We start from the raw sequence: 461373 nt of genomic DNA on the forward strand, positions 1-461373 counted from the left end.
GTGTCTTCAGTCGATGCGCCGGGGGGCCGGAGCGGAGCTCCAGGCACAACGCGACGCCCCGAGGTCTGACGGACTGGATTCCGCCGCAATCAGCGGAATCTCAATCAGCGGGTCTCAGGCCAATGGCTCCGGGAGCATAGGCCACCGGGCCCATCGGCGCTGATCTCCTGTCAGGTATTACACACACCCAGTCGGCTTGGGCAGTCCGGCGTAGCGGCAAGCCTGCTTGGCCGGACCGTAAGGGAACAGGCCGTAGAGGTACTTACTGTTGCCCTTGTCCTTGCCCATTTTCTTGCCGACGGCCTTAGTGAGAACACGCACTGCCGGAGCAATCTGATATTCCTCGTAATACTCGCGCAGGAAGTTAATGATGTCCCAGTGCTCGTCGGTCAGTTCCAGGTCGTCTTCTTTCGACATGACATCGGCAACGCCTGGCTCCCAGTCGTTGATGTTGGCCAAGTAGCCTTCTTCGTCAGTCTCGAAGCTCTTTCCGTTGACATCGATCGGCATAGTCGTCTCCTGAGGTTTATCGGTTTTGGTATGAGTGAGAACTACAACCAGGCCTGAACCGCATCAGCTTCCGCGGCAAGATCCACGAAGCCGGCATAGTCCACAACACTGATTCCGCTAATGAGGCGATCCTCACCAAAGCCCCGGGCTTTGAGATCCTCGCCGAGTACAAAAACTTTCACCGCGCCCATGGCCCGCTCGACCTTATCGGCCACCTCGGTGCCACGCAGGGCGGCATAGATACCGTCCTCGAACAGCAGCACGCTTGCGCCATCGGTGGCATGCTCCAGACAGGAGCTCAGCGCGTTTTTCTCGAAGGGCGATTTGTTGACTGTGTGTAAATTGCTCATGCCGGACTCCTTCAAAAGCTGAAGACGACGTCGGATTCGTCCATCAGGGCCGCCATTTCCTGGCGTGACAGGACGCGAATGGAGTCTTTCTCCGCGTAGTCGTCATCTTCGTCTTCCCAGGTCAGGTGCTGCAGGTCATCGAGCGTGAGACCGCGCGCCTCGAGGGATTCCTTCTCGATGAAAATCTTCTTGACGTCATAGTCACCAAGCGCACTGTAGGTGGGAGAGAAATTCTTCATCCCGATCCCGGCGGTCTCCTGCCCCTTGGTGAGCTGATACACGCCATCGTCGACAAAGGCAAGACTCACGTCCTGATCGAACGCGGCACCGATCAGCACGACCTCAAGTGACTCCCAGGCGTAAATGGTGCCGTAGGGCGCTTTGCGGTTGAGGTACAGAAACTTTTTTATGGAGGACATCTACCTAAACTCCTGTTCAGTCGCCGAAAACCATCAGCCGGTCAGCCTGAATGGCCGCCTCGACCAACTGCCCGAGACCCGAGATGCGAAAGCGCGGATGGATGTTGGTCGCATCCTTGCCGTTGCGCTTGGCCTCGCCCTCGTCGACCATGCCACGACGCTGCGCGGCGGCGACACACACAACCATATCGAGGTCGTGCTTCTCGGCCAACTCGGCCCAGCGCTCGACAACGTTGCGATCATCCTGCGGAGGGGTTGTCAGGCGGCTCGCGTTATCGACACCGTCGTGATAGAAGAACACGCGAAAAATCTCATGTCCTTTGTCGAGCGCTGCCTTGGTAAAAAAGTAGGCGGAGTCAGATGCCTGATGCTGATACGGTCCTTCGTTAATCTGAATTGCGAACTTCATTGATGACCTCGCTGAAAACGCACTAAGTCCTGCAGATTTAGCTGCTTAGGGCATGCGCGGTCCGCAGGACCGCGCACACCGAGCCAGAACGGGCCGCGTCAGAAGCGGATATAAGACGATGAGTTGAAGCTGGCCCGCGCACCGCGCCAGGTATCGATGTGATACTTGGTGAAGGGCAGCTCGACTTCCTCGAAAAAGCGTGGCCAACCGATGCGCTCGATCCATTCGTTCACGCGTTCCCAATCGCGCGCGCCTTCCTTATAGGCCTTCAGGATGCGCTTGACGATGGCGGTGGCCTCAGGCCAGCGCGGCGGATTGTTAGGGATGCCGGCGGCGACCAGCTTCTGGAAGGTCGGCTTGCCGCGCGCGTTGGAGTGATTACCACCCACCCAGATCGCCAGCTTGGAGTGCTCGGCATCGTTGATCTGCATCGGCGGACAGGGCGGATAGCAGGCGCCGCAGCAAATACACTTGCGCTCGTCGACCTCAAGCGAGGGCTTGCCGTTGACCATGGCTGGGCGAATGGCCGCAACCGGGCAACGGGCAACAACGGACGGGCGCTCGCAGACGTTCGCGACCAGATCGTGGTTGATCTTCGGTGGCTTGGTGTGCTGGATATTGATCGCGATATCGCCCTGACCGCCGCAGTTAATCTGGCAGCAGGAAGTGGTGATATGCACCCGATTAGGCATGTTGGCATTCTTGAACTCGTCGATGAGCTCATCCATCATCGACTTGACCACGCCCGATGCGTCGGTGCCGGGGATGTCGCAGTGCAGCCAGCCCTGGGTGTGGGAGATCATGGCCACGGTGTTCTGGGTGCCGCCTACGACGAAACCGGCCTCTTCCAGCGCATTGATCAGCGGCTGGACCCTGGTCTCGTCGGTGACCATATATTCGATATTAGAACGCAGCGTGAAGTGCACGAAGCCATCGGCGAACTCATCGCCAATATCGCACAGCTTGCGCAGCGAGAAGACATCCAAAATACGCTGGGTACCGGCCTTGACGGTCCAAATTTCGTCGCCACTGTAGGCCACGTGGCGCAAGACGCCAGGACGCGGATGCTCATGGTACTTCCACTGGCCGAAGTTCTTACGCATCGCAGGATGCATGTACTGCCAGGGATCGGGACAGCCGGACTCGATCGGCTCGCGCATGTCTTTAGCAGCCATCGACTTTCCTCCAGTTCGTTGGCTCCGCCTCCCGTCGGTGAGAGGCTGGGATTCTTTTGTGCCGGGCTCCCATCACCGGGAGCGCCGACGCCATCAATTCACGTAGCTCAAGTCGGGTATTTGGCTCGGCCGGGGAAGAGACCCCGACCTGAACCCAATACCGATCAACCGGCCGCGGCTTGCTGCTCGGCCTGACGCTCGAACCACTGCTCAGCCGCGTCGTCCCACCCATCCAGGCGGACGTAGGAGCTCTGGCGCGGATGCGACAGCATGTTCGGGTCGGCTTCGACGCCAATGCCATCAAGGAAGTTGGCGAGACCAATACGCTCGATCATCTCACCGCACCGCTCATGCTCCAAGCCGTTCTCGGCCCAGAAGTCGATGATGGTCTCGGCCAACTCGACCATGCTTTCGTAGTCTTCCTCGGTCTCCAGCTTCTTGAAGGGCACCAGCACGGTGCCCATCAGGTCACCGATCTTGAGCGTGCGCTTACCGCCGATCAGGATGGTCACACCCTTGTCATCGCCGGGATGCAGGGCCTTGGGCATGACATTCAGGCAGTGCATGCAGCGCACGCAGTCGCGATTGTTGACTTCGATCGAGTCGTCGTCGTTCAGCGACAAGGCATTGGTCGGACAACGCGTGATGACGTTATCGATAATGTACTGACGGCCCTTGGTCTTGACGTACTTCTTGATCTCGTCCTGGTCGACTTTCATGTCGTCACGCCAGGTGCCGAGAACCGCAAAGTCCGAGCGCTCAATGGCGTTCTGGCAGTCGTTCGGGCAGCCCGAAACCTTGAACTTGAACTTATAGGGCAGCGCCGGGCGATGGACGTCGTCGGTGAAGTTGTTCACCAGCGCGCGGTGAGATTTTAGCTCGTTGGTGCAGGACATCTCACAGCGTGCCGCGCCGACGCAGGACATGGCGGTACGCACGCAGGGACCAGCGCCGCCAAGATCCCAGCCGTATTCGTTGATCTCATCAAAGAAGTGCTGGGTGGCCGGCGTGTCGGCACCGATAAACATGATATTGCCGGTCTGGCCATGGAAGGTCACCAGGCCCGAGCCATGCTTTTCCCAGCTGTCCGCCAACTGGCGCAGCATCTTGGTGCTGTAATGATTACCCGCCGGCGGTTGCACCCGCAGGGTATGGAATTCCTTGGATTTAGGGAAGGCAGTGCCGACCTCAGAGAAGCGCGGAATAATGCCGCCGCCGTAGCCGAAGACCGAAACGGTACCGCCCTTCCAGTAACCCTTGCGGGTCTCGTAAGAGTGCTCCAACTGCCCGAGCAGGTCGTTGGTCATTGAGTTGATGCGCTCTTCCGGGTGCTGGTCGCGCAGCCGCTTGATGCCAGAAATGAAGCTTGGCCAGGGCCCGGTCTCGAGCTGGTCGAGCATCGGGGTATGGTGCTTTTCGATTGCCATAGCGCTAATTCTCCCGAAACTGAAAAAATCTGAAGGGTCGCGGTCGATCGCTCCCATCGGCAAACACTTTAGTCCGAGCAAAACGCTAGGGCAATTCCACCATTAGGAGGGGGCCATCCCCCACCGTCTATCCCTTTCGAGATAGTTGACAGATCAGCCATCTATTTCAGCGATCTCGGTGCTCTAAAACAAGCGCCAGAAAGCCCGGGCGAAAGATGGTAGACGCGCGCTTGAGCAATGTCAAAAAACTCTAATATTAGCGCTTTCTGATATACCAAACGCCCATCTCTTGAGCCGCGGCGGAGGCGGCTGCACGAACCGCGGCCTTGTGTTCCGCCCGGGGCGCACTGAACTAAGACCTCAGGCATACGCCAGCACCATCGTGGTTTGGAGCCATTGTTTGGAGCTAAGCAGAGTCAAAGGACGAGCATGGTTTTGGGATTGAGTTTGGCATGAATCTGGAGTCACAACCCTTGGCGCCACCGCCCCTGCACGACAGCCGCGGCTACCGTGCCTGGCGATCGGCCAAGCTGCGGCAATTCGAGCAAGCCCGCGGGCTGCCGCGTCTGGAGTTGAGCAGTCTGGCTCCAAGCGATCGCGAGCTGCGAGCACTGTGGGACGCGCTTGAGAGCACCAACATGGTTCTGGTGCGTTTGTACGACCCGGCCGCGGTCACTGCAGAGGCCATGCTAGCGCTTGGCCAGCGACTCGGGCTCAAGACACTCGATCACAACCCTTGCGCCGATCAGCAGGCAGTCTCCCGGCTTGAGAACCGCTCGGCACCGCTCGAACAGCAGGGAGACCAGCAAGGAGGGCAACTGGGCGGACAAAGGGGCGGCGAGTACATCCCCTATACCGATCGCGCCCTCGGCTGGCATACCGACGGTTACTACAACCCACCCGAGGCCGCGGTGCGCGCCTGGATGCTGTTTTGCGTCCGTCCCGCCGCCAGCGGCGGCGAGAACGCACTGCTCGACCCCGAACTGGCCTACCTGTGGCTGCGCGATCGCGATCCGGCGCTGATTGATGCGCTCATGCATCCGCAGGCCTTTTGTATTCCCGCCAACCGCCACGATGGTAAGGAGCAGCGCCCGCGCACCTGCGGGCCGGTCTTTGCGCTGCGCGACAGACGCTTGCTCATGCGCTTCAGCGCGCGCGGGCGCAACATCGACTGGCATCCGGGCGCCGAGAGCGCGCGCGCCGCGCTTGGCGAGTTGTTTTCATCCGACAGCGACTTCATCTTGCGCCACAAGCTGAGCGCGGGTGAGGGCTACATCACCAGAAACGTGCTTCACACCCGAGCCGCCTTCGCCGACGGCCCAGGTGCCGGACGGCTACTCCTGCGGGTGCGTTACCGCGACGCCTTAGTCAGGGCGGGCGAAGGCGTGCAGCTCAAGCAGCGAACCACATCGGCATGACCGCCTTTCAGGTATGACAGCCTTTTCGGCCTGACCAGTGGCGGTCAAGTCTCATCAGCACAAACGGGAGCCTCTGCCCCATGTTGAAACTCAGCGAAATCCTCGTCGCCAATCAAGAGCTTGAAAGCTTCGACGATCTGGTGCCCATTATCCAAGCCATCGCCCGTGGCGGCGAGCGCTTCTTCCGCATGGACGTTAAGCCGCCCTTCCCGGATACCCCGGAGAACTGGGAAGACCGGCTCGAAGCCGCCTTCAGCGGTCTGCTGCGTTAGCGCCCTGCCCTTTGCGCCAGCCAAATGCCCGCCAAGTTTCCAACAGATACCCGCTGTATGCCCGCTGGCCATGTTGGCCGTCGCCAATCAGCAGCGCACCCGCGACACGATGAACAACCACCAGCGCCCCCATTGACCGCCGCCACAGACAGCCATGCATGAGATTGCCATGACGAATTTCTTCGACATCACCCGGTCGCACCTGCCAGACACGGCCGCCGACTCCGTGCATCCCCGCTCCGCCGAGGAGGCCGCGCTCGAAAGCCACCTGAGCACCTTGCAGGAGCAGCATCGCGATCTTGAGCGCCGCGGTGCCGATGCTGGCGCACGCGCCGAGCTGCAGCTTCAGATCGCGCGCACCCTGGTCAGCCTTGAGCGCGGCGCCGAGGCCTGGCCTTTGGCGCGCGAGGCGCTCGACAGCCTGATCGAGGCGCGCGATTTCGAGTCCGCCGCCGACTGCTGCGACGTGCTCTTTCGCGCCGAGCAACCGCAGTCGCTCGCGGCCCTCGGCCAAGGCATCTGGCTCGCGGTGACCTACCCGATCGACCCCGAGCTGTCGGTCGAACTGCTCAGTCACGTCATCGACGAAACCCCGGATGACGCCGACGGCGCGGCAGTGGCTGCCACCACAGCGCTGTTTCTGGCCGACGTGCGCGCCCAAGGCATCCAGCGCGACAACCTGATGTTCTTCGCCTCGCAGCAGCTCGGGGAAGTCGCCCGCCGCCATAGCAAGGTCGAGAATCAAGCAGCCTTCGATGCCTGGCGCGACCGCATGGAACTGCACGAACCGGACAAATTCCTGGTGCGCCTGCGTAACATCGTCGATGTTCTGGTTCAAGACGAGTGGTGGTTCGACCGCGAGGCCCTGCAGTCCCAGCTGCCGCTGAACTGAGCAGCGTCGATACAAATCCGGCCAGCGATGGCCTCATTCACACATCAAGCGCAAGCAACAGCACAATCGCGATGACTGAAACCTACTGGCAGGAAGAATCTCCAGAACAGCCCCCAAGCGTCACCGACGACGTGGTTGACGTGCTCTTCTCGCTCAAATGCCGCTCGCTGCCGGTCGATCATGCCGAATCCTTGGCACAAGCGCTGCTTAGCGCCGCGCCCTGGATCAGCGAGGAGCCCTGCTGCGGCATTCACAGCATTCATGTCGCCGGCTCCCAGAACGGCTGGCAGCGGCCCGATGCCGATGCCGGACAGCCGCTCATCCTGTCGCGCCGCACCAAGCTCGGCATTCGTGTCCCCAAGGGGCGCGTGCCAGAGCTGCGCGCCGCGCTCGAGCATCGGGATTTCGACATCGCCGGCAACAATCTGCACCTTGAAACCGGCAAGGAGCGCGCGCTCAGCCGCGAAACCACCATTTTCTCTCGCTACGTCTGCTGCAAGGACAGCGATAGCGAAAACGACTTCCTCGCCTGGACCGTCGCCGCCCTGGCTGAGCTGGACATTAAGATTCGCAAGGCCCTGTGCGGCAAAGCCGTCAAGCTGAACACCTCGACCGGGCAACTGCCAACCCGCAGCCTGATGCTCGCCGACCTCAGCCTGGAAGAATCCGTGCGCCTGCAGCAACAGGGCCTCGGCCCCCACCGCGAGCTCGGCTGCGGCCTGTTCATCCCGCACAAAGGCATCGAGGCCGCCGGCCCGACCAAAGGCTGACGCGGCAGGCGAGGAAACCGCCACGGCCCCCAAAAAAACGGCATTATCAAAAACCGTGCTGAGAGTGACGCAACTGGCGGCATTAGAATATGATAAAAAGCTGACCGGCCGGCGACCGGCCGGCGCTTTCGCCTCCGGCAATAACGACAAGAGGATCATCGACATGGCGATCGAGGTCAATGGCACCAGCATCGAGACAACCGACAACGGCTTTCTGGTCACTTACACCGACTGGAACGAAGATGTCGCCCGCAAGCTCGCGGAGATCGAGGGCATCGAGCTCACCGAGCAGCACTGGGACGTCATCAACTACTTGCGCGACGAGTACATCAACAACAACCAGAACCAGCCGATGGAGCGCGTCCTGCTGAAAGACATGGGCAAGAAATGGGGCTCCAAACCCAGCAGCAAGGACGTCTACAAACTCTTCCCCCTCGCCCCCACCAAACAGGGCACCAAGATCGCGGGCCTGCCTGCGGTCATGCGCAAAGGCGGCTACTGAGCCCCAAACACCCGCCCGGCATCCCATCCCCGGGATTGCCGGTTGCGGGCTTGGCCTGGCCGGTTTCCGCGCCTGCTGGGAACCGCCAACCTAAGCATGAACAGTGAGCACGGATCCGTAGCCGTCATGGAATCTCACGGCTAAGGCACCGTTTTGTCTATCCAGCGCGACCACCGTCCCTGTCATCATGCCCATCCGCCTGATCAGCGCCAGCCGGCGCACTGATATTCCGGCTTTTTATGGCGACTGGTTCATGAACCGGGTGCGGGCCGGGTGGTGCGCCGTGCCCAATCCGTTCAATGCCAGGCAGGTCTCGCGAGTGGAGTTTGTGCCTGGCGAGACGGTGATCGTGTTCTGGACGCGCTGGCCGGCGCCTTTTCTGCGCCATCTCGATGAGCTGACCGAGCGCGGCTTTGCGTTTTACTTCCTCTATACCCTGGTCGATTATCCGCGCCCGCTCGAGCCTCAGGCACCACTGTGTGACAAAAGCCTGGCGGTGTTTCGGCGCCTGGCCGAGCGTATTGGCCCGGAGCGGGTGATCTGGCGCTATGACCCCATTGTGCTGAGCGCGGCCATGGATGCCGACTTCCATCGTGAGCGCTTCGCGCGTATCGCCCAGCGCTTGCAGGGGTCAACCACGCGGGTGGTGATTAGCATCGCCAATCATTATGCCAAGCTGCGCGGGCGCCTGCGTGAACTGGCGGCAGCCCATCCCGAGCTGGCTCCGCGCCCTTTCGATGCCGGCGGGGATGGCGGGAACGGTCTTGGTGGCAAGACTGCAAGCCAGGCCAGCTCGGGCGTGGGGAGCGAGACTGCAAGCAGCGCGGGCAACGCGACTCAGAGCCAGATCGGCCGCGATGGCGCGCTGATCCAGGACCTGGCCCATCTGGCTGGTGAGCATGGTCTGGAAATTCGCGGCTGCGCGGAGGAATTCGACCTGCGTCGCTGGGGTGTGCAGCCGGGCAAGTGCATCGACGACGAGCTAATCCGCCGATTGTTCCAGCTGCCGGCGCCGACGCGCAAGGACAAAAGCCAGCGCGCGGTCTGCGGTTGTGTCGAGAGCCGCGATATCGGCATGTACGACAGCTGCCTGTTTGGCTGCGTCTATTGCTATGCCACCCGCAGTTTTGCCACTGCCCGGCACAATCATGCGCATCATGATCCGCACGCGGAATCGCTGATCGGTGACTATCGCGCTCCACCGCCTGTCACGCGCTCCTCCGCGCCGCTCCCTTCGCCAGCGCTGTAACACAATAATCTTACAGTTATGTTAAAACTGCAGCCGTCACCCAAACCGCGCTGTAGCGCTGCTGTTTTACCAATCGACAAAGCCTCTGCACCTGACCCAATGCCTCGCGAACTTCTCATCATGCGTCACGCCAAATCGGACTGGGACGGCGCGGCGCGGCGCGATTTTGACCGGCCACTGGCCAAGCGCGGCAAGCGCGATGCGCCGCGAGTCGGCGCTTGGCTGTATCGCGAGGGGCTGGTGCCGGATTTGATTCTAAGCTCTCCGGCCGAGCGCGCGCGCGCAACAGTCATCAAGGTGTGCAAGCGCCTGGACATCAACCGCCAGGACATCCAGTGGCAAGAACAGATCTACGAGGCCGAAACCACCACCCTGCTCGAGCTACTCGGCCAATGCCCGCCGGAGTCCAGCACGGTACTGCTGGTGGGTCACAACCCTGGGCTCGAGTCGCTGCTGCGCTACCTGACAGATAATGATTTCGACCCGCCCGCTGATGGCAAGTTGCTGCCCACCGCGGCCCTCGCGCGGCTTGAGATGCCAGCAGATTGGTCGCAACTCGCGCGCGGCTGCGCCAACTTGATCTCCCTGACCCGCCCTAAGCACCTGCCCGACTCGGACTGAGCAGCTCGCGTACCGCCGCCGCCAGTCGGCTGAACTCGGCCTGCACGGCGCCCGCTAGCGCAGCATCCGCAACCCCCTCAATGCCTTGCTGCTCGATCTTGCTCAAGACAGCGGCCAGGCGCTCGGCCCCCACATTGGCTGCTGCGCCATACATGGCATGGGCAAGTCGCGCCGTCTCCTGCGGCTCGGCGCACTCGAGGGCATCGCTAAGCGCTGCGAGCTTGGGCGGTTGATCTTCAACGAAAAGCTCAAGCACCATCCGCGCGTCATCGATCTCGTCGCCGAGTCGCCCCAGCAGCCCATCCCAGTCGAGCACCGGCTCGACGCCATACTCAGGCTGTCCGCCCGAGCTGCTCGCGTGCTCTGATGTCCCTGCCGCCTGGCGCCTTTGCTGCCCATGCTCTAATTGTTCCAGTGGTGTGCTCGCGCCATCTGGAGCTTCTGCCGCCAGGGCGCTGCCTCGCTTGCCGTCGGCATGCCCGTTCAGCCCGCCGGCCGGTTCCAACCCGATGCCAAGCCAGCGACCAAGCACCTCAGCCAGATCCGCCGGTTGCAGAGGCTTGACCAAATAGTCGTTCATACCTGCGGCCAGGCAGCGCTCGCGATAGCCGTGCATGGCGTGTGCTGTCATGGCGATGATGGGCACCGCCGGCGTTCTTACGCCGTCGCGCGCGGCGCGGATGCGAGCGGTCGCCTCGAAGCCATCCATGCGCGGCATCTGCACGTCCATCAGCACCAGATCGAAACACTGCTCGCGCAACGCCGCCAGCGCCTCGACGCCGTCACCGACCGTGCGCACCTCAAACCCCAGCCGCGCGAGCTGCGCCTCGGCAATCTGCTGATTGACCCGATTGTCCTCGGCGAGCAGCACGCGCGCCGGTTGCTGGTCTCTGCCCGACGCGAGCGCAACTGGGGCAAGCGCCACCGACTCGAGCCGAGGCTCCAAGGGCGCGGCCGCCACTTCCAGCTCGGCGGTGAACCAGAAGGTGGAGCCCTCGTCGGGGCGACTGCTGACGCCGACCTCGCCGCCCATCAGCTCCGCGAGCTGTTTGACGATGGCAAGACCCAGCCCGGTGCCGCCAAAGCGACGCGTGGTGGAGGTGTCGACCTGACTGAACTTGGCAAAGAGCGTGCCGAGCTTGTCCTCGGGGATGCCGATTCCGGTGTCGCTCACCGCCACCCGCAGTCGGACCGGCTGCCCCGGCTCCTCCGGACGCTCTGTCTGCCCTGTCTGCTCTGGCTGCTCTGGCTGCCCCGGTTGCGCAGAGCCTGGCGCTTCCGCCGCCAGCTCGATGATCACGCGCACCTCACCCTGTTCGGTGAATTTGATTGCGTTGCCGAGCAGATTGATCAGCACCTGGCGCAGCCGGCCCGGATCGCCGCGCAGATGCGAGGGCACGCGGGTGTCGATTTCCTGATGCAGCTCGAGCCCCTGGGCACGCGCGCGCGGTTCGAGAATCGCTAGCGCGCTGTGCAGCAGCTCATCGAGCGCGAAGGGCAGTGTTTCCAGGCGCAGGGCGCCGGCCTCGACCTTGGCGAAGTCGAGAAAATCGTTCACCAGCGCCAGCAGCGCGGTGCCGCAATCGCGAATGGTCTCAACCCGTTGGCACTGCTCCCGCTCCAAGGCGGACTCCAGCAGCAGGTCAGTCATGCCGATGACGCCATTGAGCGGCGTGCGGATCTCGTGGGTAACATTAGCGAGAAACTCGCTTTTCGCCCGATTGGCGCTCTCGGCCTGCTCGGCGAGTTGCGTCACCTGCGCGATGGTGCGTTGCAGTTCGGCATAGGTGCGGGCGTTGGCGATGGCCAGTCCGCACAGACTGGCGATGGCCAGCCCGAGGCTGAAATAGCGCGCCCGATACTGCGGAAAGGTAATGCCCCGCACCACGACCATGGCCAGTATCTGCCGAGCGTGGTCGATGCGCAGCGCGAAGCCGTCCTGCTCGGGCAGTTCCAGACCGCGGGCATCGAGCCGCTCGAGCAGCGCCTGGAACTCGTCGGTGTCGGCTGCAGACGACGGCTGGGCATGCACTTGCGCGATACGCCCGTCATGCACCTCGATGAAACTGAGCGAACGACAGCCAAAGAGCATCTGGAACAGCTCATGGATGCGACTGATAGTGGTCGGCTCATCGGAAATGTCGGTCAGGCGCATCAGCAGGTCCAGCGCCATGGCGTGGTCTGCCACCTTGCGGTTGGCCCCGGCGAGTTCCTCGCGCAACCGCGCCTGGGTCTGGCCATGGCGCCAGTCACCAAGCTGTTTGTCGAGAAACAGGCGCAGATAGTCGCGGCCAACAAAGCAGCGCCGCCAGGGCAGCGCCACATAGTCGGCCATCTCCGCGAGCTGCCCGGCAATGCGCTCATCGGGCGCGGTTTCAAGCCAAACCAGCACGCGCGCGGATTCCTTAAAGAAGGCCCGTGCCGTGGTCTGATCGAAGCCCCAAGCGCTCAGGTGCTCGCGCCAGTGCAGCAACCAGCCACCGCTTAACAACCAGCCACCGTCCTTAATCTCGCGCGCGAGCAGATCGGCGCCGGCAAGCATCTCAGTGCAGTGGCGCAAAGGCGCCAGTCCAGGGTTCGCCGCTTGCAGCTCAGGCATGGACGCTGTTGCTTTTGGGCCCGCGCTGGCACCAGCGCTGGCACTGGTGCTGGTCGCGCAGTCGCAAGCGCCCAGCACCAACCTGTCGGTGCAGCCATCACCATCGGCCTCGAATGCCCGCTGCGCGATCCGACAGCGCCCGGAGGGCTCCAGGCAGGATGCCGGCTCGGGGATCAGGCGCGCATCCCCGACATCCAACTCGGCCAATGCAGCATTGACGTCCGCCAAATAGTGGGCGCAGACGTGGATGCAAAGAATGGCGGGAGATGAGGTCACATCAGCACTCCTGCCGCCTGTGGTAAAGGCGTTGTTCCTTCAAGCGTCTAACTCAGCGCGCTAACCAGAGCCCGAGGTTTTCGATGTGACCCAGTCGAGCGGATAACGTCCCCAGCGCTCGACGGCATCGGCGATGGCGAGCAAGGTCTCCTCAGGCACCTGAAAGGGAATCTCGCCATGGTTATCGGACAGGATAAAGCCCCCGCCCGGCCCGGCGGCGGCGATGGCCTGCTTGACCGCCTGCTCGGCGGCGCTCGCGTCCCAGCGGCGCATGGCGATGCCGTTCAGGTTACCGAACAGCGTCAGGCGCCCGGCCGCGGCCTGCTTGAGTTTGCCCAAATCCTCATCAGCGCTGACGCCGATCAACGCCGCTCCGGTCGCGGGCAGGTCGTCAATGATACGCAGACAGCGACCGGAGGCGAAGTGGGTCGCCACCGGCCCTTGAATCTTGGCGATGGTGCGCACCGCCACCGGCTTGCCCAGACGGCGGAAATCCTCCGGCCGCGAGATGGTCTGGGAGGAGACCGGATCGAAATAGCAAATGGCCGTGGCTCCGGCCTTGATCTGCGCATTGGCCCAATCGACACAAAACGCCTCGTTGAGTGCCATCAAATGCTCAAACAGCTCAGGGTGCTCCAGCATCAGCATCAGATAACGCTCGAAGCCGAGCTGCATCACCGGCAGCGAGAAGGGCGACATCACCACACCGATAATGGGCATCTCGCCATCGCGCGCGCGCAGCCCCGCGATGGCATCGAGCACCCGCTTCAGGTCGGGTGAGTCGGCCACGCGCGGCAGCTGCAGGCGGCGAATGTCCTCGAGATTGCGCACCAAGGGACCACCACAACTGGGCGGCCCGTCCTCAATGTAAATCACCTCCGCGCCCCAGGCCTTGGTCTCGATCGCCGCATAGAAAAAGGCGTAATAGCAGTCGTTGCGGTACTTTGCCCGCATGCGCAGCTGGCCTTCAACCACGTTGCGCGGATCAGCAAAATAGTCGTGAATCGACAGGCCCAGCTCGCGCGCCCCATGCATGGTCAGCAGCAAAAACAGCGGCACCCGATCCGGCTCGGACTGGCCGATGGTCGTCAGCACCCGTTGCAGGGAGCTCATGGTTCCGGTTCCAGTTCCGGCCTCGGTTCCTGTCATGGTCTGGCTCGTGATCTGGCTCATCTGGATGCCTCCTCCGCTGCGCGCACCAGGGCCAGCGCATCGGCGGCGGTGGCACCGAAGGCATCGGCACCCACCTCATGATAGAGGTTGGGATCAAACCGAAAGGGTGCGCCACCGACCAGAATGCGGGTGCGCTGCCCGGCAGCATCGAGCGCCGCGCGCAGATTCTTCACCCGCAGGGCCGACGGCAGCATGAGCACCGACAGCAAAAGCACCTGCACATCATCACGCACCACATGCTCGGCCAGGGTCGCAGCATCGGCGGTGCCATAATCGCGCACCCGATAACCGCTTGCGCGCAGTACGGCACACACCATGCGCTTACCGAGCAAATGATAATCATCCAGGGTGGAAATGCCGATCCGCAGCGGCGGCTTCTCGCTCCCACCATCCGCGCCCCACTCGCTCACTTCTCCGGCCTCAACCGACTTAAACTGCGGCAGCCCGGTGATCAACTCCTCGCACAAACGCCCACTCATATACACCTGCGACAGCGAAACATCACCCCGCTCCCACTGCTCGCCAATCGACTCCAGCGCCGGCACCACCAACTCGTCGATGGGCGCGAGCGAATTGGCAGGGTCCGCACCAGAGACCATTTTCTCGAGCGCCAAACGATCAATCGCGAGCAGCGCATCCACAAAGGCTTTGACAGGGTCGGTCATTGCGTTGGTCTCCTGCGTGGCTTCGCGGACAAAATCATCCGCCCCCGATTCGCGGTTGATGGAAGCTGGCGTGTGGCGTCTCAAGCCTTAAAGAATCAGCTGCGAGAATCGCAGCAGCATCTCGCCATCCGCCTTCTCGCACCCTTGTTCACCCTGGACATAGTATCGCAGCTGGGATTCGAGAATCTCCCCGAAGCACCCAACCGGCGTCAGTCGATCCGTTCGACATCGAAGCCCACCAGCTGCCGCTGCTGTTCGCTGAAGGCGATGCCGATCAGAAAAATCGGCTGACCAAGCGCACGGTATTTGTCGGCATAGCCCTTGTCTTTGATCTGTTGCAAGGCGCTGCCTGCAGGCGAGCGCTCGGCAACCTTGAACTCGAACAGCCAGATTTGGTGGTTGAACTTGAGCGTCAGGTCGATGCGCCCGTGATGGGTGATATCTTCGGCGATCAGCTCCAGGCCAAGCGCTGCCAGATGGCTGTAGAAGACGCTGGCCCAGTAGCCTTCGTAATGGGCAATGGGCGTGTTGTCATGCCAATGATGCGGGATGGCGGCGAACAGGCTGTGCAGATGCTCGCGCAGCGGTTCGGGGTCGCCGGCCTGGAGAATGTCGTAGAGCTGCCCGGACAGTCGGCTGGCCTGGCTGGCGTTGCCGATCAGCGCCTTGGCCAGCACGTTGTTGAGGGCGCTTTGGACTTCCAAGTTTGGGTAGGTCAGGCGGTAGCGTGCGCGGGCGCCGATGCGTTGCATCTCAGCGAAGGTGAGATAACCGGTCTGCCACAGCAGGGCTTCGGTGGCGATATGATCGACATCGAAGCTCGACAGCAGTTCGTCATCGGCGATGGTCTGGGATAGATCGGGGGTGAAAATTCCGCGCTGCATCAGCAGGTCAATCAGCCCGGTGGGTGAGCCGGTCTCGAACCAGAACGAACGCAGCTCGCGTTCCTGAAACAACAGTAGCAGGTCGAAGGGGTTGTAAACGGCATCGCCCAGCCAGTTGTAACCGTTGTACCAGCATCGCACTTCATCGCGGTCAAGGTCTTGCCATTCGGGCGCGAAGACCTGTTGCACGTCTTCTTCGGTATAGCCGCACAGCGCCGAGTAGCCTGCCGAGACGGTGATGTCGCGCAGGTTATTCAGCCCCGAGAACAAACTTACCCGGCTGAACTTGCTTACTCCGGTGATGAAAACAAAGCGCACATCTGCTTCGCGGTCTTTGATCACGGAGTAGAGATTGCGCAGCCCGTCGCGCAACTCGCGCGCCAGCTCAGGGCAGGTCAGGTTATCAAGGATGGGCTTGTCGTATTCATCCACCAGCACCACGGCGCGCTGGCCGCTCTTTTGGCGCGCAAGGCCAATCAGTTCGGCGAGACAGGCTTCCGGCTCTGGCTCGGTGCATTCGACATCCAGCCGGGCCATGTTCAGACGCAACTGCTCGCCAATCTTGGTATCAAGCCGCGCGCGAGAGCGCACCACCCCGCCGCCGAAGCTTAAGCGGATAACCGGGTAGCGCACCGACCAGTCCCAGTCGGCATGAATGGCCAGCCCGCGAAACAGCGGCTCGTTGCCGGCGAACAGCTCACCGATGGTATCGATCAGCAGAGATTTGCCGAATCGGCGCGGACGGGATAGAAAGTAAAAGCTGCCCTCGTCAATCAACCGGGCGATAAAGCCGGTTTTATCGACGTAGTAATAATCCTCCTCGCGCATCTTGGCGAAGGTCTGTATGCCAATAGGCAGTTTGCGGCGAGACATGATCACGACCCTGGGGACGCTGTTGATAGAATGCGATCATCAAACAACAGTGCGAGAAAGTCGAATCTGTTCCCAAATAGAAGGGAAAGGAGGCAAAGGTCAGGACATGGGCTCCAGGTGCAAATGCCGCGCTGATCCCTCCGCATCCCCGTGATTGTGAGCCTGCTCGGAGGTCCTGACCGGTAGCAGGAAGAGTCTGGCATGGCGCACGCCGGTTTCGGCGCTGACCGCATCCGCGAAGGCCCGCACCCGCTGCGCCGAGCCGCGCAGCACCACGGTCTCCATGCAGTTGTCATGGTCGAGGTGCACATGCAGGGTGGAGACGGCCAGGTCGTGATGATCGTGCGAGAGCCGGGTCATACGCGCTGCCAGCTCGCGCTGGTGATGGTTGTAGACGTAGGTGAGGGTGGCGAGACAGTCGCTGGCCTCCGGCCGGGCGAGTTCCTCAGCACCCAGGCGGTCGCGGATCAAATCCCGCAGTGCCTCGGAGCGATTGTCATAGCCGCGACTCTTGCGATAGGTCTCGAACTGCTCAGCCAGGTCGTCGTTAACGGTGATGGTGATTCGCTGCATCTTTGGTTTCCGCTCCGCCCGAGTGCATAACTGCCGACAGTGGCCCCGGTATTATGATCGATCTCGCCGTCCGGGTTGAACCCGAGACTTGCGCGCTCCTTGCGTGCGGAAGCATCATCGGCGCCATGGGCAAAACATCTGGGGAAAACACCCCGTCCCCCTGGCTGACCGTGGTCGGCATTGGCGAGGACGGCCTGGCCGGACTTGGCGAGGCCGCGCACCTGGCTGTATCGCAAGCCTGGGTGCTGTTCGGCGGCGCGCGTCATCTCGCGATGGTGCCAAGGCGGGCGGATCGAGCCCGACGCGATGCGATCTCAATGGAAGAGAACCTGCTCGATCAGACCAGACTCGATCAGGCCACGCTCGACCAAGACAGAATCGACCGCAAAGGACTCGACGAGAACCGACTCGACCAGAGCAGACCGGACCAAAGCAAGTCGGACCAGATCCGCATCGAATGGCCAAGCCCCTTCTCGGCCGCGCGCGAGAAGCTGCTCGGCTATCGCGGTCAGCCGGTGGTGGTGCTCGCCAGTGGCGATCCGATGTTTCATGGCGTCGGCGCGACCCTGGCGCGCTGGTTCGATGTGGGAGAAATGCGGGTGCTGCCCGCGGCCTCGGCGGCATCTCTTGCCGCGGCGCGGCTGGGCTGGGCGCTGCATCGCGTGCGTGTGATCCCGGCCCACCGCGAGCCGCTCGAGCGCGTGGCTTTGTACCTAGCACCGGCGGCCCGACTGTTGGTCCTGAGTCGCGACGCCGACACCCCGGCAGAACTGGCTGAACTACTTGTCGCCCGCGGCTATGGCGACAGCCACCTGGTGCGACTTGAGCATCTCGGTGGACCCGAAGAGCGCATACTTGAAGGCCGCGCGCGCGACTGGTCGCATCCGCCCGGCGCGGCGCTCAATCTGATGGCGGTTGAGTGCCGGGCAGATGCGTCCATTGCCCGCCTGTCGCGCCGCGCCGGACTGCCTGATGATGCCTTTGCGCACGACGGACAACTCACCAAGCGCGACATGCGCGCCATCGTGCTCGCGCGCCTGGCGCCCGGGCATGGCGAGCAGTTATGGGATGTCGGCGCCGGCTGCGGCTCCATCGGCATCGAGTGGCTGCGCGCGGGAAGCCATTGCAAGGCCGTCGCGGTGGAGTCCCATCCAGAACGCTGCGCGCTGATCCGCGCCAACCGCGCGCGCCTGGGCGTGCCAGAGCTCGACCTGATCGAAGGTCGCGCCCCCGACACCCTGACCGGGCTGGCGGCGCCAGATGCCATCTTCATCGGCGGCGGTCTAACCCGCCCCGGCGTGGTCGATCGCTGCTGGGAGGCGCTCAAGCCCGGCGGGCGTCTGGTCGCGACGGCAGTGACCTTGGAGAGCGAGCTGGTGCTGGCACGACTCCGTCAAGACCACGGCGGCGAGCTGATCCGGGTGGCGCTGGCCCAGGCGGCCCCGCTTGGCGGCTTTCAGTCCTGGGAGCCCGCGCGACCGCTGACGCTGCTTTGCGTTAGCAAGGTTGTCGAGGCGCATTGATTCGCCTAGCTTGGATCTACCTAACGCTCATGCGTCCTGGCCACCCCGGATGATGAATCCATGTGATTCACGCTAATCCGTGATTGCGCAAGCATCGTCTAAGCCAATTGCAAGAACAGACTCGCCGCCGCCTCCGGTGCGGACGGAAAGTACAGATGCAGGTAGCTCGCGCGCACCGGTCCTTGCCAATAGAAGGGTTCCCCCGGCCCGCTACCGGTGCGCCGCAGGCCATGGGTGAGGGGTTCCACCACGGTGCTCATGCTCGAGTGATGAAAACAATGCCCGCGCAATTCGCCCGCAGGCAATTTCAGCGACTGCATGCCTAGGCCAACCAGTCGCGGCTGCATCCGTGCGCGTCCCGGCAGCAGACCGACAAGATCGGCACCCGCCCCAGCATGATCGGCCAGATGCTCGAGCAGGTAGAGCATGCCACCGCATTCGGCATAAATCGGACGGCCGGCGCCGACATGGGCACGCAAACTCTCTTGCATGGCATGGTTTGCCGCCAAGGCTTCAAGATGCAATTCCGGATAACCGCCCGGCAAATAGAGCGCATCGGCCTGGACTCCAGCGTCGGTCAAGGGCGAGAAGAAGTGCAACTCGGCACCGAGCGCGCGCAGCGTGCGCAGGTTAGCCTCGTAGAGGAAGCCGAAGGCCGCATCCCTGGCAACGGCAATGCGCCGTCCCGCCAACAGGGGTTTGCACGACGGCGCTGTTGGCCCTGGCTGAAAGGCGACCGCGGGTAGCCATTGATCAAGCTCGGCACCAAGCTCGGTGTCTTCCACGGTATCTGCCATCGCGGCCAGACGGGTGTCGAGGTCGGCGATTTCCTCTGCCTGCACCAGCCCCAGATGCCGGCGCGGCAGGGTGGCGCTCTCGGGCAGGCGCGGAAGACTCGCCAGCAGGGGGATGTCCGCTTGCAATCCGGCACGAATCATTTCCCCGTGCCGCACGCTGCCAACCCGGTTGCCGATGACTCCGGCGAAAGGCAGCCCCGGGCGATACTGACGCAACCCCAATGCCAGCGCGCCGAAGGTCTGGCCCAGCCCGCGCGCGTCGATCAGCGCGGCGACCGGCACGGCGAAGGTCTCAGCCAGATCCGCCGCCGAGGGCTCGCCATCGAAGAGTCCCATGGCACCCTCGATCAAGATCAGATCAGCCTCGGCTGCAGCGGCAAACAGCAACCGCCGACACTCTTCCTCTCCCACCATCCACAGATCCAGCGGCTCGACACCGGTCGTATCGGAGGCTCCGCTGGCATGCGCCAGAATCATCGGGTCGAGAAAATCTGGTCCAGTCTTGAACACCCGCACCCGCCGCCCGGCGCGGTGGTGGAAGCTCGCCAGCGCCGCGGTCAGGCTGGTCTTGCCCTGCCCCGAGGCGGTTGCGGCAAGCAGCAGCGCGGGGCAATGGTTTGCCGGGACTGGTTCCGTGGTCATGGTTTCATGGATCAGCTGTCAGCGGTTAGCGATCAGATTTCTGGTACTAGGCGCCAGGTTTCGGGTTCTAGGGTCATCGTCCTGCAGCACAGCACAACGAAAAGACAAAAGCCTGCAGTCACTGGGCATCGCCTTCTTCGATGGATGACATCAGTTGCTTCTCACTCCTCCCCCCTCACTTCTCGCCAGATGAGTTGCGCCATCAATCGGCGCGGGCGATGATCGGCGCGCTATGAAAACACTCTCCTTAATTGGCATAGGCCCCGGCGGCCCGGATCTGGTCACTCAGCAGGCCATCGCGGCCATGCGCGCGGTGGATGTCTTTTTTCTGCTCGACAAGGCCGGGCCTGATGGCAATCACGGCAAAGTGAGCCTGATCGCCGCGCGCGAGGCGATCATGGTACGTTACCTCCAACCGGGTCAGTATCGGGTCGTGCATGCCCAAAGCCCAGCGCGCGAACGCGCTACCGATGGCTATCTGGAGGTGGTGCGCGACTGGCACGCACGCAAGCGGGCGCTCTTTGCCGAGTTGATTGAGCGTGAGCTCGAAGACGGCCAAACCGGCGCGCTACTGATCTGGGGCGATCCGTCGCTCTATGACCAAAGCGTCAGCCTCTTTGCCGAACTGGCCGCCGAAATGGCTACCGCTAAGGCCCCAGCAACCCCAGAACCCCTGCGCCTTGAAGTGATTCCCGGCCTGACCGCGGTGCAGGTACTAACCGCCCGTCATGCCATCCCGCTCAACCGCGTCGGCGAGCCCATTGTCATCACCACCGGCCGCCAGCTCGAACAATGCGATCCAGGCACTGTCGATAACACCGTGGTTATGCTCGATGGCCGCGGCGCCTTCCGCCATTGTCTCGGCCAGGGGCTTTTAGTCTACTGGGGCGGCAATCTCGGTACCAACGACGAGGTCTTGATCGCCGGCCCGCTCGATGCCGTCGCCGACGATATTCTCACCACCCTGGAGCACCTGCGTAAAGAACGCGGCTGGGTGATGGACACCTACCTGTTGCGCCGGCCACTGCCCTAACGCTCGTCAGCGAGCCTGCCGCGCTCGCCGGGTCCGGCTGAGGTCCCATACGCCGACCAGCTGGAAGCCGGCCGCCAACGCGCATGGTATTCTGTCAAAGCATTGGACTATCTCCTTTTGAGCCTCGGGGCCACTACCCCAACCGAACAGTCCCTCACGGAGCAATCGATCATGTCGGTGACCGCGGAACAATTCGCACAGCTGATGCCGGCACCCGGACAACTCTTAAGCGACGAGCCGGAAATGGAAAGCAGTCTGCATTATCAGCAGCTCGCCTTGCTGGTGAGCTGTCTCGAGTGGTATTGGCGCGAACAACAAGATTTTTTCGTCGGCGCCAATCTGACCGTCTATTACAGCCAACAGCAGCTGAAGCATCGCGATTTTCGCGGACCGGACTTTTTTCTGGTCCGCGACACCGAGCCGACCCAGCGCAAGTCCTGGGTGGTGTGGGAAGAAGGTGGCCGCTATCCGGATTTGATCATCGAGCTGCTATCGGATTCAACCGCCACGGTGGATCGCGGCGAGAAAAAAGATCTTTATCAAAATGTTTTCCGCACCCCTGAGTATTTCTGGTTCTCGCCCGACACCTTGGAATTTGACGGCTTCCGGCTGTTGAACAAGCGCTATCTGCCGATCGCCCCGAATAAGCGCGGCCAACTCTGGAGCAGCGTGCTGGGACTCTTCTTGGGAATCGCGGATGGGCAGCTGCGCTACTTCGAGCGTTCCGGCGCCCTAGTACCCAGCCTGCCCGAGTCCGTTTTGCGTGAGCGCGCGCTGCTGGAAGAGGCACGCGCCCGCGTTGCCGAGGAACGGGAACATTTCAAGCGGGAGCACGAGCGCGCCGAGCGGCTCGCCGAGCGCCTGCGCGCCTTGGGCGTCGACCTACCACCAGACGCTTGATGACTGGCCCCAGCCAGCCCAACTGGCAACTAACGGCCAATCACTAACGGCTAAGCACCAGCGGCCGAGCACTAATGACCGATCACTGAATGCACTACCAACGCAACCCCGACGCCATTTACCGCGAATCCTTCGCCATCATCCGTGCCGAAGCGGATCTGTCGCGCATCCCGCCCGATCTCGAGCCCCTGGCGGTGCGCGTGGCCCATGCCTGCGGTATGCCGAACATCGTCGATGACCTGGAATTCTCCCCCGATGCAGGCACCGCCGGACGCGCGGCGCTGGAGGCCGGCGCGCCCATCCTGTGCGACAGCCGCATGGTCGCCTATGGCATCACCCGCGCGCGCTTGCCGACGGACAATGCCATCCTCTGTACCTTGGATGATCCGCGCGTGCCGGAACTGGCCCGTGAGATGAACAACACCCGCTCCGCCGCCGCACTCGAGCTGTGGCAGGAGCATCTGCAGGGCGCCTTGGTCGCCATTGGCAATGCACCGACCGCGCTCTTCCGGCTGCTGGAAATGCTTGATGCCGGCTGCCCGCGCCCGGCGTTGATTCTCGGTTTTCCGGTCGGCTTCGTCGGCGCGGCCGAGTCCAAGGCCGAGTTGGCGGCCAACAGTCGCGGCATTCCCTTTGTCGCCGTGCGCGGGCGCCGAGGCGGCAGCGCCATGGCTACCGCCGCCATCAATGCCCTCGGCCGCGACATCCAATATCGCGTTGGGTCCCCAGCCTGACCGAGCATAATCTTCGATCGCGAAGACACAACAGCCGCCGATGCCGGAACGCCCGCATCGGCGACAGAAAGACCAACAACCAGAACCACCGGAGCAACAGCTGGAACAACAAACACCACAATCGCAGGCGCATGCGCTCGGTCGCCTGACCGGCCTCGGCGTCGGCCCGGGCGACCCCGAGCTGATGACGCTGAAAGCCCTGCGCCTGCTGCGCGCGGCACCGGTGGTGGCCTACTATGCCGCTGAGAACAAGCGCGGCAACGCCCTGACCACTGTATCCGAGTACCTGCGCCCGGAGCAGCGGCTGATCCCGCTGATTTATCCGATCACCGGCAAAATCCCGCCCCCGCCCTACGACTACGAAGGCGTCATGCGCGCCTTCTACGACCAAAGCGCCGAGTCGCTGGCCGAGCACCTGGCCGCCGGCACCGACGTGGCCGTGCTGTGCGAGGGCGACCCTTTCTTCTACGGCTCATTCATGTACCTGCACGATCGCCTGGTCGGGCGCTTCCCGACCGAAGTCGTCGCCGGCGTCTGCTCGGTGGTGGCCAGCGCCTCGGCGCTGCGCACCGCTGGTGTATCGCGACCAGAGTATGCTGGTGCTCTCCGGCACCTTACCCGAAGCCGAGCTGCGCCAGCGCCTCGCCGGCTGCGAAGCGGCCGCGGTGATGAAGCTCGGCACTAACTTCGCCAAGGTGCGCCGGGTCATCGAGCAACTCGGCCTGCTCGAGCGCGCGCGCTATGTCGAGCGCGCCACCATGAGCGAAGAACGCATCCGCGCGCTGCCGGAGATCGAGCCCAAAAGCGTGCCTTATTTCGCCATGATCCTGATTCCTGGCGAGACCTGGCCCGCGATTAAATCTGGCGCCGCGCTGGTGCCGGTGACCAGCCCCGAGGAACAGCTCGAAGTGATGGCGGACGCGGCTTACCCCGATGCCATCAAACCAGATGAGCTAAATCCAAAAGCACCGGAAACCGCTGAGCTGAACCCCATCGAACCACATTCGCACGCACCAGTAGTGCAGGACGAGGGGAGCGACTATCAGACGCTGCAGGCATCCACCACCACGCAAGCCGCGCCTTCGCTGCAGCGGTCGGCCAGCCCCAAAGGTCGACTTGCGGTGGTGGGCTTGGGCCCCGGCGCCCCGGAATGGCTCACACCCGAGGCACACGCCGCTATCGAACAGGCCGAGGACATTCTCGGCTATGAAACCTATCTCCGCCTGGCCGAAACGCTGAAGGGTCCCTTTCGACCCGATCAGCGAGTGATGCCATCGGACAATCGCCAGGAGCTCGAGCGCGCCCGTACCGCGCTGGAACTGGCCGCCAGCGGGCGGCGAGTGGTGCTGCTGTCCTCTGGAGACCCCGGCATTTTTGCCATGGCCAGCGCGGTGCTCGAGGCCCTCGACAGCCGCCCGTTACCCGAGCGCAACCCGGCGGCCCAAGACCAAGGTCAAGACCAAAAACAGACCCAAGAGCAGAGCCAAGAACAACTGCGCAACCCAGCTTCGAACCCGATGGCGAATCCAACGTGGAATCCCGCTTGGCAAGAGGTCCCACTCGAGATTCTGCCCGGCATCTCCGCCGCCCAAGCATTGGCCGCGCGCGTCGGCGCCCCCCTCGGCCATGACTTTTGCGTGCTGTCACTATCCGACAACCTCAAACCCTGGGATGTGATCGAGCGACGCCTGCGCCTGGCGGCGGAGGCCGACCTGGTCATCGCGCTCTACAACCCACGCTCGCGCGCTCGCCCCGATGCCCTCGGTCAAGCACTCGACATCCTGCGCGCCCTGAAAGCCCCCACCACTCCGGTCGCGCTCGGCCATGACATCGGCCGCGCCGACGAGCGCACCCGGGTGCTGACGCTCGCCGCGCTGGACCCGCAGGACGTCGACATGCGCACCGTGCTGATCATCGGTTCATCTGGCACCCGCACCTTTCCCGGCACGGCCGGCGACGACTGGGTCTATACGCCGCGTTGGTCTCTTTAGCGGCGCCGCGATTCGCTGTTTCACATCTCGCCGAGCCAATCCAGCGCCTCGGCGACCGTGGCAACGGTGGGCAGTGGCGGACGCGGTGGGCGCTCGCGCATGATGACCTGAACACCGAGCTCGCGCGCTGCCGTTAGCTTCGCGGCAGCGCCATCGCCGCCGCTGTTCCGGCAGACGATGGTGTCGATCTGGTGGTCGCGCAGGAGTTTGAGTTCCTGGTCCAACCCAAAAGGGCCACGGGCAACCAAGAGCTCGGCTGCGACAAAGGGCGGCATGGGATCAGGGCGGGTCACGGTGCGCGCCAGAAACCAGGTATAGGTCAGCGTGCTGAAGGGGGCCAGCTCGCGCGCACCCAGCGCCAGCAAGACCCGGCGCGCGCCCTGCGCTTTCAGCACGGCGATTGCCTGATCCCAATCGGCTACCGGATACCATTGATCGCCCGGTTGCGGCATCCAGGCCGGGCGCTCCAGACGCAGCAACGGGGTTTTTTTGTTTCCCGGCGCCCCCTCGCAGGCCAGCGCGGCATGCTGGCCCATGGTGTCGGCGAAGGGATGGGTCGCATCCACAACGGCATCGATGTCACGCTCTCGCAAGAATGCGCGCAGGCCATCGACGCCACCGAAACCGCCGATACGGGTCTCACCGACCGGGGTGCGCGGATGCTCGGTGCGCCCGGCCAGCGAACTGATGGGATGAAACCGCGTCTGATCAACCAGGGCTTCAGCCAAGAGATACCCCTCGGTCACGCCACCAAGGATCAACACTCTTCGCGGCAGCTTGTTCGCCTTCATACTGGACAACTCTCAAAGACGCACTCGCAGCGGGTTTTTGTCACCAACCAGACCTTGGTCAACACCTGAACCAGCATACCTTCTTCTCCCGCTTATGGGCGCTCGCGTGGCGAGCTCTATACCGAAACAACTTTAGGATTCAGCTCGTTCGCAAGCGCGTTATCCGCGACGGCTGGTGTCCGCATCGATGTTCCTTTGCTCCAGCCGCAACCGCAGCACGGCCAGCAGCCGATAACCGGCATGGACGAATTTGCTGGCCGGCAGCAGCAGAAAAAACCCGTAGACGAAACCCAGATGCGCGAGCAGCAACAGGCCCATGGCCGAGGTTCCGCGCCAGACCAACAGCGCCAGTCCGCTCAGCACCACGGCCAGCAGCCACAGGGTTGCCGAAATCTCGCCACCCTTTCGCTCCGGCGCCAACGCCAGCGGATTGGTTCGCCGCCGCAGCCACCAGAGACCGAGCGCACTCGCCAGCATCAATAGACCGCCAACCAAGCCAAGCACCACAGGCAGACTGCCTATCGGATAGGGCGCCACGCGTTCCAGGACGTGATGCCAGAAAGCGGCCACCACAGTGGCGGCGAAGCAGCACAAGAACCCGAGTACCAGCAACTGGTGCAACCACCGCCGTGCCGGCGCGAGCGGGGAGTGGGAGTCGGTGCAGCCCGCACCGCCGCCATCGAGATGTCGCAGGCTCGCGAGATCCCACAGCACAGCGCTCAGCCCAGACCAAGTCAGTCGCACTGCGGGTCGCCCGCCGCCAATCGCTCGCCAAAAGCGCACCAAACTGACTCCGATTGACAGCAATGCCCAGCCGAGCGTCGCCACACCCAGACACACCATCAGCGGAAAGGGCACGATGCGGTAAAAGCCGCCTGGCCCCAGCGCAGGCTGGGTCAATTGCGACCAGGGCAGCCACCAAAACCCCATCAGCAAGGGCACAATCATTGCCAAGAAAAGTTTCAAGAACAGCGCGAAATCTGCCTTTGACCCTAAAACCATACCTGCTCTCATCAGCCTGGCCAATGGTTTCGGCCAGACGTAATCGGCATAGTCCAGCCAGCGCAGCCGCTCCAGGGTGCGCGGCACATTCACGCCGAAAGCATGTGGTGGCGCGTACTGGCAGGATTCCAGGCAATTGCGACAGGCGTGGCAGAGGTGCGCCAGATAGCTCAGGTCGCCCCTGTGCGGTGCCGGGCGCTCACGCGCGGCGTCGAATACCGGGCAAAAACCGTTGCAATAGCCGCAGATGTTGCAGATCGCGAGTATCCGTTGCGCTTCTGTTGCTGCTGCGGATGCATCCACCGCGGCGCCCTCGACAACAGGCTCAGCCGCGGACATGGCGCGCGGCCTCCTCCCCCGCGAGAACGCCAAACACCTGGCCGATAGTCAGCATCAGGCCCGATAGATAGCCTTGCGGACAGAGATTGGGCGCCATCAGGGTGCCGGCTGCGAACAGGTTGGCGATCGGCTCACCGCTGCTCAACTGCACCCGCGCACGCGCATCGACGGCCAATCCATGGTAGGTAAAGGTCAGCCCCGGGCGCATCGGGTAAGCGGCGAAGGGCGGCGTGTCCAGCGCTCGGGCCGGGCCGGTGCGAGGTGGGTCCAGGGGCGCATGGGTGCTCCCATCTGGGTGCAAATCCCGGTGCGAATCAGTTGGAAACACCGAGTGCGGGGGCAACTCCAGGTGCGAGTGCAGGTCCGGGCGCAAGGAGTCATCACCGAAGGAACTGCGCATCGCGGCATTGTAGGTCAGCCAGGTGCGTTCGAGCTCAGCTGCATCCATCCCAATCTGCCGCGCAAGCCCCTGCAGATCGGGTGCGACCAGCGGCGGGTAGAGCGCCGCCGGCACCTCCCGAAGTGCCGCGGCATCCAACAGCAAATAACCGATCTGCCCTGGGTAGTCGGCCAACCGCTGGCCCCAACGCGCATAGCGCGTCGAGCCCCGGTCCGCGCCCTCGTCGTGCCGACGCAACCCATCGCGGTCCACCACCATGCCCTGCGGCATGCCGCGGATACGGGTGACAATGCCGCCGTCAGCCGGCGGCGACCGCGCATCCACCGCGACGAGATACAGGCGACTGGGATCACCTACCGCCTGGGCACCGGCCGCCAGTAGTTCGATCAGTAGCTTGCCGTGCGCCTCCGGCGTACCCCGGTTGATGAACCCCTCCACCCGCTCGCCGCAATGTTGGCGCAGCCAATCAGGATTGCCTTGGGCACCGCCGCAGGCCAATACCACGGCATCCGGGGTCAAGGTTTCGCTGGTCAACTTCGGGGCCTGTTCCGGAGGATGTTCCGGGGCCGGCTCCAGGACCAGTTCTTGGGGCAACTCCAGCGACGACCTTCCTGGGACACCACCCGACTCAGCCGCTTGGCCCGTCAGTCCCGACGCACTGGACTGGCCCGACTGACCCGAAGTACCTGACTGGCTCGAAGATCGCAGCTCGATACTTGCCAGCCGGTTGCCGCGCAGGCAGGGTCGATTCGCCACGCACCCGTAGCGAACATCCACCCCCAGGCGCTCGGCCTGCGCATAGAGCGCATTGACCATTGCCTGACCGCCACCAAGTAAAAAGGCCGTTTTGCGCGAGAATGGCAGTGTTCCCCGGTTGCGCTCTTGCAGTGCCACGCCGGAATCTAGCAGCCAGCGCGGAGCCGCGCGCGAACGCTCGATCAGCAAGCGCGTCAGGGCCGCATCTCCCGTGCCGGCAGTCGCACGCGCAAGATCCTCGGTGAACTCATCGGCCTGATAGCGCTCAGGCACCAGGGCACTTGGCTGATCATGACAGAAGCGAAAATTGCGCCCATGCCGGCTGTTGCCACCACGGCGCCAGCGCGGTGCGCTCTCGACCAGCAGGACTCGCGCACCCGCACGCCGCGCGCTGATAGCCGCGCAGAGTCCGGCAATACCGCCACCGACAACCAGGACCTGAGGACCCTTCATGCTGTTCGAATCCGCACGCTGATACCATTGCGCCACCACGGCCATCTTGATGCCGACCGCAACAACTCGATCCCAGGGCTACTGCCTGCTTCGATTAAGATGACAACTACAAGCTCCAGAGCCGTCGGCACCCTTCGCTCTTTCAATGACACGAGATAAAGGCACATTCATGGGCAAACTCTGGTTTATCGGTGCAGGCCCCGGCGCGGCCGACTTGCTGACAGTGCGCGCGACCCGTCTGCTGGGAGAAGCCGGCGCGGTGCTCTACACCGGCTCCCTGGTCGCCGGGGCCGCGTTGCAATGGGCCGGGCCGGACTGCGAGATCGCGGATTCCAAAGGCATGGACCTGAGCGAAGTGCGCGCCTGGTTGCTCGAGCGCCTTGGCCAGCATCAGACCGTCGTGCGTCTGCAGACCGGTGACCCGACCCTCTACGGCGTCATCCCCGAGCTCGCGCGACCGCTTGATGCCGCCGGCATCGAGATCGGCATCGTGCCGGGCGTTTCCTCGGCCATGGCCGCCGCAGCAGCAGCCGGCGAGAGCCTGACGCTGCCGGAAGTCACCCAAAGCGTGATCTTCACCCGCCTGGCCAGCCGCACACCCATGCCAGCGTCTGAATCCTTTGCCGATCTGGCTCGGCATGGCTGCACCCTGTGCATTTTCCTGTCCATCGACCGCATCGAAGAAGTGGTTGCCGAGCTGCGCCGCGCCGGCTGGGCGGAAGACGCGCCCGTGGTGGTCGCGCACAAGGTCAGCTGGCCGGATGAAGAACGCATCCTGCGCGGCACCCTGGCCGACATCGCCGCCGAATGCCGCGCCGCCGGTATTGATCGTCAGGCCCTGATCCTGGTCAGCCCGGCGCTGGGCGCGCGCGACCGGGCTGGGGATGACCGGGTTTCCAAGCTCTATGATGCCGCCTTTCCGCGGCGTTTCCGCCAAAACAGGCTCTCGCGCTAAAGCATCTCTGAAATACCGAACTTTTTCTCCCCGCCCTGGGCCGTATCCAGTTTGGGCTGGTTCTTTTTAAACAACAGCGGGAAGACCACCACCAGGGTGGCGAGCAGCAGGATGATTTCCAGGTAATAGACCACACCATAGCTGAACGCGGGGCCGGACATGTCCGAACCGATCCAGCCCTCCTCGACCATGAAACTCGCGATATCGCGAATGGTGCCGCCGAGGAAAATAGCCCCGCCTTGAGCTGTGGCCTGGACCGCGCCCCAGGCGCCAAGCGCAAGGCCGCTGTGGCCGCCGTGCGCCAGACCCATGGCCGCGGTCAGGGTGCCGACGGCGAACAGACCGCCGCCGAAGCCGATCAACCAGGCGCCGGTGCGGAATAGCCAAGGCATGTCGAGCGTGCCAGCAACAATCACGGCCACGAAGGCGAAGACACCCAGCGCCGCGCCAACCATGGCGAACCGGTTAGGATCGCCGCCACGGGTCAGCAACCAGCCGGCCAGCGAGAAGGCGATCAGGGTGCCGCCAGCCCAGATGGCGGTCAGCAGGGTGGTCTGGGAGACCGTCAGGCCCAGCACCTCGCCGCCGTAGGGCTCGAGCAGGATATCCTGCATGCTGAACGCGGCAGTGCCCAAGCCGACGGCGATAAGCAGCCGCGCGGCGTAGCGGTCTTCGACAAAGGCCTTCCAGCTCGAGGAGAACTTGGGCGCACGAATGCGGCTGGCAGCGCGTTTTGAATCAATGGCTTCCTGACGCCAGAGAGCGGTCAGATTCAGGAAAATTGTCAGGCCTGCGGTGCCTTGAATGACCTGAATCAGCTTTACTTGGGTGAAATCGCGCAGCAGCAGACCGTAAATGACCGCACTGAGCAGCATGCCGACCAGCAGGGTGACATAGAGCAGGGCCACCACCCGCGGGCGCGTATCCTTGGGCGCCAGATCGGTGGCCAGGGCCAGGCCTGCGGTCTGGGTGGTATGCAGCCCGGCGCCAACCAGCAGGAAGGCTGCGGCGGCGGCGATATAGCCCAGGATCGCCATATTGTTGCCCTCGGCAGACATCAGCAGCAGGGCGAAGGGCATGAAGGCAAAACCGCCAAATTGCAGCAACGTTCCCCACCAGATGTAGGGCACCCGCCGCAGGCCGAAGGCGGAGTGGTGATAATCCGATCGATGGCCGATCAGGGCTCGCAGGGGCGCAAACACCAGTGGCAAGGCGACCATCAGGCTCACCAGCCACACCGGCATGCCCAACTCCACCACCATGACCCGGTTGAGGGTGCCGTTCAGCAACACGATCGCAGCGCCGACCGAAATCTGAAACAGCGACAAGCGCAGCAGCCGTGGCAGCGGCAGATCATCAGTGGCCGCGTCTGCAAAGGGCAGAAAGCGGATCAGAAGCTGCATGCCGATCTGTTTGAGGTCGTCAATCGGGGATCTATTCGTAGCCATTTCTGTCGCTAGTGGGTCAGTGGTTGGTGATGATGCCAGTGGTTGATGGCGCCAGTGGCTGGTAACGCGCGCTGCGCAGGATAACCAGTGAGTCGTCGTCGCTTCTAACCAATGCTGAATGACGCCGCCCTGATGCAGAGGCGGGCAAACAGGCTCAGCGCCCGAAGTGGGCTTTCGCTTCGTAAAGGGTATCGATGCTTATTTCGGTCAGCCCGCGCTCGCGGGCGAAATTCTCGGTGTTACGCCTTGCCTTGCCGCGCACGAAAAACGGGATCTTGCGCAGTTCTTTCTCGGCATCCGGTTCCCAGCGCAACGCGGTGGGATCACTCGGGGTGGGATCACTCGGGGCGGGATCGCTCGGGGCGGGATCGCCCGGAGCCGAATCATTCGGGCCAGGCGCTTTAGCCGCAGCGGCGGCGCCCGGAGCAGCAGCATCGGGCTCGCCAACTTCAGCCGACTGCACCGCGCGCGCGGGTGCGGCAACTTCGCCGTCGTTGAATTCGACATCCTCGCGGAACATGGTAATCAGATGTTCTTCCAGGCCCATCATCAGCGGATGCACCCAGGTGTCGAAGATCACATTGGCCCCTTCGAAGCCCATCTGCGGTGCATAGCGAGCAGGGAAGTCCTGCACATGCACGGGTGATGAGATCACGGCGCAAGGAATGCCAAGCCGCTTGGCGATATGCCGCTCCATCTGGGTGCCCAGCACCAGCTCGGGATGCAGCTCGGCCACCCGCGCCTCGACCGCCAGGTAGTCGTCGGTGATCAAGGCCTCGACGCCGATGTCCTCGGCCAGCGCGCGCAGCTCGCGCGCGAACTCGCGGCTATAGGTGCCAAGCCCGACCACATCGAAGCCGAGCTCTTCGCGGGCCATGCGCGCCGCGGCCATGACATGGGTGGCATCGCCGAAAATGAACACCCGCTTGCCGGTGAGATAAGTGGAGTCCACCGAGCGCGAGAACCACGGCAGCCTAGTGCGGGCTTGCGCCAGGGCTGGTGCGGGATCGAGACCAGCCAAACGCGCCACTTCGAAGACAAAATCCCGCGTCGCGCCGACACCAATGGGGACAGTGCGCACCCTGGGTTGCTTGAACATGCGCTCAAGCCAGACGCAGGTGCTGTGCGCTATCTCCGGATACAGGCAGATATTGAAGTCGGCCTCGGGGATGCGCGCCAGATCGGCGGGCGTGGCGCCGGCCGGAGCGACCAGATGCACATCCACACCAAGCGTATCGAGCAACTTGGTCACCTCGATCACATCGTCGCGGCAGCGGAAGCCGAGCGCGGTCGGCCCAAGCAGATTGGCGCGCGGGCGCCGGCCCTCTGCCTTGGCGCGCGCGGAAGGATCACCGGCGCCCTGCGGCACCGGGCGGCCATTCAGCAGGCTGCGCACCAGCTGATGGAAGGTCTCGCTCGCGCCCCAGGCCTCCTTGCGCGTGAAGGCGGGCAGCTCGAGCGAAATCACTGGAATATCAAACCCCATGCCCTCTGCCAGGGCACCCGGCTGATCCTGCAGCAGCTCCGCCGTGCAGGCCTCGCCGACCAGCAACGCCTGGGGCTTGAAGCGCTCGACCGTCTCGGCCAGGCGCGTCTTGACCAGCTGCGCGGTATCGCCGCCCAGATCGCGGGCCTGAAAGCCGGTGTAACTGACCGGCGGACGTCCCGCCGAGCGGGCGATCATAGTAAATAGCAGATCGGCATAGCTGTCGCCCAGAGGCGCGTGCAGCACCAGATGCACAGCCTCCATTGAGGCGGCAATGCGCATGGCGCCGATGTGCGGGGGGCCTTCGTAGGTCCAGACGGTAAGTTCCATGGTGCCTGCTCCCTAAAACGCCAGCCGCTGACGCCGATTGAGCGGCCGCGCGAACAGCTCGGCCAGATCGGCGGCCTGATCAAAACCTTGAATGGGCGTGAAAACCAGCTCGATAGACCACTTGGTGGTCAAGCCTTCGGCCTCGAGCGGATTGGCCAGGCCCAGGCCGCAGACGGTGATGTCCGGGCGATCGGCGCGCAGGCGATCGAGCTGGCGTTCCAGGTCCTGGCCCTCGGTGAGCTGGGTATCGGCCGGCAGCAGGGCAAGCTCGGGCTCCATGATGCGGCGGTCGAGATAAGGCACGCCAAGCTCGCCGATCTGCATGCCGCATTCGCGCGCAAGAAAGCGCCCGAGCGGAATCTCGAGCTGCGAGTCGGGCAGAAAGCTGATGCGCTTGCCACCAAGCTGCTCGCGATAGCGCGCCAGGGCTTTCTCGGCCCGGGCCGCGGGCGCCGCGATGGCCTCCTCGACCAGCTCCGGCGCCACGCCCCAGGCGCCAGCCGCAGCCATGAGCCAGGCGCGGGTGCCCTCGACGCCGAGCGGAAAAGGCGACTCGATCAGATGGGCGCCGCGCGCGCGCAGAGCGTCGATGGTCTCACCGACGAACGGTTGAGCCGCGAGCAGGAAGGTGCCAGGCCCCACTGGCGGCAAATCCGCCACCCGTCGCGGCGGCAGGAAATGCACGGGCCCGATGCCGAGCCGATCGAACAACCGGGTGAACTGGTCTTCCACCACGTCCGCCAGCGAGCCGACGATCAACAGGGAGCGCTGCAGCGTCGGCAGCTCAGGCAACAGCGGCACCAGTGCTTGCAGACAGGTATCCTCGCCCTGAGTGAAGCAGGTATCCAGCCCGCTGCCGCTATAGGCCAGGATGCGCACGCGCTCGCCATGCGCTTGCTGCAGGCGGGCTGCAGCGGTGTCGAGATCGAGCTTGATGACCTCCGACGGACAGGTCGCCACCAAAAACAGCGAGCCGATGTCCGGGCGGCGCGCGAGCAACTCGCGCACCACACGGTCGAGCTCGTCATTGGCATCGGCAAGGCCGGCAAGATCGCGATCCTGCAGCACGGCGGTGCCGAAACGCGGCTCGGCGAAGATCATCACCCCGGCGGCGGACTGCATCAGATGCGCGCAGGTGCGCGAACCCACCACCAAAAAGAAACTGTCCTGCATCTTGCGGTGCAGCCAGACGATGCCGGCCAGACCGCAGAAGGTCTGACGCTCGCCGCGCTCGTGGTGAATCTCCGGCGTGGCGGCGCAGTCGCCGCTGGCTGCGGCCGTCATTCGCCACCTCCGGCCGCACTCGCCCCGGCCTGAGTGGATGCCTGGCTGGAGAGGCGCGCCGCGCGCAGCTTGAGAATGAACTGGGTGGCATTGACCACGTAGGTGGCATAGGCGGCGAGCGCGACCCACATTTGCCCGCGGGTGTCGAGCCAGCCGGTCAGCAGCACCACCAGATAGGCCGTGTGCAGCGCCAGCACCAGCATACTGAACACATCCTCCCAGAAAAAGGGACCGGCAAACAGGTATTTGCCAAAGACGACCTTCTCCCAGATCGAGCCCGTGATCATGATGGTGTAGAGAATCAGCGTCTTGATCACAATCGACCAGGTCGCCGCCAGCTCGCCATGGCCGGTTGCCAGATAGCGCAACACCAGCCCCAGGCTGACCAGAAAGACCAGAAATTGCACCGGTGCCAAGATGCCCTGCACCAGGGTCCAGGGCGTTTCATCCCGGCGGCGGCGTTCTTCTGGTGTATAGAGAGGTTGAGTTGGCCGTGTCATAACGCTATGGCTCGGTGGTCAGCACAAATCAGCCCGTTACTTTACCAGACATGGGGCCTGTGGGGTGACGCCCGTGACAGGAGATTTCGCGCCATCACGCGGAATCATTCTTCGCGAAGGCCCGGGTCGATGAACAATTTCGGAAAAATTATGCCCCGACCCGGCCTATGTCAACTATACTTAACGTAAACAGGACTTGACAGATAGTGAGCCCGGGTTTTACTAATTCACGCGGAATCTTTGCCGAGGCGGCGCACACCGCCTTGGCAGAGCCGTTGCCGCAGCCGGTGTTTGACTGCGGCTTAACGCGTTACAAACCCGCTACGAACCATCACGCCATTGCTCGCCATGACTGGCTCTCAGCCTTGGCGCGAGAACTCTCAAGCGGCCGTGCGCACAATCGCAACAAACCTTAGACCACTTAAGATCCTCAGGACGGCCCCATGTCGCAGCGACGGCGCATCTCCTTGCTGTCACAAGGTAAACCGCGCAACCCGCCACGCGCCCATTTTGCCGGCGCCCGTTTTGCCGGCGCCCGTTTTGCTCGCGCCCATTCTGCGCAACGACCGCGCCGGGCGGGCTCGCTGGCGCCTGACCTTACGGCGGACTGGTGAAATTGTTTGACGCTCCGGAATCAGCCCTGGGGGATCTGGGCACAGAAGCCGCGGCAGAGCTGATCGCCGCGGCATCCGACATCGCGCTCATTCTCGACAACGAGGGGCGCGTGCTCGACCTCGCCTTCGGCAACGACGAACTCTCGGCCCAGATCGGCGACTGGATCGGCATGGACTGGGCCGATACCGTCACCAGCGACAGTCGCGACAAAGTCGAGCTACTTCTCAGCAGCGCCCGCGCCGACGAGCAGCCCCCGCACTGGGACCAGGTCGAGCACGTCGCGCTGAGCGGCGACGAGCTTCCCGTTCGCTATTGCGCCGCCAGTCTGGGCAATCGCCATCGCATCGTCGCGGTCGGTCGCAGCCAGCAGGGAATGGCTGCACTGCAACAGCGCCTGGTCGACGCCCAGCAGTCGCTAGAGCGTGACTACTGGCGCCTGCGCCAGCTCGAGACCCGCTACCGGCTGCTGTTCCGTTCCATGTCGGAGGCGATTCTGATCGTCGACCCCGGCAACGGCAAGATCGTCGAGGCCAACCCCGCCGCCAGCCTGCTGCTCGCGGCAGACTCCCGCAAGCTGGTCGGGCGCGCGTTCCCCGAGGGTTTCGACGCCACCGGCACCGAGGCCATCAAGTCCCTGCTCGCCGGCGTGCGCTCGGCCGGGCGCAGCGCCGACGTGCGCGCGCGCCTGACCGAGCGCGATATCGAATTCCTCATATCCGCTGCCCCGGTGCGCCAGGAGAACGCCACCCTGCTGCTGGTGCGCCTGTCACCGGTGGAGACCGAGAGCAACACCAGCATGGCCGGCGAGCCGCGCTCGCGGCTGTTCAAGATGCTGGAAAACGCCCCTGACGGCGTGGTTATTACCCGCCAGGACGGGCGTATCCTGAGCGCCAACAACGCGTTTCTGGAGCTCGCCCAACTCTCGACCGAAGAGCAGGTGCGCGGTGAATCGCTCGATCGCTGGCTCGGGCGCCCGGGCGTGGACCTGAATGTTCTGATTGCGAACCTGCGCCAACACGGTGCCGTGCGTCTGTTCGCAACCAGCATACGCAGCGACTATGGCAGTTCGAGCGAGGTCGAGATTTCCGCCGTAGCGGTGCAAAATGCCGACCAGCCCAGCTTTGGCTTTATCATCCGTAATGTCGACCGGCGGGTCTCCGCCGGCGGCTCGCCCGGACGCGCCCTGCCCCGCTCGGTCGAGCAGCTCACCGAACTGGTCGGGAGAGTCCCGCTGAAGGAAGTGGTGCGCGAATCGACCGACATGATCGAGCGCCTGTGCATCGAGGCCGCACTGGAGCTGACCGGTGACAACCGCGCCTCCGCCGCCGAACTGCTGGGCTTGAGTCGCCAGAGTCTGTACGTCAAACTCCGCCGTTACGGCCTCAGTGAATCCGGTAGCGAATCCGGAGCCGAGCACGCAACCGAGCACTAACAAGACCCACGCCCCCATGTCCGAAGCCAGCAGTCCACCCTCACAAGTACCAACACAAACCAAACCAAACCGCATCAAACTAGCCGATGTGCTGGAGTTCATGCACCCGATCACCTGGTTCCCGCCGATGTGGGCCTTTACCTGCGGGGTGGTGTCCTCTGGCCAGCCGATCCTGACCAATATCCTGGTGCTGATCGCCGGCGTCATCCTGGCCGGGCCGCTTCTGTGCGCCACCAGCCAGGCGGTGAATGACTGGTTCGACCGTCATGTCGATGCCATCAATGAGCCCGACCGGCCGATTCCCTCCGGGCGCATTCCGGGGCGCTGGGGGCTTTATATCGCCATCATCTGGTCGGTAATGTCGCTGCTTTGGTCGCTGTGGCTTGGCCCCTGGGTCATAGTCGCGACCTTGCTTGGCATCGCGCTCGCCTGGGCCTACAGCGCCCCGCCGGCACGGCTGAAGCAAAACGGCTGGTGGGGCAACGCCGCCGTCGGTTTTTCATACGAGGGCCTGGCCTGGGTCACGGGCACCGCCGTGATGCTTGGCGGTATGATGCCGGACTGGCGCAGCCTGACATTGGCCTTTCTCTACAGCGTCGGCGCCCATGGCATTATGACGCTGAACGACTTCAAAGCGATCGAAGGGGACAAACAACTCGGCGTGCGCTCCCTGCCGGTGCAGCTCGGCCCTGATCGCGCCGCACAGCTGGCCAGCATCGTGATGTTGGTTCCGCAAATCATCGTGGTTGCGCTGCTGTTCAGCTGGAGCCAGCCTTGGCATGCCCTGGCAGTCAGCGTGCTGGTTGCCATTCAAGGCGCTATGATGCTGCGCTTCGTGAAAGCCCCGATCGAGCGCGCCACCTGGCTCAGCGCCTTCGGCGTGACGGTTTATGTCAGCGGCATGATGATCAGCGCCTTCGCCTCGCGCGCGCTGGTTTAGCAGGCCGGAATCGATCAAAACACTCCAACTAACAACCACTGAACACCGAAAAACAATGCCCGAGCTCCAAACCTACGACGTCGTCGTGATCGGCGGCGGCCCTGCTGGCGCCACGGCGGCGACCGATCTCGCCCGTCGCGGGCGTTCTGTGCTGCTGCTGGACCGTCCCGGGCGCATCAAGCCTTGCGGTGGGGCGATTCCGCCCATTGCCATCTCTGAATTCGAGATTCCCGACGAGCAGCTGGTCGCAAAGATCAACTCCGCGCGCATGGTGGCGCCGAGCGAGCGCCACGTCGATATGCCCATCAACGGCGGCTATGTCGGCATGGTTGACCGCGCCCCCTTCGACGAATGGCTGCGCGAGCGTGCCGCTGCTGCCGGTGCCACCCGGCGCAATGGCAGCTATCAGCGCATTGATCGCGACAGCGACGGCACGGCCATCGTCCACTTCCAGCCCGAGGAAGCAGGCAGCAAGACCGAGGCCAAACCGGCGCCCGAGCAGGTGCGCGCGCGCGCCATTATCGGTGCCGATGGAGCCATGTCGCGCGTGGCAAAGGACTGCGTACCCGGCGCCAAGGAGTTGCCGCATGTCGCGGCCTATCATGAGATCGTTCGCTCGCCGGACGCGGGCCATGCGGACTTCGACCCCAGCCGCTGCGATGTCTACTACCAGGGCAAAATCTCACCGGACTTCTACGGCTGGGTCTTTCCCCATGGCGAGACCACCAGCGTTGGCGTCGGCACCGAGCTAAAGGGCTTTTCGCTCAAACAGGCCACCGCCGATCTGCGCAAGGCCGCCGGGCTTGAGGACTGCGAGACCCTGCGCTGCGAGGGCGCCCCCATTCCGCTGCATCCGCTGAAGAAATGGGACAATGATCGCGATCTGGTGCTGGCTGGCGACGCAGCCGGCGTGGTCGCCCCCGCCTCGGGCGAAGGCATCTACTATGCTCTGACCGGAGGGCGCCTCGCGGCCGACGCGGTCGAGCAGTTTCTGATCACCGGCGATGCCAAGGCTTTGGCCAGCGCCCGCAAGCGTTTTATGAAGGCCCACGGGCGGGTGTTCTGGATTCTCGGCATCATGCAGCGCTTCTGGTACAAGAGCGACAAGCGCCGCGAGCGCTTCGTCAGCCTGTGCGACGACCCGGACATCCAGCATCTGACCTGGGAAGCCTATATGCACAAGCGCTTGGTGCGCGCCAAACCCGCGGCGCACCTGCGTATTTTTCTTAAAGACACAGCCCATCTGCTCGGCCTGACCAAGGCATGGAAGGGCGGCGAGGACAAGGCCCCGAAGACTTGACAGGACCCGCCTGCCTAAGGCTCATAGTGAGCCCCTGCCGGGGAGGGTGAAGCTGCTGCTGTTTCACGGTCACGCTCATGGTGAGGCACCTCCCGGAGGGTAAAGCTGCTCTTTCACGTTTAGGCTGATGGTCCCGGCCACCCCGGAGGGTGTAAGCTACTGTTCCACAGCAACCCCAGTCAGTCGCAGCACAGTCAGTCACATCAAATGGAAAGCCTTTTCGCCAGCGGCCGCATCATCGACCCCATCTTGATCATGGTGTTGGTGGAAGCTGTTGTGCTGTGGCTTTTGCACCGCGCCACCGGGCGCGGGCCGGGACTCAAACCCCTGTTGCCGCTGCTCGCATCGGGTTTCCTGCTGCTGCTCGCCGTGCGCGCCGCGCTGGTGCAGGCGCCCTGGCCGCTGATCGCGCTGCCGCTCGCGGCAGCTTTGCTTACTCACATCCTTGATCTGCTCCTGCGCTGGCCGCGCAAACACCCATCCCGGCAATAATGGCTTCTCCCCCGTCTCAGTCGCCGACGGCTTCGCATCGAGCCAACGAGCAGCGCTTCCGCACCCTGGTGGAAGTCAATCAAGTGGCCATCATGGAACTCGACACCCAGGGTCGCTTCCGCTACGCCAATCCGGCCGCCTGCCGGATGCTGGGCTATACCCACGAACGCCTCGTCCAAATGGAGGTCGCGGATCTGCTGCCGGCCGAGGAGGCCGAGCAGTTGCACCGGGATATGGCCTACTTTGTCGCCGAGCAGCCCGAACCCTTCACCTATACCAACCACAACCGCACCGGGGACGGGCGTTGGATCGAGGTGCAGGTCGACTGGAACTACCTGCGCGATGACAGCGGCGCGGTGATTGGTTTCGTCAGCATTTCCTCTGACATCACCGCCTTTCGACTGTCGCAGCGGTTGCTCGACGGGCGCAATGCCGTCCTAGAGCAACTCGCCCGTGGCGCGCCGCTGGAAGAAATGCTGCGCGCCATTGTCGATTACAGCCAGGACATCATGCGCGATGCCTGGATCTCCATCCATCTGCTCGACGCCGAATGCGGCCAGTTGCATTCTGCCATCAGCAGTCGGTTGCCAAGCAGCTACCTGCAAGCTGTCGAAGGCGTGCGCATCGGCCCCAATGTTGGTTCCTGCGGTCACGCCGCTTTCACCGGCGAACGCACCATCGCGAGCGACCTGCGCAGCGACCCGAAGTGGGACGGCTATCGCGACCTGGTCCTGCCGCTGGGATTGCTCGCCTGCTGGTCGGAACCCATCCTCGGACGCGATGGACAAGTGCTTGGCACCTTTGCCATTTACCTGCCGGACGCGCGCGCGCCCGAGCCCGCTGACCTGCAACTCATCGCATCCGCGGCTGAACTAGCGAGTATCGTGATTGAGCACCAGGAGGACGCCAACGCCCGCAAAGTTGCCGAGGAGCGCGCCCAACTGCTGCTGAATTCCACGGTCGAGGGTATCTTTGGTATCGACCTCGATGAACGCATCAGCTTTGCTAATCCGTCAACGGCGCGCCTGCTTGGTGGATCCGCCGAGGCGCTCACCACCGCTGACCTCATTGGTCGCGATCCGCATGCCCTGTTTCACTATGCCAACGCCGCTGGCGAGCCGCTGCCGCGCTCGGAATGCCGCATGCTGCGCGCGGCGCGCGAAGCTTGCCAGCAACATGTGAGTGACGAGGTGTTCTGGCGGCTGGACGGCAGCGCCTTTCCGGTCGAGTACTGGGCCATGCCCGTGTATCATGACGGGCGGGTCACCGGCGCGGTTGTCACCTTCCATGACATCAGCGAACGGCGTCGCGCCGAGCGTGAGATCGAGCATCTGGCCTTCCATGATCCCCTGACCGGCCTGCCTAACCGGGCGCTGTTTCGCGAAACCCTTAGCCACGCCCATGCCAATTTTCTGCGCCAGGGCCGTCCTTTTGCGCTGCACATGCTCGATCTTGATCACTTCAAGGATGTCAACGACACCCTTGGGCATCCAGTTGGCGATCAACTCCTGTGCGCGGTGGGTGCTCGTATTACAGATCTGCTACGCGCCAGCGATACCCTGGCCCGTCTCGGCGGCGATGAATTCGCCCTGCTGCAGGAAAACATCCAAACCTCTGACGATGCCGCGCGACTGGCGAGCAAGATTATCGAAGCGCTGAACCAGGAATTCCATATCGATCAGCACCCGCTGCGCATCAATACCAGCATCGGCATTCTGATTGCCAGCCGCGATGACTCTAATGTTGATGAAATGATTGGTCGCGCCGATGCCGCCCTGTACCGAGCTAAGGCCGCCGGTCGCGGCACTCTGGCCTTTTTTGAGAGCGAGTTGGCTCGCCATCTGCAACAGGAGATGGAGATTGTCAACGCACTGTCTGAAGCCTTGCAGCAAGAGCGCATCCAGGTTTATTACCAGCCCCAATTCAACCTGGCCGACGCCAGCTTGGTCGGGATAGAGGCGCTGATGCGCTGGGACCATCCGACACGCGGCATGCTGAAGCCGGCAGAGTTTTTTGCCGTGGCGGACAAACGCGGCCTGCTGCGCGATCTCGCCAATGCCGCCATGATGCAGGCATGCAAACAGGCCGGTGCCTGGCGGGATGCTGGCCTGGACTACAATCAGATTGCGGTCAATCTGTGCGCGCGGCAACTCAACCACCCGCATTTCGTCACCGACACCAAACGCATCTTAGAGACCACCGGTGTTGCCCCCGAGAGCCTGACGCTGGAGCTGACCGAAAGCCTGCTCAGCCAGGCCGACGATCATGCGCAACAGAAGCTGCGTGAACTCGCGGAGCTTGGCGTTCAATTCGCCGTCGATGATTTTGGCTCTGGCTTCTCCTCGCTGCGCCATTTGTCCGACTTGCCGGTCGCCAAGCTCAAGCTCGACCGCAGCCTGGTTACCAGCCTGCCTGAACAGCGCGACGCGGCAGAAATCGTCAAAGCCAGCATCGCGCTCGGTAAGGCGCTGAACTTCACCATCCTTGCCGAGGGTGTCGAAACCCCGAGCCAGGCTGAATTTCTGCACGCCCACGGCTGCGATCAGGCGCAAGGCTTTTTCTACGCCGTTCCAGCCGCCGCCAGCACCATAGAAAAAGACTGGCTGCGCCGCCCGGCCCCTTAATGACCCCTCAATGAAATAGCCCCGCGATGTTCAAGAACCAAAGTCTTTCCATCAAGCGCCTGTTTCTGCTGTTGGCCATCGCTGGTACCCTGCTCGCGGTGCTGCTGCTGGCAGCCATTTGGAAAGCCAACCAGGCGCAAACCGAACTGGCGCAGGTCTATGAGCAGCGCTATCACTCTTATCTGCTCGCCGATCAGCTGCGCCAAAGCTCGGACGACCTCACCCGCATGGCCCGTACCTACGTGGTTACCGGTGATCCGGAGTTCGAGCGTCAGTACTGGGAGGTCTTGGCCATTCGCAATGGCGAGCACCCCAGGCCCCAGCACTACGAGCGCATTTACTGGGATTTTGTCGCAGCGGGCGACCAGCAGCCGCGCCCGGATGGCGACACCATCGCCCTGCGCGAGCTGATGCGCCGCGCCGGTTTTACCGAGGATGAGTTTGCCAAACTGGCCGAGGCACAGGCCAATTCCGATGCCCTTGTGGACACGGAAATGGTCGCCATGAATGCGATGAAAGGCCGCTATCGTGACAACAGCGGCAATTTCGCTCAGCAGGGTGAGCCTGATCCCGAGCTGGCCCGGCGCTTGATGCACGACAAGGACTATCACGCCTTTAAGGCGCGCATCATGAAGCCGGTCGATGAGTTCTTCGTGCTGCTTGATGCGCGCACCAGCCAGGCCGTGGCCGAGGCCCAGCAACGCAGCCAAGCGGCCTATCAGCAGGTTATCGCGCTGGTCAGCCTGACTCTGTTGCTGGGCACTCTGGTGCTCTTTTTGCTCTATCGCTGGCTGCGCGGGCAACTCGGCGGAGAGCCGGCCTATGTGCGCGGCATTGTCGAGACCATTGCCGATGGCGATCTACAGGCGCCCATCAAGCGCCGTGCGCGCGACCACGACAGCCTGCTTGCGGCCATGGCAAGCATGCGCGCCAGCCTGGCCAAGATGCTCGGCGACATCGACAGCCATGCCGGACAGTTGACCGACTCGGCCGAGCGCCTGGCCGACACCGCCGGCATCATCGCCCGCTCTGGCGAAATGCGCATCGGGGCCAATCAGTCCATCGCCGCAGCCGTGGAGGAGATGTCCTCATCGGTGGCCGAAATTACCTCCACCATGGAAGAACTCTCGGCCTCTTCCACCCAGATTGCCGACCATTCCCAGGCGGTGGTGGATGTCGCCAGCCGCACTCTGGCCAGCAGCCGCGCCGGCACCCAGGCCATGCACCAACTGCTCGCGCGCATGGCGGAGATTCGCACCGACAACCAGAAGAGCCTGGATGAAATCCTGGCACTCGGCCAGCGCTCGAAAGAAATCGGCAAATTTATGGACCTGATCGACGCGGTGGCGGATCAGACCAAACTCATCGCTTTCAACGCCGCGCTTGAGGCATCCAGCGCCGGGGATGCTGGCAAGCGCTTCTCGGTGGTGGCGAGTGAAATCCGCCGCCTGGCCGACAGTGTGTCCGAGTCGACGCGCGAGATTGAAGGCAAAATGCTGGACATTCAAGACACCATCGCCCGCCTGGTGGTGACCTCGGAAAAAAGCTCCACCACCATCGCCGCCGGTCTGGCGAGCAGCGAATCCACCGCCGCCATTCTCGATGAGCTGGAACAGGCCGCAGATCAGACCACAGGAGCGGCACAAAAGATCTCTCTTTCCACCCAGCAGCAAAAAACCGCCAGCGCCCAGGTGGTGCAGGCGCTGCATGAGATCGCCGAGGCCAGCACGCATACATCGAGCGCGGTGACCGGGATTTCGGAGATCAGCGCCACGCTTTTATCCATGGCCCAAACGCTGCGCGCGCTCTTTAAGCGCTTTAAGTTTGCGCGCGCCGAGATCCGCAGCGACGTCCTTATGGACACCGGCATGGACGCCGGCATGGACACGGGCAGCGACACTGGTATTGACACTGGCGGCAACAGCGGCAGCACCACCTGAACGGCTCCAGCCCATGAGCATCCGGGTGCTGATCGTCGATGACAGCCCGCTTGCGCGGGGTCTGTTGCGCGCCATCCTCGAGCGCGAGCCGGATATCGAGGTAGTCGGCGAGGCCACCGACGGTTACCGTGCGGTTGATCTGGCACGTGAGCTGCGCCCGAGCCTGGTGACCATGGATATGGAAATGCCGGGCTTGCATGGCCTGGATGCCATTGCCAAGATCATGCGCACCAAGGCGCTGCCGATTCTGGTGGTGAGCAACGTCGAGGATGCCGCCACCGCCTGCGAGGCGCTCAATCGCGGCGCGCTCGATGTGATTGCCAAACCTGACGACAGCGAGGCCAGGGTCGCGGCCTTCATCGCCAAGGTGCGCCTGCTGGCCGGCATGGTAGTTGCCACCCGTTGGCGAGCCCCGCAAGCCCAGCGCCAAATAGCACAAGAACCCAAGGCTTCACCCACCCGGCGTCCCTCACCAGCGCCCCCTCAGGCCTCTGCCCGGTCAAGACTGGTGGCCATCGCCGCCTCAACCGGCGGCCCCCAGGCGCTGGCCACCATTCTCTCGGCGCTGCCGGCCGACTGCCCGGCGACGGTGCTCATCGCCCAGCACATCGCTGAGGGCTTCAGTGCCGGTCTGGCGCAATGGCTGTCGCTGAGTTCGCGCCTGCCGGTGCAACTGGCCAGGGACGGTGAAACGCCCCGCAGTGGTCAGGTCTATCTATCCCCGTCGGAGCACAATCTGGCCCTCAGCGCTGGCGGGCGCTTGGAGTTGCGTCCGCGCACTGCCAGCGACATCTACCACCCAAACTGCGATTTGCTGCTGTGCTCGGTGGCCGAGGTAGCCGGCCCGCGAGCAATCGGCTTGATTCTCACCGGCATGAGCAGCGACGGCGCCCTGGGCATGGCGCATATCCGCGCCCATGGCGGCCTGACTCTGGCCCAGGACGAGGCCAGCTCGGTGGTCTATGGCATGAACCGGGTGGCGATTGAGGCTGGCGCCATCGATCGGGTTCTGCCGCTGGCCCAGCTTGGCGCCAGCATTGATCGCGCAGTGCGGGCCGCGTGATGAAAGCGCTTGAACTCGACGCCTTCAAAACCCTGGTGCGCGAGCACTTCGGTCTCGTCTTCGAGCAGCAGACCCAGAGCAAGCTCGCCGGCGCTCTTGCCAAACGCATGGCCGCCTGCGAGCTACATCTGCCACGCGCCTATGCCGCGCGCCTGCGCGCTGATGCAGCTGAGCGCCAGGCGCTGGTCAATCTGCTCACGGTGAACGAGACCTATTTTTTTCGCGAGCCCGAGCAACTGCGGCTGCTGATCCAACGTCTGATACCGCGCCGACTGACTGTGCGTGCAGACGGCGCCAAGGTGCGCCTGTTGAGCGCCGGCTGCTCCTCGGGCGAGGAAGTCTATTCGCTGATCATGCTGCTGACCGAGGTCTACGGCGAGCGCACGCCCGAGTTGTTTGAGGTGATGGGTGGCGACATCGACAGTGCCACTCTGGAGAAAGCCCGCGCCGGGCGCTATGGGCGCTTTTCCTTTCGCGGTGTCAGCGCCGAGCGCCAGACGCGGTTTTTCCTGCCCAGCGGCTCTGGCTACCAGGTGCGGGACGGTATTCTCGCTCAGGCACGCTTCGTACCGCTGAATCTGAGCGCGCCGCCGGCCAGCCTGGGCCGGTTCGATTGTATTTTGTATCGCAATGTCTCCATCTACTTTGACGAGCCCACGCGCGAGCGGGTGCTGCGCAATCTGATCCGGCTGCTGAAGCCCGAGGGCTACTTGATCATCGGCAGCTCCGAGACTCTGGGCAACGACATTGGTCTGCTGGAACTGGTCCAGGAAGACGGCCTGTTTTATTTCATCAACCGCAGCTGCGGCGAGAGCGACAGGCCGGTATCCAAGAGCGCGGCTGGGGCTCTGGTCACTGACGATTTCCGACCGCCGCGCCCGCCAGACCCACCAACCCCACCAACCCCGCAACCCGCGGCACAAAGGGCCAGGCCGCTTGCCGCAGCGCCCGCGAGCCCGGCTGCTCCGGTCCAGCCCACGCCACCGACACCCGCCAAGCCAGCGCCTATGACGGTCGGTTCCCAGCCGCCTGCCGCGCCATGGCCACTCGACCCGGTGCAGCAGTTGATTGCCGAGCAGCGCTTCGACGAAGCGCTGGCTACGGTTGGCGAGCGGCTCGTGCAGGCCCCGGCGGATGCCGATGCCCTGCTGCTCAGCGCCTATCTGCTGCTTGAGCGCCGCCAGTTCGACGCGGCCGAGGAGCAAGTCCGCCAGGTGCTCGAACAGCAGCCCTGGCTCACCGATGCCTGGCTACTGCAGGGGCTCATCAACAAATGGCGCGAGCAAGCGGACCCGGCAGTGGCGGCTTTTAAGCGCGCGATTTACATCCAGCCAGACTGCTGGCCCGCGCATTTTCATCTCGGCGATCTTTACCGCGCCCGAGGTGATGGCGCGCAGGCCGGGCGCGCCTGGTCCGCCGTTGCGCGGCTGCTGGCAGCTGAACCACCGCCGGCCAGCGGTCTGCGCCTTCGCGTTCTGGAACCGCCCGCCAAGATGGCCCGCTATCTGTGCGAGCGGCATCTGGCGCCCGAGCGGGAACCGAGGCCGAGCTAGCCATGGCCATCGACCGGAGCAAATTTATCGGCCGCTTTGTCGAGGAAGCACGCGACCATCTGGTGCGCCTCGACCGCGGCCTGGCGGAAATGGCCCAGGGCAGCGCGGGCGAGGGGATCACTGCCAGCGAGATCGATGCCCTGTTTCGCTCCGCGCACACCATCAAGGGCTCGGCGCGCATGCTGAGACTCTTGCCCATCTGCGACACCGCCCATGCCATCGAAGACCTGCTCGGCGCCTTCCGCAGCCGACAGGTGCAAGCGGATGCCGGGTTGAGCGCACTGCTGCAGCGCGGCGTCGATGCCATTGCCAGCGCGGTCGATCAGCTCGACCGCCAGCCCGATCCGGACGCCTTGGCGCCGGCGGATGCCGGGCTGTGCGCAGCCCTGAGTGCCGCCGCGACCCCGGGGGATGCTCCCCGACCGGCCGCTCCGGCAGCCAACCAGACGTCCGAGCGGGCCGCAACCCAAGAGGCAAAAGCAGCTTCGGCTCCGGCGTCAGCACCGACTCCGGCTCCAGCGGCCCCACCCACTTCCGGCCTGTCGGACAGCGACACCCTGCGCGTGCGCCTCGACCATCTCGACGGGTTGATCCGCCTGATGGGCGAGATCATCGCCCAGCACGACCGATTGCGACTGCGCCCGGATGAAGCCCGGCGCATCGCCCGGGGTGCCGAGGCCGAGATCGCGCCGGCCTGCGAGGCCTTCGCCCACAGCCTGCGCGAGGATGTGCAGGACCAGGAGGTGCTGATCCGCGAGCTGCATGACCGCGCGCTGGCGCTGCGCATGCTGCCCTTGTCGATTCTGTTCGAGCCCGCAGCGCGCAATCTGCGCCAACTTGCCCGCTCGCTCGGCAAAGAGGTGCGCTGCACCATCACGGGCGACGCCATTTCCCTCGACCGCCAGTTGATTGATGAGCTGGCCGATCCCCTGCTGCACCTGCTGCGCAATGCCGTGGACCACGGGCTCGAACCGCCGGATGAACGTCAGGCTGCCGGCAAGCCCGCCAGCGGTTCTGTGCGACTCGAAGCACGCCGGGATGGGCGCTGGGTGGAGATCACCATTCGCGACGACGGCCGCGGCATTAATGTCGCCGCGGCCCGCGACAAGGCCATTCGCAAGGGCTTGCTGAGCGCCGAGCAGGCGGGCACGGCTAGCGACAGCGAGATTGTCGATCTGATCTTCACCCCCGGCTTCTCCACCAGCGCGCTGATTACTGATATCTCCGGGCGCGGCGTGGGCATGGACGTGGTCAAGTCCATTGTGCTCGACCGCCTGCAGGGCAGTATTCAGGTCGACAACCGCCCCGGTCTGGGCGCGACCTTTCGCCTGCGCCTACCCCTGTCTCTGGCCATCATGCGGGTGCTCTTGATCGAGGCCGGGGGCGAGACACTGGGGTTTCTTGCCCAGCATGTGGCGGAAATCCTGCGCCTTTCGCGCGACAGCCTGCTCGAGGTGGCCGAGCGGCGCGCGGTTATCGTGCGCAATGAATTCGTCCCTGTCATGCCGCTTGCCGAGTTGCTCAATCCCGCGTTTAAGGTCGCGCCCGCAACTGCAACCGCAGCGGAGGCGAGCCCCCAAGTCTTGCTGGTCATCCTGCGCATCGGCCAGGAGAAACTCGCACTTGAGGTCGATGTGCTCCGCGACGAGCGCGATCTGGTGGTCAAGCCGGTGCCTGAACATCTGCGTCACCTGCATCTGGTCTCAGGCTTTGTCAGCAGTGGCGCGCTGGCGGTGGTCAGCGTGTTGCACGCGCCCGCAGTGCTCGATCTGGCCGCGCGCGCCCGTGGTCAGTCGGTCAGCGACGGTGCCCGGACAATGGCTACAGCAGGCGAGCGTGTCAATCGCCTGCTGGTGGTGGACGATTCCCTGAACACCCGGGAAATCGAAAAGGACGTACTCCAAGCCCATGGTTACAGCGTCACCCTGGCCGAGGACGGCATTGACGGCCTGCACAAGGCCATGCGGGAGCAATTCGATGCCGTGTTGACCGATGTGGAAATGCCGCGCATGGATGGCTTTACCCTGACCGAGCGCCTGCGCGCGCTTGACGCCTACCAGGCGACGCCCATTGTGATCGTCACCTCGCGCGAGAAGGAAGAAGACCGCCAGCGCGGTCTGCGCGTCGGCGCCGATGCCTATATCGTGAAAGGGGACTTCGACCAGAGCAATCTGATCGGCACCCTGCGCGCGCTGCTTGGCTGACAGTGACGCGCATGATCGCAACCCGCCGGCGCGCCCTGACAACTGGTCCTACAACACCAAAGCCGGCATGGTATCTTGCACTGATCAGCCGCACTGCCGCCTGCGTGCGCAGGAGTCCCCCCAAATGCACATTCTGATTGTCGATGATGACCCGCTGGCCGCTGAACTCTCGGCCGCCATCCTCCAGGCTGCGGGCTACCAGACCCTGGTCGCCGAGCAGGCGCTGGATGCACTCGAACAGCTCGAGGCCAATCCGGACCTGGATGTGGTCGTCAGCGACATGCACATGCCGCTGATGAACGGCATTGAATTCTTCGCCGAAGTGCGCGAGCGCGGCTATCCCTGTCGCTTTATTCTGCTCACCGGCGACGCGCCTGAGGAACTGCAAACACAGCAACCGGGGCTCGATGCCTGCCTGCTGAAAGACTTCAGCCTCGAACACAGCTTGCCGCGACTCGTTGCCGAACTGACCGCCAGCCGCCACGAAGCCTGAGCTTGCCCATGTCTGGTCCCAGCCTCGATGACATTCTGGCCGAGCGGCACAGCAGCCTTGCCTCCGGCGCCAGTCAGGCGGGCGAGGTTGTGGATGTGGATGAGCCCGTCGTCAAGCTGGTGATCTTCACCCTGGCTGACCAGACATTCGCCTTGCCTGGTCAACAGATTCGCGAAATACTCGCCGCCCCCTGGGTCTATCAGGTGCCGGGCGCGCCTGCGGCGCTTGAGGGGGTGATCAGCGTGCGCGGTGAGATCGAATCCGTTCTCTGCCTGCGTAATCTGCTGCAACTGCCAGCAACCAACCCTGAGAAAATGGCAGTGCTCTTGACGCGCGGCGCCCGCCTGCAAACCGGCTTGCGCGTCGATGAAGTCATTGACCTATGCGACCAGCCCGAGAGCGCCCTGCAGCCGGCGCCAGACACACTGCCAGATAATCTGCGTCCGTACGTGCGCCACCTGACCCGCCTTGGCGAGCGCGGCGTGAGCCTGCTTGATCTCGACAGCCTGCTGGCGGCCTACAGCAAGAATGTTGCCCACAAAGCCGCTTGAGCAAGGCGCCGCTGCCAATCCATGAGCGCCCTTGACTTGGTGCTGTGCCGGGCCGCCGGTCACTGCTTCGGCTTTGAAGCTGCCCTGGTGCGCCAGGCCCAGAACTGTGGCTCGGCTGCGGTTACAAGTCTCGAGACCTGCCTGGGCCTGCCTGAAGATGGAACACAAGACCGCCATCTGCTAAGCCTGCGCGGTTGCAATGGCGACTGGACTGTCGATGTTGCCGGACCACTAGAATTAACCAGTCTGCCGTTCAGCCACATTCATCCACTGCCACCGCTGCTCGCCCTGCAACCGCCGCTCCCCGGCCTGCGAGCGCTCGCCCTTGTGCCGCCAGAAGAGCCAAAAGCTCCAAGAGCTCCGCAAGCGCCTGACGCGCGGCTGATTCTGCTGCTCGACCCCCGCACTCTGGCACTGCGGGCCAGCAACAATTCGCTAACCGCAGTAGGCTACAATGATGCTCTATCTTCCGACTCTCCTGAACCGTGCCAGCGCTCTTGATCCCAGTCCCCCGAAGAGCCAATCCGTTCGATTCATAGAAAACGCCCCCAGGCTAGCCAAAAACAACCAGAATGACGGCTCAAGATCAGTCCCCCAGTGATCAGTCCCCCAGTGATCACTCCTCCGATGGTCAGTCTCTAGAAGCCATCAAGGCCCGCCTGCGCCAGAGCTTTGTCGAAGGGCTGCCAGCGCGCATCGCGCAATGTCGCGTCGATATTGCTGCCATCAATGCGCACGGCACTGCTGAACAGGATCGTCTGGCGGCGCTGAAGCGTCTGCATCTCAGCTTTCACACACTCAAGGGCTCGGGCGCCTCCCTCGGCCTCAGCACACTCGCGCAACTTGCGGAACCGGCCGAAAAGGCGGTGCAAGGGGTGCTGAAACAAACGCCAGTTAAAGAGCGGGAATCCTTGCGCAAACTGGAGCGCACCCTCACACCCCAGCTCGACGCCATCGAGCGGGCGATTCTCAGTCAGATGGCCAGGCCACCGAGTGCGCCGGATGCCGCGGACGCGAAAGCCGCATCCGTCGCCGCCCGCGCCGACCCACACCAGCGCGATCACCGCATGGTCTATCTGTGCGACGATGATCCGCATCAACTGCAGCAACTGGCCAATCAACTCGCCTGCTTTGGCTATCCGCTGAAAGCCTTCAGTCGGCTCGACGCGCTCAAGGCGGCCGTTCTCGAGCAAACGCCCGCCGCTGTGGTGATCGACATCGTCTTCCCCGAGGGCGAAAACGCCGGCCCGGAAATGCTCGCCGAGCTGCGCCCGCAGCTCAATACCCAGATACCGGCTATTTTCATCTCCAGCCGCGATGATTTCAGCGCCCGACTGCGCAGCGTGCGGGCCGGCTCAAGCGCCTTCTGCCCCAAGCCGGTGAACATCCCGGAGATGGTCGAGTTTCTCGATCACCTGACCAACCCCGCGGCGCCCGAGCAGTTTAATGTGCTGATCGTCGATGACGAACCCGAACTGGCCCGGCTGCATGCCGCGACGCTTGAGAGCGCGGGCATGATCTGCCAGGTCGTTACGGCGCCCGAGGATGTCCTCAGCGTGCTCGAACGCTTCCGTGCCGATCTGGTGCTGATGGATCTGCACATGCCGGACTGCTCCGGCCAGGAACTCGCCAGCATGCTGCGCCAGATTCCTGGCTACGTCAGCCTGCCGATCATTTTTTTGTCATCCGAAACCAATCAGGAACGCCAGTTCCAGGCCCTGCAAGCCGGCGCCGATGGCTTTCTGGTCAAACCCATCGAACCACGCCGTCTGGTCGACGAGGTGCGGCTGCGGGCCGAGCGCATGCGCACGCTACGCTCCCTGATGGTGCGCGACAGCCTGACCGGCCTGTTCAACCACAACACCATCCTGCAATTTCTTGAACTGGCCGTCGCCAACGCCCGCCGCAACACCAGTCCGCTGTGCTTTGCCATGATCGACGTCGACCACTTCAAGCTGGTCAATGATACCCACGGTCACCCTGCCGGCGATCACGTTCTCATGGCTTTAAGTCGCACCCTGCGTCTACGCCTGCGCGACTCCGACTCCATCGGCCGCTACGGCGGCGAAGAATTCGCCGTCGTACTCAACGACACTGGACTAAAGGACGCGACCGAACTCCTCGACGCCCTGCGCACCGACTTCTCGCGCATCCAATTCCAGGCAAACGGCCAGAAGTTCAGCTGCACCTTCAGCGCCGGCATCGCCACCTTCCCCAATTGCCCCGACCCCCGCCGACTGACCGAAACCGCCGATCACGCGCTCTACAATGCGAAACACGCCGGGCGCAACCAGGTCACCACATTAGTGTGCGATGGCCTCGAGCGCTGAATACGGCGTACTGATGCGATGGTATCTGGTCGATTTGCTGTCTTGTCTTAGCTGCCTCTGCGCGCCGAACTCTCAGAGCATTGCGGCAGCCAGTCCTCAAGGCTCAGCTCAGGTACGCGCTTGAACTCGCGGGTATTGTTGGTTACCAGCACCGCGTCTTCCGCCACCGCATGGGCAGCGATCAACAGGTGCATATTGCCGATCGGAGTTCCCGAGCGTTGCAGATGCACGCGAAGACCGACCCCGGATCACAAAGCTGCAAGTGTTGGTGTCAAGCATCCATATCATGGAAACAATCCCGATCCTGTGGTGGCTCTTGACCCCGATCCGCCAGGAAGTCTTCGGGAGTTTTGCTTCGCTTGGCGAAAAAGTCATCCCAGCCTTTGGGCTTTTCGCGCAATACCAAAGCATCGCCGATGCGTTCGATGAAGACTTCGTTACCCTTCATGCGGAACTCAGCTGGCAGGCGAACAGCCTGGCTGCGACCATTCATAAAGAGCTTGGCAGTAGCGGCCATCGAAATATTCTCCCAGGATGCAGTGGGTCAATGGTATATATCAAAAGTATAGACCAGCATCAACGGGTGCGCGGTGCTGCCAGAGACAAGTGACGCGTGCCGGCTTTTCTCGTCAGGACGGTTTGGAGTTACCGGGGAAATATTCCGAGAGCTAATATCCTCCCATACACGAATTTTCCAGTTCGTTTCAGATACTATCGACGCGGGACTCATGAAGAGGATAAGTCGCCGCTATGAACCGAGCAGAGCGTATCTACCGCGTCCACGCCTTACTGCGGGACAAGCCGCGTTCCTTTGAGCAAATGCGTCGGGACCTGGAAGTATCCCGAGCCACCTTAGTGCGTGACCTCGGTTACATGAAGGACTTTATGAGGGCGCCGATCGAGTACCACCGCGCCAGCAATTGTTATCGTTACCAAGCATCGTCCAGTTTCGAGCTGCCCGGGCTCTGGCTCAATGAGAGCGAGTTGTACGCACTGCTCGCCAGCGAGCGGCTACTGGACTTGGTGCAGCCAGGTCTGCTGGCACCCTATCTCGGCCCGCTGCGCGCCCGCCTGCGCAGCCTTCTGTCCCAGAGCGGGCACACTGCCGATACCGTCAGTGAGCGCATTTTGTTGCAGCCCATCGCCGCGCGCCGGACCGAGGCGTACCGCTTTGGCGTCGTTGCCGGTGCGCTGCTTGAAGCTAAGCGGCTCGACATCCGTTATCACGCGCGCACCCAAGATCACGAAAGTCGCCGCATCGTCCATCCACAGCGGCTGGTGCGTTATCGGGACAACTGGTACTTGGTCGCCGAGTGCGAGCAAGCACAGGCACTGCGCATCTTCTCGCTCGACCGAATCACACAGGCCGAACAGTTGTCAGGCGGGGCATATCAGCTGGACGCGCAAACACTCGAGCGCTTCCTCGGCGCCAGCTTCGGCATCTTCTCCGGAACGGCGACCGCCTGGGCGGTGCTGCGCTTCAGCCCACTGGCATCCCGCTGGGTGGCTGACGAGATCTGGCACCCCGAGCAGATCGGCCAATGGCGCTCCGGACACTACGAGCTGCAGGTGCCGTACTCCGATCCACGCGAACTCCTCATGGACATCCTCAAGTACGGGCCGGACGTGGAAGTCATCGCGCCACCCGCGTTGCGGGATGCGGTTGCCGATCGGTTGCGCCGCGCGGCAGCCACCTACGCTCCGGATGACTGACCGCCCTGTCTCATGAATCGCAAAAATTTTCTCACTGGCTCAGTCTCTGAGCCACTTAGTATGTTAGAACACTCTCCCAAGACGGCTCCGCGCCGGCCATCGACCCGCCAAGGAGGTATTCTCGATGTCGCAAGGCGACACAACAACAGGCAATCAGACCATTGAGACGAGTTTTCGCGTCAATGGCGACACGCTTCCAGCCGACCACGGCTACGCACTTTATGCCGCCCTTGCGCATTTGCCCACGGTTGGACCCTTGCTGCATGCCAGTGAGCAGGTCGCCATCCAACTGATCCGCGGTCAATACGCCGGTGACGGACAGCTCAAACTCACGAGCCAAAGCCGTCTGCGGGTGCGCATCCCAGCCGCTTCTCTCCCCAATATCCTGCCGCTGGCTGGACAGTCAATCCTGATCGTTGGCCAGACGCTGCGCATCGGCGTTCCGCAAACCAGCTTGCTCAGACCAGCTGTCGCCCTCTACGCCCATTTGGTCACAACCCGCAATGGCCAGGACGAAGCGCGCTTCGACGCGGAAATCAGCAACCAGCTTGAGCACCTGGGCATTCAGGGTAAGCCGACGCGGGGCAAGAGGCGGATTTTCCGCGTCAAGGATAAACGTGTCGTCGCTCACTCGCTGCTGGTTTCCGAGTTGACCGCATCGGAGTCCATCCACTTGCAAGAGGCGGGGCTCGGCGGGCGGCGGAAGATGGGGTGTGGGGTGTTCATCCCCTGGAAGGGATAGACGCCGATGCTTCTTGCAAAAAAGGCACCCCAAGACGGTCTCGGCGCGAAATCTCTACTCGATCATTCGTGCGAAGTTCTGCAAGCCGCCGAATCGCTGTTCAGCGATGGCGAACAGCCTTCAGCGCTCGGTTTCGCCTGGCTCAGGTTCTTTCGGCTAGATGCTGATCGATGGTCACAATTCCGCGACAACCTAACGGCCAGCGCGCTTCTTCATGACATTGGTAAGGCCAATGACGGTTTCCAGGGCGCGATGACCGGCCGTGGCGAGCAAATCGTCCGTCATGAGCATCTGAGCGCCATCATGCTCGGCTTGCCGGCCATGAGCGCGTGGTTAGCCGGCAATTCTCTGCTGCAGCACGACGCCATCCTCAGCGCGGTCGCCTGCCATCACCTGAAGGCGAGTCCTCGTCCGCCAAAGTACGCCGGATACCCGTCTTTTGGCGAACGCTATGTTCAGCAGAATCTTCTGGCAATCAATGAACCAGAAGAAGTCCATGAACTACTGAGCGTTGTCGCCAAGCGCCTTGGGCTATCACCGCCACCCGTGCTGCCGTCGCCGTGGAGCTTCGATGGCTCCGGTGGTGAGGACTTTGACCAGCGGGCGAGAGAAACCGCCGGCATCTTGAACCGCATTCGCGTTCGGGGCGACTTGTTCGTACCAGCCTTGAAAGCGGCGTTGATCGCCGCCGACGCGGCTGGCTCAGGCTTGCCGCGCGAGGGCCATGACATCAGTTCCTGGATCGCGAGCGTCTTTAGAACATCGCCACTCAAGGCGCAAGACATTGACAACGCGGTCTTGCAGCCGCGCAAGGCGGAGATTGAGGTGCGTCGCCGGACGAAAGATCCGCACTTCAGCTTCCGGTATCAGGACTTTCAAGAGCGCGCCACGGAACTCCCCGATCGCGCATTGCTGCTTGCCTCCTGCGGTGCCGGAAAGACCGTCGCCGCTTGGCGCTGGATTGGTGCTCGGCTCGATCATCGACCGGCCAGCCGCGCCATTTTTCTCTACCCGACTCGCGCAACCGCGACCGAAGGCTTCAAGGATTATGTGTCGCATGCCCCCGAGGCCGCGACCTTGCTTAGCGGCACGGCTGGTTTCGAGTTGCAAGGCATGTTCGATAACCCCGATGACCCTCGCAGCGAGCGGAGTTACGAGACCGACGCGCGCCTGTTCGCGATTGGCGTCTGGGAGAAGCGGTTGTTCAGCGCCACCGTCGATCAGTTCCTGAGCTTTATGCAACAGACCTACGCTAGCGCCTGCTTGCTCCCGGTGCTGGTGGACAGTGTCGTCGTCATCGACGAAATCCACAGTTTCGATGCTGGTCTCTTCTCGACGCTGATTCGATTTCTGCAGGCATTTGATTTGCCAGTGCTCTGCATGACAGCGAGTCTCCCCGCGCGGCGTCGCCAGGAACTGGAGCAACTTGGGTTCACAGTTTATCCACAGGATCTCGCCGAATTCCGTGATCTCCAGAATCGAGCGCAAACGCCCCGCTATCAGGTGCATCGTCTTGACAGCAAAGCGTCCGCCATAGGCATCGTCGAGGATGCGCTGCAACAAGGAAAACGCGTGCTTTGGGTTGTCAACAGTGTCGACCGCTGTCAAGGGCTCGCGCAATCCCTCTCGCGCCACCAGCCCATCTGTTACCACAGCCGCTTTCGGCTCGAAGACCGCAACGCTCGCCATCGCGAGTTGATTCGTCGCTTCGCCGATGAGGACAGCGGTGCCTTGCTGGCCATCACCACCCAAGTTTGCGAAATGAGTCTGGACCTTGATGCCGATGTTCTGATCAGCGAGATCGCGCCCATCACCGCACTGATCCAGCGCATGGGCCGGTGCAATCGCCATCTGAAGACTGATCGCGCTCTTGGCGCCGTCTACCTCTATGCCCCCGAGAACGAGCGCCCTTATACCAAGGAAGAAATCAGCGCCGCGCAGCGTTTCCTCGACGACATCATCAGCGAGAGCGCGATCGACCAAGCCGGCCTCGAAGCCCTGCTCGAAGAGCACACCCGCCTTGATGCCCGGGAACGCCGACAGCTTGCGACTTTTCTTGACGACGGCGGCTGGGCCAGGGGCGGCGCGGAAGCCCTGCGCGGCGGAGAGGACTTCACCGCGCCGGCGGTATTGGATGTCGATCTGGAGTCCGGTCGCTGGCGGCCGGGCGCTGTCGGGATCATCGTCCCAGTTCCGCGCTGGCCGGCGAAACTCGCGCAACACGACAAACGCTTGCCGCGTTATCTGCGGCGCGCGCCCGCTACCCACTACTCGGAAAGCCTCGGCTTCTGCAAAGCCCCCATGGATGACTCTCAAGGAGCGCTTCGATGAGTGCCGCACCCAAAGCCCAAGAAACCAGCCTGAGACTCGATTACGACTTGCTCGATCTGCCGACCGCGCAGCACAAGGCGGGTCTCGCCGGTCTGCTGCTTCATCTGCGCAGTTTGGAGGAGCGCGATATCGAGGGCCGACCCGAGATTGATGAGATCGAGCCGCTGTCGGCGTCCATCCGTGTCAGTCAGAAGAGTCTGCAAGTGCTCTTCGATGATTTGTTCGCAGCAGCTTATGAGCGCAAGGAAGTCAAGGAAAAGTACAAAGACCAAACTCCCTTGGATGAGATTGTCGTTACGGTAGAACGAGGCGGAAAAGAGTTTAAAGAAAAACGATTCGTCTATGAAGAGCTTCGACCCACGGGGCATGTGCTCGCGCATTGGCTCAAGGACGGTAAAGAAAGCTCCTGGCATGCGCTTTGGCGAAATATGCTTTGGAGCGTCTTGCGCGCGCAAGACAGAACCCGAATTGAATATATAGCCCGCGTTGATGCTCAGCCAGTCAGTTTCGTTGGCAAGCTCTGGGCTAGCTTGGTCAAGGTCGAGAAACAGAGGGCAAAAGGAGGCTTCGTAACGAGTTCCATCGCCGGCTCTGTCTTAATCGGTGCGCAGGCAAAGAACGCGGAACAGATTGCGTTCGTTGGGCGCGTCGAGCAAAACCTGCTTCTGTATTTCTGGCAATGGGCAGCTCCTTTATTTGTGCCCAGAGCTATAGAACTGCGCACTAAAGAATGGAAGGACTCCGGCTACCTCATCGTCATCCCGGAAGTTGCCGATCTCGTCGACTTTCTCGAAGACATGGAGCACTTCTGGCGTGACCGCGATCCCGCGCGGACAGGCTATCGCCCCACGGAATCGCTGATCGACCTCCCTGAAGAAGGTGGTCTGGAATTCCTGCACCAACTGACCAAGCGACGGATCGAACAGGCAGGATTTCTCCGCTCCATACACGCGCTAGAGCTGTATCACCAGGAAAAGAAAGGCAATAACGTTCGGCAACACGCCGCCGAGCGCCTGCTACCCGATCAGCGCATGTTGCGGAGCTACGAAGAGATACGGGGTGATCGGCGCCAGCATCCGCTTTTCAAGCGCTTGCTAATCAGCAATCTCGTGCGCGGTGACCCCTGGTTTCATGGCGCGGAGATACTCTTCGAACGCTATCCGCTCGAATACTTCATCCATCGACCCGAAACGCCGCGCGGGCGTTTTTTCGGCACAGACGCGCGCGCCCGGTTCAAGATGACGATTACAGACTTGGAAAAGAGGGAAAACCACATGCAGCCCATACCGACGGACGAGGCACTGCAACGGCTGATCTTCCGGCTGATTCGTAACTATGTCGACAAGCGCACGCGCGACCGTGGCGGGATCAGCGACAAAAAGTTCGAGGAACTTGCCGAGACCGAGAAGAAGAAATACCGCGACACCAAGCCCAAGGTCGCGTCCACGGCGTTCTTGGCACTCCGTGGGCGGCGCGAGCAGGACATCGCCGAGTACGTGACCGGCACGCTCGCCTCCGTGGGCTTTTACCAGAGCGAGGACGACTTCCTCTTGCTGAGCGAGCAGCTGATCCATGACCCCGACAAGGTGAAGAATCTCGCCATGCTCGCGCTATCCGCCCACTCCTGGGTCGGACGCGAGCAAAACGAGGGTGCCGAGCCCCAACCCACCGCCAATGCCTGACACACAAGGAGCCAATGTGATGAACCTCTTCGCCACTATTCTGACCTATACCGCGCCAAGCGCCAACTATCGCGGGGAGTCCGCGGAGAACCGCGCGGTCATTCAGAAGATCACCAAGGACCGCTTCGAGCACGCCATCATCAGCCCAGAAGCCATGCGCAATGCCGTCCGTGAATGTCTGCGGCGGTTCGGCTTGCCGAGCAACCGCGAACGCCTCGATGACGAAGAGCAATTGGCTGTCCGTTTTACGGACTACCCCGACCCTGATCGTTTTGCCGATGACTTCTTCATGGGTTGGCTGGTCGCTGCCAGCGGCAAGGACCGCAAGAGCATTCTGGAGAACCTCAAAAAGGCCGGCAGAGACCCGGATAGCTTCCACTTCAAGCGCGATTCGATCCTGCGCATGAACATGGCCGTCGCCCTGGAACCTTCTATGAGGCGTGCTCTGTCAAGCCCTTTTGAAAGCCTTGTCCGATTCAGTACCGTCTAGCAAATCAGAACGTTACAGTCGTTCCCGCATTGCATGAGCGCGCAAATCGGCCGATCCGCCGCGCTTCTCTCTCCCCGAAGGGGCGGGCGTGGTTCATCGAAACGCTCGCGCATGGCAAGGCCGTCGGGCGCTGTTCAGAGGCTTGCAAATCGCGTGATCACTCACCTTGAATCGTCACAGATGCATTGGATCTCCTTGGCGATGGCGGCCGTTTAGTCAGCGCGTTTTGCTCGGTGTCATGGGCATGGCGAGCGTTGTGACAGCCATGGGTTGTCTCGGTTTGAAAGCCGACGGATTCTGTGCGAATCCGCTCCACCTTCTATCCGTGCCGGGAAGCCCGGTCACCTGAAATTGCATGCGATGTTCGCCGCTGAAACCGATTAAAAAGGAAAGCGCCCCTTCTTTTAAAACGGCATGACCAGGGGTCAGCCCAGGTTCCAGTCGGGCGCTTTCGACAACCTTGACCGTGATCCGTCGCGTTGCTCTCTCCTCGGGCGTTGGCGCTGTGCTTGGCCGTTGGGGGTAACTGGATGTCTTCCGCGGGCGGCGGGCCTTAGCCGGCTTTGAGCACCGCGCCGTCTGGGATCTCGCCCTGTTCGAGATAGCGCCACAAGGCGATGAGCAGCTTGCGCGCCAGGGCGACGATGCCGATGCGACGCATGCGTTTGCCGCCGGTGGCAAAGCGCTCGCGGTACCAGCGGCTCAGGGCGCTGTCAGGCTGATAGCGCAACCACAGCCAGGACAGTTCAACCATGAGCGCGCGGATGCGCCGGTTGCCGGCCTTGCTGATGCCTTGGTCGCGCTGATCATCACCGCTCGCATAGGGCGTGGGGGTGAGCCCGGCACAGGCGGCCAGCTGCTGGCGATTGCGAAAGCCGCGCCAGCTGAAGAATTCCATGACCAAGATCCAGCTCGAAACCCAGCCGATGCCTTTGAGCTCGAGCATGCGTGCGACTTGCTGGTGGGAGACGTCGGTGGCTTGCTCGACGCGGCGCTTTTGTTCTTGCTCGATGGCGCGGATTTGCTCATCAGCCAAGCAATAGCGCTGGTATTCGCGGCGGATCTCTTCTTTGAGGTCGGCGCCAAGGGGCTCGCCGGTGGCGGTGCACAAGTGATCGAGAGTATCGATGACGGTGTCGTTGAGACGCTCGATGACGAGACCCTGGGCGATGAAGAGCGATTTGATTCGGGAGCTGTGGGCGCCACGTTCGCGGATCAGTCGCTCGCGCTCGCGGTTCAGCCGCATCCGATCCTCGGCCCCGGCACTGGGGACGTTCACCACCGCGAGGGCTTTTTTCTCTCCGCCAAGATACCGCATGAGCTGCACCAGCAGCGCTTCGACGTCGACCCGGTCGGTCTTCACGCGCCGCTTCTTGCGGTTGACCTGAATGCTGGCCGAGTCGACCACGCGGCTGTGAATCCCCCAGGATTCCAATGTACGATGAATCCAGAATCCATCCCGGCCGGCTTCGTAAACGCTTTCAATGACACAATCCGCGCTGAGTCCAAGCTTCCCCTTGGCGATCTCGATCTGCTCGTGCAAGGCGGGAAGATCGCGCGCTTCGATGGTCTTGATGCGGATCTTCTCGCCGTTGCTGAAGCCCAGCTTCCAGGTTTTGTTGCTCAGCTCAAGGGCCAGATAGAGGGTGGTCTTCGGCGTTTGGACAGCGGCAGTGGTCATGTTCGGTCTCCTCGTGGCTCGGGGTTAATGTCGAGGCTTAGACTTGGATGGCCTACATAGTTTCTTACCGCCACGATTCCGTCTTCACGCAATCCCCAGCGCAAATTGACAGCCCATGGAAGAACGCGGACAGCAGCCAACTGCTCCACCGCGAAACCGCCTACACGGCTTTTCAGTACCCCTTCGCGCTTAATCTCGAGGACTGCCGCTCCAAGCCTGACTGGACACGCGCGCTTTTGAGAGCCATCGGAGAGCTCAATGATGTCGCCGGCAACCATGCCCGCAGCTACTTTGAGATGGCTCCCGCTTCCATCGTAATCCGATTGACCGAGCAACTCGTCGCTGGCCACGAGACTTATGGGTTCCGTATTCAGAATGGTCAGCATCAACTGCCAGAAATCGTCGACGGGATTCTCGCCGGAGACTATCCCGGCGCTGAGTTCCTGCTGGGCGGCCAACTAGTTAAGGAAATGACCGAGGATCAGGCGCAAGCCTTGGCGGACAAGGGCGTCACACTCGACCGGAATCCGCGGCGCTTGTTGTTGACAGCGGCTGATCGCGCGGGCTTCCCGGCGCCATCGGCAAACGCCAACCAGGCGTGAGGCAACCATGCTCTGGCTTTACATCCAAGCGCCTTTCGCGGTCTTTCGCACCTTCACGGCCGGAAGCTTTCGGCCAAGCGCGCCTTTCATGCCCCCCTCGGCCGCCTACGGATTGCTGCTGAATCTGGCCAGCATCGAAATGCGCCACGACGACGGCAAGTCACCCATGACGCTCATCGCCGAAGATATCCCCGAGGCCGAGATTGCACTCGGCGCGGTCTCGCAGCCCGGGCGCCATAGCCTTTATCAGCAGCTTCACAATTACCCGGTCGGCAATAGCGGAGCGAAACATGCGCCCGCGTGCAAGGGCAACAAGTACAACATCACGCCGGCGCGGCGCGCCTTTCTCTCTGGCCTCCGCGCCAGCGTTGGTCTGCGCGGCAACGATACCCTGGCTGATCGGATTCAGACGGGATTGAGCGGCCAGGGATCGCGCGAATACGGTCTGCCCTTTCTGGGCGACAACAATTTCCTCCCTGATCGAATTGATGTCTTGCCCGAGCCCCGAGCGGCTCGATGGCTGGTGCCAATGCAGCCCGAGGATCAACTCGAGCCGGGTGAAGAACCCATGCGACTGACGCTCTCGATTGATCGGGCTGACATGTCCAAGACGTCTAGCCAGCTCTACCGCATGGAGGCCGAGTGCTCCAAAACAGTGCCTGAACGTGCCTGGTCGCGGGTTGGCCCCAGCTGACCCGGAACTCCCCTTCTGTCCGCATGAATTTCTGACACGGACTGGCAAAGGGTTCTGACCATCCTTTTGCGCGCAAACCGACAAGGTGCTCCGGGATGTCCACAACAACCGATTCGCCGCCCCCCATCCGCGTCATGGCCTTGCACGCGCTGGCCTACTGCGAGCGGCTGTTCTATCTCGAAGAGGTCGAGGAAATTCGGCTTGCGGATCATCGCGTTTATGCCGGGCGCACCTTGCATGACGATCTCGATGCCGAAGGCGAATGGACCAGCGTCACGCTGGAAAGCGAACGCCTGGGTATCAAGGGCAAGATGGACTATGTCCGCTACCGTGACGGTGCCATCTGCCCCTATGAGCACAAGCGCGGACGCTCGCGCGGCAGCGAGGCATGGGCCTCGGACCGGCTTCAACTCACAGCGTATGCCGCCTTGCTCGCGGAACATCTTGGCCGCGAGGTGCCAGAGGGGCGCATCCGTTATCATGCCAACAACACCACGGTGCGAGTGCGGATTGATGCGGACGCCCTCGCCGAGCTGAAGCGGGCGATTGAGCGCGCAAGGGAATTGTCCGCCGCGATCGACCGCCCGCCCATCTGCACCAATGAGAATCTCTGCGCACGCTGCTCGCTCGCGCCCGTTTGCCTGCCGGAAGAAGAACGTCTGCTCGCAACGGATGTAGGCGATGCCGAGGCGACCAAGCCACAAAGGCTATTTCCGGCCGATGACGAGCGCATTGTCCTGCATGTCACGGAGGCCGGGACCCGGCTTGGCAAGCGTGGCGAGCAAATCCTGGTGACGCCGCGCGACGGAGACGAATCCACCTACCCAGCCAAACATCTCGCCGCGCTCGTTCTGCACGGCGCGGTGCAAATCAGCGCCCAACTCATTCAGTTCGCGGCCGCCAACAAGATTGCCGTGCATTGGCTCAGTGGTGGTGGCACCTATATCGGCGGACTGCAACCATCTGGGGGCGTGCAACGACGGCTGCGCCAATATCGGGGGCTGGAAGACAGCAGCCAGCGCGACACCCTCACCCAACAGCTGATTCGCGCCAAGGTCCAAAACCAACTGGGCTTTCTGATCCGTGGCGCGCGCAACCGCGGCAAGCTCGAGACCCTTGCGCCACAACTGGACGCCTTGCGCGCCAGCCTGCGTGGGCTCGAGCGCGACCGGGGCGCCGATGCCTGGCGCGGACATGAAGGCATGGCTGGCCGGCACTATTTCAGCGCCTTGCGGCAGTTGATCGACCCGGAGCAAAGCTTGATGGCCTTTGTCGACCGCAATCGACGGCCGCCGCGCGATCCCTTCAACGCCGCGCTCAGCTTCGGTTACAGCCTGCTTTACCGCGACATGCTTGCCGCCATCCTAGCCGTCGGCTTGGACCCAGCACTCGGATTTTTTCATGCACCGCGCAGCAGCGCCTACCCGCTTGCACTCGACCTGATGGAACTCTTCCGCGTCACGCTCTGGGACATGCCCTTGATCGGCTCCATCAACCGCCGCCAATGGACTGAAGAGCACTTTTCCATCACCCCCAAGCAGGTCTGGCTATCCGCCGCTGGTCGCAAACTCGCCATCGGTCTCTACGAAGAGCGCAAGCAAGAGACGTGGCGACATCCGGTGCTCCAATATTCCCTCAGCTATGCGCGCGCCATCGAGTTGGAGGTTCGGCTGCTGGAGAAGGAATGGAGCGGCGCACCCGGGCTCTTCGCCCGCATGAGGCTGCGCTGATGACACACGATCTGGAGCATGCCGAAAAGCGCTGGTACCTCGTCAGTTACGATATTCGCGACCCCAAGCGCTGGCGCCGAGCCTACAAGACCTTGCAAGGCCACGGCGAGCGCATTCAATATTCACTCTTCCGCTGCCGCCTCTCGCGGACCGAGAAAGAAGCATTGCGCTGGGAACTGCAACAGATCCTCAGCCAGGAAGACGATCTGATGTTTGTCCACCTGTGCCCGGGCTGTGCGGCTGGCGTCCAGGAAAAGGGCAAGGATACGGGCTGGAGCAAAGCACCGACTCGCTATGAAGTACTGTGATTGCATGGACCTGGCGGTGGACCTGCCCCAATTTGCCCCATAGATCCTTAACAGCTGATTTATCATAGAAAACTGGCCGACGCTTCGGTCTAAGATACTTGCTGCATGCAATCAATTGAATCTACTCATGGATTTTCCCGCTTTGACAACCTGCTTGCGAATGCAACTGCATGCGTGCCAGGATCATGCAAACAAGCAGCAAAAATCTCACAAAAACAGTATCATGTAAAGTGGCGGTCCATTCATCCGTGATGCCGAAAGGCGTTGAGCACGCTGGCGACGATGTAGAAATCAATCGGGTTCGCTTGTCCATTCATCCGTGATGCCGAAAGGCGTTGAGCACAGCCGGTTTGTGCCGTCGATGTCGCGGGCTTCGTGTCCATTCATCCGTGATGCCGAAAGGCGTTGAGCACGCATTAGGCACTTGCGTCGACCTCATCGCCTCCAAAGGTCCATTCATCCGTGATGCCGAAAGGCGTTGAGCACAGGGGGAGATTCCGATTATCCCCGATCTGGGAGAACGTCCATTCATCCGTGATGCCGAAAGGCGTTGAGCACCAAATAGCGGCGACTGTGCGCGCTCTGGTGGAGTCGTCCATTCATCCGTGATGCCGAAAGGCGTTGAGCACCTACGGTCGAGGTGCCGACATGGAAAATCGTTGGGGGTCCATTCATCCGTGATGCCGAAAGGCGTTGAGCACCGATATCGAAGGTGAGAAAGTAACAGCGTTTACCGGTCCATTCATCCGTGATGCCGAAAGGCGTTGAGCACAATATGCAGTTCTTACTATTCAAGAACCGACACGGGTCCATTCATCCGTGATGCCGAAAGGCGTTGAGCACCGGTCGCGGAAGACCCGGACGCAGTGATTGCCACCCGTCCATTCATCCGTGATGCCGAAAGGCGTTGAGCACACTATGGACCATCTTTTATCGCGGATGTCGTTGAGTCCATTCATCCGTGATGCCGAAAGGCGTTGAGCACGTCAACACCAGCGCGCGCGATGGGATGGCGTCGGGAGTCCATTCATCCGTGATGCCGAAAGGCGTTGAGCACATCCTAACCCATCGCGAGCGTTCGATCGGCGTCCATGTCCATTCATCCGTGATGCCGAAAGGCGTTGAGCACCGGGCTACCTAACCGATCTGGTTGCAGGCTATAGCGGTCCATTCATCCGTGATGCCGAAAGGCGTTGAGCACTGGAAAGCTCAGGGGCCGCCCCCCTGCGGTTTCGAGTCCATTCATCCGTGATGCCGAAAGGCGTTGAGCACGCCGCATCGCACGCTTACAAGGCGCTGGATTGGACGTCCATTCATCCGTGATGCCGAAAGGCGTTGAGCACATTCAAAAGGAAAATCCAGAATGTCGAGATGTCGAGGTCCATTCATCCGTGATGCCGAAAGGCGTTGAGCACAATAAGCGCATGTCCAAAGCACTTTGGATTCTGAGCAGTCCATTCATCCGTGATGCCGAAAGGCGTTGAGCACGCGGGTATGGCGTATGGCAGCGCTATGGCAGAGGGTCCATTCATCCGTGATGCCGAAAGGCGTTGAGCACTCGGTCGGTGCGTCCGGTGCGGTCTGCATAACGGCGTCCATTCATCCGTGATGCCGAAAGGCGTTGAGCACTGCCCGGTCAGGCTGGCGAGTTGTTCGGCGATGTGTCCATTCATCCGTGATGCCGAAAGGCGTTGAGCACATCGTCTGTTTTGTCTGGGTTTTTTGAATTCTTGGGTCCATTCATCCGTGATGCCGAAAGGCGTTGAGCACTAATGCGCGTGGCCCTGGATAGCTATTGCAAACGGTCCATTCATCCGTGATGCCGAAAGGCGTTGAGCACGGCTTGGCGGTGCCGGCGGGTTTATAGCCGGTGAGTCCATTCATCCGTGATGCCGAAAGGCGTTGAGCACTCCAGGGCGCCACTGAGGATGGCGGTGTCGATAAAGGTCCATTCATCCGTGATGCCGAAAGGCGTTGAGCACCCATGGCCGTCGCAGTCGGTGGCCGTGACGGTATAGTCCATTCATCCGTGATGCCGAAAGGCGTTGAGCACAGCGAAGACGCGATCCTGTTCGTTCCTGCCGGGCGTCCATTCATCCGTGATGCCGAAAGGCGTTGAGCACGTGTTAGGGCCAGGGCCTGCCAGTCATGAGGATCTGTCCATTCATCCGTGATGCCGAAAGGCGTTGAGCACTGGGCGGCAGCGGCCAGGATGAGGGCGCTGGCTTGGTCCATTCATCCGTGATGCCGAAAGGCGTTGAGCACTGCGCAGCCATGCTCGCTGCGACCTTGGCGGCGACGTCCATTCATCCGTGATGCCGAAAGGCGTTGAGCACCACACCGCGTGCTGCCCCAGGAGACCAGCAAGGAGGCTGTCCATTCATCCGTGATGCCGAAAGGCGTTGAGCACACCGCCAGGCCGGTCGACCGATCACGCTCGAGGGCGTCCATTCATCCGTGATGCCGAAAGGCGTTGAGCACACTCGACGCAAGGAGAGGAAAGGAAAGGAAAGGAAAAGTCCATTCATCCGTGATGCCGAAAGGCGTTGAGCACCCCATCTATCAGCGTCCCGGCTCTCCCACCTGGTGGAGTCCATTCATCCGTGATGCCGAAAGGCGTTGAGCACCCATGAACCGAGCGGGCCTGAACCAATCTGAACTTGGCGTCCATTCATCCGTGATGCCGAAAGGCGTTGAGCACTTCCAGCAGAAGTTCTCTATCGCTGGTGTACAGGTCCATTCATCCGTGATGCCGAAAGGCGTTGAGCACGGTGCGGATCACAGGGAGGCGGCATTGGGTCGCGGCGTCCATTCATCCGTGATGCCGAAAGGCGTTGAGCACGCGTAGCACCCCATCGGGCATCCCCGTGGAGATGAGTCCATTCATCCGTGATGCCGAAAGGCGTTGAGCACCCAACCGCCAGTCTGAACTGGATGCCGCACAAGCAGGTCCATTCATCCGTGATGCCGAAAGGCGTTGAGCACCGGGAACCGATGGATCGGCTCACAAGTCGGCAGCAGTCCATTCATCCGTGTTGCCGAAAGGCGTTGAGCACCGGTGATCACATCTCCACTCGCCAGCCAGTCGGCCCAGTCCATTCATCCGTGATGCCAAAAGGCGTTGAGCACTCCTGGTGCGCAACGTCGTCGCCACCGGCATCCTCCCGTCCATTCATCCGTGATGCCGTCACCGCTCAGTCATCGAGCGTTTGACCGCCCCCGACCTGCTGCTGCATCGCGTCGAGATAGTCGTCCATCTCCTGAATGCTGGCGAAGATGCTCAAAGACGGCAAGGCATTGATGATATCGAACACCTTGCGAACCGGCGGCTGCAAATGCATGAAACTGACCTTACCGTCGATGGCCTTCATGTCCTTCTTGGCCTTTAACAGCACGCGGATTCCTGCGCTGCTGATGTAGTTCAGTTTCTCCAGATCAAGAACCATCAGATGCGGCTGCTGTGCGATTACTTCATCGATCTGCCGCTCAAAACCCGGCGCCGTATCCGAATTGAGCGAACCTTCCGGGTAGACGATGTAGGCATTGTCTCCCCTGGATTTCACGCTGACGCTAAAGCTCATATTATTATCCTCGCCGACAAGGCCGGCGGTTGATGAAGCCACAACCACAAGGTGCCGAGATCCAAAGGTACAGGCAGGGATCCCAGGCATCCGGCACGAACTCAATCGTCCGCACGAATCAGTCACCACCCGCATCGAGCAGCGTGCGCGGTTGCGCTTGACCGGCGCGCTCCTGTTCGATGGCGTGGGCCAGCGCCCGGGCATTGGCGGGCGTCGAGAGCAGATGCAGGGTTTCCATCTGGCTGTTGTAGTGTGCCGGTGACATGACCACCGCATCGCCTTCAGCGTCGCGGCGGCTGATAATGGTGACATCGACATCGCGCACCACGGTATCCAGCACGGTTTTCAAGGCATTGCGCGCATTGGAATAGGTGATGACGTTCATAACCACTCCGATCTGTACAAATGATTGATCAAGTGTAGCATCACTCCATCACGATCCGTACCTTGGCCGGGTCCTTGCCCTTGGTGAGCTGACCATCGGCATCAAGCAGGTCATTCGCCTGGACTGGATGCAGCGCACGGCCAACTTACTGCTGGCTGTCTTGGATGCCAAAGCGATTCGTATGAAATTGCACGAGGCACTCAACAGAAAGGCGTGCAGCTCGTTCTGCCCGAATATCTCCCGATTCGGTCGTTAGGGCGGTAAACTCTCAACCTCCCAGGCAGCAACGACTGAGGGAGCCCTCTGCACGGGCGAGCTGCGCGAAAAAGGGCTTGGGCATTGACCAATGGAGGAAACCAACCATGTCAACCATTTCGCTTCAGGAGGCTCGGGCGACGCTGCCGGATCTCCTCCACCATTTGATGCCCGGCGAGGAGGTTAGGATCATCGAGAATGGTCGGATCCTTGGCCGCTTGTTACCGGGTGAGGCGCCGTCTGTCAAGCAGCCTCGATCACTGGACTCAACGAAAGCATCCGCCGCTGATATTGCGCCAGACTCCGGCGCCACAAACCGTCTGCGTCTGCCTCCTGGCCTTGGGAAGGGGTACATCACCATTGTCGCGGACGACGATGAACATCTCACCGATTTCGCGGACTATATGCCGTGAGGCTATTGCTGGATACTCGCGCGATGTATTGGTCCTTTAGGCCGTTTCTGTAGTCAACCCGTCGCGGTACGAATCCACTCCACCCGCTTGCGCATCGCGCCGTAGTAGACCACCGGGATAACGACCAAGGTCAGCAGGGTGGAGACGAACAGGCCGAAGAGCAGCGATACCGCAAGCCCGGCGAAGATGGGATCGCTGAGCAGAAACATGGCGCCGGCCATGGCCGAGATGGCGGTGAGTACGATAGGTTTGGCGCGCACCACGGCTGAGTTCACTACAGCTTCCTCGAAGGCCATGCCATCGCGCACCGAGAGGTTGATGAAGTCAACCAGCAGGATGGAGTTGCGCACGATGATGCCGGCCAGGGCGATCATGCCGATCATGCTGGTAGCGGTGAACTGGGTGCCAAGCAGCGCATGTCCGGGCAGGATGCCGATGATGGTGAGCGGAATGGGTGCCATGATGATCAGTGGGACCAGGTAGCTGCGGAACTGGCCCACCACCAGGAGATAAATCAGCACCAGTCCGACGCCATAGGCGAGTCCCATGTCACGGAAGGTCTCGTAGGTGATCTGCCATTCGCCATCCCACTTGAGACTGAACTCATAAGGATTTTCCGGCGCATCGGTGTACCACTGCGTCAGCCCGAGAGAGTCGGTCAGAGCGCTGGCGATGGCGAACATGCCGTAGAGTGGGCTGTCGGCGCGACCGGCCATGTCGCCGGTCACATAGACCACCGGCAGCAGGTCCTTGTGATACACGCTTGCGCTGCGCTCGGTGTCGAGCACTGTGACAATTTCCGACAGTGGCACCAGGTGGTTGTCCTGAGAGCGCACCCGCAGCGCCAGCACCTGGTCGAGATCGGCCTTGTCGACCTCGGAATACTCGACGCGAATGGGCACCGCGTATTTCACATTGGCCCCGTGCAGGTAGCTCATGTCCTCGCCGTCGAGCACCGTGGCCAGTGCCTCGGTGATGCTGCTCTGCGCCACTCCGAGCCGTGCGGCCTTGGCGCGATCAACCACCAGCACCAGCTTGTCGGCCGGGTATTCGACCGAGTCATCGACATCGACGATGTCTGTCGTGCCCTCAAATTGCGCGCGCACCTGACGTGCGATCTCGATCTGTCCCGGGTATTCGATCCCATAGACCTCTGCCACCAGGGGCGCGAGCACCGGCGGACCAGGCGGGATCTCGACAATCTTGGCGTTGCCATCGAAGCCCCGCGCGATCTCTTGCAGGGGTTCGCGCACGGCGAGCGCGATCTCATGACTGGCGCGCTCGCGATCCTCTTTCGCGGTCAGATTGACCTGAATATCGCCTAGGTGCGCGCCCTCGCGCAGATAGTACTGGCGCACCAGACCGTTGAAGTTAATGGGCGCGGCCGTGCCGGTGTAGACCTGATAATCGGTGACCTCGGGGACGCTTTCCAGATACTCGCCCATGGCGCCAAGCACCCGCGCGGTCTGCTCCAAGCTAGTGCCCTCGGGCATATCGAGGACCACCTGAAATTCGCTCTTGTTATCAAAGGGGAGCATTTTCAGGATCACCGCCTGGCTGACCACCAGGGACAGCGACAAGCCAATGAGCACCAGAATGCCGCCGAGCAGCAGCCAGCGGTTACGCTTGCCCTTGCCGCCGAGCAGGAAGGGGCTGATCAGGCGGTTGAACAGCCGTTGTAACCGATTGTCTGGCTTTGTCTCGCTCTCATGTTCTTGATCGCTGGTGGTCAGCACGCCGGAGGTGCTAGCGAACTTGGGCGCGAGGATCTTGTAGGTCAGCCAGGGCGTGAACACAAAGGCCACCACCTGGGAAATTAACATGCCGATGGATGCATTGATGGGGATGGGGGTCATGTAGGGCCCCATCAGGCCGCTGACGAAGGCCATGGGTAGCAGGGCGGCAATCACCGTGAAGGTGGCCAGAATGGTGGGGTTGCCGACCTCATCGACCGCGCGCGGGATGGCTTCGAGCAGCTTTTTGCCACCCATGGCCAGATGGCGGTGGATGTTTTCCACCACCACGATGGCATCATCGACCAAAATGCCGATGGAAAAAATCAGCGCAAACAGCGACACCCGGTTGAGCGTGAAGCCCCAGGCCCAGGAGGCGAAGAGCGTCAGCGACAGGGTGACAATGACCGCAGCTCCGACAATCAGGCCCTCACGCCAGCCCAGCGCGAGCATCACCAGAGCGACCACTGAAAGTGTCGCAAAGATCAATTCATGGATCAGCCGACTGGCCTTGGCATCGGCGGTGTCGCCATAGTCGCGGGTGATCAGCACCTCGACGCCTTCGGGGATGAAGGTGCCCTGCAGTTGCTCGAAGCGCTCGGTGACCGCCTCGGCGATCTGCACGGCATTGGTACCCGCCTGCTTGGCCAGGGCGATGGTCACCGCCGGGGTGGTGCCGGCCAGTTCCAGATCGCGGCTCGCGGCGTCCGGCCCGGCACCGAGCCACACATAGACGTCCGGGAAGGCCGGCCCGCGCTCCACCTTGGCGACATCGCGCAGGTAGACCGGGCGTCCCTCATGCAGGCCCACCACCAGATCGGCAATCTGCTCGGGGGAGGTCAGAAAGGTGCCGGCCTGGACTTCGATCTCGCGATTGTCGGCGGTCACGGTGATGTCGTCGCGAATCAGATTATTGGCTTGAAGCGCGCGGCGCAGGTCGCTTAAGTCAATCCCAAAGCCGGTCAACGCCTGGGGATCGAGCAGCACATGCACGATCTGATCCGGCGCGCCGAGCGTGTAGATATCACGGGTTCCGGGCACGCGCTTGAGTTCCTGCTCGATGGCATGGGCGACCTGGCCGAGTTCAAAGGCGCCAATATCAGGGTTCTGTGACCACAGGGTCGCGGTCACAATGGGCACATCGTCGATTCCCTTGGGCTTGACGATGGGCGGGCCGACGCCCAGATTGGGCGGCAGCCAGTCCTCATTAGCAAACACCTTGCTGAACAGGCGCACAATGGCCTGGGTGCGGTCCTCGCCCACCTCGAACTGCACCGTGATCACCGCCATACCGGGGCGCGAGACCGAATAGACGTGCTTGATGCCTTTAATCTCCGAGAGCACCTGTTCGGCCGGCCCGGCCACCAAGTGCTCCACCTCGCTGACCGAGGCACCAGGGAAGGGGATAAACACATCGGCGAAGGTCACATTGATCTGCGGTTCTTCCTCGCGCGGAGTGACCAGGATGGCGAAGAGTCCCAGCAGCAGACCAACCAGCGCCAACAGCGGGGTGATTTCGGTATTCTGAAAGCGGGCGGCGATGCGCCCGGACAGGCCGAGTTGCTCGGTGTCAGCCATGGTCCTGGCTCCTGCCTGCAGCCCGCGCCGCTGACTGCTCCTTGAGCGCCACCCCGGCGGCGATGGGATCGAGCGCCACTTGCTCGCCCTCGGTCAGGCCCGAGAGCACCCGCAGCGACCCATTGAGCCGGCGCCCCACACGAATCAGCCGGAAGCCGATGCGCCCCTTGTCATCCACCACATAGGTACCGGTGACCTCGGAGCGATAGACCACAGCCTCGACGGGGATGGTCAGCTCGGTGTCTTCGCCAGTCACAAAGACGGTCTTCACGAACATGCCGGGAAACAGCCCCGGATGGTCTCCGGCTAGCGCCACTCGCACCTCAAAGCTGTTGGAGCCGGCCTCCGCGAAGGGGAAGACCGTGAGGGCGCCGGTCTCGACCGGCTTGCCATCGGGCGCGAAGACCCGCACCGTGCCCTGCTCGCGCACCGCCGGAATGACGCTTTGCGGCACATCGACACTGACCCGCAGCTTCTCCAGCGAGACGCCGGTCATGACCGGTTTGCCGGGGCTGACCATTTCGCCGACCTCGACAAAGCGCTCGTTGACGATCCCGGAGTAAGGCGCCTTGATCAGAGTGTAGGCAAGCTGCTCTTGGGCCTGCTCCAGCGCCGCCTGGGTGGCCTCAAGCCCGGCCTCGGCGCTTTTTAGCTCGGCAGCGGCCTTGTCCATCTCCGAGTCGGAGGCGGTTTTCTTTTGATACAACCCCTTCACACGCCTGTGCTCTTCGCGCGCCTGCTCCAGCTGGGCCACTGCGGCTTTCATCTCCGCCGCCGCCTGAGCGACCCGAGCGCGGTGCTCGGTATCGCGCAGCTGGGCGATGACGGAGCCGCGCTCGACGAAGTCATCCACGTCGTAGAATATCTCCTCGACCAGCCCCTGGGTCTGGGCGGAGACCGTGGTGCGGTTGACCGCCTCTACCACGCCGTCGAGCCGGTATTCGCGCTCAACCTCGTGGTAGCTCACAGGGGCGGTTTCCAGCTCGGCGGCCTGGGCATCCACGCTGGTTGTATCCGCGCCGGTTGTTTTTGCGCCGCTTTCATCATCGCCGGCGATCGCGACGCCGGCCAGAACGGTCAGCGTCAGCACGCCGACCCCGTGGAAAATCGTCTTGACAATTCGCATGATGGCTTGCCTGCTTAGAAAATTAGATTTTTCTAATATACGGTGATAGCCGCTCTCGTTCAAGGCGTTATCTGTTGTCACCCAAATGCGCGTCCGGCAAGGTAATCTGCTGCTCCGGTCACGTTTTCTGTAGCGAAAAGTCAGCGGCCTGGCTGGTCGATAGACTATCCTTTGATAGCTACTAGCGCGCAAAAAAGATCATCGCAAATCAACCTTCCCCTATTCCCCAGCTACAACTCCATTATCTAATGCCCCCAGCCATTGCCACATCCGGCTCAAAGCCCACCGATTCCGATCCGGGTATCTCGCGCGAGGCGCTAGTCGAGCAGCTGCACACCTGGGAGTCTATCGTCAGCCGCTCGCCCGACGCGGTCTGTATGACCGATCATCTTGGCGTGGTTGAGTATATCAATGCTGCCTTCGAGCAGGTCTTCGGCTATTCATCCCGTGAAATCCTCGGCCAATGTCTCGATGTGCTTGACCTACCCGAGCCTGATAATGCGGATTCAACGCTACTGAGCGGGCATTTCTTGCTGCCCGGGTTCGATCTTCAAGCCAGCATGCACCACACCCGCAGCGCGGGCAACTGGCAGAGCGAGGCGGTCGTGCGCCACCGTGACGGCCAAGCTGTTGCTGTGCGTGTTAGCACCCTGCTGCGCAGCTCGGAGTCCGGTCGTGCGCTCGGTCAGGTCTTTGACTTTGTCGATATCACGGAGACCAAACGCCGCGAGCGCCAGCTCGAGACACTGCGCGCCGTGGCCGAGGATCTCTCGACCCAACTGGAACTGAACGACATGGTCGAGCAGGCGCTGGATGCCGCCACCAACCTGACCGAGACGGATTTTGCCGCCATCGCCTTTCCTTCCAAAGACGGCAGCCTGCTGCGCTATCGCTGGACTACGCCGCTAAGCAACGCCGAGACGCGCGCAACGGTCAGCGCGTCCTTCGATGCCGCGACCAGCATTGCCGGCGCCGCCCTACTCAAGGGCCATGAGACCAGCCTGGCGGACTGCCCGGCGCCGAACGCGGTGAGTGATCCGCTGTGCGCGCTCGGTGCGCGCGCTGCCCTCGCCTACCCGGTGACGATTCAAGGGCGCGCCCAGGCGGCGCTTTGCGTTGCCAGCCTCGAGCACCCCCGCGAATTCACACCTGACTTGGTGCAACTGCTCGCGACCATCGCGCGCCAGATCGGAGTGGCCATCGACCGCGAACGTCTGATCGACGACGCACGCGCGTCTAACCGCCAGATCGATGAGATCATCCACCGCAATCCGGACGCCATCCTGATCACCGATGACAACGGCCGGGTGCGCTTCGCCAACCCCGCCGCGCAGACACTGCTTGCACGCAACGCAGAAGAACTCGAAGATTTCCCACTCGGCCTGACCTCACAAGGCAACAAAGGCGAGCTCGATGTGCACCGCGCCACCGGTGAGCTGGTTCCGGTCGAGTTGCACGCGATGGAAACCACCTGGGAAGGGCACCGCGCGCATGTCCTGACCCTGCGTGACCTGAGCGACCGCATCCAGGCCGAGAAAGAGAAACTCGCTAGCGCGGATCGCATTCACACGGCACTGGTTCAGACCATCGAGGCCATCTCCCGCACGGTCGAAACGCGCGACCCCTACACCGCCGGCCATCAGCGCCGGGTTGCCGTGCTAGGACGCGAGATGGCACAGGCCATGGGGCTCGAACCAGACGTGGTCGACGGCGTCTACATGGGCGGCACCATTCACGACATCGGCAAGCTTTATATCCCGTCAGAAATTCTCAACCGCCCCGGCAAGCTCAATGATGTCGAGTTCATGCTGATCAAAACCCATTGCGCGGTCGGACGTGACATCATTGGCGGGATCGACTTTCCCTGGCCGCTTGCCGAGATGGTGCATCAGCATCATGAGCGCATCGATGGCACCGGCTACCCACGCGGTCTGCGTGGCGATGAGATTTTGCTGCAGTCACGCATTCTGGCCATTGCCGACGTGGTCGATGCGATGAGCTCCAGACGCCCTTATCGCGAGGCATTGGGCCTGGATGCGGCACTCGAAGAAATCGAACGCGGCTCTGGCACTCACTACGATCCCGAAGCCGTCGCTGTCTGCATCCGCCTGTTCACGCACCAGGGCCTGCGCCTGGAGGATCTTGAAGCGGCCAACTGAGACAGAGACAGAGACAGAGACAGAGACAGACACAGGCACAGGCACAAACAAGAACCGAATCCAAGCGCGCGAGGGCCAGACCGATTTATCACCTCACCCTGATTCACTCCGGCGATTGTGACGCCACCGCTCGCGCCAGGCAGAATGTGCAAGCATTTTGCCAGCGTGTGCTGGGCGACGACTACAAACTTGAACTGGTGAACATCTTGCTGGACCCAACCAACGCGCGACAGTTGGGCATTCTGGTCACACCAACCCTGATCAAGAGCAGCCCTGCGCCAGAAACGCGCATGATTGGCGATTTTTCTGACGAAAACCGCCTCCGCCAGTGTCTCGGACTCACCAACTGATCCGTCTCGCTCACCACGCCGCGCGAAGCGCCGGACTCACCGCCGCTCAGCGCGAAGCTCGGTCCGACCCCTGCCAGCGCCATGCGCCACCTATTCATGCACCAGCCTAAGGCGCCACCACTGCCAGACGCTTCCACCGAGCCACCTGCAACCCGCGTCAATCCGCTGCGCCTGATCGCGGTCGCCAGTCTGATTCTGCTCACCCTGAGCGGCGCCACCGCCGGCTCCCGCTGGCTCATGCAGCAGGCTCGCCTAGACGCTGAGAACCGTCTTGAGCACATCAACGACAGCCTGGTCCAAGAGCTCGACACCTGGCGCCGGGCGCAGCTAGCCGGCGTTCTGGTGCTCGGCAAGCAACCACGCCAAGCGCTGTTTCCGCTGCTTGATGACTGGTCGCGGCAGGAAATCGACGGCACCAGCTGGCTGATTGACATCGGCGGCGAGTCACCGCACCTGCTGGCCAAGTCCGGGCACGCCGAGGACTTCGGCCGCGAAACAGTGCCTTTCGACGCCGATCTCGGTGATCGCCCCGAGCTCAAGGCCACCATGTTCATGCTGGAGCTGACCGACCTCGACGGCCGCCACGCGTTCGGCGTCTCGACCAGAGTCCCAGGCAGCAACTGGCTTGTTGTCACCACGGCACCGGTGGCGCAGCTGCTGGGTCCAACGCACCGTATCCTGATCATGATGGGGCTGATGATCGCCTCTGTCATAGTCACCCTCATCGCCGCAATGCGCCTACTGACATTGCACAAACGCGGCCAGCATTATCTGCGCCGCTATCACAGAGAGCGCGAAAAGCGCGAGCTGCTTGAGGCGCTCAGGGAAAGCGACAGCCAGCTTCAGGTCTTTTTCAACGACGCCTTTACCGGCATGGCGGTGGCCACCAGCGAGCTGCGCTGGCAACGCGTCAATCCCGCGCTTGCCGAGCTGATGGGCACGGACACAGAAACACTGGCCGGACAGCCGTGCGTCGAGCTGTTTTGCGCCGAGGACCGCGACACCGTTGCACAACTGCTCGAGCAACTGCGCCGCGGCGAGCGCAAGGGCGCGCAGCGTCAGGTCCGACTGGTGCATGGCGAAGGGCATCTGCTGCCGGTGCGCCTGGCACTGCACGCCATCCGCGACGGTGCGCAAGCCTTCCAGTATCTGCTGGTCCAGCTTGAGGACATGCGCGATCGCCAGGAAGCGGATCAGCTCTACGACGCGCTGCTGCACACCAGTCTCGACGGTTTCTGGATCATCAACCAAGCCGGCGAGCTACTTGAAGTCAACACCGGCTATTGCCGCATGACCGGCTACCAGCGCGAAGAACTCATCGGCCAGCCAATCACCGCGATTGAGGCCAAAGAGGACGAGCGCTTGGTCCAGGCCCGCATGGCGCGCATGATTGACGGCAACCAGGAGCACTTCGAAACAGCGCACCGACACAAGGACGGCCGACTGGTGCCGATTGAGGTCAGCACCAGCTACAGCCACCTGCTTGGCGGACGCTTCTACGCCTTCTTGCGCGACATCAGCGAGCGCAAGCGCATCCAAACCGTCCTGGACGCCGAGCGCGCGCAACTGCGCAGCCTGTTTGATGGCATCGAGTCGATCATCTACGTCGCCGATCCCGAGACCTATGAGCTGCTCTACGCCAATGCCGCCTTCACCGGATCGCTGCCGGATACGCCTATCGGCAAGCCCTGCTACCAAGTCATGCACGGGCGCACCCTCCCCTGCCCCTTCTGCACCAACCATGTGATCCGCCAGCGCAAAGGCACCCACAGCCACGTCTGGCAATTTCACCAGCAAGCGACCGGGCGCTGGTATCGCTGCGCAGACAAGCTCGTGCATTGGTCGGACGGACGCCAAGTGCGCTTTGAGATCGCCTCCGACATCACTGCGCAAAAAAACAGCGACCAGCACTCGCTGCAACTGGAAAAGCTCAGCTCGCTCGGACAGCTGACCGCCGGCCTGGCCCACGAGCTAAACAATCCGCTGATGGGTGTGATCAATGCCATCCAGTTCTGCCTGGCTGAAGATGCGAGCGATGCTGAACGCCAGGACGTGCTAAAGGATGCCGAGGAGCAAACCCGCCGCTGCATCAACATCGTGCATGAGCTGCTGGCATTTTCGCGCCAGCATAACGGTCCGGTGCATGCGTTTCGTGAGGTTGACCCCCAACCCATCATCAAGCGGGTGGTGCGTTTATTCGACTATCGTTTGAACCGGGATCAGATCCAATTCGAACTTGAGCTCGACCCGCAACTCGAGCGCCTGCGCCTGCAGCCGGAGCGCTTCGAGCAAATGGTGGTGAATCTGCTCAGCAACGCGATCGACGCGGTGGCGGAGCGTCCGCAGCGGCGCATCCAACTGCACTTTGCGCGGCGTGGCGAAGTGGCCGCGCTCGACCTCATCGACACCGGCGTCGGTTTGACCGAGACGCTGCAGCGGCGCGTCTTCGAGCCATTTTTCACCACCAAGCCGCCCGGCAAGGGCACGGGGCTCGGTCTCTCCACAAGTTGGTCGATCATTGCCGATCATGGTGGTACGCTAGAGTTCGTGAGTGCGGAAGGTCAAGGCACCCGCGTCACGGCGCGCCTACCATGCCCGCCCTAAACACACAAAAGCCCGCAACCCGGCTGACTGCCGCCTGATGCGGACCCCCTTGATGTGGACCCCCTTGATGTTAACCACTGATTAAGAACCATTGATAAGAACCACCGGCGCAAACCAGACTCATCCTGAACCGACGCAGACGACCTATGGCCAAAAAAATCCTGATCATTGACGATGACCCGGCCGTGCGTCAGGCGTTTGAGCTCGCCCTGCGGCGCACCCCTTACGTGGTGGCGACCGCCGACTGCGGGGAAGCTGGCGCCGAGCAGGCGCTGCAGGAGGACTTCGATCTCATCTACCTGGACCTGCGCATGCCCGGCATCGACGGAGTGGAAACACTCCGACGCATCCGCGCGAAAAAACCTGATCAGCTGGTCTACATCGCAACCGCTTTTCACCGCGAGTTCTTTGATGATCTCGCCGCCGCCCGCCGCGACGGCATTGTTTTTGAACTCTTGCGCAAGCCCCTGGAGCGTCAGCAGATCATCGACATCACCCGCGCGATCCTGGGCGACGATATTGACGACAGCTCGCCCAAGGCCGAGCCCAGCGCCGGCGATGCGACCGGGGCGCCATGATCAAGCTCAAGCTTTATGTCACCGGCATGACGCCCGGCAGCCGCGCGCTGATCGCGCAGCTCGAGGAACTCATCGGCACCCTTGATGACAACTTCGACCTCGAAGTGCTCGACATCTTCGAACACCCGAACGAAGCCTATGACGACCTGGTACAAATCACCCCCACCCTGGTTCGCAGCCTGCCTCCCCCTGTCACCCAGATCATCGGCGACCTCAGCAACCGCGAGCGCATCCTTGCCGGACTGGCACTGAACAGCACGGCAGCATGAGCATCCTCTCGCAAACACCACGCGCTCGGGAAGGCATCGAACACATGACAACGCCGCACACGAAAAAACCAAAAAACATTTGGAAAACCAACCTACCCGAGCAATTGCATCCGCGGGCCAACAGTCATTCATCCGCCGTCTTTGACGCGCTTGCTTGACACTGCCCGCGCCCGCACCTAGCATCCTTTCGCGTATTTACTACGACCCCACTGCTTCAATGGATCTCTCCAGTATTCGGGCTCCTGTCCGGGACGACCTCACAGCCGTCGATGGCTTAATTCTCCGACGCCTGCAATCCGATGTAGTGCTGATCAACCAGATCGGCCACTACATTGTCGGCAGCGGCGGCAAACGCCTGCGCCCCCTGCTCGTGCTGCTCGCCGCGCGCGCCTGCGGCTACACCGGCGAGCACCACATCGACATGGCCGCCATCGTCGAGTTCATTCACACCGCCACCCTGCTGCACGACGACGTCGTCGACGGCTCCGAACTGCGCCGCAATCGCGAAACCGCCAACGCCGTCTGGGGCAATGAAGCCAGCGTGTTGGTCGGAGATTTCCTCTACTCGCGCGCCTTCGAGATGATGGTCGATGTCGGTCAGATGCGTGTCATGGACGTGCTCGCTCACGCCACCAACCGCATCTCCGAGGGCGAAGTGTTGCAACTGCTCAACACCCACGACCCAGACACGACAGAAGCCCGCTACATGGAAGTCATCGAGCGCAAGACCGCCACCCTGTTTGAGGCCGGCGCCCGCCTCGGCGCCGTGCTCGCAGAAACCCCGCGCGAGACCGAAGACGCGCTGGCCGCCTACGGTCTGCATCTCGGCATCGCCTTCCAACTCGTTGACGACGCCCTCGACTACGGCTCCGACCAAGAAACCATCGGCAAAAACATCGGCGACGACCTCGCCGAGGGCAAACCCACCCTGCCCGTCATCCGCGCGATGGAAGTCGGCACCGAAGACCAACGCAACATCCTGCGCCAAGCCATCGAGACCGGCGGCCGCGACCAAATGGACCAAGTCGGCGCCACCATTGTCGCCACCGAAGCACTGGAGTATACTGTCTCGCTCGCACGGTCCCACGCGCAGTCTGCCCGAGACGCGTTAGCGATCCTGCCCGAGTCCGACAGCCGCAACTCGCTGCTCACGACGGCCGACTTCGCCGTCAGCCGCACCTACTAAGCAGCAACCGTTCGGCCCTGGCACCATGGCGACTCTGATTAGCAACAGCCCAAAACCGCATGGCCCAGGACAGAAAGACCCAAGACCGCGAGACGACCAATACCGGCACCGCCCAAACCGCAATTGCCGTGACCCAAAGACGATCATCGGGGTGTAGCTCAGCCTGGTAGAGCACTGCCTTCGGGAGGCAGGGGCCGGAGGTTCGAATCCTCTCACCCCGACCATTAAAACCAATCACTTAGCCAATCTCCTTTGTTGCGGTTTCTTGGGCGCCGTGACTAGAACGTGGCGCGAGGTCGAGCTGGGCGACTGCGGAGCGAACGCGATCAGGGGCCAGGTGAGCATATCTTTCCGTCATCGTCACAGAGCTGTGACCCAGCAGGTCGCGGATCACTGTCAGCGGGAATCCGGATGTCACCAGCCAGGCGGCGCAGGTGTGCCGGAGATCGTGGATACGGAAGTCGGAGATCCCTGCACGCCGGCAGGCGGTCGCAAGCGAGCGCTTAATGCCGCGAATTGGCGAGCCATCGGTATTGTCCGGCGATTGAGGTCAACCCTCTCCCATTCCAGGCCCAATAACTCCCCCCGCCTGCATCCGATATTCAGCGCTAGCTGAATGAAGTCGCCAAGGTGCGCAGCATTGGGCCCGCCTCGGGCTGCTGCAAGCAGCTGGTCGGCCTCGGCGTAGGACAGCCAGCGCACGCGACCCTCGGGCTCGCGCAACTTGCGCCCAAGTACCGGGCTCGGGATGTCCCACTCAAGCGCGCGCCGCGCCCAGTTCAGCGAGCTGGACAGCAACGAGAGCTCGCGGTTGACCGTGGCGGGGCTTGCCCCAGTGCCGCGCCTGTCGGCAATGTATCCAGTAACATCAGACGGGCACAGGGTATGCAGCTCCCGCCCGGTGAATTTCGCGGCGCTCGGCTCCCGACATCGCCAGCGCGGAGCTCCTCATCAATGAGAGCCCGAGCAAGGCGCCCCCTTGGCGCGGTTTTCTCCGCGCCGACCTGGCGAACGGCTGGTCGGTCTATACGGTGCACTGGAAGTCGTCGCGCGGGGAGAACTGCACGACCAAGGATTTGGACAATGCACGGCAGCGCGAGATTCAAGCGGTCGGACTGGCGGAGGATTCCGCCGCGGCAATCGCCGATGGTCGCACGGTGATCGTTGCCGGGGACTTCAACATCCAGGCGCCCGGGCGGTCGCTGCGCGTCGGTACTGATCCTGGCGAGGATTGCGCCCCGAGTGATGGGCGCTGTGAGGGGATTTGTGGAACTGGCGGGCTTGATGGCTATGACGACAGCATCGCCCTGCTGCTAGGCATGGACCCGAGCGCGCGGCTGCTGTCAGCGGAGCTGGATTCAACCTATGTGCTGCGCCATTTCCCCGGCGGGGCGATTGATCATGTGCTGGTGGCGGGGCCGGGCGAGTTTTCGGCGGCGATGGTGCCGCCGGTATCAGGTGAGCGGTGGATGGGGTCGGATCATCGGGCGGTGGTTGTGGGGCAGTAGGTTGGGGCTAGGAAACAGTTCGAGCCAGGCAATTTTTTTCACTTTTCAATCAAGGCATTGCGCGTTGCCCACGTCAAGCCGGCACGAAAAACCCCGCCCCGAGGAGTCGGGAGCGGGGTTGTCTTGGGCTGTGGGCGTCCGTGCCCGAGGGGTCAGCCGCGCCGGGTTGCGCTTAGGCTGCGCCCCGCTGGGGTGGCTTGGCAATTAAATCCAATCTGGCCCCATTTAGCTCTTAACCCTTTTAGCTCCCAATTAACTTAACGGCACGAGCCAGGAAGATATTTGACTGGAACTCCATTGGTAGCCCCTGGACCGCAAGCAAATCCACTAAGCTGAGCAGGGAAATCAGCGATTGTTGCAGGCGTTCCAACTGATGATTCAGGAACTAGATCAATAGTCATTGTATCAACTGCTGCGTCAATTCCCTGTACTGTAACAGTAACCACGCCATTCGCATCTGTTGCGATAGAGCTGACGTATTGCGTTGTCGTAGTACCTTCACCGCATCCCCAACCATTCGCACCGGGTGTATCACCAGCATTGGCCGTTTGATAAACTTCAGCTATTGTCGTTCGGCATTGACTGGTAGCAAGAATTGGTTCGGCCATTTTGGCCTTAATGATATAATCCTGATAAGCCGGCAAAGCAATCGCCGCCAAAATACCAATGATCGCCACAACGATCATCAGTTCGATCAAAGTAAAACCTTGTTGATACTTTTTCATGATCTGCTCCAGTGCAGTGAATAGAAAGACATTGACATCGCCCATCAGAGGGAGATCGGAGCGGGATGGGTTCCGCTCTCGACGACCGGAGTATCAGGATTCAGGCCAACTTTGGTGGAAAGCGGCTAATCGATTGAAAAGAAAAGGCAACTGCGCCAAAAACCCAAGCCGTCACTCGCTTGGACGGACGCGGGCGGGCAGGCTGTCACAGGGGTGAAGGTGTGACAGTCACACCCCCTGTCACACCCCTGCCACAGGGGGGTAAGGGTCATACCATTACCCATAACTATCCCTGACGCTGCGGTAAGCCTCCAGCGCCATGACAAAATCGGGGATGCGCTGCAACCCAATCCAGAGCGTCTTCGGTCCCGGGAACCCATCGGATTTGCGGTTGAGAAAGCCGCCCAGGGAGGCGACCATGCGCACCATGGTATCGAGCGAGGGCGGCTGCTCGGGTGGCGCTTGTTTCTGGGTGACCAGATAGACCGCCTTCCATTCCTCCTCGGCAAAGACCGCATCGCAAGGCAACTCCGGGCACTCGCGCCCGAGCATGGTCAGGTACAGCACCCGCCACGCGATGATCATGTACAAAGCGAGCGCCGGCTCCAGGCGCTCGCGCGTCTCGAGCTGCAGCTCCTCGATGCGGCAGCCACTTTTTAAGATCCGGAAAAAAATTTCCACTTGCCACCTGCAAAGATACCAGGAGAGCGTCTCGATGGCCTCTTGGGCGCTCTGCACCGCCAGATTGGTCAGCAACAGCCAGTTGAGTGGCTCCTCGCCGGCGGGCGGATTGACCTCGGTGGCCAGCAAAGCCGTGACCGTGACATCGGGCAAGGTGCGATCCGGGCGCCAGGGTGCCTTCAGGGTCACGCGCACCACCTTGATCTCCTGCGTGACCTGGCGTGCTTTGGCCCCCTTGGTGGCGGGACGCTCGAAGGTGATCTCGGTGAGCACCGGGGCGGCGTCCAGGGCCTCATTGAGCTTTCTGCCATCGGCCAAGCAGCGGTCGCGATGCTGCACCCGTACCAGCCAATCGGCGCTGTTCTCGGGGATGGGCGCTTCAACAAACAGGTCGTAGATGTCGCCCTCGCGATCGGCAACATAGGTCAAGCGCGTGTCGCTCAGTTCCTCGGCCAGCGCATTGACGCGCGCGTAGCCATCGACCCAGCGCACGCTTTCTTTCTCCTCCAGTGGGCGGCGCGAGTCTTTGTCCTGGCCCAGGCTACCGGGCTCGCGCACAAAAGTGTGCAAATCCAGCAGCCCCAGCGCGAGGCGCTCGGGCGTGACCGCCAAGGTGGGATGGATGTACATCCCATAGCGGCTCTCAAAGTTCAGTGGCCCAAGACCGACAATGCCTTTTTTGGTTGTATAGTCCCATACCATTACCCATAACTATCCCTGACGCTGCGGTAAGCCTCCAGCGCCATGACAAAATCGGGGATGCGCTGCAACCCAATCCAGAGCGTCTTCGGTCCCGGGAACCCATCGGATTTGCGGTTGAGAAAGCCGCCCAGGGAGGCGACCATGCGCACCATGGTATCGAGCGAGGGCGGCTGCTCGGGTGGCGCTTGTTTCTGGGTGACCAGATAGACCGCCTTCCATTCCTCCTCGGCAAAGACCGCATCGCAAGGCAACTCCGGGCACTCGCGCCCGAGCATGGTCAGGTACAGCACCCGCCACGCGATGATCATGTACAAAGCGAGCGCCGGCTCCAGGCGCTCGCGCGTCTCGAGCTGCAGCTCCTCGATGCGGCAGCCACTTTTTAAGATCCGGAAAAAAATCTCCACTTGCCACCTGCAAAGATACCAGGAGAGCGTCTCGATGGCCTCCTCGGCGCTCTGCACCGCCAGATTGGTCAGCAACAGCCAGTTGAGTGGCTCCTCGCCGGCGGGTGGATTGACCTCGGTGGCGAGCAAGGCCGTGACCGTGACATCGGGCAAGGTGCGATCCGGGCGCCAGGGTGCCTTCAGGGTCACGCGCACCACCTTGATCTCCTGCTTGACCTGGCGTGCTTTGGCCCCCTTGGTGGCGGGACGCTCGAAGGTGATCTCGGTGAGCACCGCAGCGGCGTCCAGGGCCTCATTGAGCTTTCTGCCATCGGCCAAGCAGCGGTCGCGATGCTGCACCCGTACCAGCCAATCGGCGCTGTTCTCGGGGATGGGCGCTTCAACAAACAGGTCGTAGATGTCGCCCTCGCGATCGGCAACATAGGTCAAGCGCGTGTCGCTCAGTTCCTCGGCCAGCGCATTGACGCGCGCGTAGCCATCGACCCAGCGCACGCTTTCTTTCTCCTCCAGTGGGCGGCGCGAGTCTTTGTCCTGGCCCAGGCTACCGGGCTCGCGCACAAAAGTGTGCAAATCCAGCAGCCCCAGCGCGAGGCGCTCGGGCGTGACCGCCAAGGTGGGATGGATGTACATCCCATAGCGGCTCTCAAAGTTCAGTGGCCCAAGACCGACAATGCCTTTTTTGGTTGTATAGTCCAGCTCGCTGGTATCTTGGATACACAGCACCCGCGGATGCTCGCGCAGACGTTCTTCGGTACAAGCAAAATGGGGTGCGAGGATCTGCTCGGCGGTGACCGTGGGATGATCGAAAAAGCGATAGGCGGCCCGGGTCTCATACCAACCGTTGCAAGCCCCGGGAATACTTTGTGTCGGCTTGGCGCCGAGGGTTTCAAGCACCTGTTGGGCGCGATGATTCAGGCGCTTGTCGCCCAGAGAGATGTCCTGCAGTTCAGAGGCCAGCGCGATCATGCCACCACCCCCAGGGCGGCGCGGAAGTCCGCCGCCAGCGGGTAGACATAGATCGCCTTGCGCGGCAGCGCGGCCCGATGGGTGCGGTCGCACTTGCCGCGCCCGGTGGTTTCGCCCAAGTCGTGCCAGTTGGCGGCACGGTAACAGGTCCCGGCAAAGCGTGGGGTCTCGACAAAGGTCTCCAGCAGCACCAGACGCTCGCCATAGCGGGCGGGAAAGTCGACACTGACTTGCCGCGCGGCCAAGGACAGCACCTTGGAGGCGAGGTGTTTGACCTGCACCCAGGGCAGGATGAGGAAGCGGGCGTTGTTGAGCACCCGTCCCAGGTGTGCTTGGCGCTGCGCGGGCGTCCAGCCAATCCAGCGGTCGCGGGCAGCGACTTTCCAGGCCGCCGCGCCAAAGCCGATGGCGCCGAGCAGACCGCCATCCCACTGGATCAGGTAGCGCAGCTGCGCACCAGGCAGGGGACTGTAGCCGAGGTAGTGGTAGCGCTCGATCAGGCCGTTCCATAATTGCGAGGCCCTTCGATCATCAACGCGCGCCAGGCGCAAGCCGCTGAGCGCGCGCAGCGGGACGGACACTGGGATCGGTTCGGGCCGGGACTCGGGGCGCGGGACGAAGCGCCGCCCATTGCCATTGCCGCAGGTCGGTGGCGGCAGCACAATGAGCCCGGCACGATGCAACCGCAGCAGTCCCACCCGGGCACTCATGAGCTTGGGGCGGCCTTGGATATCGGTCCACTCCAGCGCGCGGCACACCCGCCGAGCGATCTCCGCGCGCAGCGGCGGCTGCGCCAGCGCGATCTCCTGGCGAATGCGCGCTAAGTCGGTCTCGTTGAAAGGGCGCCCACATAAACGGCTTGGAATCGCTTGGTCCATGGTCTCCCGTCCCCTTGCTGAAGATGAAAGGGCATCTCAGCAGAACTCGGGAGCTGTGTCCAGCCCCGGACGACGCTGGGGCGGGGAGATATGGGTAATGGTATGGTATAGTCCAGCTCGCTGGTATCTTGGATACACAGCACCCGCGGATGCTCGCGCGGACGTTCTTCGGTACAAGCAAAATGGGGTGCGAGGATCTGCTCGGCGGTGACCGTGGGATGATCGAAAAAGCGATAGGCGGCCCGGGTCTCATACCAACCGTTGCAAGCCCCGGGAATACTTTGTGTCGGCTTGGCGCCGAGGGTTTCAAGCACCTGTTGGGCGCGATGATTCAGGCGCTTGTCGCCCAGAGAGATGTCCTGCAGTTCAGAGGCCAGCGCGATCATGCCACCACCCCCAGGGCGGCGCGGAAGTCCGCCGCCAGCGGGTAGACATAGATCGCCTTGCGCGGCAGCGCGGCCCGATGGGTGCGGTCGCACTTGCCGCGCCCGGTGGTTTCGCCCAAGTCGTGCCAGTTGGCGGCACGGTAACAGGTCCCGGCAAAGCGTGGGGTCTCGACAAAGGTCTCCAGCAGCACCAGACGCTCGCCATAGCGGGCGGGAAAGTCGACACTGACTTGCCGCGCGGCCAAGGACAGCACCTTGGAGGCGAGGTGTTTGACCTGCACCCAGGGCAGGATGAGGAAGCGGGCGTTGTTGAGCACCCGTCCCAGGTGTGCTTGGCGCTGCGCGGGCGTCCAGCCAATCCAGCGGTCGCGGGCAGCGACTTTCCAGGCCGCCGCGCCAAAGCCGATGGCGCCGAGCAGACCGCCATCCCACTGGATCAGGTAGCGCAGCTGCGCACCAGGCAGGGGACTGTAGCCGAGGTAGTGGTAGCGCTCGATCAGGCCGTTCCATAATTGCGAGGCCCTTCGATCATCAACGCGCGCCAGGCGCAAGCCGCTGAGCGCGCGCAGCGGGACGGACACTGGGATCGGTTCGGGCCGGGACTCGGGGCGCGGGACGAAGCGCCGCCCATTGCCATTGCCGCAGGTCGGTGGCGGCAGCACAATGAGCCCGGCACGATGCAACCGCAGCAGTCCCACCCGGGCACTCATGAGCTTGGGGCGGCCTTGGATATCGGTCCACTCCAGCGCGCGGCACACCCGCCGAGCGATCTCCGCGCGCAGCGGCGGCTGCGCCAGCGCGATCTCCTGGCGAATGCGCGCTAAGTCGGTCTCGTTGAAAGGGCGCCCACATAAACGGCTTGGAATCGCTTGGTCCATGGTCTCCCGTCCCCTTGCTGAAGATGAAAGGGCATCTCAGCAGAACTCGGGAGCTGTGTCCAGCCCCGGACGACGCTGGGGCGGGGAGATATGGGTAATGGTATGGGTAAGGGTGTGACATGGGGGGATCGCTGGCCCCCAAGGGCCTTGACGGTCTTGTTCTGGAACCCTGCTTTGGTTATTCTGGTATAACCATGAAGATCGTTATCGACACATCCGTCCTCGTAGCTGCCTTGCGCTCCCGTGTCGGCGCCAGCCATGCTTTGTTGCGAAGCCTGCCCGATCCACGCTTTCGCATCGCACTCTCGGTCACACTTTATACGGAATGGCAAGCGGTGCTAACGCGGCCCGAGCATATGCCGACTGACGTTACGCCGGCACAGGTGCTGGCGTTTCTGCGTTATCTGGCATCGATTGCACATCGCCAAGACATCTACTATCTGTGGCGTCCAGTGCTGCGCGACCCCAATGACGACATGGTGCTTGAATGCGCCATGGCCTCGGGTAGCCGTTTCATCGTCACGCACAATCTGAGCGACTTTCGGCGGGCCGAGTCATTCAGCATCCAGGCCGTCACACCGGCGCAGTTTCTCGACTTTCTTGAGGCGCCGATCACTTGAGGATCTATTTCCATGAGCGCACTGACCGTCCGTTTGCCCAATTCCGTCCATCAAACCATCAAAGAACTGGCGGCTCGGGATGAGATCTCCGTCAACCAGTTCATCGCCAGCGCCGCCGCCGAGAAAATGGCCGCCGTGCTGACCCTCGATTATTTGCGCACCGAGGCCGCCAAGGGCCGGCGCGAGGATTTCCTGCACCTGCTCGATCAGGTTCCAGACGCCCCGCCGCTTGCGGGGGATGAGTGGCCGGCGAGTTCATAGCCTGCTGTTGCAAGGGAATGTTTGACCATACCAAACTCGCGTGAGGAGCGAATCAATGCCTGCTATCTGTCTGAAAACAGCGGCTGCCGTGACAGGATTGACCAAGAGAACCCTGTGGCGCTAAATCGAAAACGGCAAATTAAACACAGAAATGCAAGAGAGCGAGGTGAAAACCCTGGTGGATTTCGACGGCGTGCTGCGGATCGCGCAGCTGGAACTTCCTGCGGATGACTATGCAATGATCCTGGACGCGGATGCGGGCGCGCCGGAGGCAGAATGCGAGTTTGGCCTGTGGCTGCTGGAAAATGGGCGCGAGACGCTGGCCGTGGAGTGGTTGCAACGAGCGGCGCACGCGGGCGTGGCCGATGCCATGCAATGGCTCGGCAAGCTCTATGCGCGCGGCGAGGGGGTGGAGCAAGACGAAGCCCAGGCCACTGAGTGGATCAAACAGGCCGCCGCGCATGGCCATCCGATCGCGCAGCGGCAGGTGGCGGAGCTTGGGCTTTAGCCCCAGCGCCGGGAGTTTTGGATGCAGACCATCCACTTCGATACAGCCAAGGCCATCACCGGCCTGAGTCGCTCAAGCCTGTGGCGTCGCATTCGCGAACACCCGGGCTCCACTGAAACCCTCGGCCAGACCAAGGGCCAGATGCGCACGCGCATCGACATTGACTGCGCCTTGGAATGGAACCGCTTTGCGCTCACGGACCAGGATCGCGCGCTCATCCTTGGTGCCGATGCCGGGCACGCCGGCGCTCAATATGGTTTGGGCTTGCGACTGCTCGAACTCGGCCATCCGCAGCAAGCGAGGCGGCAGCCGAAAACCGGAAACGCGCAAGCACCTCAACGACAAATGCTGCTAAAGTAAAGCCCACAGATTCAAGCTCCGGGGCAATACCCGCGCATTCTGCCCCGCTCCAAGACATTATCGGGTGCAAAGAATGGCAAGAGAGCCGAGAGACAAGTGGGGCAGTTTCGTTGTCGGGCCTATCATCGTGTTCGTTGCCCTCGGGGCGATTTGGAAGAACGAGAACCGCTTCGACTATCACCAGGCAGCCAAGAAAACCCAGGCTGTCGAGTCGGTGCAAGAACTGACCCCGGAGCAGCGCTTCTCCTATACCGGCAGCATGGATCAATCACTGGTCCTGCCAGGGGAGTATGTCGAAGCCTTCACCGGGTACCTGATGGTACGCCGCGACGCCGAGATCTACGCCTGGGACAAGGAGACGGACTCCGACGACCGCGTGACCTGGTCGCGGCGCTGGATGAGCAGCGTGGAGAGCAACTCCCGCAACAACGGCATCAGCCAGCAGCTTTCCTCGCGCACACTGACCCCCACCGAGTATCAAGTCGGCGATTTGACGATCGATGGCGCACGCATCGAATTCGTCGACAGTTCTGTCGAGATATCGCCGTTTGATTTGCGCATCACGAATCCCGTGCTCGAAGACCGGGGCGAGTACCTCTACCTGTCAAAGGGTGAAGTCGACAACATGGGCGATGAGCGAATTCGTTACACCGGCATTCGAGTGCCCACGACCGCGACCTATTTCGGCAAGGCCGAAGCGGGCCGGGGCGTGGCGGATACCTCGCAGGCCCGCACTGGGATGATCAATGCGATCATTCAGGACAGCGGTATTCTCCATCACATCGTCGCCGGCGAAAGGGAAACCGCCCTGGCCACCATGGCGGCGCACATCAGCCGACTAAAGTGGATTGTGCGAGGGGCAGCATCAGCGGTGGTGATTATCGGATTCAATATCTTCTTCAGCGCAATGCTCGGGTTCTTGTATTCCATCCCCTTGATTGGCGGCCTTGCGCGATCGGGTTCCTTCGTCCTCTCTCTGGCGCTGGGGCTCCCGCTGATAGTGGTGACCATGCTGGGTGGCTATCTGATCGCTAATCCGGCCGTCTTGCTGGCAATCGCAGCTCTGATCGGCGGTGGCACATTGGCTCTGCGCAAACGCAAGAAGAAAACCCAAAACGCGGTCTTCCAGCAACTGGAAACCCAGTACGGCCCTGAACTGCAAACCCTGGACATCAAAGAGCTGGAATTCATCGAACTGGCAAAGCTGGTTTTCTCCGACGGCAAGCTGGACCCCAAGGAGGAGGAATTCCTCCGGCGCTGGTCACGTAAGCAGGGCTGGGATGATGGCCGTTTCCTGGACATGCTGAACAAAGCAAAAACCATGAGCGACAGCGGCCCACCCAGCCGCACGGCAAGCGAAGAGCAGCTGAAAAACCTCATCCGCCTGGCACTGGCAGACGGCCACCTTTCACGCTCGGAGTTGAATAGCATTCAACACGCAGCGAAACGCCTGGGCTTTGATCGCGGACGCATTGCCCGGATAACCCAGCAGGTCCAACAGATGGCGGCCAGAGGCGCGGCCCAGCCTGCCTGACACCGCTGCAGGATAAACCCGCCGGGGAGGGCGAGGGAAAGCTCAGGGCATCGCCGTCTCGGCCGACTGGTTGTCGTTACTGGCTGATGGGGCCTCATCGCCGGGTGATTGTCTTGTCTCATTCAGCGCCTGCTCCAGCAGGCGGGTCGACACATCCCTGGACTCGCCCTTGACCAGCGCCCGCTGCAAATCCGCCAGGGCTTCGGCAGCCTGCACTTCGCCGGCGAGTCGCGCGGCTGTTTTCAGACGCTGCGCCAGGGCGATGGCATCGGCCTGTTGCTCGCGCGCGAGATAATCGGTCATGGCTGGCATGGCCCGACTCAGCTGACTGTGGAAGTCAGCCTCGGTGCCGGCCCAGGCAGGCGCCTGGTCATTCCTGCGATCACCCGGCCCCTTGGCATCGCGACCGCGCAAATATGGCAGCAAGGTTTTCAACAACTCGGTTTCGTCGAGCGGTTTGTTCAAAAAGGCCGTCATTCCCGCCGCGCGACACAGGTGCTCGCCTTCGATCATCCCATGGGCGGTCAGTGCGATGACCGGCAGATCCGCCAGGCGCGGGTCGGCGCGCAGGCGTTCTGTCACCTGAAAACCATCGAGGCCGGGCATGCGGATGTCGAGCAGCACAGCGTCGAACCTCTCCCGCCCAAGACAGGCGAGCGCTTCGAATCCATCGGCGGCGGCGGTCACCTCGAATCCCAATCCTTTCAGGACATCGACCGCGATTTCGCGGTTGACGGCGTGATCGTCAGCTACCAGAACCCGGGTACCGGGCGGAATCTGCCCGCTGAGCGCATGCAGCCTGGATGCAGCATTCTCTTGTGGCGGCGATTGGCCCAATGCGCTCAGCAGCGCCCCTCGCAATGCAGCGTGCGACATCGCCTGCGTAACCAGGCCGTCAAAGACTCCATCGCCAGCCTGAGCCTCGGCACCCTGCACCGCGCCGAGCGTTCCAATCAGCACAAGCGCCGGTTTGGGGGAGATCGCCGGGTGCTGGCGCAATTGCCGTACGACAGTGGCTACTTGAGCATCGGCTTGGGCATCTGCCAGGCGAGCATCCAAGAGCACAAGCGAAAAAGCACATCCCTTGCGGCAAGCGTCGCCAAGCATGGACAGGGCGTCAGTGCCCGAGGCCGCCAATGCCACCGCCAAACCCAGGTGATTGAGTGCTTGCCCCAAGAGTGCTTGGGAGAATTCGCGCTCGCTGACGACTAGGGCACGCGTGCCAGGCTCCGGCCAGTTCAGCTCGCTCGGTTGTTCAGCGTCCCGCGACAGACCAAGCTCGGCGGTGAACTGGAAGATACTGCCCCGCTGGGGATAGCTATAGACCTCGATGTCCCCGCCCATGAGTCGCACCAGATGGCGCGAGATCGCGAGCCCCAGACCGGTCCCGCCTTGAGCGCTGCTGGCGTCGGAATTGTCTAGCTGCGAAAAGGGCTGAAACAGGCGCTGCAGGTCCTTCGAGGCAATGCCAACGCCAGTATCTTCAAGCGCAAATTTCAGTCTGACGCGGTCCCTGGCGTGATCCTCGCCGGAATTTCCTGGGCCGCTCCCCCCGGCGCCTCTCCGGATAAGGCCCCGGATATGCTCTGGCTCTGGCTCTGGCACGACCTGCTCGACACACAGCAACACCGAACCGCTCGGGGTGAACTTGATCGCATTGCTGGTCAGGTTCAGGAGCACTTGCCCCAGTCGCACAGGGTCGCCGCGCAGATGCCGCGGCACACCAGGACCGATGGCAAAAGCGATGTCCAGCATTGGCTCCCGGTTTCTGATCGCGGCGAAGCTGGCAATCTGCTCGAGTACCTCATCGAGCGTGAAATTGCGTTCTTCGAGCCTGACCCGCCCGGCTTCCATTTTGGAGACAGCCAGAATGTCATCGAGAATCCTGAGCAGAGACTGCGCTGCCGCGCGAATCTTGCTGGCCCGATCGCGCTGCGCCGGAGGAATATCGGCCTGCAGCAGGAGCTTGGCCAGACCAATAATGCTCGACATCGGCGTGCGCAGCTCGTGGCTTACATTGGCGAGCAGCGCCGTCTTGGCACGACTAGCGCTTTCGGCGCGCTCTTTGGCTTCGAGCAGACTGGCTTCGAGCTCTTTCTGGGTGCTGACATCGCGCGCGACACCTTCGATGACCCTGGTCCCATCAGGAGCATCGACAGCAAGGGTTTCGGTGCATTCAAGCTGCCGCAGTTGTCCCCTGGCATTGCGCACCCGCACCACGCTGCTGGCTGATAGCTGCACGTCACCCACGCCTAAGGGAAACACCGCAGACGCGCTGCTGACATCGACGAGAAACCGCTCGAGCTCACGGCAGAATACCTGCGGCTCGCAGCCCATCACCTCCCGCACGGAGTCACTGGCAAAGAGCAGCCGGCCATCCGCTGATCGGGCGTAGACGAAATAGCCCTGCAGGCGGTTGAGCAACCGCTCGTAGCGTGCCTGGGTCCAGGCCGTTGTTTGCTCGGCGCGCTGGCGACGATCGCGCTGGCGGTGCATGAGCAACGTCAGCAGCAACGCGCCAACCCAGACAACAATCAGCAAGGCACCGCCAAGCGCTGATTGAATCAGCAGGTGGCGTCGGAAAACCTTCAGGTGCTCGCGCAGGAACTGATCCGTGGTCAAGAAGCGGGCGAGACCGATCAAATGGTAATCGCGCGGGTCGAGCAGGGGCACCTCGGCCACCAGGCAGTTCGCACATGCCGGGTCGCCCTGCTGCAACAGCTGCGGATCAAGTTCATCCCATTCAGGCGCCAGTTCGATCGCAAGCGCGGAGAAAAAGGGCTGGCCGGTGTCTTTCTCCTTGAAGCTGAGCACCTCGTTCAGCACATCCTTAAGCGGTTGCGAGCGCGCCTCGGTCATGGCGAGAACCAAGGCCCCAGCCAGACGATCGGCCTGGGCCTGCCCCAATAGATTCGCCTGATGCTGGGCTTCGTTCTGAAGACCTGGCTTGAGTGCGCCCCGCCAATACCCTTCAATCAGCGCGCCAAGCCCCAGTGCAAGAAGCACAAACGCGAGGGTGATCCAACGGGCAAGAGCATTCATGGCACAGGCGCTCAATCAATCGTTTTAGCGATACCGAGGAAAAAACCCTGCAACTTAACGCCGCTCTCTCGCAGCGCGCTCAGGCTCACATAAGGCTGGACCCGGGCTCCAATAAACACGCCAGCTGCAACACCCCGTTCCACATCAGCCTCAAACGGGGAAAACAGCAGACGGGAGTGACGGGCAGAGAAGGCCTGCAGCGAGCGCAAATCCGCCAGTGGCAGGCGCGACTCAGTGATGAAAACAGCCGCTGGGGGAGTTTCGGAACGCTCTTGCAAGGCAGGATCATCACTCAGCACGACACGCAGCCGATACGCCAGTAGCCCACCCGGTTGCTCGAGCTGTTGCCGGTAGCGCTCCGCCGAGGCTCGGTCATGGGCGAAGAACAGAACAATCGCCAGGCGCTCTTGTTGATCGAGCTTGCGCTGCAGATTCTGATCAGCGGCCAGCGTGGCGCGAAAGATCTTCAGGCCAATTTCAACCCGACGCCTTTCACTCGCGCCCGTAGCCAGCGCATCTTGAAGACTTGCGCCCAGCACGCACGCTAGCAGCAGCATTAACAAGACAACGCGAATGCAGTTAACGAGCTGACATTTCGCCGTCCAAGACGCACCTTCAGATTGCCTGACTGACGCCCCGGCCTGCCTCGAAATCATCCTTAACAGCGAGATCCCATGAATAAACATCAGAAACCGGGATTGCCAAGCGTCGCAACGAACGCGAGACGATAATTAATTAAGCGTGTAAGCAAACTGAATCCAAAGAGCACGTCCCTCCAGCAACGGGTAATCGTACTCGTAAGTATCCATTGGCGCAGGGGAGCGAATGGATTCATTCAATAGATTGGTCGCGCCAGCGCGCACCGTTAACCCGTTGACTCCAACGTCGAACCAGCTCAGCGTTAGGGACAGGTCGTTGTATGCACCCAAAGGGTCGGTGCGCGAATCCAGCGGATCTCGCGCCCGATCGCCGACGTAGCGCCAGCGCCCAGCGAGCAGAACATCTTTGCGGGGATTGTAGAAAACGCCAAGATTACCGAGCCATTTTGCCGCGCCGGGGACGGGGCCACCAGTCTCCTCGTTTAAGGTGTCCGCATAGCTCAGATTGGCATTCAGCTTGAAGTCGCGCCAGAACCGCTGCTCCCACTCGAGTTCGACCCCCTTCAGACGCTCTTTGCCGCGATTGAAGATGCCTTCAGGAGTCGTGACGATGATGTCAAATAACTTGGAGTAGTAAAGGGTCAGGCGGGCGACAGTGTTCGGCTTGCGGAAAATGTAGCCGATCTCCGCCGTGTGAACGCGCTGCGGTTGATCCGGCGTTTCCTGCTCTGTCGGCGGCAACGGGACATAATACCGCTGAAGCAGCGTGGGCGGAAAAAACGCACCGGCAAACTGAGCTTTAACCACGTGCCTGTCGTTGATGCGCCAGACACCGGCAAAGCGAGGGGAAAAACTGCCGCTAACATCGCTGTAATGGTCATAGCGTGCGCCGAGCGTCAGATCGAGATTCTCAAGGACGGACCACTGATCCTGAATCGCCAGGCTGCTGATGGTGCGAGCCGCGTCTGGCGAGAAAGTCGCAAGTTCTCCCGAATAGCGACGCATTCCGGGCAACGGCTCGAAGGTAAAGATATCGGCGTTAAAGGCGCGCCATGCATCGAGTCCTTCATCCCTCGCAACGCTGAACTCCACGCGCAACTTGTGGTAGTCCCAGCCCGTCCATTCGAGAAAGCTCTCGGCTTTGGTCGACATGACCGAAAACCATCTCTCAGTGTACAACCCATCTGGCAGTACCGGACTGCCTGGCACCGCAGGCGCACCGGGAGGCCGCAGGAGTTTGTCTAAGAAAGAGTCTATCTGTTGCCAGCGGAGGATCAAAGCACCGTTTAGATTCGCCATTGGCGCAAAGTCAACGCGGCCCTGAAGCAACCATTGACTTCCATCCAAACGATCGTTTTGGCGGGACGGATCAGGCAGGACGCCGGTGCTACCGAAGAACGCGTTTTTGCGACTGAACTGATATTGCGCGAACAGCGAGGCATTGCCCACATCAAGGTTAAGCTGTCCGAATCGATATTGCTCACCACTATCGACCGGCCCCGGAGCATTGGAGACTGAAGCCAGCCCGATGGTATGGAGCAGGTCTCTCTCAACCCACAGATCAGCCCCGCGACTATCCCAGCCTGCCAGGTTCACTCGCAGCGAAAGGTCTCGCTCGGGGTCGTCAAAGCGGTAGATAGCACCGACTTCCGTGGTGCCATTGTCACCGTAGCGCAGGTGTGCGTAGGGTTGCGAGTATGTAACGATGTTGATCAGGCCAGCGAAAGCCGATTCCCCGTAGAGCGCGGAGCCAGGGCCGCGAATCACCTCGATACGCTCGACTTGCGCAATCGGTAACTCGAAGTACGTCGAGTTTCCCGCGAGGCTGTTATTCAGCGGCACGGAGTCAATCAGAACCTTGACTTCATTATTTCCATTATCAATGCCACGAAAAGACGCAGTGAAAAGACCTTCTTGCCGACGGTCGATGACCACGCCAGGCACCAGAGTCAAAGCTTCCGCCACAGTCCGCACACCCAGAGCCATCATCTCATCGCGCCTTAGAATGGTCACGATGCCGGGCACATAGTCAGCATTCATGCGGTTCTTGGTGGCAATCTCCGTCGCGTCAGCGATCACGTCAAGAACCTTGGATTCGAGCGACCGGCTCTCCAACCCCTGCTCTGATGGATCGAACTCCCCCGCAGCCTCGCGGCCAATGCCGCATTCCGGCATTGACAGCCCCGCGCATAGCAGGACAAGCATGCCAGTGCCGAATCGAGGTGTCCGTGTGGATAAAGCCATATCTCCGACGCGAAAAATGCCCTGGCCAGATTGCTTCTTGTCGCACTTGATTTAAGTGTATTTTGGCGTCTGCCGAGCGCGACCAGAGTAGTCATTATGCGGCATTCGCGCAGAGACCGCTTAGCCGATCACCCGGTTACGCCCCTGCTGCTTAGCCAGGTAGAGATTGCGGTCGGCGGCTTCGAGCAGGCTGTCGACGTCGGTTCCACAATGCTCGGCAATGCCTCCGCTGATGGTCAATTTCAGATTGGGCCGGATCGGGGGCAGGCTTTCGATGCCAACGCGGATGCGCTCGGCGAGCTCGGCAGCGGTATTGCGGGTCGCGAAGGGCAGAATGACGAGGAATTCTTCACCGCCATAACGCCCGCAGGTATCAGCGGCGCGAATGCACTCGCGCATGGCCTCGGCGGTCTGAATCAACACCGCATCGCCAACGGCATGGCCATAGGTATCATTAACGGCCTTGAACTCGTCCAGGTCGAACAAGATCACCGAGAGCGAATGGCGGTCATTCTCGGTACGGGCGATCTCTTCCTCCAGCCGCTCGAACAGGAAACGCCGGTTGTAGCTTTTGGTCAGTCCATCGGTGTTAGCGGCCAGGTGCAGTCGCTGCTGCACGGCCTTTAGCTCGGAGACATCCACCAGCGACACCACCGGGTGAGGCGCGTTCGAGACATTCACCTCGGTTGCGGACAGAATGGCCCAGCGCGGTTCGCCGTCCTCTGCGCTGAGTTGAATCTCGCGCCGATCGGGTCCGGACAGGTCCATCCCCAGTGCCCTGATCTTTCGCCAGGCCAGGCTATCGAGCCGCCCGGTCGCACTGGGAACGAGCTCCAGATAACGCTGCGCCGCCTTGTTGGCCAAGGCGATACGCCGCTGGTCCTGCTCCAGCAGCAGGATCGGGAAGGGGGCGACGTCGAGCAAATTGCGCACATTCGATTCGCTTTCGCGCAGACGCAGCAGCAACCGCACAGTTCCGAGCCAGGCCACAACAATCAGGGCCAGAATGCTGCCACCGGCCCAGATCAGTCTGATCCGTACATCGCCGATCAGGCGGTTCAACGAAGCTGTATTGCAGTAAAAGGTGGCGATACCGATGAGTTGTTGATTGCGCGGATGATAGAGGGGCGCATCGACCTTCAGGCAGTCGGTACACTGCGCCTGTCCGCGCGCAAGGCGCTGGCGCTCAGGCGGGACTGCAACGCTATCGGGGTCCAGTTCCAGCTCGATGCGCAGCGTCAGCTTGGAGTCATCCTGAGGCTCCTTGAGCAACAGCATCCCATTGATGCGGGTGTCGAGTTCGTCGAGCAATCGCGACTGCGCCAGGTCGAGCCCGAACAGCACCTCCAGACTGCGCGCCTGCGCCTGGGCCAGGGCGCGCACGCGGCTTTCGGCATCGGCGCGCAGATTGGGCTCCAGCACCAGCAGCCAGTAGCCGGTCATCAAGGCCATCAGCAGCACGCCAAGGCTGGCGAACAAAATCGCTAGATTGCGCTCGAATGCCAGCGAGCGATGCAGGGAACCCATAAAGCCGCGCTTACTCCTCATGATGGGCCACCCGCAGGAAAAACGCCTTGAACCGCAGACCGGCGCGTTCGGCCTGCGCGAGATTGACCGCTGGCAGAATCCGGTCGGTGACATAGACCCCAGCCACCGCGCCTCGAGCCACATCGCCGGTAAAAGGGGAAAAGACCAGAACGCCGCGCCCTTCAGACAGACGCTGCAACTGTGCCGAGGCCATCCCGACGCTCGCCACGAACACCGCGGCCAGCGATGCGTCCGCCTCCTCAAGCAAGTCAGCAATGGGTACGGGTCTGACCTTAAGCCGCAGCCCCTGCACCTCCCCAACCTCCTCAATGGAGCTCACCACCTCACGCACGCTGGCATCTAGCGTCTGGTAGCCAACCGCAATATGCAACTGGCCATCGCGGCTGTGGTCCCGCTTCAGGTCCTCTACAGCGCCGAGCACGGCGGGAAAGAGCTTGAGCCCGACCCGCAGGCGCTGCTCTTCCTCCGGCCACAGGCCGCCCGCCAACGCCGCTGCCTGGGCTAGCGCGACACCCACCAGCACCAGACACAAAAAGGCAACAGGCAGACGCCGCCGCGCGGAGATGCGCGGACTGCCAGGACTGGAGCCTGACTCGGGCGGGATCACGCGATCAGAACGCGTACCCAAGCTCGAGCCACCAGCGCCGGTCGGGACGGGGGTAATCGTCAGCGTAGATCCAGTCGACACCGCCAGCGCTCGCCTCCTGATCGGGGTAGCGCACATTGGCATTGGCGAGATTCTTGACCCCGAGACGTGCGAAGGGACCCGAGCCGGGTTTGGCATAACTGAGCGTCAGGTCCAGCGTGGTATAGGCCTCGAGCGGGTCGCGGTCATCGTCCTCGCGGCGCTCAGTTTCACCAACATAGGCCAGCTGCGCGGCCAGAGTCCAGGCCGGCGCCGGGCGCCAGATCAGCGCCAGATTCGCCAGCAGGTTGGTGCCGCCGGGCAGCGAGCGGCCGCTGCTTTCATCTCGGGTTTGGACATAGGACAGGTTGCCATCGAGCTTAAGATCGCGGCGCAGGCGCTGCTGATACTCAAACTCCACACCTTGCAGTCGGGCATCAGCGACATTGGCATAGGCACTCTCAGGGTTGTAGAAGACGATCGGATCAGTCAACTCGGAGTGAAACACAATCACCCGCCCTTCCCAGGTCGGCTTTTTCAGGATGTAGCCGAGCTCGTAGGTCGCAATCTCGCCAAAGCCGATGTCATCGTTGGCGGAGTATTCCTGCTCGTAGAAGGTTGGCGGACGAAAGGCGCGCGCATACTGCGCCTTGATGATGTTCTCGGCATCGATGCGCCAAACTGCCGCCAGCCGCGGGCTGAGATGCGAGCCGACATCGCTGTAGTCATCAAAGCGCAGCGCGCCGGTCAGGGTCAGCCGCTCGTTGAGGCGGAATTCATCCTGCACGATCGCGCTCAGGATGCGCCGGTTGCGCTGGTCATCCAGCCAGGGGAAGTCGATTTCAAACGCCGCTGGCCAGTCCCAGGTGGCCTCGTCCACCGCGACATGACTGGCTTCCAGACCAAAGAGGACCTGATGGCGATCATTCGGGTTCCAGTGCGTATCGGCGGCGATTAAATAGCGGGTTTCCTGATAATCCTGGCTCATGACTACCGACTCGTCGTCGAAGAAATAGCCGGTGGGAAACACAAACAGGTCATCGCGATCGCGCTCGTAGCGAAGTACCTCGAACCGCAGCCGGCTGCGCCAGCGCGCATTGAAGGTCAGATCGGTGCCAAGCTGCAAGGATTGGTAACGCTGTCGCGAGGCCAGCCGGTCATCATCCGGCGGCAAAAAGTGATTGATGCCGAAATAGTCGCCGTAGTCATCATCGAGCAGCTTGATTGAGCCAAAGAAAGCGCCCCAGCGGATGTCGGCAAAGAGTCCGCGATAGCGATGCGACTCATTCGAGAGGCCCGGGGCATTGGAGATCTCGGGCATGCCGAGGTTGAAGGCCGCATCGGTGGCGACATCAACCCCGCCGTCGCCATCCAACCCGTAAGCATTGACCGACAACGCCAGATCGCGTTCGGGGTCGGCCCAGTGCCACATCAGGCCGCCACCGTAATCGCCGTCCTCCATCGCCGAGGCCGAGACTTCGCGGTCGCCCGTGCGCGTGATGACATCGATCACGCCAGCAAAGGCATACTCCCCATGCACCGAGGCGCCAGGGCCGCGAATCACCTCGATGCGCTCGACCTGCTCGATGGGAATGTTGAGCACCGGGTTGGCGGTGGCATAGAGGGTGGCGTTCATCGACACGCCATCGAGCAGGATCTTGAGATTGCCCGAGGCGTAGCCGTAGCCGATGCCGCGGCTCAGAATCTGGCGCTCGCCGGTCATCTCGATGGCCTGGCTGATGCCAGGCACCAGCGCCAGCGCCTCACTGACCGAGCGCACGCCACGCGCGCGCAGATCATCGCCGGTTAAAATCGTCGCCATGCCTGGCACATAATCGGCATTCATGCCGCTTTTGGTGGCAAGCTGCGTCTGCTGGTCGATGATGGAGAGCAGGTCATTGAGCGATTCGGTGTCCGCGACTTCCCCAGCCCGCTCGCTGGCGAAACCCGCCGCGCTGAGCAGAGATGTCAGCAAGACAGTTGCCGTCACGGACTGGCGCGTCCAGGCGCCAAGAGACGAAAATTGCGCGCTACTGATCATGACGCATCCAAAATAAGGTTGAGCTGCAGACATCGCCGCTGGTCTGGGCTTAAGCCGCAACCGCTAACCGCTGGCGCACAGCCTCATAGAGACAAATCCCGGCGCTGACCGAGACATTCAGGCTCTCGACCTGACCGCGCATCGGCAGGGCCGCAAGTTGGTCGCAGTGCTCGCGCGTCAGGCGTCGCATGCCTTTGCCCTCGCTGCCGAGCACCAGTGCGAGCGGGCCCTTTAACTCGAGCTCGAACAGGCTGTGCGATGCCTGGCCAGCCAGCCCAAGAACCCAGACCCCGCGCTCCTGGAGCTGGGTCAAGGTGCGGGACAGATTGGTCACCTGCACGAAAGGCACACTGGCCGCGGCACCGCTGGCCACCTTGACCGCCGTGGCATTCAGCCCCACGGCGCGATCGCGCGGGGCAATGACCGCGAGTGCGCCAGCACCGTCGGCACAGCGCAGGCAGGCGCCCAGATTATGCGGGTCGGTGACGCCGTCGAGCACCAGCAGCAGCGGGTCGCGCGGGCCGGCCGCGAGTAACTGGTCCAGATCGGCCTCGGTGCGAGCGACCGGCGCATCGGTCCAAGCCAGCGCACCCTGATGATTACCGCCACTGGCGGCATCATCGAGCGCATCCCGGGCCTGCCGGCGCACGGGCACACCATCGGCGCGCGCCTGCTCGACCAGTTCATTCAGACGACGATCGCGCCGGGCGCGGTCAAGCCACAGCTCGCGCACCCCGCCCTGGTTCAGGGCCGCGCGCACGGCATTGATGCCAATCACGACCGCGGCACCTGCGCTTTTCACCAGTCCATCCGCGTTGCTGACGCAGGCTTTACCCGCGCCATCCGCTTTGCCCCTGCCACCCGCCTTGGCGTTCCCATTCCCCTTGGCCATGGTGATTCGCTCTGCTCTCCCTTGCTCTGCGCTAGTCCGCTGCGACCACGGTTCAGCTAGCGGCGCGTTTACGGCTGCCGCGACGGCGGGAGCGCTTCGCGCCCTCGGACTTCTTGTCCGCGGGTGCCAGCACGAAGTCGATCTTGCGGTCATCGAGATTGACTGCCGCCACCTGCACCCGTAACCGGTCGCCGAGCCGATAGACTTGGCCCGTGCGGGCGCCATTGAGTCGGTGGCCGATGGGGTCGAAGTGGTAGAAGTCGTTATCCAGCGCAGTAATGTGCACCAGCCCGTCGACATAGACATCGTCGAGTTCGACGAACAGGCCAAAGCCCTGCACGCTGACGATGGTGCCGTCGAACTGCTCGCCGAGCTTGTCGCGCATGTACTCGCATTTCAGCCAGTCGGCGGCATCGCGGGTGGCCTCGTCGGCGCGCCTCTCGGTGCCTGAGCAATGCTCGGCAATCTGCTGTAGTTCGGGCTTGGAGTAATCCAGCTCCGCCACACTTCCACCGGCCAGAATGTGCTTGAGGATGCGGTGGACGATTAGGTCCGGATAGCGGCGGATCGGTGAGGTGAAATGGGTATAGCCCTCGTAGGCCAGACCAAAGTGGCCGACATTGTCCGAGCTATACATCGCCTGCTGCATGGAGCGCAGCAGCACGGTCTGGATGAGATGAAAATCCGCCCGCCCGCGCACTGAATCCAGCAGGGTGCCATAGTCCTTGGCAGTGGGCTTGTCGCCGCCAGGCAGGTTCAGCCCGAGCTCGGCAAGAAACTCACGCAGGTCGGAGAGCTTCTCGGCCTTGGGCTGCTCGTGGATGCGAAACAGCGCCGGCATCTTCCTGCGCTCGAACTGCCGTGCGGCGGCCACATTGGCCGCGAGCATGCATTCTTCGATCAGGCGATGGGCATCGTTGCGGGTGCGCGGCTCGATTGATGCCAGGCGGCCCTGCTCGTTGAAGATGAACTGGGTCTCGACCGTATCGAAGTCGATGGCCCCGCGCTCGCTGCGTGCCTCAAGCAGCGCATGAAACAGCTGATGCAGTTCATGCAGGTGCGGCAGCAACTCGGCATGCTGCTCAGACAGTTCGGGCTCGCCATCGATCCGCCCATCGCTCAACAGGCTCGCGACCTGATCATAGGTGAGACGGGCAGCCGAGCGCATCACGCCCTCGAAGAAGCGCGAGCGGGTCACCCGGCCTTCGCGGTTGACATAAAGCTCGCACCCCGTGCACAGGCGATCGACCTGCGGATTGAGCGAGCAGAGCCCGTTGGACAGCACCTCCGGCAGCATCGGGATGACCCGATCAGGGAAATACACCGAATTGCCGCGCGCGCGGGCTTCCTCGTCCAGCGCCGTGCCTGGCATCACATAGGCCGAGACATCGGCAATGCACACCAACAGCCGCCAACCCTTGGGCTTGCGCTCGGCATAGACGGCGTCGTCGAAGTCACGCGCATCGGCGCCGTCGATGGTAACCAGCGGCAAGCCGCGCAAGTCCTCGCGCCCGGCCTTGGCCGCTTCCGGCACCTCCTCGGTCAGATCGGCAATCTGCGCCAGCACCGCCTCGGGCCAGGCAACGGGCAGATCGTGCGCGCGGATGGCGATGTCGGTCTCCATACCAGAGGCCATGTGATCGCCCAGGACTTCCTGAACCCGCCCAAGCGGCTGCGTGCGCTTGGTGGGCTGATCGGTGATCTCCGCCACCACGATCTGGCCCTTGGTCGCCTGACCAACGCGATCACTCGGGACGATGATGTCGTGATTGATCCGCTTGTTGTCCGGCACCACGAAACCAACACCGCTCTCGGAATAAAAACGCCCCACCACCGACTGGGTGTTGCGCTCGAGAACCTCCACCACCGCCCCTTCGAGCCGCCCACGCCGGTCGCGCCCGGTCACCCGCGCGACAATGCGATCGCCATGGAAGAGCGCGCGCATCTCTTTCGGGTAGAGATAAAGATCATCCCCGCCGTCATCTGGCTTGAGGAAGCCAAAGCCATCCGGATGCCCGATTACCCGCCCGGCGATCAGATCCTTCTTGTTGACCAGGCAGTAAGCGGCGCGGCGATTGCGCACCAGCTGCCCGTCGCGCACCATGGCGCCAAGGCGGCGCTCCAGCGCCTGCTGCTGCTCGGGGTCAGTCAGGCCGAGCGCTTGGGCAACGGCCTCAAAGTCCATCGGCACCCCGCCGTCGGTCAGGGTCTCGAGAATGAACTCGCGGCTGGGGATGGGGTTGTCGTACTTCCTCGCCTCACGCTCGCGGTGCGGATCGAGGGCCTTTGTCGATTGAGTCTTCTTGCGTCTGGCCACGGTCACCTGGCATATCGCTCGGTAAAAACCGCTAGTCTAGCGCACACTGGCTTGCGACACCCAAGGCGAACACCTGATATCGCCAACCCCCGCTGACCTGAAACAACGAAATCCGCGCGCAACAACGCAAAAAGGCGCGCACGCGCAAGTTGACAGCCTCCCCCCGGCTCACTAAGATTCGCGCTTCCGCTGCAGCCGTTCTGGCTCGCACCGCTCCCCTTTGCCGAGGTGGCGGAATTGGTAGACGCGCATGGTTCAGGTCCATGTGGGCGAAAGCTCGTGGAGGTTCAAGTCCTCTCCTCGGCACCATCAACCTTCCTTGCCCTATTTCGCAATCGCCACTGACAATCTGTGGCAAAATCTGGCCGATGAGGCACCCGCAACGGGGATAGACTCACGGACAGGTCGCGAGGAATGACTGCGGAACCCGCCAACCAGAACGCCGAGCAACTCGCCAGAGACGCCATCGACCGGCAGCTCGCCGCTGCGGGCTGGGTCGTGCAGAAACAGAAAACGCTCGATTTCAACGCCGGCCCCGGTATCGCCGTGCGCGAGTACCAGACCGACGTCGGTCCAGCCGATTATGTGCTCTTTGTCGACCGCCAGCCGCTTGGCGTGATCGAGGCTAAGCCTGAGGATTGGGGCCACAAAATCACCACGGTAGAGCTTCAGGCCGAGACCTACGCCGCCGCGCGGCTGAAATGGCTCCATCACACCAAACCCCTGCCCTTCGTCTACGAATGCACCGGCGTCATCACCCGCTTCACCGACGCCCGAGACCCCAAACCGCGCTCGCGCGAAGTCTTCAGCGTTCATCGTCCCGAGACCCTGGCTGAATGGGCCAAGCAGCCCGCCTCCCTGCGCGCACGGCTTGGCCAGCTGCCAACACTGATCACCGGCGGACTGCGCGACTGCCAGGTGCGCGCCATCATCAATCTGGAAGATTCTCTCAAGGCCGCCAGGGCGCGTGCCCTGGTCCAGATGGCGACCGGCGCGGGCAAGACCTTCACCGCCATCAGTGCAGTGTATCGGCTGCTTAAATTTGGCGATGCCAAGCGCGTGCTCTTCCTGGTCGACACCCGCAACCTGGGCGAGCAGGCCGAACAGGAATTCATGGCCTTCGTGCCCAATGATGACAATCGCAAATTCACCGAGCTGTATAACGTTCAGCGCCTGAGCTCCGGCCACATCGCCCGGGACAGCCAGGTCTGCATCAGCACCATCCAGCGCATGTACGCGCTCCTCAAAGACCAATCGCTGGACGAGGCGGCCGAGGAAACCAACCCGGCCGAGCAACTGGTCAAGGGCAAACAGCCGCTGCCGGTCGTCTACAACCCCTGGATTCCGCCTGAGTTCTTTGACGTCGTCATCATCGACGAATGCCACCGCTCCATCTACAACCTCTGGCGCCAGGTGCTCGAATACTTCGACGCTTTCTTGGTTGGCCTGACCGCCACGCCCGACAGCCGCACCTATGGCTTCTTTCACAAGAACGTCGTCAGCGAGTATCCGCACGAGCAAGCCGTCGCCGATGGCGTCAATGTCGGCAACGAGGTATTTGAGATCGAGACCGGGCGCACCAGGGAAGGCGCCGTCATCAAAGCCAAGCAGCAGGTCGAGCGCCGCGAGCGCCTCACCCGCCGCCGGCGCTGGGAAATGCAGGACGCCGATGAGACCTACACCGCCAAGGACCTAGACCGGTCGGTGGTTAATCCCGACCAGATTCGCACCGTCATCAGCGCCTATCGCGACAGCCTTGCGCGCATCTTTCCCGGACGCCGGGAGGTTCCCAAAACCCTGATCTTCGCCAAGACCGACAGCCACGCCGACGACATTATCCAGATCGTGCGCGAAGTCTTTGACGAAGGCAACGCCTTCTGCAAGAAGGTCACCTACCGCGCCGCGCGCGACCGCCAGGACAAGGACGGCGGGCTGCTCGAAAAAGGCGAGGACCCCAAGTCCATTCTGGCCCAGTTTCGCAACGCCTATCACCCGCGCATCGCCGTCACAGTGGACATGATCGCCACCGGTACCGACGTCAAACCGCTCGAGTGCCTGATTTTCATGCGCGACGTGCGCAGCCGCAATTACTTCGAGCAGATGAAAGGCCGTGGCACCCGCACCCTGGACGCCGACGGACTGAAGAAGGTCACGCCATCGGCCTGCACCGCCAAGACCCACTATGTCATCGTCGATGCAGTTGGCGTCACCCGCTCACTCAAGACCGCGAGCCGGCCACTGATCACCAAACCCTCGGTCCCGCTCAAGGATCTCGCCACTGGTGTGATGATGGGCGTGCGCGACGAGGACAGCGTCAGCTCCCTGGCCGGACGCCTTGCCCGCCTCGACAAGCAACTCGACGACCCGGAGCGGGCACGCATTCAGACCGCCGCCGGCGGCACCCGGCTCACCACCATCGTTCGCTCCCTGGTTGACGCCATCGATCCCGACCGCATCGAAGAACGCGCGCGCATTATCACCGGCAGCGACCACGGCTTCGGCGAGCCCGGCGACAGCCAGCGCGACCAGGCGCGGGATGAATTGGTCGGCGAAGCCGCCCGGATCTTCACCGGCCCGCTGATCGAACTACTCGACAGCATCCGCCGCGACAAGGAACAAATCATCGACCACGACAATCTCGACAACCTGGTCACCGCCGACTGGGCCGGCGAGACGGCCGAAAACGCCGCCGCACTGCGGAAAGAATTCGCGCAATATCTCAGCGAGCACCGCGACCAGATCGAGGCACTGTCCATCTTCTTCACCCAGCCCGCCCGCCGCGCCGCGGTCACTTATGGCATGATCCAAAGCCTGCTCGACCAGCTGCGCCAGGACCGCCCCAAGCTCGCCCCGCTGCGCGTGTGGCAAGCCTATTCTCAACTCGACCAGCTACCGGCAGGAACCGCCAGCCCGATCAGCGAGCTGACTACCCTGGTCGCCCTGATCCGGCGCGTCTGCGGCATCGACCAACGCATCGCACCCTACGACGACACCGTGCGCCGCAACTTCCAGAACTGGATCATGCGCCGCCACAGCGGCGCCGGCGAGAAGTTCAACGAAGAGCAAATGGCCTGGCTGCGCATGATTCGCGATCATGTGGCTGGGTCGTTCCGGTTCGAGCGAGATGATTTGGAATTGGCGCCTTTCGATGGCCAGGGTGGGATTGGTCGGATGTATCAGTTGTTTGGCGAGGGGATGGATGAGGTTATTGAGAAGTTGAATGAGGTATTGGCTGCGTGACTTTAGTTCCCAAGATTGATACTGGTCTTCATTACCCGATCAACATCCACGCAATCCCTTCGAGTTGGGCTGTCGATTATATAGGCCATTTCACCGATGAAATACAGCCCGGGTTTTCCTGTGGCACACACAACTCGAACGCAGAAGGCGTGCCACATTTGCGCCCAATGAATATTTCTCGTAAAGGCAAAGTGGATTTGGACGAGGTCAAGCATGTTGCCAGAGAGCATGACAACCGCCGTCTATCGCAAGGAGATGTTTTATTTAACAACACAAATAGCCCAGAGCTGATTGGAAAAACCGCTCTCGTATCTAAGCTTGCGATCGGGGTCGCATTTTCGAACCACATGACAAGACTCAGGTTCAATACTGCAATAGATCCCCGATTTGCTGCACTACAGATTCACTACCTATGGATGATGAAGTACTTTCTTCATCGCTGCGTCAAGCATGTCAATCAAGCAAGCGTTTCATCGCGAAATCTTGCTCGTTCAGTGCCTTTGGTTGCCCCACCTATCAATGAACAACGACGCATCGTAGCCAAAATTGAAGAACTGTTTTCTGAGTTGGACAAGGGTATCGAAAGCCTGAAAACCGCCCGAGGGCAACTCAAGGTCTATCGCCTGGCCGTGCTTAAGCACGCTTTTGATTGCAAGCTTACAGCTCTGTGGCGCAGGAATAAGAATCGAGCTCCTTGGGAACAGATTCTATTTGGCTCCCTTCTATCACATGTCACCTCCGGCTCAAGAGGCTGGGCGAAATACTACTCAAGCAATGGCGATATTTTCATTCGCGCCCAGAATCTGAAGCATGACCGACTCGATCTTAGTGATGTGGCTTATGTGCAGCTTCCAGAGCAGTCCGAAGGGATGCGGACGCGCGTTCGAGTCGGCGATTTGCTGATCACGATAACGGGCGCCAATGTTACCAAAACTGGATATATTCACTCCGATATTGGAACTGCCTATGTCAGCCAGCATGTTGCACTTTGCCGCCCGAAGCAAAATGCAGATCCCGAATATCTTTATTGGTACCTGACTGCTGAGTCAGCAGGCCGGAAACAGCTAAAGGGGATGGCATATGGAGCAGGAAAGCCCGGATTGAATCTCGACAATATTCGATCGGTCGAAATTCGCTTTCCAGAGCTTGACGAGCAGAAATTCATCGTTCAAAAAATCCATGAATTGCTTACAGTCGAAGAAAACCTGACATCAGTGATCGATTCCGAGCTACGACGGACCGAATCCCTCCGCCAAGCCATCCTCAAAAAAGCCTTCTCCGGCCAACTCGTCCCCCAGGACCCCTACGACGAACCCGCATCGGTGCTGCTCGAACGTATTCGCGCGGACAAAGCTGCTCAAACTGAAACAAACCAGCCCAAAGGCAGACGCCAACCCCGCCAAAAGCGGACCGTGCCGGTCTGAAAGCTATGTTGATCGATACGCTACAGGCACAGCGCGAGACTATTATCGCCTTGGGCAAGGAGTATGGTGCGCGGCACATCCGGGTGTTTGGCTCCGTTGCCCGACGTGAGGAAGGGCCAGACAGTGATGTCGACCTCTTGGTCGAGCTTCCGCGCGGTTATGATCTTTTTGCGCAGCGGCTGCCACTGACCGATCGCCTGAGCGATCTGCTTGGCCGCCGCGTCGAGCTAATACCCGAACATGAGCTCAGCCGCCACATCCGTGATCAGGTCCTGACCGAGGCGATCGCCTTATGAGCAAAACCTGGCAAGCCCACGCACGTCACATCCTGGACGCCATCGGGCGCATTCGGCTGATCGATTCCCGAGGCGACCTGACGCAGGACGTCGTCCTCTACGATGCCGCACTGCGTAACTTGCAGACACTCTCCGAGTCGACACAGCAACGACCAAAAGCCATGAAAGAGGCCCATCCAGAAATCCCCTGGCGCCAGATCAGCGGATTTCGCAACATCCTCGTGCACAACTATCTTGGCGACATTGATCCGCTGACCATCGCCTCCGTCATTGAACGCAACCTCCAACCGCTGGAGGACTGCGTTCAAACAATGCTTGACAGTGACCTGCCGAACAACCGTGAACAGTGATCCGATCGTCGAAGAGATCCGTCGAGGCCGTCGCGCGCATGCAGCGAGGTTCGGGAATGATATGAAAGCCATCTGTACGGATTATCGCAGACGCGAAAACGAGCTCGCTAAGCGCCTGATCGCACCACCACCAAGGAGCAGGAGAACGAAGGACTGAAATGAATCGAGGCTACCCAACCGAATGAACACCGCCTCCATCATCTCCAAGGTCTGGAGCTTCTGCCACACGCTGCGCGACGATGGCGTGGGCTATGGCGACTATCTCGAGCAGCTCACCTACCTGATCTTTCTCAAAATGGCGGCAGAGTATGCCAAGCCGCCCTACAGCCGTGAGATGGGCATCCCGGCGCGCTACGACTGGGAGAGCTTAAAGCGCCGTCGCGGCGCGGAACTGGAAGCGCATTACATCGATCTGCTGCGCGAGCTGGGCACTCGGTCCGGCATGCTCGGCAAGATTTTCACCAAGGCGCAGAACAAGATTCAGGACCCAGCCAAGCTCTATCGGCTGATCAACATGGTCGACGAGGAGCAGTGGGTCATGATGGGCGCCGATGTGAAGGGCGACATCTACGAGGGGCTGCTGGAGAAGAACGCCGAGGACACCAAGTCTGGCGCCGGGCAGTATTTCACGCCGCGCGCGCTGATCCGCGTGATGGTGGAGTGCGTTCGCCCTGAGCCCGGCAAGACCATCGCCGACCCTGCCTGTGGCACCGGGGGATTTTTCCTCGCCGCCTATGACTTCCTCAACAACCCCGACAATCACCAGCTCGACAAGGCGCAAAAGGCGTTTCTCAAGCACCAGACCTTTCACGGCCATGAGATCGTCGCCAATACCCGGCGTCTGTGCCTGATGAACATGTTCCTGCACAACATCGGCGAAATCGACAGCGAGGGCATGATCTCGCCGCAGGACGCGCTCATCGCTCCGAGCCCAACGACCTACGACTATGTTCTGGCCAATCCGCCCTTCGGCAAAAAAAGCTCCATGAGCTTCACCAATGACGAGGGCGAGGAGGACACCGAGGAGCTGACCTACAACCGGCAGGATTTCTGGGCGACCACCTCAAACAAACAGCTCAATTTCGTGCAGCACATCCGCACCATGCTCAAGACCACCGGGCGCGCCGCAGTGGTGGTGCCAGATAACGTGCTGTTCGAGGGCGGAGCCGGCGAGACCATCCGCGCCAAGCTATTGGAAACCACCGATCTGCATACCATTCTGCGGCTGCCAACGGGAGTCTTCTATGCCCAAGGGGTCAAGGCGAACGTCCTGTTCTTCGACAACCGCCCGGCGAGCCCAGATCCACAGACCCGGGAGGTCTGGTACTACGACTATCGCACCAACGTTCACCATACCCTGAAGAAGAAGCCGATGCGCTTCGAAGATTTGGCGGATTTCATCGCCTGCTACCAGCCGCGCAACCGCCATGAACGCCGACCAACCTGGAACCCTGACACCAACGCCGAGGGGCGTTGGCGCACCTACAGCCGCGCGGAGCTGATCGCACGCGACAAAACCAGCCTGGATGTCTTCTGGCTGAAGGACAAGAGCCTGACCGATCTCGACAATCTGCCGGAACCCGAGGATCTGGCCGCCGAGATCATCGAGAATTTGGAGGCGGGACTGCGCAGTTTCCGCTCGGTACTGGCGGGACTAACCTCGGAGAATAACGACCACCCACTATGAATACCACGCCACTGTTTTTGAAGAAAGACCAGGAGCGCCGCCTGCTGGCCGGGCATTGCTGGGTCTACAGCAATGAAGTCGATACGGCGCGCTCGCCGCTGAAGGGACTGGAGCCGGGGGCGCCGGTGGAGCTGATCGCGCAAGGTGGGCGTTGGCTTGGCCATGGTTATGTCAACCCCAACTCCCTGCTGTGCGCGCGGCTGGTCAGTCGCGAGCGCAGGCTGCCGCTCAGCCCGGCGCTGCTGCTGGGTCGGCTGCACCAGGCGCTCAGCCTGCGTGAGCGGCTGTATACCGCGCCTTTCTATCGGCTGGTGCATGGCGAGAGTGACGGACTGCCGGGGCTAATCGTTGACCGCTATGGCGAACTGCTGGTGGTGCAGATCACCACCGCGGGCATGGAGCGCGAGCGCGGCGAGGTGCTCTCGGCGCTGGCGCAGGTTCTGCGACCGAAGCACATCCTGCTGCGCAACGATATCTCGGTGCGCGCACTCGAGGGCCTACCGCAGCAAGTCGAGTGGGCGCTGGGCGGCTTCGAGGGAGAGATCAGTCTGCGCGAAGGCGACATTGAGTACCACATCGACCCGGTGCAGGGGCAAAAAACCGGCTGGTTCTATGATCAGGCCGAGAATCGGCGAATGCTCGCGCGCTTCGGCGTCGGCCGCTCGGGCATCGGCGAGCGGGTGTTGGATGTCTGCTGCTATTTGGGCGCATGGGGCTTTGCCGCTGCCAGCGCCGGTGCGCGCGAGCTAAGTTTTGTCGACAGTTCAGCGGGAGCTCTGGAAAAAGTCGGCGCCACCGCCGAGCGCCATGGCCTGGATGAGCGCGTCTCCGATCTACTCCAAGGCGATGCCTTCGACGTGCTGCGATGTTTGCGGGATGCAGGACGCACATTCGACCTGATCATTCTCGACCCGCCAGCATTCATCAAAAAGCGCAAGGATCACAAGGAAGGCTTGCAGGCCTACCGTCGGCTGAACCGACTGGGGCTGGAGCTAATGGCCCCCGATGGACTGCTGGTCAGCTCGTCCTGCTCGCATCATCTCAGCCGCCAGGAATTCCACCACAGCATTCAGCAGGCCGCCCGCAGCGCTGGGCGCGAGTTGCAATTGCTGTTCGACGGCGGTCAGGGGCCGGATCATCCGGTGCACCCAGCCATTGTCGAAACCGCTTATCTCAAAACTGCATTCTTGCGTGTGCTAGCACCGGCTAACTGACGCGCATTTAACCCAACCTTCACCTCCTCTCAACAGCATCGCAACAAAGCTCGGTAACCATAGCGCCAAATTGATCAAGGCGTTGAGTTTGCCAGCACGCATGCAGCTGCGGGGAGGATGAGAATGAGTCAGGTCGAGGCCTTGCGGCCGCTGAGATATCGCACCATTTGGATCTCGGATATCCATCTTGGCTTTCATGGCTGTCAGGCCGATTTTCTGCGCGATTTTCTGCGCGCGACAGCCTGCCGCCAGCTGTATCTGGTGGGCGACATCATCGATCTTTGGGCCTTGCGCAAGGGCCTGTACTGGCCTAGTGCGCACCAACAGGTGGTCCAGGCTGTGCTGGAGAAAGCGCGCAACGGAACCCAAGTGACCTATGTTCCGGGCAATCACGACGAACTGCTGCGCGGGCATCTCGGCGAGGATTTTGCCGGCGTCGCCATCCGCGACGAGGTGGTCCATACCACGGTCGATGGTCGCCGTCTGCTGGTGCTGCATGGCGACAAATTCGACCACGTGGTGCAGAAAGGCCCATGGCTCGCGCACATTGGCGCCACGCTTTACGATCTGATCCTGGGCATCAGCCAGCCCGTGAACCGCATCCGCCGTCGCCTCGGGCTGCGCTATTGGTCCTTGGCGGCTTTTCTGAAGCGCCGGGTCAAAAACGCGGTGAATTACATTGGCAACTTCGAGCAGATCGTCGCAACCGAAGCGCGCAAGCATCGCGTCGACGGCATGGTGTGCGGTCATATCCATCATGCCGAGATGCGCGAAATCGACGGCGTTGATTACTGCAACTGCGGCGATTGGGTCGAGAGTTGCACCGCCTTAGTGGAGCATCACGATGGCCGCATGGAGTTGCTGCGCTGGACCGAGATTCGCGAAGTCCTTGGCAGCGATGCGGCCAAAGCTCCCGAGCCTCTGGCCGAAGCGGCCTGATTAGAGCTCCCGATTAGGCATCAGGGCGCTCACCCGTGATGGCATCGGCATCGATTGTGGCCTCGGCCTGTCCAATGGGGGAGGCCTTGGCGGATTTTTTCAGTCGGGCGATGATCTGGGATACGTCCTCGAGCGTGAAGGCGGCAGCGGTCGCGGGAATCCAGAGCATCGCGGCGCTGCAGCTCAGCAGCGGGAACCTCACCAGGTCTCCGTGCCGATTGGTGGCCTCGATATAGCCGCGCTCGCGGGTGGCCGCGTCGTATAAGCTCTGCGCTTCGTGCTGGAATTGGTCGAGCAGGTCGGAAACGCGCTGGTGGACATCCTCGTGTACCAGCGCGCGGAATCCGGCGAAAAAATCATCGCCGCCGACATGACCGATGAAGCAGGACTGTCGCGGGAGCAGCTTGCGCAGCAGGTCGGCAAAGAGCGCGATGGCGCGGTCGCCAATGCGAAAGCCATAGGTGTCGTTGAAGGGCTTGAAGTTGTCGAAGTCGAAATACACCAGGCAATAGTCCTGGCAATGGTCTTCAAGCACTTGCTGCACGTAGTCGATGATGGTGTTGTTGCCGGGTAGGCGCGTGAGCGGGTTCTGGTCCCGGGCCGCGGCCAGGTTCTTGCTGTCGACAATCTGCAACAGCGCCGCCTGGGAGATGAAACCGGCGTAGGTGAAGTTCTCGGTCATGATCATGCCCGGCGGGCTGTCGGCGGCGGCGTAGGCCTCGAGCAGGCGCTCGGCGGGACAGTGGATGTCGATGCTGGGGCAGGGGGTGAGAAAATCAATCAGGCGTTTGCGGTACGCGCTATTGGAGAGCAACTCGCGGCCGTAGCTTGAGTAGATGTAGCGCTTGAGGTCTTTCTCACACACCAGGCCCCGGGGCTTGTCGGCGCGGTCGAGCACAGGAAAGAAGCTGCATTCGCTGTGGTGCTTGAACAGGTCGAAAACCTTGCGCATGTCGTCGTCTTCGCGCAAGGTCGGCAGTTGCTGGATGCGGCTGAGAATCAGCGTCGAGTCGCTATCGGACTGACGCCGGGATGGGCCCACCGTCCGCGGCACAATGCTGTAACTGGAGGCGAGGCGCGCAATCTTTGTTGTCGGGCGGGCGATAAAGAAACCCTGGGCGAGATCGCAGCCGATATCGCGACAGGCGGTCAGCTCGTCGGCAGTTTCCACTCCCTCGGCAACCACCTGGACGCCCAGCGTGTGGGCGAGGTGCACGGCATTCTCGACGAACAGGCGCCGCTTGTGATCCCGCGCGATGGATGAGATGAAAAAGCGGTCGATTTTGATCAGATCCGGTGGAAACTCGTACAAGAGCTTCAGGCCCGAGTAGCCGGTGCCGAAGTCGTCGATCGCGAACAGAAAACCCTTTTGGCGCAGGCGTTCCACGGCGAGCCGCGCTTGCGGCTGCGCGGTCAGGTCTTGCAGTTAGGTCAGCTCGAAGCAGATGGTGGGGGTGGGAAGTCCGTGGCGGCTTAGGCAGTCATGCGTCATTTGGCCCCTGCGCGGTTCCTTGATCAGGCTGCGCGAGTCGAGATTGAACAGCAAACGTGCCTGGCCGATGTTGGCGCCGATGTTGGTGATGGCCGCGAAGCTGTCAATGGCCTTGTCGCGCAGGGCGCTTTCCAGTTCGAGTAGGCTGCCCGCCTCATCGGCACCGTCGAAGAGTCGCGCGACGCTGGGAAAATCGATCCGCTCGAGTCCGCGCAGCAGTGCCTCGAAGCCAAAGACGGCGCCGGTGTGAATGTTGACGATGGGCTGGAAGGCATAATCCAGCTTCTCGCACAGGGCGCACACCGCGAATCCATTAATGGGAGGCGAGAAATCAGGCGGATAGGGCATGTGAATGTCCGAGGGGCGCGCAATGTGAATGCTCATGCGGCTTGTCTTCCTGAATGACGGGGAATGAACGAGCAAACGCGCCCCGGGCTGACCCTCTTAGCTTGGATCAATCGCTGTCGTGCAGTGCATCGAGTGCGGCCTCGGTGATATCGGGCGCCAGTGGCAGATAGCCTAGGGAGCCGGCGGTAATCTTGATGCGCTGGGCGACGCCCTCGTTGCCGCGAGCAGTCATGGTGCCGCCGGGCCAGTCGATGACCTTGGCCGCGCCGAATTGCTGGCTCCAGCCGTCGTGAATGGCGCTGAGATGATTGGTGAAGGCAAAGGTGGTTCCGCTCGCGTCCTGCCGCGCCACCAGTTGAATCAACTTGGCGGGCAGATCGAGATCAGGATTGGCGGCGGCAATGCGCGGATCATCCCAACGGGCCACCTTGCCGAGAAAAATCTCCGGATACAGCTCGCGCGGGAGCCGCAGCGGTCCGTCCACCCCCGGCAGGTTGTAAACCAGCGCGATCATGCCTGCGGTAATGGGGATTTGGGCAAAATCCCAGTCCACCGCGTCTGCTTGCCCTTGCGTGACCGGTGCATCCGTGGTGCCAATGTCGGTCTCCCCAGCCAAGAAGCGCTTGACGCCCTCGCCACTGCCGATGGAATCGTAATGGATGGCGATCTCGGGGTGCTTGGCGACATAGTCCGCGCGCCATTGCTCGAACAAGGGGGGCGGCGAAGGACGAGCCCGCGATCAGAATGGTGTTGGTTGGACTTGCCTCGCTCGCCTGGCTGTCATGCGCGCTTGCCGGTTGGGCGTCTGGACTTGGCTGGCAACCAGCGAGGGCGACGGCAAGACAGCCAAGAATGGTGGCGAAAAGCGGACGGATGTTGCGGAACACTTGACCTTACCCCTGAAGAATCCTGAAGCGGCGAAGGACTCCGGGCGGCTAGAAAAGGGGATGGCCAGAAGCCGCCCGGATACCCACTGCGATCGAACTATAACGCCGCGAGATCAAGGATAGGTGACGGTTCGATGACGGCCAGATTGCGTCGCATGACAGACCCGGTTGGCGCGGGACGCTTTGTGCCGAGCGATGCGACGAGGCGGGGTCATGAGCTCAGTCCGCGGCGGGCTTGGCCTCCATGCTGGCCGCTTCGCGGAAGTAGCCTTCCAACTCCAGGCCGTAGTCGATGGCGCGGCCGAGCTCGGCGGTGAACTTCTCGACCGCGCCGGCGGAATTCGCCAAGGCCAGGTCGTGCGCGGTGGAGTCCACGGCGCCGGCGGCGCGCTCGGTGTAGGTTTTGGTCTGACCGGTGGCATCGAGCTGGAAGGGACCGGTCAGCTCGCGCGGGTCGACACGGTTGAGGATGGCCAGATTGCGGTTGAGGTCGGCGATGGATTCGATCAGCTGTTGCTTCACGCGCAGATAGCGTGACAGATACTCGGTAAAGGTGGCATAGGCGTTGAGGTTGCCGATGTTGGCCGGGTCGGTCAGATACTCGGGTGTCCATTGCACGTCGAGCACGTTGAAATAGTTCTGGAAATCGAACAGATCCACTTCCGCGTCCGCGCGCGCGAGCATCTGGTAGGCACCGCTCAGGGCTTCCTCGACCCAGCGCTCGCGGTCTTTCCAATCCTTTCGGTTGCCCTGCATCTCGGCGGTGTCGAAATCATTGCCGCCAAAATCAAAAGCGCCGAATTTCTTGAAGAAATCGCCCAGGCTGCCGGCTTGGGCGGTCGCGATCTGGCCGAGACCGAGCGCGAGGAGCAGCGACAGAGTCGCGGCAAGACGGGAGCAAATGTTGGTCTGTTTCATAAGGGGTCTCCGTCTGGTCAAAATGTTTTCTGATTCCGCCAAGTCAGGCGGTTTTGCATTGTCCGATTTGGATTGGATCGGGAGCTGGTCGGCGGGGCGTCCTGGCGATTGGGCCTTGGCTTTCGTCGCGACGCGTCTAATGACGCAATGCGCATGAAGGGCAATAAAGCCGCGGGGCGACTACAACCGCAACCCGCTGGGATCGCCGAGTTCATCATAGGTTTGGATCAGCGCTTGAATCACATCCCCATTTTGCCGCGGAATCAAGACTTGTGAGGCTTTGATCAAGTCCGGAATCAGCCCGTTGGCCTCGACGAAGTCACCGAAGACCTGGTTCATCTCCGCGTTGGTGATCTCGGTGCTGACCGGGCGGAAGCCTTCTTTTTGCAAGGCCAGCAGCTGCATGTCGCGGGTGAGCAGATAATCCTTGAAGCGCTTGGCGGCCTCGACTTGCTCGCGCGAATTGCCATGGCGCAGGGTGTAATAGGGGTGATCCGATACCAGATTGTACTTGGGATAGCGGATCATGGGCTTGGCGCCGTCCGGGTCGTTGGCGTCGCGGATGAAGGCAAGCTTGACCGCCAGCTTCTCGTAAATATAGACGGTCGTCAGCGGTTGGCCGCCGTAGCCGGCTTGCATCAGGGGCTCGGCCAGCTTGCCGGTGCTGGTCTTGCTTTGATCCGACATGAACTTAATAAAGGCCAGATATGCCTGGAAGTCGGGGTTTTCCAAATCCTCCAAGCGCAGGGTGTAGCGGCCGCGTTCCTTGGCGAAGAACTCGAACGCCATGGTCACCAGGGCCACCGCGCCCGAGTTTGAGCTGGACGGGCGGGTAAAGCCGAACTGATACAGCCGGCCATTGGGGTCGACGGGGTCACCCTTGAGCTCGCGGTGGAAAATCTCAGTGATGGTATCGAAGCTCATCGATTTCTGGAGCTTGTCATCGATGGCCTGCTGCACCGGCGCTCAGGTGACGAAGACCATGGGGCTGCGGGCGACGGATTCGTCGGTTTCAAACAGCTTGCCACCAGTGAAGGCGTCCTCCACCACACCGCGAAAGATGCTCGAGGCCGGCGCCCAGACCTGATATTCGTTGCGGCCTTGGTGCATGGATTTGCCGTCGCGAATCAGGCTGCCGGATTTGATCGAACCGATTTTGTCGATGGTGATGCGAATCGGCTTGCCGTCGATGCTTTTCAGGTCAGGATCGGCCATGAACCGCTGCGCGGCCTCCTCGAACCAGCCGCGCTTTTCCGAGCCGGCGGCGATCTTCACCTCGATGACGTCTCTATCCTCGGGCACCGGGTATTGGACGTGTTGCTTGCCGCCGGTGCTTGGCGTGACCTTGACCGGCGCGACCTTGAGCTGTTCCTCGGCGACGATGGTGTCGATGGCGGTTTCGTTGTCCTTCGGCAGCACCTTGGGCGCCGGACTCTCGGGCGTGCTCTCGAGTTGCTGATCGGGCGCCTGCTTGGTTGGTGTCGGGGCTGGTGTCGGGGCTGGCGCCGAGGCTTGCGCGGGTGTCGAGCCCGATGCCGAACCGGGCGCCGATTGGGGCTTGGCCTGCACCTTGGACAGGTCGACGTTCAGCTCGCCGAAGTCGAAGAGCTTCTCCGCCGCCGTGGCGGTGGATGGAAGACTGGCGAAGGCGAGCGCGAGCGTCAGGATGGTCGCTAACGCCGAAAAATGCATCTGCGTGGATTTCGCATTCATCTGGATCACCGGGTTTCTTTCATCTCAGTCTGTGCCGAAACATCTGCCGTGCCAGACTCCGCCCATGTTTGAATCAGCGCCAATTTGAGGATCAGTCGATTGAGACCTCGGCATAGCTCCCAGGAATCGCCGACCCCAGAGCAGCAACAATGGTCGCGGACGCTGCGCGGATGCGCGGCCAACTCGTCGTTTCGAGCACCAGTATGGCCATGGATCGGCCACTCAGATCCTGTTGATGCTTCAGGTTTTTGTCTGTTGTCAGAAAGACCTCGAAGCCATCGGCCTCAGCTGCCGCAAGGAGTTTTCCGTTCTCTAGTCGCGACCAGCCGCGCTCGTACACTGTTACGACATCCTGACCAGGAAGCAGGCGCCGCAAGGGCACTGGTACACCTTGGTCGAATAAAATTCGCATTCAGGCCGCGGCTAAAGCGCTTGCCGCGACATAGTCCAAAACGGCACGGACCTGATCAGCGCTGACGCCAGGAAACAGCTCAGCAAATTGCACAACGGTCATGCCATCCTCGAGGTTCTCGAACAAGGCGGCCACCGGTACCCGGGTGCCGCGAAAGACCCAGGCACCACTGACACGCTTGCTACTGCGTTCCAGTACTGAGCAATCGGACCAGTCAATCATGGTAAACAAAGCTCCTAGGCTGTCAGGTAACCACGCGATTCCGAGTGAGATTCAGGGTGTGATTCGGGCCGTGGGAACGAGACAAAGTCAAAGCAACTGCGGGCCAAATCACAATAAATCGCTGAAGCGCTGGAAGATGGCGCGAATCTCGCCGGAGTCGCCGCGACGGGTCTCGCCGCCGGCGGACTCGGTGATGGCGGTCAACTCGCGGTCGTCGGCCTTCTCGCCGAAGGCGACGCCAAACACCGGAATGCGGCATTGTGGATCGCCAAAATAGCCCCCCTGGCCGTCCGCCTGGCTGTAGCCGATTTTTTCGATCAGTTCATCGGTGGTGATCTTGTAGGCATTGTCCTTGCCGTCGGTCAGCACCACGATGACGCGGATCGCGGACTGGTCGGCATGGGCTTTCTGGTCGGCGCAGATGTCCTCCCAAGCCTCGGCGATGGCGCCGCGCATGGCGGTGCCGCCCTTGGGACGCGCGCGCCCGAGTGTCTCCGCGAGCTTCTGCTTGCCGGCGGCGTCCATGGCAATGGGCTGACCCTTGGGGGTCAGGTCCGAATAGGCCACGGCATAGTCATAGAACAAGAGCGCGAGCCGATCCTGATCCTGCATGCGGTTGGCCAGTAGCTCGGCACTCTCCACCGCCATCTCCATGCGGCTGCGCATCGTGCCGCGTTCGGCATCGCGAATTTTCGCGTCCATGCTGCCGGAGCGGTCGATAATCAGGTAGGCAATGGCCTCGTTCTTGATGCCGCGGAAGGCATCGCGCACGGCTTGCACCACCGCCCCGCTGGGCGCGGCCAGAAAGCGATGCACGGTATCGAAAGGCTGCACGCCGTTCTCGGCGTTCCAGACCTTGTCATAAATCCCCTGGTCGATATCCAGCGCCACCCCGGGGCGAAAGCCGTATTGCAACGCCTGCGCCTGCACTGGCGGCGACATCAGATACTCGAAATAGCGCTTGGCCCCTTCCTGCTCGTCGGCGTCGACCCAGTCGCGCTTGACGATGGCGAAGGGATGATTGCTGACAAAGGTGCCTTCGCGCGGGTAGACCGCGACCAGCCGCGGATAGCCGAGCTGGTCCTGGCGGATGCTGTTGTTGGCCTGGATGACATCACTCTCGTAGAGCACCGCAGCATCGGCGTATTGGGGGCCGCCCTGGGTCATCTTCTTGGCATAGAAACCGGTCGAGGCGCCATAGTGAATGACATGCTCATGCACCTTCTCGACGAACTCCCGCACCTTGGGGTCATCGACCGCGCTCATCGACAGGCGCGCGACGGGATTGCCGCTCGCCACTTCCGCACCCGCGAAGAACTGCGCCACCAGCGCCGAGAGCCCGCTGTTGGAGCGCTCGGGGTTGGTCTGGCCGTAGCGGATCGCGTCGGCGCCGGCCTGCTCGAACAGGCTCTTCCAGCCGACGGCATCGGCCCCGCCGAGACGCTCGACCACCGGCTCCCAGGCGGCGATGACCACCGGGGAGGAGACCAAGAAGCCGTCGATGCCGAGCAGCTCGCCGGCGCCTGCCTCGGTGCTTTCGTGGTTGATGAGATTGACATAGAGATCGGACGCCGGGCTGGTGGCATGGACCTCCTCGGGACCGGAGCCACCGTTCATGATTTCGTTGACGCTATCGCCCGAACCCTTGGGGATGGCGTTGACGCAGATGGGCTTGCCGGAGGCGGTCTTCACGCCCTCGGCGTTGAATGCCTCGGTCGCTTCATGGATCCAGGCGGCTTTCTCCGAGCCGTAGGTGAAGCGCACCACCACTTGATCATCGGCGGGAGTACAAGTATTCGCCTGCTTGGCGGTCACGAGCGATGGCAGACAAAGCGCAAGCAAGAGTGCCGCGAAGGACAAGGGTGTTGAATAACGCATGGCAGTAGCCTTTGTCTCACAAGAGGGCGATTGCATCGGTTTGATGCAAGGGATTGGCCGGAACAAGTTTCGACAGTCGGATAATGCCAGAAGCTCGAGCCGACAACCAACCCAAAAGGCATTAGCAAACAGCTGAAAAGGCGGTCTTTTTGCCGCGCATCAACAAAGATCGGGAAAGCTCGGAAGCGGTCATCGAATCGTCATCAATGCAGCGTAGTCTTTTGCGCTTTTTTTTCCGCTCAGAGAGCGCACCGAGCTACTCGATGCCTTCGGCCATCACCAGGATACCCTGCCACCGACATGCTCGCTGGAGACAAGAACCAGCGCTTCAGTGCTTGGTTGCGCGAGCATTACGTGGTCGACGCTACCGTAGCAAAAGGTTAGTGTGTCTCAGTGTGGGGCGATCGGGCGCAGCTCAACAGCGTTTTGATGGATGGATGCCGACATATTCCGTCCTGCAGTGCGTTTTTTGTTGTGGATCTAGCAGGCCGTCAGATCAGCGACACGGTAAGCGCACTCGGAGCTGAACCGAGGGACTTCGGGCGCGATCGTTCGACGCGTCCCTATATGCGTGAGGCGGTTCCCGCGTGGGGCTTCCTGCTCTCGGATGCCTATGTCGGGCTGGTATCGCATCGCCCATCGCTGACCGCCTTGCACGTCGTGCGCCGCGACTTCGAGCTGCTGGGTTACGTCGGCGCAACCTTCAATCTCAAGGACCTACCGGTGACGGCGAAGCTCTACGAAGACCTGCCCCACTGGCTGCAGATCAAAGGCGACCCGTCGATTCGTAACACGGTCTTGCTGCAGACTCGGGTTGAGAGCCCCATGGATCAGAACCTGGATCAAGTCCTCTCGGTGATTGAGGAGTTGCTGGTCGAGCGGGGAATGTTTCAGGGTGTCGTTCACTTCGCGAGCAGTCGAGCAACGATTTGGACCCTGGATGACCCATTGCGCTACCGCATCCTCGATCATGAGGCGCTCTCGGACCCGGACATTTGCCTCGCCTATCCCTGTCGGGTCTATTCAGCTGAGACTGTGATCCCGCAGGAGAGTATCTCGCCGATTCTCAAGGCGCTGAAGGATCTGCGCTTGATGGACGATACCGGCGAGTGTGCATTGATTGGTAATCGGGTCGTCACGCCAATCCGGTACTTTCTGGAATCTGTATTCGCGAGAGCAATGGAGCAAAGACCATGAGTAGCGCCGTCGCCGATGCTTCGGACGTGGATCACGTGCCGCACAGAAGCGTCCAAAGCTACATCGACGAGACCCCCTTATGGTCCGATGGCACCGGCACGGCCGCTGTGCCCATGACGCGGATGCAATGGCGCATCTGGATGCTGGCCACCGCGGGCAAGTTTTTCGAGGGGCTGGTGGTCTTCATGACCGGCGTGGCCCTGCCCCTGATGGTGGTCGAGTTCGGGCTCACAGCAGCTGAAAAAGGCGTCGTTGGGGCGGCGACCCTGGCCGGCATCCTGATCGGCGCCTCGGCATTGGGCGGTCTGGCCGATACCTTCGGGCGCAAGCGGATGTTCATCGTCGAGCTGATCATCTTCGTCGTCTTCCTGGTCGCGCTGAGTCTGAGCCCGAGCTTTCCCTGGCTGGTGGTCTTCTTGTTCGGCGTTGGGCTGGCGCTCGGCTGTGATTATCCCACCGCGCATCTAGTGATCTCCGAGAGTATCCCAAGCAAGGATCGCGGCAAGCTGGTGCTGAGCGCTTTCGGCTTTCAGGCCGTCGGCGCGCTGGTCGGCACCGCGGTGGGCTACCTGATCCTGGCCAATCTGCAAGACGAGAGCGCTTGGCGCTGGATGTATGCCACGGCGATTATTCCCGCGATCCTGGTCATCATTGGTCGCCTCTCCATCTCCCGCAGCGCGCATTGGCTCCTTGAGCAGGGACGAGTCGCGGAGGCACAGCAGGAATTGATGCGCCGACTCGATCGTGAGCCGAAGTATCCCAAGCAGGTGCGTCTCGATCGTCCTGCTGAGGAGGCAGTGCACGACCAGAGGCAAGGGCGCAAGCGCGGCTATGGACAGCTCTTCAGGGGCAAGACACGGCGCGCGACGATCCTCGCCTCGGTCCCCTGGTTTTTGCAAGACCTGGGCACCTATGGCATCGGTATCTTCACACCCACCATCCTCGCCGCCGCCTTGGGACACCAAACCTCGCATCCGCATAACCTGACCGCGATCATCCACAATGACATCCTGGCCGCGAAAGGGGCGGCGCTGCTTGATGTGCTGCTGATCGTCGGCATCCTTGCCGCGGTGCTGCTGGCCGACAAGGTTGGACGCATCCGCCTGCAAATCATCGGCTTTGTCGGTTGCGCGGTGGGGCTCGCCTTGGCCGCCGTGTCGCAAACGCTCAGCGGTCCCTTGCAGATGACATTGCTCGTGCTCGGCTTCATGGTCTTCAACTTCATGACCAACATGGGACCGAACGCGCAGACTTATCTGATTGCTGGCGAGATCTTCCCAACCCGCATCCGCGGCAAGGGCGCGGGCTTTGCCGCTTCGTTTGCCAAGATCGGCGCCGTGACCACCGCCTTCCTCTTTCCAGTGCTGCTGGCGCAGATCGGTACCGAGACGCTGCTCGCGATTCTGGTCGGCACCTCGCTGGCCGGCGCCTTGATCACCTGGCTGTTCCGTATCGAGACCGCGGGCAAGAATCTGGAAGAGTTCGAGGATTAGAAGGGCTTGCGCAGCCTCGGGCGACAGGGCTTGCCAAAGCCACGCATCCTCAGTGCCGTAAGACAGATAGTTATCCAACAATGCACAATCTCGACGGAATGGACTGGATCCAGGCGGAACTGCAGGATTCATTCGATGAGGATTTCGAGCTAGAGCTGTCCGAACCGGCGCTTTCACTCGAACTGCGCAAGCTCTATAAGCGCCGGCATCCGGAGACCCTCGATCGCAACACCTATTTTCGCGCCCTACTGACGCTGCAGGCCGAGTTGATCAAATTGCAGGATTGGGTCGAGCACACCGGTGAGAAAGTCGCCGTCATCTTCGAGGGCCGCGACGCCGCCGGCAAGGGTGGCGTCATCAAGCGCATTACCCAGCGGCTCAATCCACGGGTGTGCCGGGTCTAAGCCCCATGGACCTGCAATCGCGCGTGCGCTGGGAGCGCCTACACCAAAGCCAAGGAAGAGACCTTCGCGCGCTCCAACATCCACGAGGCGCCCTGGTTCGTGGTCGAGGCCAACGACAAGAAGCGCGCGCGCCTTAACTGCATTCACCACCTGCTGGAACAAATCCCTTACACGGAAGTTGAGCACGAATCCATCAGCCTGCCGGACCGGGTGTTCGATCCTGACTATGAGCGTTCCACCCTGCCGCGCGAGCTGATGGTGCCGGAGCGGTATTGACGCCTTGCCCGCGCTGCCTGCTCGGCCGTGACTGATCTTATCAAAGCCAGTGGTGCTGTTAAGCTCGAAAAAATGCAGCGACCATTAGCCGCGTCGGGCATTCAATCAGCGACAGTCACAATTCCCATTTCCACCAGCACGGTCATTGCGATGGACGCGATAATCATAAAGGCGATCGCGCCGATCGAGATAAAAATGACCATGCGAGCACCGCCACGCTCGTCCTCGCAGGCTGTGACCGGGTTGCGGCCGTCCCAGAGGCAGGAAAGCGGCTGACCTTCCTGATAATCACCCATGTCATTGAAGGTGACGCCAAAGTCGCCGATGCGCTGGCGCAACTGGGCATCATCCGGACGCACAACGGCCTGCCAGCGTCCATTGACCGTGTGTACCTTAACGACTTCGCCCGTGAAAGGTTGGTAGTGGCGGTATTTACGCAGCTTCCCCCGCGCGGCAACAGCCAAGACCGCAAAGGCAAGGCACCAAAGTGCGGCGAACAGGAAGCCCATCAGCTTACCCCGTCATCTGTGTTGAAAAGGAAATCAGGCTGCGTCGGCGCAACCGCGGTTCTCAACCCAACCGGCCGAGAAAGCGATAATAAGGAACCGAGAATCCCGGCAGATAGGGCACGGACGCACGTTCTTCGCTGAATTGATGCGCGGGGAACCGCGCGCGCAGTGCAGCGAGATGTTCAGGGTTTGGGTGCACGCCGTCGTGCGCGAACCAGCGCGGCCAGAACCAGCGTGTCAGCGCGCCGTGGCGAATCTGCCCGTCTGGCGGCTTCGCAGCCGAGACATAAAAATCCACCACGGCGAAGATCCCGCCCGGCTTAAGCATGGCCAGCGCGTTATCGATGGCCGCGCGCCAGTCCGGTATCATGCTTAGGGAATAGGCGCAGTAGACAGCATCCGCCGGTTGTTCTGGCTGCCAGCGGGTCGCATCCGCCTCGATGATTCGCACCTGGGGGCGGTCGGAAAATTTCCGCCGTGCTTGTTCGAGCAGTGCCGGGCAAAGATCCACCAAGGTGACCTGGCCGAAGGCATCCAGCCGCGCGCCAAAAAACTCCAGATTACGACCGGTACCGCCGCCGAGCTCGATGACATGTGCATCGCCCAGTGCATCCGGGCGCTCATGCAAGAGCGTGGCGTGCAGGTCATCGATCAAGCGTTCGCGTCCATGCAGCAGCCGATCACGGAAGAGGTCGTAGTGACCGGCCTGGGGTCCATAAAAGGCTTGCAGCCGCGTGCGTTGGTCACCGCTTTTGGGCTGGCCGCGCAGCAGATGCAGCAGGATGCGCAGGTCGCCCCCAAAACGGCTTACCGGACTGCTAGCCACTTTTGGCTGCGCTGACCGCACGGACGCCGGCTCGGGTTTCACTGCCTGCGCGCGCTCAGACGCGGACATCGGCAATATGAAAGCCGGCGTATGTATGCACCCGGTCCTGCGCCTGGAGTTCGCCGGCCAACTCGGGGTGGAAGCGCAAGCGATCGCTCAGGCGGCTGCGCTCCGGCCCCAGCTCCAGGGCTTGCAGATAGCGCGGCGCGGCATGGGCACTGCGGAAAATGATGCGGGCATCGCCGCGTGCGCGAGCCAGAATCCACTCCCACTCATCGGCCAATGCCTGGGGCTGATAACTGCTCATCCAGTCCATGTGATCGAGCAGCACGTATTTGGAGATCGGCTTCTCGTGGTGTCTGAGAAAATCCGTTACCGTGCAGGTATGGAGCCCGATGCAATCGGCCGCGCCGGCCTTGAGGCGCGCGAAGTTGTCAGGTTTCAAGTACTCCGGGCAGCAGTTCTCTGTGTAGCGCCCGCGGATGTAGACCATCCAGAAGTAGTTGGTCCATACCGGCAATTGGCGAAAGACATAGCCAATGGCGTCGCGCACGAAACCGGCCACACCACTGTCGTGTTGCTCTTGGACCTCCTTGCGCTGCGGATGCGGAACCCCGAGCATGCTCATGGTGAGTTGGCGCGACAGGGTCCAGTTCATTCCCTTGGTCCAGATCAAGGGGTCGACTCGGGTGTCGTAGATGTGACGCTGTTCTTCCAGCGTGCGTGTATCGAAGAGTTCCCGAATGCTGGCGGCAAGGCGCGGGCGCACTTTGAGATAGGTTTGAAAAGCGCGTGCCACGGTGCCAGAGAGACCGTGAAAATAGAAACTCCCGCGTGGCTGGCCGAACCAACCGATGCGTTTGTCCCAAAAGGCACGGGCATCATCGCCGAGCACCGGGCGCAACTCATGGCGATAGAGGGCTTGCATGCGCGGATGATGCCCTTCACCAAAGGCAGCAAAAAAGTCCTCAAACTCGAGACGGCGAATAGCCGCCAGCTTGAGTTCCAGCAGCGCATTCTGGCGCGGATTGGCGTCGACGGCATGGATTTGCTCGGGGCCAACCAAGGCATAATCCAGCACATTACAGCCAGCGCTGGTAATGACCAGGAGGTGATCCGTGGCATCAATGTTGAGCGCCTGGCGATCAATCGCCGGGTCTTCCCAACAGGTGTTATAGACCAGGGCGCGGGAGTAGATCGCGTCGAAGACCTTCTGATCGACACGGTCGGCCAAGGTTGAGGTGCGCATTAGGGTGGGTTCTTTGGTTGTTCTCGATGGCATTTTGACCAGCCGCCCGGGGCGGCAAGTTTGACGATAAACTCCGCTAAGCTACAGTTTTTTGATGACAGTTTTATGGCAGCTGCGCGGATTTGCGGGTCCAAACCCGACACAGCAGGTCAGCAAGACGCCGCGCCGGTTCAAGGCAAGGGTTCATCCACGCCGGTTGGCGTTCCGTCCGCAACCCACGGATGAACCTGGGCACCCACCGGCGTCACTGTGGCATCCCGCCCAAGGTTAAAGCTCTGGCGTTCGACGATCCGCTTGTAGGCTTTGTTGAGCGCCAAGGCGCGGGGTTTGGAGGCGAACAGCAGAAAGCCAATGTCACGATTCAGGACATCGAGCATTTCGGGGATGGGCTTCCCTTGGTCGTCGAAGAAGAGCGCGAGAATCTCGCGGTTGGCGCGAAATTCATCGCCGGCGCGATTGGCCTTGAGGTAGAAGGCGTATTCGGGCTCACCGTTGTCAAGCACGGGCTCGAGCAGCCCAGCGAGGCTCTTCTGGCTCCAGTGATACCAGCCCCTTTGGAAGCTCTTGGCATCGAGCTTGCGCGGGAAGGCAAGACTGGCGTCGGTATTGGCCCCCATGCCGCCGTGACAACCGACGCAGTGGGCAAGCTCCTCGTAGGTCTGGGGCCGCAGTTGTCCGTCCGCGTCCTCGATCAGCCCGGCGTAAACCCAACCCTCGCCATTGCTGACGCCCGACTCCATGTTGCCGCGAACCGTCTCGACGCGATCGGGGAAGTCGTGCTTTTCCTTGGTTTCCTCGGCGGCTTGCAGATCGAGCGCGGCATAGGTCATCCAATAAGCCTTGCGTGCGTAGCGCAGTTCCTTCATGCGCGCAGAGAGGTGATTCACCGCGCGTTCGTCAAAGTCAATGTAGCGCAGAGTCTGCAGAAACTCGGTGCCTTCCGGGTACAGGCGCGCAGCGAGATGAACCTCGCCAGAACGCTGCGCTTGCAAGGCCTGGCCAACGTACCACATCAAACGCCCGTCGCGCGGTGACCAGTCGTATTTCACCAGGCTGGCGGTATCGAGCAGGCCGTTTTTGTTTAGATCAACGCCGCCGAGCGCGCGCTCTTCGACCGGCTTGATCGGAATATCGGCTTCACGAATCATAGCCTCGACGATGGCCAGGTTGGTCTTATAGACGCTGAGATTGAAGTCGCCATTGAGGTCGCGCTGAAAGATGTCCGGCAGGCGAATGAGCGCATCGGCCGTGGACCCATTGGTCGGCCAATGGGTACTCGGAAAAGGCGTGTAGGCAAAGGCCCGCCAGCCACTGTAGCCTCTATCTGGAGTGCGGTCGAAGCCTTGGTCGTCGAAATCGAACCAGGCATCGGGAACAAAGCCATCCCAGCGTCCGTCCCCGTTGTAGTCCCAGCCCTCCGGCAATTCGACCAGGGATTTGGCCGGAATGATGCCGCCCGAGGAATCGACATAGTTGCTTTCGCGAATGTAGGCCAGGATCTCGGCATCGCTGATGCGCGAGATCGAGGCGCGGCGGTCGATGTAGAGATTCTTCCAGGGATTCTCCTCCGCCGGTGCCGGGAAGTCGTAGACCAGCTGCAGGTCGGAGTCGTTGACAAAGTTCGGCCGCACCGAACGGGTGTGGCAGGTGTAGCAGGGGTTGACGACGCGGCCCTGGGCATCCTGCGTTTTGGTGTAGCACTGGGAGGGGATCTGCGGGGTTTCGTTCGTCAGCACACGGCTGGTCAGGTCAGACGCTCCGGCTGAGCTGACCACCAAGAGGCTTGCCAGTGTGAGGCTGGCTGGGGCGAGGCTTGCTGGCGCGCGACTGGCTAGGGCGCGGCTGGTTGAGGTCAGCTTGGCTGGATTGATCGTGGTGATTGGGCAGTGGGTTTGCATCGTCATGTCGCTTGTTTTGTCCGCAAAGAAAGAAAGGGAATCCCGAGGGATTCCCTTATCGTGACAGTTGTCGTCTCTATGTTGCAGGCGGCACCGGCGCGCTTGACCGATGCCGCACGCCTTTCGACGGCTATTTGGTCATCGCGGGGAAGACCATGTGGCCGGTGTAGGCGGATGCCTCGGAAGGCTGCTCGAGTTTGTCTTCGTCAGACTCTCCATAGGGGTGCTGGACCACCGACATCAGATAGGCGAAGCCGTTGATGTTCGGGTAGAAGTACGGCGAAGTCGTCTCAGAGCCATAAGGCGTGGTCTGGATACGAGTCAGGCTGCCGGACTGGATGTTGTAGGCCCAGATCATGTCGTTCTGATGGCCAGAGCCGGTGTCTTCACCAATGATCAGGGTGTTGTAACCCGGCATGTAGGTGATGTTGTCCGGGTTGGCGAGGCCGTTGATGTCGCACTTATTCACACCGTCGTAGTTCGGCGAGTCCGCATCGGCGCCGTAGTCGGTGGTCATCGGGGTGCCGGAAACCAGCGGCCACATTTGGGCGGCCGTGTAGTTACCATCGAGCGATAGCGCATAGACGGTTCCACAGGCGTTGCCCTTGGCGATGGTCATGTGGTTGGGACCGCCAATGTCGTATTTGTCATAGGGCGGGGTCTTGCCGGCGCGGTTGAAGTCGAGCATGCCGCGATCCGTCTCGGACATAGCGATATACAGCACGTCCGCATCCGAGTTGTAAGTGATGCCTTCCATCTTGCGGAACTCAGTGGTGCCGCCTGACATTGCCGCCCAGCGGCGTGTCTCGAGGCGCGAGGCAATGTTCCAGTCGGACGCCCAGATAAAGCCGTCACCGTCGATGTCGCGCAGCCTCAGGCACTGGTGGTCACCGTCCTCATGGCCTGCGTTGATCGATGTGTAACCGGCTGGGCAGGCTCCGGTATCCTCGTCGTTCTCCATGATCGGATCGGCTTCGTCGAAGATGTCAGCAAACTTGTAACTGTCCTTCCACTGGCTGACCTGGTCGCTGGTGGCATGGCCGAGGTAAACCCAATCCAGATTCGCCGCGCCAGCGCTGCCGCCGGTTTTTTGCGACCAGCGCGCTACCCAAAGGGAGCCTGAGTCCAAATTCCCAGCGGTGTCAGCCACGAAGCGGAACAGACCGACATTGGTGCCGTCATCGGACATGTAGACGGTCTTGTTGTCCGGCATCACATAGCCGAGCTCCAGCGCCATGCGGCCCATAGCATAGTGCTTGGCGACAGTGGCATCGTTGTAATTGTTGACTTTAACTTCGACCGGATAGCCGTAGTCGTAGGGGTTCATCACGCTGCTGGCCTGCTCCGGAGTGGCGCCGAAATATGTCGCCATGGCAGCGTTGTAGTCGCTGATGTTGTTATCGCGCCACTGTTTGGCATCGGGCTCGTACTCTTCCGAGCCCAGATGCGTACCCCAGGGGGTGACGCTGCCGGCGCAGTGGACCCAGCCGCCACGCACTGCGGAGAAGTCAAGCGCACGGGTGCGAAGAGCGCTGAGCACGCCGGTCTGAGGGTTCTGGCTCAACTCGGTGAGATACATGGCACCTGGGCGCGACTCGAAGTGCGAGACCATGTAGAGCTTTCCGTCCTCGCCGTTCAGGATGGAGGCGAAGTCGTTGTCGTTGGAAATGTAGGGCGAGCCGTCTTCAGCGACCAGCGCATTGCCGTCGATGTCGTGGAGCAAACCAAATGTGCCACCCCCGGCCGTGTCGCCGGAGCGGAGGATGGTGTTGTAGCCGACCTGGACCTGTACACCGTCGACCGTCGCGGAGTCAGAGGTCAGGATGCTGCGTTTCTCAACATCCGTCAGCGGAAAAGGTGCGGGGCTGAATTCAATCGTGCCGGCCAGCGCCAGAGGGGCGGTGGTTAAAGTGAGCGCTGCCGCGACAGCGCGATGAAGCTGGTTACTCGCCATGGTGTGTTCCCCCAGTTAGAGAGTTGGCAGTTGGAGATATTGAAACCACGGCAGCATAGTCAGCGTTTGTGAAAAAACGGTTTCGTGCAAATGACAGTTCGATGATGATTTCGTGACAACACACGGAATACTGGCACCCGCGGAGAATACAATTCGCCCCCCCTTCTTCGTCACAAAAGATTCACAGACAAAGCCAGCCAGATTTGGACAATGCGTATCAGGTTTTCACTCTGATCGTTGTTTGCCCAACTCTGGAGGTTATCTCATGGCTCTTGCCAGCTTTACCCGCCGCACCCTCGCGGCCTGCACGCTGTCCGCTCTGGCGTTCGCGCCACTCGCCCATGCGGAAGAGACCCAGCTGACCGGCTCGGGCGCGAGTTTCCCTTTCCCGCTTTACGCCAAGTGGGCCAAGGATTTCAGCAAGAAGAACAAAGACATCCAGGTTCAGTACCAGGCAGTTGGCTCGGGTGCTGGCATCCGTGCATTCATCGCTGAAACCGTGGATTTCGCTGCATCCGATGCGGCCATGAACGATGAGGAAATCGCCAAGGTTCCCGCTGAGAAGGGTGTGGTGCTGCTGCCGATGACCGCTGGCGAGGTGGTGCTGTCTTACAACCTGCCGGGCAACCCGGAACTCAAGCTACCGCGCGATGTGATGAACGACATTTTCCTCGGCAAGCTGACCACCTGGCAGGACGAGCGCCTGCAGAAGGCGAACCCGGACGTGAAGTTCCCCGATGATGACATCACTGTGGTGCGCCGTTCCGATTCATCCGGCACCACCTATGTTTTCACCGGTCATCTGGCCTGTGCGAGCGACGAGTTCAAGAAAGACGTGGGTCATGGCAAGAGCGTGGACTGGCCGAAGAGCTTTGTCGGTGCCCCCAAGAACGACGGTGTCGCGGCCATGATCAAGCAGACTCCGGGCGCGATCGGCTACATCGAGTACGGCTATGCTGAGGCGACCGGTCAGCCGATGGCCACCTTGCAGAACAAGGCCGGCGAGTTCGTCAAGCCGGGTGAGGCATCCGGTCAGGCCGCGCTGGCCTCGGCGGAGTTCCCGAGCGGCGATCTCCCGGGTTACGAGGGCACGCCTGATCTGCGCGTCTGGGTGTGTGATCCTGAGGGCAAAGAGGCTTATCCCATCGCCACCTTTACCTGGATGCTGATGTACCAGCATCAGGATGAGGAAAAAGCCAAGGTGCTGCGGGACTTCGTCGAGTACGGCTTGAATGAGGGCCAGAAATCTGCCCCCAAGATGGGCTACATCCCGCTTCCGGCCAACGTCAAGGCCAAGGTTGAGGAAGCTCTGAAGCTGGTTGGCGGCGCCGAGTAAAGCTCCCCTAAGTACAGCTCATCAAGTAACGCTCCTTAAGCAAAGCCTCTCAATAATGGAACACGCGGCGGGTCACCGAAAGCGATCCACCGCGTGTTTGCCGTTGGATGAGAGCCGCTTTTGAAGCAATCACCCCCTTTCTGGCCGCCAATCAAGTCATTCGCATCGCGTTATGGTTTCCAATCCCTTTGCTCATGTTGTCACCAAATTCTCCGAGCCGCCCTCGGCGAGCGACTACGCCGTCGACAAAGCGCTGCGGATGATTGTGCAGGGCGCCGCCGCCGTCATTTTGCTGCTGGTGGCCTACATCATTTTCGAGCTTGGCCGTCAGGCACTGCCCGCCATACTGAGCTTTGGTCCGGGTTTTCTGATCGGAACCGATTGGAATGTGCAGGAAAAGGTCTTCGGCATCCTGCCCGAGATCTGGGGCACGCTCTACAGTTCGTTGCTGGCCCTCTTTATTGGCGGCATCTTTGGCGTGGCCATTGCCATCTTCTTGACCCAGGATTTCCTTGATCATCGCCTGTCGAACGTATTTCGCACCATTGTCGAGATGCTGGCAGCTATTCCCTCGGTGGTCTATGGCCTCTGGGGTATCTATGTGCTGATTCCGCTGATTCGACCGGGTGCCGAATGGTTGCACGAGACTTTCGGCTGGTTCCCATTGTTCGGAACCGATCTGGCCGGCCCCGGCATGGCCCCGGCAGCCTTGGTGCTGGCGGTGATGATTCTGCCGACGGTGGCGGCCATCTCAGTCGACGCCTTCCGCCGCGTGCCCTACAAGGTGAAAGAAGCCGCCTATGGCATGGGCACCACGCGCTGGGAGGCGATCATGAAAGTGATGCTGCCAACTGCCTCCAGCGGCATTCTCGCAGCACTGGTGCTGGGCTTTGGCCGTGCACTGGGCGAGACCATGGCGCTGGCGATGCTCATCGGCAACTCCAACCAGATCAGCCTGTCGCTATTCGCGCCGGCCAATACGCTGGCATCACTGCTGGCGTCGAGCTTCCCGGAAGCCGGCCCGGTCGAGGTGCAAGCGCTGATGTATGCGGCCTTGGCGCTGCTCGCAATCACACTCATCGTTAACGTGCTTGGCCTCTGGATCATGAAGGCGGCCACACGCAAATTCGAGGGTAAGGCATGACCAGAGTCGCTAGCGAGGCCCTGCTTGAGCAGGATTTGGCCTCGATGAAACAACTGCGAGGCTCGCTGCTTGAAGGGCGCGGTCTTCAGAGCCGAATTTTCACCGGCATCACCTGGGGCCTGGCCATTCTCGCCTCGTTGCCGCTGTTCTCAGTGATCTACATGCTGATCGCCAAGGGCGGCGCGCGCATCAACTGGGAGACCCTGACCGCACTGCCGCCCGCAGCCTTTGAGTTCGGCGGCGGCATTGGCCCGGCCATTGTGGGCACGGGCATCATGGTCGGCATCGGCTCGCTCATCAGCATCCCCATCGGCATTCTCGCCGCCATTTATCTGGCCGAGGTCGATCCTTACAGCAAGCTGGCCGAGACGGCACGCTTTCTGGCCAAGGTGCTGACCGGCTTTCCGTCCATCCTCGCCGGTGTCTTCGTTTATGCCGTGCTGGTCGTCACCATGAAGTCCTACTCCGCCTGGGCCGGTGGTATTGCGCTCGCGGTGCTGATGCTGCCGACCATCATTCTGACGGCGGAGGAAGTGAGCGTAATCACGATAATTGCGGGACCCATTTCCAAGCCATTTGAAGGACATGGAATGCGTGTGGGATCACGGGGGCCGTTACTGGCCGACAGCGGGAAGCCGGAATCGTGAACCACGCTCCCCCCCTGAGGGGGGAGAGACGCAGCGGGTTCAGTTGCCTCTAGCGCTCTGGCGAATGGCGCGAGCGAGGGTGTAGCGGGCATAGCGCTCGGCATCGGCTCCGCGACGCGGGGACGCGCGCTCGAGCAAGCGTTGGTAGACCGTGGTCGGTGCAAGGCCGGCCTCAAGAGCGCCGCAGACCCAGCCCCATTCGCGGGCAGATTCGGACGGATCACCGGTGGATAAGCGCGCCCGTGGAGCGCAGTTGACGACCGGCGGCGGAGCCGGAGCCATCGTTGGCAAGGCCGGAGTTGGATCCCAGACGCGCTCCTGCGGGCTTGGTCGCCGAAGGACATTGACCCACTCCCCGCCACGCTTGGCATTCTTCATCCCGGCGAGCCGACCGAGGTGCTCACCGGAGACCGAGCCCGGATCGGCGCCAACGCGCGGGATCAGCCAACGCTGCACATCACAGCGCTGCGCCTCATCGAGCGCGCGGGTCAGCCGTAGCCACAGGTGGCAGCCCCCGAGCGTCGAAGTCTGCACCACCAGGGCCGCATAGTGCCGAGCGATGCGCTGCGCCATCGGCCGTGCGACATCATCGAGAAACACCATTGGCCAGGGATAGCCGCGGGCTGGACGGATATAAATATCGGCCTGTTGGACATTGCGCGCTCTGGCCAGCCCCAACGGAAGCTGATCCAAAGAGCGATCATGGAACCACAGCATCGTCGCCTTGGCGGTGCGCACCGCCAAATCGGCACGCACGATGCCAGCGTCGTGCCATGCCTCAAGCATCACGGCGGTGTGTCTTGCCGCTGTCATGGCCTGGTGCGGGCGCTCAGCGCTCAAGCGGCTCATCAGGCGCCCGCCCTGGCACTCGGGCGTTGGCGGGCGTTGCCCGCCGCTGAACCAAACACCTCAAGGTAGAGTTGTTCATCGAGCTGCGCGCGTTCGAGCCGAGCAGCCTGCGCCAGCAATTCTGCCGCCATGGTCGTGAGCACGCGATAATTGCCCAACGCATGCTCAGCGAGCGTCTTCATCAGCCCTGCGCTCATCAGACTCGCATTGCCGGCACTGTGTTGTAAATGCTCCAGGCAGGCGACCAGCGCCTCGCGACTGGCATACTCCATACTCAGGCGCGTACGGATACGACTGCCCAGCGGCAGCAACTCCTCACGGCGCAGCTTGGTCGCCAGGCGGCCATCGCCGGCCAGGATCACGCTCAACAACGTGCGCGAATCGAACTGCATGGAGGTCAGCAGACGCAGCTCATTGAGCACCGTCGGATGCATCTCCTGCGCCTCGTCGATGAGCAACACCGGGCGCAACAGCGTCGTCTCCAGATGCGCCAGCCAGCGCTCGCGCAGGATCTTGAAGCCACCCCAGCGGTTATGGGGCTTGAGGTCAACGGCGAACAGATCGCCCATCTCGCGGTAGAAGTCCGCCACCTTCGAGCTGGGATGCGTGAGCGCCCCAACGCTGATATCGGGCAGCTGGCGCAGACGCTCATCGAGCAGGCGCAGTACCGCACTCTTGCCGGTACCCGGATCACCTTGAATGAGCGCAAAACCGCCTTCGCGGATCAGGCTCTGCTCGATGCGCCAGCAAAACTGCTCCACCGGCGCGCTGCGATGCAGTGCCGCCGTCGGCAGCTCCGGGGAGAACGGATTGAACTTCAGTCCATAGAGGGCCAGCAGGGTCTTGTTCATCGACTGGATTCCAGGTCATCGTGTTTTGGCAGATAGGCCGGCGGCAGACCGGTGGCGGCATACTCGGCGAGCAAGTCGCGCAGCAACGGTGGCAGCGTCGTGGCGCGTTGTGATGGCGGTGGCGGTGCGCCGGCGGGCTCAAGGCGCCGACGCTGCCCGGAGGCATTGGCGGCTTTATCGAGGGGATAGAGGCGGCAGAGGATGGCGCCCGAGTGGGGATCAACCACGTCCACAGCACTCAGATCCCAGCGGGCATAAGCGATATGCAGTTGCTCAAGGTGACGCAAGCGCGCCGGCACCTCGAAGCGCTTGCCCGCCAGGCTGAGCGTCCCATCGCTGCGGCGCTGACGGCGTTGGACGCGACAACGAAAAGCGGCGCGGACCTGCTCGCTGTCCGGACAGGGGCGCCCCACGTTGGGCGCATCGAGAAGACGCGCAAGCGGCGTGGCGGCGGTCTCACTGTGGACCTTGCGGTGGTACTCCTGCTCCACCCACGCCTGAGTGAGGGTGTTGAGCCGCTGCAGGCTCAGCTCCTCCAGCCCCTTAAGCATCGCCATCAGGCGGCCTTCCAGCGTGGCCCAGAAGCGCTCCTGCTTGGCGTTCTGATACGGGCTGTACGGCAGGGTCGGCTCGTGGAGGATGCCCAGCGCATGCAATCCGGCGGTGAATTCCTCGGCCTGCATTGCCGCGCCGTTATCGCTCATCAGGGCGCGCGGCAGCCCGCGCTTGTGCAACGCCTGTCCCAGACCATGCACCAAGGTCTCGGTGGTCTCATCGAGGTACCACTGCAGATGGCAGATCAGGCGCGAGTGATCGTCGATGACCGCCAGCAGCAGGGGCTTGACCCAGACGCCACCCCGGGTGAGGACGTTGCGCGAGCCATGATGAAAGTCCAGATGCCACAAGGCATGGACATACTGGGCTTCATAGCTGCGCACCTCGCAGGCCTCCAGGCGCCGCGCGGCCTGCTCGGCCCCGGGTGTCTTGCGCGCCGGGACACGCCGGCGGTGCAGGCCCGCGCGCTTCATGAAGCGGCGCACGGTGGCATAGGAGGGCAGCGGCCCCAGGGTTTCATCGCCCGCGCACAAGGCGGCGAGGTTGTCGTAATGCAGCTGCACCGTCCAACCGGGGTAGTCGCGGTATTGCGCCTGTACGGCCTCCATCAGGCGCGGGCTCAGCGCGCGCTGCTCCCCGGCATCGCTGCGCCGGCGCGGGCGCAGTGCGGTCACCGGGTCTTGGGCATCGCGTGCGAGGTAATACCAGCGCTCCAAGGTCCCAAAGCTAAAACTGACCGCCCGCCCAGTCACCGGATGACGCCATGACTTGGCCGCCAGCGCCTTCAGCCGCGCGCCCAGCGCGTTCGCCGGCGCAGGATCAGCCAATAAAGGACCAATAATGGCAAAGCGCAACCGCGCCCAACCATCGGGATCACCGAGGCCGTTGTCATCGGACATTCGTCTTCACCTCCCAGTTGTTTCACACATCACCGGGAGTCTAGAAGGCGCCGCCCAGCGGCGCGATGAGGTCTTCTGCGGGTTGGCGTTGCCCTACAGCAAGCCTGTCGCTGTCGTGCTCGGGGCGATCAATATCAGCAGTTGCACGACGCGCTCGGACAACGCTTTTGCGCTCAATTTTTCCAGCAGGGATCCTGGCAGGTGCTCGGTGGCGATCGGCGGCATCAACAGACCAGCCAAGGATCGAAAGCAGCGGGTTTGCACAAACTGCTCACGCCACCAGTGCTGCCACCGCCGCAGGGTTTGGACGGTGACACCGAGCGTCTTGATCAAGCGCCGGCGACGCGATGCGCTCAGTCCGTCATGCAGGGCCGAAATCAGCACGACGATGACCCCGAGATAGACCTTGCGGCCCAGAAACCGAACGGAAGGCGGGGTGCTGCGCCGCCGGCACCCGTCCGCGGCGCAGCAGAAACTCAGACGGCTCTGGTAGCTCTCATCCAAGACGCCACGCACACCTCGGGGCTTACGCGGATAACGGGCGCTGTGCAACGCACCACCGCAGTCACAGCCGCCCGCGCGGACTTCCTCGGCAATCGACTCGTCGATCCGGGTGAGCAGTTGGTAAAAGTTCGTGTCGGCAAGAAAGGCGTGACACACTGGGACTGTCTCCTGGTTTTTGGCGAAATTCGGAGACAGCCCTCTCGGACAACTTGCGTCAAGTTGTTTGAGGGGGTTTTTTGTTTTCCCTCACTGAATTTGCTCAGAATCGCGGCCGATTCCCGCAAATAGTCTGCTCAGGCTCAAGGAAGCACTCAAACAGGTACCGCAAAAGATGAAAGACGCCGCCTACGGCATGGGCTGCACCCGCGCGCAGGTGATTGCCGCCGTGACACTGCCCACCGGCATGCCGGGCGTGATCACCGGTGTGCTGCTGGCGGTGGCGGGCGCGGCTGGCGAATCGGCACCGCTGCTGTTCACCGCCCTGTTCAGCACCTACTACGTCAATGGTCTGGAGGGGCTGGGACAGCCGACCGCCTCGCTGTCGATCCTGATCTACAACTTCTCCGGCATGCCTTATGACAATCAGCTCGAGCTGGCCTGGGCGGCGTCCCTGGTGCTGGTGCTCATCATTCTGGTGTTTAACATCCTTGCCCGCGTCCTGGGTCGGCAAAAATTCTAAAAGACAATTTTTGAGGTATTGAAGACATGAATGCGACCGCAGATGCGAGCATGATTGAGAGCAGGTTATTGGAAACAGACACTGGCAGCAGCAGTAAAAGCGACACTGCGACGGGGTCTATCACAGAGGCTGCCGCTTGGCACGTCGATCCAAAGCAGACGGTCATGGACTGCCGGTTGGATAAAATCTTTTACGGCGACTTTCTCGCCGTGCGCAATAGCATTGTGCCCATCGAGAAGAATAAAATCACCGGCTTCATCGGCCCCTCGGGCTGCGGCAAATCGACCGTGCTGCGCAGCTTAAACCGCATGAACGACCTCATTCCGGTGTTCCGCTTTGAAGGTTCGGTCACCTATCATGGCCAGGACATCTACGACAAAACCATTGATCCTGTCCTGGTGCGGCGTTACATCGGCATGGTGTTCCAGCAGCCCAATCCCTTTTCCATGAGCATCTACGACAACGTCGCCTTTGGCCTGCGGCTCAATCGCTTCAAAGGGGACATGAACGAGCGGGTGGAAAAGGCCCTGCGCAGCGCCGCACTCTGGAATGAGGTCAAGGACAAGCTCAAGAACAGCGGTTTGTCGCTCTCTGGCGGTCAGCAGCAGCGTCTGTGCATTGCCCGCGCGGTGGCGACTGAACCCGATGTGCTGCTGATGGATGAGCCCTGCTCGGCGCTCGACCCCATCGCCACCCGTCAGGTCGAGGAGTTAATGCTGGAGCTGAAGGAAAACTACACGGTCGCACTGGTGACACACAACATGCAGCAGGCCACGCGCGTGGCCGATACCACGGCATTTTTCTCGGTCGATATCTCCGAGGGCGGGCGCACCGGCTATCTGGTCGAAATGGGCGACACCCAGCAGATATTCGCAGACCCGCGCGAGAAACTGACCCGCGAGTACATCGCTGGCGAGTTTAGTTGATGTGTCGAGAGTTTCCCTGGGCGCGCGTCTGAATCTTCCCACCATCGAGGCCTCGCTGCGCGCGGTTCAAGATGGGTTCGAGCGCATCAACCAGACGCTGACCACGCCGCGGGACCCGCTGAGCGACCAGGTGCTTGATCAGCTGCTGGCCGGCTATCGCCAGGTGGATGCCTGGCTGGAGCATGGGCAGGACCCCTTCGCGCTCGGCCAGTCCGCCCAGCTGCTTGGGCTAAATGCCCTGGTGCTCTGGGGCGAGGCCGAGCCTGCCTGCAGTGAGGCGCGCCACCAGCTCGAAGCAACCGAGGAGCAGTTCTATGCCACCGGCGACGGCGGCATCGGCGAACTCATCAACTGTTATCAACTGCTCGAGAAGCAGAGCATCTGGCGGCGCTCCGCGCGGGTTTATATCCAGATCCTAAGCCAGCCGCAGCTCTTCCTGGAGGGCAACCATCGCACCGGCTCGCTGGTCATGAGCTACCTGCTCGCACGCGCTGGCAAACCACCATTCGTACTATCAGTCGACAACGCCAAGGCCTATTTCGACCCATCCACCCTGGTTAAGAACTCCCGCAAGCACAGCCTGAGCATGCTGCTTGAGCGCCCTAAACTGGTCAAACGCTTCGCTCGCCTGCTGCAAGAATCAGCGGACGCCAAACATATGGCGCCCAGTTCCCCGCTACATCGCCCTAGCCTGTATCGGCTGGGAGGCCGAGCACCAGCGCGAAGTGGCCTGAGAAAACCGGCTTAGCCAAGCATTCAGTCAACCGGTTGCCTTTGACGCAGCTTGATGCGGCTTGAGGTGCGCTGAATGAACGCCGCTAGCGCCGAGCCGCTGCGCAAACAGCCCCCTGGCCCACGCACAACTAGCCGCCGCGCGCGGCGCGCTTGCGCTCGTGCTCCTTCAGGAAGCGCTTGCGAATGCGAATGCCCGATGGCGTGATTTCCACGAGTTCGTCGTCCTCAATGAACTCCAGCGCCTGCTCAAGGGAAAAGCGCACCGGCGGCGTGAGCAGGATGTTCTCATCCGAGCCAGCGGCGCGGATGTTGGTGAGCTGCTTGGCCTTGAGCGGGTTGACGACCAGATCGTTGTCGCGCGAGTGGATGCCGACCACCTGGCCTTCGTAAACCTCCTCACCGGGCGCGACCAGTAGGCGCCCGCGATCCTGCAAGTTAAAGAGCGCATAGCCGAGCACCTTGCCCTGACTGTTGGAGATCATGGCACCGTTGCGGCGCGGCGCGATACCGCCTTGATTGGCCGGGCCATAGTGGTCGAAGACATGGTGCTTGAGTCCAGTGCCGGAGGTCAGCGACATGAACTCGGTTTGGAAGCCGATCAGCCCGCGTGAGGGGATTTCATAATCCAGGCGCACTCGGCCCTTGCCGTCCGGGACCATGTCTTTCAGCTCGCCCTTGCGCTCACCCAGTGCTTGCATGATGGCGCCTTGATTGGCCTCGTCCAGGTCGACCGTGAGCTGCTCATAGGGCTCACAGATCACACCATCGACCTCGCGGAAGATAACCTCCGGGCGCGAGACAGCCAGCTCATAGCCCTCGCGGCGCATGTTCTCAAGCAGAATGGACAGATGCAGCTCGCCACGCCCGGAGACGCGGAACTTTTCCGGGTCCGTGCCCTCCTCGACGCGCAGGGCAACATTATGGATTAGCTCGCGTTCGAGTCGGTCCTTCAGCTGGCGACTGGTCAGGTACTTGCCATCCTTGCCGGCGAAGGGCGAGGTATTCACCTGGAACGTCATAGTCACCGTCGGCTCATCGACCGTCAACGCCGGCAAGGCCTCGACCGCTTCCGGATCGCACAGGGTGTCGGACACATTGGGCGCATCAATGCCGGTCAGCGCCACGATGTCGCCAGCCTGCGCCTGTTTCTCCTCGAAGCGTTCGAGCCCCATGTAGCCATACACCAGCCCTATCTTGGCGCGCTGGCGGTTGCCGTCGCGCTTGACCACAATGATTTGCTGATTCGGCTTGACCGCGCCGCGCTGAATGCGACCGACCGCAATCGCGCCGACAAAGGAGCTGTAGTCCAGGGTCGATATCTGCATCTGGAAGCGCCCGTCCGGGTCCACCTCTGGCGGCGGGCAATGCTCAATGATGGCCTCGAACAGCGGGTTCATATCGCCCTCGCGCACATTCTCGTCCAGGCCCGCATAGCCATTGATGGCCGAGGCATAGACGATGGGGAAATCGAGCTGCTCGTCAGTGGCGCCGAGACGGTCGAACAAATCAAACACCTGGTCGATCACCCAATCCGGTCGCGCACCGGGCTTGTCGATCTTGTTCACCACCACGATCGGCCGCAAGCCATGCTGAAAGGCCTTGGTGGTCACAAAGCGCGTCTGCGGCATTGGGCCTTCTTGCGCGTCGACCAGCAGCAGCACCGAGTCCACCATGGACAGCACCCGCTCCACCTCGCCGCCAAAGTCCGCATGCCCGGGCGTGTCAACGATATTGATGCGGTAGTCCTCGCCCTTAAGCGAGAGGCGCAGCGCGGTGTTTTTCGACAGGATGGTAATGCCGCGTTCTTTCTCGAGGTCGTTCGAGTCCATGACCCGCTCGACCGGGCCGAAGCGCTCGCCGAGCGTACCGGACTGTTGCAGAAGCTTATCAACCAGTGTTGTCTTGCCATGGTCGACATGGGCGATGATGGCAATATTGCGCAGACGTTCGATCACTGAACCTTTACTCCCCGGGGGCGAAAAACGGCAAATCAAAAAAAGCGCGGCCAACAACTGGCCGCGCTGGCGCGAGTATAGCCGAGTCGCCCATCCCCCGCGCGACCAAGCGCGCCTCGGCAGCGCGCACCGCGCGGCATCAGGGTCTCAAACGTCCCCCAAAAGCCTCTGGACGCGAACGCAGGCGCCTTGCCAGAGTCATCAATCACCGAGCTTCCGGGCGATATAGAACCCGTAGCTGTAGTAGTCCCGGTAGCGCTCATAAAGCGCGCTTTCCTGCTCTTCGGCGGCGACGATGGCCTGCGCGGCCTCGCTGTGCTGGTGCCGCTCGAGGAACTCCGGGAAGCGCGCCTGCATTGGCCGGTAATACTGATCGATCCAGCACTGTTGCGGCAGAATGAAATAGCCAATGGGAGCGTAGCCTTGCTGCTCGAGGATCTGCAGCTTGGCCGCGGCGGTGTCAATCTGCGGATACTCCCGCTGCCAATGCGCTTGCACCTCGGCGGGACGCGTGGCGCTGGTCCAGGTGATCTCCGAGACCGCCAGAACACCGCCAGCTTTCAGATAGCGGCGCCAGTCGCCCACGCCTTTTTCGAAGCCAATGTTGTAGATGGCGCCCTCGGACCAGATCAGGTCGAAGGTATTCGGCTCGAAGGGCAAGTCTTCCATGCCATGGCACAGCGCTTGGATCTTCTCGCCCACCCCGGCTTCTCGCGCGCGCTCGTCAAGCACATCGAGAAAGTCCCGCAGAAAATCCACCGCCGTGATCTCGGCATCGAGCAGCCGTGCTAGCACCAGGGTCGAGGCACCAGTGCCGCAGCCGATGTCAGCGATTTGCAGCCGTCTGTTCTGATGAAGAAGGGCCATGTTGTGCATGGCCAGGCGCAGCGCCTGCTCTGACTCGGCATCTCCACCCGGACCCTGGCGGTCGGCATCCTTGTGCAGGTCGATCAAAAGTTGCATGTCATCCATTGTGGAAGTTTCCTCATTGGTGAAGCGCTTACTTCGATAGGCACGAACCACGGTGCTGGAAGGTGAAGCCTGACACTCAGGCCGCATCAGTCAGGGGGGGGTTGGGCGTCGCGTCCGGGTGGCTCAGAAATATATTCTGAACCTAACGGGAACATTAGTGTATGACGGCATCGGGACTGTCGGCACTTAGCAACCGTTCGGACCAAGCGAGCAGCGTCTCGGCATCGGCTTTCAGAATCCGTTCGCGCACCTCCGGACTCGGCGGACCGAATTTCTGGCGCATCAGACGCAGCAGCAACTTCGCCTCGCCATTGCGCTCGCCTTTCTCCAACCCTTGCTCCCGTCCCTGTTCCCGTCCCTGTTCCAGCCCCTGTTCCAGTCCTTTCTGGCGGCCTTGTTCGATGTAGCGATCAATCCAGGTCTGCATGAGTGGATCTCCATCGGCAGTCTGTTTCAACAGGCGGCGGGCGTCGTCTTCTTCCACCCGCCCGGTGCCTTGGACGTAGTAGCGTAGCAAAGATTCGAGAATCTCCAAGGCCGTGTCGCGGTTGTCGATCTGCTCGATCAGCGCCATAAGCTCGGCCAAGCGTTCCACGGGTGCGTCCGAGAAAATCCAGCGTAGCGCCAGTTGCACCAACCGGGTAAGCACCGTGCCTTTGACCTCGGCGTCGGCGCGGGCAGAGAGATCATGCAGCGCATAGCCAAACTGCGGCACGAAGGGCGCGAGCGCCGCCGGCAATGGGTCGACCAAATCATGAAAGCGGCTCGGCACGCGCCAGGGGCGGGTGCCGTGGTAGATCACCAGCGGATAGACCGGCGGCAGGGTGCGTGCCTCGGGATGTTGTTTGCGGTGCTCGTCACCCTCGGCAACGAGATAGCGCAGCAATTGAAGCAGTACCCAATGCTCGGGCTGACTCTTGTGCTCGAACAGAATGTAAACGAAGCAAACCGCCTCGCCGTCACGGCTGTGCAGGCGATAGACCAGATCGGAGAAGGCGCTGCGCAGATCGGCCGCCACATAGCTGTCCTTGGCGATTTCCAGGCTGTCGAGATCGAAGGCATCTTGCAGCACGCTCGGCAGGTGCAGGCGCAGAAAGTCGAGCGCGATCTCGCGCCGGCCGAAGCTCTCGCGAAAAAAGGCATCGTGCGGGTTGGCAATCTGATCCATGTAGCTCCGGGTATGTGAGCATCAGCGCCCAATCATACTCAAGCCCGGCCGACACTCGCTCTTTCTTCGAGTGCGCGCGTCATAACAAACCTGCCACCAGAAAAGAATTCGACCATGGCCCCTTTGATTTTCCTTCGATTTTAGCCGAGTCGCCCGCCAGCCGTGCGACCAGCGGACCGCCCGCAGGTCACGGCCGCCCAAGATAGCCGCACACTCTCGAACACCGCCTTGCGAGAACGTCCTAACCCACGCGCACCCATGGGGAAAACCCCGATACCCACAATCACTGTGGATAACTCTGTGCAAAAACCGTGATGTCAGCCACTGAACCCGCCCCACCACTCGCCTTGGGTTAAATTGGCCGAAATCTGATCAATACTATAACGTCTTGATTAATTGATATTATTTGATTTACACCTTAAGAATCGCGATGCCTGCCAAAGAGCGCAAGCAAACGCGGTCAGCCGTTGTGAATAAGGTTTCTATCTTTCTGTCAAGTGCCTGAGCCCTCCGAGTCTTAGCCGTCCGCACGGCGGAAGCGAGCGCCCGCAATCGCTACCCAAATGACGGTGATTCTCCTTCGATCCTCTTGCGAAATGCAGACTCTGCGATGCAGCCACCGCATGAAGGACATTAAACAATTAGCAATTTCTAATGGTTGTATTTTAGACGTTGCTAGATTTCAAATATTCTAATGTTTTGTCTTAACAGCCTTTTTTAATCATTTCTTGATACAGATCAAGCGATCGCGTCCGATTGACCGAGAATTATCAATCCCCCCACATATAATAGGCCTACTTGTCATCGCATTGTAACCGTGCGCTCAATCTGTCAGTAAGCCTATGTCAAGCCCTATACCCACCTCCGATACCTTCTACGACCACTTCCGCCGCCATGGCATCAGCCGGCGGACCTTTCTTAACTTCTGCGGTGTGTCGGCGGCCACCCTTGGCCTGGCCCCGAGCATGGCCGGGCGCATCGCCCATGCGATGGAGACCAAGCCACGCACGCCGGTGATCTGGCTGCATGGGCTGGAATGCACCTGCTGTTCGGAGTCCTTCATCCGCTCGGCGCATCCGCTGGCCACCGATGTGATTCTGTCGATGATCTCGCTGGACTATGACGATCTGATCATGGCCTCGGCGGGACATCAGGCGGAGGCGATCCTGGATGACATCCGCACCCGTTATCGCGGTCAGTACATTCTGGCGGTGGAGGGCAACGCGCCCTTCGGGCAGGACGGTATGAGCTGTTTCATCGCCGGGCGGCCTTTCCATGAGCAACTCAAGGAGATGGCGGCGGACTGCGCGGCGGTGGTGGCCTGGGGGTCTTGTGCCTCCTGGGGCTGCGTGCAGGCGGCGCGGCCCAATCCGACCCAGGCGACGCCGGTCGATGAAATTATCCGCGACAAGCCGGTGATCAAGGTGCCGGGTTGCCCGCCCATTGCCGAGGTGATGACCGGCATCCTGACTTACATGCTCACCTTTGAGCGGATACCGGAACTTGACCGCCAGGGCCGCCCGAAGATGTTCTACGGCCAGCGCATTCACGATAAGTGTTATCGCCGTCCGCATTTCGATGCCGGCCAGTTTGTCGAGTCCTTCGACGACGAGGGCGCGCGCAAGGGCTACTGCCTGTACAAAATGGGCTGCAAGGGGCCGACCACCTACAACGCCTGCTCGACGGTGCGCTGGAATAACGGCGTTTCTTTCCCGATCCAGTCCGGGCACGGGTGCATCGGCTGTTCGGAGAAGGACTTCTGGGACAAGGAAGGCTTCTATCAGCATGTGACCGACACCCATGTGTTCGGCGTCGAGGCCAATGCCGACAAGGTCGGGCTGGCGGCGGTCGGCGGCGTGGGCGCGGCCATTGGCGCGCATGCGGCCTACAGTGCCTACCGGCGCGGCAAGCAAAGCGTCGATGAATCGGCGGGTGCGCCGGGCACCGCCAAGGCCACTGAAACCGAGTCACAGGACTGAGCAACAGGGAGGTAAACCAAAATGACTGTCACCACACCCAATGGTTTTTCACTCGACAACAGCGGCCAGCGCGTCGTTGTCGATCCCGTCACCCGCATCGAGGGCCATCTGCGCGTCGAAGTCAATCTCGATGAGAGCAACGTCATCCGCAATGCGGTCTCCACCGGCACCATGTGGCGCGGGCTGGAGGTCATTCTGCGCGGGCGCGATCCGCGCGATGCCTGGGCCTTTACCGAGCGCATCTGCGGTGTCTGCACCGGCACCCATGCGCTGACCTCGGTGCGCGCGGTGGAGGATGCGCTGGGTATCCCGATTCCGGAGAACGCCAATTCCATCCGCAACCTGATGCAACTGACGTTGCAGGCGCAGGATCATCTGGTGCATTTCTACCATCTGCATGCACTGGACTGGGTGGATGTGGTCTCGGCGCTTAAGGCTGATCCCAAGGCGACCTCCACGCTGGCGCAGTCGATCAGCCCCTGGCCGCTGTCCTCGCCCGGCTATTTCCGCGACATCAAGGCCCGGCTGACCCGCTTTGTCGAATCCGGCCAGCTCGGCCCCTTCATGAATGGCTATTGGGGCAGTCCGGCCTACAAGCTGCCGCCCGAGGCCAATCTGATGGCGGTGGCGCATTATCTGGAGGCGCTCGACTTCCAAAAAGAGATCGTCAAGATCCACACCGTCTATGGCGGCAAGAACCCGCACCCGAACTGGCTGGTTGGCGGCATGCCCTGCGCCATCAATGTCGATGGCACCGGTGCCGTGGGTGCGGTGAACATGGAGCGGCTGAATCTGGTCTCCTCCATCATTGATCGCACCATCGAGTTTATCGACCAGGTCTATCTGCCCGATCTCCAGGCCATCGCGTCCTTCTATAAGGACTGGACCTACGGCGGGGGCTTAAGCAGCCAGTCGGTGCTGTCCTATGGCGACATCCCGGATCACGCCAATGACGACTCCGATGCCAATCTGCTGCTGCCGCGCGGGGCCATCATCGGCGGCGATCTCAACACCGTCCATCCAGTTGATCTGCGCGACCCGGAGGAGATTCAGGAGTTCGTCGATCACTCCTGGTTCCGCTACGCCGACGAGTCCAAAGGCCTACATCCCTGGGATGGCGTGACCGAGCCCAATTTCCAGCTTGGCCCCAATGCCAAGGGCACCAAGACCAACATCCAGGCGGTCGATGAGAACGCCAAGTATTCCTGGATCAAGGCCCCGCGCTGGCGCGGACACGCTATGGAAGTCGGCCCGCTGTCGCGTTGGGTCATCGGCTATGTCCAGGGCCGCCCGGACTTCAAGGAGCCAGTCGACAAGCTGCTCACCGATCTTGGCCTGCCGCTGACGGCGCTCTTCTCCACCCTCGGGCGCACCGCCGCGCGTGGGTTGGAGGCCTCCTGGGCCGCGCACAAGATGCGCTATTTTCAGGACAAGCTGGTCGCCAACATCAAAGCCGGCGACACCGCCACCGCCAACACCGACAAATGGGAGCCGCGCTCCTGGCCCAAGCAGGCCAAAGGCGTGGGCACCACCGAGGCCCCGCGCGGCGCGCTCGGCCACTGGGTGACCATCGAGAAAGGCAAGATCGACAACTACCAGGCCGTAGTACCGACCACATGGAACGGCTCGCCGCGCGACCCCCAAGGCAACATCGGCGCCTATGAAGCGGCGCTTCTCAACACGCCGCTGGCCAAGGCCGAGGAGCCACTGGAGATTCTGCGCACCCTGCACAGTTTCGATCCCTGCCTGGCCTGCTCGACCCATGTGATGAGTCCCGACGGCTCACCGCTGACCGAAATCCGCGTGCGCTGACCATGAGGGAGGAACCTGTCATGCATCCATCCCTGCCCACCACGCGCCAGACGGCCGTGTATGTCTACCAAGCGCCACTGCGCGCCTGGCACTGGATCAACGCGGCCTCCATCACCGTGCTGGCCATCACCGGCTGGTTCATCGCCAATCCGCCGCCAAGCTTAAGCGGCGAGGCCAGCGCCCACTTCCAGATGGGCTATATTCGCTTCTTCCATTTCGCGGCGGCCTATGTCTTTGCGGTTGGCTTCCTGTTCCGCCTCTACTGGGCCTTTGTCGGCAACAGCTATGCCCGCCAGCTCTTTACCCTGCCGTTCTGGCGCCCCGCATTTTGGGCCGAGCTGGTGCACGAGGTGCGCTGGTACGCCTTCCAGGAGTCAGAACCGCGCAAATACGTCGGCCACAATCCGCTCGCGCATCTGTTCATGGTCGTCATCATCACCGTCGGCGGCCTGGTGATGATTTTCACCGGCTTCGCGCTCTACTCCGAACAAACCGGCCTCGGCAGTTGGCAGGATCAACTTTTCGGCTGGGTGATTCCGCTGGTTGGTCAAAGCCAGGACGTGCGCATGTGGCACCACTGGGGCATGTGGGTGCTGGTCGTCTTCGTCATGCTGCACGTCTACACCGCCGTGCGCGAGGATGTGATGTCGCGCCAAAGCCTGATCAGCACCATGATCAGCGGCTGGCGCATGTTCAAGGATGATCGGCCATGACGGCGGTGCTTGGGTCGCAACCAAGGGTTCTGGTCCTCGGCATCGGCAACCTGCTGTGGGCCGATGAGGGCTTTGGCGTGCGCTGCGTCGAAATCCTGAGCGCACGCCATGCCTTCGATGATCAGGTGCACCTGCTCGACGGTGGCACCCAGGGTATCTACCTGGTCAACCTGCTCGAAGGCATCGAGCATCTGATCATCTTCGACGCTATCGACTATGGCCTGCCGCCGGGGACACTCAAAGTCGTTCGGGATGACGAGGTCCCCCGTTTTCTCGGCGCCAAGAAGATGAGCCTGCACCAGGTTGGCTTTCAGGACGTGCTGGCCATGGCCGAGTTGCTCGGCCAGCTGCCACCGAACATGCTTCTGATCGGCGTGCAACCCGAGCGATTGGAAGACTATGGCGGAAGCCTGAGTGACAGCGTCAAGGCGATGATCGAGCCGGCTTTGGCCGAGGCACTGGCCCATCTGGACGCGCAGGGCATTCGGCCAGTCGCCGCGGCGGCCGACGGCGAGCCGCTGGCCGATGGCGCCCAGCCGCACCCGGCGCTGGCGTTGACCGACTACGAAAGCGGGCGCCCATCAACGAAGCAAGCATGGCGCCATGGCGATCAGCGCGTTCTGCAAACCACCTCCTGAATCCACCTCATCAATGCAGCCCCCAGGTGAAACCATGAACGGAAACTCGCAGGTTCGCCCCGCGCTGGACATCACCGACTGCCCAGCGGCGATCGAGGTTCTTGAGCAGCTGCGCACGGGCGTCGCGCACAGCATCGCCGGGCGCCGGGCGGAGCCCATCTCCATCGCCACCCTCGATGCCCCAACCCATGCGCTGGTGATCGAAGCCTTGGGCGAAGGGGAAATCCGCGCCGAGTTCGACGCCTGCGACCAACACCCCAAGGCCATCCTATCCGAGACCGGAATCACCGGCGTGTGGCGTTGGCAGCTCATTGATCCCGCAGGCGAGTCCATTGCGGACGCCTTAGAGCCGGGCGACTGTCCTCTGCTGATGCGCGAACGTCCTTTCCAGACTGCGAGGGGTCGCATTAACTGGCCGCGTGATTATTCCGAAGACACCATGGACGCGGTGGCGGTGCTCGCCGAGCTTGAAACCCACCTTGATCTGCACCCGGAAATCGATGCCGCTGCTCGCGCCAAGGCGTCTGGCCTGGACATCGACAGCACAGTCAACGGCGCAGCGCACCGCATTAATCTCAGCATGCTCCCGCAAAACCCGGCGGCCATGGACCTAATCAACCGCTGCCTCGGCAGCGGACCGGCGCGCATGGTCAACAGCGGCTACGGGCGCTGCCAAATCGAGGCCACCGCCGTGCGCCCGATTTGGCGTCTGCGACATTTCAACAATACCGGGAAGCTGCTGCTCGACAGCGTCGAAATCTGCCCGGTCCCGACCGCCGTCCTGGCCACCAAGGAAGATCTGAGCGACAGCCATGATCGGCTCGATAAGCTGCTGACCACCATCGGCGACGGTGGCTGAACAAGCCGTCCATGTAGCTGTTACAGGGAGTAAAAATCAACGCCCGCAACCTCGACCGAGAGCAAGTCGCCGAGGCCAGACCACCGGCCCTCAGTCATTGATGAAGACCATTCGCGATTACACGAAACCATAATCCGCGGCTTACGCAGCCAGGCTCGGGGTCGGCGCAGCCAGTGCGCTAATAGCCGGTCAAGGCCTTTTTCGGAGGTAATTGATGCAGACTCCAGTCGCACCTCCTCTCCGCGCTGAGTCCAGCGGAGGCTCGAAAACCCGGGGACCCCAGGCGAATGTCTGCCGCGCCCCCAGTTCGCCCTGCCCCCTGCTCGCGACCGGCTTCGTGATTCTGTTTTTGCTCCTCTTCGTCGAGGTGGCGCTTAGCCTGTCGCAAATGCATAAGATGCAGGAGCGATTGGCGCAGGTGGTTGAAGAGTACAGCGCCCGCGGTGCGCTGGCGCAGGAAATGCACCAGAGCTCCCGCGAGCGGGCGATCCTTCTCCACGCCATGATTTCCACCGATGATCCGTTCGAGCGCGATGATCTGCTTGTCGATTTACGCGCCCTCGGCTCCCGGTTCCTCAAGGCGCGCGAGCAGATTGCAGCCATGACACTGAGCAAAGATGAACGCGACTTGCTGCAGCAACAGCGTGAGCTTTCGCGCGCCGCCGGCGCCCTGCAATATCAGGTGATCGACCTCCTTGCCCAGGACCAGCTTGCGGAAGCGAAACGCGTCTTGCTGCACCAGGCGATTCCTGCTCAAGAGCGCGCGCTAGCCGTGGTGCAGAATTTCGCCGCCTTGCAGCAATCCCAGAATCGCGCGGCCCTGGCGGCGACATCCGAGGAGTTTCACCAGGCCGACCATTTGTTGCTGATCATTGGCGGCGTGACTCTGCTGCTGAGCGCTTTGGTGGCCGGCTTCGTGCTGCATCGAACCAACGCCATGATGGCCGCGTTAACGCACTCGAACGCCGAATTGCTCGATGCCCGCGAACGTCTGGAAGAGCGGGTGGCGGAGCGCACCGCGGATCTGCGCCGAGTCAACGAAAAGCTGCTAGACGAGGTCAACGAGCGCAAACGTGCCGAGCGCCAATTGGCCTTCATGGCAACCCACGATGATCTCACCGAACTCCCCAACCGCGCGCTCTTCAACGACCACCTGGCAAAGAGCATCGCCCGCGCGCGGCGAGCGGGAACGCGTCTGGCGCTCTTGTTCGTCGACCTTGACGGATTCAAGCAGATCAACGACAGCCATGGCCACGCGGACGGCGATCACGTGCTACGCGAAGTTGCCTGCCGGCTTAAGTCCCGTGGCCGGGAGCAAGATCTGGTCGCGCGTCTCGGCGGTGACGAGTTCGCGTTGATTCTCGAGCACATCTACCAACCGGCCGACGCGGGCGCAGTGGCGCGCAAGGTTATCGAAGCCGTCTCGGAGCCCATCACAGTGGCCGAAACCAAGCATCAGGTCGGCGCCAGTATCGGCATCGCTCTCTTCCCCGACGACGCCAAGAACCTCAATGAGCTGGTCCGACTCGCGGACAATGCCATGTACTGCGTCAAGCGCTCAGGCAAAGGCAACTACAGATACCATCAGGCACCGCGATTGGCATCGGCTGCCGAGGCGCTGCCTTTTCAGTGGTGAGCCGAGGAGCCCTCTAACATGCAAACTACCGAGACTCAGCCGAATCTCCTAACCACGCGCGCGCCATTCCAGCGTGCCTCCCAGATAAAGTGGGCGTCCGGGATACGCGTCGCGTTCGGATTGATCAGCGACAGCAAAATGTAGTCGGCATCGAACCAGGCATCCGACGTAAGGCTTTGCAATGGGTCCCCGTAAGCGAGGTGGGCTCCGGTATTGAGATCGCCGACGTCCGTAAAAATATCGGCCTGCACGCCTCCCAATAGCGAGGCCATGCGATAGGGCGCGGTCATGTGCCACCAAGATGCGCGCGCCTCTGCTACCCTCTCCCCACAACACATGGAAAACGGAATCGGGCCTGATGACGCCAACTGACTTGCCGGGCAAACGCACGGGAACCGGTGCCCACCAACCACCGGCACTTGTGGATCGTTTTGGCCGCCGCATCACCTATCTGCGACTCTCTATCAGCGACCGCTGCGACTTCCGCTGCATCTATTGCATGCCCGCAAAGCCAGGCTTCACGGATCGCGAGGAGCTGCTGTCGCTGGATGAGTTAGCCGCAGTTGCTGCCGCCTTCGTAGAGCTTGGCGCACACAAGATTCGGCTCACCGGCGGCGAGCCGCTGGTGCGCCCTGGGGCGCTCGGGTTGATTCGCCAGATTGCGTCGCTGCCCCGCCTGAGCGAGCTCGTGCTCACAACCAACGGCTCCCAGCTCGAACGTCTGGCCCATCCGCTGCGCAAAGCTGGGGTACGGCGCATCAACATCAGTCTTGACAGCCTGAGACCAGAGCGTTTTCGCGCGTTGACCCGCACTGGGGATCTCGAAAAGGTGTTGCGCGGCATTGATGCCGCCATCGCCGCCGGCTTTGAACGGATCAAGCTGAATACCGTGATCCTTAAAGGCCACAACCACGACGAGATTCTCGCCTTGACACGTTTTGCAATGGCCAAAGGAATCAATCTCAGCTTTATTGAAGAAATGCCGTTTGGCACAATTGGCGAACATGACCGGGCCGAGACCTTCTACCCGGCCGACCGTATTCGCGAGGAACTCGCTACGGAACTCGCACTGGTTCCCACAACCGAAACCACAGGCGGCCCGGCTCGCTATTACCGCATCCCAGGATCAGAGACCCGCGTCGGCTTTATCGCCCCGCGAAGCCACAACTTTTGTAATGCGTGCAACCGTGTGCGCGTCACGGCGGATGGCCGGCTGCTGCCCTGCCTGGGCGATCCGCAATCCGTCGATCTACGCGCGGTGCTGCGCTCCCATCCAGGTAACGCCGAGCAACTGAAAGGAGCAATCGCTGAGGCCATGGGGATAAAGCCAGAGGGCTGCGACCTCAGCCCGGGCAGCAAGCCGATTGAATTCCGACACCTGATGGAGACAGGAGGCTAAGGGCGCCCCAAGCGCAAGCCGCGCCCATCAGCCCCCCACCCAAGAATCAGCCCTCAGCCGTGTTCGCGCACATGTCCGAGAGCATCTGAAAGATCTGCTCGAAAAAAACTCCGCTCCGACGCTGCTCAGCACACCCGGACGCGCGTCGCCAGTCGTTAGACGAGCCTTCATCGGGCCATGAGGCCCCATAAACATCGCCACACAGTGCAGTTGGCCATGCCATCCAAGGCATCACCGCGCAGAGCATCCGAGCCCATTCGGACGGATCACCTTCCCTAAGGTTGCTTGTCTGACAAGATTGGTCTACCGTCGGTTTAGTACATTTTTCCGTACACCTTAACCCGGAGGTTCCCGATGGATGCCATCAGCTACACCGCCGCGCGGGCGAATCTCGCAAAAACCATGGAGCAGGTCTGTCGCGACCATGCGCCGGTGGTTATTACTCGCAAGCGTGAGTCGCCTGTCGTCATGCTGTCACTCGAGGATTATCAGGCGATGGAGGAAACAGCCTACCTGTTGCGTGCGCCAGCTAACGCAAGGCGCCTGTTGGAATCCATTGCCGAGCTGGAGGCTGGGCATGGTCTGGAACGGGATATGGTTGAGTGCAACTGATTTTCTCCAGTCGCGCCTGGGAGGATTATGTGTACTGGCAAAAGACCGACAAGGCCGTCCTGAAACGCATCAACGCACTGATCGCGGAAGTCAAACGAACGCCTTTCGAGGGCACGGGAAAACCGGAACGCTTGCGACACGGCTTGTGCGGCTACTGGTCCCGGCGTATCACCGGTGAGCATCGAATAGTTTACAAGGCGCTGGATGACGCTATTTTGATTGCACAACTTCGTTATCACTACGAACCCTGATTGTCGGCGGTGAGTTCGCCTGAGAAAGCCGAGAGCATCTGCAAGATCTGCTCGAAAAGCTCCGCTCCGACGCTGCTCAGCACACCCGAACGCGCGTTGCCTCCTTTGCCTCAGGATCGAAGAGATGCACCGCGCAAGCGAGACAGGGGTCGAAGCTATGCACGGTGCGCAGGATCTCTAGCGGCTGATGAGCATCGTGCACGGCCTGCCCCTGCAGGGCAGCTTCATAGGGGCCGGGCTGGTCGGCAGTATCGCGCGGTCCGGCATTCCAGGTGCTGGGCACCACGGCCTGGTAATTGGCGGTCTTGCCGTTCTCGATCACAATCCAGTGGCCCAGCGCGCCGCGCGGGGCTTCCATGTGCCCGACGCCCTGGGCTTTGGCTGGCCAGGTGGATGGATCCCAGGGAGGACCAGGACACGTCAGAGGCCCTATCCACCCAAACAGCAACGAAGTGGTCAATTCACTCGCGATAACGCAGCAGGAAGTAGCCGAAAAGCTGTTCCTTGCCCGCTGGTGTCAGGTGGACCTCCTGGCGTTCGTGCTCCAGATCGAAGGCCGGGCCGAGGGTGTTTTTGATCCGCACCGCATCGTATTGCACGATGTCGAGACCGCTGCATTGAGTCGGCCCGCCGGGGGCGAAGGCGGCGATGATGACGTGCCCGTCAGGAACCAGGCCCGCCATCAGCCGTTGCACATAGGCTTCACGATCGGCGGCATCGGTGAGGAAGTGAAAGACCGCTCGATCATGCCAGATGCGGTATTGCTTGGGCGGCAGAAAGTCAGTCACATCGGCCTCGATCCAACGCACCCGCGCGCTCTGCTTATCCAGGCGCCGCTTCGCGTGCGCCAGCGCATTCCCGGCCAGATCCAGCACCGCGATGTCCGACCAGCCGCGCGCAAGCAGCCGGTCGACCAGCACCGAGGCCCCGCCGCCGACATCAATGAGCCCGCCATCGGGCCCCGGCGGGCTATCCAGCGCCAAGTCGATCATATCCAGCGACGTCTGAGGTTCTAGCTGATACCAACTGACTTCAAGCGGCGACTTATCGCGATAGACCCCCTCCCAGTGCGTTTTCCGACCCGATCTCGAGGAAGCCCGGCTTGGAGCACTCTCTCCCGAAGACAAGCCCGCCGAACCAGGATAATGGGAAACCGCCGCATCTTGCGATTGACCTCTTATCGGCATTCGTCTTCCTCTTTAGCTGATTAGCCCAGCTTATTAGCCCAGCGTATTGGCTCGATGGTAACGGTCGCTTGGGGCGACTGATGGTTCCCCTCAATATTGTACGCGAAGCAATTGCTTGTACGCCCGAGCTTTTACCTGAGCGACTAACTGGAGTCGCGGCGCGACCTGTATTACGAGCGCCTGTTGGCTGTTTCGCGAGATAGGGACTGGACTGGTTGGTGCGTGTATTTTTCTGGAGGGACTGATCGCGCCGGCGGCCCAGATCGGCCCCGATGACCCGACCACCGAGTACGAGGCCTTCGCCGATTTTCTGCTGGGGTGCCTGCAGCCCGCCATGCCGCGCGCGACATAACTGATGTGAGCCGATGACCTCTAGCGCCCAGAATCGACAGCGGCCTGAAGTGGCTGGTCCTGCGCCCGTGGGTCGCATTCCGCACCTTTCGTATGTGACCGGATTCACAGAACGCTGTGCTCGGCTTTGCTAAAATTCACACTTATCCATCCACTGTCGATATATATACTGAAATACTTCAAGAGCATCATGAATTTGCCAGCTAAAAATGCTGCGCATATTAGATATGAAGCCAATCATTAGCCAGATCGGACAAAACCCAATGACGTCCGCCTTAAACCAAATTCAACTTGAAACGCTTCGCGATTTTTACCACATCTTCCCAGAATCCCAAAGCACGCTTATTGGTGCCGTCGCATTAGGGTTTTATTTGGAGGTGTCTTGGCGCAAAACAGCCGATATAGACCTTGTTGTTGCGCTGGACCAAAATGAAGTTTTGACTGCGCTCTCGCAGTACTCTGATTGGACAAGGCATCCAAGGCATGCGTATCGATTTCAGTCGCCACAAGGCCCTTTCTTGAATATTATTCCCGCCGGGCAGGAGTTCTCGGAAAAAGGAATGGTTGAGCTGGAAAACGGTCAGACCATGAACTTCGCTGGGATTGATTTGGCATTGACCCACTCCGTGGCGCATAAGGCTCTGAATTCTCTTGAAGTCAAGGTTTCGCCTCCTTCCTGTATTGCAGTTCTAAAGATGGAGTCTTTTTTAATTCGCCCCTATGAAAGACTTCGCGATCTACAAGATATTGCCCAACTGCTTGATGTTTATATCGATGATACATCCAATCGCTTTTGGGATGTGGGCGTGGAACATATCGGGAATTTCGATTTGGTTCCAGCTTATCTTCTGGGGCAAGATATCGGTAAAATAGTAACCGAGAGACACGTCCAGACACTTCAAGATTTTTTTCAAACGCTGATCGATCCTGAATCTGTGCATCATGCATGGATGGAGAGGCATGGGCCCTCCCATTGGAGTGCCGAAAAAGAGCCGCTTCTCGAAAGGTTAAAGGTGTTGGGTAAAGGTATTGAATATAGTCTTGGCACAAACATACTTGATGGGGAAACTTAAATACGGGAGAGGCAGCCCGTTCAACTCGAGATGATTACAAAACGGAGGCAAAATGGGAATTCCAAAAGATATTTTAAACTCCCTCAACGGCGATGTTGAGGGGTTGCAGACGGCCGCGCTCTTTAGTTCGGACGGTCTCCCACTATTGATCAACAACCCGGCCAATGCCGATGTGGAGTCGTTTTCGGCCAAGTTTGCCATGGTATCCAAACTGGTTAGCAAGACCGTGACGTCACTCAATGGTGGTCGCACGGACGAGATCCTGGTGGAGCAGGACAAGGGCTGGATTCTCTTGCGGGCCGTTGGCAAGGCGGATTTGAATCTCATTATCAGTGTCACGCCCGATGCCACATTGGGGAATCTCAGAATGGTGGCCAAGAGACTGGTGGCGGACATAGCCGCGGCCGTTTGAGACGACATAATCTAAGACTATTTGAGTTGGAGGTGACCCATGGCAAGTGAAGAGGAAAAGAAAAGACAATTGGTGCGCGTGCTTTCGTTGATGATCGAGGGTCTGGCGAAAGGAATCTATGACCTGTTCGACGATTCCGCCTTTGCCCTGATGAGGATAGTGGGCACCGACCTGCTGGAGATCATGCAGAAGGAGATGGGGCTCGAGATCGAAGGTGAAAACCCAACGGATGTGCTGAACGAATTACTCCGTATCTGGGTCGATGAGATCGGATTCTTTGATGATGCCACCGTAAAAGAGATTGAGAACGGATGGATGATCGAGGGAAATCGGTGCAAGGGCTGGAATCTGACGCAGAAGATTTTGGCCACAGGGGTCAAGCAGCCGTTCACCTGCCCGGTGATGAACACCATGAACGCTGCTCTTGCCAAGATGGACGTGAAGACGCACATGAACATCGAACCGATTCCCGAAACCCGAGGGACACGGTTTACGCTCACCCGTGTCTAGCCCGCTTTGCCGCGGTTCTCGTACCTGGTGGACTCGAGGAGAGCGCCGTGGCAATCGGGCCGGTCACGTGAGTGGCCGCGTGCGCGGCGGGTTATGAGGAGATGAGTTGCCGATACGACACGTTTGAGCATTCCGCGGATACTCGAAAATATAACGGTGAGGAATGTCAGAGGAAATCTTTTTCTTCAGAAGAGAGGATACGCTCTCGCACGAGCAGGACCGATACTATCAGGATCTTTTCTATCGCGTATTGAAGATCGGTCCAGAACTGGAATGCGGACTGCCTGGCGGCATGCAGTCCAATGTATTCCGGGCTCATCTCGAAAAGCGACTCCGACCGTCACGGGACCTTGAGAATCTGGGAGAACTGGGCATTTTTGATGTGGTTAAGGAACACTGCGGGGTGGAAATGCAGGTCATCGGCCGGCATCCTCAATGGAACTCCCTCATGGAGCAGTACAGGCAGATCATCGATATCCTCTTGGAAGAGAAGATGCGCATGCGCCAGACCTGCGGCCTCCATTTCCATCTCATTGCCGTTGGGCTATCCGAGCGAATCCCGCAGATCATTCTGGCCAACCTCTGGAACCTGGTGCGTAAACATGCGCCCGGATTAAAGTACCTGTTTAGCGGTGGAGATGTGTCCAGTGGCATGTGCCGCCGCCGACAGCACAATGCGCATCAGGAGTTCATGGAGCACGCTCCTGTACAAAAGGATATGCCGCAGATTCAAGCGCTCCTGAAACAAAGCCAGAAGGTACCCGAACATCAAAACTTCTTCAATCTTGAGCATATGGAATTCGATGAGGATGGTCGCATCAAGACTTTTCACCTCGAGATGCGGTTCCCCGACGGGGATCTCGTGCCGACGTCTATTGTGGCCAAGACCTTTCTCTTTCTGGCGTTGGTGTTGAAATCGGTGGAGCTATCCAAATACGGACTGATCCACACGGGCCGTAAGGGTTCCTGGGAACGGAAAAAGGAACTCCTGAACCGATTGAGCAATAATGACGGGGAATTGGCGCGAAGTGATACCTCCGGCATAGGTGACGAGGAGATCCGCGAACTAAGACAAGACGCCACAGACTTGTTGCTGTTTCTCAAGTCCATCTTCAACAAATTTACCAACCCGGCATATCCAGTACTAAAGCATCTGGCCGAACGACCGATCTCCGCTTATCGGATCGAGGGCTACGGGTGGAGAGATATTGAGCGGGACCTTCAAGGCCATGTTAACTATCCCATGTTCGTGGATGACGTGGATAAGGTGATCATCAAGCATATCGAGTTGGGACTGGCACGGGGACAGTCCTCACCGGATGATTGGCTTGGTTGCGTTTCCGCCAAATCGGGAGTGACCAAAACAGAGGTGAAGCAACGCATCGATCAGTATCTGGAAAGGTACCCGTCGTGGGATGGCGAGGAGGGGTCCTATGTGTTTGGAAGGTAGGATGTCAGATTTGATGGGCATGTGGTGGCTTGGTTACCACTTTGGCCTGAAGAAGTAGCGCTGGCTCAGGCTCGAGCGAGATTGATTGAAGTGGATAGGGGTGGGGCGAAATCGTGTGTGGATTGATGGGGATCCAGTTGGGTCGACGATTGACATGCGCCGAGCACCAACGGGTCAAGGAACTCTTCACAGGGGTGTTGCTGGCGAACGAGGAACGGGGCCGTGAGGCCACGGGCGTGGCTGCATTCTGGCCGGACGGAAGCCACAACATTTTGAAACTGCCGGTATGTGCGAGTGAGTTCGTCGCTTCCCAGGAATTCGCGGATTTCATGAATTCATGGGACCTCTCAACCTGCACGTTACTGGGACACACACGGAAACCCACCAAGGGCTCCGTCTGGAATCCCGACAACAATCAACCGATTCGGGTTGGGCAGACGGTGGGAATCCATAACGGCACCATACACAATGACAACTTCTTATTTGATACCCAGAACCTTGAGCGCAAGGCTGAGGTGGATAGTGAAATCATCTTCTCCATGCTAAACACCATTGAGGATATCTCTCGCATGGACTCGGAGACGATCAGCGCCATTCAACGCGTTTCCAGAGAGCTTACCGGATATTTCACCACTCTTTCCGTGCAACTGGAAAAGCCCCATCAGGTGTTGGTAATGAAATATAACAACCCTGTTTCATTTCATTATAGCCGTTCATTGCAGGCCTATTTTTTTTCCTCGAGATATGTGTTCCTGCGAAAGGCGTTTGGTCGGCAGGTGGTAACGGAGGCACTGGAAAGCAAGACTGGTTATCTGTTCGACGCCATGCGTCAGGAAGAGCCCGTGGGGAGACCCCACGTCCACTTTCCCTTGCAATCAACATCAGATTGCTGTTGTTGCATGGAAACCACCGGTTTTTGAGAAATGTGTCTTCAACCACCCTGACGCTTCGCTTTTGGGTAGTTCTTGAATCTTCATCCCGTAACGGAGAAATGCCTTGGCACGCCCAAGGTGCGGCTCGCTGCCGATATATTCCGGTTTGCGGATACTAGAGCGATCCGGATGCTTGTCGTTCATGGAGGTTTTTAGAATCCATCGATTAAGAAGGGGATAGATATGAGCGAAAATGAGAATAATAAAGATCGGCGTATAGATCGGTCTGCAATTCCCCTGATCGCCGTTAGAAAACAGCTGGAACGAATAGTGAAAGATGGGAATCTGAAGGCAGCTGTACTGGCCAGCAGCGACGGTTTAACTCTTGTTGCTCCAGTTAACGATGATCAGTCCGAGGCGATTTCGGCGCTTGCGGGGTATTTAAACAAAGCAAAATCATTGATTGAGAAGAATCTGCTTAATACCGCAGCAACGGATATCACTTTCACGGGACAAGATGGTACAACTTTTCATTGCCGATATCTTGAACTTTTTGATGAATTAGTAACTCTAGCCGTTATTACCAAAGGGGCTGCACCATCGGGGGAAATCCTGAGCCGTGCCATGAGTGGGATCATGCGTATCATGCGGAAGCACGATCAGCTTTCTACTAGGCACGGATGACGATACAGGCGGTGCCTGATTGGGGTGAGGCTACCACGGCCAAGCCAGCGGCGAACCCTCGCTTCCCGGCGCACGATCTCTGGGTCATACTGACGTCTAGCCGCTCGCGCGACCATACTCGCTCAGAGACCCATATACCGAATGCGCGCGGATCATTCCGTTTCCCGCGGTATGGGGTCTTGAAGCCAGAATACAGGGAACATGGCCGTCACAAAAATAGAATTGGGTGCAATCCTAGAGGAACACGCTCTTTGGCTCGGCAGAAAGGGCGGGAGTAGGGCTAGCCTTAACGGCGCCGACCTTCGCGATGCCGACCTTCGCAAAGCCGACCTTCGCAACGCTGACCTTCGTGGAGCAAACCTTGATGGCACCACCGTTCAAGGTGCAAAGCTTGACGGTGCCGATCTGTACGGCGCCGACCTTCGCGGCGCCGACCTTGGTGGAGCAAAGCTGCACGGTGCCGACCTTTACGGTGCCGACCTTCAGGGTGCCGATCTTCACGGCGTTGACCTTCGCAGCGCGGATCTTCAGGCCGCTGACCTTCGCAGCGCCGGTCTTTGCGAAGCGAACCTTCGCGGAGCCAACCTTCGCAGCGCCGACCTTCGCGGAGCCGACCTTGAGGGCGCCAACCTTCACGACGCCGACCTTTACGGTGCCGATCTTTACGGCGCCGACCTTCGCGGGGCCGATCTTTACGGCGCGGACCTCTACGGCGCCGACCTTCGGGAAGCCAAGCTTCGCGGCGCCGACCTCTACGGCGCCTACCTTGCCGGTGCCGACCTTCACGACGCAGATCTTCACGGCACCAACTTACCAGACTTTGCAATCTGCCCGGAAGAAGGGGGGTTTATTGGTTGGAAGTACGCGGATGGCGCGATCCTTGAGTTATACATCCCGGAGGATGCGGTTCGCGCGTGCTCGTTAGTAGGACGGAAATGCAGGGCAACGCACGTTGTGACGCGCGCGGTCAGTAGTGGACCAAAAAAACCGGCCTACAGGACGCGAAAAGGTACGCGATACATCGTCGGAAAGGAAACTTGGGCGGATGCTTGGAATGATGATCCGCGTATTGAATGCACGAGCGGCATTCATTTCTTTATGACTCGGAAAGAAGCCGAGGAGTATGGCACGCGCTAGCCCTTTTCCATTTATCCTTCCGCGATGTCCATGCCGCCGGTGAGCTCCTTCATGGCCTTGGCGGCAGCGTCGGCTGCCTGGGCCTGGGCGGCAGAGATGGCGGCTTTGATGAGGGTTTCGAGCAGGTCATAATCCGTGGTGGGATCGTTGCGAATCTGCTCGGCGATTTTGAGATTGACAATGGCGAGTTTGCCATTAACGGTAGCGGAGACGGCCCCGCCGCCAGCTTCGGCTGTGAAGTCCGTGGCGGCAAGTTTCTCTTTCAAGGCCGGCATCTCGGTTTGCATTCGGCCGGCGATTGTCAGAATTTTATCGAGATCTTCAATCATAGTACACCCCACTGAGTTTATGCGTTCTCCAGGCCGCAGGGCACGGCGGCGGATTAGTCAATGTCGTCGGCGTCCTTGTTCTCAGCGACGTCCACGGGCAGGTCGTCAAAAGCCGAGATTGATTGTATCGTTTTGCCCGTGTCGATGTGTTTGAGATCGCTCTCGAAGAGCCTCCTGACCGACTGCACAGCCCGGTCGTGGTGAGCACCTTGTTGCTCAGCCGCATCACCGGCACGGGTGGCGCGGCGGCGGGCGTCGAGTTCGCTCTATGGCTCGCGGACTCGCCATCTCCTCCAAATGGGGAGAGGCTTTGCGCCGTCGGTGCGGGTCCCCACCCTCCAGCAGGCAATAGACGGAATCATGACTAACCATCCAGCCGCCGCAGATAGCGCTCGCCGCCGAGTTGGCGCATTTGCCGGCGTATCCAACGCGCGCGCTGGAATCCATCGCCAGCAACCGCGCAATGCTATCGTCATAACCATCCAGCCCACCAGAACCACAGAGCCCCTCACAGCGCCCATCGTTCGGCGCACAATCCACCTCAGGATCAGAGCCAACCCGCAGCACCCGACTCGGCGCCTGGATATTGAAATCACCGGCCGCTCGATTGATTGGCGCTAAGACTAAAAGTGTCGCTTGTCTCGGCCAGGTGATGCCCTGAGCAGAATCTAGCACAGCCGGAAAACTGGACAGTCGCACTCCACTTGCCATCCGCCGAGATTCGCGAGCGCGTGGCACGCTCGATCAAAAACCCTGGCACGCCCAGTCAAGTCCGCGCGCCCGATTGGGAGCAGGATACCCCTGACCCGCTGGCCAATTTCCAGCTAATCAGCTCTTCTGTCATCCGCCTAGCTGTTCAATCCGCCCGTTCTGAAGCCGGTAGCCGTGCCCACCGCTGGGGCAGGTGGCCTGCCCATCGCCGCTTAGCGGCAGCTCCAAGCGCTCGCCATGCGCGCTCATCCAGCCGATCTGCCGCGCCGGGACGCCGACCATGAGGGCATAGGGCTTGACGTCTCGGGTGATAACCGAGCCGGCGCCGATGAAGGCGTATTCGCCGATGGTGACTCCGCAGACGAGAGTGCAGTTGGCGCCGAGGGTGGCGCCCTTTTTGACCAGGGTCGGACGGTATTCGTCCTTACGCGACACTGCCGAGCGGGGATTGTAGACGTTGGTGAAAACCATGCTGGGGCCGCAGAAGACCTCGTCTTCCAGGGTGACGCCATCGTAGACTGAGACGTTGTTCTGAATCTTGACGTTGTTTCCGATAACGACCCGGTTGCCGACAAAGACGTTCTGACCGAGCGAGCAGTCGCGACCGATGCGGGCGCCGCCGCAGATGTGAACCCAGTGCCAGATGCGGGTGTCGGGGCCGATCTCGGCACCCTCGTCGATGATGGCGGTGGGATGCGCGCGGTAGGCGTGGCTCATGGCTAAGTTTATTCCCGCACTTGGGCGCAGAAGGGATGATAGTCGCCGCGCAGACCCTGCGGGCTGGCGTTACGGATTTGATAAACGGTTTCGACAGCGGTGCGCGCTTCATCCAGACCGAAGCCTTGTCCGCTGAGAATGTGGCGATAGCTTTCGGTGTGAAGATCGGTGAAGCCACCGGAGAATTCGATCTCCTCTGCATCGACGGTGATGGAGCGATAGGTGCGCTGGTTTTGCTCGCGCGCGCTCGCGGGCAGATGATCGGCATTGATGGAGAGGAACCAGCGTACCCGTGCTTGTGCGAGCTCCAGATAGCCAGCGGCACAGTCCGGGCGACTGAGATGGACCTGGCTATCGCGGACAGGGCCGAAGACCCAGCTCAGCATGTCGAAAAAATGCACGCCGATGTTGGTGGCAATGCCGCCGGATTTCTCTAGGTTGCCTTTCCAACTGCGCTGATACCAGTTGCCGCGTGAGGTGATGTAGGTGATATCGACGTCTCGGATGCTTGTGTCGTCCCTGTGGATGCGTTCGCGCAGCGCGATGATGCTGGGGTGTAGGCGCAGTTGCAGAATGTTGTAGATGCGTGCGCCAGTTTCGGTCTCAATTTCATGCAGGCCGTCGATATTCCAGGGGTTGAGTACCAGCGGCTTTTCGCAAATGGCATGAGCGCGATTGCGCAGGGCGAAGCGAATATGGGCGTCGTGCAGGTAGTTGGGCGAGCAGATGCTGACGTAATCGACGGGTCGGCCCTTGCGGCGCAGTTTGTCGACGTGGCGGTCGAAGCGCTCGAATTCGGTGAAGAAATCCGCCTGCGGGAAGTAGCTGTCGATGATGCCGACGCTGTCATTGGGGTCGAGCGCCGCGAGCAGGGTCTGCCCGGTGTCCTGGATGGCGCGCATGTGGCGCGGCGCGACGAAGCCGGCGGCGCCGATCAGGGCGAAGGTGGCGGGTGGGTTTGGCATAGCGCGTTGTTTGGATCCGGTTTTGGTGTTCCAGTGAGAGTGGTCGACTAAGCGGGCAAAACGTTAATGGTCTCTAAAAATTCCATCGAGCCAGGCATAATCCTTATTTTACGCAGATGTCCAGTCCCGACCAGAGTTGGAGCGGAGCGCGAGCATCCCTGCCCCAGGGACCGTGAGCCGTGGCCGATGATCGCGGTTATCGGCATGACTTAACCGCGCGCGGCCTTTGCGCTAGACTCCGACAACCTTTAGCCATGCCAATGGGGCATTTTCATGTCGCATGTTCGCTTACCGTTTTTTGTTCCAGGCAGCGCGCCAGTGCTTGGCGGCGCGCTGTCGCTAGTCTTGGGCCTCGCCCTGAGCTTGGGCATCCCGGCAACGGCCGAGGCGCAGCAGCAGGTTTATCGCAGTGTCGATGCGCAGGGTAATGTCAGCTTTTCCTCCTCACCGCCAGCCGGGAGCAATCTTCGCAGTGTAGAGAGCATCGAGCTCCAGCCGGGGCCGAGCGAGGCCGACCGCCAGGAGGCTGAGGCGCGCGCCCGCGAGATGCAGCAAGCCGCCGATGCCTATGATCAGCGTCGCCAGGCCGCGCGCGAAGAGGCCACTAAGCAGCAGCAGGAGGCCCAACCCAAGCCAACCGCGTCAGCCGGTGAATCGGGCGATGCCGAGCAGTGGAACGAGCTTCTGGTGAACGGCCGGACCCTCACGCCCGAGCAGCAGATGCAGGTTGACAAGGCCAAGCGCGAACTGCTCGAGGCCGAGCCCAAAGGACGCGAGTCTTCCGGCGACGATCTGTATCAAAGCCGCGGCAATTTTCGCCCCGGCACCGGACCGCGCAGTGAGCGTGAATAACATGTCATTGAAAAAGTCGTTTCCATTATCCGGACATTTCACCAGATCGCGCCCAGTGTTGGCTTTGCGCTGGCGGACGGCGTCCTGCAACATCTCGGCATTTACGCGCCTTGCGCCTCTGGTTCTGGTGTTGGCGCTGGTGCTGCCGGTGGGCACGGCGAGCGCCGCCGAGGCCCTGCCCGATCCGCTGAGTCTTGAGCAGGCACTGGAGCTTGCAAAGGCCCATCCCCGCGTCGCCGCGGATGCGGACAACCTGCGTTTTCCGCGCCCGCTGGCGCTCTTCATCGGCTGTCACGATCTGGCCTTCACCGGGGCGCGCGATGGCGACGTGCGCCGCAATCAGGCCTGGGCTTCATCCTTGATCGACGCCAATGCCGCGCAGCGCCTGGAGGTAATGCAGCGGTTTTTCGATGTGCTGCTCGCGGATCTGAGCTTCGCGCGCGATAACGAGGCCATGGCCGTCGCCTTCGTGCAGCTCGATCGCGCCCGGGCACGTGCCGAGCTGGGACAGTTCTCCCCGCTGCGCGTTGCCGAGCTGGATGCCGAGTATCAGATGATTCGCCGCCAGCGCGCCGCGAGCGAGGCCGCACAGCGCCTGACCCGCTCCCTGCTCGCCCAGGCGCTGGGTCGCCCGGACACCCTGCCGAGCAAACTGACGCTGCCGAAACTGCCTGGGGACGACCTCAAACCACCCAAGCTTGAGGATGTCATCAGCGCCGCGCGCGCCGATAATGCCCACATCCGTCAGCTCGCCGAAGAGCTGAAAACCAAGGAGGCCCGCGCCCTGCTCGACATGGATATTGAACAAAACGCGCTCGAGCTCATCACCCGCCTGGGCCTGCTGGGGCTGATCGCAGAGCAGACGGAGACCGAGGCCTACTGGCGTGATCTCAAACTGGACGAGAGCCGCACCCTCTATGAGCTTGAAGCCCAGGCCGACCTTGGCTTCTCGATGAGTCAGCAGACCCGCGCCCGGCGTGACCAGGAGCAAGTCGCGCTGTGCCAGGCTCTGACTCTGGCTGAGCTTGATGCGTTGCAAGGCAAGCCGGTACGCTGAGTCCGGTACCCTGCGCGCACTGCTGATCGCGTCTGGCGGTCACCGCCTCCTGTTCCAACCCTATCCCGGTCCCGTCCGCGTCTGCGTCCGGTCCCATCCGGGTGTTGACCTGAGGATGTCATCATGGCGTCACCACTGCTAACCAGGCTCGGCCCGCTTGCCCTTGGCCTGATCGTCTCTCTGATCAGCCTGCCGGCGCTAGCCCTGCAAATGAACGGCCGGCTTGAATGGGTGAATCGCGTCGAGATGCGCGCGCTGGAGAACGGCATTGTGGCCGAGGTGTTGATCAAGCCGGGGCAGCATGTCAAGAAAGACGATGTGCTGCTGCGCATGGATCAGCGCGAAGCCCAGGCGCGACTGCTCGAGGCGAGTGCGCGCCTGGCCCGCACCCAGGTCGCGCTGGAGAACGCCCAGCGCGAGCTCGACCGCACCCAGGAGCTGTTCGACCGCGGCCTGATTGCCATCGAGGAGCTCAAGGACGCTGAGCTCGAGCACTCCGCCGCCAGCGCCGAAGCCGAGTCGGCGCGCGCCGGCGAGGCTGCTGCCGCCGTGGCCCTGGAGCACACCGAGCTGCGCGCCCCCTTCGACGCCATCGTGGTGGAGCGCAATGCCGAGCAAGGGGCGGTGATTTTCCGCTCGTTGCAGCCCAAGCCGTTGCTCACTGTAGCGCCCAACGACAAAATGCTCGCCCGCATTCTGGTGACCTCTGAAGTGCTGCGCCGTTACCGCCCGGGCCAGGACGCCAAGGTCCGGGTCCGTGGCGAACTGCGCGATGGAGAAGTCTACAGCCTGGGCGTCGAGGCGGTGCGCATCGACCCGGACGGCGCGGTCTATGAACTCGACGTCATCTTTGCCAGCGAGCCCGACGAAATTCTGCGTCCGTCGGAATTTGTGCAGGTGATTCTGCCCTGAGTCGATGCCGGACCAGAAGGTTGCCCAGATAGCGCGATCACAAAGGAGCCGAAACCCCATGTGGTTGAGGTAGCGCGCGCGGCCGAGACGGAACTTCGGCCCCGCGCCCGCCTCTAATTTGTCATGTCCCTCTTGATGACAGGCGGGGCATGGTCGCCAGGGAACTCCCCCTCCCGAAACGACCGGGGAACCGGGACTTTGCTAGATCCCCCTGCTTGATCTCCCGGTGACCATTGTCCCGGTGACCCGGTCACCGGGACTTTCTTGATCCGATCTGGCTTGATCCGATCTGGCTGCTCTGGCTGAATGTTCGGCTGGTTCGGAATTCCTCCCACGCCACCCACAGCTAACCCGGCCACCCGCATTCCAGGTGCCCGCGCTTGCCAGCCCATGCGCTCAGCGTTTTTTTCGGCTCACGAATCGCTTCAGCCGCTCACGCTGGCGCTGCTGGCTCGGCGTCAGCGTATTGCGCTTGCCGGCAAAGGGGTTGGTGCCGCTCTTGAGCTCCAGTCGCAAGGGCGTGCCACCCAATTTAAGCTCACTGCGAAAACGATTGATCAGGAAACGCCGGTAAGGATCGGGGACCGCCTCGGCTTGATTGCCGTGAATCACGATCACCGGCGGATTGCGCCCGCCCTGATGGGCGTAGCGCAGTTTAATGCGCCGCCCGTGCACCAGCGGCGGCTGATGCTCGCTGACCAGATCCTCCAGCAGACGCGTCAGCAAGGGTGTTGGCAGATCGCGGAACGCACTGGCGTAGGCACGCTCGACCGCTTCGAGCAGATGCCCCACGTTGGACCCGTGTAGCGCCGAGATCTGGAAACGCTCGGCAAAATCGAGAAAACCGAGCTTGCGTTGGTAGGTGTCCCGGATCGCGTTGCGCTCCTCGCCACTGAGCCCGTCCCACTTATTGACGGCAACCACCAGCGCACGACCACTGTCGATGATGTGCGCGGCCAGGGTCGCGTCCTGCTCACCGATGCCGGCGCGTGCATCAATCACCAAAATAGCGACATTACAGGCATCGATCGCCTGCATCGCCTTGATGACGCTATATTTCTCGATCAGCTCCGTAACCTTGGCACGACGCCGCATGCCGGCGGTATCAATCAGCGTATAGTCGCGCCCATCGACCTGGAAGGGGATGAACAGGCTGTCGCGCGTGGTGCCAGGCATGTCGCTGGCCACCACCCGCTCCTCGCCGAGCAGGCGATTGATCAGGGTGGATTTGCCCGCATTCGGCCGCCCGACCACAGCGATCTGGATGCCCTGCCCCGCTGCCGCCGCCTCCGGGTCCTCCACGGCTTCTGGCAGCGCATCATAGACGCGCTCAAGCAGCGTGCTCAGGCCGCGTCCATGACTGGCCGCGATCGCCACCGGCTCACCGAGACCCAGGCGATGAAATTCCGCCAGCGCCTGATCAGCATCGAGTCGGTCGACCTTGTTGACCGCCAGGGTCAGAGGCTTGCCGGTGCGGCGCAGTTCGGCGGCGATGTCGAGATCGCCCGCCACACAGCCGTCGCGTGCATCGACCATGAATAGCAGATGATCGGCTTCCTCAATGGCCAGGCGGACCTGACGCTCGGTGAGGACCTCAAGTGCGTCGCGACCGCCGGACAGGCCGCCGGTGTCCACCAGCAGATAGGGCCGCGCGCCAAGTTGGCCGAGACCGTATTGACGATCGCGTGTCAGGCCTGGGAAATCAGCAACCAGCGCATTGCGGCTGCGGGTGAGGCGATTAAACAGCGTCGACTTGCCGACATTGGGACGGCCGACCAGAGTGATGACCGGCAGCATGGCAATGCGCTCAGAGATCGCCAGCAGCGGCGCTGGGCGCCGGGCCGGGATTGATTAAGGGTTGCGAACCAGAACGAGGGGCAGATTGGGCCCCGGTAGCGGACGTCCGTCTGGCCGAGCCGCCCGCGGTCAGAGCCGCAACAGTGCCATCGTTGGCATAGACGAACACCCGCCCGTCAGCCACTACCGGGCGATGCACAATGCGGTCCTTGGCCACGCGCTCGCGCGCCAACAGGCGCCCGTTGTTGCGGTCAATCCAGTGCAGCCAGCCGTCCATGTCGGCGACAACCAGGTGGTTGTTCACCAACGCCGGTGCGGTCAGGCGTCGGTACTTGAGTCCGTCCTGCTTCCATAATCCGCTGCCGTCAGCCGTCGTGGCGCCCCAAACGACATCTTCGGAGTCCGTCACGAAAAGCGCGTCCCTGTCCGCCACCAGACCGGCGTAGGCCGAAAGTTCGCGCCGCCACAGCACGGAACCGGTCACGATGTCCACTGCCGCCAGATCGCCGTTGTAGGTCGCGACATAGGCAATGTCCCCCACCACCACCGGGTCGACATCGAGATCGGCAATGCGCTCGAGCTCGCTGCGCCCGCTCGGTGGCGTGACGGTGAGCTCCCAGTTCGGGGCTCCGCGCTCAAGCTCCAGGCTCACCAGGCGGCCGCCCGCGATGCCCACGATGGCGTTGTCGTTAACGATGATCGGCGAGCTGCTGCCATGCAGGGTCAACACCGGCGCCGGATAACTGTAGCGCCACAGCTGTTTGCCGTCGTTGGTCGAGAGCGCGTAGACGCTATCATCGATCGTGTGCACGATGACGCGATCACCGGCAATGCGCGGAGTCGATAGAATTTCGCTGCCCAACTGCGTGCGCCAGCGCTGACTGCCATCGCGCGAGGAAAGCGCGATCAGCTCGGCATCGCTGGTGCCGAGCACCATCAGGTCACCGACCACTTCGGGCCCGCTGCTCAGGCGCAAATCGGTATCCCGCTCCCAGATCGCCCGACCATCACTTTGCGACAGGGCCGCAACCTGCCCGCGGGCATCGGCGACATAGAGTCGGCCATCGCGTGGCAGCGGTGCGAGATTCAAGGCACGGCCACTGGTGCCCTTGCCGATGCGTGTTTTCCACAGGATGTTCGGCGCGAGCTGCTGCGAAAATTTCTTCTCCAGCGGTGTCGGCGGGCGCGGGTCCTTCTCGCCACCGAGCCAGGGCACCATGGCGCAACCGTTCAACCCGACAACCAGCACCAGCAGCGCGGCACCGCCAAGCACCAGGCGACTTGCAGAAACTCTGTTTGGAAACAATTCTCTATCGCTCGTTGCTGTCATCTCTGCCTCCTGCGCGTTCAGGAATCGCTCGGAGCGGGCAAATCCTGTAACTTCAAGCGCACCAGTCCGGCCGTCGCAGCATCCCCGTCCAGCGCTTGCTCATAGGCCGCGCGCGCATCCTCGACCCGATTCTCGGTCAGGGCGATATCACCGCGCAGCGCCGCGAAGTCAGCGGCGAAGCTGCTATCAAGGGTGTCGTACTGATCAATCACGGCGCTTGCCCCCGCGTAATCTCCCGCCGCGAAAAGCACCCGCGCCAGGCGCAAGCCGGCCAGGCTCTCAAGCAGCGGTGTCGGCGCCTTGCCAATAGCAGCGCGCAGCGCCTGCGCCGCAGGTTCGAGTCGGCCTTGATCGTTCTCCGCCTTAGCCAGCGCGAGCTGGCCGAAATAGGCATAGACGGTGGAACCGAATTCTTCGTTCAGGCGCGACTGCTGCTCCATGGCGACCGTGAGCAGGGGATTCGGCGCATCGCCGGTATTGGCATCGGAGGCGGGGCCAGCCTGGTCGGACTGCGGCTGGGCTGGGGGCTGGGCCGTGGGCGGGGCCGGGGGCTGGGCCGGCGGCGGCATGCTGGCCACCTGATCGGTGGTCATCAGCAGTTCCTCAAACGCAAGCGATGCCTGCTGGCCGCGCTGCTCTTGATAACCGGTCCAGCCGCGCCAGCCGAAGATGGCGGCCAGGCCGATGGCTACGCCGGTGACCACAGCGACGCCGTTTTCTTTCCACCACTTTTTGATGGCTTCGGCTTTTTCTTCGTCGGTTTGAAGATCGACCATGGATATTCCGTATTCTTTTTAACGATGAATGATAAAGCGGATAGCTGGCGTCCAGGGCCAGAGCCGTTATTGGAGGCTACTGCGACTGGCAGCCCGCTTCAGCCAGATAGTCGGCGAGATGATCGAGCGCGATGCGCTGCTGTTGCGCATCACCGCGCAGCGCCTTGACACCAATCTGCCCCTCAGCCAGCTCGTCGTCGCCAAGCACCAGCGCAAAGCGCGCACCGCTGCGATCTGCCTTCTTGAACTGGCTTTTGAAGCTGCCACCGCCGCAATGGCACAGCAGGCGCCAGCCGGGCAACCGCTCACGCACCTGCTCGGCCACCAATACCGCCTCGGCCTCGGCTTGCTCGCCAACGGCGACCAGGTAAAGGTCGGGTGCGTCATCAAGGTCCTCAGCGGTTGGCGCGCTGAGCTCCAGCAGCCGTTCCAGGCCCATCGCAAAACCGATGGCTGGCGTCGCACGACCACCGAGTTGCTCGACCAGGCCGTCGTAGCGACCGCCGGCACAAACGGTTCCCTGAGCGCCGAGCGCGTCGGTGATCCACTCGAAGACGGTGCGATTATAATAATCCAACCCACGCACCAGGCGCGGGTTGATCCGCACCTCAAGCCCGGCGCGCTCAAGCCCGCGGCAGAGCGCATTAAAATGCGCGCGCGACTCGCTGCCGAGATAATCGAGCAAACTGGGCGCGCCCTCAATCAGCGCTTGCAGCTTTGGGTTCTTGCTATCGAGCACCCGCAGCGGGTTGGTGCCGAGGCGGCGCTGGCTGTCTTCATCAAGTGCGTCGCGATGGCTCTGAAGATAGGCCACCAAATCCTCGCGGTAGCGCACGCGATCAGCCGGGTCGCCGAGGCTGTTCAGTTCCAGATGCAAATCATTAAGACCGAGCGCGTCCCACAGACGCCGCGTCAGCAGGATCTGCTCGAGATCGATATCAGGGCCGGCGAGCCCGAACACCTCGACACCGATCTGGTGAAATTGCCGATAGCGGCCGCGCTGCGGGCGTTCGCGCCGGAACATCGGGCCGGCATACCACAGCCGCTGCGGCTGACTGAGCAGCCCGTGCTCAATGGCTGCACGGACGCAACTCGCGGTGCCCTCCGGGCGCAGACTGAGGTAATCACCGCCGCGGTCCTCGAAGCTGTACATTTCCTTTTCGACGATGTCGGTGACCTCGCCGATGGAACGTCGAAAAAGCCCGCTCGGCTCGACCAGCGGCATGCGGATCTCGCGATAGCCGTAGCCGGCGAGCAGCGCACGCGCGCGCCCTTCCAGCCACTGCCAGCGGGCGCTGTCGGCGGGAAGGATGTCGTGCATGCCGCGCACGGCGCGAATCTGCTGGGAGTTCTGATCAGCCATGTCTGGATTGTGGTAATCGGGCGGGGAGAAACCGGCGTAGAGGAATCGCCCTTGGGCGCTCAGAGCGCGGCCGGGTCGAGGTCGAAGCGCGCGACATTGCCGCGTGCGACAGTCTGCACGTCGAAAGGCTTCCCGTCGATGGTGACAGCTACCGCCGTGGCGTTTCCGAGGATGATTGAATAGGGCGCGCGCCCGCCAAGCACTTCGCGATCGCCCTTATTCATTTCGCCGAACAGCTTGAACTCGCCGGTGGCATCGCGCACGTCAACCCAACAAGGCCCGTTGAAGGTCATGACGACTTCCGCCGTGCCAGATGGCGCGGCCTCGCCGGGGCGGTTGGTCGCGTCGGCGCTATCATTCTCCGCAGGGTTATCCTCTTCTCCGGCACCGGCGATGGTGCTGGCGTTCTCGCTGCCTTGATCGCCGGGTGCCGTCCCGGCATCCTGATCGGAGGGCGCAGCGGATTGCGGATTACCATCAGCCGGAGCACTGTTCTGCCCCGCTCCGGATTCTGCTCCACTGGCCGCCGCATCCCCTTCTGCCTCGGATACTTCGGCAGCATCTTGGGCCGCCGCAGGATCGCCATCGGCCGCTTCATTCGTGCCCGCGGTGGTCCCTGCCTCATCGCTATCCGCCGGCGGGCGCGGCAGCACGGGCTGGGGCACTCTCCCGCCCAGGGGCATCGCCTGAGTCTCCTCGCTTTCCGACTGGACGAAAAGATTGCCGAAGAACGCACTGCCGCCAAGTTGCGTCCACGCAAACCATATACCGCCTCCAAGCACCAGCACCAGAAGGACAATGATCAGCGGCAGCACGAAGGACCGGCTCTCGGCTTCCCGTTTTCGTTCAAGCGGCAGGACTGGACGGCTGCCGGCCGGCTGCAGGCGTCGGTACTGATCGAGCAGCGGCGCCGGGTCGAGCCCCAGCAGGCGCGCATAAGCACGCAGATAGCCGACCACGAAGACCTCGCTCGGCAAGCCGTCATAGTGGTCATCCTCGAGCGCCTCGATGGTCGCAGTCGACAGGTGCAGCTCGTGCGCCACATCCTTGAGGCTGACCTGGGCGGTCTCTCTGGCAACCCTGAGCTGGCGCCCGGGGCTGTCGTGCAGCGGGTCGGTTGTGTCGGTGTGAAGCGCGGGCGTCGGTTCTTCGATGCCCTGTATCAATTCAGACCGCAAGCGGTTTCGCGATGGCATAGTTTAGGGTCAGAGCTCCATGATCTCAGGTGCGTCAGGGAAGCGCTGGCGCAAAGAGGTTTCAAGCTGTTTGGCCGTGGCAGTATTACCCAATTCTCTCTCAATGCGCACCGCGAGAAGCAGCGCCTGCGGTCGGACCGTATTCCCGGCAACGGCAGAATAACGCGCCATGTAAATTCTTGCCTGCTCCGCGTTTCCGGCAGCGAAGGCATGACCAGCCATGCTGAGCAGGGCGGGGCCAAAAGTCGAATTCTTCTCGAGTGCCTGGCGCCAGTAGCGCTCTGCAGCGGTGGCGTCGCCGGCCCGCTTTGCGCAATCGGCGGCATTGGTCAAGGCGACTTCCGGATTCGAGTACAGTGGTGTGTCAAGCGCCTGCTGGAATTGCTTGTCCGCTTCTTTGTAGCGCTGCTGCTCACACAGCACAACACCCCAGGCATTGCGGTAGTCGGGGTTTTTCGAGTCGATCTGCACCGCCTTTTGAAACTGCGTTTCGGCCTCTTCGCGTTCGCCGATACGCTGGTAGACGATGGCCAGCATGTAATGGGCGCGCGCACTGCCGCGATCCTCGCGCACCGCCTGCTTCGCGCGCGTCAGCGCGGCGTCGATCTGCCCTCTTTGCAGATAGGCCGAGGCCATGTTGACGTAGAGATCGGCCGGACTTTCCGCCACAGTACCAAGCTCGACCTGCAGATCGCTGTCGTCAATGCCGTCGTTGTCGCCGACCGGCAGCAAGGTGGTGCAACCCGCGCCGAGCCCCGCGCCGAGCAAGGCTCCCGCGAGCATCGTGCCGCGCAGGACAGCGTTTGCTGCCGCTGCAGGATAAACCGGCGTGTGATGACTCATGCAGCAGGTCTCGCCACATCCACAGCGTCCCAGCGCACCGCGCGGCGGCGGTTTTCCACCCGCCCCACAAGCTGACCGCAGGCGGCGGCGATGCCCTCACCCCGCGTCTTGCGGGTGGTGGTCACCAGCCCGGCACCGATCAGGCGCATGCGAAAGGCATCAATGCGTTCGGGCGGGCTCGTCTCAAAGCCACTGCCAGCAAAGGGATTAAACGGAATCAGGTTCACCTTGGATGGTACCCCTTCAAGCAGGCGAATCAGCGCCTTGGCGTGAGCCAGGCTATCGTTGACACCATCGAGCATGACATATTCCCAGGTGATGCGTCGGCGCTTATCGTTGCCAGCGTAGGCCTTGCAGGCGGGAATGAGCTCCTCGAGCGGATATTTTTTGTTGATCGGCACGAGTTGGTCGCGCAGCGCGTTGTCCGGGGCATGCAGGGAGACCGCCAGCGAAACATCGGCGACCTCTTTTAATCGGTGAATATTCGGCACCAGGCCGGAGGTTGAAAGCGTCACCCGAGTCTTGGCGAGCATATAGGCCAGATCGTGGCACATGACTTCCATCGCATGCACCACGGCATCGAAATTGGCCAGCGGCTCCCCCATGCCCATCAGCACGACATTGCTCGGCGCGACACCAATGCGTCGGGTTGCGGTCCAGACCTGTCCGATGATCTCCCCAGGGGTGAGATTGCGGTTGAACCCCTGACGCGCGGTGGCGCAGAAGCGGCAGTCGAGCGCGCAGCCAACTTGCGACGACACGCACAGGGTGCGGCGCTTGCCCTCAGGAATAAACACCGTCTCCACCCGCTGCCCGTCGGCAAGCTCGAGCATCCATTTCACCGTGCCATCCGGCGCGGGTTGCTCGAGTGCGATACGCGGCAGCTCGCAGCGGCACTGCTGCGCAAGAGATTGGCGCATGGCGGCCGGTAGGTCGGTCATCGCCGCGAAGTCCAGCACGCCATGCTTGTGCAACCACTTGAACAGATTGCGACCATGAAACGCCTTGCCGCCATGGGCGACGGCAAGGCGCTCGCAGCCTTGCAGATCAAGCTCCAGTGGATTGACCGATTGCAGCATACTTGCTTTAGGAACTGGCTTTAGGAACTGGCTTTAGGAACTGGGGTTTAGCAAATGGGGTTTAGCGTCTGGGCTTAGCGCGTGCGCGCACAAGTCCCTTCGGGGAAGAAAAAGCTGATCTCGGTCGCGGCGGTATCGGGCGCGTCCGAGCCATGCACGGCATTTTCCGTAAAGGAATCAGCAAAGTCCGCGCGAATGGTACCGGGCGCGGCTTGCGCCGGGTTGGTGGCCCCCATGATTTCGCGGTTACGCGCAATGGCGTCATCACCCTCGAGCGCCATGGCCAGCACCGGACCGGACGTCATGAAGCCGACGAGCTCGTCGAAAAATGGTTTGCCCTGATGCACGGCGTAAAAGGCCGTCGCTTGCTCGCGCGTCATGTGCAGCATGCGCGCCGCAACAATGCGCAGGCCAGCTTTCTCGAACCGATCGCAAATGGCACCGATGGCGTTTTTGGCCACCGCGTTGGGTTTAATGATGGACAGGGTTTGCTCGACGCTCATGCGGACTCCTGGTGGGCTCACGCCCTGGTTAACGACTAGATTGAGCTGATAAATCACAGAAACAGGGTTGATCGGCGGACATGCGCAGGGTGCGCGAGCAGGCGCGTTTGCCGCTTGCGTTGGCCGCACGATCGATAATCGGCCCACAAGTCTAATCGGGAAAGGGTCCGGAAATCCATCCGTCGTGCGCAAAATCCCAAGCCATTACCCTTGCGCTCGCGTCGATTACCGTGACAGTCGCGCCCATGTTCGCGACAATTCGCGCAATTTCTATCTCGGCTGCGCTACCGCAGCCACCGGAGAAGCCCACTATGAGCGATTATGACCTGTTCAACGGCGATGCGGACGGCCTCTGCGCGCTACAGCAGTTACGCCTGGCAGAGCCGCGCGAAAGCACCTTGGTCACCGGCGTGAAGCGAGACATCGCGCTCCTTGAGAAGGTCGCACCGACAGCAGGCGACCGCCTGACGGTGCTCGACATCTCACTCGACAAAAACCGCGCAGCGCTGACGCGAGCGCTCGAGGCCGGCGCGAGCGTGCGCTGGTTCGACCACCATTACGCAGGCGAAATTCCCGCCCATGAGTGCTTCGAGGCCCACATCGACCCGCGCCCCGATCAAGGCACCAGCCTGCTGGTGAACCAGGCGCTCGATGGCGCCTTTCTGCCCTGGGCGCTGGTCGGCACCTTCGGCGACAATTTCGACGCCAATGCGCGGCGCCTGGCTGACGAGGCGGGCCTGTCTAGCGCGGACACCGAAGCCTTGCGCGAGCTTGGCATATTGCTCAACTACAACGGCTATGGCAGCCAGGTTGCTGACCTGCATTTTCCGCCCGATCAGCTTTTTCAGCGTCTGCATCCCTATCGCAACCCGCTTGAGTTCATCGCCGCCGACGCTGCCTTTGCCCAACTGCGCGCCGGCCATGCTGAGGACATGGAGCGCGCGCGGGCACTTAAACCAACGCTGGAAACCGCGACCCACTGCGTGCTGCAACTGCCGGCGCAAGCTTGGACGCGACGGGTCAGCGGCGTGCTCGGCAATGCACTTGCACAACAGGCGCCCGGCCGCGCCCATGCGCTGCTGACCGCGCTCGATCAAGGCGGTTACCTGGTTAGCGTCCGCGCGCCCTTGGAGCACCCCGATGGCGCCGATGCACTCTGCCGTCAGTTCCCCACCGGCGGCGGGCGCAAAGCCGCGGCCGGCATCAACGTGCTGGCTGACTCCGATCATGACCGCTTCGTCGCGGCCTTTCTCGCCACATTCAGCTGATCGCGGCAAACCTAAACCATAGGGGACTTCGGCTCGTATTGGGCCGGCCCAAAACCGGAAACTTACTCGTGATGGCTATGACTTAATGGCAAGTACCCCCATGAAAACGCGGCAGCAGACTTGGCTCTGGCCGCTGGCATTGATCGCGCTGATCGCCCTGTGGCGTCTGGCGATTGCCGCGACCATGCCGATCACCCAGGATGAAGCCTACTATCTCAACTGGACGCATGCGCTGGCTTGGGGCTATTTCGACCACCCACCGGGCGTCGCGCTGCTTGGGCTGGGCACTCTGTGGGCGCCGGGCTCGGCGCTGGCGGCGCGTCTTGGGGGCTGGCTCGCCGCCACCTTGACCCTGCTGGTGCTGTGGCGCTTTTTCTGGCGCTGCGGCTTGCGCGACGGGCCTTCCAGTCCCGGCCCGCTGACCATGGCCCTATTGCTGACAGCCGCCACCCTGCCCGGGTTTGCTGTGGGTGTGCTAAGCACCCCGGACAGCGCACTGGCGCTGGCTTGGGCGCTGGCACTACATGAGGGGCTGGCGGCGCTCTCCGGCCAGCGCTGGCGGTGGCTGACAGCTGGCGCAGCGGTCGGCCTTGGTCTGCTCGGCAAGTACGGCATGCTGGTGATCGGCCCGGTCTTTCTCATTGCAATACTCGCCAGCGACGCGCGCGCGCTGCGAACCCGCTGGCCCTATCTGGGGGGCTTGATCGCACTGCTGGTCTTCTCCCCAAATCTGCTGTGGAACGCCCACAACGACTGGCTCAGCCTGCGCTTTCAGTTCGGGCACGGATTTTCAACCGACACCGGCCCTTTGCAGCTGGCAAGCAATGCGGTCTTGGGAAAGGCGCTGATCGGAGGTTCGTTGGGAGATTCACAGATAGACCCGCTTGGGCGATCCGGCGGGACCGCCGGGACGTCGGCAACGCCGGCCAGCACGGCGGCGCATGTACCGGTCGACCCGGCGGCCGGCGCACTGGGAGTCGCGAGCTACTTGGGCACCCAACTTGCGTTCTTCGGGTTTCTGCTGCTACCGCTGGCCGCCGCGGCGGCGCGTCGGGTCCGCACGCCGTCAGCATCCGATCACGACCCGCCGCAGTCATTATCCCGGCAAGCGCGCGGCTTGCTGATCCCGGCGGCGCTCTTTCCGCTGTTGTTGTTCGCTGTCATCGCGAGCTTCAGTGACGTGGAGCCAAACTGGCCGGTCATGTATCTGCCGGCAACTGCCGCGCTGCTCGCAATCTGGCTACGCCCCAGGCCCGGCCCGATGCTGACCGCGGCGGCAGGGAACCTGCTGCTGCTCAGCCTCTATGCCCTGCATGCGGCGACCGCCGCCCTGCCGCTCGGCGATGCGCAGAACCGCATTTTGCGCGAGACCCATGGCTATGCGGAGTTGGCGGCGCGTGTCGCCGATCTGCCAGGCCCGGTGTTCGCCGACCGCTATCAGCTCGCGGCCATGCTGAACTTCTACCAGGAGCGGCATCGGGTCTCGCAGTGGCCAGGCCTCAACCGCCCCTCGGAATACTCGCGCGGGCGCATCTCGCCCCTGCCGGACCCGGCTGTCGTGAAACGTGATGGCTTCTGGCTGGTCAGCCGCAAGAACCATCCCGTTACCATCCAGGGTTTCTCGGGCGAGGGCATCGCCACCTTGAGCGACTGCGCCGGTCAGCCCCTGCACGTCACCCAAAACCCGGATCAGCGCGCGGTTGCTGGCCAGATGCAAACAGCAGCGCCCGAGCAGCAGCCTTGCGTCCACCCCTTGCATCTTTGGCGCATCGCGCGCTACCACGCGAGTCGCGACTGAGATCAGCGCTGGATCTTGATGCTGCGAGCAACTTCGCAGATCCAGCTTGCAAAAGCGCTCCACTGTATTAGAATATACTTATAGACTAACTTAACGGCTAAAGCTTTTTTGGAGCGCGATCATGATTGATTGCAACAGTATGCGGGCAGCCGTCCTCCTGTCAGGTGCGCTGATGCTTGCCGGACTTCTGTTCGGCGGCATTGCGATGACCACGCCGGTGGTCATGCCAGCAAGCTATGCGGCGTTGATTCTGGTACTGACCGCCAGCGTGGTGCTTGCGGCGATTTTCATCGTTGCCCTGATTCCGGGCGTTTCACGGCGACTGGAAGAGTGCCAGCACTGAGACCAGTGCTGGAGCAATTCCCGGGGTCATTCCCGGAGCCATTCTGGAGCCCTTCCAGGGACGATCCCCGGAGCATTTTCAGGCTCCGGCAACTGCCTAAAAACCAGTACGCGAATCAGCAAGCGCGGCCCCTAGGCCGCGCGCCATCACTCCCCGGCCATTATGGCCGCGGCCGCACCGGGCTCAAGCCCGAATTCCTCCTCGACCATCGCATTCCAGGCATCACGCTTGAAGGTCTGACGCTCCGGCACCTGCCGATGCACCAGATTGATGTGACAGTCGACGCAGGTCTTGCCCTGCGCATCTTCCGTGTGAATGGCCGCCGTGTTGGCGCGAGTGCCCATGATGGCCTCCTGGGCATGGCAGCGCTTGCAAGTCGCTGAGTCGCGTTTGCGAAACCAGTCGCGCGCGGCGAAAGCAGCCTCGGGCAGATGCAGGGTATTCACCACCGGATCGTCGTAATCTGGCCCGAACAGCTGCTTGATCAGATCCTTGGTGCCCACGGCATGGTCGTAGGTGGCCATGATGATGCCTTCCGAGACATGACAATCACCACAGCTCGCGCGCACGCCCGAGGGCGAGTTGTAATGCGGTGAGCGCTGGTAAAAATCGTCGGCGTAGGTCATGGAATGACACGACAGGCAGAACTCGTTCGAGCTGGTGAAGTGGTCGAATTCGAGCAGAAAGAACATGAACACCACGCCACCCAAACCGCCGGCGACCAGCGCAAAGAGCACATGGCGGGTGATGAAAAGCGGGGCGCGCAGCTTAATCATCGGCGCCTCCGTCGCTGTTCGCTGCGTCCGCCTTTGATTCCTCCTGAGCTGAATCGGCCGCGTCGGCCGCGTCGGCGTTTGAAGTTTCAGCTTCTTCAGCCCCGGCGGCAGCCTCATTTGCTCCAGACCCGGCATCAGACGCACCATCGGACTCAACCGGCGGCGACCAGCCAAGAATCGGGTTCGCCGCATCCGGGCTTGCCAGCCATTCGTGCTGATTCGTCTGCGCCAGCACCGGGTCGATCAGCTCGCTCGCGGCATCCCCCGCCACCGCGCGCGCCCGGGGCAGGAAGCGGCTGTAGAAGTTACGCCCAACCAGATACATGCCTTCCCACCAGGCATGGTTGGGACTGGCCATGGCCGCGCCGTGGCGGGCACGCGCACCTTCGTCGTGCCAAAGTTCCCAATAGGTGAATTCCAACGGTTCGTCGAAGGGCAAGGGGGTCAGCAGCCCGTTCTGGTAGAGCACCTGCATGATGGCCGAAGCAGGCTCACCGAACTTGCCGTTGTAGAGCTCCACCACAGCGTCGAACTGATCCATGAAGCTCGTGGTGAAGTTCTTGGCGTGGCACTCCAGGCAAACCATGCTCATGATCTGGCGGCGCCGGTCGGGGCCGGCGACGACCTTGACGATGCCGATGCTGCCGTCGGCCTTGGTGAGTTCGCTACCGCGCTTGGGCGGGTCCTGATCGGCCGGCAGCTCAAGCTTATCGCCGTCCTCAAACACCACCAGATATTGCTGCACGGAAACCGGCGTGTTCAGGCTCCAGGCGTTGCGCATGCCGACGTCGTGGGTGGAGGGAATCTTGCCCGCGGCGCCCATGTGGCAGGTGACGCAGGTGGGGGCGGCGGTGTAGTGCTGTCCCGCTATCCAGGTGTCGGCGCCCAGGTTCATCGCCTCGCGCTGAGCCTTGTAGATCATGCCATGCTTGGATGCCTCAAAGACCTCTTTGTCTGGGGAATCCGGGCCTGAGTGGCAGCGCACGCAGGCATCGGGCTCGCGCGCCTGCGCCTTTGAGAAGGCATGACGGCCATGGCAGGACGAACAAGAGCCCTTGGAACCATCCGGATTGATGCGGCCGATGCCGGAATTGGGCCAGGTGGCCGGGTCGAGACTGCCGTCGCCGCGCACCTCGACACGCGAGCCGTGGCATTGATCGCAGCCAGCCGCTTGCATGGCCGGACCGGTCAGGTTGTGCGCCAGGGCTGGCACCCGCTCGCTGATGATGAGATGCGCCTCGGCATGCACCGAGCCCGTCTGCTCCTCAAGTTCGGTCTGGTGGCAGCGCCCGCAGTCCTTGGGCGAGACGATGGTCGCGATCACCTGCCCCTCGTGGGTGATGGCATCGACATCGGCTGGATCGGCCTGATGGCAATCCATGCAGTTGACGCCAGCCTGCTGGTGGGCGCTGTGGCGCCACTGTTCGGTCAGGCCGGGCGAGGCCTTGGCGTGACAACTGACGCAATTCTCGCCCTCCGGGTGTCCCCACTCGCTGGGGTCCAGCGTGACTTTCGCGGCCTGCGCCAAAGTCGCCGCCGCCAATAAGACCAGAAACAGCATTGGATGCTTCATGCGCACACCTTCAGGATCTCGAGAGAAAAAACTACCGGGTTAAAAATTAGAATATTCTAATGTTAGAATTCTTGGTATCTCTTATTCATTCACGGGCATCATTGCAACCCGGCTGATTACACCAAGAAGGGCCGCAGCTGGCAATCGAGTTTGTTGACCTGAGCCATGTTTCCATGCACCATTTCCATGTCATCATGACTTTGCTCAACGGACTCGCACCGCAGAGCCTTTACAAATCTAAAGTGGCTAAAGATACCACCGGGAGGATGTCCCATGATTCCAGATCGACTTCATCGCTTCGGAGCTCGCGCTGCTCCGTTCGCGGCTGCCCTAGGCTTTGTGGCAGGCTTGGCCAGCATTGGCTTGACCGGCACAGCCTTGGCCGCAGATGCCGCCGCGGACGAAACCAACATTCACCATGTGTCTGCCGAGGTATGCGCCAACTGCCATCAGGAAATCTTCAAGCAATGGAAAGGTTCAATGCATGCCAATAGCACCGCATTGAGCGATCCTATTCATGCCACCTTCTATAAAAAAGTCGCTGGTGATCCAACCGAGGAAGGCGTTGTTCTTAAAGCCTCGGGCAAATTCCCAGTCTGCCTGCAATGCCATGCACCCAATGCCGCCATCGATAAGACCACCAAACTCGATGCCAACATCGCGTATGAGGAAGGAGTGAATTGCGTCGCCTGTCATACGCTGGCCAAATTCAATGGCGTTGATGGGCCGGATGGCAAATTAATGCTGGGCTTGAAGTCTTATGAAGTGTCCGACACCCTCCAGGGTCCATCGGGCATGAACAACAAGCTCTCGGAGCTTGCCAGCGCCGGGGATGATCTCTTCGGCGGCGCGGGTGTTGGCGGTGCCGACTCGCAAAAGCCCAACCCGCATCTTGGTGAGCCGGTTGAGTACGAAGGTGAAAAAATCCCCGCCTTGCCAATGGAAGCCAATCCCAAGCTGATGAAAAGCTCGGATGCCTGCATGGGCTGCCATGATCAGCGCAACAACCCCCATGGCGTGCCTCTGTGCCAGACTGGCAACGAATACGAGCAGAGTGAGTCACAAGTCAACTGTATCGCCTGCCACATGCCGATTGCCGACGGCATGGCGAATCATACGATGGGCGGCGGTCATGATCCCGCCATGCTTGAGCGCGCGGTCATTTTCGACATCGACACCGAGGCCGATGGCGACAATCTCAAGACCACCGTCTACATGAAGAATCAATTGCCGCACTCCATGCCAACTGGCGCGCCTTTCCGCAATGTCTATCTCAAGCTCACTGCTTATGACGAAAGCGGCACCGTGGTGTGGGAAAACGCCGAAGGGCACCCCGCCAAGGATGATCCGCAAGCCTACTTGTCCTACTCCATGACCGATGACGAAGGCAAGCCGGCGATGCCGCCGACGGCAACCAAGCCAGGCGAGGACACCCGCCTCGCGCCCCATGAGGAGCGCACGCTGGTCTATGAGATCCCGGCAAAGACCGTCGCCCTGGTGCGCGGCGAGCTTTACTACAACCTGCTCTGGCCGAAGCTGGTTGAGAACTTCAGCCACCTGCCGAAGGATCTGACCGATCCAGTCCTGATCGCCGTCGCGGAGAACCCCGTCGGCAAAGACTAATCCGGTTCAGTCCGCATCCAACCCAACGCCCGGCCCCGCCGGGCGTTTTTTTGCCTGCAGCCCCCATTGGGTTTGCCCGCGTTTTGCGCGAAAATGGCGGATTGCCTTGGCGAGAGCGCTGCCACTAAACCAGCCGTGGCCCGATCACCGCCATTCAGCCAATGGAGACCCAGCTTTCTGAACAATCACACGCCCCCCACCATCGAATGGCTCGGCATCGAAGCCGCTCAGCCGAGCATCAAGTACCGCGAGAACGCCGAAGCACGTCAGGCTCAGCTCACCAAACCAAGAGGCTCGCTGGGACGACTGGAAACTCTGGCCTGCCAGCTCGCGGCGCTGCAGGCGCGCGAGCGCCCCCAAATCGACCGCATTCACATCACCGTTTTTGCCGGTGACCACGGCATCGCCAGCCCCCAGGCGAGCACCGGAATCTCCGCCTTTCCGCAGGAAGTCACGGCCGCCATGGTGCGCAACTTCGCCGCCGGCGGAGCTGCCATCAGCGTGTTGGCGCGTCAGCTTGGCGCCGAATTCGAAGTCGTCAACCTTGGCACCGTTGTCGACCCTGGCCCCCTCGCCGGCGTCAAGGACTACCGTCTCGGGCCTGGCACGGCGAGTTTCCTCGACGGCCCGGCTATGACCGAGCATCAGGTGGCCTGCGCATTGGGTGCCGGGCGCCATGCGCTCGAGCGTTCCCGTCTGCAGGAATGCGATCTGTTCATCGGTGGCGAAATGGGCATCGGCAACACCACATCGGCCACCGCCATTGCCTGTGCGCTGCTTGAGCAGCCGCCCGAGGTGCTGACCGGCCCGGGCACCGGCCTGGACCTGACCGGCGTTGCCCGCAAGACCGCGGTCATCGCCGCCGCACTGAAGACGCACAAGGAGGCCTCGGCCTCGCCACTCGAGGTCCTGCGCTGTCTGGGTGGTTTCGAGATCGCGGCCCTGGCCGGAGCCTATGTTGCCTGCGCCCAAATCGGACTGCCGGCGCTGATCGATGGTTTTATCAGCAGCGCCGCGGCGCTCACCGCCGCGCGTCTGTGCCCGGGTGCCGAACAATGGTTCCTGTTCTCCCATGCCTCGGCCGAGCCCGGGCATCGCTTGATGCTGAACGGGTTGCGCGCACAGCCGCTCTTGGACCTGGGCATGCGCCTTGGGGAGGGCAGCGGCGCAGCCGTGGCGGTGCCGCTGCTGCGACTGGCCTGTGCTCTGCACAATGAGATGGCCACCTTTGCCGAGGCGGAAGTCGCCAGTGGTGTGTAGTGAGCGGTGAGACATTCCTCGTGAGTGATTGGGGGCGGCTCGGCTTGGGTGATAACGGTAGCCAAGGGTGATGACAGTATCGAGCAAGCTCAGACATGGGAAAGCAAGCGCGGCGCAGGCAGCTTTCAAGGGCTTCAGCCACAGTGACTGTGAGTATTTTCCCTGTCACGCCGGCGTGCGGCGCCCGTTCAACTGCCTGTTCTGCTATTGCCCGCTGATTGAGCACGAGTGCCCCGGGCCTTACCGGGTATTCACCGACGCACAAGGCGAACCGCGCAAGGATTGCTCGGCCTGCCGGCTGCCGCATGATGGCATCGCGTCATCCTGGCATTTCATTCAACGCTGGCTGAACGCGCCGCGCTGGCATGGAATACCTCAATCTCGCGGGCGCATCCGCACGCAAGCGCTGGCACTCAGGCAGCAGAGCGATCAAACGCCAAAGTAGTCCCGGTACCAATCCACGAAGCGCCCCACGCCCTGCTCGACCGAAGTCTGCGGCCGATAGCCAGTGTCTTCGATCAGCTCAGTGACATCGGCATAGGTGTCTGGCACATCACCCGGCTGCAACGGCAGCAGGTTCTTGTGTGCCTCGCGCCCGAGCGCCTGCTCCAGTACCTCGATGTAGCGCATCAGCTCGACCGGCTGGCTGTTGCCGATATTGTAGAGCCGATAGGGCGCCAGGCTGGTGGCGGAATCCGGGCGCGCGCCGTCCCAGTCGGGGTTCGGCTCAGGCAGGCGGTCGAGCACCCGGATCACACCCTCGACGATGTCATCGATATAGGTGAAATCGCGCCGGTGGTGCCCGTGGTTGAACACATCGATGGCCTCTCCGGCGAGAATGGCTCGGGTGAATTTGAACAGTGCCATGTCCGGTCGGCCCCAGGGACCATAGACGGTGAAAAAGCGCAGACCGGTAGTTGGCAGCCGGTAGAGATGGCTGTAGGTGTGGGCCATCAGCTCGTTGGCTTTTTTGCTCGCGGCATAGAGGCTCAGCGGATGATCGACATTGTCGTGCACCGAGAAGGGCATGCTGGTGTTGGCGCCATAGACCGAGCTGCTCGAGGCATAGACCAGGTGCTCCACCCCGTTGTGCCGGCAACCTTCGAGCACATTGGCAAAGCCCAGCAGGTTGCTGTCGACATAGGCCAGCGGATTTTCGATCGAATAGCGCACCCCGGCCTGGGCGGCCAGATTTACCACCCGCTGCGGGCGGTGCTTGGCGAAGGCCTCGGCCATGCCAGGGCGGTCTTCGAGGTCCAGGCGAAGATCGGTGAAACCCGCATGATCGGTTAGCCGGGCCAAGCGGGCGCGCTTGAGTTCCGGATCATAGTAGTCGTTCAGGTTGTCGACGCCGACGACCTCGTCGCCGCGCTCAAGGAGCCGCAGCCCCAGAGCGGAGCCGATGAATCCGGCCGCGCCGGTGATCAGGACTTTCATGGCTGGATTTCCTCTTGGTTTCGCATCTCGTCTAGAGCCGCCCGTCGACCGCGTCCTTCGGAAACAGGTGCTTCACATCATAGAGCACGCCGCCCGGCTTGAGCACCGCGCGCACCGCCTCGCTGCCCATGGCGGCATAGTCGCGATGCGCGACCGCGAGAATCACGGCATCGTAGGTGGGAGCGGTCGGCCAGTCGACCAGCTTGAGCCCATACTCAGACTCGGCCTCCGCAGCACTGGCCCAGGGATCATGCACATCGCAGCCGATGCCATGGTCGCGCAACTCGGCGAGAACATCGACCACCCGGGTATTGCGCAGATCCGGGCAGTTTTCCTTGAAGGTCAGCCCCATCACCAGCACGCGAGTGTCCGGACCGATGCGCGCGCGCCGGCACAGAGCCTTAATCACCTCGCCCGCCACGAAGGCGCCCATGCTGTCGTTCAGCCGCCGGCCAGCCAGGATAATCTCCGGCTGATAGCCGATGGCCTGCGCCTTGTGGGTCAGGTAATAGGGATCAACCCCGATGCAGTGCCCGCCCACCAGTCCGGGCCGAAAGGGGAGAAAGTTCCATTTGCTGCCGGCGGCGGCCAGCACCTCATCAGTGTCGATGCCGAGCCGGTTGAAAATCAGGGCTAGCTCGTTGATCAGCGCAATATTCACATCGCGCTGGGTATTTTCGATCACCTTCGCCGCCTCGGCTACGCGGATGCTGCTGGTCGGATGGGTGCCAGCGGTGATGATGCGTCGATAGAGCGCATCAACATAAGCCGCCACCTCCGGCGTCGACCCCGAGGTAACCTTCTTGATGTTGGGCAGCCGCCGCTCAGCGTCGCCCGGATTGATGCGCTCCGGGCTGTAGCCAACGAAAAAGTCCTGATTGAAAGTCAGCCCCGAACCCTGCTCGATCAGCGGCACGCAGACTTCCTCGGTCGCACCGGGGTAGACGGTCGACTCGTAAATCACGATCGCGCCATGCCCGATAATGCCGCCCAACAGCCGACTAGCGGACTCGAGCGGGCGAAAATCCGGCTGTCGATACTCATTGATGGGCGTCGGCACCGTGACGATGAACAGATTGCAGTCGCGAAGCTGTTCCGGGTCGCGGGCGAAACGCAAGGGCTCGGGCAGCGCCGCGATCTCCGCAAGCTCAGCAGGCGAGACCTCGCGGGAGCTGTCCTCCCCGCGCTCAAGCTCAGCGATGCGCTCGCGCTTGATATCGAAGCCAGTGGTCAGGAAATGCTTCGCCAGCTCTACCGCCAGCGGCAGGCCGACATAACCAAGCCCGATCACACCGATGCGCGGCGGGCGGGACTCCAAGGTCAATGACATCGCAGATGCCTCATCTGTATTTTTCAAAATAGGCGAGGTCTACATCGAAAACGACCCGCCTCTTCAAACCGAGCTCAGCCCGTTCAAACATTTCCACCAATTTCACGCCATCCACCAGTTCAACCTTGGGCGCTCCTTCGCGGTTGGCTTCCTGATTTGCCGCGTTGGTAAAACCCGACGTTGTGATAATGATGCCTTTCTCAGCGCGGCCGATCATGGCATTGCGAAAATCCCCGACCTGAGCCCTGGACACCAGATTGTCTTTCGCATAGCGCTTGCACTGAAACAGCACTTTGAAACTCACGAAGGGGTTAATCTCCAGCGTGCCGAATCCATCGATTCCACCATCCGCTGATCCACCCGTAATCTCAACATTCTCGAAACCCGATTCCCGCAACAACTCGCGACAGACTTTCTCGAAACCAAGCGGTGACAGTGCTCGCAAGGTTGTTATCAGGTCCGGTGCTGCCACCGGGATCGCCTGATCAGACTCGAGTGTTTCCTCCTCATCTTCACCTGACGCAACAGCTTCCGATTGCTGCTTTTGCTTGCGATTTTCCGCGTGAATGGCCACCCATTTCAGAAAAATCGCGCGTGACTCTTCGTCCGTCAGATGCGCGGTCCGGCCTTTTTCGGTCAAGGTCCAAGTGCCATGCTTGGAAGAGTCCAAAAGACCTTCCCATACCAGATACTGCCGCGCCCAAGCGACCTGGTTGTGGAACCGGCTGCCACCTGATTTCAGGGTCTCATCGAGAATGTCATCAGGCAGGTGCAGATTCTTCGCGATTTGTGCGGACACTTCCTGCGGGCGCCCGGAATCGCCGAGATCCCGCAAGGCATCCAGCACCGGACCAAACCATTTAACAAACTCTGCTTTTGAGCCAGCTTTCATGTCCGCCTCAGTCGCGATGGTGCTTGTGATTTTCCAATGACTCCAGCGCCAACCGCGCGACACCATAGGCGGCTTGCTGCTGCTCCGCAGGCTCCACCGGGACGCCCAGCAACCGCTCGCGCAGACAGGTCCAGGCGGGATTGCGCGCGCCGCCGCCCATGGTCAGCACCCGTCGCGGTGCCGGTGCCCCCAGTTGCTGCAAACGTTCGTATCCAGCTTGCTCGATGCGGGCGATGCCTTCGAGCAGGCCATGCAGAAATTGCACATCCGATGCCGGGCGTGGCTCCATGCGCGGTGCCAGATTCGGATCATTTGTCGGAAAGCGCTCACCGACGCCGGGCAGGGGATAATATCCAAGACCGCTGTCGCGCGTTGGGTCGATCCTGGCGCTAAGGGATTTTAGTGCCTGCGGCGAGAAAAACTGCGCCAGCACCCCACCGCCGCTGTTGGAGGCGCCGCCCAGCAACCAGCCAGAGCCGAGGCGATGACTGTAGATGCCGTATTCAGGCGCGGTGACCGCTTGCTCAGCGATCATTTTCACCACCAGGGTGCTGCCCAGACTGGTGACCGCGTCACCGGGCTCAAGCGCGCCCGTGGACAGCACGGCGGCGGTGCTGTCGGTGGTGCCGGCGAGGATGCGCAAATCCGCAGGCAGGCCAGTCGCAGCGGCAGCTTCCGCTGTGATGGGGCCAAGATCAGTGCCGGGCGCAACCACCTCGGGCAAGCGCAGCGGGGCCAGCCCAAATTGCACAATCCAGCCTGGCCAGCGCTCGGCTTGCGGATCAAAGCCCATTTTCAGGCTATTGTTCCAGTCGCTGAGGCCGAAGCGCCCGGTCAGGCAGCCGCTCAGCCAGTCGGCCTGATGCAGCGCCAGCACATCCCCGGCAGGCCGGTGGTGCGTCCGCAACCACAAGACTTTGGCGAGGCTGGAACTGGCACCGCGCGCGGGCGAGTCCGGTGGTGCGATGCGCTCGATCTCCGCCGCCTGTTCGCGCGCGCGGCTGTCGTCGTACATCAACGCCGGGCCGAGCGACTGCCCTTGGGCGTCGCACGGCAGCACCGTGGCCGAGGTGGCGTCCAGGCAGAGCGCCCGCAGCTTCAGCCCGCCGCATTGGCTTGCCAGGGTCGAGAGCACCTGCCGCACCCCGAGCCACCAGTCCTGCGGCTGCTGCTCGACCCAGCCCGGGTTGGCGCGCACCGAGGCCGGCAGCTCGGCCTGCGCCTCGGCGATCTGCGTGCCATCACAGGCCACAGCCACGGCCCGACAGCCGGAGGTCCCGACATCGAGTCCGATGACGCCAACATCCCGCCGGCCCGCGCGCGCGATCACGACGCGATCACGACAGGCGAACCGGTTCCAACAGCATCCTGCCGACTGGCACACGCGCTCACGACAAACGCACCGGCTCCGCAGGCGTCCACCCCGGCGCGCGATGCTCGGCCACAACCGTGGTATAGATGCCGCCGCGAACATTGAACTCTGCGGTCAGCCGAATGAAGCGCGGGGAGAGTGCCGCAACCACGTCATCGAGAATGCGATTGGTCACGTCCTCATGGAAATGACCCTCGTCTCGGAAGGACCAGACGTAGAGCTTGAGTGACTTCAGCTCCACGCAAAGCGCATCGGGCACATATTCGATCATCAGCTCAGCAAAGTCCGGCTGCCCGGTCTTGGGACACAGGCAGGTAAACTCCGGCACCTGGATGCGAATGCTGTAATCGCGCTGCGGCTGCGGGTTGGGAAAGGTCTCGAGCGTCTTGCTCGGTTCGCTAGGCATCTTATCATCCTCAAAAGAAACAGGGTCTGTCGACGCTAGGCCGACGCACTGGGCAGCATTGTATCGCCATCGAGACTGAATTTTGATCTTGGGCTGCGCAACTCCCCGGCAACAGTCGGCTTCATCGTCAATTCGTGATCCTGTGCTCCCGCGACCTGGGTATCAGCAGGCGTTTTCAAGTATCCTCTTGCGCTGCCATTGATTAGCACCCAACCCCATGCGGCTCGAAAAGATAAAAATCGCCGGTTTTAAGTCCTTCGTCGACCCGACCACGGTGCCTTTTCCGAGTAATTTGGTCGGTGTTGTTGGGCCCAACGGTTGCGGCAAGTCGAATGTGATCGACGCGGTGCGCTGGGTGATGGGCGAGAGCTCGGCGAAGATGCTGCGTGGGGAGTCCATGGCGGATGTCATCTTTAATGGCTCCACGGGGCGCAAACCGGTCGGTCAGGCGACCATTGAGCTGATCTTTGACAACAGCGATGGCGGTGCCGGCGGCGCCTTCGCGGCCTTCGGTCAGATTTCAGTCAAGCGTCAAGTCTCGCGCGATGGCCAGTCCAATTACTATCTGAACGGCTCGCGCTGCCGCCGCCGCGATATTCAGGATCTGTTTCTCGGCACCGGGCTCGGGCCGCGCAGCTATTCCATCATCGAGCAAGGCATGATTTCGCGCTTCGTCGAGGCGCGTCCGGAAGACCTGCGGCTGTTCATCGAGGAAGCCGCCGGCATTTCCAAATACAAGGAACGCCGGCGCGAGACCGAAACCCGCATGCGCCATACCCGCGAGAACCTCGAGCGGCTCGAGGATGTGCGCGAGGAAGTGACCAAGCAGCTCGCGCATCTGGAACGCCAGGCGGCGACGGCGGAAAAATACCGCCAGCTGCGGGGGCAGGAAGAAGACCTGAAAGCCCAGCTCGCCGCCCTGCACTGGCGCGACCTGGACACTGACATCACCGCCCGCGAGCGCGCCCTGGCGGCGGCCGAGAATGCGCTCGAGGCCAATCGTGCCGAGCAGCGCGCTTGCGAGGCGGAGATCGAGCGCCTGCGCGCCGCCCATGCCGATGCCTCCGAGCAGTTCAATCAGGTGCAGGGCCAATACTATGCCGTCGGCTCGGAGATCGCCCGGCTGGAACAGGCCATCAGCTTCGCGCGCGAGAGCCGCAGTCGGCAGCAGAGCGAGCTCTCGCGGGTCGAGCAGGAGCTGGCGGATGCCACGCAGCTTGGCGAGCGCGACCGCAGCCGTCTGACCGAAATAGATGACGAGCTCGCGCGCGATCAGCCCCAGCTCGAGGACGCACGCGAGCATCTTGAGGGCCTCGCCGAGCAGCTCGAGCAGTCGCAGGAGGCGCTCGATGCCGTGCAACAGCAGTGGGACGAGCTGCAAGGCCGCGTCAGTGAGCCGGCTCAGCAGGCGCAGCTCGAACGCGGGCGCATCAATCAGCTCGAGCAGCGCCTGGCCCAGGATCAGCAGCGCGTCGAGCGCCTGCAGCAAGAGCTGGAGCGCCTGAACACCGCTGAACTCGAGGCACGGCTCGAACACCTGGCCGAGCGCAGCGAAGGGCTCGATGAGCGCATCAGTCTGGCCGCCGACGCCCAAACCCGCGCCAGCGAGCAACTGCGCCAAGCCGAGGAAGAACGCCGCACCCTGGCCGGCCGGCTCGATGCCGCGCGCACTGAGCTGCAAAGCGCGCGCGGGCGGCAGTCATCGCTCGAAGCCCTGCAGGAGAGCGCGCTGGCCAGTGACGACGAAGCGCGCGCCAACTGGCTTGACGAACAGGGCCTGCACGACGCCCCGCGCCTGATCGATCTGATGGAAGTGACCCAGGGGTGGGAAACCGCCGTCGAGGTCGCACTCGCTCAGGCGCTGGCGGCCGTCGGCAGCGCCGACTTCGCGCGCCATGCCGAACAGGCCGCGGGCACCGGGTTGATGCTGTTCGACCGCAGCGCGCAAGCCACCGTCGGGGCGAGCGACAGCGACCGCCTGCTAGCGCGGATTAAAAGCGACTGGCCACTCGACGGATTGCTCGAACAATACCTGTGCGAAGAAGACCTACCCGCCGCGCTCGCCCGACGCAGCCAGCTGGCTCCAGGTGAGCGCATCGTCACCCGCGACGGCACCCTGGTCGCGCGCGACTGGGTGCAGGGCAGCGCGGCGGACGGTCAGGGCATGACCGGCAGCCTGGCGCGTGCCGAGGAGCTGAAACGGCTCCAGACCCAGACCGAAGAGCTCGAAGACGTCATCGCCGATCTCGCCGAACAGCAAAGCACCCTGGGCGACAACCGCCAGCAGCTTGAGCGCGAGCGCGAAGCAGCCATGAACAGCGTCACCCAATTGAGTCGCGAGCGCGCCTCGCTTGATGCCGAGGTCGGCGCCGGGCGCGCGCGCCTTGAGCACCTGCGCGAGCGCGGCGAGGCGCTCGCCGGCGAACTCGAAGAACTAGCCGAGCGCCGCGAGGGCACCATCGAGGAGCTTGAAGACGCCCGCGAACGCCTGAACGCCGCGCTTGAGGCCAGCGAGCAGGTCGCCGCCGAGCGCGACCAATGCGGCAGCGAGCGCGATCGCCTGCGCACCGCACTGGCCAGCGCGCGCGCTGAGGACCAGCAAGCGCGTAGCCGGGTGGCCGAGCTGACCCTGAACATCGAGACGCGCCGCGCCTCGCGCGAGGCCATTGCCGCCAACATCGAACGCGCCGCGCAGCAACTCGCCCAGCTCAGCGCGCGCCGCGAGGACCTGCGCGCCGAGCTTGAAGCCGCCAGCGAGCCCGAGCAGGACGCCCGCGACAAGCTCGAGACCCAGCTCGAACGCCGGCTGGAAGTGGAAGGCGAACTCAGCGCCGCACGCACCCAAATGGAGCAACTCAACGGCGAGGTCGGCGAGCAGGAGCAGGAACGCCATCGCCTCGAGCAGGCCAACGCCAACGCCCAGGCAGACCTGGCCGAACGCCGCGTGCAGCTTCAGGAGCGCCTGGTGCGCCGGCGCACCTTCGAAGAACAGCTTGGCGCCGAGGGCAAGGACGCGCAAAGGGTGCTCGAAGGGATCGACAGCAGCGCCAATGCTGAGCAATGGCAGCAGCGCCTGAACGACATGGGCAGCAAAATCTCGCGCTTAGGCAACATCAACCTGGCCGCCATCGACGAATTCCAGGAGCAATCTGAGCGCCTGCGCTACCTTGAAGACCAGCACCAGGACATTCAGTCCTCGCTCGACACACTGGAAAGCGCCATTCGCAAGATCGACCGTGAAACCCGCACCCGTTTTAAGGAAACTTTCGACCAGATCAACTCAGGCCTGCAGGCGCTGTTTCCGCGCCTGTTCGGCGGGGGTAACGCCTATCTGGAGCTCACCGACGAGGACCTGCTCGAGACCGGCGTGGCCATCATGGCGCGACCGCCCGGCAAGAGAAATGCCAGCATTCATCTGCTCTCCGGCGGCGAGAAAGCACTGACCGCAGTGGCCCTGGTGTTCGCAATCTTCGAGCTCAACCCGGCACCCTTCTGCCTGCTCGACGAGGTCGACGCCCCGCTCGATGACGCCAACGTCACACGTTTCTGCCAGCTGGTGCGCGAGATGTCCAACCGGACGCAGTTCATTTTCATCAGCCACAACAAAGTCACCATGGAAATCGCCGATCAGCTGATTGGCGTGACCATGCATGAGCCCGGCGTCTCAAGGTTGGTCTCGGTCGATATCGATGATGCCGCGCGTTTGGCGGGGGCATCCTGAGGGCGCGCGCCCTGCTTCCGAGAAACGACGGTGCCCGTTAGGGGGTCGGTTGTGGGCCAGCCAAGCCCGGATCGCAAAGGCGCGCAACTTTCGGTATATACTCAGGGGCAAGGTCTGCAAACACGGGAATCCCGACGCTGATGGACGCTGCAACGCTGCGCATCATCCTGCTCGTCATAGGTATCGCCTTTCTGATCGCGCTTTTTTTGTGGGAGAACCGCCGCAAACCGCGTGAAGATTCCGAGGGCGCTGCTGTCTCGCGCGCGAGTCTGGCCGGCAAGCGCGAGCCAAACCTTGGCTTAGAGGAAGATGAAGAAGAGGCCCTCCCATACCGGAGCGCTGAAGATGACGCTGATGTTTACGAAGAACCCCTGAGCAGCGACATCGACCCGAATGACCTTGTCGGCATCCTGACCGACACCGACGAGGCTCCCATCGTGCAAGTCTTCGTGGTGGCGCGCGAAGGCGAACTGTCTGGAAGAGACATACTCGCCGCCGCCAGCCGCCACCTGTTGATTCCCGGCGGAAAGGATATCTTCCACCGGTTCGACGGCGACCCCACTCACCCGCGCACATTGTTCAGCATGGCCAATCTGGTGCAGCCTGGCAGCTTTCCGCTACAGCCCGATCCGAACACCGGCATGGAAGAATTCTCAACGCTTGGCATTGCCATGTTCACGGCACTGCACGGCCGCCGCCAAGACATCGAGGCGGTCGATACCATGCTGACCACGGCCAAGTCGCTCGCGCGGGAGCTTGAAGCCGAGGTCGAGGACGCGGACCACCGCCCAATCAGCGTCAAGCGCATCGAAAGCCTGCGCAGCCTCGTTATTACCCATGCCGCCGCGGGCCGCGACAGGATCGCACGCGAATCGCCATGAGCCAGCCGGAGACCAACTCCGCCGAGGTTCGCGCTGCCGAGTTGCGCGAGCTGCTCGAGTATCACAATCATCGCTATTACGTTCTCGATGATCCGGAAATTCCGGACGCTGAGTTCGATGCACTGCTGCTTGATTTGCAGCAAATCGAGCACCACCACCCTGAGCTTCGCACCGCTGATTCTCCCACGCAGCGGGTCGGGGCACCGCCTGCCGAGCGCTTCAGTCCGGCGCGGCATGTGGTCCCCATGCTGTCGCTTGGCAACGGGCGCAACGAGGATGATCTGCGCGAGTTCGACCAGCGCATCCGCCGCGAACTGGGCCTGGAAGAAATCCATTATGTCGCAGAGCCCAAGCTCGACGGCCTGGCGATCAGCCTAAGTTACCAGGACGGCGTACTGACGCGTGCAGCAACCCGCGGTGACGGACACACCGGCGAGGAGGTCACCGCCCAGGTGCGCACCATTGGCGCCGTGCCGCTGCGCCTGCAGGGTACCGGTTGGCCGCGGCTGCTTGAGGTCCGGGGGGAGGTGTATCTGCCGCTGGCCGGATTCGAGGCGCTTAAGGAACGCATGCTGGCTAACGGGCAAACGCCGTTCAAGAATCCCCGCAACGCCGCCGCCGGCAGCCTGCGTCAGCTCGATCCCAAAATCACCGCCAGCCGCCCACTCACCATGTTCTGCTATGGCTTTGGCGCTGTCGAGGGCGGCGACTTGGGGCCGACCCAGAGCGGCGCGCTGGCCAAACTGCGCGACTGGGGGCTGCGGGTCTCGCCCGAGTCGACCCGCGTCACCGGGGCTGAAGGCTGCATCCAGTATCAGCGCGCCATTGGCGAGCGGCGCGACACACTCGACTACGAGATCGACGGGGTGGTATTCAAGGTCGATGACCTCTCGGCGCAGCAGCGTCTCGGTTTCCGCGCGCGCGATCCGATCTGGGCGATCGCCTACAAATACGCTGCCCGCGAGGAACAAACCCGCGTGCGCGCGGTGGAGTTTCAGGTCGGGCGCACTGGTGCGGTGACCCCGGTCGCGCGTCTCGAGCCAGTCGATGTCGCCGGCGTGACTGTTTCCAACGCCACCCTGCACAATATCGACGAAGTCCAACGCAAGGATGTCCGCGCCGGAGATAGCGTGATTGTGCGCCGGGCCGGGGATGTTATCCCTGAGGTGGTGGGGGTGGTCGAGTCCCTGCGCCCGCCCGGCACCGAGCCGGTCACCCTGCCCGCGCATTGCCCGGTGTGCGGCTCGGATGTCATCCGCGCCGAGGGCGAGGCGGTCGCGCGTTGCAGCGGCGGGCTCTATTGCGCCGCCCAGCGCAAGGAAGCCCTCAAGCACTTCGCCGCGCGCAGGGCGCTCGACATCGACGGTCTCGGAGACAAACTGATCGAGCAGCTCATTGAGCGAGACATGGTCAAAACCCCGGCCGATCTTTTCACCTTGACGCTGGAGCAGTTGGCAGATCTGCCGCGCATGGGCGAGAAATCCGCCCGCAACCTGCTCGAGGCCTTGGAACGCGCCCGCGAAACGACCCTCGCACGCTTCATCTACGCCCTCGGCATTCGTGAAGTCGGCGAAACCATGGCAGCCACCCTGGCGAGCCATTTCGGTGATTTCGATCAGCTGATGCAGGCTGACCAGGACAGCCTGGTTGCCATCGACGGCATCGGCCAGACTGTCGCCAGTCACATCCGCGGCTTTTTTGAGCAGGCGCACAATCGCGAGGCGATCGCCGCGCTTGTCTCATCGGACGGCGCTGGTATCCACTGGCCCGCCCCGCCGAGCCTGGCTGATGCCGGAGAACAAACTCTGCGCGGCAAGACCTTCGTCCTTACCGGCACTCTCAATCGCCCACGCGAGCAGGTTAAAGCCGAGCTGGTCGCCCTCGGCGCCAAGGTCACCAGCGCGGTTTCAGCCAGCACCGACTATGTGATCCTGGGCGCGAACCCGGGCAGCAAGCAGGCCAAGGCCGCAAAGCTCGGCATCCCGCTGCTCGACGAAACCCAGCTACGCCTGCTGCTTAAAGACCCGGGGCCACCTGGGTAGCCGGCGTCGTAAGGCAACCTATGACGGGCCCCAGGTCATCGCCCCCGCCCGATATCAATCGCGCGCACTTTCGCCTCTCAGACTGGCAGCGCGCACCCATTGCCCCAACCTCCGATGATACTGGGCCGTAACGCGTCTATTCAATTTCTCAATTTCTCCCTTAGCCTCTGCACTCAGGAGACCCACATGCCTGAACTCAGTCAGGAACAGCAAATACTGATCGCCATGCGCAAAACACTGGCGTCGGTCATCAAAGACGTCACCCCACCCCCGGGCATGAAACACCCGCTCTCCGAAAGCACCATCGAGGACGTGCGCCAATGCTTCGCGCTAATTTCCGCGCGGGAAAAGGAACTGGCCGATCTTGATGGCCGCGGCGGCGAACGCCCTTATTACCCCGATCAGGAACAATCAGCCCAGGTCATTCCGGTGACGTCGCTCGGCAAGAAACCGCGCGACATTCATTGAGCACTGGGCGCGGCATCAACTTTTTCAGGGCCAAAAAAAAACAGCGGTAACCGCTGCTTTTTAGGTGACCGAGCCGCGAATCAGCAGCGAAACACTTCGCTCGCTGTCGCGGCTTGATTGGATGATCTTTTTTCGAGCAGTGTCCCGCGCCTGGCGTCAAAGAGGCGGAATGCCGTCGCTCAGCCAGTTCAAATCGGTGCCGAGCAGAATCAGATGGATCAGCAACCCGAGCATCAGCTGAAAAGCCACGACGGCGATCAGCGTTCTGCGAGGATCAAGGATCTGCCACATTTTATGCATATCCAACTCCCAGTTAAGAAGTCTGGGTTATTCGCAAAAAGAAAGACGGGACGCGTCCTCCTTCCGGTCAATTACAGCCAGGGACGATACATCCAAGCCAGTAAGTGCGCGAAAACGACCAAACCAAAATAGGCGCTCATGCTCGCCATGAAGATACCGTGGAATTCTTTCGCTTCGGCGTCGGTCAGCCCTGTCATGCTCTTTTCAGCCATTGTCATAGCCTCTCAGGTTGCGGCGGCCTTGCGGCCGTAATTGGATTCCGCGCTTTGTTTGCTATCAGGAAGTGCTATCAGGTACGCCCGTTAAGATAACGCATCGGGCGGGACACTGACACCGCGGCAGCGAGAACTGAGTCCATCGGCTGCCGCGGCTTACCTGAACCAATGCGGGATCAGTTGATGGTACGAGTCTCAGGCATCGCCGACATCTGACCAACGGAAGCCGTAGCAGCGCCCATGTAGGAGGTCGGGATACCGTCATCCAGCCAGTTCAGATCCGAGCCCAACAGGATGAAATGGATCAGCAGTCCCAGCACCAGCTGGAAGCCCGCGATGGCAACCAGGGTACGACGCGGATCAAAGAAGGTCCAGATTTTGTACATTCCGGCCATGTTGTTAGTGCTCATAATGTTTTCTCCACATTCGAGTGCGGCAAATCCGGTAGTGACTGGATTTTAACAGCCGCGAATTATCACGTTAACGTCAAACGATCAGACTATCCGCAGCATTACAGCCAAGGACGATACATCCAAGCCAAGGCATGCGCGAAAACCACAAGCCCGAAGTAGGCGGTCATGCTGGACATGAAGATACCGTGAAATTCTTTGGCCTCGTTGTCGGACAGACCAGTCATGCTCTTTTCAGCCATGGTAGTTACCTCGTTGTTTCAGGAATCGGCCCGAGGGCCCTAATTAACCATCAATGAATGTCGGCGGTCCTTCGCCTCGATCGATCTGCCTTTAGCGCTCCGCGGGTGCCGGTGGCATGGGCGCGGGTTGATAACGCATGGGCGCCGGGACGTACTGCATCGGCGGCGCGGCTGGTGCTGCTGGCTCCGCAGCAGCTTGGTCTGCAGGCTTAGCCTCTGCAACCGGGCTTGGGGCAGCCGGGCTTGGGGCTTCTGCCGCAGTCTCGGCCGGAGCAGCCTCTGCAGCCGCGGCCTCATAAAGGGCTGGATAGTCCTTTGCCATAGGCGCACCGAACAGCGGCTTGTAAACCCCCTGGTGGCAGGTCTTGCAGTTCACTTTGAACGCATCGCCAAGAGGACCTTTCCGCGAAGCCGGCAGGACTTCGCCCAAAGGCGCAACATAGTCGTTGTTCATCTCACGCACGTGGCGAATGGCATACCAAGCCGTCGTCCGTTTCGGGGTACTCTGATCCCAAGCGTAGAAGGACCGCGAATTGTGGCAGTAGGTGCAGTTCACCCCAAGGCCGTCCATGAAATGCCCCATCAGGCTGTAAGTCCATTCCGCCTGCTTGATCGACTTGCGGTTGCCCGTTGGCAACGCGGTTTGGCCGATAATCCGAATATCCTGGTCACCCAAAAGGAAAGGCGTGAAAGGATCATAGGGCATTGAGGTGTAACCCGTGGCATAGCCGATGGTATTCTGCCCGGTCGGTGTGAAGCCGGATGGATGATCCGGTCCTGGATCAGAGGTCCACACATATTCCGGTACTGGATTGCCCCGATGGCAGGTGTAGCAGGTCACACCCGTCTGAGCCAGATGGTCGGTCCAGTTGGAGTTGGACGCCCGGGTCATCTCCAGCATACGCCGCGAAGCGATCTTGGTATAGACGCCGTCGGACTCCCACTGAACGCCTTCGTGGCAGTAGGTGCAGCCTTCTTTCGGAGCCACCCAGGTTGTCAGCGCCACCATGGTGCGGTTGAACTCATTGACCGTCAGGTCGCCGAGCACCTGGACGTTCTTGTAGACGTCCTTCGCCAAGCCGCCACCCGGAGTCGCTGCAGGAATCGCATCCGGCGCCTGATTGGCGTCGACCAGTTCCTTCAACAGGTCCGGGTTGTAGTTCTGCTGCATGGCCAAGCCACGATAGCCGTTTTGGACAATCTCGGGTGGCGGTGCCTCGCAGCCGACGATGAACGCGGTCGCCCCCAGGCTCAGGAGCGCCAGCGCATTGCGGTTACGCATCTTCATTGCGACACCCCCTGCGTCAGATAGGGATTCTCGATGGACAGCTCCGACGGGTAGGTCGGCGCGAATCCGTGCTTGACGGCCCAAAGGTACCAGTTCTCGACCACGGTGCCGGTCAGCAGGATACCCAGACCAGCGGTTATGACCGTAAAGACCGCGAACCACCAGGCCCAGCGATGGATAGACTCCATGCTGGCGTTGAAGCCCATGCACCAGCGCCACAGCAGCATTGCACGCTCGGCCGCGGTACCGCGATCAGTGATCTGATCGATCTCGCGGTCGCCGCCGTAACGCGACACGGCCAGAATGGTCCCACCGTGCATCGCAAAGAGCACCGCTGAGCCGTACAGGAAGGCGATCGACAGCGCATGGAACGGGTTGTAGTAGAAGTTCCCGTAGCGAATCGAAATAGCCGCTGTCCAGTCAAGATGCGGGAAGATGCCAAACGGAGGAGCCTCACCCCAGCTACCCATCAGGATTGGGCGAATGAAGCCCAGCGTCAGGTAGAAGAAGATCGCCGCAGCAAAGGCCCATGCCAGATGGGTACCCATGCCAAGATCAACCGCACGCTTGTAGACCCGCACCCACCACAAGAGGATGGAGAGAGTCAGGAAGAACCCGGCGATCAGCCACCAGCCACCTTCAGCAAGGGGTGGGAAGCTCAGGCCGTAAGCGGGCGGTGGTGGCTCCAGGGCTAACCAGAAGAATTCTTTAAGGAAAAGAATTGGACTCCAGTCGACCGACGCCAGCATATTGAGACCCATGATCTCAATGGCGATAAAGCCCGCGATCAGCGAAGCGATGCCCCAGCCCCCGAGATAGAGCGGACCAATCTGCGCGTCGCCAATCTTGCCGATCCAGTAATTGAAGATCGGCTTGCCAAGGCGAGGCAGACTGCCTCTCGGGAGCTCGACACCAGGGTAGCCAGGTTCGCGAACCTGCACCCTCGTGAAAATGTTTTGATATTCAGGCATTTTGGTGTCCTCAGATTACCAAATTGGGAGGTTAGGCCACCACATCCACCATTCCGGCCATCCGCGCGTCCAGAAGGGACCGGTCAGCACGATGCAGACCGCGCTCCAGAAAGCAGCGTTGATCGCAAGGAACAGACCGAGGCGATGGATGCCCAACGCACCGATGGAATAACCAACGATGTCCCGGAAGACGGTGTTTTCATGCTCGCCTGTCTTCACCGGCTCGCCGTCGCGCGGGTTGACCACGGAAAGGATCAAAGATCCGTGCATCGCCAGCGCCAGGCAGTTGGTGAAGAAGAAGCTGATCGCCAGCATATGCGCCGGGTTGTAATGGAAGTGCAGCGTTTGGTAGCCGATATTGGAAACCCAATCGAGGTGACTGAAGATTCCGTAAGGGAAACCATGTCCCCAAGCACCAAGCAACACTGGACGAATCACAACCAGGGTGACATAGGCCAGGATGGCAAACGAAAAGGCGAAGGGTACATGGAGCCCAATGCCCAGCTTCCGGCAAATCTCAACTTGTCTGAGCGCCCAGGACACAAAGGCCCCGATTGCACAGATGGTAATAAACTGCCAGAGACCACCTTCTCTCAGTGGTGCAACACCTAACCCAACATCCAGGTTCGGCGGAGCAATACTGATTGCCCAGAGATTCCAGGTCGGCCCAAGAGCCGCACCGTAAATGATAAGCAGGGTACCGAGGGTCGCGAAGAAAACCGTCGACACACCGAAGAAGCCGACATAAAACGGCCCCACCCAGAAGTCGAACAGATCTCCCCCGACCAGCGTCCCACCGCGTACGCGGTATTTTTTTTCAAAACTCAGCATGGCCATCGTTAATTCCTCTGCTGGGGAGACACCATGACCTGCTGCCTCCACATAGCAACTCGGATGCTGACCGGCACGTGGGCCCGGGGGGCGAGCCCGCGCGGGTCAGCACCATCCGAAAAGGCCTTCTTATTTGTTCTGGGGCGCTGCCGATGCAGCCTGTGCCTGATAAGTCACAGGCACGCCGTCGTCCAGCCAGTTGAGGTCGGTGCTGAGCAGGATCATGTGGATCCCAAGACCCAAAACGATCTGAAAAACGCCAAGAGCGACCAGGACCTGAGCAGGATTGATCAGCAGCCAAACTTTGTGCAGGTTTTGCAGGCTTTCGTTCATCTTGATATCTCCAAATTTGGTGTAAGGCGCTGCCTAGAAGCAGCATCAGAAAAAAGGTCCGGCGGGCTCGCGATGAGCTCCCGTTATGCTGAAGGAGCGGATTACAGCCAGGGGCGATACATCCAAGCCAGCAGATGGGCGAAAACCACCAAGCCGAAGTAGGCGCTCATGCTAGCCATGAAGATGCCATGGAATTCTTTTGCTTCAGCGTCGGTCAGACCGGTCATTGATTTTTCAGCCATGAGTAAATCCTCCGAAGAGATTTAAGTGTTAAGCCTTGCGGCTGTCAGCGCGCCCGCGGCGCACCATAACGGGCGTCGAGGCAAGCAGATGCCCCAACAGACCAGAGGTCCGGTTGCCCGGACGACTATGTGCTTCCTGGGTGCACAAAAACGCGACTAGCACCTCTGAAGCGCGAAATGCGTCGGCACCCCGGACATACGAAGTCCCGAAAACCGAACACAAAGCTTTTAGCTGGCTCGCGGCTTTTTTCATGCCACGGCCTCCTGATTCATCGCCGAGCCCGCTTGTGCGACATGCTCGGCTGTTACTCGATCTTCACCCGCGCTGCGCGCTGCGCGCTCGGCCGCGTCGCGCAGCCGCTTGGCAGCGGAGATGCGCACCAGAACGGGCGCTGATTCCAGCATCTCGTCGAGCTTGCGCTTGGCATCGCTCTCCCACGGCAGCTCGCGGTGGCGCTCGCTGCCGGCGCGGGCAAGAGTCCCTTCGACCCGGTCAAGGTCCGTACCCAGGGGCAAAATATTAAAGAGCGCATCAAAGAGCGCGTTGCAGACTTCCTGCACTAGATAGGTCGCGCCCGAGAAGCCCATGAAGGGCGTGCCGGTGTGGCGGCGCACCAGGGTGCCGGGCAGCGAGGCCGGGATGAAAGCCGCGCGTCCGCCGGCCTCGGCCAGATACATGCGCTCGTTGTAGCCGCCGAAGACCACCAGCGGAGTCTTGCCACGCACCGCCTCGCGCGTGGCAGCGTTATCGGTCTTGACCCCGGGGCGACGCGCGATGGCGAAATGACAGGGCATGCCGAGCTCGTCTTCGAGGTAATGGCGCACGCCACGGCTGTAGGTCTCGGTCGCGGCGATGCCGAAGCTCGCGGTGCCGAAGAAATCTTGCGTTACTGAGCGCCACAGGTCCCAGATGGGCTTGATGGTGGTGTGCTTCTCGCGCTCAATGAAAGGCTCGGGGTCGAGACCCAGAAGTTCACCAAGCTTGCGCAAAAAGGCGACAGTGCTGTGCAGGCCGATGGGCGCTTGCAGGAAGGGCTTCTCGAGCGCCTCGCACAGCTTGCGACCATACTCACGGTACATGCAGATGTTTACATCCGCATCGGCCAGGCGCGGAATCTCATCGAGGTGCGCACCCAGCGGGAAAATCATGTTGATCTCGGCGCCCATGCCCTCGACCAAGCGACGCACCTCGGCCAGATCGGAAGCGGTGTTAAAGCAGCCATAGGCCGGGCCGATGATATTGACGCTTGGCTTGGCCGCCGTCTCGTTGGCGATCTTGCCCTTGCCCTTTTGGTTGGCGGCCTTGCCTTTGGCACGCTTGCCTTTGGCGCCGAACTGCGTCCACAACCAGAAGATGGCACGATCCGCGCTCTGCCACTGATCTTCATCAATGGTACGCGGCAAGAAACGCTGAATATTGGTACCAGCCGGGGTCACGCCGCCGCCGATCATCTCGGCGATGGAGCCGGTCACGACAACAGCGGGCTGCTTTGGATCGAGCGTGGCGAAGGCGCGCTTCATGGCCTGCTCGGTGCCTTCCTGGCCGAGCTCTTCCTCGCCCAAGCCAGTGACAACCACCGGCAGTTCATGCGGCGGCAGCGCATCGGTGTAGTGCAGCACCGCCGTCACTGGCAGATTCTCACAGCCGACGGGGCCGTCGATGATGACTTGCAGGCCCTTGACCGCAGTGAAAACATACACTGCGCCCCAGTAGCCGCCCGCGCGATCGAGGTCGAGCACCAACATCAGTGTGCCCCCCCAACTGCTGTCATGGGAGCCGAAGAAGCGCCAAGCGGCATCTGCGGCCAAACTCCAGCGCTCGCGCCCGTGCCCACGCCTTTGAAGAAGTCGGTCATGCGATCGAAACGCGGCTTACTCGCCAGCGCGGCATTGACCACTTGGGCCAGCGAGCCGGCACCAGCCGCTCCGATCAGCGGACGTGCCGAGATCAGGTTGGTGAAATAGAGCGCCGGGATGGATTGCTCTTTGGCATGCTGCACCACAGGCGTGGTGCCGATGGCCAGATCGGGCTTAATGGCATCAACGGCGGACTTATCCTGCTCCAGCGAGGCGCGGAAGCGAACCTTAACGCCCTTGGACTCAAGCCATTCCCGATCGGCATCGGCCCAACGGGTGCGACCGGTCGCGGTGCCAACGTAGGGCACGTTCGCGCCGCTTTCGACCAGCAGGCGGGCGACCAGCAACTCCGAGCCCTCGTAGCCCGAGACGGTGATGGTTCCATTGATCGGCGCCCCGGACAGCGCGCCTTTGATGGCGGGCAGCACGGCATTCTTGGCGGCGGCGACCAAATCGGCCTTGATGTTGCAGGCCTCGCCTACTGCGTTCAGCCAGGCTTCGGTGCCGTCGTGACCAACAGGCGCGGAGCCGATGATGGGGCGACCAGCCTGCTCAAACTCGCGGATGGAGGCAACATAGTAGGGGTGGATCGCAGCCACGGCGGCGCAGTCGAGCGCCCCATAGAGCTCGCGCCATTCGCGCGTCGGCAACACGGGACCGGCGGCCAGACCCAGCGGCTCGAGCAGCATGCCGATGCCGACCGGATCAGCCGGGAACATCTCACCAAGCAGCGTAATGGTGGGCTTCTCGCTGCGACCACCGCGCGGAGCCTGCACCGGGCCGGTTTCGGCCTCGCTACGAGCGCGGTTGAGCATGGCGCCGCAGAGCACGTCTTTTGCCTCAGCATGCGTGGGGACGCCAAAGCCGGGCACATCGATGCCGATCACGCGCACGCCATTGATGGACTGAGGCAACAGGCGCAGCGGGACGCCAGAGGCGGTCGGCACGCACAGGTTCATCACCACGATGGCGTCGTATTGCTCAGGATCGGCCAGTTGCTCGACCGCATCGCGCAGATCCTCGAACACCTTGCCGGTGACCAGGGTTTCCGAGTCAAAAGGTACATAGCCGACGCTGCGCTTCGCCCCATAGAAATGGGAGGTGAAGCTCAGGCCATAGACACAGCATGCCGAGCCGCAGAGAACGGAGGCGGTGCGACGCATGCGCAGACCGATCCGCAGCGAACCAAAGGCCGGACACATGGTCTGCGGCCGATCATGAGGTCCAGCAGGATAGTCGGCAGCAAAGCGCTCTAGCAGCTCGCTCTGACCCGAAGCCTCCGCGGCACGGCGTAAATGGTGCTCGCTCGCATTAGGGCCCGCATGACAGCCGCCAGCGGACGCGGCCGAGATCTGGTCTGGAACCAGCTCGGGGGCGCGCAGCGCTTGGTTGTCGATTGGGCGAAGCATAATAGTTCGTTGCGAGTGTTTAGTGGTTAGTGACTAGGCGTCGTCGTAGATGACTTCTAGCGAGGGCTTGACGATCTTCTTAACGCTGCACATGTCTTCAGGTTTGGCCGGCTCGAGCACCACGTTGCGACCGACGGCGTCGCTGGCAAAGAGGCTCAGGAGATCCTCGTGCGCCAGGGGCTTGGTACGGAGCGGCGGCGCGGCGGCGACTTGCTCGGCCAGACCTTTGAACAAGCCAGCCCAGGGGCTGTCGAGCTTGCCGATGATCTGATAGGCGGCGCTCTTGCGGCGGATATCGTCGTCCTGCGGGATATCGGCCAAGACCGGAATGCCGACATTCTTGGCAAATTGCTGAGCCTCGCCAGTGCCATCGTCTTTGTTGATGACCATGCCGGCGACGCCGACATTGCCACCGAGCCCACGGAAGTACTCGACCGCGGAGCAGACGTTGTTGGCCACATAGAGGGATTGCAGATCGTTGGAAGCGACCAGCATCACCTTCTGGCACATATCGCGTGCGATCGGCAGGCCGAAGCCCCCGCAGACCACGTCGCCGAGAAAATCGAGCAGGACGTAGTCGAAATCCCAATCGTGAAAGCCCAGACTCTCGAGCAGCTCGAAACCATGAATGATGCCGCGCCCACCGCAACCACGACCGACCTCGGGACCGCCTAGTTCCATCGCGAACACACCGTCGCGCTTGAAGCAGACATCGCCGATCTCGACCGGCTCGCCGGCGAGCTTCTTTTTGCTTGAGGTCTCGATGATGGTCGGGCAGGAGCGACCGCCGAACAGCAGGGTGGCGGTATCGCTTTTCGGGTCGCAGCCGAGCAGCAAAACTTTCTTGCCAAGCTGGGCGAACATGTAGGACAGGTTAGCGAGCGTGAAGCTCTTGCCGATCCCGCCCTTGCCATAGATAGCTATGATCTCGGGGCGCTTGGATGCGCTGCCGCCGCCGGATTCGGGCATACCAGAAGGCTGCTCGGGCATTAAATGACTGCCGGCATTAAACATCGACATGCCTCCAGTCGAGAATCATTTTCAGGCAGCTCGGGTCGGAGAACGCGGTGACATAAGCCTCGTCCGCCTGCTCCGCTGGCATCCTGTGTGTAATCAGCTCGTCGAAGGACAGGCGCCCAGACTCGATCAGCTGCTTCACGGCGATCAGGTCCGGCTCTTTGAACTCGGCGGCGACCCGCAAGCGCAGTTCACGCATGAAAGCCGGCGGGAAATCGAACGACAAAGGCGCTTCATAAAAGCCGGCGAGCACGATCTCGCCGCCGGGAGCTAGACGACCGATCAGGGTATCAAGCAGCTTGCTGTCGCCGCTAACATCGCAGATGCAGCGATAATCGCGGCGCTCGTCTTGTTCGGGGTCGATGACCTGATAGCCCTCGGCACCGCTGGTGCGAGCGGGATTGCGCTCCCACACCACGGGTGCGGCACCATGAGCAACCGCGAGGCGCGCCAGCAGCCGACCGAGCACACCGTGGCCGATGATCAAGTCTGGCTGCTGGCCTTGCGGCCCGGTGACGTGATAGGCCGTTGCTGCCAGGGCCATCAATACGCCCTGCTCGCCAAGACCGGCTGGCAGGGTAATCAAACGGCTACCGGGTGCAACAATGCGCGCTGCCGCGCCACCAAAGAGGCCAGCCACATCACCGTAACAGCGCGCGCCGGGGACAAACACCAGCTCGCCCTCGACACGGCCGCTCTCCTCACCCGCGGCCACGACTTGGCCGACGGACTCATAGCCTGGCACCAAGGGATAGGCCAGACCGGGAAAAGGCGGCATCCGACCGGACCAGAGCAGACGCTCGGTGCCGGTGCTGATGCCGCTCCAGTGAATGTCCACGACACAGTCAGCCGGGCTCGGCGGGGTCAGGTCCAAACGCCTGACCGCGAGCTGTTCCGGCTGCTCTAGAACGACCGCTAAGGTGTTCATGTCAATGGGCATAGTCACTAGAAACCGACATTTAGCCGCGAGAACCAAGGGTAAAAACCGATTGACCCCGCGATGGAGTTGACCTGCGAACCTCGCCGTGCGCCTGTCCTGCCGAAGGCAGAGATCACATCAGGCACTGATAAAAGAGAGGGGCAGCCAACATTGGGAAACTAGGTGTCAGTTTAGCCTGACTAGTGAGCATGTCAAGCCTGATTTACACTTCGACTGTCAATTTGCCTTGGCAGTCATCACCCGTGTTTGCATCGGCCGTCGCGTCCGATGCAGCCGCACCGCGGAAAAGCCCGCGGCCTTGAGCATGGCCTTGAGCTCGCGCGGGGGGCGTGGCCGGCCGCTGCCCATGGCAAAAAGATAGAGACCGAAGTAGGCATCGCCGATCGGCTCGGCCCCGGGCGTCTCGGACATGGGCTCGGTTAGCAGCAAGGTGCCGCCGTCAGGCAGGGCTGCGCGCGCGGCGCGCAGCATGGTCATGGCCGCGTCATCGTCGTGGTCGTGAATCACGCGAACAAAAGAAATGATATCGGCGCCCCGCGGCAACGGGTCGCGCAGCAGATCGCCGCCGAAGGTCTCACTGCGCTCACCTAGGCCGAAGTCCCGCAACCGGGCGGCGGCGCGCTCGGCCACCGCCGGCAAGTCGAACAGCTGCAGCTTCAGATGCGGCCAGCGCTCCCCGGTGGCGATGAGGAAATTACCCTCCCCTCCGCCGACGTCGAGCAGGCAGCGGTGACCCTTGAGAGAATAGGCATCGAGCGTATCGCCGGCCACAAAGGCATGCGAGGAAGTCATCAGCTCACTGTATGAGGCAACCTCGGCATCGCCTGCCGCATCGGGTGTCTCCGCACCCGCATAGGCCCAGAAACGCTGAAGCTCTTTCTCTTTGAGCTCCCCGCGCAGCAGGGCCAGCGGATCGGTCAGATCCCGATACAGCATGCGATGATGCCGCACCATGGCCGCGATACCCGGATTGCCGAGCATGGCCGCACCATGAGGACCCAGGCCGAAACGCCCACCCATGCGCCGCTGCAATAGCCGCAGCGCCACAGCCGCGCGCAGCAGACGCTCGGCCGCCGCCGGGGGCAGATCGACCTGCGCGGCCAGTTCCTCTGACGTCATCGGCTGCTCGGCCAGGCGCTCGAACAACTCCAGGCGCACGCAGGCATCAAGAATCTGGGAATAAATAAAGCCGGCGCACAGATCAAAGAGCGCACTCGCGCGGTGCTGAGCAATCGGGCGCGTCAACGGAAAATCCGCCGCCCAGCGCTGGAACTTGGGGCTTGAGATGAGACGGTCGCGGCGCCGATAGAAGGCATCCTGCAAACGCGCAAGCAGAGTTTCCATCATTGCGGAGAACCGAACGGAAAGCGCATGACCAGGCCAGCTGGAACGCCGGTTGGCACGAGTCTATTCAGGCGCAACATCTCAGCCGGCATCCAGGCGGTCCGCCAGCTCGGCCGGCAGTAGCCGGCGCATTTCCTGGCGCACCAGCGCGGCGAGCTGCTCTTGGCCCGGGCAGGGCGGAATCCCGTCCACCGCCGCCGCGACCAGCTCACGCAGACGCCCGATTGCGCCATCCAAACCCAGCTCCGCTACAGCACTCGGGCGCCCGTGCGCCTGATCCTGCCCCTTGGGCTTACCCATGTCAGCTTCACTGACCGCGACGTCGCGCAGATCATCAGCAACCTGATAGGCCAACCCGAGCTTCTCGCCGAAGCCATACCAGGGCGCGGAATCATGCCCAGCGGCGGCAGCGCCGGCTTCGGTCGCGGCAAAAAAGAGCGCGGCAGTTTTCTGGCGATGGTATTCGGTCAGCTCCACCTCGGGCTCGCATTCCCAGGCCTGGCCGGCGACGATACCCGAGGCGATACCCACTGCGCGACCGATGATGGAGGCCAGGCGGGCAGCCCGCTCGGGATGAGAGCCCGCATTCCACGCGAGCAGCTCAAAGGCGCGCACGATCAGCCCATCCCCCACCAGCACAGCCAGCCGCTCGCCATAGGCCGCATGCACCGACGGACGCCCGCGACGGGTGGCAGCATCATCGAAACAGGGCAGATCGTCATGCACCAGGGAGGCACAATGCAGCAATTCCAGGGCGGCGGCGGCGGCGTCACTGAGCACCGGAGCATCGTCGCCGCAGGCCAACGCCACGGCAAGACACAGGCGCGGGCGGATGCGCCCACCGCCGGGGAAGACCGCATGCCGCGTCGCGGCTTCCAGCAAGGGCGGCGCGGCTTCCCCGCTGCCTTGGGCAATCGCGCGCTCGAGCGCTTGTTCGATTCGCGGCATCACATCCATCGGTAGCTGAGTCCCCTTGGTGGTGGCATTGGCGGTGGCAGCGGCTGCCGCGGGCAAGTCCCGCGTGCATCATAAAGGTGTTGCCGCATCCATGTGTCCTGTAAGATAGACAGGGTACTCAGAGGCGTCAATTGCGCGGGCCCAGCAAGGCCCGCCACAGCACTCTGCAATCCAGCCACCGCTAACTCGGATTTTCGTAGTTCCGTGTCCCCAAGCCGCCCACCAAAACGCGACCCAAATCCCCTCTCCAGCCTCCTCTTGCAGGCTCGCGCAACAGCGGCTTATGGCTGGCGCCGAACAGCAAGCCAGCTGGCACACCAACTGGCAGACCAGCCGGCAGGTCATTCACCGAACCTGGCTGAAAGATCAGCCCGTGAGCTTCAGGGCTTCAGCCCCAGGTTACGCACGTGAGCCTCGGCAGACAGTCCGAACGGGTCATTATCGTCGGCGCCGGCGTCGGCGGGCTTGCGAGTGCCATCACACTTGCAGCCCAAGGGCTTGAGGTCGAGGTGTTCGAACGCGCACCAACCCCCGGTGGCAAATTGCGCGAGGTCGCGGTCGGCGATGCCCGCATCGATGCCGGGCCCACTGTCTTTACCATGCGCTGGGTCTTTGAGGAGTTGTTCGCCGCCGCTGGCACGTCGTTGGAAGCAGAACTCCCCTTGCAGCCGGCCGAAGTCCTTGCCCGCCATGCCTGGAGTGAGCAAGAGCGGCTCGACCTGTTCGCCGATCAGCAGCGCTCGGCCGATGCGATCGGTCAGTTCGCCGGCGCGCGGGAGGCGGAAGGCTTTCTGCGTTTCACCGCTGATGCACGCGGCATCTTCAACACGCTCAAAGACGCCTTCATCACCAACACCCGCACCACGCCCGCGGGGCTAATGCAGCGGGTTGGCATCGGCGGCATCGGCGCGCTGATGAATATCCGGCCTTACTCAAAGCTGTGGCCAGTCCTCGGGGAATATTTCAAAGATCCGCGCCTGCAACAGCTGTTCGGCCGCTATGCGACCTATTGCGGCAGCTCACCCTTCCTGGCGCCAGCCACCCTGATGCTGGTCGCCCACGTCGAGCAGGAAGGAGTCTGGCTGATCGAAGGCGGCATGCACCGGCTCGCGCGCACCATGGCCGGGATCGCTGAGCGCCTCGGCGTGCGGATCAACTACTCGGCCCCGGTTGCGGAAATCCTGATCGAGCAGGGTCGCGCCCGCGGTGTGCGGTTGGACTCGGGCGAGACCCACAAAGCTGCTGCCGTGGTGCTGAATGCCGACACCGCCGCGCTCGGCGCTGGTCTGTTCGGCCATGCCGCCACGCGCGCCCTGGGCCCGACGCCGGCGGACAAGCGCTCGCTGTCGGCGCTGACCTGGAGTCTGACTGCCGAGACATCAGGCTTCCCGCTGGTGCGCCACTCGGTGTTCTTCTCGCGCGACTACCCGAAAGAGTTTCAGGATTTGCTCCAGCGACGGCGTTTGCCCCAGGAGCCAACCGTCTATATCTGCGCCCAGGACCGCAGCGACAGCGGCCAGACCACGGCAGCAGGCTACCCAGTGACCGGGCCTGAGCGCTTATTGTGCCTGGTCAATGCCCCAGCGATCGGGGACCGTCATGAATTCACATCCGCGGAGATCAACGCATGCGCCGAGCGCACTGTTGCGCTGCTCAGCCACTGTGGTCTGCAGTTGCAGATTCACCCGGAGCTGATCGAGCCCACCTCACCGACGCACTTCAACCAGCTGTTCCCGGCGAGCGGTGGCGCGCTCTATGGCCGCGCCTCCCACGGCTGGCTGGCGTCTTTCAGTCGGCCGGGGGCACACAGCAAGGTACCGGGTCTGTATCTGGCGGGCGGCAGCACCCACCCGGGGCCGGGACTGCCAATGGCGACCCTGTCCGGACGCCTGGCGGCGCAGACCCTGCTCGCGGACCTGCCTTCAATCAGCCCATCCCGAAGGATGGCTACCTCTGGTGGTACATCGACGCGCTGAGCGACGACGGCCAGCACGGGCTCACCATCATCGCGCTGCTCGGCAGCGTCTTCTCACCCTACTACGCCTGGTCACGGCGCCGTGGCCCGGCCGAGCCCGAGCGCTTCTGCGCGCTCAACGCCGTGCTCTATGGCGCGAGTGGCAAGCGCTGGGCCATGACCGAACGCGGCCACAATCGCCTGCAGCGCAGCCCTACCGAACTCAGCATCGGCCCCAGCGCCCTGCACTGGGATGGGGATGATCTGGTGATCGACATCCAGGAGACCGCGGCCCCGATTCCGCTGCCCCTGCGCGGGCAGGTGCGCGTTCACCCTCAAGCACCGACCCGCCATCTGCAGCAACTCGACCGCCAAGGCCGCCATCACTGGTGGCCGATCGCGCCCGACTCGCGTGTCAGCGTCAACCTGAGCCACCCACGCCTGTCCTGGAGCGGCGATGGCTACCTCGACAGCAACTGGGGCTCGGAACCTCTAGAGCAGGGCTTCACGGACTGGGACTGGTCGCGCGCCAAACGCCGGCAGGGCGGCGCGGCAGTGCTCTACGAGGCCAATCGCCGCGACGGCAGCAGTCTGTCACTCGCGCTGCAGGTCAACAAGGACGGCTCGGTCGAGCACTTCGAGCCGCCGGCCCGGGCACCCCTGCCAACCACACGCGTCTGGCGCATTCCGCGCGCCACCCGCAGCGAACAACCCGAGAGCGGGGAACCTCCGGTCAGAGTGATTGAAACACTCGAAGACACGCCCTTTTATGCCCGCTCCACCATCACCACCCGGCTCGTGGGCGAGCCGGTCACTGCCGTGCATGAGAGCCTCTCGCTTGATCGCTTTGCCAAGCGCTGGGTACAGATGCTGCTGCCCTTCCGCATGCCGCGCTGGACCTGAACCAGCAGAACTTTGTCGGCTTCAACGACCTCCGATCAGCCGCAGTCCGAGTGATAACTGCTGAATGAATTGGCGAAAGCTTACCTCATCCGAGGCTTCGATCGGGCGCTCCGAGCTGGCGCGGTCGCCGTAGAGGAAGCCGATGCATTTGTCGGTGAAGAGCACCGGATGAATCAGAAAATCGGCCTTGCCGACAAACTGCGCGAAAGGCCCGCGCACCAGTTTGCGATCATCGGGCGGGGAGTCGGCATGAATCCAGAACGCCCGGCGCTGACCAATAACCGCTGCCAGTAACGGGTTCATCTCTGGACGCAGACTGAAGCGGAAGCTCGCCTGCAAGCGTTCCTCGAATTCCGTCAGCACGAATTTGGCCGCCACGGCGTCCTTCTTGGTGGTCAGCAGCGCGAAAACTGTGCGATCCATCCCGATGCCACGGTGAACACCCTCAACAACTGTATTGAGCAACAGGTTGAGATCCGGCTTGCCACCGAGTTGCTCTGCCATTCGACCCAGCATCTCGAGTTGCACCACGGGGTTGGGACGCAGCAGCCCTGACATCTCATCGTCGCCGCCCGAGTCCGCCCCGCTGCCAGCATCATCCCCGGCACCCTGCTTGCCATGGGACTCGGCACCATCGATGCCATCTCCATTGATGTCATCTAGGGCCTTTTTCTCGGCCTTTTCGCGCCGCGCCCTGGCCTTGGATGTTTCCGGGATCAGCGGCGCCACCTTGGTGGCACCGAACTGCACCGCCATCTCGCGCGCCACCTCAGAGCTTTCGTGGACCTTCTCGCGCATGTCGGGAAGATTCAGCCCCATGGTGCGCGCCACCCGAGCCAGAAGCTGATGGGTTTGATTCGACTCCCAACCGCAGCGCATCGATACCTCGGCGACACGGCGGGCGGTTGCAATGCGATCGGCCAACGGACTCGACTCTGGCGCCAGTGCCTTTTGCAACGAATGCCCCAGTGACCAATGCTGCGCCAGGCGACGAGAGAGCTGGGTCATGTCGCAGCCGAAAGTGCGCTTCTCGAGACGGGTGACCTGGCTCGACTCGCCAACGGCAATTTCCGCCTTCTCGACCAGGAAGTCGTTCACCCGGGGATCGGAGCCCGAGAGCACCGCTAGTGATCCAATACGGTATAACAAACCAGCAACGAAGATTTCCGCTACCCCGTCATCCTGTGCCATCCGCGCCAAGGTTTGCGACTGGGTCGCGGTATGAAACGCCAGCGCCATCTCCTCGAGCAAGGCATCACGACTCTGGCCGCGCAGGACTTGTTCGATCACGCTGAGCGAAATGGCCAGATCGCGCACCGCGTCGAAGCCAAGCAGCACCACGCCGCGATCAACCGTCTGGATATTACCGTGACTGCTCGGAAACAGTGGACTATTGGCCAGCTTGACCAGACGCGCGGCCATGGCCGCATCCTTGGAGATGGCGCTGGAGAGCTTCCAGGCGCTGGCTTCCGGATCATCGGCGATCCGATTCACCTCGCTCACGGTGCGCGCAAAGGCAGGCAGCTCGGTATCAGTGAGGAAATTGGTCCAGGCATTGAGCGTCGTGGGTAAGGCACGACCTGAACCTGCGCCGCGATCTAAAGGTGCCATCGTCATCTCCCGACCCGTCGGCGCCCGCGCACCCGGAATTCGCGGCTGAACCAAACAAAGGTACTTCTTGTTGCCACCGTCTTAACCTACCCCGCAAGCAGTGGCCCACAACTCCAGGTTCGCATCCGGAGCCGACTTTCCGTTTCCTGCGGAAATTGGCCAGAGAGAGACTGCGGAAAAACGCCGCACCTCACTCCTGACACTAGGCATAAAGCGGCGATTTGTCCAGCAAAAATGCTGCTGATGCCCTCAGCTAAGAGTGGCTGCGGCGGCGAATGACTAAGCGCCTCTCACGCAAGATTAGCGCCGCTCGCGCCTGGCCGTTTTCCGCACCGCCAAAACGCAGCGGCAGATACAACCGCAGCCATACACCAAGCGCCTCGGCCAGATCCGGCCGCGCCGCCGCCACCCGCGCAAGATAATCGCGCGGCCCCTCGCCTGGCGTGCGCGGCAGCCCTACCCTCTCCAGACGCCGGCTCAGACGTGCGAAACTTCGCTCGATCGGATCGGCCGGCCAGCGTCGGCGCGCGAGCAACGCATGCAGCGCCAGCATCAGCACTGCTCCGCCACTGGCCAGCCCCAGCACCAGGCCATAGGCGCCGAGGTGCTCCAGCCCCAGTGCTTCAAGCAAACGCTGTTGGCGAGTGCTAGAGAAATTCACCACCCAGTTGTTCCAGTTGGCATTGGCCGCATCCGCCAACAGTCGCAGACTGTGCGCCATCTGCCCGAGCGCGCTGTCGCGGGTGACGCGAAAGCGCAGCGGCGCGGAGTCGCCCAGATCGGCCAGCTCGGCATCGTTGTCGATGCGCTCGGGCGCGACCGCCGCCGTTGGATCGACCCGCGTCCAGCCGCTATCCGCGAGCCACACCTCAGCCCAGGCGTGGGCGTCGGACTGACGGATCAGATAATGCCCGCCAAGCGGATTGCGCTCGGCGCCCAGATAGCCCACCACCAAACGGGACGGAATGCCGGCTAAGCGCATCAAAAGCGCGAAACTGCTCGCATAATGTTCGCAATAGCCGGCACGGGTTTCGAACAGGAAATCATCGACGGGATTCGCCCCCAGCGGCGGCGGGCGCAGGGTATAGTGGAAAGGCTCGCGATTGAAATGGGTCAGCGCCCGCGCCACCACGGCACCAGGCCCACCACCCTGCTCCTGCCACTCCCCGACCAGCAGCTGCATGCGCGGCGTGATCACGCGCTGCGGCACTTCGAGTGCCAGTTCGCGTTCCGCGTCGCTCAGCGCGAGCGATCGGTAGCTGAGCGCCGAGCGCAGCTCGAAGCGCTTGAGCTCCTGCAGGGGCTCTTTGGACACCAGCCGCGCATCGCGCGTCAGGCGCGCGTCAGCCGGCGCCGCAAGCGGCAGGTCCAGAGCGAAGATCCAGCGCTGCTCGGTCGGCTCCATCACAATGGCATAATCGAGCCGGTCTCCCAGAGGCTCGATATCCGCCGCAAGCCCCGTCATCAGCTCTTGCGGCCCCGGCTCCCAGCCGCGCCCATCAGTCTGCCACAGCACGGGCCCGCGCCAATAAAGCTGGGAGGGCTCCACCGGCAGGGGTTGATCGAAATAGGCGTGAAAGGCCACCTCACCCGAGCGCACCAGCTCGCTGAAATTGCCAAGCTCAAGCGAATCGCTCACCCCCGTCTTGGCCCGATCGCGCTCCAGCCCCAGGCTCCACAACGGCGCGTCCAGTCGCGGGAAGAGCAAGAATAACAAGGCCGCCAGCGGCACCGCCTGGGCGCTCAGCACCAGTGCCCGACGCCCGGCGACGCGCAGGCGCTCACGCCAAAGGCGGCGAAGCCAGACTTGGCCCCCAGATTTGCGCCCCTCTCGGCCTCCAGCTTGGCCAGCGGCGGGGCCGGTGGCTTGATGGCGGGAGTCCGAGGCCGGATTCGCACGCACCGCGCTCAGGTCGGCCAGCAACGCGAAACTGCCAAGCAGCAACGCAGCCAGATAGGCCGCGAACAGCGGTGACTGGTTGAACAGAAAGGCCACCACCAGCAGAAAGCCAAACAGCAGCAAGGAGACGCGCAAATCCCGCATACCGCGCACTTCAAGCGTCTTCAGCACCATCATGGTGAGTAAGAGCGCGGTGCCGGCGTCCTGCCCCGCCAGCTCGCGGTAAGCCCCCAACACCACACCGACCCCGAGCAACGCCAGCGCCACCAGCGGCCAGCGCCCCGGCGCCAGCGCCGGGCGCAACAGCACCGCCACGCGCAGCAGCAGCAAGAGTCCGATGAAGACCGCGACCGGGGCACGCATGTAAAACAGCAACGGCAGCGCGGCCAGTGCGAGCAGTGCGCTCAGCAAACCGATCTGTAGCCGATCCGGCGCTGTTTCCTTGAACGAAGTGGCTACCTTTGGCACTTCGGCTGTCTGAACTGCTGCAGCCGCCCGCGCTCCAGTCGCCCTGGGTGTTCCAGTTGCCTTGATTCCTCTGGCTGCCCGGGACCCTGACGTAGGCCTAATCTTCACAGCGATACCCCGCCAGCACCGTCAGACAGCGGTGCTTATGCGCATCGCCCTGCCCGCGCTCAACGCTCAGGCCCGGCAGACGCAGCCCGTAGACCAGGTTTTGCTCGGCGGCATCGAGTACCTGACGGGCGAGCAGCGCAATGCGCGTTTCGTCATCCACCGGCGGCAGCGCAGCCCAGTCGAGCCATACCCGCGCGGCGCGATCGCCACCGAACTGCTTGACCAGCAGCCCGCGCTCGCGCGCCAGTGCCTTCCAATCGATGCGGCGCAGCGAATCGCCCGGCGCATAATCGCGCGCGCCGACGAAGTCGTCCGCTCCGGTACCCTGATCGCCGCTGGCATTGTGATCGACCGAGGTCAGCTGCGGCGGCGCGCCAGCCCGTGCTGCCGGACGCGGGTAGACGGTCGCGACTGCATCCACCGCCACCAGCGACCAGGCGCGAAACAGCCCCAGCGGATAACGGGTCTCAAGCACCACCTCGCCGAGCGGCAACAGACCGCGACGCTCAGTCGGCACCGGCAAGGTCAGCCGCGCGGAGCCGCCGGCAGGCAAGTCGGTGCACTCAGGCCACTGGCCACCCGGCACACCGCGCAAACAAAGCGCGCCGCGTTCGCGCTCGCGCAGGTCCTCGAGGGTGACGGTGAACTGCACCTCCTGACCGGCAAACACCGGTGCACCCGGCTGCGCTCGCAGCCGCAAGCGCAGCAGATTGAACCAGGCGTGGTGCATGCTGACCAGGCTGACGCCGGCCATCACGAAGGTAAACAACAACCCGAGATTGTTCTGGTAGTTGAGCGCCCCGAGCAGGGTGACGAACAGCAGCACGCCATAGCCAATGCCGGCGCGCGTGGGCAGAATGTAGATCTGCCGCGCGCCAATGGTTGCCTGGCCCTGATCATCGACCGGCACCCGTCGCAGCAGCTTGCTAAACCAATGCGTAAACAGGGGCTTTTGCCCAGACATCCGCGGCTGCTCCCGGCGGCGCCAGAACGGGAACCACCCGGTGGCCGTGTGACGCACAGCCGCCATCGGCGATTAGGGAACCGGAACCGCGCGCAGAATAAAATCCGCGATCTCGGCATGACCGACCGGGCCGTTATCATCCCCGCTCAGCAGCCGATGCGGCACGCACGCTGGCAGCACCGCCTGGATGTCCTCTGGGATCACATAGGCGCGGCCATGGATCAAGGCCCAGGCTCGGGCCGCGCGCAACAGCCCAAGCCCGGCGCGCGGTGATAGTCCATGCAGAAAGCGATTGCTCGCGCGCGTAAAGGCCAAAATCCGGTGACAGTAGTCGATGACCGGCGAGGCGACATGCACGTCGGCGACCCGCTGCTGCAAATCGAGCAGCTGCGCAACACTAAGCGCCGGTTCCATGTCAGCCAGGAGCGCACGCCGATCGCTGCCGGCAAGCAAGGCTTTTTCCTGCTCATCATTCGGATAGCCAAGCTCAATGCGCATCAGAAAGCGGTCGAGCTGCGACTCGGGCAGCGGAAAGGTGCCAACCTGATAGGTCGGGTTCTGCGTGGCGATGACAAAAAAGGGCGATGGTAGTCCGCGCGTCTCGCCATCGGCCGTCACCTGGCGCTCCTCCATTGCCTCGAGCAGCGCGCTCTGCGCCTTGGGCGTGGCACGGTTGATCTCATCGGCCAGCACGACCTGGGCAAAAATCGGGCCGGGGTGGAACTCGAAGCGCTCGCGCACCCGCTCGTAGACCGACACGCCGAGGATGTCCGCCGGCAGCAGATCGCTGGTGAATTGGATGCGGGAATACTTCAGCCCGAGCAGGCGCGCGAGCAGATGCGCCATGGTGGTCTTGCCGACACCCGGCAGATCCTCGATCAGCAGATGCCCGCGCGCGAGCAGACAGGCCAGCGCCAGGCGCAGTTCCGCATCCTTGCCGAGAATGATCTCCCCGGCCGCGGCCAGGACTTGATCAACGGAAGGAGCGTCGGCCAGCGCCGAGCTTGCCGGCACGGAATCAGGATTCAGCGGTTGCTGCATCGCTTGCTGGGTCTGAATCGAGCGGATCGACGCGCAGCTTCTCGACAATACTGCCGCCGAGCGCGACCCGCGTTGGGCCGATAGAGACCACCCGTCCGCGGCCGCGGTGGTGATCAATGCGCAGCTCGCTGCCAAGGCGGACGCCGAGCGCAAGCAAACGACGATTGAGCTCGCGCCCGCCGTCGATGCCGATCACCCGCGCGCGAGCGCCAAGCGGCAGGTCGGCGAGCGAGGTGGCGACGCCCGCAGAGACTCCGGTCGAAACATCGGCAGAGCCCGAGCGGCGAGCGCTCTTGGCCTGCGGGTCGCGCGCGGGGCCGGCAACCACAGTGGAAGCGGGGCCTGCGCCTGGCTTGGAGGCCGCACAGCAAGTTTCGCGGGACGCAGCGTCGGGTGGTAAGTCGAACATCGCGGGAGGAGCACAGGCAGCCATGTCGTCAAATTATTGGAAAGTCTAGCCCAAGCAGGAAAACGAATCAAGAATCACTATCAATAACAACTTTCGCTGACTTTCTTGGCGTAGCCTTTTTTTCGGCGCCGCCCTATTCTTGGCGCCGCCCTGTTTTCAGTGCCATCAGGGCTTTCGCTCTGGCAGCGACTCAGAACTGCTTGACGCGAATGTTCAGCGTCTGAATGCGATAGGCAATCTGGCGCGGCGTCATGCCGAGCAGGCGCGCGGCCTTGGCCTGCACCCAACCGGCCTGCTCCAGGGCAGCGATGACGCGCTCGCGCTCGTCGAGTTCGGGGTCTTGCAGGTCCAGGTTAGCGGATGCCGCGGGCGCTTCCAGTCCGGGCTCGACGTGCAGCCCAGTCAGGTCGATCACGTCGCGGTCGATGATGCCGGTCTCGCTCATCACGGCTGCGCGCTCCATACAGTTCTCAAGCTCGCGCACATTGCCAGGCCAATCGTGGCGCATCAGGGCGCGTACCGCTGAGTCGGTGATTTCCAGCTCCCGACCCTGGGTCTTGGCGATCTTGGCGACCAGAAAGCGCGCCAGATCGGGCACGTCCTCGATCCGCTCGCTCAGCGCCGGCATGTAGATGGGCATCACGTTGAGCCGGTAGTAGAGGTCCTCGCGAAACTCGCCGGCTTTCACTTCCGCCTCCAGATTGCGATTGGTCGCGGCAATCGCGCGCACATCGACCTTGAGCGTGCGATTGCCGCCGACGCGCTCGAACTCACCTTCCTGCAGCACGCGCAGCAGCTTAGCCTGAAACACGGCGCTGATTTCGCCAATTTCGTCGAGAAACAGCGTCCCGCCGTCGGCTTGCTCGAAGCGGCCCTTGCGCGTGCCGCTTGCCCCAGTGAAAGCACCCTTCTCGTGGCCGAACAGCTCGGATTCGAGCAGCGAGTCTGGCAGCGCGGCGCAGTTGAGCTTGACGAAGGCGCCACGCGCGCGCGGTGAGTTGTAGTGGATCGCGTTGGCGATCAGCTCCTTGCCGGTGCCGGATTCGCCGCGGATCAGCACCGTGGTATTCCACTTGGCGACCTGGCGCACCTGATCGAAGACCACCCGCATGCGCTGGGTGTGGCCGATGATGTTGTCGAAGCCATGCGCGCCGCGCAAATGGCGCCGTAGCTTGTCGCGTTCCTCGCGCAGCGCGCTTTGCTCGGCCTCCACGGAACGCGCCAGCCTCACCGCCTGACCGATCAGGTTGGCGACCATCTCCAAAAATCTTGCGCGCTCCTCAAGCAACCCGTCGCGCTCCAGCGGCTGCACCGCCAGGACGCCGATGGCGCCCTCCTCGCCCAAGCGAACAGGCACGCCAACAAAGGGCAGATCGCGGTCATAGACGCTGAGGCGATCGAGAAACCGCGGCTCGTCACCCACGCGCGGCAACACCCAGGGCTCGTTGGCCTCGAGAATGCGCCCGATGACGCCCTCGCCCGGACGGTAACGGATAGTTTCGAAGGGTTCGGCAACGTCGCCATGGATGGCGCTCAGCATCAGGTCGCCACTGTCTTCATCCAGCAGGCAGACAATACCGCGCTCGAGACCACCGCTCTCATGCAGGGTCTTTAGCAGCGCGCGCAGGGTCTCGTGCAGATCGAGCGAGCGGCTCAGAACCCGGCTGACCTCGAACAAGGTCTCGACTTGGGATTCGAGCTGCGCCAGACGCTCGCTCTCACCCGCAGCGTTGCCTCCGTTTTCCTTCATGCTGTGCAAGCTAGTCTCCTTCGAAAGGTCGCGCGGCAATCCCAGCAATGATTCCGTCGGCTATTCCTGCGTTGGGGCGTGATTCAGCACCAGCTTGACGCGGCAGCCGTCGTGATATGCCGCATCGATCTCGATGGTCCCTTCATGCTGGTTGACGATCTCCTGCGCCAGCGCCAACCCCATGCCGGCGCGGCCGCGTCGCCGCCGCCAACCAACAAAAAAGGGCTCGAACGCCTTGAGCCGGTCGGCGGCTGGCAATCCCGGCCCATTGTCTTGAATGATGACCTCGACCGAATCTTCCAAGGTCCTGGTGGTCAGGCGCAACTCGCGCTGCGCGCGGCGGCTTTCATTCAAGGCCTGCAGCGCGTTATCGATCAGATACTTAAACAGGGAGCGCAGCTGGTTGCGATGCCCTGACAGCTCCGGCAGCTGCAGCGCCGGCTGCCAGTCGATGACCACGCCGGCGGCGAGCAGGCGGTCGGTTTCGAGCTCCAGCACATGGCGCAGGAGCTCGTTGATGTTGACCAGCACGCCGGCCTCGAGAGATTCCGTCGGCAAAGCGGCGCGGAGCGTGGCCAGCGCTGTTTCGCTGGCGGTGCTGATCTGGCGCAAATTATCGACAAAGATCGCCAGCTCGCCGTCTTTATCGCTGAACATGGCCGTGGCGGCGCGGATCAGGTTTAACGGCTGCTCGATTTGGTAAATGGCCGCGCCCAAAGCCTCGCGCACGCCTTCAGTCAGTTGTTGCTCGGCCAGTCGGGCACGCAAATGCTCAAGATGGGCGCGGTCAATTTCGCGCCGGCGCGCAGTGACCTCGTTCGCAAGCAACAAAAGCCGGTGCTCGCCCTGATCGGCGGCACCAAAATAGCCGCGCGCGCTCGCGTCGGATTCGTTCACCGCCACCCCCGAACAAGAGAACCAGCGCAGGGCGCTGCCGCCGGGCGGCATCAGGCTGATCTCGACATCCTTGAAGCCCTCCCCCTCGAGCACGCGCTCGAGCGGATCGAACCCGGCCTGTTCGATCAGCGCCTGGCGCAACCAATTAACGGGCTCTTCGCTACGCAGGTCGCCGAGGAGCTTTTTATACTCCATATTGTCGAGCAGAATTCGTCCCTCGGCATCGAGCAAGACCACCAGTACGGGCGCGGCATTCAGCACCGCTTCAATGCGGGTCTTCTGCGCGCGCAGGTCCACCTCAAGGCGATGCTCGCGGCTCACATCGCGCTGCATGCCGAGGAAGAAGCGAATCCGCCCACCAGCGTCGAGCACCGGGGAGATGGTCAGCTCGGCGAGATAGTCCCCGCCAGCCTTGGTGCGATTAACCAGAATACCACGCCACGTTTGCTTGTCTTGAATGGCGCGCCACAGTTGCCGGTAGATAGTGCTTGGCGTGGCGTTGTTTGACAGGATGGATTCATTGCGACCGATGACCTCGTCACGGCGATAACCGGTGAGCTGCTCGAAGGCCGCGTTGACATAGAGGATGTCCGCCTTGTCATCGGTGATGGAGATGGCCACCGGCGCTTGTTCAACCGCCTCTAAATACACCCGAGGCGGCAGCGGCGAGTCGGCATCGTTCTTGGCGAATTCTTGTGCAGCCACGGGGGTCTCCTCTTGGGTCAGCGTGCCTCGAGTCGCGTCTTGATCTCAGTCGAAGCGTTCAGCCACAGCTTAAAGCAGAAATTGCGCCAGCGTCGAGCAGCCTGCCACGGGGGTCTTTGTCGCAAAGGCGACAAGGGGCTCGCGCAAAGCGCGGGTCGGCTGTGGCGTCCCTGACAATGCTCCGCGCGACCAACCGTCTGTGATAACGCAAGATTGCGCTGAGCGCGCCAATCCCCGCATTCCCACACCCTTGGCACCGGCTTTGCTTGGGTACCCGGAACTGCTTCCCTGAGCCGCTTCGCAATCGCCGCTTTCGCCTGCCATGTCCGATGCTCTGCTGCTAATCCTCGGTACCGCGCTGGTCAACAACGTGGTGCTGGTTAAATTTCTGGGTCTGTGCCCCTTTATGGGCGTGTCCAACAAGCTCGACAGCGCGCTGGGGATGGGCCTTGCGACCACCTTTGTGCTGACCCTGGCTGGCGCGGCGAGCTGGCTGCTGGAGCACTGGCTGCTGCAACCACTGGACCTGGCATTCCTGCGCATTCTCACTTTCATCCTGGCCATCGCCGCCGTGGTGCAGTTTACCGAGATGGCAGTGCGCAAGATGTCTCCCGCGCTCTATCAGGTACTGGGCATTTTCCTACCGCTGATCACCACCAACTGCGCGGTGCTCGGCGTGGCCCTGCTGAATGTGCAGGAAGCGCACGGATTCGCCGAGAGCCTGCTCTATGGCTTCGGCTCCGCGCTTGGTTTCACCCTGGTGATGGTGCTCTTCGCCGGCCTGCGCGAGCGCCTGGCGCTGGCACAGGTACCGGATGCTTTCGCCGGCACGCCGATCGCTTTCGTGGTGGCGGGCCTGCTGTCGCTGGCCTTCATGGGCTTTGCGGGGTTGGCATGATCAGCGCAATCCTTAGTCTGACCGCACTTGGCCTGGGCCTTGGCACCCTGCTCGGCATTGCCGACCGCTTCTTGCGCGTGCAGGGCAACCCGCTTGAGGGCGAAGTGGAGGCGCTGCTGCCCGGCTCTCAATGCGGCCAATGCGGTTATCCAGGCTGCACACCGGCGGCCGCCGCCATTGCGGCTGGAGCAGCCCCCGTCACCTGCTGTCCGCCTGGCGGGCGGGCCTTGGCGGAGGCGCTGGCTGAGAAGCTCGGCGTCTCGCTCGACGCATCCGCGGTGACCGAATCCGAGCCCAGGGTGGCCTTTATTCATGAGCGCTCCTGCATCGGCTGCACCAAGTGCATGAAGCGCTGCCCAACCGATGCCATCATGGGTGCGAAGGACATGATCCACGCCATCTTCGCCGATGCCTGCACCGGCTGCGAGTTGTGCTTCGATGTCTGCCCGACCGAGTGCATCGAGATGCGCCCGATCGGGCAGACACCGCAGAGCTGGTATTGGCCACTGCCGGGCAAGCGCTCTGGCGCCGATGCGCCAGGGACAGACTTGGGTGCGATTACCGACCCAGCCGGCACGCCCGCCATGGCCACGGCCAACACCAGCGGGGGCTCCGTCTGATGCGCTTGTTTCGTATTCGCGGGGGGGTGCATCCGCAGGATCGCAAGAGCCTGTCGGCCGAGCGCCCGATCGAGCCGCTGCCACTGCCGCAGTTGCTGCATATCCCGCTGCAGCAGCACATCGGCGCGGCCGCCAATCCCATTGTTGAGCGCCGCCAGCAGGTTGCCAAGGGCGAGTTGATCGCGCGCGCTCAGGGGCCGGTATCGGCTCCCATCCATGCGCCCACCTCGGGGCGCATCGCCGGCATCGGGCTCTATCCCGCCAATCACCCCTCGGGCTTGTCAGTGCGCACCATCTCTTTGCAGCCCGACGGCGAGGACCGCTGGGCCGCGGGCAGCGAAGAACTTGTGGGCGTTGCCGACCCTTTCGCCCTCGAGCCCGAGGAGATCGCCAAGCGCGTCGCCGCCGCCGGGGTAGTCGGCATGGGTGGCGCCACCTTTCCGGCGGCGGTCAAGCTCAATCTGCGCAACCGCTACGACTTGCATACCCTGGTAATCAATGGCGCCGAATGCGAGCCCTACCTGACCTGCGATGATCGGCTGATGCGCGAGCAGGCTGCCGCCATTGTCGATGGCGCGCGCATCATGGCCCACGCACTGGGCGTCGAGCGCATCATCATCGCGATCGAAAAAAACAAGCCCCAGGCTCAACAGGCCATGCTGAGCGCGGCATCGAGCCATGACCGCGGCCAGGCTGGCGATCAGATCGGCGGCAAAATCGACGGACGCCCCGGTGAACGGGCCAAGATCGAGATCGTCGGCCTGCCGATGCACTACCCCATGGGCTCGGAGAAGCACCTGGTGCAGACCCTGACCGGCCTGGAAACCCCGGCGCGCGGACTGACCGCCGATATCGGCGTGGTGGTGCACAACCCGGCCACCGCCTTCGCCGTGCATCAGGCACTGCGCGAAGGACGCCCGCTGATCGATCGGGTGGTGACCATCACTGGCGGCGCGATCAAGGAACCCCGCAACCTGCGGGTGCTGATTGGCACCCGCATCGAGACGCTGCTTGAAGCCAGTAGCGGCTTTGCCGAAGCACCCGCGCGTCTGGTCAGCGGCGGCCCGATGATGGGCCAGGTCATCCCCAGCGCACGCGCCCCAGTCATCAAGGGCACCAACGGCATCCTGGCCCTGACCGAAGCCGAAACCCGCACCCGCGAGCCGGCGGCCTGCATCCGCTGCGGCAAATGCGTCGAGGTCTGCCCGTGCGGGCTGGTACCACTGGACATGGCAGCTTTTGTCCGTGCCGGCCAGCCCAAGGGCGCCGTCGACCGGGGCCTGCTCGACTGCATCAGCTGCGGCTGCTGTGCCTACGTCTGCCCGGCGCACCTGCCACTGGTGCAGTATTTTGCCCACGCCAAGGGCGCCATGGCTGAGCGCGACCGCATCAAACAGAAACAAACCGAAACCAAGCGCCTCGCCGAGCAGCGCACGGCGCGCATGGAAGCCATCAAACAAGCCAAGCGCGCCGCCATGGCCAAGCGCAAGCAAGCGGATAAAGCCAAGTCGGCAGCCAGCAACCCAAGCCCGGCGGATTGACCTGCGCCCCCAGATGACTGCTCGCCGCCAGCTGAACCTAAATACCTAAAGTCCGAAGCCTGCCCAGATGACAACCGCCTTCGCCGCCAATCCCCATACTCACGCTTCGACCAGTGTCGCGCGTGCCATGCAACTGGTGATGCTGGCGCTGGTGCCGGCAACCCTGCTCGGGCTGTACCAGTTCGGCTGGCCGGCGATTATTCTATTCGCCATCACCGTGCTGGGCGCACTCTTGTGGGAAGCGTTGGGGCTCAAGCTCGCTGGCAAGGCAGTGCGCCCGGGACTCCTCGACGGCTCGGCGCTGCTCACCGGCTGGTTGCTGGCCATGACCCTGCCGCCCTGGGCGCCCTGGTGGGTCGGGCTACTCGGGGCCTTTTTGGCCATCATCGTCGGCAAGCAGATTTTTGGCGGCTTGGGGCAGAACCTGTTCAATCCGGCCATGGTCGCGCGCATCGCGCTGCTGATCGCGCTACCACTGGAAATGACCAGCTTCGTCGCGCCAGCGCCGCTGTTTTCGCCCGGCGCGCCCGGGTTCATCGACGGGCTTGGCATCGCCTTCGGCCACAGCAGCGACATCGCGATCAGCACCTATGACGCCATGAGCGGCGCATCAGTGCTCGACGAGGTACGCACCGGGCTTGGCCAGGGGCAGTCGCTCGACACCATTCTGCCCGGCGTCTTCGACCCGCTTGCCGCGCTCTGGGGAGGCGTGGCCGGCAGCCTGGGCGAAACCTCCGCCTTGCTGCTGTTGCTGGGCGGGCTTTTTCTGTTGCAACAGCGGGTGATTCGCTGGGAAATCCCGCTGGCAGTGCTCGCCAGCATCGGGCTGCTGGCAGGGCTGATGCATCTCATCGACGCCGGGCGCTATCCCGGACCGCTGTTCCATTGGCTGCAGGGTGCGACCCTGCTGTGCGCCTTTTTCATCGCCACCGATCCAGTCACCTCACCGGTTTCGCGCTCCGGGCAGTTATTGTTCGGCGCCGGCTGCGGGGTGCTGATTTACGTCATCCGCACCTGGGGTGGCTACCCGGAGGGCGTCGGCTTCGCGGTGCTTTTGATGAACGCCTGCGCGCCCTTGATCGATCATTACCTCAAACCACGCATCTATGGCCGCGATCGCCGCGGGCAGCCGCTCCAAGTCACACCCACCCGAGTGGCCACCGCAAAGGCCCGCGTGTCGACCAGTCCCCGGGGAAGTCAGCCATGAGCGCCGTTCTCAACCCCAGCTATCGCCAGCGCATCGGCTACCAGGCCGGGCTGCTCGGCGGCTTTGCAATGGTGGCCGCCGCGCTGCTCACCATGGGCGATATTGCCACGCGTGAGCCCATCGCCGAGCGCCGCGCTGAGGACCTGCGCGCCTCGCTCGAGCAGGTGATTCCATCATCCACGCACGATAACGATCTGCTCGCGGCCACGCTGGAGCTAGATGGCCCCGATGGCGACACCCGGACTGTCTACCGCGCCCTGAGCGGACTCGACATCCAAGCACTGGCCTTCCGCGTGAATGAGCCCGGCTATGCCGGCCCCATCGATCTAATGCTGGGGCTGGACGCCAGAGGTCACATCCTGGGTGTGCGTGTGCTGGCGCATAGCGAAACCCCGGGACTGGGCGACAAGATCGAGGTCGAACGCGACGACTGGATTCTCGGCTTCAACGGCCTGTCGCTGGATGATCCACCACCCGAGCGCTGGGGGGTCAAGAAAGACGGCGGCGACTTCGATCAGTTCAGCGGCGCCACCATCACCCCACGGGCCGTGGTCAAGGCCATTCGCGGAGGGTTGCAATGGTTTGATGATAACCGCGAGGCACTGACCGCCTCGGCCGTGATTCAGCAGGAGCAAGCCCATGGCGACAGCGACGGCGACTGAAACCACCGATTTGGCAAAAGCGCCAGCCACCGACTGGTCGCGCCTGGCGCGCGATGGGCTTTGGGACAACAATGTCGTCTTCGCCCAGGCGCTGGCGCTGTGCCCGCTGCTGGCCGTCACCGGCACCGCAACCAATGGCCTGGGTCTGGGGCTGGCAACCACCTTCGTCCTGGTGATGTCCGGTTTCGTCATTGCGCTGCTGCGCGGCATCATCACGCCCCAGGTGCGCATCCCTGTGTTCGTGCTGATTATCGCCACCCTGGTCACCCTGGTTGATCTGGGCATGAACGCCTGGATGCACGACCTACACAAGGTGCTGGGGCTGTTCATCCCACTGATCGTCACCAACTGCGCCATCCTCGGGCGCGCGGAGTCTTTTGCCTCGCGCAACCGGGTGCTGCCGTCAGCCTTCGACGGGCTCATGATGGGCCTGGGCTTTACGCTGGTGCTGGTGGTGCTAGGCGCGGTGCGCGAGATCATCGGCTTCGGCACCCTCTTCGCCAGTGCCTCGCTGCTGCTCGGCGAGGGCCTGCACTTCCTGGAGCTGACCATCATCCCCGACTATCGCGGCTTCCTGCTGATGATCCTGCCACCGGGCGGTTTCCTGGCACTGGGTTTCTTGCTCGCCGGCAAGCGCCTGATCGACCGGCGCGCCAGCCAGCGGCAGGCCGCGGCCACCGCCACGCGCTAAGGTTCCGCGCCCCTGGGTTTCAGCAACAAATTGGGAGGCAATCCGAATGCAAGTCGGTGTCGCGTACGCGGACAAGTTCAAGCATACCTGGCTCACGCTCGACGTCCCCGATGGCAGCAGCATCCGCGAGGCCATCGACCGTTCGGGCATCCTGCGCCAATTCCCTGACATTAATCTGGAGACACAGCGCGTCGGCATCTTCGGACGCCTAAGCAAGCTCGAGGCCCAGCTCTCCCCCGGCGACCGCGTCGAGATCTACCGCCCCATCACCGCGGACCCCGAGACCATTCCGCGGCGGGATCAGTAATAGCCGTGGTTCGGACATCCTATTGCTTGATCATTTCCCCATGCCAGGTTGATCGCGAAGCACGGAACAGGTCTTTTCGATGTCATCGAGTATGCGATCAGCGGCACGGACATTGTCATTGGCAATGTATAGCCAGATGTCGATGAGGTCTTCTTCGGCCTGCGCGGTTCGCTTGATGACAGGCATGATGCCTCAACACGATTTGGTTTTCGTGGCCTGGATCGAGTCGAGCCGTCGCCGCGCCTCCACCTTAATCGCGGCCATATCGCCAAAAGACCCGGGTCCACTCGCAAGCCCCTCCTTCCAGATACGCTGAAGCTCCTCGACCTCTTTTTGCTGCAGGGAACGGCGGCGCCTCCAATCCCGCAGAGCCTCGCACATCACCTCGCTGCTGGATACATAATCCCCGCTCTCGACGGCTTCACGCATGGCGGTGATCAGTTCCGGTGTCAGCGCAACGCTGACTGTTTCCGCAGCTTGGGACATGGCAACAATCCTCCTGGCCTGAAGCGAGCAATTCCCGCCTCTCGTCACTTGATGGTGGAATTGTGTTTCGGAGCATAGCCCGCCAGCGTCTCCTCATCAACGGCGACCTGAGCGGGAGCCCGCCGATGCAGGGACTCGACGCCAAGCCCTCCCCCGGCGACCGGGTCCTCACCTGCCCTCGGACAACTTGCCGCCAGACCGAAGGTTCACGCCCTTCACCCGCCACCCAGGTCAGTGGAAATTCCTAACACGACTGCACGGGTTGGACCGTCCGGGAGCAGAGAGAACGCTGCCGACACCAGCCAGCATTTGCACCTTTCGCTTGTCCGCTTCCGACCCAAAACGGACATCAGTTGGGCGAATAACGATGGCGGCAATGCACCCCACAGCGGACGTTGTGAGCGTCTGTGCCTTTGTCACTGGCGCGCCCGATTGGCCTCGCCGGCAGACTCTCTCGCCAAGGGAGCTTCCTGTCACGTTGACATCGGACTGTGACAACCTCCGTCAGCCCGAGCCAGACTTCGAGTTTGACCAGCGCATCGCCTGATAGCCGCAGTATCCTGCGGGCGAGGAAACAGCAGTCCGTGTGTTCCGCCCGACCGCTGCACCCCGGAGCCGCGTTCCAGCACTTGGCAACACCAGTACGACTGTTCTTAACGAAATCCGGCAGTTAGCCTCGCTTCAAAAAGGTAACCAACCGGCTTCGTTGAGATTTCCCCCAGGGTAGCCTGCACCTATTTGGTGGCGCCTTCAACTGCTCCGCAGTTGAGCCGATGTCAATCTAATCAGTAGGTTGCACGATTTCGGCGATCATCAACTCCTCTTTATCGGTTTAACCGCGGGGCCGTTGCGGTATAAGCCCTGGGAAATTGGAAGCTCTCGAGGAGATATCTGTTATGAAGGTTGTCCTTGCTATCGTCTTTAATTTAAGCGTGAGGCCCAGTGTTTCAAGCATATTGGCACAGAGCGGGCAGCCGCCCGCCCATAATACTCAGCGGCGCAAGCATCAACAGCTATCAGGGTGATAGTCTACGCAAAAGTGCTTGAGCCCCCCCGACTTGCCGCAGGGATCGAGCGTGATTGAATCCGACGACCCGACGCAGATCATGCTGTCACCGCCGACATCAGGGTCGTCATGTTTACCTCCGAGATTTCTGCAAGACGCATCGTCAGGTAAGCACTGTAACCAATAAGAGGTGATACCCAGATCCTTATACTCGTAGGCGATCACTGCCCTCGAAAATGTAGTAGATTTTCTCCCATTGGCTGTCACAGCGAATTGAAGGACGCCTGTGTGATATGAGTCACCGGAATCGCCAGGATCAGCGACATAGAATTCCGTATCGCTGCGCCAAAGGAACATATTACCCTGGTCGAGAATTGTGAAAGTAGCTGACTCTGGATCACCCCAATACGTTATTGGCGCATTGAATGCAATTAAACCTCTGTCATTGTTATGGGTTCGGAAATCGTATTGCCCCGGGACTGGGTCCATTAGCTTATAGCGTCCATTCGGGTCCGAGCCGCCGCATGTCACTTGCCCTTGACTGACCGTGAGCCCATTCCCGATTAAGTCGACGCACCAATCGTCAAAGACAGAAGATCCATAATAGATGTCTTTGCTTGGATCTAGTCTGCAGTGTACATATTCCAAGGAAGTGCCGTCGAACGAGGCATTTGGAAAACGATCCGATTCGGGAAAATCAGTAAATCCATACCATTGATAAACTTTGCAGTTATCGACCCAGTCTCCGCTTGGCATGTTAATCCAATCCTGCGCTGTCGCTTGCTCGATTTCCATTTTCACCGCGCTGATCCAGTGAGTCTCATAAGCGCTGCTTTTTGGGCTTGTGTGTCCCCAAATAGCATCAGAAATCAGCACTGAATTGAAGAAGTTGTCGAGCACGCCACTGACGCCCATCTTCAGCTTTCCGACACTGTTGTAATACCCCTGAAGAGTGACCAGATTCTTCGCAAAGGATTTTGTCTCATCCATATTTTGCTCTGCCAGCGTCAAAGAAAAATTCTTCTTGCAATCGTCAGAGACGCCTGTATCGGGTGAACGTATATAGAGTGCAGTATGCTCGAACAAGTACAGGCTCTGAAGGATGCTAACCGCTTGCGCGAGTTGATTCATAGCACCTTCATTGTATTGATCCAATAATGCCGATGTCTCGTCGGACGAAACTGACCCGACCTTCGGCAACTTAGTTGACAAATGCTGCTGAGCGGCGACGAAAAGTTGTGCGAGAGGCTTGCTGTTATCGGCTTTTGTTGATTGAAAATCCAAGGCAGCGGCCAGGATTTGATCCCTAATGACAGGCGCTGCTGCTAGAATCGGAAGGTCGTTTGCGACGGTCGGATCGGTAGCTGCGGGCAGTATTCCTTGCATGAGATCTTCAAGCGCGCTGCAATTGTCGGAATTCGTGAGCGTTTGTTCTAGGGTTTGTCCGCTCAAAATATTGTTGTACTCTTTCTGATAATTTCCTATGTCAGTCGTTATATCGGTGAATAAGGCATTGTATGCGGCTTGCTTCGTGGCATCCAAATAGTTAAAGAGCTTGGCAAAGTCGCCAAGTAACTTCTTGTCGTCCTGAATCACGGTCTGAATTTCGCTGTTGAGATTCTCAAGCTGAGTTGATAATTCAGCAAGTTTTTCACTCGTGTCGTCTCCTAGACCAAGTGTATCGAGCACTTGGGAGCTCAGATATTCCTTAGCCGTGTCGCCAAGAAAGTCAAGGACCATATCTTCTGATTTCACACCCTTCGGCAACTGCACTAATGTCAATCGAAAATCCCGCACAAAAGTCCCGTCTTCGTGAAAATGACGATCGAGATGCCGCTCGGCGCGCGCAACCGAAGTCAGGTTAGGTGGATCGAAATGCCCGCTGAATGCCAGGTTCACTGATGGATCGCCGACATCTAAATCAACGTTCTGAACCTGCTCAGCCAACTCGTCGACCACGTAGAGTCGCTCAGCACCAAACACGGAAACAGTTTCAAGAATCGCATACAATGCTGCCGCTTCTTCCTCGGTTTCTGTAAAGTCGTGGACCGAGATGTACTTGCCGATCACCTCAAGCCCACCAGGGTTCCGCGAAATCGTATCGAGTTTGAGCTCGAGTTCCCCTATCAAGAAGGTGCATTGTTGGCCGCGACGAAAATAAAATCCACCCTCACCGTCTGTTCTGCCTTTTCGTTTACCGCACTGATACGGCAAATTCACGACAAAAGGATAGATAAAGTGGCCGCGTTGCCACGGCCCACTCATCCGATCAGCAAAAAGCGGAACCGAGTCAGCAAAAAGCGGAACCGACGTGAAGAAGAGCAGAATCGCAATGCCTAAGCACACCATCTGACGACGACCTTGAATAGGAGAACTAAGTTTTAGTTGTTTCACAATAACCTCTAGCTGTTTATCTGGGATCTTTCTCAGGCGGAGGACGGTCTTGATCTTTGAAATGCGCGGCGCCTATCCCGAGTATGAAAATACTTGATTTAAGGTGACTTTACAAGACATTATGTAGAGAATTATGGAATGACGCGAAAAAGGCATGGCAAAAACTGTAGCTTCTCATAATTCATGGCGATAGTCTTACCGTGGATCGAAAGACATGGTTTAGGGATCATTGAATTCTAATACTAGCGTTTCTTATGGCTCACTACTAGTACCGCGTCCGCCAGGGCGAGCGCGTATAAATTCTCAGCCAAACACAATCTTGGCGTGGTAGTCATCGTTCCAGGTTGCCTTGCGGCGTTTCTTTGATAAGCGTTGTTTGGAGGGTTCTTGTTCGAGCAGATTCATGCAGAGATGGCGGATCGAGGGCAAAATTGCCGGCGCATTGCCTTTGCGGATGCGGCAGGCGTCTTCGCGAAAAAGGACATCCAAGCGCCAGTGCAGTGGATTCTCCACCCCCCAGTGGCCACGCACCGCCGTGGCAAAACGCGAGGCTCATGTGCAGAGACTGAATTGATAAAGAAGCGCCGTTCGATGCTGTAATGCTCCCTGATCCAACATTCACGCTCCAACATCCCGATGCTGAGTAGCCCCTTCCAACGAGCGCTCTCCGAGAGGGTGCTCAGTTCCTTGGTGAACTAGTACCAGCGCGCTTCCAAGCTTCCATAATCCTTGTCGGTCTCCTCGGTGAAGTCATGAGCGACATCGGCAAAATCACCGTCACGCGCGGTGTCAAAGAAGTCCTTGACCTCATCATGCAGGGTGCTCTGATTGCCCTTGAGTCCCAGGACGTAATCCCCGCCCTGCTCGATGATCTGCTCGGCGATTTTGGTCTGACAGCCCATCGCATCAATGGTCACGATACAGCCCGTCAGCTTAAGGAGTTCCAGCAACTACGGGATCGCCTTGATTTCGTTAGGCTTCTCCTCGGTGGCTTCTCGCCCCAGTACCAGTCGGTTGCGGTTGGCCCAAGCGCTGACCATGTGCAGCGCCGCTTTGCCGCGGCGGCGATCACGCGAGCCGCGTGCGCTCAGCACTGTGCTCAGGATTCTCATGCTTGTCATTGAGGCGCAGTGGCGCAAAAGCAGTTCCGCGAGTGCCCGGTTAAGATTTGGCGCGGTGAGCTTTATCCACCGGTTTGGCTTGTCTCTCAATCGTCACGTCCACTACCAAAGACTCATCGAACCCGCAGCTGAAGCTGGGATTTCGCAGTCCGATCGCTTCAACGTCCGCTAACAAAGCGGCTGCGGTCGCCGACCCTTTGTCAATCGGCGGCAGCTCTTGGCCGATAGAGGACGCTGCGCAAGCAGCCAAAGGCTCGGCACAGATGGGCGGCGTCGAGCGGCTGCTGCAGGTGACGGTCGATGTAGGCGAGCAAGGCGCCTTGGTTCAACACCGGCGCTGGCGGTGCCCGCTGCATTGTGTCTAGCCCTGGCAGCCGATGACCTCGGTCAGCGCATGCAGCAGGCAGTTCACCACGGCGGGTGTCTCGCCTTCGTTCAGCTCGGAAAGCGTGTCCCAAACAGCGAGCAGGTGGGCGGTGAGGATGCGCGCGAGCCGCTGTCGGCGATCAGCAGGTCTCCGAGGCTGAACGCGCGTTTGGGCGGCGAAGTTCTGCAAGCGCTACCCGGCGACCGGCTCCAAGTCGAACAGTGGGCGCAGGCTTTCGCGCCATATCTCGAAGCCCTGGTCGGCGAGGAACTGACAGGTATCAAGCTCGACGGGGCTGGCGGTTTACTCGTTGGTGCTGGATGGGTGCATCATGGGGTTGCTTGGCAGGCCAAAGCGACTTGGTTAATGGTAGTCGCTCTCGCGCTGGTGGCGTACCGCCAGCACGGTGACGGTTTCGGCATCGTCTATCTCGAATAACGCGACATAGCCAGCCGAGCCAAAGGGGATCAGCAGCTCCCGCAAGAGCGGCGAGTCGCTCGCGGCTTTGCGGCAGGTAAAGGAAAATCGCTCCAGTGTGATCAGGCCTGCTCGGATCGCTTCCAGGGCACGTTCAGCGAGCGCCCAGTCCGTGGCATCCCGCTCAAGAATAAACCCGTAGAGCCAAACGAAATCGGCCTCGGCTTCCGTCGTCAATCGAACCCGATAGGTCATTTCGGAGCATGGTTGGCTTTGGCTTTGTTGAGCATCCCTTCAAGCCGCTCGATCACGGCGGACGCATCGACATAGCGTCCCGTCTGTCGGGCAAGATCCCGCGACTTCAAACCACGTGCGACAAATTCCGCCTCGGCACGACGATAGGCAATGTTTTGACGAATCGCTTCCTCCACGAAGCCAGACAGGGTTTCACCCTCATGTAAAACACTCTCGACGGACAGGCGAAGCTCTGGATCGACTCGAAGCGAGGGAATGGTGGCTGTTTTCATGGCTGTTTTCATCAGGGAGACAGGCTGCATTGCATTTGCAACGCATGATGCCGATCTCTTGCTGTCAGTGCAACAATGGGATCAGTGCAGCTGCTGCTCGGCGAAGTGGACGAGATCGGCGGGCTTGGCGTTGCCGAAGCTCCGCGCCATCGCCGCTTAGGCGCAGGCACTTGTCCATCGCCCCCCAGGGCCAAGGGGGAATTCGACCCGCACAGTCTCAAAAGGCCAGATCGGCGACCGGGCCAAAGCCAAGCCGCGCACGCATGACCTGACAGCGCCCGGCGGCTCGGTTAGACTCTCGCCATGACAGTGCGCCTTGCAATGGTGATGGACCCGATTGCGTCCATCGATATCAAAAAGGACAGCAGCTTCGCGATGCTGCTGGCCGCGCAGGCGCGCGGCTGGGAGCTCGGCTACCTGGAGCTGAATGACCTGTTCCTGCGCGATCAGCGCATCTATGGCCGCGCCCAGCCGGTGCGGGTGCGCGATGATCCGAGCGACTGGTTCGACCTCGGCGAGGCCAAGCTCGCGCCGCTCGAGACCTTCGACGTGGTGCTGATGCGCAAGGACCCGCCCTTCGACATGGAATACATCATCGCCACCTATCTGCTCGAGCGTGCCCAGCACCAGGGCTGCCTGGTGGTGAATGACCCGCGCGCGCTGCGCGACGCGAACGAGAAAATCTTCGCCACCGACTTCCCCGAGCTGGCCCCGGCGCACCTGGTTGCGCGCGATGGCGCCGACCTGCGCGCCTTCATCGCCGAGCAGCAGGACACGGTACTCAAACCGCTCGATGGCATGGGCGGGCGCTCGGTGTTTCGCGTGCGCGCCGATGACCCCAATCTTGGCGTCATCATCGAGACCCTCACCAACAACGGCCAGCGCTTTTGCATGGCGCAGCGCTTTATCCCGGAGATCACCGACGGAGACAAGCGGGTGCTGATCATCGATGGCGAGCCGGTGCCGCATCTCCTCGCGCGCATCCCGACCGGCACCGACTCACGCGGTAACCTGGCCGCCGGTGCGCTGGGGCAGGTGCGGCCCCTCGGCGATGCCGAGCGACGCATCGCCGAGCAAGTGGGCCCGGTGCTGAGCGAGCGCGGCATTGTCTTCGCCGGGCTGGATGTGATCGGTGAGTTCCTGACCGAAATCAATATCACCAGCCCCACCTGTATTCGCGAAATCGACCGCGAGCGAGACACCGACATCGCCGGCGACTTGATGGAAGCCATCGCCCGGAGGTTGAATGCACGTTGAATCCGTCTGTCCGGGCTGCCTGACCAGCGCGCCCCGAAATTCCCGAATATGGCCCGCCCCAAAATGGCTTGCTGAAAGCCAAGCACTTGATAACCAACCGTCTCGACGTTCCCCAGCTCCGCGTCACCTAGCCTTGATCGCGGTTCTGGCGATGATTGCGGCACTGCTGCAGGGCTGCGGTCGCGGCGAAACCCCCGTCCATGTCAGCCAATTTGACGCCTTTGGCATCCGCATCGACATGCAGCTGCTGGGTGCGCCCGAACAGCTGGCCACCGAGGTGGCTGAGCAGACGGCTCAGGACTTCGCGCTGACCTCCTATTCCCTCGGGCTTGAGCAACCCGGCCCCATGCAGCGCGTCAATGAACTGCTCGCCACCACCGAGCCCTTTGCCGCGCCGCCCGCATTGCTGCCGCTGCTTGAGCAGACACGCGATCTAAGCGAGCGCAGCGGTTATTTGTTCAACCCTGCCGTCGGCATGCTGACTGACTTGTGGCGGCCGGACCCGGTGACCGGAAAATGCAGCGAACCGCCCGATGACGAGTCTATCGCCCGCCTGGTCGAGGCCGCACCAACGCTTGACGACATCAGCCTGAACGGCATCGAACTGCTAAGCGACAACCCTGCGGTGAAGCTCGACTTCGGCGCGGTGATCCGCGCCTACGCCGCTGACATCGCCGTTGCCAACATGCGCGCCCGTGGTATTCGCGGCGCCATGATCCGCATCGGCAGCGATCTGCGCCTGATGGGCGACCGCACCGGCCAGCCCTGGCGCGTCCCGGTGCTGCGCGGCAGCGGTGGTGCAGTTCTCGGCACACTCGATCTGCGCGGCGACATGAGCGTGGTCACAGTCGGGCGCTTCCAGAGCCCCTGCTTTCGCAACGGCAAGGAATATTCGCGCATCATCGACCCACGCACCGGCTATCCAGCGCAAGGGACCCAGGTTGTCACCGTGCTCAATTCTGGTGATGCCGTAACCGCCGCCGCGGCCGCCACCGCGCTCTTCGCCGCCGGCCCTCAGCAATGGGGCCAAATCGCTCGCCAAATGGGCATTTCCGCCGCACTGCTGATCGATGACACCGGGCATATCCACTTGAGCCCGGCAATGGAGCGCCATTTGCAGATCATTGACCGCAATGCCCAAGTCAGTGTGAGCCCCGCCTGGCAGGACTCCGGCCCCCAGTAGCAACCGCGCCATGTCCGCTGCCACCCCTGCTGCGCACCGCGGAACCGATCCTCAGCCGTTCCACTCCCGCGTGCGCGCCTCGCGGCGCTCGCTGCTTATCGCCTTCGCGATCGCCCTACTGATCCATCTGGGTGCGAGCATTGCGCTGACGGGATTTGACTGGCAACCCCCGACCCTGACGGCTCCAGGTGAGCACGCCGCCGCCCCGCTGGCGTTCGAGCTGCTGCCAACGCCAGCCACCAAGCCGACCCCCGCGCCTCCCGCTGAGGTTCCACCCAAGCCCCCAGCAGAGGATGCAGCCGAGCTCGCTCCCGAGCCAGCGCCCGAACCTGAATCAATCTCGGCATCAGAGCCTGAATCAAAGGCGACACTCGAGCCGACGCGCGAATCCCCGCCAGCGCGCGCCGTCCAGACCGAGCCCGACCAAACATCCGCTGCAGCGCCTGCCACAACCGACACCACTCCGAGCAGCGCGGCGCGTTCCACCGCCCCAAGCGAGGACCGACCATCCGCGCTCGACAGCCTCGCCGGGCCGCCCGCGCGCGCAGTTTCAGCCGCGGACATCCTCGCCAGCCGCGATCAAGCGCTGGCCGGCCTGACACAGCATCAGTTGCGCCGGCAGCCCGGCGCGGCTCCGGCCAGCCGGCGCAAAGCCATCAGCGCCAGTACCCAGGAGTATATTTACGCGAATTATCTCGAATCCTGGCGGCGCAAGGTCGAGCGGATCGGCAACCTCAACTATCCGGAAGAAGCCAAGGAGAAACACCTATTCGGTAGCCTGGTGCTGCAAGTTGCTGTGCGCGCCGACGGCAGTCTGGAGAGCGTGCGGGTGCTGAGATCATCCGGCCACGACGTCCTGGATCAGGCCGCGGTGCGCATCGTTGAGCTTGCCGCACCCTTCGCGCCCTTTCCCAAGGACATTCGCGCCCGCCATGATGTGCTCGATATCACCAGAACCTGGCAGTTTCTAAGAAATCAAAAGCTTGGCTGGGATCAATAGCCGAATAGCGCCGCTTTGCAAGCCCATCTCCCGCGTCCGGCAAGAAGCCGTTCAAAGAGGCTTGCTTCCCGACTCTAGGCTCGGGATACTATGTCCCTATGAGCGTTTCAACGTCGCTGACCAATCACTTTCTTATCGCGATGCCGGGTCTTCAGGACCCGAACTTTTCGCGTACCGTCAGCTATATCTGCGAGCACAACTCGCAGGGCGCGATGGGGATCGTCATCAATCGTCCGATGGACCTGCGCTTGGGCGACGTGCTCGAGCAGCTCGACATCGAACCCCAGGTTACGGATATCAGCAACCAGATCGTCTATCTGGGTGGTCCAGTGCAAACTGATCGCGGCTTTGTGATCCACTCCGGGCCTGAAACCTTCGACTCCACCCTGAGCGTCACGCCGGACATTCGCGTCACCACCTCGCGCGACATTCTCGAGGCCATTGCCGCGGGCACCGGCCCCGAGCTGTGCCTGGTGGCACTAGGCTACGCCGGCTGGACCAGCGGCCAGCTCGAGGAAGAACTCAGCGCCAACGCCTGGCTCAGCGGCCCGGCAAATGACGAAACACTGTTTAAGCTGCCCGCATCCAGTCGCCTGCAGGCAGCGGCGCAGCTCATCGGCATCGACCTCAACCTGCTGATCGGCGAAGCCGGGCATGCGTGATGACGCCCGTGACCCAACCCCGCTACGCATGGCCCTGACCACTGCGGTAACAGCGGCTGCTGCTCCACGCGCAAGCTGCTAACCGACTCAGACCGCATTGTTGAAACCCCATTGGCACCAGCGACCCCATTGGCAATAGCGCAAACCAGCCAACTCCCCACAGCAACTTTGCTGGGCTTCGATTTCGGCCCGCGCAAGATCGGCGTCGCGGTCGGCCAGATGCTGACCGGCACTGCCACCGCGCTCACCACCCTGCGCAGCCAGCGCAATCGCCCTGACTGGGCCGGGATTGAGCGCCTGATGCGCGAATGGCAGCCGCAGGCCGCCGTCCTCGGTCTGCCGGTGAACATGTACGACCGCGAAGAAGACTGGGCGCCGCAGGTCCATCGTTTCCGCCGCCAGCTTGAGGGGCGCTTTGGGCTTCAGGTTCATCTAGTGGATGAGCGACTGACCAGCCGCGCCGCGCGCGAGGAGTTGGGCGGGCGCTTCGATAACCGCGACGATGAAGTCGATGCGGTCGCGGCCAAGCTGATCCTCGAGACCTGGCTTGGCGAACAAACGCGCCCGAGCGCAACTCCCACCCCCGGAGACTCCGGCCATGGCTGACGCCGCCACCTGGAAAGACGCCGCCGAGATCGACGCCCTGCTCGCCACCATGGCGCAAGAACTCGCCGCCCTGTGCCAGGCGCGCGGCATCGAGCGGCCCTTGATGGTCGGCATCCACACCGGTGGCGTCTGGGTTGCCGAGCATTTGCACCGCTTGCTTGCCCTGGAGGACCCGCTCGGGTTTCTGGACATTTCCTTTTATCGCGACGACTTCACCCGCATTGGCCTGCACCCGCAGGTGCATCCGTCCGAACTGCCGGTGGCCGTCGATGACCGCGCCGTGATTCTGGTCGATGATGTGCTCCAGTCAGGGCGCACCATCCGCGCCGCGCTCAATGTGTTGTTCGACTACGGTCGCCCCTCGCAGGTGCTGCTCGCCATTCTGGCCGAGCGCGATGGGCGCGAGTTGCCGATCAATCCCGACGTGGTCGGTCTGCATGCGGAGCTTGAGCCCGGCAGTCACATCAAGCTGAGCGGCCCCGACCCGCTGCACCTTGAGCGGCGCGGCGCCGCCCCTGGCAACGCGGACCAGCCCTGATGAACCTCGCCGCCCCGGGATTGCAGCAGCCCAACCCGCAGCTCGACGCGCAGGGCAACCTGCGCCATTTCCTGACTCTCGACGGCCTCGACCGCGCGCTGCTGACGGACATTCTCGACCGCACCGAGGGGTTTCTGAGCGTTGCCCGTCAACCGGTCAAGAAGGTCCCGCTATGCCGTGGCAAGGTCATCGCCAATCTGTTCTTTGAGAACAGCACCCGCACCCGCACCACCTTCGAGCTGGCTGCCAAGCGCCTGTCCGCCGATGTGCTTAACCTCAACATCAGCACCTCGGCCACCGCCAAGGGCGAGACACTGCTCGACACCCTGCGTAATCTGGAGGCCATGCATGTCGACATGTTCGTCGTCCGCCACGCGGACAGCGGCGCGGCTCACTTCATCGCCAGCCATGCCGCGCCCCATGTCAGCGTGATCAATGCCGGCGATGGCTGCCATGCGCACCCCACCCAGGGCATGCTGGATATGTTCACCATCCGCCAGCACAAAGGCGACATCGCCGGACTCAAGGTCGCCATCGTCGGCGATATTCTGCATTCGCGCGTCGCCCGCTCACAGATCAGCGCCCTCAACACTTTGGGCGCTGCCGAGGTGCGCGTCATCGCACCCCGCACCCTGATCCCAACTTGCGCCGCCGAGGCACTTGGCGTTGAGGTCTTCCATGATCTGCGCGAGGGGGTCACAGACTGCGACGTGATCATCATGTTGCGCCTGCAGCGCGAGCGCATGACCGGCGGCTTTCTGCCCAGTGAGCACGAGTATTTCTTGCTGTTCGGCCTGACCGAAAAACGCCTGACCACCGCCAAGCCCGACGCCATTGTGATGCACCCCGGCCCCATCAATCGCGGGGTGGAGATAGACTCGGAGGTCGCCGATGGGCCGCGCTCGGTTATTCTCGAGCAGGTCAGCAACGGCCTGGCGGTGCGCATGGCCATCATGTCCACCTGCATCGGCACGCAGTATCTGGCGGGCCAGGGTGCCGAACGGGACAGACCCCATGACTGAGCCCTCCCCTCAACGCCTGTCCGTGCTAGCCGCACGCGTGATCGATCCCGCCAGCGGGCATGACGGAATTGCCGACCTGCATCTGGCCGACGGCCGGATTCTCGCGATTGGCCCAGCACCGGCGGATTTTCAGCCTGAGCAGCGTATCGACGCCAACGGCCTGCTCGCCATCCCGGGCCTGGTCGACCTGTGCGCGCGCCTGCGCCAGCCCGGCCTGGAGCAAAAGGCCACCATTCGCAGCGAAACCCGAGCCGCAGCCAGCGCTGGCATTACCACCCTATGCTGCCCGCCCGATACCCAGCCAGTGGTTGACACACCGGCGGTTGCCCAGCTGATCCACCAGATCGCCGAGACCAATGGTTATGCCCGCGTGGTGCCGGCCGGCAGCCTGACGCAGAATCTCGCCGGCGAGCAGATCAGCGAAATGGCCGCACTCGCGCGCGCCGGCTGCCCGGTGCTCAGCCACGCCGACCGCCCCATCCGCAACACCCGGGTGCAAAGACGCGCACTCGAATATGCCGCCACCTTCGGCTTGACCTGCTTTCTGCACCCAGCCGATGCCGCGCTCTCCGAAGGCGGCCTGGTGCATGAAGGACGCGTCAGCACCCGCCTCGGCCTGCCCGGCATTCCCGAGGCATCCGAGACAGTCGCCGTCGCCCGCGATCTGGCATTGGCCGAGCAGACAGGCGCGCGTATTCACTTTCGCGGCCTATCCACTGCCCGAGCCACCGAAATGCTGGCCGAAGCGCGTGCCCGCGGCGTTCAGGTCACCGCCGACGTGAGCGCTCATCAGCTGTTCCTGACCGAAGACGACATCGGCACCTTCAACGCCAATGCGCTGGTCCTGCCCCCGCTGCGCACCGAGGCCGACCGCAAGGCGCTGCGCGCCGCCGTGGCCGCCGGCGTCATCAGCGCCATCTGCTCCGATCACCAGCCACACGAGCCCGACGCCAAGCTCGATCCTTTCCCCCAGACCTCGCCCGGCATCTCGACACTGGAAACCCTGCTGCCACTGGTCCTGCGGCTGGTTGAGGAGCAACTGCTACCCCTGCACGACGCGCTCGCCTGCGTGACCAGCCATGCCGCCGACATCCTAGGCCTGCCCTTTGGCCGTCTGCAGCCGGGCGCGCCCGCCGATTTCTGCCTCCTGGCACCAGAACAACGCTGGACGCTAACCCCAGAACGCATGCAAAGCCAGGGCAAAAACACCCCTTTTCTCGGTCAGACCCTGCAAGGGCAGGTAAGCATGACCTTTCTCGGCGGCCGGCTTGTCTTCAAAGACGAACGCGACGGGGCGAGTTGATTCGCGCCAATCGGCCACAAGGTGATCAGCTAGCCAAGATCAGACTTTGAAGCCCAAATTAGTTCCAGGTTTTGGGCCGGGTGACGGGCGCGGGGGGTCTCGGCGGCAGGACGTCGCTGGAAAGCAGCCTATTTGAAATTGGGGATGTATTCACGGCGCCCCCCGCGACCGTCACCCGGCCCAAAACAAGCCAAAAGCCCTTGCTTTTCTCTGACACCAATAGCAAAAAAACCGACCAAACAAAGGAAGTATCGATGCGTTATCTACCACTTGGCCGGACCGACATCCGCGTGAGCGAAATCTGCCTCGGCACCATGACCTGGGGCGAGCAAAACACCGAGGCCGAAGCCTTCGAGCAGCTCGACTATGCGCTCGACCAGGGCATCAACTTCATCGACACCGCCGAGCTCTACCCTGTACCGCCACGCGGGGAGACCCAAGGCCTGACCGAAACCTACATCGGCAACTGGCTGGCGCAGCGCAAGGTGCGCAACAAAGTCATCCTCGCAAGCAAAGTCGTGGGCGCGGCAAACTGGATTCCGCATATCCGCAACGACCAAGCCAAGCTTGATCGCGCCAATATCCACAAGGCACTCGATGACAGCCTGAAACGCCTGCAGACCGACTACCTCGACCTCTACCAACTCCACTGGCCGGATCGCGAGACCAATTACTTCGGCAAGCTCGGCTACGAGCCACCAGAGGAAGACAAAAGCGTACCTCTGCTCGAGACGCTGGAGGCGCTCGACGAGTTGGTCAAAGCCGGCAAGATTCGCCACGTCGGCCTGTCGAACGAAACTCCGTGGGGCACCATGACCATGCTCAAGCTCGCCGAGCAACATGGCCTGCCGCGCATGGTCAGCATCCAGAACCCATACAGCCTGCTCAACCGCACCTTTGAGATCGGTCTCGCCGAGGTCGCCATGCGCGAGGACTGCGGCCTGCTCGCTTACTCGCCGCTCGGCTTTGGCGTGCTAAGCGGTAAATACCTCAATGGCGCCAGGCCCGCCAATGCGCGCGTCACACTCTTCTCGCGCTTCGACCGCTACTCCAACCCGCAGGCCGAAAAAGCCACCGCAGCTTATGTCGACATCGCCCGTCGCCACGCCCTCGACCCGGCGCAGATGGCCCTGGCCTGGGTCAATAGCCGGCCATTCCTGACTGCCAATATCATCGGCGCCACCACCATAGCGCAACTCAAAGCCAACATCGCATCAAGCGAGGTGATTTTGAGCGCCGAGGTCATCGCCGAGATTGAATCCGTGCATCAGAGTCAGCCGAACCCGAGTCCTTAGTCACTGGGCAACTCCTCATGAAACCAGTCCCCTATGGAGGGTGGATCATCCGTTCGCCCCTGGCCGGAAGGAGTATGTGCTCTGTCTATGACTTAACGCACAGCGGCTCATGCTATGCTCACCTGATACAGTGATCCGGGAGCCGCCGCATGCGTTTCTTCAACACCGAAGGCCCGAATCAATCCGACCGACATTACAGCCTGCCGCCCTTGAGCCGCTGGGATCTGGAATCGATTCTCGGCCTGATCGATCAGGAAAAGTATTTCCTACTCCACGCCCCGCGCCAGACCGGTAAGACCAGTTGCCTGCTGGCGCTGGCCGAGCATCTGAACCAAGCAGGGCGCTATCGGGCTTTGTACGTCAACATCGAAAGCGCGCAGGCCGCGCGCGAACAGGTCGCGCTCGGCATGGCGGCGGTCGTGCAGGCAATCGCCAACAGCGCCCGCTGGCGTTTGGGCGACACCACGACCGAGCCGCTCGCACAGCAGGTGCTCCGTGATCAGGCGGGGCTTACGAGCCTGGAGTCCTTTCTCACCCGCTGGTGCGAACAATCGCCTCAATCCCTGGTGCTGCTGCTCGATGAGGTCGATGCGCTCGTCGGCGATACTCTGATCTCGTTGCTGCGTCAGTTGCGCGCAGGATACACGCAGCGCCCAGGGCATTTTCCCCAAACGGTGATCCTCTGTGGGGTGCGCGATCTGCGCGACTATCGCATCCATTCGATGTCCGAGGCCGCTGTCATCACCGGCGGGATTGCTTTCAACATCAAGGCCAAGTCGTTGCGGCTGGGGGATTTCAGCGCGGATGAGGTGCGGACCTTGCTCGGCGAACATACCGATGATACCGGGCAGCTCTTTACCCCCGAAGCGCTGGACCGAGTCTGGGCGTTGACCCAGGGCCAGCCCTGGCTGGTCAATGCTCTCGCCTATGAAAGCTGTTTCGAGATGCCCGAGGGGCGCGATCGCGACCGCCCGATCGGGGTTGAGCTGATCGACCGGGCCAAGGAAAACCTAATCCTGCGCCGCGTCACCCATCTGGATCAGCTCGCCGACAAGCTGCGCGAGCCACGGGTGAGGCGGATCATCGAGCCGATGCTGGCCGGCACCACCTTGGGCGAGGTTGCGGAGGATGACATTCAGTATCTGCTCGATCTGGGACTGTGCCAGATGGCGTCCGGTCAGGGCCTGACAATCGCCAATCCGATCTATCGTGAGGTTCTGCCGCGTGCCCTGACCTTCACTGCGCAGGCATCTCTGCCCCAGATCACGCCGAGTTGGCTCACGCCCGCAGGGGAACTGGACGCGGATGCTCTGCTCACGGCCTTTCTCGATTTCTGGCGCCAGCACGGCGAGCCTCTGCTGGGCAGTGCGCCCTATCACGAGGTCGCCCCGCATCTGGTGCTGATGGCCTTTCTGCAACGCGTGGTCAATGGCGAGGGAACACTGGAGCGCGAGTATGCCATTGGACGCGGGCGCATGGATCTGTGTCTGCGGTATCGGACGGTGACACTCGGCATCGAGCTGAAGGTGTGGCGCGACGGAGCGCCTGACCCGCTCCCGCAAGGGCTGGTCCAGTTAGACGGTTATCTGGCGGGTTTGGGGCTGGATAGCGGCTGGCTGGTGATCTTCGATCGGCGCGCGGGACAGACACCGGTGAGCGAGAGGCTGACCAAGGGCGATGAGACCAGCCCGCAAGGCCGGCGGGTCCGGGTGGTGCGGGCCTGAGGCCGGATGGCGTGGAATGCGCGGGCTGAGGACTGCAGGTTTTATTGATGCATTCCTGAGCCCAGCTGACTTGACCACGAGCCCCGAAACCAAAAACGGGTAGCTCCCGCGATGGGGAGCTACCCGTTTTAGACACTAAGACTGCGAGCAGCCTTTCCCCGGTATCAGTCGTCTTTCTTCTCGGCGTTGTCACCTTCAGCTGCGTCTTCGCCGTCTTTCTTCATCTTGACGACGTCTTCATTCAGCTCGACCTTCGCCTTCTCGCGCAGTTCGCCAAGCTTTTCGACTACCATCTGGCGCTTCAGCGAGGCCTCGAGCTGAGGCTTGACGTCCTCGAATGACGGCGGCTCGGCGTCGCGGGTCTCCTCAAGCATAATCACGTGCCAGCCGAATTGGGTCTTGACCGGCTCGGTGGTGAAGGTGCCGACTTCCATCTCGCCAACGGCATCGGCGAAGGGCTTGACCATCTGGCGCGAGTCGAACCAACCGAGATCACCGCCTTTCTCGGCGGTTGGGCCGAGTGAGTTTTCTTCAGCCAGCTTCTCGAAGTTCTTGCCCTTTTTCTTCTCAAGCTGCTTGATGATGTCATTGGCCTTGTCTTCGCTATCGAGCAGGATGTGGCGGGCTTTGTACTCGGTGCGCTTGGCCTGCTCCACGAACTTTTCATAGGCCTCTTTGAGCTCGCCCTCGCTTGGTTGAGCCTCCTCGCCGAATTCCTGCAGCGTGGCGGCTGACAGGATCATCATGCGACGCAGTTCCATCGCGGCTTGCACGCTGCGCTCAGCTTCCAGATTGTCCTTCGCGGCTTGCTGGGAGGCGACAACGAGGTTGAGGAACTCATTGAAAGCACGCTCCTGCATCTCAGGAGTATTCTGGTTGCCCTGAACACGCTCGCTGTAGAAGGCGCGAAACACGTCGAGCGGATACCCAACGCCATTGATGGTGGCGATCAGGGTGGACGGATCATCCGCCGCAGCCGTTTGCTCTTGCGCCAGCGCAACGCCAGTCCCCAGCGTCATGGTCACCAGACCGATCGCCGCGCACGAGGACAAAATATTGAAACGCTTCACTTTCGTTTGAGCCATGGAATGTTGAGTTTGAGTCATAGAGTGTGGTCCTAAGTTTTCATGGTAGTGAGTGGAGTAGTGATTCATTCTCCGGGGTCGTCAAGACGATCGACGTTACTGTGAATCACACGGATTCATTCTCCCCGGTAGCCTCAACCAGGTGGCCTCGACCATTTAAGCCTCAGGCCGGCAGAACTTTCACGAACGGCTTGACCTCGACCTGCTGGTAAACACCAGCCGCGACATAAGGGTCCTGGTCGGCCCAGGCCTGGGCAGCGGCCAGGTCGGCGAACTCGGCCACAACCAGCGATCCGGTAAAGCCCGCCTCGCCCGGGTCAGTTGCATCCACGCCCGGATGCGGACCGGCCAGCAGCAAACGCCCCTGCTCGTGCAGCGCCTGAAGCCGTTCGAGATGCGCCGGGCGCGCCCCGCGACGGGCCTGCAAGCTATCGGGACGATCACGCGAGATGATTACATATAGCAAAACGGCTTGGCTCCAGCGATGACGGTTTTGTAATGATCGCCCGCTCCGGTCACTCTGGCCCGACCTGTGACGGCGCTGGCTGCTCCCTGCGCGTTGCCTGCGGACCGGACTGCGTATCAGGTTGTGGCTCGGGTCGCGAATCGGATTCCGGGTTCGCCGGCGACTGCGTTTCAAGCGGGCAGGCCCCGCCCTCGACATGCTGCATGTGGCGCGAAAGGTAGAACGCTTGTGCAATCACAAAGGCCAGGGTCAAGCCCATCATACCGAAGAGCTTGAAGTTGACCCAAATCTCCTCGCTCGCATGGGCAGCCTGACACAGCTTGAGCAGTTCGCCCTCATATGAGGCCAGGCATTGGGCCAAATCAACTTGGCGCTCGCCGCTCGCCGCAATCAGTTCCTGCTGCGCAGCGGCAAAACCGCTGCCGAAGTAGATCACATAGAGATTGATCAGCCCTGAGATGAAAAAGAATCCAACCCAAGCCCAGTTGAGACGGTACCAGATGGGCTCGGGCACCTGGACCGCCTGCCCCATCATGCGCTCTGTCAGCGGTTTCTTGCCGATCCAGAAGCTGCCGAGGAAAGCGCCGGCGAACAGCCAGTTAATGATGGTCGGCTTCCACATCACGAAGATTGGATCGCGCAGTGCCAGGGTCAGGCCGCCGAACAGCAGCAACAAGATCAGTGTGATCAGGTGGGTTTTCTCGATCCGCCCATGGCGCCAGCGCATCCAGCCGACCTGCACGGCCGCGGCGCCAATGGCCACCAGGGTAGCAACGAAAATGCCTTGCAGCTTATAGGCGATGAAAAACAGGATAACCGGCAGAAAATCGGCAAGAAATTTCATAACAAAGCTCTAAGAAAAGCGAAGCCGCACCTGGCAACTGGACATGACCGCTGGGCAGCCAATATGGCACCGCAAGCAGCCCAAACCCGCCATTTTATACCGAACTGATACGCAGTTGCGGCCAAGAACCGAAAAGTTCGCGGTGGTCAATCCTTACCCGACGCCATATCGGCTCTGCCGCTCATCAGACTGTTTGAGCGACAACGCGGAGGCGCTCCCCGCATCAAACCCGAGCAAATCGGTTAGAATTAGCCAATGCGCATCTCTCCCGATCTCCACACCCACTCCACCGCCTCTGACGGCACCTTGACGCCGACGCAACTGGTGCGGCGCGCGGCTGACGCCGGAGTGACTGTCCTTGCACTGACCGACCACGATACCTTAGCCGGTATCGACGAGGCCCGGCGGGCGGCAGCCGAATGCGCGCTGCATCTGGTCGCAGGCGTCGAGATATCCGTGACCTGGCATAGCCAGACAGTTCACATCCTGGGGCTGGATGTTGCTACGGAAGACCCAACGCTCAATGCCGGACTGAATAACCTGCGCGACTTTCGCCGCTGGCGCGCTGAGGAAATCGGCCGGCGTCTCGACAAGGTCGGTTATGCCGGGGCCTTTGAGGGCGCCAAGGCGCTGTCCAACGGCCGGCTAATCGGGCGCATGCATTTTGCGCGTTTCCTCACCGCGCGCGGAGCGGCCGAGAATGTCCGTGGTGTCTTCAAGCGCTTTCTGGTCAAGGGCAAGCCGGGGCATGTCAGCGGGCAATGGGCCGAACTGGCCGATGCCGTCAGCTGGATTGGCGCCGCCGGGGGCCAGGCGGTCATCGCCCATCCGGCGCGCTATGGTCTCACGCGCTCGAAAATGCTGCGCTTGATCGGCGAGTTCAAGGAAGCCGGCGGCACCGGCATTGAGGTCGTCTCCGGCAGCCATAGCCGCGATGAATATTTCGTCTTTGCCCGCCACGCCCGCGAGCAAAATCTACTGGCCTCGGCGGGCTCGGACTTTCACGACCCAGCCTACCCGTGGATCGAACTCGGACGCCTGCCGGCTCTGCCCGAAGGCTGCACCCCGATCTGGCACGACTGGGCCTGCGTCCCACACACAGAAGACCCGCAGAACCGCGCCGCGGCCTGAAAATCTCAACCCCTTCGACAACGCCTGATCCACGAAAGCCGTACCCAGATGGCGCAATTCTTCGAACTACATCCAGACAACCCGCAGCCGCGACTGGTCGAGCGGGCCGCGGAGATCTTTCGCAACGGCGGCGTGGTCATCTACCCCACCGATACCAGCTATGCACTCGGCTGCCATCTCGGCGACAAAGCCGCGATGGAGCGCATTCGCCGCATCCGCAGGCTGTATGACAAGCACAACTTCACCCTGGTGTGCCGCGACCTGTCAGAGATTGCCACCTATGCGCGCATCGACAACCAGGACTACCGCCTGCTCAAGTCCCTGACCCCCGGACCTTATACCTTTGTCTACCAGGCCACCAAGCAGGTGCCGCGTCGTCTGCTACACCCCAAGCGCAAGGCCATCGGCATCCGCGTCCCAGACACCCCTATTTGTCTCGCCCTGCTCGGCGCCCTCGACGAGCCCATCCTGAGTACCACCCTGATCATGCCAGGGGACAGCGACCCCCTGACCGACACCTATGACATGCGCGAGCTGCTCGGGCATTGCGTCGATCTGATCATCGACGGCGGCTTCTGCGGCACCGAGCCCACCACGGTGGTGGACATGACCGGAGATACGCCCGCAATCCTTCGGGCGGGCAAGGGACCGGCTGAGGCGCTTGGTTTGTGACTTCAAGCAACAAACAAAAGCGCGCCCATTTTCCTCCAAGCCTCCAACTCTTGAAGATCAGCAAACTATCAGTAGCCACAATGCTTGGGGTTTGGGTCGGGTAACGTGCGCGGGGGTCTCGGCGGCAGGACGCCGCCGGGAAGCACCCGATTTGAAAATTGGGGGATGTATTCACGGCGTCCCCCGCGCGCGTTACCCGACCCAAACCTGGCCCGAACCCATCTATCACTGCCACGAAGATCGACAGCTCATCCACACAGGACAGCGAGAGCCATTAGCCCGAAACTGAGCCGGTTTGCACTCCCGTCGCCTGCTCCACAAAAACCCGAGTCTCGTCAATCAACTCCGCGAGCAGCGCCGGCGGCAGCGCATCGCCGCTGTGCGCGAGCGACAGGGCGCGGGTCAGCAACGCCCCCTCGGGCGCTGACAAAACCCCGCTTGGCAACACCTCGGTATGCAACCAGACGCCGGCAGTCTGAGCGGTGGGCGCCTCCTCGCGGCCAGTACGCAGACAGGCGGCTGCCAGCAGGGATTTCATCAGCAATTCCATCGCGGTAGCCATACGGCCATGCTCAGCCAACACGCCAGATGCCTCGAGGTTGTCGCGTGCACGCTTCACCAGACGGGCGCTGGCCGCATTCGGCTGTGATTGCGGCGGGGGCTCATAGAGCGGCTCGCTGTCGGCGACCGGCGAGGCGTCGCCCAGGCGATTCAAGCTGGCGAGCGTGCGTTTATCGATCAGTGCCACCGGCACCGCAGCCGGCAGTTCGGTCGTGATCTCGGCAGCAAGACGATCATCCTCGGCACTGACCTGATCGAGCACCAGCAGCAGGCCGCCGGCCAGCCCCTGACGCGGGCGGGTGCCGAGAATGCGCTCGATGCGAATGCCGAAGCGCTGCTGCAAGCCGAGCACCACCTGGCGAACCGCCTCGTTGTGCGCGGCATTCTCGCCGCTGCGCTGGCCTTGCGCCAAGTTCGGGGGTGCAGAATCTGCCAACTCGGCGGGTGCCTCGGGGGCCTGTTCCCCGGCTGTTTCCGCAGCTGATTCCGGTCGCACATCCGGGTCGGCCTCCGCCGTGGTGGCCAGGTCCTCGGCCAGCACCTCAGCCAGGCGCTTGGAGACACCAACCACTTCCTCGGTCGCGTCCGGATCGACCACATTGTCGAACAGATGGCGTTTGCCCTGCACCAGCGACAGCACATGTTCCTCATAAGAACCCGCCGCCACCAACAGCAGAATCTGTACCTTTTGCGTCTGCCCAAGACGATGCACCCGGGCAATGCGCTGATCGAGCACGGCTGGGTTCCAGGGGATATCGAGATTCACCAGCACGGCGGCATTCTGAAGATTGAGCCCCACGCCGCCAGCGTCGGTCGAAAGGAACACCTGGACGCTATCATCCTCACGGAAGGCGTCCATCAGGGCACCGCGCTTCACCGTAGGCACACCGCCATGCAGGCGGACCGTACCCAGCCCCAGCGCGCGGGCGCGCCGCTCGGCCAGTGCGGTCATGCGTTCCCATTGCGAGAAAACAACGGCTTTTAGGCCCGTGTTGACGCACAGCTCGGTCAAAATGGTTTCCAGCTCATCAAGCTTGGGCGAGCCGACACTGTGCTCATCCACTAGCTCCGCCGCATCGCAGGCCATGCGCGCACGCTGCAATGCGGCCATCATGCGGTTCTGTTCCGAGGGCGTCAGCGGCCGGCGCTTCATGATCTGCGCCAGACGCGCAGCGGCACTGACCGCATCATCATGAATGTCCTGCTGGGCTGCGGTCAGCTCCAGATCGATGCGGGTTTCGATGCGCTCCGGTAGCTGATCACGCACCAGGGTGCGGTCGCGGCGCAACATGACGGACTTGAGCCGCCGGCGCAGCTCGGAGAGATTGCGGTAGCCGAGCACCTTGCCGCGCTCGTCGGTGATGTGAAAATCCACCATGTAACGCCACAGCGGGCCAAGCACCCGGGCGTCGATCGCCTGCATCAGGCTGTAGAGATCCTCGAGCCGGTTCTCAAGCGGCGTGCCGGTCAGCACGAAGGCATAGCGCGAGCCGACACGCTTCACCGCCGAGGCGATCTTGGTGCGCCAGTTCTTGATGCGCTGCGCCTCGTCGAGAATCAGCAGGTCCGGGCGCAGGCGCTCGTTGATGACGGTGAGGTCACGCATGACCAGCTCATAGTTGACGACGAAAAAGCCCCGTCCGCCGCTATATTGAACCTGGCGCGAGCCAATTGGCCCCTGGATGATCTGCGCGCGCTCGCCAGTGAATTTCTCGATCTCCCGCGCCCACTGCAGCTTGAGCGAGGCAGGACAAACGATCAGCACCCGCTCGACCTGCTCGTGGCGATGCAGCCAATAGGCGGCAGCAATGGCCTGCAAGGTCTTGCCCAGACCCATGTCATCGGCGAGCAGCGCGCGTCCGTGGCCGGCCAGAAAGGCCACACCCTCAACCTGGTAGGGATAGAGCCGCGCCCGCACACCCGGCAGCTGGCCGCCACCGGCGCGAATCTGCTCGCCGATCGCCCGCGCGCGCACCTCACGGCTAGCATCCTCGGCCAGGCGGCGCGCATAGCCGGCGGCATCATCGCCAATCAGTAAATCCGGGCGCTCACCCAAGCGCGCGGCAAAACGCGGAAAGTCTTCCGCCGGGCGGCCGCGAAAGTCGCCGCTGGCATCGAAATAGTCATCAAGCAGCGGCTCGAGTGCCGGATCGGTCGCCGCGCCCCGATGCAGGCGAATGCGCGGCGCGCGCTCTGCCTCCCAATCCAGATACACATAGCCCACCGGCGGCGGCTGGCGCTTGAGCTCATCGATGCGCGGATGCAGCTTGTCGATGCGATGCACCACCGCCTCGATATGCTTGCAGGTGCCAAGCTGGTTGGTGGCAAAATCCGGGCAGGTACAGTAATTGGCTCGCGCGGCGAGCGAGCGCACATGCACCCGGTAGCTGACCGGAAAGTGGGTGGTCGACTGCACCGAGCGCGCGCTCCAGGTGCCATAGACGGGAACCTCATCGAGCAGCTCCGCAGTCAGGGGCGCGACCTGCACCTCTGCGCGGCCACGTGCGATGCGTTCCTCCAATGCGGCAACCTGGGCATCGCGCACCAGCTGACCATCGACAGGCTCCTTGGCGTGGTCGATCAGCAGCGCCAGGGCATGGACGCAGAGCTTGCCCGCCGAGGCGTCATCTCCATCTGACTCATCGCGTTCGGACAGACACTCGCAGGCGCCGGTCAGGCCGACTTCTTCGCCCCAGTGCAGCTCGACCCGGAACAGCGCGTCATCGGTTTCGTCTTCCACCTCTCCTTGCAGGTAGTGTCCCTCAAGCACGCTGGAGATGACACGATGTTCATTGGCATAGCGCACCGCGTCGCGCAGGGTTCCGTGGGCGGACAGCGCGGCGAGCTGGTCGTGGTCGAGCAGGAATGGGTCGCTTGCGTTCATGGCAATGTGCGGATCAGGGGCAGTGCGTTTAGCAAGACCGCAGACATAAAAAGCATGTTCGAGCCGCTACATGCCAGCTTGCTGAAAGGCAACTAGGGAAGGAATCATGATCGCGGCCACCATGCCGAGCAGGGCCAGGACGAGAGCCAGCAGCAGCAGGATGCCAAAGATTTTGAAGTAGGTCGCCAGCCGTTCCAAGGCACCCAAGAACGCGCCCTCGTCGCCGAGCCGTTCCGCTTCTCCGATCAGATCGCTCGCCTTGTAAAGCAAGAAGCCCATCCAGATGGGTAGCCACGCCACCAAGATGCCGACGATGGACAGGGCCGTCAGACCTCCCTGAATCATCAGCAGAACACCAGCAAACTTCATCCAGCCGCGTGCCTTGGACAAAGGGCCAACAAAGCGCATGATCGCTGCATCTGTCATATTCGAGCTCCTGTTGTGAGATCCGAGAAATGATAACGGCGGACTGGCAAGATACCGCAACCCTGCCGCGCCTGTGTCGGTGTCGAATGCGTCCCGCAGGGAATCATCGCGCATTCAGCACCGGCGCTAAAGGTAACCCGTCGCCAGGGTTGCTGCCGAGATTTTTCTGACCGCGCGGCGCTTGGCGGAGGCACCTTACCCCACCGTGCCGCCGAGCATCCTCAGCAAGGCATCCAGCACGCCGACCAGGCTTTCGCCCGCCACCAGACCGGCGGCGGCGACAATCAGGAAGCGGCGCTGCCAGTTCGGCACCAGGGCCCGGGCGAGCAGGCCAAGCAGCGCGCCCAGGCACAGCGCCAGACTGATCGAGGCTGGAATCACGAAGGCGAAGCCGAGCGCCGGCGCGCTCGGCACCCAATGCCGGCGCTCCGCCGGGACCAAGGCTTCGGCCACGGCCAGCGCGATACCCATCAGCGCGGCGATGGCCATGGCCGGCACCGTGCCGGCGGGCAGGCTGCCGAGCCCCGCGGCCAGGACCTCGGCCACCGCTTTCCAGGTCGCCACGGCGGGCGCCGGCCACTCGGGTGTGAGCAGCATGGCCTGGGGATCGGGGATCAGAATCAGATAGGCGGCGCTGCCGGCCAGCGCGCCCGAGAGAATACCGAAAACCTGCGCAATACTCTGCAAGCGCGCCCGCGCGCCCACCAGCATTCCGGTTTTGAGGTCATGTAGCAGGTCGGAGCATTGGCCGGCCGCGCCGCCGGTGACATTGGCCGCCATCAGATTGACCGTGGTATTGGTTGGCGCCAGCGCGCCGAAGCTGAGCTGGGTGATCTTGCCAAGCGCGCCAATCGGCGGAATGCCGGTCTCACCCGAGACTCGCGCCGCGACTATGGCCAGAATAAAGGTCAGCAGCACCGCGAGCACGCCAAGACCGATCGGAATGGCGAAGATGGCCTGTTGCGCCCAGGTCGAGATCACCAGGGCGATTGCCAGCCCGCCCCAGAACCAGCTCCAGGGGATGTGCAAGCGGACGGCTTCGGATTCGGCATCAGCCCCGCCATGCGCATCGGTCGGCTGAGCTCGCACCTCGCCCCGGCGCGCCTTCCAGCGCCGCGCCATGCGAAACAGGGAAAAACCGAAAGAAGTCAGGGACGCGACCAGCATCAAGGTCACCCCCGGCCACAATAACCAGTCGAGCAGCGCGGTAAACCAGGACATCGTGGGATCGGCGGGGCCAGGCGGAATCCATCCCTGGGCCACCGCCCAAGGGCCCAGCCAGCCCCAGGCCAGCAGCGCACCGGCGAGCATTGACACACCCACCCGTGCGCCGACGATGGCGCCGAAGCCGATCATCATCAGCGAGGGTTCGAGCACAAAGCCCAGATTCCGCAAGCTGAGCTGGGTGACACCCTGAGCAGCCAGCCCCCAGGCCGCTGCGAGATCGACACCCCAGGATTTGGATAAGGGAAGCACCAGCGCCGGCAACCGCACCCAGAAGGCATCGACCGCCTTGACCAGGCCGGCCATCAGCCCCGCGCCAAGCAGCCAGGCAATGCGGGCCATGGCCTCTTGTCCGCGGCCATAGATTTCGCGCAGAGTCTCAGCCGCCGCCACCCCGTTGGGGAAAGGCAGCTGCTCCTCAACCAGCATCTGCCGGCGCAGCCCGATGGCCATGACAATGCCGGTGAAGCTCACGGTGAAGACCCACAGGGCCAGCAGCGGAAAGGCCAGCTCGCGCCCGGTCAGCAGCGTCAGTGCGGGGATGGGCGCCACCAGACCGGCGGAAATGATCGACGCGGCCGAGGAGGCCGTGGTCTGGTTGATGTTGTTCTCGAGCAGGCCCCATGGCCGGGCCAGCCCAAGCCGATGCAGACCCGCCCAAAAGCCGTAGCTCAACAGCGCCGCGGCAATGGACATATTGAACGACCAGCCGATCTTGAGCCCGCTGTAGATATTGCAGGGCGCGAGCAAAGCGCCGAGCACAAAGCCGGTCAGCACCGCGCGCAGGGTGAGTTGTGGCGGCGTGGGAGAAGTCACGGCCCTAACAAACTCCGCTGGTTACCCCGGACAAACGGGGGATTCCGCCCCCTGATTCTCGGTTCAAGCCGACAGCCAGCTTTTCACCGAGGGCATGTCCGGCACCCCGCCGCTATGCACCACCTGCCCATCGATCACCACGCCCGGCGTGCTCATAACACCATGGGAGAGAATTTCCCCCATGTCGGTGACTTTCTCGAGTCTGATTTCGACCCCCGCCTCGGCGGCGGCGCGCTCGATCAGCTCGGCGGTGACTTCGCAGTTGCGGCAGCCGCCGCCCAGGACCTTGATGGTTTTCATGCTTATGGTTTCCTTGGAATTCAGGCCGCCAGGGCGTTGAAGCCCCAGCCAACCAGGGTGAATGAGACCGCCAGCACCGAGGAACCGGAACGGAAGATGACAGGATAACGCCAAAGCCCGCCTTTATGGAGTAAATTGGCACCCACCCAGCCCTGACGCACGACTTACCAGACCAAGGCGCTGGACCAGGAATTTCGAGAAGATTTCGCGCCGAGTGGGGTGAAAACCGAACATTGGCGCCCGTGTGACGGAGCCTGCCGGAGAAAAAATCGCTGCCGCAGGACCTCTTGGCCATAGGGGGCCGCCGCCTGCGCTGTGAGCAAGCGGTAGACTCCTGGCGATATTGAGCTCAGAGCAAGCGTAATCGAAACGGTCGTTGCAGGCGCTGCTCCACCTCTTGGGGATCGAGCCAAGGGCCGGTGAGGGTATTGCGGATGAAGCCGATGGTGGCCTGCACCCCAAGCTGCACGAATAGCGCCGCGAGCGCCTTGGAGAAGCGTGCCAGGGTGTTGATCAGATGCGCCAGACGCATCAGCAAATGATAGCCCTTCATCGCGTTCCACTGCTTGGCGAAGGCATGTTCGTAGCCGTAGCCCTGGTGCTTTTCGACCAAAAACGCCCCTTCGATGCCCCAGCGGTAGCGCGCCCCGAGGTTGCAGCGGGTATGCACATTGAGCCGGCTGAGGGGGCGCGAGGAGAGCCAGACATGGCAGGCGTGCTTGGTGATGATCTCCGCAGTCTTGGGGTCCACCACCTGCCAGTGTTCGTGGCAACTCACCACATGGACCTCAAGGAACTTCTTGCCATTGGGTCCATACTCGTAGCGAATCGCGTTGACCCACTGAAATTGCTGCTGGCGCTCGCCCCATGTCTGTTCGCAGCGATGCTCCGGGTGCTCGTGGGCCAAGCTGCGATACTCTTCCCAGACAGTTGGCAGCGAGCCATCCTTAAGCACGATCATAAAATCCCAGTGGTAGGAACGACAGCGTTCCATGATCGGGCCGTTGGCATAGAGCCCATCGAGCAGCAGCATCACCGGCAGACGGGGAAAGGCGTTTTTGATGCGCTCGGCCAGACGGTGAAAGGCCTTGGTCTCGCAGTCCTGCTTGCGCTGCTCGCCCTGCTCTGGGGCAAACTCAAGGAACTCGCTCATCAACGGAATCACCATCCCGTTACGGAAGCACAGGCTCGCCTCCAGCACATAGACGTAGCACTGATATTCCTGCTCCTCGTCGCTGTCGGGGTCCACCTTGGGACCGACACGGCGTTGGGATAAATGCTCATCCCACAGCACGGGAAAAGCGAGTTTCTGCGAGCCATCGATCCCGATGGGGTAACAGTTGTTGATCAGGTAACGCGAGAAGGCTTTGTTGCGGATCAGCCGCCGGACGAGCTCAAGATGCGCGTGGGCGATGGCGTTGACATCGATGCGCGCGAGCAGGCGAAACAGCGTATCGGCGTGAGGAAGGGCGTCGAGTTGCGGGAAGAGCAACCGCAGGTTGGCCTCGAACATCGGCCGGGTAAGCTCCCCATTGCTCGCGCGTCGTGAGCCATACTGAAACACAAACACCAGGATCCCATAGAGCATCAGGACGGTGAGTTTGTGTTTGACCTTCTTGGGGTGACGTGGATCGGGGATCTTGCCGAAGCGTTTGAGCAGGATCGGCAGCATCTGGCGCATGATCAAGATCAGTGTCGTCACCGCCTCGGTGCGCGCCGCGCGTTCCTCGGTGTTGTCGCGGAAAGGGCAGGTGCGATTGGACGGGGTAGCGCTCGGCGGCGGACTCAGTCCCGCTTCACGTTGCTGTTGGCGCAAGCGCTTGTGTTGGTCTTTTTTTTTCTCGCGTGCGCTTTGATCTCCTCGCGTCCCGGACGCCGGCTTGGCTTGCTCATCGCTCGTTTTGACCTCGCAGTTGATGGGAGCACAACAGGGTTCGAAACTCCGCCTGCAAGGACTTGGCAAACATCAGCTTGGGGCGGGTGTGGTAGGTTTTCCCCGGACGCACCAGGCCTCTGCCGCTGGTGCGTCCCAGCAGCGTCCAACCGGCGGCGCGGTAACAGCTGCCGCGAAAGCGCTCGGGGTCGACGAAGGTCTCCAGCAGCAGCGGGCGGTAGCCCCAACAGGCGTGCCAGTCCTCACCGATCTGCCGAGCCAGTTGCCCAAGCACATGACTGGCAAGATGGGGCACCTCAACGCCTGGGAAGATGAGAAAACGGCTGTTGTTGACCACCCAGGGCAGATTCGCCAGGCGCTGGCGCTCGCTCCACCCAATCCAATGGTCGCGCGCCGTCAGGGCTTTGGCGGCACCGCTCAGAAGCACGCAGCCCAGCCAATGCTCGCTGGATTCGATCAAGTAGCGTGCCCAATAGCCGAAGGGTTTTTTATAGCCCAGAGGATGACACTGCGCGAGGGCGTCATTGAAGCGGTGCTCATCGGCTCGGTCACTGACCAGGCGCAGGTGCACCGGTGCAAGCGCCGACAGGGAACTCACCACGGATCGGCGCTGCCGGGGAGCGCGAGCGACCGGTGCGGCCCGCGCGTGCGGGCCGGGATGACTGAAGCGTTCATCCAGAGCCGGGCGGCGCAACTGCCCGGCCGCTTCCAGACGCGCGAGCAGCTTGGAGCAGGCCTGAAACTTTGGCCGGCCCGCGGGCGTGAGCCAATCGAGGTGTTCGCACAGGGTGGCAGTGAGCTCCGTGCGCGATAATCCGGGGAAACGTTCGGCGAAGGTGCGAATGTAGGCCAGATCCTCGGGCGTGATGTCCCGACCTCCTTGCCGCCAAGTTGTTCGAGCTTCATCGTGCATGCGCTGACAATCTCTTCGCGGGAGTGACTCAGGATCGATTCTGGCATCACGCGCGGGCTTTGTCTAGCCGCTTTTGCGAAAACATTTTTTCCGCCCGCCCCTCAGGCCTTGCCACCTGTGGGGGCGAGTGGTTATGCGTCAGGGCTGGCACCCACCTCCTGAAGTCACCTTGGCCCGCCTGTCGATCTGTGCATTTCCTGCTGATTTCCCGCATTCTCGGACTCTTCGCGATGCTATTCAGCGCGACGCTAACGGCACCGATCCTGGTTGCCTGGATCTACCGCGAGCCGAGCATCGTCCCGTATTTGCAGCCGATGTTTGGCTCTTTCGTGCTGGGGCTGGCGCTCTACCTGGCCGGCCTGAAACGCGACTCGGGGCTGACGACGCGCGATGGCTTCCTGATCGTCACCCTGTTCTGGGTGCTGGTGAGCGTGCTCGGTGCCTGGCCTTTCATGGCCGCGCTGGTGCTGGGGCCAGTCGATGCCCTGTTTGAATCCGCTTCCGGCTTCACCACCACCGGCGCCACGGTGATCGTCGATCTCGATCAACTGCCCCGGTCACTGCTGTTCTATCGCCAGCAGATTCAGTGGCTTGGCGGGATGGGCGTGGTGGTCCTCGGTCTCGCGGTCATTCCGATCCTGGGTATTGGTGGCATGCAGCTCTACCGCGCCGAAGCGCCCGGCCCGCTGAAGGACGAAAAGCTGACCCCGCGTCTTGCCAAAACGGCTCGCAGCCTGTGGTTGCTGTACCTGGTGCTCACCCTGAGCTGCGCGCTGTGTTACTGGCTTGCCGGCATGGATGGTTTCGACGCCATCGCCCATAGCCTGAGCACCGTCTCGACCGGGGGCTTCTCCACCCATGACGACAGCCTGGGCTACTTCGACAGCGAAGCCATTGAGATCGTCGCGGTGCTGTTCATGCTGCTCGCCGCAATCAACTTTGGCGTGCATTTCCTGGTCTGGATGCGGCGCGACCCGCGCCTGTATCTGCACGATCCCGAGGCGCGGGCCTTTCTGATCTTCGTGGCAGGGACCGTGCTCTTGGTGGGATTGATGCTCTGGGCTGACGACCACAGCGCCGGGCTGCATCTTAGTCTGCGCGGCGCGGCTTTCGAGGTGGTCTCGCTCGTGACCAGCACCGGCTATGGCATCGTCGACTACTCGGCCTGGCCGGATTTTCTGCCGATACTGCTGATCGTGATCAGCTTCGTCGGCGGTTGCGGCGGCTCGACCGCCGGCGGCATCAAGGTGGTGCGCGTGGTGCTATTGATGAAACAGGGGCTGCAGGAACTCAAGCGGCTGATCCACCCGCACGCCATCCTCAAAGTGCGGCTCGGTCATCGCGTGGTTGAAGCTGGGGTTATCCAGGCGGTCTGGGGGTATTTTGCCCTCTATATCGTTGTTTTCACCATTATGAGCCTGCTGATGATTCATGCCGGCCTCGATCCCATCTCCGCCTTCGCTGCCGTTGCCACCAGCCTCAACAATCTCGGCCCCGGACTGGGCGAGGTGGCCTTGAACTTCGCCAGCGTCAGCGACAGCGGAAAATCCCTGGCCGTGATTGCGATGATTCTGGGACGGCTGGAAATCTTTACCATCCTGGTCATGCTGTCGCCGGAATTCTGGAGGCCCTGAGCGCGCAATCAGCCCTGGCGGGGCGGTGCTTGATTGAGGATGTCGTCAACCACCGACAGCAGCCGCTCGACATTCAGGGGCTTGGTCAGATAGGCGGCAAAGCCGGCCTGCTTGCCGCGTTCACGCGCCTCGGGCATGGCCTCGGCGGTGACGGCAACCACCGGTATCTGGCGCGTCGCGGTGCGCTCGCGCAGCTGGTCTAGCACCTCATAGCCAGACATTCCCGGCAGCAGCAGATCGAGCAGGATGAGATCCGGCGGCTCACGGCGGGCGATACGCAGGCCTTCTTCCGGCGTGGCGGCACAGCGAATGCAAAACTGCGGGCGGCGCGCGAACAGGCGCGTGACCAGCTCGGCATTGGCCTGATTATCCTCGATGTAGAGCAACCTGCGCTGAACCGCCTGTTCATGGTCATGGCGCTGGGGCCGGGACTGGGGTTTGCCAGCCGTGGGCTCGTCCCCGCTAGCTTCGGGCTCGCACACGGGAAGCTCAAACCAGAAGGCACTGCCCACGCCCGGCTTGCTATCGACACCGATCTTCCCCTCCATCAGCCTGATGAACTCCTTGGCCACTGCGAGTCCAATGCCGGTCCCCGGGATTGCCGCGCGATCGGCATCCAGTCGCTCGAACGGGCGGAACAGGATCGCGCACTGCTCCCGCGACAGACCCGGGCCGGTATCCAGCACCTCCACCCGCACCTTGTCCTGAGCGCAGGCACAGTCGATGGTGACGTGACCATCGTCGCGGTTGAATTTGATCGCGTTGGAAATCAGGTTCAGCAGCACTTGCTTCAGGCGAATCTCATCAGCACGCACCCAAAGCTTGCCATGGGTTTCGCATTCCGTGATCAGCGCAATACCGCGGCTGCGCGCCAGGGGCATGGACAGCGAGACACTGCGCTCGATCACCTGAACCAGATCCACTGCTTTGGGGTAAAGCGCGACATGGCCGGATTCCAGCCGCGCTAAGTCCAGCACCTCATCGATCAGCTGCAACAAATGCTGACCGGCGGCGAGGATTTCCTGCACGTTTTCGAGTTGGTCAGGAGATAGCCGGGGTTGCTCGTCGGTCTCAAGCAGCTGCGCGAAGCCGAGAATCGCATTCAGCGGGGTGCGCAGTTCGTGGCTCATGCGCGAGAGAAACTCCGACTTAGCGCGGTTGGCGCCTTCAGCCTGCTCCTTGGCGGCGAGCAACTGGCTGGTGCGCTCGCTGACGCGGTCCTCTAGCGCGTCGTTGAGATTGCGCAGCTCGCGCTCGCGTGCCGCGAGGGTGTCGAGCATCTCGTTGAAGCGACGCGCCAGGGCGGCAATCTCGTCATGGCCGCGCGCCAGGGCGCGGATTTGCGAGTCCCCCTGAGCCACGCCGCCGGCGACAGCGCACAGCGCCCACAGGCGGCGGGTCAGACGCGCACCAATCAGCCACGCCAGCAGGGAGCCGACCAGAATCGCGATCACGGAGTAGATCACGCCATCGCGAACGACCACCGCCAGCTCCCGCTGCGTACCCTGCTGACCAATCCCGACCCGCACCCAGCCGACATGATGCTCACCAGCACGCACCGGGGCGGCGGCATCGACCAGGGCCGCACCGCGCTGCAGAATGGCGCCCCGGACATCCGTGGGCAGATCGACCAGATAGCTGCCGCGGCGCGCGCGCTCGGTATGCGCCAGCACCTCGCCTTCGCGATCGGTCACCAGCGCGAAGCGCAGTTCCGGGTAGCGACGCTGGGCTTCGACGATCTCCTGCAGACCGGTTAGATCGCGCGCCAACAGCCAGCCGGCGGTTGAGGTGGCCAGGGTCCGCGCCAACGCCTGCGCCTGCTGAGTCTGCTGATTGAGCAGCATACGCTTCTGCCGCTCGGTGAGATCCCAGACAAACAGACTCATCATCACCGCATGGACCAGTGCCACGCCGATGATCAGCTGCGCACGGACGTTTTTGAGAAAAGACAGTCGCGTCTTAGTCATCCGCGTGACCAGGCTGGCCCATCCCCGGCTGCTTCTGTGCGGCGGACGACGGCGCGGCGGATGACGGCGCGGCGGACAAGGGCGCGGCAGCCGGAGCGGTCACCGGACTGCTGCCCCCGGCAACCGGCGCCTCGACCGGGCGCACCTCGCGCTCGAAGCGATCGACGAACCCGCGCACCAGGCCTTGGTAGTCCGTATCTGTCGCCGGATGAAAGCGCGCGGTTTCCATCGCCGCCAGAATCGCCGCGCCGCCCGCTGCCTGGTCCAGCTCCAGCAAGCGCGCGCGCAACGCGGTGCTGAAGGCCTCAGGCAACCGACGATGCACCATCACCGAGTTATTCATCAGCGGTTCGGTCTCCCACAGCACGGTCAGTTTGGCGGCCTCCTCGGGAAAGTCGCGCTGATACAGGCGCCAGGGCGGCGGCCAGGTGGCGCCGGCACCGGTCTCGCCAAGATAGACATTCATGATGGAGGATTCCTGCGAGCCGACATAAAGGTTCTTGATGTCCCGGTTCACATCCAGGCCCTGCTGGTGCAGGAAATACTGCGGCATGATGCAGGCAGCCAAGGCCGTCGGCGAGGGATAGCTGACCTTGTGCCCGCGCAGATCAGCCACCTGCGCAATGCCGGAATCCACCCGCGCCAAAATCAGCCCTTTGAAGTCTTCCGCGTCCCCGGCCATGGCGATGACCCGATAGCCCGAGTCCATCGCGATCAGCGTCTGCCATGGGTTCGGCAGCAGAATGTCCGGTGTCTGGGCGCGAATTTTCTTCTCATACGCCTGATAGTCGCGCGACGCCTCAAGCACGATGCGCCCGTCCTCCAGCTGCGCGTTCAGATAGTCGACCAAGGGCTGGTAGGCGTCGATCAGCTTGCGCGGGTTGTGCAATGGGTGAATGGCCAGGCGATAAACCGGCATGCCGTGCGCTGGCTCGGCGCGATATTCAAGCTCCGCGGGCGCATCGGATTCGCCACCGCAGGCCGCGAGCAGCAGCGCCACAAGGCACCACAGCGCCAGGCGCCAGAAGCGAGCCACAGGCGGCGGAAAGGCATCCCGATGGACGTTCAGGCAAGAACTCAGGGGAGAGTAAAGCGGGGAGTCCGGCCGAACATGGGGCGCGGGCGGAACGCACGGGCGCAGGCGGGTCATAAGCGGATCACAGGTGCGGACATCTCACCTAAAGGTAGCCCAAGCTGACACTCCCTGCCGAACAAAGGCGCGAACGATCGCAAACATTCGTACCAGATCGCGCAATCAGACCTGTTGCACCGCCATACCCACACAAAAGTTGCGAATATGTGATAGCACTCGCAGCCCGTTCGCTTGCACTCGAGTATTCTTTCATTACCGGGCCGCCCAGGATGACGGTCTTGTTACAGTGATGTAGGCACACCGCCCGGTAACCCGAAATATCTGCCAGCTCTGCCCCACCAACGAGACTTGTCTGTGCCACAGCAATCTCCCAAGAGCCAGCAGGTGACTGACTTTTTGGTTCTTGGGAGTACAGGACGATGCGCAGATGGCTGATCAGACAGGACCGCCCCAACGGTGGCGTTCTGAGCTTTGCAGGAGATCCCGCGTTCGAGGCGCACTGGATGCTGAGCGAGGACCCACCCACCGAGAATGCGCCGCAACCGGGCCCCGACGAGCGCTACTGGTTTCGCACCGGCGATGACGATGATGATCTGATCGTGCAGTTCTTCAACCTGCACTGGGAGGACACCCCGCCCAAGCCAGCGCTTGCGCGCCGGCTCATGGCCAAAGCGGTCATCGAAATCAACCAGATGATTGGCGAGCGGTTTTAGAACACAATACCCGTCTAAAACCAAAGGCTGGTCGGACCGGGACAGAGAATCACGCAGAGGCACCAACCTGAGACGGGCCGGGAACAAACCGGCCTGCCTCCGCGCCACTTGAGTAAATCAGCGGGGCGGCCGCGGCCGCCCGCGCCCGTCGCGCCAGTGTCTGCGACGGCTTTTCGCCAAACAGCCTTTTGTACTCCTGCGAGAAACGGCTCAGATGGCGGAACCCCTGCGCGAATGCCACATCGGCCACCCGGGTCGATCCGGGCGCAGCTGCCGCCAGCTCGCGCCTGGCCTGGTGCAGCCGGTACACCCGCACGAAGCGCAGCGGGCTTAAGCCGAAGCGTTCCTCGAAGGCGTATTCCAGCGTGCGCTGCTTGGCCCCAGCCGCCTCACACAGCTCACTGACGCTCGGCATCAAGGAACTGCCCTCGCTGAGATACTCAAGCGCCTGAGTGACCACCCGATATCTCGATGCGCCCGCACGCGGCGGCGGCAGGCGCTTGCGTGCAGTCTTGCACAGATCAAGCAACCGTTCCGGCAGCTCCTCCTCAAGCAACGCGCTCAGGCGCGCGGCCTTCTCCGGATTGAGACGCGCCTTTCTGACGATTTGCCGCGCGCCCGCCCCAGCATTCTGGCGCCCCCGGTCACGCGGTCCAGCCGTGACCAAAACGCGATTCAGCCAAGCGGCAAAGTCGGCAAATTCTTCCGGCCCTAACAACAATCCGCCGCGCCGCACCGCAGCATCGCTCAAGTGCGCGGCATCCTCGCCCAAACGACGCTGCAGAAATTCCTGGTCAAGCAAGATGATGAAATGGGCATATTCGGCGTCAACGATGGCATCGAGTGCCCCTGGCTCACTGATGCGAATCGCCGTTGGCTCAGGTCCGTGCCCGAAAAAGCGGGTCTCTTCGCCAAGCTGCAGGGGCACCACCACAACCAGCTTGCCGGGCGGTGACATCCCTCTCAAGCGGGTGGTCACCGAGAACTGCTCGCGATAGAGCACTACTGATTGGGTTGCCAGATAATGCTTGCGATTGAAGAAGCTCTGCTCCCCCATAGGTTCGGACATCACCTCCCAGGGTCGCGATGTGGCCTCAAAGACGATGGGATCATCGGTCTCGATATAGCCACACGCCAAGCCAAAATCCTTTGCTGATGTGTCGTTTTGCATCGCGCTACCTCCTCCCGCTGATCCTACAGGCCCACTTGGCCTCTGTTTCGTTCATGGATATTGCCGGTGCGGGCGACATCAAATCGCATTCGCCACCAAGAAACACACAGAAAAGCTACAAACGAGCAATCTTGTACCACAACTCTGTGCGCTGGAGCGCGTTTTGATCAGGGATTTGCGAATAAGTTCACAAAATCCCCGAAGACATTCACACGCAAGTCGCCCCCCCGGCTCCTCCGCAGGTAGGGCGGATTCCAAGACTTCACGTGCTTGCTTCTCAAGCCTCTAACGCACATGCGCTTGCTTGAAGACGACAGCCAATTAAGCGGGATGGCCGCTATGTCAATGCCCCGTAGTCCCGGTCCTTTAGCAAACGGCTGATGTGGCCTTCCTCTTCGCGCATGGCATCGAGCAGGCGGGCAGCCTCGGCGGCATCGAAGGGTTGCATCAGTTCCAGTTGCTCGGCAAGCCAGGCCATGCGCTCGAAGGCGCCGCTGGCAGCAACTCCGCGAATGCGATGAGCGACGGCGCGGATGCTCTGCTGGTCGCCGCCCTGGTCGCCGCGCTCGGCGGTACGTTGGGCGGTGAGCTGGGCAAGCTGCTCCAAGCCTTCGGTGAAGGCGCCTTGCATGATCAGCTTAAGCATCTCCTGGAGGGCATCCTCTGCACCGCCGACGCGCTCGAGTAGCGCTTCGCGGTCGAAATGCACTAGCTCGTTGCCGGTAATGGAATCCGCTCCGGCTGGCGACGACGCTGGCGGCTGCTTTGGCGGCGCGGATGAAGCCGCCTCATCTGAAGCCGCCTCATCTGAAGCCGCCTCATCTGAAGCCGACTGATCTGAAGCCGGCGAGGATGGAACTGGTGTAGATGGAGCTGGCGTGGATGATTGGGGCGCTGGTTGTCGCGTCAACCAGTGTTGCAGGCACTCGCGCAACTGATCCGCGGCGATGGGCTTAGTCAGGTAATCATCCATGCCCGCTTGCAGGCAGCGTTCCTTCTCGCCTTTCAGGGTGCCGGCGGTCAGGGCGATGATGGGCACACGCCTGCCGCTTTCGCGCGCGCGGATCTGGCCGGTTGCGTCATAGCCGTTCAACCCCGGCATTTGTAAGTCCATCAAGACCAGATCCGGCGTGTGTTGAGTAAAGTGGCGCACGGCTTCTTCACCGCCACTGGCTTCCTCGATGTGCGCTCCGGGAAGCACCTCGGCGACCAGGTGTCGTGCCAGTGTGAGGTTGAGCGGATGATCGTCCACCAGCAGAATCCGCAGATCAGACTGGGTCGTGGCGTCGGCCTTGGCTGCAATCTTGGCAGCCATGCTCCCACCAGCGACGGCGACGGCATCCTCACCGGCGATGCCTCTGGCATCCTCAGCAGCATTCGCGGGCGCGACTCCATCCCCGCGCGCTGTCTCTGTTCTAGCCAGCGCACCGCCAAGCTTTAACTCAACCAGGGCGTTGTAAAGCTGGCGACTGTCGATCGGCTTGTTGGCCATTTTATGGATGCCAAGCGGGTCCGCTTGTGCGCGCAGTTGGACATCTTCAACCAGGCTGTGCAACAACATGATGCGCAGCGACTCGGGGCCAAGATTCAGCTGCTGGCGAATCTTACCGATCACCTCAAGCCCGTCCATGAAAGGCATCTGGTAGTCGACGATGGCGATGTCGACAGCCTGCTGCTGCAAGAAAGACAGCGCGGCCAGTCCGTTGTCAACCGTGGTACAGCGCACGCCGACGAGATCAAGCATGTCTTGGATAATCTTGCCGTTGTTCAGATTATCGTCGATCACCAGTGCATGATGTATGGTATCGAGCACGGCCTGATCGGCCAGCCGATCCAGAGCCCGACCGCCTTCGCAGGGCAGGCACACGCGAAACGAGAAGGTGCTGCCCTGACCCGGCTCGCTGTCGAGCTCAAGCCGACTGCCCATCAAGCTCAGCAGGCGGTTGGAAATCGACAAGCCCAGTCCGGTGCCGCCAAACTTGCGCGTGGTCGAGGCGTCCTCCTGGGTGAAGGCGTCAAAAATGCGTTCCTGCTGATCAAGTGCAATCCCGCACCCGGTGTCGCTGATGGCAAAGCTCAGTTCGCTGATGCCGGGTGTCTGCGTGGGTTCTGCGCTGATGTCGATGCGGATGTGGCCGGCCTCAGTAAACTTGATGGCGTTGCTGATCAGGTTGATCAGCACCTGACGCAGCCGGATGGGATCGGCGTGGATGACTTGGGGCACCTCCGAGGCGATGTGCAACAGCAGCTCAAGCCCCTTCTCGTTGGTCTTGTAGCGCACCACATCGATGATCTGGCGCGTCAGTTCATCGAGGTCAACCTGCTCCGGCGACAGCTCAAGCTTGCCCGCCTCGATCTTGGAGAAATCCAAAATGTCGTTCAGCAAATCGAGCAGCGATTTGGCCGACTGATTCACGTAGCCGACATAATTGCGCTGAGTTTCACTCAGCTCCGACTGGCGCAGCAGATCGCTAAAGCCAATCACGCTGTTGAGCGGGGTGCGGATCTCGTGGCTCATGTTGGCGAGGAATTCCGACTTGGACCGATTGGCAGCATCCGCTTCCGCCCGCGCCTGTTCGAGCGCTTCGCGAATTTTCTTGGCCTCGTCGATGTCCTGAAGGGTGCCGAACAGCCGCTTGCAGCGCCCGTTGTCGAATTCAGCATTGCCGATAGCGCGCACCCATAAGACCTTGCCGCTGGCAGTGATGATCTGCACTTCCAGATCATAGGGAGTGCCGTCCTCCATGGCCTGTGCGATCGCCTGCTGGAGTTTCGCGCCGGTCTCTGGCGTGTAGAAGGCAATCGCCCGTTCGTAAGTGGGCTCGAAGTCCGGCGGAACCTCGTGGATTTCGCGGATGGAGTCGGTCCATTCGAGCTTCCCATTGACCAGGTCATATTCCCAGCCGCCCACGCGCGCGACCCGACTGGTCTGATTGAGGAAAGCATGGGCGCGCTTGAGCTGACGCTCCGCCTCGTGGCGCGCGCTGATGTCGGTGATATTGGCAAAGTAATGTGTGACCTGCCCCGTGGCATCGCACAGCGAGCCGGTTGAAAGATGCACGGGGAACCGCTCGCCGTTCTTGCGCTTGAACACCAGCTCGAAATCGCCGGATTCACCACTCAGCGTTTTTTGCATCGCCTGAGTGATGGCTTCGCACTCTTCTTCCGGCCAGCAAGGGAAGGGCGGTTGCCAGCCGAGCTGCTCCTCCTCGCTGAACCCGGTCATCCTGCACAGCGCCTTGTTGGCGACCTGCTGCCGCCCCTGCGCGTCCACGACCGAGAAGCCATCGGCCATGTTGGCGAGCAGTTGCTCGGAGAATCGCTGGCTTTGCTCAAGCGCCAAACGGGCTGAAACCTGCCCGGTGACATCCTGCACCGTGCCCAGAGCACGCATATTCCGGCCATCGACAGGCGGCAGCGCGCGGCCGCGGGAGCGATGCACGCGCTCATCCCCATTCGGCAGCAGAACGCGGTATTCCTCGTCCAACTCGACGCCATGCGTCAGCAGTGCTTCATAAGCCGTCGCCACCCGCGCCCGGTCATCGGGGTGGACCATCTCCAGCGCCTGGTGAAATTTCAGGTCCCCAGACGTGCCGCGTTCCTCGGGTGTGAGCAGATGTTGGTCCCAGGTGATGGTTCGCTCGGGCAGCGCGATACTCCAGACTCCGATCTGGCTGGCCGCGAGCACCGCCTCAAGCTTGGCGGTTTTCTCTTCAAGCTGGGCCAGGTTGTCTTTGCGCGGCTGCGGGGTTTCTTGCTCGTTAGTCATCGTCTTGGGTAAGGTCATGCACGCTCAGGAGAGTTTACTGAAAGAGTCGGTCAGATTGTGCATGTCAAAGTATAGCCAGACTTCGCAGACTGGATATCGCTACTCAGGGTTTCGCCCTGTTAACGCGCCAATGCGAGCAAGGCGTCAAGGTCGAGATTGGCCTCGCAATGGTCGGCAAGCTCATCAAGCGCGGCTTCGGTGCGGGCGATGAAGTCCAGTGCTGAGGCTTGGGCACCAACCTGCTCAAGCCAGTGGGCGCGGAACGCGTCGCTTGAGAACAGGCCATGCAGATAGCCTCCCATGACGCGCCCATCGGCGGACATGGCACCTTCGGGCCGGCCGCTTGCAGTGTTTTGGGTGGAGCCGCTGGTCGCGCTGCCCGCGTTGGTTTCTGCGCGAATAGTACCGACGACTCCGGCGGGCGCATCATCCGCAGCGCCAGCTGCGTTCTTGGCCCCATCGCCCAGCCGCAGCCAGGGACGCTCGAGCGCGGGACCAGTGGTGCGGCCCATGTGCATTTCATAGCCGCTGATCGGGCAGCCGCTGGCCAGCTCGGTCGCGGCGATGTCGAGCAGACGTTTGTCGGAGCTGATCTCGGTGACCATGTCGAGCAGGCCAAGCCCGGGCGTGTCGCCGGGCTCGCCTTCGAGACCCTCGGGGTCGCGCACCAGGGTGCCGAGCATCTGGAAGCCGGCGCACAATCCCAGCACCCGGCCACCTCGACGCACGTGGGCGAGGATGTCGATATCCCAGCCCTCGCGGCGCAGGGTGTCGAGATCGGCGCGCGTGGCCTTGGAGCCGGGCAGAATCACCACGTCGGTATCGGCCGGCAGCGGCTGGCCGGATTGCAGCCAGCGCAGGTCGACCGCCGGTTCGGCCGCGAGCGGGTCAAGATCGTCGAAATTGGCCACCCGCGACAGGCGCGGCACGGCGATTTTGAGCGTCCCCGCACCAGACCAGTCCTGCTCCGCCGGGCGTTCGAGCGCGAGCGAATCCTCAGCCGGCAGACGGGAGGCCCCCTCGAACCAGCGCAGCACGCCAAGAAAGGGCCAGCCGGTGTGGGCGGTGATGGTCTCGCAGGCGGGCTCAAACAGCGAGAAATCGCCGCGAAATTTGTTGACCAGATAGCCAACCACCCGGTCGCGGTCAGCCTGATCGAGCAGCAGCCAGGTGCCAACCAGGGAGGCCATGGTGCCACCCTTGTCGAGATCACCCACCACCACCACGGGCACGCCAGCGCGCTCGGCGAAGTGCATGTTGGTGATGTCGCAGTGGCGCAGATAGATCTCCGCGCCGCTTCCCGCCCCTTCCACCAGCACCAGATCGGCCTCGGCGCACAGACGCTCGAAGGAGTCGAGCACCGCCGGCATCAGCCCTTGGCGCATTTCGTGATACACCCGTGCCGGGCAGTTGCCCAGCACCCGCCCGCGCAGCACCACTTGGGAGCCGATGTTGGTCTGGGGTTTCAGCAGCACCGGGTTCATGTGAATCGACGGCGCAACCCCGCAGGCGCGCGCCTGCAAGGCTTGCGCGCGACCGATCTCACCGCGCGGGCACTCGCCATCGGGGCCGGGTGGGGCGTCAGTGTCTTCGGTCACCGCCGCATTGTTGCTCATGTTCTGCGCTTTGAAGGGGCGCACAACCAGCCCGCGCCGCTGATAGGCACGGCACAGCCCGGCCACCATCATGCTCTTTCCGACGTCGGAGGCGGTACCCTGAATCATCAGCGCGCGCGCCCGTCGGGGGCCGTGGGTGGCGAGCGGGGGCAAATCCAGCTTGATGGAAGGCGGCTTGGTTGGAGACGATTGGTCAGAAGAATCGTTGTGTGGATCTTGCATGGAATGACTTCAGGTAGAGGGAACTCAATTGGACGCTCAAAGCTGGAATATCGACAGGTCCGCTATACTCATCACAAATGGTTTAAAAATAAACGAACTCAGAATCTGCTCACAACATCCCTTTGCTCTTCACCCGCACCCGCTCATAGAGTTCCTCCATCAGCTCGATGAAGGAATTGTCCCGCTCCCAAAAGCGAGGGAAGTCCCCTGCCTTTCGCACCAGGATGGCCGACACCGCGGGCGGGGTTGCCGGCTCGATCTCGCTCGGCAGCCGTTTGCCACCGTTCCAGAAATCCCGATAGTCAGGCATTGCAACGGCCGGCTTAGGTCGGGTGAAGAAGGACTCCACCGGCTCCGGCGCAGCGGTTCGCGCGTCCGCCATGGACACCAGAGCCTGCCCCAGAGGTGTGGCGCTCAGCGCCTTGTGCAAGCGCTCGCGCGAGAGCCCACGCAATTCGAACAGCAGAAAGGGATCACTGTCGAGCATCCCGGCGAGCCGGTAGTAGACCCCGGCGATGTGCTTGCAGGGATTGGCGTAGTCCGGACAGGAGCATTCAGTCTGGGCGAAATCCTTGCGGCTTTGCGGCAACAGATGCAGGTGCAGCCCGGCGAAGACCTCATCAATCCGCTCGGGCATCTCGCCCATCAACAACTGCGAGACCAGGCCGGCATTGCTGCCGAGCGTGGCGATGGCCTTGTTCCACTCCTTATCCGGAATCGGCGCGAGGCGCATCTGGATGTGATACTTCGGCTCCTTGTAGACACCGAAATAGGGATTGACGTTGCCGCGCACCGTGGCGCTGACCAACGCCTTTTCGATACCAAAGCTCAGGATGCGGCGGTCACCGCTATAGCCGCGCCCGCGCCGCAGGCGTCCAGCATCCATGCAGCCTTCAAGCGCAGCAATGAAGCGCTGTCCCCACCAGGTTTTGCTCTGTTGTGCCATTCTTTTTCTCCAGCGCCCAATCCAACATTCGACCCAGCCATTCGGACCAGCACTCAGGCCTTCGCCTAGTCCACTACGGCATCGCGATTAAGCTGGATGAGCGCCTTGAAGCGCTCGTTATCAAGCTGGGCAAGCCAGGATTCGTCGTTGCCGACGATAGCACCGGCAAGCGCCTGTTTGCTGCGAATCATCTCGTCAATGCGTTCCTCCAGGGTGCCCAGGGTGACCATCTTATGCACGAAGACCGTCTTCTCCTGCCCGATACGGAAGGCGCGGTCACTGGCCTGATCCTCGACCGCCGGGTTCCACCAGCGATCGAAATGAAACACATGATTGGCCTTGGTCAGGGTGATGCCGACACCGCCGGCCTTGAGCGAAAGCACGAACACCGATGGCTCGGTGTCCGGGTCCTGAAAGCTGGCGATCATCTCCTCGCGGCGAGTGCGCGAGCTGCCCCCGTGCAGATAGAAGCTGTTGAACCGCCATTCCTGGCGCAGTAGCTTTTCCAGAGCAGCACCAACCTCAGTAAACTGGCTGAAAATGAGCACGCTGTCGCCCTCGGCCATGACTTCTTCGAGCATTTCCTGCAAGCGTTGCAGCTTGTGCGAGCGCTCGGGGCTGAAGGGGCTGCCGTCCTGCAGAAATTGCGCCGGATGATTGCAGATCTGCTTCAGGCGCATCAGGGTCGAGAGCATCAGCCCCTGGCGCTCGATGCCTTCTTTCTCCTCCAGGTCGCGTTCGACCTGGCGCACCACGCTTTCGTAGAGCGCCGCCTGCTCGCGCCCGAGGTTGCAGTATTGAATAGCCTCGATCTTGTCCGGCAGGTCGCGGATGATGGCCTTGTCCGTCTTGACTCGACGCAGGATGAAGGGCTCGACCAGGCGCTTGAGGGTGGCAGTCTGGACCGGGTCCTGGTCGCGCTGCACCGGCAGCTCGAAGCGCTTGCGAAAGCGCGCCTGGGTGTCGAGATAACCGGGATTGAGAAAATGCAGGATGGACCAGAGATCCATCAGCCGATTCTCGACCGGGGTGCCGGTGAGGGCCAGGCGATGGGTGGCGCGCAGCTTGCCAATGGCCTTGGTCTGGGCGGCCTTGGGGTTCTTGATGTTCTGCGCCTCGTCGAGCACCAACCGGTGCCAGTCGACCGCAGCCAGCAAAGGCTGATCGCGCCGCGCCAGAGCATAAGAGGTAATCACCAGCGCCTGCCCCGCCACCGCCTGCTTGAACGCCTTGGCATCGCTGAGGCGATCCGTGCCATGGTGCATCAGCACCGATAGCTGGGGCGCGAAGCGCTCGACCTCCTTGCGCCAGTTACCAATGACCGAGGTCGGAGCGATCAGCAGGGTCGGGCCGGGCGGCTTTGTATTTGCGTCGCCGCCCACTTTTCTGTCCCCATGCGCGGCAGCGCCCTCGCGCTCGCGCACCAGTCGGGCAATGACCTGCATGGTCTTGCCCAGGCCCATGTCATCGGCCAGACAGCCATTGAGGCCCAGACGATCAAGAAATTCAAGCCAGGCCACGCCTCGCTTTTGGTAATCGCGCAGTTCAGCGTTCAGCCCGGGCAGCTCGGCGATAGGTTCAAGTTGGCTGCGATCGCGCAGGCGCTCCAGCATCTCCGCCAGGGCATCATCGCGCTCGACCTCGAACAGATCCTCGGTCGCCGTGCGCTGCAACAGCGATTGGAGGTCCATCTCGGCGGTTTCCTGGCCATGCTCGCGCCAGAAGCGGAGCATCTCCTGCATCTGATCGCGATCGAGTTCCACCCATTGGCCGCGAAAGCGCACCAGAGGGGTCTTTGCCGCAACCAGTTGCTCCCATTCTTCTTCACTCACTGGTTCGTCACCAATGGCGAGCTGGTAGCGATAGCGAATCAGGTTATCCAGGCTCAGGATACCGGTACCAGCCGCACTGCCGGTGGTCTTCTCGCGCTGCTTGCCAGAGCGCAGCCGAATGCGCACCCTCTGGCGGCCCTTGGGTGTCCACCAGGCAGGAACAATCACCTTGAAACCCGCGTCCTCCAGAATCCAGGCATCCTCTTTGAGGAAGCGGAAGGCGTCATCCAGATCAAGGGTTACCGATTGCGGCGTCGCGGTGTCGAGCCCCGCCCAGAGAGTTGGCAGCATGCGCGCGGCCAAGCCCAGATCCAGCAGTACCTGGGTCTCAAAATCCGCGCCAAGCGGGCGGCCTGCGTGTTTGCGCTCGGCGGCGGACAGCGGCCAATACTCAGCGAGCGCCAGGCGCTGGGAGGGATCATCCTTGGGCACGGCGACGAATTCGAGCGTCCAGTCGTTCTCCGACTCGTCCGATGGTTCGACCAGCCGGAAGCCGAGGGTGAAGGACGCATCGCGCCCACTGCCTTGGATGCGCTGGCGCCACTGCTGCCAGTGCTGATAACCTTCCAGCCCGGCGCCCGGCTGCGGCCAGGGGCGCGCCGCCGGCTCTGCGGCGAGACAGGCATCCAGCAGGCTGCCCTGAAAGCGCTTGGCGAAGGTGGCGGGAATCGTCACACTACGCAGAATGTCGTCGAGCAGCACCTCACTGGCATGGTGCAGCAGCGATTCCGGGTCGGCCAGTCCCTCCATCCCCGCCGCGCCGACCGCCGGCATGCACTCGGTGGCATCCTGGATGAGCCGTTCGTAGTCGTCCGAGGCCCAAGCCCAGCCACCATGGATCTCATAAGGCGGCTTCTTTCGTTTGCCCTTGGGCGGCGGCGGTTGGCGGTAAACCAGCGCTGGAAGGTAACGGTCGCGCATCAACAGGCGCTTGAGGTTCTGGGTCAGCCAATACCAGAACAGGAAATCACCGCCCGGCTCCAGCCCCGCGGCCTGATAGAAGGCAAGAAAATGAATGTCGGCCAGCTGCTTAATGGGACGGCCGAGTCGGTAACATTCGACCCCCCAGGGCTGGAGATCAACCGGGTCGGTTGATGCGCCCTCGAATGGCTCAGGCCAGGACTTGGCAAGCTGGGGCGAGGGCAACGGAGCACCCGCCGCACTTGGCAGCCAGATGCGCTGGGCGTTCAGCGTCGGCTTGCCCCGCTCGGACTTGGGCACCAGGCCCAGATCGCCCAGTAACTCGGGCCAGGCCGGGCCGGGCAATTGGAAGGGATGAGAATGAGCCGCTGCTTGCCTGGCGCGGTCAGAACCGGTGCCGGCTGGCGGTAAGGTCTCCACCCACAGCCAGAAGGCACCGCTCTGCACAAAGGCATTGCCAGGCTCGGGCAGCCAAAAAGAGTGGAGTACCCGCATTCACCTTGTCTTTAAGTGGTCAATGTCCGCCGCCCTTGAGCGCGCCGACGATGCCCTCAATGGTGTCTTTAGCGTCGCCAAAGATCAGGGATGTGTTGTCCTGATAGAAGAGCAGATTATCGACACCTGAATAGCCCGGACGCATAGAACGCTTGAGGAAGTAGACCTGGCGCGCCTTGCCGGCTTCGAGAATAGGCATGCCGTAGATGGGGCTGGAGCTGTCTTGCTTGGCCGCCGGATTGACCACGTCGTTGGCGCCAACCACCAAGGCGACATCGGCGCTCTGGAACTCAGGATTGATCTCGTCCATCTCCAAGACCAGGTCGTAGGGGATATCGGCCTCGGCGAGCAGGACGTTCATGTGGCCTGGCATGCGCCCGGCGACCGGATGGATGGCGAATTTCACCTCCACGCCGCGCGCTTGCAGCAGTTCCATCATGTCCTTCAGCGAATGTTGCGCCTGGGCCACCGCCATGCCATAGCCGGGCACGATGATGACCTTGCCGGCATCTTCCATCCAGTAGACAGCGTCATCCACGGACGCGGATTTGACACCCTTTTGCGCCGCCACCGCACCGGCACTGTCGCCGCCGCTGTCATCGGAGCCAAAGCCGCCGAAGATGACATTGATGATGCTGCGGTTCATCGCCCGGCACATGATGAACGACAGGATGGCGCCGGAGAAACCAACCAGGGCACCGACGATGATGAGCAGATTATTGTGCAGCGTGAAGCCGGTCGCCGCCGCCGCCCAGCCAGAGTAGCTGTTCAGCATGGAGATGACCACTGGCATGTCGGCACCGCCGATGGGAATAATGAGGGTACCGCCCAGCACAAAGGCGAGCAGGGTCATCAGCAGCAGCGACCAGATGGCGCCTGTGCTGGCAAAATGCACCGCGAGCGCAATGGTGGCGATGGCAATCAGCGCATTGAGCAGATGCTGGCCGAAGAATTTCACCGGCTTGCCGCTGATCAGCCCCTGCAATTTGCCAAAGGCGATAACCGAGCCGGTGAAGGTAATGGCGCCAATCACAATGCCGGCGGACAACTCGCCCATTAGCAGGGTATTCAAATCCCCACTCGCGCGTTTGTTCAGGAAGGTGCCGATGGCCACCAGCACCGCCGCCAGACCGACAAAGCTGTGCAGCGCGGCGACCAGTTGCGGCATGGCGGTCATCTGGATGCGCAGCGCGATGACAATGCCGATCACCGCGCCCATGACCACTGCGACCCCGATCAGCCAGTAAGACATCACCTCAGCGCCCGCCAGGGTGGCGACAATGGCGATCAGCATGCCGAGCATGCCGTAGAGATTGCCGCGCCGGGCCGTGGCCGGATGGGTCAGGCCCTTGAGCGCGAAGATAAAGAGCACCGCAGAGACCAGATAGGCCAGCGCCTGGCCGTCATGTGACAGTCCGGTGCTGAACAGGCCAGCGGCCATCTGCTTGAGTTGCAGCAGGAAATCCATTGCGGGGTGTCCTTATTTCTTCTTCTTGAACATAGACAGCATCCGGTGCGTCACCAGAAAGCCGCCGAAGACATTGATACTGACCAGCAGCACCGCGAGAAAGCCGACCGACTTGGCAAACCAGCCGGCGTTTTCTGCCCCCGTGACCAGCAGGGCGCCCACCAGCACAATGCCGGAGATGGCATTGGTCAGCGCCACCAGCGGCGTATGCAGAGATGGTGTCACGCCCCAGATGACGTAGTAGCCGATCACGCAGGCAAGCACGAAGACATAAAGGGCGAGAATGGATTCGGACATCCGATTGGGCTCCAGATTTACAAATGGCTTAACTTGGTTCGCTTTAGCAGTCTCAGCAGCAAGACTCGATTTTCAGCTGGTGACAAATCCGACGCGCAAGGTGGTTGTCAATTTCTTGATGGCGCGGAACAGCCGAACGTGCTCCAGTCAAAGGATTTTGCCACCAAGAATGGTTGCTACCTTCGCGAATCAGCAGGCACCCATAACGTCTGAGATGGCGGATCAAATCCGAACGCTTCAAACCGCGATGCACTCTTCAAAGAATTGCTCACCAGCATCCTTTAAGGCGTCTGCTCTGTTCAGTTCGATGGCTTCTTTCAAGGTGTCGCGCAAGGATGCCAGCAATTCCTCTCTTGTCGCTTCCTGACAGTTAACGCCTGGGACTTCTTCAATCCAACCAATCCACCAGGGACCAGACTGCTTAACAACCGCTGTGTAATGGTTGGCCATGCTCAGCCTCCCGTTATCCGCATCGCCTGAGTGATCTCATCGGCCTCGAAATCCTTGAGCGTCGGGCCGGATTCACCCTGCTCAACCATGATCTCGAGCAAATTGAGCAGATTGCGCGCATAGAAGGCGCTGGCGTCGGCCGCGACCATCGACGGGTAATTGGTGTATCCGATCAGATGCACCCCTTGGTGGTCAATGACCTGATCCGGCAGGGTCAGTTTGCAGTTGCCGCCATTGGCGGCGGCCAGGTCGACGATGACTGAGCCGGGGCGCATGCGCTCGACCACCTCGGCAGTAATCAACTCGGGCGCCGGACGGCATGGGATCAGCGCGGTGGTGATGATGACCTGGGCTTTGGCCAGCTCATCGGCCAGCGCTTGCTGCTGACGCGCCTTGGCCTCATCGGAAAGCTCCTTGGCATAGCCGCCCTCGCCGGAACCTTCCTCACCGATGTCAAGCTCGATAGGCTTGGCGCCGAGCGACTGGATTTGTTCCTTGGTTTCCGGGCGCACATCATAGGCATGGACGTCGGCGCCAAGACGCCGCGCGGTGGCGATGGCTTGCAGGCCGGCCACACCAGCGCCCAAAACCACCAGACGCGCGGGCTTGGCTGAGCCGGCGGCGGTCATCATCGGCGGCAGGAAGCGGCCGTAGTGCGCGGCGGCCTCGATCACGGCGCGATAGCCGGCAATGTTGCTTTGCGAGGAGAGCGCGTCCATCGACTGGGCACGCGAGATGCGCGGGATGCGTTCCATCGCGAGCAGATTGACTCCGCGCGAGACCGTGGCCCGGGTCAGATCGTCTTCACCGCAGCTTTCAATCAGGCTAATCAGAGTGGTGCCTGGTTGCAAACGCTCGGCCTCCTCGGCACTGGGGCGGCGTACCTTCAGCACCAGTTCGGCCGCGAAGCATTGCTCCGTGCTGACGATTTCAGCACCGGCCTCGCGATACGCCGCGTCCGGATAGCTGGCAGCGGCACCAGCGTTCTGCTCGATTAGCACCGAAAAGCCTTTGCCGACGAGTTTCTTGACGACATCCGGCGTGCTGGCGACGCGTTTCTCGCCAGCGAGAGTCTCGGCTGGAATCCCGATTTTCATAGGTAGTTTTGGTTCCCTTGTCTCACGGTGGCTGGAATCCGAGGGAATTCAGCGTTCGTCGCGCATGGCGCATGGCGTCTCAGTTCAGTCTCGGATCGACCAAGCCCCGGGAGGCGCTAAACAAAAATCCGCGCATTATCCGCCCTGACTGCTTTGATCTCAACCCGGCGGAGCTAGCAGCCAGATCTGGCCGCCAAACCTGACCAACAGTTCTGGCCGCCAAACCTTGCTAGCCGACAACTCTGGCCGACAACTCTGGCCGGCAGACCCAGCCGGCGATCGGGCGGGTCATCTGGCCAGTCCATCATCCGTAGACCAGCGCAGATCAGTACTCGCGAATAAAATCGTAGATGTTCAGGTAGTCCTGCCCGGGATGATTCCAGGAATAGTCGCAACGCATGGCGTTCTTGATCAATTCACGGAAATGCTCGGGATAGCCGTAGTAACAGGCGAGGGCACGACCGAGCGCTGACTCGAGCCCGGGGGCGTCGTAGTTGTCGAAACAATAGCCGTTGCGCTCGTGCAACGGGCGCTCCGAGTGATCCTTATCGAACACAGTGTCCGCCAACCCGCCGACGGTGCGCACGACAGGAATGGTGCCGTAGCGCAGACTGATCAACTGCGTCAGGCCGCAGGGCTCGAACTGACTCGGCACCAGCATGATATCGGCACCGGCGTAGATCAGATGCGCCAGGTCCTCGTCGAAGCCGATTTCGAGATGGCAGTCAGGGCTATCATTCAGCATGTGCTTCAAGCCCCAGAAATCATTGTTGATGCCATGATCTGGACTGGAGCCAAGCAGCACGAACTGGGCGCCGCGTTCAAGCGCATAGAAAATGGCATGACGCACCAGCTCAAGGCCCTTCTGCGGGTCCAGACGTCCAATAAAGGCCACCATCGGCTTTTCGTTATCCGCCAGCATCAAGCGGTGACGTAGCGCTCGCTTGTTATCGTACTTACCGTCGAGTGTGTCGATGTTATAGCGCACCGGAATATGGTGGTCGATTTCCGGATTCCAGACGTCGTAGTCGATCCCATTGACCACCCCACCATACTTCATGTGATGGGTATGCAGCGTGGGCTCGAGCCCAAAGCCCTGTCCCTGGTCTTTTGTCTCGAACGCATAGCGTGGAGAGACGGTGGTGACGAAGTTCGAATAGACCACACCACCCTTGAGCAGGTTGATCGCATTGGGATAGCGCTGATCGCCTAAGCGCGCGTGATCCAAAAACCGCTCCGGCTGGTGCAAACCGGTCGCGCCCAGCAGCTCGCTGCCGGTAACGCCCTGATGCTTGAAGTTATGAATGGTCAGGCAGGCACGCGGATGCGTCATGCCAAGCTGCTGATAGAACTCGTATAAAAACACCGGTACCAGCGCGGTTTGCCAGTCATGGCAATGGATGATGTCCGGGTGCTTGCCGGACTGCCACAAAAACTCAATCGCCGCGCGCGAGAAAAAGGCATAGCGCAGAATGTCGTCTTTGAAGCCGTAGATGCTGCCGCGATTGAAAAAATTGTCGGGCGAATGGGGCTCGATGAAAAAGCATTTGCGTGAATGCACAAAGCCAAAATAGACCGTGCAATGGACGGCTCCACCGTACCAGGGCACCCAGAGGTCATTAAAGACCTGGTGCAGTTCATAGATGTGGTCATAACGCAGACAGTCGTATTTCGGCAGTATGACCTCGACATGGTTACCGCGGATGGCAAGCTCGCGGCTCAAGCCGAACACCACATCAGCTAGCCCACCCACCTTGGCCACCGGCGCCATCTCAGGCGCGATATGCACGATAAAAAGACTCGGGCGCGGCGGATAATAGGGCGCTGGTGCTTCGGCTGCCGGTTCTGGGGCCGGCTCTGGGACCAATTCTGGAGCTGTTTCCGGAACCGGTTCTGGCGCCGGCTCTGGAGCTGTTTCCGGGGCCATGTCCGCGGCTGGCTCTGCGACTGGGTCCGACTCCGGGCGCGACGTCTGTTCTGATTTCGTCTCCGGAGCAGATTCGGGCGTCGATTTGGCTGCATCAGGGCGGTCCCCGCCCTCCAGATCCAAGCCGCGAGCAGATGCCTGCCCGCTCGCCTGTTCCTTCACCGGTCCCTTCACCGGTCCCTTCGCCGGTCCCTTCGCCGGTTCCTTCACTGGCCCCTTCGCCGGTTCCTTCACTGGCCCCTTCACCGGTTCCTTCACTGGCCCCTTCACCGGTTCCTTCACCGGTTCTGCCTTAGCCGCATGGGTTGCAGCAGGAGTATCAGCAGTTTTTTCGGCACCTGAATTGGCCTCAGCGCCTGGCGCGATGCGAGTTCCGCTCGCGGACTCTGCCTTGTGGTCCTCCTGTTTGGGCGCTTTTCCCACTTGGGCAGATGGTTGTCCTGCCGCCTTGGTGCTGGCCGCAGCTTGGGGCTCGGCACTGGTTGCCGCCTTGGTATCGCGATCACCCGGCGGCTGGCCCGTTGCCGGGGTGGCTTTGCCCGTGCTTTTGGCGCGCGTGGCCGGAGACCGAGTGGCTGGAGACTTGGAGCTCGCCCTTCTTGCCATGACTGCTGTCCTGAATGTCTTGCCTGAATGTTTTGTATCTGTCGCAATAACCGCGGGCGCGCTGATTGCACCCCGTTCATCCGCAGGCCGCCCTTTGCGGTGTCGAGACGGCGTCGGATCAGTCCGGCTTCTCGGTTGCCAAAGTCGCGCCGGCTCCCGCGTCATCGGCCGGCGACTCGGGCTGCAGGATAAGACCGGCCAGCGGTGGCAGAGACACCACCAGCGAGGCGGGGCGATTCATCCATGGCGTGGCCTCGGCTTGCAGGGGCTCGGTCGCGTCCCAGTAGCCCGACCCGCCAAAATCCGGTGCGTCCGAGTTAAACAGAAGCCGATAGCGCCCGAGCGTCGGCACCCCGATACGGTAATGCTCACGCGGCACTGGCGTGAAGTTTAACGCGACCACCAGATGCTCGGCCCCCGGGTCCTTCGGCTCCCCGCCGCTCTTGCGCTGATAGATGAGCACCGAGTTCTCGGCATCATGGCAGTCGATCCATTCAAAACCCTGCCAGTCAAAGTCCTGGCTGTGCAACGGAGCATGCTCGAGATAAAGCCGATTGAGCGTGCGGATCTGATCCTGAATGCCCCGATGGGGCGGATATTCGAGCACATACCAGTCGGCCATGCGGGTGCAATCCCACTCCTCGCCCTGGGCGAACTCGCAGCCCTGGAACAGCAGCTTCTTGCCTGGGTGGGTGTACATATAGGTATAGAGCAGGCGCAGATTGGCGAAGCGCTGCCACTCGTCCCCCGGCATGCGATAGAGCAGCGAGCGCTTGCCATGCGTCACTTCATCGTGCGAGAAGGGCAGCAGGAAGTTTTCGGTGAACGCATAGAGCATGCTGAAGGTCAGGCTGTCCTGATGGTACTTGCGATGCACCGGGTCCTCGCCAAAATAGCGCAGGGTGTCGTTCATCCAGCCCATATTCCATTTCAGATCGAAACCCAGGCCGCCTAAGTAGGTCGGGCGCGTCACCTGCGGCCAGGAGGTCGACTCCTCGGCCATGACGAGCGCACCGGGCACCTGCTTGTGGGTGATCTCGTTTAACTGGCGCAGAAAGTCGATCGCCTCCAGATTCTCCCGCCCGCCGTGGCGGTTCGGCACCCATTCCGTGCGCGAGTAGTCGAGATACAGCATGGAGGCGACGGCATCCACCCGCAGGCCGTCGATGTGATATTCCTCGAGCCAAAACAGCGCGCTGGAGATGAGAAAATTCCTCACCTCGTTGCGGCCGAAATTAAAGATCAGCGTCGACCAGTCCAGGTGCTCGCCGAGGCGCGGGTCTTCGTGCTCGAACAGCGCGGTGCCGTCAAAGCGCGCCAGCGCATGGGCGTCTTTGGGGAAATGCGCCGGCACCCAGTCGAGAATCACGCCGATACCGTTGGCATGGCAGTGGTCGACAAACCAGCGGAAGTCGTCCGGCGTGCCAAAGCGGCTGGTCGGCGCGTAATAGCCGGTGCATTGGTACCCCCAGGAAAGATCGAAGGGGTGCTCGGTGATGGGCAGCAGCTCAATGTAGTTAAAGCCCAGATCCTTGACATGATCGACCAGCCGGCGCGCGAGCTCACGATAATTGAGCAGCTCGCCATCGTCGCCGCGCTGCCAGGAGCCCAGGTGAACCTCATAGATGGCCATGGGCGCATGCTGCCAGTCGTGCTCGCTGCGACGCGCGATCCAGTCCTTGTCCTGCCAGTCGAAGGTATCAGGCGCCGTCACCACCGAGGCGTTCTGCGGGCGCAGCTCGAAAGAGCGTCCGTAAGGATCGGCCTTCAGCCCGATGGACCCATCGCGCCCGCGGACCTCAAACTTGTAAAGCTCCCCGGCGGCTAACCCCGGGATGAACAGCTCCCAGACGCCGTTACCATGCACCCGCATCGGATGGCGGCGCCCGTCCCATTGGTTGAAGTTGCCGGCGACACTGACGCGCTCGGCATTGGGTGCCCAGACCGCAAAAAGCACACCCGACACATCATCGACCTGGTGCTCGCGCGCGCCAAGCATCCGGTAGGCGTGCCAATGACGGCCCTCGCCATACAGGTGCAGGTCAAAGTCCGGCAACTGATGCGGGAAGCAATAAGGATCGTAGCCTTGGTGTTCGGCGGCTTGCGAGGATGCTGCGACGGCATCCGCGCTTGACTCGTCTGTGTCGGCTCCCGTCGGGCGCGCATGCCAGGCGAGCTGATACCGCTCGGGAACATAGCTTGACGGCCCGGCCCACACGAACAGGTCAGTCCCCTCGATGCGGGTCATGGGCTGATTGCAGTCGACAATGCGCACGGTCTCCGCACCAGGCAAAAATGCGCGCACCACCACACCATCGGCGCAGGGATGACGCCCGAGTACGCTAAAGGGATCGGCGTGCCGAGCATCGAGAATCAAACGCAGTGAGTCGGTCAGTTCAAGGTGATTCATCCTGAGAAAACCTGTTTTCTGTCGGCCGCGCGGTACGCGTTCCGGGGTGAAGGGGTTGCGCCGCGGGCCAGGTTGAACTGGTCCGTTGCGGCGCTGCGCATCCTTTGCGTTGGTATTTCCATTATGCGGGATTCGCCCGCGAAAACCGAAGACAAATCTGCACTCGCTGCAATGTTTTGCCCTCTCGGCCCGATTGGGCTAAGGTCCCGCGCACAACAATAGCAGCCGCCAGCTTAGAGCCGGTGGCCGGCATCCACGAGGAGGATCAAACATTGAACTATCAGCAAACCTACACGGCCGCCGCTCAAGACCCCGAGCGCTTCTGGGGCGAGGCCGCGGCAGCCATTGACTGGGACCAGCCTTGGGAGCGGGTGCTTGATGACAGCAACCCGCCCTTCTACCGCTGGTTTGCCGGCGGCATGCTGAACACCTGTTACAACGCCGTCGACCGCCATGTCGCGGCCGGCCGCGGCGAGCAAGCGGCCATCATCTACGATAGCCCGGTTGCCAATACCAAAGATCGCATCAGTTATGCCGAACTACAGGACCGGGTCGCGCGCTGCGCGGGCATGCTGCAGGATCTCGGCGTCGCCCAAGGCGACCGGGTGATCATCTACATGCCCATGGTGCCAGAAACCGTCATCGGCATGCTCGCCTGCGCGCGCATCGGCGCCGTGCATTCGGTGGTTTTCGGCGGCTTCTCCGCCCGCGAACTGGCCACTCGCATCGACGACGCCAAGCCGAAGGTGATTCTTGCCGGCTCCTGCGGCATCGAGCCTAGCCGCATCGTTGCCTACAAGCCTCTGCTTGATGCCGCCATCGAATCGAGCAGCCACAAGCCCGAGCATTGTGTCATCTTGCAGCGAGATCAAGGCCGCGGCGAACTGCTGCCGGGTCGAGACCTGGACTGGATGGAGGCCGTCGCCGCTGCCAGCCCAGCTGAGTGCGTGTCGGTAAAGGCGACCGATCCGCTCTACATTCTCTATACCTCCGGCACCACTGGTGTGCCCAAAGGCGTGGTCCGCGACAACGGCGGCCATGCAGTGGCCTTGTGCTGGAGCATGCGCCATGTCTATGGCGCGCAGCCTGGCGAGGTCTACTGGGCTGCGTCCGATGTCGGCTGGGTCGTCGGGCACTCCTACATTGTCTATGCGCCCCTGCTGAATGGTTCCACCACCGTGCTCTATGAGGGCAAGCCGGTCGGCACCCCGGATGCCGGCGCCTTCTGGCGCGTCATCGATGAATATGGCGTCTCGCTGCTCTTTACCGCCCCGACCGCCTTCCGCGCCATCAAACGCGACGACCCGGATGCGAAGCATCTCGAGCGCTACCGGATGGATAAATTTCGCGCGCTCTTCCTCGCCGGTGAGCGCTGCGACCCGAATACGCTCGAGTGGGCGCAAGAAAAGCTCAAGGTGCCGGTCGTCGATCACTGGTGGCAGACCGAAACCGGCTGGGCCATCGCCGCAAACTGCCTTGGCATCGAACAACTCCCGGTCAAGCCCGGCTCGCCCACCAAACCGGTCCCCGGCTTTAACGTGCAAGTGCTCGATGACGAAGGCACGCCAGTTGCGCCAGATACCATCGGGCGCATCATGATCCGGCTGCCCCTGCCGCCCGGCTGCCTGCCAACCCTGTGGGGCGATGACGAGCGCTTTGTGCAGTCCTATCTCTCCGCGCAGCCCGGCTATTATCTGAGCGGCGATGCGGGCTACTTTGACGAAGACGGCTATCTGTTCGTGATGAGCCGGATCGACGACATCATCAATGTCGCCGGTCACCGCCTCTCGACCGGCGCCATCGAAGGCGTGCTGGCCAATCATCCCGCAGTGGCTGAATGCGCCGTCATCGGTGCCGCCGACACCCTGAAGGGCGAACTGCCGGTCGGCTTGGTGGTGCTCAAAACCGGCATCGACACCGCCCCTGAGACGCTAAAAACCGAGCTGATCGCCTTGGTGCGAGACCAGATCGGCCCAGTCGCCGCCTTCAAGAGCGTCATCATCGTCGAGCGTCTGCCCAAAACCCGCTCAGGCAAAATCCTGCGCGGCACCATGAAGAGCATCGCCGACGGTACCCCCTATCGCCAACCCGCCACCATCGATGACCCGGCCATCCTCGGCGAGGTCGAGCAGGCGCTGCACGACAGTGGCTATGGAGGCTCAGCGCCAGGCTGAGAAGCCTGGCGATCGATCCACGATTTGATTAAAGTCCCGAGGTTCTGATGCCGCGTAGGTTGTTGCTGTCCTTTGTCCTGTTCACTGTTGTCTCCGCCGCATTGGCGCCAAGCCCCGGTCGCGCTGCCGCCACGGCCAAGCATCCGCGCATCGGCCTGGTCCTGGCTGGCGGTGGCGCCAAGGGCGCGGCGCATATCGGGGTGCTCAAGGTGCTGGAGGAACTGCGTATTCCTATTCATGCCATCGCCGGCACCAGCATGGGCTCGCTGGTCGGCGGGGCCTATGCGGCGGGGCTGTCAGCGCAAGAGCTTGGCCAGCGCGTGCTCGCGGTCGACTGGAATGAGATGTTCGATGACAACCCGCCGCGTTCGCAGTGGCCGGCGCGTCGGCAGCAGGCGAGCCTGACACCCGCTTTCAATTTTTCCATCGGGGTGCGCGATGGCAAAGCGAAACTCCCTCCGGGTGCCATTGCGGGTCAAAAAGTCCAGTTGTTTTTTAATGACTTGCTCCAGGGCGTTGAAACCACACAGAACTTCGACGCGCTGCCGATTCGCTTCCGCGCGGTGGCGACCAACCTCGAAAACGGCGAGATGGTGGTGTTCGATCACGGCCCCCTGCCGGTGGCCATGCGCGCGAGTATGGCGGTACCGGGAGTTTTCGCTCCCATGGTGTGGGAGGATCACATCTATGTCGACGGCGGTCTGGTGCGCAACCTGCCGGTGGATGTGGCGCGCTCCATGGGGGTCGATCATCTCATCGTGGTCAATCTTGGCTCGAGTTTTTTGCCGCGCGATCAACTCGACAACATTCTTGGCATTACCGGCCAGATGATCGCCATTCTCACCGAGCAAAATGTTCAAGTCTCACTCGCGGAGATCGACCCCAAACGCGATCTGCTCATTGTTCCCGACCTCGGCGACATCGGTTCGAGCGATTTTGACCGCGCCGCGGAGGCCATCGCCACCGGCGTGACAGCCGCGCAAAAGAGTGCCGGGCAGTTGCGCCGCTTCAGCCTGAGCGAGAAGGAATACGCCGCCTGGAAGCGCGAGCGCTTTGGCCGCAGCACACCTGTAACGCGAGTCAGCGAGGTGCGAGTCCTGGGACTGAAGCGCGTCAATGAGGCCCTGTTCGACCCATTGATCGACGCACAGGAGAATCAAGCCTTCGACCGCGAACGCCTTGAGCTCGACATCCAGCATCTCTATGGACGCGGGGACTTCGAGCGCATCAGCTATCGCTTCGAGCCTGACCCGGCGGGCAAAGGTGAGGTGCTCATCGTCGACGCGGTGGAAAAGGCCTGGGGGCCAGGATATCTCGGCTTCGGGCTCAAACTCTCAAGCGACAATAAGGGCGACAGCCGCTTCGGCCTGCGCGCCACCTATCAGAAGACATGGATGAACCGGCTTGGCGCCGAGTGGTTCAGCGAGATTGAGTTGGGCAACGAACCGCGTCTGTACAGCGAATGGTTCCAGCCACTCGACCTGGATCATTCCGGTTTTGTCGCGCCCTATCTGGACCTGAAGCAAACACCTTACAGTGTGTTTGACGGCGATCAGCGCGTCGCCCGCTACGATGTGACCCGGGCGCACGTCGGTGCCGATTTCGGCCTGAGTCGCAGCAACCTTGAGCTGCGGCTGGGGCCCTACTGGGGCATCACTAACGTCAACCTGGATACCGGCTCGCGCGAGCTACCAGAAGGCGATCAAGTCGATTCCGGCGTGCGCGCGAGTCTGTCTTACGACACGCTTGATCGGGCCGCCGTGCCACGCGCCGGCCAGCGCCTGAAACTCGAAGCCCGGGCACCGCTGACCGCCCTGGGCGCGGACTCGAGCTACGCCCGCACGCTATTCACGGCCTTTGGTGCCCACACGAGCGGCCCCAATACCTTGGCCGTGCACTTTAAGGCCGGGACCAGTTTCGGCGTCGACATGCCCTACTATGATCAATTTCCGCTCGGCGGCTTCCTGAAGCTCTCCGGCTACGCCAATGAGCAATTTCGCGGCAATGACATGGTGTTCGGTTCCCTGGCCTACTATCGCCAGATTGCCACGCTGCCCACGCCGCTCGGACGCGGTTTGTTTCTCGGCGCCTCGCTGGAAGCCGGCTGGCTGCCGGAGAGCCGCTTCAGCAATGGTGAGAACCTTGCTTTTGATCTTGCCCCCGAAGGCACCCGCTTTGGTAGCAGCGTATTCTTTGGCTCCGACACTTGGATCGGCCCGGCCTACCTGGGCCTGGGCCTTTCCGCCAGCGGCGATCATGCCCTCTATGTGCTGATTGGGCGCCCGGATTGATTCAAGACCGCGGCGCTTTTGGCCCTTCAGGAGCTTGCCTGGACGCGCTTTAGCGCCTCAGCAAGTCTCCCGGGATGCCAGCAACGCGCTCAGGAAAGGCACCGTCGGTGCCCGTGCCTGGGCGAGACTGGCGGCGTCAATGTCGTCGAGCAGCGCGAGCAACTTAGCCGGGTCGCGGGTGCAGCGGGTGAGCAGGTAGCGACGCGCGGCAGCATCCAGAGCGAAGCCGCGGTCCTGTGCGCCTTGTTTCAGGAGCCGATCCAGCCCATCGTCATCAAGCGGCTGGAGCAGAAAGCCGGGCCCGGAGCACAATCGCGAGTGGAGATCGGCGAGGTCGATTGACAGCGCGGCGGGCGGTCGCGACGCCGCGATCAGCAGGCGCGCCTCGCGCTCGCGCAAGCGATTAAAGAGCGCGAACAGCGCCCGTTCCCATCCCGCATCGCCAGCGACGGCGTGCACGTCATCCAGCACAACCGCGCTGAGCGTTTCAAGCCCTTCGCAGATCGCGGGCTCGAGATCGGACTGCTTGAGCGACAGATAGGTGACCGACTGCCCGGATGCTTGCAGTTCGGCGCAGGCCGCGCGCAGCAGATGCGTCTTGCCGCTGCCCGCTTCGCCATGCAGTGCGAGATAGGGCGCGCCCTGGCCGACCGCCGCCCCCTGCCCTGACGCCCAGTCGCGCAGCGCGGCGATGGCCTCGGCATTGCGACCGGGGATGAAATTGGCAAAGGTCTGCGTCTGCGGCAGACGCAGCGCCAGGCCGAGTTGCTGCATGGGGGCGTTGAACGCGACTGCGGCGCTGGCCAAATGCGCGACTTAAATGGCCAAGGCGCGGGCGGTGCGCGCCAGCCGGCGGCCCAGGGCTTGGCACAGACGCGACTCTGCCTCGCTGAGCGGCTGGTCGTTGTTAATGCCGGCCAGGTGCGAGGGCCCATAGGGGGTGCCGCCGCCAGTGGTGTGCAGCAGATCGGTCTCGCTATAGGGCAGGCCCAGCAGGAGCATTCCGTGATGCAGCAGCGGCAGCATCATGGAGGTGAGCGTGGTCTCCTGCCCGCCGTGCAGGCTGGAGGTGGAGGTAAAGACCCCCGCCGGCTTGCCGACCAGGGCCCCTTTCAGCCACAGCGACGAGGTGCCGTCGAGAAAGTATTTCATCGGCGCGGCCATGTTGCCGAAGCGAGTCGGGCTGCCGAGGGCGAGACCGGCGCAGTCGCGCAGGTCCTCGGGCGTGGCATAGGGAGCGCCCTCGGCTGGAATGCTGTCTTCGACCGCTTCGCAGACGGCGGAGACAGCCGGCACTGTGCGCAGGCGCGCTTCCAGCCCTTCCTCCTCGACACCGCGCGCGATCATGCGCGCCATGCCAGCGGTGGCGCCGCGGCGGCTGTAGTAGAGAATCAGGATGTAGCTCATTGGGCTCGGTCGATCGTGTCAGTGGTTATCTCAGATTGTTTTGGGCCGGGTGACGGTCGCGGGGGACGCCGTGAATACTTCCTTGTAGGCTTCCCGGCGGCGTCCTGCCGCCGAGACCCCCGCGCCCGTCACCCGGCCCAAAACCGAAAATGCATTTGCGACTCCGACTGATTATGGATGCAAACGCGCAACCAGATCACTGGTACTGCGATCAGGGAGCAGCGGAATCAACACCAGCTGCCCGCCGTGGCGCTGGACCTCATCGGCACCCACTACCTGCTCGGGACGATAATCCGCGCCCTTGACCAGCACATCGGGGCGGATGGCGCGGATCAGCTCGAGTGGTGTCTCCTCGCCGAACAGCACCACAGCATCGACCGCGGCCAGGGCAGCGAGTACCCGGGCGCGGTCAGCCTCGGGCATCATCGGGCGCTGCGGCCCTTTGAGCGCGCGCACCGAGTCATCGCTGTTCAGCCCGACGATCAGCCGTCGCCCATGCTGGCGCGCCTGCTCGAGGTAGCTCACGTGCCCGGCGTGGAGTAAGTCGAAACAGCCGTTGGTGAAAACAATGCGTTCGCCCTGGTCGCGCCATTGGTGCAGGCGTTCCAAGAGTGCCCCAAGGGTGAGTATTTTAGCCTGCTGGGTGGCGGAGTAGGCATCCTCCATGGCGGCCAGCAGCTCGGCCGCGCTGAGCTGGGCGGTACCAATCCGGCCGACCACGACGCCAGCGCCGAGATTGGCGAGCGCGACGGCGTCACTCAGCGGCAACCCTACGATGACAGCCGCCGCCAGCACGGCGATGGCGGTATCCCCGGCGCCCGAGACATCAAAGACCTCGCGCGCGCGCGCCGGCAGCTGCCGACGACCATCCGGCTGAATCAGCGCCATGCCGTGCTCGCCCAGGGTCACCACCAGGGCATCGAGTGTCAGGGATTCTCGCAGCTGCGCGGCGCCATCAAGCAGCGCATCGACATTGCCGGATGTCAGCCCCAGCACCTCGGCCAGTTCGGCGCGATTGGGTGTCAGCAGGCTCGCGCCGCGATAGCGGTCGAAATCGCGGCCTTTGGGGTCGATCCACACTGGCTTGCCGAGTTTCCGTGCGGCGGCGATCAGCCGCTGGCAAAGCCCACCGCTCAGCACGCCCTTGGCGTAGTCTGAAAGCAACAGACCATCGACATCGCCTAGTCGCTGACGGATGGCGGCAAAGAGCGCATCTTCAAGGGCCGCAGACAGGGGCGCGGTCTCCTCGGCATCGATGCGCAGCATCTGCTGATGATTGCCGATGGCGCGGGTCTTGGTGCTGGTGCCGCGTTCGCTTGTCGCCAGCACGGCGCCGGTTTCGATGCCGGCCTCGGCCAGCAGCGCCAGCAGCCGCTCGCGCTCGCCGTCCTGCCCGGTCACGCCGGCTAGTTCCACCCGCAGCCCGAGCGCGGCCAGATTGCGCGCGACATTGGCCGCGCCGCCGGCGACTTCGCTCTCGCGGCGCAGGCGCAGCACGGGCACCGGCGCCTCGGGGGAAATGCGCTGCACCTCACCCCAGAGGTAGCGGTCGAGCATCAGATCGCCGACCACCAGCAGGCGTCGCCCGCCGAAGCCGCTGGCAACGGCATCGCGCACCGCTGCGGGATCGGCGAAGCTCATGTGCCGTTACCCGGAGCCAGTTCCGCCTCGATGGCATCGCACAGCAGATGCCCGATCAGCAGATGGGCCTCTTGAATACGCGCGGTGCGCCTTGATGGGACGCACAGGCACTGCTCGCTCTGCGCACGCAGCGCGCCGCCGTCGGCTCCGGTCAGCCCGATGCGGGTCAAGCCGAGCCCGCCTGCGACTTCCATGGCGCGCAGCACATTGGGGCTGTTACCAGAGGTCGACAGCCCAACCAGCAGATCGCCCGGCCGGCCAATGGCCTCGACCTGGCGGGCAAAGATGGACTCGAAACCATAGTCATTGGCCACCGAGGTCAGCACCGAGGTGTCGGTGGTCAACGCCAGCGCGGCCAGGCCCGGGCGCTCGCGCTCGAAGCGCCCGACCAGTTCGGCGGCCAGATGTTGGGCATCGGCCGCGCTGCCGCCATTGCCCATCCAGAGAATTTTCCCACCCGCTCGCAGTGCAGCGATGCCGCGCTCCGCCAGCGCGGCGATTTCGTCCTCGAGCGCACCAAGTGCCTGGATGGTCTCGAGATGTTCGGCAAAGGTCGCGCGAATCCGTTGATGCATGAACTGAGGCCGCGGATGGATTGGGGTGGGCTATATTGGGCCAGTTGGCACTTGTGATGGCCATTAGATTTCAAGTATCCGGGTTTCAGGCGCAAGATGGCAAACCGGGAGCCCGGCGTATCGCATCCGTTCAGCCAATGCGCTGATCAGCCTCACCGCCCAATCAATTCTTCAATCCGCCGGCGAATCTCACCGAAGCTACGCTTGGGCACGTGACGGCGCGAGGCCTCGCGTGCCCGTTCGGCTGCGTCGAAGCGCTGCTTGACGGTGGCGGCCAGAACGGCTGCGCGATCCGGATGCGCGGTCAGTACCCGTTGCAGGCATTCAAAGCTCACGCGCACCAGCACGACATCACTTTTTGCCGTGTACTCTAGAAACGAGGGCTCTGCCGTCGCCATCGACAGAATGCCATAGTAGTCGCCAGGACCAAGCAGCTCGGTGACTTCCTTCGCACCGCCGGGCAGGGTGATGCTCGCCTCCACCAGGCCGTGGATTACGATATCGAAGCCCTCGACTATCTCGCCCTCGCGCAGCAGCACGGCGCCAGCATCGAAGTCGAGATAGCGGCTGGGAGTCGCGATCTGTTCGATCTCTTCATCCGACCAATGTCGCGAGACGTCGAGTTGTTTGAGCGCCTGAAAAATACTCGGGCGCTCGCGGGTGTTGGCATCGGCACGCCGGGTGCGCCATTCAGAGATTTGCGGCGAGATGTGAATACCCGCATTCAGAAAGGCGTAATGAATTTCGCGAAACAGCTCCTCGCGGCCGCGAAACATGGCCGGATAATTGTCGTAATGAACCCACACCATGTATTCATAGGGCTGAGTCGTGGCATTGGCCAGGCGCACCACCGGCAGCGGCCGATTCAGCACATGGGGCGCGCGCATCGCGGCCTCGAGCAGCAGTGCAGTGGCAAAGCGCGGATCGACCTCAGCCGGCACCTTCACGATGTACCAGGGGGCAAACTGGCGCCGGCCACTTTCGTAGTTCTTGATGTTCTGCCCGGCAAGCAGCGAATTGGGAATGATATGGCGGCTGTTGTCCCAACCCTGCAACCAGGTGGCGCGCCAGTTGATGTCCACCACTCGCCCGACAATGTCGCCCGGCAGCTCAATCCAGTCGCCGATCTGAAAGGGCTGCTCCAGCCCCATGGCAATGCCGGCAAAGAGATCTCCCAGCGGCCGTTGCAGCGCGAATCCGGCCAGCGCCGCCGCCACGCCGGTCGAAACCCACACACCAGAGATCGAATAGTCTTGCTGCCACAAAAACAGGCTGATTCCGCCAAGCAGCCCGCCGATGTAACCGAGCGCGCGCAGCAGCCCGGGCACGGTATCGCGATAGTCCGCAATGCGCTTCTCGAACAGAAACACTTCGATGACCCGCGCCACCGACCAGGCCAGCACCAGGTAAAAGACGAACACTGTCATCACCTTTAACGGCTCATCGGCGCGGGCGATATTGAACTCGTCGATCGCAAACCGCAGCAGGGTGCCAATCAGAATCACGGTTGTGGGCAGCACCGCCAGATCGACCAACGCCACCAGCCCAGGCATGGGCGCAACTCGCCCACGTCCACCGACTCGACGCAGTACCGCCTCCCAGAGCGTAATGAGCGCGACACAAAGCGCAAGTAACCAGCCTGGCTGATCGAGCAGCGCATCGAACAGGCTGATTGAGGGGTGAATTGCCGTGTCCATCAGTCCTGTCGCTCCATTTCCGCACCAGACCGTCGCGCAAAAACCACGAGGTGGGCTTGCCGGGCAGCTCGAAGCACAAGCACTACCCTGGTGCCGGCGTGATCCTGGCAGCTGGTCTCCCGGACCGCGAAGCATCCCGCGGCTGCCCCGATCGGCTCCATCGTGCTAAGTTGCCCTTCGCGCACTCTTACTGCCCTCTCCCCTTTGCCCAAGCGAATACCATGTCCGACACCTACGACCTCGTGTTACTCGACGCTTCCGGCTACCTGTTCCGTGCTTATCACGCCTTGCCCAAGCTCAGCAATTCCCGCGGCGAGCCGACCGGCGCGTTGGTGGGCTCACTGAATATGATCCGCACCTTAAGCGAGCGTTATCAACCGCGCTACCTGGGTGTGGTGTTCGACCCGCCCGGGCCGACCTTCCGCAACGCGCTCTTTGCCGACTACAAGGCTAATCGCCCGGAAATGCCGGATGATCTGCGCGTGCAGATCGAGCCCTTACAGGAGATTATCCGCGCACTCGGGCTGCCGCTGCTGATTGTGCCCGAGGTGGAAGCCGACGATGTGATCGGCACCCTGGCCACCCAGGCTGAACAAGCCGGACTGCGCACGCTGATCTCGACCGGGGATAAGGACCTGGCGCAACTGGTCAACGCGCGCATTCATCTGATCAACACCATGAGCGACAAGCTGCTCGACCCCGAGGGCGTGCGCGAGAAGTTCGGCGTGCCGCCCGAGCGTATTGTCGATTATCTTAGCCTGATGGGCGACAGTGTCGACAATATTCCAGGCGTGCCCAAGTGCGGCCCCAAAACCGCGGTCAAGTGGCTGACGCAGTTTGGCTCGCTCGATGATGTCATAGCGCATGCCGATGACATCGGCGGCAAGGTCGGCGAAAACCTGCGCGCCAGCCTCGAGCAGCTACCGCTGGCGCGGGAGCTGACCACCATCAAGCGCGACCTTGCCCTTGATGTCGCCCCCGAGGACCTCACACCGACCGCGCCGGACACCGACAGCCTGCGGACCTGGTATCAGCGCATTGAATCGCGCCGACTGCTGGCGACCCTTGAGGCGGTGGCGGGGGGCAACGCCTCGGGCGTCGTGGCTGGCGGAGATGAAGCAGACGCCACGCCACGCGATCCGAGCAAAGGCGCGGATGGCACGTCCGAAGCAAACACCGAAGCCACGACCGATCAGGGAGTCGGCACTGACGCCCAATCCGATTACCAGACCATCCTGACCGAAGCCGATTTCACCGCTTGGCTAGAACGTCTGCAGTCCGCCGAGCTCTTTGCCTTCGACACCGAGACCACCTCGCTCGACTACATGCGCGCGGAGGTCGTCGGTCTGTCCTTTGCCATTGCACCTGGTGAGGCGGCTTATCTGCCGCTCGCGCACATCTATCCCGGCGTTCCAACACAACTCGACCGCGACCGGGTGCTGGCCGCCTTCAAACCGCTGCTGGAAGACCCCAGCCGCCCCAAGCTCGGGCAAAATCTCAAGTACGATATGAACGTGCTCGCCGGCCATGGCATTGCGCTCCAGGGCGTCGCGCACGACAGCATGCTGCAAAGCTATGTGCTCGACAGCACCGCAAGCCGTCATGATATGGACTCGCTGGCGCTTAAGTACCTTGGCCACCAGTGCACCACCTTCTCGGACATCGCCGGCAAGGGCGCCAAGCAACTGCGGTTTGATCAAATCGCGCTCGAGCAGGCCACGCCCTATGCTGCCGAAGATGCCGACATCACCCTGCAGCTACACCTCAGCTTCTGGCCCCGGCTCGAGCAGACACCGAGCCTCAAGCAGCTGTACCAAGAACTTGAAATTCCGCTGATCCCGGTGCTCTCGCGCATGGAGCGCCACGGCGTGCGCATCGATGCCGATGAGCTCGCCAAACAAAGCCGGGAACTGGCCGAGCGCATCAGCGCGCTGGAAGAGAAGGCGTATCAGACCGCCGGGCGGCGCTTCAATCTCGGCTCGCCCAAGCAGATCGGCGCCATCTTCTTCGACGAGCTTGGCTTGCCGGTGGTCTCGCGCACTCCCAAGGGCGCGCCCTCGACCTCAGAAGCCGTGCTGGAAAAACTCGCCGAGGACGGCCATGAACTACCGCATCTGATCCTCGAGCATCGCGGCCTGTCGAAGCTGCGCTCCACCTACACAGACAAACTCCCGCAGATGCGCAATCCCGACACCGGCCGGGTGCACACCAGCTACCACCAGGCGGTTGCCGCTACCGGACGTCTGTCCTCCAGCGACCCCAATCTGCAGAACATCCCCATCCGTCGCGAAGAGGGTCGGCGCATCCGTCGCGCCTTTATCCCCGAGCCCGGCCACCGCTTGGTCGCCGCGGATTATTCGCAGATTGAGCTGCGCATCATGGCGCACTTATCGGGCGACGAACGCCTGCTCGCCGCCTTTGCCGAAGGCCAGGACATTCACCGCGCCACCGCGGCGGAAATCCACGGGCTAGCGCCGGAGGATGTCACATCCGATCAGCGCCGCTCGGCAAAGGCGATCAACTTCGGCCTTATCTACGGCATGTCCGCCTTTGGACTCGCACGCCAGCTTGGCATTGAGCGCCGCGATGCCCAAGCCTATGTGGATACCTACTTTGCCCGTTACCCCGGGGTGAAAGACTTTATGGCGCGCATCCGCGAGCAGGCCGCGCGCGACCACTATGTCGAGACAATCTTCGGCCGCCGGCTCTACCTGCCGGACATCAACCACAGCAATCAGCAGCGCCGCCAGGGTGCCGAGCGCACCGCCATCAACGCTCCCATGCAGGGCAGCGCGGCGGACATCATCAAACGCGCCATGATCGCCGTGGATGACTGGATCGAGCGAGACCGACCGCCGGTGCGCATGATCATGCAGGTGCACGACGAGCTGGTGTTTGAAATCGCCACCGATGCGGTGGAGGATGCAACCGCCCGCATCCGCGACCTGATGCAATCTGCCGCCAAGCTCAAGGTGCCGCTGATTGTCGATGTGGGCGTGGGAGACAACTGGGATGAGGCGCACTAGCCCGCGCGCGAGGCTGGCAACCCACCAGCGGCTAGCTCACTAAAGATCACGGAAACCATAATCCGTGTTCCCTTGATACAGACCTTGCCATGGCAGATGTTCGGATTGGCGCTGATGCGCCTGATGCCATCCAATCGCTGCCAGTTTATGAGGATCTCCGAATATCTTGAGCGATTGACGAAACGAATTGCGGGAACCTGGGGCCGACCGCAAGATACCCCATCATGACCACTTTACCCCTGACCCTCACCAGCATCGCCGCCGCACTGGCGCTGGGCTGGCTGCTGTTCCATTTTTCGATCCATTTTGGCTTTCGCGCCAAGCGCTTGCGCGAGCAGGGCGATCCCGGCGATTACGGTCTGCCGTTCGAGACAATCGCCATCCCGGGCCCCGGGCGCAGGCCGTTGTTCGGTTGGTGGGTACCGGCACCGGGTAGCCACAGCAGCGTCATTCTCCTGCATGGCTGGGGCAGCAATGCCGAGCAAATGCTCCCGCTCGCCGTGCCCCTGCACGCATCCGGACGCAATGTGCTGCTGTTCGACTCGCGCAACCACGGCCGCAGCCCCAACGCCAGCTTCTCCTCGCTGCCACGCTTTGCCGAGGACCTGGACGCAGCCATCGACTGGCTGCAATCAACCCACCCGGCCGCGGCTCGTTCCATTTCCCTGAGCGGCCATTCTGTCGGCGCTGGTGCCGTGCTGCTGAGCGCCTCGCGACGGCAGGACTTGACGGCAGTGGTCAGCATCTCCGCCTTTGCACACCCGCGCTGGCTGACCGAGCGCCATTTGCGCCAGGTCCTTATCCCGGCATTCGGCATCCGGCTGGTGGCCCGCTATGTGGAGTGGCTGATTGGCCACCGCTTCGATGCCATCGCGCCCATGCACACAATTGCCGCCATCCGCTGCCCGGTGCTCCTGGTGCATGGCGAGGCCGACACAGCCGTGCCAATCAGCGACGCCCACGCTATTGCACAAGCGGGTTCGCGGGCTGCCGCCATGAAACTGATCACCATCCCAGGCGGGGATCATGCCTCAAGCGAGCATATCGCGGAATACAGCCCCCGCCTGCTGGCATTTCTCGCGGAAGCGGAAAAGCGAGTGCCGAGCACGAGAGAGACCAGCGCGCGGGCGGAGGCTATAGCAACAGCATCTGTAGGCACCGCGAGCGCAGCTGCTCGGGCGTAGTTCAAAGACGGGGGGACGGTAGCTCAGGCGTAGTCGTCAACCACTGGCCGGCGGGAACGCCCCCAACCGTTTGAGAAGAACGGCGGCTTGCGAAGATTTATCCTGGGCGTGCCCTGCAAACGGCGATCGGTGTGACGGCGATCACCATCGCGCCGATCGGATGCGCGCCGCTCAGTCAGGCGCCTTTCGGTCACCATGCGCAGCCCTCCACGGCGTTCATCACTGCGCCGTTCCTTGCTCCTGCGCTCGCCGCGGCGCCTTTCGCCCGAACGCCGTTCACTGCCGCGCTGATCGCTGCGCCCGCCCAGGTGTTTCGGCAAGCCATGCCCGTCGAGCAATGGGTGCTGTTCCCGCGCGTCATCACCCGAGGCGCGACGAAAGTTCGTCGCGGCAACCGGTCGAATGGATTCAAGTCGATCAAACATCGTCCAATCTCAAGCGTCCGTTCACCAAGGGCACCGGCCGCGATCCGCGCCAATTCCACGCGGAATCGCGACCGGCTCCGGCGCCATCCATGCCGGACAATCACATCCTGTGCTAAACATATCAGGTTCGATCAGCCGCGAATTACGCAGCCTTACTCTCTGTATCGTTCGTGGCAGCGGGTTCTTAAGTCTTCAGCGCCAGCACCCTCTCTCGAGAAAACAAGCGGTTTGCATCTGCGCAAAGCCGCGCAATGATCATCAGAGATTATCGATGTCGCCTTCGGTCAGCAGCGGGCGCATTGCTGTCAGCAGATTGCCAAACAGTCGCGGATTAGACGCTTCCTCGCGTGCCAGCAGGGTTTTGAAATACTCGCGCTGGGTCGGCTTTTCGAAGCAGGCCGGGCATGAATCCAGCACCACCGGCAGCGCGGCAGCCTCGGCATAGTCGCGGGTCTGGCGCTCGCGACAATAGGCCAGCGGGCGGATGACGCGCAGATCGCCAGCATCGATGCGGTAATGCGCCTTCATGGTGCGCAATTGGCCACCATGAAACATGGACATCATCAGGCTTTCAGCCAGGTCGTCGAGATGCTGCCCCAGCGCAAGGACGTTGTAGCCGTGCTCGCGGCACAGGCGGTACATGATGCCGCGCTTCATGCGCGCGCAGTAGGCGCAGAAAGAATCCCCCTGCATGTGCTGCTCGGCCTGTTCCATCAGCGGCTGGCGCTCAAAATGCCAGTTGAGGTCAAGCGTGGCGTAATAGCCGGTCAGGGGTTGAGGATCAAAACCAGGCACTTCCGGATCGACGGTGATCACGCCGAGCGAGAAGCGCACCGGTGCGCGCCGCTGCAGATGGCGAAGAATCTGCAAAAGCGACAGGGAATCCTTGCCACCGGAGACGGCGACCAGCACGCGATCGCCCGGTTGGATCATGCGATAGTCCGCGATAGCGCGGCCAACCAGGCGCAGCAGGGATTTTGGCGGAGCGTCCGGATTCTTGCTCATGTCCGCCAGTCTACCCCAGCGGAATAGCAGACAAAAAATGAATGCCGGGCTTAAAAAGCTGAAGGCCGGCGGAGCCGGCCTTGTACTTCCTGCGCTTTGCGCGCGCACCCTGGGTCAGGGCGTCAGGAACTCCTGACTTTTCAGGAGTAGTAAAATGAAGTCTAGCGTGTTTTCGCAATTCTGCTGGGGCGCACGGCGGAAATCCCGTCAAATGCGCTCGCCATCCGACGAGCGGTTGTTCAGCGCCCAGTTGCGTTCCCCGTTGCACCTCTGGTTGCGCGCCCGGTTGTGTCGCCCATTTTGCCTCCAGTTGCGCCCGCTCGCTCCGGGGCTCGCTCCGGGCGGCGAGGCAGCTCAAAGCGGAATTCCTCAAGCTCCCATAACTCCGCCGCAGCGGACAGAATCATGCATGAGGGTCCGCCATAGGTGCGCGAGCGCCCGGCGGCGCCGGGGTTCAGCACCCAGGGCAGCATCTCGCAGTCCGCCACCATGCGATGACTGTGACCGTAAACAATGGCCCGCGCCTGCGGATAGCGGCGCCGCAGCCGCTCATGACGGCCGGCGGCTGCCATGCGGTGACTGTGCTCGACCACCAAAAGGCCGCCCGGCAGCTCGACCTGCGCGCGCTCGGGAATGCGCTCAAGTAGTGACTGCTCCTCCGCTGGCCATTTGCGATACACGTCGTTGTTGCCCCGCACTGCATAGACCTGCCCCAGTCTCGGCTGCAGGCTGGCCAGCACAGCAACCGAGCCGATATCCCCGCCATGGATGGCGATGTCACACTCCGCCACCAGCGCGAGCACGCGCGCGTCGACCTGGCCGTGGGTGTCGGCGAGCAAGGCCACCCGCAGCCGCTGTGGCTCGCTCGACTTTGGATCAGTCACAGAGGTTCAGTCACAGGAGATCATTCAACAGGGGACTCAATCACACAGGCTTAGTCGCAGGCAGGCGGTTGGCGGAGCTGCTGCAAGCATCAGCCCGGCTTAGCGATCAGCCGTCGATGCGCAACACCAGCTTGCCCGTCAGGCCGCCGGCCTCGAGCCGCCGGTGGGCATCCGCCGCCTGCGCAAGGGGATAACGCCCGCTGACCTCGATGCGCAAGCGTCCCTGCGTGATGAGTTCGGCGCACTGCCTGAGTATCCAGCCTTGGTGAACCTGGGCCTCGCGGATGTCGCGCAGCTGGGGTGTCAGCATCAGCTCCAGGCTGATGCGCAGATTGCGCAGGCGCGCTTCGCCGAGATCGAGAACGTCGCCGGCATTGGAGGAGGGATCGAGGATCGTGACCAGGTCGCCGTATAGCGCCATGGCCGGGATGGTCTGGCGAAACACCTCGGGACCGACCGTATCCAGCGCGATATCGACGCCGCGCCCCTGCGTCCAGTCAGCGATCGCCTCGACCACGGACTCCTCGCGGTAGTTGATAGCGCATTCGGCCCCGAGCTGGTGGACGAACTCGGCCTTCTCGGCGCTGCTGACGGTCGTTGCCACGCGCGCGCCCGCGGCCACCGCCAGTTGAATGGCCACATGCCCGACGCCACCGGCACCGGCGTGAATGAGTACCTGCTGCCCGGGCTTGATGCCGGCGCGATCATGCAGCGCCTCCCAGGCGGTGATCAGCACCAGCGGCGCGGCGGCGGCCTGGTCAATGTCTAATCCTGCCGGCACCGGCTGGAGCAGCGCCTCATCGACGACATTGAATTCAGCGTAGTTGCCGCGCTCACCCCCAAGGCCGCCACTGCAATACCAGACCCTGTCACCCGGAGCGACCAGGGTGACCTCAGCCCCGACAGCCTCGACCACACCGGCACCGTCGCAGCCAAGCACCGTTGGCCCGGTCGCTTCGCGCATCGGCCCGCGGCTACGGATTTTCGTGTCGACCGGATTGATGCCTGCGGCCTGCACCCGCACCAGCACCTCGGTCGGCGCTGCGATCTGCGGTTGCTCAAGCTCGACCTGCTGCAGCACCTCGGCGCCACCAGGCGCGGTCATCGCAATGGCTTTCATCGTCAAGTCTCCTCCCGAAAGTCTCCTCCCGGTGCTCAGCACAAACCGCTAGCCGTCCGAATCGCGTTCGGCCAGCATGGCCTGCAGTTCTTTTTCCAGGCGCGAGTCGTCATCGAGATTGACCTCGACGAGGCGACGGAGCAAAGCGACGCTCTCCAGATCCATCTCCAGGACATGGACCCCGACTTGGCCGGTGTCCAGATGCCGTACCTCGCCTTTGGCCTGAATGCACCGGCTGCCCTGCTCGTCCAGCGCCACGCTCAAGTCGACCAGCTGCCCAAGCACCGGGAGCCAATCCCCGCAAGCATCCAACAAGAAGCCGCGCAGGGAGATATCGACAAGCCGGCAATGGCCTGTCTGGTCCATGGCGGCAACCCGCACCTCGCGGTCAAGCCCGATGCGCCTGAAACGCCGTCTGTTAGCGGACTGGCTTGTCTCCGTCATGCGACATCCTCGCTTGTATTGGGCCGCTGTATCGGGCGTTTGCATCAGTGCGCGGGCCGGAACCAACTCGCGGAACCGACTCGCAGAAGCGGCTCCGTCATCCGCGCCAAGGAGCGCTCAGCCCTCCTTGGCTTCTGCCGCGGCCTCCAGCACTCGCAGCCGCCCAGTCGGATCGGCCGCGCGAAAATTGCCGATCAAGCGTTGTTCTTCCGGTGACAATTCCGGTGCCGAATCGTCCAGGCACAGCAAATACACGGGTGATACCGTCCCCAGCGCCTGCGCCAGGGTACGCGCCTGCTCGATACCCATGCGACGGATACCCTGCTCGTAATTGCTGATGCGGGATTTCGACAGGGTATTGTCCGTGCGCTCCGCCAGTTGCGCCAAGCTCAGTCCCTGCGCTTGCCGCGCATCTCTCAGTCGTTGCCCAATCGCGTTATTCAGCTCTTTCGTGTTCATGATAAATCGCTGTAATTAAGGAATAATTGTTATCTGCGCCAAGACCGTGACGCCTGCTCAAGCAAAGGCCCCAGACGCACCACATCCCGGCCGCCGATCCGCGACATGCGCTGGTACTATGCCTGCCACGGCAATCACTGGCAAGCAAAGCGCGCATTTTTTGAACGCCAATGGAAGGTCGGTAAAATCGCGGTTCAACATTGCGCGGAAGCAATCTGGCGATTATCCGCGTGTTTGCGGAAATCACCAGCAAGAGTTCGTGGTCAGCACTGCTCCCAGGGCAAGCCGTGGAAGCGCCAGCCGCCCAAGGTGGAGCGGTGGTGGTCATCGTCGCGCTCGCCTTCAAACCCCTCGTCGACGTGAAAGACAGACTGAAACCCGCCCTCAATCAGTGCCTTGCCGGCTTCGAGCGAGCGTTTGCCGCTGCGGCAGATCAGCACCACTGGCGCGCAGGGGCCGTCCGCGGTGCAGACGGCGCCGCCAAGCAGCAGCTTGCGGATCTCGGTGACGAACTCCGGGTTGACGGTCCACTCCGGCTCGTCGATCCAGGGCACATGCACGGCGCCTTTGGGGTGACCGACGAACAGAAACTCCATGGTGGAGCGAATATCCACCAGAACGGCTTGGGGGTCATCGGTGACCAGCGCGTGGGCCTGCTGTGGCGTCAGCTCCTTTGGCAAGCGATCATCTTTCATGGCTCCTAATCCTCTTTGGTCGAGTGTTCTGGCAATTTCTGCCAATCTCTATGCCACCGGAGGCGCCCACCGGGGTGGATAATGGCCGGCGATGTCGATTGTCGGAAATCACCTGATTTATTCTTCTGCCCAATCCCATGAAAACCTTCGGGAACCGCCATGGCAAGTATTAATTCTCTCCCACAGCTTTTCCGCCAGAGCGCGCGCGCCTTTGCCGATACTCCGGCGATTCTGACCGACGCAAAAACCTGGACCTACGCGGAGCTCAACGATGCCAGCGACGGCATCGCTGCAGGTCTGGCCGCGCGCGGCATCGCGCCAGGCGACCGGGTCGGGCTTTATTGTCCCAATGGTACGGACTTTGTCTGCTGTTACCTCGGCATCCTCAAGGCCGGCGCCTGTGCGGTGCCGATCAATCTGTTGCTGCCGCCAACGGCAATTGCCTTTGCGCTCAATGATGCCGGAGCCAAGGCGCTTTGCTTTCACGCCGTCTTTGCCGAGCAAAGCGCCGCCGCGCTGGCCGAGGCGCCTGGCGTCAAACTGCGGATTGGAATCGGCCCAATCGCTCGCGACGCCCGTGACGGCGATGAAAACCACCCTATCGAGAGCCAACCAACTGACGGACGCCCGTTAACCCGGGCACCAACGGACCCCAGCCCGAAGCCCGGCAGCAACATCGACTGCCTACTTGAGGACCTGATCACCCCCGATACCCAACAGCCACCACCGCTCGCGCTCGAGATCGACCCTGTAAAAAGTCCCGCCGTCATCCTTTATACCTCCGGCACCACGGGGCGGCCCAAGGGCGCGGTACTCACCCATGCCAATCTGGCCGCTAATGCAACGGCGGTGGCACAGGCGCTCGGGGTCCGCAGCGGCGTGGATGGTGATCGCTTCCTGGTGGTGCTGCCGATGTTCCATGCTTTTGCCGCCACCGTGGGTATTCTCACGCCTCTGCTCACCGGGGCAGCGCTGATTCCGGTGCCGCGTTTCGATCCGGCTCTGATCACGGACGCCATCGGCACCCACCGCGCGAGCATTTTTCTCGGTGTGCCGAGCCTCTACGCCGTGCTACTGCGACTCGATGCCGAGCAAATCGCCCGCTGGCGCTCGGTGCGTCTGTGCATCTCCGGCGGCGCGGCCATGCCGGAGGCGGTGATGCAGGCGTTCGAGGAGCGCTTTTCGGTGCCCATTCTGGAAGGCGACGGGCCGACCGAGTGCGGCCCTGTCACCTGTGTTAATCCGCCCGATGGGCCGCGCAAGCCGCGCTCGGTGGGTCCGCCAATCCCCGGGGTGGAAATGCGCATCGCCGATCCCACCGGCAACGAACTGCCAGACGGTGAGCATGGCGAGGTCTGCGTGCGCGGCCCGAGCGTGATGCGCGGCTACTGGCAGTTACCGGAGGAGACCCAGGCCAGCTTTCACGGGGACTGGTTCCGCACCGGCGACCTGGGCTGGCGCGATGCCGACGGCTGGTTCTATCTGGTCGACCGCATCAAGGATTTGATTATCAGTAACGGTATGAACGTCTACCCGCGCATCATTGAGGAAGTCCTGGTGCGCCACCCGGATGTCGCCGAGGCCGCAGTAGTCGGTGAACCGCACCCGCTGCACGGAGAGATCCCGGTCGCCTACATCACCGCCGCGTCGGAAGCCGCCGCGCTCGACACCAGCGCACTGCGCGACTGGTGCCGCCCGCAACTCGGCCGCCACGAACTCCCCCGCCGCATCGAGCGCGTCGACAGCCTGCCAAAGAATGCCGCCGGAAAAATCCTCAAACGCGAGTTGCGCCGCAGCGGCGAGCATGAGCGAGGGCTTATGAAACAACCTTAGTCAGGCCAGTCTGGCGCTAATTCCGGTGGCGCTGAGACCAAAATATAGACATGATCCTGACTCACCACACCTTGCCAACCTACCAGCCAGAGGGCTTGAGATGAAATCTGCCCGCCTGAAAGGCGGGGGTTTAAACCTTGGATATGGAAATTGATACCTGAGGGACAGACCAGGTTTTTTGTCTATCGCTGGTCCAGGAGAGGAGTGCGGGCGACCAGAATGTGCTGCTGGCGGGGTGATGAGAGGGGGCAGATTCCTCGTCACTCTTCAAATAGAGCGGCGTGGGTGCCGGCGCGCACGAAGTTGATGGTCTTGCCCTCGACCTGGTAGATCAGCAAGAAGTCACCGCCGATGTGGCATTCCCGGTGATCGGCCCAGTCGCCCTTGAGTGGGTGGTCCAGCCATTCAGGCCCGAGCGGCGCATCGTTGGCAATGAGCAGCAGCATCGCTTGCTTGAGTCGCTCCATGTCGTAGCGCCCGGAACGGGACAGCCGCGCCCATTCATCAGGATGGACGCGGCTTTTTGCTGATGACCAGCAGAGTAGGCGCTTAAAGCTCGCCAGTCACCCAGTAATCGATGCGCTTGATGTTGTTCTCAATGTACTTATCGACGGCTTCTTCATAGGAGCTTTCCTGGGCGTCGTACATGCTTGCCTGCAGGTCATCGAGTGGAATTTGCATGCGCGAGAGGAAGCTCGCGGCTTCGATTTCGTCCTGATAAAAACCCTTGCGAGCCATGGCCATGACCCGCTCGTAGCTGCCGAGGACGCCTTTGGGGTCTTCGAGGTAGCGCAGATCATAGGCGCCGAACATCCAGTGTGGGCTCCAGCCAGTGACCACGATCCACTCGTTGCGATCAATGGCGCGCTTCAGGGCGGCGGTCATGGCCGCGCCTGAGGAGATTTGTAGGTCGTAGTCGAGGTCATAATCTTCGATGGCCTGCTTGGACAAGCGGGTCAGGCCAGCACCTGGGTCGATACCGGTGATGGTGCCGTCGAGTTTCTCTTTGACCTCGTCTTTTTTCAGATCTTCAATCGAACTCAGCTCATCCTCCGGGATATAGTTGGGCACCACCCAGCCGAGTTGGGCCTCGGTGTAGAGGATGCCGAGTGGCACCACGTCATTGCAGACCTTTTCCACGTAGTCGGCATGGGTGCCAGGCTGCCAGGACATCAGCATCACGTCGATGTCGCCATTGGCGACGCCCTGGTACTGGGGCGCGATGTCGGTTTGAATCAGCTCGACATCGTAGCCCATGCGGTCTTCAAGAATTTTGGCAGCCAGCTTGGTGACCAACTCGGCATCGGACCAGGCAGTCCAGCCAATTTTGATGGTGTCTTTGGCGAGGGCACCAGCGCTCAGGCCAGCGGTCAGCGCCAGCGCGAGCACGACTTTAAGAGTGATTTTCATCATAGGGACTCCTTATCGGTTTTGGGATCGAAGGTCCGCCAGCGCGAGATAAAAGCTGCGCACGGCCGACTCAAGAGGCGGCGCCTGCCATCATGGAGACGCCGGTGGGAAAAGTGTTTGGTTAAAAAATCAGCGAGTGGGACGGCCCCTTGGCAGCCGTGAACGGCGCGCGCACAGGATTCGGCTGCTTACCGTGAATCGCGTGGATTCATTCTTCGGGTTGGCCAGGGCCATGAGCGTTAGGTGCCAGCAGTTCCCGTACCTGCTTGGGTGCCAGCTTGAGTATCGGGGCGCCGCCCCGCCCAGTTGCGCAACCGTTGCACCAACCCGGGGCCGGAGCGGCTGCGAATACTGCCGTAGCTCTGGGTAATGCGGTCGAGCAAAATGGCCAGCAGCACCACACCAAGCCCGCCTTCGAACCCCAGGCCGACGTTAAGCCGCTGAATGCCGGTCAGTACCGTATTCCCCAACCCGCCGGCGCCGATCATGGAGGCGATGACGACCATCGACAGTGCCAGCATGATGGTTTGGTTGATGCCGGCCATGATTGAGGGCATCGCCAAAGGCAATTGCACCTTAAACAGCAACTGCGAGCTGGTGCAGCCAAACGCCCTGCCCGCTTCGACATGCTCGACACTGACTTGGCGAATGCCGAGATTGGTCAGGCGCACCGCCGGTGGCATGGCAAAGATCAGGGTCGCGATGGCGCCCGGCACCTTGCCGAGACCAAAGAAAATGGCCGCCGGAATCAGATAAACGAACGGCGGCATGGTCTGCATCAAATCCAGAATCGGCCGCGCAATCATCTCGACCTTGTCGTTGCGCGCCATGGCGATGCCAATCGGAATACCGATAGCCAGCGCCACCAGACTGGAGGCGATCACTAGGGCCAGAGTGACGACGGTTTCGTCCCAAATGTCCATTCCAAACAGCAGTACCATGGCGCCGACGGCAAAGAGCCCGAAGCGCCAGCCGACGCGCCAGGTCGCCAGCAGCACGATCAGCGCCGCAAGCAACAGCGGTGGAAAGACCAGCAGCAGGTTCTCGAAGGCATCGATGATCAAATCCAGACCATCGGCGATCGCATCAAGCAGCGGGGTCAGATTGTCCTGAATCCAATCGACGCCGGCCTCGACCCAGTCGCCAATCGGTATTTCGAAATTCATGCCAGATTCAGCCATCCCGGATTCAGGTCTCAGGTTGTCTTATCGAGGGTTTGCAGCAAAATGGTCTTGTCGATGATGCCGCGATACTGGCCCTGATCATCAACCACAGGAATCGGATGCTCGGTGGTCGCGACGCGAGAGAGCACCTCGGACAGATCCATCTCCGCCGGCGCGGGCTCCACATTCGGGATAAAGGCTTGATCCCACTGCGCACCGTCGCCTTTCGCCGCCGCTGCAAGCGTATTGACACTGACCATGCCGCGATAACGATTTTCGCGATCCGTCACCACGCCCAGCGCGCGACCGTGGTCCTGCAGTTGCGCCAGTGCGGCGCGCACATTCACACCAGTGCGCTCGAAAACGATCAGCGCCCGATTGGAGGCAATGTCACCGGCACTGAACACCTTGCTGACATCCACGCCATAAAAGAACGAGCGCACATAGTCGTTGGCCGGACGGGTGACGATCTCCTCGGGCGTGCCGATCTGCACCACCCGGCCGCCTTCCATGATGGCGATGCGATCGCCGATGCGAATCGCTTCGTCGAGGTCATGAGAGATGAACACGATGGTGTGCGGCTTTTTGTCCTGCAAGCTGACCAGCTCGTCCTGCATCTCCGTGCGAATCAGCGGGTCCAGCGCCGAAAAGGCCTCGTCCATCAGCAAGATGGGCGCTTCAGTGGCCAAAGCCCTCGCCAGGCCAACGCGCTGGCGCATGCCACCGGAGAGCTCATCGGGATAACTGTCGGCATAGGGCTCAAGGCCCACCGTTGCCAGGGCTTTCAACGCCTGTTCGCGCTGCTCTGACGCCGGGATGCCGGCGACATCCAGGCCGAAGGCGGCATTCTCGGCCACCGTCTTGTGCGGCAATAGCGCGAAAGACTGAAACACCATGCTCATCTGGTGACGGCGCATATTGATGAGTTCTTGCTTGCTCATCGCGGTGATATCGACGCCGTCGAGCAGGATGCGACCACGGGTCGGCTCGATCAGGCGATTGATCATGCGCACCAGAGTGGATTTGCCGGAGCCTGACAGCCCCATGACCACGAAGACCTCGCCCTCACGGATGCTGAAGCTCGCCTGCTGCACCCCAACCGTCGTGCCGGTGCGCTTGAAAATCTCATCTTTCCCAAGCCCCTGGCCGAGCAGCGCAATGGCTTCATCGGGAGCCGGGCCAAAAATCTTGTAAAGGTCTTCGATGACGAGCTTGTCAGTCATGCGGGGATCATGTTTATCAGCCGCGCTAAAGCAGCGCGATCAGGCCGGCAGTCCTTGCAGCGATTTATGAATTGGAGCCCAACAGATCGACCCAGCATGTCGGCAAGTTTCAGACCCCGTCAATGCGCCACAATCAGGCGTGGCTGCCCAGCCAGGGTTTGCCAAAACGGACGATGAATGCGCAAAAAATTGCGCAGATCACAGTTTGGCCAAAGGACAGCGAGCGATCACAGTCTTATAGCGGACTTGCTGGATCGTGTTCAAACCAGCCAGTAACAGTGCGGACCGGGTCCGCTAATAGGTAGTGGCGGCACCCTTATGCGGGCCACCAAGCGTTTTACCGTAACAGCTCCAACCAGAGGATTCAACCGCCTACCTGGATCGCCCGGATTACCTGACCGATGCAACTGGTCCCGTTGCAACCGGGCCGCCGCACCGCTGCAAGTCACTTAGGAAGCCACTTAGGGGCACGTAATGGAATGTGATTTGCATCACATTTCGGTTGCAGCAGCGACTTCTTATTCTGAATTCACTCACCGGTTTTCGCACGACACCTGCCCAAAGCGCTCATTGCCCTACTGAGAGTATTGAAATCATGGCCGCTTCGACTCAGCCGCAGATTCATCCTGAAAGCGCAAGCCTCGACTCACTGATGCCGCAAATGCCCCAAGTTAGGGCATACAGCACCAGTTTGGACGCCCTCGCAGAGCGCTGGAACCTGCTCGCCCTGCTCGGGCAGATGAGTAACATCGGCATGGACATGACCGAGACGCGCGAAGGCTTTCAGAATCTGACCAAGGAACTGCTGCACCACCTGGGCACGGAAAACCTAAAAAAAACAGTGGCCGAGATGCAGGCCAAGGCGCAGGTGGCGGTAGATATCGTCATCCGCAATCTGTTTGAGCGCACCGCCGATATTGGCTTTCTGGCGACGGACGATGATTTTCGCGACTTCATTGCGATGCTCGCAGCAGTCGCCAGCCGGGCAAACCCGCCGCGCCAGCGATCACACGCCCGGCCCCAAGGTCCCAGCTATCCGCAGCCCTCGGGCAATGAACTCACGACCGACATATCTACCTTCCTGATCGGGGGGCGCCTGTTTGGCGTTGAGTCCTGCAACGTTGTCTGCTCCATCAACGACCAGCAAATCACCCCGCTGGTATGCTCCAACCCGGGCTTCATCGGCGTCTTCTCCTATGCCGGACAGACCGTCGGCGTCATTTCCATCCACGAGCTGCTCGGCATGACAAACCGCCCCTACAACGCCGAGAGCGACGGCATTCTGTTGGTGAAGGTCAAACCGCGCGACGGCGTCAACGAGGACGAAGGCATTCTCGGCATCGTCATCGACCGCATCATGGACAGCCCGGAAATCCCCAACCGCAGCATCTCCCGCTACGGCTCGGAGCTGGCTGGCAAGACCGTTCTGACGAAGGCCGTGGTGCGCCCCGACAGCGGCAGCGAGCGCGCCACTATGCTGTCGATTCTCGATGTCGAAGGACTCGAGGAGCGCGTGACTCGCAGCCGTGCGAATGGCACCGCACCGGAGATACCGCTACTCGGGCGCGACACGCCGCAGCGATGAATGTCAGGCCTACAACCAAGGCGATTCTCGGCGCGATGAAGGCATAAGATCACCCGCTACCGCGACAAGCCCGGTGCCGGCCAGAGCAATGCCCGATTCTCCGGCGCCAAATCGGGAGTCCCAGAAGGCGTGAAATTGTTATGCTTGTCCGATCATTCCGTGCGTTGAATCCGGACCAGTCATGAGTTTTTTTCGAGACGCCGAACAGCCCTTCGAACCGCCACCGGGCGATGATGCCGCTCACCCGCGTTGGGAGGTCCCCGATCTGATCGACTTCGACTACTACGTCGAGGCCGACGAGCGAGCGAAGAGCGACACCGCCGCCGCGCGCCAGTCGCTCGCCAAGCGCGACCGTGCGCTTTACCTGGAGCGCATCAAGCCGCGTCTGCGCGAGACCGAGCACACGCCAAGCCACAGGCGCATGGCCCTGCGACTGTGGCTTGCCGAGCGCCGCCGAAGCGAGGACCCGCCTCTGCGCCCACTGCTGCCCGGCGCATCCTTCGCGCGCGGCCAGCGTGTCGTCACCATATTGCTGGCGATCTTTGGTCTCATCACCGGCGCAACCGTCGCCTCGGCCCTGCTCCAGTACGAAGGTGAACACCCGGTGAATGTGTCCTGGTACATCCTGGTGCTGGTGATTCTGCAGCTCGGCCTAGTGGGCTTCACCCTCGGTGCCTGGGCCATGCGGCGCAGCAAGTCTATGCAGCAGGCACTGCGCGATGTGTCGCTGCTCGCGCACCTGATTCGGCCGCTGTTTTCGCGCGTTGCGCAGTGGATTCAACGCCATCGCCTCGGGCAAATGCCACCCGAGGTACGCGACCGGGCCAAGGCGCGGCAGGGATTGCTGCAATCCCATTTCTCGCTCTACGGCCCCGCGTCCTATTTGCCCATGTTGATTCCGGTGCAGGCCTTCGGCATCGCTTTCAACCTGGGCGCGATCAGCATGACCCTGCTGCTGCTGTGGTTCACGGATTTGGCGTTCGGCTGGGGCTCGGCGCTGAACATCGACCCGGCTGTGATCTACCACCTGACCAAGTTCATCGCCTGGCCCTGGAGCTGGCTGTTCGGCGAGGGCGCTGGCTATCCGACCCTGGCCGAAATTGCCGGCACCCGCATTTACCTGAAAGATCCGCTATCGATGTTTGATGCCGAGCATCTGCGCGCCTGGCGCTGGTTTTTGGTGCTCGCCGTCACCAGCTACGGCCTCCTGCCGCGGCTGGCGATGCTGGGACTTTCCGCTTTTATTCAGCGCCACGCGCTCGACCGCCTACCCTTCACCCATCAGCGCACCCAGGCACTCTACACCCGCTTGGTCACGCCTGATCTGGACACCGGCGTCGGCAAGACCGGGATGGGGCCGGCAATGCCGATTCCCGCGCCGCTCAAGCCCGTGACCACCAAGCGCTCGGCACCGCGCGGGGAAGAAGCCCCGCCGGCTGACAAAGAGACGCCGCCAAGCGAACCCGCCAAGGCAACGCCGTCGCAAGCAGACGCCCCACAGCCGCAGACTCAGCCTGCCGGCGGTCGACAAGCAACGGAAACCGGGCCTGCCTCCACTCCCGCTGGCCCAGCGCAGACTCCCAATGCGTTCACTGCTCCCAAAGAACCTCCGGCAGCGTCGCCCAAGACAACTCCCGCACAGAAAACGCCTGCGGCGGACGGCACCAAGGCTGCTCCCGCGGAAACGAGTAAGGCAGCTCCCGCGCCGACGCCTCCCGAAACCGAGACTCCCACAACTGCGCCCCCTGCCGCAGAGACTCCCGGCATCGCGCCCGATGCCTGCGTGCTGCTGCTGCATGTCGATGTCGCCGATGTGCTCGAAGACACCGATCACGGCCGACTGCAACAGCTGTTGCGCCAATGCTCTGGCTGGCGGGTAGCCAACTCCGCCACCTATGGCGGTGGCACGGCCATGGCCGATCAGGCCGTCGCGCTGATCGAAGACTGCGACTGGGGGTCACCACCCGCGCGGGTGGCGCTGATCGATGACGGCTCGCAACCGCCGATTACCGAGCGCCTGCGCTTCCTGCGCCGGGTGCGCGCCGCGGCGGGCGATCAGGCGCAAATCCTGCTCGCGCTGACCGGCGACCCCGATGGCGACGACCCACTGCCGCCGGTCAGCGACTTCGATTTCGGCGACTGGCAGCGCAAGATCGAGCAGCTTGCCGATCCGTATCTGCGTCTGACCATGCTCGCCCCCGCGGCCGAGGCAGCGCCTGCGGGCGAAGTCAGCGACGACCAGACACAGCACAACGGATCGACAGATGACCGGGCGACGGATGATGCTGGCGCCCAGGAGAAGGAGCGCTAATGGCCGCACCCCAAGACATCCCCACGCTGGCCATTATGGGCCATCCCAATGCGGGCAAGTCCTCGGTGGTCGCCACCCTGACCGAAAACGACCGCATCGAGATCGACAAGCGCGCCGGCACCACCACCACCTCGGACCGCTACCCGGTGGTAATCGACGGCAAGACCATCATCGCCTTCATCGACACCCCAGGGTTCCAGAACCCGAGCGACATTCTCGAGTGGTTCCAGACCCACGAGCGCGAGACCGATATTGCCCATGCCTTTGTGGAGGCCCATCGCCATGATCCGCTGTTCAGTCACGATGTGGCCCTGCTCGAGCCAGTCGCAGCGGGTGCCGGCATCATCCTGGTAGTCGACGGCTCCAAACGTATCAAAGAGAAAGACCGTACCGAGATGGAACTGCTGCGGCTGACGGCGCGCCCGCGCATGGCGATCCTCAACAATCTCAGCAAAAGCGAGAAGTTCATGCCAGCCTGGCAGGATGCCCTGAGCAAGGCCTTTAACTCGGTGCGCGAGTTCAACGCCCACCGCGCCACCTATGCCGAACGCGTCAAGCTGCTCAACGCGCTGAAAAGCATCGATCAGCGCTGGGAACCGCAGCTTGAGGAGACCATCGAGGCCTTCAGCCACGACTGGGAGAGACGCATCGACTCCAGCGTCACCACCATCATCGGTCTCCTGCGCGAAGCCCTGACGTTTCGCATCAACCGCGTGGTGCGCGTCAGCGATCTGCAGTCAGACGCGGACCGGCGCGAAATTCAGCAAAGTTTGCAGAAAACTTTCCAGGACGGGCTTCGCAAGCTTGAGGTCGAGGCACAGGCCCAGATCCGCGGCCATTTCCGCCACAACGTCTGGAATCTACCGGCGGATTCCCTGCTGCAAAAAGATCTTTTCTCCGACGAAGTCGGCAGGGCGCTGGGACTCAATCGCGTGCAGATGGCGTTGGCGGGAGCCGCAGCCGGCGCGACCACCGGCGTCGGCATCGACCTGTCCCTGGCCGGCGGCAGCCTAGGCGCCGGACTCTTGCTCGGCGCCGCAGCCGGCAGCGTGCTCGGCGCACTTGGCGGCGCCGCGCTAGCCAAGGTCGACATCCAGCGCACTCTGGGCGTCGAGCGCTTCTCGCTCGGGCCGGTCAGCAATCAGCGTTTTCCTTTCATTCTCCTCGATCGCATCCTGCTTTACTGCGCCCGCGCGATGAACTGGTCACACGGTCGCAAGGCCGCGGATGACAGCGCCCCCAACCGGGTTCCTGACCGGCTGGCAAAGCGCAAGCGTGGCTTTACCGAAGAACTTTCCCAAGACCAGCTCAAAACGCTGGCTAAGTTCTTTGGCGACGTGCGCAAAGCCAAAGACAGCAAGTTCGAAGACGACAGCCGTTTGATTCTCGCCGAGTTACTGCAAGGATTGTCAGCAAGCGAGATCGACAGTCGCGCGGAGCTTTGAGCGCCCACCTGAAGGCAACAAAAAAGTCATACAAACGCCGTTTCCAGGGCGCGCGCATCACACGCCGTCTATCACTGTCAGCGTGATCGCGCTTAGAGCTTCATGACAGTGTAACCCTGGGCTCCTAGCTCGATTTCGGCCGCCAGCGCGCCCAAGGCGACGCCGATGTCGTCACGCACGTTCTGATAGTAGTAACCGCTATCGACGATCGCCTGACCGCAGACGTAAAGCTTCACACCCGCATCCTTCAGCTTGCCGAGCAATTCCACGTTTGGATTCGTGGTGCCGAAGCGCGCTTTGTAGCTGTCATCCTTCAGCACCGCGCGGGTCGCGCTGCCGTGTAGAATAACGACAATGTCGAGATTCTTTGCCGGCTTGCCATCCGTGCCGAACAGATTCACCACCCGTGCCACATGCCAGAGCCCCGGATTGACGGCGTGCGCGCTCGGGTCGCCCGCGGCGATATCGAAGGCCACTTTGTAGTCAGCCTCCGGGTCCGGCTGAAAATCCGCGTCCGGCAAGGGATTGATATACCCATAGCCGCTGATGACAGGCGCCTGCCATTCCGCGACCTTCTCATCGGCGCTTGCGACGCTGAACCAACAGCCCATTAGGATCGCAGCGCCCAACACCCCAGAACAACGGCCCAATCGTCTTGATTTCATGCTTCAGCTCCACAAGTTGCGGCATCCAAAATAAAGCGAAGGCGTGATCGAGCCAGCCCATTCAGACTGGCAACCCGCCCGCGGACAGGATATACCAAAAGCGCAAGATTCCGACCACCGGCAAGAAATGCACACTGTAGATGCTGCGAAAATTGCCAATTGGGTTTAATGTTGCGGACCAAAGCTACGCGTTTATCCTTAAATGGTCAGCGAATCGCCGCGGCCCTGAATGTCTGCATTGACTGGAGCGCCCCATGGATCGCCAACAAGCCGCCAAATTCATGCTCGATTGTTTGCGCATGATGCTTGCCCGCAAGGGCTCCGACCTGTTCGTCAGCTCCGGTTTCCCGCCCGCGTGCAAGATCGACGGCAAGCTGACTCCTCTGAGCGAAAAGGCCCTGACCTCGGAGCAGACCGGAGTCTTGGTGCGCTCGATCATGAACGACTTCCAGCTCAAGGAGTATGACGCCAAAAAGGAATGCAACTTCGCCATCAGCCCGTCCGGTATCGGCCGTTTTCGCGTCAACGCGTTCGTACAGCAGGGACGCGCCGGCGTCGTGCTGCGCACCATCCCGACACAAATCCCCGACATGGACGAGATGGGCCTGCCGCCGGTGATGAAGGACCTGGTGTTGACCAAGCGCGGCATGATTCTGCTGGTTGGCGGCACTGGCTCGGGTAAGTCAACCTCCTTGGCCGCCATGCTTGGCTATCGCAACGAAAAAACCCATGGCCACATCATCACCATCGAGGACCCGGTCGAGTTCGTGCATGAGCACCGCAACTGCCTGATCACCCAGCGCGAGGTCGGCGTGGATACCGACTCCTGGGACAACGCCCTGATAAACACCCTGCGCCAGGCGCCGAACGTGATCCTGATCGGTGAGATCCGCCAGCGCGAGACCATGGAGCATGCAGTCAACTTCTCCGAGACCGGCCATCTGTGCCTGTCCACCCTGCATGCCAACAACGCCAACCAGGCACTCGATCGCATCATCAACATGTTCCCGGAGGAACGCCGCGCGCAGTTGCTGATGGATCTGTCGCTGAACCTGAAAGCAGTTATTTCCCAGCGCTTGCTGCCGCGCATCGGCGGAGGACGAGTCGCGGCGATCGAGATCATGATCAACAGCCCACTGATTCAGGATCTGATTTTCAAAGGGAAGGTGCATGACATCAAGGGCGTCATGAAGCGTTCGCGTGAGCTTGGCATGCAAACCTTCGACATGGCGCTGTTCGACCTCTACGAAGCGGGCCTGATTACCTTCGAGGATGCTCTGCGCAGCGCCGACTCGATGAACGAGCTACGCCTGAAGATCAAGCTCGAAAGCGCCGAGGCAACCGAGGGCGACGCCTTCGGCGAGGCGAACGGACTCGCGCTGGTCGGCGAGGACGAGGAAGACCTGCCGCCCGAAGAAATCGGCAAGAAGTTCGGTACCACGGAAGACCCATCGGAGACCGCCTTCGACCTCGACAGCTTCGACCTGGCCGAGGCCTCGATGGACCTGGAATCGGAATTCAAACGCTAGTTACTCTGCCCTTCTACCGACCCTGCTGAGCGCGGACAACAAGACCGGAATCGCCCATGGACATCACGCCCTACCTGAAACTGATGGTGCAAAAACACGCATCGGATCTCTTCTTTACCGCCGGGACTCAGGTCAAGATCAAGATCGACGGGGTGATCCAGTCGATTGGCGACACCGTCTTCGACACCAACATGTGCGCCGCGGCCATCCATTCCATCCTGACAAGAGAGCAGATTGAGTTTTTTGAGACCCACCGCGAGATCGACTTCGGTATCGGGCTGACCGGACAGGGGCGTTTTCGCGTCAATGCCTTCCACCAGCGCGGCACGCCGGCGATGGTCATCCGCTACCTGACCAGCAAGATCCCAACCATTGAGGAGCTTGGGCTGCCGGAGATTCTCAAACGCCTGATCCTGCATCGGCGCGGCATCATCCTGATGGTCGGCGCGACCGGCTCCGGCAAGTCGACCACCCTGGCCGCCATGATCGACCATCGCAACATATCGCGCCCCGGTCACATCCTGACCATCGAGGACCCGATCGAATATTTGCACGGGCACAAGAAATCCATCGTCAACCAGCGCGAGCTGGGCATCGACACCATGGATTACGCAACCGCGCTGAAAAGCGCGCTGCGCGAAGCCCCTGACGTGATCCTGATCGGCGAGATCCGCACTCGCGAAACCATGGAGGCCGCCATCGAGTTGTCCGGCACCGGCCACCTGGCAATCTCCACGCTGCACGCGAACAACGCCTACCAGACGATGGAGCGCATCATCAACATGTTCCCCAAGGAGATGCATCGGACACTGTTCATGGACCTGTCGCTGAACCTGCGCGCCATCATCTCCCAGCGCCTGGTGCGCACCGTGGAGGGCAAACGGGTGGCTGCGATCGAAATCCTGATGAACACACCGCACATCAGCGACCTGATCCGCGAAGGACGCGTGGACGAGATTCGCCAGGCCATGGCCGAGAGCAAGGAAGAAGGCATGACCACCTTCGACGATGCCCTGCTCAAGCTCTACCGCGACGGGCTCATCTCGCTGGAAGAATGCCTGGCCAATTCCGACTCGGCCGCGAATCTGGAGGCACGGATCAACTTTGGCTAGGGCCACCCGAACCCGTCGTTCGAAGGCGGCGCCCGAACACCTTATCCGCAGGACGGCGGGAGATCGAGAGCGTCAAGCTACTTACTGGGTAGCTGGAAGGATGCAGGTTCAGAGCAAGGTTGCCAGAGCTGCTAAGAACTCCTGGTTTTCTTCCGCAGTGCCGACGGTAACCCGCAGGCAGTCGTGCAGTTGCGGATGGGCGCCATCGAGCTTCTTGATCAGCACGCCGGCAGCCTTGAGCCCATCGAAAACGCGCCCAGCGGTGCCGCCCGCCACCCGCAGCAGGATGAAATTGGCCTCGCTTGGATAGACCACCAGTCCATTGATGTTGCCCTTGATGCTATCAAGCGCTGCGGCTAGGCGCTCGCGCTCGGCGCGAATTTCCCGGGTCTGGGCGTCGAACACCGTCGCATGGTTTAGGGCGAAAACAGCGCTGGCCTGGGTTAGCACATTGATGTTGTAGGGCAGCCGGGTCTTGTCGATCTCGCGAATCCATTCTGGCGGGCCGGCCAGGTAGCCGAGCCGCAACCCGGCCAGGCCCATTTTCGACACCGTGCGCAGCACCAGCAAATTGGGCCATTCGCCCAGACGCGACAGAAAGCTGTGGTCGGTGAAAGGCGCGTAAGCTTCATCGACCACCACCAGCCCCGGGCTGGCCTCGATGATGCGCGCGATGGCCTCGGCATCAAAGAGATTGCCGGTTGGGTTGTTTGGGTAAGCGATAAAGGTCACCGCCGGGCGGTGCGTCTCGATCGCTGCCAGCGCGGCGTCCAGATCAAGCGCGAAGTTGTCCGCGCGCAAGGGGACCCCGACATACTCGAGCCCGGCGAAGGTCGCGATCATGCGATACATCACAAAGCCCGGCTCGAACGACAGCACCGTGCGGCCAGGCGCGCCGAGGGCCAGCGCCAGCATCTGGATCAGCTCGTCGGAGCCGTTGCCCAGTACCAGCCCCATCTCGGGCGCGATGCCCATGGTCTCGCGCAGTGCCTGCTGCAGTTCACTCGCCTGCGGGTCTGGGTAGCGATTAAGCGCCTGCTCGCGCAGCGAGGCGAGCCAGGGGTCGCGCAGCTCCTCCGGCAGCGTGTAGGGGTTTTCCATGGCATCGAGCTTGATCAGGCCAGTGGCGTCCGGCACATGATAGGCGCTGAGCGCGCGGATCTCCGGGCGCACCCAAGTGTCGACAGCACGCGCGACTAGGCCTTCGTGCTCCGCTCCTGTCAGATTGTTCGCCAGGGTGTCAGACATGTGATCGGACTTGATCAGTCATCGCGCCCTCAGCGCCCGTCCCGGCGATACTCTGCCGAGCGCGCATGCGCCGTCAGCCCCTCGCCGCGGGCCAAGGTGCTGGCCGTATCGGCAAGACTGGCAGCACCCGCTGCCGAGGCCATGATGAGACTGGAGCGCTTCTGGAAGTCATAGACGCCCAGCGGCGATGAAAACCGTGCTGTGCGCGAAGTCGGCAGGACATGATTGGGCCCGGCGCAATAATCCCCCAAGGCCTCGGCCGTATAGCGCCCCATAAAGATGGCCCCGGCGTGGCGAATCTTGGCCGCCAGTGCCTGTGGATCAGCCACCGAGAGCTCCAGGTGCTCGGGCGCGATGCGGTTGGCAAGCGCTGCGGCTTCGTCCTCATCAGGTGCTAGAATCAGGGCGCCGCGGGTCTTGAGCGCCGTCGCGATGATGTCCTTGCGCTCCATGGTCGGCAGGAGCTGGTCGATGCAGGCGGCAACCCGGTCGAGATAGCCCGCATCCCAGGCGATCAGGATGGACTGGGCGTCCTCGTCATGTTCAGCCTGGGAGAAGAGGTCCATCGCGATCCAGTCCGGATCGGTCTCGCCATCGCACAGAATCAAAATCTCCGACGGCCCGGCCACCATGTCGATGCCGACCTGGCCGAAAACCGCGCGCTTCGCGGTGGCGACATAGATGTTGCCGGGACCGACAATCTTATCCACCGCCGGAATGGTCTCGGTCCCAAAAGCCAGCCCCGCGACCGCCTGAGCGCCGCCAATGGCAAAGACACGATCAACACCGGCGATGGCGGCAGCGGCCAGAACCAACTCGTTCAACTCACCCCGCGGCGTCGGCACCGTCATGATCAGTTCAGACACTCCGGCCACCTTGGCCGGCACCGCGTTCATCAGCACCGAAGAGGGATAAGCTGCCTTGCCACCCGGCACATAGAGCCCCACCCGATCGAGCGGTGTGACCTGCTGGCCGAGCCGGGTGCCATCGGCCTCGGTGAATTCCCAACTCTCAAGCCGCTGATGCTCGGCATAATAGCGAATCCGCCGCGCGGCCAGTTCGAGCGCCTCGCGCTGGGCGGCAGGAATCGCCGCCAACGCCTGCCGCAGTCGCTCCAACGGCAGCTCCAGCGCCGCGGCGCTCGCCGGCTGCCAGCCATCGAAGCGCGCGGTGTAGTCCATCAGCGCCGCATCTCCGCGCGCACGGACCTGCTCAATGATCTCCGCCACCCGCTCCTGGACAGCAGCATCCGACACAGAATCCCAGGCCAGCAGCGCGTCAAGCCGGGTATTGAAATCAGCGTCTTGCGTGGACAAGCGTTGGATATCAGCCATAAGAATCTGTTTGGTCAGAGTCAGCCATCGACAGCAGCGCGGATGTCATTCACCATCTGCATCACGCGCGCGTGCTTCATTTTCCAGGATGCCTTGTTGACGACCAGGCGCGAACTGATGTCGCAGATATGCTCGAGCGGGACCAGCCCGTTGGCCTTGAGCGTGTTGCCGCTCTCGACCAGATCGACGATCAGGTCGGACAGCCCCACCAGGGGCGCGAGCTCCATGGAACCATAAAGCTTGATGATCTCGACCTGCTTGCCCTGCGCGGCGAAATAGCGCTCGGCGCAGCGCACGTACTTGGTCGCGATGTGCAGCCGTCCTGGCCCGCGATGTACCGCATCCGGCTTGCCGGCGACCATCATGCGGCAGCGGGCGATGCGCAGATCAAGCGGCTCGTAGAGGCCATCGCCGCCATGCTCGAGCAACACGTCCTTGCCGGCGATGCCGATATCGGCGGCGCCGTATTCGACATAGGTCGGCACGTCGCTGGCGCGAATGATCACCAACTTGACCTCTGGCCTGTTGGTATCGAGGATCAGCTTGCGGCTGGTTTCGGGGTCGTCGCGCGGCTCCACGCCGGCGGCCGCCAGTAGCGGCAAGGACTGCTCGAAAATGCGCCCTTTCGACAGCGCGATGGTCAGTGGCTCACTCACGTTTCCCTGCTCGCTTCTTGCTGTTTTCTGCTCATTTCTTCGCTGGGGGCCATCGGTTGGCATTCCCTGCTATTTCCTGGCGATTACGCCGCCTCGGCGCTTTGCTGTCGCGTCGAGGACCGGCGCACCACGGCTCCCAGGGCAGATAATTTCTCCTCGATGTTATCGTAGCCCCGGTCGATATGGTAAATGCGGTCGATCAGGGTCTCGCCCTCGGCGACCAGCGCCGCCAGGACCAGGCTGGCGGAGGCGCGTAGATCGGTCGCCATCACTGGCGCGGCAGTCAGACGTTCGATGCCGCGACAGATTGCCAGATTGCCCTCGAGGCGGATATCCGCGCCCATGCGCTGCATCTCGAGCACGTGCATGAAGCGGTTCTCAAACACCGTCTCGGTCACGGTTCCGGTGCCCTCGGCAATGGCATTCAAGGCACAAAATTGCGCCTGCATGTCGGTCGGGAAAGCCGGATAGGGGGCGGTGTAGACATCGACCGCCCGCGGTCTACGCCCGCGCATATCGAGCTCGATCCAGTCCTCGCCGATTTCGATGCTGGCGCCCGCCTCGCGCAGCTTCGCAAGGACCGCGTCAAGCAGGTCGGCGCGCGTCGCGCGCACCCGGATATGGCCTCGGGTCATGGCTGCCGCGACCAGATAGGTGCCGGTCTCGATCCGGTCTGGTAACACAGCGTAGTCGGTGCCGCTAAGATGTTCGACCCCATCGATTACCAGGGTACCGCTGCCGGCGCCACTGATACGCGCACCCATGCGGTTAAGGAAGTTCGCCAGATCGACCACCTCGGGCTCGCGCGCAGCATTCTCGAGCACCGTTTGTCCGTCGGCCAGGGCCGCGGCCATCATCAGGTTCTCGGTACCCGTGACAGTCACCTGATCCATGATGAAACGGGCACCGCGCAAACGCCCGGCCCGGGCAAGTACATAGCCGTTGCGCACCTCGATCTCCGCACCCATGGCACGCAGCCCGTCGATGTGCAGATTGACCGGGCGTGAACCGATCGCGCAGCCTCCCGGCAGGGACACCTCGGCCTCGCCGAAACGCGCCAACAGCGGCCCTAAAACCAAAATCGACGCACGCATGGTCTTGACCAGATCATAGGGCGCGGCGAACACATCGACCTGACTGGCGTCGGCCTGAATACACATACGCTCATCCACGGTCAGGCGCACGCCCATGCGGCCCAGCAGCTCCATGGTGGTGGTGATGTCGCGCAGATGCGGCACATTCGACAGCTGGCACGGCGTTTCGGCCAGCAGGGTGGCGGCGAGAATCGGCAGCGCGGCGTTCTTCGCGCCGGCGGCACGAACCTCGCCCGTCAGAGCCTGTCCGCCGGTAATAAGAAGTCTATCCATCTGTTGTTATTCCGCGCCATCACCTGAGCGCAACATCTTTAAGGGTAAATTCCAAGTGCCATTTCCAATTGCCGATGCCAATTGCCAATTCCAATTAGGGATTTAGGGCCCCGCTTTGGCTTTTTCGGGCACGGCTTCAGCAAGTCCAAGCAACTCGCCCAGATTCGAGAATCGCGCGATCCGCACCATGGACTCCGGCCAGTGATTGATTTGCATCTGGCTTCCAACCGCGCGCGCACGCGCGAGCCAATCGAGCATCAGAGCCAAAGCCGCGCTGCTCGGCGCCGTCACGCCCGACAAATCAAGCACGATGTCGGCTGCTTGAGTTTGCGACTTTTCGCGTTGGCTCGGGAAAATACGCGCCGATTCGCGCGCGAGCTCGGCAACTGAGTGCAGATCCAATTCTCCCTCAACGCGAAAGTGCCCCCCACCCATCTCGATCAATTGCGCCATCGTTGTCTCCAGAATGCTTAAGAGCCCGAATGGCTCTTGGCGCGCAATTCCTGAATCAGTCCGTCAATGCCGTCGCGTCCAATAATGGAGCGGAACTGGTTGCGATAGTTGGAGATCAAGCTGACGTTGTCGATGACCACGTCATAGACCTTCCAGCTCCCTTGCCGATCGTGCAGGCGATAATCAATTGGAATGGCCGAAGAGCCTGGCGCACGCACCTGCGTCGGCACGATAACCGTGCCATCGCGCGTGCCGGGTTTGGCGGGCTGATAGACGATTTCCTCCCCCGAGTATTTCAGCAACGCCGTTGCATAGGTACGCACCAGCACCTCACGGAACGCATCGACCAAGGCCTTGCGTTGTGCCGGCGTTGCTTGACGCCAGTCACGTCCGACGGTCGACTGGGTGATGAGCTCGAAATCAAAGTGCGGCGCCACCACGCGACCGACCAACTCGTAGATCAGCTGCGGGCGGCGATCGACCTCCGCCCGCTGCGCCTCAAGCGTCGAGAGCATTTTTTCCGCGGTGTTGCGCACCAGATCGGTCGCCGAACCCTGCGCCAGGGATGTCCCGACCGCCACCAGCATCAGTAGCGCACTGAGCGCGAATAATTTAATCGTCTTCATACCCTTAATTCCTCTGAATTCAACGCCAACTCTGGCGCGGCTGGGATGAGATTGACGGAATTTGCACTAATCCACACCCTCTTCGGCCTTGCTCAGCAAAAAGCGCCCAATCATCTGTTCGAGTACCAGAGCGGACTGGGTATGTTCGATCAGATCTCCGTCGACCAGAAAATCCATGCTGCCCCCAGGGTCGAGTCCGACATATTTCTCACCCAGCAGGCCCGCCGTAAAGATATTGGCGAAGGTGTCAGTGGGAATTTCATCGAACGGCTCCTCAATCAGCATGGTGACCACGGCCTTGAAACGCTGCTGATCGTAGGTGATGGACTCCACCCGCCCGACACGCACACCTGCCATGCTCACTGGCGCACGTACCTTCAGGCTGCCAACGTTATCGAAGTAGGCGGTAATGCGATAGCCGTCACCACCGGTGAGCTGGCTCAAATTGCTCACGTGCATCGCGAGGAAGAAGAGCGCAATCAGACCCACAACCATGAAGGCACCCACAGCGATCTCGAGCGTGCGCATTTTGATCATTCTTCAGTCTCCGAACATCAAAGCCGTGAGCATAAAATCCAGCCCCAGCACCGCCAGCGAGGCATTCACCACGGTACGGGTGGTCGAGCGGCTGATTCCGCTTGCCGTAGGGACCGCGTCATAGCCCTGAAAGAGCGCGATCCAGGTCACGACAAAACCAAACACCAGGCTCTTGATGACTCCGTTGAGAACATCCTCGTTAAAGTCGATTTTCGCCTGCATCTGACTCCAGAACGCCCCCGAGTCCACTCCAAGCAGCCCTACGCCGACGAAATAGCCACCCATCACCCCAACGGCGCTGAACAAAGCGGCGAGCAGCGGCATGGACAGAAACCCGCCGAGCAGTCGCGGGCTAAGGACGCGTTTGACCGGATCGACAGCCATCATCTCCAACCCCGAAAGCTGCTCTGTGGTCTTCATCAGGCCAATTTCAGCGGTGAGCGCCGACCCTGCCCGGCCGGCAACCAACAGCGCCGCAACAACGGGGCCGAGTTCGCGCACCAGCGAGGCCGCCACCATGACGCCGAGGCTCTCCGCGGCTCCGAACTGCGACAGCACGTAATAGCCCTGCAGCCCGAGCACCATGCCGACAAAAAGCCCGGACACGACGACGATCAGCACCGAGAGCACGCCGATGGAATAGAGCTGCATCAGGGTCAGCCTTGGGCGCATCAACAGGCCCGGGAAACCTTTGAGCATCCCCAGCAGCAGCAAGTGCGCACGCCCAAAGCTGGCGACAATATCAAGCACACCACGCCCCAAGGATGCCAGTGCGTCGACAGGTGCTCTAATCATTGTGTCGTGCTGCCCAGAGATGCGTCGCCCAGCAATGCGTCGCCCAGAAATGTGTCTTCCAGGTCTAGCGCTGGGTAATGAAAATGCACTGGTCCATCCGGCAGACCGTCGACAAACTGTCGCACCCAGGGCGAGGACTCGCGCGCGATCTCATCCGGCGTTCCCTGGCACACCAAGCGCCCATTCGCGATCAGATAGGCATAGTCAACGATACTCAGGGTTTCGCGCACATCGTGCGAAACCACCAGGCTGGTCATGGCGCTGGCGTCGTTGAGCTGGCGGATCAGAGTCACGAGCACCCCCATAGAAATGGGGTCCTGACCAGTGAAAGGCTCATCGTACATAATGATCATCGGGTCGAGTGCCACCGCCCGCGCCAGCGCGACCCGTCGCGCCATGCCGCCGGAAAGCGCGTTAGGCATCAGCTGCGCGGCACCGCGCAGCCCGACAGCCTCAAGCTTCATCAGCACCAGGCGCCGGAGCACGGACTCTGGCAAGCGGTAATGCTCGCGCAGCGGATAGGCAACATTTTCGAACACCGTCAGGTCCGTCAAGAGCGCGCCGCTCTGAAACATCATGCCCATGCGTTTTCGCAGCTCGAACAACTCCGAGCGACTCAGCCCGCCGATGTCCTGACCGTCGATTTCGATGGTACCGGCATCCGGCCGCAGCAGTCCGCCGATCAGCTTGAGCAGCGTGGTTTTTCCGGCACCGCTTGGCCCCATGATGGCCGTGACCTTGCCACGCTCAATATCGAGGTCGAGTCGGTCGAAAATCACCTGCTGGTCGCGGCGAAAACTCAAGTCACGCACACGCACAATGGGGCGCGTAGCGGGCTGCGCGAAACCCTTTGCCTGACCGTTCGCTGCCGCGAGTTCTTGCTCATGACTCCCAGACGGGGCGGACGGGCCAGACGGATTCGGCCCAGACGGCTCGGCAGCGGCCGGCGCTGTTTTCATGTTCCGCCCCAGCGGACCGCTTGGGGAATCAGAGTCGGCGTCTTGCACAAGGATTCGGATACTCGCGTAGCGGAAAAGTGGAGTCTTAACCCAGAATACAAACAAGACTCACACTCAAAATGGGATTTTCGCTGGGATGTGGATATTGGAGCAAAACCACACAGACCAGAACTGATGGCGCTGACCGCCATGCTCGCAGGCTCAAGCAAGGCGAGCACTTGCGGCGAAGATGAGTAACGGCCCTGAAAAAAAGATCATTGTCTGGACTTGGCGCTGTCACGTCAAGCAGATGACGCCCGCAGCGCCAGTGACTATCATTACAGACAGTAACAACCAGGCCTCGGGCTTCAGACAAGATAAAGCCGAACTCATGGCGCCTGTTTTAGCGTAATGGACCCAAACAGCCGCCCCCTAGCAGCTCCGAAGACAGGAGACCTAAGCTGATGCAAGACGCAATCGCAAGGGCCAAGGCCGTCCGCGTCGTGATTTTCGATGTCGATGGGGTATTGACCGACGGCAGCCTTTTCATTGGCGACGATGGCCAGGAGTACAAGGCTTTTCACGCCCGCGACGGTCACGGGATGGCCATGCTTCAGCAAACAGGCGTAAGTCTGGCAGTGATTACCGGACGACAGTCCCAAGTGGTGCGACTGCGCATGGAAAGCCTCGGTATCCGCCACATCTATCAAGGGCGGCGCGACAAGTTACCCGCGTATGCCGAGCTCAAGGAACGACTGCGGCTTGAGGACAATGCTTTCGCCTACGTCGGCGACGATGTCGTCGACGTGCCGATTCTCTCGCGGGTCGGGCTCGGCATCGCGGTGGCTGATGCGCATCCGCTGGTGAAAGCACATTGTCACTGGCAAACGGAAAAGGGCGGGGGGCATGGCGCCGCACGAGAGGTGTGCGAATTCATCATGCGCGCTCAAGACACACTCGATCCGATGCTTGCACGCTACCTCCCGCCCCCGCCCCCTCAGGCCGTCTAGGCAACAGCCAGCTGACCACTGATGCTCGCCCATCGCCGCCAACGTTTGCTCGCCTTCGCGGTTGTGCTGCTCGGTTTGCTCGGCGGCTGGTTTGCGCAGCGCACGCGACAGACGGTTGAACCCCCAGACGCGTATCAGAGCGGACAGCCGGATTACATCGTCGATGGTCTTCGCGCGATTGAGCTGAATATCTCCGGACAGCCTGCCCGCCGACTCAACGCCAAGCAGTTGCGTCACTATCCGGAGGACGACAGCACCGAACTCGACCAGCCGCGCATGATCCTGTACAACGACCAGGCGCCACCTTGGCGGATCAGTTCGGACTCTGGTTGGGTTTCGGCCGGGAGCGAGCGCATCCTGCTGAGCGGCGCTGTGCGCGCACAACGCGCAGCCACCTCTGAGACGGATGCCATGGCCTTCGCGACCAGCGAAATCGAGCTTTTTCCAGACGATCGGCTGGCAGAAACTGATCGCTTCGTCGAGCTTGAGCGCGGCCCGGACCGCCTGACAGCTATTGACGGCATGCGCTTCTGGTACAGTGAGCCCATGCACGGCAAGTTTTTCGGGCGGGTGCGCGCAAGAATCGCGACGGACAAGAAATGACCCGCCGAGGCCAGACACTTCGAGGCCAGACACTTCGAGGCCAGACACGCCCAGCCCAATAGCGAAACGCAATTGCGAACGCCAAGTTTGAAAAACAGGCCTATTCCCGCCCCTCACCCAGACAATGCAATCACCGAACCCGGACCCTTCCTGCCATGCGACCCGACAATAATCCAGCTTTCAGACTGTCTCTGATTCTGTTTTGTCTCAATGTACTGACTGTCGCACCGGCGTTCGCACTCGACAGCGATCAGGGCCAGCCGTTGTTCATTGAGGCCGATGCCGTGGAACTCGACGAACAGACCTCCCAAAGCCGCTACATCGGCAGTGTCGAGGTGCAACAGGGGAGCATGCGGATTCTTGCCGACGAGGTTCAGGTCGAACACCGTCAGGATCGCCAGCCGCGCACCATCGTCGCCGTGGGCAACCCGGCGAAATATCGCCAAATGACAGAAGGCGAAACCGAGCCCGTTCTCGGACGCGCCCAGCGGATGGAATACAATGCCGACCGTGACGAGCTCACCTTGATTGACCGCGCGGTACTGACCCAAGGGCAGGATCGCTTCGCCAGCGATCGTATCGTCTACAACCGCAAGACCGAGCGCGTTACCGCCGGCACCAGCGCGCAGGGGCGCGAGCGGGTCAAGATCACCATCACACCAGAAGAGGAATGACCACCGCCTCCCCCGCCAAGTCGGCTGCTGGCTCCAGCTCCCGCCCCCGCTCCGCTCACCTGGCCCTGCAGGCCGAGGGTCTGGCCAAGAGTTATCGTCGGCGCCGGGTCGTTGATGGCGTCAACATCAGCGTCAGCGCTGGCGAGGTGGTGGGACTGCTCGGCCCCAATGGTGCCGGCAAGACAACCAGCTTTTACATGATCGTCGGCCTGGTGGCCGCAGATGGCGGGCGCATCCTGCTCGCCGGCGAGGACGTCAGCCTCGCACCCATGCATGCCCGCGCCCGGCGCGGCCTGAGCTACCTGGCCCAGGAGCCCTCGGTATTTCGCAAGCTGAGCGCCACCGACAACCTGATGGCCGTGCTCGAGACCCGCCCGGAACTCGACGAGCGCCAGCGCCGGCAGCTGTGCGAGGCGCTGCTCGACGAGCTCGGCATCGCGCATATCGCCGAATCCATGGCGCTGAGTCTGTCCGGCGGCGAGCGCCGACGGCTCGAAATCGCCCGCGCCCTGGCGGTCGAGCCGAAGATCATGCTGCTTGACGAACCCTTCGCCGGTGTCGACCCCATCGCCGTGGTCGATATCAAGAAGATCATTACTCATCTGCGCGAGCGCGGCATCGGGGTGCTGGTGACCGACCATAATGTCCGCGAGACGCTCGACATCTGCGATCGCGCATACATCATCAGCGACGGCCAAGTCATCGCCGAGGGCGCGCCCTCCGAGTTGCTTGCCAACACCCAGGTTCGCACGGTTTACCTCGGAGAGCATTTCCGCCTGTAAGCCGACGCTGTTGCGCTGCTAACGTTTCCCACGAACACATTCGCCCCCAGGCCACCACGGTCGTGGCGCTGACAAAAGCCGATCGCGCTCCCCAGCTTGCGTCGAGGCGGAAAAGATCAGCTACAATCAAGAATGCCTATGCAAGTTTCATTCGCTGCGAGAACCCTTCTCTTCATGCCTGATCACGCCGGAGTCTGACCGAAAGCGTCGCGATGAAGCAGACCATTCAACTGCGCCTCGGCCAGCAGCTGACGATGACGCCGCAGCTGCAGCAGGCCATCAAGCTTCTGCAACTCTCCACCCTGGACCTGCAGCAGGAAATCCAGCAGGCGCTTGAATCCAACCTGATGCTCGAGAGCGCTGACGATGATCCGCCAGAGCAAAGCCTCGGCGACCAGGGCACGGGCCTTGAGGACATCTCCGCGCGTGACATTGAACGGCAGATCGAGGACGCCCGCATCGACGACTCCCTGCGCCCTGAGCGCGATGACATGCCGGCCGAGCTGCCGACCGACAGTCAGTGGGCCGATACCTTCGACAGCTACACAGCAAGCGGCAGCGCGCCAAGCAACAACGGCAGCGACGGCAATGACTTCGATCTCTTCGCGCAGCGCTCTCGCCCGCAGACGCTGCACGATCACATCGACTGGCAGCTCAACCTGACCCGTTTCGGGGAACGCGACCGAGCCGTTGCCGAGGCATTGATCGACGCCATCGACGCCGATGGTTATCTGCGTCTCGACCTCGATGAACTGCCAGACATTCTCAACGACCCCGATCTGGAGCGCGACGAGATCGATGCCGTGCTGCATCGTATTCAGTCCTTCGACCCTGCCGGAATCGCCGCGCGCGATCTGCGCGAGTGCCTGATTCTGCAACTGCGTCAGCTCACTGACGTCCAGCCGCAGCGCGACCATGCCCTGGCCATCTGCGAGCACCATTTTGACGCCTTGGCGCGCAACGACCTCGACAGCATGCGACGCAGCACCAAACTTGGCGACGACGACCTCGCCAGGGCACTGAGTCTGATCCGCTCGCTCAACCCGCGCCCCGGCTCCGCCGTGACCGAGGTGCGCCCCGAGTACATTAAGCCAGACGTACTCGTGCGTCGGCGCAACGGCCGTTGGACAGTGGAGCTTAATCCGGACACCACACCGAGAATCCGCGTCAACGAGAGCTACCGCCAGCTCATTCGTCGTGCCGACAAGGCAGCCGACAACCAGTGCATGAAATCCCACCTACAGGAAGCCCAGTGGTTCATCAAAAGCCTGCTCAGCCGCAACGACACCGTGCTGCGCGTCGCGAGCAAAATTGTCGAGCTGCAGCAGGACTTCTTCGACTTCGGCGAAGAAGCCATGCGTCCGTTGGTGTTGCGCGATATCGCCGAGACACTCGAGCTGCACGAATCCACCGTCTCGCGCGTCACCACGCAGAAATACATGCACACACCGAGGGGCACTCTCGAGTTTAAGTATTTTTTCTCAAGCCATGTCAACACGACTTCAGGAGGCGAATGTTCGTCCACCGCCATCAGAGCCTTCATCCGCAAACTGGTCGCTGCCGAGACGCCCAACAAGCCTCTGAGCGACAACAAAATCGCGGATGTTTTATCTGATCAAGGCATCAAGGTGGCGCGGCGGACAGTCGCCAAATACCGCGAAGCCATGGGCATACCGCCCTCAAACGAGCGTAAGCGCCTCGCCTGACCGCCCGGGGATTTCACTAACCGGCATTTTCACTAACCGGAGTTTTCACTAACCGCGATTTTCACTAAGGGCTTCCTTTGTGATGAAATCCCCCAGGGCTGGCGTAGCCGCCATCGTTGCGTTCGATCATCCAGGAGAGACAATCTATGCAAATCAAGCTCACAGGTCATCATATCGACATCACCGAGCCGCTTAAGGACTATGTCGATAATAAATTTTCCCGCCTGGAGCGCCATTTCGACCATGTCATCAACGCGCACGTCATACTGACCGTCGAGAAGCTCCGCCAAAAGGCGGAAGCCACGCTGCTCATCAATGGCGCCAGTGTTTTTGCCGACGCCACGCACGAAGACATGTACGCCGCCATTGACGGACTGATCGACAAACTCGACCGTCAGGTGATCAAATACAAGGAAAAGCGCCAGAGTCATCGCGCGCCGGGAGCCAAAGCCGCCAGTGCCGAACTCGCGGCCACCAGCGAGCCCGCGCCCGGCGAGGACCCGGCGGAGACTTAACCCAAGCCAAGAGACTCATCGCATCACGCACGCAAATCACTCGAGTCTCTAGCTGATTCATACCGGAGCCGGTCATGCCGGCTCCGGTTTTTGTTTCCCACGGGAGAGCCACCAACCATGTTCCCCCCACAACTCATCGTCGAACACCGGGTGCTCGGCGCGGCCAGTATCAGCAGCAAAAAGCGCCTGCTCGAGACCCTGGCTGAACTGCTGGTCGGCGAATTGCCTGAGCTCAGCCGCGAGTCCGTCTTCGACCGCCTGCTCGAGCGCGAGCGCCTCGGCAGCACCGGGCTCGGGCACGGCGTCGCCCTGCCGCACGCGCGGGTGGCGGAAGTGACGGACGCCATTGGCGCCTTCGTCCAAATGCGCGAGCCGGTTCCCTTCGATGCCATTGACGACCAGCCGGTCGACCTGGCCTTCGCGCTGCTGGTCCCCGAGACGGCCAACGAAATGCATCTGCAGCTGCTGGCCGACCTTGCCGCGCTATTCAACCAGGACCAGCTGCGACAGAAGCTGCGCGACGCTGAGGGGCCCGACGCGCTGCTGGCGCTTCTGACTGAAGCGGCCCCCGCAGAAGCTGCGCCAAGCAGCTCTCCGGCCAACTCTCCAGCCAGCTCTCCGACCAGTTCTCTGCCCAGCTCGCCGCCAGACGGGTCCCCACGGCGTTCCTGAGACCAGCGTGAAGCCGATCGACTCCCTGCAGAGTCTCGTCGACAGTCTGAGCGAACCGCTCAAACTGCAATGGTTGTTCGAGCCGCCGAAGCAGCGGATTCCGCTGCAAACCCCACCTGAGGGTCCGCGCCAGCGCCTGGTTGGCTCGATGAACTGCATCCGCCCCAACCGGGTGCAGGTTGTTGGTCAGGCCGAATTCGCGTACCTGCGCGATCTCCACCCCCACGCCCGCGGCGATATGCTGACGCGGGTTTTCACCGCCAGCCCAGTGGCGGTAATCTTTGCCGACGCGCTTGAGCCCGATGCGCAATTCCGCGCCCGCGCCGAGCAGGAGGGCACGCCCCTGCTGGGATCGAGCCTCAACGATCAGGACATTGTCGAGCACCTCCAGCATGTCCTCACCCACACCTTTGCCGAACGCACCACCTTGCACGGGGTTTTTCTCGAGGTTCTCGGCATGGGCGTGCTGCTGGTCGGCGACCCTGGCATCGGCAAAAGCGAACTCGCGCTCGAGTTGATCGCCCGCGGTCATCGCCTGATCGCCGACGATGCACCCGAGTTCGCACGCATCGCGCCCGAGGTCATCGAGGGGCGCTGCCCGCCGTTGCTGCGCGATTTTCTTGAAGTTCGCGGCCTTGGTGTCTTGAACATCCGCGCCATGTTTGGCGAAAGTTCGGTGCGCGAAAAAAACCACCTAAACCTGGTCATCAGCATGCGGTTTTTTGACAACAGCGAGCTGGCCTGCATCGACCGGCTGCGCGGCAGTTTATCCACACGGAACATTCTCGGCATCGCGGTGCCAGAGATAACCATCCCGGTAGCTCCGGGACGCAATCTTGCCGTCCTGCTTGAAACAGCCGTGCGCAGCCAGATTCTGCGCACCCGCGGCTACGACGCCGGATCGGACCTGGCCGAACGTCAGGCCGGATTGCTGGCGGCGGAGGTGCCCGCCTGGGAGACCGAGCATCGCCTCCATGAGCCATGGACCTGACCCAATCGACCAAGCTATCGAAGCGGCTGCGGATATGGACTTCATCATCGTAAGCGGACTTTCAGGCGCCGGCAAAAGCGTCGCCTTGAATACGCTGGAAGACATCGGCTACAACTGCATCGACAATCTGCCACTGTTCCTGTTGCGGGAGCTCGCGCTGGGGCTGCGCCAGAGCGATCGGGCGCTGTGCCCGGACTGCGTTGGCACCGCCGTCGGCATCGACGCGCGCAGCCATTCGGACGACCTGTCCCAACTCCCCGCGGTACTGATGTCGCTGAGCGAGCAAGGCATCCTTCCCCAAGTCATGTTCCTTGAGGCCCAGACCGAGCGGCTGATGACCCGCTTCAGCGAAACGCGGCGCAAGCATCCGCTCACCGGCGACGCGCGCTCGCTGGCCGAAGCCATCGACTACGAGCGCGAGTTGCTCGAGCCCCTGCGCCAGGTGGCCGATGCCCACATCGACACCACCCACACCAACATCCATGAGCTGCGCGACCTGGTGCGCGGCTGTCTCGGCGCCGGACAAAAACCCAGCACCTCCATTCTGCTGCAATCCTTCGGCTTCAAAAAGGGCGTGCCAGAGTCCTTCGATTTCGTCTTCGATGTCCGCTGTCTGCCCAACCCACACTGGCAGGAGGCGCTGCGCGGGCAGACCGGACGCGATCCGGCGGTGATAGAATTCCTGGAACAATTCGAGGATGTCGGCGCCATGCGCGACGACCTGACCGCCTTTGTCTCCCGCTGGACCCCCTGTTTCGAACGCGACGGACGCAGCTATCTCACCATCGCCATCGGCTGCACCGGCGGTCAGCATCGATCCGTCTACATGGCCGAAGCACTGCGCGCCCATTTCGAGAGCGCTGGGCGCCGCGTTCTGTTGCGTCACCGGGAATTGCCGTGACTGTCTCCGTTCTTGTCATCACCCACAACCAGATCGGCGCCGAGCTGCTCGGCACGGCCAGGCGCATGTTCGGCGACTGCCCGGTCGCCGCGTCCGCCATCGACGTGACCGAATATGACGACCCGGACCAGCTCCACCAGCGCGCCACCCGTCTCGCCGACGAGCTCGACGACGGCAGCGGCGTGCTGATTCTGACCGATCTGTTCGGCTCCACCCCATCGAACGTCGCCAACAGCATCCGCCGCGGCCATCAGGTACGGGTGTTAGCCGGCGTGAATCTGCCCATGTTGGTGCGCACATTGAATTATCATTGGCTCGACCTCCCCGCCATCACCGAAAAGGCCTTGAGTGGCGGACGCGAGGGCGTGCTGCTGTGCCAGCTCGACGGCGTCCAAGACACCTGAGATCCCGCACGCCCGCATGCCCGCGCCCGTTCAGCGAGTGAGCGGGGTCTAGCGCCCAAGCACTTGCTATCCGTTCAACCGCCAATCCATCGATACGAAAACCGTGGTTTGCAAAGACGTCGAAATCATTAACCGCCTTGGCCTGCACGCGCGTGCGGCGGCCAAATTCGTCACCTGCGCGAGTCGCTTCGAGAGCAGCGTCCAGGTCGAGCGCGAGGGCCGCCGCGTCAACGGAAAAAGCATCATGGGCGTGATGATGCTGGCCGCCGCGCGCGGCACCGTCATCAGCATCGAGACCAATGGCCCTGATGAGCAGGAGGTGATGGACGCACTCGTAGCTCTGATCGGAGATTATTTCGGAGAAGGTGAATGATCACCGCCTTTGCCGGGGTCGGCGTCGCCGGCGCGCGCAAGCTCGCCGTCGGCAAGGCCTACCTGCTGAGACAGGAACCGACCTTCTCCTCTGAGCCGGTCGAACGTCCCGAGGCCGAGCTGCGCCGCCTCGACGCGGCACTCGATGCCGCCCGCAGCCACCTCGAAGGTGTGCGCCATTCGATTCCGGCCAATACCCCGGCTCACATTGCCGAGTTCATCGACACCCACCTGCTGATGCTGACCGACTCGGCACTGGTGGATGCCACCCGTGACCTGATCCGCGAGCGCCACGTCAACGCAGGCTTGGCGCTCAAGCTGCAGCGCGACATCCTGGTGCAGGTGTTCGACGAGATGGATGACCCCTATCTCAGCACCCGCCGCGACGATGTCGATCATGTGGTGCGCCAGATTCTGGTCTTCCTCGGCAACCTCGAGCAGCAACAAAGGGATGTGACCAACGACCCGGTCGATGGCCATGTGGTGGTCACCGATGACCTCACCCCCGCCGATGCCATCCTGCTGCGCCAGCGCGGTGTCGCCGCCTTTGTGACCGAGCATGGCGGTCCCATGTCGCACACCGCCATCCTGGCACGCAGCCTGGACATCCCCGCCGTCATGGGCGTACATCGCGCCACCGAGATGCTGCGCCACGGCGAGCAGTTGGTCGTCAACGCCGAAACCGGCACCATCCTCGCCACCAGTGAGCCGGAGGCGCTGGAATTCTTCCGCCGCCGCCTGCGCAGCGCCGAAAGTTACCGCCGTTCCCTCAAGCAACTGCTCGCGCGCCCCTCCACCAGCCGCGACGGCGTGCCGGTGGTGCTGCTCGCCAACCTGGAGCTACCCGAGGACAGCGCCACCGCGCAGGAAAACGGCGCATCGGGCGTCGGGCTCTATCGCACCGAGTTTCTCTATCTCAATCACACCCGCGCCCCGAGCGAAGACGAGCATCTGGAGAACTATCTCGGCATTCTCAATGCACTGAACGGGCTGCCACTGACCATCCGCACGCTCGACCTGGGGCTGGATAAAAACATCCAGTACCTGTCCGAGCGCCTGCCACCGCTCACCAACCCGGCACTCGGCCTGCGTGCCATTCGCCTGTGCTTGAAGGAGCCCGAGCTGTTCCTGCCGCAGCTGCGCGCCATTCTGCGCGCATCAGCCGCCGGCCCGGTGCGGCTGATGATCCCAATGATCTCTACCCTCAACGAGGTCGACACCCTGCTGCGCCTGATCCAGACCACCAAGCGCATGCTGCGCAGCCAGGGGCTGGCCTTCGATCCACTCATGCCCATCGGCGGCATGATCGAGGTCCCGGCGGCTGCGCTGATGGCCGAGTCCCTGGCGCGGCGGCTGGATTTTCTCTCCATCGGCACTAACGACCTGATCCAATACACCCTGGCCATCGACCGCCTCGATGACTCCGTCAGCTATCTCTACGAACCCCTGCACCCGGCCATTCTGCGCCTGATCCATCACGTCATCGAGGCCGCTGCCAAAACCCGCACGCGCGTTAGCATGTGCGGCGAAATGGCCGGGGACGCCCGTTACACCCGACTGCTGCTCGGCCTCGGCCTGCGCGAGTTCAGCATGCAGCCCGGCTCCCTGCTGGAAGTGAAAGCCATTGTGCGCGACAGCGACATCGGCGCCCTTGTGCGCACCATGGACGAACTCATGCCCCGCATCGACGACATCAGCCCCCAAAGCCTGTTAGACCGCCTTGCCGAAGCCACCTGACTGCGTGCTTTGGCGCGCCATCCTGGCCTAATTTGAAGGAACCGGACGAGTTCTGGTCGCTCCCAAGGGTCTCAATTGCGGCTGTTCAGCCATAGCGGGCGCGAGGGCCACGACCGAGAATGGCTCATATCCTTCTGGCGTTCCTGATCAAATCTTCAAGCTTTTTCGGGTTTTCTGCGCTCTGTGCGACAATCGCGCGCGTGAATGCGCTCTGTGATCAAAAGTCCCGCTGGGTAATAGCTGTTAAGCGCCTGCGGCCCCATGGCCCGCTGCGGTCCGCGAGACTTTTGCTGTGCGCGACGGTCTGCGCGCCGGTGCTCGCCTGGGCGCAGACCCAAGCTCCGCCGGCTCCGCTGGCCCCACTGGCCACAGCGGCGGTGTCCGCAGTTGTTGATGCACCAGCGCCTGGCGACGCTGATCCATCGACACCATCGACATCGTCGACGCCATCGCAGCTTGCGACGCTAGCCTCCGAGCTTGTTCTGACGGATTCGGAACGCGCCTGGTTGACGGCGCATTCAAGCGTCTCGGCGGCGGTGATGGATGCCTGGCCACCGCTCGATTTTCGCGGGCCAAGCGGCGACGCCGTGGGTGTCGGGGTGGATTTGCTGCGCCTGCTTGGCGAGCGCATCGGGATTGAATTTGAAATACAGGCCGCGCCCTTCAAGGACAGTCTGGAGGCGCTGAAGGCGCGGCACCTGGATGTCTTGATGGACATCACCCCACGTCCAGACCGCGAGGCCTTCGTCAACTTCACCCGACCCTATCTGACCATTCCCCATGTCATGCTCGGGCGCACCGACGGGCCTTATCTGGCGGCTGAGGCACAGCTTGCGGACAAGACGCTGGCCATTGAGCGGGGCTTTTTCAGCGTCAAGTATTTTCGCGACAAGTATCCCGGCATTCGCGTCGATGAGTATCCCGACACCAGCGCATGTCTGGAAGCCGTATCGCGCGGCGATGCCGATGCCTATGTCGGCAATCGCGCCGTGGCGACCTATCTGGTCGCCCGTCTGTTATTGACCAACCTGCGCGTGATGAGCCGCATTGACCGGCCCGGCTCGGTGCTGGCCATCGGCACGCGCAAGGACGCGCCAGAATTGGCCGGCATTCTCGATAAAGCGCTGGCCAGCCTAAATCCGGGCGAGATGCAGAGGATTCTCGCGCGCTGGACGGGACAGAGCGGCGCTGGCCTTCAGGTTCGCCTGAGTGAGCGCGAGCGGGCCTGGCTGGATACCCACCCCAAGGTGCGGGTCGCGGCCACGCCGGACTGGCCGCCGTTTGAGTATCTGGATGCGAACGGGCGCTATGTCGGCATCTCGGCAGATGTGTTCCGTCTGGTCGCGCAGCGCGTCGGGTTGGAGATGGAGTTTGTGGTCGCGCCCTGGGTCGAGTTGCTCGAACGGCTCAAGCGCGGCGAACTCGACCTGGCCCCCGGCTTGATCCCGACCCCGGCACGCGCGCGCTTTCTGGATTTCTCCCGGCCATTCTTTTCGTCCTTCGTCGGCATCTGGACCACCCAGAGCCAGCAAGACATCAGCAGCGGCAAGGATCTGGCCGGTCGGCGGGTGGCCGTGGTCGAGGGTTATTTCACTGGGGACATCCTCGCCGATCACTTCCCCGACGCCGAGCCGTTTGTTATCGCCTCCCCGCTGGAAGCCCTGAAGGCCGTCTCCACCGGCCGCGCCGATGCCTACCTGGGCGCCGAGGCGGTCGCGAACTTCCTGATTGATCGCTATCTGCTGCAAAACCTCAGGCTGGTGGGCTATCTCGACGAGCCGCGTCTGGATCTGGCCATCGGGGTGCCCAAGAACAATCCGCTGCTGAGCGGGATTCTGAGCAAGGGCTTGCAAAGCATCAGCGATCAGGACATCGCCCACATCAAGGAGCTTTATATTGGTCACGGCGAGGATTTTCACGCCGCCTTCAGCCTGAGCGACGAGGAGCGCGCCTGGCTGGCGGAGCACCCGCGCTTGCGTCTTGGCGTTGCCCCGGACTGGCTGCCCTTCGAGGCGATCGGTGATAACGGCGAGCCGATTGGCATTGCCTCCGAATACAGCGCCTGGATCGCCGACACCCTGGGCATCGAGATGATCCCGACCGCTGTCGCCGACGCCGAGGAACGACGCCGCCAGCTCAGGACCGGCGAGCTCGATCTGGTGGCCAGCCTGGTGCGCACCCCGGCGCTGGAATCCGACCTGAACCTCACCTCGCCCTACCTGCGCCTGCCGCTGGTGCTAGTGACGCGCACCGACGCGCCCTTCGCCTCCGGGCTGTCGGACATGGCCGGACGCCGTGTCGCGGTCGCGGCCGGCCAGCTGGCGGAGCAGCTCCTGCGCCAGGATTATCCGGGTGTCGATGTCGTTGCCTATCCTGACCTGCACGCGGCCCTGGAGGCGCTCGCGGGCGGCCATGTCGATGCGGCTTTGGGCAATGCGCCTGAGGTCACGCATCAAATCCGCGCGCATCGCATCGACAACCTGCAAGTCATGGCGGCCACCGGCCATGAGTTGCCGATCGCCTTTTCCGTGCGCTCGGACTGGCCGCAGCTGGCTCGCATCATCGAGCGCGCCCTGACCACACTGCCAAAGGAGCGGCGGCAGTCCTTTTACGACCGCTGGGTCAATGTCGGCCTGCATACTCGGCTCGACTGGGGCCTCCTGTGGCAGGGCGTTCTGGTGGCCGCTCTGGTTGGCGGTAGTGTGCTGCTGGTAATTGGACTGTGGAATCGCAAGCTGGCGGCCGAAATCGCCGAGCGCAAGGCCGCCGAACGCGAGCTGCGCAAGCTTTCCCGGGTCGTCGAGCAGAGCCCAGCGGCGGTGCTGATCACCGATACGGAGGGGCGCATCGAGTACATCAATCCGGCCTTCAGTGCTGTGACCGGCTACAGTGCCGAGGAGGTTCTCGGTCAAAATCCCAGTCTTCTCAACTCTGGCCTGCAAGACGCGGCCGTCTACCGCGACCTATGGAAGCGGATTCGCGCGGGTGAGGTGTGGCGCGGGGAGCTGGCCAATAAAAAGAAAACGGGCGAGATCTTCTGGGAGCAGGCGGCGATCAGTCCGATCTTTGACGATCAGGGGGAGACCACCCATTTCTGCGGCGTCAAGGAAGACATTACCGAGCGCAAGCGCGCCCAGACTGAGCTGGCCGAGAGCGAGCGGCGTTTTCGCGGACTCTTTGAGGCGGCCACCATCCCGCTGGCCGAGATGCGCGCCAGCGGCGAGATCGTTGGGTTCAATCCCAAGTTCACCCAGACCTTCGGCTGGACTCTGGCAGATATCCCTGATCTCGAGCACTGGTGGCCGCGCGTCTTTCCGGATGCCGCCTATCGCCAGCAGGTGACCGCGGACTGGTCGCTGGCGGTGCAGGCATCCCAGGCTGGCGCGCGCGACATTCCACCCTCGGAATACCGCATGACCTGCGCCGATGGCGAGCACAAGCAGGTGCTGATCTCCCTGAGCGCCTTTGGCGATTCCCAGGTGGTGAGCTTTGTCGATGTCACCGATATGCGCCGCTCCGAGCGCGCCCTGCAAGATCAGTTGCACTTTCAGGAAGCGCTGATTGACACCATTCCCAACCCGATTTTCTTCAAGGATGCCGACGCGCGTTTTATCGGCTGCAACCGCGCCTACGAGGAGGCCTTCGGCACCACGCGCGAATTTCTGCGCGGCCGCTCGGTGCTGGATTTGGACTATCTGCCGGAGTCGGCGCGTGCCGCCTATCAGGCCGAGGATACCACTGTCATCGCCGAGGGCGGCGTGCGTCATCACGAGCTTCCGATCACCTTCGCCGACGGGCGCGACCACGACGTGCTCTACTGGGTGGCGAGTTTCGATCTGTCTGGCGGACGCCGCGGCGGGCTCATCGGCATCATCGTCGATATCAGCGCACTCAAAGAGGCGCAGCGCCTAGCCGAGGAAGCGACACGCGCCAAGTCGGACTTTCTCGCCAACATGAGTCACGAAATCCGCACCCCGATGAATGCCATCCTCGGCATGACCTATCTGGCTCAGCAGACCGAGCTGAGCCCCAAGCAACAAGACTATCTGGCAAAAATCGACGGCGCGGCCAAGTCACTGCTGCGGCTGATCAACGACATCCTGGATTACTCCAAGATCGAAGCCGGTCGACTGGATATCGAGAGGACTCAGTTTCTGCTGAAGGATGTGCTTGATCGGGTGACCCAACTGCTGTTGGTGAATACTGAGCAGAAGGGGCTGTCGCTGCGCGTCGAGGTGGCACCCGAGGTACCTCAAGTACTGGTGGGCGATGCGCTGCGCCTGACGCAGGTGCTGCTCAATCTGGCCGGCAATGCGGTCAAGTTCACCGAGCACGGCGAAGTCGTGATCCAGGTGAGCATCGCGGCAGGCGATCAAGACTCAAAGTTAAACCAGGCGCCGAACCAGGCACCCAACCCAGTGCCACATCAAGACCAAGCGTGGCTGCGCTTTACGGTGCGCGACACCGGCATCGGCCTGACCGAGGCCCAGCAGGCCAAGTTGTTTGAGGCCTTCTCCCAGGCCGATAGCTCGACCACGCGGCGCTATGGTGGCACCGGGCTGGGGCTGGCGATCAGCAAGCGTCTGAGCGAGCTGATGGGCGGTCGCATCGGCGTCGACAGCCATTTCGGTCAGGGCAGCACCTTCTGGTTTACCGCCCGCTTTGGTCGCCAGACGGGTCCAGCGCTGGCCCAAGCCGCGCCAGAGCGGTCAGAAGCCATGGTGCCACCAGGCGCGCGGGTGCTCTTGGTAGAGGATAACGAGATTAACCAGCAGGTGGCACGCGAAATCCTCACCACTGCCGGCATTCTGGTGACAGTCGCCGGCGATGGCCGCGCCGCCCTGGATCAGGTCAGGCAAGGGACCTTCGACGCGGTGCTGATGGACATCCAGATGCCGGTCATGGACGGCTTGGCCGCCACCCGCGCGATTCGCGCCCTGCCAGCGTGCGAGCGCTTGCCCATTATTGCCATGACCGCGCATGCCATGGCGGGGGATCGGGAAAAATCCCTGGCGGCCGGCATGAACGATCACATTAGCAAGCCCATCGAGCCGACCGAGTTGTTCGCCACCCTGGGGCATTGGCTAGGAGGGCATTGGCTCGGGGGGCACTCGGGGGGGCACTCGGGGGGGCACCGGCTCGGAGGGCGCAAGGCCAATCTCCCGCGCTCCGCTGCGACCAGCCCGACGCAGCTGAGCCCCGATCAGCGTGATCAGCATGATCAGCCCGAGTTGCTCGATCTACCAGGCTTTTCCGTCAGCGAGAACTTGGAGAAACTGGGCGGTAACCGGCGGCTGTATCGCGAGCTGCTGATGAAATTCGCTGATCAGCACCAGCAGACATCAGAGCGACTCAGTGAACTGATCACTGGGGGCGAGACCGGGGAGGCCGAGCGCCAGGCCCATTCGCTCAAGGGGGTGGCTGGTATGCTCGGTCACCAGCCCATCGCCGAGGCGGCGGGGCGGCTCGAACAGCGGCTGCGCCAGCATCACCAATCCGATGCGGCGGATGCGGCGACGCCCGGCGCCGACTTCTGCGCCGCTGAACGCAGAGAGCTGGCCGCTCGGCTGAGCGAGGCACTGAGCGCGCTCGCCCCGCTGCGATCCGCTGCGCCGGCAAGCGAGACGCCCGACGGCGGCACGCCGCACAGCCACGCGCGCCTGGCCGCTGTGCTCGACGAGCTGGCCCCCGACATCAAAGCACGTCGCGCGACACGATGCCGTGCTGGATTACAGAAACTGCGGGAGCTGCGCTGGCCCGACGCGCTGGCTGCGGATGCCGCAGAGCTCACGCGCCTGCTCGGTAAGTATCAATTCAAGCAGGCGCTGACCGTGCTGGAACGGCTGCGCGACTTGATAGACCCTGGTTGATGGACCTTGGTTGATGACCTCTGATTGATGGACTCTGAGTAAGTGTTGCTTAACAGGATGAAACAAAAACCGACCTTTTGGGCCAGCATCGCTTGCGCAGGAATCCTGAGCGGTTCGCCCGCTCGTGCCGCCGCCGAGACCGACGGTCCGGTCTATGACAGTTTTCTGAATCTGCTGCCCATCGGCAAGCTGGTCGATGAACTCAGTCTGGATGAACTGGCCGACATGGTGGTGACGGAGTCGAAAGTGGCCCAGTCGCGCCAGCACATCACCCAGAAAATCGACATCCTGCATGTCGAGGACATGGAGCAAGAGACCCGCTACAACCGCAATCTCGCCGAGCTGCTGCGCTACAGCTCAGGGCAGTTCGTGAATGTGCTCTCGCGCAATGACGCCAACTGGGGTTCTTACGCCGGCCTTGGTCCCAAGTACAACAGCTATCTGCTCGACGGGCTGCCGATCGACTCCTTCGCCGACGCTATGAGTCTGGACCCCTGGGCCTTCGAGCGAGTCGAGGCGCACAAGGGGCCGGCCTCGGTGCTCTACTCGAATTACCTGAGCATGGACTTTGCTGGGAATCTCGCCCCGCTCGCCGGCACCACCAACTTTATCGTCCGCGATGAGGTCGACGTGCCGCTCACGCGCGCCCTGGTCGGGGTCGGGACCTGGGACACCTACAATGGTCGCTTGTACCATCAGGGTCGCTATCAGGACACCAGCTACCTGTTCGGCGGCACTGTCGAGACATCGAACTACACCCAGTTCGGCCTGGACGACTCCTGGCTCGAAGCCACCAAGGACCCGGTGTACGATAAGCGCAAGGTCTACGGCAAGGTCAGTCAGGCTCTGGGGCGCGCGGACCATCGTCTGTCGCTGTTCGCGCATTCCACCCGCCATCGCGGCGACGGTGGCCGCCCCAATCGGGATTTTCAGCACGATTACGACACCCTCAATCTGGCCTACAACAATCAGCTCAGCGAGCGCCTGCATGTGCAGGTCAAGGCCGGGCTGCGCGACTACCTGCGGCAGTACAACAACGACAATTACCCGGTCGATCTTGCCACGGCCGGGCAGGACGAAACCCGCCAACGGATTATTCCGGTCGATGCCACGCTCAATTTCGCCCATGGTGAGAACCATCTGCTGACCTTGGGTGCTGACAGCCAATGGGTGCGCTACCGCACCACCCTGACCAATGCCGAGGGCGTCTCCGAGCCCGACAATGATGTGACAGCCCGATCCACAGGCGTGTTCGTGCAGGAGAAGCTGCAACTCAAGCGCTGGGTGCTGCGTGCCGGGCTGCGGTACAACAGCATCGCGCACGACTATGCGCTGCTCGGCGGGCTGAAGCCGGAGATGGATCATGTCTCCTGGGACAAAACCCTGTGGAGCCTGGGCGCGCGCTTTAACTTCAGCGAGCGGCTGTCATTCTATGCCAACAGCGGCACCAGCTTCATGGCGCCGGCGGCCAAGCAGGTCGGTGGCACCATCCCGCCGCCGGATGAGACCGAGACGCCTTATCCCGGGCAAGTGCCCAATCCAGGGCTCAGCCCCGAGAGTGGCTGGGGCAATGATGTTGGCATCGACTGGTGGCCCAACGAGCGCCTGACCCTGGGCGCGCGCTTGTTCTACAACCGCATCGACAATGCCATTGTCGACAATGTTGTCAGCAACACGCCCTCGCGCATCATTTCCGTGAACGCCGGTCGCGCTACCGCGACCGGCATTGAGCTGGACATTGAGCAAGTATTGTCCGAGCGTTGGCAGTGGTTTGCCAATGTCACCTTCACCGATACCAATATCGATAATCCCGAGGAGCCGGATCAGAACGGCACGGCCATCCCCTTTGCGCCGGACCTGATGGCCAACCTCGGCATCACCGCCAGCCTGCCGTGGCAAAGCTCGGCGGCGGCGCGCTACAGCTGGATCGGGCGCTACTACGACAGCAGCTCGCGCTCAAGCCGCATGGAATACGGCCAGTACGGTGTTCTGTGCCTGCGCCTGCAAAAGAGCCTGTATCGCGATGCCGAGCGCGCGCTCAGTCTATCGCTCGATCTGAACAACCTGCTCGACGAGCGCTACGAGATGCCGTTCAGCTTTGAAGACCCTGGCTTCAACGCCTTTGTCGCGCTGAATCTGATCTTCTAGCACGCGCGCGAAGCTTGTCATGTCAGGTCACCTGAACACCTTGTCCCCAACCCCTGCCACTCGTTGGCCCTGGGCGGCGTGTCTCATCGGCGGCGCGCTCATGCTGGCGCTGTGTTTTGTATCGGCCTCAATGGTGCGCGCCGCTGGCGGGCTGGAGACCAAGGTGCTGGCGGCTTATCTGTACAATTTCACCAAGTTCGTCGAGTGGCCAGCGCGCGGGGCTGGCACGCTGCGCATTTGCGTGCTGGGCGATCCGGATGTCGCGCGCCTGCTGCAAGAACTCGCCGCTCGCCGCACGTCCAGCCAGCCGCTTGAAGTGATGCAGGCGCCCCTGGGCAACCTCGGCAACTGCCAAATTCTCTACATGGGTCACGAGAGCAGAGATCGCGCCGCGCTGCTTGAGGCTACCCGCGCCTTGCCGGTGCTGACGGTCAGCGATGCGGATGGCTTCACCGCCGCCGGCGGCATGGTGGGTTTCTACCGTGCCGACGGCAAGCTCAAGATCGAGATCAATCCGGAGCCGGCGAATGCGGCCAGGCTTCGCATCAGTGCCAAATTGATGGAAATTGCCCGCATCGCCCGAGTGCCTTGAACCGATGATTCCCCAATCTCCATCCCAATCTCGACCTCACTCGGCAGCCCGGCGCGGTATTAGTTTCCGCACCAAGCTTGCGCTCGCCATCCTGCTGACCAGCCTGATCGGACTCCTGCTGAGCGGGATTGGCTTCGTGGTTTATGAACGACTGCGCATCGAGCAGGACATGGTGCGCGACCTGAACGCCGCCGCGCAACTGATTGCCGATCGCAGCACCGCGGCGCTGCTGTTTGACGACCCTGAGGTGGCGAGCGAAACCCTGGCTGCGCTCGCCACCAAGCCCGCCGTCACCACGGCGCTGATTCGCACCCCCGACGGCAGCCTATTCGCCCGGTATGAGGCGCCAGGGCAGAGCGGTCACGCACTGCCCGCGACCCTGCCCGAGGGGCGACCCGACTTTACCGGCGGGCGCCTGCTGGTCGCCGCGCCCATCGAGATGGACGGCGAGCGACTCGGCAGCGTGATGATTCGCGCCAGCCTGAGTGAGTTCGACCGCTTGTGGCGCGATTTTCTGTTGATCGCGGGTGCAATTCTGGCCGCTGCCGCACTGATTGGCGTGCAGATCGCCTTCGCGTTGCGCCGCCGCCTGGTGCGCCCGCTCGATCATCTGCTTGAGATTGCGCGGCGCATTTCCGCCGATCGCGACTACAGTCTGCGCGCCCGGATCGGCAGCGATGACGAGTTGGGCATTCTGGTCGGTGCCTTCAACGAAATGCTCGATCATATCGAGGCACATGATCGCCGCCTCACCGCTGCCAACCAGGATCTGGCCGCGCACCGCGAACAGCTTGAACAGCGCGTTACCGAGCGCACCGCCGAGCTGGCCGATGCCAATCATCGACTGACCGACGCCGTCGCCACGGCCACCAAGGCCCAGCACGCGGCCGAGCAAGCCACGCGCGCCAAGTCCGCCTTTCTGGCCAACATGAGCCATGAGATTCGCACGCCGATGAATACCATTCTCGGCATGACGCATCTGACGCTCGACACGCCGCTGAACGCACGGCAGCAGGATTACCTGACCAAGGTCGACAGCGCCGCCCGCTCCCTGCTGCGGCTGATCGACGACATTCTCGACTACTCCAAAATCGAGGCCGGTAGGCTCGATCTGGAACGCACCGACTTTCAGCTTGAGACGGTTTTCAGGCGGCTGAGTCAGATGCTCGCCGTCAGGGCCGATGACAAAGACCTGGAACTGCTGTACCGCATCGATCCTGCCGTGCCCCTGACCCTGGCCGGAGACGCGCTGCGCCTTGGGCAGATTTTGATCAACCTGACCGCAAATGCGATCAAATTCACCGAGCGGGGCGAAATCACAGTGGCCGTCAGCTGTGAGTCCATCACCGCACAGGCGATTTGTTTGCGCTTCAGCGTCAGCGATACCGGCATTGGCCTGAGCGAGGAGCAGCAGGGTCTGTTGTTCCAGTCCTTCTCCCAGGCCGATGACTCCATCACGCGCAAATACGGTGGCACAGGCCTCGGGCTGGCGATCAGCCAGAAGTTGGCGGCGCTGATGGACGGCGAGATCGGTGTTCAGAGCCAGCCGGGTGCTGGCAGCACCTTCTGGTTTACGGCCTGCTTTGCCCACCCGGCGCGCCAGGCGAGCAGCCCCTGGGAATTGCCCGCGTCCTTGCAGGCGCGCCGCGCGCTCATGATCACCGCGCAGGAGTCGCTGGCCTTCACACTCGGACAGATGCTCGACGGCATGGGGTTGCTCGCCGGCACCGCCCGCAGCGGCACCGAGGCCCTGGCCACCCTGCACAGGGCGGCGGACCATGGTCGTCCGTTCGATCTGGTGCTCTGTAGCTGGTCGCTGCCGGATATGAGCGGCCCTGAACTGATTCGTCACTTGCTCAGCCTGCCGCCCGCGACGCGCCCGGAACGGCTGGTGCTGGCGCGCGGGCGTGATCAGGAGTCAATTCAGATGCAGCAGGCGTCGCTCGGCATTCGTGCGGTGCTGGTCAAACCTGTGCAGCCAAGCACATTGCACCAGGCGCTGCTCGATACACTGCCGGCTCAGGCCCAGGCCCAGGCCCAGGCCCAGGCCCAGGCACAGGCACAGGCCCAAGTCCAAGCCCAGCCCTCAGGCGCGAAGGCGCTGCCGGATGCGGGAACGGCGCTTTCAGCCGCGCCGCCGGTGCCAAAAGAGCGGCTGCGCGATGCGCGCATCCTGCTGGTGGAGGACAATGCCCTCAATCAGCAGGTGGCGAGCAAACTGTTAGCCCGTGTTGGCGTGCGAGTGACCATCGCCAACCACGGGCAGGAAGCCATCGATCTGATCCGTCAGCAGGCGTTCGATGCCGTGCTGATGGACATCCAGATGCCGGTGATGGACGGGCTGGTCGCCACCCGCACCATCCGCGCCCTGCTCAATCAGCCCACTGGACCCGATGGACCCGATGGACCCGATGGACCCAATAAGTCTGCCAGTAAGGCTGCCAATATGTCTTATAGACCCGATGGCCGCGAACTGCCGATCATTGCCATGACCGCGCACGCCATGGCGGGGGATCGCGAACGCTCGCTGGAGGCCGGGATGAACGATCATGTCACCAAGCCAATCGACCCGCCGCGGCTTTACGCCACCCTGGCACACTGGCTCACACAATCGCTCGGCGACCTGCCCGCCGAGTCGGCGCCGCGCGCGCACGATGAGCCAATCACCGATGAGCCAATCACCGATGCGCCAGCCCCCAAGCCGCCGTCGCAGGTATCCTCGACCCCCGACGCCGAACTGCGCGCGGCACTGGAGGCGCTCGCACCCGAGGTGCGCGCCAGCCGTGCGACGCGCTGCCGGGCCGGACTGAAAACCATCCAAGCCCTAACCTGGCCTGAGAGCCTCCAGGACGATGCCCGCGAACTCGCGCGCCAGCTCGGCAAATATCGCTTCCCCGATGCCAGTGCCAGTATTGAACGGATGCTGCGCAAACTCACCAGCGAACTTTGATGCAGGAAACATCATGCACAACATCTCCAACTGCACCATTTTGGCCGTCGATGACACCGAGGCGAACATTGATGTCTTGATGGACACCCTCGGCGATGACTATGAACTCATGGTCGCCATGGACGGCGTCTCGGCACTCGAGACGGTGGCCACGGCCATCGCCGATGGGCACCCGCCGGACTTGATTCTGCTCGACATCATGATGCCGGGCATGGACGGCTATCAGGTGTGCGAGCGGCTCAAGGCTGATCCGATCACCGCCGAGATTCCGATTATCTTCCTGACTGCCCTGACCGAGGTTTCCAGTAAAACGCGCGGTTTTCAGGTTGGCGCCGTGGATTATGTGACCAAGCCATTCGAGATTCTCGAAGTGCGCGCGCGGGTCGAGACCCACCTGAGTCTGGCGCGCGCCAAGCGGGCACTGGCCGATCACAACCTGCATCTGGAAGACAAAGTCCGGCAGCGTACCCGCGAGCTGGTCATGACCCAGGATGTGACCATCCATGCGCTGGCCAGTCTGGCCGAGACCCGCGATAACGAGACCGGTGGACATATTCGCCGCACCCAGAACTACGTCCGGGTGTTGGCCGAGCATCTGAGCGAAGACTTCGCGCTCGATGCCCACGCCATCGAGATGCTATACAAGTCCGCGCCCCTGCACGACATCGGCAAGGTGGGAATTCCCGACGCCATCCTACTGAAACCCGGCCGTCTGACAGATGAGGAATTTGAGGTCATGAAATCCCATCCCACTCTGGGTATGCAGGCGCTGGCTGTAGCTGAGTCCACCGTGGAAGGGGAATCCAGCAATTTTCTCCGCTTCGCCAAAGAGATCGCTTTCTGTCACCACGAGCGCTGGGACGGTGCCGGCTATCCCCAGGGCCTGGCCGGCGATAGCATTCCGCTGTCGGCGCGGCTGATGGCGCTGGCCGATGTCTATGACGCCCTGATCAGCCGTCGGGTCTACAAGCCACCTTTCCCGCATGCCAAAGCGGTCGACATCATTTTGGAAGGTCGCGACAGACACTTCGACCCGCGGGTGGTGGATGCGTTTTTCGCGCGGGAGGAGGATTGTCGTCAGATCGCCCTGGCCAATGCCGACCATCAGGAAGAATCCGAGGCGCTGAGCCAGGCCTATGTTCGTGGCTGAAACGGAGGCCGTGGGCACTGCCCCCGCCCGCTGGCGCGCGATGCTAATGCAGGCCATGGTGTTGGCCACAGTGTTGGCCACAGTGTTGGCCATGGCCGGGCTGCTCGGTCTGCTGCTGTCACTGCCGGTGCTGGCTACCGAGCGCCCTGCCATGGCTGACCTGGATGCGGCGGGATCGCAGCGCCTAACGCTCAGTCCGGCGCAGCAGGCCTGGCTGGCGGATCACCCAGACATCGTGCTGGGTGGCTCGGATCAGTGGCCCCCAGCGCTGATGCGCGATCCAGACGGCGAGCTGACCGGAATCCTCAAGGATATTCTCGATCTGCTGAACCAGCGACTCGGCACCGACATCCGCCTGCAGGCTGCTCCGGACTGGTCCGAGGTCACCGAACAGGCACTGGCCGGCGAGATTGACGGTCTGCTGGCCGTCGCCCGGCTGCCGTTCTGGCTTGAGCGTTTCCTGCTGACCGATCCCATTCTGCGTACCCAGCTCTATGTTTTCGTGCGTGAAGGTGATGCGCTCGCCTCGACCGATATCAGTGCGCTTTTCGGTCAGCGCGTCGGCGTGATACGCGGGCTCAAGCATATCAATGGGGTGCTAGCGGACTATCCGCGCGACATCGAGGTGGTGCGCTACGACAGCAATCCCGCCCTGGCGGCAGCGCTGGTCGCCGGCGAGGTGGATTGCGTGGTGGCCGATGGGACCTTTGACTGGTGGCGGCGCGAGAATACCTTGGTCGGCTTTGGTATGGCCGCTATTCTCGATCAGGGTGCCTACGATGTTGTGACCGCGATTCGCAAGGACTGGCCGGAGCTGGTCGAGATCCTCAATTTGGGGCTCGCCAGCATCTCGATGGCCGAACACGCGGCGATTCGTGAATCCTGGCTGGGCTCGCTCGATGCCGCCCCTGCACCCACATCCCTGGCGTTGACAGCGGCTGAGCGCGCCTGGCTCGCCGAGCATGAGGAGATCGTGCTGGGTATCACCGATCAGTTCCAACCCGATGTCCTCATTGGGCCGGATGGACAGCAATCCGGACTGGTCGTGGATATTCTGGATCGGCTCAATCGCCTGCTTGATGGCCGTCTGCGGCTCCAGGTCGATCCGGACTGGAGCCGGGTGACCGAGCAGGCGATAGCGCACGAGATCGACGGACTCGCCAGCTCCACGCCGAACCCGACCTGGGATCGCCACTTTCTTTATACCGATCGGCTGTATCAGGGATTTTTCAGCCTCTATCGCCGGGTTGATGATCCGCCGCTGACGCAGCGCGAACAGCTTGCTGGCCTGCGCGTCGGCTATCTGGCCGGCATGAAGAAGGTCGAGTATCTGCTCGCCGAGGGGCCAGAACTGACTCTGGTGCCCTTGGCGAACAACCAGGCCATGGCCGAGGCTCTGATCGAGGGCGAGGTGGATGTACTGATCGGTGGGGTCGATCTGGAATGGTGGCGTCGACAGCACGCCGTACTCTCTTTTCGCGCGACTGGCACGCTGGCTGATAGCCAGTATCCGGTGCTGATGTCGATCCGCAACGACTGGCCCGAGCTGGTTGGTATTCTGAACAAAGCCCTGCGCGCCATCCCGGCCGCCGATTGGACGCGCATCCAGCGCCGCTGGCTGGGCGATCCGTTACCGCTCCAGCCGCCACAGGCGACGCCGGCACTGACCCCGGAGCAACGCCGCTGGCTTAATGCGCATCCAGTGATCCGCTATGCCGTCAGTGCCGACTGGCCGCCGGTTGGGTTCTACGACCATCAGGATCAGCCCGCCGGCATCGCCCCGGACTATCTCAAGCGCATCGGCAAGCGACTTGGCGTGCGCTTCGAGCCGGTGCCCGTCGCCGACTGGCCGGCGGCCATGGCCGCACTGGAGCAGAGCCGTATCGATCTGCTGCCAGCGGTGGCTGAGACGCCTGAGCGCCAGGGACATTTTCTCTTTACCTCGCCCTATCTGGAGTTTCCGGTTGCCATCTTCGCGCGCGTTGAGACGCCGCTGATCGACCGCTTGCAAGCCTTGGACGGCAAGCGCGTCATCGTGATCGAAGGCCACGCCACTCAGGAGTGGCTGGCCGCTGAGCATCCGGATATCCAGCTGGTGCGGGTGCGCGATGTCCGCGCGGCTGTGCGGGCGCTGGCAGAGGGTCAGGGCGATGCCTTGGTTGGCAACCTGTTCGCCATCAGCCAGGCCATTGCGCGCGAGAAGCTGTTTCAGATTCGCGTCGCGGGCGATACCCCCTACGCCTACCAGCTCTCGATGGCGGCGCGCCCAAGCTGGCCGATGCTGATCGAGATTCTGGAGCAGGCGCTGGACGCGATGTCGCCGGTCGAGCGCGAGGCGATCCAGAGCCGCTGGATGCGTGAGCAGCCCGAGCCACGCCCGGACTACCGGCTGGTGGTGCAAATCTCTGCCATCGCTGCGCTGGTGCTACTGCTGGTACTGCTGTGGAACCGCAGCCTGGCGCGTGAGATCAACAAGCGTCGCCACGCTGAGCGGGTGCTGGCCGACAGCGAACAGCACTATCGCGGCATGGTTGAATCGGCCGGGCGGGCCTATCACTTTTATTCCATGACCACAGAAGGTCAGTTCACCTATATCAGTGACAGCGCCAGCGAACTCTTCGGTCTCGACCGCGCCACCATGATTGGCATGAACTGGAGCGAGATCGGCGTCTGGACAGCCGCATCGCTGCAGCGCGCACACGAGGCCATGGCAGCCTGTCTGCGCGGCGAGATTCCGCCCCCGCTCGCGATCGACTATGAACTGGCCGGCAGTCCGCGTCACCTGATGACCTTTCCCCGCCCGGTTCGCGATGGTCACGGACGTGTTGTTCGCATTGATGGCATGACGCTGGATCAGACCGAACAGCGCGCTTTAGAGGCGCGGCTGCGCGAGGCCCAAGTGCGCGCCGAGGCGGCCAGTCAAGCCAAAAGCGATTTCCTCACCAACATGAGCCATGAAATCCGCACGCCGATGAACGCCATTCTCGGCATGCTGCATCTGGCGCTGGACCAAGACCTCGACGAACGCTTGCGTGACTACCTGGACAAAGCCCAGACCGCAGCGCGCAATCTGCTTGCACTGCTCAACGATATTCTCGACTTATCCAAGGTCGAGGCCGCGCAGATGCAGCTCCAGCAGGTCTCCTTCTCGTTGAGCGAGGTGCTCGACAATGTCGCCACCGTCGCTGGCCATCAGGCCAGTGAAAGGGGGCTGGATTTCCGCCTCGAGCGCGCCGAGGGGGTGCCGGACCAACTCGAAGGCGATCCGTTGCGCCTGACTCAGGTGCTGATGAATCTGGCCACGAACGCCGTGAAGTTCACTCAGCGCGGCGAGGTCGTCATCCGGGTCGAGTCCCCAGCCCGCGCCAGTGACGCCACGGATGCCGAGCCGGCTGTACTCGTTTTCCGTGTCAGCGACACCGGAATCGGCATCGGCCCCGAGCTAATGGCGCAGCTGTTCGAGCCCTTCCAGCAAGCTGACAGTTCCACCACCCGCAGCTATGGCGGCACCGGCCTGGGATTGTCCATCTGCAAGCGGCTGACTGAACTGATGGGCGGCACCATCGCTGTCGACAGCCAGCCGGATGTCGGCAGTGTGTTTACGGTCAGACTGAGGTTGCCACGCGCGACCACTGCCGCGATTGCCAAGCAGCTTGACGGGGCGGAGTCGCCGAGTCGACCCGCAGCTGCCAGGGAGACCGCCTCGAGCCTAGCCTCAAACCCGGCGACTAGCCTTACAGCCGAGCCAGATGTTTTGGCCAGTGACGCCGCGCAGCCCCAGGAAGGTGCCAGTTTGGCGCGGATACTTCCGCTGCTGGAATCCCTGGCCGCCAAGGCGGCCACCGACGAAGCGAGCATCGAAGACGATTTTCTCGCCGAACGCACCTTGCTGATTGCTGCGCTGGAGCCGGCCGATTTCCGCGCGCTGGCTGATGCGATCAGCACCTATCAGTTCGACACCCTCAGAACCCTGCTTGCAAGGCTGCAAGAAAAAGCCCGGGTTGCACCGGGGTGAAAGCGGCAAGTCGCCGACATCAATGGCCAGCTCTTTAATGAGCAGCCCTTTAACGAGCAGCACTTGCCAGCAACCTATCGGCGGACTTAGTCTTACCCAAGGGGCGGACAAATTGAGCGACAACGGAGAGCAGCGGCATGTGTCTTGGTATTCCGATGCAAATCAAAGCCATTGATGGCCTGGTCGCGCGCTGCGAGGCAAAAGGCGTCGAGCGCGATGCCAACCTGCTGATGCTCATGCATGAGGAGCTCAGCATTGGCGACTATATCGTCGTCCATCTTGGCCGCGCGATTGACCGCGTCAGCGCCGAGGACGCGGCGACCGCTTGGGCGCTATATGACGAAATGCTCGCGGTCATGGATGGCGAAGCTCCCGCGAATCTTCTCGACGCCAGAAAGGAAGGGCGGGCTTGAACGCCGAACGCGGACCCCACAGCAAGCCCATCAGCCGCAGCACATGAGCAGCCAGCCCATGAACGCCGGAACTCCCCACGGCCTGACCAACAACCAACCGGCACAGAGCCCAAGGCGAACGGTCTTTTTTGTCTCTGAAAGCACCGGCATCACGGCCGAGACCCTCGGACAAAGTTTGCTGTCACAGTTTGACGGCGTTGAGTTCGAGGAAGTCTACATGCCCTACATCAACACCGAGGCACGCGCGCGGGCGCTGACGGTGCGCATGCAGGAGGCCAGCGAGCGCGACGGCGCGCGGCCGATCTGCGTCGCCACCATGCTGGATCAGAGCATTGGCGAGATTGTGCGCGCAGGCAACTGCTTTTATATCGAAGTCTTCGAGCATTTTGTCTTACCGCTTGGCGCAGAACTTGGGATGAAACCCAGTCGCGAGCCGGGTCGCAGTCATGCGATCACTAAGCCAAGCTATTACACCAAGCGCATTGAGGCCATCAACTTTGCAATGAACAGCGACGATGGCATGAAGCCTGGCAACTTCCGCCACGCCGATGTCATCCTCTCTGGCGTATCGCGCTCCGGCAAAACGCCGACCTGTCTGTATCTCGCCATGCATTACGGGCTGCGCGCGGCCAATTACCCCATCACGGAGCCCGATCTCGAACGCGGCGACCTGCCCGAAGAGGTGCGCGAGATGCGCGCAAAGCTGTTCGGCTTGACCATCGACGCCCAGCGCCTGCAGCGCATCCGCGAAGAGCGTCGCCCTGGCAGCGACTATGCGTCACTGCGACGCTGCCAGCTCGAGCTGCGCGTCGCGACGGATATGTTCAAAGGCCTGAAGGTTCCGGTGCTCAATACCACCAGCCAATCCATCGAAGAGATCGCCGCGCAGATTCTACGTCAGCTAAAAAACACCTCGGACAACGGTGACTGACTCGGAGTTCGCGCCCCCACGCTGATGGCCTGAGACTGGTTCTGGGCCTGGCTCTGGCCCGTGCCCCGCTTGCCAAGCTGGGGAGCGGGCGGCGAAAATGGCGCCCAACTTCCCCGATGGAGACTCTGCATGCAACTGACCATGCTGAAAAGCAAACTGCATCGTGCCTGCGTTACCCACGCGGAGCTCGACTACGAGGGCTCCTGCGCGATCGACGCGTCACTGCTGGAGCTTGGCGGAATTCTCGAGTTCGAGCAGCTGCACATCTACAACCTGGCCAATGGGGAGCGTTTCACCACCTACGCCATTCCGGCCGAGCCAGGCTCGCGCATTATTTCAGTCAATGGCGCGGCAGCGCACAAAGCCTCTCCGCAGGATCGCCTGATCATCTGCACCTATGTCGCCCTGACCGAGGCCGAGGCGCGCATGCATCAGCCCAAGCTGGTCTATTGCAACGCGCACAATGAAGTCACCGGCACCGCCGATCGAATCACCGCCCAGGCGGCCTAAGCGCGGCCGATGCACTTGCCGCCAGCCTGAAAACGAGCGCGCGGCAACGACGCCGATTATCACGCGTCCCCGTGCGTCAAGCCCCCGCGCGTCAAGCCCCCGCGCATCAAGCCAGGGCTCGCTCCAGTCCCTGACGTGCCGCCAGGGCCTCCGCGTAATAGCTCTGATACCGCCGCGCACTGGCTTGCCAGCTCATGTCCTGCTCCATGCCCGCGCGCATCATCGCGCGCCAGGCGTCCTGATCATTGCGGCACAGATGAATGGCCTCGCGTACCTTGGCGAGCAGGGCATCCGCGCTCGGCTCATCGAACAGAAAACCGGTGGCCGGTCCCCGAGCGCCGTCGCTCACGGTATCCGCCAGCCCGCCGGTGCGCCGCACAATGGGGACACACCCGTAGCGCAGGCTGTACATTTGATTCAGGCCGCAGGGCTCGAAGCGAGACGGCATCAGAAAAGCATCGCAACCGCCCTCAATTAGATGCGCACGCCCCTCGTCGTAACCGACATAGACGCCAACCCGGTCCGGATGGGCTTCGGCAACGCGTCTGAGCATCAGCTCCAGGCTTGCCTCCCCGGAACCCTGCAACACCACCTGAACACTTGGGTCCTCAAGCAGGCGCGGGAGCATATCGACGATCAGATCGACGCCCTTCTGCTCCACCAGTCGGCCGATGTAGCCGAGCACGAAGGCGTTCTCATCGTGCGGCAAGTTAAACAGTCGCTGCACCTCAAGCTTATTACCCGTTTTGAGATGCACGTTGTCGATGTCATAGGGTTGGGTCAGCGCCGGATCGGTCGCCGGATTCCAGATCTGGTAGTCCATCCCATTGAGAATCCCCTGGAAGCGCCTGCCAATCTGGCGCAGCAGGCCATCGAGCCCGCAACCGAAATGAGTGGTACGGACCTCATCGGCGTAGGTCGGGCTGACCGTATTCACGCAATCGGCAAACACGATGCCCCCTTTGATAAAGGACAGGCGCTGATGGAACTCGAGCCCAGCCACTGACCAGAGCGCCGGCTGCAGCTTGAGCCGATCGAAGGTGGCGCGGTCAAACAGGCCCTGATAGGCCAGATTATGGATGGTGAACACCGTTGCCGGGCGTTCGTCCTGATCGCGCAGCAAAGCCGGCGCCAGCGCCGTCTGCCAATCATTGCAATGCACCAATTGGGGGCGCCAGTTGAGTGCCGGCACGCCCATGGCCACGGTCGCCACGGCCCAGCTGAACAACAGAAAACGCTCAGCATTGTCGCCCCAGTCGCGCCCGCTCACGTCGGTATAAGGGTTGCCCTCGCGACAAAAATGCTCAGGCGCATCCACTAAATACACCGGGAGGTCGCGATCCGGCATAAAGCCACTGAGCAGGCGCACCGGACTTAGCGCACCAGGAAGGCGCAGCTCACAGACCGCACGCAGTTCGCGCACCTGCTTTAGGGCGCGCGGATAGGCGGGGAGTATCAAGCGGGCATCGTATCCCAGCGAGCGCAATGCCACTGGCAGGCTGCCGGCCACATCAGCCAGTCCGCCGGTCTTGATCAGCGGTAAGGCCTCGCTACTGGCAAAGAGCACGTCGAAACCCACTTCACCATCAGCGCGTTCTCGAATCATGCTTAACATCAGACCCAACCCCTGAAAACGTATTGTCCAATTGCCTGTTCCGGCGATCGCCTGACGCACATCTGCCGACGCACATCTAGGGGAGTCACCGATTGACAGACGCTGTGATCAATGGATAGTGATGCGAGACAAGGTATCACATGAGGCCAGCGACTGCTTTGATGCCGATTGTACCCCTTGGGTTCACCCGGCCCGGCCCAACACTGTGAATCCGCCTGGAGTTTACCCATGTCAAATGCGCAAATTCTCAGCGTCATGGCCTGCGCAGCAAGAAGCAACACATCTGTCACAATAGACAGCAAAATACGGGCCAGGCCAATCTGCCCGCCACCGTTTCACTGGAGACAGCCATGACCATGGCGCCCAATTCCGCCGGCAACCCACCCTGCACCATCGTTATTTTCGGCTCGACCGGAAACCTCGCGCAAATCAAATTGCTGCCCGCGCTCTATCGGCTTGAGCGCGGCGGCTACCTGGCCCCGGAAACGCGCATTCTGGGGTTCGGCCGGCGCGACTGGTCCGACACCCAATGGCGTGAGGAGGTCCGTCGGATTCTCGCCGAGCAACTCGGCGGCAATGCCGACACAGACCTGGTCGAACGCCTGGTCGCGCGCCTGCACTTTTTTGAAGGCAATCTGCGTGACGACGACGCCTTTGCGCGCTTGGCTGAGCGGCTGCGCGACCAAAGCGACCTGCCGGCCAACCTGGCGTTCTATCTGGCAATCGCCCCCGAATTTTATGGCGACGTGGCCGATCGGCTCGCCGCAAATGGCCTGGCGGGCGAGGATAACGGCTGGGTGCGCCTCGTGGTGGAAAAGCCTTTTGGCTACGATCTAGAAAGCGCGCGCATTCTCGGCGAGCGGCTGCGGCGGCACTTCCAGGAGCATCAGCTCTATCGCATCGATCATTACCTGGGCAAAAACACCGTGCAGAATGTGCTGGTGTTTCGCTTCGCCAACCTGCTGTTCGAGCCACTCTGGAACCGCAACTACATCGATCACGTCCAGATCACCCATGCCGAGAGCCGCGGCATCGGACAGCGCGCCGGCTTTTATGACGGCGTTGGCGCCCTGCGCGACATGATACAAAGCCATCTGTTGCAGCTGCTGACCCTGGTCGCCATGGAACCACCACCGAGCATGGATGCCGAGGCGCTGCGCGATGAAAAGGTCAAGGTACTGCGTTCCATCCGCGCCATTCCGCGCCAGGCGGTCCATGCCCATGCCTTCCGCGCCCAGTACCGCAGCGGCCTGGTCGAGGGAGCGCGGGTACCAGGTTACCTCGAGGAGCCCGAGGTTGACGCCCGCAGCAGCACCGAGACCTTCGCTGCACTCAAGTTCTACATCGACAACTGGCGCTGGCGCAATGTGCCCTTTTATCTGCGCACGGGCAAGCGTCTGGCCGACACCCAGTCGCTGATCGCCATTCGCTTCCGCCATCCACCGCAACAGCTGTTTAATACGACGGCGATCGAGCAGCTGCGGCCCAACTGGCTCATGCTCGGCATCCAGCCCAATGAGTGCATGCGCTTCGAGCTGCTGGTGAAGGAGCCTGGCCTGGAGATGCGCACCCAGACCGAAACCTTGGATGCGAGCACCTGCACCATGGGCCGCGACCAGATCGACGCCTACGAGGCGTTGATTCTGGATGTTATCTCAGGCGATCATTCGCTCTTCCTGCGCTCCGACGAGGTTGAATATGCTTGGCGCGTGGTCGATCCTGTGATCAAACTCTGGGCGACCGAGCGCGAGTTCATCCACACCTACCCAGCAGGTTCCTGGGGCCCGAGCGAGGCCAACAGGTTGTTCGACAAGGACGACCAGGACTGGCGCAATGGGCTGAATGCACCAACCCCAGACGGACCGAGCGTCGAACACTGACAATTCTCCCGGCGATTAGCAACAGGACTCCGACCCCATGGCACTGATCAACACCACACCCGCCTGGCAGGCATTGGCTGCGCACTGGCAACAGATGAGCCAGACCAAAATGCGTGAGCTGTTCGCGCAAGATGACGAACGCGCCGCGCGCATGACGCGCGAGGCCGCCGGCATTCATCTCGACTACTCGAAAAACATCGCCACAGAGGAAACATTCAAGCTCCTGCGCGAACTTGCCCGGGCTGCCGGCGTCGAGTCCCAGCGCACGCGCATGTTCGCCGGCGAGCCTATCAATAGCACCGAAGGGCGCGCCGTCCTGCACATTGCACTGCGCAACCGCGCCAACACGCCGATTCTGGTCGATGGCACGGACGTGATGCCGCAGGTCAACGAAGTCCTCGAGCGCATGCGCTTTTTCGTCCATCAGGTGCGCAATGGCGACTGGACCGGTTTCACCGGCAAGCGCATCACCGACGTGGTCAACATCGGCATCGGCGGCTCCAACCTCGGCCCCAAGATGGTCTGCACCGCGCTCATGCCCTATCAGCGCGACGACCTGCGCCTGCATTTCGTCTCCAATATCGACGGCACCCACCTGTCCGAGACCGTCAAGCACCTGAATCCAGAGACCACGCTCTTCGTCGTCGCATCCAAAACCTTTACTACCATGGAGACCATGACCAACGCCCAGAGCGCGCGGCGCTGGCTGGTCGATCAGCTCGGGGATGAATCCGCCGTCGCCCAGCACTTCGTGGCAGTCTCGACCAATGCCGAGAAGGTCGCCGCCTTCGGCATCGACACCGAGCAGATGTTCGGCTTCTGGGACTGGGTCGGCGGGCGCTATTCACTCTGGTCCGCCATCGGTCTGCCGATCGCGTTGGCCATCGGTTTCGACAACTTTGTCGAACTGCTCGATGGCGCGCACGAGATGGACAATCACTTCCGCGACACGCCGCTGGAAGACAACCTACCGGTCATCATGGCGCTGCTCGGCGTCTGGTACATCGACTTCGCCGGTGCCAAGACCCAGGCCATCTTGCCCTACGACCAGTACCTGGAGCATTTCCCTGCCTACTTCCAGCAGGGCGACATGGAGAGCAACGGCAAGCATGTCACCCTCGACGGCACGCGGGTGGACTATGCCACCGGCCCGGTGGTCTGGGGCCAGCCCGGCACCGACGGCCAGCACGCCTTCTACCAGCTCATCCACCAGGGCACCGAACTCATCCCCTGCGATTTCATCGCCCCGGTGCACAGCCACAACCCGCTTGGCGACCATCACATCAAACTACTCGCCAACTGCCTGGCGCAAACCGAAGCGCTAATGCGTGGGCGCACTGCGGAAGAAGCCCTGGAAGGCATGCTCGCCGCCGGCATGCAGCGCGCCGAGGCCGAGCGTCTCGCCCCGCACCGCCAGTTCGACGGCAACCGCCCGACCAACACCCTGTTCGTTGAGGAAGTCACCCCCCGCACCCTCGGCGCTCTGATCGCGCTCTATGAGCACAAAATCTTCTGCCAGGGCGTGATCTGGGGCATCAACTCCTTCGACCAATGGGGCGTCGAGCTCGGCAAGCAGCTCGCCACGGTCATCCTGAAAGAGCTTGAAGAAGGCCGCGTCATGGCCGAGCATCACGACGGCTCAACCCGCGCGTTGCTTGATTACTACTTGAAGAATCGCTGAGAACAGAGAATCAAGCCTGCCGCGCCCGGTCGCCCCGCAGCCGCAGAAGAGTCATGCCTCAGACCCAGAGCGCATCCAGCTCCAGCGCCAGCTCGCTGAAGGGCGGCGCCTGCACGCACTCCGTGCCGCCCGCTTCGAGCAACAGGCGCCAGCCTGAGGGTTGCTCACCCTGGGTCTCCAGTGCATAGGCCTCCAGCCGGCGCTGCCGGGGATCGAGCAGCCAGGCATGGGGCACGCCATAGTGGGCATAGAGCGGCATCTTGATGTTGCGATCCTTGCTTTCGGTGGAGGCCGAGAGAATCTCACACACCCAGTCCGGCACCACCTCGAAGCGATGGCCGTCAGGTATCTGCGGCATGCGCTCGCGCCGCCAACCGGCCAGGTCGGGCACGGCGACTTCGGTGTCGCGGATGAAGTGGACCTCGGGTTCAATCAGTATCCACCAGCCGCCCGGTCCGGCATCGCCATCGTCGTAGCTGCGCCCAAGCGCCCGATCAAGCAGGACGCTCGCACGCCCATGCCGCCCGCTCGGGCGCGGCTGGGTATGCAACTGCCCGTTCAGAATCTCCCCCGTCAGCCCCTCAGGTAGGGCTTCGAGATGGTCATAAGGCGTCAGTTGGTAGGCCAAGGCAGGCATGAATACCCTCCTCCAAATATCCAAGACCACCTGCCTTCATGATGCAAGAGATCTCCTAGCACCCGGCTGAAGCTGGCGGTGACAACTTCCGGGTTGACGGTGCCAATCAGGATTTCCGATCAGCGTTGGCGGGTTGAACGCATCTGTTCGTACCCTTATCCCTGAAGGCTGTAGTCGCCGAAACTGCATCATATCGCAAGGGGCAACGACTGACGAAACACCATCACTTTGCGGCGAAACTTCCAAAAGGCGTCCCCCGGGTATTGAGCAGCACGACCTGTTAAGCTTAGGCTTGTCATTCGCCGCAAACGACGGGCCGGCGCAACCGATCCAGCAACCCGATCCAGCATCCTTTTTTGCCGCACCAACCACACTGAGCACGACCATGAGCGACCCCATTAGCAATCCAGGCAGCGAGCAAGACCGATTAATCATCTTCGACACCACCCTGCGCGATGGCGAGCAGAGCCCAGGGGCTTCGATGACCAAGGACGAGAAGGTGCGCATCGCGCGCGCGCTCGAGAAGCTGCGGGTGGATGTGATCGAGGCCGGCTTTCCGATTGCCAGCCCGGGGGACTTCGATGCGGTCAAGGCAGTGGCCGAGACGGTCAAGGACTCCACCATCTGCGGTCTGGCCCGCGCGCTCGACAAGGACATCGACCGTGCCGGGGAGGCGCTGCGCAATGCGGCCTCGGGGCGCATTCATACCTTTATCGCCACCTCTCCAATCCACATGGAGAAGAAGCTGCGCATGACGCCCGATCAGGTCGTTGAGCAAGCAGTGCATGCGGTCAAGCGCGCGCGCCAATTCACCGACGACGTGGAATTTTCGCCCGAGGACGCCGGCCGCTCGGAGATCGACTTTCTGTGCCGGATTCTTGAGGCGGTGATCGATGCCGGTGCGCGCACGCTGAACATCCCCGATACCGTCGGCTACGGCATTCCGCACCAGTTTGGACAGCTGATCGCGACTCTGCGCGAGCGCATTCCCAATGCCGACAAGGCGGTGTTTTCGGTCCATTGCCATAACGACCTCGGCCTGGCCGTCGCTAACTCCCTGGCTGCCGTGCGCAATGGCGCGCGTCAGGTGGAATGCACCATCAATGGCTTGGGCGAGCGCGCCGGCAATGCGGCGCTCGAGGAAATCGTCATGGCAGTGAAGGTGCGCCCGGATCTGTTCAACTGCCAGACCCGCCTGGACACCACCCAAATCGTCCCCTGCTCGCGGCTGGTCTCCAGCATTACCGGCTTCCCAGTGCAGCCTAACAAGGCCATTGTCGGCGCCAACGCCTTCGCGCACGAGTCCGGTATCCATCAGGATGGCGTGCTCAAGCATCGCGAGACCTACGAGATCATGCGCGCCCAGGATGTTGGCTGGAGCGAGAACCGCATGGTGCTCGGCAAGCACTCCGGGCGCAATGCCTTTCGCATGCGGTTGCTGGAGCTCGGTGTGGCCTTCGCCTCTGACGAAGAACTCAACGCCGCTTTCAGTCGTTTTAAGGACTTAGCCGACAAGAAGCACGAGATCTTCGACGAGGACCTGCAGGCGCTGGTCACGGATGCCACCATCGACGCCACCAACGAACGGGTCAAGCTCAGCTCCATGCGCGTGTGCTCGGAGACCGGCGAAATCCCGCAGGCGCAGGTCACGCTGATCCTGGAGGGAGAGGAAATTCAGGGCACCGCCAGTGGTGGCGGTCCGGTGGACGCCACCTTCAAGGCGATCGAATCCATCATCACCAGCGGCACCACGCTCAAGCTGTACTCCGTCAACGCCATCACCAGCGGCACCGACGCGCTTGGCGAAGTGACCGTCCGGCTCGAGAAGGGCGGGCGCATCGCCAATGGTCAGGGCGCTGATACCGATATCGTCATCGCCTCGGCAAAGGCGTACATCAACGCAGCGAACAAATTCATGCAACCACGCGAGCGCGAGCATCCGCAGAAGGGCGATGTTTGAGGTTCGACAGCGCGATGCCTAAGGTCAGCCGGCGCTGCCCGCGGGCTTCCAGTTGGGGGACTGTTATAGGCGGTCGTTTCCGTCCGGTCTCGCGAGCATCCGCCCGATGAATCGCGCGCTTAGCCGTCGCTACCTGAAAGCCATGGGCGTGGTTGCATGGCGCCCCCGCGACAGCTTTGACTCCGAGCTGAACACAGGGGATTTTGCGCCTGAGCACACAGCGGATGTTGCTTTCTCTGCGGCAGCCGCAGTACCCGCGACGGCATCGTCTCCTCAGCCGGCTGGAGCGACTCCATCAGCCAGCCAACGGGGTTTCGCGTCAAGCGCTCCGCCCCCACCAACCTCTCCGTCAGTCGGCGCGGCCCAAACAGCTGCGGGGCAAGGGAGCACCAGTGCATCACCGAGCGCTGGCAAGTCTGGACTCGCGGGCATGGCCGCCGCGCGCGCTGCTCTTGGCGAGGTTTCGACTGATAACAGCAGGCCAGCTCCTGCATGGCCTGCAAAAACATCATCTTCGGCGCCGCCCGCGTCTACCCAAGCTCCACCTGCCTCGCCCTCCGCCTCGCCAGCACCTTCAAGCGCGAGTTCACCGCAGCCCACCCACGTGCCACCATCTGCCGCCGCATTCCTTCAGCCGGGTTCACTGCCACCAGGGGCACCCATCGCCTCGATCAGTCCTCCTGCCGGAATTGGACCTGAGCCCGATAGCTCGGCAAGCAAATCGGCAAGCGGATCGACGCCGAGGCCAGTGGGAGCAAGAGCTGACAGCATCGCCACCATGGACTGGCCGCAGCTCGAAGCTGAAGTCAGCCAATGCCGGGACTGCGGACTATGCGAGACACGCAATCGCACCGTTTTTGGCGTCGGCAACCGCGAAACACGGCTGATGCTCGTCGGTGAGGCACCGGGCAAGGACGAGGACCAGCAGGGTGAGCCCTTTGTCGGACGTGCCGGACAGCTCTTGAACCGCATGCTGGCGGCCATCGATCTGCCGCGCGAACAGGTCTACATCGGCAACATCATCAAGTGTCGCCCGCCGGGTAATCGCGACCCGCTACCCGAGGAAATTGCCGCCTGCCGCGCTTTCATCGAACGACAGATCGCGCTGATCGCACCGCAGATCATCCTCTGCCTGGGTCGTATCTCCACCCAATCACTCTTGCAGACGGGCGAGGCGGTAGGGCGCCTGCGCGGGCGTTGGCACAGTTTCGGCCCCAACCAGATTCCCCTGCTCGTGACCTACCACCCGTCCTATTACCTGCGAGCGCCGGCCGAAAAAGCTCGCGGCTGGGATGATCTGCAGCGCGTCGCACGCCGCCTGCGCGAGCTGGCGGAGACGCCTCGCTAACGGACCACGGAATCGCAATCACCAAGAGCCGGTGGGTTTTACCATTACACAGCAGCTTCAACCGCCCACAGTGGCATGCACCCCATGATCGGCGAGCCATTTGACATCAAGCTGCCAGTCCACCCGCTCAACGTCCGGCTGCCCCAACATCAGGGTTTGGGCATGCTTCTGATGCTCAATCAACTCCTGCTGCGCCGCGACCATGGCCGGATCAGCCTGGTCCTTGCCCGCCAACCGCGGATGAATGACCTGCAGAAACTGATAAGCGGGAAAGCTCGGATTGCGCGGCGTGGAAAGAATCGCCAGGCCATTGTTCAACGAGCGCAGTCGGAACTGGTAGGGGTACTCGGCCAACTTGGCGTCGGACTCGAGCATATTATTTAGTTCCCAAACGCGCGGTTGCCAGCTAGACTTAATCCAAAAGCCTAGGACAATGACCAGAATCAAGCCCAGAACGATGCTGTAATTTCGCGTAAAACTGTCCATTTTTCATCAACCTCTTTCGTGGTGTCGCACGCACACTCTGGTCAGCCTGTGAACCAGTCCTGATCAAGCGTGCGCTGTTTGAATAAGACACAGCTTGATGGCAACGCGAATGATTGTCGATGAAATTAGTCAACCATTGGCTATTTCCCTCACGCCGCCCCGCGCGTTCCCCGCGCAGGCTGCATTAACCACATCTCTTTCTCGAGGCTGCATCGGAACCATGACGAAACATGTCTTAATCATGCTGCTGGCGCTTGGCATCGCCGCTTGTCAATCCAACCCCAACAAAGCTGCCGCCAAGGTCGATGACAACTCCGGACACGGCATCATCTCAGCGGCAGAAAAAAAGGCGACACCCCACGGCCGTGAAATACTGGCAACCGGAAGACGTATGACGCTAATTAAAAAGGAAATAATTCCAGGGAGCTGTTGGGATTACATCGACACCGTCTATGACCGCGCGGGATACCCGAGGAGCCAACGCAAGACCGTTTTCAAGGGCAGCAAAAATCGTGGACCCTATGCCGATATTGGGTTAGTGCAGCCAGGCGACTGGCTGTACTACATCAACCACCAATACGGAGGCGTCGAGCACAGCGCCATTTTCGTTGGCTGGGAAGATCCTGCTCACAAAAAGGCTCTGATGCTGAGCTACGGTGGAGAAAACCGCAGAAAGCCGGCACGTTATCGCGACTACGATCTGTCGAACATTTATCAGATCATCAGACCCGCAGGCCAACAAGAACGCTACGCGGGGAATTGAATTTAGACACTCACGCCTTGCGCCGTTTTGTCCGCCCACGGCCCTTCGGCTCGCCATCGGAGATCGCAAGCAGCAGGCCGACGGCAATCAGAGAAGCCAGCAGGCTGCTGCCGCCCTGGCTGATGAAGGGCAAAGTAAGGCCGGTCAGCGGGATCAGCTTGGTCACGCCGCCGAGGTTGAGAAAAGTCTGCACCGCCAACACAGCGGTTAGCCCGAGCGCCAGCAGCCGGGCGAAGACTCCGCGGCAGCGCAGCGCGATGGCAAAGCCGCGCTGGAACAGCAGCAAAAAAAACAGCACCACCAGCACGGAGCCAAAGAAGCCTAGCTCCTCGCCCACCACGGCGTAGACGAAATCCGAGGCCGCGATGGGGATGTACTCGGGATTGCCGGCACCGAACCCCTGCCCCCAGAGCCCGCCCGAATACATACCGGAAAGGCCCTGCAACAGCTGCCAGCTCGCGCCGGTTGGGTCACCGAAGGGATTCAGCCAGGCATCGACGCGGCGCGCGCCATGGCTGAAAAAGCGCAGCAGCACCAGGGCACCACCGGCTGCCGCCGTGACCCCGAGCAGCAGATAACCGATCCTACCCGTGCCCATGGTCAGCAACAGCAGCAAGACCAGGTTCAGTATCGCGAACATGCCGAGATCGCGCTGCCATAGCAGCAGCGCGCACAACAGACCCCAGACCGCGGCCAGCGGCAGCAGAGCTTTCACCGGCGGCAGGATGCCATGGTGCCAGGCCGTGAGCGCCCCCGCGCGCGCAGCAATGAAAGCAGCCAGAAAGAGCACCGCGCTGAGCTTGAGAAACTCGCTCGGGGTAAGAAAGCCCGCCGCATAGATGGCGCCGCGAAATCGCTGCCCGGTCACCACCAGGGCCGCCAGCAGACCGATGGAGATAACCGCCCACAGCCAGGGCCAGACGGCCAGGTAGCGGTAGCGCCCACGCATGGCAGCCAGTGCTGTCATCAGCATCGCGCCCATGCAGACAGGATAGAGCGCGTACTGGCGTGCCGCCTCCGACAGGCTGCCGACGGAAAACGCACCTAGGCGATAGTGCATCAGCACCCCCAGGCCCGAGAGCAGTGCCACCGCCGCCACCAGGAGTTGATCGCCGCGAAAGCGCGCCAGCACCAGGGTCAGATGCACCAGCACCAGGCTCGGCACATAGAGCGCCAGCGGCAGCAGATCGCGTACCTCAATCAGCCGATCGACACTGCGCTGGGCGCCGAAAATCAGCAAGAAGCCAACACTGACCGCGAAGATGCACAGCCCCAGCCAATGGCGCTCGGGCGCGCGCGCCGCCCAGCTCTCCTGCCAGGTCATCACGCCCGCGGCGCTCATGGCAGCAGGCCCTGTTTTTGTGCCTGCAGCAGCATATCGCGCGCAAGGGGCGCGGCGGCGGCCGAACCATAGCCGCCCTGCTCCACCAGCACCACAATCGCCAGGGTCTGCTCGGGTGCGCGTCGGTCGGCCGGGGCATAGCCGACAAACCAACTGTGCGGCGCTCCATCGGAATTCTGGGCGGTGCCGGTCTTGCCGGCGATGGCAAGCCCTGGCATATCGATACCGCGCGCCGTGCCCTCGCTGACGACCTTGCGCATCATCCGCTGCAACTGCCGCGCCTGATCAGCCGGCATCATTCGCGCCAGTCCCTCGGGCTCCTCGCCAGCGACCAGCCGCGGCTTGACCGCCACGCCGTCATTGGCGATGGCGCCGGCGATCAGCGCCAGATGCGCCGGTGTCATCAGCATCCGTCCCTGCCCAATCGCCGCTTGCGCCAGCCCGTATTGGTCCGAGCCGGCGATGCGCGGGGCCTCGCCGGTGGTCATGGTCAGACTGCCGTATTCGCTACTATGCAGAGGGATGGTGCGCCAGAAGAGAAAATTATCCAGGGTGCGGGCAAAGCGCTCATGACCAAGCTGCACGCCAAGCTTGGCGAAAAATACATTGCAGGATTCCGCCAGCGCGCGCGACAAGCTCAGGCTGCCATGCCCCTGCCAGGTCATGCCGCTGCGCCGGGCGGAGTAATACTCATGATCGCGAATCAAGGGATAGCGCGCCGAGGTGGTGTAGCCGTTCGCCTCGCACCGCAGAGGCCCGGTCTGCCCTGCCGCCAGGCCTTCGGCTGCCACCACCAGCTTGAAGGTCGAGCCGGGCGGATAACGGCCCTGCAGGGCGCGGTTGAGCAGTCGAGCCTGAGTATCCCCGCGCTGGAACAGGTCAGCAGAGAGCCGGTTCGGATCGAAGGCCGGCGCGCTCGCCAGCACCCGCAGCGCCCCGTCGGCCGGGCGCAGCATCACCACGGCACCCGCGTGCCCGTCGAGCGCGGCGAACGCCTGCCGCTGCAGGCCGGCATCGAGCGTGAGTACCAGATCCTGCCCGCGCGGCTCGCGCTGGGTGATGACCTGCTGGCCAAGATCGCGCCAGGCGCGCAGATCGGCCGGCGCGCTGCCGTTGAGATGCGCGTTGGCCGAGCCCTCGAGCCCAGTCGCGCCGAAGGTCGGGTCCTGATACCCGATTACATGCGCGAAGGCTGGCCCGTAGGGATAGACCCGCTGCACCCGGCCATCGATCTCCTTGCTATAGGCAAGAATCTGCCCCTTGCGATCAGCAATGCGACCGCGTGCGATGCGGTGCGCCGGATTGAACTGGCGCCGGTCGTAAGTCTGCATGAAGGCGATGAAGTCCGGGCGGGTCATCCCGGTCAGCTGCCAAGTCGCCTGATAGGCCAGCACGGCACCAAAGGCCGAGCCGAGCACCAGCACCACCACCAACCCGCCAGCGATGGATTTCGGCTTGGGCAGCCCCTTGAGAACGGCCGTGCGACGCAGATCGAACAGCCGCTTGAGCAGATAGAGAAGCGCGAGGAAAAACAGCCCATGCAGACCGAGCTGCAAGGTTGGCCAGGCGGGCGAGTCGATCAGGGTGTTAAAGGTGGCGAGCGGGTTCAATATCCGGCGCGCGGGATGCTCGAGTCAGCTCGGATAGGAATTGCCAGCAATTGGCCCAATGCGGATGCGGAGCCTCAGGCCTCGGAGGGGCCGGACTCTGCGCTGACAGCATGACTGACGCGTTCCTGCAGGCTCTTCAGCCGGCTCGCCGTCATCGCCTGTTCGTCGCGCTCCTGCATCAGCTCGTAGATCAGGTTCAGCGCTGCCATCACGGCGATGCGATCCGCGCCCAGTACGCGCCCGTTCTGACGCACCTTGCGCATGCGCTCATCAAGCACGCGCGCCGACTCAAGCAGCCCCTGGCGCTCCTCGGGCGCGCAGGCAATGCGATATTCTTTGTCCAGGATCTGAACCGTGGCCGCGTTGGCGTTTTCCTGGCTCACAATGGATGCCCTCTCACAGTAGATCCTCTGTTGTCGTGGACTTTCGCAATTGATGCCGACTCACGATTGATGGTGCGTTGCTGCTGATGCACTGGGCCTGTTGATGCGCTGTTGCGGCTGATTTCCCGCCAAGACACTGGTTTCCCGCAAGCCATCGGTTTCCGGAAAACCGGGTTTCCCGTCAAAATTGTTCTTCGAGCGACTTCAAGCGCTGCACCATTGCCTCGATCCGGCTGCGGGCAAGCTCGGTTTTCTCGATCAATTCCGCTCTCTCAGTCACCAGATGTTCCTGACTGGCGCGCAAGGAAGCATTCTCCTCGCGCAGTCGGTCACATAAACCGACCAGCTCATCCACCTGCTTTTCGAAAAGGTTAAAGTCGAACCCGGACATCGCGCGAGCATCTTTTTTGCTTATTAACCCTTTGCAATATAGAAGTCACAAGCCATTCGGTCAATGCATAACGCACCTGGATGCGTCGCAAGGACACAGACTTGCAGCGACTTTGTAGAAAAAACTCGCACAGCGCAAGCAACTTTTGGCCGCGACACGCCGCTGTCGGCAAGGGCCGCATGCGACGGCCGTGCTATTATCCAACAAGCTCCTGCCAAGTCTGCCGGGCCCCTTGCGCACGCGCTAAAGTGGCACATTTCTACCCAGGTCGGCCGCTCGAACCCAAGCCCCTGTGACTGACCACACCTGCTCGATTTGATTGATCCCGGGCTTTATTGACCCGAACACAAAAGCTGCCTCGTCCCTGCATCCATGTCCCTTGAGCATTACCATCCCGCTGCTACCACCCCAACGGATTTCCCAGGCCTCGAGTATCTCAGCGACCTGAGCGAGCTGGCGCTGAGTCCACCAGAGGCGCATGGCATCTTCTGCGGGCTCTTGTGCAGCGGTGAACGAGCGCCGCTCGAGCGCTGGCTGGATGAAGTCTTGCCGAAAACCGCCAGCACCGATGCCGACACTGATGATTGCCGCGCCGCGCTGACGCGAATCGCCGAACAGACCCTCAACGCCATTGACAGCCCTGAGCGTGGCTTCACGCCACTCCTGCCCCATGCCGAGGCCGCGCTGACCACACGCGCCGAGGGCGTGCATGACTGGAGCCGGGGTTTTATTTACGGGCTTGGCCTGAATGGCTGCGACCCCAACACCTTTTCCGGTGAAACCCGCGAGGCGATCAACGACCTGACAGAGATCACGCGCATGGACCTGAATGGACTCAACGACACCGAAGACAACGAGCAGGCACTGGCGGAAATCACCGAGTTCCTGTGGGTTGCCGCCATGCTGGTTTATGAGGATCGCGGCCTGATCGCCCCGTGAGTATCGGCGCATGAAAATCGGCATCAGCCAGAATGAGCACCGCCGGCGCCGGCGCGCCCTGCTCGAGGCCATCGGCCCCGATGGCGCACTGATCATCCCGGCCGCGACCGAGATGCTGCGCAACCGCGACGTCCACTATCCCTTTCGTCAGAATAGCGACTTTTTGTGGTTGACCGGCTTTCCCGAGCCCGATGCCGTCGCGGTGCTCGCGCCCAAGCACAAGGAAGGCGACTATGTGCTCTTTGTCCGCCCCAAGAACCCGGAGCGCGAGCAGTGGGACGGACGCCGCTTTGGCACCGAGGGCGCGCTTGAGCGTTTCGGCGCCAAGGCTGCGCATCCGCTCAGTGACATCGACGAGAAACTCCCCGAGCTGCTCGCCTCACGCCGCCGACTGTGCTATCCCTTCGGCCAGGACGACGCCTTCGACTTGCGCGTGATGCACTGGCTGCGTGCGGTGCGCGCGCAGGCGCGCAAGGGCGTGAGCGCACCAGCCGAATTGGTCGACAGTGGCGAGTTGCTGCACGAGGCGCGGCTGCGCAAGAGCGAGGCAGAGCGCAACATCATGCGCGAGGCGGCGCGCATTTCCGCCGCCGCGCATCGCGCCCTGATGACCGGCTGCTGCCCCGGCATGAGTGAGCAACAGCTCGAGTCATTGTTCCTGCACAGCTGCGCCGAGCAGCGCGCGCGCGAGCAGGCCTATCCGCCCATCGTCGCTGGCGGGGCCAACGCCTGCATTCTGCATTATGTGGAAAATCACGCGCGCCTGAAGGACGGCGACCTGGTGCTGATCGACGCCGGCTGCGAGCTGCTGGGCTATGCCTCGGACATCACCCGCACCTTTCCGATCAACGGTCGCTTCAATCCGGCCCAGCGCGAACTTTACCAGCTAGTGCTCGCGGCGCAGCGCGCGGCCATCGCCAAAGCGCGCCCCGGTGAGCCATGGAACGCGCCGCACGAAGCCGCGCTGCGCGTGCTCACCCGCGGCCTAGTCGATCTCGGCTTTATCGAGGGCACTCGGAAGAATGTCCGGCAACTGATCAAGGACGAAAAATACAAACCCTTCTACATGCACCGCACCGGCCATTGGCTGGGACTTGATGTGCATGATGTTGGGGCCTATAAACGCGGAGGGGACTGGCGCACGCTTGAGCCCGGCATGACGCTGACCATCGAGCCCGGACTCTATGTCGCGCCCGATGCCGAGGTGCCGGAGCGCTATCGCGGCATCGGCATCCGTATCGAGGACGATGTGCTGATCACCGACACGGGCGCCGAGATTCTCTCCCGGGATGTTCCGAAAGACCCTGACGAGATTGAGGCCCTGATGCGAAAGCCGTCAACGGGTGCAAGCAGAGCCAGCAGGGGAGCAACCGGTATCCGGAACAAGAGCGGCCCGATCAACAGCAATCTGAACAGCAGCCTTGGCAGCAACAACGACCCGCACTCGCATCACAGCCGCGCGCCTGCGGGTAGCGCCAACAGCCCGCGCAGACGGAGAACAGCATGACCTGCGACTATGATCTTGCCATCGTCGGCGGTGGTCTGGTAGGCGGCAGCCTGGCCTGCGCGCTGCGCGACTCGGGTCTGCGCATTGCCATCATCGAGAAAGTCGCCGCCGACGCGCCCCGCCAGCCGAGCTACGACGAGCGCGTGATCGCCTTGTCTTTCGGCAGCCGGCGGATTTTCACCGGCATGGGCCTGTGGTCGGCGATTGCGCCCGAGGCCGAGCCCATTCGGCGCATTCACATCTCCGACCGCGGCCATGCCGGCTTCGCGCATCTGAGCGCCGCTGAGGAAGGTGTGGACTCCCTCGGCGAGGTGGTCCCGGCGCGCGCCATGGGCGCCGCCATCAGCCATGAGCTCGCCAATCACCCAAACATCGACTGGCTCCGGCCTGGTCAGATCGTCGCGATCAGCCTGAGCGGCGAGCGGGCGCGGCTCGAGGTGATGCTGCCCGACGGGCATCGCACCCTGACCGCCAGCCTGGTGGTGGCCGCAGACGGCGGTGACTCCAGTCTGCGCGAGCGCTTCGGCATCCCGATGCGCGATATGGACTATGGCCAGCAGGCCATCATTTCCACTGTAACGCCCGAGACGGACTCGAGCGCCGCCGCCATGCGATTTGAGCATGCATCGCGAGACGCACCCGAGGCAAAGCCTGGGAGACCAAGTGAAAGACGAGCGGTGGGTCAATCGGCACGCGCATCCGGCCCCATGCACGGGAGTCATCCGGGAACCGCCTATGAGCGCTTTACCCGCTCGGGCCCGCTGGCCATGCTGCCGATGACTCAGGGGCGCTATTCGGTGGTCTGGACCGCCTGGGAGCGCGAGGTGCCCGGCATTCTGGCGCTGGACGACCAGGCCTTTCTTGAGCGCCTGCAACAGCGCTTTGGCCAGCGCCTTGGGCGCCTCACCCAGCCGGCTCGACGCCAGGCTTATCCGCTGCGACTGCGCCTGGCGCGACGGCTCATCCAAGACCGCTTCGCGCTGATTGGCAACGCCGCCCACACCTTGCACCCGGTGGCCGGCCAGGGCTTTAACCTCGGCCTGCGCGATGTCGCCGAACTGACCGACCTGCTGATCGAGGCGCAGAGTACCGCCGCCGACCTGGGGGGACCCGCGCTGCTCAAAGCCTATCAGCGTCGCCGCCGCGCCGACCACCTCGCCACTGCGGGGCTGACCGACGGACTGGTGCGCTTGTTCAGCCTGCCCTGCCCCCATGCGCAGCTCGGACGCAATCTCGGGCTGGTCGGGCTGGATCTGCTGCCGCCCCTGCGCCATCGGCTCGCACGCCGCTTCATGGGACTTGACGGGCAGCTGCCGCGGCTCGCGCGCGGCCTGCCGCCGGTCTCGCCCGCCTTTATCCGCTGGGCCGAACAGTCTTCGGGAGGTCGGGCATGAGCACCACATCCAAGTCGCAGGCCGGGAAACCCCGCTCCGGCAATTCCCGCTCAAGCTCCACCAAAAAACCGCCTCAGACCAAGGCTACCGCGAGCCACCCCACCCAGAAAAGCGGCAACGGCCCCGAACACTTCGACCTCGTCATCGTCGGCGGCGGCATGGTCGGTGCGGCCTTGGCCTGCGCCTGCCGCGATCTCGACCTGCGCATCGCCGTGATCGACGGACAGCCACCAAGGCGCGACTGGCCCGCGGGAGAGATTGACCTTCGCGTCTCCGCCCTGAGCCGCGCGAGCGAGCGGCTGTTGCGCCGACTCGGTGCCTGGCCGCGCATGCAGGAGCTTGGCGTCAGCCCCTATCGTGAGATGGTCGTCTGGGATCAGCCGGAAAACGGACCGGGCCGCGGCGAATTGCACTTCGACAGCGCCACCCTTGGCGAGCCGGACCTGGGCCACATTGTTGAGAATCGCGTTACCCGCCTGGCGCTGTGGGAACAATTGGGGGAACAATTGGGGGAACAACCGGGGGAACAACCGGGAGAACAGCTGGGGCAGCAGCTGGAGCAGGCGAGCGACCTGCGCCTGCTCTGCCCGGCCACCATGCAGTCTCTCACACTGGAGCCTGACCAGGTCCGCCTCCAGCTCGATGACGGGAGCTCGCTCACCGCCACGCTGCTGGTCGGCGCCGATGGGCGAGAATCGCGCGTGCGCGCGGCCATCGGCATCGGCTGCGATACCATGCTTTATGATCAGCGCGCCATCGTGGCCGCGGTTGAGCCCGCGCACTGGCATCGCGAAACGGCCTGGCAGCGCTTTCTGCCGACCGGGCCACTGGCCTTTCTGCCGCTGGCCGACGGGCGCTGCTCCATCGTCTGGTCGGCCACGCAAGAACGCGCCGAGGAACTGCTGGCCATGGATGATCTCACCTTCTCCGCCGAGCTTGAGCAGGCGTTTGATCAGCGCCTGGGCAAGATCCGCTCGGTGGGGCCGCGCGCCTCCTTTGGGCTGCTGCGCTCGCACGCCATGCGCTACTTCAACGGCCGCGCGGCCCTGATCGGCGATGCCGCCCATGCTATTCATCCGCTCGCCGGACAGGGAGTCAATCTCGGCTTTCTCGATGTCGCCGCCCTCTACGACGCCCTGGCCCACGCCCGTCGCCGTGGGCGCGATATTGCCAGCCCCGCGATCCTGCGTCGTTACGAGCGTGCGCGCCGCACGGACAATCAGCAGATGCTGCTCGCCATGGATGCGATTAAGCGGTTGTTCAGCAACGCCAACCCCGTGCTCGCCGCCGCCCGCGGCCTGGGTCTGAACGCCGTCGATCATCTTCCACCACTCAAACAAGGTTTCATCCGTGAGGCCATGGGGCTTGGCAGTCACCTGCCCTCGCTCGCGCGGCGCTGATTTCCGGCAACCGGCCTAACGTAGGTGATTTTTTCGGTGCGCTCAGCATGGGCTTTCGTTACCCTATCGCGCCAGGTTCAGGCTGAATGCCTGTCAGACTTCCTGCTGCACGTCAGCCCAAACAGCCAAGTTAGGGAGACCTCCGATGCCCGCGAAAAACGCTTTCTATGCCCAATCCGGTGGCGTGACCGCCGTAATCAACGCCTCCGCCTGCGGGGTGATCGAAACCGCACGCCAGCACAAAGACAAGATTGCCAATGTCTACGCCGGGCGCAACGGGATCATCGGCGCTTTGACCGAAGACCTGATCGACACCAGCCAGGAGAGCGATGATGACATCGCCGCACTGCGCCATACCCCGGCCGGTGCCTTTGGCTCCTGCCGCTACAAGCTCAAGAGCCTTGAAGCCAACAAGCGCGAGTACGAGCGCCTGATCGAAGTCTTCAAAGCGCATGACATCGGTTACTTCTTCTACAACGGCGGCGGCGACTCGGCCGATACCTGCTACAAGGTCAGCCAGCTTTCGGAGACCATGGGGTATCCGGTGCAGGCCATCCATGTGCCAAAAACAGTCGATAACGACCTGCCGATCACCGACAACTGCCCCGGTTTTGGCTCGGTCGCCAAGTACATCGCAACCTCGGCGCTTGAGGCCTCGTTTGACGTGCGCTCCATGTCCAAGACCTCGACTAAGCTGTTCGTGCTTGAGGTCATGGGCCGCCATGCCGGCTGGATCGCCGCTGCCGGCGGGCTGATCGAAGACCACGATATTCCGGTCATGGTGCTGTTCCCGGAGATCGACTTCGATCAGGACAAGTTCATGGCCAAGGTCAAGACCATGGTCGAGAAGTACGATTACTGCACCGTGATCGTCTCCGAGGGCGCCAAGCATCCTGACGGGCGTTTCCTCGCCGAGCAAGGCACGCGCGACGCCTTTGGCCATGCCCAGCTTGGCGGCGCGGCGCCGGTGGTCGCGAACATGGTCAAAGAAGCACTCGGGTATAAATTCCATTGGGCCGTGGCGGACTATCTGCAACGCGCCGCGCGTCATCTGGCCTCCAAGACTGATGTGGAACAAGCCTATGCCACCGGCAAGGCAGGGGTGGAACTTGCGCTGGCCGGCCACAACGCCATCATGCCAACCGTCAAGCGGGTCAGCAGCAACCCCTACCGCTGGGAAGTGGGCGAGGCGCCCCTGTCCGAGGTGGCCAATGTGGAAAAGTTCATGCCGCGCGATTTCATCACCGAGGACGGCTTCGGCATCACCGCGGCATGCAAGGAATATCTGCTGCCGCTGATCCAGGGCGAGGACTATCCGCCCTTCACCAACGGTCTGCCGCGTTTTGTCACACTCAAAAACGCGCCAGTTGAGAAAAAACTCGCGGCTTTCACGCTTTAAGAAAGGCCGCCAACTGCTTGCGCCCGTCGCGGACCTGCTCCCGCTGCGGACGTCTGGAGACCGGACCCGACTGGTCCGGTCGCGGAGTTCGTCGCCGTCATCGCGCAACCCGAATCCTCAAAGCTGGGTCCCTGCTGTACCGCGCCTGACGGTCACACTCGTCACAACCACCTGATAGGAGTGAGTTCAACCCATGGGAACCTTTTTTGCGATTCTCTGCGCCTTCGCAGCGCTCGGTTACGGCATCTGGTCCGTACAATGGATCCTCAAGCTCTCGCCCGGCAACGAGCGCATGCAGGAAATTGCCGGAGCCATCCAAGAAGGCGCCACCGCCTACCTGAACCGCCAATACATGACCATCGGCATGGTCGGCGGTGCCCTGGCATTAGTCCTGCTGATTTTCCTGGACTTCTACACCGCGATGGGCTTCGTGATCGGCGCCGTATTGTCCGGTGCGACCGGTTACATCGGCATGAACATCTCGGTACGCGCCAATGTGCGCACCGCCCAGGCCGCCAATGACGGGCTGGACGCGGCACTGCAGGTTGCCTTCCGCGGCGGCGCCATCACCGGCCTGCTGGTCGTCGGCTTGGCGCTGCTGGGCGTCGCCGGTTACTACGGCCTGCTGTCGATGATGGGTGTGGAACAGGCAAAAGTCCTGCACGCGCTGGTCGGCTTGGGCTTCGGCGGCTCGCTGATCTCCATTTTCGCCCGACTTGGCGGCGGCATCTTCACCAAGGGTGCGGACGTTGGCGCTGATCTGGTCGGCAAGGTCGAGGCCGGCATCCCCGAGGATGACCCACGCAACCCGGCGGTGATCGCCGATAACGTCGGCGACAATGTTGGCGACTGTGCCGGCATGGCTGCGGACCTGTTTGAGACCTATGCCGTCACCGTGGTCGCGACCATGCTGCTCGGCTCCCTGCTGATGGCCTCCGGCACTGCTGTGACCTACCCATTGGTCCTTGGCGGCGTGTCCATCATCGCCTCAGTGATCGGCACCTTCTACGTCAAGGCCGAGGAAGGCGACACCAAGATCATGAGCGCCCTGTACAAGGGGCTGATCGTCGCCGGCGGCATCGCTGCGGTTGCCTTCCTGCCGATCACCCTGATCATGAGCCCCGGTGGCAGCTTTGGTGCCAGCTTCTCGCTCTATCTGGCCGCTCTGATCGGCCTGGTCCTGACCGGCCTGCTGGTAGTCATCACCGAGTATTACACCGGCACCGAGTTCAGTCCCGTGCAACTGGTGGCCAAGGCGTCCGAAACCGGCCATGCCACCAACATCATCGCCGGCCTGGGTGTCTCGATGAAGGCCACCGCCGCGCCTGTGCTTGCGGTCTGTCTCGCCATCCTGCTGTCCTACTGGCTCGGCGGTCTCTACGGCATCGCCATCGCCGCCACCGCCATGCTCAGCATGACTGGCATCATCGTGGCGCTCGACGCCTTCGGCCCCATCACCGACAACGCCGGCGGTATTGCCGAGATGGCCGAACTGGATGAAAAGATCCGCAATATTACCGATCCGCTCGACGCCGTGGGCAACACCACCAAGGCCGTCACCAAGGGCTATGCCATCGGCTCGGCAGGACTCGCCGCGCTGGTGCTCTTCGCCGACTACACCCATGCGCTCGGCGATGCAACCATCGACTTCAGCCTGAACAATCACATGGTGATTATTGGCTTGTTCATCGGCGGCATGGTGCCCTACCTGTTCGGCGCCATGGCAATGGAAGCGGTCGGTCGTGCCGCAAGCGGTATCGTGAACGAGGTGCGACGCCAGTTCCGCGAGATGCCCGGCATCATGAAGGGCGAACAGAAGCCGGACTACACCAAGGCGGTCGACATGCTCACCCGCGACGCCATCAAGGAGATGGTCGTCCCCTCCCTGCTGCCGGTGCTGGCACCCGTGCTGGTCGGCGTGATTCTGGGTAAAGAGGCCCTGGGCGGCATGCTGATCGGCACCATCGTCACCGGCCTGTTCGTCGCCATCTCCATGACCGTCGGCGGCGGCGCCTGGGACAACGCCAAGAAGTACATCGAAGACGGCAACTGCGGCGGCAAGGGCTCAGAGGCGCATAAAGCGGCCGTCACCGGCGACACCGTCGGCGATCCCTACAAGGACACCGCCGGCCCTGCGGTGAACCCGCTGATCAAAATCATCAACATCGTGGCGTTGTTGATCGTTCCGTTACTGTGATCGGGGCGCTCTAGCCAGTCCTGGCATGCCACAATATGTTGCATGCCAGGACTTCTGAAACGTCGGGAAAAAGGCCTGCTCAAAACACGTCGCACTGGATAACATCACTCAACATTGTCCTCGGTTAGTCAGTTGCTACATCGCTTGAACAATGACATCAGAATTCCGTCTTCACGACCCTGTTGCCCTGCTCATCGACATGCCGGCGCAAGATTTTGAAACCAACCGTTCTTTTGTTCTAAAGCGCGGCCAGGTGGGGACTATCGTCATGATTTACGATGAACAAAACTGCGAGGTCGACTTCGCCGATGCTCAGGGAAGAACCCGTGCTTTACTGCCCGTTCCCACAGAGAAGCTGATGCGCCTGCATCACATGGCCGAGGTCGCAGCCTAAACCTGCGCAAAAAGGGGTAAAATCCCCGACTGGCCAAGGCCCGTTCAGGGCCTTTTTTGTTTTCAAGCTGGCCGACAGGCGCGAACAGCCCCGCCTTTCAGCCAAGTGTTTACTGGAGACCTCCATGGATTTAAGCAGCGTCCCACGCGGCGACAATGTGCCGAACGAAATCAACGTCATCATCGAGATTCCGTCGCACGCGGAGCCGGTCAAGTACGAGATGGACAAGACCACCGGGGCCATGTTCGTCGACCGTTTCATGTCCACGGCCATGCATTACCCCTGCAACTATGGCTATGTGCCCCACACCCTGTCGCTCGACGGCGACCCCATCGACGTGATGGTGGTCACGCCCTATCCGCTCATCCCGGGCTCGGTCATTAAATGCCGCCCCATCGGCGTGCTCAAGATGACCGACGAGTCGGGCGACGACGCCAAGATTCTGGCTCTGCCGATCGATAAGCTGTTCAAGGGCTATCGCAACATCACCAGCTTCCGCGACATGCCGCCGCATCTGCTTGATCAAATCGCGCACTTTTTCGAGCACTACAAGGATCTCGACGAAGGCAAATGGGTGCGTATCGCCGGCTGGGGCGGACGCGAGGAAGCGCGCGAGGAGATCATGGCTTCGGTCAAGATGTTCGAAGAGGCACCTGAGAAGCCGAACTTCTAACCGCCGCACTTTTAACCGCGGAACTGCTAACCACCGCTCATGGTCCGGGCCACCCCGGAGAATGCATCCTTGTGATTCAGGGTCAAGCACATGGCTGAGCTCACGCACTTCGACAACCAGGGTCAGGCGCACATGGTCGATGTGGGCGAGAAACCCGCCTCGCACCGCTGCGCCATCGCTTCCGGGCGCATCCTGATGCAGCGTCACACCCTGGCATTGATTCAAGCCGGCGACGCCGTCAAGGGCGACGTGCTGGGCATCGCCCGCATCGCTGCCATTATGGCCACTAAACGCGCGGCAGACCTGGTACCCCTGTGCCATCCGCTGCCGCTGACCCATGTGGAGGTTAACTTTCAGCCGCAGGAGAGTCCGCCGGCGGTGCATTGTACCGCACGGGTCGAGACGCAATCCAAAACCGGTGTGGAAATGGAAGCCCTGTGCGCGGTGCAGATTGGCTTGCTGACCATCTATGACATGTGCAAGGCCGTCGACCGCGGCATGACCATGGACGGCATCGGGCTGGTCGAGAAAAACGGCGGCCAATCCGGACATTGGCAACGTGACCAACACCAGCCCCCCGGCACCACGATGGCATGAACGCAATCTTCCAGCGCGCGCATTTCCTTTCCGCCGCCTCCGGGCTGGATCACGCCCCGCCCGATCAGGGCGCCGAGGTCGCCTTTGCCGGGCGCTCCAACGCCGGCAAGTCCAGCGCGCTCAATGCCCTGTGCCACCAGAACCGGCTCGCGCGCACTAGCAAAACACCGGGCCGCACCCAGCAACTGATCTTTTTTCAACTCGACGACCAGCGCCGCCTGGTCGATCTTCCCGGCTACGGTTTCGCCAAGGTCTCGGTCGCCATCAAGACCGGCTGGCAGCAGCTCATGGCCAATTACCTGGCCGAGCGCCAATCCCTGCAAGGTCTGGTGGTCCTGATGGACATCCGCCACCCGCTCACCGAGATCGACCGCCAAATGCTGGCCTGGGGTCAGGACGGCGAGCTGCCCCTGCTCATCCTGCTGACCAAAGCCGACAAGCTCAAGCGCGGCGCAATCGACAAAGCCCTGCATCTGGTGCGACGCGAACTGACCGACTTGCCACCAGGCAGCCAGCTGCTCGCCTTTTCCGCCACAGCCACGCAGGGTGTCGAGACCGCTCAGCAGTGGATTTTGGAGCACCTTCGGCCCGCCGCAGCTGACGCTGCCGAGACATCTTCCGCTGACTCCCAGTCGGAATCGACGGCCGCGTCGGCTCCCACTTGCCAAACATCACCCTAAAGGCACTTTTTGCAAACGGGAGAATTCCTCATGCCAACGCTCAAGATTCAGACCAACGCCAAACTTGAAGACAGCGCCTGGGATGCCCTGCTGAGCGCCTCCTCCAAGCAGCTCGCCGAACTGCTCAGCAAGCCAGAAAGCTATGTGATGGTCATTGCTGAGCCGACGGCGAAGATGTGCTTTGGCGGCTCTCAGGAGCCGCTCGCCTATCTGGAGCTAAAAAGCCTCGGCCTGCCGGAAACGCGCACGCCGGAGTTGTCCGCAGCACTCACAGCACTGGTTGGCGAGCATCTCGGGGTGCCGGCGGGACGGGTTTATATCGAGTTCAGTGCCCCGCCGCGGCATCTGTTTGGCTTCAATGGTGGCACCTTCTGACCGGCCCCGCTAAACTGGCGGTTTTTGTGCTGGACCTTTGTCTGCCCTGGGTCGGGCATCAAAGCCGCCACCGCCACCCTCTCGAAACCCCCATCACCACCGGTTGCCACGATGCGCCTGTCTCAGTTCCCCCTCAATACCCTGAAGGAAACCCCGGCCGACGCCGAGATTGCCAGCCACCAGCTGATGCTGCGTGCGGGCATGATCCGCAAGCTCGCCGCCGGCCTCTATACCTGGCTGCCGCTCGGGCTGCGCGTGCTGCGCAAGGTCGAAGCCATCGTGCGCGAGGAAATGAACCGCGCCGGCGCGCTGGAGGTTGCCATGCCGGCGGTTCAGCCCGCCGAGCTGTGGCAGGAATCCGGCCGCTGGGACCAATACGGCCCCGAGCTGTTGCGCATCCGGGACCGCCACGCGCGGGATTTCTGCTTCGGCCCCACGCATGAGGAAATCATCACCGAGCTCGCCCGCAATGAGCTGCGCAGCTACAAGCAGCTGCCAGTCAATTACTACCAGATTCAGACCAAATTCCGCGACGAAATTCGCCCGCGCTTTGGCGTAATGCGCGCGCGCGAATTCCTGATGAAAGACGCCTATTCCTTTCATCTCGACCATGGCTCGCTCGACGAGACCTATGCGCTCATGTACCAGACCTACAGCTGCATTTTCAGCCGCTGCGGGCTCGACTTCCGCGCCGTGCAGGCCGACACCGGCAGCATCGGCGGCAACGCCTCGCATGAGTTCCATGTGCTCGCCAGCAGCGGTGAGGATGCCATCGCCTTCTCCACCGCCAGCGACTATGCCGCCAATGTCGAGCTGGCCGAGGCGGTCGCGCCGGCAGCCCAAGCCGCCGCGCCAACAGAAGAGGCCCGTCTGGTCGACACGCCCAACGCCAAGACCATCGCCGATCTGGTCGAGCAGTTTGGCCAGCCCATCGAGCGCACCGTTAAGACCCTGATTGTCGCTGCCGCAACTTCAGAGGCCAAAGAACAAATTACCACCCAGCAGGCGGGCAACAAACAAGCCGCCAACAAACAAGCGAATAACCAAACATTTGGTTCCCAAAGGCCGGAAGCATTGCACCCGGCCGAGACGGCAGCCCCAGCATCTACCCCCGGCTTGATCGCGCTGCTGGTGCGCGGCGACCATGAGCTCAACACCGTCAAGGCGGAGAAACTGCCCCAGGTCGCAAGCCCGCTGCGCATGGCCACCGAGGACGAAATCCGCGCCGCCATCGGCGCCGGCCCCGGCTCGCTCGGCCCGAAGGACTTGTCCATCCCCTGCATTGTCGATCGCGCCGTTGCGGTCGCTGCCGACTTCAGCGCCGGTGCCAATCAGGACGGCAAGCACTGGTTTGGCCTGAATTGGGGCCGCGATCTGCCGCTGCCGCCGGTCGCCGACCTGCGCAACGTGCAGGAGGGCGACCCCAGCCCAGACGGCCAGGGCCAGCTCACCATCGCCCGCGGTATTGAGGTCGGGCATATCTTCCAGCTCGGCACCAAATACAGCCAGGCGATGAAAGCCGTGGTGCTCGACGAGGCCGGCAAGGCCATCACCATGACTATGGGTTGCTACGGCATCGGCGTCTCGCGCGTAGTGGCCGCGGCCATTGAGCAGCACCACGATGATCGCGGAATCTGCTGGCCCGCCCCTATCGCGCCCTTTACGGTCGCGCTGCTGCCGATGAAGCTCGGCAAGTCCTATCGCGTGCGCGAAGCATGCGAGCAGCTTTATCAGCAATTGCAGGCAGCCGGCATTGATGTGCTGCTCGATGATCGTGACGCTCGCCCCGGGGTGATGTTCGCTGACATGGAGCTGATCGGCATCCCCCATCGGCTGGTCATCGGTGACAAGCATCTCGATCACGCGAAGGTGGAGTACAAGGGCCGGCAGGACCAGGACATGCAGCTGATCGACCTCGATCAAGCCGTTTCTTTCATCACCCAGCGGCTTACCGCCGCAGAGCAATAGATCATCAATCACTCAATGAGCAGAACCGAATCCTTTAGTCGCGAGCAACTGCTCGCCTGCGGTCATGGCGAGATGTTTGGCCCCGGCAACGCCCAGCTGCCGGTACCGAACATGCTGATGATGGACCGCATTACGCACATCAGCGACGCTGGCGGCCCCAACGGCAAGGGCGAGATCATCGCCGAGCTGGATATCAACCCGGAGCTCTGGTTCTTTGCCTGCCACTTCCCCGGCGACCCGGTGATGCCCGGTTGCCTGGGCCTGGATGCCCTGTGGCAGATCGTCGGCTTCTATCTTGCCTGGATCGGCAACCCGGGCCATGGTCGCGCGCTTGGCGTTGGTGAGGTCAAATTCAGCGGCCAGGTCCTGCCCAGCGCCAAGAAGGTAACCTACCGCGTCGGCATGAAACGCGTCATCACCCGCAAACTGGTGCTCGGCATCGCCGACGGCCGCATGGAGGTCGACGGCCGCGAAATCTACACCGCCAAGGATCTGCGCGTGGGGCTCTTTACTTCGACCGAAGGATTTTAGGTTTTGGGTCTTTAGATTTTGCGATTTTGGGTTCTTTTGATAGCTAGAACTGCATGGGGTGTAGGCTTGTTTTGGACCGGGTAACGCGCGCGGGGGACGCCGTGAATACTTCCCTGTAGGCTTCCCGGCGGCGTCCTGCCGCCGAGACCCCCGCGCGCGTTACCCGGTCCAAAACCGAAAGCTCATTTGTGATCGCCATATACGGCGCCGTATAAAGAAGACGTTTGTGGCTCGGTCGTCAGTCGATCGCCATCGAACGTTGGTCGATCTATCTGCCCCGCCGGAACCCCATCCGGCACATCAAGATGCGCTAAGGCACTGCAAGCCTGACCAACCCAGCACATCAAGCCGCGCTCCGGTACCGCAAGCCTGTTTGAGCGACCAACTCTCCTCAGAGCTGCAGCATGAATGGGCGGCTCCCGAGTTCTATTTACGAGCACCTGAATCAGCTGACCCAGCAATGGCCAGCATTTCCCCTCTAACACTGAACTCTAAAATCCTGTCAAAAAAAAAAAGCGGCCCGAAGGCCGCTTTTTTATTCCGGATACCCCCGAAGGGGTATCTTGGGAGGCGAGATTGCCGCTTCTTAGAAGCTGTGGATCATGCCCACAGAGAAGCCATCCCAACTGGACGTGTAGCCATCGGTGATATTGGGATTACCCATCATAGTGGTGTAGTCCTCGTAATCGTCATCGACCTGAGTGTACAGAACGTACGCTTTCGTCCGCTTGCTGAAGTTATGATCAAAGGCGATAGCCCAAGTGCTACGGTCGCCGTCCCAATCTTCGATCATAGTGCGGTTGTTAGTGTTCCCAACGCCTGGGTAATTGGACGTTGACAAGTCGTAGTCACGTCCGGCCTGGCCGTACATTGCCTTAACTTGGTTGTTGCCAAAGGCATAGCCAGCCTGGATCTGCCAAAGTTCCTGGCTCTTAATGCCATTTGGAACGGCTACGAACGCCCCTGTTTGTGGGTTTCTGACGGTGCTATCGTAGGTCCCGCCTGCTGGATTGTTGTCTTGATTCTCATAGACAAAGCTGAACGTGAAACCGTTCCAATCCAGGATACCCAAACCAAAGCGCCACTTAGCGTAGTCATTATCGACGTAGCCACAGGTGCTAGTTGGCCCTAAAACACCGGTAGGCGTCAGGCAGTCAGTGGGAGGAGGAGCGACTGTAGTTCCAGCTCTGCTCGTCGCGCTATCCATGAACATCTCGTTGCTAAGCGACTCGTAAGCAATAGATGCATAGTAAGGGCCGTTACTATAGATCCCAGCCAGAGAATAAGCGCCATTCAGCTGATCGGAATTTACGTTATCGTCACCAAAAGCGGTGGCGCCACCCGGAGCGACCAATGCACCCATAAACTGGAAGCCAGAGAAGCTAGGCGAGATATAGGCGATGGCGTTATCGACGCGCAGGCCATTAAAGCCGACGGTGCCGTTGTAGTCCGCCATGGTGTCAGCGAACATATCCAGCTTGCCGGTTGAAATTTTCAACGGGGTGTCATGACGACCAACTAAGACGGAGCCGAAGCTACCGGCGAGACCGACGAAGCTGTTACGCACGCTGAAGCTGTTATTATTTCCGCCTGGGATGTTATCGTCTGAAGCGCCCATGGCGAAACCCATCTCAAACTGATAGATAGCCTTCAGGCCATTACCAATATCTTCGGATCCCTTGACGCCGACGCGTTGAGCCCGGCTTTGACCAGGCATGTAACTGCCTTGGCCATTGACGCCCCAGCCGTTGAAATCTACGCCATCGACAACCTTTCTGCCGTCGGGTGCAAATACAGGCGTTTGATAGGCGTTGGTGACATCGGCATAGTCGATCGAGACATGCAGCTTGCCGTAGATGATAGCCTCAGCCATTGCGGCTGCGGGAGCAGCCATCGCGGCGGCGACTGCCATCGTGATGAGTTTCTTTTTCATCGTGTTCTCCGCTGTTGTAGAAGTGGTGAAGGGGTCACAAAAACTTGTGCGCTCATGCGTTGCAATTTGTATATTAGACCAGGACGCAACAGTGCGCAACATTTTTTTTGAAATAAAGAGACAATTTTTTGCGGCTGTTGCAAGCTCGCAACAAGGAAGGGCGACGGGGAGGGAGAAAAATATCTTTCAACAACTTAGACCAATGACGCAGAAACATTCTAGGCTGTGGCAGTCGATCCAGACCCGGCATCCAGAAGCATTCTCGCAACAAAAGAACAAAAAGGCGCTGCAAAGTCCACAGGCGTTGGGTCTTTGCACCCCATGCTTTCATTGTCGCGTCCACCAAGGTGGCTGAGCAGAAAAAAGCCCGCGCAAGGCGGGCTTTTTTTGACAGATTAGCCAGGTTTTGGCTGGGGGACTAGGATTCGAACCTAGGTTAACGGAGTCAGAGTCCGTTGTCCTGCCGCTAGACGATCCCCCAAGAAAAAGCAGCAAAAAGAACCTGAACGCTTAGCGCTTGGAGAACTGCGGGCGTTTTCTTGCTTTGTGCAGGCCAATCTTTTTGCGCTCAACCTCGCGTGCGTCGCGGGTCAGGAAGCCAGCCTGGCGCAAGGGTGGCCGATTGGCCTCGTCGAAGTCGACCAGCGCGCGGGCGATACCGTGGCGAATGGCGCCTGCCTGTCCGGTGGTGCCGCCACCGGTAACAGTGACGTACATGTCAACCCGGTCAAGCATCGACAGCGTCTCAAGTGGCTGACGCACGACCATGCGCGCGGTCTCGCGGCCAAAGAACTCATCGAGTGGCTTGCCGTTGACCTCGATCTTGCCCGAGCCGGTGGTCAGAAACACCCTGGCCGCAGCGCTCTTGCGCCGACCGGTGGCATAGTGCGTATTGGTCATGGATCAGTCGTCCTGGTTAAAATGTTGTTTGGGTCTGTTGTGCGTTTTCTGGGCTGTTGCCCCGCGTCACTCAGATTTCCAGCGGCTGCGGCTGCTGTGCCGCGTGGCGATGCTCGGTACCTGCATAGACCTTGAGCTTTTTCAGCATCGCGCGGCCAAGCGGGTTGTGCGGCATCATGCCCTTGACCGCCGCCTCAAGCACCCGCTCGGGGTGACGCGCAAGCATTTCCGCCAGACTGGTGGAGCGCAGATTCCCGATATAGCCGGTGTGGCGATGGTACATTTTGTTCTCGAGCTTGTTGCCGGTAACGCGTATTTTCTCCGCATTCACCACCACGATATAGTCGCCCGTATCCACATGCGGCGTATAAGTCGGCTTGTGCTTACCGCGCAGGCGCCGCGCCACCTCCGTGGCCAGACGGCCAAGCGTCTTGCCCTCAGCATCCACTAGATGCCAGACACGGCGCACTTCCGCCGGCTTTGCGCTTTTAGTTGTCATGGCAGATGTCATATTCTTTTGGCTCCAAACCCTAAGTTGGGCGAACAGCATCTGAGCAAACCCGAAGTTGGGCAAGCCCGAAGCTAGGCGAATGGGGTGCCGTGAGCAGCCAAGGCAGTACAGGCAATTAACTGCCGCCCGGCGCTTCATCCGGCGAAAGACCGCGAAGTATAGCCACCCTCCAAACCGGACGCAAGGCCTGGAGATAGAAAAACGCTCAAAAACAGACCAATTCATCCACCACTGAGGGACTTGTCCCCACAGGACTTGCCCCCTAACGCCCATGGTTCAAAACCCCGGAATATGCATCCGTGAGATTACCGCAAGGGCTTGGGCATCGGACTATTCAATCAGAGGGCCATTCGCCACCAACGGTCAGGGCGACGCTGGCGCATCCGGTAAACGCAGCCGCTCAACCGGTTCACCACCGATGATATGTCGCTGCAAAATTTCCTCCACGTCCGCCTCACTCTCATAGCTGTACCAGACGCCTTGCGGATACACCACCGCCACAGGCCCCTCCGCACAGCGGTTGAGACAACCAGCGGCATTGACACGCATCTGCCCAGGCCCCGCCAGCCCGAGTTCCTTCGAGCGCTTCTTGGCATAGTCGCGCGCCTGCGCCGCCCCGCACGCATTGCAGCAGCGTCGCCCCTCCTCGCGCTGATTGGTACAAAAAAACAAGTGATGGCGATAGTAAGACATGATTGAACTCTCGCGACCTAAACCCAGCAAAACAGAAACATCAGACCCCGCCGCACCTGCAACAAAAGCGGATCAAATTTTCTTGCAAACGGCCCCTGCTGGAAAAATGCAATGCGCGCAACCCACACCGGACCCGCATGACCAACTCGCCCCACCAACGGAACTCGAGGTGCTGGGCCGGTTGACGCTCGCGGGGGTCTCGGCGGCAGGACGCCGCCGTGAAGCCTACAGGGAAGTATTCACGGCGTCCCCCGCGAGCGTCAACCGGCCCAGCGCCCGGAACCACCAACCAAACTCAGCCCCACCAGGACACCAGCAGAACAACTAGGCCAAGCAAAACCACTCATCACCCCCCACCCAAGGCACCAGAGCCAGCACCAGCCCCAACACACCCACTCCAGCGACTCGGAAACAAACTCTCCAACGTCCCTGACCGGGTAAACAAAGCAACCCCCAACGGATGCCCGCGATAGCGAACAATCACTTGACCAGCCCGACAGTCCCCGCACTGCGAAGCGCGAGGCACAACAACCCGACGGCCAAGGTAAGCATCCCGCTGCGCGCGATCAAGCTCCACCACTTGCCGTGTCGCCCCGCGCCCCAGTAACATTGCCCCCGCCGTCGTCAACTTAGGCGGGCGAAGATTCGTGCGATACAAAAACATCCCCCGCCCCTGTGCCGCCGGCTCCACCGGTGCCAAGTGATCCGCCGCCAGCAGATGCAACCCGCGCCGCGTCTGTCGATGCACCCGCAACCCGTCCCAGACATCCTCCCCCAAGCCATAATGCTCAGCCAACCCCGGCAGCCGATCCGCATCATCGCCCGAAACAACTAGCTCAGCCCCTGCAGAAGGCTCAAGCTCCGCCGCATCCGACGCCTTCTCGAGCACCGCGACAAAAAACCCACCAGTATCCGTGCGCTGCGGCCACAGCCTCAAACACCGCGCCAGCGACCCATCCAACTGCTGCCCGCCCCATTCCGTCACCCCAGGACTGCTCGCCAAACCCTCAACGGCCACCGGCACCAACCGCACCCGGCCCGCCTGCTCCTCCAGCACCCGCGAGACGATGCATTCATTTTCCTCCGGCGCAAAGGTGCAGGTCGAGTAAAGCACCCGCCCCCCGGCGCGACACAACTGCACCGCCTTGCGCAACAGCGCCAACTGCCGCCCCTGCAAGCGCCGATTATTGGCAATGGCCTCCGGATCAAGCCGCTCCGCCAGACTCAGATTGCGCCTGAGCGTGCCCTCGCTCGAGCAGGGCGCATCCACCAACACGCGATCGAAACCACCGGCCGCGGCCGGATAATTACCGCCATCGCCCCAGGTGGTGCTGACATTCACGATCCCCAGGCGATCCAGATTGCCCTGCAAGGCCGCGATGCGGTCGCGCGCGAAATCATTCGCAAGCACCGTCCCGCGATTGCCCAGCGCCAAGGCAATCTGCGCCGTCTTGCCACCCGGGGCCGCGCATAAATCAAGCACCCGCTGACCGGGGTGCAAGTCCATCAAGCGCACCGGCAGCTGCGAGGCCTCCTCCTGCGCGTGAGCCAGACCCGCGCAATACCACCAGCGCTGTCCGGCCTTAAACCCCGCCGGCAGCCGCAGGGCCAACGGATTCCAAGCCACCGGAGCAAGCGCCAGCGAATCCCCGCCTCCCCCGGCCCCCGCCTCCTCGGCCCGAATCAGCTCCACCAGCGCAGGCCGATCCAGCCGATCCGGATGCGCCCAGACGCAGCCCGGCAGCGGCCGCTGCAGCGCCGCGACAAAGGCCTCCCATTCGCCGGGAAAGTCCGCCAACAATGGCTGGTAACGCGCCATGCAACGGCGCAGCAGGGCGGATCGGTCGGACTCGGACAGCGTATGGCGTGATGACATAGGGGATTATGCGTCGGGATGGAAAATATGGGAGATCGAACAAGGGGGGTTGAACAGAAGGGATTGAAAAGGCGCGGCGGGTATAGAATGCCCGGCATTGATCCAAAGTCCGGAGACCCCAATGACGGCTGCTTCCTCAACCGTGTCCCTGGCGCCACCCACCCTGAGTGCAGGCGCGCCGCCATTGCGCGAGATGCTGGCAGAACTGATCGGCACGCCCTCGGTCAGCAGCGTCAGGCCGGCGCTTGATCAGAGCAACCGTCCCTTGCTCGATCACCTTGCGACCTGGCTGGAGGACGGCGGCTTTGACGTCGAGATTTTGACCCTCCCCGGTCACCCCGGCAAGGCCAATCTGATCGCTACCCTGGGTGCCAGTAAAGGGGATACCAGCCACGGCGACGGCGGCCTGGTGCTAGCCGGACATAGCGACACCGTCCCTTACGATGAGCACCTGTGGCAGCATGATCCTTTCACGCTAACCGAGGCCGATGGGCGCCTTTACGGCCTTGGCACCTGCGATATGAAGGCGTTTTTCGCCCTCGCCATCGAGGCCGCCCGCGGCCTGCAAGCCTCGCAGCTAAGAGCACCGCTGACGTTGCTCGCCACCGCCGATGAAGAATCCGCCATGCATGGAGCGCGCGCGCTGCTCGATAGCGGGCGGCACATCGGCCGGCATGCGGTCATCGGCGAGCCGACCAACCTGCGCCCAGTGCGCGCACACAAGGGCGTGATGGGAGAGGCCATCCGCCTGCGCGGCCAAAGCGGCCATGCTAGCGACCCGGCGCTCGGGCGCAGCGCCATCGACGGCATGCATGAGGTGATGGGCGCCATTTTGCGCTGGCGCGAGCAGCTGCAGTCGCGCTACCGCGACGACTTGTTCTCCGTCCCCTACCCGAGCGTGAATCTGGGCTATATTCGCGGCGGCGACAACCCCAACCGCATCTGCGGGGAATGCGAGCTAATGCTCGATCTGCGCCCGCTGCCGGGAATGGACCCCGCCAGCCTGCGCGCCGAGTTGGAGGAGCTGATCATTCCCATCGCCGAAGCGCGCGGGCTCGCCTGGGAGCTGGATGCGCTGTTCGCGAGCATTCCGCCCGGCGCCACCGCGGCCGCAGCTGAGATCGTGCGCGCAGCGGAAAAGCTGACCGGCATGCCGGCCGAGGCGGTCAATTTCGGCACCGAATTGCCCTTTTTTAACCGCCTTGGCATGGATACCATTGTGCTTGGTCCAGGCGACATCGCCCAGGCGCACCAGCCCAACGAGTTTTTGGCACTCGAACGCATCGAGCCAACCCTGACCCTGCTGCGGTCTCTGATCGGACACTTTTGCCTGTCCGCCGCTGCTTGAGCAATTATCGCATTGAGCAATTATCGCATTGAGCAATTATCTCAACCCCTGGCGACCACAAACTAAAGCACTATGCCAAATCCGGATGACCTCTCCTGGAAGGAGAAATATCTGCAAAGCCTCGACAACCTCGAGCGCGAGCAGAAATCCCGCAAGCAGAGCGAGCGCCTTCTGCGCCAGGCCCTGTCGCGAATAAGCCTGGCGGTCGAAACCCGGGACCAGCAGTTCAATGGCGAGCTTCAACGCCTGCGCGAAGCCGTCCGCGGCGAGAGTGAGCTGGCGCGGATTCAGCAGCTAATGGAGGACATCTCGGCCTCTATGCTGCGCCTCGACCAGCGCGAAAGCGGTGCCAGCGAGATCGAAACCGCCCTGCGGGGGTTTGAGGAGGGGCTGGAGCGGATTCAAGTCCCCCAGGGGCTGCGCAAGGCCACCAAGGACCTCAAGAAGGCCCTTCAGGAAGCTGGCAAGCATGCCGACCGGCGCATTGCACTGAGCGCCTATGCAAGCTTTACCGCCGGACTGGTCGACTGGCTTGGAACAGAGGTCCGTCAGGAGAAATCGAGTCTGTTCGGGCGGCTGCTCGGGCGCGATGGACCTGCCGCCACGGCACCAGCTGCGGAACAAGCTGAGGAAACATCGGGCGAAACGGCGGCGGAGCCGCCCCGGCAGCCCGATGCTGATCCGGCGACGGACAGCGCCACGAGCGCATCACCCGCGGTGGCGGACGGCGCGGAGATCCCAAGCGCAAGCGAGACGCCCGGACCGACCGGGAGTGCGCGCGGGTCGCAAGACGATGAAACCGGCGCGGAACCCCATGCGACCGGCTCGGCGGCCGGTGTCGGGGCTGACGGGGACATGCCCAAGGAAGGCCTGAGCGATGCCCCGCCGTCCTTCAATCAGGTATTGTTTGATCTGATCAACCGACTCGATCTGCCCGTCGAGCTCGCGCCGCGCGCGAAGCACATCAGCGACCGCCTGCATGAGCCGCCCTCGCTGGAGCTTGCCGGACAGGCAGTTGGCGAAATCGCCGACCTGATGGCGAGATCGCGGCATCAGGTCGAGCAAGAAAAGCGCGACATGGAGCAGTTCCTGTCGCAGCTCATGGGGCGGCTGCGCGAGCTTGAGGATGCCCTGGGCACCTCCCTTGGCCAGCGCGAACTCGCCACTGCCGAGGGCAGCGCCATCGATGCCAATATGTCGGCCGAGGTCGAGCGCATCCAGCAATCGGTGGCCGAGGCGCAGGACATCTCCGGACTCAAGGTCTCGATCAAAAAGCATCTAGAGAACATTCAGGTGCAGATGGAAGCGCGCAAGGAGCTCGAGCAGACCCAACTCAAGCTGGCGCAGGCCGAGGCCACCCATCTGCGCGAGTCCCTTGCCAGGGTGGAAGGCGAAAGCCAGGAGCTGCGCGAGCGTCTCACCGATGCCCGCCAGCGCGCGCTACACGATACCCTGACCGGCCTGCACAATCGCCTGGCTTACGACGAGCGCATCGAACAGGAGATAGAACGTTGGACCCGTTATGCACGGCCGGCGGTGCTGAGCATTTGGGACATTGATTATTTCAAGCGCATCAACGACACATTTGGTCACACCGCGGGGGATAACGCGCTCAGGGCGGTGGCCAAACTGCTCCAGGAATCAACCCGCAAGAGCGACTTTCTCGCCCGTTTCGGCGGCGAGGAATTCATGGTGCTCTTCCCCGAAACCGACATCGAAACCGCGTTAGAGCTCGCCGATCGGCTGCGCGAGCGGGTCGCGGGCAAGCGCTTCCAGTACCGGGGCCAGCCGGTGCCGCTGCGCATTTCCTGCGGCCTGGCGGGTTTCGTCGATAAAGACACGGCAGACGAAGTCTATCGTCGCGCCGACATCGCACTCTATCGGGCTAAAGCCGCTGGGCGCAATCGCTGCATCGTGTTTGAACCCGAGATGCTGAATGCGCACTGAAGTGCAGGCCCATATAGCTGACCCATGCACCTGCCCATATACCGGCCCCTGCACCGACAAGCCGGCCCCGATGCCCTTGGCCAGGTTTCGGAACGAAATGTCTGCCCGACCTGGCCTTCTCGAGCAAAGGTCGTGCGTCAGTGCGATATACTCTGGCGCGCGAGAATCTCGTCCGCCAGACCTGCTCCGGCGTCCCGATGCCAATGGCGCGATGGCGGCAACAGCGTTTCGCGACAGGTCGCGTTATCAGCCAGCGCCCAGGGTCCCGCCCACCCGCATTAGGATCAAAGCGGCGGTTTCACGGTAAAGCTTCAACTTAACAAAGGTTCGCCCATGTCTGACTACAACGCGGAGGACGTCCGCAACATCGCCCTGGTCGGCCACGCCGGTAGCGGAAAAACCAGCCTGGTCGAGGCCCTGCTTGCGGGCACCAAGGCTATCCCGGAGCCCGGTAGCATCGCCAAAGGCACCACGGTCTGCGACCATGATCCGATGGAGCGCGAGCTGCAGCATTCGCTCGATGTCGCCATCACCGCGTTTAACGCTAATGGCAAGCATGTCAATCTGATCGACACTCCGGGCTTTCCGGACTTTCTCGGCCGCAGTATTTCCGTGATGTCGGCGGTGGAGACTGCCGCCATTGTGATCAATGCTGACAGCGGCATCGAGCCTGTCACCCAAAGGCTGTGGAGGGCCGCCGACCGGCGCAACCTGTGCCGGATGATCATCATCAACAAGATCGACTCCGCGGGCGTGGATATCGCCGCCATCACCGCGCAGGTGCGCGAGACCTTCGGCGCCGAGTGTCTGCCGATCAACCTCCCGGCCGAGGGCGGCAAGCGGGTGGTGGATTGTTTCTTTCAGCCCGCGGGCGGCGATACGGATTTTTCCTCGGTCGAGGAGGCACACAGCCAGATCATTGATCAGGTGGTCGAGGTCGACGAGGCGCTGATGGAGGTCTATCTGGAACAGGGCCAGGAGCTCAAGCCCGAGCAACTGCATGACCCCTTCGAAGAAGCTCTGCGCGAGGCGCACCTGATTCCCATCTGCTACTGCTCATCCGAGACCGGCGCCGGCATCCCGGAGCTGATCACCATCATGGAGCGCCTGATGCCGAATCCGGCCGAGGGCAATCCGCCACCCTTCATGAAGGGCGAAGGCGCCGCGGCCAAGCCGGCACAGGTGAGCCCGGACCCGAGCCTGCATGCCATTGCGCATGTGTTCAAGGTGCTCAACGATCCCTTTCGCGGCAAGCTCGGCATTTTTCGCGTCCATCAGGGCCGCATCGCGACGAACAGCCAGCTGTTGATCGGCGATGCGCGCAAGCCGTTCAAGGTGAATCATCTCTACCGGCTGCACGGCAACGAGATGGTCGAAATCAACGAGGGCGTTCCTGGCGATATCCTCGCGGTCGCGCGCGTTGATGACATTCACTTCGACGCTGTGCTGCACGACTCCCACGACGAGGACCATTTCCATCTCGACAGCATGGAATGTCCGGTGCCCCTGTTCGGCCTGGCCATCTCGCCGACCAAACGCGGCGACGAGCAGAAGCTGACCGATGCCCTGCACAAGCTGGAGGACGAGGACCCCTGTTTCCACGTCGAGCACAATGCCGCCGCGAACGAGACCGTCATGCGCGGCCTCGGCGAGTTGCATCTCAAAGTACTGATTCGCAGGCTCTCCGAGCAATTCCATGTCGAGGTGGAGACACGCCCGCCGAAGATCCCCTACCGCGAGACCATCACCGGCAAGGCCGAGGGCCATCATCGCCACAAGAAGCAGACCGGTGGCGCCGGACAGTTTGGCGAGGTTTACTTGCGCGTCGAACCAATGGACCAGGGCGGCGGCTTCGACTTTGTCGATGCAACCGTTGGTGGCAGCATTCCCGGGCAGTTCATCCCGTCGATTGAGAAAGGCATCCGCCAGGTGCTCGAGGAAGGCGCGGTGGCCGGCTACCCGATGCAGGATGTCCGGGTGACGGTGTATGACGGCAAGTTCCACCCGGTGGACTCGAAAGACATCGCCTTCGCCACCGCTGGGCGCAAGGCATTCATTGAGGCGGTTGAAAAGGCCAAACCCGCGGTGCTGGAGCCGATCGTGAAAATCCGCATCGTCGCTCAGGACAGTGCCATGGGCGATCTGGCCGGGGATCTGTCCTCAAGGCGCGGGCGCATCAATGGCAGCGAGACCAAGACGCTGGGCCGCGTCGCCATCGACGGCGAAGTACCGCTCGCGGAACTCGATGGCTACGAGTCGCGGCTGAAGTCCCTGACCGGCGGCGAGGGGACTTACCACATTGAGCTCAGCCACTATGCGCCGGTACCGGCTAATGTGCAGAAGCAGCTGAGCGACGCCTTCCAGCGCGCGGAGGACTAACCGCGGCAGCCGCAAACCGCGGCCGGCAAGAAAACGCCCGCCTGTCCCTGACACGCGGGCGTTTTTGTGCCGGTTTGCAGCGCCGGTTTGCAGCGCCGGCTTGCAGGGCCGGCTTGCAGTGCTGGTCTCCAGCGCAGGCGAATGCGCGAGCCGAGTGGCGCCGTCAGGCAAACAGATCGAGCTTGCGCGCGAGCGCGGAGAGGGTGCTGCTGGCAACCGGCCCCTCGGCGGCTAAGAGCGCTTCGCCGTCAGTGTCGCCGCCACCTTCGCCATCACCCGCAGCGGCGCCCTCGCCGCTCGCCTCATCGCGACGTTGCGGTGGCTGATCGGAGACGGACGCATCGCCAAGCGAAATGCCGTCCTGCGCCAGCGCCTCGCGCAAACGCGGCAGCGCCGCTTCGAGCAGATCGCGCACCGCAGGATTGGCGGAAACGAAATGGACGTGGGCCCTGTCGGCATCCATGCTCACCCGCACTTCCATGCTACCAAGGCTTGGCGGATGCAGCTTGAGCTCGGCCATGCCGGCTCGCGCCTGCGCAATCATTGCCAGCCGGTCAGCAAACTGCCTGGCACCATCAGGCGTCAGCAAGCGCGCGAGATCAAAAGCCTTGGCGCCTTCCGCCGCCGCATTGGTCTGCTCACTGCCCCGAGTATTGGCCGTCAACGAAGCCTTGAGCAGCGCCAAGGAGTCTGCGCCCGAAACATCGCCACTGCGTTCTGAAAATGCCTGCGAAAGCAGGTCAAACACCTGTCTGCGACTTTCCGCGCCTCCGGCATCGCCCATTGGTCCTTGCGTCAACAACCGACGCAGCTGAGCCAGCATATCTGCCTGCGCACCGTCACCATCGGCATCTGCAAATTGCCCACTTGATAACAACTGCCGCAACTGGGCCAGGAGCTCCTTTGGAACGTCATCGACTTCCTTAATTTGCCCATTTGACAAAAACTTTTGCAGCTGCGCGAGCAGATCACCCTGTGGGCTTTCATGCAGGGAGTCACCTGGCACCGCATTCGACTGCCCTGTCCATTGTTGCAACAAGGCCGCCAGCGCTGCCTGCGCCTCAAGATCTTCTTCGGAGCCTCCCTCCTGCTCGCCATTGGCCTGCAAAAAGAGCTTCAACGCTGACAGGGAGATGGCCGCACCGGAAGACTCACCCCCCTCTTGCAGCAGACCAAGGGCATCGGCAGCAAACCCTTGCAACGCATCGGCATCAAGCGGCAATCCCTCGCCGCCGGCGGCATCGAGTTGCCCCTTCAGCAGTGCCTGGAGCTGCGCGAGCATGGCGTTGATGTCCATGCCCTCGAGCGATTTGGGATCGACACCAAGCTCGGCCAACAGCCCGCCGAGTTGCCCTTGAAGGGCCTCGGCAAATTCGCCGTCCGCCGCAAAGTCTCCCGACGCCAAGGCGCCTTGCGCGCCGAACAGGCCCGCCAAGCCCGAGCGACTCTCCACAGCTGTATTCTGGGTTCCCATCATGATCCGATGCCTCTATTCTTGCCCCATGTCTCGGCCTTGTTGTCAGCCTGATGTATTCTTGGATGTCGGCTGGAGATGCTGGTCATGAGCACTCATGCACCAGCAATCAAGCAAACAGCATTCCAACTTTTCCTGCATCTAACCGGCACTGCTTGTATTTGCCTGTTCGAAAGCCTTGCGCGTGGCCCAGGCGTCCTGTTCCGCCTGCAAGCGGCGGTTTTCCACCACCTGCTCAACTTGACGTCGACGCTCAATCAGCTTCTCCAACGACATGCTGTCGCGGTGCTTATCCATCCACACCGCCCGCGCCTGCTCGACGCGGGCTTCCGCGGCGGCAACGCGCAATTGCTGCTGTTCGATTGCCGTGCGCAGCTGCCCGCGCATCTCCGCGACCTGTTTCATGCCAATGACGCTATCGGGCACGCCGGTGTTCAGATAGGACGCCAGCAATTCCTCGAGCTGACCGCGCTGCCCATCGGCCCGGCGCAGTTCCTCGAGCCGCCCGGCGAGGCCCACGGCAGCCTGGTTTTCGATCATCTCGCGCACCTTAAGCAGGCGCTGAAAGCGTTTGACACTCATGGAAGCTGGCCCGGCATCATGCGGCGGCCTTGGCCTCGGTCAGACCAAAGAGTCCGAACAACTGCGCGCGCGCCTCGGTGAAGGTCACGCGCTCGGTGCGATTCTGGCGCACATAGTCCTCAAGCTTGTTGCGCATGGCCACCGCCTCGTCAAGCACTGGGTCAGCGCCCTGACGGTAGGCGCCGACGGCGATCAGGTCGCGGTTCATCTCATAGGTGGAGGTGAGATTGCGATAATGATGCGCAGCTTGGCGATGCTGATCGTCGATCAAGGAGTCCATAACGCGCGAGACCGAGGCACCGACATCAATGGCCGGGTAGCGCCCACGCTCGGCAATGGCGCGCGAGAGCACCACATGGCCGTCGAGGATGGCGCGCGCGGCATCGACGATGGGATCGTTCTGGTCGTCACCCTCGGCAAGCACGGTGTAGAAGGCCGTGATGGAACCGCCGCCCTTGTCGCCATTGCCGGCGCGCTCCACCAGTTGTGGTAGACGGGCAAAGACGGACGCGGAATAGCCTTTGGTGGCCGGCGGCTCGCCGATGGCCATGGCGATCTCGCGCGCGCCCTGGGCAAAGCGGGTTAAGGAATCGACCAGCAGCAGCACATTGAGCCCTCGGTCGCGAAAATACTCGGCAATGGCGGTGGCCACCCAGGCGCCGTGCTGGCGCAGCAGCGGCGGTTGATCGGCCGGCACCGCCACCACCACGGTGCGCTTGCGCGATTCGACATCGAGAATGTCATGAATGAATTCGTTCACCTCTCGGCCGCGCTCGCCGATCAGCCCGACCACGATCACATCGGCCTCGGTATGCCGGGTCATCATGCCGAGCAGCACGCTCTTACCCACGCCACTGCCGGCGAACAGGCCAAGGCGCTGACCACGGCCGACCGACAGCAGGCCGTTAAGCGAGCGGATACCGACATCAAGCGGCGTGCGCACCGGGTCGCGCTTGAGCGGGTTGATTGGCCGGCCCTCAATGGAAATATGGTCGGATGCACGGATGCGGCCCAGATCATCGAGCGGCTTGCCGTTGGCATCAATGACGCGCCCAAGCAACTCGGGGCCGACGCCGATCAGCCGCGCCTGCTCCAGTGGCTCGATGCGCGCGCCGGGCGCGACGCCTTCAAGCTTGCCCTCGGGCATCAAAAAGGTCTTTTCGCCATGAAAGCCGACCACCTCGGCCAGCAGTCGCTCACCGCTGGCGGTGTGAATGGCTGCGCGCCCGCCCACTGGCAGGCGCACGCCCTCGGCCTCGAGTGTCATGCCGACCATGCGCGACAGCCGTCCCTCCGGCAGTGGGTCGGGCACCCGCGCGACCCGCTGTTGGGATTCGCGCAGGCGCTCGCGCAGGCCCCGGGTCAGCTCGCTGCCGCGCTGCTCGCGCAGATGTTGGATGTTATCGGTCATGACTGAGGTCCTTCGCTGAGGGGCTCGGCTGCGGCAGCTGTGCGTTCGCCACCGTCGTCTGCACTATTGGTTTCAATCCCGGAACCGTCGACTTCAGTCCCGCCAACGTCGGTTTCAGTCCCGGCACTGTTCGCGCTCCGAGAATCTGACGGGGAGGATTTGGACACTTCTGTAACCTGTTCGTGCTGGTCGGCCTGTTCGCCTTGGTCACCTTGGTCGTCTGATTCGCCCTGATCACCCTGGTCGGCCGGCGGACGGCTGAGCTCGCCCCAGATGGCATCCACCGCTTGCGCGATGCGGGTCTCGACACTGGCGTCGATACGACTCGGGCCGGCTTCGACCAAGCAGCCGCCGCGGGTCATCTCGCTATCAGCAAACCAGCGGATGCGCTCGCCCTGATCCTCTGCATAGGTCTCGACCACGGCCAGATCCTCGGGGTTGACCCGCACCCGCACCTCGGCATGGCGCGCCGGTAGTTGCTCGAGCGCCTGATGCAGCACGCCGCGCACCAGCTCGGCACGGCTGTCAAGCTCGGCCATGATCACGCGTTGGGCCAGGGTGGTCACCAGCGTCAGCAACTCGGGCTCGATATCGTCAGCAGCCGAGGCGAGTGGATCAGACAGCTCTTGCGCAATGCTCTCGAGCGCCGCCACGGACGCCTTGAGCTCGCGGTCGGCGCGCGCCTGGGTTTCCTGCTCCGCCTCACGTTGACCGCGCTCGCGGCCTTCCTGATAGCCTTTCTCGAAACCGGCGGCATGCCCCGCCTCACGCGCGGCTTCCTCAATCGCGGCCACTTCCGCAGCCGTCGGCAGATGGTGCTCGACTTCCGGCTCTTTTGGTGGTAGCTCGCCGAAATAGGGTGGCTCCCAGGTCTCGACGTCAAAGTCGTCGGTCTGCTCGGCCCACATGATTTCGTCGACAAAGGCGGCCTGGGCCGTCACAGCATGGCCTCCCCGCCCTTACCGCCAAGTACAATCTCGCCGGAGTCGGACAGACGACGCGCAGTGGCAAGGATTTCTTTCTGCGCGGACTCGACATCGCTCAGGCGCACCGGGCCCTTGGCTTCGAGGTCTTCGCGCAGCATCTCACCGGCGCGCTTGGACATGTTCTTGAAGATCTTGTCTCTGAGCTCCTCGTCCGCGCCCTTGAGTGCGACCACCAGCACATCGGTGGAAACCTCGCGCAGCAGCGACTGGATGCCACGATCGTCGACCTCTATCAGGTTGGCGAAGACGAACATCAGCTCCTGGATACGCTCAGCCAGATCCTCGTCGACCTGGGACACGCCTTCGATGACCACGGCCTCCTTGGAGCCGTCCATGTAATTGAGAATGTTCGCTGCGGCCTGTTCGCCGCCGATCATCGATGACTGCGCGCTGCTCTTGCCGGCGAGCTGGGCTTCGAGAATTTCGTCGAGTTCCTGCAGCGCCTGGGGCTGCACGCCATCGAGCGTGGCGATGCGCAGGATGATGTCCGACTGCATGCGGTCGGGCAAAAACAGCAGGGTCTCGGCCGCCTGATCGGGGTCGAGATGGGACATGACGATGGCGACGATCTGCGGGTGCTCATTGCGGATCATGTCGGCGATGGAGCGCGCGTCCAGCCATTTGAGCGCCTCGATGCCCTTCGAATTGCGCCCGAGCAGGATGCGGTCGATGATGCCACCGGCCTTGTCGCCAAGCGCGTTGGTGAGCACCGAACGCACATATTCATCCGAGCCGATGCCCAGCGAGGTCTGATCCTGCACGGCATCGGAGAATTGCGCGAGCACATAGTCGACCTGGCCGCGCGAGACGCGCTCAAGCGAGGCCATGGCGGTGCCGACCTTCTGCACCTCCTTCGGCCCCATGTGCTTCATCACCGAAGAGGCGGCGCGCTCCCCGAGGCTCATCAGGAACACGGCGGCCTGCTCGGGCCCCGTGAGCTTTGTCGGATCAGTTGCCATCATTCACACCCAACCAGGTTTTCATCACCTGCGCGACGCGTTTCGGATCTTCTTCAACCATTTGCCGCACGGATTCAAGATCGAGCTGCTGCTGATCGGGCCCCTTGGGACCTGTCAGCGCGGCGATGGCCGAACTTTGCTGCTGGCTCAGAGAGACCTGGTCCTCGTCTTCCTCGTCATCATCGTCCTCGTCGTGCGCGACCAGATCGGTACCTGCCGGCGCGCCAAGCAACTGCTTGACCCCAGGACGAACCACGGTGAGCAGCACCAGGATCGCGAGCAACAACCCGGCGACAAGCTTGGCCAGATCGATGAACCAGGGCTGCGTCCAGATTGGCACCGCCGCTTCGAGTTCGTCATCGCCGGCGAAGGCTGCGGAGACCACATTGATGGTGTCGCCACGCTCCTCGTTGAAGCCGACCGCCTCGCGCACCAGGGCGCGAATACTCTCGAGCTCGGCGGCCGGACGCGGAACGCGGGTGACCTCGCCTTCCTCGCCAGTCTGCTCCATATAGTCCACCACCACGGCGGTGGACATGCGCTTGATTGCCCCCGGCATCTCGCGCACATGCGCGATGGTGCGATCTACCTCATAGTTGCGCGTGCTGTCGAGACTGCGGCTCTTCGGCGTTTGCGTCTCACCGTCGGCGGCAGCCGCATCCGCGCCAAGCTCGCCGCCTGCGGGTGGCTGGTTGGTCAGTGCACCCGGAACGCCCATGGGCCCGAGGTCGCTGCCGATGCGTTCTTCCTCGCTGATCTGCTCAGAGCGCAGCGCGGTGCGGTCGGGGTCGAACATCTCCTCGGTCCGCTCGACGCGAGAGAAATCCAGATCCGCGGCCACCTGCACGCGCATCCCTTCGGGGCCAAGTATCGGCTGCAGCAGGGAGCGCACGCGCTGCGCGTAGGTATCTTCCAGCTTGCGGGTATAGTCTAGCTGATCAGCGTTGGCATAGAGCCCCATCTCGTCATCGTTGTTGGTCATCAGACGACCGGTCTGATCGACCACGGTGACGGCGTCGGGCTCCAGGGCCGGCACGCTGGAGGAAACCAGATGCACAATGGCCGCCACCTGGGCGTCGCTCAGCTTGCGGCCAGTGCGCAGATGCACCACAACTGATGCAGTCGGTGGCTTGCGCTCGCGAATAAAGACCGAGCGCTCTGGCTGCGCCAGATGCACGCGCGCGAGCTCGACCGGATCAAGCGCGGCGATGGAACGCCCCAGCTCGCCCTCAAGCGCACGCTGGTGACGGGCGGATTCCATCAGGCGGCTGGCGCCGAAGCCAGAATCTTCCTGCAGCAGCTCGAAGCCGATATCGCCGGATTTCGGCAGTCCCTGGCCAGCCAGCAGCAGCCGGGTCTCGGCGATTCGCTTCTCGGGGATTTCAATCTGCCCGGTCTGGCCCATGCGGTTGCTGACCTTGTAGGGCACGCCCATCTGACCCAGGGCTTCCATGACCTGTGCCGACTCGGTGTCGTCCATCTGCGAGAACAGCGGCGCGTAGGTTGGGCGCAGCGCCCAGAACAGCACGCCGGCGATCGCCACCAAACCACCCGCGATCAGTCCGAGCAGCGCGAGCTGCCGACCCGCTGGGAGCGCAGTAAAGTTTCTTACACCCGTTGAGAGCCGTTCCGTCAGTGCCGCGGCCATGGCTGTTTATCTCCGTTGCGTCGGTCAGCAATCAGACCGACATGCGCATCACTTCCTGGTAGGCCGTCAGCAGACGATTGCGGACCTGGTTGGTGGCCTCGAACGCGAGGCTGGATTTACTCATGGCGACCATGACCTGCGGCAGGCTGACGTTGGAGTCGCCCAGCTCAAAACGGGTTTGGAGCTCTTTGGCGTTCTGTTGCAGGCCATTGACCGCGCGCAGGGAGTCAGTCAGGGTCTCGGCGAAATTGAGCTCGTTCGTGCGCGGCTGGCCCTCGGTTGACTGAATGCCGCCGGTGGACTCGACGCCCTCGAGCTTGCTGGTCTGCGCCAGCGCGCGCATCTGTTGCAGAACACTTTGAATTTGCATCTCGCTCATGGCCCACCTCCAGCTTATTTCAATCAGAAGATAAGCAAAGTGGATGCCATGTTCGCAGTCCTATTCAAAACCGGTGCAACTCAGGCGGCCGGAATGCGAACGCCGGCGTCGCGCAGACGCGCGAGCTTGTATCTGAGCGTCCGCGGGCTGATCCCCAGCCGGTTTGCCGTCTGCTTGCGGTCGCCGCCGGCTGCCGCGAGAGTGTCAAGAATGACGCGAATTTCCTGCTGCTGGAGCTGCGACCCCAGGTGCAGTGACGGATTTTCGACACTTTGCGCCCCGCCCACTTCCTCAGCATCCGCTTGCAGCCAGTCGGCGTCGAACATCAAATCCGCTGCGTCCAGCTCCTTGCCCCGCGCCAGTACGCAGCTGCGCTCCATCAGATTGCGCAGCTCGCGCACATTGCCTGGCCAGTCGTGCGCGCGCAGGCGCTCGACCGCGGCAGCGCTCAGGCCGGTGACACGTCCGTGCGAGAGCTCATGCGCGAAGGCCTGCGCCAGAGGCAACAGATCATCAGCACGCTCGCGCAGTGGCGGCAGCCGCAGCGGAAACACATTGAGCCGGTAGAACAGGTCCTCGCGCAGCAGACCCTCGGCCAGCGCCTCGCGCGGCAAGCGGTTGGAGCTCGCCAGCACGCGCACATCCACCGGCTTGGGCCGGCGCCCGCCCAGCGGCTCGACCTCGCGCTCCTGGAGCACACGCAGCAGTTTGGCCTGCAGGCCGAGCGGCATCTCGGTGATTTCATCCAGCAACAGGGTGCCGCCATCGGCAGCGCGGAACTTGCCCAGACGTGCCTCGCTGGCACCGGTGAAGGCGCCGCGCTCATGACCAAAGAGCGTTGCCTCGAGCATATTCTCAGGCACTGCGGCACAGTTGATCGCCTCGAAGGGGCGCGCGTGCCGCGGCGAGCGACGGTGAATTTCGCGCGCCAGCACCTCTTTGCCGACGCCGGATTCGCCAGTCAGGAACACGGTGGCGCTGGAATCGGCGATGCGTTCGACCAGATTAAGCAGCCGTTGCATGCCGGGGCTCTCGGCGATCAGCGGCGGACCCTCCGACACCTCTGGCTCGGGCGGCGTTTTCACCAGCGCCCGCAGCCATTGCGTCAGGGCCGCGGCCTGTGCGGGCAAGACGAAATGCTGCCCCGCGCCGGCTCTAAGCGCCGCCAGCAGTGCATCCTGACTCGCGTCCAGCAACAGGCTCGCGGTGCGCTCAGGCACCATGGCAGCAGCGCCGTCGGCGGCCAGGGCGCGAATCGGATCGGCCAGCAGCCACAGGCGCGGGTGCTGACGCGCGCTCTCAGCGGCGATGCGCTCAACCGGACAGGTTTCGAGATGAATTTTCGGGATCGCGGCCAGCACCGACACCAGATGATGTCTGACCGCCGGCGACGGATCGACCAGAAGAAGCGTGGCTCTGCTCATGGGAGTCCTTTTGCGATCAATGACGCAGAGGACTAATGCAAATTCAAAGCCAAAAACAGCAAATTCAACGCCAAAACCAGCAAATCCAGCGCCAGAGCCCCCACCAGACGCACTTTGGCCGCGGTGGAGCACCACAGAAGCCGAGGGTATGGCGGAATGTTTCGGCTTCAATCCAAGGGCTGCAGGCACCAGGTGTCAGCGCTCCGACGCCTCGGGCGTTTCCTCGCGCTCGAGGCCGAACTTGCGCATGCGCTCCACCAGAGTGGTTCGCCGCATGCCTAAGCGCCGGGCCGCGCGCGCCACTACAAAGCCATGCTCTTCAAGCGCGGACAGGATCATGCCGCGCTCGAGGTCGTTTAAGTACTCGCGCAGCTCAACACCCTCCGGCAGCGCGTTTTCCGCAGCAGTGGCAAGACCGACCGCAGGAACAGCCCCGGCAGCGGGATCGGGATCGGCGGCGAGAACAGCAGCTGGCTCGGCTGCCGGCAGCACGGCCGCGGCGACCTCCTCGGGCCGCACCCGCGGCGGCAGCTGCGGCAAATCGACCAGCTCACCCGGATACATGATGGAAAGTTGCTCGAGCAGATTGGCGAGTTCGCGGATATTGCCGGGCCACTCGAGCTCGCTCAGATGCGCGACCACTGCCGGGGTGAGCAACGCGGGCTCGGTGCCCTGCTCCTTGAGCCGCTCGTGCAAGGCTTCGATCAGCAGCGCAATGTCGCTGCGCCGCTCGCGTAACGGCGGCAGCTCGATGGGAAAGACATTGAGCCGGAAGAAGAGATCCTCGCGGAAATTCCCGTCGGCCACCGCCTGGTCGAGATTGCGATGGGTGGCAGAAATCACCCGTGCGCTAGCCGGCAGGGATTTGTTCGAGCCGACCCGCTCGAAGGTGCGCTCCTGCAACACGCGCAGCAGCTTGACCTGCATCGGCAGCGGCATGTCGCCGATCTCATCGAGAAAGATGACCCCGTCCTCGGCGAGCTCGAAGCGTCCGGTGCGCGCGGTGAAGGCACCTGTGAAAGCGCCCTTTTCATGGCCAAACAATTCGCTTTCGAGCAGATCGGGCGGAATCGCGCCACAGTTGACCGCCACGAAGGGCTTGTTCGCGCGCGCGGAGGCGCGATGAATAGCCCGCGCGACCACCTCCTTGCCCGAGCCAGTCTCGCCTAGAATCAACACCGTGGCCTCGGTGCGCGCCACCTGGGTGATCAGGCGCCGCACCTGCTGCATGGCGGGATGGCGCCCGCGCAGGTCATCGCTGTCCTCAATGGCAGCGTCTTGCTGGTTCCGAATCCATTGCAACAAACCGATGACCGCCCCCGGGGTGAGGGGACTCGCAACGACCGCAACGCGCTTGTCGGAGAACGTCGAATCAGCCGCCGGCTGGCAGATGATCGGAAGGGTGCCGGCAAGCGCATCGACCACCGCGCGCAAGGTCTCGTCGGCATCGCACAGCCAAAGCGCGGACAAGCCCTTGTCGGCAAGATCGGCTGCACCGCGCGGAGATTGCGCCAGCACAACCGGCTCAAGCCCAAGAAAATCTAGCACATTGGCGGTTACTCTCGTCTGATCCCCATCGCCGCAGAGGCCGATGCGCAGTTGCCGAGCGCCCGTCATCCTAGTGTCAGACATGCGCCAAACCAAGCCTCGCACAGGACCGCCTGAATAGTCGCTGGCATGACTGCCCGCCTGGGGAGCCGCCTACATGCCTGCCTGAATGAAGGGAATAATCCCTGGATCGCGCTTGGGCGGGTGTCCGAATACCCGCGCCGCGCGCTGATGGACTCGCGCATACCGTTGCTCGTTCCGATGCCGATTAAAAGAGGTTCCCGGGCGCCGACGGATGCCAGATTACCGCATCGGAGCCGGCGCATCACGCCAAAAAATGCTATACCTGATCACAACTATAGACCGAAAGCGGATGAATTTTGGGAGAATATGCATTTCAATCGCAATTCACCCTGGCTCCAGGCCGCTGTCGCCGGCCGCGGGCGGCTGACGGCGGCGCGCGATTTCGCGCCGGTGCAGGCGGAAAATCCAGCGACCGAGCGCATCGCGCAGCACGGGATCGAGCGGCATCCAACGTGCACCGCAGGCATCGCCCCGGCACTCCAGCCCGTCAATACCCAGCACCAGGGGCAAGGGCAACTGTGGCGAGGGATAGATCGCAAGGCGATTGTCCCGCGCGCTAATCACGCCCGCTGCCAGCACCAGCCCGCGCGGGCTGAGCCTTGCCGGCCGCGCTGGCGGCAGACGCTCGCTGAGGACGTTCCCAAGCAGATGCATCAGCAGGTCCAGCTTCAGCTCCAGGCGCGCGCAAGCGTCTTGGGGTTTATCATCCACCCTCAACGATGGCAGTGCGGATTCGACCACCGCCAGTGCGTCCAGCAAACGCGCAGCGAGCCCCTGGTCCGTAATCTCGGCGCCGGTGGGTCCCAGCGGCAAGCTGACCGCAAACGCCAACTCAGAGCCCAGACAGTTGTCCCAAGCGGAAGCGGAGTCCAGAGTATGTGGCGTCACACGCGCCCCCATCGGCCGACGCGCGCTGGAGCGCGCTTACCAAACTGCGGGAGTTTGCGCGCAGCCAAGCACAAAAACCCTTCGGATTGAGGTAACATCATGCACCCGATAAAACACAACGAATCACTGCAACCGGATGATTACGAGCCCATGCTGTCAAGTATCACCAATAGCTATGAGCAACTGGTGCTCGATCAGATTTTCCGCATCTCCGATGAGGCCTTCCCCGAGCCACCCGATTCGGACCTGCTCGCCGACATCATGTGCCTGGCACTGAATCAACTGCCGGCTCGCTATGTTCGCCACAGCGTCGACTTCTCGGCGCATCTTAGCAGCAGCGACAGCCACGCCATTCGCGAGCAGGTCGCCGAAGCCGTCGCCAAGGCAATCGACACCATCAACCGGCGCCGGACAGGGGAACGTTGAGGCACCCGCGCCGCTCGCGTCAGGCCAGATCGGACCGGGCCAGAGCGCATCAAGCCTGATCGCGCCAAGCCAGTTCGCGCCAAGCTAGATCGCATCAGGCCGGCTTGCGTCAGCGCGGGCATGATCAAGCCGCTCAATCACGACCGCGACCGCCGGTTTTCGCCGCTGGCGCTGATCCAGCCCCAGACGCCGGCTGATCCGCGAACAGATCGCCATGCCCCCCAGTGGGCGGCGAGGTCGATGGCCCCGGCAAGCCGAGGTGCTGGTAGGCCAGCAGCGTCGCTACCCGCCCCTTGGGGGTGCGCATCAGGTAGCCCTGTTGAATCAAGTAGGGCTCGAGCACGTCCTCAATGGTGCCACGCTCCTCGCCGATGGCGGCGGCCAGGCTTTCAACGCCTACCGGGCCGCCGGCGAATTTTTCGATCACCGCACCGAGCAGACGCCGGTCCATGTGATCGAAGCCTTGCTGATCAACCTGCAGCATAGCAAGCGCCCGATCAGCCACCGCGCGATCGATACGCCCGTCAGCCTTAATCTGGGTATAGTCGCGCACCCGGCGCAACAGCCGGTTAGCGATCCGCGGGGTGCCGCGCGCGCGCCGAGCAATCTCGCGCAGGCCCTCGGCATCGCTTTCGACCGCAAGAATGCCGGCTGAGCGACGTAGAATCTCGGCCAGATCGGCAGCGGAGTAGTATTCGAGTCGCTGCACAATGCCGAAGCGATCGCGCAGCGGCGAGGTCAACAAGCCAGCGCGGGTGGTGGCGCCAACCAGGGTGAAGGCCGGCAGATCGAGCTTGATCGAGCGCGCCGCTGGGCCATCGCCGATCATAATATCGAGCTGAAAGTCCTCCATCGCAGGATAAAGCACTTCCTCGACCACCGGGCTCAGGCGATGGATTTCATCGACAAACAACAAGTCGCCGGCATCCAGATTGGTCAAAAGCGCCGCCAGATCGCCCGCCTTTTCCAGCACCGGCCCCGAGGTCTGGCGCAGATTCACCCCCATCTCGTGGGCAAGAATATGTGCCAGCGTGGTCTTACCCAGCCCGGGAGGCCCGAAAATCAGCGTATGGTCCAGCGCCTCGTCGCGCCCACGGGCTGCGCCGATGAAAATCTCCATCTGCTCACGCACCGTCGGCTGGCCGATGTAGTCGGCCAGCCGACGTGGGCGCATCGCGCGGTCGAGCGCCTGATCATCGGAACTCGCAGCAGGGGCGATCAGGCGGTCGCTGTCATCCATAAGCCATCGAACAGCAAAAACCTATCTTCGCTAGCCCAAGCAAGGCCGGAGACCAAGCAATCGTCGCATTCACTGCCGACTCAGTCAGCCGCCCCCGCACTCGATCAGCCATCGGTGTCGAGCTCCGGGTTGGGTTGCGGGCGCGGGGGTCTTGGCAGCAGGGATGCTGCCATGAAGCCTACAGGGATGTATTCACGGCGTCCCCCGCGACCGCGACCCAACCCGGAGCCGGAAGTCACCACCCAATCAACCAGACCTACCACCGGACTCATACCGAACCCCTCAACCGCGGATCAAAGGCATCCCGCACCACGTCGGCGAGCAGATTGGCCGCCAGCACCAGGCTGAACATAAACACAAAAGCCGCCGCCAGCGACCACCAGACGATAGGATCGCGCGCCAGCTCCAGGCGGGCGCTATTGATCATGTTGCCCCAGCTGTTCATGGTCGGGTCCACGCCGATATTGACATAGGAGAGCACAGCCTCGGCCAGCACCAGGCCGCTGAAGTCGAGCACCAGGGCGATCATCACAATGTGCAGCACATTTGGCAGGATATGGCGGGCGATGATGCGCGAATGCCGCACCCCGAGCGCCGTGGCCGCCTGCACATAGTCAACCTCGCGCAGCTTAAGTGATTCGCCACGCAGCAACCGGCACAGACCAGTCCAACTGGTCACGCCAAGAATGATGCACAGAAACAGCAGGCGCAGATCGGCGCGCTCGACGATGCTGTTGAACTCATCGCCGTGATTGGTCATGTAAACCTGCAGCATCAGAATGGCCGCGGCAATCAAGAGCACGCCCGGGATGGAGTTTAGTGTGGTGTAGAGATATTGAATGACATCGTCAGTCAAGCCGCGGAAATAGCCGGCCATGATGCCCAGAATCACCGCCGCCGGCAGCATCACCAACGTGGTCAGGGTGCCGATCACCAGCCCGGTGCGGATGCTCTTCAGGCTCTGATAAAACACATCCTCACCCACCTTGTCGGTACCGAGGATGTGATACTTCAGCGCCAGCTCACCGGCGATGAAGCTCAAGATCAGCATCACCAGCAGCGTCCAAAAGGCCACCCGCCAGGGCGCGTACTTAGATTCCTGCCACAGCCGCCGCAGCTCGACACCAAAGGGCTGGCGCCGACGCCAGGCGCGCCAGCCCAGCCAAACAAGCGCGATGGCCGTCCAAGCAATCAATGCCTTAACCAACCCAAGCAGCGAGGAGATCAGGATATCCCGACCACGCCCGCTTTCCGGGTCGCGCAAATGCGCACCGCCATATTTGAGCCTAGGATAGGCACGCACCACGCTGCCATCCGGCTGATCGCCTGATTTGATCGAGACGGGCTCTTTCACGAACAGATGGGTCGCGAAAGGCGCAGAAAAGGTCTTCTCCTCACGCTCGCGCAGCGGGCTGAGCCAGAGATCAAGCAGCGAAATGATCTGCGTCGAATAGACTGGTGCCTCGTTTTGTTGCGTCTTTGGCACCGCATCCGGCTCTTCCTTCTCAAAAGCCACCTCCTTCTCAGACGCTTCCTCCGCCCCGGGCGAACCCGCTTCGCTCAGCTGCGCCGCAGCCGTGCCGGTTCCAGGTGAAGTCTCCAACCGCGGATGAAAATGCACCGAGTCCATTAGCCCGATAGCAACATAAAAGCTCAACACCACCAGCGCCGCCGCCGCGACCCGTGAGCGCCCGACCTGTCGCCAAGGCTCGGTCAGATGCGGATGATGCCCGGCATAGACAGCAAAACCAACCGCCACCGCAATCAGCAGAAAAATCAGCGCATCGGTCCAGAGGATTACCAGCACAGCACAGCTCCCTCGACCCGGGCACCCCGCGCGCGACAGCCTCTAACGCGCATGGTCGCGGCTATCCCGAAAAATGAATCCATGAGATGCAAGGCGACCACCAACCACTGATCAAGAATCACCCTCTTCACGACAAGCGCACCCGCGGATCAACCAGCGTGTAGGAGATGTCGGTCAGGATCAGCCCCAGGATATAAAGCACCGAGCCGAGAAACACCATGGCGCGCACGATGGCGAAGTCCTGACGGCTGATGGCGTCGATGGTATAGCTGCCCAGGCCCGGCACGCCGAAGAAGGACTCAGTGATGAGCGCACCCATGAATAGCAGCGGCAGCACCGCCACCACACCGGTCAGGATGGGGATGAGCGCATTGCGCAGCACATGGCGAAAGAGCACCACCCGCTCGGCCAGCCCCTTGGCGCGCGCGGTGCGCACATAGTCACGGTTGATCTCTTCAAGGAAGAAGGTCCGATACAACCGGGTGCCGCCGCCGATGCCGGCGATCACGCTGACGATCACCGGCAGGATCAGGAATTTGATCGCCTCCAGGCCGGTGTCATAGCCGGAGATCGGCACCAGATGCAGCAGCTTGCCGATCAAAAACTGCCCACCGATGATGTAAAACAGGCTCGAGATCGACATCATGGCCACCAGCAGCACCACGCTGCCGACATCAATGTAAGTCGCGCGGAAAAAGACGATCATCAGTGCATAACTGATATTGATGGCCAGCCCCACCAACAGCACCGGCACTGCGATAGCCAGACTTGGCCACATGCGCTGGGAGATGTCGTTGCCGATGTCGCGCCCGCTGTCCGAGGCACCAAAATCAAAGGCAAAGAGCTTGAGTGATTTTTGAAAAAAAATCGTCTGAGTCAGTACGCCCAGGCCATCAGCCTGCGGATTGACGAACAGCGGCTGGTCATAGCCATGCTCGACCTTCCAGGTGTCTATCGCCTCTTGGGTGACCCGCTTGTCACCGAGCTGCATGCGCGCCATGTCATCGGGCGAGTTGACCACGAAAAAGAGCGCGAAGGTGATGAGGTTCACCCCGATGAGGATCGGCAGCGCATAGGCCACCCGGCGCAGAATATAGGCCATCATAGGGCGCGGCTCCGTTCGCGCCGGCGCGCCATCAGCCAGGCCGGCAGGGCACCGAGCACCAACACCAGCGCCAGCAGCCCGAGCGGCCAGAGCACGGGCGGATTCCACGCCAGACGTTGCTCTGCGCGCAAGTCGGGATTCAGGCTGCGATACTTCAGGGTGTTATTAGCCATCAGATTCGGCTTCACATTGCCAAGCCACTGATGGTACAGGCTATAGGACTTGGGAAAGAAACCAAAGGCTATCGGCGCGTCGCGACGCAGGATCTCGGTCATCTCATCAATCAGCGCCTGGCGCTCGGGGGTGTCGTCCATCACCCGCATCTGCTCGAACAAGCGGTCGAACTCAGGGTTCTGGTAATTGAAGGCGTTCTCCCCGCCCTTGACCTTGGCGTTGGGACCATAGAGCAGAAAGAACAGATTTTCCGGGTCCGGGTAGTCGGCATTCCAGCCCCACATGAAGATTTGCCCGGTGCCCTCGCGCATTTTGTCCTGGAAGCGATTGTAGTCGGTGGCGCGCACGACCAGCTCAATGCCCAGCTTGGCGAATTGCTTGCGCATCCAATTGAGGCGTGCCTTGCCGTCGGGGCCGGCGTCCATGGCCTCGTAGTAGAGCGTGAGTGGGCGGCCGGTTTTTGGATCACGTCCATCCGGGTAGCCGGCCTCGGCCAGCAGCACGCGGGCCTCGGCGATGGGCTTGCGCCGGGCCTGAGCGTCGATCCAGTCGAAGACAAAGGGATTGAGCCCGGCGCGCCCATCGCAATGCCCGTAAATGCCCGGCGGCAGCATGCCCTGAGCCTCAATGCCGCGACCATTGGCGAAAATGGAAATGTACTCGCCAAAGTCCACCGCGATGGCAATGGCCCGGCGCAGCAGGCGCGCGCGCTCGGAGTCGCCACCCAGAACAGGGTCGAGCATGTTAAAGCCCATGTACCAGATACTGGTATCCACGGCGGTCGCGAGCGCGATGCCCTGGGCGCGCATGTCCTCGGTCAGCTCGGCATCGCCACCGGCGCTAAACTGAATCGCCTGATCGAAGGCATCGGAGGCAATGCCGGAGCTATCGTAGAAGCCCTGCAGGAACTTGTTCCAATAGGGGATGCTTTCTTTCTCCAGCGCGAAGATCACGCGCTCCACCAACGGCAACGGCTTGCCGGCATCCTCAAGCAAGCCGGCTTCCCGGTCCTCCTCCATGCCCTCGGCCGGGTAAGTCTCACCATGAAAATGGGGGTTGCGCGCAAGCACCATCCGCAGGTTGGGATTGTTCTCGCTCAGCATAAAGGCGCCGCTGCCGAGCGGATACCAATCGAGCGAAATGTTGCGTTCGGCCAGCCCAGGATTTGCGTAGAAGGCCTCCGCCTCCCAGGGCATGGGGCTGAAAAACAGCATGGCCAGCCAATACTGAAACTGCGGATAACGCCCCTTGATGCGGATGCGATAGCTGTAGCGGTCGATCACCTCGGCGCCGGCAAAGGGCACCGCGCGCAGATCAAAAAAGGGGCGTTCACCATCCACGGGGGCAGGAGCTGCCTCGGCCAGGCGTTCGCTCAATTCGGCAAAATCGAGGATATGTTTCTTCATCAGCCCGGCGATCGGCGAATGCAGCCAGGGCGCAGCCAGACGCTTGATCTGATACACATAGTCTGCGGCGGTTAGCTCGCGGGTGCCGGTTTGCGGGAAATCACCCAGGTCCTCGATGCCACGCAGATCTGCGGGCGAGAGGTCATGGTAGAGATAGCCCTGGCCGGGCGACGCACCCTCGTCCTGCGCGAGCGCCGGATGCGGCTGATAGCGAATGCCTGCGCGGATGCGAATGCGATACTCGCTCAGAGCAATTTCATCGGCCGGCGCCGAGTCCGTCAGCTCCTTGCCCTCGGCGTCGAAATAGCGCACCTCAGGCATGGATTGCGCCGTCAGCGGCACCAGGGTGTAGGGGCGTTTGAGAAAATGATACTGCAGCGGTGGCTCGTAGATTTGCCCGATAAAGGCATACTCGTTACTGCTGTAAGAGCGCACCGGGTCGAGATGCTTGGGCTGCTCGGAAAAGGCGCTGTAGACGATGTCCGCGCGCGCCTCATTGGCCGGATAGGGGTTGTTCCATGCGCTGTCGCCGCAGCCGCCAAGCCCTAACGCGAGCCACCCCAGCAACGCCAGGGTGAGTCCCGGTGCTTTTATCCGCCCCAGACTTTGGGTAATGTGACGAGTCGATTTCACGCGCGCAATGATCGCACCCCTGGCGCCAACTGACCAGCGCCGACTGGCAACCGAACGCCGCCCGATCGCCAAAATGGCCATCGGGTGGGTCGTGCGGAACTGACAAGCCCAGGGGTGCGGCAGCGCGAATTCAAACCTCCGCACAACAGAGACGGGAAACCATGGGATTTTTAGCAGATAAGCGCTTTTTGATCACTGGCGTTGCCAGCAACCGCTCCATCGCCTGGGGGGTGGCTCAGGCCATGCATCGCGAGGGCGCACAACTGGCCTTCAGCTATCAGGGTGAGAAACTGCGCGGGCGGGTCGAGGACCTGGCCGCCAAGTGTGATTCATCCATCGTGCTGCCGCTTGATGTCGCAAGCGATGCCGAGATCAATGCCTGCTTCGAGCAACTTGCCGGGCACTGGGACGGGCTCGACGGCATTGTGCATTCCATTGCCTTCGCGCCCAAGGAGCAGCTTGAAGGCAGCTACATCGATGCGGTGACGCGCGCGGGCTTCACTAGCGCGCACGAGATCAGCGCCTACAGCTTCGCCGCCCTGGCTAAGGCGGGCCGCGCCATGATGGCCGGGCGCAATGGCGCACTGGTCACCATGAGCTATCTGGGGGCGGTGCGCGCGGTGCCGAATTACAACGTGATGGGCGTGGCCAAGGCGAGCCTGGAGGCCAATGTGCGCTACCTGGCGGACTCCCTCGGCCCCGAGGGCACTCGGGTCAATGCCGTCTCCGCCGGGCCAATTCGCACCCTGGCCGCGGCTGGTATTTCGGATTTCCGCTCGATGCTCAAGCAGGTGGAAGAGCGCACCCCGCTGCGGCGCAATGTCACCATCGATGAAGTTGGCAATGCTGCGGCTTTCCTATGCTCCGATCTTGCCTCAGGCATCACCGGAGATGTGCTTTACGTCGATACCGGGTATCACATCCTCGGGCTAGGCTAGTCGCTGACGGGTGCGGCCGTTTGCAGCGGCCGGATCGCCAAAGGCCGCTGGGCTGTCCGTTAATGAGGACAGCCCGAGCTGCCTTATTCCGCCGGCTCTGACTCGAGCGACTTGCGCTCAATCTTGGCGTTGGCCTCAAGCCCAGCGACGAAGTGGCTAAAGTCCGAACGCCCTAGGCTCTGCGTCAGCACCCGCGACTCGCCGGCACGGGCCTCGCTGCTCAGCGCATCGACAGCCCCGTCCTCGACAGCAGAAACACTGATCACATAGGCATCGCCATCGATATTGGTGGCGGTCCCGACACTGGAGCGCGCATCTGCCGGGCGCGGCAGCAAGAAGGCCTCTTGCGACACCGCACTTGGCACCTCGGCCGATTGGCGCTCGACCAGACCCGCGGATTCCACTGAGTAGGTCTCGCCGGCAACTTCGGCCAGGCCGTCTCCCTGCTCGATGCGCGCGGCCATGGCCTCGGCGGCTGCAAGTGCAGCATCGGCTGCCTGACGTTCGCTCAGCAGCCCGGCGATCTCATCGCGCACTTCCTCGAACGGGCGCGCGGCTTCCGGTTGATGCTCATCAACACGCAATACCAGCGCTTCCAGACGCTGAGGATCGGGCTCGATCAGCTCGCTGTTGTTGCCCATGTTCAGCACTTCCTCGCTGAAAGCGGCGTTCATGACCTTGGGACTGGCGAAAAGGCCTTCGCCGCCATCGCGGGCGATCCAGTCGCTGGTCTGCACCTCCAGCCCCAAGTCCTCCGCGGCTGGGATAAGGCTATCCGGGACCTCGTAGGTTCGGGTCGCGAGGCGCTCGGCATAATCGTAGAAGGCCGCTTCGCCGGAGCGCTCCTGCAACTCCTTGCGCAAGTCATCGGCCACCTCTTCGAAGGCGGGCGTCTGGCTTGGCTCAATCGCTGTGACCTCAAGCAGGTGATAGCCGAAGCGACTGCGCACCGGCTCGCTCAAGGTATTGGCTGGCAGACTGAAAACCGCCTGCTCGAGAACCGGATCGAGCATGCCGGGCTCAATCTGCCCAAGGCTGCCGCCCTCCTCGGCCGAGACGGGATCATCCGAGGCCTCCTTGGCCAAAGCCGCAAAATCCTCACCATCAAGCAGGCGCTCGCGCAGGGTCTGCGCCTTGGTCCGGGCTGCCTCCATTGCGGTCTCATCGGCATCGGCCGGCACGGCAATCAGGATGTGGCGCAGCTCACGCCGTTCTGGCGTTTGCAAGGTCTCGGCGCGCTCTTCATACAGGGCACGCACATCGGCCTCGCTCACCGCCTGATCGGCGCCGAGGGTCTCGGGCGATAGCAGCAGATAACTGAGCTTGACCTGCTCCGGGGACTTGAAGCGATCGGGATTCTCGGCGTAGAAGGCGCGCAATGCCTCCTGGCTCGGCGGTTCGTCCGGCGCGAAATTGGCCTTGGGTACCAAGATATAGCTGATCTCACGCTGCTGGCGAATCAAACGGATGCTCTGATCGACCTCCGCAGCAGTGGCAAAGGCCGTGCTCTGAACCGCCCGTTCAAGCTGACCCTGCAACAGGCTCAGACGCAGATTTTGCTCAAAACCGGTCGGCGTCAGCCCCTGATATTGCAACACTTGCGCGTAGGTGGCTTTATCGAAGCGGCCGTCTTTCTGAAAGGCCGGCTCCTGAGCGATCGCCGAGCGCAGCACGGCATCGGCTACACGCAGGCCCAGAACGAGCGAGGCATCCAGCAAGACCTGCGTCTGGATCATTTGCTCGAGCACTCGCGCGCGCAGACCCGCGCCCTCGAACAATGCCGGGTCATAGGCATCTCCGAGGCGCTCGCGCATATCCATGCGGGTGCGCTGGACGTTCTGATCAAGCTGTCGCTGGGTGATCTCAGTGCCATTGACGGTGGCGACTTCAGGCTCCGAGCCGACGCCGAGGTAGGACTGAATCCCCCAAAGCGCGAAGGGGATGCTGATCAGGATCACTATCGCCCAAGCAACCCAGCCTTGGGCGCGTTCACGAATCTCGAGAAGCATGATGTGATGATTGGCTCTTGCGAGGCGCTGACGGCGCAGCGCGGACGGAACATTGGTTTTTCAGGCCGGCGCTGTGTGCTTTACCCACGGGTACCGGACACAAACAAAAACGGGGTATCCGACCGGATACCCCGCAATTTTGACGTCAAGCAGTGCAATATTCCGAGTGTGCGCTCCTCAGTCCGTTACTTTGCAGCTGCTTGCTTGCGTGTTGGCGGAGTGGACGGGACTCGAACCCGCGACCCCCGGCGTGACAGGCCGGTATTCTAACCAACTGAACTACCACTCCATAAACTTTACTGTTCTCAATTAACCTTCGGCCGGCAAGCATAAAACCCGGCGCCAAGTCGTGGGACTTGAGTGCCTGAGCAACGCAGCTGACCTAGATAGGCGACTGGTCTGGATAAGGCCTGAGAAGCTTCGGTCTATCAGCAGAAGACGATCACAACTGTGGTGGGTGCTGCAGGGATCGAACCTGCGACCCTCGCCTTGTAAGGGCGATGCTCTCCCAGCTGAGCTAAGCACCCTGTTTGAAAAACTGGGTTCCAAAAACCGGGTTCGAAAAACTGGGTTCCAAAACGGGCGACCCTACAGATACAACCCAAGGCGACTAAAGCCGGCTATTTTATCGCATCCTTGAGTGCTTTGCCAGCCTTGAAAGACGGCGATTTAGAGGCGGCAATCTGAATCGTCGCTCCGGTCTGCGGGTTGCGGCCGGTTCTGGCTGCGCGCTCCTTGACCGTGAAGTTACCGAAGCCAATGATGGAGACGGTGTCGCCCTTCTTTAGCGTGTCAGTAATGGCGTCGATCAGCCCGTCTAACGCTTTTGCGGCCGCTGTTTTTGGAATATCGGCCGTCTCGGCCATGGTGTCGACTAGTTCAGATTTATTCATTCTTCCCCCGATTGCCTATGCTGTTTCGAGAATGCCCTCTCAAGCCCGCACTTCGACCCGTCGGACCCACCGTGGCAGATGCGTGGCAGATGCCAAGATCATGTCTCCCCCAAGGTCATCACGGGCCGTCATGTCGTCAGCCAGCCAAGAGAGGCGGTTGAACAGGTGCGCGCGCATTGCACGGCTCTGCTGACGTGGGCGATTGTTGTTGAGATCGCCGCCACCTGTCAAGCCGCAAAGTAGGCGAGATGCACGAGACACCAAAGACCGATGCGTGGTGTCCAGCAGCGCGATTTTCAGCATGAGCTCGCATTGCGTCCGCTGTGACGGCACAAGCCATGAACAAAAATAGCGGGTTTCGTTGCCGCATTGCATTCCCTGGAGCATCACCTGAACTGTGGCGCAGCGCACAAGTCAAGAAGACTTCTCGCGATCACCTCAGTGATGGGTGCGAACCCCTTCGGGCGAGCGCTTGGACTCGGCAGCCTCCGGCGGAACAGCCTCATCCGCTTGCACCTCATCATCGCTGCTGACCTTTGGACGCGGCGTCTCTGTCAATGCGTACTCTAACACCTCGTCGATCCAGCGCACCGGACGGATATCCAGGTGTTGCTTGATGTTCTTGGGAATCTCGACCAGGTCGCGTTCGTTTTCATGCGGAATCAGCACCCGCTCGATGCCGCCGCGGTGCGCGGCCAGAAGTTTTTCCTTCAGCCCCCCGATCGGCAGCACCTCGCCACGCAGGGTAATTTCGCCTGTCATGGCCACCGATGACAACACCGGTACCTTGGTCAAGGCCGACACCATCGCCGTGCACATGGCCACGCCAGCGCTTGGGCCGTCCTTGGGCGTTGCACCCTCGGGTACATGAATGTGCAGGTCGAACTTCTGATGGAAATCGCTATCGATGCCAAGCGAATCGGCACGACTACGCACCACCGTCAGTGCAGCCTGGATGGACTCCTGCATCACATCGCCAAGCTGGCCGGTGTAGATAAACTTGCCCTTGCCGGGCACCAGTGCAGACTCGATGCGCAGCAGCTCGCCGCCTACCTCGGTCCAAGCCAAGCCGGTTACCTGGCCAATGCGGTCATGTTCATCGGCACGCCCGAAGCGGAAGCGTTGAACACCAAGATACTTTTCCAGACTCTTGGGTGTGACGACAATGGCGGAGTCGCGCTTCTTCAACAAGACTTCCTTGACGACCTTGCGACAGACCTTCGACAGCTCACGCTCAAGATTACGCACGCCGGCTTCACGGGTGTAATAGCGGACGGTATCGCGCAGGGACGATTCGCGAATCGACAATTCGTCACGCTTGAGCCCGTTGTGTTTCATCTGTTTCGGGAGCAAATAGCGCTCGGCGATATTGATCTTTTCATCCTCGGTGTAGCCCGAGAGGCGAATCACTTCCATGCGGTCAAGCAGCGCTGGTGGAATGTTGAGCGTGTTGGCCGTGGCGACGAACATGACCTCGGACAGATCGAAATCGACCTCAAGGTAATGATCGTTGAAGGTGTGGTTCTGCTCCGGGTCGAGCACTTCAAGCAGCGCCGAGGCCGGATCGCCACGGAAGTCCATCGCCATCTTGTCGATTTCATCGAGCAGGAAGAACGCATTGCGCGAGCTAGCCTTGGCCAGGTTCTGGATGATCTTTCCCGGCAGCGCGCCGATGTAGGTGCGCCTGTGACCGCGAATCTCCGCCTCATCGCGCACGCCGCCCAAGGACATGCGCACAAACTTGCGGTTGGTCGCGCGCGCGATAGACTGGCCGAGGGAGGTCTTGCCGACTCCGGGCGGACCAACCAGGCATAGGATCGGCCCCTTGAGCTTGCGCACGCGCTGCTGCACGGCGAGGTACTCAAGGATGCGTTCCTTAACCTTCTCCAGGCCGAAGTGATCGGCGTCGAGCACGGATTCCGCCACACGGATATCATTACGGATGCGAGTGCGCTTCTTCCATGGCACCGAGACCAGGGTGTCGATGTAGTTGCGCACCACGGTCGCCTCGGCCGACATCGGCGACATCAGCTTGAGCTTGTTAAGCTCGCCTGTGGCCTTTTCATGCACGTCCTTGGGCATGCCGGCTTCGTTGATGCGGCGGCCGAGATCCTCAAGCTCGTTGGGCGCATCCTCGAGCTCTCCGAGCTCCTTCTGGATGGCCTTCATCTGCTCATTGAGGTAGTACTCGCGCTGGTTTTTCTCCATCTGCTTCTTGACGCGCCCACGAATCCGCTTTTCCATCTGCAGGATGTCGTTCTCGGCTTCCATCAAACCCATCAGGTGCTCAAGCCGCTCCTGAATGCTGACCATCTCAAGCACACGCTGCTTTTCATCGAGTTTGAGCGCCATATGCGCGGCCATGGTGTCGGCCAGGCGGCCCGGCTCGTCGATACTGGCGAGCGAGGTCAGAACCTCGGGCGGAACTTTTTTGTTGAGCTTGACGTACTGATCAAACAGCGATACCGCCGAGCGCATCAGCACCTCCTGCTCGCGCTCATCAGCCGTGAGCTGCTCGCGCAACGGCAGTGCCATGGCACCGAAGTAATTATCGGTGCTGATGAATTTGGTCGCCTCGGCGCGATGATTGCCCTCCACCAGCACCTTCACGGTGCCGTCTGGCAGCTTGAGCAATTGCAAGATGTTTGCCAGGGTGCCGATGCGATAGAGATCCTTCACGCCCGGGTCATCGACATCGGCGTGCTTTTGCGCAACCAGCAGAATCTGCTTGTCGCTGGTCATGGCGGCGTCGAGGGCGGTGATGGATTTCTCGCGCCCGACAAAGAGCGGAATCACCATGTGCGGGTAGACCACGACATCGCGCAACGGCAGAACGGCAACGTCTTGCGGGATTTGGGTGGTGTATCTTTCCGGAGAGGGAATCTTCGCCATCGGTGCGGTTCTCGCTGTCTTCGCGCTCCCACCGGCGTCACGCGAACGCCGGCAGCGGCTGTGGTATGGATATCAGCGCAGATCAGGGCATCCGCGCCTAGCTTCAACAGCGACACGGTATCGGCCGTGCCCGAGCCGCCTTCCCAAATCGTCCCCAGGCCGCGTCAGCGGCCGTTATTGGGGGTTACTTTTGGGAGTCGCCTTTTGTGGTGCGGGGGCGCTCCTGGGATTGCCCGGGGGATCAAAAGCAGAACGCGATGCAACTGTTACGCGGACTCGTCGGATGCCACCATTGATTCCCCACCTTCGTAGAGGACGAATGGCGGATTCTCGCCCATGATGACCGAGCGGTCGATGGTGATTTTGCTGACGTTCTCCATCGATGGCAGATCGTACATGGTATCTAGCAAGGTCTGCTCCATGACGGTCCGCAGCCCGCGCGCGCCGGTCTTGCGTTCCATGGCTCTGGTCGCAATCGCATTCAGCGCGTCCTCGCGCAGCTCGAGATCGACGCCCTCCATCTCGAACAGGCGCTTGTATTGCTTCGACAGCGAGTGCTTGGGTTCAGTCAGGATGCGCACCAAGGCCTTTTCGTCGAGCTCCTCAAGGGTGGCCATGACCGGCAGGCGCCCAACAAACTCCGGAATCAGTCCGTAGCGAATCAGGTCCTCTGGCTCCACCGAGCTCAGCATCTGGCTCAACTGCTTGTCGTCGTCCTGGCTGTGGACCTCGGCCGAAAAACCGATGCCGCCCTTTTTCGAGCGGGTGCGAATGATGCGATCGAGCCCGGCGAAAGCACCGCCAACAATAAACAGAATGTTAGATGTATCGACCTGCAGGAACTCCTGCTGTGGGTGCTTGCGCCCGCCTTGGGGCGGCACCGAGGCGACCGTGCCTTCGATCAGCTTGAGCAGGGCCTGCTGGACGCCCTCGCCCGAGACATCGCGGGTAATCGACGGGTTATCCGCCTTGCGCGAGATCTTGTCGATCTCATCGATGTACACGATACCGGTTTGCGCCTTCTCGACATCATAGTCGCACTTCTGCAACAGCTTCTGGATGATGTTCTCGACGTCCTCACCGACATAGCCCGCTTCGGTCAGGGTGGTCGCATCGGCGATGGTGAAGGGCACATTGAGCAGGCGGGCCAGGGTTTCCGCCAGCAGCGTCTTGCCGGAGCCGGTCGGGCCAATCAGCAAGATGTTGCTCTTGGCGATTTCGACCTCGTCCTTGCCGCCGGAGAGCTCCATGCGCTTGTAGTGGTTGTAGACGGCCACCGAGAGCACCTTCTTGGCGTGCTCCTGCCCGATAACATACTGATCGAGGCTGTCATTGATCTCGCGCGGCCTTGGCAGCTTGCTGGTTGCCTCACCCGCGGTCTCCTGCATCTCCTCGCGGATGATATCGTTGCACAGATCGACGCACTCGTCGCAGATGAACACCGAGGGGCCGGCAATCAACTTGCGCACCTCGTGCTGGCTCTTGCCACAGAAGGAACAATAGAGCAGTTTTCCGTCGTCGTGCTTGTTTCCGCTCATAGCTAAAAGACCGTCTCGAACCGATGGTGCCACGGGCTTGGCCGAGCCCGCGACATGGATTCCAACGCGGCGTCCGCGCGAAGCGGGCGCGCGCCATTACATTGCAGGCGTCCCATCATAGCGACTTGCCAGCAGATTACCAAGGCGAATGCACGCACCCGCGCTACTTGCGGGATTTCTCAAACGGCTGCCTTTGGACTTCCGCAGTTGGATTTCCGCATCAGAATTGCTGGGCCAGGACCGCTGGATCAGGACTTCTCGGGCGCGGCGCGCTTATCGACCACTTTGTCGATCAGGCCGTACTCGACGGCCTCCTCGCCACCAAGGAAACGGTCGCGGTCGGTATCCTCGCCAATTTTTTCGATCGGCTGGCCGGTGTGATTCGCCAGGATGCGGTTGAGCTGCTCGCGCAGTTTGAGGATCTCGCGGGCATGGATGTCAAAATCCGACGCCTGTCCCTGAAAACCACCCAGCGGCTGATGAATCATCATGCGCGAATGCGGCAGGCAGTACCTTTTACCCGCCGCGCCACCGGTGAGCAGCAACGCCCCCATGCTAGCTGCCTGCCCGACGCACATGGTGCTGACATCCGGGCGAACAAAGCACATGGTGTCGTAGATCGCCAGCCCTGCGGTCACGGAGCCGCCCGGGGAGTTAATGTACAAATGGATGTCCTTGTCCGGATTTTCGGACTCCAGAAACAACATCTGGGCAACGACCAGATTGGCCGTATGGTCATCGACCGGACCGACCATGAAGATCACCCGCTCCTTGAGCAGCCGGGAGAAAATGTCGTAGGAGCGCTCACCGCGCGCGGTCTGCTCGACGACGATGGGCACCAAACCAAGGCCCTGGGGGTCCCAGGCGCCGCTTCCGCTAATAGCGCGCTCCATGTGGCGTTAACTCCTGCGAAGTACTCGCGTCATCATTGTGTAGGATCGACCTTGGATTGCGGCCCGTTCAGGGCCTGACGGCCAACGTCTTGCTGACTGGATGATTACTGACCCGAATCGGTCAGCTCGAAGAAGGACTTGGGCTCATCCTCCACCTTGGCCTCTGCGAGCAGATGGGCGACCACCCGCTCCTCAAGCAGGGATGCCTTCACCTGAGACAGGCGTTCCGCGTCGGCCAGATAGTAGTTGATGACTTCCTGCGGCTGCTCGTAACCTGCGGCCAGATCATTGAGCTTGTTGCGCACCGCCTCATCATCGATGCTGAGCTTGTGGTGTTTGACAACCTCGTTGATCAGCAAGCCGATCGCGACCCGGCGCCGCGCGGTCTCCGCGAAGAAAGAATCCGGCAAGGGCAATGGCTGGTTGTTGACCGACTTTGCCAGCGACTGACGCAGCGCCCGCGCCTCCTGATCGATCAGCGACTGTGGCAAATCGGTCGGATTGGCCTCCATCAGCGCATCCAGCGTGCGGGTCTTGACGGCCTCATCAATGCGCTGGCGAATCTCGCGTTCCATGGTCTCGCGCAAATCCGCGCGAAAATCCGCCATCTCGCCGTTCTCAACACCCATTTCGCGGATGAATTCCGCATCCACCTCGGGCAGTTTGGGCTCTTCGACCTTGTGAATCCGCACATCGAAGTGCGCCTGCTGCCCGGCCAGATGCGTGCCGTGATAATCATCAGGGAAAGTCAGGTCGAAGCTGCGCTCATCGCCGGCAGCGGCGCCGATCAACTCGTCCTCGAATCCGGGAATCATGCGATCGATGCCAAGCTCCAGCGCAAAATTCTCCGCCGTCCCGCCCTCAAACGGCTCCCCGCCGATGCTCCCCTGGAAAGACATCGTGGCCTGATCGCCCTTTTGCGCACCGCGCTCAACCTCCACCCACTCACGCCGCTGCTGGCGCAGGCGCTCGATCATTTGATCGATGTCGGCATCGGTCACCTCCGCCGCCGGGCGCTTGATCGTGCTGTCGGCGAGGGATTTCAGCTCGACGACCGGAAACACCTCAAAGCTGGCCGTGTAGGCATAGCGGTGGGCCTTCTGATCGATATCCGGCTTGATGCTCGGCATTCCGGCAGGCTGGAGCTCTTCCTGCCGCACCGCGTCAGGAAAGCTGCTTTGTACCATTTCGCCGAAGACTTCATCGCGCACCTGATCGCCATACTGCTGGCGCAGCACCCGCACCGGCACCTTACCCGGGCGAAACCCCGGCACTCGCGCCGAGCGCGCAAAGCGCTGCAGGCGCTTGTCGATCTCCGCCTCGATATCGTCCGCAGGAAGATCCACGCGCATCTCGCGCTTCAGTCCCTCCCCAGCCTGCACAGATACTTGCATGAATCCTTGTCTCCGTCACAGCGCCGCAATCGGGACAGCGCCCAGCGGCAGATGCAAAACCGTGAACTATAACCCGGACCCCGCTCGCGCTCCAAACGAAAACCGCCACATCCCGAAGTTAAGGATATCGATTGGTACCTTGTCCCGGTTTGCCGATACCATTCCACTGGAAAAGCAGACGTGACCAGAACAAAAACAAGCCCATTCCATCGCGATGTCAAAACTCTGCCATGGCACACAACCGGCAAAAATTGGAGAGGACGAAAAGAATGCAAAACGCTGTCGTGCTCCTCAGCGGCGGTCTCGACTCCACCACGGCGCTCGCGATCGCCAAGGCCGAGGGCTTCTCAGCCCATGCCCTGTCCTTTCGCTACGGCCAGCGGCATGCCGTCGAGTTGGAGGCAGCACAACGGGTAGCTTCCGCACTGGGAGTCATCGAGCATGTTATCGCCGACATCGACCTGCGCCGCTTTGGGGGTTCGGCGCTGACCGCCGACATCTCCGTTCCCAAAGGCCGCCCCGCCGCGACCATGGCCGCGGGCATTCCGGTCACCTATGTCCCAGCGCGCAACACCGTGTTCCTCTCGTTCGCGTTGGCCTGGGCCGAGGTGCTCGAAGCCAGTGACATTTTCATCGGCGTCAATGCGCTCGACTACTCCGGCTATCCCGACTGTCGGCCCGAGTACATCGCCGCCTATGAGCGCATGGCCAACCTTGCGACCGCGGCTGGCGTCGAAGGACGGCAGCAGCTACGCATTCACACGCCCCTGATCGACCTGACCAAGGCCCAGATCATCCAGCGCGGTATTGCCTTGGGCATCGACTATGGCCTGACCAGCAGTTGTTACGATCCGGATGCTGACGGGCGTCCCTGCCGGCAGTGTGATTCCTGCCAACTGCGCGCGAAAGGCTTTGCCGAAGCCGGTCTCAGCGACCCGCTCCTGACTCGCCACGGACTCACTGAAGCCGCATGAACGAGACTCTCTACCACCTCGCTGCAGCACCCTTCGAAGCAGCCCTCAAGGTGAATATCCTGCCGCCCGGGCATCGCGCCCGCCGGCTGCATGGTCACAGCTTCACCGCCCGGGTGCGCGCCGCCCTGCCTGAGGATTGGAGCGCTGATCCAGGCGGCCGCGCCGAAGCACTGGTCCAAGCCCTGCGCAAGGCGGTCAAACCACTGGATTATCGCGACCTCAACACCGAGATTGAGATTCCGACCGACGAGAACCTGGCCCGCTATGTCCGCCGCTGCCTGGATGTTCCGGGTCTCGAGACGGTCGGCATCCAGAGCACCCGGGATCAGGGCGCCGACCTCGATGCGGACGAACAGGCTCACCTGTGGCATCGCTTTCGGTTCGAGGCGGCGCACCAATTGCCCAATGTCCCGGCTGGGCATCCTTGCGGGCGCATGCACGGGCATGGGTTCGAGGTCATCCTACATGCCATGCAGGACGTGCACGGTCAGGACATGGGAATCGACTTCGACGCCCTTGCCGCGCTTTGGGCTCCTTGCCAAGAGCAGCTGCATTACGCCTGCCTGAACGATCTGCCGGGGCTGGAAAATCCGACCAGCGAGTTGATCGCCCAGTGGCTTTGGCAGCGGCTGAAACCGGACCTGCCGACGCTATCCTGGGTGACCGTCTACGAGACCGCGACCGCCGGCTGCCATTTCGATGGCACCCACTATCGCATCTGGAAGGAACTGCGCTTCGAAAGCGCCTTGCAGCTGCGCCATGCGCCCAACGGCGATCCGAGACGCCGCTTGCATGGTCACAGTTACCTGCTGCGTCTGCACCTCAGCGCACCATTGGATGAGGTGCTGGGCTGGACGGTCGACTACGGAGACGTCAAGGCGCTGTTCAAGCCGGTCTATGAGCAGCTCGATCACCATCGCCTGGATACCCTGCCAGGACTGGCTGATGCCGATCCAGGGAATCTAGTCCATTGGATTCGCGCCCAGGCCGGCGAACGATTGCCCCAACTCGATCGCATCGATCTGCATCACACGCCCGGCTGCGGCGCAAGCCTGTGCTGGGGGCCGCTCGGTCCGGCCTTGCCCTCGTGAGCTACAGCGTCCACGAGATTTTCCATACCCTGCAGGGCGAGGGGGCGCAGAGCGGACGGGCAGCAGTGTTCTGCCGCTTCGCCGGCTGTAACCTTTGGTCCGGTCGTGAAGTGGATCGCCGCACCGCGGTCTGCCGCTTCTGCGACACGGAATTCCGCGGCACCGTGGGACCCAACGGCGGGCGATTTGATGACGCCAACAGCCTGGCCGAGCGCATCGGCTCCTTCTGGCCGCAGGATGCCGATTCGGCACACCGCTTCGTCGTCTGCACCGGCGGCGAACCCCTGCTGCAACTCGACGCCCCCTTGATCGACGCATTGCATGCACAGGGCTTCGCGGTAGCGGTGGAGACCAATGGCACCCAGCCCGCACCAGCCGGGATCGACTGGCTGTGCGTCAGCCCGAAATCGACTGCGCTGCTCGAGCTAACAACCGGGAATGAGCTGAAACTGGTTTTTCCTCAGCCGGACGCCCCGCCCGAGCGGTTCGCAGACCTCGACTTCGAGCACTTCTTCCTGCAACCGATGGACGGGCCGGAGCGAGAGGCCAACACCGTGCAGGCCATTGCCTATTGCAAGGCCCATCCCCGCTGGCGTCTCAGTCTGCAAACGCATAAATGGTTGGGGATTCCTTGAACCGGGAGCCGGGGAACCACCTGCCCCAGATTCCCATGCGTAATACCGAGGCCAGGACGCATTGGTCGCGATTGAGACAGCGGACACGAGCGACGGGCAACGGCCAAGAAAGGCGGTCAACCGGATTGGAGACCGCCGAATTCTGCGAATGCATTCTACGAAATGTTCCTGGGGGCTCCGCCAGGCAACCTGACCGAGACCAGCAGACCACCCAACGCGGCGCGCCCAAACCCGAGCGTGCCGCCATAGGCCTCCACCACGTCGGACACGATGGCCAGCCCGAGCCCGGTGCCAGCCTGGCGTTCGTGGAGTCGCGGGCCGCGCTCGCCGAGTCGCGACCAGTGCGCGGGCGCAACACCGGGGCCGTCGTCCGCGATCTGAATCACGACCTGTGTGTCCGCTGAAGTCGATACCTTGATATCGCCCCCTTCGCCGGCCCATTTCGCGGGGTTCTCCAGCAGATTGCCGGGCAGTTCGAGCAGATCCCCGGCCAACGCCGGATGGCCGGCCTGACGCAAGCGCGCCGGAGCAACGCCCGCGACAGTTGTCAAGCCAGTCAGCTGCTAACTGTTGATCAGGCAAGCGGTGCACGATACTCTCCGATCACATGCCCGGTTAGGCTCCAAGTCGAGGTGCTTACTTTGAATGTCCTGCCCGCTACCCATCGCCGTCAAATCCATGATTGGTCGGTTCTCAGCATGAAAGCCCTCTTACCCCTCCTGACCGCCCTATTGATTGCAGCAATGCTTTCTAGCGCAGCGGCATCAGAATCTTCATCCAAGGGACAGACGATCCTGATCATGGACTCGTCCGGCTCGATGTGGGGCAGGATTGGCAACCGCACCAAGATCGAGATTGCCCGCGAAACTGCAGCCGAGCTCGTCAGAAACCGCCCTGCCGAGATCGAAATGGGCTTCATGGCCTATGGCCACCGCCGCAAGGGTGACTGCGACGACATTGAACTGATGGTCCCGCCCAGCAGCGAGACCACGGGTGGACTCCTCGTCGCAATTGAGCAAATGGTGCCGAAGGGCAGCACTCCGATCTACAAGTCAGTGATGCAGGCCGCTGAATCACTTCATTACACCGAGCAGCCTGCCTCGGTGATCCTCGTCAGCGACGGTATCGAGACTTGCGACGGGGACCTCGCCGCCCTTGGCAAGCTGCTCGCCGAGCAGGGTATCGACTTCAAGACCCATATCATCGGCTTCGCCATGAAGGATGCCGATACCGTCCAGCTCAGAGAACTCGCCACCGCGACGGGAGGTACCTACGCCGATGCCGGCGACGCCGCCTCGCTTGCCAGCGCGCTCCGAGCCGCCGTGACCGTCGCGGTCAAGTCACCGACCACGCTCACCCTGGTTCCGATCGGAGATGACGGGAAATCGGTGCTGCGCAGCGGCGTTTCCTTCGCGCTCTACAACGACAAGGCCGATGAGACACCGGTCGCTACCGGCACCGGCGGCCAGTTCGACACCGAGCTCGAGCCGGGCAGCTACCTCGCCACTGCTACTTTCGGCGGACGCACCCTCGAGGCGCCAATTACCGCCGCGGAAGGCCGCACCACCAACCACAGGTTCACCTTCACCGCCCCGGTGCTGACCCTCCAAGCAGTCCTCGAGGAAGGCGGCGAGCCACTCACCGATGGCGTCAGCTGGGGTGTCTTCGGCCCGCCAAACGCCGAGGGCAAGCGCCAGCAGGTCGCCTTCTCCTATGACGCCACCGCCAAGCTCCGCATCGGCCCCGGCGACTACCAAATCGTCGCCCGCCGCGGCAGCGCGCAGGTGTCCAAGGACATCAGCTTTGGCGAGGAGCCATTGACTGTATCAATGGTCTTTGGGGCCGGCACCCTGACCGCCACCGCGGCGCTTAGCAAGGACGCTGAGGCGATCTCAAGCGGGCTCTCATGGGGTGTCTTGGGCGACCCTGACAACGAGGGTAAGCGCCCCCAGATCGCTTTCTCCTATGATGCCCAGCCAACCTGGACCCTGCCTGCCGGCTCGTATCTCCTGAAAGTCAACAAGGGAAGCTCGTCGGTCGGCGAGCAGGTCGAGATCACCGCGGGCGAGCAGACCCGCCACCAGATCATCATGGGCAGCGGTACCGTCGTCGCCAACGCGATCATGAGCGCCGGCATCGAGCCGGTCACCGGCAGCGGACTCTCCTGGGGCGTCTTTGGTGAGCCCGATGCTGAAGGTAAACGCCCACAGGTCGCCTTCTCTTACGACGCCGCGCCGCGCTTCACCCTGCTCGCCGGCGACTACAGCGTGAAGGTCACTCGCGACAGCGCGACCGCCAGCCAGGACGTCTCGGTCGCCCCCGGAGAAACGCAGGACCTCACCCTCAACCTCAACGCTGCCATCCTTGAGGGCTCGATCGTGATGACAGAGGGCGGCGAGGTATTCAACGGCAACGGACTGAGCTGGGGGGTTTTCGGACCGCCGAACGCCGAGGGCAAACGCCCCCAGGTTGCCTACTCCTACAATGCCCAGCCCCGCTTTTCCCTGCCGGTCGGCCGCTATCTCCTGCGCGTGACGCGCGGCAATGCCAGTGTCGATCAAGACATCGTGGTGGAAGCGGGGAAGTTCAACAGCGTTGTCATCAACATGAACGCCGGCCTGATCAAGGTCACCCTGGTCGACAGCAAAGGCACGCCGATCGCCAGCAAGCCAAGCTGGAGCGTGTTAGGGCCTCCGGACGCCGAGGGTAAACGCCAGCAAATCGGTTATTCATATGACAAGGAGCCGACTTTCGTCCTGCCTGCTGGCAAGTGGATGATTCGAGCGCGGTTCGACGGCAAGTCGGTCGAGGCCGAAGTCGAGGTCACTCCTGGCCGCCTCACTGAGTTCACGCTTAAGGCCGAGCAGTGAAGAAGTAGCCGCGGCCGCCGCACAAGAACCGGCCCATGACGGCAATCCCAGCGCTGGACCGTAATCTGCCTCAAGCGCTGCTCCGCGCCTGTTTTCGGTCGACCGAGATGGTCACTCACACCCAGGGCATCGTGAATGGCTCGCATCCTAGCGAGCTTGCAGATGCTCAAGCACCCGCTTTGCCAGTGTCTTGGCATTGGTCAGCTGGTCGGCCTCGGCGGTGGCGCTGGCAGAGAGGATGAAATGGTATGGTCCCTGGAAGACCGCCAACTGGCCGATAGAGGTGCCGAAATCCTGCCATCCGGCGCGCTCCCCAATACCTTCGACTGGCGCCAAGGCGCCTTTGCTCCCCAGCTCGGCAATCAGCCCTGCCTCATAGTCGGCATAGGCCTGCGGAGCCCCCTCTGAACCATGGTGGGGCCTGAGCAAAAGACCCGCCGAACGGGTTTGGCTCCCAGCCTCTTCGCTGTAGTTGCACGTGGCGACCCAGAAATCGCCTTTCCCACTGCTGCGTGTCTGTGGCTCGCCTACCGCGGTCCCGAGAACTGTCTCCACGTCCGCTTCGGTCAGCAGGGTGCAGGCGTCGATTGCGCCAGCGGAGGCCACTGCGGCTGTCTTGTCGCCGCAACCGGCAGCGAGCAGGCAGGTTGCGACGATCAAGGTCGCCAGCGACAGTCCGCCGAAAGATGGGTGGGGGTACGAATGCTGGCGTGTCGCCATGGTTGCGCTACTTAGGGCATTGTTGTCCTGGGAAAGGTATATCGTACAGCGATCCGGGGAGCTAGAGACAACGCACCGAAAATCGGGGCTGGGGATCATTCTCGCGCTCACGCTGGGGCTGATGGTCCCGCTCGGCATGGTCAGCCAACTCATTCATGAACGCGCCGCGCGCCAAGATGCCGTGGTCAATGAAATCGCCGCCAGTTCCGCCGGGGCGCAGCGGCTGATCGGCCCCATTCTGGTTTTGCCCTACCAGGAGGAGTACGCAGAGGACTACTGGGAGAAGGAAACCATCGACGGCGAGCTCAAGCGCGTGCGCCGCACCCGGCAGGTTCGCCTTCGCGCATTCACTGGAGCCAACCCTATCTGAGTCTTGGCCTGTCCGACACCCTACTGCTCGCCGTGCTCTTCGCCGCACTCCATGGGCTACTGATGTCAGAGGAAGCCGCGATCTTGATGGGCTCACTGCTGATGTTTGGCCTGGTGACACTGACCATGGTCCTGACCCGTCGGCTTGACTGGTATGCGCTGGAGAAAGGCGTCGCTTGAGCCAGGGTAGGGCGATGTGACAGGGATGTCGGTTCCAGGTCACGCGGCCTTGGAGCTGAATGATAGAAAAACAAGCTGAAAGTGTTGAGTCGTCTATACTATGGTGACGTGCATGTGAACACCAAAGCATTAGACGCTGCTTTAGACCTTAGCGAGCCGCACCTCCTGCTCAAAGGTTGCCGCAGGCCACCCGGCGCCGTGCACCGGAGCAAGAACGACGCCAGAACGGTGAGTTGCCGGTCTAGTTCCCGTGACTGGTTATAGATTTGTCTCCTGGATGCTGTTTTGGGCACTTCGGTGCGCGAAAACCATTTGATCGACGTGGCGGCGGAGCGGCGTGTTATGCCCTAAAAGGATGTGTGTGATCTCTGAAATTGAAAGTGCGTTGACCGAGGGCTTTGAGCGTGATCTGTTTGCTGCGTCTCAGAGAAATCTTGATGATAAATCCAATCCTTTGCGGTTGAATAATTATTCATACGCAATGCGTGAACTTACGAGACATATTCTTCATCGATTGGCGCCTGATGAAAATGTACTTAAATGTAATTGGTATAAAAATGAAACTGATAAGGACAATGGAATAACAAGAAAACAAAGAGCATATTATGCTGCTCAGGGTGGGCTAGATAGCGCATATGTGCAACACACTCTTGGCTTGGAAGTAGATGATATACACAAGGATCTTGTGGAAGCGATAAACAAATTGAGTCAGGTCACACATATCGAACCCAAGGTGTTCGGTTTGCCTGACGCCGATATTGATGCGTTGGTTCATGAGACTACAGAAGCGGTCCATGGGTTTATCGTAACTATCAATGATTGCAGAAGGCTGATTATTGATAGTTTATGGGAGCAAATTGACTCGGCTGTTATTGATGAAACTCTCAGAGAAACTATTCTATCTTTAGATGAACTTGCCACTCATCACTTCATTGATGAAGTCTATACCGACAAAGTTGAAATATATCAAATTGATCATGAACTCATCATGTTTCGTGCGGAAGGTTCGATTGGGTGTGAACTACAGTGGGGTTCTAACTCGGATTTGAGGCGAGGCGATGGCGCTATTCTTCCGCAGTCTTTCCCTTTTGAATGTGAATTGGTTAGCCCCGTTTTTAGTCCTGAATCTGTTGAATCAGTCAAGGGTACGCTAGGAGTCGATACTAGTTCTTGGTATGAAGGTCGATATGAAGAATAGGCATAACAAGGCAATTTCACACGGACGCTTCGCTGTCGCTCAGCGCCGGTGAATTGCGTCGTTAGGCTTTTCAGGAGCATGTATGAGTAACGATCAGGAAATCGTTGATCCCCAAAACGATGGCGATGTCGTCGTCGAATCCAAGGACGGCGATCAGCAGCGAATTTCGTTTCAGGTGATGCAGTCGATCTATAACGAGATCACCGGCAAAACTGAAGAAATCGCGAAGATGTACACTCGGCCATTCCATATCACAATAGCCGATCTTGAACAGCTGAACGCAAAAATTCTTCAGCTTTACGAGCAGTACAGTATCGCTTCGGCAAATTGCAACGTTCACGTTTATTACGCAGAAGATACGAGGGAGCGCTTCAGTTCATTCGAACGATTTCGAGCATACGATCAATCTCGCCTTGAGCCTATGCAGAGTCTCTCTCTTGAGTACAATTTTTTGGTGGTTCTTCCGAAGCTCAAGAAGCCGCAGTCTTACAAGGTTGAAATCAACCTTGAATCAAGGGTTAGTACCTATTCCGATAGAAAGAATCAATTACCCATGGCTCTTTGGAGGCTAATCGGTCACCGTACTGCCACCGTGTCTGTCGAGTATATTGATTACGTGGTAGCCAGGACTTTTCTCGACGTAACTGATCGCTGGATAAAAGGAGTTCCAGCTCAAGAAACCCCCAAGGCACTCAAGGTCGCATTGAAGCATGCGGATAAAGCGCAGCATGTTCTCAAGTACCTCTTTTTTGCCCTCTCGGTTTATCTGCTGCTGAGCATCAGTAGCCACTATCTCCTTACCAGCTCTGCGCCGTATAACGCGACGGCGCGTTTCTTGGTGCTTGGTTTCGCTGTCGTTTTTTTCAGTTATCGAATCGGCCTATGGTTCGGCAGAATGATTGAAAATGCTGCCAGCAGCTATATGGAGCTTTCGTACTTGAAGCTCAATCGTGGAGACGAGAAGCTAATCACGAAGGCTCAGCGAAACAACGTGAAGAGCTTTTTCAAAGCGGTAGTTGGTGGAGTATTGGCAGTCTCATATGGCGTGATCGCTACGTTCGTCGCCAACTATCTGTCAGCAACCTAACAAGTTGATAAACGCGGACGCCATACTCTCCACGCCTTTTTGTGCATTCCGCTGCGCTCCATTGTTGCACAAGAAAGCGCTCCGAGTATGTCATCTGTTATCATGGCGTTGGGTCAATAGAGTCCGGCATAAAATATGCATCACTAACTTGTATCCGCCAGAAGAGACACATGAATCAAAGGAACCAGGGTGGAATTATTTTAAAAGAACCAGGGTGGAATTATTTTCCAGGCAAGTCATTAACGCAGAATCAATGGCCTAACGATGGCCTCCAGTCCGACCACTCACTACGCTCGCGCCAGCTGATGCTGGCGTTTGGCCACAAAAATACTATCATGAGAACATTTGAAGAAATTAAGATAGAAATCGAAGCCCTTCCGCATCCTGAATATATGAAACTGATGCACTGGTTATCTGAGCATGATTGGGAAATGTGGGATGAGGAAATTGAAAAAGATTCTGCTGCCGGAAAATTAGATTTTCTAATAAATGAAGCATTGGAAGAAAAAGCGAAAGGAATGCTTAGTCAAATTTAATGCACAAAACCACCACGCGATTTTGGGCTTGCTTATATGCCTTGCCAGAACAAGTGCAGAAACTCGCGCGAAAGAATTATGAATTACTGAAAGAGAACCCACGCCATCCATCTTTGCGTTTCAAGAAAGTCGGCAAGTTGTGGTCGGCGCGAGTTGGCAGTAATCACCGTGCGCTTGCGATGGAAGATGATGACGGGTATGTGTGGGAATAAAAGAAACTATGTAGGCCATCCAAGTCTAAGCCTCGACATTAACCCCGAGCCACGAGGAGACCGAACATGACCACTGCCGCTGTCCAAACGCCGAAGACCACCCTCTATCTGGCCCTTGAGCTGAGCAACAAAACCTGGAAGCTGGGCTTCAGCAACGGCGAGAAGATCCGCATCAAGACCATCGAAGCGCGCGATCTTCCCGCCTTGCACGAGCAGATCGAGATCGCCAAGGGGAAGCTTGGACTCAGCGCGGATTGTGTCATTGAAAGCGTTTACGAAGCCGGCCGGGATGGATTCTGGATTCATCGTACATTGGAATCCTGGGGGATTCACAGCCGCGTGGTCGACTCGGCCAGCATTCAGGTCAACCGCAAGAAGCGGCGCGTGAAGACCGACCGGGTCGACGTCGAAGCGCTGCTGGTGCAGCTCATGCGGTATCTTGGCGGAGAGAAAAAAGCCCTCGCGGTGGTGAACGTCCCCAGTGCCGGGGCCGAGGATCGGATGCGGCTGAACCGCGAGCGCGAGCGACTGATCCGCGAACGTGGCGCCCACAGCTCCCGAATCAAATCGCTCTTCATCGCCCAGGGTCTCGTCATCGAGCGTCTCAACGACACCGTCATCGATACTCTCGATCACTTGTGCACCGCCACCGGCGAGCCCCTTGGCGCCGACCTCAAAGAAGAGATCCGCCGCGAATACCAGCGCTATTGCTTGGCTGATGAGCAAATCCGCGCCATCGAGCAAGAACAAAAGCGCCGCGTCGAGCAAGCCACCGACGTCTCCCACCAGCAAGTCGCACGCATGCTCGAGCTCAAAGGCATCGGCTGGGTTTCGAGCTGGATCTTGGTCATGGAATTCTTCAGCTGGCGCGGCTTTCGCAATCGCCAGCAGCTGGCCGCCTGTGCCGGGCTCACCCCCACGCCCTATGCGAGCGGTGATGATCAGCGCGACCAAGGCATCAGCAAGGCCGGCAACCGGCGCATCCGCGCGCTCATGGTTGAACTGTCCTGGCTGTGGTTGCGCTATCAGCCTGACAGCGCCCTGAGCCGCTGGTACCGCGAGCGCTTTGCCACCGGCGGCAAACGCATGCGTCGCATCGGCATCGTCGCCCTGGCGCGCAAGCTGCTCATCGCCTTGTGGCGCTATCTCGAACAGGGCGAGATCCCAGACGGCGCGGTGCTCAAAGCCGGCTAAGGCCCGCCGCCCGCGGAAGACATCCAGTTACCCCCAACGGCCAAGCACAGCGCCAACGCCCGAGGAGAGAGCAACGCGACGGATCACGGTCAAGGTTGTCGAAAGCGCCCGACTGGAACCTGGGCTGACCCCTGGTCATGCCGTTTTAAAAGAAGGGGCGCTTTCCTTTTTAATCGGTTTCAGCGGCGAACATCGCATGCAATTTCAGGTGACCGGGCTTCCCGGCACGGATAGAAGGTGGAGCGGATTCGCACAGAATCCGTCGGCTTTCAAACCGAGACAACCCATGGCTGTCACAACGCTCGCCATGCCCATGACACCGAGCAAAACGCGCTGACTAAACGGCCGCCATCGCCAAGGAGATCCAATGCATCTGTGACGATTCAAGGTGAGTGATCACGCGATTTGCAAGCCTCTGAACAGCGCCCGACGGCCTTGCCATGCGCGAGCGTTTCGATGAACCACGCCCGCCCCTTCGGGGAGAGAGAAGCGCGGCGGATCGGCCGATTTGCGCGCTCATGCAATGCGGGAACGACTGTAACGTTCTGATTTGCTAGACGGTACTGAATCGGACAAGGCTTTCAAAAGGGCTTGACAGAGCACGCCTCATAGAAGGTACCAGGGTCGATTTAATTCATCGCCTGGCGCGTGCTGTATCTGACCATGCTCGGGCGTGAATGCCCCGAGATGTCCTGCGATGCCGTTTTTGGCGATGAGGAGTGGCGCGCCGTTTATCTGGTTACTCAGCGCAAGCCGCCACCCGAGCAGCTGCCATCGCTCGATACCATGGTGCGTATGGTCGCCAGCCTGGGTGGCTTCCTCAACCGGAAAAGAGAGATGGCTTCCCGGGGCCGAAAACGCTCTGGATCGGTCTACAAAGGGTTCCGGATTTTGTGCTCGCCATGGAGGCCCAGCGCAGTGTCGGGGCGACTTATGGGTAGTGCTATGGGTCTAGAAAGCCACGATTGCGCACGTCAGTCCTCGGCCATTCGTCGCCCGAGCTGCCGCTGCAACGACTCATGTCCGGCCGTCCGGCTCGACAGATCTAGGCGCTGATGTTTTGCCTCGGTGCAGTCGGGGTCAATCATGATCGGCTGCGTATGCGCTTGTCCAAAGCCGGCCTCCAGCGGCACCCACCAACACTGGCCCGCGATGAGTTCCATGGAGCCGGCGCTGTCTCGCGAGAGTATCTCAGGCCTCGAATCGTTCTTTTCGTGCTCGGCAAAGCGTGCTTGAACCGCGGCCTCGCGCCTCGTTGGTTCCCGCGGTAGAGCGGTCTCGCTATGGAAAGAAACATGGCCGCCCTGGCGCATTCTGGCTTCCTTGGCAGCCAGTTCCCTGAGAACGGCGCGAGTGTCGCGAAGAATCTGATCGAGCCTGGGCGTCGCTGGGTCCGCATCGACCGGCGTTTCGGACTCCCGCGGTGCCGGTTGGGCTGGCCTCGCAAGCTCGACGGGCTTCACAGCATCGCCGCTAGCTAGCACGCTGGATACGACGTCACTCATTGGCGCGCGAGCCGGCGCACGCGCCGCCAAGGCTGAAGCACGCGCGGGCACAGGGTCCTTGGCAACTCGGGCGGCGGCAACGACCGACGGGACCGGCTCCGGCAAGATGTATTGCAAGATCTGCAGTTCCCTCTGCGTTGGCAGCGGGGCAGGGACCTCGGCGCCGTGCCAGTCTCTGAGTAGCGAGAACAACACGACATGCAAGACAACTGACAAACCGATAGCAACGACCCAGCGCCAAGAGTCGCCCCGCGTGGCTTCGAGCGGCCTCGGCTGCAGAGTTCGTAAGAGTGGCCAGTCGCGCTCGCAGCAACGCCAAACCTTGCACGCAGAAGAATGCGCCTTGGCGCGATCAGACACTTTGGTCTGTGACCCTCGCAGACTGCATTGGCATCAAGCCCCCCGACCGAGCGCCTGTCATGCCTCTACGTCCAAACAGTAAGTGACATCACTGTCCCAGCAATGCGCAACCTGTTGGTCAAACCGCTCCTTACGCGCGCCGCGTCGGATCGCATATCGGGGACTAGCATGGGTGCAGCCGCTCCCGCAGGGCGTCGCTGATGTCGGCGTCGATCAGCTCAAAGGCATCCACCTGGCGAGTCAGTGGCACGTAGCTCTGGGTAGACGGGGTGTTCAACCAAGTACTAAACGGCAGCGTCGTTGGCGCCTGGCCGAGGGTACAGCCACCGACGAGCTCAATGTTGAGGCTGCCGGTCCCCTCGACCCCCTGCTGGCGGGCCGCGCGAATAGCGTTCTGGGCGGCCGCGAAGCGGGCCGCATCCTCTGGTAATAGGGTTGCGAGGTACAGGATTTCCTGCGGCCCATTCGCTGTGATGATGCCGGTCTCATCGGCCGTGAGCTGCAACGGCACCGCCTCCTTGATGAGCACTGGCGATCCAGCTGCGTTTCCCTGGAACGCGATGCGCAACACCACATCGCCGGACGCGAGACGCACCGAGTTCGGCACGCCGACCGCCATGTCGATCTGATCCGGCGGAGTTCCCAGCGGATCGAGCCGGCTGGCAGCGATGAGGCCGGATGGCGAGAGCGAGGTGCAGGCGCAGAGACCAATCAGGCTTGCGCACAGCAAGAGGTTCGGGATTCGGTGCATCTTGGCAGGACCTCATGTGTTATGTTTAGAATATATTGTTTAATATAAAACAATAATTCTGAAAGAGGAAGCTTCATGACCATCGATCTTCAGGCGGTGCTTCGCCCAGCGCAGAGGTTCGCCATGCTGTTCAACGTTGCCCTGTACGCCAGCGCGGGGGTTGCGCTCTTCCTCGTTGCCGCGCTCATGCTTGCACCCGTCGCGACGGGCCAGACCTTGGCCGGCTTCGTCGGCTATCCCAACGCGGCGATGTCGCGCGGCCAAAGCTTCATCCTCTCGACATTAGTGCTGTTACAGATAGGCCTCTGGGCCGGTTCTTTTTTGGCCGGCCGGCGTCTGTGCTGGCATCTCTGCGCGGGCTCAGTGCGAGAGGCAGGCCAGGCCTCTGAGCGCCTCGCCTGTTGGCTCTGGGGGCTTCTGCTGTGGTCTCTGGCAGGACAGGCAGCCGCATCCGCAGTGGCCACCTGGCATCTGGCGCAAGGCGAACGGACCGTTGCTGTGGCCTTTGATGGTGAGCAGGTCTCGATGGCCTTAGCCGCGCTAATGGCGGTGTTTCTCGCGCGAGCCTTCTCGGTTGGGGCTGAGCTTTGGCGCGATCATCAGGCGATCGTCTGACATGCCGATCATCGTTCGGCTCGATGTGATGTTGGCAAAGCGAAAGATGACTTCGCGGGAACTGGCGACCCGCATCGGGCTCTCTGAGCCGAATCTTTCCCTCCTCAAATCCGGGAAGGTGCGTGGCGTCCGTTTCAATACACTCGAGGCAATCTGCGAGGAATTGAACTGCCAGCCTGGCGACCTGCTGGAATTTCAGCGCGTTAAGGAGATGGACCTGGATTGATGACGGTGAGCTGAGGCCCGCACAGGCCGCAAGGGGGCGGCTTGTAATGGCGGCTTGTCCGAGCACCACGACATCAATCCAGTCGCAATCAAACGATAGAGTAGAGAGCAGGTTGCCAACACTTTGGTCGCGGCTTATCCGTTGGCCGCCCCTTTCGTCTGGCGGTGCCTAAATAGCCGAGGCATGGCGTTGACAACCAGCCCTCCCTCATCAAACCGTGCATGCGATTTTCCCGCACACGCTGGCGTTGGTGGCCTCTCTCCACCCCCGCTACGGATCTCCAACACTGGACAGATAAGTCTTCAAGAACATGCCGCCCCTGCTACCCCGAGAGACGATGACCACCACTTCCGTTCTTCGAGTGGCCACCCAACGGCCTTCCCCATCTGGCCACAGGGTCGGCGTCTCCAACCTTTGTTCACGAGGCTACATCTAGGTTCACTTGCGTTACGGCCTGCTCTCTTGCTGTGTGGAAACTTACGACCCCTTGTTACCAAGACGCCGCTTCCTCATGCTACCGAGGCGTACGGACAACTCCCCGGACGGGACCATAACCCGCTAGACTTACTGTTGTTACTGCGAACGGCCAGGGTCGATTTAATTCTCAGGAATTGAATCAAAACCGACGAAACCGCCTAACGAACGGTTCAGATCGTCGCTCGCTTCGCTCAGACGATCTAACCTTATTCGCTAGGCCAGGGCCGTTCTCGGGAGGCGGTTCAGCTGTGCATGGCGTTATGTATAGAAAATGAATTAATTTCAATCAATATAGTGATAATGATGAGTATTAAAAATGGATCGTGTCTTTGCGGAGAAATACATTTTGAAGTGGAAGGTGACTTTGAGAGCTTTTTCCTTTGTCATTGTAGCCGGTGTCGCAAAGATACTGGTTCATCACATGCGGCCAATTTATTTTCCTCATCAGCAAAACTGAGATGGCTAACAGGGCAAGATAAAGTAAAGGTCTTCACTCTTCCATCAACCTTGCACACAAAGTCATTTTGTTCTGTTTGTGGTTCAGCGCTCCCGAATCTTCAAATGGAAGGGGATCTATTGGTTGTGCCTGCTGGAAGTCTTGATAGTGAATTATTCTTTAAACCAAATGCCCATATAAATATTTCAAGCAAAGCGGAATGGGATCAAGATCTTGAGACATTGCCAAAAATTGATAACGATCCGGTAAACGCATAACGAACATTTGAACACAACGTTTTTCGTGGCTTCTGCGTCGCTCTCAGAAATGCAAGCCAAATGGGCGTTATGCCCATCGCAAAAAGGTTTCTGGTTTTGGGCCGGGTGCCCGGCTCAAAACTTGGCCGAACTCACATGTGGTTTACTGTCACAACAGGCTTCATCCGCCAGGCAACCTGACCCAGACCAGCAGACCACCCAGCTCTGCGCGCCCGAAGCCGAGCGTGCCGCCATAGGCCTCCACCACGTCGCGCACGATGGCCAGCCCGAGCCCCGTGCCCGCCTGACGCTCGTCGAGTCGCAGGCCGCGCTCGCCGAGTCGCGACCAGTGCGTGGGCGCAACGCCAGGGCCGTCGTCCGCAATCTGAATCTCGACCTGTCCATCCGCTGAGGTCGATACCTGGATATCGACCCGTTCATCGGCCCATTTCGCGGCGTTCTCAAGGAGATTGCCGAGCAGTTCGAGCAGATCCCCTGCCATCAGCGCCACCTCGACCCGATCCGGGGCCGTTATCCGCCAGTCGATCCGCTCGCCAGCGGGCGTGCGTCCCAGGGTGCGGAGCAGGCGCTCAAGATTCTCGACCACGTCGGTACGCGCGGCATGCGAGGGATGACCGGACCGCACGCGCGCGCGGATCAACTCGCGCTCGACGCGCCGACGGATGGTCAGGGCGAGTTGGTCCAGGTCCTCGGCCCGGGCCGGATGGCCGGCCTGACGCAAGCGCTCGGCAACGGCCGCCAAGACGCTCAGCGGCGTCTTGAGTCCGTGGGCGAGATCGGCGGTCCAAGCCCGCGCCCGCTCGACCGAGCCTTCGCGCGCTTCGAGCAGGGCGTTGAGCTCGGCGATCAGCGGTCGGACCTCATCGGGAGCCTTTGCCGCGAGCCGCGAGGCGCGGCCGTCACGGATGGCGCCGATCTCGCGGCGCAGGGCTTCCAGGGGCGCCAGCCCGGTCTGGACCTGGATCAGCGTGGCCAGGGTCAGCAAGAGCGCGATCAGCCCCAGATAGGGACGCATGTCGGCGGCGAAGTTGGCGCGGGCACGGATCAATTCGGCACGATCCTGCGCCAGGATCAGCCGCAGCTCGACCGGCGCGGGGTCCCCCTCGACCCGGATGCGCCGCTCGCGCACTAGGAGCGACTGTCCGTCCGGTCCCGGCAGACGATGGGCATGCACCTCGCCCGGGGTGAGTTCGTCCTCCGGCAGGGTGAGCACCTCATCCCACAGCGAGCGCGAACGCAGCACACCGGCCTGACCAGCGCGGTCGATCTGCCAATAGCGCCCACTCAAGGGCTGCGCAAAGGCTAGGCCGCGCAGTTGCTGGATCAGCCGGAGCGAACCATCGGGTGCGATCTCGACGGCGGCGGCGAGCTGATTGAGCTGCGTCTCCAATTCAGCGGCGAGATGACGCTCAACATGGCGCTCGAACAGATTCGCCAACCCGAGCCAGGCGATCAACAGCGCCACGGTGATCGAGATCAGCGCGCTGATCCAGAGTCTGGCGCGCAGCGAGCGGTGTTTCATGCGCGGGTGGACCCGGAGTTCAGCATCATGGAGCCTGCGAGGCGTCATCTGTCTCGATCAGATAGCCGAAACCGCGTCGGGTCTGGATCAGCCCGGCACCCAGCTTGCGCCTGACCCGCCCGACCAGCACCTCCACCGAGTTGGAGTCGCGCTCAAAATCCTGCGCATAGAGCTGCTCGGTCAACTCCTGTTGCGAGACGACGCGCCCGGCCTGCTGCATCAGATAGCTGACCAGACGGTATTCCTGCGGCGAGAGATGGATGGCTAGCCCATCGCGGGTCAAGGTCTGGCGTCGGGTATCCAGCCGAAAGGAACCATGCACGAGGACGGGCGCCGGCTGTCCGGCGGCGCGGCGGATCAGGGCCTGCACGCGCGCGAGCAGTTCTTCGAGCCGAAAGGGTTTGGGCAAATAGTCATCGGCACCGGCCTCGATGCCCTCAACGCGCTCGGTCCAGTCACCACGCGCGCTCAGAATCAACACCGGCAGCCGCTGACCGGCAGCGCGCCACTGACGCAGCACCGACAAGCCATCGAGCCCGGGCAGTCCGAGATCGAGGATGGCGGCGGCATAGGGTTCGGTGTCCCCCATGAACCAGGCATCGCGGCCGTCGCACGCGCGCTCGACCAGGAAGCCGGCGGCCGTCAGGCCGGCCGTCACCGTCTCGGCGACCTGATCGTCGTCTTCCACCAGGAGCAAGCGCATCAGTCGTCGTCCTCCAATTCCAGGATTTCACCATCGCGGGCGTCGATCTCGACCTCCAAGCGGCGCCCGTCTGGGGTCAGGATCTTGAGTTCGTAGAGCCAGACCCGCTGGCCGTCAAGCGTCTCGTCTTCGAGTTCAATGTCGATCACTTCGCCCGGGACCTGTTCACTAATGTGATGCAGGATCTCGGCGATCGGCAGGATCTCGCCGCGCAGACGAGCCGCGCGCGCGCGTTGGTGATCCTGCAGCTGCTCATACCTGGTGGTCCCGGCGTTATCTGCCTGATCGTCGTGATCGTCGGCGCCAGCCTGAAGAGGCAGCAGGCTCAGCAGACCAATGAGGATGAAGGGATGCATGATTGAGATTTGCGTCATGGTGTCCTGCGTTACGCATGGGCTCAATCCCTCCAGGGACCATGGCCCGGAATGTCGATCCAGCGTTCGTCATAGTTGCCTTCGGCGGCTTTTTGGTGGCAGGCGTTGCACTGGCTGAAGCTGTTGACCTCTGGGTTGCCTGTCACCAGGCGGGCCGGTATCTCGTCGTGCTCATCCTTGAACTCGGCGCTTTCGGTGATGCGCGGCAGACCACCAGAGGTCGCGCTCGGATTGCTGGCACCGCCTGGGATCATCTGCTGCGACACATGCGTGGCATTGGTCCCCAAGAAGGCGCTGATCTCGGCGCGCAGTTCCTCGGACAGGCTGGCATCATCACCGTAGTGATCGATCAGCGCATCCGGTGTCATGATCCTGGCCCAGGCCTGCGGCGGGAGCAGACCGGGCTGATAGGCCATGTGGCAGGAACCGCATTCCTCACTGTAGATGGCGTTGACGACCGGCGCCTGTCGCGACTCGAACCAGTCGTCTTTGCCGCGTTCATGGTCATCGTCATCATCATCGGCGAAAGCCAAGTGGGCGCTGCTCATGGCCAGTGTGGCGGTGACCAGGAGTGTCAGAACAGATTTGAATGTATAGGGGCTCATGGGTCGATCCTCCCGCTTATTGGGTCTTGATGTAGGCAATGAAATCGGCTTTTTCGTCGGCGGTGCACTCGCGCCCGATGGTCCAGCGACAGTTGCGCCGCAACCATTTCTCGATCTTGGCGGCATCGGTGAGGCGCTGCGGATTTACCGAGGGGGCCAAGGGTTCGATGACCTTACCGGTGTTGGCATGCTGTCCCGGTTGCGTCAGATCGCGACCATGACAGGTTGTGCAACTGCGCGGCTTGGAACCATCGGCCTGCGGGTATTCCTTGACCCAACCCGCTGCTCCAGCGGCTGGGTCGGCCGCCCAGGGGGTGGCAGGCAGGATCAGGGTACTTGCACTGAGCAGGGCTGTGGCGAGGTGTCGTTTCATTGGTCGGTTCTCCGTTGGCTTGACCGTCTGCCTGGCTCCGGTCGGGGCTTTCCGGTGGTCCTTGCAGACTGTGCCGATAGCCTACCGAGGGCACCCTGACAAAAGGCTGACAGCCGCGGTTAGCCTTCGGTCAGGTGCGCTTGGTTACTCTCGCTCTTCGTGAATCCCCCTGGCCAAGGCGCCGACACGCCTGAGCCGATCAACTAATCATCAAACCTGTTTGGAAGAACCGATAACATGTCGAACGAAAAGCCGAATAACACCGCCCCCCCTGCCAGTAGCCCCGGCCTCGAGACCCCTAAGCGGGTTCGCGTCTGGGATCCGCTGGTACGGATCTTTCATTGGTCACTGGTAGCCGGGTTTGCCACCGCCTTCATCGTCGAGGACGATCTGCTCAGCGTCCATGTCTGGGCGGGCTATCTGGTGCTTGTCCTGATCAGTGTGCGCCTGGTTTGGGGGCTGATCGGCACGCGCCACGCGCGTTTCAGCGACTTTGTGCGCAGCCCTGGCGCAGTGCTTGCGTATCTGCGTGATGTCACGCGCTTGCGGGCCCCGCGTTATCTGGGCCACAACCCGGCGGGTGGAGCCATGATTGTGCTGCTTCTGACCTGTGTCGCCGCCACCGGAATCAGCGGTCTGGCGCTCTATGGCGCCGAGGAATTCGCCGGTCCACTGGCCAATGTGATGCGTGGTTTGCCACCCTTCTTGGGCGATGTTCTGGAAGAGGCCCATGAGGTGTTGGCCAACCTCACGCTCGCTCTGATCCTGATCCATGTGGTTGGGGTGCTCGCCTCCAGTCTGCTGCATCGCGAGAATCTGATTGGCGGCATGATCAGCGGTTACAAGCGCGCAGAGAGTGAATGAATGCCTCTTGCAATACGCCGGAGCTGGAGAGTCGATACCATGCCTAAACGCCCTTCCATCCCCCTGTTTGCGCTGGCGGGCCTGTTGCTCGGCGCGGCCGGAACGGCCGTGATGGCCGCAGAGGGCGAGACTCGCGATTGGCGCGGTTGGTTGCGGATGTTCCCGAACATCGCGCCCGCCACCCAGCCGGCCTATCTTGAGGAATGCGGTTCCTGTCACCTGGCTTATCCGCCCGGAGTCCTGCCGGCGGACTCCTGGAAGCACATTCTGGCACCCGAGTCACTCGCCAATCACTACGGCGATGACGCTTGGCTGCCGGAGGATCTGGTCGCCGAGGTGCGGGATTATCTGATGGCTAATGGGGCCGACACATCAGCGCGAATCCGCGAGCGAGCCTTCGCCGTGCCGGGTGCGGCGCGATCTGACGCCAGTCTGCCGCGCATCACCGAGACGCCCTATTTCATCCGTAAGCACAATCAGGTCCCGGCGCGTCTGGTAACGGACAATCCCGAGGTTGGTAGCTTCAGTCAGTGCAATCGCTGTCACATCGGCACCGATAAGGGCGTTTTCGACGAGAGTCAGATTGATATTCCTGGTTTTGGGCCTTGGGAGCATTGAGCTTGCCCGTTGCGCCACTGCGAGAGCAGAGCGGCGAAAAGCTGGAGGGATGGTCAGGAATCGCTCCGGAGAAATCACGCCCAGCTGAAACCGCCGAGCCCCCTGAGCCGGAATGAGCAGCATTCGGTGCGATCACAACGCTGCGCATGGAAAGACGAAAGGCGTTCTCTTGACATCAGCGAGCAAAGAAATCGGACGGTGAGGCCTCCGTAAGCACAAAGGTGCGCCGAGGGATGGCACAGACCGAAGGAGCGGGCATCGATGACGGCGAGCCGCTAGTACCTCATTTCAGCTTAACTTGCGGATATAAGTGCTTCAACTTCACACGCGCTTTGTCGTTGGTGAATTGCCAGTCGACGCCGATTTGGGCCTCGTTGCGTTGTTCTGCCCAGGCGGCGGTTTCGCGGCGAAGCGTTTCGATATCGCCGATGCGGCGGTCTAGGCACTGCTTGGTCATGACACTGAGTTCGATTTCGGCAATGTCCAACCAGCTGCCGTGCTTTGGTGTGTAGTGGATTTCCAAGCGCTCGATCAACCGCCGCGCTTCCTCAGGTGGGAAGGCTTTGTACAGAGAGGCGGGCGTATGCGTATTGAGGTTGTCCCAGACGATAACGACTTTCTCGGCGTCGGGATAGTCCACGTCCAGCAATGTCTTGATTTCTTGGGCTAAATCGATCGCGGTTTTGGTTTCGCGCACACTGACTTTGCGCCATTGCCCCAAGGGTTCTGTGATCATGAAGTTCACCGCCGTACCGGCGCGCTCATATTCATAATCGTAGCGTTCGGGTTGGCCCGGTTGCATCGGCAGGGGCTGGCGTGTCTCGGCAATCAACTGGGTCGGTTGTTCATCAATGCAGACAACTGGCTTCTTGGGGTCGTAGGGGCGGCGGTAGACCTCCAGGACATCTTCCATTTGCGCCACAAAGGCGGCGTCTTCCCCGGGGGGAATCACCCAGCACTTGCGCCGATGCGGTTGGAGTGCGTTTTTTTTAGTGCGCGCATCACCGTGGGTGCCGAGATGCTCTCAACGACATCCAGTTCCACCAACTTCCCCGCGAGTAAATTCAACGTCCAGCGCGCGTATCCGGGAGGCGGCTCGCTACAGGCAATTTGCACCAACCGCGCCTGCTTTTCCCCATCGAGCAGGGGCTCGCAGCTCGGGTGCTCACGTTGCTTGCGTGAAAGCGCCGCTTCAAATCCTTGTTCGACGAACCGCTCGCGAATGCTGAAGACAGTGCGCGGCGCGCAACCGAACGCCTCAGCGGCTTGTGCATCGCTCCAATTCGCCCCTTCGGCATCGACCTTGAGCAATACATTCGCATGTTTGATCTTCTGCGCCGCCGCTTGCCCTTTGCTCACCAGGTCTTCCAACAAACCACGCTCTTCATCGCTGAGACGGACTACATATTTCTTTGTCATAGCGGTATCTCCTTCTGCAATGCTCTAAGAGATACCACTAGCGGCTTGTTTTCGCAACATAAGCCGAAATAAGGTACTAGTCAACGCGCGCGAGTATTACGCAGAACGACACCTATGCGAGCTGACACCACGAACCCAAGCTGAAATCCTGCACATCGTCTCTGAGGTCCGCTCTGGTATGGTAGATGCGGACCCTGCCGATTGTTGGCCCTGGAACCGACCGAGCCGGGCGGATGGGAACCCGAACCGTTACCCAGTAACGCCCTGGAAGGGGCACAGGGTAGTCCCTGACTGGCGGCAACTCCCGAGCAACGGCAACCAGACTAGACGGCAACGAAAAGCGGCCTAGCCCTCATCAGACTAAGCCGCTGTTTTATATGGTGCGCCCTGTGCGACTCGAACGCACGACCACCTGATTAAAAGTCAGATGCTCTACCAACTGAGCTAAGGGCGCATTTTTGGTGCAGGACGCGGGAGTATAACAAGTTTTCCCGAGTCGGCGCAAAAGCGCGATTTCTAAGTTTCCGGGCTTGCCCGTCGTCGCGGGGGTGGCATTTTTCGGCGGCGGGCTTGATTAAGGCGATTGCCGGTACAATCGCGTGATATTCAGTTTAATTGTTCGCGCTGGTGGGGGTGTTTATGACGACGACAGAGGTGCTGGAAGCCTTCGAGTTACTGGAGAATTGGGAGGCCCGTTATGAGTTTATCGGTGACTTGGGGCGGGAGTTGCTGCAGGTGGCGGAGAGAGAACGAACGGATGCGAATCTGGTGCAGGGCTGCAACACGCGCACCTGGCTGACCGGCAGTCTGGTGGGAGACGACCTGGCGGTGATTGAGTTTCGCGCCGAGGCGGAGACCCCGCTGGTTCGCGGACTGGTGGCCTTGCTGCTCGTTCCATTTCAGCGACAGCCCCCGCAGGCCGTGCTGAGGACAGACCCATCGGACTACATCAACGGCCTCGGTCTGAAGGAGCATTTGAGTGGCAACCGACAAGCAGGCATGGAGCATTTTATCGAGCGCGTTTACGCCATTGCCCGCGGCCTTGGCGGCGATGCCTGAACGAGGACCCCTCTGATGCGTATCGTCGAAGTGGTGGCTCCGGCCAGGCACGCCAAGGAGTTGATGGCGATGGGGCGTTTCTATGGCGCGGCGGACTGCTGGTGGGGGGCCGAGAGCCCCGATGGGCGCCAGGCCCTGCGCATGCTGGTGCCCGACAAGGCGCGCCAGCAGTTGCTCGATGGCCTGCAAAGTCTGCTCGACAAGGAAGATGGCGGGCGCATTGTCATCCAGACCGTCAATGCCACCCTGCCGCGCGTCGATGCTGGCGATGAGGAGTCCGCCGAGAACAAGCGCAATTCGGTCGCGCATACGCGCGAGGAGCTCTACACGGAGATTGCCAAGGGCGCGCAGCTGGATGGCAATTTTCTGCTGCTGGTGGTCCTGTCGACCGTGGTCGCATCCATCGGCATGGCCGAGGACAATGTCGCCGTGGTGGTCGGCGCAATGGTCATTGCGCCGCTGTTGGGGCCGAACATTGCTTTTGCCTTCGCGACCTCGTTGGGAGACCGCCGGCTGTCGATTCAGGCGCTTGCGGCCAGTGGCGCTGGGCTTGCGCTGGCATGCCTATTGTCGCTACTCATTGGCTTGATCTGGCCGATCAACCTCGACAGCCACGAGATTATGGCCCGCACCGAGGTTGGACTGAGCAGCGTTGCGCTCGCACTGGCCTCGGGCGCCGCAGCGGTGCTGTCCTTGACCACCGGATTATCCTCGGCCCTGGTGGGCGTGATGGTCGCGGTGGCGCTGCTGCCCCCGACAGCCGTCATGGGTCTGCTGCTGGGGCATGGTCGCTGGGAGCTGGCGCTGGGTGCGGGATTGCTGCTGGCGGTCAATGTGGTCTGCGTGCTGCTGGCCGCCAAGGTGGTGTTTCTTGTCAAAGGCGTGCGCCCGCGCGGCTGGCTGGAGACGCGCAAGGCCAAGACTTCGATGTCGCTTTACATCGCACTCTGGGCCATTCTACTGGCCATTCTGATTGCCGCGATGCTGCTGCGCAGCTCGCTCGATCAGCTGCTCCAAAACGCGCCTATGCCGATGTAAGCAAGTGCCTGACTCGGATTGGACCGCGTTACCAGGCCAGCCGGAGCCGGGATGCTCGCAGCTGGGCTGGTCGCCCAAACAAGTCACCCAAACAAGCCCAATCCGTCTCAAGCCCAATCCGTCTCAAGCCCAATCCGTTTCAACCCAGTCCGCCTCAGGCACGCTCGATCGGGAAGGCGAACACCTGATCGATATGCTCGGCGCCGCAATGCAGCATCAGCAGGCGGTCGAGCCCCAGGGCGACCCCCGCGCTGTCAGGCAGACCGGCCTGCAGCGCCGCGAGCAGGTGTTCATCCAGCGGGACGAGCGGCAAACCCAAGGCAGCCCGCTCCGATTGATCTGCATCAAATCGCTGCCGCTGCTCATTGGCGTCGGTCAATTCCTGAAATCCGTTCGCGAGTTCCAGCCCCTGCCAGTAAAGCTCAAAGCGCTCGGCATGCGGCGGATCATCGCTGCTGAGACGCGCCAGCGCTGCCTGGCTGGGTGGATACGCATGCAGAAAGGTCAAGCCGTCGCGCCCCAGATCAGGCTCCAGGCAGTGGGTCAGCAACAGATCCAGCCAAGCATCCGTATCGAGCTCGAGCCCGTCACCCAGGCCGCGCGCCCCTGCGGCTGACTGCAGATCGGCGCTCGTGCACTGCCACGGGTCCAGGCCAAGTGCCTGCTGGAACAGCTCGCGGTAGCGAACGAATTCCACCGGCAGCTCGGGGCGCTGCAGCAGCACGCGCACCAAGTCCGCCACCTCCTGCATCAGCTCCGTCAGCGTCCAGCCGGGTCGATACCACTCGAGCAAGGTGAACTCAGGGTGATGGAACCGACCGCGCTCGCCGTCGCGAAACACCCGGCAGATCTGGTAGATCGGACCACTGCCGGCGGCCAGCAGACGCTTCATCGGAAACTCGGGTGAGGTCTGCAGCCAAGCGCCGTTTTCGCCGACGCGCATCGAAGCGAGCGCGGGGTCTGTGGTGGCGGCCTGCGACAGTAGCGGGGTTTCCACCTCCAGCACCTCGCGCGCGGCAAAAAAGGCCCGGATCTCGGCGAGCATGCGCGCGCGGGCCTTGAGCACCGCGGGGGTTGCACTCGGCCGCCACGCTTCCCCGACCGCTGGAGCCTGGTTCTGAATCACACCCATTGCCGGCAAAACAACTTGGGATTTCGGCACATTCCGGGCTGACTAGCGAGAGCGGATCGGGCAATGAGGGCGATGCGGCAAGCGCCCGGGCTATTCGTCCCGCGCGCGGGACACATAGGCACCGGTGCGGGTATCAACCTTGATCATCTCGCCAATCTGCACGAACAGCGGCACATTCACCACCGCACCCGTCTCGAGCGTGGCCGGCTTGCCACCGCCGCTTGAGGTGTCGCCTTTCAGACCGGGGTCGGTTTCGGTGATCTCAAGCACCACGAAATTGGGCGGCTCGACGCTCAAGGGCGCGCCGTTGTAGAGAGTCACAGAGCACATGTCCTGCTCCTTGATCCACTTTGCCGCCTCGCCCACGGCGTTCTCGTCCGCAGTCAGCTGCTCAAAGGTCTCCGGGTGCATGAAATGCCACACCTCGCCGTCGTTGTAGAGATACTGCAAGTCGGTATCATGCACGTCGGCGGACTCGACGGAGTCGCCGGATTTGAACGTCCGCTCCACCACGCGCCCGGTCTTGAGATTCTTGACCCTGACACGATTGAAAGCCTGCCCTTTACCGGGTTTGACGAATTCATTCTCGACGATACTGTATGGGTCACCGTCAAGCATGATCTTCAAACCACCCTTGAACTCATTGGTCTTGTAACTTGCCATGCAAACTCCTCAGCTCCGGCTGTTTGTCACAGGCTCAGAGCATCTTGCGTACTTTGAATTACCGCAGCCGCCGTCCCACTGGGGCTAAGCCGCCAGTGCCAGCGCTGCGATCGAATAAATCTTGGCCGACTCAATCGGCGCCGCCCGGGAGCGACCGCCAATGGTAGCGCGAAGCGGGCATCAATGGCAGGCTGATGCGCGCCCGGGCCACCAAACAGCCCCTGGACGAAGCGGTTGGCAAGCGGATCTGCGCGCCAGCATTCGCGACCTGCCCAGCCTATGCCGTCGACTCGACCTCGACCCGGCGCTGATTGCCAAGGGCGCGCGCGCGGCCACTCTCCAGGCATTGTGCGCGCCGCCAGCTTGGATTGACCGGATCGAGCCCGGCAACCCGGATGATCCTTTGCTGCGCCAGATTCTTCCGACAGCCGAGGAAACCCGCTCCCCGCCGGAATTCGGCCCGGACCCGGTCGGCGACCTCGGTGCCCAGCACTCCCCCGGCCTGCTGTGCAAGTACCCGGGGCGCGCGCTCTTGTTGGTTACGGGTGCCTGCGCCATTCAATGTCGTTATTGCTTTCGGCGTTGCTTTCCGTTCGGGGCCAGCCTGAATCATCGCAAGCGGGCAAAGCACGCCATCGAGTCCATCGCCGCCCGCCCCGACATCAATGAGGTAATTCTAAGCGGCGGCGACCCCTTGCTGCTCAATGACCGCAGTCTCGATGCGCTGCTGCGGGCGCTCGATGGCATTGGTCACCTCAAGCGCATTCGCCTGCATAGCCGCGTCCCCGTAGCGCTGCCAACTCGTATAGAGCCGCAATTGTGCAAACTGCTCGCGCGCGGCCGACTGCAGCGGGTACTGGTGGTGCAGACCAACCACCCGCGCGAGCTCGACGAGTCTACTGCGGTAGCGCTAACCCGCCTAAGCAACGCCGGCATCACCCTGCTCAACCAAAGCGTGCTGCTGCGCGGGGTCAACGACTCGCATGAGGTCCTGCAGCAACTCAGCGAAGAGCTGTTTGCCTTGGGTGTCCTGCCCTACTACCTGCACCGCCTCGACCGGGTCGCGGGCAGCGCGCATTTCGATCTACCGCTGGCAACCTGTGTCGCCCTGACCGACGCTTTGCGCGCCCGACTACCTGGCTATCTGATGCCCAGAGTGGTGACAGAAGAACCCGGCGCCGCCAGCAAAACACCACTGGAGCAAAGCCTGCAGCGCCATCAAAGCGCGCGCGATGGCAGTTGGCGAAACAGACTCGCGGATAGCCCGAGTCAGGTATAACATGGCGGCGCAGGCAGGGCATGCGCGCACTTGATGCACAAGCGATCAGCCGGACGGCGCCGCGACACCCATGATATCGCCGGCGAACACCATAGCCGGCGCCCGGCAACGCGGCACGCGAGCGCCAGAGCGAGCAACTTAGTATCAACGGCACAGGTTAGGGGATGGCCAATCCGGCAAACCATTTGCAGCTCCTGATTCTGGCCGCGGCGGCGGCCGACGCTGAGGGCGTGCTGGCCGCGATCAAGCGCGCCAAGGTGCCGGTGCGCGGGGCATTCTCCCTGAATCCCCGCAGCATCATTCGCGCCAGCCACATCGACCTGATTCTCGCCTGCATCGGCGAGGCAGTCCCAGCGAAAGATATTGCCGCCGCTTACGCAGAGACTGATCAGCGCGTTCCGCTGTTGGTCATTTCCGCCCCCGGCGAGCTGGATGCCGATGCGATGCATCTGCTGCGTGCAGGCGCCCACGGCCTACTGACACCCGGAGATGAAGCCGCCCTGGTGCGGGCCGTCACGCGCGAATGGCACATCTGGGCCACTGCTCAGGAAGCCGCGACCTTGCGCGAACGCCTGAAACGCAGCGAGCGCCATCTCCAGGCACTACTCAAAGCTGGCGGCGAGGGCTTACAGTCCGGCCGACACCTCGATCCGCGCGCTGCGATGCGCTCGTTGATCGGCGGCGCGGATGCATCCAGCACCTCAGCCTCTGGCTTAATGGACTTGCTGTCTCCCGAATATCGCGAGGCGCTCAACCCCCTGCTGGACGCTCAGGCCGCGGAGCAAACGCCAAGCCCGAGCAGCGCTGACCCCGCAGGCACGAGCGCCGATGCCCTTCCCGCACTAGCGCCATTGCAAGAATCCGCGCCTGACCTAACGCTTAAGCCAAGCGGCGATCAGCAAGCGCCAGGGCCAACACCCGAACCAGCATCGCGGCCGCCATCTGCATCTGCATCTGCTCCGCCATCCGTTCCGGCATCCGCGCCGCCATCTGTATCGACGCCGGCGGATGCTCCCGCCCCTGCTGCAAAAGTAACGGCTCAAGACGAACCGCTTGCGCTGCAGCTCTCCTCAGAACCCTCAGCCGTGCCACCTAGGCGCCCGGGACTTGGCGACCTGCCGCCGCTCACGCTCGCAACCAGCGAAGAGCCCCTGCCGGATCTGAGCGAGCAGCCGCAGCCCCTGTCCGGTCTCCCATTCAGCGATGACGAGCTCATCGAGCAGATCGAGCGCGCACTGGAAAAAGACGGCTTCAAGCTCGCTTATCAGCCAATTATCAGCCTGCGCGGCGATAGCCAGGAAAGATACAGCGTGCTGCTGCGCCTGCTTGACGATAACCGCGCCTTCCGCGCCGCCGACGACCTGCTCGAACCCGCCGCCCGCTCCGGGCGCATGCCTGAAGTCGACCGCTGGGTCATTGCGCATGCGCTGCGCGAGCTCGGTGACAGACGCCAGGCCGGCCATCGCGCGCACTTCGTGCTAAGCCTGTCCGCAGCGCTGCTGCAAGACCAGGAACTGCTGATCTGGATTTGCGACCAGCTGCGCCAGTGCAATATTCGCGGCAACTGGGTCAGCTTTCAAATCAGCGAACAAGACATCGGCGCGGCGGGGGACTCCGTGGTCAACTTGGCTTCCGGACTCCGGCAAGTCAAAAGCAAGGTCGTCGTCTCAAGCTTCGGGCGCAACACCGACTCGGAGCTTCTGCTCAGCGAGTTCCCGTTGGATTTTGTGCGCCTGTCCCCGTCCCTGACCGAAAATCTCACCAAGGATCGGCTCAAGCAGGGGCGCGTCAAGCACCTGTTTGCCACTGCCCAGTCGCGCGGAATTCGCAGCATTGCCGGCTGCATCGAGGATGAGCGCATCCTAGCCGCCATCTGGAGTGCCGGCGCCGACTATGTGCAGGGAAAATTGCTCGGCCGGCCTTCGTCCGTCTTCGAGCTGAACGACTGACGTTCAAGCAGAATCCGGCGGATTCGCCACTCCCAAAGGCACATGCCCGGTCGCTACCAGGGTGCTTGCATCCTGGCAATGTGTCTCCTGATCGTCGAAAAAGATATCGGCATCGAAGGCCTTGAGAAAACGCCCCTTGCTGAGTCCGCTCAGAAACAGCGCCTCGTCGATACGAATATCCCAAGCACGCAGGGTGCGAATCACGCGTTCGTGCGAGGGCGCCCCGCGTGCGGTAATCAGCGCCGTGCGCAAGGGTGATTCAGTTGCCGGAAAGATGCTCTGAATCCGCTGCAAGGCCAGCAGAAAGCCTTTGAACGGACCGTCGGAGAGGGGCTCGCGCGCGGCCGCGACCTCGTTGGCATTGAAGGCCGCAAGCCCATCGCGGCGGAAGATGCGCTCGGACTCATCAGAAAACAGTACCGCATCGCCATCGAATGCGATGCGCAATTGCTCATCGTCCTCGCGCACGGCAGCAAACGGCGGTGTCGCCCAGATGGTCGCCGCGGCGCAGCCCGCCATCAGGGCGCGGCGCACGTCGCTGGGATCGGCTGACAAGAACAGGTGAGCCCCGAAGGCGGACACGTACCGGTACGGGCTTGCCCCGCTAGTGAAGGCGGCGCGGGCAATCTCAAGCCCATAGTGATGGATGGAGTTGAACACCCGCAACCCGGTGTCAGTGCTGTTGCGCGAGAGCAGAATCACATCGATCTGGCCACGATCGCCAAGGCGCTCGTTGAGGGCGAGCAGCTTTTTGACCAGCGGGAAGGCGACCCCTTCCTCGAGCACGTCGCTCTCATGGGCGACCTGATACTCATGGTAGGCGCCAATGCCCTGATCCTCGAACACCCGATGGGATTCAGCGAGATCGAACAGCGCGCGAGACGAGATGGCGACGACCAAGCGGATGTCCGACTGCGGCTCAGACATCGCGCTCAGGCCGGCTCCGGCCGGCGCGGGCTAATTCTATCCTGGCTACCACGGCATCATGTTGTTCATAAAACTCATCGGCCGGCCGATACTGCGATTCATGCCGCCGAGGTCATCGCGCATAGTGGCTGTCGTGTAGGTCATGGAGCGGATCGACTCGGTCATACTTTCCATGTTCGACAGCATCGGCTCAAGCGTCCGCGAATGGGTTTCCATGGCATCGACCGAGCTGGTCATGTTGCGCACGTTATTGCTGATCTGCACCATGTTATCGGAAACAGACTGCATATTACTGGCCAAAACCGTCATGTTGGAGTCGACACTGATCGCGAGATAGTGCACGTCCTTGGCCAGACTAAAGACCAGATAAAACCCATAGGCGGCCAGAATGATGAAGGCGAAGAGCGACGGGTAGACAATCAGCTCCCAGCGCCGGGCGCTGGTCTCGAACGCCTGTGACAGACGATCGACCGCGAACGCATTGGCCCTGACCTCGGAACTGGTCTCCTCGGGCGTCGCTTGCGGATCACCTGGTTCTGGCCTCCGCGCGTGCCCGGATTCCGCCCGACCGGACTCTAATAGCGACCCGGTTTCCTCTCGGTGATCTTTCATCATGTCTGTACTACCCGTTCCGCCTCACAATTGGGTCATCCCTGCTGTCGCGCGCCTCTCTGACGCAGGCACGGCTTGGCACAGCACTGGGCACAGCACTGGGCACATCATTGGCCTTAGCGCAGCAAATGCGGATAAAGCGCCGCGGCCAAGGCATTGAACTCTTTCGCCGCCTTGCCGCGCGACTCGAGCTCGAACACCGCCAGCCCCTCGCTGAAGGAGCGGCGAAACACCGTGCGCAACGACAGCCGGCTGCGCACGAAGCGCAAATGATTCAGCGACACCAGCGCAGCAGCGGCTTCGTCGGTCTCGCGCACCGCATGATGGGTATCGCCGCGATTGATAAAGCCCAAAATCTCAGGCCCCTCGCCATCGCGCTCGACCGACTCGACCAGGCGCACAAAGCGCTGAGTCGACCAGATATCCGCCTGCGAGGGCGGCACCGGCACCAGCACCCTGTCACACAGGGACAGCGCAAGGCGCACCGAGTCCATGTCAGAGGTGCCGATATCGATCAGCGTCTCGGCGGCCTCCGCCAGCCCATCCTTGTTCAGTGCAGCCTTATCGCGCACGCGCAGCGTCGGCTCGAATCCTTCCTCGACGCGCACCTGATTGACGTCGGTCAGGGTGGCCTGGGGATCGGCGTCAATCAACTGAACATCTACCTCGGCCATCGCAAGCCACACCCCCAGGTTGAAGGTGAGGGTACTCTTGCCCGAACCGCCTTTTAAGGTTCCAACAACAGTGATCATGCCGTTATCCAAAGGTTCATTGTCCTACCCACGCGCGGCAATAAACCGGTGTGATTCACACGACAGCCCCGCGGCAGCAATCGGGCTGCCCCGGTAACAGTAAGCAAAAGGTCAGCGCCCCGAGTCACTAGGACGGAAGTCATAACCAGGCACGGATGGATAAGCGGAATCTTCCCGGAAGCCTCGGCCCGAACCCGAGTCGCCGTCATCGGCCTCCAGCGGGCGAAAGCGATAGGCAGAATCGACCGTGTTCCGCTGTCCGCGCACATCCAGCCGCTCATCTTCGCGAAAGCGATACCCTCTGAATCTGTCCGCGGGTTGCGGCCCGCCCCGCCACTGGGGAGCGGCCCCATCATTGCGCGACTCCCCGTCCCCGCGAAATCGATAACCGCTGCCCGCCTCATTGGGATAATAAAAGGGAACCGATTGCGCATCGCCCCAGGGCTCCCCTGTCTGCGGTGGCCATCCGGCGGTAGGCTGCGAGCTAGAGGGATCGACCGCTGGAGCACTTTGCTCATTGGGCTGCGAAGGCGCAGGCTGACCATAAGCACCGGTTTCCGCGCTCCACCCAGACCAGTCACCACCGCTGCCGGAATACGCATCCGCGGGGTAAGCACCGCTCGGATAGGTCACCCGGGGATACTCACCGCCGGAGCGGCCCCCGGTCGAGTAGCCAGTTCCCGCTGTCCCGTATTCCGGTGATTGCCCCGCGCGATACCAGCCAGGGTCGCCCGAGCGGTCAGCATTGGCGTGCGGCTCCCATGCCATGGCCGAGGCGAACGAAAACTGGAGCGAGACGAAAAAGGCCAGCCCAGCGACAAGACGCGACATGGATACCCCGCCGCACTGCTCGTCTCGACTGTGCTCACCACGCCTGCGCTCACCACGACTGGGCTCACCACAACGGGGATGGCCCAATGCGGCGCGGCTAATGAAACTCGGTGATTCGGGGCAAGGTTCATGGCCGCGGCCAGCACGGATGCTGATTCCGCCTGCTGGTTCAGGGCACACGCCACCTGCGATGCCCATCATTCGCCCGTGTCTCCTTGATCGTCATCGGTTTTCAGACGGATACCGCGACGGCTCGCGCTTCTCTTGCGCCCGGTGGATGCCGCTGGCGTTTTGCTTTCCGCATCCTTCCCGGCTGCAGCCGTGCCACTGGAACGGGTTGCTGTTGTCTTTTTCGCAGCCGCTGTCTTTTTAGCGGGTGTCTTCTTCACCGACGCTGTCTTTTTGGCCGCGGCCTGCTGGCCTGACGCCTTTTGGGTCGACGTCTTTCGAGTTGCCGTCTTTCTGGCCGGCGATTTTGTCTCTGCTGCTGCATTGGAAGCCGCCGCTGAGGAAGCCGCACTTGGTTCGGCACTGGCCGCCTGCTCGCCCGTGCTTTCTGATTCGGCCGCAGCGGGCGCCGCTTGCTGTGCTGCTTGTTCTGCTGGCTGCCTGGCCGGCTGCGCGTTAGCCCGCGCACTGTCCTTATCGGAAGCATTTTCGGCCCGCACGCGCAACGCGTTGCGCCTGGAAACAGCTTCCGCGGCCTGAACTGGACTCTTGGCCGCTTGCGCCGCCCGATGCTTCTTCCAAGCATCCTTGGCGAGGCTGTAGAGCAACAGTCCGAGACCGCGCAGGGCATAGCCAATCATCAGCAGGCCTTCGCCAAGATATTTCAGCTTGGAGGCAGCGGCACTTTTCGGCTTGGCAGGCGGTGCGACCGGCCCGGACGGCAAGGTTCCAGTTCCACCGGTGGCCATCTGACCGCAGGGGACTTGCACCCCAGGCGGTGCCGAGGCCACAGCGACGTCGCACAGGTCTTTGCTGGCCGCCACGCAGCCTAGCGGGATCACGATGAGCGTTAGGATGGTCGAGACCAGCACGCCAGAGGCGAGCGAGATGGCCATGCCCTGGAAGATCGGGTCGGTGAAGATCACGCTCGAGCCGGCCACCAGCGCCAGCGCGGTGATCACGATTGGCCGGGTTCGGGTGGTGCAGGCGCGCACGACCGCGTCGGTCACCGGTACGCCTTTCTGCACCTCGTTGATGGAGAAGTCCACCAGCAGTATGGAATTACGCACGATGATGCCGGCCAGAGCGATCCAGCCGATCATCGAGGTCGCCGTAAACTCGCCGCCGATGCCCAACTGGAAGGCCACAAAATGCGCCGGGATGATGCCGAGCAGAGTCAGCGGAATGGGGGCCATGATGATCAACGGAATGCGGAAATTACCGAACTCCCACACCACCAGGATGTAAATCAGCACCAAGGCCACGCCAAAGGCCGCGCCCATGTCGCGGAAGGTCTCGAAGGTGACCGTCCACTCGCCAGTCCATTCCCAACCGGAGACCTGGTCGCTCGGGGGCGGCCCCAGCCAGTAACCCTCAGGCTTGCTGCCATCCGGGGTGCGATAGTCGGCCGCCTCAATCTCGTCGCCGATTTGCAGCATGGCATAGACAGGCGCCGCCAGATTGCCGCCCACGTCGGCGACAACAAATTCAACTCCGCGCAAGTCCTTGCGGTAAATGATGGCCTCTTCCGGAACCCGCTCGAAGCGACCGAGCTCACGCAGCGGCACGGTAAAGCCTGCGTCGGATTGGACCGGCAGATCCCCCAAGGTCTCGATCTGCGAGCGCTCCGCCAGCGGCACCTGGATGACAATGCGAATAGGCTCATGCCCGGAGATTTGCTTGACATCCCCGAGCTGCGACCCGCCCAGGGCCATGGCCAGGTTCTGGTTGATGCGGTCGACCGAGATCCCGCGGCGCACGGCCTTTTCGGTATCGACATGGAAGCGCCAGTAATCGAAACTGTCGCGCATGTAGTTATCGACATCGCGCGTGCTTTCAGCTTGCTCGAAGAATTCCGTCATGTCCGCCGCGAACTGGCGCCGGACCTGGTCGGATGGACCGTGAATCTCCGCCACCACGGCTTGCAACACCGGCGGCCCGGGCGGCATCTCGACCACTGCGATGCGCGCCCCGCGCTGCTCAGCGAGGGGTTTGAGCATGTCGCGCGCAGCCACCGCGATCTCATGGCTCGAGCGGTCGCGATCATGCTTGTTGGTGAGCTGCACTTGCAGCTCGCCCTGCCAAGGCTCTGAGCGCAAGTAGTAATGCCGCACCATGCCGTTGAAATCGAACGGGCGTGCAGTACCGGCATAGAGCTGGATAGCGGTCACCTCCGGCAGCTCGCGCAGTCGGCTGGCCATCTGGGTGGCGAGATTGGCGGTGACGGGCAGCGCCGTGCCCTCGGGCATGTCGATGACGACCGAGAACTCAGGTTTGTTGTCCAGGGGCAGCATCTTCACCGGCACCCAGCTGAAATAGAAGAAGCTGCAGGTGAACAGGAAAGTACCCCAGAGCGACAAGCGGAAAATCCTGCGCTTGCGCTTGTTCTCGATCAGCGGGATCAGAATGCGCTGGTAGAGCCGTTGCAGCTTCTCACCCTCGCGGTGCTCACGCTTCTCGGCCACCTCCAGATAGCGCATCGACGGGCGCAGCCCGTTGGAAATGGCCAGATAGGGCGTGAAGACGAAGGCCGCGAACAATGAGATCAGCATGGCCACCGAGCCGAGCGCCGGAATGGGCTCCATGTAAGGCCCCATCATGCCGCTGACGAAGCCCATCGGCAGCAGCGCGGCGATGACGGTGAAGGTCGCGAGGATGGTCGGATTGCCGACCTCGCGCACCGCGTCGATGGCGGTAAACTCGTCGGTTTTGCCCTCCTCGAGCCAGCGCCGGTAGATGTTCTCGATCACCACGATGGCATCATCGACCAGAATGCCGATGGAGAAAATCAGCGCGAACAGACTCACCCGATCAATGGTGTAGTCGGTGATCCAGGCGACGAAAATGGTCATCAAGAGCACAACCGGGATGACCAACATGACCACAATCGCCGGCTTGAGCGCGCGGAAGGCGAGCAGCACCAGCAGAAAGACAAAGAAGGTCGCGACGAACAGCTTGAAGATCAGCTCCGAGACCTTCTCATCCGCCGTTTCGCCATAGTTGCGGGTGACGCTAACCTCGACGTTGTAAGGAATGCGCGTGCCGCGCAGCTCCTCCACCTTTTCGATAATGGCGTCGGCGACGGTGACGCCATTGGTCAGCGGCTTCTTGGCGATTGCAATGGTGACCGCCGGCTCGCCGTTGGCCACCAGCCCCTTGGGCGCCGCGGGCCCGGTGTAGTAGGCGACCATTTGGTCGGCGTCTTCCGGTCCCTGACGCACCCGCCCGAGGTCATGCACATAGACCGGAACATCGTTGTAGGTGCCGACCACCAGCCGGTTGATATCATCGGCATTCTTCAGGAAGGACCCGGTGGTCACCGAAAAATGCGAGCCGCTTGACTCCACCCCACCGGCGGTGGTCTCGGCATTGGCAGTGGTGATGGTGTTGGCGACCTGCCCGAGACTGATCTGATAGCTTGAAAGGCGCTCCGGCCAGACATCGACGGTGATTTGCTCGCGCCGTCCGCCAACAATGAAGCTATTGCCGGTGTTCTTGACCTCTTTAAGCACCTGCAGCACGTCCTGCGCCAGCAGCCGCAACTGGCCGTCGTCGACATCCGGCTGACCGTTGCCGTCGACATCTTTCGACCAAATCGTAAGGGTCACAATGGGCACGTCGTCGATGCCCTTGGTCTTGACCATCGGCGGCATCACACCGGGCGGGATCTTGTCCATGTTGGACGCGATCTTGTCGTTCACCTTAACCAGCGAGGGCCCCATCTGCTCGCCGACCTCGAACTCGACGGTGACGATGCCCTGGCCGCGCTGCGCCGCCGAATAGACGTGCTTAACGCCCGGAATCTCACTCATGATGCGCTCAAGCGGCTGCATCGCGAGGTTCGACACCTGCTGCGCCGAGGCCCCCGGGTACTGCACCATGATGTCGATCATGGGCACCGAGATCTGCGGGTCTTCCTGACGCGGTGTCGCGATCAGTCCCAACAGCCCCATCGCCAGCATGGCGACATAGAGCAGCGGAGACAGGGGCGAATGAATGAAGGCCCGGGCGGTCTTGCCGGCCAGGCCAAGATTCTCGCCGGATTTTGCTCCATTACCAGAAGATCCGTTCCCAGATGATCCATTGCTAGAGGGCGTCTTCTGGGGCGGGCTATCTCCAGCCGATCGACTTGCCGAAGAACCGTTGGCGGTCAGGTCATTGGATGGATCATCCCCTTCCGGGTGCTTATCGTCCTGGCTCATGAGCGTGATTCAGTCATACCCGTTGGATCAGTCATTTCAGCTTGGTCTGCTCAGCTTGGTCTGCTCAGCTTCGTTCTGGCCAGCGGCTCGCGATCACCCGGCCGGGGCGGACAGGCCGCGGATCAGTAGCCCCGGCAACGCCATCAATGCGCATCCCTGTCATTAGGACCCGAGGACCAGCCGCTAGCCACGCCCGGGCCGGGGTTGGCCAGAATCCGCTCGCCGGCGCGCAGGCCGCTCAGGATGGAGACACCGCCATCTGGGCTGGAGTCACCCACGCGCACCAGGCGCAACTGCGGGCGGCCGTCTTCGTTCAACACATAGACGCCAGGCAGGCTACCGTTGTAGCGGATGGCCGAGCGCGGCACGATCGGGCTGCTGCGCGCCGGCGCATTGAAGTCCGGCACCAGCACGGTGGCATACATGCCAGGCTCCGAGGTGCCTTGGGGCAGGTCGAACTTCACCTTGATGGTGTGGCGCTGCGGATCAGCCATCGGGAAAATCTGTGCAACGCGCACCGGCACATTGGGCGAGCCAACTACCCTCCCGCCTAGCCCGGCACCCGGCACGCCGGCTGGGATGTCGAGCTCGGCGCGCAACATCATGCCCTCACGCAGGCCGGAGCGCAGCCGCGCCGGCACATCGACCTCCACCTGCAAGTATTCCATGTCAGCGAACTTCAGCAGCGGCTGGCCCGGCTGCACCGTGTCGCCCACCTCGACCGGCTTGCTGACGATTACGCCATCAAAGGGCGCGATCGAGCGCGCGTCGCGTAACTTGGAATCGAGCGCGCGCAGCTCGGCTTGCAGGCGCATCATCTGGTGGCGCGCCTCGCGCACCTGGGTGCGGGATTGGTATAAATCGGCAGCCATTTCCGTGTCCTGATCGCGTTCACCGACGAAATCTTCCATCGGCCGGGTGAACATCTGATCGAAGAGATTTGGCACCCCCATGCCGCCCGGCGAAGACTTCGAGCGCGGCGAGTACAGCTCTCGGTTAAATTGCACGTCGGCATTGCGAATCTGCGCGTCGGCCGAGGCCATCTGTGCAAGCAACGCCTCGCGTTTGGCCTCGAGTTCACTCGAATCGATGGACACCAGCACATCGTCCTGCTCGAACTTGTCGCCCTCGATACCAGCAATGAACTTAACCCGCCCCGGCATCTGCGCGGCGAAGGTGACTTCCTTGTAAGGCATCACGGTTCCGCCAACCGACATTGTCGGGAACCCTTCGGCCTGCCGCACCACGATTGTCTCGTCGGAGGCAGCCGCCTGATGCGCGAGCCCCAGCAGGGCAAGAGCGGCCGCAGCCAGCGAGCGACTGGCGATTTGAAGCACGGGTTTTGCTTTGAATCCCATCAGTCGGGCACCTGAAGATGAGCTAGAGGTTGAATGGATAAATTGAATTTCGAACGCAAGCAGGCGGCAAAGCTGCGCTAATCGACCCTAAGCGGCGATTGCTGCTGGGCAATTTTGCCAGCGCATGCCGGCAGAACGCCAGCCAAGCCGCCGTGCGACTCGGCAGTATCCTGAAATCCCCTCGACAATTCAAGCCGAGTCAACAATTTGACGACTCCATGGCAGAACCTCAGGCACCCTAGAATGAGTCCCGTCGCCACAGGAAGACTACCTTCAGCCCGGCAAAGCGTATAGTATCCGGCTGCCGAGCAAGCGGTCCTGAATCTCAAGGTCGCCTCAAAAATTGCACCGACAAAATTGCACCAACAATAATCGCACCAACCCGGAGGAGAAGCCCAATGCCCCTGGCGGTCGGATCAGAAAGCGTACAACAGCGCATCAGCGATCTCGAGTCTCATCTTGAGCAAGAGAACCCCATTCTGCTCAATGCCGTGCAGGGCTTTCGGCGGCTCGACAGCGTCGCCTACGAGATGGATCTGCTCGAGACCAATCGCTCCTTTGCCAGCCAAATCCCCTGGTGGCCCTTGATCTCGATTCTCGGCACCTTCTCCGCTGGCAAGTCCACCTTCATCAATAATTATCTTGATCAGGGTATCCAGCGCACCGGCAATCAGGCGGTCGATGATCGCTTCACCGTCGTCGTTTACAGCCCCGAGGAGCAAAGCCATTCCCTGCCCGGGGTGTCGCTCGACTCCGACCCGCGCTTTCCCTTTTATCAGATGTCGCGCGAGATTGAGCGCGTTGCCGGCGGCGAGGGCAAGCGCATCGACGCCTACCTGCAACTGAAGACCTGTCGCAGCGAGCGGTTGCGCGGCAAGATTCTAATCGACTCCCCCGGCTTCGACGCCGATGCCCAGCGCACCGCCATCCTCAGCCTGACCAACCACATGATCGACCTGTCCGATCTGGTGCTGGTGTTCTTCGACGCCCGCCACCCGGAACCGGGCGCCATGCGCGATACCCTCAAACACCTGGTGGCGGACACCATGGTGCGCAGCGACTCGAGCAAGTTCCTCTACATACTCAACCAGATGGACACCGCCGCGCGCGAGGACAACCCGGAGGACGTGGTCGCCGCCTGGCTGCGCGCCCTCGGCGAAGTTGGCCTGACCACCGGGCGTTTCTACACCGTCTTCAGCCGCGAGGCGAGCACCCCCATCACCGACCCGGCCCGGCGCAAGCGGTTCGAGGAAAAGCGCGACCGCGACATGGATGAGATCTACCAGCGCATCGATCAAGTGGAAATCGAGCGCGCCTATCGCATCATCGCCACCCTGCGCAAGACCGCCACCGCGCTCAACGACGAGACCATCCCGCTACTCGCCCAATCGGTCTCGCGCTGGCGCAATCGCACCCTGCTGGCCGATGGCGCCATCGTTGCCGGCCTGGCATTTCTGTTCCTGTTCTGGAGCATCGGCGCCGGACATTGGCAGGGGCTGCACTATCAGCCCGGCTGGCTCAAGTCGCTTGAAGACGTCGGCATCGGCTGGGGACTCGAAGGACTTGAAATTGGCATGATCTTGCTGCTCATCGGCGCCCATTTCCTTGTGCGCAAGCTGATGATCATGGCCATGCTGCCGGGCATCCGCAAAAAGGCACAGGCGGCGAAAATGCCCGGCGAC

408 protein-coding genes, 6 tRNA genes, 3 pseudogenes and 1 CRISPR repeat array (1 of these 418 only partly in view) are annotated in these 461373 nt (G+C 62.0%); of the genes and pseudogenes, 197 read left to right on the forward strand and 220 right to left on the reverse strand.

The genetic code is table 11. The annotated features are described in order from the left end of the window. Positions 1 to 177: 177 nt before the first annotated feature. The 6 genes from Thiosp_RS19980 to dsrA form a co-directional block, all read right to left on the reverse strand. Positions 178 to 510 (reverse strand): TusE/DsrC/DsvC family sulfur relay protein, encoded by a 333-nt coding sequence (locus Thiosp_RS19980; RefSeq protein ID WP_201068710.1) that lies wholly within the window; start codon positions 508 to 510, stop codon positions 178 to 180. A gap of 41 nt (positions 511 to 551) precedes the next feature. After that, positions 552 to 860, reverse strand: coding sequence for a sulfurtransferase complex subunit TusB (tusB, locus tag Thiosp_RS19985; protein WP_201068711.1), 309 nt, complete (start codon positions 858 to 860; stop codon positions 552 to 554). Positions 861 to 871: 11 nt separating this feature from the next. Continuing rightward, positions 872 to 1279 carry a sulfurtransferase complex subunit TusC gene (tusC, locus tag Thiosp_RS19990; RefSeq protein WP_201068712.1) on the reverse strand — a complete coding sequence of 136 codons (408 nt, stop codon included), beginning with the start codon at positions 1277 to 1279 and terminating at the stop codon, positions 872 to 874. A 16-nt stretch (positions 1280 to 1295) separates the two neighbouring features. Continuing rightward, positions 1296 to 1688: a sulfurtransferase complex subunit TusD gene (gene tusD, locus Thiosp_RS19995; RefSeq protein ID WP_201068713.1), complete on the reverse strand. Its 393-nt coding sequence runs from the start codon at positions 1686 to 1688 to the stop codon at positions 1296 to 1298. A gap of 98 nt (positions 1689 to 1786) precedes the next feature. Beyond that, entirely contained in the window at positions 1787 to 2863 is a 1077-nt protein-coding gene (gene dsrB / locus Thiosp_RS20000) for a dissimilatory-type sulfite reductase subunit beta (protein ID WP_201068714.1), read from the reverse strand. 164 nt (positions 2864 to 3027) lie between these two features. Beyond that, positions 3028 to 4290 carry a dissimilatory-type sulfite reductase subunit alpha gene (gene dsrA / locus Thiosp_RS20005; RefSeq protein ID WP_201068715.1) on the reverse strand — a complete coding sequence of 421 codons (1263 nt, stop codon included), beginning with the start codon at positions 4288 to 4290 and terminating at the stop codon, positions 3028 to 3030. Positions 4291 to 4742: 452 nt separating this feature from the next. Here dsrA and Thiosp_RS20010 point away from each other — a divergent pair, with 452 nt between their 5' ends. The 7 genes from Thiosp_RS20010 (at position 4743) to Thiosp_RS20040 (ending at position 10014) form a co-directional block, all read left to right on the forward strand. Further along, positions 4743 to 5708: a TauD/TfdA family dioxygenase gene (locus Thiosp_RS20010; RefSeq protein ID WP_201068716.1), complete on the forward strand. Its 966-nt coding sequence runs from the start codon at positions 4743 to 4745 to the stop codon at positions 5706 to 5708. Between the two features lie 80 nt (positions 5709 to 5788). After that, on the forward strand, positions 5789 to 5980 hold the full coding sequence (locus Thiosp_RS20015) for a sulfur relay protein DsrC (protein ID WP_201068717.1): 192 nt from the start codon (positions 5789 to 5791) through the stop codon (positions 5978 to 5980). A 169-nt stretch (positions 5981 to 6149) separates the two neighbouring features. Next, positions 6150 to 6872: a hypothetical protein gene (locus Thiosp_RS20020; RefSeq protein WP_242518901.1), complete on the forward strand. Its 723-nt coding sequence runs from the start codon at positions 6150 to 6152 to the stop codon at positions 6870 to 6872. 71 nt (positions 6873 to 6943) lie between these two features. Beyond that, the gene (gene cas6 / locus Thiosp_RS20025; RefSeq protein ID WP_201068719.1) at positions 6944 to 7642 is read left to right on the forward strand and encodes a type I-MYXAN CRISPR-associated protein Cas6/Cmx6; all 699 of its coding nucleotides are present in this window, start codon (positions 6944 to 6946) and stop codon (positions 7640 to 7642) included. A gap of 163 nt (positions 7643 to 7805) precedes the next feature. Beyond that, entirely contained in the window at positions 7806 to 8144 is a 339-nt protein-coding gene (locus Thiosp_RS20030) for a TusE/DsrC/DsvC family sulfur relay protein (protein WP_201068791.1), read from the forward strand. 187 nt (positions 8145 to 8331) lie between these two features. Continuing rightward, positions 8332 to 9393, forward strand: a complete 1062-nt coding sequence (locus Thiosp_RS20035; protein ID WP_201068720.1) for a DUF1848 domain-containing protein — start codon at positions 8332 to 8334, stop codon at positions 9391 to 9393. A gap of 99 nt (positions 9394 to 9492) precedes the next feature. Next, the gene (locus Thiosp_RS20040; protein ID WP_201068721.1) at positions 9493 to 10014 is read left to right on the forward strand and encodes a SixA phosphatase family protein; all 522 of its coding nucleotides are present in this window, start codon (positions 9493 to 9495) and stop codon (positions 10012 to 10014) included. Here the strand turns inward: Thiosp_RS20040 and Thiosp_RS20045 are convergent. The 5 genes from Thiosp_RS20045 to nikR all read right to left on the reverse strand — a co-directional run bounded on the left by Thiosp_RS20045 (position 9989) and on the right by nikR (position 17057). Then, the gene (locus Thiosp_RS20045) at positions 9989 to 12889 is read right to left on the reverse strand and encodes a hybrid sensor histidine kinase/response regulator (protein ID WP_201068722.1); all 2901 of its coding nucleotides are present in this window, start codon (positions 12887 to 12889) and stop codon (positions 9989 to 9991) included. The genes Thiosp_RS20040 and Thiosp_RS20045 overlap by 26 nt on opposite strands. A gap of 60 nt (positions 12890 to 12949) precedes the next feature. After that, complete coding sequence (locus Thiosp_RS20050) at positions 12950 to 14062, reverse strand: uroporphyrinogen decarboxylase family protein (protein WP_201068723.1); 1113 nt, start codon at positions 14060 to 14062, stop codon at positions 12950 to 12952. Beyond that, complete coding sequence (locus Thiosp_RS20055; RefSeq protein WP_201068724.1) at positions 14059 to 14727, reverse strand: cobalamin B12-binding domain-containing protein; 669 nt, start codon at positions 14725 to 14727, stop codon at positions 14059 to 14061. The genes Thiosp_RS20050 and Thiosp_RS20055 overlap by 4 nt, the downstream gene beginning before the upstream one ends. A 209-nt stretch (positions 14728 to 14936) precedes the next feature. Then, positions 14937 to 16484, reverse strand: coding sequence for an ATP-binding protein (locus tag Thiosp_RS20060; RefSeq protein WP_201068725.1), 1548 nt, complete (start codon positions 16482 to 16484; stop codon positions 14937 to 14939). Positions 16485 to 16583: 99 nt separating this feature from the next. Then, complete coding sequence (gene nikR, locus Thiosp_RS20065; RefSeq protein ID WP_201068726.1) at positions 16584 to 17057, reverse strand: nickel-responsive transcriptional regulator NikR; 474 nt, start codon at positions 17055 to 17057, stop codon at positions 16584 to 16586. A 125-nt stretch (positions 17058 to 17182) separates the two neighbouring features. Between nikR and cbiE the strand changes: the two genes are divergently transcribed. Further along, complete coding sequence (gene cbiE / locus Thiosp_RS20070; protein ID WP_201068727.1) at positions 17183 to 18580, forward strand: precorrin-6y C5,15-methyltransferase (decarboxylating) subunit CbiE; 1398 nt, start codon at positions 17183 to 17185, stop codon at positions 18578 to 18580. 98 nt (positions 18581 to 18678) lie between these two features. Here cbiE and Thiosp_RS20075 read toward each other — a convergent pair whose 3' ends face one another. Further along, positions 18679 to 20019 (reverse strand): cobyrinate a,c-diamide synthase, encoded by a 1341-nt coding sequence (locus Thiosp_RS20075; RefSeq protein ID WP_201068728.1) that lies wholly within the window; start codon positions 20017 to 20019, stop codon positions 18679 to 18681. 232 nt (positions 20020 to 20251) lie between these two features. Between Thiosp_RS20075 and cobF the strand changes: the two genes are divergently transcribed. From cobF to Thiosp_RS20100, 5 genes and pseudogenes are all read left to right on the forward strand, one after another. After that, a complete protein-coding gene (gene cobF, locus Thiosp_RS20080; protein ID WP_201068729.1) occupies positions 20252 to 21052 on the forward strand; it encodes a precorrin-6A synthase (deacetylating) in 801 nt (266 codons plus the stop codon). Between the two features lie 171 nt (positions 21053 to 21223). Then, positions 21224 to 21952, forward strand: a complete 729-nt coding sequence (locus Thiosp_RS20085; RefSeq protein WP_201068730.1) for a Uma2 family endonuclease — start codon at positions 21224 to 21226, stop codon at positions 21950 to 21952. Between the two features lie 89 nt (positions 21953 to 22041). After that, complete coding sequence (locus Thiosp_RS20090) at positions 22042 to 22686, forward strand: precorrin-8X methylmutase (protein WP_201068731.1); 645 nt, start codon at positions 22042 to 22044, stop codon at positions 22684 to 22686. 184 nt (positions 22687 to 22870) lie between these two features. Beyond that, positions 22871 to 23525, forward strand: a pseudogene (locus Thiosp_RS20095) (precorrin-2 C(20)-methyltransferase); the annotation flags it as partial. Further along, positions 23508 to 24677 (forward strand): precorrin-3B C(17)-methyltransferase, encoded by a 1170-nt coding sequence (locus Thiosp_RS20100; protein ID WP_323697131.1) that lies wholly within the window; start codon positions 23508 to 23510, stop codon positions 24675 to 24677. The pseudogene Thiosp_RS20095 and the gene Thiosp_RS20100, both read left to right, overlap by 18 nt. A gap of 20 nt (positions 24678 to 24697) precedes the next feature. Here the strand turns inward: Thiosp_RS20100 and Thiosp_RS20105 are convergent, their stop codons facing one another. The 3 genes from Thiosp_RS20105 to Thiosp_RS20115 form a co-directional block, all read right to left on the reverse strand. Next, the gene (locus Thiosp_RS20105) at positions 24698 to 25468 is read right to left on the reverse strand and encodes a cobalt-precorrin-6A reductase (protein WP_201068733.1); all 771 of its coding nucleotides are present in this window, start codon (positions 25466 to 25468) and stop codon (positions 24698 to 24700) included. 159 nt (positions 25469 to 25627) lie between these two features. Then, the gene (gene tcuB, locus Thiosp_RS20110) at positions 25628 to 26809 is read right to left on the reverse strand and encodes a tricarballylate utilization 4Fe-4S protein TcuB (protein WP_201068734.1); all 1182 of its coding nucleotides are present in this window, start codon (positions 26807 to 26809) and stop codon (positions 25628 to 25630) included. Then, entirely contained in the window at positions 26796 to 28418 is a 1623-nt protein-coding gene (locus Thiosp_RS20115) for an FAD-dependent oxidoreductase (RefSeq protein ID WP_201068735.1), read from the reverse strand. The genes tcuB and Thiosp_RS20115 overlap by 14 nt, the downstream gene beginning before the upstream one ends. Positions 28419 to 28587: 169 nt before the next feature. On the opposite strand from Thiosp_RS20115, the gene cobM reads away from it, so the two are divergent. Then, positions 28588 to 29373, forward strand: a complete 786-nt coding sequence (gene cobM / locus Thiosp_RS20120) for a precorrin-4 C(11)-methyltransferase (protein ID WP_201068736.1) — start codon at positions 28588 to 28590, stop codon at positions 29371 to 29373. On the opposite strand, the gene Thiosp_RS20125 is transcribed toward cobM, so the two are convergent. The 4 genes from Thiosp_RS20125 to bchF all read right to left on the reverse strand — a co-directional run bounded on the left by Thiosp_RS20125 (position 29370) and on the right by bchF (position 34421). Then, positions 29370 to 30776, reverse strand: coding sequence for a BCD family MFS transporter (locus Thiosp_RS20125; protein ID WP_323696670.1), 1407 nt, complete (start codon positions 30774 to 30776; stop codon positions 29370 to 29372). The two genes, cobM and Thiosp_RS20125, sit on opposite strands and share 4 nt — an antisense overlap. A 199-nt stretch (positions 30777 to 30975) precedes the next feature. Further along, positions 30976 to 32637, reverse strand: a complete 1662-nt coding sequence (gene bchB / locus Thiosp_RS20130) for a ferredoxin:protochlorophyllide reductase (ATP-dependent) subunit B (RefSeq protein ID WP_201068738.1) — start codon at positions 32635 to 32637, stop codon at positions 30976 to 30978. Between the two features lie 12 nt (positions 32638 to 32649). Next, positions 32650 to 33921: a ferredoxin:protochlorophyllide reductase (ATP-dependent) subunit N gene (locus Thiosp_RS20135; protein WP_201068739.1), complete on the reverse strand. Its 1272-nt coding sequence runs from the start codon at positions 33919 to 33921 to the stop codon at positions 32650 to 32652. Further along, positions 33918 to 34421 carry a 2-vinyl bacteriochlorophyllide hydratase gene (gene bchF, locus Thiosp_RS20140; RefSeq protein WP_201068740.1) on the reverse strand — a complete coding sequence of 168 codons (504 nt, stop codon included), beginning with the start codon at positions 34419 to 34421 and terminating at the stop codon, positions 33918 to 33920. The genes Thiosp_RS20135 and bchF overlap by 4 nt, the downstream gene beginning before the upstream one ends. 610 nt (positions 34422 to 35031) lie before the next feature. On the opposite strand from bchF, the gene ppsR reads away from it, so the two are divergent. The 13 genes from ppsR (at position 35032) to Thiosp_RS20205 (ending at position 51958) form a co-directional block, all read left to right on the forward strand. After that, positions 35032 to 36468, forward strand: coding sequence for a transcriptional regulator PpsR (ppsR, locus tag Thiosp_RS20145; RefSeq protein WP_323696671.1), 1437 nt, complete (start codon positions 35032 to 35034; stop codon positions 36466 to 36468). 16 nt (positions 36469 to 36484) lie between these two features. Next, positions 36485 to 37408, forward strand: coding sequence for a chlorophyll synthase ChlG (gene chlG, locus Thiosp_RS20150; RefSeq protein ID WP_201068741.1), 924 nt, complete (start codon positions 36485 to 36487; stop codon positions 37406 to 37408). Positions 37409 to 37463: 55 nt separating this feature from the next. After that, complete coding sequence (locus Thiosp_RS20155; protein WP_201068742.1) at positions 37464 to 38708, forward strand: geranylgeranyl diphosphate reductase; 1245 nt, start codon at positions 37464 to 37466, stop codon at positions 38706 to 38708. A gap of 207 nt (positions 38709 to 38915) precedes the next feature. Then, positions 38916 to 39200 (forward strand): hypothetical protein, encoded by a 285-nt coding sequence (locus Thiosp_RS20160; RefSeq protein WP_201068743.1) that lies wholly within the window; start codon positions 38916 to 38918, stop codon positions 39198 to 39200. Further along, positions 39200 to 41824: a sensor domain-containing protein gene (locus Thiosp_RS20165; protein ID WP_201068744.1), complete on the forward strand. Its 2625-nt coding sequence runs from the start codon at positions 39200 to 39202 to the stop codon at positions 41822 to 41824. Before Thiosp_RS20160 ends, Thiosp_RS20165 begins: the two co-directional genes overlap by 1 nt. Before the next feature lie 26 nt (positions 41825 to 41850). Next, the gene (locus tag Thiosp_RS20170) at positions 41851 to 43764 is read left to right on the forward strand and encodes a methyl-accepting chemotaxis protein (RefSeq protein WP_201068745.1); all 1914 of its coding nucleotides are present in this window, start codon (positions 41851 to 41853) and stop codon (positions 43762 to 43764) included. Positions 43765 to 43777: 13 nt separating this feature from the next. After that, entirely contained in the window at positions 43778 to 44827 is a 1050-nt protein-coding gene (cheB, locus tag Thiosp_RS20175; RefSeq protein WP_201068746.1) for a chemotaxis-specific protein-glutamate methyltransferase CheB, read from the forward strand. After that, positions 44827 to 46380 (forward strand): CheR family methyltransferase, encoded by a 1554-nt coding sequence (locus tag Thiosp_RS20180; RefSeq protein ID WP_201068747.1) that lies wholly within the window; start codon positions 44827 to 44829, stop codon positions 46378 to 46380. The genes cheB and Thiosp_RS20180 overlap by 1 nt, the downstream gene beginning before the upstream one ends. Positions 46381 to 46382: 2 nt before the next feature. Continuing rightward, a complete protein-coding gene (locus Thiosp_RS20185) occupies positions 46383 to 48584 on the forward strand; it encodes a hybrid sensor histidine kinase/response regulator (protein WP_201068748.1) in 2202 nt (733 codons plus the stop codon). Positions 48585 to 48708: 124 nt separating this feature from the next. Beyond that, the gene (locus tag Thiosp_RS20190; RefSeq protein ID WP_009150724.1) at positions 48709 to 49077 is read left to right on the forward strand and encodes a response regulator; all 369 of its coding nucleotides are present in this window, start codon (positions 48709 to 48711) and stop codon (positions 49075 to 49077) included. Positions 49078 to 49085: 8 nt separating this feature from the next. After that, entirely contained in the window at positions 49086 to 49628 is a 543-nt protein-coding gene (locus Thiosp_RS20195) for a chemotaxis protein CheW (protein WP_201068749.1), read from the forward strand. 21 nt (positions 49629 to 49649) lie between these two features. Next, positions 49650 to 50129 carry a hypothetical protein gene (locus tag Thiosp_RS20200; protein ID WP_201068750.1) on the forward strand — a complete coding sequence of 160 codons (480 nt, stop codon included), beginning with the start codon at positions 49650 to 49652 and terminating at the stop codon, positions 50127 to 50129. 71 nt (positions 50130 to 50200) lie between these two features. Beyond that, positions 50201 to 51958 carry a diguanylate cyclase gene (locus Thiosp_RS20205; protein WP_201068751.1) on the forward strand — a complete coding sequence of 586 codons (1758 nt, stop codon included), beginning with the start codon at positions 50201 to 50203 and terminating at the stop codon, positions 51956 to 51958. Between the two features lie 47 nt (positions 51959 to 52005). On the opposite strand, the gene Thiosp_RS20210 is transcribed toward Thiosp_RS20205, so the two are convergent. Continuing rightward, positions 52006 to 52152, reverse strand: a complete 147-nt coding sequence (locus Thiosp_RS20210) for a PIN domain-containing protein (protein ID WP_201068752.1) — start codon at positions 52150 to 52152, stop codon at positions 52006 to 52008. A 77-nt stretch (positions 52153 to 52229) separates the two neighbouring features. Continuing rightward, positions 52230 to 52475 carry an antitoxin gene (locus Thiosp_RS20215; RefSeq protein ID WP_201068753.1) on the reverse strand — a complete coding sequence of 82 codons (246 nt, stop codon included), beginning with the start codon at positions 52473 to 52475 and terminating at the stop codon, positions 52230 to 52232. Between the two features lie 233 nt (positions 52476 to 52708). Here Thiosp_RS20215 and Thiosp_RS20220 point away from each other — a divergent pair, with 233 nt between their 5' ends. From Thiosp_RS20220 to Thiosp_RS20240, 5 genes are all read left to right on the forward strand, one after another. After that, positions 52709 to 53671, forward strand: a complete 963-nt coding sequence (locus Thiosp_RS20220) for a helix-turn-helix transcriptional regulator (RefSeq protein ID WP_201068754.1) — start codon at positions 52709 to 52711, stop codon at positions 53669 to 53671. Between the two features lie 124 nt (positions 53672 to 53795). Then, positions 53796 to 54413 (forward strand): type I-MYXAN CRISPR-associated protein Cas6/Cmx6, encoded by a 618-nt coding sequence (cas6, locus tag Thiosp_RS20225; protein WP_201068755.1) that lies wholly within the window; start codon positions 53796 to 53798, stop codon positions 54411 to 54413. Between the two features lie 6 nt (positions 54414 to 54419). Then, the gene (cas3, locus tag Thiosp_RS20230) at positions 54420 to 56744 is read left to right on the forward strand and encodes a CRISPR-associated helicase Cas3' (RefSeq protein ID WP_201068756.1); all 2325 of its coding nucleotides are present in this window, start codon (positions 54420 to 54422) and stop codon (positions 56742 to 56744) included. 47 nt (positions 56745 to 56791) lie between these two features. Then, positions 56792 to 58426, forward strand: a complete 1635-nt coding sequence (gene cmx8 / locus Thiosp_RS20235; RefSeq protein ID WP_201068757.1) for a type I-MYXAN CRISPR-associated protein Cmx8 — start codon at positions 56792 to 56794, stop codon at positions 58424 to 58426. Between the two features lie 19 nt (positions 58427 to 58445). Then, positions 58446 to 58916 carry a hypothetical protein gene (locus Thiosp_RS20240; RefSeq protein WP_201068758.1) on the forward strand — a complete coding sequence of 157 codons (471 nt, stop codon included), beginning with the start codon at positions 58446 to 58448 and terminating at the stop codon, positions 58914 to 58916. Between the two features lie 553 nt (positions 58917 to 59469). Here Thiosp_RS20240 and Thiosp_RS20245 read toward each other — a convergent pair. After that, the gene (locus Thiosp_RS20245) at positions 59470 to 60597 is read right to left on the reverse strand and encodes an IS110 family RNA-guided transposase (protein ID WP_201068759.1); all 1128 of its coding nucleotides are present in this window, start codon (positions 60595 to 60597) and stop codon (positions 59470 to 59472) included. A gap of 47 nt (positions 60598 to 60644) precedes the next feature. Between Thiosp_RS20245 and Thiosp_RS20250 the strand changes: the two genes are divergently transcribed. The 4 genes from Thiosp_RS20250 (at position 60645) to cas2 (ending at position 63931) form a co-directional block, all read left to right on the forward strand. Beyond that, positions 60645 to 61199 carry a hypothetical protein gene (locus tag Thiosp_RS20250; RefSeq protein ID WP_201067406.1) on the forward strand — a complete coding sequence of 185 codons (555 nt, stop codon included), beginning with the start codon at positions 60645 to 60647 and terminating at the stop codon, positions 61197 to 61199. Between the two features lie 7 nt (positions 61200 to 61206). Further along, the gene (gene cas5 / locus Thiosp_RS20255; RefSeq protein ID WP_201067409.1) at positions 61207 to 61893 is read left to right on the forward strand and encodes a type I-MYXAN CRISPR-associated protein Cas5/Cmx5/DevS; all 687 of its coding nucleotides are present in this window, start codon (positions 61207 to 61209) and stop codon (positions 61891 to 61893) included. Positions 61894 to 61988: 95 nt separating this feature from the next. Continuing rightward, the gene (locus Thiosp_RS20260; RefSeq protein WP_201067412.1) at positions 61989 to 63623 is read left to right on the forward strand and encodes a type I-MYXAN CRISPR-associated endonuclease Cas4/Cas1; all 1635 of its coding nucleotides are present in this window, start codon (positions 61989 to 61991) and stop codon (positions 63621 to 63623) included. Continuing rightward, positions 63623 to 63931: a CRISPR-associated endonuclease Cas2 gene (cas2, locus tag Thiosp_RS20265; RefSeq protein ID WP_201067426.1), complete on the forward strand. Its 309-nt coding sequence runs from the start codon at positions 63623 to 63625 to the stop codon at positions 63929 to 63931. The genes Thiosp_RS20260 and cas2 overlap by 1 nt, the downstream gene beginning before the upstream one ends. Before the next feature lie 236 nt (positions 63932 to 64167). Next, positions 64168 to 67060: direct repeats of the CRISPR family, unit length 36 nt; unit sequence GTCCATTCATCCGTGATGCCGAAAGGCGTTGAGCAC. 65 nt (positions 67061 to 67125) lie between these two features. Here the strand turns inward: cas2 and Thiosp_RS24845 are convergent. Together Thiosp_RS24845 and Thiosp_RS20280 are read right to left on the reverse strand one after the other, a co-directional pair. Next, positions 67126 to 67554 carry an STAS domain-containing protein gene (locus Thiosp_RS24845; RefSeq protein ID WP_407702744.1) on the reverse strand — a complete coding sequence of 143 codons (429 nt, stop codon included), beginning with the start codon at positions 67552 to 67554 and terminating at the stop codon, positions 67126 to 67128. A 76-nt stretch (positions 67555 to 67630) separates the two neighbouring features. Further along, positions 67631 to 67897: a type II toxin-antitoxin system Phd/YefM family antitoxin gene (locus Thiosp_RS20280; RefSeq protein ID WP_201067430.1), complete on the reverse strand. Its 267-nt coding sequence runs from the start codon at positions 67895 to 67897 to the stop codon at positions 67631 to 67633. A 362-nt stretch (positions 67898 to 68259) separates the two neighbouring features. On the opposite strand from Thiosp_RS20280, the gene Thiosp_RS20285 reads away from it, so the two are divergent. Then, on the forward strand, positions 68260 to 68565 hold the full coding sequence (locus Thiosp_RS20285) for a type II toxin-antitoxin system Phd/YefM family antitoxin (protein ID WP_201067432.1): 306 nt from the start codon (positions 68260 to 68262) through the stop codon (positions 68563 to 68565). 53 nt (positions 68566 to 68618) lie between these two features. Here the strand turns inward: Thiosp_RS20285 and Thiosp_RS20290 are convergent, their stop codons facing one another. Together Thiosp_RS20290 and Thiosp_RS20295 are read right to left on the reverse strand one after the other, a co-directional pair. Further along, entirely contained in the window at positions 68619 to 71876 is a 3258-nt protein-coding gene (locus tag Thiosp_RS20290; RefSeq protein ID WP_201067435.1) for an efflux RND transporter permease subunit, read from the reverse strand. Next, entirely contained in the window at positions 71869 to 73002 is a 1134-nt protein-coding gene (locus Thiosp_RS20295; RefSeq protein ID WP_201067438.1) for an efflux RND transporter periplasmic adaptor subunit, read from the reverse strand. Before Thiosp_RS20295 ends, Thiosp_RS20290 begins: the two co-directional genes overlap by 8 nt. A 248-nt stretch (positions 73003 to 73250) precedes the next feature. Between Thiosp_RS20295 and Thiosp_RS20300 the strand changes: the two genes are divergently transcribed. The 7 genes from Thiosp_RS20300 to Thiosp_RS20330 all read left to right on the forward strand — a co-directional run bounded on the left by Thiosp_RS20300 (position 73251) and on the right by Thiosp_RS20330 (position 80372). Continuing rightward, positions 73251 to 75161, forward strand: coding sequence for an HD domain-containing phosphohydrolase (locus Thiosp_RS20300; RefSeq protein ID WP_201067441.1), 1911 nt, complete (start codon positions 73251 to 73253; stop codon positions 75159 to 75161). A 167-nt stretch (positions 75162 to 75328) separates the two neighbouring features. Next, a complete protein-coding gene (locus Thiosp_RS20305) occupies positions 75329 to 75511 on the forward strand; it encodes a circadian clock KaiB family protein (RefSeq protein WP_323696672.1) in 183 nt (60 codons plus the stop codon). 96 nt (positions 75512 to 75607) lie between these two features. Then, the gene (locus Thiosp_RS20310; RefSeq protein ID WP_201067447.1) at positions 75608 to 78115 is read left to right on the forward strand and encodes a PAS domain S-box protein; all 2508 of its coding nucleotides are present in this window, start codon (positions 75608 to 75610) and stop codon (positions 78113 to 78115) included. Between the two features lie 146 nt (positions 78116 to 78261). Continuing rightward, a complete protein-coding gene (locus tag Thiosp_RS20315; RefSeq protein WP_201067449.1) occupies positions 78262 to 78693 on the forward strand; it encodes a response regulator in 432 nt (143 codons plus the stop codon). After that, entirely contained in the window at positions 78690 to 78962 is a 273-nt protein-coding gene (locus Thiosp_RS20320) for a circadian clock KaiB family protein (RefSeq protein WP_201067451.1), read from the forward strand. The genes Thiosp_RS20315 and Thiosp_RS20320 overlap by 4 nt, the downstream gene beginning before the upstream one ends. 217 nt (positions 78963 to 79179) lie before the next feature. Beyond that, on the forward strand, positions 79180 to 80148 hold the full coding sequence (locus Thiosp_RS20325; protein WP_201067453.1) for a polyprenyl synthetase family protein: 969 nt from the start codon (positions 79180 to 79182) through the stop codon (positions 80146 to 80148). 147 nt (positions 80149 to 80295) lie between these two features. Continuing rightward, positions 80296 to 80372, forward strand: a tRNA-Pro gene (locus Thiosp_RS20330). A gap of 14 nt (positions 80373 to 80386) precedes the next feature. On the opposite strand, the gene Thiosp_RS24850 is transcribed toward Thiosp_RS20330, so the two are convergent. Both Thiosp_RS24850 and Thiosp_RS24855 read right to left on the reverse strand, forming a co-directional pair. Next, the gene (locus Thiosp_RS24850) at positions 80387 to 80665 is read right to left on the reverse strand and encodes a tyrosine-type recombinase/integrase (RefSeq protein ID WP_201067459.1); all 279 of its coding nucleotides are present in this window, start codon (positions 80663 to 80665) and stop codon (positions 80387 to 80389) included. Continuing rightward, a complete protein-coding gene (locus Thiosp_RS24855) occupies positions 80563 to 80850 on the reverse strand; it encodes a tyrosine-type recombinase/integrase (protein WP_407702800.1) in 288 nt (95 codons plus the stop codon). The genes Thiosp_RS24850 and Thiosp_RS24855 overlap by 103 nt, the downstream gene beginning before the upstream one ends. A gap of 374 nt (positions 80851 to 81224) precedes the next feature. On the opposite strand from Thiosp_RS24855, the gene Thiosp_RS20335 reads away from it, so the two are divergent. Next, a complete protein-coding gene (locus Thiosp_RS20335) occupies positions 81225 to 81656 on the forward strand; it encodes an endonuclease/exonuclease/phosphatase family protein (protein WP_201067455.1) in 432 nt (143 codons plus the stop codon). Between the two features lie 257 nt (positions 81657 to 81913). Here Thiosp_RS20335 and Thiosp_RS20340 read toward each other — a convergent pair whose 3' ends face one another. The 6 genes from Thiosp_RS20340 to Thiosp_RS20365 all read right to left on the reverse strand — a co-directional run bounded on the left by Thiosp_RS20340 (position 81914) and on the right by Thiosp_RS20365 (position 87276). Then, the gene (locus Thiosp_RS20340) at positions 81914 to 82381 is read right to left on the reverse strand and encodes a pilin (RefSeq protein WP_201067457.1); all 468 of its coding nucleotides are present in this window, start codon (positions 82379 to 82381) and stop codon (positions 81914 to 81916) included. Between the two features lie 276 nt (positions 82382 to 82657). Continuing rightward, positions 82658 to 83764 (reverse strand): IS4 family transposase, encoded by a 1107-nt coding sequence (locus tag Thiosp_RS20345; RefSeq protein WP_323696674.1) that lies wholly within the window; start codon positions 83762 to 83764, stop codon positions 82658 to 82660. Further along, entirely contained in the window at positions 83764 to 85134 is a 1371-nt protein-coding gene (locus Thiosp_RS20350) for an IS4 family transposase (protein WP_323696602.1), read from the reverse strand. The genes Thiosp_RS20345 and Thiosp_RS20350 overlap by 1 nt, the downstream gene beginning before the upstream one ends. Next, positions 85131 to 86012: a DUF4338 domain-containing protein gene (locus tag Thiosp_RS20355; protein WP_323696489.1), complete on the reverse strand. Its 882-nt coding sequence runs from the start codon at positions 86010 to 86012 to the stop codon at positions 85131 to 85133. The genes Thiosp_RS20350 and Thiosp_RS20355 overlap by 4 nt, the downstream gene beginning before the upstream one ends. Beyond that, positions 85955 to 86398 carry an IS4/Tn5 family transposase DNA-binding protein gene (locus Thiosp_RS20360; protein ID WP_323696675.1) on the reverse strand — a complete coding sequence of 148 codons (444 nt, stop codon included), beginning with the start codon at positions 86396 to 86398 and terminating at the stop codon, positions 85955 to 85957. The genes Thiosp_RS20355 and Thiosp_RS20360 overlap by 58 nt, the downstream gene beginning before the upstream one ends. Further along, positions 86395 to 87276, reverse strand: coding sequence for a DUF4338 domain-containing protein (locus Thiosp_RS20365; RefSeq protein WP_323696489.1), 882 nt, complete (start codon positions 87274 to 87276; stop codon positions 86395 to 86397). Before Thiosp_RS20365 ends, Thiosp_RS20360 begins: the two co-directional genes overlap by 4 nt. A gap of 194 nt (positions 87277 to 87470) precedes the next feature. On the opposite strand from Thiosp_RS20365, the gene Thiosp_RS20370 reads away from it, so the two are divergent. From Thiosp_RS20370 to Thiosp_RS20390, 5 genes are all read left to right on the forward strand, one after another. Further along, positions 87471 to 87896: a putative toxin-antitoxin system toxin component, PIN family gene (locus Thiosp_RS20370; RefSeq protein WP_201068433.1), complete on the forward strand. Its 426-nt coding sequence runs from the start codon at positions 87471 to 87473 to the stop codon at positions 87894 to 87896. A gap of 12 nt (positions 87897 to 87908) precedes the next feature. Next, the gene (locus Thiosp_RS20375) at positions 87909 to 88157 is read left to right on the forward strand and encodes a toxin-antitoxin system HicB family antitoxin (RefSeq protein ID WP_201068432.1); all 249 of its coding nucleotides are present in this window, start codon (positions 87909 to 87911) and stop codon (positions 88155 to 88157) included. 166 nt (positions 88158 to 88323) lie between these two features. Beyond that, on the forward strand, positions 88324 to 88665 hold the full coding sequence (locus Thiosp_RS20380) for a tetratricopeptide repeat protein (RefSeq protein WP_323696676.1): 342 nt from the start codon (positions 88324 to 88326) through the stop codon (positions 88663 to 88665). Positions 88666 to 88686: 21 nt separating this feature from the next. Continuing rightward, positions 88687 to 89025, forward strand: a complete 339-nt coding sequence (locus tag Thiosp_RS20385; protein ID WP_201068430.1) for a hypothetical protein — start codon at positions 88687 to 88689, stop codon at positions 89023 to 89025. Between the two features lie 73 nt (positions 89026 to 89098). Then, positions 89099 to 90559: a TMEM43 family protein gene (locus Thiosp_RS20390; protein ID WP_201068429.1), complete on the forward strand. Its 1461-nt coding sequence runs from the start codon at positions 89099 to 89101 to the stop codon at positions 90557 to 90559. Between the two features lie 42 nt (positions 90560 to 90601). Here Thiosp_RS20390 and Thiosp_RS20395 read toward each other — a convergent pair whose 3' ends face one another. The 8 genes from Thiosp_RS20395 to rnr all read right to left on the reverse strand — a co-directional run bounded on the left by Thiosp_RS20395 (position 90602) and on the right by rnr (position 103867). Next, positions 90602 to 93601, reverse strand: coding sequence for a response regulator (locus Thiosp_RS20395; protein ID WP_201068428.1), 3000 nt, complete (start codon positions 93599 to 93601; stop codon positions 90602 to 90604). A gap of 11 nt (positions 93602 to 93612) precedes the next feature. Beyond that, positions 93613 to 94158, reverse strand: coding sequence for a hypothetical protein (locus Thiosp_RS20400; RefSeq protein ID WP_201068427.1), 546 nt, complete (start codon positions 94156 to 94158; stop codon positions 93613 to 93615). Positions 94159 to 94332: 174 nt separating this feature from the next. Then, complete coding sequence (locus Thiosp_RS20405) at positions 94333 to 96405, reverse strand: TonB-dependent receptor plug domain-containing protein (RefSeq protein WP_201068426.1); 2073 nt, start codon at positions 96403 to 96405, stop codon at positions 94333 to 94335. Positions 96406 to 96564: 159 nt separating this feature from the next. Then, on the reverse strand, positions 96565 to 97992 hold the full coding sequence (locus tag Thiosp_RS20410) for a GGDEF domain-containing protein (protein WP_201068425.1): 1428 nt from the start codon (positions 97990 to 97992) through the stop codon (positions 96565 to 96567). Beyond that, a complete protein-coding gene (locus Thiosp_RS20415; protein ID WP_201068424.1) occupies positions 97982 to 98620 on the reverse strand; it encodes a YfiR/HmsC family protein in 639 nt (212 codons plus the stop codon). The genes Thiosp_RS20410 and Thiosp_RS20415 overlap by 11 nt, the downstream gene beginning before the upstream one ends. Further along, positions 98604 to 100607 (reverse strand): TonB-dependent receptor plug domain-containing protein, encoded by a 2004-nt coding sequence (locus Thiosp_RS20420; protein ID WP_323696678.1) that lies wholly within the window; start codon positions 100605 to 100607, stop codon positions 98604 to 98606. The genes Thiosp_RS20415 and Thiosp_RS20420 overlap by 17 nt, the downstream gene beginning before the upstream one ends. Positions 100608 to 100707: 100 nt before the next feature. After that, entirely contained in the window at positions 100708 to 101550 is an 843-nt protein-coding gene (gene rlmB, locus Thiosp_RS20425; RefSeq protein ID WP_242518848.1) for a 23S rRNA (guanosine(2251)-2'-O)-methyltransferase RlmB, read from the reverse strand. Between the two features lie 52 nt (positions 101551 to 101602). Continuing rightward, complete coding sequence (gene rnr, locus Thiosp_RS20430) at positions 101603 to 103867, reverse strand: ribonuclease R (RefSeq protein WP_201068422.1); 2265 nt, start codon at positions 103865 to 103867, stop codon at positions 101603 to 101605. 222 nt (positions 103868 to 104089) lie between these two features. On the opposite strand from rnr, the gene Thiosp_RS20435 reads away from it, so the two are divergent. The 8 genes from Thiosp_RS20435 (at position 104090) to Thiosp_RS20470 (ending at position 113017) form a co-directional block, all read left to right on the forward strand. Further along, positions 104090 to 104176, forward strand: a tRNA-Leu gene (locus tag Thiosp_RS20435). A gap of 105 nt (positions 104177 to 104281) precedes the next feature. Next, entirely contained in the window at positions 104282 to 107107 is a 2826-nt protein-coding gene (locus tag Thiosp_RS20440) for a type I restriction endonuclease subunit R (RefSeq protein ID WP_201068421.1), read from the forward strand. Further along, entirely contained in the window at positions 107104 to 108531 is a 1428-nt protein-coding gene (locus Thiosp_RS20445; protein WP_201068420.1) for a restriction endonuclease subunit S, read from the forward strand. Before Thiosp_RS20440 ends, Thiosp_RS20445 begins: the two co-directional genes overlap by 4 nt. A gap of 5 nt (positions 108532 to 108536) precedes the next feature. Beyond that, complete coding sequence (locus Thiosp_RS20450; protein ID WP_201068419.1) at positions 108537 to 108827, forward strand: nucleotidyltransferase family protein; 291 nt, start codon at positions 108537 to 108539, stop codon at positions 108825 to 108827. Continuing rightward, positions 108824 to 109177, forward strand: coding sequence for a HepT-like ribonuclease domain-containing protein (locus tag Thiosp_RS20455; RefSeq protein WP_201068418.1), 354 nt, complete (start codon positions 108824 to 108826; stop codon positions 109175 to 109177). Before Thiosp_RS20450 ends, Thiosp_RS20455 begins: the two co-directional genes overlap by 4 nt. A gap of 181 nt (positions 109178 to 109358) precedes the next feature. Next, the gene (locus Thiosp_RS20460; RefSeq protein ID WP_201068417.1) at positions 109359 to 110864 is read left to right on the forward strand and encodes a class I SAM-dependent DNA methyltransferase; all 1506 of its coding nucleotides are present in this window, start codon (positions 109359 to 109361) and stop codon (positions 110862 to 110864) included. Then, the gene (locus tag Thiosp_RS20465; RefSeq protein WP_201068416.1) at positions 110861 to 112078 is read left to right on the forward strand and encodes a class I SAM-dependent rRNA methyltransferase; all 1218 of its coding nucleotides are present in this window, start codon (positions 110861 to 110863) and stop codon (positions 112076 to 112078) included. Before Thiosp_RS20460 ends, Thiosp_RS20465 begins: the two co-directional genes overlap by 4 nt. A 123-nt stretch (positions 112079 to 112201) precedes the next feature. After that, on the forward strand, positions 112202 to 113017 hold the full coding sequence (locus Thiosp_RS20470) for a UDP-2,3-diacylglucosamine diphosphatase (RefSeq protein ID WP_201068415.1): 816 nt from the start codon (positions 112202 to 112204) through the stop codon (positions 113015 to 113017). Between the two features lie 13 nt (positions 113018 to 113030). On the opposite strand, the gene Thiosp_RS20475 is transcribed toward Thiosp_RS20470, so the two are convergent. The 9 genes and pseudogenes from Thiosp_RS20475 to Thiosp_RS20515 all read right to left on the reverse strand — a co-directional run bounded on the left by Thiosp_RS20475 (position 113031) and on the right by Thiosp_RS20515 (position 120887). Further along, on the reverse strand, positions 113031 to 113969 hold the full coding sequence (locus Thiosp_RS20475; RefSeq protein ID WP_323697132.1) for a GGDEF domain-containing protein: 939 nt from the start codon (positions 113967 to 113969) through the stop codon (positions 113031 to 113033). A 201-nt stretch (positions 113970 to 114170) separates the two neighbouring features. Beyond that, a pseudogene (locus Thiosp_RS20480) lies at positions 114171 to 114893 on the reverse strand (EAL domain-containing protein); the annotation flags it as partial. Between the two features lie 70 nt (positions 114894 to 114963). After that, entirely contained in the window at positions 114964 to 115569 is a 606-nt protein-coding gene (locus Thiosp_RS20485) for a phosphate ABC transporter substrate-binding protein PstS (RefSeq protein ID WP_201068412.1), read from the reverse strand. Positions 115570 to 115963: 394 nt separating this feature from the next. Continuing rightward, positions 115964 to 116662, reverse strand: coding sequence for a hypothetical protein (locus tag Thiosp_RS20490; RefSeq protein WP_242518847.1), 699 nt, complete (start codon positions 116660 to 116662; stop codon positions 115964 to 115966). A 180-nt stretch (positions 116663 to 116842) separates the two neighbouring features. Next, the gene (locus Thiosp_RS20495) at positions 116843 to 117586 is read right to left on the reverse strand and encodes a hypothetical protein (protein WP_323696679.1); all 744 of its coding nucleotides are present in this window, start codon (positions 117584 to 117586) and stop codon (positions 116843 to 116845) included. A gap of 42 nt (positions 117587 to 117628) precedes the next feature. Beyond that, the gene (locus Thiosp_RS20500; protein WP_242518845.1) at positions 117629 to 118375 is read right to left on the reverse strand and encodes a substrate-binding domain-containing protein; all 747 of its coding nucleotides are present in this window, start codon (positions 118373 to 118375) and stop codon (positions 117629 to 117631) included. A gap of 91 nt (positions 118376 to 118466) precedes the next feature. Next, positions 118467 to 118787: a hypothetical protein gene (locus Thiosp_RS20505; protein WP_201068411.1), complete on the reverse strand. Its 321-nt coding sequence runs from the start codon at positions 118785 to 118787 to the stop codon at positions 118467 to 118469. After that, the gene (locus Thiosp_RS20510) at positions 118788 to 119009 is read right to left on the reverse strand and encodes a DUF433 domain-containing protein (RefSeq protein WP_201068410.1); all 222 of its coding nucleotides are present in this window, start codon (positions 119007 to 119009) and stop codon (positions 118788 to 118790) included. Positions 119010 to 119117: 108 nt separating this feature from the next. Next, positions 119118 to 120887 (reverse strand): extracellular solute-binding protein, encoded by a 1770-nt coding sequence (locus Thiosp_RS20515; protein WP_201068409.1) that lies wholly within the window; start codon positions 120885 to 120887, stop codon positions 119118 to 119120. A gap of 567 nt (positions 120888 to 121454) precedes the next feature. On the opposite strand from Thiosp_RS20515, the gene Thiosp_RS20520 reads away from it, so the two are divergent. From Thiosp_RS20520 to Thiosp_RS20535, 4 genes are all read left to right on the forward strand, one after another. Further along, positions 121455 to 122084 carry a hypothetical protein gene (locus Thiosp_RS20520; protein WP_201068408.1) on the forward strand — a complete coding sequence of 210 codons (630 nt, stop codon included), beginning with the start codon at positions 121455 to 121457 and terminating at the stop codon, positions 122082 to 122084. Continuing rightward, complete coding sequence (locus tag Thiosp_RS20525) at positions 122081 to 123577, forward strand: MFS transporter (RefSeq protein WP_201068407.1); 1497 nt, start codon at positions 122081 to 122083, stop codon at positions 123575 to 123577. Before Thiosp_RS20520 ends, Thiosp_RS20525 begins: the two co-directional genes overlap by 4 nt. An 80-nt stretch (positions 123578 to 123657) precedes the next feature. After that, on the forward strand, positions 123658 to 123981 hold the full coding sequence (locus Thiosp_RS20530) for a polyphosphate kinase 2 family protein (protein WP_242518843.1): 324 nt from the start codon (positions 123658 to 123660) through the stop codon (positions 123979 to 123981). A 78-nt stretch (positions 123982 to 124059) separates the two neighbouring features. Further along, complete coding sequence (locus Thiosp_RS20535) at positions 124060 to 124257, forward strand: hypothetical protein (RefSeq protein WP_323697133.1); 198 nt, start codon at positions 124060 to 124062, stop codon at positions 124255 to 124257. A 101-nt stretch (positions 124258 to 124358) separates the two neighbouring features. On the opposite strand, the gene Thiosp_RS20540 is transcribed toward Thiosp_RS20535, so the two are convergent. From Thiosp_RS20540 to Thiosp_RS20560, 5 genes are all read right to left on the reverse strand, one after another. After that, a complete protein-coding gene (locus Thiosp_RS20540) occupies positions 124359 to 124766 on the reverse strand; it encodes a hypothetical protein (RefSeq protein ID WP_201068406.1) in 408 nt (135 codons plus the stop codon). 61 nt (positions 124767 to 124827) lie between these two features. Further along, complete coding sequence (locus Thiosp_RS20545; protein WP_323696680.1) at positions 124828 to 125592, reverse strand: class I SAM-dependent methyltransferase; 765 nt, start codon at positions 125590 to 125592, stop codon at positions 124828 to 124830. A 55-nt stretch (positions 125593 to 125647) separates the two neighbouring features. Beyond that, on the reverse strand, positions 125648 to 126841 hold the full coding sequence (locus Thiosp_RS20550; RefSeq protein ID WP_201068404.1) for a DUF3419 family protein: 1194 nt from the start codon (positions 126839 to 126841) through the stop codon (positions 125648 to 125650). Positions 126842 to 127011: 170 nt separating this feature from the next. Continuing rightward, positions 127012 to 128745 carry a hypothetical protein gene (locus Thiosp_RS20555; RefSeq protein ID WP_242518841.1) on the reverse strand — a complete coding sequence of 578 codons (1734 nt, stop codon included), beginning with the start codon at positions 128743 to 128745 and terminating at the stop codon, positions 127012 to 127014. A gap of 124 nt (positions 128746 to 128869) precedes the next feature. After that, entirely contained in the window at positions 128870 to 130693 is a 1824-nt protein-coding gene (locus Thiosp_RS20560) for a PhoX family protein (RefSeq protein WP_201068403.1), read from the reverse strand. A 265-nt stretch (positions 130694 to 130958) separates the two neighbouring features. Between Thiosp_RS20560 and pstS the strand changes: the two genes are divergently transcribed. The 3 genes from pstS (at position 130959) to Thiosp_RS20575 (ending at position 133820) form a co-directional block, all read left to right on the forward strand. Continuing rightward, a complete protein-coding gene (gene pstS, locus Thiosp_RS20565) occupies positions 130959 to 132029 on the forward strand; it encodes a phosphate ABC transporter substrate-binding protein PstS (protein WP_201068402.1) in 1071 nt (356 codons plus the stop codon). Between the two features lie 172 nt (positions 132030 to 132201). Next, complete coding sequence (gene pstC / locus Thiosp_RS20570; protein WP_201068401.1) at positions 132202 to 133173, forward strand: phosphate ABC transporter permease subunit PstC; 972 nt, start codon at positions 132202 to 132204, stop codon at positions 133171 to 133173. Next, positions 133170 to 133820, forward strand: coding sequence for a PstA family ABC transporter permease (locus Thiosp_RS20575; RefSeq protein ID WP_242518840.1), 651 nt, complete (start codon positions 133170 to 133172; stop codon positions 133818 to 133820). Before pstC ends, Thiosp_RS20575 begins: the two co-directional genes overlap by 4 nt. 39 nt (positions 133821 to 133859) lie before the next feature. On the opposite strand, the gene Thiosp_RS20580 is transcribed toward Thiosp_RS20575, so the two are convergent. From Thiosp_RS20580 to Thiosp_RS20595, 4 genes are all read right to left on the reverse strand, one after another. After that, positions 133860 to 134669 carry a DNA-primase RepB domain-containing protein gene (locus Thiosp_RS20580; RefSeq protein ID WP_323696455.1) on the reverse strand — a complete coding sequence of 270 codons (810 nt, stop codon included), beginning with the start codon at positions 134667 to 134669 and terminating at the stop codon, positions 133860 to 133862. Continuing rightward, complete coding sequence (locus Thiosp_RS20585) at positions 134669 to 135520, reverse strand: ExeA family protein (RefSeq protein ID WP_323696456.1); 852 nt, start codon at positions 135518 to 135520, stop codon at positions 134669 to 134671. Before Thiosp_RS20585 ends, Thiosp_RS20580 begins: the two co-directional genes overlap by 1 nt. Beyond that, the gene (locus Thiosp_RS20590) at positions 135517 to 136974 is read right to left on the reverse strand and encodes a DDE-type integrase/transposase/recombinase (protein ID WP_323696457.1); all 1458 of its coding nucleotides are present in this window, start codon (positions 136972 to 136974) and stop codon (positions 135517 to 135519) included. The genes Thiosp_RS20585 and Thiosp_RS20590 overlap by 4 nt, the downstream gene beginning before the upstream one ends. 93 nt (positions 136975 to 137067) lie before the next feature. Then, positions 137068 to 137634 (reverse strand): hypothetical protein, encoded by a 567-nt coding sequence (locus Thiosp_RS20595; protein WP_323696520.1) that lies wholly within the window; start codon positions 137632 to 137634, stop codon positions 137068 to 137070. Positions 137635 to 137809: 175 nt separating this feature from the next. Here Thiosp_RS20595 and Thiosp_RS20600 point away from each other — a divergent pair, with 175 nt between their 5' ends. Genes Thiosp_RS20600 through Thiosp_RS20610 form a run of 3 tightly spaced genes read left to right on the forward strand, consistent with a single transcriptional unit; the run spans position 137810 to position 139831 of the window. Continuing rightward, positions 137810 to 138157 (forward strand): ABC transporter permease subunit, encoded by a 348-nt coding sequence (locus Thiosp_RS20600; protein ID WP_242518173.1) that lies wholly within the window; start codon positions 137810 to 137812, stop codon positions 138155 to 138157. Positions 138158 to 138207: 50 nt separating this feature from the next. Continuing rightward, the gene (gene pstB / locus Thiosp_RS20605) at positions 138208 to 139083 is read left to right on the forward strand and encodes a phosphate ABC transporter ATP-binding protein PstB (RefSeq protein ID WP_430738936.1); all 876 of its coding nucleotides are present in this window, start codon (positions 138208 to 138210) and stop codon (positions 139081 to 139083) included. 1 nt (position 139084) lies between these two features. Next, positions 139085 to 139831 (forward strand): hypothetical protein, encoded by a 747-nt coding sequence (locus Thiosp_RS20610; RefSeq protein ID WP_201063098.1) that lies wholly within the window; start codon positions 139085 to 139087, stop codon positions 139829 to 139831. Between the two features lie 115 nt (positions 139832 to 139946). On the opposite strand, the gene typA is transcribed toward Thiosp_RS20610, so the two are convergent. From typA to Thiosp_RS20625, 3 genes are all read right to left on the reverse strand, one after another. Then, positions 139947 to 141773: a translational GTPase TypA gene (gene typA, locus Thiosp_RS20615; protein WP_201063097.1), complete on the reverse strand. Its 1827-nt coding sequence runs from the start codon at positions 141771 to 141773 to the stop codon at positions 139947 to 139949. 201 nt (positions 141774 to 141974) lie between these two features. Then, positions 141975 to 142745: a class I SAM-dependent methyltransferase gene (locus Thiosp_RS20620; RefSeq protein ID WP_201063096.1), complete on the reverse strand. Its 771-nt coding sequence runs from the start codon at positions 142743 to 142745 to the stop codon at positions 141975 to 141977. Between the two features lie 154 nt (positions 142746 to 142899). Further along, positions 142900 to 143913: an Rpn family recombination-promoting nuclease/putative transposase gene (locus Thiosp_RS20625; protein WP_201063095.1), complete on the reverse strand. Its 1014-nt coding sequence runs from the start codon at positions 143911 to 143913 to the stop codon at positions 142900 to 142902. An 842-nt stretch (positions 143914 to 144755) separates the two neighbouring features. On the opposite strand from Thiosp_RS20625, the gene Thiosp_RS20630 reads away from it, so the two are divergent. The 6 genes from Thiosp_RS20630 to Thiosp_RS20655 all read left to right on the forward strand — a co-directional run bounded on the left by Thiosp_RS20630 (position 144756) and on the right by Thiosp_RS20655 (position 151550). Beyond that, positions 144756 to 145892: a hydrogenase small subunit gene (locus Thiosp_RS20630; RefSeq protein WP_207187960.1), complete on the forward strand. Its 1137-nt coding sequence runs from the start codon at positions 144756 to 144758 to the stop codon at positions 145890 to 145892. Between the two features lie 21 nt (positions 145893 to 145913). After that, positions 145914 to 147704: a nickel-dependent hydrogenase large subunit gene (locus Thiosp_RS20635; protein WP_201063094.1), complete on the forward strand. Its 1791-nt coding sequence runs from the start codon at positions 145914 to 145916 to the stop codon at positions 147702 to 147704. Between the two features lie 20 nt (positions 147705 to 147724). Beyond that, positions 147725 to 148417, forward strand: a complete 693-nt coding sequence (cybH, locus tag Thiosp_RS20640; RefSeq protein WP_201063093.1) for a Ni/Fe-hydrogenase, b-type cytochrome subunit — start codon at positions 147725 to 147727, stop codon at positions 148415 to 148417. After that, positions 148414 to 149055, forward strand: coding sequence for a HyaD/HybD family hydrogenase maturation endopeptidase (locus tag Thiosp_RS20645; protein ID WP_201063092.1), 642 nt, complete (start codon positions 148414 to 148416; stop codon positions 149053 to 149055). Before cybH ends, Thiosp_RS20645 begins: the two co-directional genes overlap by 4 nt. A gap of 34 nt (positions 149056 to 149089) precedes the next feature. Next, positions 149090 to 149914, forward strand: a complete 825-nt coding sequence (locus tag Thiosp_RS20650) for a hydrogenase expression/formation C-terminal domain-containing protein (RefSeq protein WP_201063091.1) — start codon at positions 149090 to 149092, stop codon at positions 149912 to 149914. 337 nt (positions 149915 to 150251) lie between these two features. Next, positions 150252 to 151550, forward strand: a complete 1299-nt coding sequence (locus Thiosp_RS20655; protein WP_323696683.1) for a diguanylate cyclase domain-containing protein — start codon at positions 150252 to 150254, stop codon at positions 151548 to 151550. A 35-nt stretch (positions 151551 to 151585) separates the two neighbouring features. On the opposite strand, the gene Thiosp_RS20660 is transcribed toward Thiosp_RS20655, so the two are convergent. Then, entirely contained in the window at positions 151586 to 151840 is a 255-nt protein-coding gene (locus tag Thiosp_RS20660) for a hypothetical protein (RefSeq protein WP_201063089.1), read from the reverse strand. A 68-nt stretch (positions 151841 to 151908) separates the two neighbouring features. On the opposite strand from Thiosp_RS20660, the gene moaA reads away from it, so the two are divergent. The 3 genes from moaA to Thiosp_RS20675 all read left to right on the forward strand — a co-directional run bounded on the left by moaA (position 151909) and on the right by Thiosp_RS20675 (position 153812). Beyond that, positions 151909 to 152949: a GTP 3',8-cyclase MoaA gene (gene moaA / locus Thiosp_RS20665; protein ID WP_201063088.1), complete on the forward strand. Its 1041-nt coding sequence runs from the start codon at positions 151909 to 151911 to the stop codon at positions 152947 to 152949. A gap of 354 nt (positions 152950 to 153303) precedes the next feature. After that, positions 153304 to 153561, forward strand: coding sequence for a type II toxin-antitoxin system Phd/YefM family antitoxin (locus Thiosp_RS20670; protein ID WP_201063087.1), 258 nt, complete (start codon positions 153304 to 153306; stop codon positions 153559 to 153561). Then, positions 153552 to 153812: a Txe/YoeB family addiction module toxin gene (locus Thiosp_RS20675; protein WP_201063086.1), complete on the forward strand. Its 261-nt coding sequence runs from the start codon at positions 153552 to 153554 to the stop codon at positions 153810 to 153812. The genes Thiosp_RS20670 and Thiosp_RS20675 overlap by 10 nt, the downstream gene beginning before the upstream one ends. 76 nt (positions 153813 to 153888) lie before the next feature. Here Thiosp_RS20675 and Thiosp_RS20680 read toward each other — a convergent pair. Both Thiosp_RS20680 and Thiosp_RS20685 read right to left on the reverse strand, forming a co-directional pair. Further along, a pseudogene (locus Thiosp_RS20680) lies at positions 153889 to 154215 on the reverse strand (nickel-dependent hydrogenase large subunit); the annotation flags it as partial. 58 nt (positions 154216 to 154273) lie between these two features. Continuing rightward, complete coding sequence (locus Thiosp_RS20685; protein ID WP_323696684.1) at positions 154274 to 154804, reverse strand: class I SAM-dependent methyltransferase; 531 nt, start codon at positions 154802 to 154804, stop codon at positions 154274 to 154276. A 773-nt stretch (positions 154805 to 155577) separates the two neighbouring features. Here Thiosp_RS20685 and Thiosp_RS20690 point away from each other — a divergent pair. From Thiosp_RS20690 to Thiosp_RS20720, 7 genes are all read left to right on the forward strand, one after another. Next, positions 155578 to 156423: a nucleotidyl transferase AbiEii/AbiGii toxin family protein gene (locus tag Thiosp_RS20690; RefSeq protein WP_201063084.1), complete on the forward strand. Its 846-nt coding sequence runs from the start codon at positions 155578 to 155580 to the stop codon at positions 156421 to 156423. Between the two features lie 52 nt (positions 156424 to 156475). Further along, positions 156476 to 156835 (forward strand): roadblock/LC7 domain-containing protein, encoded by a 360-nt coding sequence (locus tag Thiosp_RS20695; protein ID WP_009148653.1) that lies wholly within the window; start codon positions 156476 to 156478, stop codon positions 156833 to 156835. Positions 156836 to 156874: 39 nt separating this feature from the next. Beyond that, entirely contained in the window at positions 156875 to 157345 is a 471-nt protein-coding gene (locus Thiosp_RS20700; RefSeq protein WP_201063083.1) for a hypothetical protein, read from the forward strand. A 163-nt stretch (positions 157346 to 157508) separates the two neighbouring features. Beyond that, entirely contained in the window at positions 157509 to 158795 is a 1287-nt protein-coding gene (locus Thiosp_RS20705) for a hypothetical protein (protein ID WP_201063082.1), read from the forward strand. A 113-nt stretch (positions 158796 to 158908) separates the two neighbouring features. Next, positions 158909 to 159715, forward strand: coding sequence for a class II glutamine amidotransferase domain-containing protein (locus Thiosp_RS20710; RefSeq protein WP_323696685.1), 807 nt, complete (start codon positions 158909 to 158911; stop codon positions 159713 to 159715). 195 nt (positions 159716 to 159910) lie between these two features. Next, complete coding sequence (locus Thiosp_RS20715; RefSeq protein ID WP_009148658.1) at positions 159911 to 160351, forward strand: hypothetical protein; 441 nt, start codon at positions 159911 to 159913, stop codon at positions 160349 to 160351. 201 nt (positions 160352 to 160552) lie between these two features. Beyond that, positions 160553 to 161488: a pentapeptide repeat-containing protein gene (locus Thiosp_RS20720; RefSeq protein WP_201063079.1), complete on the forward strand. Its 936-nt coding sequence runs from the start codon at positions 160553 to 160555 to the stop codon at positions 161486 to 161488. Between the two features lie 11 nt (positions 161489 to 161499). Here the strand turns inward: Thiosp_RS20720 and Thiosp_RS20725 are convergent, their stop codons facing one another. The 3 genes from Thiosp_RS20725 to Thiosp_RS20735 form a co-directional block, all read right to left on the reverse strand. Further along, positions 161500 to 161754: a YbaB/EbfC family nucleoid-associated protein gene (locus tag Thiosp_RS20725; protein ID WP_201063078.1), complete on the reverse strand. Its 255-nt coding sequence runs from the start codon at positions 161752 to 161754 to the stop codon at positions 161500 to 161502. A gap of 903 nt (positions 161755 to 162657) precedes the next feature. Further along, positions 162658 to 163245, reverse strand: a complete 588-nt coding sequence (locus Thiosp_RS20730) for an acyltransferase (protein WP_323696686.1) — start codon at positions 163243 to 163245, stop codon at positions 162658 to 162660. Between the two features lie 8 nt (positions 163246 to 163253). After that, positions 163254 to 164210, reverse strand: coding sequence for a Gfo/Idh/MocA family protein (locus Thiosp_RS20735; RefSeq protein ID WP_323696687.1), 957 nt, complete (start codon positions 164208 to 164210; stop codon positions 163254 to 163256). A 273-nt stretch (positions 164211 to 164483) separates the two neighbouring features. Between Thiosp_RS20735 and Thiosp_RS20740 the strand changes: the two genes are divergently transcribed. The 3 genes from Thiosp_RS20740 (at position 164484) to Thiosp_RS20750 (ending at position 167031) form a co-directional block, all read left to right on the forward strand. Continuing rightward, the gene (locus Thiosp_RS20740; protein WP_201066381.1) at positions 164484 to 165062 is read left to right on the forward strand and encodes a DUF4124 domain-containing protein; all 579 of its coding nucleotides are present in this window, start codon (positions 164484 to 164486) and stop codon (positions 165060 to 165062) included. A gap of 55 nt (positions 165063 to 165117) precedes the next feature. Further along, complete coding sequence (locus Thiosp_RS20745; RefSeq protein ID WP_323696688.1) at positions 165118 to 166119, forward strand: TolC family protein; 1002 nt, start codon at positions 165118 to 165120, stop codon at positions 166117 to 166119. 123 nt (positions 166120 to 166242) lie between these two features. After that, a complete protein-coding gene (locus tag Thiosp_RS20750) occupies positions 166243 to 167031 on the forward strand; it encodes an efflux RND transporter periplasmic adaptor subunit (protein WP_201066383.1) in 789 nt (262 codons plus the stop codon). A gap of 396 nt (positions 167032 to 167427) precedes the next feature. On the opposite strand, the gene der is transcribed toward Thiosp_RS20750, so the two are convergent. The 8 genes from der to ndk form a co-directional block, all read right to left on the reverse strand. Continuing rightward, positions 167428 to 168828: a ribosome biogenesis GTPase Der gene (gene der, locus Thiosp_RS20755; RefSeq protein ID WP_201066385.1), complete on the reverse strand. Its 1401-nt coding sequence runs from the start codon at positions 168826 to 168828 to the stop codon at positions 167428 to 167430. A gap of 10 nt (positions 168829 to 168838) precedes the next feature. Beyond that, positions 168839 to 170158 (reverse strand): outer membrane protein assembly factor BamB, encoded by a 1320-nt coding sequence (bamB, locus tag Thiosp_RS20760; RefSeq protein WP_201066386.1) that lies wholly within the window; start codon positions 170156 to 170158, stop codon positions 168839 to 168841. A 17-nt stretch (positions 170159 to 170175) separates the two neighbouring features. Next, positions 170176 to 170934 (reverse strand): YfgM family protein, encoded by a 759-nt coding sequence (locus Thiosp_RS20765; RefSeq protein WP_323696689.1) that lies wholly within the window; start codon positions 170932 to 170934, stop codon positions 170176 to 170178. 76 nt (positions 170935 to 171010) lie between these two features. After that, on the reverse strand, positions 171011 to 172297 hold the full coding sequence (hisS, locus tag Thiosp_RS20770; protein ID WP_201063776.1) for a histidine--tRNA ligase: 1287 nt from the start codon (positions 172295 to 172297) through the stop codon (positions 171011 to 171013). Between the two features lie 59 nt (positions 172298 to 172356). Further along, entirely contained in the window at positions 172357 to 173493 is a 1137-nt protein-coding gene (locus tag Thiosp_RS20775) for a RodZ domain-containing protein (RefSeq protein ID WP_207187990.1), read from the reverse strand. A 9-nt stretch (positions 173494 to 173502) separates the two neighbouring features. Next, on the reverse strand, positions 173503 to 174336 hold the full coding sequence (pilW, locus tag Thiosp_RS20780) for a type IV pilus biogenesis/stability protein PilW (protein WP_201063772.1): 834 nt from the start codon (positions 174334 to 174336) through the stop codon (positions 173503 to 173505). Then, on the reverse strand, positions 174333 to 175415 hold the full coding sequence (rlmN, locus tag Thiosp_RS20785) for a 23S rRNA (adenine(2503)-C(2))-methyltransferase RlmN (protein ID WP_201063762.1): 1083 nt from the start codon (positions 175413 to 175415) through the stop codon (positions 174333 to 174335). Before rlmN ends, pilW begins: the two co-directional genes overlap by 4 nt. Positions 175416 to 175489: 74 nt before the next feature. Beyond that, on the reverse strand, positions 175490 to 175918 hold the full coding sequence (gene ndk, locus Thiosp_RS20790) for a nucleoside-diphosphate kinase (protein ID WP_201063753.1): 429 nt from the start codon (positions 175916 to 175918) through the stop codon (positions 175490 to 175492). Positions 175919 to 176229: 311 nt separating this feature from the next. On the opposite strand from ndk, the gene Thiosp_RS20795 reads away from it, so the two are divergent. The 3 genes from Thiosp_RS20795 to Thiosp_RS20805 all read left to right on the forward strand — a co-directional run bounded on the left by Thiosp_RS20795 (position 176230) and on the right by Thiosp_RS20805 (position 179327). After that, positions 176230 to 177186, forward strand: a complete 957-nt coding sequence (locus tag Thiosp_RS20795) for an acetyltransferase (protein WP_201063751.1) — start codon at positions 176230 to 176232, stop codon at positions 177184 to 177186. A gap of 100 nt (positions 177187 to 177286) precedes the next feature. Then, positions 177287 to 178984, forward strand: coding sequence for a glycosyltransferase family 39 protein (locus Thiosp_RS20800; RefSeq protein WP_242518270.1), 1698 nt, complete (start codon positions 177287 to 177289; stop codon positions 178982 to 178984). A gap of 121 nt (positions 178985 to 179105) precedes the next feature. After that, complete coding sequence (locus tag Thiosp_RS20805; protein ID WP_242518265.1) at positions 179106 to 179327, forward strand: hypothetical protein; 222 nt, start codon at positions 179106 to 179108, stop codon at positions 179325 to 179327. A gap of 146 nt (positions 179328 to 179473) precedes the next feature. Here Thiosp_RS20805 and Thiosp_RS20810 read toward each other — a convergent pair whose 3' ends face one another. Both Thiosp_RS20810 and Thiosp_RS20815 read right to left on the reverse strand, forming a co-directional pair. After that, on the reverse strand, positions 179474 to 180103 hold the full coding sequence (locus tag Thiosp_RS20810; protein WP_201063747.1) for a cytochrome c3 family protein: 630 nt from the start codon (positions 180101 to 180103) through the stop codon (positions 179474 to 179476). Continuing rightward, positions 180096 to 181676, reverse strand: coding sequence for a multiheme c-type cytochrome (locus tag Thiosp_RS20815; RefSeq protein ID WP_201063738.1), 1581 nt, complete (start codon positions 181674 to 181676; stop codon positions 180096 to 180098). The genes Thiosp_RS20810 and Thiosp_RS20815 overlap by 8 nt, the downstream gene beginning before the upstream one ends. A gap of 273 nt (positions 181677 to 181949) precedes the next feature. Between Thiosp_RS20815 and Thiosp_RS20820 the strand changes: the two genes are divergently transcribed. From Thiosp_RS20820 to Thiosp_RS20830, 3 genes are all read left to right on the forward strand, one after another. Then, a complete protein-coding gene (locus tag Thiosp_RS20820) occupies positions 181950 to 183299 on the forward strand; it encodes a cytochrome c family protein (protein WP_201063736.1) in 1350 nt (449 codons plus the stop codon). A 201-nt stretch (positions 183300 to 183500) separates the two neighbouring features. Next, entirely contained in the window at positions 183501 to 184559 is a 1059-nt protein-coding gene (gene cobT, locus Thiosp_RS20825; RefSeq protein WP_407702801.1) for a nicotinate-nucleotide--dimethylbenzimidazole phosphoribosyltransferase, read from the forward strand. A gap of 70 nt (positions 184560 to 184629) precedes the next feature. Then, positions 184630 to 185004: a cysteine-rich small domain-containing protein gene (locus Thiosp_RS20830; RefSeq protein WP_201063725.1), complete on the forward strand. Its 375-nt coding sequence runs from the start codon at positions 184630 to 184632 to the stop codon at positions 185002 to 185004. Here the strand turns inward: Thiosp_RS20830 and Thiosp_RS20835 are convergent. Genes Thiosp_RS20835 through queF form a run of 5 tightly spaced genes read right to left on the reverse strand, consistent with a single transcriptional unit; the run spans position 184989 to position 189996 of the window. Then, positions 184989 to 185996: an NAD-dependent epimerase gene (locus tag Thiosp_RS20835; protein ID WP_201063723.1), complete on the reverse strand. Its 1008-nt coding sequence runs from the start codon at positions 185994 to 185996 to the stop codon at positions 184989 to 184991. The two genes, Thiosp_RS20830 and Thiosp_RS20835, sit on opposite strands and share 16 nt — an antisense overlap. A gap of 31 nt (positions 185997 to 186027) precedes the next feature. Beyond that, a complete protein-coding gene (locus tag Thiosp_RS20840) occupies positions 186028 to 187326 on the reverse strand; it encodes a nucleotide sugar dehydrogenase (RefSeq protein ID WP_201063716.1) in 1299 nt (432 codons plus the stop codon). Positions 187327 to 187336: 10 nt separating this feature from the next. Beyond that, complete coding sequence (locus tag Thiosp_RS20845) at positions 187337 to 188218, reverse strand: restriction endonuclease (RefSeq protein ID WP_201063710.1); 882 nt, start codon at positions 188216 to 188218, stop codon at positions 187337 to 187339. 7 nt (positions 188219 to 188225) lie between these two features. Beyond that, positions 188226 to 189548 (reverse strand): FGGY-family carbohydrate kinase, encoded by a 1323-nt coding sequence (locus Thiosp_RS20850; protein ID WP_201063708.1) that lies wholly within the window; start codon positions 189546 to 189548, stop codon positions 188226 to 188228. A gap of 58 nt (positions 189549 to 189606) precedes the next feature. Further along, positions 189607 to 189996 (reverse strand): preQ(1) synthase, encoded by a 390-nt coding sequence (gene queF, locus Thiosp_RS20855; protein WP_009150474.1) that lies wholly within the window; start codon positions 189994 to 189996, stop codon positions 189607 to 189609. A gap of 217 nt (positions 189997 to 190213) precedes the next feature. Between queF and smc the strand changes: the two genes are divergently transcribed. The 4 genes from smc (at position 190214) to Thiosp_RS20875 (ending at position 197108) form a co-directional block, all read left to right on the forward strand. Further along, on the forward strand, positions 190214 to 193717 hold the full coding sequence (gene smc, locus Thiosp_RS20860) for a chromosome segregation protein SMC (RefSeq protein WP_201063705.1): 3504 nt from the start codon (positions 190214 to 190216) through the stop codon (positions 193715 to 193717). Positions 193718 to 193857: 140 nt separating this feature from the next. Further along, positions 193858 to 194598 carry a cell division protein ZipA C-terminal FtsZ-binding domain-containing protein gene (locus Thiosp_RS20865; RefSeq protein ID WP_201063699.1) on the forward strand — a complete coding sequence of 247 codons (741 nt, stop codon included), beginning with the start codon at positions 193858 to 193860 and terminating at the stop codon, positions 194596 to 194598. Further along, positions 194595 to 196640 (forward strand): NAD-dependent DNA ligase LigA, encoded by a 2046-nt coding sequence (gene ligA / locus Thiosp_RS20870; RefSeq protein ID WP_201063697.1) that lies wholly within the window; start codon positions 194595 to 194597, stop codon positions 196638 to 196640. The genes Thiosp_RS20865 and ligA overlap by 4 nt, the downstream gene beginning before the upstream one ends. A gap of 186 nt (positions 196641 to 196826) precedes the next feature. Then, on the forward strand, positions 196827 to 197108 hold the full coding sequence (locus Thiosp_RS20875) for a segregation and condensation protein A (RefSeq protein ID WP_201063696.1): 282 nt from the start codon (positions 196827 to 196829) through the stop codon (positions 197106 to 197108). A gap of 156 nt (positions 197109 to 197264) precedes the next feature. Here Thiosp_RS20875 and pufA (Thiosp_RS20880) read toward each other — a convergent pair whose 3' ends face one another. The 15 genes from pufA (Thiosp_RS20880) to Thiosp_RS20950 all read right to left on the reverse strand — a co-directional run bounded on the left by pufA (Thiosp_RS20880) (position 197265) and on the right by Thiosp_RS20950 (position 209464). Beyond that, positions 197265 to 197408, reverse strand: a complete 144-nt coding sequence (pufA, locus tag Thiosp_RS20880) for a light-harvesting antenna LH1, alpha subunit (protein WP_201063693.1) — start codon at positions 197406 to 197408, stop codon at positions 197265 to 197267. 71 nt (positions 197409 to 197479) lie between these two features. Next, positions 197480 to 197620 (reverse strand): light-harvesting antenna LH1, beta subunit, encoded by a 141-nt coding sequence (pufB, locus tag Thiosp_RS20885; protein WP_201063680.1) that lies wholly within the window; start codon positions 197618 to 197620, stop codon positions 197480 to 197482. 179 nt (positions 197621 to 197799) lie between these two features. After that, positions 197800 to 198033, reverse strand: a complete 234-nt coding sequence (gene pufA, locus Thiosp_RS20890) for a light-harvesting antenna LH1, alpha subunit (protein WP_242518263.1) — start codon at positions 198031 to 198033, stop codon at positions 197800 to 197802. Between the two features lie 101 nt (positions 198034 to 198134). Further along, complete coding sequence (gene pufB, locus Thiosp_RS20895) at positions 198135 to 198275, reverse strand: light-harvesting antenna LH1, beta subunit (protein WP_201063691.1); 141 nt, start codon at positions 198273 to 198275, stop codon at positions 198135 to 198137. 91 nt (positions 198276 to 198366) lie between these two features. Further along, positions 198367 to 199563 (reverse strand): photosynthetic reaction center cytochrome PufC, encoded by a 1197-nt coding sequence (gene pufC / locus Thiosp_RS20900; protein ID WP_201063689.1) that lies wholly within the window; start codon positions 199561 to 199563, stop codon positions 198367 to 198369. Beyond that, complete coding sequence (pufM, locus tag Thiosp_RS20905) at positions 199560 to 200534, reverse strand: photosynthetic reaction center subunit M (RefSeq protein ID WP_201063687.1); 975 nt, start codon at positions 200532 to 200534, stop codon at positions 199560 to 199562. The genes pufC and pufM overlap by 4 nt, the downstream gene beginning before the upstream one ends. A gap of 15 nt (positions 200535 to 200549) precedes the next feature. Next, positions 200550 to 201371, reverse strand: a complete 822-nt coding sequence (pufL, locus tag Thiosp_RS20910) for a photosynthetic reaction center subunit L (RefSeq protein ID WP_201063684.1) — start codon at positions 201369 to 201371, stop codon at positions 200550 to 200552. A gap of 123 nt (positions 201372 to 201494) precedes the next feature. Then, positions 201495 to 201698: a light-harvesting antenna LH1, alpha subunit gene (gene pufA / locus Thiosp_RS20915; RefSeq protein WP_201063682.1), complete on the reverse strand. Its 204-nt coding sequence runs from the start codon at positions 201696 to 201698 to the stop codon at positions 201495 to 201497. A 101-nt stretch (positions 201699 to 201799) separates the two neighbouring features. Next, positions 201800 to 201940 carry a light-harvesting antenna LH1, beta subunit gene (gene pufB / locus Thiosp_RS20920; RefSeq protein ID WP_201063680.1) on the reverse strand — a complete coding sequence of 47 codons (141 nt, stop codon included), beginning with the start codon at positions 201938 to 201940 and terminating at the stop codon, positions 201800 to 201802. A gap of 249 nt (positions 201941 to 202189) precedes the next feature. After that, positions 202190 to 203686 carry a chlorophyllide a reductase subunit Z gene (gene bchZ / locus Thiosp_RS20925; protein WP_201063804.1) on the reverse strand — a complete coding sequence of 499 codons (1497 nt, stop codon included), beginning with the start codon at positions 203684 to 203686 and terminating at the stop codon, positions 202190 to 202192. Next, positions 203686 to 205206 (reverse strand): chlorophyllide a reductase subunit Y, encoded by a 1521-nt coding sequence (gene bchY, locus Thiosp_RS20930; protein WP_201063678.1) that lies wholly within the window; start codon positions 205204 to 205206, stop codon positions 203686 to 203688. Before bchY ends, bchZ begins: the two co-directional genes overlap by 1 nt. A gap of 33 nt (positions 205207 to 205239) precedes the next feature. After that, positions 205240 to 206196, reverse strand: coding sequence for a chlorophyllide a reductase iron protein subunit X (locus tag Thiosp_RS20935; RefSeq protein ID WP_201063799.1), 957 nt, complete (start codon positions 206194 to 206196; stop codon positions 205240 to 205242). Between the two features lie 16 nt (positions 206197 to 206212). Beyond that, positions 206213 to 207163 carry a chlorophyll synthesis pathway protein BchC gene (gene bchC, locus Thiosp_RS20940; protein ID WP_201063670.1) on the reverse strand — a complete coding sequence of 317 codons (951 nt, stop codon included), beginning with the start codon at positions 207161 to 207163 and terminating at the stop codon, positions 206213 to 206215. A 216-nt stretch (positions 207164 to 207379) separates the two neighbouring features. Then, a complete protein-coding gene (locus Thiosp_RS20945) occupies positions 207380 to 208510 on the reverse strand; it encodes a methyltransferase (RefSeq protein ID WP_201063668.1) in 1131 nt (376 codons plus the stop codon). 78 nt (positions 208511 to 208588) lie between these two features. Continuing rightward, on the reverse strand, positions 208589 to 209464 hold the full coding sequence (locus Thiosp_RS20950) for a polyprenyl synthetase family protein (RefSeq protein WP_201063791.1): 876 nt from the start codon (positions 209462 to 209464) through the stop codon (positions 208589 to 208591). A gap of 407 nt (positions 209465 to 209871) precedes the next feature. On the opposite strand from Thiosp_RS20950, the gene crtD reads away from it, so the two are divergent. Both crtD and Thiosp_RS20960 read left to right on the forward strand, forming a co-directional pair. After that, positions 209872 to 211440 (forward strand): 1-hydroxycarotenoid 3,4-desaturase CrtD, encoded by a 1569-nt coding sequence (crtD, locus tag Thiosp_RS20955; RefSeq protein ID WP_201063666.1) that lies wholly within the window; start codon positions 209872 to 209874, stop codon positions 211438 to 211440. 155 nt (positions 211441 to 211595) lie between these two features. Next, positions 211596 to 212321, forward strand: a complete 726-nt coding sequence (locus tag Thiosp_RS20960; RefSeq protein WP_242518257.1) for a carotenoid 1,2-hydratase — start codon at positions 211596 to 211598, stop codon at positions 212319 to 212321. A gap of 21 nt (positions 212322 to 212342) precedes the next feature. On the opposite strand, the gene Thiosp_RS20965 is transcribed toward Thiosp_RS20960, so the two are convergent. The 7 genes from Thiosp_RS20965 to nifL form a co-directional block, all read right to left on the reverse strand. Continuing rightward, positions 212343 to 213932, reverse strand: a complete 1590-nt coding sequence (locus Thiosp_RS20965; protein ID WP_201063664.1) for an HDOD domain-containing protein — start codon at positions 213930 to 213932, stop codon at positions 212343 to 212345. Between the two features lie 253 nt (positions 213933 to 214185). Next, entirely contained in the window at positions 214186 to 216300 is a 2115-nt protein-coding gene (locus Thiosp_RS20970; protein ID WP_201063662.1) for a transglutaminase TgpA family protein, read from the reverse strand. 97 nt (positions 216301 to 216397) lie between these two features. Next, the gene (locus Thiosp_RS20975; RefSeq protein WP_201063661.1) at positions 216398 to 217372 is read right to left on the reverse strand and encodes a DUF58 domain-containing protein; all 975 of its coding nucleotides are present in this window, start codon (positions 217370 to 217372) and stop codon (positions 216398 to 216400) included. A 72-nt stretch (positions 217373 to 217444) separates the two neighbouring features. Next, positions 217445 to 218413: an AAA family ATPase gene (locus tag Thiosp_RS20980; RefSeq protein ID WP_201063659.1), complete on the reverse strand. Its 969-nt coding sequence runs from the start codon at positions 218411 to 218413 to the stop codon at positions 217445 to 217447. Next, entirely contained in the window at positions 218391 to 218822 is a 432-nt protein-coding gene (locus Thiosp_RS20985) for a FeoA family protein (protein ID WP_201063657.1), read from the reverse strand. Before Thiosp_RS20985 ends, Thiosp_RS20980 begins: the two co-directional genes overlap by 23 nt. 190 nt (positions 218823 to 219012) lie before the next feature. Beyond that, a complete protein-coding gene (gene nifA / locus Thiosp_RS20990; RefSeq protein WP_201063655.1) occupies positions 219013 to 220572 on the reverse strand; it encodes a nif-specific transcriptional activator NifA in 1560 nt (519 codons plus the stop codon). Positions 220573 to 220632: 60 nt separating this feature from the next. After that, positions 220633 to 222174, reverse strand: a complete 1542-nt coding sequence (gene nifL, locus Thiosp_RS20995) for a nitrogen fixation negative regulator NifL (protein ID WP_323696690.1) — start codon at positions 222172 to 222174, stop codon at positions 220633 to 220635. A 322-nt stretch (positions 222175 to 222496) separates the two neighbouring features. Between nifL and rsxA the strand changes: the two genes are divergently transcribed. The 7 genes from rsxA to Thiosp_RS21030 all read left to right on the forward strand — a co-directional run bounded on the left by rsxA (position 222497) and on the right by Thiosp_RS21030 (position 228100). After that, positions 222497 to 223072, forward strand: coding sequence for an electron transport complex subunit RsxA (gene rsxA, locus Thiosp_RS21000; protein WP_201063653.1), 576 nt, complete (start codon positions 222497 to 222499; stop codon positions 223070 to 223072). Then, on the forward strand, positions 223069 to 223692 hold the full coding sequence (gene rsxB, locus Thiosp_RS21005; protein ID WP_201063652.1) for an electron transport complex subunit RsxB: 624 nt from the start codon (positions 223069 to 223071) through the stop codon (positions 223690 to 223692). The genes rsxA and rsxB overlap by 4 nt, the downstream gene beginning before the upstream one ends. Next, positions 223692 to 225233: an electron transport complex subunit RsxC gene (rsxC, locus tag Thiosp_RS21010; RefSeq protein WP_201063650.1), complete on the forward strand. Its 1542-nt coding sequence runs from the start codon at positions 223692 to 223694 to the stop codon at positions 225231 to 225233. The genes rsxB and rsxC overlap by 1 nt, the downstream gene beginning before the upstream one ends. A 67-nt stretch (positions 225234 to 225300) precedes the next feature. Then, the gene (locus Thiosp_RS21015; protein WP_201063648.1) at positions 225301 to 226440 is read left to right on the forward strand and encodes an RnfABCDGE type electron transport complex subunit D; all 1140 of its coding nucleotides are present in this window, start codon (positions 225301 to 225303) and stop codon (positions 226438 to 226440) included. Then, positions 226437 to 227102 (forward strand): electron transport complex subunit RsxG, encoded by a 666-nt coding sequence (rsxG, locus tag Thiosp_RS21020; RefSeq protein WP_201063647.1) that lies wholly within the window; start codon positions 226437 to 226439, stop codon positions 227100 to 227102. Before Thiosp_RS21015 ends, rsxG begins: the two co-directional genes overlap by 4 nt. Further along, positions 227080 to 227793, forward strand: coding sequence for an electron transport complex subunit E (locus tag Thiosp_RS21025; protein WP_242518255.1), 714 nt, complete (start codon positions 227080 to 227082; stop codon positions 227791 to 227793). Before rsxG ends, Thiosp_RS21025 begins: the two co-directional genes overlap by 23 nt. 46 nt (positions 227794 to 227839) lie before the next feature. Beyond that, on the forward strand, positions 227840 to 228100 hold the full coding sequence (locus Thiosp_RS21030; RefSeq protein WP_201063645.1) for an RnfH family protein: 261 nt from the start codon (positions 227840 to 227842) through the stop codon (positions 228098 to 228100). A 30-nt stretch (positions 228101 to 228130) separates the two neighbouring features. Here the strand turns inward: Thiosp_RS21030 and Thiosp_RS21035 are convergent, their stop codons facing one another. The 10 genes from Thiosp_RS21035 to Thiosp_RS21080 all read right to left on the reverse strand — a co-directional run bounded on the left by Thiosp_RS21035 (position 228131) and on the right by Thiosp_RS21080 (position 234418). Next, positions 228131 to 228286: a type II toxin-antitoxin system RelE/ParE family toxin gene (locus Thiosp_RS21035; RefSeq protein WP_201063643.1), complete on the reverse strand. Its 156-nt coding sequence runs from the start codon at positions 228284 to 228286 to the stop codon at positions 228131 to 228133. Positions 228287 to 228292: 6 nt separating this feature from the next. Then, positions 228293 to 228586, reverse strand: coding sequence for a ribbon-helix-helix domain-containing protein (locus Thiosp_RS21040; protein ID WP_201063641.1), 294 nt, complete (start codon positions 228584 to 228586; stop codon positions 228293 to 228295). A 1006-nt stretch (positions 228587 to 229592) separates the two neighbouring features. Next, positions 229593 to 231986 carry a hypothetical protein gene (locus Thiosp_RS21045; RefSeq protein ID WP_201063638.1) on the reverse strand — a complete coding sequence of 798 codons (2394 nt, stop codon included), beginning with the start codon at positions 231984 to 231986 and terminating at the stop codon, positions 229593 to 229595. Between the two features lie 303 nt (positions 231987 to 232289). Beyond that, a complete protein-coding gene (locus tag Thiosp_RS21050) occupies positions 232290 to 232499 on the reverse strand; it encodes a transposase (RefSeq protein ID WP_207187989.1) in 210 nt (69 codons plus the stop codon). 182 nt (positions 232500 to 232681) lie between these two features. Then, entirely contained in the window at positions 232682 to 232936 is a 255-nt protein-coding gene (locus Thiosp_RS21055) for an ISAs1 family transposase (RefSeq protein WP_207187988.1), read from the reverse strand. Continuing rightward, the gene (locus Thiosp_RS21060; RefSeq protein ID WP_207187987.1) at positions 232937 to 233098 is read right to left on the reverse strand and encodes a hypothetical protein; all 162 of its coding nucleotides are present in this window, start codon (positions 233096 to 233098) and stop codon (positions 232937 to 232939) included. 209 nt (positions 233099 to 233307) lie between these two features. After that, the gene (locus tag Thiosp_RS21065; protein ID WP_201063637.1) at positions 233308 to 233463 is read right to left on the reverse strand and encodes a hypothetical protein; all 156 of its coding nucleotides are present in this window, start codon (positions 233461 to 233463) and stop codon (positions 233308 to 233310) included. Between the two features lie 5 nt (positions 233464 to 233468). After that, positions 233469 to 233663, reverse strand: coding sequence for a hypothetical protein (locus tag Thiosp_RS21070; protein ID WP_201063635.1), 195 nt, complete (start codon positions 233661 to 233663; stop codon positions 233469 to 233471). Between the two features lie 174 nt (positions 233664 to 233837). Continuing rightward, positions 233838 to 234146: a type II toxin-antitoxin system RelE/ParE family toxin gene (locus tag Thiosp_RS21075; protein ID WP_201063633.1), complete on the reverse strand. Its 309-nt coding sequence runs from the start codon at positions 234144 to 234146 to the stop codon at positions 233838 to 233840. Next, a complete protein-coding gene (locus Thiosp_RS21080; RefSeq protein WP_201063632.1) occupies positions 234143 to 234418 on the reverse strand; it encodes a YlcI/YnfO family protein in 276 nt (91 codons plus the stop codon). The genes Thiosp_RS21075 and Thiosp_RS21080 overlap by 4 nt, the downstream gene beginning before the upstream one ends. A 303-nt stretch (positions 234419 to 234721) precedes the next feature. Between Thiosp_RS21080 and gshB the strand changes: the two genes are divergently transcribed. The 10 genes from gshB (at position 234722) to Thiosp_RS21130 (ending at position 245008) form a co-directional block, all read left to right on the forward strand. Continuing rightward, positions 234722 to 235675, forward strand: coding sequence for a glutathione synthase (gene gshB / locus Thiosp_RS21085; RefSeq protein WP_201063630.1), 954 nt, complete (start codon positions 234722 to 234724; stop codon positions 235673 to 235675). A gap of 133 nt (positions 235676 to 235808) precedes the next feature. Further along, positions 235809 to 236858, forward strand: a complete 1050-nt coding sequence (locus Thiosp_RS21090; RefSeq protein WP_323696691.1) for an FAD:protein FMN transferase — start codon at positions 235809 to 235811, stop codon at positions 236856 to 236858. A 10-nt stretch (positions 236859 to 236868) separates the two neighbouring features. Next, positions 236869 to 237858 carry a TonB family protein gene (locus tag Thiosp_RS21095; RefSeq protein ID WP_201063623.1) on the forward strand — a complete coding sequence of 330 codons (990 nt, stop codon included), beginning with the start codon at positions 236869 to 236871 and terminating at the stop codon, positions 237856 to 237858. 98 nt (positions 237859 to 237956) lie between these two features. After that, complete coding sequence (locus Thiosp_RS21100; protein ID WP_201063621.1) at positions 237957 to 238520, forward strand: YqgE/AlgH family protein; 564 nt, start codon at positions 237957 to 237959, stop codon at positions 238518 to 238520. A gap of 219 nt (positions 238521 to 238739) precedes the next feature. Further along, positions 238740 to 239126 (forward strand): Holliday junction resolvase RuvX, encoded by a 387-nt coding sequence (gene ruvX / locus Thiosp_RS21105; protein ID WP_242518275.1) that lies wholly within the window; start codon positions 238740 to 238742, stop codon positions 239124 to 239126. Beyond that, positions 239119 to 239664 carry a bifunctional pyr operon transcriptional regulator/uracil phosphoribosyltransferase PyrR gene (pyrR, locus tag Thiosp_RS21110; protein ID WP_201063620.1) on the forward strand — a complete coding sequence of 182 codons (546 nt, stop codon included), beginning with the start codon at positions 239119 to 239121 and terminating at the stop codon, positions 239662 to 239664. Before ruvX ends, pyrR begins: the two co-directional genes overlap by 8 nt. Further along, positions 239664 to 240686: an aspartate carbamoyltransferase catalytic subunit gene (locus tag Thiosp_RS21115; RefSeq protein WP_242518254.1), complete on the forward strand. Its 1023-nt coding sequence runs from the start codon at positions 239664 to 239666 to the stop codon at positions 240684 to 240686. Before pyrR ends, Thiosp_RS21115 begins: the two co-directional genes overlap by 1 nt. After that, the gene (locus Thiosp_RS21120) at positions 240679 to 241989 is read left to right on the forward strand and encodes a dihydroorotase (RefSeq protein WP_201063618.1); all 1311 of its coding nucleotides are present in this window, start codon (positions 240679 to 240681) and stop codon (positions 241987 to 241989) included. The genes Thiosp_RS21115 and Thiosp_RS21120 overlap by 8 nt, the downstream gene beginning before the upstream one ends. Before the next feature lie 254 nt (positions 241990 to 242243). Then, positions 242244 to 243284 (forward strand): NADP(H)-dependent aldo-keto reductase, encoded by a 1041-nt coding sequence (locus Thiosp_RS21125; RefSeq protein ID WP_201063616.1) that lies wholly within the window; start codon positions 242244 to 242246, stop codon positions 243282 to 243284. A 149-nt stretch (positions 243285 to 243433) separates the two neighbouring features. Continuing rightward, the gene (locus Thiosp_RS21130) at positions 243434 to 245008 is read left to right on the forward strand and encodes an AAA family ATPase (protein ID WP_201063611.1); all 1575 of its coding nucleotides are present in this window, start codon (positions 243434 to 243436) and stop codon (positions 245006 to 245008) included. A 164-nt stretch (positions 245009 to 245172) separates the two neighbouring features. Here the strand turns inward: Thiosp_RS21130 and Thiosp_RS21135 are convergent, their stop codons facing one another. From Thiosp_RS21135 to Thiosp_RS21145, 3 genes are all read right to left on the reverse strand, one after another. After that, entirely contained in the window at positions 245173 to 246093 is a 921-nt protein-coding gene (locus Thiosp_RS21135) for a peptidylprolyl isomerase (RefSeq protein WP_201063609.1), read from the reverse strand. A gap of 163 nt (positions 246094 to 246256) precedes the next feature. Further along, positions 246257 to 246559, reverse strand: a complete 303-nt coding sequence (locus tag Thiosp_RS21140; RefSeq protein WP_201063607.1) for a YciI family protein — start codon at positions 246557 to 246559, stop codon at positions 246257 to 246259. Positions 246560 to 246608: 49 nt separating this feature from the next. After that, positions 246609 to 247403, reverse strand: a complete 795-nt coding sequence (locus Thiosp_RS21145) for an inner membrane-spanning protein YciB (protein WP_201063600.1) — start codon at positions 247401 to 247403, stop codon at positions 246609 to 246611. A 255-nt stretch (positions 247404 to 247658) separates the two neighbouring features. On the opposite strand from Thiosp_RS21145, the gene Thiosp_RS21150 reads away from it, so the two are divergent. Next, positions 247659 to 248534 (forward strand): PHP domain-containing protein, encoded by an 876-nt coding sequence (locus tag Thiosp_RS21150; protein ID WP_201063598.1) that lies wholly within the window; start codon positions 247659 to 247661, stop codon positions 248532 to 248534. Between the two features lie 48 nt (positions 248535 to 248582). Beyond that, complete coding sequence (locus Thiosp_RS21155; RefSeq protein ID WP_201063596.1) at positions 248583 to 249206, forward strand: L-threonylcarbamoyladenylate synthase; 624 nt, start codon at positions 248583 to 248585, stop codon at positions 249204 to 249206. A gap of 274 nt (positions 249207 to 249480) precedes the next feature. On the opposite strand, the gene Thiosp_RS21160 is transcribed toward Thiosp_RS21155, so the two are convergent. The 6 genes from Thiosp_RS21160 to Thiosp_RS21185 form a co-directional block, all read right to left on the reverse strand. After that, the gene (locus tag Thiosp_RS21160; RefSeq protein ID WP_201063589.1) at positions 249481 to 252651 is read right to left on the reverse strand and encodes a DEAD/DEAH box helicase; all 3171 of its coding nucleotides are present in this window, start codon (positions 252649 to 252651) and stop codon (positions 249481 to 249483) included. 66 nt (positions 252652 to 252717) lie between these two features. Next, positions 252718 to 253191, reverse strand: coding sequence for a DUF5362 domain-containing protein (locus Thiosp_RS21165; RefSeq protein ID WP_242518253.1), 474 nt, complete (start codon positions 253189 to 253191; stop codon positions 252718 to 252720). An 81-nt stretch (positions 253192 to 253272) separates the two neighbouring features. Further along, positions 253273 to 255117 carry an OPT family oligopeptide transporter gene (locus Thiosp_RS21170; protein WP_201063587.1) on the reverse strand — a complete coding sequence of 615 codons (1845 nt, stop codon included), beginning with the start codon at positions 255115 to 255117 and terminating at the stop codon, positions 253273 to 253275. 63 nt (positions 255118 to 255180) lie between these two features. Next, positions 255181 to 255417 (reverse strand): thioredoxin family protein, encoded by a 237-nt coding sequence (locus Thiosp_RS21175; RefSeq protein WP_201063585.1) that lies wholly within the window; start codon positions 255415 to 255417, stop codon positions 255181 to 255183. Between the two features lie 349 nt (positions 255418 to 255766). After that, a complete protein-coding gene (locus tag Thiosp_RS21180; RefSeq protein ID WP_323696692.1) occupies positions 255767 to 257233 on the reverse strand; it encodes a transposase family protein in 1467 nt (488 codons plus the stop codon). Between the two features lie 73 nt (positions 257234 to 257306). Beyond that, positions 257307 to 258224 carry a Druantia anti-phage system protein DruA gene (locus Thiosp_RS21185; protein ID WP_323696693.1) on the reverse strand — a complete coding sequence of 306 codons (918 nt, stop codon included), beginning with the start codon at positions 258222 to 258224 and terminating at the stop codon, positions 257307 to 257309. A 230-nt stretch (positions 258225 to 258454) separates the two neighbouring features. Between Thiosp_RS21185 and Thiosp_RS21190 the strand changes: the two genes are divergently transcribed. Continuing rightward, positions 258455 to 259858 carry a TrkH family potassium uptake protein gene (locus tag Thiosp_RS21190; protein WP_201063025.1) on the forward strand — a complete coding sequence of 468 codons (1404 nt, stop codon included), beginning with the start codon at positions 258455 to 258457 and terminating at the stop codon, positions 259856 to 259858. Positions 259859 to 259866: 8 nt separating this feature from the next. Here Thiosp_RS21190 and Thiosp_RS21195 read toward each other — a convergent pair whose 3' ends face one another. After that, positions 259867 to 261825: an ATP-binding protein gene (locus Thiosp_RS21195; protein WP_201063024.1), complete on the reverse strand. Its 1959-nt coding sequence runs from the start codon at positions 261823 to 261825 to the stop codon at positions 259867 to 259869. Beyond that, positions 261818 to 262975, reverse strand: a complete 1158-nt coding sequence (locus Thiosp_RS21200; RefSeq protein ID WP_201063023.1) for a PhnD/SsuA/transferrin family substrate-binding protein — start codon at positions 262973 to 262975, stop codon at positions 261818 to 261820. The genes Thiosp_RS21195 and Thiosp_RS21200 overlap by 8 nt, the downstream gene beginning before the upstream one ends. A 362-nt stretch (positions 262976 to 263337) precedes the next feature. Between Thiosp_RS21200 and Thiosp_RS21205 the strand changes: the two genes are divergently transcribed. Beyond that, a complete protein-coding gene (locus tag Thiosp_RS21205; protein WP_201063022.1) occupies positions 263338 to 263631 on the forward strand; it encodes a hypothetical protein in 294 nt (97 codons plus the stop codon). Between the two features lie 49 nt (positions 263632 to 263680). Here Thiosp_RS21205 and Thiosp_RS21210 read toward each other — a convergent pair whose 3' ends face one another. The 12 genes from Thiosp_RS21210 to glgB all read right to left on the reverse strand — a co-directional run bounded on the left by Thiosp_RS21210 (position 263681) and on the right by glgB (position 282858). Next, complete coding sequence (locus Thiosp_RS21210) at positions 263681 to 264802, reverse strand: helix-turn-helix domain-containing protein (RefSeq protein WP_201063021.1); 1122 nt, start codon at positions 264800 to 264802, stop codon at positions 263681 to 263683. Positions 264803 to 265139: 337 nt separating this feature from the next. Beyond that, entirely contained in the window at positions 265140 to 268589 is a 3450-nt protein-coding gene (locus tag Thiosp_RS21215) for a response regulator (RefSeq protein WP_201063020.1), read from the reverse strand. A gap of 101 nt (positions 268590 to 268690) precedes the next feature. After that, positions 268691 to 270409, reverse strand: a complete 1719-nt coding sequence (locus Thiosp_RS21220) for a cobyric acid synthase (protein WP_201063019.1) — start codon at positions 270407 to 270409, stop codon at positions 268691 to 268693. Between the two features lie 109 nt (positions 270410 to 270518). Continuing rightward, positions 270519 to 271355, reverse strand: coding sequence for an SWIM zinc finger family protein (locus Thiosp_RS21225; RefSeq protein WP_201063018.1), 837 nt, complete (start codon positions 271353 to 271355; stop codon positions 270519 to 270521). Positions 271356 to 271420: 65 nt separating this feature from the next. Next, positions 271421 to 274603 carry a DEAD/DEAH box helicase gene (locus Thiosp_RS21230; RefSeq protein ID WP_201063017.1) on the reverse strand — a complete coding sequence of 1061 codons (3183 nt, stop codon included), beginning with the start codon at positions 274601 to 274603 and terminating at the stop codon, positions 271421 to 271423. A 19-nt stretch (positions 274604 to 274622) separates the two neighbouring features. Then, positions 274623 to 276071 (reverse strand): NAD(P)(+) transhydrogenase (Re/Si-specific) subunit beta, encoded by a 1449-nt coding sequence (locus Thiosp_RS21235; RefSeq protein ID WP_242518161.1) that lies wholly within the window; start codon positions 276069 to 276071, stop codon positions 274623 to 274625. Between the two features lie 12 nt (positions 276072 to 276083). Next, a complete protein-coding gene (locus tag Thiosp_RS21240; protein ID WP_201063016.1) occupies positions 276084 to 276368 on the reverse strand; it encodes a proton-translocating transhydrogenase family protein in 285 nt (94 codons plus the stop codon). Between the two features lie 52 nt (positions 276369 to 276420). Next, entirely contained in the window at positions 276421 to 276621 is a 201-nt protein-coding gene (locus tag Thiosp_RS21245) for a type II toxin-antitoxin system HicA family toxin (RefSeq protein WP_223296794.1), read from the reverse strand. Next, positions 276606 to 276818, reverse strand: a complete 213-nt coding sequence (locus Thiosp_RS21250) for a type II toxin-antitoxin system HicB family antitoxin (RefSeq protein ID WP_201063015.1) — start codon at positions 276816 to 276818, stop codon at positions 276606 to 276608. The genes Thiosp_RS21245 and Thiosp_RS21250 overlap by 16 nt, the downstream gene beginning before the upstream one ends. A gap of 2 nt (positions 276819 to 276820) precedes the next feature. After that, positions 276821 to 277915: a Re/Si-specific NAD(P)(+) transhydrogenase subunit alpha gene (locus Thiosp_RS21255; RefSeq protein ID WP_201063014.1), complete on the reverse strand. Its 1095-nt coding sequence runs from the start codon at positions 277913 to 277915 to the stop codon at positions 276821 to 276823. A gap of 325 nt (positions 277916 to 278240) precedes the next feature. Beyond that, complete coding sequence (glgA, locus tag Thiosp_RS21260; RefSeq protein ID WP_407702746.1) at positions 278241 to 280448, reverse strand: glycogen synthase GlgA; 2208 nt, start codon at positions 280446 to 280448, stop codon at positions 278241 to 278243. A gap of 118 nt (positions 280449 to 280566) precedes the next feature. Then, positions 280567 to 282858, reverse strand: coding sequence for a 1,4-alpha-glucan branching protein GlgB (glgB, locus tag Thiosp_RS21265; RefSeq protein WP_201063013.1), 2292 nt, complete (start codon positions 282856 to 282858; stop codon positions 280567 to 280569). Positions 282859 to 283130: 272 nt separating this feature from the next. Here glgB and Thiosp_RS21270 point away from each other — a divergent pair, with 272 nt between their 5' ends. Together Thiosp_RS21270 and Thiosp_RS21275 are read left to right on the forward strand one after the other, a co-directional pair. Then, a complete protein-coding gene (locus Thiosp_RS21270) occupies positions 283131 to 285032 on the forward strand; it encodes a propionyl-CoA synthetase (protein WP_201063012.1) in 1902 nt (633 codons plus the stop codon). A 47-nt stretch (positions 285033 to 285079) separates the two neighbouring features. Next, positions 285080 to 287323 carry a patatin-like phospholipase family protein gene (locus Thiosp_RS21275; RefSeq protein ID WP_201063011.1) on the forward strand — a complete coding sequence of 748 codons (2244 nt, stop codon included), beginning with the start codon at positions 285080 to 285082 and terminating at the stop codon, positions 287321 to 287323. Between the two features lie 57 nt (positions 287324 to 287380). Here the strand turns inward: Thiosp_RS21275 and hda are convergent, their stop codons facing one another. The 5 genes from hda to Thiosp_RS21300 all read right to left on the reverse strand — a co-directional run bounded on the left by hda (position 287381) and on the right by Thiosp_RS21300 (position 292643). Continuing rightward, positions 287381 to 288097 carry a DnaA regulatory inactivator Hda gene (gene hda, locus Thiosp_RS21280; protein WP_201063010.1) on the reverse strand — a complete coding sequence of 239 codons (717 nt, stop codon included), beginning with the start codon at positions 288095 to 288097 and terminating at the stop codon, positions 287381 to 287383. Positions 288098 to 288139: 42 nt separating this feature from the next. Next, entirely contained in the window at positions 288140 to 288730 is a 591-nt protein-coding gene (gene wrbA / locus Thiosp_RS21285; protein ID WP_201063009.1) for an NAD(P)H:quinone oxidoreductase, read from the reverse strand. Between the two features lie 171 nt (positions 288731 to 288901). Further along, entirely contained in the window at positions 288902 to 290371 is a 1470-nt protein-coding gene (gene hldE, locus Thiosp_RS21290; RefSeq protein ID WP_201063008.1) for a bifunctional D-glycero-beta-D-manno-heptose-7-phosphate kinase/D-glycero-beta-D-manno-heptose 1-phosphate adenylyltransferase HldE, read from the reverse strand. Next, positions 290368 to 290946: a D-sedoheptulose-7-phosphate isomerase gene (locus tag Thiosp_RS21295; RefSeq protein WP_201063007.1), complete on the reverse strand. Its 579-nt coding sequence runs from the start codon at positions 290944 to 290946 to the stop codon at positions 290368 to 290370. Before Thiosp_RS21295 ends, hldE begins: the two co-directional genes overlap by 4 nt. 152 nt (positions 290947 to 291098) lie before the next feature. After that, on the reverse strand, positions 291099 to 292643 hold the full coding sequence (locus Thiosp_RS21300) for a mechanosensitive ion channel family protein (RefSeq protein WP_201063006.1): 1545 nt from the start codon (positions 292641 to 292643) through the stop codon (positions 291099 to 291101). A gap of 221 nt (positions 292644 to 292864) precedes the next feature. Between Thiosp_RS21300 and polA the strand changes: the two genes are divergently transcribed. Then, positions 292865 to 295669, forward strand: a complete 2805-nt coding sequence (gene polA / locus Thiosp_RS21305) for a DNA polymerase I (RefSeq protein WP_201063005.1) — start codon at positions 292865 to 292867, stop codon at positions 295667 to 295669. Here polA and Thiosp_RS24860 read toward each other — a convergent pair. Further along, entirely contained in the window at positions 295666 to 295803 is a 138-nt protein-coding gene (locus tag Thiosp_RS24860; protein ID WP_201063004.1) for a DUF433 domain-containing protein, read from the reverse strand. The two genes, polA and Thiosp_RS24860, sit on opposite strands and share 4 nt — an antisense overlap. 90 nt (positions 295804 to 295893) lie before the next feature. Here Thiosp_RS24860 and Thiosp_RS21310 point away from each other — a divergent pair, with 90 nt between their 5' ends. Then, complete coding sequence (locus Thiosp_RS21310) at positions 295894 to 296853, forward strand: alpha/beta hydrolase (RefSeq protein ID WP_201063003.1); 960 nt, start codon at positions 295894 to 295896, stop codon at positions 296851 to 296853. A gap of 23 nt (positions 296854 to 296876) precedes the next feature. On the opposite strand, the gene Thiosp_RS21315 is transcribed toward Thiosp_RS21310, so the two are convergent. The 7 genes from Thiosp_RS21315 to Thiosp_RS21345 all read right to left on the reverse strand — a co-directional run bounded on the left by Thiosp_RS21315 (position 296877) and on the right by Thiosp_RS21345 (position 301885). After that, on the reverse strand, positions 296877 to 297278 hold the full coding sequence (locus Thiosp_RS21315; RefSeq protein WP_201063002.1) for a hypothetical protein: 402 nt from the start codon (positions 297276 to 297278) through the stop codon (positions 296877 to 296879). A gap of 258 nt (positions 297279 to 297536) precedes the next feature. After that, the gene (locus Thiosp_RS21320; RefSeq protein WP_201063001.1) at positions 297537 to 298283 is read right to left on the reverse strand and encodes an ATP-binding protein; all 747 of its coding nucleotides are present in this window, start codon (positions 298281 to 298283) and stop codon (positions 297537 to 297539) included. 239 nt (positions 298284 to 298522) lie between these two features. Continuing rightward, the gene (locus tag Thiosp_RS21325) at positions 298523 to 299167 is read right to left on the reverse strand and encodes a metallophosphoesterase family protein (protein ID WP_201063000.1); all 645 of its coding nucleotides are present in this window, start codon (positions 299165 to 299167) and stop codon (positions 298523 to 298525) included. 106 nt (positions 299168 to 299273) lie between these two features. Then, positions 299274 to 300287 (reverse strand): zinc-dependent alcohol dehydrogenase family protein, encoded by a 1014-nt coding sequence (locus Thiosp_RS21330; RefSeq protein WP_201062999.1) that lies wholly within the window; start codon positions 300285 to 300287, stop codon positions 299274 to 299276. 48 nt (positions 300288 to 300335) lie between these two features. Beyond that, on the reverse strand, positions 300336 to 300731 hold the full coding sequence (locus Thiosp_RS21335; RefSeq protein ID WP_201062998.1) for a PilZ domain-containing protein: 396 nt from the start codon (positions 300729 to 300731) through the stop codon (positions 300336 to 300338). A gap of 117 nt (positions 300732 to 300848) precedes the next feature. Then, positions 300849 to 301190, reverse strand: a complete 342-nt coding sequence (locus Thiosp_RS21340) for a helix-turn-helix domain-containing protein (protein ID WP_201062997.1) — start codon at positions 301188 to 301190, stop codon at positions 300849 to 300851. Positions 301191 to 301453: 263 nt separating this feature from the next. Continuing rightward, positions 301454 to 301885 carry a rhodanese-like domain-containing protein gene (locus Thiosp_RS21345; protein WP_201062996.1) on the reverse strand — a complete coding sequence of 144 codons (432 nt, stop codon included), beginning with the start codon at positions 301883 to 301885 and terminating at the stop codon, positions 301454 to 301456. Positions 301886 to 302044: 159 nt separating this feature from the next. On the opposite strand from Thiosp_RS21345, the gene Thiosp_RS21350 reads away from it, so the two are divergent. Beyond that, a complete protein-coding gene (locus tag Thiosp_RS21350) occupies positions 302045 to 303718 on the forward strand; it encodes a long-chain-fatty-acid--CoA ligase (RefSeq protein ID WP_201062995.1) in 1674 nt (557 codons plus the stop codon). Positions 303719 to 303978: 260 nt separating this feature from the next. Here the strand turns inward: Thiosp_RS21350 and Thiosp_RS21355 are convergent, their stop codons facing one another. The 4 genes from Thiosp_RS21355 to proV form a co-directional block, all read right to left on the reverse strand. Continuing rightward, complete coding sequence (locus tag Thiosp_RS21355) at positions 303979 to 304185, reverse strand: type II toxin-antitoxin system YafQ family toxin (RefSeq protein WP_201062994.1); 207 nt, start codon at positions 304183 to 304185, stop codon at positions 303979 to 303981. Between the two features lie 82 nt (positions 304186 to 304267). Continuing rightward, positions 304268 to 305131, reverse strand: a complete 864-nt coding sequence (locus tag Thiosp_RS21360) for a glycine betaine ABC transporter substrate-binding protein (protein WP_201062993.1) — start codon at positions 305129 to 305131, stop codon at positions 304268 to 304270. Positions 305132 to 305367: 236 nt separating this feature from the next. Further along, entirely contained in the window at positions 305368 to 306294 is a 927-nt protein-coding gene (locus Thiosp_RS21365; RefSeq protein WP_201062992.1) for an ABC transporter permease, read from the reverse strand. Between the two features lie 29 nt (positions 306295 to 306323). Further along, positions 306324 to 307514, reverse strand: a complete 1191-nt coding sequence (gene proV / locus Thiosp_RS21370) for a glycine betaine/L-proline ABC transporter ATP-binding protein ProV (RefSeq protein WP_201062991.1) — start codon at positions 307512 to 307514, stop codon at positions 306324 to 306326. Positions 307515 to 308205: 691 nt separating this feature from the next. Between proV and Thiosp_RS21375 the strand changes: the two genes are divergently transcribed. The 3 genes from Thiosp_RS21375 to Thiosp_RS21385 all read left to right on the forward strand — a co-directional run bounded on the left by Thiosp_RS21375 (position 308206) and on the right by Thiosp_RS21385 (position 312855). Beyond that, entirely contained in the window at positions 308206 to 309099 is an 894-nt protein-coding gene (locus tag Thiosp_RS21375) for a chemotaxis protein CheW (RefSeq protein WP_242518159.1), read from the forward strand. A gap of 181 nt (positions 309100 to 309280) precedes the next feature. Beyond that, positions 309281 to 311410, forward strand: coding sequence for a DUF2868 domain-containing protein (locus Thiosp_RS21380; RefSeq protein ID WP_201062989.1), 2130 nt, complete (start codon positions 309281 to 309283; stop codon positions 311408 to 311410). Then, on the forward strand, positions 311410 to 312855 hold the full coding sequence (locus Thiosp_RS21385; protein WP_201062988.1) for a GTPase/DUF3482 domain-containing protein: 1446 nt from the start codon (positions 311410 to 311412) through the stop codon (positions 312853 to 312855). The genes Thiosp_RS21380 and Thiosp_RS21385 overlap by 1 nt, the downstream gene beginning before the upstream one ends. A 92-nt stretch (positions 312856 to 312947) precedes the next feature. Here the strand turns inward: Thiosp_RS21385 and Thiosp_RS21390 are convergent, their stop codons facing one another. Continuing rightward, positions 312948 to 313520: a DsrE family protein gene (locus tag Thiosp_RS21390; RefSeq protein ID WP_207187954.1), complete on the reverse strand. Its 573-nt coding sequence runs from the start codon at positions 313518 to 313520 to the stop codon at positions 312948 to 312950. A 254-nt stretch (positions 313521 to 313774) separates the two neighbouring features. Between Thiosp_RS21390 and Thiosp_RS21395 the strand changes: the two genes are divergently transcribed. Beyond that, positions 313775 to 315049 (forward strand): PilT/PilU family type 4a pilus ATPase, encoded by a 1275-nt coding sequence (locus tag Thiosp_RS21395; RefSeq protein WP_201062986.1) that lies wholly within the window; start codon positions 313775 to 313777, stop codon positions 315047 to 315049. 56 nt (positions 315050 to 315105) lie between these two features. After that, on the forward strand, positions 315106 to 316161 hold the full coding sequence (locus tag Thiosp_RS21400) for a PilT/PilU family type 4a pilus ATPase (RefSeq protein WP_201062985.1): 1056 nt from the start codon (positions 315106 to 315108) through the stop codon (positions 316159 to 316161). Between the two features lie 108 nt (positions 316162 to 316269). Here the strand turns inward: Thiosp_RS21400 and hisC are convergent, their stop codons facing one another. From hisC to Thiosp_RS21445, 9 genes are all read right to left on the reverse strand, one after another. Continuing rightward, positions 316270 to 317409, reverse strand: coding sequence for a histidinol-phosphate transaminase (gene hisC, locus Thiosp_RS21405; RefSeq protein WP_201062984.1), 1140 nt, complete (start codon positions 317407 to 317409; stop codon positions 316270 to 316272). 29 nt (positions 317410 to 317438) lie between these two features. Beyond that, a complete protein-coding gene (gene hisD, locus Thiosp_RS21410) occupies positions 317439 to 318743 on the reverse strand; it encodes a histidinol dehydrogenase (protein ID WP_201062983.1) in 1305 nt (434 codons plus the stop codon). 20 nt (positions 318744 to 318763) lie between these two features. After that, positions 318764 to 319399, reverse strand: a complete 636-nt coding sequence (gene hisG, locus Thiosp_RS21415; RefSeq protein WP_201062982.1) for an ATP phosphoribosyltransferase — start codon at positions 319397 to 319399, stop codon at positions 318764 to 318766. A gap of 83 nt (positions 319400 to 319482) precedes the next feature. After that, positions 319483 to 320766 (reverse strand): UDP-N-acetylglucosamine 1-carboxyvinyltransferase, encoded by a 1284-nt coding sequence (gene murA / locus Thiosp_RS21420; RefSeq protein ID WP_201062981.1) that lies wholly within the window; start codon positions 320764 to 320766, stop codon positions 319483 to 319485. A gap of 102 nt (positions 320767 to 320868) precedes the next feature. Continuing rightward, positions 320869 to 321219, reverse strand: coding sequence for an STAS domain-containing protein (locus Thiosp_RS21425; RefSeq protein WP_201062980.1), 351 nt, complete (start codon positions 321217 to 321219; stop codon positions 320869 to 320871). 17 nt (positions 321220 to 321236) lie between these two features. After that, the gene (locus tag Thiosp_RS21430; protein WP_201062979.1) at positions 321237 to 321845 is read right to left on the reverse strand and encodes an MlaC/ttg2D family ABC transporter substrate-binding protein; all 609 of its coding nucleotides are present in this window, start codon (positions 321843 to 321845) and stop codon (positions 321237 to 321239) included. A gap of 66 nt (positions 321846 to 321911) precedes the next feature. Further along, on the reverse strand, positions 321912 to 322382 hold the full coding sequence (gene mlaD, locus Thiosp_RS21435; RefSeq protein WP_201062978.1) for an outer membrane lipid asymmetry maintenance protein MlaD: 471 nt from the start codon (positions 322380 to 322382) through the stop codon (positions 321912 to 321914). Between the two features lie 3 nt (positions 322383 to 322385). Then, complete coding sequence (gene mlaE / locus Thiosp_RS21440) at positions 322386 to 323177, reverse strand: lipid asymmetry maintenance ABC transporter permease subunit MlaE (protein WP_201062977.1); 792 nt, start codon at positions 323175 to 323177, stop codon at positions 322386 to 322388. After that, a complete protein-coding gene (locus Thiosp_RS21445) occupies positions 323174 to 324136 on the reverse strand; it encodes an ABC transporter ATP-binding protein (RefSeq protein WP_201062976.1) in 963 nt (320 codons plus the stop codon). Before Thiosp_RS21445 ends, mlaE begins: the two co-directional genes overlap by 4 nt. Positions 324137 to 324579: 443 nt before the next feature. On the opposite strand from Thiosp_RS21445, the gene kdsC reads away from it, so the two are divergent. From kdsC to panD, 21 genes are all read left to right on the forward strand, one after another. After that, a complete protein-coding gene (gene kdsC / locus Thiosp_RS21450) occupies positions 324580 to 325125 on the forward strand; it encodes a 3-deoxy-manno-octulosonate-8-phosphatase KdsC (protein WP_201062975.1) in 546 nt (181 codons plus the stop codon). Positions 325126 to 325146: 21 nt separating this feature from the next. Continuing rightward, positions 325147 to 325728, forward strand: a complete 582-nt coding sequence (lptC, locus tag Thiosp_RS21455; RefSeq protein WP_201062974.1) for an LPS export ABC transporter periplasmic protein LptC — start codon at positions 325147 to 325149, stop codon at positions 325726 to 325728. A gap of 155 nt (positions 325729 to 325883) precedes the next feature. Next, positions 325884 to 326402 carry a lipopolysaccharide transport periplasmic protein LptA gene (lptA, locus tag Thiosp_RS21460; RefSeq protein WP_201062973.1) on the forward strand — a complete coding sequence of 173 codons (519 nt, stop codon included), beginning with the start codon at positions 325884 to 325886 and terminating at the stop codon, positions 326400 to 326402. Continuing rightward, positions 326399 to 327184 carry an LPS export ABC transporter ATP-binding protein gene (gene lptB, locus Thiosp_RS21465; protein WP_242518158.1) on the forward strand — a complete coding sequence of 262 codons (786 nt, stop codon included), beginning with the start codon at positions 326399 to 326401 and terminating at the stop codon, positions 327182 to 327184. The genes lptA and lptB overlap by 4 nt, the downstream gene beginning before the upstream one ends. Positions 327185 to 327396: 212 nt before the next feature. Beyond that, positions 327397 to 328890 carry an RNA polymerase factor sigma-54 gene (locus Thiosp_RS21470; RefSeq protein WP_201062972.1) on the forward strand — a complete coding sequence of 498 codons (1494 nt, stop codon included), beginning with the start codon at positions 327397 to 327399 and terminating at the stop codon, positions 328888 to 328890. A gap of 146 nt (positions 328891 to 329036) precedes the next feature. Continuing rightward, complete coding sequence (hpf, locus tag Thiosp_RS21475) at positions 329037 to 329405, forward strand: ribosome hibernation-promoting factor, HPF/YfiA family (protein ID WP_201062971.1); 369 nt, start codon at positions 329037 to 329039, stop codon at positions 329403 to 329405. Between the two features lie 117 nt (positions 329406 to 329522). Continuing rightward, positions 329523 to 330077 carry a PTS sugar transporter subunit IIA gene (locus Thiosp_RS21480; RefSeq protein ID WP_201062970.1) on the forward strand — a complete coding sequence of 185 codons (555 nt, stop codon included), beginning with the start codon at positions 329523 to 329525 and terminating at the stop codon, positions 330075 to 330077. A gap of 7 nt (positions 330078 to 330084) precedes the next feature. After that, on the forward strand, positions 330085 to 331068 hold the full coding sequence (gene hprK, locus Thiosp_RS21485) for an HPr(Ser) kinase/phosphatase (protein ID WP_201062969.1): 984 nt from the start codon (positions 330085 to 330087) through the stop codon (positions 331066 to 331068). A 34-nt stretch (positions 331069 to 331102) separates the two neighbouring features. Next, entirely contained in the window at positions 331103 to 331969 is an 867-nt protein-coding gene (gene rapZ / locus Thiosp_RS21490) for an RNase adapter RapZ (RefSeq protein ID WP_201063026.1), read from the forward strand. Next, a complete protein-coding gene (locus Thiosp_RS21495; RefSeq protein WP_201062968.1) occupies positions 331966 to 332373 on the forward strand; it encodes a PTS sugar transporter subunit IIA in 408 nt (135 codons plus the stop codon). Before rapZ ends, Thiosp_RS21495 begins: the two co-directional genes overlap by 4 nt. A gap of 103 nt (positions 332374 to 332476) precedes the next feature. Further along, on the forward strand, positions 332477 to 332746 hold the full coding sequence (locus tag Thiosp_RS21500) for an HPr family phosphocarrier protein (protein ID WP_201062967.1): 270 nt from the start codon (positions 332477 to 332479) through the stop codon (positions 332744 to 332746). Beyond that, positions 332743 to 334482 (forward strand): phosphoenolpyruvate--protein phosphotransferase, encoded by a 1740-nt coding sequence (gene ptsP / locus Thiosp_RS21505; RefSeq protein ID WP_201062966.1) that lies wholly within the window; start codon positions 332743 to 332745, stop codon positions 334480 to 334482. Before Thiosp_RS21500 ends, ptsP begins: the two co-directional genes overlap by 4 nt. Positions 334483 to 334988: 506 nt before the next feature. Next, on the forward strand, positions 334989 to 340352 hold the full coding sequence (locus Thiosp_RS21510; protein ID WP_323696695.1) for a transporter substrate-binding domain-containing protein: 5364 nt from the start codon (positions 334989 to 334991) through the stop codon (positions 340350 to 340352). Between the two features lie 57 nt (positions 340353 to 340409). Continuing rightward, positions 340410 to 342500, forward strand: a complete 2091-nt coding sequence (locus tag Thiosp_RS21515) for a TonB-dependent receptor plug domain-containing protein (protein WP_201067664.1) — start codon at positions 340410 to 340412, stop codon at positions 342498 to 342500. Positions 342501 to 342600: 100 nt separating this feature from the next. Beyond that, a complete protein-coding gene (locus Thiosp_RS21520) occupies positions 342601 to 343092 on the forward strand; it encodes a YfiR family protein (protein ID WP_201067665.1) in 492 nt (163 codons plus the stop codon). Positions 343093 to 343096: 4 nt separating this feature from the next. Then, positions 343097 to 346042 (forward strand): hybrid sensor histidine kinase/response regulator, encoded by a 2946-nt coding sequence (locus Thiosp_RS21525; protein WP_201067666.1) that lies wholly within the window; start codon positions 343097 to 343099, stop codon positions 346040 to 346042. Positions 346043 to 346055: 13 nt separating this feature from the next. Then, the gene (locus Thiosp_RS21530; RefSeq protein WP_201067667.1) at positions 346056 to 347192 is read left to right on the forward strand and encodes a response regulator; all 1137 of its coding nucleotides are present in this window, start codon (positions 346056 to 346058) and stop codon (positions 347190 to 347192) included. Between the two features lie 10 nt (positions 347193 to 347202). After that, a complete protein-coding gene (locus Thiosp_RS21535; RefSeq protein ID WP_323696696.1) occupies positions 347203 to 351207 on the forward strand; it encodes a transporter substrate-binding domain-containing protein in 4005 nt (1334 codons plus the stop codon). A 137-nt stretch (positions 351208 to 351344) separates the two neighbouring features. Next, positions 351345 to 351620, forward strand: a complete 276-nt coding sequence (locus Thiosp_RS21540; protein ID WP_201067671.1) for a HypC/HybG/HupF family hydrogenase formation chaperone — start codon at positions 351345 to 351347, stop codon at positions 351618 to 351620. Between the two features lie 58 nt (positions 351621 to 351678). Next, complete coding sequence (locus Thiosp_RS21545) at positions 351679 to 352551, forward strand: pyruvate, water dikinase regulatory protein (RefSeq protein WP_201067708.1); 873 nt, start codon at positions 351679 to 351681, stop codon at positions 352549 to 352551. Positions 352552 to 352680: 129 nt separating this feature from the next. Then, the gene (gene panD, locus Thiosp_RS21550; RefSeq protein ID WP_201067673.1) at positions 352681 to 353061 is read left to right on the forward strand and encodes an aspartate 1-decarboxylase; all 381 of its coding nucleotides are present in this window, start codon (positions 352681 to 352683) and stop codon (positions 353059 to 353061) included. A gap of 106 nt (positions 353062 to 353167) precedes the next feature. Here the strand turns inward: panD and glgA (Thiosp_RS21555) are convergent, their stop codons facing one another. Then, a complete protein-coding gene (gene glgA, locus Thiosp_RS21555) occupies positions 353168 to 354667 on the reverse strand; it encodes a glycogen synthase GlgA (protein ID WP_201067674.1) in 1500 nt (499 codons plus the stop codon). Between the two features lie 359 nt (positions 354668 to 355026). Between glgA (Thiosp_RS21555) and zwf the strand changes: the two genes are divergently transcribed. Continuing rightward, positions 355027 to 356556, forward strand: a complete 1530-nt coding sequence (gene zwf, locus Thiosp_RS21560) for a glucose-6-phosphate dehydrogenase (RefSeq protein WP_201067675.1) — start codon at positions 355027 to 355029, stop codon at positions 356554 to 356556. 37 nt (positions 356557 to 356593) lie between these two features. Continuing rightward, complete coding sequence (gene pgi, locus Thiosp_RS21565) at positions 356594 to 358237, forward strand: glucose-6-phosphate isomerase (RefSeq protein ID WP_201067676.1); 1644 nt, start codon at positions 356594 to 356596, stop codon at positions 358235 to 358237. A 58-nt stretch (positions 358238 to 358295) separates the two neighbouring features. Here pgi and Thiosp_RS21570 read toward each other — a convergent pair whose 3' ends face one another. Further along, the gene (locus Thiosp_RS21570; RefSeq protein WP_201067677.1) at positions 358296 to 358874 is read right to left on the reverse strand and encodes a Uma2 family endonuclease; all 579 of its coding nucleotides are present in this window, start codon (positions 358872 to 358874) and stop codon (positions 358296 to 358298) included. 385 nt (positions 358875 to 359259) lie between these two features. Here Thiosp_RS21570 and Thiosp_RS21575 point away from each other — a divergent pair, with 385 nt between their 5' ends. The 3 genes from Thiosp_RS21575 (at position 359260) to Thiosp_RS21585 (ending at position 362182) form a co-directional block, all read left to right on the forward strand. Beyond that, complete coding sequence (locus tag Thiosp_RS21575; protein ID WP_201067678.1) at positions 359260 to 360834, forward strand: 2-isopropylmalate synthase; 1575 nt, start codon at positions 359260 to 359262, stop codon at positions 360832 to 360834. A 492-nt stretch (positions 360835 to 361326) separates the two neighbouring features. After that, complete coding sequence (locus Thiosp_RS21580) at positions 361327 to 361533, forward strand: hypothetical protein (protein WP_242518679.1); 207 nt, start codon at positions 361327 to 361329, stop codon at positions 361531 to 361533. A 79-nt stretch (positions 361534 to 361612) separates the two neighbouring features. Continuing rightward, a complete protein-coding gene (locus Thiosp_RS21585) occupies positions 361613 to 362182 on the forward strand; it encodes a uracil-DNA glycosylase (protein ID WP_323696697.1) in 570 nt (189 codons plus the stop codon). A 57-nt stretch (positions 362183 to 362239) separates the two neighbouring features. Here the strand turns inward: Thiosp_RS21585 and Thiosp_RS21590 are convergent, their stop codons facing one another. Continuing rightward, a complete protein-coding gene (locus Thiosp_RS21590; RefSeq protein ID WP_323696698.1) occupies positions 362240 to 362557 on the reverse strand; it encodes a hypothetical protein in 318 nt (105 codons plus the stop codon). 220 nt (positions 362558 to 362777) lie between these two features. Here Thiosp_RS21590 and Thiosp_RS21595 point away from each other — a divergent pair, with 220 nt between their 5' ends. After that, positions 362778 to 363431, forward strand: a complete 654-nt coding sequence (locus Thiosp_RS21595; protein WP_201067682.1) for a hypothetical protein — start codon at positions 362778 to 362780, stop codon at positions 363429 to 363431. Positions 363432 to 363441: 10 nt separating this feature from the next. Here Thiosp_RS21595 and Thiosp_RS21600 read toward each other — a convergent pair whose 3' ends face one another. From Thiosp_RS21600 to Thiosp_RS21615, 4 genes are all read right to left on the reverse strand, one after another. After that, positions 363442 to 364773 carry an FtsW/RodA/SpoVE family cell cycle protein gene (locus Thiosp_RS21600; RefSeq protein WP_201067683.1) on the reverse strand — a complete coding sequence of 444 codons (1332 nt, stop codon included), beginning with the start codon at positions 364771 to 364773 and terminating at the stop codon, positions 363442 to 363444. After that, entirely contained in the window at positions 364770 to 366383 is a 1614-nt protein-coding gene (locus tag Thiosp_RS21605) for a peptidoglycan D,D-transpeptidase FtsI family protein (protein WP_201067684.1), read from the reverse strand. Before Thiosp_RS21605 ends, Thiosp_RS21600 begins: the two co-directional genes overlap by 4 nt. A gap of 74 nt (positions 366384 to 366457) precedes the next feature. Continuing rightward, positions 366458 to 366766, reverse strand: coding sequence for a cell division protein ZapA (locus Thiosp_RS21610; protein WP_201067685.1), 309 nt, complete (start codon positions 366764 to 366766; stop codon positions 366458 to 366460). 181 nt (positions 366767 to 366947) lie between these two features. Beyond that, the gene (locus tag Thiosp_RS21615) at positions 366948 to 367157 is read right to left on the reverse strand and encodes a TIGR02449 family protein (protein ID WP_201067686.1); all 210 of its coding nucleotides are present in this window, start codon (positions 367155 to 367157) and stop codon (positions 366948 to 366950) included. A 372-nt stretch (positions 367158 to 367529) separates the two neighbouring features. On the opposite strand from Thiosp_RS21615, the gene Thiosp_RS21620 reads away from it, so the two are divergent. The 13 genes from Thiosp_RS21620 to fabA all read left to right on the forward strand — a co-directional run bounded on the left by Thiosp_RS21620 (position 367530) and on the right by fabA (position 381211). Further along, complete coding sequence (locus Thiosp_RS21620; RefSeq protein ID WP_201067687.1) at positions 367530 to 368096, forward strand: UPF0149 family protein; 567 nt, start codon at positions 367530 to 367532, stop codon at positions 368094 to 368096. A gap of 10 nt (positions 368097 to 368106) precedes the next feature. Then, positions 368107 to 369603, forward strand: coding sequence for a Xaa-Pro aminopeptidase (gene pepP / locus Thiosp_RS21625; RefSeq protein ID WP_207188086.1), 1497 nt, complete (start codon positions 368107 to 368109; stop codon positions 369601 to 369603). After that, the gene (locus Thiosp_RS21630) at positions 369600 to 370997 is read left to right on the forward strand and encodes an FAD-dependent monooxygenase (protein WP_201067688.1); all 1398 of its coding nucleotides are present in this window, start codon (positions 369600 to 369602) and stop codon (positions 370995 to 370997) included. The genes pepP and Thiosp_RS21630 overlap by 4 nt, the downstream gene beginning before the upstream one ends. After that, complete coding sequence (locus Thiosp_RS21635; RefSeq protein ID WP_201067689.1) at positions 370994 to 372397, forward strand: UbiH/UbiF/VisC/COQ6 family ubiquinone biosynthesis hydroxylase; 1404 nt, start codon at positions 370994 to 370996, stop codon at positions 372395 to 372397. Before Thiosp_RS21630 ends, Thiosp_RS21635 begins: the two co-directional genes overlap by 4 nt. Positions 372398 to 372542: 145 nt before the next feature. Next, positions 372543 to 373796 (forward strand): 6-phosphofructokinase, encoded by a 1254-nt coding sequence (locus tag Thiosp_RS21640; RefSeq protein WP_201067690.1) that lies wholly within the window; start codon positions 372543 to 372545, stop codon positions 373794 to 373796. A gap of 193 nt (positions 373797 to 373989) precedes the next feature. Then, on the forward strand, positions 373990 to 375993 hold the full coding sequence (locus Thiosp_RS21645; protein ID WP_009148519.1) for a sodium-translocating pyrophosphatase: 2004 nt from the start codon (positions 373990 to 373992) through the stop codon (positions 375991 to 375993). A gap of 151 nt (positions 375994 to 376144) precedes the next feature. After that, positions 376145 to 376387: a DUF4926 domain-containing protein gene (locus Thiosp_RS21650; protein WP_201067692.1), complete on the forward strand. Its 243-nt coding sequence runs from the start codon at positions 376145 to 376147 to the stop codon at positions 376385 to 376387. 124 nt (positions 376388 to 376511) lie between these two features. Continuing rightward, a complete protein-coding gene (gene ppa / locus Thiosp_RS21655) occupies positions 376512 to 377060 on the forward strand; it encodes an inorganic diphosphatase (protein WP_009148521.1) in 549 nt (182 codons plus the stop codon). Between the two features lie 90 nt (positions 377061 to 377150). Next, positions 377151 to 377657: a cyclic pyranopterin monophosphate synthase MoaC gene (gene moaC / locus Thiosp_RS21660; RefSeq protein WP_201067694.1), complete on the forward strand. Its 507-nt coding sequence runs from the start codon at positions 377151 to 377153 to the stop codon at positions 377655 to 377657. Next, a complete protein-coding gene (yihA, locus tag Thiosp_RS21665; RefSeq protein ID WP_242518682.1) occupies positions 377654 to 378337 on the forward strand; it encodes a ribosome biogenesis GTP-binding protein YihA/YsxC in 684 nt (227 codons plus the stop codon). Before moaC ends, yihA begins: the two co-directional genes overlap by 4 nt. A 30-nt stretch (positions 378338 to 378367) precedes the next feature. After that, on the forward strand, positions 378368 to 378712 hold the full coding sequence (locus Thiosp_RS21670) for a phenylpyruvate tautomerase MIF-related protein (protein WP_201067695.1): 345 nt from the start codon (positions 378368 to 378370) through the stop codon (positions 378710 to 378712). A gap of 111 nt (positions 378713 to 378823) precedes the next feature. After that, positions 378824 to 380680 (forward strand): proline--tRNA ligase, encoded by a 1857-nt coding sequence (locus tag Thiosp_RS21675; RefSeq protein WP_201067696.1) that lies wholly within the window; start codon positions 378824 to 378826, stop codon positions 380678 to 380680. Between the two features lie 15 nt (positions 380681 to 380695). Then, positions 380696 to 381211: a 3-hydroxyacyl-[acyl-carrier-protein] dehydratase FabA gene (gene fabA, locus Thiosp_RS21680; RefSeq protein WP_201067697.1), complete on the forward strand. Its 516-nt coding sequence runs from the start codon at positions 380696 to 380698 to the stop codon at positions 381209 to 381211. A 586-nt stretch (positions 381212 to 381797) separates the two neighbouring features. Here fabA and Thiosp_RS21685 read toward each other — a convergent pair. Beyond that, entirely contained in the window at positions 381798 to 383144 is a 1347-nt protein-coding gene (locus Thiosp_RS21685; protein WP_323696699.1) for a porin, read from the reverse strand. Here Thiosp_RS21685 and Thiosp_RS21690 point away from each other — a divergent pair. Beyond that, positions 383125 to 383499 (forward strand): hypothetical protein, encoded by a 375-nt coding sequence (locus Thiosp_RS21690; RefSeq protein ID WP_201067699.1) that lies wholly within the window; start codon positions 383125 to 383127, stop codon positions 383497 to 383499. The two genes, Thiosp_RS21685 and Thiosp_RS21690, sit on opposite strands and share 20 nt — an antisense overlap. 52 nt (positions 383500 to 383551) lie before the next feature. Here the strand turns inward: Thiosp_RS21690 and Thiosp_RS21695 are convergent. The 5 genes from Thiosp_RS21695 to Thiosp_RS21715 all read right to left on the reverse strand — a co-directional run bounded on the left by Thiosp_RS21695 (position 383552) and on the right by Thiosp_RS21715 (position 387124). Continuing rightward, positions 383552 to 383625, reverse strand: a tRNA-Gln gene (locus Thiosp_RS21695). 29 nt (positions 383626 to 383654) lie between these two features. After that, positions 383655 to 384044: a 30S ribosomal protein S9 gene (gene rpsI / locus Thiosp_RS21700; RefSeq protein WP_201067700.1), complete on the reverse strand. Its 390-nt coding sequence runs from the start codon at positions 384042 to 384044 to the stop codon at positions 383655 to 383657. Between the two features lie 70 nt (positions 384045 to 384114). Next, positions 384115 to 384543: a 50S ribosomal protein L13 gene (rplM, locus tag Thiosp_RS21705; RefSeq protein WP_201067702.1), complete on the reverse strand. Its 429-nt coding sequence runs from the start codon at positions 384541 to 384543 to the stop codon at positions 384115 to 384117. A gap of 375 nt (positions 384544 to 384918) precedes the next feature. After that, complete coding sequence (locus Thiosp_RS21710; RefSeq protein WP_201067704.1) at positions 384919 to 385248, reverse strand: (2Fe-2S) ferredoxin domain-containing protein; 330 nt, start codon at positions 385246 to 385248, stop codon at positions 384919 to 384921. A 346-nt stretch (positions 385249 to 385594) separates the two neighbouring features. Continuing rightward, positions 385595 to 387124, reverse strand: a complete 1530-nt coding sequence (locus Thiosp_RS21715) for an RsmB/NOP family class I SAM-dependent RNA methyltransferase (RefSeq protein ID WP_323696700.1) — start codon at positions 387122 to 387124, stop codon at positions 385595 to 385597. A 121-nt stretch (positions 387125 to 387245) separates the two neighbouring features. On the opposite strand from Thiosp_RS21715, the gene argE reads away from it, so the two are divergent. The 3 genes from argE (at position 387246) to fusA (ending at position 392798) form a co-directional block, all read left to right on the forward strand. Then, entirely contained in the window at positions 387246 to 388472 is a 1227-nt protein-coding gene (gene argE, locus Thiosp_RS21720) for an acetylornithine deacetylase (protein ID WP_201068790.1), read from the forward strand. 72 nt (positions 388473 to 388544) lie between these two features. Beyond that, the gene (locus Thiosp_RS21725; RefSeq protein WP_242518913.1) at positions 388545 to 390419 is read left to right on the forward strand and encodes a GGDEF domain-containing protein; all 1875 of its coding nucleotides are present in this window, start codon (positions 388545 to 388547) and stop codon (positions 390417 to 390419) included. A 333-nt stretch (positions 390420 to 390752) separates the two neighbouring features. After that, positions 390753 to 392798, forward strand: a complete 2046-nt coding sequence (gene fusA / locus Thiosp_RS21730) for an elongation factor G (RefSeq protein WP_201068789.1) — start codon at positions 390753 to 390755, stop codon at positions 392796 to 392798. Positions 392799 to 392961: 163 nt separating this feature from the next. Here the strand turns inward: fusA and Thiosp_RS21735 are convergent, their stop codons facing one another. From Thiosp_RS21735 to Thiosp_RS21780, 10 genes are all read right to left on the reverse strand, one after another. Beyond that, entirely contained in the window at positions 392962 to 394275 is a 1314-nt protein-coding gene (locus Thiosp_RS21735) for a flagellar hook-length control protein FliK (protein ID WP_201068788.1), read from the reverse strand. Between the two features lie 138 nt (positions 394276 to 394413). Beyond that, positions 394414 to 394854: a flagellar export protein FliJ gene (gene fliJ, locus Thiosp_RS21740; protein ID WP_201068787.1), complete on the reverse strand. Its 441-nt coding sequence runs from the start codon at positions 394852 to 394854 to the stop codon at positions 394414 to 394416. 16 nt (positions 394855 to 394870) lie between these two features. Beyond that, positions 394871 to 396265 carry a FliI/YscN family ATPase gene (locus tag Thiosp_RS21745; protein WP_201068786.1) on the reverse strand — a complete coding sequence of 465 codons (1395 nt, stop codon included), beginning with the start codon at positions 396263 to 396265 and terminating at the stop codon, positions 394871 to 394873. Then, positions 396262 to 397206 (reverse strand): FliH/SctL family protein, encoded by a 945-nt coding sequence (locus Thiosp_RS21750; RefSeq protein ID WP_201068785.1) that lies wholly within the window; start codon positions 397204 to 397206, stop codon positions 396262 to 396264. Before Thiosp_RS21750 ends, Thiosp_RS21745 begins: the two co-directional genes overlap by 4 nt. Beyond that, positions 397203 to 398213 carry a flagellar motor switch protein FliG gene (fliG, locus tag Thiosp_RS21755; protein WP_201068784.1) on the reverse strand — a complete coding sequence of 337 codons (1011 nt, stop codon included), beginning with the start codon at positions 398211 to 398213 and terminating at the stop codon, positions 397203 to 397205. The genes Thiosp_RS21750 and fliG overlap by 4 nt, the downstream gene beginning before the upstream one ends. Continuing rightward, entirely contained in the window at positions 398200 to 399858 is a 1659-nt protein-coding gene (gene fliF / locus Thiosp_RS21760) for a flagellar basal-body MS-ring/collar protein FliF (protein WP_201068783.1), read from the reverse strand. The genes fliG and fliF overlap by 14 nt, the downstream gene beginning before the upstream one ends. Positions 399859 to 399889: 31 nt before the next feature. After that, positions 399890 to 400237 (reverse strand): flagellar hook-basal body complex protein FliE, encoded by a 348-nt coding sequence (gene fliE, locus Thiosp_RS21765; protein WP_201068782.1) that lies wholly within the window; start codon positions 400235 to 400237, stop codon positions 399890 to 399892. Between the two features lie 80 nt (positions 400238 to 400317). Further along, positions 400318 to 401661, reverse strand: coding sequence for a sigma-54 interaction domain-containing protein (locus Thiosp_RS21770; protein WP_201068781.1), 1344 nt, complete (start codon positions 401659 to 401661; stop codon positions 400318 to 400320). A 195-nt stretch (positions 401662 to 401856) separates the two neighbouring features. Then, the gene (locus Thiosp_RS21775) at positions 401857 to 403293 is read right to left on the reverse strand and encodes a sigma-54 interaction domain-containing protein (protein ID WP_201068780.1); all 1437 of its coding nucleotides are present in this window, start codon (positions 403291 to 403293) and stop codon (positions 401857 to 401859) included. Between the two features lie 324 nt (positions 403294 to 403617). After that, positions 403618 to 404181, reverse strand: coding sequence for a PilZ domain-containing protein (locus Thiosp_RS21780; protein ID WP_201068779.1), 564 nt, complete (start codon positions 404179 to 404181; stop codon positions 403618 to 403620). A 99-nt stretch (positions 404182 to 404280) separates the two neighbouring features. Here Thiosp_RS21780 and Thiosp_RS21785 point away from each other — a divergent pair, with 99 nt between their 5' ends. Beyond that, positions 404281 to 404607 carry a late competence development ComFB family protein gene (locus Thiosp_RS21785; RefSeq protein WP_201068778.1) on the forward strand — a complete coding sequence of 109 codons (327 nt, stop codon included), beginning with the start codon at positions 404281 to 404283 and terminating at the stop codon, positions 404605 to 404607. A 133-nt stretch (positions 404608 to 404740) separates the two neighbouring features. On the opposite strand, the gene ruvB is transcribed toward Thiosp_RS21785, so the two are convergent. The 4 genes from ruvB to Thiosp_RS21805 form a co-directional block, all read right to left on the reverse strand. Continuing rightward, complete coding sequence (ruvB, locus tag Thiosp_RS21790; protein ID WP_201068777.1) at positions 404741 to 405847, reverse strand: Holliday junction branch migration DNA helicase RuvB; 1107 nt, start codon at positions 405845 to 405847, stop codon at positions 404741 to 404743. 268 nt (positions 405848 to 406115) lie between these two features. Beyond that, positions 406116 to 407654, reverse strand: a complete 1539-nt coding sequence (locus tag Thiosp_RS21795; RefSeq protein WP_323696701.1) for an ABC transporter permease — start codon at positions 407652 to 407654, stop codon at positions 406116 to 406118. A 127-nt stretch (positions 407655 to 407781) separates the two neighbouring features. Continuing rightward, positions 407782 to 408759, reverse strand: a complete 978-nt coding sequence (locus Thiosp_RS21800; RefSeq protein WP_201068776.1) for an ABC transporter permease — start codon at positions 408757 to 408759, stop codon at positions 407782 to 407784. After that, complete coding sequence (locus Thiosp_RS21805) at positions 408756 to 410972, reverse strand: ABC transporter substrate-binding protein (RefSeq protein WP_323696702.1); 2217 nt, start codon at positions 410970 to 410972, stop codon at positions 408756 to 408758. Before Thiosp_RS21805 ends, Thiosp_RS21800 begins: the two co-directional genes overlap by 4 nt. Positions 410973 to 411133: 161 nt before the next feature. On the opposite strand from Thiosp_RS21805, the gene Thiosp_RS21810 reads away from it, so the two are divergent. Further along, positions 411134 to 411910 carry an enoyl-ACP reductase FabI gene (locus Thiosp_RS21810; protein WP_201068774.1) on the forward strand — a complete coding sequence of 259 codons (777 nt, stop codon included), beginning with the start codon at positions 411134 to 411136 and terminating at the stop codon, positions 411908 to 411910. Positions 411911 to 411993: 83 nt separating this feature from the next. Here Thiosp_RS21810 and Thiosp_RS21815 read toward each other — a convergent pair whose 3' ends face one another. From Thiosp_RS21815 to tig, 8 genes are all read right to left on the reverse strand, one after another. Further along, on the reverse strand, positions 411994 to 413919 hold the full coding sequence (locus Thiosp_RS21815; RefSeq protein ID WP_201068773.1) for a SurA N-terminal domain-containing protein: 1926 nt from the start codon (positions 413917 to 413919) through the stop codon (positions 411994 to 411996). A 212-nt stretch (positions 413920 to 414131) separates the two neighbouring features. Further along, positions 414132 to 414208, reverse strand: a tRNA-Asp gene (locus tag Thiosp_RS21820). Between the two features lie 162 nt (positions 414209 to 414370). Next, a tRNA-Val gene (locus Thiosp_RS21825) sits at positions 414371 to 414446 on the reverse strand. A 93-nt stretch (positions 414447 to 414539) separates the two neighbouring features. Further along, on the reverse strand, positions 414540 to 414812 hold the full coding sequence (locus Thiosp_RS21830) for an HU family DNA-binding protein (protein WP_201068772.1): 273 nt from the start codon (positions 414810 to 414812) through the stop codon (positions 414540 to 414542). Between the two features lie 438 nt (positions 414813 to 415250). Then, entirely contained in the window at positions 415251 to 417704 is a 2454-nt protein-coding gene (gene lon / locus Thiosp_RS21835; protein ID WP_201068771.1) for an endopeptidase La, read from the reverse strand. A gap of 266 nt (positions 417705 to 417970) precedes the next feature. Further along, positions 417971 to 419242, reverse strand: coding sequence for an ATP-dependent Clp protease ATP-binding subunit ClpX (gene clpX, locus Thiosp_RS21840; protein WP_201068770.1), 1272 nt, complete (start codon positions 419240 to 419242; stop codon positions 417971 to 417973). A gap of 248 nt (positions 419243 to 419490) precedes the next feature. Further along, positions 419491 to 420135, reverse strand: coding sequence for an ATP-dependent Clp endopeptidase proteolytic subunit ClpP (clpP, locus tag Thiosp_RS21845; RefSeq protein WP_274607971.1), 645 nt, complete (start codon positions 420133 to 420135; stop codon positions 419491 to 419493). Positions 420136 to 420239: 104 nt separating this feature from the next. Then, the gene (gene tig / locus Thiosp_RS21850) at positions 420240 to 421529 is read right to left on the reverse strand and encodes a trigger factor (protein WP_201068769.1); all 1290 of its coding nucleotides are present in this window, start codon (positions 421527 to 421529) and stop codon (positions 420240 to 420242) included. A gap of 269 nt (positions 421530 to 421798) precedes the next feature. On the opposite strand from tig, the gene queC reads away from it, so the two are divergent. The 3 genes from queC to queE are packed head-to-tail and all read left to right on the forward strand — an operon-like array spanning position 421799 to position 424229. Next, positions 421799 to 422503, forward strand: a complete 705-nt coding sequence (gene queC, locus Thiosp_RS21855) for a 7-cyano-7-deazaguanine synthase QueC (RefSeq protein ID WP_201068768.1) — start codon at positions 421799 to 421801, stop codon at positions 422501 to 422503. Continuing rightward, the gene (locus tag Thiosp_RS21860) at positions 422500 to 423594 is read left to right on the forward strand and encodes a 6-carboxytetrahydropterin synthase (protein ID WP_201068767.1); all 1095 of its coding nucleotides are present in this window, start codon (positions 422500 to 422502) and stop codon (positions 423592 to 423594) included. The genes queC and Thiosp_RS21860 overlap by 4 nt, the downstream gene beginning before the upstream one ends. Continuing rightward, a complete protein-coding gene (gene queE / locus Thiosp_RS21865) occupies positions 423591 to 424229 on the forward strand; it encodes a 7-carboxy-7-deazaguanine synthase (RefSeq protein ID WP_201068766.1) in 639 nt (212 codons plus the stop codon). The genes Thiosp_RS21860 and queE overlap by 4 nt, the downstream gene beginning before the upstream one ends. Before the next feature lie 155 nt (positions 424230 to 424384). On the opposite strand, the gene Thiosp_RS21870 is transcribed toward queE, so the two are convergent. Further along, positions 424385 to 424780 (reverse strand): ATP-binding protein, encoded by a 396-nt coding sequence (locus Thiosp_RS21870; RefSeq protein ID WP_242518909.1) that lies wholly within the window; start codon positions 424778 to 424780, stop codon positions 424385 to 424387. 90 nt (positions 424781 to 424870) lie between these two features. Here Thiosp_RS21870 and Thiosp_RS21875 point away from each other — a divergent pair, with 90 nt between their 5' ends. Then, positions 424871 to 427099, forward strand: a complete 2229-nt coding sequence (locus Thiosp_RS21875) for a vWA domain-containing protein (protein ID WP_323696703.1) — start codon at positions 424871 to 424873, stop codon at positions 427097 to 427099. A 147-nt stretch (positions 427100 to 427246) separates the two neighbouring features. Here the strand turns inward: Thiosp_RS21875 and Thiosp_RS21880 are convergent, their stop codons facing one another. After that, entirely contained in the window at positions 427247 to 427819 is a 573-nt protein-coding gene (locus tag Thiosp_RS21880; RefSeq protein WP_201068764.1) for a hypothetical protein, read from the reverse strand. On the opposite strand from Thiosp_RS21880, the gene Thiosp_RS21885 reads away from it, so the two are divergent. The 7 genes from Thiosp_RS21885 (at position 427818) to Thiosp_RS21915 (ending at position 433651) form a co-directional block, all read left to right on the forward strand. Then, entirely contained in the window at positions 427818 to 428189 is a 372-nt protein-coding gene (locus Thiosp_RS21885; RefSeq protein WP_201068763.1) for an inner membrane CreD family protein, read from the forward strand. The genes Thiosp_RS21880 and Thiosp_RS21885 overlap by 2 nt on opposite strands. A 62-nt stretch (positions 428190 to 428251) precedes the next feature. Continuing rightward, on the forward strand, positions 428252 to 428368 hold the full coding sequence (locus Thiosp_RS21890; protein WP_242518908.1) for an inner membrane CreD family protein: 117 nt from the start codon (positions 428252 to 428254) through the stop codon (positions 428366 to 428368). Positions 428369 to 428729: 361 nt separating this feature from the next. After that, positions 428730 to 429566: a pPIWI-associating nuclease domain-containing protein gene (locus Thiosp_RS21895; protein ID WP_201068761.1), complete on the forward strand. Its 837-nt coding sequence runs from the start codon at positions 428730 to 428732 to the stop codon at positions 429564 to 429566. Between the two features lie 82 nt (positions 429567 to 429648). Next, on the forward strand, positions 429649 to 430653 hold the full coding sequence (locus tag Thiosp_RS21900) for a hypothetical protein (RefSeq protein ID WP_201068760.1): 1005 nt from the start codon (positions 429649 to 429651) through the stop codon (positions 430651 to 430653). Between the two features lie 170 nt (positions 430654 to 430823). After that, the gene (locus Thiosp_RS21905; protein ID WP_242518903.1) at positions 430824 to 431189 is read left to right on the forward strand and encodes a hypothetical protein; all 366 of its coding nucleotides are present in this window, start codon (positions 430824 to 430826) and stop codon (positions 431187 to 431189) included. A gap of 278 nt (positions 431190 to 431467) precedes the next feature. Then, positions 431468 to 432595, forward strand: coding sequence for an IS110 family RNA-guided transposase (locus Thiosp_RS21910; RefSeq protein ID WP_201068759.1), 1128 nt, complete (start codon positions 431468 to 431470; stop codon positions 432593 to 432595). A 687-nt stretch (positions 432596 to 433282) separates the two neighbouring features. Continuing rightward, the gene (locus Thiosp_RS21915) at positions 433283 to 433651 is read left to right on the forward strand and encodes an IS4 family transposase (protein WP_242518789.1); all 369 of its coding nucleotides are present in this window, start codon (positions 433283 to 433285) and stop codon (positions 433649 to 433651) included. Here Thiosp_RS21915 and Thiosp_RS21920 read toward each other — a convergent pair. Beyond that, positions 433570 to 434100, reverse strand: a complete 531-nt coding sequence (locus tag Thiosp_RS21920; RefSeq protein ID WP_201068182.1) for a hypothetical protein — start codon at positions 434098 to 434100, stop codon at positions 433570 to 433572. The genes Thiosp_RS21915 and Thiosp_RS21920 overlap by 82 nt on opposite strands. Positions 434101 to 434623: 523 nt before the next feature. Continuing rightward, positions 434624 to 435211 (reverse strand): hypothetical protein, encoded by a 588-nt coding sequence (locus tag Thiosp_RS21925; RefSeq protein WP_201068181.1) that lies wholly within the window; start codon positions 435209 to 435211, stop codon positions 434624 to 434626. Between the two features lie 75 nt (positions 435212 to 435286). Here Thiosp_RS21925 and Thiosp_RS21930 point away from each other — a divergent pair, with 75 nt between their 5' ends. The 3 genes from Thiosp_RS21930 to Thiosp_RS21940 all read left to right on the forward strand — a co-directional run bounded on the left by Thiosp_RS21930 (position 435287) and on the right by Thiosp_RS21940 (position 437243). After that, on the forward strand, positions 435287 to 435826 hold the full coding sequence (locus Thiosp_RS21930) for a hypothetical protein (RefSeq protein ID WP_201068180.1): 540 nt from the start codon (positions 435287 to 435289) through the stop codon (positions 435824 to 435826). Between the two features lies 1 nt (position 435827). Then, positions 435828 to 436052, forward strand: a complete 225-nt coding sequence (locus Thiosp_RS21935) for a helix-turn-helix domain-containing protein (protein WP_201068179.1) — start codon at positions 435828 to 435830, stop codon at positions 436050 to 436052. 777 nt (positions 436053 to 436829) lie between these two features. Further along, on the forward strand, positions 436830 to 437243 hold the full coding sequence (locus Thiosp_RS21940; protein WP_323696705.1) for a GFA family protein: 414 nt from the start codon (positions 436830 to 436832) through the stop codon (positions 437241 to 437243). Between the two features lie 160 nt (positions 437244 to 437403). Here Thiosp_RS21940 and Thiosp_RS21945 read toward each other — a convergent pair whose 3' ends face one another. Genes Thiosp_RS21945 through Thiosp_RS21965 form a run of 5 tightly spaced genes read right to left on the reverse strand, consistent with a single transcriptional unit; the run spans position 437404 to position 440820 of the window. Beyond that, positions 437404 to 438765, reverse strand: coding sequence for a sensor histidine kinase (locus Thiosp_RS21945; RefSeq protein WP_201068178.1), 1362 nt, complete (start codon positions 438763 to 438765; stop codon positions 437404 to 437406). A gap of 25 nt (positions 438766 to 438790) precedes the next feature. Continuing rightward, on the reverse strand, positions 438791 to 439468 hold the full coding sequence (locus tag Thiosp_RS21950; RefSeq protein ID WP_201068177.1) for a response regulator transcription factor: 678 nt from the start codon (positions 439466 to 439468) through the stop codon (positions 438791 to 438793). Further along, positions 439468 to 439842: a PepSY domain-containing protein gene (locus Thiosp_RS21955; RefSeq protein ID WP_201068176.1), complete on the reverse strand. Its 375-nt coding sequence runs from the start codon at positions 439840 to 439842 to the stop codon at positions 439468 to 439470. The genes Thiosp_RS21950 and Thiosp_RS21955 overlap by 1 nt, the downstream gene beginning before the upstream one ends. A gap of 23 nt (positions 439843 to 439865) precedes the next feature. Next, on the reverse strand, positions 439866 to 440447 hold the full coding sequence (locus tag Thiosp_RS21960; protein ID WP_201068175.1) for a cytochrome C: 582 nt from the start codon (positions 440445 to 440447) through the stop codon (positions 439866 to 439868). 16 nt (positions 440448 to 440463) lie between these two features. Continuing rightward, positions 440464 to 440820: a DUF1924 domain-containing protein gene (locus Thiosp_RS21965; protein ID WP_201068174.1), complete on the reverse strand. Its 357-nt coding sequence runs from the start codon at positions 440818 to 440820 to the stop codon at positions 440464 to 440466. Between the two features lie 237 nt (positions 440821 to 441057). Here Thiosp_RS21965 and Thiosp_RS21970 point away from each other — a divergent pair, with 237 nt between their 5' ends. Both Thiosp_RS21970 and Thiosp_RS21975 read left to right on the forward strand, forming a co-directional pair. Then, positions 441058 to 441684 (forward strand): cytochrome b/b6 domain-containing protein, encoded by a 627-nt coding sequence (locus tag Thiosp_RS21970; RefSeq protein WP_201068173.1) that lies wholly within the window; start codon positions 441058 to 441060, stop codon positions 441682 to 441684. Between the two features lie 39 nt (positions 441685 to 441723). After that, positions 441724 to 442302 (forward strand): diheme cytochrome c, encoded by a 579-nt coding sequence (locus Thiosp_RS21975; protein WP_201068172.1) that lies wholly within the window; start codon positions 441724 to 441726, stop codon positions 442300 to 442302. A gap of 283 nt (positions 442303 to 442585) precedes the next feature. On the opposite strand, the gene Thiosp_RS21980 is transcribed toward Thiosp_RS21975, so the two are convergent. Both Thiosp_RS21980 and Thiosp_RS21985 read right to left on the reverse strand, forming a co-directional pair. After that, a protein-coding gene (locus Thiosp_RS21980) for an IS630 family transposase (protein ID WP_323696471.1) occupies positions 442586 to 443721 on the reverse strand; the annotation gives its coding sequence in 2 pieces (ribosomal slippage) (positions 442586 to 443295 and positions 443295 to 443721; 1137 coding nt in all). Positions 443722 to 444099: 378 nt separating this feature from the next. After that, a tRNA-Lys gene (locus tag Thiosp_RS21985) sits at positions 444100 to 444175 on the reverse strand. A gap of 185 nt (positions 444176 to 444360) precedes the next feature. Between Thiosp_RS21985 and Thiosp_RS21990 the strand changes: the two genes are divergently transcribed. After that, a complete protein-coding gene (locus Thiosp_RS21990; RefSeq protein ID WP_201069333.1) occupies positions 444361 to 444780 on the forward strand; it encodes a SufE family protein in 420 nt (139 codons plus the stop codon). 15 nt (positions 444781 to 444795) lie between these two features. Further along, on the forward strand, positions 444796 to 445818 hold the full coding sequence (locus tag Thiosp_RS21995; protein ID WP_201069332.1) for a TIGR00341 family protein: 1023 nt from the start codon (positions 444796 to 444798) through the stop codon (positions 445816 to 445818). Between the two features lie 154 nt (positions 445819 to 445972). Here the strand turns inward: Thiosp_RS21995 and epmA are convergent, their stop codons facing one another. Together epmA and efp are read right to left on the reverse strand one after the other, a co-directional pair. After that, positions 445973 to 446950 (reverse strand): EF-P lysine aminoacylase EpmA, encoded by a 978-nt coding sequence (epmA, locus tag Thiosp_RS22000; RefSeq protein ID WP_201069338.1) that lies wholly within the window; start codon positions 446948 to 446950, stop codon positions 445973 to 445975. A gap of 90 nt (positions 446951 to 447040) precedes the next feature. Beyond that, entirely contained in the window at positions 447041 to 447613 is a 573-nt protein-coding gene (efp, locus tag Thiosp_RS22005; protein ID WP_201069331.1) for an elongation factor P, read from the reverse strand. A 160-nt stretch (positions 447614 to 447773) separates the two neighbouring features. Between efp and epmB the strand changes: the two genes are divergently transcribed. Both epmB and Thiosp_RS22015 read left to right on the forward strand, forming a co-directional pair. Next, positions 447774 to 448892, forward strand: a complete 1119-nt coding sequence (gene epmB, locus Thiosp_RS22010) for an EF-P beta-lysylation protein EpmB (RefSeq protein WP_201069330.1) — start codon at positions 447774 to 447776, stop codon at positions 448890 to 448892. Between the two features lie 164 nt (positions 448893 to 449056). After that, positions 449057 to 450841 carry an EAL domain-containing protein gene (locus Thiosp_RS22015; RefSeq protein WP_201069329.1) on the forward strand — a complete coding sequence of 595 codons (1785 nt, stop codon included), beginning with the start codon at positions 449057 to 449059 and terminating at the stop codon, positions 450839 to 450841. Between the two features lie 3 nt (positions 450842 to 450844). Here Thiosp_RS22015 and Thiosp_RS22020 read toward each other — a convergent pair whose 3' ends face one another. The 6 genes from Thiosp_RS22020 to Thiosp_RS22045 form a co-directional block, all read right to left on the reverse strand. Next, the gene (locus Thiosp_RS22020) at positions 450845 to 451768 is read right to left on the reverse strand and encodes a 5'-nucleotidase (protein WP_201069328.1); all 924 of its coding nucleotides are present in this window, start codon (positions 451766 to 451768) and stop codon (positions 450845 to 450847) included. A gap of 45 nt (positions 451769 to 451813) precedes the next feature. Next, complete coding sequence (locus Thiosp_RS22025) at positions 451814 to 452383, reverse strand: hypothetical protein (RefSeq protein ID WP_242519052.1); 570 nt, start codon at positions 452381 to 452383, stop codon at positions 451814 to 451816. A 113-nt stretch (positions 452384 to 452496) separates the two neighbouring features. Beyond that, entirely contained in the window at positions 452497 to 453132 is a 636-nt protein-coding gene (locus Thiosp_RS22030) for a nucleotide-binding protein (RefSeq protein ID WP_201069327.1), read from the reverse strand. A 111-nt stretch (positions 453133 to 453243) separates the two neighbouring features. Then, positions 453244 to 453963, reverse strand: a complete 720-nt coding sequence (locus tag Thiosp_RS22035) for a hypothetical protein (RefSeq protein ID WP_201069326.1) — start codon at positions 453961 to 453963, stop codon at positions 453244 to 453246. A 197-nt stretch (positions 453964 to 454160) separates the two neighbouring features. Further along, the gene (locus tag Thiosp_RS22040; RefSeq protein WP_201069325.1) at positions 454161 to 458333 is read right to left on the reverse strand and encodes an efflux RND transporter permease subunit; all 4173 of its coding nucleotides are present in this window, start codon (positions 458331 to 458333) and stop codon (positions 454161 to 454163) included. A gap of 143 nt (positions 458334 to 458476) precedes the next feature. Then, entirely contained in the window at positions 458477 to 459691 is a 1215-nt protein-coding gene (locus Thiosp_RS22045) for an efflux RND transporter periplasmic adaptor subunit (RefSeq protein ID WP_201069324.1), read from the reverse strand. A 398-nt stretch (positions 459692 to 460089) separates the two neighbouring features. On the opposite strand from Thiosp_RS22045, the gene Thiosp_RS22050 reads away from it, so the two are divergent. Next, positions 460090 to 461373 carry the 5' portion of a dynamin family protein gene (locus Thiosp_RS22050; protein ID WP_201069323.1) on the forward strand. 231 nt of this gene lie beyond the right edge of the window, so the window shows 1284 of its 1515 coding nt (coding positions 1-1284); it begins with the start codon at positions 460090 to 460092; the stop codon falls past the right edge of the window.

This window comes from Thiorhodovibrio litoralis (assembly GCF_033954455.1).
Lineage (GTDB): Bacteria > Pseudomonadota > Gammaproteobacteria > Chromatiales > Chromatiaceae > Thiorhodovibrio > Thiorhodovibrio litoralis.

Bases quoted from the DNA above. Each gene is read 5' to 3' on its own strand.
- Thiosp_RS21675 (WP_201067696.1), top strand. From the start codon at position 378,824: ATGCGCCTGTCTCAGTTCCCCCTCAATACCCTGAAGGAAACCCCGGCC.
- polA (WP_201063005.1), top strand. From the start codon at position 292,865: ATGTCCGACACCTACGACCTCGTGTTACTCGACGCTTCCGGCTACCTG.
- Thiosp_RS21340 (WP_201062997.1), bottom strand. From the start codon at position 301,190: ATGAACACGAAAGAGCTGAATAACGCGATTGGGCAACGACTGAGAGAT.
- rsxC (WP_201063650.1), top strand. From the start codon at position 223,692: ATGCGCTTGTTTCGTATTCGCGGGGGGGTGCATCCGCAGGATCGCAAG.
- Thiosp_RS21725 (WP_242518913.1), top strand. From the start codon at position 388,545: ATGCCAAATCCGGATGACCTCTCCTGGAAGGAGAAATATCTGCAAAGC.
- Thiosp_RS21390 (WP_207187954.1), bottom strand. From the start codon at position 313,520: ATGAAATCAAGACGATTGGGCCGTTGTTCTGGGGTGTTGGGCGCTGCG.
- Thiosp_RS20705 (WP_201063082.1), top strand. From the start codon at position 157,509: ATGTCAGAGGAAATCTTTTTCTTCAGAAGAGAGGATACGCTCTCGCAC.
- Thiosp_RS21945 (WP_201068178.1), bottom strand. From the start codon at position 438,765: ATGAAACACCGCTCGCTGCGCGCCAGACTCTGGATCAGCGCGCTGATC.
- moaC (WP_201067694.1), top strand. From the start codon at position 377,151: ATGGCTGAGCTCACGCACTTCGACAACCAGGGTCAGGCGCACATGGTC.
- pstB (WP_430738936.1), top strand. From the start codon at position 138,208: ATGATTGAGAGCAGGTTATTGGAAACAGACACTGGCAGCAGCAGTAAA.
- Thiosp_RS20100 (WP_323697131.1), top strand. From the start codon at position 23,508: ATGATCCTGATTCCTGGCGAGACCTGGCCCGCGATTAAATCTGGCGCC.
- Thiosp_RS21365 (WP_201062992.1), bottom strand. From the start codon at position 306,294: ATGAATTTCGAAATACCGATTGGCGACTGGGTCGAGGCCGGCGTCGAT.
- Thiosp_RS21065 (WP_201063637.1), bottom strand. From the start codon at position 233,463: ATGCAGCGGGCACCGCCAGCGCCGGTGTTGAACCAAGGCGCCTTGCTC.
- pgi (WP_201067676.1), top strand. From the start codon at position 356,594: ATGGCACTGATCAACACCACACCCGCCTGGCAGGCATTGGCTGCGCAC.
- Thiosp_RS21990 (WP_201069333.1), top strand. From the start codon at position 444,361: ATGACGACGACAGAGGTGCTGGAAGCCTTCGAGTTACTGGAGAATTGG.
- Thiosp_RS21950 (WP_201068177.1), bottom strand. From the start codon at position 439,468: ATGCGCTTGCTCCTGGTGGAAGACGACGATCAGGTCGCCGAGACGGTG.
- Thiosp_RS21220 (WP_201063019.1), bottom strand. From the start codon at position 270,409: ATGCAAGATCCACACAACGATTCTTCTGACCAATCGTCTCCAACCAAG.
- Thiosp_RS20450 (WP_201068419.1), top strand. From the start codon at position 108,537: ATGTTGATCGATACGCTACAGGCACAGCGCGAGACTATTATCGCCTTG.
- Thiosp_RS20555 (WP_242518841.1), bottom strand. From the start codon at position 128,745: ATGACGATGCAAACCCACTGCCCAATCACCACGATCAATCCAGCCAAG.
- Thiosp_RS20440 (WP_201068421.1), top strand. From the start codon at position 104,282: ATGACTGCGGAACCCGCCAACCAGAACGCCGAGCAACTCGCCAGAGAC.
- Thiosp_RS21635 (WP_201067689.1), top strand. From the start codon at position 370,994: ATGAGCACCACATCCAAGTCGCAGGCCGGGAAACCCCGCTCCGGCAAT.
- Thiosp_RS22025 (WP_242519052.1), bottom strand. From the start codon at position 452,383: ATGATGAAAGATCACCGAGAGGAAACCGGGTCGCTATTAGAGTCCGGT.
- Thiosp_RS21570 (WP_201067677.1), bottom strand. From the start codon at position 358,874: ATGCCTGCCTTGGCCTACCAACTGACGCCTTATGACCATCTCGAAGCC.
- Thiosp_RS21430 (WP_201062979.1), bottom strand. From the start codon at position 321,845: ATGAAGACGATTAAATTATTCGCGCTCAGTGCGCTACTGATGCTGGTG.
- Thiosp_RS21685 (WP_323696699.1), bottom strand. From the start codon at position 383,144: ATGAAAAAGAAACTCATCACGATGGCAGTCGCCGCCGCGATGGCTGCT.
- cas3 (WP_201068756.1), top strand. From the start codon at position 54,420: ATGCTTCTTGCAAAAAAGGCACCCCAAGACGGTCTCGGCGCGAAATCT.
- Thiosp_RS20625 (WP_201063095.1), bottom strand. From the start codon at position 143,913: ATGGATCAGATTGCCAACCCGCACGATGCCTTTTTTCGCGAGAGCTTC.
- Thiosp_RS20035 (WP_201068720.1), top strand. From the start codon at position 8,332: ATGCCCATCCGCCTGATCAGCGCCAGCCGGCGCACTGATATTCCGGCT.
- Thiosp_RS21030 (WP_201063645.1), top strand. From the start codon at position 227,840: ATGCAAGTCGGTGTCGCGTACGCGGACAAGTTCAAGCATACCTGGCTC.
- Thiosp_RS21830 (WP_201068772.1), bottom strand. From the start codon at position 414,812: ATGAATAAATCTGAACTAGTCGACACCATGGCCGAGACGGCCGATATT.
- Thiosp_RS21445 (WP_201062976.1), bottom strand. From the start codon at position 324,136: ATGAAAACAGCGCCGGCCGCTGCCGAGCCGTCTGGGCCGAATCCGTCT.
- Thiosp_RS21600 (WP_201067683.1), bottom strand. From the start codon at position 364,773: ATGAGCGCCGCGGGCGTGATGACCTGGCAGGAGAGCTGGGCGGCGCGC.
- Thiosp_RS21885 (WP_201068763.1), top strand. From the start codon at position 427,818: ATGGTTGCGCTACTTAGGGCATTGTTGTCCTGGGAAAGGTATATCGTA.
- Thiosp_RS22015 (WP_201069329.1), top strand. From the start codon at position 449,057: ATGGCCAATCCGGCAAACCATTTGCAGCTCCTGATTCTGGCCGCGGCG.
- Thiosp_RS20125 (WP_323696670.1), bottom strand. From the start codon at position 30,776: ATGCAGCTTCTGATCCGCTTTCTGCCCTTTGCAGACGCGGCCACTGAT.
- Thiosp_RS21615 (WP_201067686.1), bottom strand. From the start codon at position 367,157: ATGTCCGGGTTCGACTTTAACCTTTTCGAAAAGCAGGTGGATGAGCTG.
- kdsC (WP_201062975.1), top strand. From the start codon at position 324,580: ATGCAAGACGCAATCGCAAGGGCCAAGGCCGTCCGCGTCGTGATTTTC.
- Thiosp_RS20695 (WP_009148653.1), top strand. From the start codon at position 156,476: ATGGGAATTCCAAAAGATATTTTAAACTCCCTCAACGGCGATGTTGAG.
- tig (WP_201068769.1), bottom strand. From the start codon at position 421,529: ATGCAAGTATCTGTGCAGGCTGGGGAGGGACTGAAGCGCGAGATGCGC.
- cybH (WP_201063093.1), top strand. From the start codon at position 147,725: ATGCATCCATCCCTGCCCACCACGCGCCAGACGGCCGTGTATGTCTAC.
- Thiosp_RS21330 (WP_201062999.1), bottom strand. From the start codon at position 300,287: ATGAAAGCCATTGCGATGACCGCGCCTGGTGGCGCCGAGGTGCTGCAG.
- Thiosp_RS21380 (WP_201062989.1), top strand. From the start codon at position 309,281: ATGAGTTTTTTTCGAGACGCCGAACAGCCCTTCGAACCGCCACCGGGC.
- Thiosp_RS20690 (WP_201063084.1), top strand. From the start codon at position 155,578: ATGAAGCCAATCATTAGCCAGATCGGACAAAACCCAATGACGTCCGCC.
- Thiosp_RS21190 (WP_201063025.1), top strand. From the start codon at position 258,455: ATGCTATTCAGCGCGACGCTAACGGCACCGATCCTGGTTGCCTGGATC.
- glgB (WP_201063013.1), bottom strand. From the start codon at position 282,858: ATGAATCACCTTGAACTGACCGACTCACTGCGTTTGATTCTCGATGCT.
- Thiosp_RS20495 (WP_323696679.1), bottom strand. From the start codon at position 117,586: ATGAGCTTCGATACCATCACTGAGATTTTCCACCGCGAGCTCAAGGGT.
- Thiosp_RS20020 (WP_242518901.1), top strand. From the start codon at position 6,150: ATGACGAATTTCTTCGACATCACCCGGTCGCACCTGCCAGACACGGCC.
- Thiosp_RS21385 (WP_201062988.1), top strand. From the start codon at position 311,410: ATGGCCGCACCCCAAGACATCCCCACGCTGGCCATTATGGGCCATCCC.
- Thiosp_RS21935 (WP_201068179.1), top strand. From the start codon at position 435,828: ATGCCGATCATCGTTCGGCTCGATGTGATGTTGGCAAAGCGAAAGATG.
- Thiosp_RS20515 (WP_201068409.1), bottom strand. From the start codon at position 120,887: ATGCGTTATTCAACACCCTTGTCCTTCGCGGCACTCTTGCTTGCGCTT.
- Thiosp_RS21025 (WP_242518255.1), top strand. From the start codon at position 227,080: ATGGCGACAGCGACGGCGACTGAAACCACCGATTTGGCAAAAGCGCCA.
- Thiosp_RS21800 (WP_201068776.1), bottom strand. From the start codon at position 408,759: ATGATGGCCTATATTCTGCGCCGGGTGGCCTATGCGCTGCCGATCCTC.
- Thiosp_RS21225 (WP_201063018.1), bottom strand. From the start codon at position 271,355: ATGGCACAACAGAGCAAAACCTGGTGGGGACAGCGCTTCATTGCTGCG.
- pufA (WP_242518263.1), bottom strand. From the start codon at position 198,033: ATGAGCACTAACAACATGGCCGGAATGTACAAAATCTGGACCTTCTTT.
- tcuB (WP_201068734.1), bottom strand. From the start codon at position 26,809: ATGTCCGCGGCTGAGCCTGTTGTCGAGGGCGCCGCGGTGGATGCATCC.
- pufB (WP_201063680.1), bottom strand. From the start codon at position 197,620: ATGGCTGAAAAGAGCATGACAGGGCTGACCGACGCCGAAGCGAAAGAA.
- hda (WP_201063010.1), bottom strand. From the start codon at position 288,097: ATGCAGCAACTCGGCCTGGCGCTGCGTCTGCCGCAGACGCAGACCTTT.
- Thiosp_RS20075 (WP_201068728.1), bottom strand. From the start codon at position 20,019: ATGACCACGGAACCAGTCCCGGCAAACCATTGCCCCGCGCTGCTGCTT.
- Thiosp_RS21425 (WP_201062980.1), bottom strand. From the start codon at position 321,219: ATGGCGCAATTGATCGAGATGGGTGGGGGGCACTTTCGCGTTGAGGGA.
- Thiosp_RS20740 (WP_201066381.1), top strand. From the start codon at position 164,484: ATGTCGCATGTTCGCTTACCGTTTTTTGTTCCAGGCAGCGCGCCAGTG.
- Thiosp_RS21775 (WP_201068780.1), bottom strand. From the start codon at position 403,293: ATGTCTGACACTAGGATGACGGGCGCTCGGCAACTGCGCATCGGCCTC.
- Thiosp_RS21150 (WP_201063598.1), top strand. From the start codon at position 247,659: ATGCGCATCTCTCCCGATCTCCACACCCACTCCACCGCCTCTGACGGC.
- Thiosp_RS22035 (WP_201069326.1), bottom strand. From the start codon at position 453,963: ATGTCGCGTCTTGTCGCTGGGCTGGCCTTTTTCGTCTCGCTCCAGTTT.
- Thiosp_RS20840 (WP_201063716.1), bottom strand. From the start codon at position 187,326: ATGTCATTGACCTTGGAGTCCCGCCCGCCGCGCATCGGTGTGATCGGG.
- Thiosp_RS21250 (WP_201063015.1), bottom strand. From the start codon at position 276,818: ATGGCCAACCATTACACAGCGGTTGTTAAGCAGTCTGGTCCCTGGTGG.
- ptsP (WP_201062966.1), top strand. From the start codon at position 332,743: ATGATCACCGCCTTTGCCGGGGTCGGCGTCGCCGGCGCGCGCAAGCTC.
- Thiosp_RS20685 (WP_323696684.1), bottom strand. From the start codon at position 154,804: ATGATCGACTTGGCGCTGGATAGCCCGCCGGGGCCCGATGGCGGGCTC.
- Thiosp_RS20090 (WP_201068731.1), top strand. From the start codon at position 22,042: ATGCACTACCAACGCAACCCCGACGCCATTTACCGCGAATCCTTCGCC.
- Thiosp_RS20735 (WP_323696687.1), bottom strand. From the start codon at position 164,210: ATGCCAAACCCACCCGCCACCTTCGCCCTGATCGGCGCCGCCGGCTTC.
- Thiosp_RS21585 (WP_323696697.1), top strand. From the start codon at position 361,613: ATGGACTGGCCGCAGCTCGAAGCTGAAGTCAGCCAATGCCGGGACTGC.
- cobF (WP_201068729.1), top strand. From the start codon at position 20,252: ATGAAAACACTCTCCTTAATTGGCATAGGCCCCGGCGGCCCGGATCTG.
- Thiosp_RS21075 (WP_201063633.1), bottom strand. From the start codon at position 234,146: ATGACCTATCGGGTTCGATTGACGACGGAAGCCGAGGCCGATTTCGTT.
- Thiosp_RS21910 (WP_201068759.1), top strand. From the start codon at position 431,468: ATGACCACTGCCGCTGTCCAAACGCCGAAGACCACCCTCTATCTGGCC.
- rlmB (WP_242518848.1), bottom strand. From the start codon at position 101,550: ATGGCCAAGGGGAATGGGAACGCCAAGGCGGGTGGCAGGGGCAAAGCG.
- Thiosp_RS20650 (WP_201063091.1), top strand. From the start codon at position 149,090: ATGAACGGAAACTCGCAGGTTCGCCCCGCGCTGGACATCACCGACTGC.
- pstS (WP_201068402.1), top strand. From the start codon at position 130,959: ATGGCTCTTGCCAGCTTTACCCGCCGCACCCTCGCGGCCTGCACGCTG.
- efp (WP_201069331.1), bottom strand. From the start codon at position 447,613: ATGGCAAGTTACAAGACCAATGAGTTCAAGGGTGGTTTGAAGATCATG.
- Thiosp_RS20135 (WP_201068739.1), bottom strand. From the start codon at position 33,921: ATGACGGCCGCAGCCAGCGGCGACTGCGCCGCCACGCCGGAGATTCAC.
- Thiosp_RS21545 (WP_201067708.1), top strand. From the start codon at position 351,679: ATGAACGCCGGAACTCCCCACGGCCTGACCAACAACCAACCGGCACAG.
- Thiosp_RS20115 (WP_201068735.1), bottom strand. From the start codon at position 28,418: ATGAAGGGTCCTCAGGTCCTGGTTGTCGGTGGCGGTATTGCCGGACTC.
- Thiosp_RS21205 (WP_201063022.1), top strand. From the start codon at position 263,338: ATGCGCAGATGGCTGATCAGACAGGACCGCCCCAACGGTGGCGTTCTG.
- Thiosp_RS21275 (WP_201063011.1), top strand. From the start codon at position 285,080: ATGCCGCGTAGGTTGTTGCTGTCCTTTGTCCTGTTCACTGTTGTCTCC.
- Thiosp_RS21915 (WP_242518789.1), top strand. From the start codon at position 433,283: ATGTCCTGCGATGCCGTTTTTGGCGATGAGGAGTGGCGCGCCGTTTAT.
- Thiosp_RS20810 (WP_201063747.1), bottom strand. From the start codon at position 180,103: ATGATTAAGCTGCGCGCCCCGCTTTTCATCACCCGCCATGTGCTCTTT.
- Thiosp_RS20590 (WP_323696457.1), bottom strand. From the start codon at position 136,974: ATGTCCGATGACAACGGCCTCGGTGATCCCGATGGTTGGGCGCGGTTG.
- bchY (WP_201063678.1), bottom strand. From the start codon at position 205,206: ATGCTTCGCCCAATCGACAACCAAGCGCTGCGCGCCCCCGAGCTGGTT.
- Thiosp_RS20055 (WP_201068724.1), bottom strand. From the start codon at position 14,727: ATGACCGACCCTGTCAAAGCCTTTGTGGATGCGCTGCTCGCGATTGAT.
- bamB (WP_201066386.1), bottom strand. From the start codon at position 170,158: ATGACAGCAACGAGCGATAGAGAATTGTTTCCAAACAGAGTTTCTGCA.
- Thiosp_RS21145 (WP_201063600.1), bottom strand. From the start codon at position 247,403: ATGAAATTTCTTGCCGATTTTCTGCCGGTTATCCTGTTTTTCATCGCC.
- Thiosp_RS20935 (WP_201063799.1), bottom strand. From the start codon at position 206,196: ATGCCCGAGCAGCCTTCTGGTATGCCCGAATCCGGCGGCGGCAGCGCA.
- Thiosp_RS20800 (WP_242518270.1), top strand. From the start codon at position 177,287: ATGAAAACGCGGCAGCAGACTTGGCTCTGGCCGCTGGCATTGATCGCG.
- Thiosp_RS20295 (WP_201067438.1), bottom strand. From the start codon at position 73,002: ATGCGAATTGTCAAGACGATTTTCCACGGGGTCGGCGTGCTGACGCTG.
- Thiosp_RS20600 (WP_242518173.1), top strand. From the start codon at position 137,810: ATGAAAGACGCCGCCTACGGCATGGGCTGCACCCGCGCGCAGGTGATT.
- Thiosp_RS20240 (WP_201068758.1), top strand. From the start codon at position 58,446: ATGAACCTCTTCGCCACTATTCTGACCTATACCGCGCCAAGCGCCAAC.
- Thiosp_RS21925 (WP_201068181.1), bottom strand. From the start codon at position 435,211: ATGCACCGAATCCCGAACCTCTTGCTGTGCGCAAGCCTGATTGGTCTC.
- Thiosp_RS20410 (WP_201068425.1), bottom strand. From the start codon at position 97,992: ATGAGGAGTAAGCGCGGCTTTATGGGTTCCCTGCATCGCTCGCTGGCA.
- Thiosp_RS20765 (WP_323696689.1), bottom strand. From the start codon at position 170,934: ATGGTCGATCTTCAAACCGACGAAGAAAAAGCCGAAGCCATCAAAAAG.
- pufA (WP_201063682.1), bottom strand. From the start codon at position 201,698: ATGAACGAAAGCCTGCAAAACCTGCACAAAGTTTGGCTGCTGATCAAT.
- Thiosp_RS21320 (WP_201063001.1), bottom strand. From the start codon at position 298,283: ATGAGCAAGAATCCGGACGCTCCGCCAAAATCCCTGCTGCGCCTGGTT.
- bchF (WP_201068740.1), bottom strand. From the start codon at position 34,421: ATGACACGGCCAACTCAACCTCTCTATACACCAGAAGAACGCCGCCGC.
- smc (WP_201063705.1), top strand. From the start codon at position 190,214: ATGCGGCTCGAAAAGATAAAAATCGCCGGTTTTAAGTCCTTCGTCGAC.
- Thiosp_RS20030 (WP_201068791.1), top strand. From the start codon at position 7,806: ATGGCGATCGAGGTCAATGGCACCAGCATCGAGACAACCGACAACGGC.
- Thiosp_RS21650 (WP_201067692.1), top strand. From the start codon at position 376,145: ATGACATCAGAATTCCGTCTTCACGACCCTGTTGCCCTGCTCATCGAC.
- Thiosp_RS21905 (WP_242518903.1), top strand. From the start codon at position 430,824: ATGAATCAAAGGAACCAGGGTGGAATTATTTTAAAAGAACCAGGGTGG.
- Thiosp_RS21525 (WP_201067666.1), top strand. From the start codon at position 343,097: ATGATTCCCCAATCTCCATCCCAATCTCGACCTCACTCGGCAGCCCGG.
- Thiosp_RS20465 (WP_201068416.1), top strand. From the start codon at position 110,861: ATGAATACCACGCCACTGTTTTTGAAGAAAGACCAGGAGCGCCGCCTG.
- Thiosp_RS20830 (WP_201063725.1), top strand. From the start codon at position 184,630: ATGACAGTATCGAGCAAGCTCAGACATGGGAAAGCAAGCGCGGCGCAG.
- Thiosp_RS21785 (WP_201068778.1), top strand. From the start codon at position 404,281: ATGCACCCGATAAAACACAACGAATCACTGCAACCGGATGATTACGAG.
- Thiosp_RS21940 (WP_323696705.1), top strand. From the start codon at position 436,830: ATGATGAGTATTAAAAATGGATCGTGTCTTTGCGGAGAAATACATTTT.
- Thiosp_RS21540 (WP_201067671.1), top strand. From the start codon at position 351,345: ATGTGTCTTGGTATTCCGATGCAAATCAAAGCCATTGATGGCCTGGTC.
- nikR (WP_201068726.1), bottom strand. From the start codon at position 17,057: ATGCAGCGAATCACCATCACCGTTAACGACGACCTGGCTGAGCAGTTC.
- Thiosp_RS21040 (WP_201063641.1), bottom strand. From the start codon at position 228,586: ATGTCCCAAGCTGCGGAAACAGTCAGCGTTGCGCTGACACCGGAACTG.
- lon (WP_201068771.1), bottom strand. From the start codon at position 417,704: ATGGCGAAGATTCCCTCTCCGGAAAGATACACCACCCAAATCCCGCAA.
- Thiosp_RS20635 (WP_201063094.1), top strand. From the start codon at position 145,914: ATGACTGTCACCACACCCAATGGTTTTTCACTCGACAACAGCGGCCAG.
- Thiosp_RS20805 (WP_242518265.1), top strand. From the start codon at position 179,106: ATGATTGATTGCAACAGTATGCGGGCAGCCGTCCTCCTGTCAGGTGCG.
- tusB (WP_201068711.1), bottom strand. From the start codon at position 860: ATGAGCAATTTACACACAGTCAACAAATCGCCCTTCGAGAAAAACGCG.
- Thiosp_RS21115 (WP_242518254.1), top strand. From the start codon at position 239,664: ATGAACCTCGCCGCCCCGGGATTGCAGCAGCCCAACCCGCAGCTCGAC.
- pufM (WP_201063687.1), bottom strand. From the start codon at position 200,534: ATGCCTGAATATCAAAACATTTTCACGAGGGTGCAGGTTCGCGAACCT.
- Thiosp_RS21165 (WP_242518253.1), bottom strand. From the start codon at position 253,191: ATGCGCGATGATTCCCTGCGGGACGCATTCGACACCGACACAGGCGCG.
- Thiosp_RS20290 (WP_201067435.1), bottom strand. From the start codon at position 71,876: ATGGCTGACACCGAGCAACTCGGCCTGTCCGGGCGCATCGCCGCCCGC.
- clpP (WP_274607971.1), bottom strand. From the start codon at position 420,135: ATGGAGCGCGCTATTAGCGGAAGCGGCGCCTGGGACCCCCAGGGCCTT.
- Thiosp_RS20200 (WP_201068750.1), top strand. From the start codon at position 49,650: ATGAGCGCCCTTGACTTGGTGCTGTGCCGGGCCGCCGGTCACTGCTTC.
- Thiosp_RS20050 (WP_201068723.1), bottom strand. From the start codon at position 14,062: ATGAGCCAGATCACGAGCCAGACCATGACAGGAACCGAGGCCGGAACT.
- pepP (WP_207188086.1), top strand. From the start codon at position 368,107: ATGAAAATCGGCATCAGCCAGAATGAGCACCGCCGGCGCCGGCGCGCC.
- wrbA (WP_201063009.1), bottom strand. From the start codon at position 288,730: ATGAGCTACATCCTGATTCTCTACTACAGCCGCCGCGGCGCCACCGCT.
- Thiosp_RS20320 (WP_201067451.1), top strand. From the start codon at position 78,690: ATGATCAAGCTCAAGCTTTATGTCACCGGCATGACGCCCGGCAGCCGC.
- Thiosp_RS21580 (WP_242518679.1), top strand. From the start codon at position 361,327: ATGGCCTGCAAAAACATCATCTTCGGCGCCGCCCGCGTCTACCCAAGC.
- rpsI (WP_201067700.1), bottom strand. From the start codon at position 384,044: ATGACCAATACGCACTATGCCACCGGTCGGCGCAAGAGCGCTGCGGCC.
- Thiosp_RS21815 (WP_201068773.1), bottom strand. From the start codon at position 413,919: ATGCTTCTCGAGATTCGTGAACGCGCCCAAGGCTGGGTTGCTTGGGCG.
- Thiosp_RS20350 (WP_323696602.1), bottom strand. From the start codon at position 85,134: ATGATCGCGCTGGCCTCTGAACTGCAGGACATCTCTCTGGGCGACAAG.
- Thiosp_RS20775 (WP_207187990.1), bottom strand. From the start codon at position 173,493: ATGCCATCGCGAAACCGCTTGCGGTCTGAATTGATACAGGGCATCGAA.
- pilW (WP_201063772.1), bottom strand. From the start codon at position 174,336: ATGAGTCATCACACGCCGGTTTATCCTGCAGCGGCAGCAAACGCTGTC.
- Thiosp_RS20390 (WP_201068429.1), top strand. From the start codon at position 89,099: ATGGCAAGAGAGCCGAGAGACAAGTGGGGCAGTTTCGTTGTCGGGCCT.
- Thiosp_RS21860 (WP_201068767.1), top strand. From the start codon at position 422,500: ATGAACGAGACTCTCTACCACCTCGCTGCAGCACCCTTCGAAGCAGCC.
- Thiosp_RS21350 (WP_201062995.1), top strand. From the start codon at position 302,045: ATGGCAAGTATTAATTCTCTCCCACAGCTTTTCCGCCAGAGCGCGCGC.
- Thiosp_RS21080 (WP_201063632.1), bottom strand. From the start codon at position 234,418: ATGAAAACAGCCACCATTCCCTCGCTTCGAGTCGATCCAGAGCTTCGC.
- Thiosp_RS21575 (WP_201067678.1), top strand. From the start codon at position 359,260: ATGAGCGACCCCATTAGCAATCCAGGCAGCGAGCAAGACCGATTAATC.
- Thiosp_RS22045 (WP_201069324.1), bottom strand. From the start codon at position 459,691: ATGGGATTCAAAGCAAAACCCGTGCTTCAAATCGCCAGTCGCTCGCTG.
- Thiosp_RS20645 (WP_201063092.1), top strand. From the start codon at position 148,414: ATGACGGCGGTGCTTGGGTCGCAACCAAGGGTTCTGGTCCTCGGCATC.
- Thiosp_RS21900 (WP_201068760.1), top strand. From the start codon at position 429,649: ATGAGTAACGATCAGGAAATCGTTGATCCCCAAAACGATGGCGATGTC.
- Thiosp_RS21315 (WP_201063002.1), bottom strand. From the start codon at position 297,278: ATGTTTGATCGACTTGAATCCATTCGACCGGTTGCCGCGACGAACTTT.
- Thiosp_RS21155 (WP_201063596.1), top strand. From the start codon at position 248,583: ATGGCGCAATTCTTCGAACTACATCCAGACAACCCGCAGCCGCGACTG.
- hldE (WP_201063008.1), bottom strand. From the start codon at position 290,371: ATGAGCTTCGCCGATCCCGCAGCGGTGCGCGATGCCGTTGCCAGCGGC.
- nifA (WP_201063655.1), bottom strand. From the start codon at position 220,572: ATGAAGGAAAACGGAGGCAACGCTGCGGGTGAGAGCGAGCGTCTGGCG.
- Thiosp_RS20490 (WP_242518847.1), bottom strand. From the start codon at position 116,662: ATGAAACAGACCAACATTTGCTCCCGTCTTGCCGCGACTCTGTCGCTG.
- Thiosp_RS20945 (WP_201063668.1), bottom strand. From the start codon at position 208,510: ATGATGGAAACTCTGCTTGCGCGTTTGCAGGATGCCTTCTATCGGCGC.
- Thiosp_RS20470 (WP_201068415.1), top strand. From the start codon at position 112,202: ATGAGTCAGGTCGAGGCCTTGCGGCCGCTGAGATATCGCACCATTTGG.
- Thiosp_RS21310 (WP_201063003.1), top strand. From the start codon at position 295,894: ATGACCACTTTACCCCTGACCCTCACCAGCATCGCCGCCGCACTGGCG.
- ndk (WP_201063753.1), bottom strand. From the start codon at position 175,918: ATGAGCGTCGAGCAAACCCTGTCCATCATTAAACCCAACGCGGTGGCC.
- Thiosp_RS21060 (WP_207187987.1), bottom strand. From the start codon at position 233,098: ATGAGAATCCTGAGCACAGTGCTGAGCGCACGCGGCTCGCGTGATCGC.
- mlaD (WP_201062978.1), bottom strand. From the start codon at position 322,382: ATGATCAAAATGCGCACGCTCGAGATCGCTGTGGGTGCCTTCATGGTT.
- Thiosp_RS21335 (WP_201062998.1), bottom strand. From the start codon at position 300,731: ATGACGGAGACAAGCCAGTCCGCTAACAGACGGCGTTTCAGGCGCATC.
- Thiosp_RS21880 (WP_201068764.1), bottom strand. From the start codon at position 427,819: ATGGCGACACGCCAGCATTCGTACCCCCACCCATCTTTCGGCGGACTG.
- Thiosp_RS20385 (WP_201068430.1), top strand. From the start codon at position 88,687: ATGCAGACCATCCACTTCGATACAGCCAAGGCCATCACCGGCCTGAGT.
- Thiosp_RS21395 (WP_201062986.1), top strand. From the start codon at position 313,775: ATGGATCGCCAACAAGCCGCCAAATTCATGCTCGATTGTTTGCGCATG.
- Thiosp_RS20060 (WP_201068725.1), bottom strand. From the start codon at position 16,484: ATGTCTCGCCGCAAACTGCCTATTGGCATACAGACCTTCGCCAAGATG.
- Thiosp_RS21770 (WP_201068781.1), bottom strand. From the start codon at position 401,661: ATGAGCAGAGCCACGCTTCTTCTGGTCGATCCGTCGCCGGCGGTCAGA.
- Thiosp_RS20750 (WP_201066383.1), top strand. From the start codon at position 166,243: ATGGCGTCACCACTGCTAACCAGGCTCGGCCCGCTTGCCCTTGGCCTG.
- Thiosp_RS22030 (WP_201069327.1), bottom strand. From the start codon at position 453,132: ATGATCACTGTTGTTGGAACCTTAAAAGGCGGTTCGGGCAAGAGTACC.
- Thiosp_RS20345 (WP_323696674.1), bottom strand. From the start codon at position 83,764: ATGGTATGGGACTATACAACCAAAAAAGGCATTGTCGGTCTTGGGCCA.
- Thiosp_RS21200 (WP_201063023.1), bottom strand. From the start codon at position 262,975: ATGACCCGCCTGCGCCCGTGCGTTCCGCCCGCGCCCCATGTTCGGCCG.
- Thiosp_RS20325 (WP_201067453.1), top strand. From the start codon at position 79,180: ATGGATCTCTCCAGTATTCGGGCTCCTGTCCGGGACGACCTCACAGCC.
- Thiosp_RS21810 (WP_201068774.1), top strand. From the start codon at position 411,134: ATGGGATTTTTAGCAGATAAGCGCTTTTTGATCACTGGCGTTGCCAGC.
- hpf (WP_201062971.1), top strand. From the start codon at position 329,037: ATGCAAATCAAGCTCACAGGTCATCATATCGACATCACCGAGCCGCTT.
- Thiosp_RS20250 (WP_201067406.1), top strand. From the start codon at position 60,645: ATGGCCTACATAGTTTCTTACCGCCACGATTCCGTCTTCACGCAATCC.
- cheB (WP_201068746.1), top strand. From the start codon at position 43,778: ATGAGCATCCGGGTGCTGATCGTCGATGACAGCCCGCTTGCGCGGGGT.
- Thiosp_RS20245 (WP_201068759.1), bottom strand. From the start codon at position 60,597: ATGACCACTGCCGCTGTCCAAACGCCGAAGACCACCCTCTATCTGGCC.
- proV (WP_201062991.1), bottom strand. From the start codon at position 307,514: ATGACTGACAAGCTCGTCATCGAAGACCTTTACAAGATTTTTGGCCCG.
- Thiosp_RS20355 (WP_323696489.1), bottom strand. From the start codon at position 86,012: ATGGACCAAGCGATTCCAAGCCGTTTATGTGGGCGCCCTTTCAACGAG.
- Thiosp_RS20165 (WP_201068744.1), top strand. From the start codon at position 39,200: ATGGCTTCTCCCCCGTCTCAGTCGCCGACGGCTTCGCATCGAGCCAAC.
- Thiosp_RS21620 (WP_201067687.1), top strand. From the start codon at position 367,530: ATGTCCCTTGAGCATTACCATCCCGCTGCTACCACCCCAACGGATTTC.
- Thiosp_RS19980 (WP_201068710.1), bottom strand. From the start codon at position 510: ATGCCGATCGATGTCAACGGAAAGAGCTTCGAGACTGACGAAGAAGGC.
- Thiosp_RS20475 (WP_323697132.1), bottom strand. From the start codon at position 113,969: ATGCGCAAGGTTTTCGACCTGTTCAAGCACCACAGCGAATGCAGCTTC.
- fliG (WP_201068784.1), bottom strand. From the start codon at position 398,213: ATGATGGCAACTGATCCGACAAAGCTCACGGGGCCCGAGCAGGCCGCC.
- Thiosp_RS21255 (WP_201063014.1), bottom strand. From the start codon at position 277,915: ATGAAAATCGGGATTCCAGCCGAGACTCTCGCTGGCGAGAAACGCGTC.
- moaA (WP_201063088.1), top strand. From the start codon at position 151,909: ATGACGCCAACTGACTTGCCGGGCAAACGCACGGGAACCGGTGCCCAC.
- Thiosp_RS20040 (WP_201068721.1), top strand. From the start codon at position 9,493: ATGCCTCGCGAACTTCTCATCATGCGTCACGCCAAATCGGACTGGGAC.
- Thiosp_RS20965 (WP_201063664.1), bottom strand. From the start codon at position 213,932: ATGGCACCTTTAGATCGCGGCGCAGGTTCAGGTCGTGCCTTACCCACG.
- Thiosp_RS20310 (WP_201067447.1), top strand. From the start codon at position 75,608: ATGCACCAGCCTAAGGCGCCACCACTGCCAGACGCTTCCACCGAGCCA.
- argE (WP_201068790.1), top strand. From the start codon at position 387,246: ATGACGGCTGCTTCCTCAACCGTGTCCCTGGCGCCACCCACCCTGAGT.
- epmB (WP_201069330.1), top strand. From the start codon at position 447,774: ATGGTAGCGCGAAGCGGGCATCAATGGCAGGCTGATGCGCGCCCGGGC.
- Thiosp_RS20505 (WP_201068411.1), bottom strand. From the start codon at position 118,787: ATGCGAATTTTATTCGACCAAGGTGTACCAGTGCCCTTGCGGCGCCTG.
- fusA (WP_201068789.1), top strand. From the start codon at position 390,753: ATGTCTGACTACAACGCGGAGGACGTCCGCAACATCGCCCTGGTCGGC.
- Thiosp_RS21240 (WP_201063016.1), bottom strand. From the start codon at position 276,368: ATGTCCGAATCCATTCTCGCCCTTTATGTCTTCGTGCTTGCCTGCGTG.
- lptA (WP_201062973.1), top strand. From the start codon at position 325,884: ATGCGACCCGACAATAATCCAGCTTTCAGACTGTCTCTGATTCTGTTT.
- Thiosp_RS21995 (WP_201069332.1), top strand. From the start codon at position 444,796: ATGCGTATCGTCGAAGTGGTGGCTCCGGCCAGGCACGCCAAGGAGTTG.
- clpX (WP_201068770.1), bottom strand. From the start codon at position 419,242: ATGAGCGGAAACAAGCACGACGACGGAAAACTGCTCTATTGTTCCTTC.
- Thiosp_RS20085 (WP_201068730.1), top strand. From the start codon at position 21,224: ATGTCGGTGACCGCGGAACAATTCGCACAGCTGATGCCGGCACCCGGA.
- tusC (WP_201068712.1), bottom strand. From the start codon at position 1,279: ATGTCCTCCATAAAAAAGTTTCTGTACCTCAACCGCAAAGCGCCCTAC.
- pufL (WP_201063684.1), bottom strand. From the start codon at position 201,371: ATGGCCATGCTGAGTTTTGAAAAAAAATACCGCGTACGCGGTGGGACG.
- Thiosp_RS21130 (WP_201063611.1), top strand. From the start codon at position 243,434: ATGCGTTTCTTCAACACCGAAGGCCCGAATCAATCCGACCGACATTAC.
- Thiosp_RS20795 (WP_201063751.1), top strand. From the start codon at position 176,230: ATGAGCGATTATGACCTGTTCAACGGCGATGCGGACGGCCTCTGCGCG.
- rsxG (WP_201063647.1), top strand. From the start codon at position 226,437: ATGAGCGCCGTTCTCAACCCCAGCTATCGCCAGCGCATCGGCTACCAG.
- cbiE (WP_201068727.1), top strand. From the start codon at position 17,183: ATGGGCAAAACATCTGGGGAAAACACCCCGTCCCCCTGGCTGACCGTG.
- Thiosp_RS21300 (WP_201063006.1), bottom strand. From the start codon at position 292,643: ATGGACACGGCAATTCACCCCTCAATCAGCCTGTTCGATGCGCTGCTC.
- Thiosp_RS21015 (WP_201063648.1), top strand. From the start codon at position 225,301: ATGACAACCGCCTTCGCCGCCAATCCCCATACTCACGCTTCGACCAGT.
- Thiosp_RS21590 (WP_323696698.1), bottom strand. From the start codon at position 362,557: ATGCTCGAGTCCGACGCCAAGTTGGCCGAGTACCCCTACCAGTTCCGA.
- rlmN (WP_201063762.1), bottom strand. From the start codon at position 175,415: ATGCTGCAATCGGTCAATCCACTGGAGCTTGATCTGCAAGGCTGCGAG.
- Thiosp_RS20190 (WP_009150724.1), top strand. From the start codon at position 48,709: ATGCACATTCTGATTGTCGATGATGACCCGCTGGCCGCTGAACTCTCG.
- Thiosp_RS20405 (WP_201068426.1), bottom strand. From the start codon at position 96,405: ATGCTTGTCCTGCTATGCGCGGGGCTGTCAATGCCGGAATGCGGCATT.
- Thiosp_RS20395 (WP_201068428.1), bottom strand. From the start codon at position 93,601: ATGAATGCTCTTGCCCGTTGGATCACCCTCGCGTTTGTGCTTCTTGCA.
- Thiosp_RS20985 (WP_201063657.1), bottom strand. From the start codon at position 218,822: ATGTTCGACTTACCACCCGACGCTGCGTCCCGCGAAACTTGCTGTGCG.
- Thiosp_RS21400 (WP_201062985.1), top strand. From the start codon at position 315,106: ATGGACATCACGCCCTACCTGAAACTGATGGTGCAAAAACACGCATCG.
- Thiosp_RS21965 (WP_201068174.1), bottom strand. From the start codon at position 440,820: ATGAAACGACACCTCGCCACAGCCCTGCTCAGTGCAAGTACCCTGATC.
- Thiosp_RS20950 (WP_201063791.1), bottom strand. From the start codon at position 209,464: ATGGATGTGATGCCGCGAATCGAACAAGCGCTCGAGCGCGCGATTGCC.
- Thiosp_RS20340 (WP_201067457.1), bottom strand. From the start codon at position 82,381: ATGAAAAAGTATCAACAAGGTTTTACTTTGATCGAACTGATGATCGTT.
- Thiosp_RS21355 (WP_201062994.1), bottom strand. From the start codon at position 304,185: ATGGAGCGACTCAAGCAAGCGATGCTGCTGCTCATTGCCAACGATGCG.
- ruvX (WP_242518275.1), top strand. From the start codon at position 238,740: ATGCTGACCGGCACTGCCACCGCGCTCACCACCCTGCGCAGCCAGCGC.
- Thiosp_RS21470 (WP_201062972.1), top strand. From the start codon at position 327,397: ATGAAGCAGACCATTCAACTGCGCCTCGGCCAGCAGCTGACGATGACG.
- cas2 (WP_201067426.1), top strand. From the start codon at position 63,623: ATGACACACGATCTGGAGCATGCCGAAAAGCGCTGGTACCTCGTCAGT.
- Thiosp_RS21930 (WP_201068180.1), top strand. From the start codon at position 435,287: ATGACCATCGATCTTCAGGCGGTGCTTCGCCCAGCGCAGAGGTTCGCC.
- Thiosp_RS20540 (WP_201068406.1), bottom strand. From the start codon at position 124,766: ATGGGCTTCCTGTTCGCCGCACTTTGGTGCCTTGCCTTTGCGGTCTTG.
- Thiosp_RS20285 (WP_201067432.1), top strand. From the start codon at position 68,260: ATGTCAACCATTTCGCTTCAGGAGGCTCGGGCGACGCTGCCGGATCTC.
- hisS (WP_201063776.1), bottom strand. From the start codon at position 172,297: ATGGCTGATCAGAACTCCCAGCAGATTCGCGCCGTGCGCGGCATGCAC.
- Thiosp_RS21595 (WP_201067682.1), top strand. From the start codon at position 362,778: ATGATTGTCGATGAAATTAGTCAACCATTGGCTATTTCCCTCACGCCG.
- Thiosp_RS20220 (WP_201068754.1), top strand. From the start codon at position 52,709: ATGAACCGAGCAGAGCGTATCTACCGCGTCCACGCCTTACTGCGGGAC.
- dsrA (WP_201068715.1), bottom strand. From the start codon at position 4,290: ATGGCAATCGAAAAGCACCATACCCCGATGCTCGACCAGCTCGAGACC.
- pstC (WP_201068401.1), top strand. From the start codon at position 132,202: ATGGTTTCCAATCCCTTTGCTCATGTTGTCACCAAATTCTCCGAGCCG.
- Thiosp_RS20500 (WP_242518845.1), bottom strand. From the start codon at position 118,375: ATGAATGCGAAATCCACGCAGATGCATTTTTCGGCGTTAGCGACCATC.
- Thiosp_RS21645 (WP_009148519.1), top strand. From the start codon at position 373,990: ATGGGAACCTTTTTTGCGATTCTCTGCGCCTTCGCAGCGCTCGGTTAC.
- Thiosp_RS20520 (WP_201068408.1), top strand. From the start codon at position 121,455: ATGCGTGAGGCGGTTCCCGCGTGGGGCTTCCTGCTCTCGGATGCCTAT.
- Thiosp_RS21120 (WP_201063618.1), top strand. From the start codon at position 240,679: ATGACTGAGCCCTCCCCTCAACGCCTGTCCGTGCTAGCCGCACGCGTG.
- Thiosp_RS20160 (WP_201068743.1), top strand. From the start codon at position 38,916: ATGGAAAGCCTTTTCGCCAGCGGCCGCATCATCGACCCCATCTTGATC.
- Thiosp_RS21135 (WP_201063609.1), bottom strand. From the start codon at position 246,093: ATGGCTCAAACGAAAGTGAAGCGTTTCAATATTTTGTCCTCGTGCGCG.
- Thiosp_RS21175 (WP_201063585.1), bottom strand. From the start codon at position 255,417: ATGAAAACCATCAAGGTCCTGGGCGGCGGCTGCCGCAACTGCGAAGTC.
- Thiosp_RS20510 (WP_201068410.1), bottom strand. From the start codon at position 119,009: ATGATTGACTGGTCCGATTGCTCAGTACTGGAACGCAGTAGCAAGCGT.
- Thiosp_RS21890 (WP_242518908.1), top strand. From the start codon at position 428,252: ATGTCAGAGGAAGCCGCGATCTTGATGGGCTCACTGCTGATGTTTGGC.
- Thiosp_RS20185 (WP_201068748.1), top strand. From the start codon at position 46,383: ATGGCCATCGACCGGAGCAAATTTATCGGCCGCTTTGTCGAGGAAGCA.
- Thiosp_RS21745 (WP_201068786.1), bottom strand. From the start codon at position 396,265: ATGACCGATAACATCCAACATCTGCGCGAGCAGCGCGGCAGCGAGCTG.
- Thiosp_RS20530 (WP_242518843.1), top strand. From the start codon at position 123,658: ATGCACAATCTCGACGGAATGGACTGGATCCAGGCGGAACTGCAGGAT.
- fliJ (WP_201068787.1), bottom strand. From the start codon at position 394,854: ATGAGTGTCAAACGCTTTCAGCGCCTGCTTAAGGTGCGCGAGATGATC.
- Thiosp_RS20670 (WP_201063087.1), top strand. From the start codon at position 153,304: ATGGATGCCATCAGCTACACCGCCGCGCGGGCGAATCTCGCAAAAACC.
- Thiosp_RS20460 (WP_201068417.1), top strand. From the start codon at position 109,359: ATGAACACCGCCTCCATCATCTCCAAGGTCTGGAGCTTCTGCCACACG.
- yihA (WP_242518682.1), top strand. From the start codon at position 377,654: ATGAACGCAATCTTCCAGCGCGCGCATTTCCTTTCCGCCGCCTCCGGG.
- hisC (WP_201062984.1), bottom strand. From the start codon at position 317,409: ATGTCTGACACCCTGGCGAACAATCTGACAGGAGCGGAGCACGAAGGC.
- Thiosp_RS21480 (WP_201062970.1), top strand. From the start codon at position 329,523: ATGTTCCCCCCACAACTCATCGTCGAACACCGGGTGCTCGGCGCGGCC.
- Thiosp_RS20630 (WP_207187960.1), top strand. From the start codon at position 144,756: ATGTCAAGCCCTATACCCACCTCCGATACCTTCTACGACCACTTCCGC.
- bchZ (WP_201063804.1), bottom strand. From the start codon at position 203,686: ATGTTGGTGCTCGACCTCGATCGCGCGGGCGGCTACTGGGGCGCAGTG.
- Thiosp_RS21035 (WP_201063643.1), bottom strand. From the start codon at position 228,286: ATGCCTGTCATCAAGCGAACCGCGCAGGCCGAAGAAGACCTCATCGAC.
- Thiosp_RS20105 (WP_201068733.1), bottom strand. From the start codon at position 25,468: ATGAAGGCGAACAAGCTGCCGCGAAGAGTGTTGATCCTTGGTGGCGTG.
- Thiosp_RS21640 (WP_201067690.1), top strand. From the start codon at position 372,543: ATGCCCGCGAAAAACGCTTTCTATGCCCAATCCGGTGGCGTGACCGCC.
- Thiosp_RS20360 (WP_323696675.1), bottom strand. From the start codon at position 86,398: ATGATCGCGCTGGCCTCTGAACTGCAGGACATCTCTCTGGGCGACAAG.
- Thiosp_RS20975 (WP_201063661.1), bottom strand. From the start codon at position 217,372: ATGTCTGGGCAAAAGCCCCTGTTTACGCATTGGTTTAGCAAGCTGCTG.
- Thiosp_RS21360 (WP_201062993.1), bottom strand. From the start codon at position 305,131: ATGATGAAAATCACTCTTAAAGTCGTGCTCGCGCTGGCGCTGACCGCT.
- hisD (WP_201062983.1), bottom strand. From the start codon at position 318,743: ATGGCTGATATCCAACGCTTGTCCACGCAAGACGCTGATTTCAATACC.
- queF (WP_009150474.1), bottom strand. From the start codon at position 189,996: ATGCCTAGCGAACCGAGCAAGACGCTCGAGACCTTTCCCAACCCGCAG.
- Thiosp_RS20700 (WP_201063083.1), top strand. From the start codon at position 156,875: ATGGCAAGTGAAGAGGAAAAGAAAAGACAATTGGTGCGCGTGCTTTCG.
- mlaE (WP_201062977.1), bottom strand. From the start codon at position 323,177: ATGATTAGAGCACCTGTCGACGCACTGGCATCCTTGGGGCGTGGTGTG.
- Thiosp_RS20170 (WP_201068745.1), top strand. From the start codon at position 41,851: ATGTTCAAGAACCAAAGTCTTTCCATCAAGCGCCTGTTTCTGCTGTTG.
- Thiosp_RS20010 (WP_201068716.1), top strand. From the start codon at position 4,743: ATGAATCTGGAGTCACAACCCTTGGCGCCACCGCCCCTGCACGACAGC.
- Thiosp_RS20365 (WP_323696489.1), bottom strand. From the start codon at position 87,276: ATGGACCAAGCGATTCCAAGCCGTTTATGTGGGCGCCCTTTCAACGAG.
- cas5 (WP_201067409.1), top strand. From the start codon at position 61,207: ATGCTCTGGCTTTACATCCAAGCGCCTTTCGCGGTCTTTCGCACCTTC.
- chlG (WP_201068741.1), top strand. From the start codon at position 36,485: ATGTCCGAAGCCAGCAGTCCACCCTCACAAGTACCAACACAAACCAAA.
- cas6 (WP_201068719.1), top strand. From the start codon at position 6,944: ATGACTGAAACCTACTGGCAGGAAGAATCTCCAGAACAGCCCCCAAGC.
- glgA (WP_407702746.1), bottom strand. From the start codon at position 280,448: ATGGCAAGAAGGGCGAGCTCCAAGTCTCCAGCCACTCGGTCTCCGGCC.
- Thiosp_RS21185 (WP_323696693.1), bottom strand. From the start codon at position 258,224: ATGCACGATGAAGCTCGAACAACTTGGCGGCAAGGAGGTCGGGACATC.
- Thiosp_RS21920 (WP_201068182.1), bottom strand. From the start codon at position 434,100: ATGAGTGACGTCGTATCCAGCGTGCTAGCTAGCGGCGATGCTGTGAAG.
- pufA (WP_201063693.1), bottom strand. From the start codon at position 197,408: ATGCATAAAATGTGGCAGATCCTTGATCCTCGCAGAACGCTGATCGCC.
- Thiosp_RS21960 (WP_201068175.1), bottom strand. From the start codon at position 440,447: ATGAGCCCCTATACATTCAAATCTGTTCTGACACTCCTGGTCACCGCC.
- Thiosp_RS20960 (WP_242518257.1), top strand. From the start codon at position 211,596: ATGACCGAACGCGGCCACAATCGCCTGCAGCGCAGCCCTACCGAACTC.
- der (WP_201066385.1), bottom strand. From the start codon at position 168,828: ATGCTGCCGGTCATCACTCTGGTCGGCCGTCCCAATGTCGGCAAGTCG.
- Thiosp_RS20400 (WP_201068427.1), bottom strand. From the start codon at position 94,158: ATGCTGCTGCTAGCGTGCGTGCTGGGCGCAAGTCTTCAAGATGCGCTG.
- cobM (WP_201068736.1), top strand. From the start codon at position 28,588: ATGGGCAAACTCTGGTTTATCGGTGCAGGCCCCGGCGCGGCCGACTTG.
- Thiosp_RS20015 (WP_201068717.1), top strand. From the start codon at position 5,789: ATGTTGAAACTCAGCGAAATCCTCGTCGCCAATCAAGAGCTTGAAAGC.
- Thiosp_RS21975 (WP_201068172.1), top strand. From the start codon at position 441,724: ATGCCTAAACGCCCTTCCATCCCCCTGTTTGCGCTGGCGGGCCTGTTG.
- Thiosp_RS21235 (WP_242518161.1), bottom strand. From the start codon at position 276,071: ATGGATTTCCTGCTGCAACTCAAGCAGATGGCCGCTGGCCTGTTCAGC.
- glgA (WP_201067674.1), bottom strand. From the start codon at position 354,667: ATGATTCGAGAACGCGCTGATGGTGAAGTGGGTTTCGACGTGCTCTTT.
- Thiosp_RS21125 (WP_201063616.1), top strand. From the start codon at position 242,244: ATGCGTTATCTACCACTTGGCCGGACCGACATCCGCGTGAGCGAAATC.
- Thiosp_RS20370 (WP_201068433.1), top strand. From the start codon at position 87,471: ATGAAGATCGTTATCGACACATCCGTCCTCGTAGCTGCCTTGCGCTCC.
- Thiosp_RS20585 (WP_323696456.1), bottom strand. From the start codon at position 135,520: ATGAACAAGACCCTGCTGGCCCTCTATGGACTGAAGTTCAATCCGTTC.
- fabA (WP_201067697.1), top strand. From the start codon at position 380,696: ATGAGCAGAACCGAATCCTTTAGTCGCGAGCAACTGCTCGCCTGCGGT.
- cas6 (WP_201068755.1), top strand. From the start codon at position 53,796: ATGTCGCAAGGCGACACAACAACAGGCAATCAGACCATTGAGACGAGT.
- epmA (WP_201069338.1), bottom strand. From the start codon at position 446,950: ATGGGTGTGATTCAGAACCAGGCTCCAGCGGTCGGGGAAGCGTGGCGG.
- tusD (WP_201068713.1), bottom strand. From the start codon at position 1,688: ATGAAGTTCGCAATTCAGATTAACGAAGGACCGTATCAGCATCAGGCA.
- fliF (WP_201068783.1), bottom strand. From the start codon at position 399,858: ATGGCCGCGGCACTGACGGAACGGCTCTCAACGGGTGTAAGAAACTTT.
- Thiosp_RS21160 (WP_201063589.1), bottom strand. From the start codon at position 252,651: ATGAACGCAAGCGACCCATTCCTGCTCGACCACGACCAGCTCGCCGCG.
- Thiosp_RS20195 (WP_201068749.1), top strand. From the start codon at position 49,086: ATGTCTGGTCCCAGCCTCGATGACATTCTGGCCGAGCGGCACAGCAGC.
- Thiosp_RS21670 (WP_201067695.1), top strand. From the start codon at position 378,368: ATGCCAACGCTCAAGATTCAGACCAACGCCAAACTTGAAGACAGCGCC.
- Thiosp_RS21230 (WP_201063017.1), bottom strand. From the start codon at position 274,603: ATGCGGGTACTCCACTCTTTTTGGCTGCCCGAGCCTGGCAATGCCTTT.
- Thiosp_RS21515 (WP_201067664.1), top strand. From the start codon at position 340,410: ATGAAACAAAAACCGACCTTTTGGGCCAGCATCGCTTGCGCAGGAATC.
- Thiosp_RS21100 (WP_201063621.1), top strand. From the start codon at position 237,957: ATGAGCGTTTCAACGTCGCTGACCAATCACTTTCTTATCGCGATGCCG.
- Thiosp_RS20155 (WP_201068742.1), top strand. From the start codon at position 37,464: ATGCCCGAGCTCCAAACCTACGACGTCGTCGTGATCGGCGGCGGCCCT.
- Thiosp_RS21955 (WP_201068176.1), bottom strand. From the start codon at position 439,842: ATGACGCAAATCTCAATCATGCATCCCTTCATCCTCATTGGTCTGCTG.
- Thiosp_RS20865 (WP_201063699.1), top strand. From the start codon at position 193,858: ATGGACGCTGCAACGCTGCGCATCATCCTGCTCGTCATAGGTATCGCC.
- Thiosp_RS21295 (WP_201063007.1), bottom strand. From the start codon at position 290,946: ATGCATCAACGGATTCGCGCGACCTTTGCCGAACATCTCGAGACCATC.
- zwf (WP_201067675.1), top strand. From the start codon at position 355,027: ATGACCATGGCGCCCAATTCCGCCGGCAACCCACCCTGCACCATCGTT.
- ppa (WP_009148521.1), top strand. From the start codon at position 376,512: ATGGATTTAAGCAGCGTCCCACGCGGCGACAATGTGCCGAACGAAATC.
- murA (WP_201062981.1), bottom strand. From the start codon at position 320,766: ATGGATAGACTTCTTATTACCGGCGGACAGGCTCTGACGGGCGAGGTT.
- Thiosp_RS20875 (WP_201063696.1), top strand. From the start codon at position 196,827: ATGCCTGAACTCAGTCAGGAACAGCAAATACTGATCGCCATGCGCAAA.
- Thiosp_RS21630 (WP_201067688.1), top strand. From the start codon at position 369,600: ATGACCTGCGACTATGATCTTGCCATCGTCGGCGGTGGTCTGGTAGGC.
- pyrR (WP_201063620.1), top strand. From the start codon at position 239,119: ATGGCTGACGCCGCCACCTGGAAAGACGCCGCCGAGATCGACGCCCTG.
- Thiosp_RS20835 (WP_201063723.1), bottom strand. From the start codon at position 185,996: ATGAAAGTCCTGATCACCGGCGCGGCCGGATTCATCGGCTCCGCTCTG.
- Thiosp_RS20620 (WP_201063096.1), bottom strand. From the start codon at position 142,745: ATGGATGACATGCAACTTTTGATCGACCTGCACAAGGATGCCGACCGC.
- Thiosp_RS20550 (WP_201068404.1), bottom strand. From the start codon at position 126,841: ATGCGCACCTCAACCTTGGCCGACCGTGTCGATCAGAAGGTCTTCGAC.
- Thiosp_RS20260 (WP_201067412.1), top strand. From the start codon at position 61,989: ATGTCCACAACAACCGATTCGCCGCCCCCCATCCGCGTCATGGCCTTG.
- dsrB (WP_201068714.1), bottom strand. From the start codon at position 2,863: ATGGCTGCTAAAGACATGCGCGAGCCGATCGAGTCCGGCTGTCCCGAT.
- ligA (WP_201063697.1), top strand. From the start codon at position 194,595: ATGAGCCAGCCGGAGACCAACTCCGCCGAGGTTCGCGCTGCCGAGTTG.
- Thiosp_RS20375 (WP_201068432.1), top strand. From the start codon at position 87,909: ATGAGCGCACTGACCGTCCGTTTGCCCAATTCCGTCCATCAAACCATC.
- Thiosp_RS21970 (WP_201068173.1), top strand. From the start codon at position 441,058: ATGTCGAACGAAAAGCCGAATAACACCGCCCCCCCTGCCAGTAGCCCC.
- Thiosp_RS21210 (WP_201063021.1), bottom strand. From the start codon at position 264,802: ATGCAAAACGACACATCAGCAAAGGATTTTGGCTTGGCGTGTGGCTAT.
- queC (WP_201068768.1), top strand. From the start codon at position 421,799: ATGCAAAACGCTGTCGTGCTCCTCAGCGGCGGTCTCGACTCCACCACG.
- Thiosp_RS20455 (WP_201068418.1), top strand. From the start codon at position 108,824: ATGAGCAAAACCTGGCAAGCCCACGCACGTCACATCCTGGACGCCATC.
- Thiosp_RS20820 (WP_201063736.1), top strand. From the start codon at position 181,950: ATGATTCCAGATCGACTTCATCGCTTCGGAGCTCGCGCTGCTCCGTTC.
- Thiosp_RS22040 (WP_201069325.1), bottom strand. From the start codon at position 458,333: ATGAGCCAGGACGATAAGCACCCGGAAGGGGATGATCCATCCAATGAC.
- lptC (WP_201062974.1), top strand. From the start codon at position 325,147: ATGCTCGCCCATCGCCGCCAACGTTTGCTCGCCTTCGCGGTTGTGCTG.
- pufC (WP_201063689.1), bottom strand. From the start codon at position 199,563: ATGAAGATGCGTAACCGCAATGCGCTGGCGCTCCTGAGCCTGGGGGCG.
- rplM (WP_201067702.1), bottom strand. From the start codon at position 384,543: ATGACAACTAAAAGCGCAAAGCCGGCGGAAGTGCGCCGTGTCTGGCAT.
- Thiosp_RS22020 (WP_201069328.1), bottom strand. From the start codon at position 451,768: ATGTCTGAGCCGCAGTCGGACATCCGCTTGGTCGTCGCCATCTCGTCT.
- Thiosp_RS21735 (WP_201068788.1), bottom strand. From the start codon at position 394,275: ATGATGGGAACCCAGAATACAGCTGTGGAGAGTCGCTCGGGCTTGGCG.
- Thiosp_RS20720 (WP_201063079.1), top strand. From the start codon at position 160,553: ATGGCCGTCACAAAAATAGAATTGGGTGCAATCCTAGAGGAACACGCT.
- pufB (WP_201063691.1), bottom strand. From the start codon at position 198,275: ATGGCTGAAAAGAGCATGACTGGTCTGTCCGACAACGAGGCCAAAGAA.
- bchB (WP_201068738.1), bottom strand. From the start codon at position 32,637: ATGGAACTTACCGTCTGGACCTACGAAGGCCCCCCGCACATCGGCGCC.
- rsxA (WP_201063653.1), top strand. From the start codon at position 222,497: ATGTCCGATGCTCTGCTGCTAATCCTCGGTACCGCGCTGGTCAACAAC.
- Thiosp_RS20205 (WP_201068751.1), top strand. From the start codon at position 50,201: ATGACGGCTCAAGATCAGTCCCCCAGTGATCAGTCCCCCAGTGATCAC.
- lptB (WP_242518158.1), top strand. From the start codon at position 326,399: ATGACCACCGCCTCCCCCGCCAAGTCGGCTGCTGGCTCCAGCTCCCGC.
- Thiosp_RS20845 (WP_201063710.1), bottom strand. From the start codon at position 188,218: ATGAAAGCTGGCTCAAAAGCAGAGTTTGTTAAATGGTTTGGTCCGGTG.
- Thiosp_RS21530 (WP_201067667.1), top strand. From the start codon at position 346,056: ATGCACAACATCTCCAACTGCACCATTTTGGCCGTCGATGACACCGAG.
- rsxB (WP_201063652.1), top strand. From the start codon at position 223,069: ATGATCAGCGCAATCCTTAGTCTGACCGCACTTGGCCTGGGCCTTGGC.
- Thiosp_RS20300 (WP_201067441.1), top strand. From the start codon at position 73,251: ATGCCCCCAGCCATTGCCACATCCGGCTCAAAGCCCACCGATTCCGAT.
- Thiosp_RS20280 (WP_201067430.1), bottom strand. From the start codon at position 67,897: ATGAACGTCATCACCTATTCCAATGCGCGCAATGCCTTGAAAACCGTG.
- Thiosp_RS20575 (WP_242518840.1), top strand. From the start codon at position 133,170: ATGACCAGAGTCGCTAGCGAGGCCCTGCTTGAGCAGGATTTGGCCTCG.
- Thiosp_RS20730 (WP_323696686.1), bottom strand. From the start codon at position 163,245: ATGAGCCACGCCTACCGCGCGCATCCCACCGCCATCATCGACGAGGGT.
- gshB (WP_201063630.1), top strand. From the start codon at position 234,722: ATGACAGTGCGCCTTGCAATGGTGATGGACCCGATTGCGTCCATCGAT.
- Thiosp_RS21345 (WP_201062996.1), bottom strand. From the start codon at position 301,885: ATGAAAGATGATCGCTTGCCAAAGGAGCTGACGCCACAGCAGGCCCAC.
- Thiosp_RS20315 (WP_201067449.1), top strand. From the start codon at position 78,262: ATGGCCAAAAAAATCCTGATCATTGACGATGACCCGGCCGTGCGTCAG.
- ruvB (WP_201068777.1), bottom strand. From the start codon at position 405,847: ATGGATGACAGCGACCGCCTGATCGCCCCTGCTGCGAGTTCCGATGAT.
- Thiosp_RS20210 (WP_201068752.1), bottom strand. From the start codon at position 52,152: ATGCACCTGTTGATCGCTGCCCATGCGGTGGCGGAAGACGCGGTGCTG.
- Thiosp_RS20660 (WP_201063089.1), bottom strand. From the start codon at position 151,840: ATGACCGCGCCCTATCGCATGGCCTCGCTATTGGGAGGCGTGCAGGCC.
- Thiosp_RS20715 (WP_009148658.1), top strand. From the start codon at position 159,911: ATGAGCGAAAATGAGAATAATAAAGATCGGCGTATAGATCGGTCTGCA.
- Thiosp_RS21520 (WP_201067665.1), top strand. From the start codon at position 342,601: ATGCTGGCGCTGTGTTTTGTATCGGCCTCAATGGTGCGCGCCGCTGGC.
- panD (WP_201067673.1), top strand. From the start codon at position 352,681: ATGCAACTGACCATGCTGAAAAGCAAACTGCATCGTGCCTGCGTTACC.
- fliE (WP_201068782.1), bottom strand. From the start codon at position 400,237: ATGAGCGAGATGCAAATTCAAAGTGTTCTGCAACAGATGCGCGCGCTG.
- Thiosp_RS21095 (WP_201063623.1), top strand. From the start codon at position 236,869: ATGTCCGCTGCCACCCCTGCTGCGCACCGCGGAACCGATCCTCAGCCG.
- rapZ (WP_201063026.1), top strand. From the start codon at position 331,103: ATGGACTTCATCATCGTAAGCGGACTTTCAGGCGCCGGCAAAAGCGTC.
- Thiosp_RS20525 (WP_201068407.1), top strand. From the start codon at position 122,081: ATGAGTAGCGCCGTCGCCGATGCTTCGGACGTGGATCACGTGCCGCAC.
- Thiosp_RS20560 (WP_201068403.1), bottom strand. From the start codon at position 130,693: ATGGCGAGTAACCAGCTTCATCGCGCTGTCGCGGCAGCGCTCACTTTA.
- Thiosp_RS20180 (WP_201068747.1), top strand. From the start codon at position 44,827: ATGAAAGCGCTTGAACTCGACGCCTTCAAAACCCTGGTGCGCGAGCAC.
- Thiosp_RS20215 (WP_201068753.1), bottom strand. From the start codon at position 52,475: ATGGCCGCTACTGCCAAGCTCTTTATGAATGGTCGCAGCCAGGCTGTT.
- bchC (WP_201063670.1), bottom strand. From the start codon at position 207,163: ATGCCCATTGACATGAACACCTTAGCGGTCGTTCTAGAGCAGCCGGAA.
- Thiosp_RS21710 (WP_201067704.1), bottom strand. From the start codon at position 385,248: ATGTCTTACTATCGCCATCACTTGTTTTTTTGTACCAATCAGCGCGAG.
- pufB (WP_201063680.1), bottom strand. From the start codon at position 201,940: ATGGCTGAAAAATCAATGACCGGTCTGACCGACGCTGAAGCAAAAGAA.
- Thiosp_RS21715 (WP_323696700.1), bottom strand. From the start codon at position 387,124: ATGTCATCACGCCATACGCTGTCCGAGTCCGACCGATCCGCCCTGCTG.
- Thiosp_RS20980 (WP_201063659.1), bottom strand. From the start codon at position 218,413: ATGCAGCAACCGCTGAATCCTGATTCCGTGCCGGCAAGCTCGGCGCTG.
- Thiosp_RS21215 (WP_201063020.1), bottom strand. From the start codon at position 268,589: ATGACCTTACCCAAGACGATGACTAACGAGCAAGAAACCCCGCAGCCG.
- Thiosp_RS20580 (WP_323696455.1), bottom strand. From the start codon at position 134,669: ATGAGCCGCTTGAGCGCTGAGCGCCCGCACCAGGCCATGACAGCGGCA.
- Thiosp_RS20815 (WP_201063738.1), bottom strand. From the start codon at position 181,676: ATGAAGCATCCAATGCTGTTTCTGGTCTTATTGGCGGCGGCGACTTTG.
- Thiosp_RS21195 (WP_201063024.1), bottom strand. From the start codon at position 261,825: ATGACTAAGACGCGACTGTCTTTTCTCAAAAACGTCCGTGCGCAGCTG.